421 protein-coding genes, 1 tRNA gene, 7 pseudogenes and 1 riboswitch (2 of these 430 only partly in view) are annotated in these 455,123 nt (G+C 65.5%); of the genes and pseudogenes, 167 read left to right on the plus strand and 262 right to left on the minus strand.

The window, feature by feature from the left end; genetic code table 11:
• From NIBR502772_RS18755 to NIBR502772_RS18770, 4 genes are all read left to right on the plus strand, one after another.
• On the plus strand, positions 1-119 hold the 3' end of the coding sequence (locus tag NIBR502772_RS18755; RefSeq protein ID WP_104061832.1) for a Fur family transcriptional regulator. Its footprint begins 364 nt before the window's first position; only the last 119 of its 483 coding nucleotides appear in the window; its start codon lies beyond the left edge, outside the window; it ends in the stop codon at positions 117-119.
• Positions 120-126: 7 nt separating this feature from the next.
• Positions 127-1,614 (plus strand): catalase, encoded by a 1,488-nt coding sequence (locus NIBR502772_RS18760; RefSeq protein ID WP_141141295.1) that lies wholly within the window; start codon positions 127-129, stop codon positions 1,612-1,614.
• A 154-nt stretch (positions 1,615-1,768) separates the two neighbouring features.
• Positions 1,769-2,404 carry a DUF2461 domain-containing protein gene (locus NIBR502772_RS18765; RefSeq protein WP_141141296.1) on the plus strand — a complete coding sequence of 212 codons (636 nt, stop codon included), beginning with the start codon at positions 1,769-1,771 and terminating at the stop codon, positions 2,402-2,404.
• Between the two features lie 53 nt (positions 2,405-2,457).
• Positions 2,458-3,231, plus strand: a complete 774-nt coding sequence (locus tag NIBR502772_RS18770) for an IclR family transcriptional regulator (protein WP_168223573.1) — start codon at positions 2,458-2,460, stop codon at positions 3,229-3,231.
• 51 nt (positions 3,232-3,282) lie between these two features.
• Here the strand turns inward: NIBR502772_RS18770 and NIBR502772_RS18775 are convergent, their stop codons facing one another.
• From NIBR502772_RS18775 to NIBR502772_RS18835, 13 genes are all read right to left on the minus strand, one after another.
• Positions 3,283-4,233 (minus strand): sugar kinase, encoded by a 951-nt coding sequence (locus NIBR502772_RS18775; RefSeq protein ID WP_246848584.1) that lies wholly within the window; start codon positions 4,231-4,233, stop codon positions 3,283-3,285.
• Positions 4,230-4,895 carry a bifunctional 4-hydroxy-2-oxoglutarate aldolase/2-dehydro-3-deoxy-phosphogluconate aldolase gene (locus NIBR502772_RS18780; protein WP_141141298.1) on the minus strand — a complete coding sequence of 222 codons (666 nt, stop codon included), beginning with the start codon at positions 4,893-4,895 and terminating at the stop codon, positions 4,230-4,232. The genes NIBR502772_RS18775 and NIBR502772_RS18780 overlap by 4 nt, the downstream gene beginning before the upstream one ends.
• Positions 4,892-5,662: an SDR family oxidoreductase gene (locus NIBR502772_RS18785; protein ID WP_141141299.1), complete on the minus strand. Its 771-nt coding sequence runs from the start codon at positions 5,660-5,662 to the stop codon at positions 4,892-4,894. Before NIBR502772_RS18785 ends, NIBR502772_RS18780 begins: the two co-directional genes overlap by 4 nt.
• Entirely contained in the window at positions 5,659-6,726 is a 1,068-nt protein-coding gene (locus tag NIBR502772_RS18790; protein ID WP_141141300.1) for a zinc-binding dehydrogenase, read from the minus strand. The genes NIBR502772_RS18785 and NIBR502772_RS18790 overlap by 4 nt, the downstream gene beginning before the upstream one ends.
• Complete coding sequence (locus NIBR502772_RS18795) at positions 6,723-7,700, minus strand: C-terminal binding protein (protein ID WP_141141301.1); 978 nt, start codon at positions 7,698-7,700, stop codon at positions 6,723-6,725. Before NIBR502772_RS18795 ends, NIBR502772_RS18790 begins: the two co-directional genes overlap by 4 nt.
• Positions 7,700-9,073, minus strand: a complete 1,374-nt coding sequence (locus tag NIBR502772_RS18800; protein ID WP_246848585.1) for an MFS transporter — start codon at positions 9,071-9,073, stop codon at positions 7,700-7,702. Before NIBR502772_RS18800 ends, NIBR502772_RS18795 begins: the two co-directional genes overlap by 1 nt.
• A gap of 193 nt (positions 9,074-9,266) precedes the next feature.
• Complete coding sequence (locus NIBR502772_RS18805) at positions 9,267-10,835, minus strand: APC family permease (protein ID WP_141141302.1); 1,569 nt, start codon at positions 10,833-10,835, stop codon at positions 9,267-9,269.
• 175 nt (positions 10,836-11,010) lie between these two features.
• Positions 11,011-11,418 (minus strand): DUF779 domain-containing protein, encoded by a 408-nt coding sequence (locus NIBR502772_RS18810; protein ID WP_141141303.1) that lies wholly within the window; start codon positions 11,416-11,418, stop codon positions 11,011-11,013.
• Complete coding sequence (adhP, locus tag NIBR502772_RS18815) at positions 11,418-12,440, minus strand: alcohol dehydrogenase AdhP (protein ID WP_210412322.1); 1,023 nt, start codon at positions 12,438-12,440, stop codon at positions 11,418-11,420. The genes NIBR502772_RS18810 and adhP overlap by 1 nt, the downstream gene beginning before the upstream one ends.
• Positions 12,441-12,568: 128 nt before the next feature.
• Entirely contained in the window at positions 12,569-14,092 is a 1,524-nt protein-coding gene (locus NIBR502772_RS18820; protein WP_141141304.1) for an aldehyde dehydrogenase family protein, read from the minus strand.
• 126 nt (positions 14,093-14,218) lie between these two features.
• Entirely contained in the window at positions 14,219-15,607 is a 1,389-nt protein-coding gene (locus NIBR502772_RS18825) for a helix-turn-helix domain-containing protein (RefSeq protein ID WP_141141305.1), read from the minus strand.
• A gap of 142 nt (positions 15,608-15,749) precedes the next feature.
• Positions 15,750-17,204 (minus strand): FAD-dependent oxidoreductase, encoded by a 1,455-nt coding sequence (locus NIBR502772_RS18830; RefSeq protein ID WP_141141306.1) that lies wholly within the window; start codon positions 17,202-17,204, stop codon positions 15,750-15,752.
• A gap of 80 nt (positions 17,205-17,284) precedes the next feature.
• Entirely contained in the window at positions 17,285-18,280 is a 996-nt protein-coding gene (locus NIBR502772_RS18835) for a DNA topoisomerase IB (protein ID WP_141141307.1), read from the minus strand.
• Between the two features lie 135 nt (positions 18,281-18,415).
• Between NIBR502772_RS18835 and rarD the strand changes: the two genes are divergently transcribed.
• On the plus strand, positions 18,416-19,360 hold the full coding sequence (rarD, locus tag NIBR502772_RS18840) for an EamA family transporter RarD (protein WP_246848586.1): 945 nt from the start codon (positions 18,416-18,418) through the stop codon (positions 19,358-19,360).
• 104 nt (positions 19,361-19,464) lie between these two features.
• Here rarD and gabT read toward each other — a convergent pair whose 3' ends face one another.
• Positions 19,465-20,835 (minus strand): 4-aminobutyrate--2-oxoglutarate transaminase, encoded by a 1,371-nt coding sequence (gabT, locus tag NIBR502772_RS18845; protein ID WP_141141309.1) that lies wholly within the window; start codon positions 20,833-20,835, stop codon positions 19,465-19,467.
• 76 nt (positions 20,836-20,911) lie between these two features.
• On the minus strand, positions 20,912-22,342 hold the full coding sequence (locus tag NIBR502772_RS18850) for a gamma-aminobutyraldehyde dehydrogenase (protein WP_141141310.1): 1,431 nt from the start codon (positions 22,340-22,342) through the stop codon (positions 20,912-20,914).
• 157 nt (positions 22,343-22,499) lie between these two features.
• Here NIBR502772_RS18850 and NIBR502772_RS18855 point away from each other — a divergent pair, with 157 nt between their 5' ends.
• Positions 22,500-23,936 carry a PucR family transcriptional regulator gene (locus tag NIBR502772_RS18855; protein ID WP_141141311.1) on the plus strand — a complete coding sequence of 479 codons (1,437 nt, stop codon included), beginning with the start codon at positions 22,500-22,502 and terminating at the stop codon, positions 23,934-23,936.
• A 10-nt stretch (positions 23,937-23,946) separates the two neighbouring features.
• Here NIBR502772_RS18855 and NIBR502772_RS18860 read toward each other — a convergent pair whose 3' ends face one another.
• A complete protein-coding gene (locus NIBR502772_RS18860; RefSeq protein WP_141141312.1) occupies positions 23,947-25,632 on the minus strand; it encodes a CYTH and CHAD domain-containing protein in 1,686 nt (561 codons plus the stop codon).
• A gap of 166 nt (positions 25,633-25,798) precedes the next feature.
• Here NIBR502772_RS18860 and NIBR502772_RS18865 point away from each other — a divergent pair, with 166 nt between their 5' ends.
• From NIBR502772_RS18865 to NIBR502772_RS18875, 3 genes are all read left to right on the plus strand, one after another.
• Positions 25,799-27,022: an MFS transporter gene (locus NIBR502772_RS18865; RefSeq protein ID WP_141141313.1), complete on the plus strand. Its 1,224-nt coding sequence runs from the start codon at positions 25,799-25,801 to the stop codon at positions 27,020-27,022.
• A gap of 6 nt (positions 27,023-27,028) precedes the next feature.
• A complete protein-coding gene (locus NIBR502772_RS18870; protein ID WP_141141314.1) occupies positions 27,029-27,709 on the plus strand; it encodes a FadR/GntR family transcriptional regulator in 681 nt (226 codons plus the stop codon).
• A gap of 159 nt (positions 27,710-27,868) precedes the next feature.
• A complete protein-coding gene (locus NIBR502772_RS18875; protein WP_141141315.1) occupies positions 27,869-29,053 on the plus strand; it encodes an AI-2E family transporter in 1,185 nt (394 codons plus the stop codon).
• Between the two features lie 179 nt (positions 29,054-29,232).
• Here NIBR502772_RS18875 and NIBR502772_RS18880 read toward each other — a convergent pair whose 3' ends face one another.
• The 3 genes from NIBR502772_RS18880 to cobA all read right to left on the minus strand — a co-directional run bounded on the left by NIBR502772_RS18880 (position 29,233) and on the right by cobA (position 32,800).
• Positions 29,233-29,769, minus strand: a complete 537-nt coding sequence (locus tag NIBR502772_RS18880) for a hypothetical protein (RefSeq protein ID WP_141141316.1) — start codon at positions 29,767-29,769, stop codon at positions 29,233-29,235.
• 210 nt (positions 29,770-29,979) lie between these two features.
• Complete coding sequence (locus NIBR502772_RS18885) at positions 29,980-31,446, minus strand: FAD-dependent oxidoreductase (RefSeq protein WP_141141317.1); 1,467 nt, start codon at positions 31,444-31,446, stop codon at positions 29,980-29,982.
• 88 nt (positions 31,447-31,534) lie between these two features.
• Complete coding sequence (gene cobA, locus NIBR502772_RS18890) at positions 31,535-32,800, minus strand: uroporphyrinogen-III C-methyltransferase (protein WP_141141318.1); 1,266 nt, start codon at positions 32,798-32,800, stop codon at positions 31,535-31,537.
• Positions 32,801-32,934: 134 nt separating this feature from the next.
• Between cobA and NIBR502772_RS23150 the strand changes: the two are divergent.
• Positions 32,935-32,985 (plus strand): annotated as a pseudogene (locus NIBR502772_RS23150) (hypothetical protein); the annotation flags it as partial.
• 110 nt (positions 32,986-33,095) lie between these two features.
• The gene (locus NIBR502772_RS22880) at positions 33,096-33,266 is read left to right on the plus strand and encodes a hypothetical protein (protein ID WP_246848587.1); all 171 of its coding nucleotides are present in this window, start codon (positions 33,096-33,098) and stop codon (positions 33,264-33,266) included.
• Here NIBR502772_RS22880 and NIBR502772_RS18900 read toward each other — a convergent pair.
• The 10 genes from NIBR502772_RS18900 to NIBR502772_RS18945 form a co-directional block, all read right to left on the minus strand.
• Positions 33,263-34,009 (minus strand): DNA alkylation repair protein, encoded by a 747-nt coding sequence (locus NIBR502772_RS18900; protein WP_141141320.1) that lies wholly within the window; start codon positions 34,007-34,009, stop codon positions 33,263-33,265. The two genes, NIBR502772_RS22880 and NIBR502772_RS18900, sit on opposite strands and share 4 nt — an antisense overlap.
• 254 nt (positions 34,010-34,263) lie before the next feature.
• On the minus strand, positions 34,264-35,229 hold the full coding sequence (locus NIBR502772_RS18905; RefSeq protein WP_141141321.1) for an ABC transporter permease: 966 nt from the start codon (positions 35,227-35,229) through the stop codon (positions 34,264-34,266).
• On the minus strand, positions 35,219-35,944 hold the full coding sequence (locus NIBR502772_RS18910) for an ABC transporter ATP-binding protein (RefSeq protein ID WP_141141322.1): 726 nt from the start codon (positions 35,942-35,944) through the stop codon (positions 35,219-35,221). Before NIBR502772_RS18910 ends, NIBR502772_RS18905 begins: the two co-directional genes overlap by 11 nt.
• A gap of 37 nt (positions 35,945-35,981) precedes the next feature.
• Positions 35,982-37,118: an ABC transporter substrate-binding protein gene (locus NIBR502772_RS18915; RefSeq protein ID WP_141142161.1), complete on the minus strand. Its 1,137-nt coding sequence runs from the start codon at positions 37,116-37,118 to the stop codon at positions 35,982-35,984.
• 112 nt (positions 37,119-37,230) lie between these two features.
• Positions 37,231-38,397 carry an RtcB family protein gene (locus NIBR502772_RS18920; protein WP_141141323.1) on the minus strand — a complete coding sequence of 389 codons (1,167 nt, stop codon included), beginning with the start codon at positions 38,395-38,397 and terminating at the stop codon, positions 37,231-37,233.
• Positions 38,398-38,505: 108 nt separating this feature from the next.
• On the minus strand, positions 38,506-39,927 hold the full coding sequence (locus tag NIBR502772_RS18925) for a sulfate adenylyltransferase subunit 1 (RefSeq protein WP_141141324.1): 1,422 nt from the start codon (positions 39,925-39,927) through the stop codon (positions 38,506-38,508).
• A complete protein-coding gene (gene cysD / locus NIBR502772_RS18930) occupies positions 39,928-40,875 on the minus strand; it encodes a sulfate adenylyltransferase subunit CysD (protein WP_058931586.1) in 948 nt (315 codons plus the stop codon). It abuts the gene before it with no gap.
• Positions 40,872-41,627, minus strand: coding sequence for a phosphoadenylyl-sulfate reductase (locus NIBR502772_RS18935; RefSeq protein WP_332762350.1), 756 nt, complete (start codon positions 41,625-41,627; stop codon positions 40,872-40,874). Before NIBR502772_RS18935 ends, cysD begins: the two co-directional genes overlap by 4 nt.
• Positions 41,624-43,369 carry a nitrite/sulfite reductase gene (locus NIBR502772_RS18940; protein ID WP_141141325.1) on the minus strand — a complete coding sequence of 582 codons (1,746 nt, stop codon included), beginning with the start codon at positions 43,367-43,369 and terminating at the stop codon, positions 41,624-41,626. The genes NIBR502772_RS18935 and NIBR502772_RS18940 overlap by 4 nt, the downstream gene beginning before the upstream one ends.
• A 142-nt stretch (positions 43,370-43,511) precedes the next feature.
• Positions 43,512-44,246: a sirohydrochlorin chelatase gene (locus NIBR502772_RS18945; RefSeq protein ID WP_141141326.1), complete on the minus strand. Its 735-nt coding sequence runs from the start codon at positions 44,244-44,246 to the stop codon at positions 43,512-43,514.
• Positions 44,247-44,307: 61 nt separating this feature from the next.
• On the opposite strand from NIBR502772_RS18945, the gene NIBR502772_RS18950 reads away from it, so the two are divergent.
• Positions 44,308-45,018: a trimeric intracellular cation channel family protein gene (locus NIBR502772_RS18950; RefSeq protein WP_141141327.1), complete on the plus strand. Its 711-nt coding sequence runs from the start codon at positions 44,308-44,310 to the stop codon at positions 45,016-45,018.
• Positions 45,019-45,031: 13 nt separating this feature from the next.
• Entirely contained in the window at positions 45,032-45,460 is a 429-nt protein-coding gene (locus NIBR502772_RS18955) for a hypothetical protein (protein ID WP_056344779.1), read from the plus strand.
• Between the two features lie 161 nt (positions 45,461-45,621).
• Here the strand turns inward: NIBR502772_RS18955 and NIBR502772_RS23155 are convergent, their stop codons facing one another.
• Together NIBR502772_RS23155 and NIBR502772_RS18965 are read right to left on the minus strand one after the other, a co-directional pair.
• Positions 45,622-45,975: a hypothetical protein gene (locus NIBR502772_RS23155; RefSeq protein ID WP_168223574.1), complete on the minus strand. Its 354-nt coding sequence runs from the start codon at positions 45,973-45,975 to the stop codon at positions 45,622-45,624.
• Positions 45,972-47,069: a LacI family DNA-binding transcriptional regulator gene (locus NIBR502772_RS18965; RefSeq protein ID WP_141141328.1), complete on the minus strand. Its 1,098-nt coding sequence runs from the start codon at positions 47,067-47,069 to the stop codon at positions 45,972-45,974. The genes NIBR502772_RS23155 and NIBR502772_RS18965 overlap by 4 nt, the downstream gene beginning before the upstream one ends.
• Positions 47,070-47,319: 250 nt before the next feature.
• Between NIBR502772_RS18965 and NIBR502772_RS22885 the strand changes: the two genes are divergently transcribed.
• The 3 genes from NIBR502772_RS22885 to NIBR502772_RS18980 all read left to right on the plus strand — a co-directional run bounded on the left by NIBR502772_RS22885 (position 47,320) and on the right by NIBR502772_RS18980 (position 51,855).
• Positions 47,320-47,649 carry a transposase gene (locus NIBR502772_RS22885; RefSeq protein ID WP_246848828.1) on the plus strand — a complete coding sequence of 110 codons (330 nt, stop codon included), beginning with the start codon at positions 47,320-47,322 and terminating at the stop codon, positions 47,647-47,649.
• A 299-nt stretch (positions 47,650-47,948) separates the two neighbouring features.
• Entirely contained in the window at positions 47,949-49,280 is a 1,332-nt protein-coding gene (locus tag NIBR502772_RS18975; protein ID WP_141141329.1) for a GDSL-type esterase/lipase family protein, read from the plus strand.
• A 103-nt stretch (positions 49,281-49,383) separates the two neighbouring features.
• Complete coding sequence (locus tag NIBR502772_RS18980) at positions 49,384-51,855, plus strand: polysaccharide lyase 8 family protein (protein ID WP_141141330.1); 2,472 nt, start codon at positions 49,384-49,386, stop codon at positions 51,853-51,855.
• 328 nt (positions 51,856-52,183) lie between these two features.
• Here NIBR502772_RS18980 and NIBR502772_RS18985 read toward each other — a convergent pair whose 3' ends face one another.
• Genes NIBR502772_RS18985 through NIBR502772_RS19005 form a run of 5 tightly spaced genes read right to left on the minus strand, consistent with a single transcriptional unit; the run spans position 52,184 to position 57,806 of the window.
• A complete protein-coding gene (locus NIBR502772_RS18985) occupies positions 52,184-53,284 on the minus strand; it encodes a polyprenyl synthetase family protein (protein ID WP_058931582.1) in 1,101 nt (366 codons plus the stop codon).
• Entirely contained in the window at positions 53,281-54,612 is a 1,332-nt protein-coding gene (locus NIBR502772_RS18990) for a geranylgeranyl reductase family protein (protein WP_141141331.1), read from the minus strand. Before NIBR502772_RS18990 ends, NIBR502772_RS18985 begins: the two co-directional genes overlap by 4 nt.
• Positions 54,613-54,615: 3 nt before the next feature.
• Positions 54,616-55,392, minus strand: coding sequence for a demethylmenaquinone methyltransferase (locus NIBR502772_RS18995; RefSeq protein ID WP_246848588.1), 777 nt, complete (start codon positions 55,390-55,392; stop codon positions 54,616-54,618).
• A gap of 12 nt (positions 55,393-55,404) precedes the next feature.
• Positions 55,405-56,421, minus strand: a complete 1,017-nt coding sequence (locus NIBR502772_RS19000) for an L-idonate 5-dehydrogenase (RefSeq protein ID WP_141141333.1) — start codon at positions 56,419-56,421, stop codon at positions 55,405-55,407.
• The gene (locus tag NIBR502772_RS19005; RefSeq protein WP_141141334.1) at positions 56,418-57,806 is read right to left on the minus strand and encodes an MFS transporter; all 1,389 of its coding nucleotides are present in this window, start codon (positions 57,804-57,806) and stop codon (positions 56,418-56,420) included. Before NIBR502772_RS19005 ends, NIBR502772_RS19000 begins: the two co-directional genes overlap by 4 nt.
• Positions 57,807-58,008: 202 nt before the next feature.
• On the opposite strand from NIBR502772_RS19005, the gene NIBR502772_RS19010 reads away from it, so the two are divergent.
• The 5 genes from NIBR502772_RS19010 (at position 58,009) to NIBR502772_RS19030 (ending at position 62,795) form a co-directional block, all read left to right on the plus strand.
• A complete protein-coding gene (locus NIBR502772_RS19010; protein ID WP_246848589.1) occupies positions 58,009-58,722 on the plus strand; it encodes a GntR family transcriptional regulator in 714 nt (237 codons plus the stop codon).
• A 27-nt stretch (positions 58,723-58,749) separates the two neighbouring features.
• Positions 58,750-60,096 (plus strand): isochorismate synthase MenF, encoded by a 1,347-nt coding sequence (locus NIBR502772_RS19015; RefSeq protein WP_141141335.1) that lies wholly within the window; start codon positions 58,750-58,752, stop codon positions 60,094-60,096.
• Positions 60,097-60,274: 178 nt separating this feature from the next.
• Entirely contained in the window at positions 60,275-61,075 is an 801-nt protein-coding gene (locus NIBR502772_RS19020) for an ABC transporter substrate-binding protein (RefSeq protein WP_141141336.1), read from the plus strand.
• A gap of 113 nt (positions 61,076-61,188) precedes the next feature.
• The gene (locus tag NIBR502772_RS19025; RefSeq protein ID WP_104061771.1) at positions 61,189-61,980 is read left to right on the plus strand and encodes an amino acid ABC transporter permease; all 792 of its coding nucleotides are present in this window, start codon (positions 61,189-61,191) and stop codon (positions 61,978-61,980) included.
• Between the two features lie 11 nt (positions 61,981-61,991).
• Positions 61,992-62,795, plus strand: coding sequence for an amino acid ABC transporter ATP-binding protein (locus tag NIBR502772_RS19030; protein WP_141141337.1), 804 nt, complete (start codon positions 61,992-61,994; stop codon positions 62,793-62,795).
• Positions 62,796-62,919: 124 nt separating this feature from the next.
• Here NIBR502772_RS19030 and menD read toward each other — a convergent pair whose 3' ends face one another.
• The gene (gene menD, locus NIBR502772_RS19035) at positions 62,920-64,614 is read right to left on the minus strand and encodes a 2-succinyl-5-enolpyruvyl-6-hydroxy-3-cyclohexene-1-carboxylic-acid synthase (RefSeq protein WP_141141338.1); all 1,695 of its coding nucleotides are present in this window, start codon (positions 64,612-64,614) and stop codon (positions 62,920-62,922) included.
• Positions 64,615-64,707: 93 nt separating this feature from the next.
• On the opposite strand from menD, the gene NIBR502772_RS19040 reads away from it, so the two are divergent.
• From NIBR502772_RS19040 to NIBR502772_RS19065, 6 genes are all read left to right on the plus strand, one after another.
• The gene (locus NIBR502772_RS19040; RefSeq protein WP_141141339.1) at positions 64,708-65,898 is read left to right on the plus strand and encodes a LacI family DNA-binding transcriptional regulator; all 1,191 of its coding nucleotides are present in this window, start codon (positions 64,708-64,710) and stop codon (positions 65,896-65,898) included.
• A 237-nt stretch (positions 65,899-66,135) separates the two neighbouring features.
• Positions 66,136-67,410, plus strand: a complete 1,275-nt coding sequence (locus NIBR502772_RS19045; RefSeq protein WP_141141340.1) for a sugar ABC transporter substrate-binding protein — start codon at positions 66,136-66,138, stop codon at positions 67,408-67,410.
• Positions 67,411-67,433: 23 nt separating this feature from the next.
• A complete protein-coding gene (locus tag NIBR502772_RS19050) occupies positions 67,434-68,375 on the plus strand; it encodes a carbohydrate ABC transporter permease (protein ID WP_168223624.1) in 942 nt (313 codons plus the stop codon).
• A gap of 4 nt (positions 68,376-68,379) precedes the next feature.
• Positions 68,380-69,333 (plus strand): carbohydrate ABC transporter permease, encoded by a 954-nt coding sequence (locus NIBR502772_RS19055; protein ID WP_246848590.1) that lies wholly within the window; start codon positions 68,380-68,382, stop codon positions 69,331-69,333.
• 34 nt (positions 69,334-69,367) lie between these two features.
• The gene (locus NIBR502772_RS19060; protein ID WP_371706706.1) at positions 69,368-71,317 is read left to right on the plus strand and encodes a glycoside hydrolase family 3 protein; all 1,950 of its coding nucleotides are present in this window, start codon (positions 69,368-69,370) and stop codon (positions 71,315-71,317) included.
• Positions 71,314-72,963, plus strand: coding sequence for a glucoamylase family protein (locus NIBR502772_RS19065; RefSeq protein ID WP_141141342.1), 1,650 nt, complete (start codon positions 71,314-71,316; stop codon positions 72,961-72,963). The genes NIBR502772_RS19060 and NIBR502772_RS19065 overlap by 4 nt, the downstream gene beginning before the upstream one ends.
• A gap of 100 nt (positions 72,964-73,063) precedes the next feature.
• On the opposite strand, the gene NIBR502772_RS19070 is transcribed toward NIBR502772_RS19065, so the two are convergent.
• The 4 genes from NIBR502772_RS19070 to NIBR502772_RS19085 all read right to left on the minus strand — a co-directional run bounded on the left by NIBR502772_RS19070 (position 73,064) and on the right by NIBR502772_RS19085 (position 77,859).
• A complete protein-coding gene (locus NIBR502772_RS19070; RefSeq protein WP_141141343.1) occupies positions 73,064-75,136 on the minus strand; it encodes a PhoX family phosphatase in 2,073 nt (690 codons plus the stop codon).
• 157 nt (positions 75,137-75,293) lie between these two features.
• Entirely contained in the window at positions 75,294-76,319 is a 1,026-nt protein-coding gene (locus NIBR502772_RS19075; protein ID WP_141141344.1) for an o-succinylbenzoate synthase, read from the minus strand.
• Positions 76,320-76,340: 21 nt separating this feature from the next.
• Positions 76,341-77,357 (minus strand): magnesium and cobalt transport protein CorA, encoded by a 1,017-nt coding sequence (locus tag NIBR502772_RS19080; RefSeq protein ID WP_141141345.1) that lies wholly within the window; start codon positions 77,355-77,357, stop codon positions 76,341-76,343.
• 100 nt (positions 77,358-77,457) lie between these two features.
• Entirely contained in the window at positions 77,458-77,859 is a 402-nt protein-coding gene (locus tag NIBR502772_RS19085) for an Hpt domain-containing protein (RefSeq protein ID WP_141141346.1), read from the minus strand.
• A gap of 189 nt (positions 77,860-78,048) precedes the next feature.
• Here NIBR502772_RS19085 and NIBR502772_RS19090 point away from each other — a divergent pair, with 189 nt between their 5' ends.
• The 4 genes from NIBR502772_RS19090 (at position 78,049) to NIBR502772_RS19105 (ending at position 81,372) form a co-directional block, all read left to right on the plus strand.
• The gene (locus tag NIBR502772_RS19090) at positions 78,049-78,381 is read left to right on the plus strand and encodes a helix-turn-helix transcriptional regulator (protein ID WP_058931565.1); all 333 of its coding nucleotides are present in this window, start codon (positions 78,049-78,051) and stop codon (positions 78,379-78,381) included.
• A gap of 13 nt (positions 78,382-78,394) precedes the next feature.
• A complete protein-coding gene (locus NIBR502772_RS19095; protein ID WP_141141347.1) occupies positions 78,395-78,901 on the plus strand; it encodes an SRPBCC family protein in 507 nt (168 codons plus the stop codon).
• A 143-nt stretch (positions 78,902-79,044) separates the two neighbouring features.
• Positions 79,045-80,226: an MFS transporter gene (locus NIBR502772_RS19100; RefSeq protein WP_210412324.1), complete on the plus strand. Its 1,182-nt coding sequence runs from the start codon at positions 79,045-79,047 to the stop codon at positions 80,224-80,226.
• Between the two features lie 36 nt (positions 80,227-80,262).
• Positions 80,263-81,372: a LacI family DNA-binding transcriptional regulator gene (locus NIBR502772_RS19105; RefSeq protein WP_141141348.1), complete on the plus strand. Its 1,110-nt coding sequence runs from the start codon at positions 80,263-80,265 to the stop codon at positions 81,370-81,372.
• Here the strand turns inward: NIBR502772_RS19105 and NIBR502772_RS19110 are convergent.
• The 7 genes from NIBR502772_RS19110 to NIBR502772_RS19140 form a co-directional block, all read right to left on the minus strand.
• Complete coding sequence (locus NIBR502772_RS19110; protein WP_210412325.1) at positions 81,369-81,716, minus strand: DUF6510 family protein; 348 nt, start codon at positions 81,714-81,716, stop codon at positions 81,369-81,371. The genes NIBR502772_RS19105 and NIBR502772_RS19110 overlap by 4 nt on opposite strands.
• Positions 81,713-82,450: an FAD-binding oxidoreductase gene (locus tag NIBR502772_RS19115; RefSeq protein ID WP_141141349.1), complete on the minus strand. Its 738-nt coding sequence runs from the start codon at positions 82,448-82,450 to the stop codon at positions 81,713-81,715. Before NIBR502772_RS19115 ends, NIBR502772_RS19110 begins: the two co-directional genes overlap by 4 nt.
• Positions 82,451-82,460: 10 nt before the next feature.
• Positions 82,461-83,054, minus strand: coding sequence for a sulfite oxidase-like oxidoreductase (locus NIBR502772_RS19120; RefSeq protein WP_141141350.1), 594 nt, complete (start codon positions 83,052-83,054; stop codon positions 82,461-82,463).
• An 82-nt stretch (positions 83,055-83,136) separates the two neighbouring features.
• Positions 83,137-84,663 carry a glycoside hydrolase family 32 protein gene (locus NIBR502772_RS19125; protein ID WP_141141351.1) on the minus strand — a complete coding sequence of 509 codons (1,527 nt, stop codon included), beginning with the start codon at positions 84,661-84,663 and terminating at the stop codon, positions 83,137-83,139.
• A 26-nt stretch (positions 84,664-84,689) separates the two neighbouring features.
• Complete coding sequence (locus NIBR502772_RS19130) at positions 84,690-85,571, minus strand: carbohydrate ABC transporter permease (protein ID WP_141141352.1); 882 nt, start codon at positions 85,569-85,571, stop codon at positions 84,690-84,692.
• A gap of 8 nt (positions 85,572-85,579) precedes the next feature.
• A complete protein-coding gene (locus NIBR502772_RS19135) occupies positions 85,580-86,545 on the minus strand; it encodes a carbohydrate ABC transporter permease (RefSeq protein WP_141141353.1) in 966 nt (321 codons plus the stop codon).
• Entirely contained in the window at positions 86,542-87,963 is a 1,422-nt protein-coding gene (locus tag NIBR502772_RS19140; protein ID WP_141141354.1) for an extracellular solute-binding protein, read from the minus strand. Before NIBR502772_RS19140 ends, NIBR502772_RS19135 begins: the two co-directional genes overlap by 4 nt.
• 190 nt (positions 87,964-88,153) lie before the next feature.
• Here NIBR502772_RS19140 and NIBR502772_RS19145 point away from each other — a divergent pair, with 190 nt between their 5' ends.
• Positions 88,154-89,062, plus strand: a complete 909-nt coding sequence (locus NIBR502772_RS19145; protein ID WP_141141355.1) for a phosphatase PAP2 family protein — start codon at positions 88,154-88,156, stop codon at positions 89,060-89,062.
• Positions 89,063-89,100: 38 nt separating this feature from the next.
• On the opposite strand, the gene NIBR502772_RS19150 is transcribed toward NIBR502772_RS19145, so the two are convergent.
• Genes NIBR502772_RS19150 through NIBR502772_RS19165 form a run of 4 tightly spaced genes read right to left on the minus strand, consistent with a single transcriptional unit; the run spans position 89,101 to position 91,340 of the window.
• A complete protein-coding gene (locus NIBR502772_RS19150) occupies positions 89,101-89,865 on the minus strand; it encodes an ABC transporter permease (RefSeq protein WP_141141356.1) in 765 nt (254 codons plus the stop codon).
• Positions 89,862-90,647, minus strand: a complete 786-nt coding sequence (locus NIBR502772_RS19155) for an ABC transporter ATP-binding protein (protein WP_141141357.1) — start codon at positions 90,645-90,647, stop codon at positions 89,862-89,864. The genes NIBR502772_RS19150 and NIBR502772_RS19155 overlap by 4 nt, the downstream gene beginning before the upstream one ends.
• Positions 90,644-91,009: a DUF1048 domain-containing protein gene (locus NIBR502772_RS19160; protein WP_141141358.1), complete on the minus strand. Its 366-nt coding sequence runs from the start codon at positions 91,007-91,009 to the stop codon at positions 90,644-90,646. Before NIBR502772_RS19160 ends, NIBR502772_RS19155 begins: the two co-directional genes overlap by 4 nt.
• Before the next feature lies 1 nt (position 91,010).
• On the minus strand, positions 91,011-91,340 hold the full coding sequence (locus NIBR502772_RS19165) for a PadR family transcriptional regulator (RefSeq protein ID WP_141141359.1): 330 nt from the start codon (positions 91,338-91,340) through the stop codon (positions 91,011-91,013).
• A gap of 210 nt (positions 91,341-91,550) precedes the next feature.
• Here NIBR502772_RS19165 and NIBR502772_RS19170 point away from each other — a divergent pair, with 210 nt between their 5' ends.
• Positions 91,551-93,533: an APC family permease gene (locus NIBR502772_RS19170; protein ID WP_141141360.1), complete on the plus strand. Its 1,983-nt coding sequence runs from the start codon at positions 91,551-91,553 to the stop codon at positions 93,531-93,533.
• An 11-nt stretch (positions 93,534-93,544) separates the two neighbouring features.
• Positions 93,545-94,990: a TrkH family potassium uptake protein gene (locus NIBR502772_RS19175; RefSeq protein ID WP_141141361.1), complete on the plus strand. Its 1,446-nt coding sequence runs from the start codon at positions 93,545-93,547 to the stop codon at positions 94,988-94,990.
• 4 nt (positions 94,991-94,994) lie between these two features.
• Here NIBR502772_RS19175 and NIBR502772_RS19180 read toward each other — a convergent pair whose 3' ends face one another.
• The 6 genes from NIBR502772_RS19180 to NIBR502772_RS19205 all read right to left on the minus strand — a co-directional run bounded on the left by NIBR502772_RS19180 (position 94,995) and on the right by NIBR502772_RS19205 (position 100,365).
• Positions 94,995-96,467 (minus strand): APC family permease, encoded by a 1,473-nt coding sequence (locus NIBR502772_RS19180; protein ID WP_141141362.1) that lies wholly within the window; start codon positions 96,465-96,467, stop codon positions 94,995-94,997.
• Between the two features lie 89 nt (positions 96,468-96,556).
• The gene (locus NIBR502772_RS19185; protein WP_141141363.1) at positions 96,557-97,063 is read right to left on the minus strand and encodes a hypothetical protein; all 507 of its coding nucleotides are present in this window, start codon (positions 97,061-97,063) and stop codon (positions 96,557-96,559) included.
• The gene (locus tag NIBR502772_RS19190) at positions 97,060-97,683 is read right to left on the minus strand and encodes a signal peptidase I (protein WP_141142167.1); all 624 of its coding nucleotides are present in this window, start codon (positions 97,681-97,683) and stop codon (positions 97,060-97,062) included. Before NIBR502772_RS19190 ends, NIBR502772_RS19185 begins: the two co-directional genes overlap by 4 nt.
• 4 nt (positions 97,684-97,687) lie before the next feature.
• Positions 97,688-98,299, minus strand: coding sequence for a hypothetical protein (locus NIBR502772_RS19195; protein ID WP_141141364.1), 612 nt, complete (start codon positions 98,297-98,299; stop codon positions 97,688-97,690).
• A gap of 71 nt (positions 98,300-98,370) precedes the next feature.
• Entirely contained in the window at positions 98,371-98,913 is a 543-nt protein-coding gene (locus NIBR502772_RS19200; RefSeq protein WP_141141365.1) for an alternate-type signal peptide domain-containing protein, read from the minus strand.
• A 234-nt stretch (positions 98,914-99,147) separates the two neighbouring features.
• Complete coding sequence (locus NIBR502772_RS19205) at positions 99,148-100,365, minus strand: MFS transporter (RefSeq protein WP_141141366.1); 1,218 nt, start codon at positions 100,363-100,365, stop codon at positions 99,148-99,150.
• Between the two features lie 120 nt (positions 100,366-100,485).
• Between NIBR502772_RS19205 and NIBR502772_RS19210 the strand changes: the two genes are divergently transcribed.
• Positions 100,486-100,827 (plus strand): hypothetical protein, encoded by a 342-nt coding sequence (locus tag NIBR502772_RS19210; RefSeq protein WP_141141367.1) that lies wholly within the window; start codon positions 100,486-100,488, stop codon positions 100,825-100,827.
• Positions 100,828-100,954: 127 nt separating this feature from the next.
• Here the strand turns inward: NIBR502772_RS19210 and NIBR502772_RS19215 are convergent, their stop codons facing one another.
• The 3 genes from NIBR502772_RS19215 to NIBR502772_RS19225 all read right to left on the minus strand — a co-directional run bounded on the left by NIBR502772_RS19215 (position 100,955) and on the right by NIBR502772_RS19225 (position 102,002).
• Positions 100,955-101,293 (minus strand): hypothetical protein, encoded by a 339-nt coding sequence (locus NIBR502772_RS19215; RefSeq protein WP_371706707.1) that lies wholly within the window; start codon positions 101,291-101,293, stop codon positions 100,955-100,957.
• Between the two features lie 154 nt (positions 101,294-101,447).
• Positions 101,448-101,714: a type II toxin-antitoxin system RelE/ParE family toxin gene (locus NIBR502772_RS19220; protein WP_141141368.1), complete on the minus strand. Its 267-nt coding sequence runs from the start codon at positions 101,712-101,714 to the stop codon at positions 101,448-101,450.
• 6 nt (positions 101,715-101,720) lie between these two features.
• Entirely contained in the window at positions 101,721-102,002 is a 282-nt protein-coding gene (locus NIBR502772_RS19225) for a type II toxin-antitoxin system Phd/YefM family antitoxin (RefSeq protein ID WP_141141369.1), read from the minus strand.
• A 128-nt stretch (positions 102,003-102,130) separates the two neighbouring features.
• On the opposite strand from NIBR502772_RS19225, the gene NIBR502772_RS19230 reads away from it, so the two are divergent.
• Positions 102,131-102,628, plus strand: coding sequence for an SRPBCC domain-containing protein (locus NIBR502772_RS19230; RefSeq protein ID WP_141141370.1), 498 nt, complete (start codon positions 102,131-102,133; stop codon positions 102,626-102,628).
• 9 nt (positions 102,629-102,637) lie between these two features.
• Positions 102,638-103,390 (plus strand): SDR family oxidoreductase, encoded by a 753-nt coding sequence (locus tag NIBR502772_RS19235; protein WP_141141371.1) that lies wholly within the window; start codon positions 102,638-102,640, stop codon positions 103,388-103,390.
• A gap of 223 nt (positions 103,391-103,613) precedes the next feature.
• Here NIBR502772_RS19235 and NIBR502772_RS19240 read toward each other — a convergent pair whose 3' ends face one another.
• The 3 genes from NIBR502772_RS19240 to NIBR502772_RS22500 all read right to left on the minus strand — a co-directional run bounded on the left by NIBR502772_RS19240 (position 103,614) and on the right by NIBR502772_RS22500 (position 105,632).
• Positions 103,614-104,903, minus strand: a complete 1,290-nt coding sequence (locus NIBR502772_RS19240; RefSeq protein WP_141141372.1) for a MinD/ParA family protein — start codon at positions 104,901-104,903, stop codon at positions 103,614-103,616.
• A 340-nt stretch (positions 104,904-105,243) separates the two neighbouring features.
• On the minus strand, positions 105,244-105,381 hold the full coding sequence (locus NIBR502772_RS22495; RefSeq protein ID WP_168223575.1) for a hypothetical protein: 138 nt from the start codon (positions 105,379-105,381) through the stop codon (positions 105,244-105,246).
• Positions 105,382-105,488: 107 nt separating this feature from the next.
• The gene (locus NIBR502772_RS22500; RefSeq protein WP_168223576.1) at positions 105,489-105,632 is read right to left on the minus strand and encodes a hypothetical protein; all 144 of its coding nucleotides are present in this window, start codon (positions 105,630-105,632) and stop codon (positions 105,489-105,491) included.
• Positions 105,633-105,727: 95 nt separating this feature from the next.
• Here NIBR502772_RS22500 and NIBR502772_RS19245 point away from each other — a divergent pair, with 95 nt between their 5' ends.
• Positions 105,728-106,243 (plus strand): GNAT family N-acetyltransferase, encoded by a 516-nt coding sequence (locus NIBR502772_RS19245; RefSeq protein WP_141141373.1) that lies wholly within the window; start codon positions 105,728-105,730, stop codon positions 106,241-106,243.
• Positions 106,244-106,257: 14 nt separating this feature from the next.
• On the opposite strand, the gene NIBR502772_RS19250 is transcribed toward NIBR502772_RS19245, so the two are convergent.
• Positions 106,258-106,560, minus strand: coding sequence for an antibiotic biosynthesis monooxygenase (locus NIBR502772_RS19250; protein WP_141141374.1), 303 nt, complete (start codon positions 106,558-106,560; stop codon positions 106,258-106,260).
• Between the two features lie 286 nt (positions 106,561-106,846).
• Between NIBR502772_RS19250 and NIBR502772_RS19255 the strand changes: the two genes are divergently transcribed.
• Complete coding sequence (locus NIBR502772_RS19255) at positions 106,847-107,284, plus strand: hypothetical protein (RefSeq protein ID WP_141141375.1); 438 nt, start codon at positions 106,847-106,849, stop codon at positions 107,282-107,284.
• Positions 107,285-107,300: 16 nt separating this feature from the next.
• On the opposite strand, the gene NIBR502772_RS19260 is transcribed toward NIBR502772_RS19255, so the two are convergent.
• On the minus strand, positions 107,301-108,116 hold the full coding sequence (locus NIBR502772_RS19260; protein WP_141141376.1) for an MBL fold metallo-hydrolase: 816 nt from the start codon (positions 108,114-108,116) through the stop codon (positions 107,301-107,303).
• A gap of 166 nt (positions 108,117-108,282) precedes the next feature.
• Between NIBR502772_RS19260 and NIBR502772_RS22505 the strand changes: the two genes are divergently transcribed.
• Positions 108,283-108,423, plus strand: a complete 141-nt coding sequence (locus NIBR502772_RS22505) for a hypothetical protein (RefSeq protein ID WP_157769000.1) — start codon at positions 108,283-108,285, stop codon at positions 108,421-108,423.
• Positions 108,424-108,510: 87 nt separating this feature from the next.
• Here NIBR502772_RS22505 and NIBR502772_RS19265 read toward each other — a convergent pair whose 3' ends face one another.
• The 8 genes from NIBR502772_RS19265 to NIBR502772_RS19300 form a co-directional block, all read right to left on the minus strand.
• Complete coding sequence (locus NIBR502772_RS19265) at positions 108,511-109,797, minus strand: MFS transporter (RefSeq protein WP_141141377.1); 1,287 nt, start codon at positions 109,795-109,797, stop codon at positions 108,511-108,513.
• 31 nt (positions 109,798-109,828) lie between these two features.
• The gene (locus NIBR502772_RS19270; protein WP_141141378.1) at positions 109,829-111,328 is read right to left on the minus strand and encodes a multicopper oxidase family protein; all 1,500 of its coding nucleotides are present in this window, start codon (positions 111,326-111,328) and stop codon (positions 109,829-109,831) included.
• A gap of 51 nt (positions 111,329-111,379) precedes the next feature.
• Positions 111,380-112,786: a rhodanese-like domain-containing protein gene (locus NIBR502772_RS19275; protein ID WP_141141379.1), complete on the minus strand. Its 1,407-nt coding sequence runs from the start codon at positions 112,784-112,786 to the stop codon at positions 111,380-111,382.
• A 109-nt stretch (positions 112,787-112,895) separates the two neighbouring features.
• Positions 112,896-113,258 carry a thioredoxin gene (trxA, locus tag NIBR502772_RS19280; RefSeq protein WP_141141380.1) on the minus strand — a complete coding sequence of 121 codons (363 nt, stop codon included), beginning with the start codon at positions 113,256-113,258 and terminating at the stop codon, positions 112,896-112,898.
• Positions 113,259-113,315: 57 nt separating this feature from the next.
• Complete coding sequence (locus tag NIBR502772_RS19285; RefSeq protein ID WP_141141381.1) at positions 113,316-113,612, minus strand: rhodanese-like domain-containing protein; 297 nt, start codon at positions 113,610-113,612, stop codon at positions 113,316-113,318.
• A gap of 32 nt (positions 113,613-113,644) precedes the next feature.
• The gene (locus tag NIBR502772_RS19290) at positions 113,645-113,986 is read right to left on the minus strand and encodes a rhodanese-like domain-containing protein (protein ID WP_141141382.1); all 342 of its coding nucleotides are present in this window, start codon (positions 113,984-113,986) and stop codon (positions 113,645-113,647) included.
• A gap of 32 nt (positions 113,987-114,018) precedes the next feature.
• Positions 114,019-114,918, minus strand: a complete 900-nt coding sequence (locus tag NIBR502772_RS19295) for a sulfite exporter TauE/SafE family protein (protein ID WP_141141383.1) — start codon at positions 114,916-114,918, stop codon at positions 114,019-114,021.
• The gene (locus tag NIBR502772_RS19300; protein WP_141141384.1) at positions 114,915-115,535 is read right to left on the minus strand and encodes a rhodanese-like domain-containing protein; all 621 of its coding nucleotides are present in this window, start codon (positions 115,533-115,535) and stop codon (positions 114,915-114,917) included. The genes NIBR502772_RS19295 and NIBR502772_RS19300 overlap by 4 nt, the downstream gene beginning before the upstream one ends.
• 121 nt (positions 115,536-115,656) lie before the next feature.
• Between NIBR502772_RS19300 and NIBR502772_RS19305 the strand changes: the two genes are divergently transcribed.
• Both NIBR502772_RS19305 and NIBR502772_RS19310 read left to right on the plus strand, forming a co-directional pair.
• Positions 115,657-115,914: a metal-sensitive transcriptional regulator gene (locus tag NIBR502772_RS19305; protein ID WP_141141385.1), complete on the plus strand. Its 258-nt coding sequence runs from the start codon at positions 115,657-115,659 to the stop codon at positions 115,912-115,914.
• 108 nt (positions 115,915-116,022) lie between these two features.
• A complete protein-coding gene (locus NIBR502772_RS19310; RefSeq protein WP_141141386.1) occupies positions 116,023-116,448 on the plus strand; it encodes a DUF302 domain-containing protein in 426 nt (141 codons plus the stop codon).
• A 131-nt stretch (positions 116,449-116,579) separates the two neighbouring features.
• Here NIBR502772_RS19310 and NIBR502772_RS19315 read toward each other — a convergent pair whose 3' ends face one another.
• The 3 genes from NIBR502772_RS19315 to NIBR502772_RS19325 are packed head-to-tail and all read right to left on the minus strand — an operon-like array spanning position 116,580 to position 120,384.
• Positions 116,580-118,055, minus strand: a complete 1,476-nt coding sequence (locus NIBR502772_RS19315) for a dihydrolipoamide acetyltransferase family protein (RefSeq protein WP_141141387.1) — start codon at positions 118,053-118,055, stop codon at positions 116,580-116,582.
• Between the two features lie 2 nt (positions 118,056-118,057).
• Complete coding sequence (locus tag NIBR502772_RS19320; protein ID WP_141141388.1) at positions 118,058-119,170, minus strand: alpha-ketoacid dehydrogenase subunit beta; 1,113 nt, start codon at positions 119,168-119,170, stop codon at positions 118,058-118,060.
• Positions 119,167-120,384 (minus strand): thiamine pyrophosphate-dependent dehydrogenase E1 component subunit alpha, encoded by a 1,218-nt coding sequence (locus tag NIBR502772_RS19325; protein WP_141141389.1) that lies wholly within the window; start codon positions 120,382-120,384, stop codon positions 119,167-119,169. The genes NIBR502772_RS19320 and NIBR502772_RS19325 overlap by 4 nt, the downstream gene beginning before the upstream one ends.
• Positions 120,385-120,543: 159 nt before the next feature.
• On the opposite strand from NIBR502772_RS19325, the gene NIBR502772_RS19330 reads away from it, so the two are divergent.
• On the plus strand, positions 120,544-121,008 hold the full coding sequence (locus NIBR502772_RS19330) for an Lrp/AsnC family transcriptional regulator (RefSeq protein ID WP_141141390.1): 465 nt from the start codon (positions 120,544-120,546) through the stop codon (positions 121,006-121,008).
• Between the two features lie 9 nt (positions 121,009-121,017).
• On the opposite strand, the gene NIBR502772_RS19335 is transcribed toward NIBR502772_RS19330, so the two are convergent.
• From NIBR502772_RS19335 to NIBR502772_RS19355, 5 genes are all read right to left on the minus strand, one after another.
• A complete protein-coding gene (locus NIBR502772_RS19335; protein WP_141141391.1) occupies positions 121,018-121,695 on the minus strand; it encodes a hypothetical protein in 678 nt (225 codons plus the stop codon).
• Between the two features lie 183 nt (positions 121,696-121,878).
• Positions 121,879-122,688 carry an SGNH/GDSL hydrolase family protein gene (locus NIBR502772_RS19340; RefSeq protein ID WP_141141392.1) on the minus strand — a complete coding sequence of 270 codons (810 nt, stop codon included), beginning with the start codon at positions 122,686-122,688 and terminating at the stop codon, positions 121,879-121,881.
• 69 nt (positions 122,689-122,757) lie between these two features.
• Positions 122,758-123,942 (minus strand): acyltransferase, encoded by a 1,185-nt coding sequence (locus NIBR502772_RS19345; protein ID WP_141141393.1) that lies wholly within the window; start codon positions 123,940-123,942, stop codon positions 122,758-122,760.
• A 146-nt stretch (positions 123,943-124,088) separates the two neighbouring features.
• Positions 124,089-125,798 (minus strand): serine/threonine-protein kinase, encoded by a 1,710-nt coding sequence (locus NIBR502772_RS19350; protein WP_141141394.1) that lies wholly within the window; start codon positions 125,796-125,798, stop codon positions 124,089-124,091.
• A complete protein-coding gene (locus NIBR502772_RS19355; RefSeq protein ID WP_141141395.1) occupies positions 125,799-127,520 on the minus strand; it encodes a transglutaminase domain-containing protein in 1,722 nt (573 codons plus the stop codon).
• A 520-nt stretch (positions 127,521-128,040) separates the two neighbouring features.
• On the opposite strand from NIBR502772_RS19355, the gene NIBR502772_RS22510 reads away from it, so the two are divergent.
• Positions 128,041-128,178 (plus strand): hypothetical protein, encoded by a 138-nt coding sequence (locus NIBR502772_RS22510; RefSeq protein WP_168223577.1) that lies wholly within the window; start codon positions 128,041-128,043, stop codon positions 128,176-128,178.
• 23 nt (positions 128,179-128,201) lie between these two features.
• Here the strand turns inward: NIBR502772_RS22510 and NIBR502772_RS19360 are convergent, their stop codons facing one another.
• Positions 128,202-129,161, minus strand: coding sequence for a DUF4916 domain-containing protein (locus NIBR502772_RS19360; protein ID WP_141141396.1), 960 nt, complete (start codon positions 129,159-129,161; stop codon positions 128,202-128,204).
• 102 nt (positions 129,162-129,263) lie between these two features.
• Between NIBR502772_RS19360 and NIBR502772_RS19365 the strand changes: the two genes are divergently transcribed.
• The 5 genes and pseudogenes from NIBR502772_RS19365 to NIBR502772_RS22520 form a co-directional block, all read left to right on the plus strand.
• Positions 129,264-129,629, plus strand: coding sequence for a hypothetical protein (locus NIBR502772_RS19365; RefSeq protein WP_141141397.1), 366 nt, complete (start codon positions 129,264-129,266; stop codon positions 129,627-129,629).
• Positions 129,630-129,704: 75 nt separating this feature from the next.
• Positions 129,705-129,968, plus strand: a complete 264-nt coding sequence (locus NIBR502772_RS19370) for a hypothetical protein (RefSeq protein ID WP_141141398.1) — start codon at positions 129,705-129,707, stop codon at positions 129,966-129,968.
• Positions 129,929-131,173 (plus strand): hypothetical protein, encoded by a 1,245-nt coding sequence (locus tag NIBR502772_RS19375; protein ID WP_141141399.1) that lies wholly within the window; start codon positions 129,929-129,931, stop codon positions 131,171-131,173. Before NIBR502772_RS19370 ends, NIBR502772_RS19375 begins: the two co-directional genes overlap by 40 nt.
• Positions 131,174-131,328: 155 nt before the next feature.
• Positions 131,329-131,631, plus strand: coding sequence for a transposase family protein (locus NIBR502772_RS22515; protein WP_168223578.1), 303 nt, complete (start codon positions 131,329-131,331; stop codon positions 131,629-131,631).
• A gap of 94 nt (positions 131,632-131,725) precedes the next feature.
• Positions 131,726-131,944: pseudogene (locus tag NIBR502772_RS22520) on the plus strand (ISL3 family transposase); the annotation flags it as partial.
• A gap of 100 nt (positions 131,945-132,044) precedes the next feature.
• Here NIBR502772_RS22520 and NIBR502772_RS19385 read toward each other — a convergent pair.
• Entirely contained in the window at positions 132,045-132,794 is a 750-nt protein-coding gene (locus tag NIBR502772_RS19385) for an ATP-binding protein (protein ID WP_141141400.1), read from the minus strand.
• Positions 132,791-134,342, minus strand: a pseudogene (istA, locus tag NIBR502772_RS19390) (IS21 family transposase). The gene NIBR502772_RS19385 and the pseudogene istA overlap by 4 nt, the downstream one beginning before the upstream one ends.
• 171 nt (positions 134,343-134,513) lie before the next feature.
• On the opposite strand from istA, the pseudogene NIBR502772_RS19395 reads away from it, so the two are divergent.
• A pseudogene (locus NIBR502772_RS19395) lies at positions 134,514-135,226 on the plus strand (transposase).
• 43 nt (positions 135,227-135,269) lie between these two features.
• A pseudogene (locus NIBR502772_RS22890) lies at positions 135,270-135,575 on the plus strand (IS1634 family transposase); the annotation flags it as partial.
• Between the two features lie 131 nt (positions 135,576-135,706).
• Here NIBR502772_RS22890 and NIBR502772_RS19405 read toward each other — a convergent pair.
• From NIBR502772_RS19405 to NIBR502772_RS19420, 5 genes are read right to left on the minus strand one after another with little or no spacing between them, the layout of a single operon-like run.
• On the minus strand, positions 135,707-136,513 hold the full coding sequence (locus tag NIBR502772_RS19405; protein WP_141141401.1) for a glycosyltransferase: 807 nt from the start codon (positions 136,511-136,513) through the stop codon (positions 135,707-135,709).
• The gene (locus tag NIBR502772_RS23160; protein ID WP_371706710.1) at positions 136,500-137,561 is read right to left on the minus strand and encodes a glycosyltransferase; all 1,062 of its coding nucleotides are present in this window, start codon (positions 137,559-137,561) and stop codon (positions 136,500-136,502) included. The genes NIBR502772_RS19405 and NIBR502772_RS23160 overlap by 14 nt, the downstream gene beginning before the upstream one ends.
• A complete protein-coding gene (locus NIBR502772_RS19410; protein ID WP_141141402.1) occupies positions 137,558-138,862 on the minus strand; it encodes a hypothetical protein in 1,305 nt (434 codons plus the stop codon). The genes NIBR502772_RS23160 and NIBR502772_RS19410 overlap by 4 nt, the downstream gene beginning before the upstream one ends.
• A 58-nt stretch (positions 138,863-138,920) precedes the next feature.
• Positions 138,921-139,478: a DapH/DapD/GlmU-related protein gene (locus NIBR502772_RS19415; protein ID WP_141141403.1), complete on the minus strand. Its 558-nt coding sequence runs from the start codon at positions 139,476-139,478 to the stop codon at positions 138,921-138,923.
• A 37-nt stretch (positions 139,479-139,515) separates the two neighbouring features.
• On the minus strand, positions 139,516-141,030 hold the full coding sequence (locus NIBR502772_RS19420) for a polysaccharide biosynthesis tyrosine autokinase (RefSeq protein WP_141141404.1): 1,515 nt from the start codon (positions 141,028-141,030) through the stop codon (positions 139,516-139,518).
• A gap of 589 nt (positions 141,031-141,619) precedes the next feature.
• Here NIBR502772_RS19420 and NIBR502772_RS22525 point away from each other — a divergent pair.
• Positions 141,620-141,766, plus strand: a complete 147-nt coding sequence (locus tag NIBR502772_RS22525) for a hypothetical protein (protein ID WP_168223579.1) — start codon at positions 141,620-141,622, stop codon at positions 141,764-141,766.
• 702 nt (positions 141,767-142,468) lie between these two features.
• Here NIBR502772_RS22525 and NIBR502772_RS19425 read toward each other — a convergent pair.
• The 4 genes from NIBR502772_RS19425 to NIBR502772_RS19440 form a co-directional block, all read right to left on the minus strand.
• Positions 142,469-142,825 (minus strand): transposase family protein, encoded by a 357-nt coding sequence (locus tag NIBR502772_RS19425; RefSeq protein WP_168223580.1) that lies wholly within the window; start codon positions 142,823-142,825, stop codon positions 142,469-142,471.
• A 263-nt stretch (positions 142,826-143,088) separates the two neighbouring features.
• A complete protein-coding gene (locus NIBR502772_RS19430; RefSeq protein ID WP_168223581.1) occupies positions 143,089-144,207 on the minus strand; it encodes a glycosyltransferase family 4 protein in 1,119 nt (372 codons plus the stop codon).
• Positions 144,208-144,684: 477 nt separating this feature from the next.
• Complete coding sequence (locus NIBR502772_RS19435; RefSeq protein ID WP_141141407.1) at positions 144,685-145,650, minus strand: NAD(P)-dependent oxidoreductase; 966 nt, start codon at positions 145,648-145,650, stop codon at positions 144,685-144,687.
• 1 nt (position 145,651) lies between these two features.
• The gene (locus NIBR502772_RS19440; protein ID WP_141141408.1) at positions 145,652-146,224 is read right to left on the minus strand and encodes a DapH/DapD/GlmU-related protein; all 573 of its coding nucleotides are present in this window, start codon (positions 146,222-146,224) and stop codon (positions 145,652-145,654) included.
• Between the two features lie 281 nt (positions 146,225-146,505).
• Between NIBR502772_RS19440 and NIBR502772_RS19445 the strand changes: the two genes are divergently transcribed.
• The 8 genes from NIBR502772_RS19445 to NIBR502772_RS19480 all read left to right on the plus strand — a co-directional run bounded on the left by NIBR502772_RS19445 (position 146,506) and on the right by NIBR502772_RS19480 (position 155,785).
• Positions 146,506-147,636, plus strand: a complete 1,131-nt coding sequence (locus NIBR502772_RS19445; RefSeq protein WP_246848592.1) for a glycosyltransferase family 4 protein — start codon at positions 146,506-146,508, stop codon at positions 147,634-147,636.
• A gap of 29 nt (positions 147,637-147,665) precedes the next feature.
• Positions 147,666-148,694 (plus strand): GDP-mannose 4,6-dehydratase, encoded by a 1,029-nt coding sequence (gmd, locus tag NIBR502772_RS19450; protein WP_210412327.1) that lies wholly within the window; start codon positions 147,666-147,668, stop codon positions 148,692-148,694.
• Entirely contained in the window at positions 148,694-149,668 is a 975-nt protein-coding gene (locus NIBR502772_RS19455) for a GDP-L-fucose synthase (protein WP_141141410.1), read from the plus strand. The genes gmd and NIBR502772_RS19455 overlap by 1 nt, the downstream gene beginning before the upstream one ends.
• 26 nt (positions 149,669-149,694) lie before the next feature.
• The gene (locus NIBR502772_RS19460) at positions 149,695-151,131 is read left to right on the plus strand and encodes a sugar transferase (protein WP_141141411.1); all 1,437 of its coding nucleotides are present in this window, start codon (positions 149,695-149,697) and stop codon (positions 151,129-151,131) included.
• 61 nt (positions 151,132-151,192) lie between these two features.
• Complete coding sequence (locus NIBR502772_RS19465) at positions 151,193-152,506, plus strand: UDP-glucose/GDP-mannose dehydrogenase family protein (protein ID WP_141141412.1); 1,314 nt, start codon at positions 151,193-151,195, stop codon at positions 152,504-152,506.
• A gap of 2 nt (positions 152,507-152,508) precedes the next feature.
• Positions 152,509-154,383: a DUF4012 domain-containing protein gene (locus tag NIBR502772_RS19470; RefSeq protein ID WP_141141413.1), complete on the plus strand. Its 1,875-nt coding sequence runs from the start codon at positions 152,509-152,511 to the stop codon at positions 154,381-154,383.
• A 178-nt stretch (positions 154,384-154,561) separates the two neighbouring features.
• Positions 154,562-155,179: an LPXTG cell wall anchor domain-containing protein gene (locus tag NIBR502772_RS19475; protein ID WP_141141414.1), complete on the plus strand. Its 618-nt coding sequence runs from the start codon at positions 154,562-154,564 to the stop codon at positions 155,177-155,179.
• Between the two features lie 108 nt (positions 155,180-155,287).
• The gene (locus NIBR502772_RS19480; RefSeq protein ID WP_371706711.1) at positions 155,288-155,785 is read left to right on the plus strand and encodes a VanZ family protein; all 498 of its coding nucleotides are present in this window, start codon (positions 155,288-155,290) and stop codon (positions 155,783-155,785) included.
• A gap of 22 nt (positions 155,786-155,807) precedes the next feature.
• Here NIBR502772_RS19480 and galU read toward each other — a convergent pair whose 3' ends face one another.
• The 7 genes from galU to paaA form a co-directional block, all read right to left on the minus strand.
• Positions 155,808-156,698, minus strand: coding sequence for a UTP--glucose-1-phosphate uridylyltransferase GalU (gene galU, locus NIBR502772_RS19485; protein ID WP_141141415.1), 891 nt, complete (start codon positions 156,696-156,698; stop codon positions 155,808-155,810).
• A gap of 64 nt (positions 156,699-156,762) precedes the next feature.
• A complete protein-coding gene (locus NIBR502772_RS19490; RefSeq protein ID WP_141141416.1) occupies positions 156,763-157,545 on the minus strand; it encodes an enoyl-CoA hydratase/isomerase family protein in 783 nt (260 codons plus the stop codon).
• 7 nt (positions 157,546-157,552) lie between these two features.
• Complete coding sequence (paaE, locus tag NIBR502772_RS19495) at positions 157,553-158,794, minus strand: 1,2-phenylacetyl-CoA epoxidase subunit PaaE (protein WP_141141417.1); 1,242 nt, start codon at positions 158,792-158,794, stop codon at positions 157,553-157,555.
• 9 nt (positions 158,795-158,803) lie between these two features.
• Positions 158,804-159,319: a 1,2-phenylacetyl-CoA epoxidase subunit PaaD gene (paaD, locus tag NIBR502772_RS19500; RefSeq protein WP_141141418.1), complete on the minus strand. Its 516-nt coding sequence runs from the start codon at positions 159,317-159,319 to the stop codon at positions 158,804-158,806.
• On the minus strand, positions 159,316-160,152 hold the full coding sequence (paaC, locus tag NIBR502772_RS19505; RefSeq protein WP_141142171.1) for a 1,2-phenylacetyl-CoA epoxidase subunit PaaC: 837 nt from the start codon (positions 160,150-160,152) through the stop codon (positions 159,316-159,318). The genes paaD and paaC overlap by 4 nt, the downstream gene beginning before the upstream one ends.
• 11 nt (positions 160,153-160,163) lie before the next feature.
• Complete coding sequence (gene paaB, locus NIBR502772_RS19510; RefSeq protein WP_141141419.1) at positions 160,164-160,499, minus strand: 1,2-phenylacetyl-CoA epoxidase subunit PaaB; 336 nt, start codon at positions 160,497-160,499, stop codon at positions 160,164-160,166.
• Entirely contained in the window at positions 160,496-161,458 is a 963-nt protein-coding gene (paaA, locus tag NIBR502772_RS19515) for a 1,2-phenylacetyl-CoA epoxidase subunit PaaA (RefSeq protein WP_141141420.1), read from the minus strand. The genes paaB and paaA overlap by 4 nt, the downstream gene beginning before the upstream one ends.
• Before the next feature lie 1,042 nt (positions 161,459-162,500).
• On the opposite strand from paaA, the gene NIBR502772_RS19520 reads away from it, so the two are divergent.
• Positions 162,501-164,582 (plus strand): bifunctional diguanylate cyclase/phosphodiesterase, encoded by a 2,082-nt coding sequence (locus tag NIBR502772_RS19520; RefSeq protein WP_141141421.1) that lies wholly within the window; start codon positions 162,501-162,503, stop codon positions 164,580-164,582.
• Positions 164,583-164,635: 53 nt separating this feature from the next.
• Here NIBR502772_RS19520 and NIBR502772_RS19525 read toward each other — a convergent pair whose 3' ends face one another.
• Positions 164,636-167,227 (minus strand): AMP-binding protein, encoded by a 2,592-nt coding sequence (locus tag NIBR502772_RS19525; RefSeq protein WP_141141422.1) that lies wholly within the window; start codon positions 167,225-167,227, stop codon positions 164,636-164,638.
• A gap of 202 nt (positions 167,228-167,429) precedes the next feature.
• Entirely contained in the window at positions 167,430-167,828 is a 399-nt protein-coding gene (locus NIBR502772_RS19530; protein ID WP_141141423.1) for a nuclear transport factor 2 family protein, read from the minus strand.
• Positions 167,829-167,986: 158 nt separating this feature from the next.
• Between NIBR502772_RS19530 and NIBR502772_RS19535 the strand changes: the two genes are divergently transcribed.
• The 3 genes from NIBR502772_RS19535 to NIBR502772_RS19545 all read left to right on the plus strand — a co-directional run bounded on the left by NIBR502772_RS19535 (position 167,987) and on the right by NIBR502772_RS19545 (position 169,749).
• Positions 167,987-168,412 carry a helix-turn-helix transcriptional regulator gene (locus tag NIBR502772_RS19535; protein WP_058931462.1) on the plus strand — a complete coding sequence of 142 codons (426 nt, stop codon included), beginning with the start codon at positions 167,987-167,989 and terminating at the stop codon, positions 168,410-168,412.
• A 22-nt stretch (positions 168,413-168,434) separates the two neighbouring features.
• Complete coding sequence (locus NIBR502772_RS19540) at positions 168,435-168,836, plus strand: VOC family protein (protein WP_141141424.1); 402 nt, start codon at positions 168,435-168,437, stop codon at positions 168,834-168,836.
• Between the two features lie 292 nt (positions 168,837-169,128).
• Positions 169,129-169,749 (plus strand): hypothetical protein, encoded by a 621-nt coding sequence (locus NIBR502772_RS19545; protein WP_246848593.1) that lies wholly within the window; start codon positions 169,129-169,131, stop codon positions 169,747-169,749.
• Between the two features lie 188 nt (positions 169,750-169,937).
• Here NIBR502772_RS19545 and ppsA read toward each other — a convergent pair whose 3' ends face one another.
• Positions 169,938-172,322: a phosphoenolpyruvate synthase gene (gene ppsA / locus NIBR502772_RS19550; RefSeq protein WP_141141425.1), complete on the minus strand. Its 2,385-nt coding sequence runs from the start codon at positions 172,320-172,322 to the stop codon at positions 169,938-169,940.
• A 151-nt stretch (positions 172,323-172,473) separates the two neighbouring features.
• Complete coding sequence (locus NIBR502772_RS19555) at positions 172,474-173,292, minus strand: pyruvate, water dikinase regulatory protein (protein ID WP_141141426.1); 819 nt, start codon at positions 173,290-173,292, stop codon at positions 172,474-172,476.
• Positions 173,293-173,403: 111 nt separating this feature from the next.
• Here NIBR502772_RS19555 and NIBR502772_RS19560 point away from each other — a divergent pair, with 111 nt between their 5' ends.
• Positions 173,404-173,604 carry a hypothetical protein gene (locus NIBR502772_RS19560; protein ID WP_141141427.1) on the plus strand — a complete coding sequence of 67 codons (201 nt, stop codon included), beginning with the start codon at positions 173,404-173,406 and terminating at the stop codon, positions 173,602-173,604.
• On the opposite strand, the gene NIBR502772_RS22895 is transcribed toward NIBR502772_RS19560, so the two are convergent.
• Positions 173,601-173,864, minus strand: coding sequence for a hypothetical protein (locus tag NIBR502772_RS22895; RefSeq protein WP_246848594.1), 264 nt, complete (start codon positions 173,862-173,864; stop codon positions 173,601-173,603). The two genes, NIBR502772_RS19560 and NIBR502772_RS22895, sit on opposite strands and share 4 nt — an antisense overlap.
• A gap of 306 nt (positions 173,865-174,170) precedes the next feature.
• Between NIBR502772_RS22895 and NIBR502772_RS22900 the strand changes: the two genes are divergently transcribed.
• Together NIBR502772_RS22900 and NIBR502772_RS19570 are read left to right on the plus strand one after the other, a co-directional pair.
• Complete coding sequence (locus NIBR502772_RS22900; RefSeq protein ID WP_246848595.1) at positions 174,171-174,731, plus strand: alpha/beta hydrolase; 561 nt, start codon at positions 174,171-174,173, stop codon at positions 174,729-174,731.
• An 83-nt stretch (positions 174,732-174,814) separates the two neighbouring features.
• A complete protein-coding gene (locus NIBR502772_RS19570) occupies positions 174,815-175,549 on the plus strand; it encodes a GAF and ANTAR domain-containing protein (protein WP_141141428.1) in 735 nt (244 codons plus the stop codon).
• A gap of 7 nt (positions 175,550-175,556) precedes the next feature.
• Here the strand turns inward: NIBR502772_RS19570 and NIBR502772_RS22530 are convergent, their stop codons facing one another.
• From NIBR502772_RS22530 to NIBR502772_RS19595, 6 genes are all read right to left on the minus strand, one after another.
• Positions 175,557-175,694 carry a hypothetical protein gene (locus tag NIBR502772_RS22530; protein ID WP_168223582.1) on the minus strand — a complete coding sequence of 46 codons (138 nt, stop codon included), beginning with the start codon at positions 175,692-175,694 and terminating at the stop codon, positions 175,557-175,559.
• An 87-nt stretch (positions 175,695-175,781) separates the two neighbouring features.
• Positions 175,782-176,351: a hypothetical protein gene (locus NIBR502772_RS19575; RefSeq protein ID WP_141141429.1), complete on the minus strand. Its 570-nt coding sequence runs from the start codon at positions 176,349-176,351 to the stop codon at positions 175,782-175,784.
• Positions 176,348-177,448, minus strand: a complete 1,101-nt coding sequence (locus NIBR502772_RS19580) for an ImmA/IrrE family metallo-endopeptidase (RefSeq protein WP_141141430.1) — start codon at positions 177,446-177,448, stop codon at positions 176,348-176,350. The genes NIBR502772_RS19575 and NIBR502772_RS19580 overlap by 4 nt, the downstream gene beginning before the upstream one ends.
• Positions 177,449-177,607: 159 nt before the next feature.
• Entirely contained in the window at positions 177,608-177,943 is a 336-nt protein-coding gene (locus tag NIBR502772_RS19585; RefSeq protein ID WP_141141431.1) for a hypothetical protein, read from the minus strand.
• A gap of 135 nt (positions 177,944-178,078) precedes the next feature.
• Entirely contained in the window at positions 178,079-178,435 is a 357-nt protein-coding gene (locus tag NIBR502772_RS19590) for a hypothetical protein (protein ID WP_141141432.1), read from the minus strand.
• Positions 178,432-178,737 (minus strand): hypothetical protein, encoded by a 306-nt coding sequence (locus NIBR502772_RS19595; RefSeq protein ID WP_141141433.1) that lies wholly within the window; start codon positions 178,735-178,737, stop codon positions 178,432-178,434. Before NIBR502772_RS19595 ends, NIBR502772_RS19590 begins: the two co-directional genes overlap by 4 nt.
• A 224-nt stretch (positions 178,738-178,961) precedes the next feature.
• Between NIBR502772_RS19595 and NIBR502772_RS19600 the strand changes: the two genes are divergently transcribed.
• Positions 178,962-179,702 (plus strand): GAF and ANTAR domain-containing protein, encoded by a 741-nt coding sequence (locus NIBR502772_RS19600; protein WP_141141434.1) that lies wholly within the window; start codon positions 178,962-178,964, stop codon positions 179,700-179,702.
• A 57-nt stretch (positions 179,703-179,759) separates the two neighbouring features.
• On the opposite strand, the gene purU is transcribed toward NIBR502772_RS19600, so the two are convergent.
• The 9 genes from purU to gcvP form a co-directional block, all read right to left on the minus strand.
• Positions 179,760-180,614 (minus strand): formyltetrahydrofolate deformylase, encoded by an 855-nt coding sequence (purU, locus tag NIBR502772_RS19605; RefSeq protein ID WP_141141435.1) that lies wholly within the window; start codon positions 180,612-180,614, stop codon positions 179,760-179,762.
• Positions 180,615-182,108 (minus strand): D-serine/D-alanine/glycine transporter, encoded by a 1,494-nt coding sequence (cycA, locus tag NIBR502772_RS19610; RefSeq protein ID WP_141141436.1) that lies wholly within the window; start codon positions 182,106-182,108, stop codon positions 180,615-180,617. It abuts the gene before it with no gap.
• Positions 182,098-182,928, minus strand: a complete 831-nt coding sequence (locus NIBR502772_RS19615) for a methylenetetrahydrofolate reductase (protein ID WP_141141437.1) — start codon at positions 182,926-182,928, stop codon at positions 182,098-182,100. Before NIBR502772_RS19615 ends, cycA begins: the two co-directional genes overlap by 11 nt.
• A 41-nt stretch (positions 182,929-182,969) precedes the next feature.
• Positions 182,970-183,980, minus strand: a complete 1,011-nt coding sequence (lipA, locus tag NIBR502772_RS19620; protein ID WP_141141438.1) for a lipoyl synthase — start codon at positions 183,978-183,980, stop codon at positions 182,970-182,972.
• A 13-nt stretch (positions 183,981-183,993) separates the two neighbouring features.
• Complete coding sequence (locus NIBR502772_RS19625) at positions 183,994-185,391, minus strand: L-serine ammonia-lyase (protein WP_141141439.1); 1,398 nt, start codon at positions 185,389-185,391, stop codon at positions 183,994-183,996.
• 155 nt (positions 185,392-185,546) lie between these two features.
• The gene (glyA, locus tag NIBR502772_RS19630; RefSeq protein ID WP_141142172.1) at positions 185,547-186,866 is read right to left on the minus strand and encodes a serine hydroxymethyltransferase; all 1,320 of its coding nucleotides are present in this window, start codon (positions 186,864-186,866) and stop codon (positions 185,547-185,549) included.
• Positions 186,866-187,249 (minus strand): glycine cleavage system protein GcvH, encoded by a 384-nt coding sequence (gene gcvH, locus NIBR502772_RS19635; protein WP_141141440.1) that lies wholly within the window; start codon positions 187,247-187,249, stop codon positions 186,866-186,868. Before gcvH ends, glyA begins: the two co-directional genes overlap by 1 nt.
• A gap of 77 nt (positions 187,250-187,326) precedes the next feature.
• Positions 187,327-188,439, minus strand: coding sequence for a glycine cleavage system aminomethyltransferase GcvT (gcvT, locus tag NIBR502772_RS19640; protein WP_141141441.1), 1,113 nt, complete (start codon positions 188,437-188,439; stop codon positions 187,327-187,329).
• A 22-nt stretch (positions 188,440-188,461) separates the two neighbouring features.
• Positions 188,462-191,314, minus strand: coding sequence for an aminomethyl-transferring glycine dehydrogenase (gene gcvP / locus NIBR502772_RS19645; RefSeq protein WP_141141442.1), 2,853 nt, complete (start codon positions 191,312-191,314; stop codon positions 188,462-188,464).
• Between the two features lie 161 nt (positions 191,315-191,475).
• Positions 191,476-191,573: riboswitch (glycine riboswitch) on the minus strand.
• Between the two features lie 418 nt (positions 191,574-191,991).
• Here gcvP and NIBR502772_RS19650 point away from each other — a divergent pair.
• Entirely contained in the window at positions 191,992-194,487 is a 2,496-nt protein-coding gene (locus tag NIBR502772_RS19650) for an ATP-dependent Clp protease ATP-binding subunit (RefSeq protein ID WP_141141443.1), read from the plus strand.
• A 310-nt stretch (positions 194,488-194,797) separates the two neighbouring features.
• Here NIBR502772_RS19650 and NIBR502772_RS19655 read toward each other — a convergent pair whose 3' ends face one another.
• The 6 genes from NIBR502772_RS19655 to NIBR502772_RS19680 form a co-directional block, all read right to left on the minus strand.
• The gene (locus NIBR502772_RS19655; protein ID WP_141141444.1) at positions 194,798-195,466 is read right to left on the minus strand and encodes a thioredoxin domain-containing protein; all 669 of its coding nucleotides are present in this window, start codon (positions 195,464-195,466) and stop codon (positions 194,798-194,800) included.
• 188 nt (positions 195,467-195,654) lie between these two features.
• Positions 195,655-196,422 (minus strand): amino acid ABC transporter ATP-binding protein, encoded by a 768-nt coding sequence (locus NIBR502772_RS19660; protein WP_141142173.1) that lies wholly within the window; start codon positions 196,420-196,422, stop codon positions 195,655-195,657.
• A 17-nt stretch (positions 196,423-196,439) separates the two neighbouring features.
• Positions 196,440-197,423, minus strand: a complete 984-nt coding sequence (locus NIBR502772_RS19665) for an amino acid ABC transporter permease (protein WP_168223583.1) — start codon at positions 197,421-197,423, stop codon at positions 196,440-196,442.
• On the minus strand, positions 197,420-198,211 hold the full coding sequence (locus NIBR502772_RS19670; protein WP_246848596.1) for an ABC transporter substrate-binding protein: 792 nt from the start codon (positions 198,209-198,211) through the stop codon (positions 197,420-197,422). The genes NIBR502772_RS19665 and NIBR502772_RS19670 overlap by 4 nt, the downstream gene beginning before the upstream one ends.
• Before the next feature lie 281 nt (positions 198,212-198,492).
• Positions 198,493-199,224, minus strand: a complete 732-nt coding sequence (locus tag NIBR502772_RS19675) for an SDR family NAD(P)-dependent oxidoreductase (protein WP_371706712.1) — start codon at positions 199,222-199,224, stop codon at positions 198,493-198,495.
• Positions 199,221-200,627, minus strand: coding sequence for a DUF6421 family protein (locus NIBR502772_RS19680; protein WP_141141446.1), 1,407 nt, complete (start codon positions 200,625-200,627; stop codon positions 199,221-199,223). The genes NIBR502772_RS19675 and NIBR502772_RS19680 overlap by 4 nt, the downstream gene beginning before the upstream one ends.
• Before the next feature lie 347 nt (positions 200,628-200,974).
• Between NIBR502772_RS19680 and NIBR502772_RS19685 the strand changes: the two genes are divergently transcribed.
• The 8 genes and pseudogenes from NIBR502772_RS19685 to NIBR502772_RS19720 all read left to right on the plus strand — a co-directional run bounded on the left by NIBR502772_RS19685 (position 200,975) and on the right by NIBR502772_RS19720 (position 206,720).
• Entirely contained in the window at positions 200,975-202,204 is a 1,230-nt protein-coding gene (locus NIBR502772_RS19685; protein WP_141141447.1) for an MFS transporter, read from the plus strand.
• 4 nt (positions 202,205-202,208) lie between these two features.
• Positions 202,209-202,568, plus strand: coding sequence for a metalloregulator ArsR/SmtB family transcription factor (locus NIBR502772_RS19690; RefSeq protein WP_246848597.1), 360 nt, complete (start codon positions 202,209-202,211; stop codon positions 202,566-202,568).
• A 201-nt stretch (positions 202,569-202,769) separates the two neighbouring features.
• Positions 202,770-203,084: a heavy-metal-associated domain-containing protein gene (locus tag NIBR502772_RS19695; protein ID WP_141141448.1), complete on the plus strand. Its 315-nt coding sequence runs from the start codon at positions 202,770-202,772 to the stop codon at positions 203,082-203,084.
• A 47-nt stretch (positions 203,085-203,131) separates the two neighbouring features.
• Positions 203,132-203,398, plus strand: a pseudogene (locus tag NIBR502772_RS19700) (HAD-IC family P-type ATPase); the annotation flags it as partial.
• Positions 203,399-203,513: 115 nt separating this feature from the next.
• The gene (locus NIBR502772_RS19705) at positions 203,514-203,999 is read left to right on the plus strand and encodes a hypothetical protein (protein ID WP_141141449.1); all 486 of its coding nucleotides are present in this window, start codon (positions 203,514-203,516) and stop codon (positions 203,997-203,999) included.
• Between the two features lie 156 nt (positions 204,000-204,155).
• On the plus strand, positions 204,156-204,785 hold the full coding sequence (locus NIBR502772_RS19710; protein ID WP_141141450.1) for a DUF305 domain-containing protein: 630 nt from the start codon (positions 204,156-204,158) through the stop codon (positions 204,783-204,785).
• Positions 204,786-204,880: 95 nt separating this feature from the next.
• Positions 204,881-205,522, plus strand: coding sequence for a low molecular weight phosphatase family protein (locus NIBR502772_RS19715; protein WP_141141451.1), 642 nt, complete (start codon positions 204,881-204,883; stop codon positions 205,520-205,522).
• A gap of 88 nt (positions 205,523-205,610) precedes the next feature.
• The gene (locus NIBR502772_RS19720) at positions 205,611-206,720 is read left to right on the plus strand and encodes an LCP family protein (RefSeq protein WP_141141452.1); all 1,110 of its coding nucleotides are present in this window, start codon (positions 205,611-205,613) and stop codon (positions 206,718-206,720) included.
• 429 nt (positions 206,721-207,149) lie between these two features.
• On the opposite strand, the gene NIBR502772_RS19730 is transcribed toward NIBR502772_RS19720, so the two are convergent.
• Positions 207,150-207,563, minus strand: coding sequence for a hypothetical protein (locus NIBR502772_RS19730; protein WP_141141454.1), 414 nt, complete (start codon positions 207,561-207,563; stop codon positions 207,150-207,152).
• A gap of 472 nt (positions 207,564-208,035) precedes the next feature.
• On the opposite strand from NIBR502772_RS19730, the gene NIBR502772_RS19735 reads away from it, so the two are divergent.
• Positions 208,036-210,276 carry a S9 family peptidase gene (locus tag NIBR502772_RS19735; RefSeq protein ID WP_141141455.1) on the plus strand — a complete coding sequence of 747 codons (2,241 nt, stop codon included), beginning with the start codon at positions 208,036-208,038 and terminating at the stop codon, positions 210,274-210,276.
• A 100-nt stretch (positions 210,277-210,376) separates the two neighbouring features.
• Here the strand turns inward: NIBR502772_RS19735 and NIBR502772_RS19740 are convergent, their stop codons facing one another.
• From NIBR502772_RS19740 to NIBR502772_RS19755, 4 genes are all read right to left on the minus strand, one after another.
• On the minus strand, positions 210,377-210,826 hold the full coding sequence (locus tag NIBR502772_RS19740) for an SRPBCC family protein (protein ID WP_141141456.1): 450 nt from the start codon (positions 210,824-210,826) through the stop codon (positions 210,377-210,379).
• Between the two features lie 70 nt (positions 210,827-210,896).
• A complete protein-coding gene (locus tag NIBR502772_RS19745) occupies positions 210,897-211,364 on the minus strand; it encodes an SRPBCC family protein (protein ID WP_141141457.1) in 468 nt (155 codons plus the stop codon).
• A gap of 106 nt (positions 211,365-211,470) precedes the next feature.
• Positions 211,471-212,028: a GNAT family N-acetyltransferase gene (locus NIBR502772_RS19750; protein WP_141141458.1), complete on the minus strand. Its 558-nt coding sequence runs from the start codon at positions 212,026-212,028 to the stop codon at positions 211,471-211,473.
• A 60-nt stretch (positions 212,029-212,088) separates the two neighbouring features.
• Entirely contained in the window at positions 212,089-213,243 is a 1,155-nt protein-coding gene (locus tag NIBR502772_RS19755) for an acetate kinase (RefSeq protein ID WP_141141459.1), read from the minus strand.
• A 149-nt stretch (positions 213,244-213,392) separates the two neighbouring features.
• Here NIBR502772_RS19755 and NIBR502772_RS19760 point away from each other — a divergent pair, with 149 nt between their 5' ends.
• The 3 genes from NIBR502772_RS19760 to NIBR502772_RS19770 all read left to right on the plus strand — a co-directional run bounded on the left by NIBR502772_RS19760 (position 213,393) and on the right by NIBR502772_RS19770 (position 215,021).
• A complete protein-coding gene (locus NIBR502772_RS19760; protein ID WP_141141460.1) occupies positions 213,393-214,508 on the plus strand; it encodes a GTP-binding protein in 1,116 nt (371 codons plus the stop codon).
• Positions 214,509-214,544: 36 nt separating this feature from the next.
• Complete coding sequence (gene ykgO, locus NIBR502772_RS19765; protein ID WP_058931424.1) at positions 214,545-214,667, plus strand: type B 50S ribosomal protein L36; 123 nt, start codon at positions 214,545-214,547, stop codon at positions 214,665-214,667.
• A gap of 96 nt (positions 214,668-214,763) precedes the next feature.
• Complete coding sequence (locus NIBR502772_RS19770) at positions 214,764-215,021, plus strand: hypothetical protein (RefSeq protein ID WP_141141461.1); 258 nt, start codon at positions 214,764-214,766, stop codon at positions 215,019-215,021.
• 86 nt (positions 215,022-215,107) lie between these two features.
• Here NIBR502772_RS19770 and pta read toward each other — a convergent pair whose 3' ends face one another.
• The gene (gene pta / locus NIBR502772_RS19775) at positions 215,108-217,186 is read right to left on the minus strand and encodes a phosphate acetyltransferase (RefSeq protein WP_141141462.1); all 2,079 of its coding nucleotides are present in this window, start codon (positions 217,184-217,186) and stop codon (positions 215,108-215,110) included.
• 165 nt (positions 217,187-217,351) lie between these two features.
• Here pta and NIBR502772_RS19780 point away from each other — a divergent pair, with 165 nt between their 5' ends.
• The 5 genes from NIBR502772_RS19780 to NIBR502772_RS19805 all read left to right on the plus strand — a co-directional run bounded on the left by NIBR502772_RS19780 (position 217,352) and on the right by NIBR502772_RS19805 (position 221,916).
• On the plus strand, positions 217,352-217,837 hold the full coding sequence (locus tag NIBR502772_RS19780; protein ID WP_141141463.1) for a hotdog fold thioesterase: 486 nt from the start codon (positions 217,352-217,354) through the stop codon (positions 217,835-217,837).
• A gap of 6 nt (positions 217,838-217,843) precedes the next feature.
• Positions 217,844-219,208: a phenylacetate--CoA ligase PaaK gene (gene paaK, locus NIBR502772_RS19785; RefSeq protein WP_141141464.1), complete on the plus strand. Its 1,365-nt coding sequence runs from the start codon at positions 217,844-217,846 to the stop codon at positions 219,206-219,208.
• Between the two features lie 72 nt (positions 219,209-219,280).
• Positions 219,281-219,886 carry a TetR/AcrR family transcriptional regulator gene (locus tag NIBR502772_RS19790; protein WP_141141465.1) on the plus strand — a complete coding sequence of 202 codons (606 nt, stop codon included), beginning with the start codon at positions 219,281-219,283 and terminating at the stop codon, positions 219,884-219,886.
• A gap of 8 nt (positions 219,887-219,894) precedes the next feature.
• On the plus strand, positions 219,895-221,589 hold the full coding sequence (locus NIBR502772_RS19800) for a trypsin-like peptidase domain-containing protein (protein ID WP_246848598.1): 1,695 nt from the start codon (positions 219,895-219,897) through the stop codon (positions 221,587-221,589).
• Positions 221,590-221,628: 39 nt separating this feature from the next.
• Positions 221,629-221,916, plus strand: coding sequence for a hypothetical protein (locus NIBR502772_RS19805; RefSeq protein WP_141141467.1), 288 nt, complete (start codon positions 221,629-221,631; stop codon positions 221,914-221,916).
• 88 nt (positions 221,917-222,004) lie between these two features.
• On the opposite strand, the gene NIBR502772_RS19810 is transcribed toward NIBR502772_RS19805, so the two are convergent.
• Both NIBR502772_RS19810 and paaZ read right to left on the minus strand, forming a co-directional pair.
• On the minus strand, positions 222,005-222,412 hold the full coding sequence (locus NIBR502772_RS19810; RefSeq protein WP_141141468.1) for a VOC family protein: 408 nt from the start codon (positions 222,410-222,412) through the stop codon (positions 222,005-222,007).
• Positions 222,413-222,578: 166 nt separating this feature from the next.
• On the minus strand, positions 222,579-224,681 hold the full coding sequence (gene paaZ, locus NIBR502772_RS19815; protein WP_141141469.1) for a phenylacetic acid degradation bifunctional protein PaaZ: 2,103 nt from the start codon (positions 224,679-224,681) through the stop codon (positions 222,579-222,581).
• Between the two features lie 132 nt (positions 224,682-224,813).
• Between paaZ and NIBR502772_RS19820 the strand changes: the two genes are divergently transcribed.
• Positions 224,814-225,245: a PaaI family thioesterase gene (locus NIBR502772_RS19820; protein WP_141141470.1), complete on the plus strand. Its 432-nt coding sequence runs from the start codon at positions 224,814-224,816 to the stop codon at positions 225,243-225,245.
• Positions 225,246-225,316: 71 nt separating this feature from the next.
• Here NIBR502772_RS19820 and NIBR502772_RS19825 read toward each other — a convergent pair whose 3' ends face one another.
• Genes NIBR502772_RS19825 through NIBR502772_RS19835 form a run of 3 tightly spaced genes read right to left on the minus strand, consistent with a single transcriptional unit; the run spans position 225,317 to position 228,334 of the window.
• Positions 225,317-227,371: a S1 family peptidase gene (locus NIBR502772_RS19825; RefSeq protein ID WP_246848599.1), complete on the minus strand. Its 2,055-nt coding sequence runs from the start codon at positions 227,369-227,371 to the stop codon at positions 225,317-225,319.
• Between the two features lie 22 nt (positions 227,372-227,393).
• On the minus strand, positions 227,394-227,642 hold the full coding sequence (locus tag NIBR502772_RS19830; protein ID WP_141141472.1) for a hypothetical protein: 249 nt from the start codon (positions 227,640-227,642) through the stop codon (positions 227,394-227,396).
• Positions 227,639-228,334 carry a tyrosine-protein phosphatase gene (locus NIBR502772_RS19835; RefSeq protein ID WP_141141473.1) on the minus strand — a complete coding sequence of 232 codons (696 nt, stop codon included), beginning with the start codon at positions 228,332-228,334 and terminating at the stop codon, positions 227,639-227,641. The genes NIBR502772_RS19830 and NIBR502772_RS19835 overlap by 4 nt, the downstream gene beginning before the upstream one ends.
• A gap of 200 nt (positions 228,335-228,534) precedes the next feature.
• On the opposite strand from NIBR502772_RS19835, the gene NIBR502772_RS19840 reads away from it, so the two are divergent.
• Positions 228,535-229,353, plus strand: a complete 819-nt coding sequence (locus NIBR502772_RS19840) for an SGNH/GDSL hydrolase family protein (RefSeq protein ID WP_141141474.1) — start codon at positions 228,535-228,537, stop codon at positions 229,351-229,353.
• A gap of 33 nt (positions 229,354-229,386) precedes the next feature.
• Here the strand turns inward: NIBR502772_RS19840 and NIBR502772_RS19845 are convergent, their stop codons facing one another.
• The 6 genes from NIBR502772_RS19845 to NIBR502772_RS19870 all read right to left on the minus strand — a co-directional run bounded on the left by NIBR502772_RS19845 (position 229,387) and on the right by NIBR502772_RS19870 (position 234,077).
• Positions 229,387-229,995, minus strand: coding sequence for a GNAT family N-acetyltransferase (locus tag NIBR502772_RS19845; protein WP_141141475.1), 609 nt, complete (start codon positions 229,993-229,995; stop codon positions 229,387-229,389).
• A 9-nt stretch (positions 229,996-230,004) separates the two neighbouring features.
• Entirely contained in the window at positions 230,005-230,865 is an 861-nt protein-coding gene (locus NIBR502772_RS19850; RefSeq protein WP_141141476.1) for a 3-hydroxyacyl-CoA dehydrogenase family protein, read from the minus strand.
• Positions 230,862-231,653, minus strand: a complete 792-nt coding sequence (locus tag NIBR502772_RS19855) for an enoyl-CoA hydratase/isomerase family protein (protein ID WP_141141477.1) — start codon at positions 231,651-231,653, stop codon at positions 230,862-230,864. Before NIBR502772_RS19855 ends, NIBR502772_RS19850 begins: the two co-directional genes overlap by 4 nt.
• Positions 231,653-232,864, minus strand: coding sequence for an acetyl-CoA C-acyltransferase (locus NIBR502772_RS19860; RefSeq protein WP_141141478.1), 1,212 nt, complete (start codon positions 232,862-232,864; stop codon positions 231,653-231,655). Before NIBR502772_RS19860 ends, NIBR502772_RS19855 begins: the two co-directional genes overlap by 1 nt.
• Before the next feature lie 92 nt (positions 232,865-232,956).
• Positions 232,957-233,619 (minus strand): pentapeptide repeat-containing protein, encoded by a 663-nt coding sequence (locus NIBR502772_RS19865; protein WP_141141479.1) that lies wholly within the window; start codon positions 233,617-233,619, stop codon positions 232,957-232,959.
• Positions 233,619-234,077, minus strand: a complete 459-nt coding sequence (locus NIBR502772_RS19870) for an SRPBCC family protein (protein ID WP_104060425.1) — start codon at positions 234,075-234,077, stop codon at positions 233,619-233,621. Before NIBR502772_RS19870 ends, NIBR502772_RS19865 begins: the two co-directional genes overlap by 1 nt.
• A 108-nt stretch (positions 234,078-234,185) precedes the next feature.
• Between NIBR502772_RS19870 and NIBR502772_RS19875 the strand changes: the two genes are divergently transcribed.
• From NIBR502772_RS19875 to NIBR502772_RS19885, 3 genes are all read left to right on the plus strand, one after another.
• Positions 234,186-236,465, plus strand: a complete 2,280-nt coding sequence (locus NIBR502772_RS19875; protein WP_168223584.1) for a PEP/pyruvate-binding domain-containing protein — start codon at positions 234,186-234,188, stop codon at positions 236,463-236,465.
• A gap of 64 nt (positions 236,466-236,529) precedes the next feature.
• The gene (locus NIBR502772_RS19880; RefSeq protein ID WP_058931408.1) at positions 236,530-236,703 is read left to right on the plus strand and encodes a CsbD family protein; all 174 of its coding nucleotides are present in this window, start codon (positions 236,530-236,532) and stop codon (positions 236,701-236,703) included.
• A 127-nt stretch (positions 236,704-236,830) separates the two neighbouring features.
• On the plus strand, positions 236,831-237,589 hold the full coding sequence (locus NIBR502772_RS19885) for a dienelactone hydrolase family protein (protein ID WP_141141481.1): 759 nt from the start codon (positions 236,831-236,833) through the stop codon (positions 237,587-237,589).
• Between the two features lie 162 nt (positions 237,590-237,751).
• Here the strand turns inward: NIBR502772_RS19885 and NIBR502772_RS19890 are convergent, their stop codons facing one another.
• From NIBR502772_RS19890 to NIBR502772_RS19910, 5 genes are all read right to left on the minus strand, one after another.
• Entirely contained in the window at positions 237,752-239,212 is a 1,461-nt protein-coding gene (locus tag NIBR502772_RS19890) for an amino acid permease (protein WP_141141482.1), read from the minus strand.
• A 188-nt stretch (positions 239,213-239,400) separates the two neighbouring features.
• Positions 239,401-239,721: a Rieske (2Fe-2S) protein gene (locus NIBR502772_RS19895; protein ID WP_141142177.1), complete on the minus strand. Its 321-nt coding sequence runs from the start codon at positions 239,719-239,721 to the stop codon at positions 239,401-239,403.
• A gap of 59 nt (positions 239,722-239,780) precedes the next feature.
• Positions 239,781-242,297 (minus strand): nitrite reductase large subunit NirB, encoded by a 2,517-nt coding sequence (nirB, locus tag NIBR502772_RS19900; RefSeq protein ID WP_141141483.1) that lies wholly within the window; start codon positions 242,295-242,297, stop codon positions 239,781-239,783.
• Complete coding sequence (locus NIBR502772_RS19905) at positions 242,297-242,644, minus strand: molybdopterin oxidoreductase (RefSeq protein WP_104060431.1); 348 nt, start codon at positions 242,642-242,644, stop codon at positions 242,297-242,299. Before NIBR502772_RS19905 ends, nirB begins: the two co-directional genes overlap by 1 nt.
• A 141-nt stretch (positions 242,645-242,785) precedes the next feature.
• Positions 242,786-244,498: an ABC-F family ATP-binding cassette domain-containing protein gene (locus NIBR502772_RS19910; protein WP_141141484.1), complete on the minus strand. Its 1,713-nt coding sequence runs from the start codon at positions 244,496-244,498 to the stop codon at positions 242,786-242,788.
• A gap of 221 nt (positions 244,499-244,719) precedes the next feature.
• On the opposite strand from NIBR502772_RS19910, the gene NIBR502772_RS19915 reads away from it, so the two are divergent.
• Both NIBR502772_RS19915 and NIBR502772_RS19920 read left to right on the plus strand, forming a co-directional pair.
• Positions 244,720-245,235: a histidine kinase gene (locus NIBR502772_RS19915; RefSeq protein WP_141141485.1), complete on the plus strand. Its 516-nt coding sequence runs from the start codon at positions 244,720-244,722 to the stop codon at positions 245,233-245,235.
• Positions 245,235-246,098, plus strand: coding sequence for a DUF4097 family beta strand repeat-containing protein (locus NIBR502772_RS19920; protein WP_141141486.1), 864 nt, complete (start codon positions 245,235-245,237; stop codon positions 246,096-246,098). Before NIBR502772_RS19915 ends, NIBR502772_RS19920 begins: the two co-directional genes overlap by 1 nt.
• A gap of 283 nt (positions 246,099-246,381) precedes the next feature.
• On the opposite strand, the gene NIBR502772_RS19925 is transcribed toward NIBR502772_RS19920, so the two are convergent.
• The 4 genes from NIBR502772_RS19925 to NIBR502772_RS19940 all read right to left on the minus strand — a co-directional run bounded on the left by NIBR502772_RS19925 (position 246,382) and on the right by NIBR502772_RS19940 (position 250,633).
• Entirely contained in the window at positions 246,382-247,812 is a 1,431-nt protein-coding gene (locus tag NIBR502772_RS19925) for an IS1380 family transposase (RefSeq protein ID WP_141139340.1), read from the minus strand.
• 119 nt (positions 247,813-247,931) lie between these two features.
• On the minus strand, positions 247,932-248,765 hold the full coding sequence (locus tag NIBR502772_RS19930; protein ID WP_141142178.1) for a metal ABC transporter permease: 834 nt from the start codon (positions 248,763-248,765) through the stop codon (positions 247,932-247,934).
• Between the two features lie 48 nt (positions 248,766-248,813).
• Entirely contained in the window at positions 248,814-249,635 is an 822-nt protein-coding gene (locus tag NIBR502772_RS19935; protein WP_246848600.1) for a metal ABC transporter ATP-binding protein, read from the minus strand.
• Positions 249,635-250,633, minus strand: coding sequence for a metal ABC transporter substrate-binding protein (locus NIBR502772_RS19940; protein ID WP_141141487.1), 999 nt, complete (start codon positions 250,631-250,633; stop codon positions 249,635-249,637). Before NIBR502772_RS19940 ends, NIBR502772_RS19935 begins: the two co-directional genes overlap by 1 nt.
• 69 nt (positions 250,634-250,702) lie before the next feature.
• On the opposite strand from NIBR502772_RS19940, the gene NIBR502772_RS19945 reads away from it, so the two are divergent.
• The 4 genes from NIBR502772_RS19945 (at position 250,703) to NIBR502772_RS19960 (ending at position 254,760) form a co-directional block, all read left to right on the plus strand.
• Complete coding sequence (locus NIBR502772_RS19945) at positions 250,703-251,464, plus strand: CPBP family intramembrane glutamic endopeptidase (RefSeq protein ID WP_141141488.1); 762 nt, start codon at positions 250,703-250,705, stop codon at positions 251,462-251,464.
• A gap of 62 nt (positions 251,465-251,526) precedes the next feature.
• The gene (locus tag NIBR502772_RS19950; RefSeq protein WP_141141489.1) at positions 251,527-252,510 is read left to right on the plus strand and encodes a 1,4-dihydroxy-2-naphthoyl-CoA synthase; all 984 of its coding nucleotides are present in this window, start codon (positions 251,527-251,529) and stop codon (positions 252,508-252,510) included.
• A gap of 74 nt (positions 252,511-252,584) precedes the next feature.
• Complete coding sequence (locus NIBR502772_RS19955) at positions 252,585-253,799, plus strand: AMP-binding protein (RefSeq protein WP_141141490.1); 1,215 nt, start codon at positions 252,585-252,587, stop codon at positions 253,797-253,799.
• Positions 253,800-253,878: 79 nt separating this feature from the next.
• On the plus strand, positions 253,879-254,760 hold the full coding sequence (locus NIBR502772_RS19960; protein ID WP_058931394.1) for a 1,4-dihydroxy-2-naphthoate polyprenyltransferase: 882 nt from the start codon (positions 253,879-253,881) through the stop codon (positions 254,758-254,760).
• On the opposite strand, the gene NIBR502772_RS19965 is transcribed toward NIBR502772_RS19960, so the two are convergent.
• A complete protein-coding gene (locus tag NIBR502772_RS19965; protein ID WP_141141491.1) occupies positions 254,757-255,098 on the minus strand; it encodes a DUF4229 domain-containing protein in 342 nt (113 codons plus the stop codon). The genes NIBR502772_RS19960 and NIBR502772_RS19965 overlap by 4 nt on opposite strands.
• A 60-nt stretch (positions 255,099-255,158) precedes the next feature.
• Here NIBR502772_RS19965 and NIBR502772_RS19970 point away from each other — a divergent pair, with 60 nt between their 5' ends.
• Both NIBR502772_RS19970 and NIBR502772_RS19975 read left to right on the plus strand, forming a co-directional pair.
• A complete protein-coding gene (locus tag NIBR502772_RS19970; RefSeq protein ID WP_141141492.1) occupies positions 255,159-255,620 on the plus strand; it encodes a PLD nuclease N-terminal domain-containing protein in 462 nt (153 codons plus the stop codon).
• A 7-nt stretch (positions 255,621-255,627) separates the two neighbouring features.
• On the plus strand, positions 255,628-256,251 hold the full coding sequence (locus tag NIBR502772_RS19975; protein WP_246848601.1) for a DUF6264 family protein: 624 nt from the start codon (positions 255,628-255,630) through the stop codon (positions 256,249-256,251).
• 9 nt (positions 256,252-256,260) lie between these two features.
• Here NIBR502772_RS19975 and NIBR502772_RS19980 read toward each other — a convergent pair whose 3' ends face one another.
• The 10 genes from NIBR502772_RS19980 to NIBR502772_RS20020 form a co-directional block, all read right to left on the minus strand.
• Entirely contained in the window at positions 256,261-257,754 is a 1,494-nt protein-coding gene (locus NIBR502772_RS19980; protein WP_141141493.1) for a dynamin family protein, read from the minus strand.
• The gene (locus NIBR502772_RS19985; RefSeq protein WP_141142180.1) at positions 257,751-259,742 is read right to left on the minus strand and encodes a dynamin family protein; all 1,992 of its coding nucleotides are present in this window, start codon (positions 259,740-259,742) and stop codon (positions 257,751-257,753) included. Before NIBR502772_RS19985 ends, NIBR502772_RS19980 begins: the two co-directional genes overlap by 4 nt.
• 159 nt (positions 259,743-259,901) lie before the next feature.
• The gene (locus NIBR502772_RS22535) at positions 259,902-261,059 is read right to left on the minus strand and encodes an IniB N-terminal domain-containing protein (protein ID WP_168223586.1); all 1,158 of its coding nucleotides are present in this window, start codon (positions 261,057-261,059) and stop codon (positions 259,902-259,904) included.
• A 66-nt stretch (positions 261,060-261,125) separates the two neighbouring features.
• A complete protein-coding gene (locus NIBR502772_RS19990) occupies positions 261,126-263,279 on the minus strand; it encodes a LuxR C-terminal-related transcriptional regulator (RefSeq protein ID WP_141141494.1) in 2,154 nt (717 codons plus the stop codon).
• A 3-nt stretch (positions 263,280-263,282) separates the two neighbouring features.
• Positions 263,283-265,382, minus strand: coding sequence for an Hsp70 family protein (locus tag NIBR502772_RS19995; protein ID WP_141141495.1), 2,100 nt, complete (start codon positions 265,380-265,382; stop codon positions 263,283-263,285).
• Between the two features lie 156 nt (positions 265,383-265,538).
• On the minus strand, positions 265,539-266,663 hold the full coding sequence (ccsB, locus tag NIBR502772_RS20000) for a c-type cytochrome biogenesis protein CcsB (RefSeq protein WP_141141496.1): 1,125 nt from the start codon (positions 266,661-266,663) through the stop codon (positions 265,539-265,541).
• Positions 266,663-268,420, minus strand: a complete 1,758-nt coding sequence (locus NIBR502772_RS20005) for a cytochrome c biogenesis protein ResB (protein WP_141141497.1) — start codon at positions 268,418-268,420, stop codon at positions 266,663-266,665. The genes ccsB and NIBR502772_RS20005 overlap by 1 nt, the downstream gene beginning before the upstream one ends.
• Positions 268,420-269,175, minus strand: a complete 756-nt coding sequence (locus NIBR502772_RS20010; protein ID WP_058931385.1) for a cytochrome c biogenesis CcdA family protein — start codon at positions 269,173-269,175, stop codon at positions 268,420-268,422. Before NIBR502772_RS20010 ends, NIBR502772_RS20005 begins: the two co-directional genes overlap by 1 nt.
• Before the next feature lie 15 nt (positions 269,176-269,190).
• Entirely contained in the window at positions 269,191-269,826 is a 636-nt protein-coding gene (locus NIBR502772_RS20015; protein ID WP_210412328.1) for a TlpA disulfide reductase family protein, read from the minus strand.
• A gap of 1 nt (position 269,827) precedes the next feature.
• The gene (locus tag NIBR502772_RS20020; RefSeq protein WP_141141498.1) at positions 269,828-270,508 is read right to left on the minus strand and encodes a histidine phosphatase family protein; all 681 of its coding nucleotides are present in this window, start codon (positions 270,506-270,508) and stop codon (positions 269,828-269,830) included.
• 201 nt (positions 270,509-270,709) lie between these two features.
• Between NIBR502772_RS20020 and NIBR502772_RS20025 the strand changes: the two genes are divergently transcribed.
• The 3 genes from NIBR502772_RS20025 (at position 270,710) to NIBR502772_RS20035 (ending at position 273,117) form a co-directional block, all read left to right on the plus strand.
• Entirely contained in the window at positions 270,710-271,258 is a 549-nt protein-coding gene (locus NIBR502772_RS20025) for a YceI family protein (RefSeq protein ID WP_141141499.1), read from the plus strand.
• A 107-nt stretch (positions 271,259-271,365) separates the two neighbouring features.
• Positions 271,366-272,118 (plus strand): hypothetical protein, encoded by a 753-nt coding sequence (locus NIBR502772_RS22905; protein ID WP_246848602.1) that lies wholly within the window; start codon positions 271,366-271,368, stop codon positions 272,116-272,118.
• 180 nt (positions 272,119-272,298) lie between these two features.
• Positions 272,299-273,117 carry a hypothetical protein gene (locus NIBR502772_RS20035; RefSeq protein WP_141141500.1) on the plus strand — a complete coding sequence of 273 codons (819 nt, stop codon included), beginning with the start codon at positions 272,299-272,301 and terminating at the stop codon, positions 273,115-273,117.
• Between the two features lie 57 nt (positions 273,118-273,174).
• On the opposite strand, the gene NIBR502772_RS20040 is transcribed toward NIBR502772_RS20035, so the two are convergent.
• Both NIBR502772_RS20040 and NIBR502772_RS20045 read right to left on the minus strand, forming a co-directional pair.
• On the minus strand, positions 273,175-273,900 hold the full coding sequence (locus NIBR502772_RS20040; RefSeq protein WP_371706713.1) for a redox-sensing transcriptional repressor Rex: 726 nt from the start codon (positions 273,898-273,900) through the stop codon (positions 273,175-273,177).
• A gap of 89 nt (positions 273,901-273,989) precedes the next feature.
• Positions 273,990-274,244, minus strand: coding sequence for a glutaredoxin family protein (locus tag NIBR502772_RS20045; RefSeq protein ID WP_104060455.1), 255 nt, complete (start codon positions 274,242-274,244; stop codon positions 273,990-273,992).
• A gap of 162 nt (positions 274,245-274,406) precedes the next feature.
• Here NIBR502772_RS20045 and NIBR502772_RS20050 point away from each other — a divergent pair, with 162 nt between their 5' ends.
• On the plus strand, positions 274,407-275,225 hold the full coding sequence (locus tag NIBR502772_RS20050; protein WP_141141502.1) for an HAD family phosphatase: 819 nt from the start codon (positions 274,407-274,409) through the stop codon (positions 275,223-275,225).
• Between the two features lie 255 nt (positions 275,226-275,480).
• Here the strand turns inward: NIBR502772_RS20050 and NIBR502772_RS20055 are convergent, their stop codons facing one another.
• From NIBR502772_RS20055 to NIBR502772_RS20090, 8 genes are all read right to left on the minus strand, one after another.
• Positions 275,481-275,579, minus strand: a complete 99-nt coding sequence (locus tag NIBR502772_RS20055) for a 30S ribosomal protein bS22 (protein WP_003792170.1) — start codon at positions 275,577-275,579, stop codon at positions 275,481-275,483.
• Positions 275,580-275,735: 156 nt separating this feature from the next.
• Positions 275,736-275,948, minus strand: a complete 213-nt coding sequence (locus tag NIBR502772_RS20060) for a helix-turn-helix domain-containing protein (RefSeq protein WP_058931377.1) — start codon at positions 275,946-275,948, stop codon at positions 275,736-275,738.
• A 142-nt stretch (positions 275,949-276,090) separates the two neighbouring features.
• Entirely contained in the window at positions 276,091-277,197 is a 1,107-nt protein-coding gene (locus NIBR502772_RS20065) for a 3-deoxy-7-phosphoheptulonate synthase (protein WP_141141503.1), read from the minus strand.
• 246 nt (positions 277,198-277,443) lie between these two features.
• A complete protein-coding gene (locus NIBR502772_RS20070; RefSeq protein WP_141141504.1) occupies positions 277,444-278,445 on the minus strand; it encodes an acetylxylan esterase in 1,002 nt (333 codons plus the stop codon).
• Between the two features lie 175 nt (positions 278,446-278,620).
• Entirely contained in the window at positions 278,621-280,123 is a 1,503-nt protein-coding gene (locus tag NIBR502772_RS20075; protein WP_141141505.1) for a rhamnulokinase family protein, read from the minus strand.
• The gene (locus tag NIBR502772_RS20080; protein ID WP_141141506.1) at positions 280,120-282,156 is read right to left on the minus strand and encodes a bifunctional aldolase/short-chain dehydrogenase; all 2,037 of its coding nucleotides are present in this window, start codon (positions 282,154-282,156) and stop codon (positions 280,120-280,122) included. Before NIBR502772_RS20080 ends, NIBR502772_RS20075 begins: the two co-directional genes overlap by 4 nt.
• Positions 282,157-282,160: 4 nt before the next feature.
• Positions 282,161-283,339 carry an L-rhamnose isomerase gene (rhaI, locus tag NIBR502772_RS20085; protein WP_141141507.1) on the minus strand — a complete coding sequence of 393 codons (1,179 nt, stop codon included), beginning with the start codon at positions 283,337-283,339 and terminating at the stop codon, positions 282,161-282,163.
• 103 nt (positions 283,340-283,442) lie between these two features.
• A complete protein-coding gene (locus tag NIBR502772_RS20090) occupies positions 283,443-283,799 on the minus strand; it encodes an L-rhamnose mutarotase (RefSeq protein ID WP_141141508.1) in 357 nt (118 codons plus the stop codon).
• Positions 283,800-283,948: 149 nt separating this feature from the next.
• On the opposite strand from NIBR502772_RS20090, the gene NIBR502772_RS20095 reads away from it, so the two are divergent.
• The 4 genes from NIBR502772_RS20095 to NIBR502772_RS22540 all read left to right on the plus strand — a co-directional run bounded on the left by NIBR502772_RS20095 (position 283,949) and on the right by NIBR502772_RS22540 (position 287,257).
• Entirely contained in the window at positions 283,949-284,980 is a 1,032-nt protein-coding gene (locus tag NIBR502772_RS20095; protein WP_141141509.1) for a LacI family DNA-binding transcriptional regulator, read from the plus strand.
• Positions 284,981-285,101: 121 nt separating this feature from the next.
• Entirely contained in the window at positions 285,102-285,566 is a 465-nt protein-coding gene (locus NIBR502772_RS20100; RefSeq protein WP_141141510.1) for an iron chaperone, read from the plus strand.
• A 107-nt stretch (positions 285,567-285,673) separates the two neighbouring features.
• Positions 285,674-287,068, plus strand: a complete 1,395-nt coding sequence (locus tag NIBR502772_RS20105) for an FAD-binding oxidoreductase (RefSeq protein WP_141141511.1) — start codon at positions 285,674-285,676, stop codon at positions 287,066-287,068.
• Positions 287,069-287,095: 27 nt separating this feature from the next.
• Entirely contained in the window at positions 287,096-287,257 is a 162-nt protein-coding gene (locus NIBR502772_RS22540; RefSeq protein ID WP_168223587.1) for a hypothetical protein, read from the plus strand.
• Positions 287,258-287,267: 10 nt separating this feature from the next.
• Here the strand turns inward: NIBR502772_RS22540 and NIBR502772_RS20110 are convergent, their stop codons facing one another.
• The 8 genes from NIBR502772_RS20110 to NIBR502772_RS20145 form a co-directional block, all read right to left on the minus strand.
• Positions 287,268-287,939, minus strand: coding sequence for a DUF1961 family protein (locus tag NIBR502772_RS20110; protein ID WP_141141512.1), 672 nt, complete (start codon positions 287,937-287,939; stop codon positions 287,268-287,270).
• Positions 287,940-288,668, minus strand: a complete 729-nt coding sequence (locus NIBR502772_RS20115) for a rhamnogalacturonan acetylesterase (protein WP_141141513.1) — start codon at positions 288,666-288,668, stop codon at positions 287,940-287,942.
• 87 nt (positions 288,669-288,755) lie between these two features.
• Positions 288,756-289,628, minus strand: coding sequence for a carbohydrate ABC transporter permease (locus tag NIBR502772_RS20120; protein WP_141141514.1), 873 nt, complete (start codon positions 289,626-289,628; stop codon positions 288,756-288,758).
• Positions 289,628-290,602 (minus strand): sugar ABC transporter permease, encoded by a 975-nt coding sequence (locus NIBR502772_RS20125; protein ID WP_141141515.1) that lies wholly within the window; start codon positions 290,600-290,602, stop codon positions 289,628-289,630. The genes NIBR502772_RS20120 and NIBR502772_RS20125 overlap by 1 nt, the downstream gene beginning before the upstream one ends.
• Positions 290,603-292,132 (minus strand): extracellular solute-binding protein, encoded by a 1,530-nt coding sequence (locus NIBR502772_RS20130; RefSeq protein ID WP_141141516.1) that lies wholly within the window; start codon positions 292,130-292,132, stop codon positions 290,603-290,605. It lies immediately after the preceding gene.
• 95 nt (positions 292,133-292,227) lie between these two features.
• Positions 292,228-294,870, minus strand: coding sequence for a hypothetical protein (locus NIBR502772_RS20135; RefSeq protein ID WP_141141517.1), 2,643 nt, complete (start codon positions 294,868-294,870; stop codon positions 292,228-292,230).
• Positions 294,867-296,987: a beta-galactosidase gene (locus NIBR502772_RS20140; protein WP_168223588.1), complete on the minus strand. Its 2,121-nt coding sequence runs from the start codon at positions 296,985-296,987 to the stop codon at positions 294,867-294,869. The genes NIBR502772_RS20135 and NIBR502772_RS20140 overlap by 4 nt, the downstream gene beginning before the upstream one ends.
• On the minus strand, positions 296,980-297,681 hold the full coding sequence (locus tag NIBR502772_RS20145; RefSeq protein WP_141141519.1) for a YesL family protein: 702 nt from the start codon (positions 297,679-297,681) through the stop codon (positions 296,980-296,982). Before NIBR502772_RS20145 ends, NIBR502772_RS20140 begins: the two co-directional genes overlap by 8 nt.
• Before the next feature lie 337 nt (positions 297,682-298,018).
• Between NIBR502772_RS20145 and NIBR502772_RS20150 the strand changes: the two genes are divergently transcribed.
• Together NIBR502772_RS20150 and NIBR502772_RS20155 are read left to right on the plus strand one after the other, a co-directional pair.
• Positions 298,019-299,314 carry a Gfo/Idh/MocA family protein gene (locus tag NIBR502772_RS20150; RefSeq protein ID WP_246848603.1) on the plus strand — a complete coding sequence of 432 codons (1,296 nt, stop codon included), beginning with the start codon at positions 298,019-298,021 and terminating at the stop codon, positions 299,312-299,314.
• Positions 299,314-302,658, plus strand: a complete 3,345-nt coding sequence (locus NIBR502772_RS20155) for a family 78 glycoside hydrolase catalytic domain (protein WP_141141520.1) — start codon at positions 299,314-299,316, stop codon at positions 302,656-302,658. Before NIBR502772_RS20150 ends, NIBR502772_RS20155 begins: the two co-directional genes overlap by 1 nt.
• Positions 302,659-302,743: 85 nt before the next feature.
• Here NIBR502772_RS20155 and NIBR502772_RS20160 read toward each other — a convergent pair whose 3' ends face one another.
• The 6 genes from NIBR502772_RS20160 to NIBR502772_RS20185 all read right to left on the minus strand — a co-directional run bounded on the left by NIBR502772_RS20160 (position 302,744) and on the right by NIBR502772_RS20185 (position 309,304).
• On the minus strand, positions 302,744-304,033 hold the full coding sequence (locus tag NIBR502772_RS20160) for an ABC transporter substrate-binding protein (RefSeq protein WP_141141521.1): 1,290 nt from the start codon (positions 304,031-304,033) through the stop codon (positions 302,744-302,746).
• Positions 304,034-304,130: 97 nt separating this feature from the next.
• On the minus strand, positions 304,131-305,411 hold the full coding sequence (locus NIBR502772_RS20165; RefSeq protein WP_141141522.1) for an MFS transporter: 1,281 nt from the start codon (positions 305,409-305,411) through the stop codon (positions 304,131-304,133).
• 42 nt (positions 305,412-305,453) lie between these two features.
• A complete protein-coding gene (locus NIBR502772_RS20170) occupies positions 305,454-306,098 on the minus strand; it encodes a Poxvirus protein I5 (protein ID WP_141141523.1) in 645 nt (214 codons plus the stop codon).
• Between the two features lie 12 nt (positions 306,099-306,110).
• Positions 306,111-307,028, minus strand: a complete 918-nt coding sequence (locus tag NIBR502772_RS20175) for a carbohydrate ABC transporter permease (protein ID WP_104060469.1) — start codon at positions 307,026-307,028, stop codon at positions 306,111-306,113.
• Complete coding sequence (locus NIBR502772_RS20180; RefSeq protein WP_141141524.1) at positions 307,025-307,975, minus strand: carbohydrate ABC transporter permease; 951 nt, start codon at positions 307,973-307,975, stop codon at positions 307,025-307,027. Before NIBR502772_RS20180 ends, NIBR502772_RS20175 begins: the two co-directional genes overlap by 4 nt.
• A gap of 45 nt (positions 307,976-308,020) precedes the next feature.
• Positions 308,021-309,304: an ABC transporter substrate-binding protein gene (locus tag NIBR502772_RS20185; protein ID WP_141141525.1), complete on the minus strand. Its 1,284-nt coding sequence runs from the start codon at positions 309,302-309,304 to the stop codon at positions 308,021-308,023.
• A gap of 179 nt (positions 309,305-309,483) precedes the next feature.
• On the opposite strand from NIBR502772_RS20185, the gene NIBR502772_RS20190 reads away from it, so the two are divergent.
• Entirely contained in the window at positions 309,484-311,499 is a 2,016-nt protein-coding gene (locus NIBR502772_RS20190; protein WP_141141526.1) for a beta-galactosidase, read from the plus strand.
• 107 nt (positions 311,500-311,606) lie between these two features.
• On the opposite strand, the gene NIBR502772_RS20195 is transcribed toward NIBR502772_RS20190, so the two are convergent.
• From NIBR502772_RS20195 to NIBR502772_RS20210, 4 genes are all read right to left on the minus strand, one after another.
• Positions 311,607-312,557: a carbohydrate ABC transporter permease gene (locus NIBR502772_RS20195; protein ID WP_210412329.1), complete on the minus strand. Its 951-nt coding sequence runs from the start codon at positions 312,555-312,557 to the stop codon at positions 311,607-311,609.
• Positions 312,544-313,467 (minus strand): carbohydrate ABC transporter permease, encoded by a 924-nt coding sequence (locus NIBR502772_RS20200; RefSeq protein ID WP_246848604.1) that lies wholly within the window; start codon positions 313,465-313,467, stop codon positions 312,544-312,546. The genes NIBR502772_RS20195 and NIBR502772_RS20200 overlap by 14 nt, the downstream gene beginning before the upstream one ends.
• Positions 313,468-313,473: 6 nt before the next feature.
• The gene (locus NIBR502772_RS20205; RefSeq protein ID WP_168223589.1) at positions 313,474-314,655 is read right to left on the minus strand and encodes a sugar ABC transporter substrate-binding protein; all 1,182 of its coding nucleotides are present in this window, start codon (positions 314,653-314,655) and stop codon (positions 313,474-313,476) included.
• A gap of 216 nt (positions 314,656-314,871) precedes the next feature.
• On the minus strand, positions 314,872-315,885 hold the full coding sequence (locus tag NIBR502772_RS20210) for a LacI family DNA-binding transcriptional regulator (RefSeq protein ID WP_141141528.1): 1,014 nt from the start codon (positions 315,883-315,885) through the stop codon (positions 314,872-314,874).
• 128 nt (positions 315,886-316,013) lie between these two features.
• On the opposite strand from NIBR502772_RS20210, the gene NIBR502772_RS20215 reads away from it, so the two are divergent.
• The 3 genes and pseudogenes from NIBR502772_RS20215 to NIBR502772_RS20225 all read left to right on the plus strand — a co-directional run.
• On the plus strand, positions 316,014-317,630 hold the full coding sequence (locus tag NIBR502772_RS20215; protein WP_246848605.1) for an FAD-dependent oxidoreductase: 1,617 nt from the start codon (positions 316,014-316,016) through the stop codon (positions 317,628-317,630).
• Positions 317,631-317,680: 50 nt separating this feature from the next.
• Complete coding sequence (locus NIBR502772_RS20220; protein WP_141141529.1) at positions 317,681-319,666, plus strand: hypothetical protein; 1,986 nt, start codon at positions 317,681-317,683, stop codon at positions 319,664-319,666.
• 241 nt (positions 319,667-319,907) lie between these two features.
• Positions 319,908-320,322 (plus strand): annotated as a pseudogene (locus NIBR502772_RS20225) (beta-galactosidase trimerization domain-containing protein); the annotation flags it as partial.
• Positions 320,323-320,381: 59 nt separating this feature from the next.
• Here NIBR502772_RS20225 and NIBR502772_RS20230 read toward each other — a convergent pair.
• The 4 genes from NIBR502772_RS20230 to NIBR502772_RS20245 all read right to left on the minus strand — a co-directional run bounded on the left by NIBR502772_RS20230 (position 320,382) and on the right by NIBR502772_RS20245 (position 325,588).
• A complete protein-coding gene (locus NIBR502772_RS20230) occupies positions 320,382-322,295 on the minus strand; it encodes a glycoside hydrolase family 35 protein (protein WP_246848606.1) in 1,914 nt (637 codons plus the stop codon).
• Positions 322,292-323,083: a carbohydrate ABC transporter permease gene (locus NIBR502772_RS20235; RefSeq protein ID WP_141141530.1), complete on the minus strand. Its 792-nt coding sequence runs from the start codon at positions 323,081-323,083 to the stop codon at positions 322,292-322,294. Before NIBR502772_RS20235 ends, NIBR502772_RS20230 begins: the two co-directional genes overlap by 4 nt.
• Positions 323,084-323,229: 146 nt before the next feature.
• Positions 323,230-324,177: a carbohydrate ABC transporter permease gene (locus NIBR502772_RS20240; protein WP_210412330.1), complete on the minus strand. Its 948-nt coding sequence runs from the start codon at positions 324,175-324,177 to the stop codon at positions 323,230-323,232.
• A gap of 109 nt (positions 324,178-324,286) precedes the next feature.
• Entirely contained in the window at positions 324,287-325,588 is a 1,302-nt protein-coding gene (locus NIBR502772_RS20245; protein WP_141141531.1) for an ABC transporter substrate-binding protein, read from the minus strand.
• A gap of 290 nt (positions 325,589-325,878) precedes the next feature.
• On the opposite strand from NIBR502772_RS20245, the gene NIBR502772_RS20250 reads away from it, so the two are divergent.
• Both NIBR502772_RS20250 and NIBR502772_RS20255 read left to right on the plus strand, forming a co-directional pair.
• Complete coding sequence (locus NIBR502772_RS20250) at positions 325,879-326,865, plus strand: LacI family DNA-binding transcriptional regulator (protein ID WP_141141532.1); 987 nt, start codon at positions 325,879-325,881, stop codon at positions 326,863-326,865.
• A 310-nt stretch (positions 326,866-327,175) separates the two neighbouring features.
• On the plus strand, positions 327,176-331,408 hold the full coding sequence (locus tag NIBR502772_RS20255) for an endo-alpha-N-acetylgalactosaminidase family protein (protein WP_246848607.1): 4,233 nt from the start codon (positions 327,176-327,178) through the stop codon (positions 331,406-331,408).
• A gap of 108 nt (positions 331,409-331,516) precedes the next feature.
• Here the strand turns inward: NIBR502772_RS20255 and NIBR502772_RS20260 are convergent, their stop codons facing one another.
• Genes NIBR502772_RS20260 through NIBR502772_RS20280 form a run of 5 tightly spaced genes read right to left on the minus strand, consistent with a single transcriptional unit; the run spans position 331,517 to position 336,011 of the window.
• A complete protein-coding gene (locus tag NIBR502772_RS20260; RefSeq protein ID WP_141141534.1) occupies positions 331,517-332,302 on the minus strand; it encodes a DeoR/GlpR family DNA-binding transcription regulator in 786 nt (261 codons plus the stop codon).
• Between the two features lie 10 nt (positions 332,303-332,312).
• On the minus strand, positions 332,313-333,158 hold the full coding sequence (locus NIBR502772_RS20265) for a class II fructose-bisphosphate aldolase (RefSeq protein ID WP_141141535.1): 846 nt from the start codon (positions 333,156-333,158) through the stop codon (positions 332,313-332,315).
• Complete coding sequence (locus tag NIBR502772_RS20270) at positions 333,155-334,099, minus strand: 1-phosphofructokinase family hexose kinase (protein WP_141141536.1); 945 nt, start codon at positions 334,097-334,099, stop codon at positions 333,155-333,157. Before NIBR502772_RS20270 ends, NIBR502772_RS20265 begins: the two co-directional genes overlap by 4 nt.
• Entirely contained in the window at positions 334,096-335,058 is a 963-nt protein-coding gene (locus NIBR502772_RS20275; protein WP_246848608.1) for an ROK family protein, read from the minus strand. The genes NIBR502772_RS20270 and NIBR502772_RS20275 overlap by 4 nt, the downstream gene beginning before the upstream one ends.
• Before the next feature lie 8 nt (positions 335,059-335,066).
• The gene (locus NIBR502772_RS20280; protein WP_141141537.1) at positions 335,067-336,011 is read right to left on the minus strand and encodes an SIS domain-containing protein; all 945 of its coding nucleotides are present in this window, start codon (positions 336,009-336,011) and stop codon (positions 335,067-335,069) included.
• A 379-nt stretch (positions 336,012-336,390) separates the two neighbouring features.
• Here NIBR502772_RS20280 and NIBR502772_RS20285 point away from each other — a divergent pair, with 379 nt between their 5' ends.
• The 5 genes from NIBR502772_RS20285 to NIBR502772_RS20305 all read left to right on the plus strand — a co-directional run bounded on the left by NIBR502772_RS20285 (position 336,391) and on the right by NIBR502772_RS20305 (position 342,459).
• Positions 336,391-337,413, plus strand: a complete 1,023-nt coding sequence (locus NIBR502772_RS20285) for a sugar ABC transporter permease (protein WP_141141538.1) — start codon at positions 336,391-336,393, stop codon at positions 337,411-337,413.
• Between the two features lie 32 nt (positions 337,414-337,445).
• Positions 337,446-338,387, plus strand: a complete 942-nt coding sequence (locus NIBR502772_RS20290) for a carbohydrate ABC transporter permease (protein ID WP_141141539.1) — start codon at positions 337,446-337,448, stop codon at positions 338,385-338,387.
• 77 nt (positions 338,388-338,464) lie between these two features.
• A complete protein-coding gene (locus NIBR502772_RS20295; protein WP_141141540.1) occupies positions 338,465-340,126 on the plus strand; it encodes a sugar ABC transporter substrate-binding protein in 1,662 nt (553 codons plus the stop codon).
• A gap of 71 nt (positions 340,127-340,197) precedes the next feature.
• On the plus strand, positions 340,198-341,241 hold the full coding sequence (locus NIBR502772_RS20300) for a LacI family DNA-binding transcriptional regulator (RefSeq protein ID WP_141141541.1): 1,044 nt from the start codon (positions 340,198-340,200) through the stop codon (positions 341,239-341,241).
• 15 nt (positions 341,242-341,256) lie between these two features.
• The gene (locus tag NIBR502772_RS20305; RefSeq protein WP_141141542.1) at positions 341,257-342,459 is read left to right on the plus strand and encodes a Gfo/Idh/MocA family protein; all 1,203 of its coding nucleotides are present in this window, start codon (positions 341,257-341,259) and stop codon (positions 342,457-342,459) included.
• Between the two features lie 44 nt (positions 342,460-342,503).
• Here the strand turns inward: NIBR502772_RS20305 and NIBR502772_RS20310 are convergent, their stop codons facing one another.
• The 4 genes from NIBR502772_RS20310 to NIBR502772_RS20325 all read right to left on the minus strand — a co-directional run bounded on the left by NIBR502772_RS20310 (position 342,504) and on the right by NIBR502772_RS20325 (position 346,949).
• Positions 342,504-343,262 (minus strand): hypothetical protein, encoded by a 759-nt coding sequence (locus NIBR502772_RS20310; protein WP_141141543.1) that lies wholly within the window; start codon positions 343,260-343,262, stop codon positions 342,504-342,506.
• Between the two features lie 229 nt (positions 343,263-343,491).
• Complete coding sequence (locus tag NIBR502772_RS20315; protein ID WP_141142189.1) at positions 343,492-344,799, minus strand: ABC transporter substrate-binding protein; 1,308 nt, start codon at positions 344,797-344,799, stop codon at positions 343,492-343,494.
• Positions 344,800-345,064: 265 nt separating this feature from the next.
• Positions 345,065-346,015 carry a carbohydrate ABC transporter permease gene (locus NIBR502772_RS20320; RefSeq protein WP_141141544.1) on the minus strand — a complete coding sequence of 317 codons (951 nt, stop codon included), beginning with the start codon at positions 346,013-346,015 and terminating at the stop codon, positions 345,065-345,067.
• Complete coding sequence (locus NIBR502772_RS20325) at positions 346,005-346,949, minus strand: carbohydrate ABC transporter permease (protein ID WP_056346294.1); 945 nt, start codon at positions 346,947-346,949, stop codon at positions 346,005-346,007. Before NIBR502772_RS20325 ends, NIBR502772_RS20320 begins: the two co-directional genes overlap by 11 nt.
• Before the next feature lie 387 nt (positions 346,950-347,336).
• On the opposite strand from NIBR502772_RS20325, the gene NIBR502772_RS20330 reads away from it, so the two are divergent.
• The 4 genes from NIBR502772_RS20330 (at position 347,337) to NIBR502772_RS20345 (ending at position 352,382) form a co-directional block, all read left to right on the plus strand.
• Positions 347,337-348,527: an acetylxylan esterase gene (locus tag NIBR502772_RS20330; protein WP_141141545.1), complete on the plus strand. Its 1,191-nt coding sequence runs from the start codon at positions 347,337-347,339 to the stop codon at positions 348,525-348,527.
• On the plus strand, positions 348,524-350,644 hold the full coding sequence (locus NIBR502772_RS20335) for a DUF6807 family protein (protein WP_141141546.1): 2,121 nt from the start codon (positions 348,524-348,526) through the stop codon (positions 350,642-350,644). The genes NIBR502772_RS20330 and NIBR502772_RS20335 overlap by 4 nt, the downstream gene beginning before the upstream one ends.
• Positions 350,641-351,813, plus strand: a complete 1,173-nt coding sequence (locus tag NIBR502772_RS20340; RefSeq protein ID WP_141141547.1) for a Xaa-Pro peptidase family protein — start codon at positions 350,641-350,643, stop codon at positions 351,811-351,813. Before NIBR502772_RS20335 ends, NIBR502772_RS20340 begins: the two co-directional genes overlap by 4 nt.
• Positions 351,814-352,055: 242 nt before the next feature.
• Positions 352,056-352,382 (plus strand): DUF1508 domain-containing protein, encoded by a 327-nt coding sequence (locus tag NIBR502772_RS20345; protein WP_141141548.1) that lies wholly within the window; start codon positions 352,056-352,058, stop codon positions 352,380-352,382.
• A 57-nt stretch (positions 352,383-352,439) separates the two neighbouring features.
• Here the strand turns inward: NIBR502772_RS20345 and NIBR502772_RS20350 are convergent, their stop codons facing one another.
• Positions 352,440-353,366 (minus strand): SDR family oxidoreductase, encoded by a 927-nt coding sequence (locus tag NIBR502772_RS20350; RefSeq protein WP_141141549.1) that lies wholly within the window; start codon positions 353,364-353,366, stop codon positions 352,440-352,442.
• Positions 353,367-353,548: 182 nt separating this feature from the next.
• On the opposite strand from NIBR502772_RS20350, the gene NIBR502772_RS20355 reads away from it, so the two are divergent.
• Both NIBR502772_RS20355 and NIBR502772_RS20360 read left to right on the plus strand, forming a co-directional pair.
• Positions 353,549-353,986, plus strand: a complete 438-nt coding sequence (locus tag NIBR502772_RS20355) for a VOC family protein (RefSeq protein WP_141141550.1) — start codon at positions 353,549-353,551, stop codon at positions 353,984-353,986.
• 83 nt (positions 353,987-354,069) lie between these two features.
• Entirely contained in the window at positions 354,070-354,501 is a 432-nt protein-coding gene (locus tag NIBR502772_RS20360; RefSeq protein ID WP_141141551.1) for a DUF309 domain-containing protein, read from the plus strand.
• 321 nt (positions 354,502-354,822) lie between these two features.
• On the opposite strand, the gene NIBR502772_RS20365 is transcribed toward NIBR502772_RS20360, so the two are convergent.
• Positions 354,823-355,077 (minus strand): hypothetical protein, encoded by a 255-nt coding sequence (locus NIBR502772_RS20365; RefSeq protein ID WP_141141552.1) that lies wholly within the window; start codon positions 355,075-355,077, stop codon positions 354,823-354,825.
• Between the two features lie 186 nt (positions 355,078-355,263).
• Between NIBR502772_RS20365 and NIBR502772_RS20370 the strand changes: the two genes are divergently transcribed.
• A complete protein-coding gene (locus NIBR502772_RS20370; RefSeq protein ID WP_141141553.1) occupies positions 355,264-355,716 on the plus strand; it encodes a hypothetical protein in 453 nt (150 codons plus the stop codon).
• Positions 355,717-356,748: 1,032 nt separating this feature from the next.
• On the opposite strand, the gene NIBR502772_RS20375 is transcribed toward NIBR502772_RS20370, so the two are convergent.
• From NIBR502772_RS20375 to NIBR502772_RS20395, 5 genes are read right to left on the minus strand one after another with little or no spacing between them, the layout of a single operon-like run.
• Entirely contained in the window at positions 356,749-358,200 is a 1,452-nt protein-coding gene (locus NIBR502772_RS20375) for an aldehyde dehydrogenase (NADP(+)) (protein WP_141141554.1), read from the minus strand.
• A gap of 60 nt (positions 358,201-358,260) precedes the next feature.
• Positions 358,261-359,370 carry a mandelate racemase/muconate lactonizing enzyme family protein gene (locus tag NIBR502772_RS20380; RefSeq protein ID WP_141141555.1) on the minus strand — a complete coding sequence of 370 codons (1,110 nt, stop codon included), beginning with the start codon at positions 359,368-359,370 and terminating at the stop codon, positions 358,261-358,263.
• Positions 359,370-360,275: a 5-dehydro-4-deoxyglucarate dehydratase gene (locus NIBR502772_RS20385; RefSeq protein ID WP_141141556.1), complete on the minus strand. Its 906-nt coding sequence runs from the start codon at positions 360,273-360,275 to the stop codon at positions 359,370-359,372. Before NIBR502772_RS20385 ends, NIBR502772_RS20380 begins: the two co-directional genes overlap by 1 nt.
• Positions 360,272-361,240 carry an NAD(P)-dependent oxidoreductase gene (locus tag NIBR502772_RS20390; RefSeq protein ID WP_141141557.1) on the minus strand — a complete coding sequence of 323 codons (969 nt, stop codon included), beginning with the start codon at positions 361,238-361,240 and terminating at the stop codon, positions 360,272-360,274. The genes NIBR502772_RS20385 and NIBR502772_RS20390 overlap by 4 nt, the downstream gene beginning before the upstream one ends.
• A 27-nt stretch (positions 361,241-361,267) precedes the next feature.
• Positions 361,268-362,704 (minus strand): Gfo/Idh/MocA family protein, encoded by a 1,437-nt coding sequence (locus NIBR502772_RS20395; protein ID WP_141141558.1) that lies wholly within the window; start codon positions 362,702-362,704, stop codon positions 361,268-361,270.
• Positions 362,705-363,068: 364 nt separating this feature from the next.
• On the opposite strand from NIBR502772_RS20395, the gene NIBR502772_RS20400 reads away from it, so the two are divergent.
• Complete coding sequence (locus NIBR502772_RS20400) at positions 363,069-364,103, plus strand: LacI family DNA-binding transcriptional regulator (RefSeq protein WP_141141559.1); 1,035 nt, start codon at positions 363,069-363,071, stop codon at positions 364,101-364,103.
• Positions 364,104-364,116: 13 nt separating this feature from the next.
• Here the strand turns inward: NIBR502772_RS20400 and NIBR502772_RS20405 are convergent, their stop codons facing one another.
• A complete protein-coding gene (locus NIBR502772_RS20405) occupies positions 364,117-364,839 on the minus strand; it encodes a FadR/GntR family transcriptional regulator (RefSeq protein WP_141141560.1) in 723 nt (240 codons plus the stop codon).
• A 95-nt stretch (positions 364,840-364,934) separates the two neighbouring features.
• Between NIBR502772_RS20405 and NIBR502772_RS20410 the strand changes: the two genes are divergently transcribed.
• On the plus strand, positions 364,935-366,266 hold the full coding sequence (locus NIBR502772_RS20410) for an alpha-hydroxy acid oxidase (RefSeq protein ID WP_141141561.1): 1,332 nt from the start codon (positions 364,935-364,937) through the stop codon (positions 366,264-366,266).
• Between the two features lie 122 nt (positions 366,267-366,388).
• Here the strand turns inward: NIBR502772_RS20410 and NIBR502772_RS20415 are convergent, their stop codons facing one another.
• Positions 366,389-366,931, minus strand: a complete 543-nt coding sequence (locus NIBR502772_RS20415) for a helix-turn-helix transcriptional regulator (RefSeq protein ID WP_141141562.1) — start codon at positions 366,929-366,931, stop codon at positions 366,389-366,391.
• Positions 366,932-367,010: 79 nt separating this feature from the next.
• Positions 367,011-368,222 (minus strand): acetoin utilization protein AcuC, encoded by a 1,212-nt coding sequence (locus NIBR502772_RS20420; protein ID WP_141141563.1) that lies wholly within the window; start codon positions 368,220-368,222, stop codon positions 367,011-367,013.
• 103 nt (positions 368,223-368,325) lie between these two features.
• Between NIBR502772_RS20420 and NIBR502772_RS20425 the strand changes: the two genes are divergently transcribed.
• Together NIBR502772_RS20425 and NIBR502772_RS20430 are read left to right on the plus strand one after the other, a co-directional pair.
• A complete protein-coding gene (locus NIBR502772_RS20425; protein ID WP_141141564.1) occupies positions 368,326-369,759 on the plus strand; it encodes a TrkH family potassium uptake protein in 1,434 nt (477 codons plus the stop codon).
• A gap of 40 nt (positions 369,760-369,799) precedes the next feature.
• Entirely contained in the window at positions 369,800-370,438 is a 639-nt protein-coding gene (locus NIBR502772_RS20430; protein ID WP_210412469.1) for a TrkA family potassium uptake protein, read from the plus strand.
• A gap of 44 nt (positions 370,439-370,482) precedes the next feature.
• Here NIBR502772_RS20430 and proC read toward each other — a convergent pair whose 3' ends face one another.
• The 6 genes from proC to NIBR502772_RS20460 form a co-directional block, all read right to left on the minus strand.
• On the minus strand, positions 370,483-371,316 hold the full coding sequence (gene proC / locus NIBR502772_RS20435; protein WP_141141565.1) for a pyrroline-5-carboxylate reductase: 834 nt from the start codon (positions 371,314-371,316) through the stop codon (positions 370,483-370,485).
• 282 nt (positions 371,317-371,598) lie between these two features.
• Entirely contained in the window at positions 371,599-372,603 is a 1,005-nt protein-coding gene (locus NIBR502772_RS20440; protein WP_141141566.1) for a Ppx/GppA phosphatase family protein, read from the minus strand.
• A 52-nt stretch (positions 372,604-372,655) separates the two neighbouring features.
• Positions 372,656-373,108 carry an SseB family protein gene (locus tag NIBR502772_RS20445; protein ID WP_141141567.1) on the minus strand — a complete coding sequence of 151 codons (453 nt, stop codon included), beginning with the start codon at positions 373,106-373,108 and terminating at the stop codon, positions 372,656-372,658.
• A 138-nt stretch (positions 373,109-373,246) separates the two neighbouring features.
• Positions 373,247-375,976: a type I DNA topoisomerase gene (gene topA / locus NIBR502772_RS20450; RefSeq protein WP_141141568.1), complete on the minus strand. Its 2,730-nt coding sequence runs from the start codon at positions 375,974-375,976 to the stop codon at positions 373,247-373,249.
• A 156-nt stretch (positions 375,977-376,132) separates the two neighbouring features.
• Positions 376,133-377,875 carry a methyltransferase gene (locus NIBR502772_RS20455; protein ID WP_141141569.1) on the minus strand — a complete coding sequence of 581 codons (1,743 nt, stop codon included), beginning with the start codon at positions 377,873-377,875 and terminating at the stop codon, positions 376,133-376,135.
• Between the two features lie 39 nt (positions 377,876-377,914).
• Positions 377,915-378,697 (minus strand): MerR family transcriptional regulator, encoded by a 783-nt coding sequence (locus NIBR502772_RS20460; RefSeq protein ID WP_141141570.1) that lies wholly within the window; start codon positions 378,695-378,697, stop codon positions 377,915-377,917.
• 138 nt (positions 378,698-378,835) lie between these two features.
• Between NIBR502772_RS20460 and NIBR502772_RS20465 the strand changes: the two genes are divergently transcribed.
• Together NIBR502772_RS20465 and NIBR502772_RS20470 are read left to right on the plus strand one after the other, a co-directional pair.
• Entirely contained in the window at positions 378,836-379,273 is a 438-nt protein-coding gene (locus NIBR502772_RS20465; protein WP_141141571.1) for a hypothetical protein, read from the plus strand.
• An 88-nt stretch (positions 379,274-379,361) separates the two neighbouring features.
• Positions 379,362-379,955: a hypothetical protein gene (locus tag NIBR502772_RS20470; protein WP_141141572.1), complete on the plus strand. Its 594-nt coding sequence runs from the start codon at positions 379,362-379,364 to the stop codon at positions 379,953-379,955.
• A gap of 22 nt (positions 379,956-379,977) precedes the next feature.
• Here NIBR502772_RS20470 and NIBR502772_RS20475 read toward each other — a convergent pair whose 3' ends face one another.
• The gene (locus tag NIBR502772_RS20475; RefSeq protein ID WP_141141573.1) at positions 379,978-380,871 is read right to left on the minus strand and encodes a rhodanese-related sulfurtransferase; all 894 of its coding nucleotides are present in this window, start codon (positions 380,869-380,871) and stop codon (positions 379,978-379,980) included.
• Between the two features lie 51 nt (positions 380,872-380,922).
• Positions 380,923-381,072 carry a hypothetical protein gene (locus tag NIBR502772_RS22545; protein ID WP_168223590.1) on the minus strand — a complete coding sequence of 50 codons (150 nt, stop codon included), beginning with the start codon at positions 381,070-381,072 and terminating at the stop codon, positions 380,923-380,925.
• A 306-nt stretch (positions 381,073-381,378) separates the two neighbouring features.
• Here NIBR502772_RS22545 and NIBR502772_RS20480 point away from each other — a divergent pair, with 306 nt between their 5' ends.
• Positions 381,379-382,071 (plus strand): GNAT family N-acetyltransferase, encoded by a 693-nt coding sequence (locus NIBR502772_RS20480; protein WP_141141574.1) that lies wholly within the window; start codon positions 381,379-381,381, stop codon positions 382,069-382,071.
• A gap of 27 nt (positions 382,072-382,098) precedes the next feature.
• Positions 382,099-384,528, plus strand: a complete 2,430-nt coding sequence (locus NIBR502772_RS20485) for a DEAD/DEAH box helicase (RefSeq protein ID WP_246848609.1) — start codon at positions 382,099-382,101, stop codon at positions 384,526-384,528.
• Here the strand turns inward: NIBR502772_RS20485 and NIBR502772_RS20490 are convergent.
• The 8 genes from NIBR502772_RS20490 to NIBR502772_RS20525 form a co-directional block, all read right to left on the minus strand.
• A complete protein-coding gene (locus NIBR502772_RS20490) occupies positions 384,501-384,860 on the minus strand; it encodes an Rv3654c family TadE-like protein (protein ID WP_141141575.1) in 360 nt (119 codons plus the stop codon). The two genes, NIBR502772_RS20485 and NIBR502772_RS20490, sit on opposite strands and share 28 nt — an antisense overlap.
• Positions 384,857-385,306, minus strand: coding sequence for a TadE family type IV pilus minor pilin (locus NIBR502772_RS20495; protein ID WP_371706912.1), 450 nt, complete (start codon positions 385,304-385,306; stop codon positions 384,857-384,859). The genes NIBR502772_RS20490 and NIBR502772_RS20495 overlap by 4 nt, the downstream gene beginning before the upstream one ends.
• Positions 385,307-385,395: 89 nt before the next feature.
• Entirely contained in the window at positions 385,396-385,758 is a 363-nt protein-coding gene (locus tag NIBR502772_RS20500) for a DUF4244 domain-containing protein (RefSeq protein ID WP_141141577.1), read from the minus strand.
• A gap of 173 nt (positions 385,759-385,931) precedes the next feature.
• Complete coding sequence (locus NIBR502772_RS20505; protein ID WP_141141578.1) at positions 385,932-386,540, minus strand: type II secretion system F family protein; 609 nt, start codon at positions 386,538-386,540, stop codon at positions 385,932-385,934.
• Positions 386,537-387,418: a type II secretion system F family protein gene (locus NIBR502772_RS20510; protein ID WP_141141579.1), complete on the minus strand. Its 882-nt coding sequence runs from the start codon at positions 387,416-387,418 to the stop codon at positions 386,537-386,539. Before NIBR502772_RS20510 ends, NIBR502772_RS20505 begins: the two co-directional genes overlap by 4 nt.
• On the minus strand, positions 387,415-388,668 hold the full coding sequence (locus NIBR502772_RS20515; protein WP_141141580.1) for a TadA family conjugal transfer-associated ATPase: 1,254 nt from the start codon (positions 388,666-388,668) through the stop codon (positions 387,415-387,417). Before NIBR502772_RS20515 ends, NIBR502772_RS20510 begins: the two co-directional genes overlap by 4 nt.
• Entirely contained in the window at positions 388,665-389,906 is a 1,242-nt protein-coding gene (gene ssd, locus NIBR502772_RS20520) for a septum site-determining protein Ssd (RefSeq protein ID WP_371706717.1), read from the minus strand. Before ssd ends, NIBR502772_RS20515 begins: the two co-directional genes overlap by 4 nt.
• Before the next feature lie 116 nt (positions 389,907-390,022).
• Positions 390,023-390,238, minus strand: a complete 216-nt coding sequence (locus NIBR502772_RS20525) for an AsnC family protein (protein WP_141141581.1) — start codon at positions 390,236-390,238, stop codon at positions 390,023-390,025.
• A gap of 96 nt (positions 390,239-390,334) precedes the next feature.
• Here NIBR502772_RS20525 and NIBR502772_RS20530 point away from each other — a divergent pair, with 96 nt between their 5' ends.
• The gene (locus NIBR502772_RS20530; protein ID WP_141141582.1) at positions 390,335-392,047 is read left to right on the plus strand and encodes a bifunctional 3'-5' exonuclease/DNA polymerase; all 1,713 of its coding nucleotides are present in this window, start codon (positions 390,335-390,337) and stop codon (positions 392,045-392,047) included.
• A gap of 214 nt (positions 392,048-392,261) precedes the next feature.
• Positions 392,262-392,381 (plus strand): hypothetical protein, encoded by a 120-nt coding sequence (locus tag NIBR502772_RS23165; protein ID WP_371706718.1) that lies wholly within the window; start codon positions 392,262-392,264, stop codon positions 392,379-392,381.
• A gap of 68 nt (positions 392,382-392,449) precedes the next feature.
• Here NIBR502772_RS23165 and NIBR502772_RS20540 read toward each other — a convergent pair whose 3' ends face one another.
• The 3 genes from NIBR502772_RS20540 to NIBR502772_RS20550 are packed head-to-tail and all read right to left on the minus strand — an operon-like array spanning position 392,450 to position 395,261.
• Positions 392,450-393,127 (minus strand): CoA pyrophosphatase, encoded by a 678-nt coding sequence (locus NIBR502772_RS20540; RefSeq protein ID WP_141141583.1) that lies wholly within the window; start codon positions 393,125-393,127, stop codon positions 392,450-392,452.
• On the minus strand, positions 393,124-393,948 hold the full coding sequence (gene nth / locus NIBR502772_RS20545; RefSeq protein WP_141141584.1) for an endonuclease III: 825 nt from the start codon (positions 393,946-393,948) through the stop codon (positions 393,124-393,126). Before nth ends, NIBR502772_RS20540 begins: the two co-directional genes overlap by 4 nt.
• An 8-nt stretch (positions 393,949-393,956) precedes the next feature.
• Entirely contained in the window at positions 393,957-395,261 is a 1,305-nt protein-coding gene (locus NIBR502772_RS20550) for a hypothetical protein (RefSeq protein WP_141141585.1), read from the minus strand.
• Between the two features lie 405 nt (positions 395,262-395,666).
• Between NIBR502772_RS20550 and acs the strand changes: the two genes are divergently transcribed.
• The 5 genes from acs (at position 395,667) to NIBR502772_RS20575 (ending at position 402,053) form a co-directional block, all read left to right on the plus strand.
• A complete protein-coding gene (gene acs / locus NIBR502772_RS20555) occupies positions 395,667-397,676 on the plus strand; it encodes an acetate--CoA ligase (protein WP_141141586.1) in 2,010 nt (669 codons plus the stop codon).
• Positions 397,677-397,884: 208 nt separating this feature from the next.
• Positions 397,885-399,195: an ABC transporter substrate-binding protein gene (locus NIBR502772_RS20560; protein WP_246848611.1), complete on the plus strand. Its 1,311-nt coding sequence runs from the start codon at positions 397,885-397,887 to the stop codon at positions 399,193-399,195.
• 134 nt (positions 399,196-399,329) lie between these two features.
• A complete protein-coding gene (locus NIBR502772_RS20565; protein WP_141141588.1) occupies positions 399,330-400,301 on the plus strand; it encodes a carbohydrate ABC transporter permease in 972 nt (323 codons plus the stop codon).
• Positions 400,298-401,212 carry a carbohydrate ABC transporter permease gene (locus tag NIBR502772_RS20570; protein WP_141141589.1) on the plus strand — a complete coding sequence of 305 codons (915 nt, stop codon included), beginning with the start codon at positions 400,298-400,300 and terminating at the stop codon, positions 401,210-401,212. The genes NIBR502772_RS20565 and NIBR502772_RS20570 overlap by 4 nt, the downstream gene beginning before the upstream one ends.
• A 55-nt stretch (positions 401,213-401,267) precedes the next feature.
• Complete coding sequence (locus NIBR502772_RS20575; RefSeq protein ID WP_141141590.1) at positions 401,268-402,053, plus strand: DeoR/GlpR family DNA-binding transcription regulator; 786 nt, start codon at positions 401,268-401,270, stop codon at positions 402,051-402,053.
• Between the two features lie 19 nt (positions 402,054-402,072).
• Here the strand turns inward: NIBR502772_RS20575 and NIBR502772_RS20580 are convergent, their stop codons facing one another.
• A complete protein-coding gene (locus NIBR502772_RS20580; protein WP_141141591.1) occupies positions 402,073-403,092 on the minus strand; it encodes a LacI family DNA-binding transcriptional regulator in 1,020 nt (339 codons plus the stop codon).
• Positions 403,093-403,109: 17 nt separating this feature from the next.
• Positions 403,110-404,309, minus strand: a complete 1,200-nt coding sequence (locus NIBR502772_RS20585; RefSeq protein ID WP_141141592.1) for a Gfo/Idh/MocA family protein — start codon at positions 404,307-404,309, stop codon at positions 403,110-403,112.
• Positions 404,310-404,520: 211 nt separating this feature from the next.
• On the opposite strand from NIBR502772_RS20585, the gene NIBR502772_RS20590 reads away from it, so the two are divergent.
• The 5 genes from NIBR502772_RS20590 (at position 404,521) to NIBR502772_RS20610 (ending at position 410,570) form a co-directional block, all read left to right on the plus strand.
• Positions 404,521-405,486 carry a carbohydrate ABC transporter permease gene (locus NIBR502772_RS20590; RefSeq protein ID WP_210412331.1) on the plus strand — a complete coding sequence of 322 codons (966 nt, stop codon included), beginning with the start codon at positions 404,521-404,523 and terminating at the stop codon, positions 405,484-405,486.
• 11 nt (positions 405,487-405,497) lie between these two features.
• Positions 405,498-406,445 (plus strand): carbohydrate ABC transporter permease, encoded by a 948-nt coding sequence (locus tag NIBR502772_RS20595; RefSeq protein ID WP_141141593.1) that lies wholly within the window; start codon positions 405,498-405,500, stop codon positions 406,443-406,445.
• Positions 406,446-406,536: 91 nt separating this feature from the next.
• Positions 406,537-407,877 (plus strand): sugar ABC transporter substrate-binding protein, encoded by a 1,341-nt coding sequence (locus NIBR502772_RS20600; RefSeq protein WP_141141594.1) that lies wholly within the window; start codon positions 406,537-406,539, stop codon positions 407,875-407,877.
• Positions 407,878-408,042: 165 nt separating this feature from the next.
• Entirely contained in the window at positions 408,043-410,232 is a 2,190-nt protein-coding gene (locus NIBR502772_RS20605) for an alpha-galactosidase (RefSeq protein ID WP_141141595.1), read from the plus strand.
• A gap of 113 nt (positions 410,233-410,345) precedes the next feature.
• Complete coding sequence (locus tag NIBR502772_RS20610) at positions 410,346-410,570, plus strand: hypothetical protein (protein ID WP_141141596.1); 225 nt, start codon at positions 410,346-410,348, stop codon at positions 410,568-410,570.
• 82 nt (positions 410,571-410,652) lie between these two features.
• Here NIBR502772_RS20610 and NIBR502772_RS22550 read toward each other — a convergent pair whose 3' ends face one another.
• On the minus strand, positions 410,653-410,796 hold the full coding sequence (locus NIBR502772_RS22550; protein ID WP_168223591.1) for a hypothetical protein: 144 nt from the start codon (positions 410,794-410,796) through the stop codon (positions 410,653-410,655).
• 77 nt (positions 410,797-410,873) lie between these two features.
• On the opposite strand from NIBR502772_RS22550, the gene NIBR502772_RS20615 reads away from it, so the two are divergent.
• Together NIBR502772_RS20615 and aroQ are read left to right on the plus strand one after the other, a co-directional pair.
• A complete protein-coding gene (locus tag NIBR502772_RS20615; RefSeq protein WP_246848612.1) occupies positions 410,874-411,386 on the plus strand; it encodes a CGNR zinc finger domain-containing protein in 513 nt (170 codons plus the stop codon).
• Positions 411,387-411,580: 194 nt separating this feature from the next.
• Positions 411,581-412,060, plus strand: a complete 480-nt coding sequence (gene aroQ / locus NIBR502772_RS20620) for a type II 3-dehydroquinate dehydratase (RefSeq protein ID WP_141141598.1) — start codon at positions 411,581-411,583, stop codon at positions 412,058-412,060.
• 43 nt (positions 412,061-412,103) lie between these two features.
• On the opposite strand, the gene NIBR502772_RS20625 is transcribed toward aroQ, so the two are convergent.
• Positions 412,104-413,288 carry a MarP family serine protease gene (locus tag NIBR502772_RS20625; protein ID WP_141141599.1) on the minus strand — a complete coding sequence of 395 codons (1,185 nt, stop codon included), beginning with the start codon at positions 413,286-413,288 and terminating at the stop codon, positions 412,104-412,106.
• 265 nt (positions 413,289-413,553) lie between these two features.
• On the opposite strand from NIBR502772_RS20625, the gene NIBR502772_RS20630 reads away from it, so the two are divergent.
• Entirely contained in the window at positions 413,554-414,231 is a 678-nt protein-coding gene (locus tag NIBR502772_RS20630) for a Crp/Fnr family transcriptional regulator (RefSeq protein ID WP_011693220.1), read from the plus strand.
• 323 nt (positions 414,232-414,554) lie between these two features.
• Here the strand turns inward: NIBR502772_RS20630 and NIBR502772_RS20635 are convergent, their stop codons facing one another.
• Genes NIBR502772_RS20635 through NIBR502772_RS20645 form a run of 3 tightly spaced genes read right to left on the minus strand, consistent with a single transcriptional unit; the run spans position 414,555 to position 416,175 of the window.
• A complete protein-coding gene (locus tag NIBR502772_RS20635) occupies positions 414,555-415,466 on the minus strand; it encodes an NUDIX hydrolase (protein ID WP_141141600.1) in 912 nt (303 codons plus the stop codon).
• Positions 415,467-415,483: 17 nt separating this feature from the next.
• On the minus strand, positions 415,484-416,017 hold the full coding sequence (locus NIBR502772_RS20640; RefSeq protein WP_058931305.1) for a RidA family protein: 534 nt from the start codon (positions 416,015-416,017) through the stop codon (positions 415,484-415,486).
• A 2-nt stretch (positions 416,018-416,019) separates the two neighbouring features.
• On the minus strand, positions 416,020-416,175 hold the full coding sequence (locus NIBR502772_RS20645; protein ID WP_099093395.1) for a DUF4177 domain-containing protein: 156 nt from the start codon (positions 416,173-416,175) through the stop codon (positions 416,020-416,022).
• Positions 416,176-416,212: 37 nt separating this feature from the next.
• Between NIBR502772_RS20645 and NIBR502772_RS20650 the strand changes: the two genes are divergently transcribed.
• From NIBR502772_RS20650 to NIBR502772_RS20670, 5 genes are all read left to right on the plus strand, one after another.
• The gene (locus NIBR502772_RS20650; RefSeq protein ID WP_141141601.1) at positions 416,213-418,483 is read left to right on the plus strand and encodes a transglycosylase domain-containing protein; all 2,271 of its coding nucleotides are present in this window, start codon (positions 416,213-416,215) and stop codon (positions 418,481-418,483) included.
• 6 nt (positions 418,484-418,489) lie between these two features.
• Entirely contained in the window at positions 418,490-419,437 is a 948-nt protein-coding gene (locus NIBR502772_RS20655; RefSeq protein WP_141141602.1) for a metallophosphoesterase, read from the plus strand.
• 82 nt (positions 419,438-419,519) lie between these two features.
• Positions 419,520-421,328 (plus strand): ABC transporter ATP-binding protein, encoded by a 1,809-nt coding sequence (locus tag NIBR502772_RS20660; RefSeq protein WP_141141603.1) that lies wholly within the window; start codon positions 419,520-419,522, stop codon positions 421,326-421,328.
• Positions 421,325-423,253, plus strand: a complete 1,929-nt coding sequence (locus tag NIBR502772_RS20665) for an ABC transporter ATP-binding protein (RefSeq protein WP_141141604.1) — start codon at positions 421,325-421,327, stop codon at positions 423,251-423,253. The genes NIBR502772_RS20660 and NIBR502772_RS20665 overlap by 4 nt, the downstream gene beginning before the upstream one ends.
• Positions 423,254-423,334: 81 nt before the next feature.
• Positions 423,335-423,411: transfer RNA gene (locus NIBR502772_RS20670), tRNA-Pro, on the plus strand.
• Between the two features lie 149 nt (positions 423,412-423,560).
• Here NIBR502772_RS20670 and NIBR502772_RS20675 read toward each other — a convergent pair.
• Positions 423,561-423,773: a hypothetical protein gene (locus NIBR502772_RS20675; protein WP_141141605.1), complete on the minus strand. Its 213-nt coding sequence runs from the start codon at positions 423,771-423,773 to the stop codon at positions 423,561-423,563.
• A gap of 132 nt (positions 423,774-423,905) precedes the next feature.
• Between NIBR502772_RS20675 and NIBR502772_RS20680 the strand changes: the two genes are divergently transcribed.
• A complete protein-coding gene (locus tag NIBR502772_RS20680; protein ID WP_141141606.1) occupies positions 423,906-425,180 on the plus strand; it encodes a helix-turn-helix transcriptional regulator in 1,275 nt (424 codons plus the stop codon).
• Between the two features lie 55 nt (positions 425,181-425,235).
• Here the strand turns inward: NIBR502772_RS20680 and NIBR502772_RS20685 are convergent, their stop codons facing one another.
• Positions 425,236-426,189 carry a phosphoribosylaminoimidazolesuccinocarboxamide synthase gene (locus NIBR502772_RS20685; RefSeq protein WP_141141607.1) on the minus strand — a complete coding sequence of 318 codons (954 nt, stop codon included), beginning with the start codon at positions 426,187-426,189 and terminating at the stop codon, positions 425,236-425,238.
• 1 nt (position 426,190) lies between these two features.
• Positions 426,191-427,507 carry a phosphoribosylamine--glycine ligase gene (gene purD, locus NIBR502772_RS20690; protein ID WP_141142192.1) on the minus strand — a complete coding sequence of 439 codons (1,317 nt, stop codon included), beginning with the start codon at positions 427,505-427,507 and terminating at the stop codon, positions 426,191-426,193.
• A gap of 104 nt (positions 427,508-427,611) precedes the next feature.
• On the opposite strand from purD, the gene NIBR502772_RS20695 reads away from it, so the two are divergent.
• The 3 genes from NIBR502772_RS20695 to NIBR502772_RS20705 are packed head-to-tail and all read left to right on the plus strand — an operon-like array spanning position 427,612 to position 430,619.
• Entirely contained in the window at positions 427,612-429,189 is a 1,578-nt protein-coding gene (locus tag NIBR502772_RS20695; protein ID WP_141141608.1) for a molybdopterin-dependent oxidoreductase, read from the plus strand.
• A gap of 36 nt (positions 429,190-429,225) precedes the next feature.
• Positions 429,226-430,242, plus strand: a complete 1,017-nt coding sequence (locus NIBR502772_RS20700) for an asparaginase (RefSeq protein WP_141141609.1) — start codon at positions 429,226-429,228, stop codon at positions 430,240-430,242.
• Positions 430,242-430,619: a sterol carrier family protein gene (locus NIBR502772_RS20705; RefSeq protein ID WP_104060550.1), complete on the plus strand. Its 378-nt coding sequence runs from the start codon at positions 430,242-430,244 to the stop codon at positions 430,617-430,619. The genes NIBR502772_RS20700 and NIBR502772_RS20705 overlap by 1 nt, the downstream gene beginning before the upstream one ends.
• A 41-nt stretch (positions 430,620-430,660) precedes the next feature.
• On the opposite strand, the gene NIBR502772_RS20710 is transcribed toward NIBR502772_RS20705, so the two are convergent.
• The 3 genes from NIBR502772_RS20710 to NIBR502772_RS20720 all read right to left on the minus strand — a co-directional run bounded on the left by NIBR502772_RS20710 (position 430,661) and on the right by NIBR502772_RS20720 (position 433,615).
• Complete coding sequence (locus NIBR502772_RS20710) at positions 430,661-431,398, minus strand: HAD family hydrolase (protein ID WP_246848613.1); 738 nt, start codon at positions 431,396-431,398, stop codon at positions 430,661-430,663.
• The gene (locus tag NIBR502772_RS20715) at positions 431,395-431,598 is read right to left on the minus strand and encodes a hypothetical protein (protein ID WP_371706719.1); all 204 of its coding nucleotides are present in this window, start codon (positions 431,596-431,598) and stop codon (positions 431,395-431,397) included. Before NIBR502772_RS20715 ends, NIBR502772_RS20710 begins: the two co-directional genes overlap by 4 nt.
• A 205-nt stretch (positions 431,599-431,803) precedes the next feature.
• A complete protein-coding gene (locus tag NIBR502772_RS20720; RefSeq protein WP_141141610.1) occupies positions 431,804-433,615 on the minus strand; it encodes a glycoside hydrolase family 15 protein in 1,812 nt (603 codons plus the stop codon).
• Positions 433,616-433,765: 150 nt separating this feature from the next.
• Here NIBR502772_RS20720 and NIBR502772_RS20725 point away from each other — a divergent pair, with 150 nt between their 5' ends.
• The 3 genes from NIBR502772_RS20725 to NIBR502772_RS20735 all read left to right on the plus strand — a co-directional run bounded on the left by NIBR502772_RS20725 (position 433,766) and on the right by NIBR502772_RS20735 (position 436,537).
• Complete coding sequence (locus NIBR502772_RS20725) at positions 433,766-434,497, plus strand: DUF72 domain-containing protein (protein ID WP_141141611.1); 732 nt, start codon at positions 433,766-433,768, stop codon at positions 434,495-434,497.
• A gap of 66 nt (positions 434,498-434,563) precedes the next feature.
• On the plus strand, positions 434,564-435,646 hold the full coding sequence (locus NIBR502772_RS20730; RefSeq protein WP_141141612.1) for an App1 family protein: 1,083 nt from the start codon (positions 434,564-434,566) through the stop codon (positions 435,644-435,646).
• A gap of 39 nt (positions 435,647-435,685) precedes the next feature.
• A complete protein-coding gene (locus NIBR502772_RS20735) occupies positions 435,686-436,537 on the plus strand; it encodes a formate/nitrite transporter family protein (protein WP_141141613.1) in 852 nt (283 codons plus the stop codon).
• Between the two features lie 45 nt (positions 436,538-436,582).
• Here the strand turns inward: NIBR502772_RS20735 and NIBR502772_RS20740 are convergent, their stop codons facing one another.
• Complete coding sequence (locus NIBR502772_RS20740; protein WP_141141614.1) at positions 436,583-438,148, minus strand: glycoside hydrolase family 1 protein; 1,566 nt, start codon at positions 438,146-438,148, stop codon at positions 436,583-436,585.
• 96 nt (positions 438,149-438,244) lie between these two features.
• Between NIBR502772_RS20740 and NIBR502772_RS20745 the strand changes: the two genes are divergently transcribed.
• Positions 438,245-439,726 (plus strand): ATP-binding protein, encoded by a 1,482-nt coding sequence (locus NIBR502772_RS20745; protein WP_141141615.1) that lies wholly within the window; start codon positions 438,245-438,247, stop codon positions 439,724-439,726.
• Here the strand turns inward: NIBR502772_RS20745 and NIBR502772_RS20750 are convergent.
• The 3 genes from NIBR502772_RS20750 to NIBR502772_RS20760 form a co-directional block, all read right to left on the minus strand.
• The gene (locus NIBR502772_RS20750; RefSeq protein WP_141141616.1) at positions 439,718-440,095 is read right to left on the minus strand and encodes a hypothetical protein; all 378 of its coding nucleotides are present in this window, start codon (positions 440,093-440,095) and stop codon (positions 439,718-439,720) included. The two genes, NIBR502772_RS20745 and NIBR502772_RS20750, sit on opposite strands and share 9 nt — an antisense overlap.
• A 39-nt stretch (positions 440,096-440,134) precedes the next feature.
• Entirely contained in the window at positions 440,135-440,500 is a 366-nt protein-coding gene (locus tag NIBR502772_RS20755; RefSeq protein WP_141141617.1) for a J domain-containing protein, read from the minus strand.
• Positions 440,501-440,577: 77 nt separating this feature from the next.
• Entirely contained in the window at positions 440,578-441,000 is a 423-nt protein-coding gene (locus NIBR502772_RS20760; protein ID WP_141142194.1) for an Hsp20/alpha crystallin family protein, read from the minus strand.
• Between the two features lie 139 nt (positions 441,001-441,139).
• Here NIBR502772_RS20760 and NIBR502772_RS20765 point away from each other — a divergent pair, with 139 nt between their 5' ends.
• Entirely contained in the window at positions 441,140-441,460 is a 321-nt protein-coding gene (locus tag NIBR502772_RS20765) for a MerR family transcriptional regulator (protein ID WP_141141618.1), read from the plus strand.
• Here the strand turns inward: NIBR502772_RS20765 and NIBR502772_RS20770 are convergent.
• Both NIBR502772_RS20770 and NIBR502772_RS20775 read right to left on the minus strand, forming a co-directional pair.
• Positions 441,457-441,783 (minus strand): MmcQ/YjbR family DNA-binding protein, encoded by a 327-nt coding sequence (locus tag NIBR502772_RS20770; RefSeq protein WP_141141619.1) that lies wholly within the window; start codon positions 441,781-441,783, stop codon positions 441,457-441,459. The two genes, NIBR502772_RS20765 and NIBR502772_RS20770, sit on opposite strands and share 4 nt — an antisense overlap.
• Before the next feature lie 5 nt (positions 441,784-441,788).
• A complete protein-coding gene (locus NIBR502772_RS20775) occupies positions 441,789-442,568 on the minus strand; it encodes a phosphatase PAP2 family protein (protein ID WP_246848614.1) in 780 nt (259 codons plus the stop codon).
• A gap of 131 nt (positions 442,569-442,699) precedes the next feature.
• On the opposite strand from NIBR502772_RS20775, the gene NIBR502772_RS20780 reads away from it, so the two are divergent.
• A complete protein-coding gene (locus tag NIBR502772_RS20780) occupies positions 442,700-443,809 on the plus strand; it encodes a DNA alkylation repair protein (RefSeq protein WP_141141620.1) in 1,110 nt (369 codons plus the stop codon).
• Between the two features lie 32 nt (positions 443,810-443,841).
• On the opposite strand, the gene NIBR502772_RS20785 is transcribed toward NIBR502772_RS20780, so the two are convergent.
• Positions 443,842-444,324 carry an immunity 26/phosphotriesterase HocA family protein gene (locus tag NIBR502772_RS20785; RefSeq protein WP_210412332.1) on the minus strand — a complete coding sequence of 161 codons (483 nt, stop codon included), beginning with the start codon at positions 444,322-444,324 and terminating at the stop codon, positions 443,842-443,844.
• A 371-nt stretch (positions 444,325-444,695) separates the two neighbouring features.
• Between NIBR502772_RS20785 and NIBR502772_RS20790 the strand changes: the two genes are divergently transcribed.
• A complete protein-coding gene (locus NIBR502772_RS20790; RefSeq protein WP_141141621.1) occupies positions 444,696-445,733 on the plus strand; it encodes a zinc-dependent alcohol dehydrogenase family protein in 1,038 nt (345 codons plus the stop codon).
• A 278-nt stretch (positions 445,734-446,011) separates the two neighbouring features.
• On the opposite strand, the gene NIBR502772_RS20800 is transcribed toward NIBR502772_RS20790, so the two are convergent.
• The 7 genes from NIBR502772_RS20800 to NIBR502772_RS20830 all read right to left on the minus strand — a co-directional run bounded on the left by NIBR502772_RS20800 (position 446,012) and on the right by NIBR502772_RS20830 (position 453,226).
• Positions 446,012-446,902, minus strand: a complete 891-nt coding sequence (locus NIBR502772_RS20800; protein ID WP_141141622.1) for a helix-turn-helix transcriptional regulator — start codon at positions 446,900-446,902, stop codon at positions 446,012-446,014.
• A 150-nt stretch (positions 446,903-447,052) separates the two neighbouring features.
• On the minus strand, positions 447,053-448,036 hold the full coding sequence (locus tag NIBR502772_RS20805; protein WP_246848615.1) for a sugar kinase: 984 nt from the start codon (positions 448,034-448,036) through the stop codon (positions 447,053-447,055).
• On the minus strand, positions 448,033-448,782 hold the full coding sequence (locus NIBR502772_RS20810) for a bifunctional 4-hydroxy-2-oxoglutarate aldolase/2-dehydro-3-deoxy-phosphogluconate aldolase (protein WP_141141623.1): 750 nt from the start codon (positions 448,780-448,782) through the stop codon (positions 448,033-448,035). The genes NIBR502772_RS20805 and NIBR502772_RS20810 overlap by 4 nt, the downstream gene beginning before the upstream one ends.
• 5 nt (positions 448,783-448,787) lie before the next feature.
• Positions 448,788-449,936: a galactonate dehydratase gene (dgoD, locus tag NIBR502772_RS20815; RefSeq protein ID WP_104060565.1), complete on the minus strand. Its 1,149-nt coding sequence runs from the start codon at positions 449,934-449,936 to the stop codon at positions 448,788-448,790.
• 7 nt (positions 449,937-449,943) lie between these two features.
• Positions 449,944-450,861 carry a carbohydrate ABC transporter permease gene (locus NIBR502772_RS20820; protein WP_141141624.1) on the minus strand — a complete coding sequence of 306 codons (918 nt, stop codon included), beginning with the start codon at positions 450,859-450,861 and terminating at the stop codon, positions 449,944-449,946.
• Positions 450,858-451,799, minus strand: a complete 942-nt coding sequence (locus tag NIBR502772_RS20825) for a carbohydrate ABC transporter permease (protein ID WP_141141625.1) — start codon at positions 451,797-451,799, stop codon at positions 450,858-450,860. The genes NIBR502772_RS20820 and NIBR502772_RS20825 overlap by 4 nt, the downstream gene beginning before the upstream one ends.
• 131 nt (positions 451,800-451,930) lie before the next feature.
• The gene (locus NIBR502772_RS20830; RefSeq protein WP_141141626.1) at positions 451,931-453,226 is read right to left on the minus strand and encodes an ABC transporter substrate-binding protein; all 1,296 of its coding nucleotides are present in this window, start codon (positions 453,224-453,226) and stop codon (positions 451,931-451,933) included.
• A gap of 135 nt (positions 453,227-453,361) precedes the next feature.
• Here NIBR502772_RS20830 and NIBR502772_RS20835 point away from each other — a divergent pair, with 135 nt between their 5' ends.
• The gene (locus NIBR502772_RS20835; protein WP_141141627.1) at positions 453,362-454,195 is read left to right on the plus strand and encodes a FadR/GntR family transcriptional regulator; all 834 of its coding nucleotides are present in this window, start codon (positions 453,362-453,364) and stop codon (positions 454,193-454,195) included.
• Here NIBR502772_RS20835 and NIBR502772_RS20840 read toward each other — a convergent pair.
• Positions 454,192-455,123: the 3' portion of a S8 family serine peptidase gene (locus NIBR502772_RS20840; protein WP_246848616.1), read on the minus strand. 919 nt of this gene lie beyond the right edge of the window; only the last 932 of its 1,851 coding nucleotides appear in the window; its start codon lies off the right edge, out of view — the gene reads right to left on this strand; its stop codon occupies positions 454,192-454,194. The genes NIBR502772_RS20835 and NIBR502772_RS20840 overlap by 4 nt on opposite strands.

The following is a 455,123-nucleotide window of genomic DNA, read 5'->3' on the forward strand; positions in this document are numbered from 1 at the left end:
ATGAGAACTCCAAGCCGATGACCATCCAGATCGCCGATGTGATGTACCAGGGCATCTGCCAGGACTGCCAGGCGTCCCAAAAACTTCCTTCTAGTACGTCCCAAGTAATCGAGAAATAGGAGAAAAATGACTGCGAACATCTCTACAACCCAGTCCGGCGCGCCCGTCACTTCCGACGCGCACGCACAGTCCGTCGGCGCCGACGGCGCCATCATCCTCACGGATCACTACCTGATCGAAAAGCTCGCCCAGTTCAACCGCGAGCGCGTGCCGGAGCGCGTAGTGCACGCCAAGGGCGGCGGCGCGTTCGGTACGTTCAAGGCCACCTCGGACATCTCCAAGTACACGAAGGCCGCGTTCCTGCAGCCCGGTGTTGAGACCGAGATGCTGATCCGTTTCTCCTCCGTCGCCGGCGAAGCAGGCTCCCCGGACACCTGGCGCGACCCCCGCGGTTTTGCCGTCAAGTTCTACACCTCCGAGGGCAACTACGACCTCGTGGGCAACAACACCCCCGTCTTCTTCATCCGCGACGGCATCAAGTTCCCGGACTTCATCCACTCCCAGAAGCGCCTCCCGGGCACGCACCTGCGCGATGCGGACATGCAGTGGGACTTCTGGACCCTGTCCCCGGAATCCGCACACCAGGTGACCTGGCTTATGGGTGACCGTGGCCTGCCGGCGTCCTGGCGTGAAATGCAGGGCTACGGCTCGCACACCTACCAGTGGATCAATGCCGAGGGCGAGCGCTTCTGGGTCAAGTACCACTTCAAGTCCAACCAGGGCGTCAAGACCATCTCCGGTGACCAGGCTGAAGAGCTGGCCGGCTCGGACGCGGACTTCTACATCCGCGACCTGCAGGACAACATCGCCGAGGGCAACTTCCCGTCCTGGGAACTGCACGTCCAGGTCATGCCGTACGAAGACGCCAAGGGCTACCGCTTCAACCCGTTCGACCTCACCAAGGTGTGGCCGCACTCGGACTACCCGCTGATCCACGTGGGCACCATGGAGCTGAACAAGAACCCGGAGAACTACTTCGCGCAGATCGAGCAGGCCACCTTCGCGCCGTCGAACTTCGTGCCGGGCATCGCCGCCTCCCCGGACAAGATGCTGCAGGCCCGCATCTTCTCCTACGCCGACGCACACCGCTACCGCGTGGGCACCAACCACGCGCAGATCCCGGTGAACCAGCCGAAGAACCAGGTCAACAACTACAGCCAGGACGGCGCCGGGCGTTACCACTTCAACGCCCCGTCCGTACCTGTTTACGCCCCCAACTCCTTCAACGGCCCTGCAGCCGTTGAGCCGGCTTCCCCGGCCGGCGGCTGGGAGAACGACGGCGAGCTCACGCTCTCCGCGCACTCCCTGCACGCCGAGGACGGCGACTTCGGCCAGGCCGGCACCCTGTACCGCGAGGTGTTCGACGACGGCGCCAAGGCCCGTCTGCTGGACACCATCACCGGTGCGGTGGGCGGCGTGAAGAACGCCGAGATCAAGGAACGCGCCATCCAGTACTGGACCAACGTGGACGCCGAACTCGGCGCCAAGCTGCGCGCCAACCTGGGTGCGGGCTCCACTGACTCCGACGCCGAGGCTGCCAACAAGATCGGCTAGCCTTTCTGCCCCTGTGGTGCAACGTCCGCCCCGTCACGGTTTCCGTGGCGGGGCGGTCTTGTTTCCACACAGCTCTAGTTTCCACACAGCTCTTGTTTCCACATAGGAGCCTGCCGCTCTGGCCGGGCTGCCCGGTGGTCCCTAGGATCACTGCATGAGTACATTCCAGGGCATCCCTGCAGGGGCATTCGCGTTCTATGCCGAACTTGAGCACAACAACAACCGGGAGTGGTGGCTGGAGCACAAGGACAGCTACAACACGCTGGTCCGGGATCCGGTCACCGCCCTGCTGGCCGAACTGGAGCCGCGGTTCGGGCCGGGCAAGATCTTCCAGCCCAACCGGGACATCAGGTTCTCCCAGGACAAATCGCCCTACAAGACTGCCCAGGGAGCGTTCGCATCGTCTCAGGAAGGCGTGGGGTATTACGTCCAGGTGAGCGCCGACGGGCTGCTGGTGGGCGGCGGCTGCCACACCAGCACGCCGGCCCAGCTGGCCCGCTTCCGGAACTCCGTGGATGCGTCCGGGACCGGCGAAGCGCTGCGGCACATCGTGGCAACCGTGGCTGCCGCGGGCTTTGCCGTGGAGGGCGAAAAACTCAAGACCGTGCCGCGCGGTTTCGACAAGGACCATCCCCGGGCGGAGCTGCTGAAGCACAAGTCGCTGTCCGCCGGCATCGAACTGGGCCAGCCGGAGTGGCTGGATTCGCCGGCGGCAGTGCAGGAAATCGAGGCGCTGTGGGACAAGCTGCGGCCCCTGGTGGACTGGGTGGGCCGGCATGCTGCCCCGTGACGCCGTACTTCCTGTAGATGGGATGGCTCCCTATACGTGGGATAATTGGGGGCATGGAAGCTAATCCCGCAGGGGCCCGCACGCTGGAGCGCGGACTCAGCCTGCTCGACCACGTGGCTGCGGGCGCCCACCGGCTAGAAGACATCACTCAGGCCTCGGGACTCAGCCGCTCGGCGACCCACCGCATGCTGACCACACTCGTGGCGGGCCGGTACCTCAGCCAGCAGCCGGACCACAGTTACCATCTGGGCATCAAACTGCTGGAGCTCGGCACCAAAGCGGAGGCAAAGATCAGCCTTCCCGACACCGTGCAGACCATCCTCGCCGGGATCGCCAAGACCACGCAGGACACCACGCACCTGGGCATCCTCAGCGGCGACGATGTCCTGTACCTGGCCAAGGCCCGCGGCCATCGCGGCATTGAAATGGCGTCCCGCCCCGGGGCACGGCTGCGGGCGCAGAACACCGCCATGGGCAAGGCCCTGCTGGCAGCCCAGTATGGAAATGACGAGGCCGTCCGCGCCTTCGATACGGCGGCGATCGCCACACCCCGCTCCATCCAGGATGTTGACGCGTTCCGGGCGGTGCTGGATCAAGCCCGGGCGGACGGCTACGCGCTGGATGACCAGGAGAACGAACTCGGCATCACCTGTGTTGCCATCGCCATCCCGGACCTGCTCGGCAGGGTCGCGGCCGCTGTCTCCATCTCAGCCCCCAGCGTCCACATGACGCCGGAACGGATTCAATCACTCGTGGCGCTGCTCCAGGACGTGCAGCCTGAGCTCAGCCGCTGCCTGCCGCCAGGATTTGAAAGGGCCTGGGTCTAGACGACCACGCGCCGATCCAGGCCCTTTCCCGCCGGCCCCTTTACAGGATGCTCAGCGTGCCACCGGTTCCGTGGCGTCCAGCATGGCCAGCTCGTGCCGGCGCGGCATGCCTTCCCAGTCGCCGGGCACCAGGCAGGCAAAGGCTCCCGTGCGGACCGCTGTCAGCAGCCGCTCCTGCACCGAGGCCCCGGCCAGCAGGTCCGAGATGTAGCCGGCCACAAAGGCGTCGCCGGCCCCCACGGTGTCGATGGCGTTGACCCGGACGGCGTCCTGCACGTATTCCACCCCGTCGATCACGGCGGCACAGCCTGCAGACCCCCGTTTGATGACAGCCTGGCCCGGCCCGAGGGCGGCGACCCGGCGGGCCAGCTCCAGCGAATCATCCGATTTTCCTACCGCGATGGCGGCTTCGTCGTCCCCGGCGAACACGACGTCCGCCTGGGCAATGAAGTTCCGGAAAACGTCACGGGCGTCGTCGGCGGACCACAGCGCGGCGCGGTAGTTGAGGTCGAACGAGACCAGGACGCCTGCTTCACGGGCAACGTCCAGCGCATATTGCGCCGCCCGCGCTGCCTCCGCCGAAAGTGCGGGCGTGATGCCCGTGAGGTGCAGCAGCCGGGCGTTGGCAATCCGCTCGGCCGGGATGTTCTCCGGAGACAGCCGGGAGCCGGCGCTGCCGGCCCGGTAGTACCAGACCTTGAGCTGGTCCATGGTGCGCCGCTCTTTGATCATGAGGCCGGTGGGCGCCGACTCGTCACGCAGCGGGTCAACCACGATGCCCTCGGCCGCGAGCTCACGCAGGACGAGTTCACCGAGGCTGTCGTTGCCGACGCGTCCCACCCAGGTCACCGAGGTGCCCAGGCGCCGCAGCGCGATGGCAAAGTTGCTCTCGGAGCCGCCCATGCCCAGGCTGAGCGAGGACACCTGGGCCAGCGGGCCGGGCGTCTCGGCCTTCATCAGGCCCATCGTTTCGCCGAGGGTCACGACGTCGGTAAAGGTCACCGGGCACCCCTCGCCTGGACGGCGTCCGCCACCAGAGCGCTGAGCTGCCGGGCACGGGCCGTGAGGGCAGCGAGGTCCCCGCCGGAGAACGCATCACGGAGCAGCGGGCCGCCCAGGCTGACGGCAAGCGCCCCTGCGGCGATCCAGTCCGCGGCGTCATCGATGCCGATGCCACCGGACGGAATGACCCGCATGTCCGGGAAGGGCCCTCGCAGCTGTCCGATGTAGCTGGGGCCCACAGTGGAGGCGGGGAACAGCTTCACGGCGGTTGCCCCCGCCTGCATGCCGGACAGCAGTTCGGTGGGCGTCAGCCCGCCGGGGAACACCGGAACGCCGGCCGCAACCGCAGCGTGGATCACGTCCGTCACCATGGCGGGCGTCACCAGGTAGTCCGCGCCGCCGTCGAGCGCCTGCGCAGCCTGGTCACCGGAGGTGACGGTGCCGACGCCGATTTCCGCGTCGGCGCCGAACTGCCGTTTGATGTCCGGCAGGAGGTCGAACACACCATCGGTGCTGAGGGTCAGTTCGATGGACCGGACGCCGCCCTTGACCAGGGCGTCGATGACCGGCGCGTATTCCCGGGCATGCCGGGCGCGGAGGACGGCCACCACAGGATTGGCCTGCAGGATGGCGGAAACGGGAGGGCTCTGGAGATCGCTCATCGGGCCAGCCACCCGCCGTCGACCGGCAGTACGACGCCGTGGATATAATCCGCGGCCGGGGAGGCAAGGAACACCACGGCGCCGGCGAGGTCGCCGCCGGTGCCCCAGCGTGCCGCCGGGATCCGGACTGAAATCTGTTCGTGGCGCTGGGCGTCTGCCAGCAGCGCCTCGTTCATGTCAGTGGCGATATAGCCCGGCGCAACCGCATTGACGTTCACGCCGCGGGGCGCCCATTCGTTGCACAACGCCTTGGTCAGCTGGGCCACGGCGCCCTTCGACGCGGCGTAGGCCGGAACCCGCAGGCCGCCCTGGAACGTGAGCAGGGAAGCCATGTTGATGATCTTTCCGCCACCGCGCTCCACCATCGGGGTGCCGAAGCCCTGGCACAGCTGGAAGACGGCGCGGGTGTTGATGGCCATGACGCGGTCGAAGTCGGACAGCGGGAACTCTGCCGCGTCGTGCCGGATCTGGGTTCCGGCGTTGTTGACCAGGATGTCGATCTGGTGTCCCGCCAGGGTTTCCGCTGTGGCGGCGGCCACGGATTCTTCGCTGGTCAGGTCCACGTGGACCGCGGCGGCGGTGACGCCTGCCTTTTCCGCAGCGGCTGCCAGTTCCGGGGCCAAGGGGCCGCGCTGTAGTGCCACAACGCTGGCGCCGGCGTTGACCAGCCCGAGCGCAATGCCCAGGCCGATCCCGCGGGAGGCGCCGGTCACGGCCGCGGTTTTGCCGCTGAGGTCGAACGGCGATTTCTCTGCTGTGGGGTTCATGAGCTTTCCTGGGTTTTCGGGGCGGGCGCCGCGGCTGGGCTGACAAAGACTTTGAGGACGCGTCCGGACGCCATCGCCTGGTCAAAGGCCTGGCGGGTGTCCTCCAGCGCGAACACCTGGGTGGGAATGCGGTCCAGCCCCAGTTCGCGGCCTTCGATGAGTTCCACCGCGCGTTCCACGGCCGCCCTCGTGTAGACCCGGACGCCCACCACGGTGTTCTCGGCAAACGTCAGTGCCTGGAGGTCCAGTTCGACGGGCTTCTTGTAGACGCCCACCAGGACCACGGTGCCCCGCACACGGACGGCCCGGGGAAGCATCGCGGCAACCGAGGAGTGGGCGGCGGAGTCGAAGACGATGTCCGCGCCGTCCCCGCCCGTGGCGGCAAGGATGGCCTGAATAGGGTCGTCCCCGGGTGCCACCGTGGCGAAGCCCAGTTCCTCGGCCACCTGGCGGCGAGCCTCTGACGGCTCCGAAATAAGGACGCTGCCGGCTCCCTGGTGGCGTGCCACCAGGGCTGTCAGGATGCCGATGGGCCCGGCGCCGAAGATCACCACCCGCTCGCCGCCGGCCAGGCCGGCCCGGGATACCGCGTGGACGGCCACAGCCAGGGGTTCGGCGAGGGCGGCCTCCTGGAGGGGCACGGCGTTGCTGACCGGGATGAGCGCGGAGGCAGGCAGTGCCACGTACTCGGCGAGGGAGCCTGCGACGTCGATCCCGTACAGTTTCAGCGCCCGGCAGACGTGGGTGTCCCCGCCGCTGCACGGGTGGCATTCGCCGCAGTGGATGAGGGGCTCCACGGTGACCCGGGTGCCCGCCGCCGGGCCGGTCGCCGCCGCGACCTCCACGATGCCGGTGATCTCGTGGCCCATGACCAGGGGAGCCTCGGCGCGGGGGTGCGTTCCGTGCAGGATGGAAAAGTCGGAGCCGCACAGGCCGGTCATTTCCGTCCGGACCAGGGCCCAGCCTGAGGGGATTTCAGGAACGGGCAACTGCCGCGGTTCGATCGTGTCCGGCGCCGTCCACACAGCGGCGCGCATGGTGCTGTTCAGGAGTGCGGCGCTCATACCAGCACTCCTGCGTTCATCACGTTGCGCGGCATGCGTCCGGCGCAGACCTCGAGGACGTTTTCAACGGTGCGGCGTTTCAGTTCCGCATAGGATTCCTCGCTGTACCAGGCAGCGTGCGGTGTCAGCACGGCGTTTTCGCAGCCGATCAGCGGGCTGGTCAAGTCCAGGGGTTCTTCTTCGAAGACGTCCAGCCCGGCACCGTAGAGCTGGCCGCTTGCCAGGGCGTCGGCAACCGCAGCCGTGTCCACCACTCCCCCGCGGCAGGTGTTGACCAGCACGGCGCCGCGTTTCATCTGCGCGAGCACGCCGGCGTTGATCAGGTGATGCGTATGGGAATTGAGCGGAACGTGGAGGGACACCACGTCAGCGCGGGAAATCACTTCCTCAAACCCGACGACGGCGACGCCATCCGCCGTCGTCGTACCGATTTCCGCTAGCGGGTCAGACCCGATCACCGTGTAGCCCAGGCCCTTGGCCTTGCGTGCGGTGGCCGCGCCGATCAGGCCCAGACCCACCACGCCGAACACCCTGGTGGATATCCGGTGCAGGGGCTGGACCGGCAGCAGCGAGTGTTCCCCGCGGCGCATGCCGCGGTCCAGCCGGGTGATTCCGCGGGCCAGGCTGACGGCCAGTGCAATGGCGTGGTCGCTGACATCCTCGGTGCCGTAGTCCGGCACGTTGCAGACGGCGACGCCGCGGGCGGTGGCCGCCTCGACGTCGAGGGTGTCCACGCCCACGCCGTACCTGCCGATCGCCTTCAGCTGCGGCAGGGCCGCGAGGACGCGGTCCGTGATGGGGGCGTACTGGACCACGATGGCGTCGGCGGTGGCAGCGGCGGCAATAACGTCCTCCTCGGTCCGGCACTGGGCAAGGACCAGGTCCACGCCGGCGGCGTCGGCGACGGCCTGCTCGATGGCGATGGAGTCGTGGTCGCAGTCGGTGATAACGATGCGGGTGGGCGTGGCTGGCATTACTTGGCGTCCTCTTCTGTGAGCAGGTCACGATCGACGGTTTCGGGGGCTTTGATGGTGGTGACCAGGCTGATGCCCATCATGGCCATCATGTAGATGGCGACCGGGATCCAGGAGCCGCTGAACGCGGTGACCAGCGCCGAGCAGATGAGCGGTGCGATGCCGCCGCCGAAGACGGAGGAGAATTCCCGGCCCAGCGCGACGCCGGCGTAGCGGTACCGGGAACCGAAGAGCTCGGGGAAGTACGCTGCCTGGACGCCCACGGATCCCTGCGCGGCGAAGATGAAGCCGAGCACGATCACCAGCGAGATCAGGAACAGGTTTCCGGTGTTCAGCAGCAGGAAGGCCGGGACGGGGAAGACAAACAGGAACGCCGTGATGATGAGGTACATCCGGCGGCGGCCGAAGCGGTCGGAGAGGGTGCCGAAGGCGTAGGCCGAGACGCAGGCGAAGAGCGCGCCCACGAGCAGGACCTTGGGAATGAACGTTGCGTCAATCTTGAGCTGCGTGATCAGGTAGGAGCCCAGGAAGACCTGGAAGATGTACGAGTGCGCGTTGGCGCCCACGTTCATAAAGAAGACCCGGAACAGGCCCGCACGGCCGTTCTTGACGACGTCGGACACGGGAGTGGCGCGGACGGCGCCGGCGATCTCTTCCTTCTTTTCCTCAAAGACCGGTGATTCCTTCAGCTTGCGGCGGATCACGTAGGCGGCGATGGTGACGAAGATCGACGAGAAGAACACAAGCCGCCAGCCGTAGGCTTCCAGGGCTTCGCGGGGCATCATCTGCACCAGGATCCAGACGACGGCGCCCATCGCGGTGCCGGCGGCGGCACCAACGAAGACGAGCGAGGCGTAGCGTCCGCGGCTGCCCTTCGGCGCAGTTTCCGCCACCAGGACCACGCCGCCGGCCTGTTCGGCGCCGGCACCGAATCCCTGGAGGAAGCGGCAGGCAACCAGCAGCACGGGGGCCCAGATGCCCGCCTGCTCGTAGGTGGGCAGCAGGCCTATGGCGAACGTGGCGATGCCCATCAGGAAGAGCGTGGCAACCAGCACCCACTTGCGTCCCAGCCGGTCACCGTACTTGGAGAAGAAGAGGCCGCCGAGGGGGCGTGCCCCGAAGCCGACGGCGTAGGCACCGAACGCGGCGATGATACCGATGGCGGGGTCGATGTTCGGGAAGAAGATCTTGTTGAAGATGATCGCCGATGCGGTTCCGTAGATCACAAAGTCGTACTGTTCGAGCGCGGTGCCGATCAGGCCGGCCCATGCGGCCCTGCGGACGGGCGCCTTGTCGGTGGCCCCGGGGGCCACCTCATTGCCTTCGGGGTCCAGGACCGCCGACTTACTGCGAACAACATCGTTCTCAGCCACAGTTCACCATTTCTCTTTGGTGCCGAAGCACGTTTCCGATTATCGGGACGGCATCCCGAAAACTCCAAGCACGACTATATAGGTGTTATCGGCCAGATCACAAAGGCGGGTTAAACGGCAGAGGCACCCTGCCACCAATGGGGTGGACGGGTGCCTCTGTCTTATTTGCAGCCTTGGCTGCGGGGGTGCGGGGTTACGGGCGGGTGAGTGCCTCGTCGCGGGCTGGGGCCTCACTGCCGGCAAGGCGGGCGTCCGCGCCGGAATCCGTGGCGTCCACGGCGGACTTGGCCTCGGCGAACTTTTCGTTCAGGCGGGAGTGCCGCTGGCCGTAGGCGAAGTAGATCACGACGCCGATGACCAGCCAGCCGGCGAAGAAGATCCATGTCTCCACGGCGAGGTTCGTCATCAGGTACAGGCACAGGACGGCCGAAACCACCGGGAGGACCTTGCCGAACGGGACGCGGAAGGACGGCTTCAGGTCCGGGCGCTTTTTGCGCAGCACCAGGATGCCCAGGCTCACTACAACAAACGCCGACAGCGTGCCGATGTTGATCATTTCTTCCAGCAGGTCAACGTTGGTCAGGCCGGCCACAAGTGCTACGGCGGCGCCGCAGATGATCTGGAGGCGGACCGGCGTCGAACGCTTTTCGCTGGTCTTGGACAGCGCGCGGGGCAGCAGTCCGTCGCGGCTCATGGCCAGCACTACGCGGGACAGCCCCATCAGCAGCACCATGATGACGGTGGTGAGGCCAATCAGGGAGCCGAAGGCGATGACCTTGGCCGCGGTGGTGTTGCCGACGGCCTCGAAGGCGGTGGTGAGGGTGGGTGTCTCGGCTGCCGCGAGGTCCGTGTAGGACACCATGCCGGTGAGCGCGAGGGACACCAGGATGTAGAGCAGCGTCACCACGGCCAGGCCGCCGAAGATGCCCCGCGGCAGGGTCTTCTGCGGGTTCTTGACTTCCTCCGCGGACGTGGCCACGACGTCAAAGCCGATGAAGGCGAAGAACACCAGCGCGGCGCCGGCGAAGATGCCGAGCGTGCCGTACTGGGCGGGCGCGGCACCGGTGAGGAAGCCGAAGAACGACTGCTTCAGGACATCCGCGGAGCCACCGGCGGTGGGTTCCGCGGCGGGCACGAACGGCGTGTAGTTTTCGAACTTCACGTACGTGAAGCCCACCACGATCACAAACAGCACAACGGCGATCTTGATCAGGGTGAAGACGTTGCCCACACGGGCGGAGAGCTTGGTGCCCAGCACCAGGAGGACGGTGAAGACGGCAACGATCAGGAACGCGCCCCAGTAGAGGTCCACGCCGCCAAGAGACAGTGCGGGCGGCACGTCGGCCCCCATCAGCGCAAACACTTTGCTGAGGTAGATGCCCCAGTACTTGGCGATCACTGCCGCGGCGGTGAAAAGTTCCAGGATCAGGTTCCAGCCGATGATCCACGCCAGCAGCTCGCCCATGGTGGCGTACGTAAAGACGTAGGCCGACCCGGCGACCGGAATGGCGGTGGCGAACTCGGCGTAGCACATGATGGCCAGGGCACACGTCACGGCGGCAATGGCGAAGGACAACGTCACGGCGGGGCCGGAGAAGTTGGCCGCAGCCTTGGCGCCGACCGAGAAAATGCCGGCGCCGACAGCGACGGCGACACCCATGATCATCAGGTCCCAGCTGCTGAGCGACCGCTTGAGCTTGCGTCCGGGTTCATCGGCGTCGGCGATGGACTGCTCGATGGATTTGGTCCGGAGAAGGTTCATAAGGAGATCCACAATCCTGATAGGGGATGGAAACAGACTTACCAACTTTACTGTCCAGCCACTGGACGCTTCCAACCGTCCCGCATCGTGAGACACCCATAGTGCCGAAGTTAATTGCGAAAAACACCTTGAGGCCCTCCTTTTGGAGGGCCTCAAGGCTAAAGCATCGAACCGACTAGACCGGCCAGTCCATCAGCTTTGACCGGATCATGAACCGTTTGCCTTCCGGCGACTCAACCGAGAACCCGCTCCCCCGGCCCTGGACCACGTCCACGGTCAGATGGGTGTGGCTCCAGTAGTTGAACTGCTCCCTGGACATCCAGAACTCGAGAGGCTGCGGATCCAGGCCGTCGGCGATGTCGAACAGCCCCAGGAGGACGTCCGCTTCCGCGGTGATGAACTCCCCGGCCGGATAACACATAGGCGAGGACCCGTCGCAGCAGCCGCCGGACTGGTGGAACATCAGGGGCCCGTGCTGCCCCCACAACTTCCTGAGCAGTCCCAGGGCCTCGGCGGTGAGAGCCACGCGGGAGATGTCCTCCCCGGGCAGCGTCACCGCCGCGTCAAGCCTCGCCTCCATCATCAGTACTTGATAACGACGCGGCCGTCGATCTTGGCGTGCTTCATCTCGTCAAGAACGGCGTTGACCTCGGAAAGCTCCCGGGTGGAGACCGTGGGGTGGATCTTGCCCTCCGCGTAGAACTCGAGGGCTTCCTCCAGGTCCTGCCGGGTCCCCACGATCGAGCCGCGGACGGTCAGGCCCTTGAGCACAATCTCGAAGATCGGTGCCGGGAAGTCGCCCGGCGGCAGGCCGTTGAACACAATCGTCCCGCCGCGGCGGGCCATGCCGATCGCCTGGCCAAAAGCAGACGGGTGTACTGCGGTGACCAGGACTCCATGGCAACCTCCGGTTTCACGTTGGATGACTTCGACGGGATCTTCGTGCAGCGCGTTGACGGTGAGCTCGGCGCCGTGCTTCTTGGCCAGGGCGAGTTTGTCGTCCGCGATGTCCACGGCAGCAACCCGCAGTCCCATGGCAACCGCGTACTGGACGGCAATGTGCCCGAGTCCGCCGATACCGGAGATGGTGACCCACTGTCCGGGCCTGGCTTCGGTCATCTTCAGGCCCTTGTAGACCGTGACGCCGGCGCAAAGCACCGGTGCGACTTCAACGGGGTCCGAGCCCGCCGGGATGCGTGCGGCAAAGCGCGTGTCCACGAGCATGTACTCCCCGAACGAGCCGTCCACGCTGTAGCCGGCGTTCTTCTGTACTTCGCAGAGTGTCTCCCAGCCGGTGCGGCAGTACTGGCAGTCGCCGCAGGCGGACCAGAGCCAGGCGTTGCCGACGAGGTCGCCGACGGCGAGGTCGGTGACACCCTCGCCCAGGGCAACCACTTCGCCCACGCCTTCGTGGCCGGGGATGAACGGCGGTGTCGGCTTGACCGGCCAGTCGCCCGCAGCTGCGTGGAGGTCTGTGTGGCAGACGCCGGTGGTGATGACCTTGACCAGCGCCTCACCCCGGCCCGGGGTGGGAATGGGGAGGGTCTGGATCTGAAGATCCTTGCCGAATTCGGTTACTACTGCTGCTTGCATTGTCGTCGTCATTGGCGAAATCCTTGCGTAGATAAAGCGATGGTGCGGTGGAGGTGGTGCTGCCGTCCTGAGGGGTGGCCAGGACGGTGCAGGCGGGGACGGACCAGTGCTGATCCGTCCCCGCCCGGGCTAAGGGCGGCTTAGAAGAAGCCGAGCTTGTTCTCGTTGTAGCTGACCAGGAGGTTCTTGGTCTGCTGGTAGTGGTCCAGCATCATGGAGTGGTTTTCACGTCCGATGCCAGAGGACTTGTACCCGCCGAAGGCAGCGCCGGCCGGGTAGGCGTGGTAGTTGTTGACCCAGACGCGGCCGGCCTGGATCTCGCGGCCCGCACGGTAGGCGACGTTGCCGTTCCGCGACCAGACGCCGGCGCCAAGCCCGTAGAGGGTGTCGTTGGCGATGCCCATGGCGTCGTTGTAGTCGCTGAAGCGGGTCACGGAAACAACAGGGCCGAAGATCTCCTCCTGGAAGATCCGCATCTTGTTGTGGCCTTCGAAGATGGTCGGCTGGACGTAGTAGCCGCCGGCCAGGTCGCCGGGCATTTCGGCCCGGGCACCGCCGGTGAGCACCTTGGCGCCTTCCTGCTTGCCGATGTCGATGTAGGAGAGGATCTTTTCCAGTTGGTCATTGGAGGCCTGGGCGCCAAGCTGGGTGTTGGTGTCCAGCGGGTTTCCCTGGATGATTTTCTCCACCCGGGCCACGGCGTCGGCCATGAAGGAATCGTAGATGTCCTCCTGGACCAGGGCGCGGGACGGGCAAGTGCAGACTTCACCCTGGTTGAAGGCGAAGAGCGCGAAGCCCTCCTGCGCCTTGTCGTAGAACGCGTCGTTGGTGTCCGCGACGTCGTTGAAGAAGATGTTCGGGCTCTTGCCGCCGAGTTCCAAGGTGACCGGAATCAGGTTCTGGCTGGCGTACTGGCTGATCAGGCGTCCCGTGGAGGTTTCGCCGGTGAAGGCGATCTTGCGGATACGGGGGCTGGAAGCGAGCGGCTTGCCGGCCTCGACCCCGAAGCCGTTGACCACGTTGAGGACACCGGCCGGCAGGAGATCGCCGATAAGTTCCATCAGGACAAGAATGGACGACGGCGTCTGCTCTGCGGGCTTGAGGACCACGGCGTTGCCGGCCGCGAGGGCCGGGGCAAGCTTCCAGACGGCCATCAGGATGGGGAAGTTCCAGGGGATGATCTGGCCGACGACGCCGAGCGGCTCGTGGTAGTGGTAGGCGGTGGTGTCGTCGTCGAGCTGGGAGAGCCGGCCTTCCTGGGCGCGGACGGCCGAGGCGAAGTAGCGGAAGTGGTCCGCGGCGAGCGGGATGTCCGCGTTGAGGGTTTCGCGGATGGGCTTGCCGTTGTCCCAGGATTCGGCGACGGCGAGCATCTCGAGGTTCTCGTCGATGCGGTCGGCGATCTTGTTCAGGATGGCGGCGCGCTCGGCGACGGAGGTCTTGCCCCAGGACGGTGCGATCTTGTGGGCGGCGTCCAGGGCCAGCTCGATGTCTTCCGCGGTGCCGCGGGCCACTTCACAGAAGACCTTGCCGGTGACGGGTGTGATGTTCTCGAAGTACTGGCCCTTGACGGGGGCAACCCACTCGCCGCCGATCCAGTTCTCGTAGCGGTCCTTGAACGTGACCTTCGAACCCTCGGTACCGGGCTGTGCGTAAACAGTCATTGCTAGCTCCTTTGCTGTGCATGAAAGGTGGGCGCCTGATGATGGCGGCCGCCGTTGGTTTCAGCGTAGGAGTGTGAAGGTTGCAGTCAGGTTGCGCGGCTGTGATCCAGCTCACGGCCCTGGTGGTCAGGCGCTCAGTTCCGCTTCCAGCCGCTCAAGATCGGCGACGACGGCGGCCCGCTTGGGCGAGCGCGCCGGCAGCAGCTTCAGGGCGACGGTCCGGACGTCGACGTCGTCCCTCGCCTCCGGCAGGGCCGCGTACTTGAGCAGCGTCTCGGCACTGCCGTCCGTCAGGACCGCTTCGCGCATGAGCGAGGAGACCCTGTCGCGGAGGTCGATGATGCCCGGCGCTTCGGAGCGTGGCAGCACCGCGCCGCGGTAGATTTCCAGCGCAATGCGGTGGGCGCCGCGCTGCAGGCAGTTCAGCACCTGACCGCTGTCCGGGACCAGGTCCATGGTGAGTTTGTATGGCCTGGATTCGGGGACGGCGGCCGGGTTGAGCTGCTGGAGGATCTTGCGCAGCCGGACCATTTCCGCGCGGAGCGTCATGGTGGGGCCGTCGCCCGGGTAGAGCAGGACACTGAGCTCCTCGGCGCTCAGCCCGTCCGGGTGGGTGCTGAGCAGGGCGAGGATTTCACTGTGCCGGGCGGACAGCGCCACCGTTTTGCCTTCGATGCTGAGCAATGCCTGGTCGCGGCCCAGAAGCTGCAGGCTGTTGCGGTACAGGCTGCCTTCCTTGGCGCCGCCCGCTCCCCCGGCCCGCGCCGAATCCGATCTGGCCGCCGAACTGGCGTTCCGCCGTCGGGCCGGCCGGCTGGCAAGGGTGGCCGCCAGCTGCAGCCGCTCAACACGGAGCTGCGCCTGCGCGGCAGCGACGGTTGCCTCGACGAGCGACAGCGTGTGGGGCGCCACGGCACTGGCTTTGCCCGTGATGTCCACAACGCCCAGCAGCGCACCGGAATCCGGGTCGTGGAACGGGACGGCGGTGCAGCTCCACGCGTGCACGGACCGCTGGTAATGCTCCGCCCCGGAAATCTGGATGCCGCGGCCCAGGGCCAGGGCAGTGCCGGGAGCGCTGGTGCCCACGGTGGCCTCTGACCAGTCGGCGCCCGGCACGAACATCATGCCTTCGGCACGGCGCTGCAGGGCCGGATCGCCTTCCACCCAGAGCAGCCGGCCCACTTCGTCACCCACGGCAACGAGCAAGCCGCTGTCGTGGCTCGGCTGGACCAGGAGTTTGTGGATCACGGGCATGATGCTGGCCAGGGGGTGCTGCCGCCGGTATTCCTCGAGCTCGTCGGTGTCCAGGGCAAGGGGCGCTTCGGGGTTGTCCGGGTTGGCTTTCAACTTGGCGGACCGCTGCCAGGATTCCCGGATCAGCCTGCGCAGGCCGGGGATTTCCGGTGTGCCCGGAAACGCATGGGCGTCGAGCTGCTCATGGGCGGCCAGGGCATGACGCTGGGCAAGTGCAATTGCTTCGCCGCCGGACGTCGGCGGCAGGATCAGGTTCCTCATCGAACTCCCATCGGTCCTGCAAGTCTACGGCCGCCGGCGCGAAGCCTCCAGCGCCAGCCCCTCTTGCGCGAACGGACACTTGAGGCCCCTCTGGCTGGGGCCTCAAGTGTCCGTGCGCGCTGCCTGGGTGGGTGACGCTGGGTCAGGCGCGGGAGATGTTGATCATTTCCTCGCGCGGGACGACTTTGATGCGTTCACGCACGACGGCGGCGGTCCCGTCGGCGCCTGTCTCGCCTTCCGTCCACGCGGCGCCGAGGGCTGCTTCGTGCGCGTCCAGCTTGATCCAGCCCTCCCAGGTGGTGAACTCGATGCCGCGCTCCGTCAGGAGGTCGATGATGGCCTGCGGGTCCGGGTTCTGGGCGGGTGGCAGGGTGAGCCTGTCCTCCAGCAGGAAGCCGATGGTCTCCAGGGCGTCGCCCTTGGTGTGCCCGATCAGGCCGACCGGCCCGCGCTTGATCCAGCCGGTGGCGTAGATTCCGGGGACGGGGTTGCCGTCGGCGTCGAGCACGCGGCCGCCCTCGTTGGGGATCACTCCGCGTTTGGCGTTGTACTCCAGCTCGTCCAGTGGCGAACCGTGGTAGCCGATGGCGCGGTACACGGCCTGGACGGGGTAGTCCACAAACTCGCCCGTGCCTTTGACGTTGCCAGTGCCATCCAGCTCCATCCGCTCAAACTTGATGCCGGCCACCCGGCCGGACCCGCCGTCGTCGGGGTCCTGGTAGATCTCCACCGGGCTGTGCAGGAAGTGCAGGTGCAGGCGGCGGGAGGACGGCTCTTCCGCTTCGGCGTGCTCCTCCACGAGCCAGTTGGTCAGCGTGTTCACCATGGTTTTGATCTGGTTGTTGCTGCGGATGGCGTCATCGGAGGCTTCGTCGAACTCGAAGTCCTCCGGGTACAGGACAATGTCCACGTCCTTCATGTGGCTCAGCTCGCGCAGTTCCAGCGGCGTGAATTTGACCTGTGCCGGGCCGCGGCGGCCGAAGACGTGGACGTCCGTGACCGGGGAGTTCTTCAGGCCCTGGTAGACGTTGTCCGGGATTTCGGTGGTGAGGAGTTCATCGGGGTGCTTGACCAGCATCCGGGCCACGTCCAGCGCCACGTTGCCGTTGCCGATCACGGCGATTTCCTTGGCATCCAGCGGCCAGTCGCGGGGAACGTCCGGGTGGCCGTCGTACCAGGACACAAAGTCGGCGCCGCCGAACGAACCCTGCAGCTCGATGCCGGGGATGTCCAGGTCCGCGTCCTTGATGGCGCCGGTGGAGAAGATCACGGCGTCGTAGAAGGCGCGGAAGTCATGGAGGGTGAGGTCGCGGCCGTACGTGACGTTGCCCAGGAAGCGGATGTCGCCCCGGTCCAGGACCTTGTGCAGGGCGTTCACGATGCCCTTGATGCGCGGGTGGTCGGGGGCCACGCCGTAGCGGATCAGGCCGTACGGGGCGGGGTAAGCCTCAAAAAGGTCGATACTGACCTCAAAATCGCCGTCCTTGACGCCGTTGGACTTGGTCAGGATATCCGCCGCGTAAACACCCGCCGGTCCCGCACCCACAATGGCAACGCGGAGTGGACGTTTGGAGGTGGTTTCGGCTGGGTTGGACACCGGGAGCCCTTCTGGAAGGAGGATATCGCGCCGGAGGCGCTTAGTGCAGTGCACAGCGCAGTTGCGCACAATGTCCCATTCTAAATGTGTTGCAGCGGCACTACCTCGCTTTCCCGGTACAGCAGCGCCCGCAGCTCGGCTTCCGCGGAGTCCAGGCGTTTGGGGTCGATGGTCTCCCCCGCGGCAAAGTGGTCCAGCAGCCGGGGGTCAACATAGCTCTTCCGGGCGATCGACGGCGTGTTCCCCAGCACCGCGGCAGCCTCCAGCATGGCCACGCTGATGGCGCCCTTCCGCGCCGTAACGGTCGGTTGCGGGCCGCTGCGTGCCAGGCTGACGGCGGCGGCTACCGTCCCGTGCAGGGTCCGGAAGTCCTTGGCGGTGAAGTCCAGGCCCGTCCGCTCCTTGACGTAGGCATTGATGTCCGCGCTGGTGACCGGTCGCCAGGTCCGGCCCTCCTTGAACGCCAGCAGCCTGGCATTTCCACCGCGGCGCTTGAGCATCCGCACCAGGGCGGAGAGGTCGGCGTCGTGGATTTCCGACTCCCAGTCCTTCCCGCTCTTGGCCGGGAACCTCAGCTCCAGGCACTCGTTGCGGACGTGGACATGCGCACACAGGAGCGTGGCCAGGCCGCGGCTGCCGTTCTCGTTGGTGTACCGCTCGGACCCCACCCGCAGGGACCCGCTGTCCAGCATCCGGAAGGCCGCCGCCAGGACACGTTCGCGGCTGGGGCCGTCGCTGCGCAGGTCCAGGGTGACCAGCCGGCGGGCGGTGGGCAGCGACTCGGCCAGCTGCAGGGCGCGGTCGAACTTCACGCGGTCTTTCCGCTCCCGCCAGGCGGGGTGGTAGATGTACTGCCGCCGGCCCACCGCATCGAGGCCTGTCGCCTGGATGTGCCCGTTGTCGAACGGCGCAATCCAGACGTCGGTCCAGGCCGGCGGGATGCCGATGCTTTCCAGCCGTTCCCGGACAGGCCCCTGCTGCAGTACGGAGCCGTCCAGGTCCCGGTAGCTGAAGCCCGTCCCGGCGGGCACGCGACGGTAGCCGCGGCCGTTGGTGTTGCTGCGGCGGAGCCTCACGGGACGGCAACCTGCGGGGTCATCGGTTCCATGAAGGAAAGCGTACTGACTTTCGACTGGAATACGCGTCCATCAACTGGTGTTATTGGTTAGGTGTCTACTCCCCCTGAAACCGACTCTTTACCCAAGACCGCTGTGACCGCGCCAGCAGGTCCCAAGGCAGTAGACAAGGAGACGACGGCGGGAGTCCTGTTCGGTTTCGGCGCGTACGGGCTGTGGGGGCTGCTCCCCCTGTACTTCTTTGCGCTGATGCCCGCCGGTGCGGTGGAGATAGTGGCCAACCGCGTGGTGTGGTCGCTGCTCTTCTGCGTCCTCCTGATCACGGTCACCCGGTCCTGGCGTGCGCTGGCAGCAGCCTTCCGCGACCGTTCTGTGTTCGGCACCCTCGCCATCGCGGCCGCACTCATTGCCGTGAACTGGCTGACCTATACCTACGGCGTCACCACCGGCCAGGCCGTCGAAGCCGCCCTGGGCTACTTCATCAACCCCCTGGTCTCGGTCCTCCTGGGTGTGTTCGTCCTGAAGGAGAAGCTGCGCCCCCTCCAGTGGGCCGCCGTCGGAATCGGTTTTGTAGCGGTGGGCGTGCTCACGGTGAGCTACGGCAAACTGCCCTGGATCGCCCTGACGCTGGCCGTCAGCTTTGGCCTGTACGGGTTCGTGAAGAAGCGCGTTGGCCCGAAGGTGGACGCGGTGACCAGCCTCAGCGTGGAAACCATTGTGCTTGCCCCTGTCGCCGCGGCCACCATGGTGTTCCTCGGCGTCAGCGGCTCGGCCACCCTGGCCAGCCAGGGCCCCGGGCACTTCTGGCTCCTGGTGGCGTCCGGCGTGATCACCGCGGTGCCGCTGCTGTTCTTCGGTGCGTCGGCCCGCCGGCTGCCCATGACCACCATCGGGCTGCTGCAGTATGTTGCCCCGCTCCTGCAGTTCATCGTGGCGCTGGTGGTGTTCCAGGAAGCCATGACCACCAGCCGCTGGATCGGCTTCGGTGTGGTGTGGCTGGCCCTGCTGGTGCTGACCGTCGACATGCTCCGGATGGCAGGCAAGAACTCAAGGGCCAGGAAGCGGGCCCGCGCCTCATAGTACGAGCGCGAAAGAACACTTGAAGCCCCGGAAACGTGAGTTTCCAGGGCCTCAAGTGTTCGTTCGCGCCGTTGCGAGGGGGCGCTAACTCTGTGGGGTGGGTCCTAGGCGTTGGCCTTGATGGCCGCGGCCAGGACGTCCAGGCCGTCGTTCAGCAGGTCGTCGGTGATGACCAGCGGGGGCAGCAGGCGGATGACGTTGCCGTAGGTGCCGCAGGTGAGGATGATGACACCCTCCTTGAGGCAGGCAGCGGCCACAGCCTTGGTCAGCTCCGGGTTGGGCTCCTTGGAACCGGCCTGGACCAGTTCCACGGCCAGCATCGCGCCGCGGCCGCGGATGTCGCCGATCACGGACTTCCCGGCGCCGGCCAGTTCGGCCTGCAGTTCCTGCAGGCGTCCCGTGGCGAGCTGCTCAATGTGGCGGGCGCGCCCCGCGAGGTCGTACTCCTCCATGGACCCGATCGCGGCCAATGCGGCAGCGCACGCCACCGGGTTGCCGCCGTAGGTGCCGCCCAGTCCGCCCGGGTGGACGGCGTCGAGCAGGTCAGCACGGCCGGTGATCGCGGAGAGCGGCATGCCGCCCGCGATGCCCTTGGCCATGGTGATGATGTCCGGGACAACGTCCTCGTGGTTGACGGCGAACCATTCGCCGGTGCGGCAGAAGCCGGACTGGACCTCGTCGGCGATGAACACCACGCCGTTGGCCTTGGCCCAGGCGGCCAGCGCGGGGAGGAAGCCCTCGGCGGGGACGATGAAGCCGCCCTCGCCCTGGATGGGTTCGATGATGATCGCGGCAACCTGGTCGCCGCCGATCTGCTTCTCGATCATGGTGATGGCGCGCTTGGCGGCCTCGGCACCGGTGATCGAGGGGTTCTCCTCGCGGTACGGGTAGCTCATAGGCATGCGGTAGACCTCGGGCGCGAACGGGCCGAAGTTGGTCTTGTACGGCATGGCCTTCGCGGTCAGCGCCATGGTCAGGTTGGTGCGGCCGTGGTACGCGTGGTCAAAGGCGACGACGGCGTCACGCCCGGTGGCGAGGCGGGCCACCTTGACGGCGTTCTCCACTGCCTCGGCGCCGGAGTTGAACAGCACGGTCCGCTTCTCGTGGTCGCCCGGGGTCAGGCGGTTGAGCTGCTCGGCAAGTGCCACGTAGCTTTCGTACGGGGTGACCATAAAGCAGGTGTGCGTGAAGTGCTCCACGGCTTCCTTCACGGCCCCGACGACGGCGGGATCGGACGCGCCGACGCTGGTCACCGCGATGCCCGAGCCGAGGTCGATGAAGGAGTTGCCGTCGACGTCGTGGATGATGCCGCCGTCGGCGTCCGCAACGTAGACGGGAACGGCGGACGCGACGCCCGCGGCGACCACTGCCTTGCGGCGCTCGGTCAGGGCGATGGACTTGGGGCCCGGGAAGTCGGCCTGGACACGGCGCTTCTGTTCCAGGCGGAAGGTGATTTCACTTGCTGTGGTGCTCATGGGGGTTTCCTTTCAGGGCCCGGTGATCGAGCCTGTCGAGATCCAGGGTTTCGACAAGCTCAACCACCGGAAGTAATTAGGCGTCGAGTGCGCTCATGACGTGCTTGATGCGCGTGTAGTCCTCGACCCCGTACATGGAGAGGTCCTTGCCGTAGCCGGACTGCTTGAAGCCGCCGTGCGGCATTTCGGCCGTCAGGAGGATGTGCGTGTTGATCCACACCGCGCCGAAGTCCAGGTCGCGGCTCATCCGCATGGCCGTGCCGTGGTCGGACGTCCAGACGCTGGAGGCGAGGGCGTATTCGACGTCGTTCGCCAGCTCGAGTGCCTCCGCCTCGGAGGAGAACTTCTGCACCGTGATGACCGGGCCGAAGGTTTCCTGCTGGACGATGTCGTCCGTCTGCTTGGCGCCGGTGACGATGGTGGGTTCGAAGAAGAAGCCCTTGTCCCCGGCGCGGTGGCCGCCCGTGACAATTTTGCAGTTTTCCGGCAGGTGCTCCACCACGGAGGTGACGGCGTTGAAGTGGTTCACGTTGTTCAGCGGGCCGAAGTAGTTGTCTTCGTCGTTCTGCGAGCCGGTGTGCAGGGTCTTGGTGTGTTCCACCATCGCTGCCACGACGTCGTCGTGGACCGAATCCTCCACCAGCACCCGGGTGATGGCGGTGCAGTCCTGGCCGGCGTTGAAGAACGCGAACTCGGCGATGGCCGCGGCGCTCTTCTTGATGTCGGCGTCCTTGAACACGATGGCCGGGGCCTTGCCTCCGAGCTCCAGGTGGGCGCGCTTGAGGCCCTTCGCGGCTCCGGAGGCCACGGCGATGCCGGCGCGGACCGAGCCCGTGATGGAGACCAGGCCGGGGACCCGGTGTTCCACCATCATGGCTCCGGTTTCGCCGGTTCCCAGCACCACGTTCAGCACGCCGGCAGGCAGGATGTCGCCGGCCAGGCGGGCCAGCACCAGGGTGGATTCGGGGGTGGTGTCGGAGGGCTTGAGGACCACGGTGTTGCCGGCCGCGAGCGCAGGGCCGATCTTCCAGATGGCCATCAGGAACGGGTAGTTCCAGGGGGCAACCTGGGCCACCACACCGATGGGTTCGCGGCGCACGTAGGAGGTGTGGCCTTCGAAGTACTCGCCCGCGGACTTGCCTTCCAGGATGCGCGCGGCACCGGCGAAGAAGCGGAGCTGGTCGGCGCCGGCGGCAATTTCCTCGGAGGCAATCAGGGAGCGGACCTGACCGGTGTTGCGGTGCTGGGCTTCCACAAGTTCGTCGCTGTGGGCTTCAACGGCGTCCGCAAGCTTGAGCAGCATCAGCTGGCGCTGCCCGGGGGTGACGTGCTTCCAGGTCTTGAAAGCGTCCTTGGCCGCGGTCATGGCGGCGTCGACGTCGGCCTGGATGGAGACGGGAGACTGCGCCACTACCTCGCCGTTAGTGGGATTAACGATGTCCAGCAGGGCGGTGCCCGCGGGCGTGACGAACTCACCATTGATGAAGTTCTGCAAGGTATGAACCACGGTGTACAACCTCTTTCATAGGGAACATCAGCTGCGAAGCGGATGGTTGCGACTGCCTTGAGCCTATGCCAGCACCTTCCCCCCGGGGAATAGCCACTTGCACACCCTTGGCCGCAATGTTTAGTGCGGTTGACCAGCGTCCGTCTATCCTTGTTCCATGGCCATTTCCCTCGCCACCCTGCTCGGCGTGCACTCCCTCCATCTGTCCAATGCAGGCCTTGCCGAGACCACCTGGCACGAGGACATCAACTGGGTTGCCGTCACGGAGCTGGAGGACCCGCAGCGTTTCCTCAGCGGCGGCGAACTGGTGCTCACCACGGGCATGCGCCTGCGGTCCGCGCCCGAGCAGCGGCGCTTCGTCCGGCAGGTCCAGCGCGCCGGAGCCGTGGGCATCGGGTTCGGGACAGGACTGACGCACGACGCCGTCCCGCCGGCCCTGATTGCCGAGGCCAACCGCTGGGGGCTGCCGATCGTCCAGGTGCCTTACGAGACTCCGTTCATTGCCATCGGCAAGCTGGTGGCGGAAGCGCAGGCCGCTGATCATGTCGCCAAGCTGGAGCGCCTGATCGCGGGCCACCAGATCCTGGCCCGCGCCCTCCTCACCGGCGGTGGCCTCACCCAGCTCCTGAAGCATCTGGGCGGGATGCTGCGGACTGAGATTGCCCTCACCCAGTTCACCGCCCACCTGTACAACAGCGGCGCCGAGCTCCCCTCCGCTGACACGTGGGCCTCCTACCCCATCCCCACCGGCCGCCGCGATGCCTGCACGCTGTGGGTCCGCCAGCCGATCGAGGATTCGGGCATCATCGGCTACGCCCAGAACCTGATCAGCGTGGAGCTGAACAACATGGTCAAGCAGCGCCAGGCCCAGCGCGCCCTATGCGGCCAGGTGCTGGAGGACGTCATCCACGGCGCCCTGGAGACCAGCGAGGCCCAGCGCCGGCTCGCCGGCGTGGGCCTGAACAGCACACGCAAGAACGTGGTGCTGCTGGCGGTGTCCGCCGCCCATCACAAGGCACTGGTGAGCACCTCGGTGCCGCAGCCGCTGGAGAAGGCGGTGGCCGCCGTCGTCGGGAAGGACCTGGTGGTGGTGATTAACGACGACGGCGGCGCGGCACCTGCGCTGGCCAGGCGCCTCAGCGATCACCTGGCTGAGGCCGGGATCCACGCGACGATCGGGATCGGCGGCGCGTACACCAAGCCGAACGGCCTGCGCTGGAGCTACTTCGAGGCCCGCGATGCGGCCAGCCACGGCCTGCCGGTGAACGAGCCGGAACGGCTGAGCCTGACCTCCCTGCTGCTGGCCAGCGAAGACGTTCCCCTGGCCGACATGGCCCACGAGTCGCTGAACCCGCTGCGCGCGTTCGACGCCGCCCACGGTGCGGAACTGGTGACCACACTGGAAAGCTACCTGAACAACAACGGTTCCGTGGCCGCCGTCGCCGAAGCCCTGACACTGCACCGGAACACCGTGCGGTACCGGCTGGCCCAGATCACCGAGCTGACCGGCTACGATCCTTCGGTCACGGCGGACCGCGTGCAGCTGTGGCTGGCGCTCGCCGTGTCGCGGCTCGGAGCGCGGCAGGCCAGGTAGGCCGGCTGCCCTAAATGACCTTCCCCCGGAGGACCTTGCGGGACTTCTTGCGTTCCTTCAGGTACTCAGCTTCGGCCTCGGCCGCGAGCTGCACCTGCCGCGTATGGAGCGTGACGTAGGCCGACGCGACGGCCTCGGGCAGGTCCGGCGCCGCCGCCAGGTTGGCCAGCAGGTCCCGGGCCACCACGCTGTCGTGGAAATCGCCGAGGATCTGCTGCTGGCTGCGCGCGGCCTTGGCGATTTTCGTGGCGTGCTTCCCGTGGACCGGCTCCACGGATTCCGCCACGTGTCGCAGCCGCTTGGCGTCCTTGCGCACCTGGTGCAGCGCTGTCTCGTGCTCGGCTCCCCTGCGTGTCCGCTTGGCTGTCCTGGCTGCGCGCTCCAGCCTCTTGGCTGCCTTGGCCACCAGCTTGACCGCCGCCTTGCGGGCCGGGGCTGCGGCGCCCGGGCGGACCGGCGGGTTGTCAAGGAAGGCCTCGACGCCGTCCAGGAGTTGGAAATAGCGCGCGGAAACCATCGCCATCTGGAGTTTCCGGTGGGCTGCGTCCCGGCCCACTCCCAGGTCATCCTCCAGCCGGTCCTTCACCGCCGAAGCCAGTTCCGGGGGCAGCTCCGCCATATGCCCGCGCAGGCGGTCCAGTATGACTTCAGCGTCCCGCGGCACGCCCAGCACGCGGCCAAGCCATTTGAGCTCCGTACCGAGGTGCCGCACAGCCAGGGCATTGTAGAACCGCCGGTAGGCTTGCAGCGCCGAACGGGCCCGGCGGGTGGCCGACCGCAGGTCGTGCACAGCCTCGGGTTCCTCCAGGCGGACGCCGGGATCATGCGCCAGGATCTCGCTGATCTGCCCGGCCAGGTAGGCGTTCAGGAGGTCCGACACAGGCCCCTTTTTGCCAGGACTCTTCGGGCCAGGACTCTTTGGGCCGGGACTCTTCGGGCCCGGACTCTTCGGGCCGGCAGCGGCACCGGACTCCTTGGCAGGCAGGGCCAGGACTTTTGCCAACTTGGAGCCGTGCTTGGCCGGGAGCGCCCCGGCGGCCGCCAGGATTTCCTCAGCGCCCGGGAACAGTTCAGGACTCCCGTGCACCAGCTCGAGCTCCCATTCACGCCACTGCCGCGTCCGGGCCTCCCCCTCGGGCGCTGCCGTCTCCCCCACCGCGGCGTCCGCGCCACCCGCGCCACCCGCGCCACCCGCAGCGCCGAGCAGCTCTGCGCTCACGTGGTCGTCCGCCAGGTCCGCCAGGTGGACACCGTCCTCGCCATATAACGCATAGGCGGTCCGCTGGGTTTTCAGCCGGACCACCGGGGCGGCGTCCTCGCCGCGGAGGTAGGCCAGCACGTGCGCCAACAGGCTGTCAGGAACGACGCCGGGCTGGCCCAGCGGGGCGTGCAGCTCGCGGCGCCGCCGGGGTTCCGAGCCGGAGCCGCCGGCTGCGTCGCCAGACTCCTCGTCGGATCCGGGGCCCTGGGCGGGCAGCTTCAGGTGCCAGCCGGCGTCGACTCCGCCGGTGCGGCGGCGAAGCGTGATGTCACGGGAGGCGAGCGTGTGACTTCGCGTGTCGAAGTACACCGCCTCCAGGGTTTCCACGTGAGGCTCCCCCACCCGGGTGACCCCGGGGATCTCCGCGAGCGAAGGCACTTCGGCGTCCTGACCGACGTCGTACTTCTTTTCGACCTCAACTGCCTGCGAAGCCATGACTGGCCGTCCTTCCACGTTGATGGGCGCCAGATCCTGCGGGGCGAGTTCCCTTGAGCCCGGGGCTGAACTCTGGTGGCCCGAGTCTATGCCCGCAACATTAACGGCCGCGAGAGGTTCACCACAGAACCCTAGACATCAAACGTCAAACGTCTAACCTTAAGACATGACTGTTGCCCCTGCAGATGCCCAGACGCTGTCCGACGCGCCGCCCAAACCGCGCTCCGCCGTCGTCTTCGGAGTCATCGCGCTGGTGCTGATTGGGCTGAACCTGCGGGCGGGGATTGCGGGCGCGTCTGCCCTCCTCCATGATTTTCAGCAGGTCCTGGGCTACGGACCGCTGGTGGCGGCGATCATTCCGTCCATCCCGACGCTCTGTTTTGCGGTGGCGGGCTCGGCGACGTCGTGGCTGACCGGACGGCTCGGCGTCGAGAAGGCCATCCTGCTGGCACTTGGATTCCTGGCCGGCGGGCTGCTGCTCCGCGGGATCCCGGCAACCGGCATGCTGGTGGCGGGCACCGTGGTGGGGATGTCCGGCCTGGCGGTCTGCAACGTGGCCATGCCGTCGTTCATCCGCGAGCATTTTGCCCACCGGACGTCCGCGATGACGGCGCTCTACACCGTCACCATGACCACCGGCGCCACCGTCACCGCGGTCGCCGTGGTCCCGCTGGCCCTGACGCTCGGCTCGCCGTCCGCCGCGGTTGGCGCGATCGGATTCCTGGCGGTGGCTGCTTTCCTGGGCTTCCTGCCTGTCGTTCTGCATGCGCACCGCACCAGCGTCCGGAGCACGGCACCCCGCATCGCCCCGTGGCCACTGCTGCGTACCCGGAAGGGCCAGCTGCTTACCGCCATTTTTGCCCTCCAGGCGCTGCTCGCCTACTCACTGATCAGCTGGTTCCCGTCCATGCTGATCAGCATGGGCCTCAGCTCAGCGGACAGCGGCCTGATGTACGGGCTGATGCAGCTGGTCTCCGTGCCTGCCGGCATGGTGCTGCTCGCCATCGGCTCGCGGCCCCGGATGCTCCGGCCGGCGCTGTATCTGGTCAGCATCACCATGGTGGCCGGCCTGGCGTCACTGCTGGTTGTGCCGGTGGGCCTGGCCATCATTCCCACCGTCCTGCTCGGCTTCGGCCTGGGCATTTTCCCGCTGGTGATGGTGATGATAAGCCGGAGCGGGACAAGCACCGCCGAGACCACGGCCCTGTCCACCCTGGCACAGTCCACCGGCTATCTGCTGGCCACGGCGGGCCCCTTCGGCGCCGGTCTGCTGTTCAGCGGCACCGGCGGCTGGTCGCTTCCAGTGGCACTCCTGCTGGGCCTTGCCGTGGCCCAAGTGGTGGTGGCCCACCTGATTTCACGCGCCCCCTTGTCCGGCCTGAAGAAGTAGGACGCCATGACCCTGAGCACCTCGCACCGCCAGCCCCTCGCCGACGAGGTCACCGCCAAACTCCGGCAGATGATCCACTCCGGCGAGTGGCCCCTTGACCAGCGCATCCCCGCCGAGCCGGAACTGATGCAGGGCCTGGGCGTCTCGCGCGGCACGTTGCGCGAGGCCATCAGGGCCCTGGCCCACAGCGGGATGCTGGAGGTCCGCCGGGGCGACGGCACCTACGTCCGCGCCACCAGCGAGATGTCCGGCGCCGCCCGGCGTATGTACCAGGACCACTCGGACGAACACATCCTCGAGGTCCGGATGGGCCTGGACACCCAGGCCGCGCGCCTGGCCGCCCGGAATGCAACGGCCGACGACGTCGCCGCCCTGCGTGCCGTGCTCGCCACCCGGGAGGTCGCCTGGAACGCCGGGGACTTCGAGGGTTGGGCCCGTGCCGACTGGGACTTCCACGCCCGCGTTGCCCAGGCCACCGGGAACCCGCTGCTGCACGAGCTCTATGTCAGTTTCGGCGACGTGTTCCACCAGGACCTGCTCAAGCAGCAACGCAAGGGCCGGCTGGACGGCCTCACGTACGAGGGCCACGGCGCACTGGTGGACGCGATCGAGGCCCACGACGCCGACGCCGCGGTGGCCAGCGTCAACCAGAACCTGAACACCTGCGCGGAGTGGCTGCGGGCGTAGGTCCAGTTCCTGCGTGGTGGCCCAACCTACTTCCAGGGGCGCGCAGAGGTGGGGTTTCTCCGCAGGCCAGCCACATCAGTAGGCTTACTACCTGACGCAGGTAGTTACGCCCCGGGTGCCGCCCGCATCCTGGATGCCCGCCGATGACCAGGAGTTTCCATGTCACGAGCAACCCACCAGGCCCCGAACGAAGAGACCCCGGGTGAAGTGACGCCGGGTGAAGTGACGCCAGCGAAGCCGCGGGAGCGGAAGCCGCCCGGCGCGCTGTGGGCCGATGGATTCGGAAGAGTGGGGATCCGCTCGGCCCAGGTCCTGCTGATCCTGGCAGTGGCCGTGGCCTCTGTGTACGCCCTGATGCAGATCAAGCTTCTGGTCATTCCGGTCCTGATCGCCCTGATCCTTGCCGCGGCCATCGGCCCGTTCGTCAACGTGCTCCGCCGCCGCGGCCTGCCGGGCGCCGCGGCCACAGGACTGGCGTTTGTGGCGCTCCTGCTCCTGCTGGCAGGCGTCGGGACGGTCATCTACTTCTCCGTCCGGAGCCAGTGGGCCGAGCTGGCGCAGCAAGCCTCCTCGGGGCTGGACGAGCTGGAGCAGTTCCTGCTCACCGGTCCGGTTCCGATCGACCAGGACCAGCTGAACCAGGCCCGGGAGGGGATTATCCAGTTTGCCACCAGCAGCCAGGTCCGCTCGGGTGCCATCACCGGGCTGTCCGTGGTGACGGAGTTCCTGGCCGGGAGCGCACTGATGGTGGTCATCCTGTTCTTCTTCCTCAAGGACGGCGCGAAAATCTGGAACTTCTTCCTGCGTCCCTTCAGCGGGCAGCGGGAAGCAAAACTCCGCCGGGTGGGCAGCCGCACGCTCGAAGTCCTGGGCGGCTACGTCCGCGGCACCGCCATCGTGGCCCTGGTGGATGCCGTGGCCATCGGCGCCGCGCTCCTGATCCTCCAGGTTCCGCTGGCGTTCCCGCTGGCCATCATCATCTTCATGACCGCTTTCATCCCGCTGGTGGGAGCCACGGTGGCCGGCATCCTCGCGGCCCTGGTGGCCCTCGTGGCCAACGGTCCGGTGGTGGCGCTGATCGTGGTAGCCGTGGTGATCGCCGTGAACCAGTTGGAAGGCGACCTGCTGCAGCCGATCGTGATGGGCAAGTCACTCCAGCTTCACGCCCTGGTGATCCTGATGGCGCTGACTGCCGGCACCATCCTGGCGGGCATCATCGGCGCGGTCCTGTCCGTCCCCATGGCGGCCGTAATCTGGGCTGTCATTCAGGTGTGGACCGCTGAGGATCCGAACCTTGAGGACATGAATCCGGACCTCCCGCCGCCCGCCAGCCAGCCGGCCTGAGCCGGATTTTCAAAATCGACGCGCCTATTCCCTGACGCGCTGGAAATATCGAGTGCGCCAAGAAACCTGCGCGTCGCGAACGGCTTTGCGCGTCGCAACAACAGCGCCCGACGACGGTCCGGCACCTGGGTGCCGAACCGCCGTCGGGCGTTGCCGCGTCCTAGTACTGCCGCTACCGCTTAGGGGCGGAGGCCCTGGAATACGTTCTTGGGCCGCTGCATCTCGCCGTGCTTGGCGCCGAGGATAATCACGGCCGCGGCGAACGCCGGAACGGCCCATTGCAGCAACTTGAGCTGCTCCTGTGCTGACTTCAACTCGTCCGAGGCTCCCGGCCTGGGTTCGGTGGCGCCCTCGCTGCCCTGGTCCGCGAGCTTCTCCACCTTCTTGCCAAGGATGCCGGCGTAGAGCGTCACGGCGGCACCGGCAACCGTGACCGCCGTCTTGATCGCCGTGTCGCGGGCAACTCCGTCCTGCTTGGCGATGCGTCCCTTGTTCTCCCAGGCGATGGCGAGGTCAGCCACCAAGTGGGAGGCGAATGCCGCCGTCTGGATCGGAGCCCACTTCATCCAGCCTGCGCTCGAAAGACGGGTGCGTTCCGTCGGATCCTTGGCCTCCGCCGTCGCCCCGTTCAGACCGATGGCTCCCATCAGCGCGCCGCCGAACCATGCCGCAGCGCTCAGATCGTGAATGGACCGGGCAAAAAGATTTCCTGCCATGTTGTGGCTCCCTAACGTCGAACTTGCTTCCGAGATGCCATGGTAAGCACACTTAGTAATATTGCGAAAGCCCGACGTTCAGCTGGGCTGCGCGTAATAGTCGCCCTGCGTAGCCAGGCCAGGACGTTAAAGCAACGCGGGGTCACTTCCTGCCCAATAAACCGTGATTATTGGGCAGGAAGTGACCCCGCGTTGGGTCCGGGGCGCCGGTTAGACGTTCGCGGCTACGCCGTCGCGGGAGATGGCCACCATGTCCTCGCGCGGCACCACCTTGATGCGCTCCCGCTTGACCTCTACACCATGCGATCCGCCGGCCTCCGTGGCAGCGGCGCCGAGGGCGAGTTCGTGGGCGTCCAGTGCCAGCCAGCCTTCCCAGCTGGTGAACTTCACGCCGCGGGCGTCGAGGAGTTCGACGACGGCATCCGCCTCGGGAACAGCGGCGACCGGAAGGTTTTCGCGGTCCTCCAGCAGGTACGTCACGGTCTCAAGGGCGTCGCCCTTGGTGTGGCCGATCAGGCCGACCGGTCCGCGCTTGATCCAGCCGGTGGCGTAGATGCCCGGCACTTGGGTGCCGGCGGCATCCAGGACGCGGCCGCCGTCGTTCGGTACCACGCCCTTCTTGTGGTCGAACTCGATCTCCGGCAGCGCCGAACCGAAGTAGCCGATCGAGCGGTAGACGGCCTGGACCGGGTAGTCCACGAACTCGCCGGTGCCGCGCGCGTTGCCGGTGCCGTCCAGCTCGGTGCGCTCGAACTTCATGCCGGCAACCTTGCCCGGCGTCACGGCGTCGTCGTAAATTTCCACCGGGCTGTGCAGGAAGTGCAGGTGCAGGCGGCGGGATGCCGTCAGCTCGGAGAGGTCCTCGGGCTGCTCGGCGATCCAGTTGGTGAGGGTGCCCACCATGGTCTTGACCTGGTTGTTGCTCTGGATCAGGCGGTCCGATTCCTCGTCGAACTCGAAGTCCTCGGCGTACAGGATGATGTCCACGTCCTTGGAGTGGGACAGCTCGCGGAGCTCCAGCGGCGTGAACTTGACCTGGGCCGGGCCGCGGCGGCCGAAGACATGCACGTCCGTGACCGGCGAGTTCTTCAGGCCGGCGTAGACGTTGTCCGGGATTTCAGAGACCAGCAGGTCGTCGGCGTGCTTGGAGAGCATGCGGGCCACGTCCAGGGCCACGTTGCCGTTGCCGATCACGGCGATTTCCTTGGCGTCCAGCGGCCATTCGCGGGCTACGTCGGGGTGGCCGTCGTACCAGGAGACGAAGTCCGCGCCGCCGTAGGAGCCGTCCAGCTCGATGCCCGGGATGTTCAGGTCCGCGTCCTTGATGGCGCCGGTGGCGAAGATGACGGCGTCATAGTGCGTGCGGAGGTCCTCGATGGAGATGTCCGTGCCGTAATCCACGTTGCCGAAGAAGCGGATGTCGCCGCGGTCCAGGACCTTGTGCAGGGCGTTGACGATGCCCTTGATGCGCGGGTGGTCCGGGGCCACGCCGTAGCGGATCAGGCCGTAGGGTGCCGGGTAGCGGTCAAAGAGGTCGATGCTCACGGTCAGCTCGCCGCTCTTGACGGCTTCGCTCTTGGTGAGGATGTCCGCGGCGTAGACGCCGGCCGGGCCGGAGCCTACAACGGCAACGCGCAGCGGACGCTCGGCAGATCCTACGGAGGTGCTTGATGACACGGCTGTGTTCCTTTATCTTCTGCATCGGTTGCTCCGTAGGTGCCCTTTTGAGCCTTCATAAGGGCAGTTGCGGAGCAATCGATGGATTTCAGGGGGTTAGAACTCGGGTGGTACGGGGCTTGTTCGGGGTGGTGGTGCTGTAGTCCGCTGTCCTGAAGTGCGACGGCGCGAACGGGCTGACGCGGACAACGTCACCGATCACAATCACAGCAGGATTTGCGACGCCGGTGGCTTCCGCCTGGTCGGCGATGGAACCGAGGGTGCCGATCGTCACGCGCTGATTCGCCAGATAGCCGTTCTCAACGATGCCAACTGGAGTGTCCTGAGGCAAACCGGCGCCGGCCAGGGCAGCGGCGGAATCCCGAAGTGCGGCCACGCCCATCAGCAGGATGATGGTGTGATCTGCACGGGCGGGGACCTCGGACAGCTCCTCGTGGCCGGTGACCACACTGAAACCCTTGGCCAGGCCGCGGTGGGTCACGGGGATGCCGGCGGCGGCCGGGACGGAGATCGCGGACGTCACGCCGGAAACCACTTCAACCTCGACGCCGTGCTGCCGGCAGTATTCGGCTTCCTCGCCGCCGCGGCCCAGGACGTACGGATCGCCGCCCTTGAGCCGGACCACGCGGTGCCCCTTCAGGGCTTCGTCCACAAGGATGCGGTTGATCTCGGACTGCGGCACGGGATGGTGGCCGGGAGTCTTGCCCACCTCGATGACGCGGACGTCGGGGGCAAGTTCGTTGAGCAGTCCGCGCGGGCCGAGGCGGTCTGCCACCACGACGTCGGCCTGGCCGAGCAGCCTGCGGCCGCGGACGGTGATGAGGCCGGTGTCGCCAGGTCCGCCACCCACAAGGGCCACGGAGCCCCGGTGGGCACGCTTCCGGCGCAGCGGGAGGTCGCCGGTCTCCAGCGCGGTGGCGACGGCGTCACGCAGGGCCATGGCACGGCGCGGGTCGCCCCCGGCGTTCACGGCGATCTGCACGTCATCAACCACAGCGACGGCGGGCGTCCACGCGGCTGAGGCTTCGTGGTCGGAGGCGTTGACGCACCAGATGCGCTGCGCCTCGGCATCGGCCGACACCTGGGTGTCCACGGCGGGATCGCCGGTGGCCGTCTGGACGAACCAGACGCCGTCGACGTCGGAGGGAAGGTAAGTGCGCGGCTCCCAGGTGAGGAGGCCGGCGTCGGCCAGTTCGCGGAGCGCGGCGGAGGCAACGGGAGCCACGACGGTGACCCGGGCACCGGCGTCGAGCAGACCCTTGGCGCGGCGCGCTGCCACGGGGCCGCCACCCACCACCAGCACGGGGCGGCCGAGCAGCCGCAGCGCTGTGGGGTAAATATCCTGAATTGCCATGAATCAACGGTAGGGCCGCGCCGTTTCACCAACAACGGCAGTGGAAACACCAGTTCACGTAAGGTAACCCTGCGTCACATAGGGCTGGGCCGCCGTCGGGGCGCCGGCGTGGGGCAGATTGGCCGTCAGGAACGATGCACACCCATCCGGACTCCGACGAAACGTTGTACATCCTGGCCGGCGAGATCCTCATGAACATGGACGGCACGGAGCATCGCGTCGCCGCAGGTGGCGTGACACCATTGCACCCAGGGGTGTCCCGCACGCTTTCAAAGTCCTCCAGGAGGGGACCCGCGTGCTCTGCCTGCACACCCCCGGCGGCGCCCAGGCCTTCTACTTCGGCGCGAGCGAACCGCTCAATGACGGCGCAGGAGCAGGACTTGTGGACTTTGACCGCATCCGTGAATCAGGGCAGCTGAACGGCGGCATCGAGATCGTCGGAGCGCCGCCGTTCCCTGCGGGTTAAGCCTTCTTCAGCCGCAGGTAGTGTTCCCGCGCCGGCTTTTCCAGGTGTTCTATCGCGTAGCGCAACGCCGTCCGCGGCATCGTGGCCGCGTGAACGTCGAGGAATTCCAGCAGCCGGGGCCGGTCGCTCCTGCCGGCGTCGCGGAGCCAGCCACCAGTAGCCTTGTGGATCAGATCCTCTTTGTCGTCCACGAGTAACTCAGCGATGGCGAACGTGTCGTCCACGTCGCCGGTCCGCAGAAACCACGACGTCGCTACAATGGCCGTCCGCCGCTCCCACAGGTCGGCCGAGCGAGCCAGGCGGTAGAGGATGTCGCGGGGCTTGTCGGCCAGCCAGCCGCCCACAACCCGTCCGGCGCCAAGGTCCACGAGGTCCCAGTTGTTGATCCGGTCATGCCGGCGCAGGTACAGCTCGTAAAGACTCCGGCGGAGGTCCTCGCTGGCCTTTTTGCCCGACGCCTGGAGTGCCATGATCTTGACGGCGCCGGCCCTCGCTTCATGGATGTCCTGGTTCAGGAGTGCCTCGATCTGCGGCAGATCCATCGCGACGAACTCCTTGCCGAGGTCGAAGACCTGTCCCATCCGCACGCCCATGAAAAAGTCGCTTTCGGCATAGTCTCCCGGGCCCATCTTGAAGTAGCGCTCATACTTCCGTTGTTCGGCGTCGGACCGCAGCTCCTGCAGCCGGGCCAGGAACGCGGCGGCGGCTGCAGTGGGATGGGGCGCTGGAGATCCGGATGCCATGGCGCCAGTCTGCCAGACGCGCTGCCACGCCGTCGTGGGGCACATTGGCGTGGATTTAGGCGCAGACCATCCCAGACCGCGGCGCGTCCGTGTCAAAGTGCCTCACTTCGGCGGGTCGCACCAACAGACGGCAGAGCCCGACGCCGGGACTCGCCGTCGGGCTCTGCTGGGCACCAAAAAACCAACGCGGGGTCAGATCCGGACCAATAGACGGTGGCTATTGGGCCGGATCTGACCCCGCGTTGGAGGGAGGGTCAGCGGGTGCTTCCCGAGAGAAGGCCGCGGCTCCGGAGGAGGCGCTTCTCGATCGGCGCGAACACCAGCAGCTCGATGAGGATGCCGACGGCCAGGATCAGCAGGATCGCGGCCATTACAACCGTCATGTCGGACAGTATCCGGCCTTGGTCAAGCAGCGAGCCGAGGCCGAAGCCGATGGTGCCGCCCACAGCGATGATTTCCGCGGCCATAAGCGACCGCCAGGAGAATGCCCAGCCCTGTTTGAGCCCGCCCAGGTATCCGGGAAGTGCCGCCGGCAGGACAATCTGCACGGCCATCTGGAAACGGTTGGCACCCAGGACCGTGCCGACGCGGCGGTACTGCGGCGGGATCTGGTCCACGCCGGAGATCAGCCCGTTGATGATGGACGGGATCGCACCCATAAAGACCACGAAGTAGACGGTGGCATCCGTGAGGCCGAACCAGATGATGGCCGCGGGCACCCAGGCTACGGACGGCAGCACCTGAAGGCCGGAAATCAGCGGCCCGAAGGCACGGCGCAGCGGCGCAACCTGGGCCAGCAGCAGCCCCACCGGCGTGGCGATGGCAACGCTGATCAGGAACCCGACCAGCCCGCGCTGCAGCGAGGTCCACACCGCTTCCTGCAGCTTGGCCTCGCCCCAAAGCGCGCCGATCTGGCCCAGGACGTCCAGCGGACCGGGAACCAGGTCGCGGCGTTTGAGGCCCAGGGAGACGTAGAACTGCCAGATCAGGACCAGCACCACCAGGGCGGCAACGGGCAGGAGCACCCGGCTCCAGTCGATCCGGTGCTTGCGCGCGGCGTCGGACTGGAGTGAATCCAGCCCGGCCTCGAGCTCGCGCAGGTCCTCATGTCCGGTGGAAGTCCGGGTCAAGGCGGCGTGGACTTTGCGGGTTTCCGGCATGGCCCCGAGAGGCTCTACCGCCGGTTCGGTCTCGGCGAGGGGCGTGGGGTTATTTGGCATGGCGGCGAATCTCCTCCCGCAGCCGGGCGGTGATGACCCCGGTCAGCTGTCCGGCCAGGCCGGCGTCGGTTCGGTGTTCCTCGGTGACGGCCCATTCCTGGACCACGCGGCCAGGGCGGGACGACAGCAGCAGCACACGCTGGCCCAGCCGCACGGCCTCGCGGACGTTGTGGGTCACAAAAACGATGGTCCGCCCGGTTTCCTTCCAGATGCGTTCCAGCTCGTCGTGCAGCAGGTCGCGGGTGATGGCGTCCAGGGCCGCAAACGGCTCATCCATCAGCAGCAGCTGCCGGTCCTGCGACAGGGCACGGGCCAGTGCCACGCGCTGGCGCATGCCGCCGGAAAGCTCGTGCGGACGCTTGTCCCCCGCCTCACCGAGGTGCACCAGTTCGAGCAGCTCGTTGGCCTTGATCCGGCGTTCAGCCTTCCCCACACCGCGCAGCTTCAGGGCCAGCTCGATGTTCTCCCGCGCCGTCAGCCAGGGGAAGAGGGCAGCGTCCTGGAACATAAAGGCTGCTCCGTCGCTGGGTACTTCAAGGGCGCCCGACGTCGGGACCTCCAGTCCCGCCATGATGTTCAGCAGGGTGGATTTGCCGCAGCCGGACGCACCGAGGAGGGCTACGAATTCGCCCGCGCCGATATTGGCGTTGACGTCGTCCAGCACCGGGGCGCCGTCGCCGAAGCGCTTGCCCAGGTTTTCCAGTACGACTGGCATGGTCCCGTCCTTAAGTAGTTGGTGCGGTAGGTGGCGGTCAGTCCTGGCCGAGGCCGGCCGCGGAAACCCGTTCGGCGGTCCCGGTGACTTCGTTCAGGGCACGGAGGTCGAACAGTCCGGTGATGTCCGACTGCTTGGTGGTGCCGGCTTTCACCCCGTCTTCGAGGAGCTTGGGGTAGGTTCCCGCGAGCGGATCCACCGTGAAAACCACGTTCTGCAGGGCTCGGTCAAGGACATCGGTGGGAAGCGCCGCGCCTGCCGATTCCTGCAGGGCGTCGTTGATGAGGCTTGTTTTCTCTGCTGCAGGCGTGTCATTCAGCCAGGCCACGGACTCCACGTGGCCGCGCAGCAGGGCTTTCACGGTGTCCGGGTGCGCGGCGGCGAACTTCTTGTTCACAATCAGGATGGTGGTGGGGAACTGGCCGGCCTTTCCGGAGAGCGAGCCGTCCCAGAGGTCCTTTTCGTCCACCAGGACCTTGGCCCCGGCGGTCAGCACCAAACGGGACGCCCACGGCTCAGGCAGCCACGCGCCGTCGAGCTTTCCGTCCTGGAACAGTTTCAGCGCCTGGGCGTTCTCCGTGGGGTTGATGGCGACGTCGCCGCTGCCGTCCACATTGGTTTTGTAGCCCTGCGAGCCGAGCCAGGCACGGAGCGCCACGTCCTGCGTGCCGCCGAGCTGCGGCGAGGCCAGCGTCTTGCCCTTGAGCTCGGCCGCGGAAGTGATCTCGGGACGCACAACCAGCTGCGCGCCACCTGCGGCGGCGCCCGCGATGACGCTCACGGACTCCCCCTCGCTCTTGACAAACGAGTTGATCGCGGGATTCGGGCCGATGTATGCCGCGTCGATGGCACCGGCGTTCAGGGCCTCGATCGCGGCAGGTCCGGCGTTGAAAGTTTCCGTGCTGAGCTTGGTGTCGCCCAGATTCCGGGCCAGGATCCCCTGCTTCACGCCCACGAGGGCGGGGGCATGGGTCAGGTTTCCGAAATAGCCCAGCTTCAGTTCTGCGGCCGGGGTGGGCGCCGGGATGGCTGCCTCTGCCGCCGTATTACGCGAAATGGACGACGCCACTACCGCGCCGGCGGCGATCAGGAAGACGAGCCCGATCGCCAGGGCCGCCTCGACGGCACGCTTGCGCTTGGGTACTGCGCTCTCGCCTGCCACGATGCGGGTCATCCCGGGCTTGGAACTAGTCATTGTTTCACCATAGGGAGTGACATAAACCCATTCAATGAAGCAGAAACGGGGGGTCACGCGGGTTCATGCAGCGTCACATTCCGGGCCCGATTCAGTCCCCCTTGACGTTGATCAGCTGCCGCAGTTTGTGCCGCACCTTGACCAAGTCCGCGGCGTCCCTCATCACCACATCGATCGGTTTGTACGCCGCCGGAATCTCGTCGATGAACGCCTCGGTGGCGCGGAACTCGATGCCCTGCATGGCCGTCTTCAGCTCGGCCAGCGAGAACGTTTTGCGGGCAGAAGTCCGGGAATACTCGCGCCCGGCCCCGTGCGGGGACGAGTTCAGCGAGACGGGGTTCCCCAGCCCCTCCACTACGTACGACGCCGTCCCCATGGACCCGGGGATAAGTCCCGGATCGCCGTGCTCGGCCCTGATCGCCCCCTTCCGCGATACCCACACGGACTTGCCGTAATGGGTCTCCTGCTGGGTGAAGTTGTGGTGGCAGTTAATCCGCTCGCGCTCCTTGACATGGCCGCCTACCCAGTGCCCGAACTGAGTAATGACGCGGTCCATCATTTCCTCGCGGTTCAGGAGGGCGAAATGTTGGGCCCAGCGTAGTTCCTTGATGTACCGGGCGAACTCGCTGGTACCCTCCTCCAGGTAGGCGAGGTCCGGGTCGGGCAGCCTGGTTCCGCGTTTGCGGTTGACCTGCTGGGCGACGCCGATGTGGTGCTGCGCGATCTTGTTGCCGACGCCCCGCGAGCCCGAGTGCAGGAACAGCCAGACGGCATCGGTTTCGTCGGCAGAGACCTCGATGAAGTGGTTGCCTGATCCCAGCGAGCCCAGCTGAAGCTCCCACTTGGCCAGATACTGGGCCGGGTTGAAGCCGGCCTGCGCCGCGAGCTTCCGGAGCTCGGCGAGGCGCGGTTCGGCGGTGTGCTGGACGCTCCGGTTGTTATGCCCGGCGGACAAGGGAATGGCCCGTTCGATGTCCTCGCGCAGCCGTTTGCGGTCCTTGGGCAGGTCCTTGACCGAGTACTGGGTCCGCACGGCGATCATGCCGCAGCCGATGTCCACGCCCACAGCGGCCGGGATGATGGCGCGCAGGGTGGGGATCACCGAGCCCACGGTGGCGCCCTTGCCCAGGTGCGCGTCCGGCATCAGGGCCAGGTGCGGGTAGATGAACGGCAGCGTGGATGTGGCCAGCGCCTGCTCCCGGGTTTTGGCGTCCAGGATCGATGCCCAGCTGATGAGCTTGGGGTTGATGGTTTCCACGCTTCGCCTCCCACTGTTAAGGATACGAAAACGACGAAACCGCGGCTTGTTCGCAAACCGGCCCGTGAGGGCCAAAATCTGCGAACAGGCCGCGGTTCCGGCGGAAACTCAGATCGAGTAGCGCTCGTCCTCATGGTCGCCCGGGTGGTCCTTGACGAGGCCCGCGGCCAGCGTGTTGCCGTCCAGGGGGTCGATGACAAGGAACGCGCCGGTGCGGCGGTGGTGCAGGTAGTTCTCCAGCGGCAGCGGCGCGGCGAGCCGGAGTTGCGCGTGGCCGATGTCGTTCAGCTCCAGGCTGGACGCGCCTTCGAGCTTGAACGTGGCCAGGTCCAGCTTGCCGCTGACGCTGCGGACCAGCGCCTGGACGGTGCGGGTGCCGTGCTTGACCAGCACCTTGGCCCCTTCACGCAGCGGCTTCGGGGACAGCCAGCACAGCGCGGCGTACAGGTCGGCGGTGGACTCCCGGAAGGTCCCGGCGGCGGCAATGGTGTCACCGCGGGCGACGTCGAATTCCTCGGCCAGGCGGATCGCCACGGACTGTGGGGCGAACGCTTCCTGCAGGGACTCGCCGGCGAAATCAATGCCGGTCACAGTGGTGGTGCGCGGAGCCTGTCCGGGGGTCAGCACTGACACTGAATCCCCTACCTTCACGGAACCCTCGGTGATCTGGCCGGCGTACGCACGGTAGTCACGGTAGGCCTCAACATCCAGGCCACCGGCAACGGCGTCGGGAGCCAGCGCACCCTGCGGCCGGATGACCAGCTGCACGGGGAAGCGGAAGCTCTCCAGCTGAGTGTCGATCTCGTCGGCGGCCGGCAGGGTCTCGAGGACCTCCAGCAGGGCCGGGCCGTCGTACCAGGGGGTGCGTTCGGACCGGTCCACCACGTTGTCGCCGTCGAGGGCGGACACCGGGATCACCAGCAGGTCATCGATGTGGTCCGCGCTGCCCAGCTCGGCGGAGCCGATACCCAGTTCGCGGGCCACCTGCTGCACGTCGGCCTGGATCTCACGGAACACGGACTCGCTGAAGTCCACCAGGTCGATCTTGTTCACGGCCACAATCACGTGCGCCACCCGCAGCAGCTGCAGCACGGACAGGTGCCGGCGCGTCTGCTCCAGGACACCCTTGCGGGCGTCAATGAGTACGACGACGGCATCCGCCGTGGACGCGCCCGTCACCGTGTTTTTGGTGTACTGGACGTGCCCGGGGCAGTCGGCCAGGATGAAGCTGCGCTGGTCCGTGGCGAAGTAGCGGTAGGCCACGTCGATGGTGATGCCTTGCTCCCGCTCGGCGCGCAGGCCGTCGGTCAGGAGGGCCAGGTCGATGCCGCCTGCCGCGCCCCCAAATCCGCGGTCCGCGGACGTGCGGGCAACGGCGTCGAGCGTGTCGGCAAGAATCGCTTTGGAGTCGTGCAGGAGGCGGCCCACCAAAGTGGACTTCCCGTCGTCGACCGATCCGGCGGTGGCGAAACGGAAAAGGGTGGTGGGCAGGGCTGTTTCCAGCTCGGCGGCCAAGGTGTCGGTGCTCATTTAGAAGTAACCATCCTTCTTGCGGTCTTCCATGGCGGCCTCGGAGATGCGGTCATCTGCACGGGTGGCGCCACGTTCGGTGATGGTGGAGGCGGCAACTTCGATCACGACGTCGCTCACGGTGGCTGCGTCCGACTCAACCGCACCGGTGCAGGACATGTCGCCCACGGTGCGGTAGCGGACGGTCTTGACGATGACTTCCTCGTGCGGCAGCGGCTGCGAAACTTCGCCCACCGCACGCCACATGCCGTCGCGGGCAAATACTTCCCGGTCATGAGCGTAGTACAGGCCCGGCAGCTCGATGTTCTCGCGTTCGATGTAGCGCCAGATGTCCAGCTCGGTCCAGTTGCTGATGGGGAACGCGCGGACGTGCTGGCCCACGGTGTGGCGGCCGTTGTAGAGGTTCCACAACTCGGGGCGCTGGTTGCGCGGGTCCCACTGGCCAAATTCGTCGCGGAGGCTCAGGATGCGCTCCTTGGCGCGGGCCTTGTCCTCGTCACGGCGGCCGCCGCCGAAGACGGCGTCGAACTTGTTCTGCTGGATGGCGTCCAGCAGGGGAACGGTCTGCAGCGGGTTGCGGGTGCCGTCGGCACGCTCGGCCAGTTCGCCACGGTCGATGAACTCCTGAACGGAGCCGACGACGAGCTTGAGTCCCAGCCGCTCCACGGTGCGGTCGCGGAAGTCGATGACCTCGGGGAAGTTGTGGCCGGTGTCCACGTGCAGGACGGGGAACGGGACCTTGCCCGGCCAGAACGCCTTGGTGGCCAGGTGCAGCATCACCACGGAGTCCTTGCCGCCGGAGAACAGCAGCGCTGGCTTCTCGAACTCGGCCACGACTTCGCGGATGATGTGGATCGCTTCGGACTCGAGGGCGTCCAGGCTGGAGAGGCGCGTAGAGACGGCGGCTTCAGTCACCTGGGTGGTCTCCTCAGTTAGGAAAGTGCTCATACGTGTAGTCCGCATTCTGTCTTGTCGGTGCCTGCCCAGCGGCCGGCGCGGGGGTCGTCTCCGGGCGCCACCTTGCGAGTGCAGGGCTGGCAGCCAATGGAGGGGTAACCCTGGGAAAGCAGCGGGTTGACGGGTAGGAGGTTGTCGTCGGAGTACTGGACCAGCTGGTCGAACGTCCAGGCGGCCACAGGGTTGACCTTGACGAGGCCGTTGACCTCGTCCCAGGTCACCAGCGGGGTGTTCGTCCGGGTGGGGGCCTCGTCGCGGCGGACGCCGGTGAACCAGAGTTCATAGCCGGCCAGGGTGCGGCGCAGCGGGGCCACCTTGCGGAGGGCGCAGCACTGGGCGGCGTCGCGGGCAAAGAGGTCCTTGCCGAGGAGCCGGTCCTGCTGTTCCACCGTGTTCTCGGGAAGCACGTCCACCACGTTGACGCGGAGGTTCGCGGCCACCTCGTCACGCGTGGCGTAGGTTTCCGGGAAGTGGTAGCCGGTCTCCAGGAACAGGACGTCGACGCCGGGCATCTGGTCCGCGACCAGAGCCGGAAGGACGGCGTCGGCCATGGAGCATGCGACGGCGACCGCTGAGAGGTCGAAGTTGCGCTCCACCCAGGCGATCACGTCGCGGGCGGGGGCGTCCCAGCCGAGCTCGGCAGCGCCGGATTCGGCGATGATCTTCAGCTCGTCGTGGGTGCGGAGTGCCGGGGTTTCGACAGGCTCAACCACCGGGTCGACTCCCAATGCGTGCTTGCTCACTGGAGGGCCTCCTCGTCTGCTGCGTGGGCCCATTCGGCGAAGGTCTGGCCTTCGGAACGCTGGGCCACGAACGTGCGGACAACGCGTTCCACGTAGTCCGGCAGGTCCTCGACGTACACCTTCAGGCCGCGGACGGTGCGTCCCAAACCAGCCTCTTCGCGGCTGTTGGAAGCCAGCCCGCCGCCCAGGTGAACCTGGAAACCCGGGGAGGGGTCGCCGTCGGGCGTTGGCAGCATCATGCCCTTCAGGCCGATGTCCGCGGTCTGGATGCGGGCGCAGGAGTTGGGGCAGCCGTTGATGTGCAGGGACAGCGCGTGCGGCAGTTCGCCGGACTCCGCGAGGTCCGCCAGGCGGCGTTCCAGGTCAGCGACGGCGGTGGCGGCCGTGACCTTGGTTTCCACGATGGCCAGCTTGCAGTATTCGATGCCGGTGCAGGCGATGGTGCCGCGGCGGAACACGGACGGGCGTGCGGAGAGGCCCAGGGCGTCCAGCTCGGCAACCAGCGGTTCCACGTGGTCCTTGGCAACGTCCAGCACTACGAGTTTCTGGTGCGGGGTGGTGCGCAGGCGGTAGGAGCCGCGGGCCTCAAGGGTATCCGCGAGCTTGATCAACTGGGCGCCGGACAGGCGGCCGGCCAGCGGGGTGGCGCCGATGAAGAATTTTCCGTCCTTCTGCTCGTGCACACCGATGTGGTCGCCCGGCGTGGTGGGCTTGGGCGCGGCGGGACCGTCGGCCAGCTTGTAGCCCAGGTATTCATCCTCGAGGATCTGGCGGAACTTCGCCGGTCCCCAGTCGGCCATCAGGAATTTCAGACGGGCCTTGGTGCGCATGCGGCGGTAGCCGTAGTCGCGGAAGATGCTGGTGACGCCGAGCCAGACTTCGGCGGCTTCCTCGGGCTTCACAAAGGCACCGAGGCGCTTGCCGAGCATCGGGTTGGTGGACAGCGCGCCGCCGGCCCAGAGGTCGTAGCCGACGCCGAGCTCGGGGTGGCGGACGCCTACCAGGGCGAAGTCGTTGATCTCGTGGACCACGTCCTGGCTGGGGTGGCCGGTGATGGCGGTCTTGTACTTGCGCGGCAGGTTGGACAGCAGCGGGTTGCCGATGAAACGCTCGCCCAGCTCCGCGATGAGCGGCGTGGGGTCGATGATCTCGTCCTTGGCGATGCCGGCCACGGGCGAGCCCAGGATGACGCGGGGCACGTCGCCGCAGGCCTCGGTGGTGGACAGGCCAACACCCTCAAGCCGGTTCCAGATCTCGGGGATGTCCTCCACCCGGATCCAGTGCAGCTGGATGTTCTGGCGGTCCGTGAGGTCGGCGGAATCCCGGCCGAAATCAACGGAAATCTGGCCGATGACGCGCAGCTGCTCGGTGGTCAGCGCCCCGCCGTCGATCCTGACCCGGAGCATGAAGTACTTGTCTTCCAGCTCGTGCGGCTCGAGCGTGGCGGTCTTGCCGCCGTCGATCCCGGGCTTGCGCTGGGTGTACAGGCCCCACCAGCGGAAGCGGCCGTGCAGGTCCTGGCTGGGGATGGCGTCGAAGCCTTCCTTGGAGTAGATGGTCTCGATACGCTCGCGCACGTTGAGGCCGTCGTCTTCCTGTTTCCAGGTTTCGTTGGCGTTCAGCGGGGTTTTGCCGTCCACTTTCCACTGCCCGTGCGGCTTTGCAGCAGGGCGGGAGGCACGCGCGGGGCGTTTGGCGGCGGCGGGGTCCACGGACGCTCCGGCTAGAGCTGTATCAGTCATGCATCGACTGTAGGTGCCCGCCGAAGCGCGTCACAAAGGTCCGGAAACGGGAGGTCACCTAGGGAAACAATTCGTCACGAACCGCCGAAGAGCCTTGAAGAAGGCCGCCCGCTGTGCTTGGTTGCGGTTGCCGTACGGGCGGCTATTGACCGTGTACGACGGCGGCGTCGAACCGTTCCAGGGCGATCTCGGCGAGCACCGGGGACGGCAGCAGTGGTTCCGTCACGAGATCGGCGCCGGCTTTGGCCAACTGGTCGTGGAAGAACCCCGGCGCGAGGAGGTAGGAGGCAATCACCACGCGGCCGCCGTCGTCCACGGCCCCCGCGGACTCCCCCGCCCCGGCGCCCCCGGCCAGTTCCAGCCGAAGAATGGCGACGGCGTCGGGCACGGACGGCTTCGCAGAGGCACCGTACGCGGGCAGAATCCGGTTGCGCCGCAGCGCCCTGAGCTGGTCGGCGAGCTCTTCTACGCTGGCGGCGGCGTTGGGATTGGAGGACCCGGCGGCGGCGAGGACAATCGCGTCGCGGTCCGTGACGCCGGCCTCCCGGAGGCGCTGGTCCAGCAGTGCCGCGAGCCGCGGGTCCGGGCCGAGCGGCGCTGCGGCGAGGCTGCCCGGACGGCTTTTCACAGCCCGGGCGATGTCCACCTTGACGTGATATCCGACGCTCAGCAGCAACGGCACGACGACGGCCTTGTCCTCTTCCGGCAGGCCTCCCACCACGTCCACGAGGTCCGGCTGCTGAACGTCCACGTAGGCCTCGCGAACGTCAAGGCCCGGGCGCAGGGCGGCGATGTTTGCGCGCAGGGCGTTGACCTCCGCGGCGCCCTGAGTGCTGGACGTCCCATGGGCGCAGGCGATCATGATCGGGTTGTTCATAGGGGCTAGCGTAACGTTGGAGCCGCCCTGTCCGCCCACCATGAAACCGCCGGGACCCCTCATGACATTGCCGTTCGACACATTGCCGTTCGGCATCGACCTTGTATGGCTTGACCTGGCCGGGGTCTTCTTCTTCGCCGTCTCCGGGTCCCTGTTGGCGGCACGGAAGCAGTTCGATCTGGTGGGGTCGCTGCTGCTGGCGTCACTGGTCTCCCTCGGCGGGGGCGTCATCCGCGACATCATCCTCAACACCACCCCGGCGGCCTTCTCCAACCCCGCCTATTTGGTGCCCCCGGTGCTGGCCACCGTCCTGGTGTATTTCCTGTACTCCAGCGTGCAGCGGTACACCTCGCTGCTGGTGCTGTTCGACGCCGGCGGGCTGGCCCTCTTCTGCATCACAGGAACGCTGAAGGCCCTGGCCCTAGGGATGAATCCGGTGGCCGCCATGCTGCTCGGCGTCACCACGGCCGTGGGCGGCGGCCTGCTGCGGGACATCACCGCGAACGAGGTGCCCCAGCTGTTCAACCCCCGCGACCTCTACGCGCTGCCGGCCTTCAGCGGGGCAGCGTTGACTGCTCTGCTCTGGGTCACCGGGGCCTTCAACGTGCTGACAGCATGTGCGGTGGCGGCCGTGGTGTTCGCTTTCCGTGTGGTTGCCTGGCGCCGGTCCTGGTATGTTCCGCTCGCCGTGCACGGCTGGCACCGGCGGGGCTCCGGCGGCGGGAGCCCCGGTGGCGGCTTCGGCAGCGGCTCGGGAGCAGGCCGCAGTTAGTTAGGATATGAGCATGACTGACATGTTCCTCGAGAAGTTCCGCGCGCTTGTTCCGACGTATCTCGAGGACGAATGGCAGGAAGAAGATGGCCTGCCCGCGGACGAACTGGACGCGGCCCTCGCCGAGCACCAGTTCCAGGTTCCCCTGGTCCTCCGCGAGTTTTACCTGGCGGTGGGCGGCTGCGAGGACATCATGGAGGCCTACCACTACTTCTGGGATCCCGAAGAGCTGGAAGTGGATGACGAAGGCTTCCTGATGTTCCTTGAGGATGAGGAAGAACAGTTCACCTGGGGCTTCCGCGTAGGCGACCTCGGCATTCCAGACCCCATCGTGTACCGCCGCAACAACGCCCGCGGCCAGTGGAAGAGCGAAGAAGGCACCTTCTCCGAGTTCGTCTTCGACATGTTCGAGTGGGCCTTCAACGACGAGGAAGAAAACTAGGGTCCTCCCGCCCTTCCCGCCGTCTTTAGGCATGCTCCCACGGTGTCAGCGGAAAAATCTTCACGGCGGTCGCAGCCGCGGACCATGCAGCGTGGACTTCGGTCGGCGTAAAGGCCCCTGGAAAAATCGGTCGGCCTGCCGCCACGGCGGTGGCAATGATGTCAACGTTGGTGACGGGGTGACGGGGTGACCAGAAATCCTGCTCCTGCGTCGAGGGCCTGTTCCGCCTCCGCGACGCACGCGACTGTCCCGATACCGATTTCGGTGCCGGTGCGATGCAGCAGATGAGGGAGAGCCTCCAACGTGCCCGGTGTCGTCAGCGTGAGCTCGATGGACCTGATGCCGGACGAGACGAGGACATCGATGACTCTTTCGTAGGCGCTGGCATCTGCGGCGCGAAGAACGCTACGATCCGACTGCTTACGAGCACGTGCGGAGGCGGGACTCGTTCCCGGGACGTAGTGAAAGGGAGGTCCATGGATTTCCTTTTCGTTAATGACGTGACAGCAGGTCACTTCGGGTTCGCTGCCGGTACTACCAGGGCAGGGACTTGCGCACGGAGCGGGGGCGGTGCCGTCGAGGCCCGGACAATCAGTTGGGGAAGCAGCAGCACCGATCGTCCTGGCTCGCCGGGATCACCGCTGTCGTGCGACACTGCCTCTGCTATGGCAAGTTTGGCCATCCGGGCCAATGGTTGGCGCACCGTGGTGAGAGGTGGATCGTAGAGATCGGCCAGCACGATGTCATCGAAACCGACGACCGATACGTCTTTGCCCACCGTCAACCCCACATCCCGCAGGCCCCGGCAGAAGCCCAGGGCGGTCATGTCGTTGATGGCGACCACGCCGGTGGGAGGTTCCACGTTTCCGGAGAAAAGCGAGTGGGCCGCACTGCGTCCGACGTCCGCCGCGAAAACATCCCCGAACGGGACGTCCTCACGGTCTGACGATGCAGGCATGTCTTTGACATCGAGTCCGGCGGCTTCCAGCGCGCTGACAAAGCCGCTGTATCGGCCTGCCCTGTTGACGGATCCCAATGATCCGGCAATGAAGGACAACCGTCGATGACCCAGTTCGATAAGGTGGCTTGCCGCGATATAACCGCCTACAACATTGTTGATGCTGATGCTGACGACAGATTCGGGATCGTTGGGCTGGGTCGGGCGGTCAAAGGTGACCAGCTGCAGTCCTTGTTTCACAAGGTCTGTCAGATGATCCAGCGACGGCAGCGACGTGCACAGGACGATCCCGCGGACACCGTTGCCCCAGAGTTCCTGAACGTATGCCCGTTCCCGCTCGGCAACCCGCTCACTATTACACAGCAGCACGCTACACCCGACGGCGAGGGCGGCCACTTCGAGCTCGTGTGCGAAGGCACCCCAGAAAGGGTTCCCGACGGACGGCACAATTAGGCCAATAGTCTGTGTCCGGCCGGTCCGCAGCTGCCTGGCAGCACGGTTAGGTCGATAACCGAGTTTCGCAATGGTTCTTTCGATCCGCTCGCGCGTTGCCGGAACCATACGGTCCAATCGGCCGTTCAGATAATTCGAAACGGTGGTCGGCGAAACCTCAGCCTCCCGCGCGACATGCTGGATTGTCACGCGACCCATTCAGACCCCTCCACGTAATTATTGCCCTTCATGTGGGACAGTCTTATTGCCCTTCCGGTGGGACAGTTGTTGCATTCACTGTATCGATTTATCGCGTAAAAGTCACCAAGTGACCTCCGCCACCTCATGCTGGGACCAAGAGTCTCAAGGACGGCTGATAATTTCCCTTGACAGGCCTGAATCAACGTCGGTAATCTCGATGCATCGTTACACTGGAATACTCCGCCTTCTGGCCGAAATCGGGGTCGACATGTCCCGCTTCCCGACCGCCGGGCACCTGTGTTCCTGGGCGAAGTTCTCCCCGGGTATCACTTCCTCCGGGGGGAAGATCAAGGGCAACGGCTCGACCGGGCACGGCAACCGTTACCTCGCCCGCGGTGCTCGGGGAGACGCCCGCGTTGCTCGGGGAGACGCCCGCGGCTCGTGCGACATCCTGGATCGTGACTCCGGCCATGTGGTCGCGCATCTCCTCCGTCGAGTGCGGCTGCGACCGACGCCAGAGATGCCATCGTTCGGTGCGGCCACAGTGTATCGATCAACTGCCGATCACGATATAGCCTATCGCCGCCAGCCTCTGTGACGAAGGCGCGAGAAGGGCCGCCGGGCCACACGGAAGACCCAGGGGCAGGCCTGTTCCCTGGGATCGTACGGTTTGAGGACGTGGCGGTCGGTGTAGCCAGGCCGGCAGGATCGGGCTTGACCTGGGCGCGACGGCGCCCTAGGGTGAGTGCATCGTTACACCAGACGGGTTGCTCAAGGCCCGGATGGTCTACCGCCTAGCGAGATCAATGCCGATCGAAAGGGCAAAGCCATGGAGTACAGCTGTCGCAGCTTCCTCGCGGCCATGGGCCTCGTGATCCTCGACCAGACGGAGGACGCGTGACCAGCACCGCACCGCTCGCTCGCCGCTCCCTGCTCGTCGGCGCACTGGCCTCGACGGGATCGCTGCTCGTCGCGCCCGCCGCGGCTGCCGCCGTCGCTACGACGACGTCCACCGGACCGCCGTCGGACACGACCCGCCGCACCGTGGCGTGGGTCCCGTCGTGGACCACCGCGCACATCCGCCCGACGACGAACGACCCGCTGGTCCTGGGCGGTGTCACCGACCGGACCATCCGTCACGTGCTGCGGCTCACCGCCGGGACCGGGCCGGGCGGGCCGAACGGCACGGGTCGTCTGCGCGTGCGTCTCGCGGGCACCTTCTCCACGGCGCCCGTGCGCATCGGCGCGGTGACCGTCGCCCGCCGTTCCCCCGGCCTTGTCGGCCCGGGAGCCGCCGTCGACCCTGTGACCGTGGCCGTCGTGACCTTCGGCGGGGCGAGGGACGGGCTGCTCGCCGCGGGCGCCACGCTCGTCAGCGACCCCGTCGAGCTCTCGGTGCCGGACGCCGGGGACCTCGTCGTCAGCGTGCACCTGCCCGGACCGACCGGCCCGCTGAGCTTCCATCGCAACACCCACGCGACCGGTTACGTCGGCACGGGAGACCTCACGGCCGACCCGGGCGAGGGCTTCGCAGCCGGCGCCGAGACGACCCGGTCCGCGGTGCTGCTGTGCGGTGTCGACGTCGAGCGCCCGGGTGTCCCCGGCGTCGCCGTGCTGGGGGACTCGATCACCGAAGGCGTCGGCACGCCCGACGACGCCGACCAGCGCCTCACCGACCACCTGGCACGGCGGCTCGCGGAGCGGGGCGGGGCGGTCGGGGTCGCGAACCTGGGCATCAGCGGCAACCGTGTGCTGCTCGACGACGAGCGCTTCGGTCCGAGCGGTCAGGCGCGCCTCGACCGGGACGCGCTCGCGCTGTCCGGGGTGGACGCGCTGCTCGTGGTCCTCGGCGTCAACGACCTGCAGCAGCCCCCGAGCCAGACCGATCCCGAGGTGATCCTCGCGGGCTATCGACAGATCGCGCTGCGCGCCCGTGACCAGGGGCTCCGCGTGGTCGGCACGACGATCACGCCGTTCGGCGGCTGGCAGCGCTGGACGCCCGCCCTGGAGCAGGAGCGGCGGTACGTCAACGCCACCCTGCTCGGCGCGGCCGGGACCCGACGCACGGGAGCGTTCGACGCGGTCGTCGACGTCGCGGCCGTGCTTGCCGACCCAGCCGACCCGTCCCGCCTGCTGCCCGCGTACGACAGCGGTGACGGCCTCCATCCGAGCCCTGCGGGCGCCGCCGCCATGGCCGCGGCGGTCGACCGCCGCCTGATCCTCGGCTGACCGACCTTCCACACTCCGCTCGTCGTAGGACGAGCGGACCTGCCGCGCCACGGCGCGGGCGCTCCACCGCACTACCACCAGCTCGACGACGAGAGGCACCGTGATGGAGAACGACACGACAAACCCCGGCACCGACCCTGCCGCAGGACCGAACCGGCGCACCGTGCTGCATGGCATGGGCATGCTTGCGGCTGCCGCCGCGCTGGCGCCCTTTCTGGCCCTGCCGGTGCGGGCGGCCGCCGCGTCCACGACCGCGGAGCTGGTCGAGCGCTGGGCGGTGCTGCAGACCGGAGGACCCGGCCTGGACCTCAGCGACGCGCACGTGGCGGCTGCCGTCCGGCGCGTCGACCGCGCGGCGACGACCGTGCTCACCACGCTCGACCGGTCCGCGGACCGGAGCGCGCTGTGGCCCGACCTCGCCGACTGGACCCGGTCCAACACGGTGAGCACGACGTTCCGACGGCTGCGCTCGATCGCGGTGGCTTGGGCGACGCCGGGCACGTCGGTCGCGGGCGACGGCGCGGTGGCAGACGCCGTGGTCGACGGCATCGACTGGATGCACACCCACGTCTACGGACCCGGCCTGCCGCGGTTCGACAACGACTGGGACTGGGAGATCGGCTCCGCCTCTGCCCTGGCTGACACGCTCGTGGTTTTGCGCGAGCACCTCGGCGAAGCGCTCGCACGCTCGACGGCGGCGATCCAGCACTACACGCCGGACCCGAACCTGTGGCGCGCCGACCGCCAGATCGCCACCGGCGCCAACCGGGTGTGGATCGCGACCGTGGTCGCCGTCCGTGCCGCGCTCGACGGCGACGGCGACGCCCTGGTGCGGGTTCGTGACGCGCTGAGCGACGTCGAGGGAGGGGGCGCCAACAGCGTCCTCGCCTTCGTCGACGACACGCAGGGGACCGGTACCGGCGAGGGCTTCTTCCGTGACGGTTCGTTCCTGCAGCACTGGAAGCACCCGTACAACGGCGGCTACGGCAAGGAGTTGCTCGGAACGCTGTCCTCTCTGCTGCACCTGCTGGGCGACTCACCGTGGCAGGTCACCGACCCGGCCCTGGCCAACGTCTACGCATGGGTCACCGACGCCTTCGACCCGCTCATGGTGCGCGGCGACATGGTCGCGGCCGTCTGCGGCCGGGAGATCGCGCGGCCGAGCAAGCAGGGTCACGCCCCGACGCAGGCCGTCATCGAGGGCACGCTGCGCCTCGTGCCGTCAGCCCCGTCCGAGCAGGCGGCTGCCCTCAGGTCCCTCCTCTTTCGGTGGATCACTGAGGACACCTACCGCGACTTCCTGGCCGTGACGACGCCCGCGTCGGTCGTGGCGGCGAAAGCCCTGCTGGCCGCCGGACCGACACCGCGCGGGCCGCTCGTCGCGCACCGCCAGTACCCCGCCATGGACAAGGTGGTGCACCACCGGCCAGGCTTCGCGGTGAGCGTGAGCGCCTTCTCGAGCCGCGTGTACACGTACGAGTCGATCCAGAACGAGAACCTGCACGGCTGGCACCTGTCCGACGGCATGGTGCTTCTCTACACCGACGACCTGGGGCACTACAGCGAGGACTACTGGCCGACGGTGGACCCCTACCGCCTGCCCGGCACGACCGTGGACACGGTGCGCCTCGCGAACGGGGCGGGGCACCGCGCGACCAGCGACGCGTCCTGGGTCGGCGGCGCGGCCGTGCCGGGCGAGACCCTCGGCGCCTACGGCCAGGACCTGCGCGCGCAGGTCTCGGACCTGCGGGCCCTCAAGAGCTGGTTCCTCCTGGACGACGCCGTCGTCTGCCTCGGCTCCGGCATCACCGCACCCGGGGCGGCGGGCGTCGAGACGATCGTGGAGAACCGCAAGGTGCGCGACGGCGCGACGTTCGTCGTCGACGGCGTCGACCAGGGCGCCGTTCCCGGGTGGGCGGGGGCGCTCGGCGACGTGCGGTGGTGCCACCTCACGGGGACGTCGGGCTACGTCTTCCCCGACGGAGCGCGCCTGCACGCGCTGCGTGAGGACCGCACCCATACGTGGCGCGAGATCAACCTCAAGTACGGCACCGACACCCCCGTCACGCGGCCGTACCTCACGGCGTGGCTCGATCACGGCGCCGCACCGGCAGGCGCGGGCTACGCATACGTCATGCTCCCGACCGCGAGCGCCGAGGACACGCGACGCTTCGCGGAGGCGTGCGGCACGGCGGACGGTCTCCGGGTGCTCGAGCGCGACGAGACGGTGCACGCCGTCGCGCTCGGCGACACGGTCGCGGCCAACTTCTGGGCCGCTGGGAGCTTCGTGCTGGGGAGCGCGGGGCGCGACGGTTCGGTGGCTGCCGACGGCGCGGCATCCGTCGTCGTGCATACGGCCACGGCCACGACCACCCACTGGGCCCGTCCCACCCGCGTCGCCCTCAGCGACCCGACGCAGATGCGGCAGGAGATCGTCGTCGACGTCGACTTGCCCGGGCTGCGGTTCGTCTCCGCCGACCCCGCGCTGGCCGTCACCCGTCGTGGCAGCGGCTGGCGCCTCGCCGCGCGCACCGCCGGCCTGCGGGGCGCCACCGTGACCGCCTCGTTCGTCTAACCGACACCATCCCTTGGGAGGTAGCACCACAGCCCGGAAGGCTCCCCGGACGCCGCAATGTGCCCCACGAAGGACGCAAGGCATGTGACACGCGCAGTAACAGCAGGCTTGCATCCTGTGACAAAGCTGTCATAGACTGTTCACGGATCCGCTAAACGCCTCCGGCGGGTCTGATGCGAACGGAGATATAGCCCCGGTTCGACGCAACGTGTGATTCGTTTCGTTGCTGAGAACCGGGGCTATTGCATTTAACGAACTCCCCCAAGCAAAAAGCGAGGGCCCCGGCCAGGTTCAACCCGGCCGGGGCCCTCGCTGCAAAAGAAGAGAATCAGCTGGCGCGGTCTACCACAGCCAGGGCGAAGTTGGACAGCGAGGACTTCACAACACCCTCCGGAAGCGGCGCCAGTGCCGCAATGGCTTCGTCGGCCCAGCGGCGGGCAACCACCCAGGACTCAGCGGTGACAGGGTGCTCGCGCAGCCCGGCCACGGCGGCAGCCAAGGCAGCGTCGGAGGTCAGGTCCCCATCAATGAGCTTCAAAAGTTCGACGGCGGACTGGTCACCGGCCGCAGCATCGCGCCGCAGGAACAGAACGGGCAGCGTGGGCACCCCCTCGCGGAGATCCGTACCCGGGGACTTGCCGGACTTCACCTTGACGCCGGTGACATCAATGACGTCGTCGGCGAGCTGGAAGGCCACGCCCACCTTCTCGCCGTACTCCACCAGCAGGTCCTCGTAGGCCTCGTCGGCACCGGCGAAGATGGCACCGAGCTGGCCCGATGCGGCCACCAGGGACCCGGTCTTGTCCGCGATGACGGACAGGTAGTGCTCCACCGGATCCTCGTCCGGGCGCGGGCCCACAGTCTCGTGCAGCTGGCCCAGGCACAGGCGCTCGAACGTCCGCGCCTGGATGCCCAGCGCACGGGAACCAAGCTCGGAGACCAGGATGGACGCGCGAGCGAAGATGAGGTCGCCCGTGAGTACCGCCACGGAGTTTCCCCAGACCTCGTGGGCCGTGGGGGCGCCGCGGCGGAACGGGGCCGAGTCCATAACGTCGTCGTGGTACAGCGTTGCCAGGTGGGTCAGTTCAACCACCACGGCCGCCTGGACCACGGCAGGCAGTGAGGCGTCGCCAAGGTGGGCGCAGAGCAGCGTCAACAGCGGCCGGATACGCTTGCCGCCGGCTTCCACGAGGTGACGCGACGTTGCATCAGCCAGCGGATCGGAGTTGGCAATGGCCTCGCGGAGCTTCTTCTCCACGCGGGCCAGGTTATTGGTGATGGCGGGGCCCAGCTCGGCGTCCTCCGCGATGGCCGCAAAGCCCGCGGGCAGCTGCAGCCCCGTGGCAATGGCGGTGGTATTGAGGCTGGGTTCGGAGTCCGGCAGGCCGTGCCCGGCGTGCGTCCAGCTGTGGTCTGCGGAGTTAGTCACGGGTTAACCCTAACTTTTTGTTGCGGATACCGCTGATTCGAGGCCGACGGGGTGTTGGAGGTGGCCGGAACCAGCGACTCCAGGACGCGGATGGCCCGGTCCTCGAAGCCTTTCGCGGCCGGGTCCGTCAGGTTTGCGAGCAGCCGCACCACAAAGCGCATCAGCACGGGAATGGGCATCCCGGTCCGCAGCGCGAGCTTCATCACGGCGGGTTTTCCAATCAGCGCGGCAAATGCCCGGCCCAGCGTGAAGTGCGATCCCCACTGCCCCCGCACATAGTCCGCGTACCCCGCGAGGTGCGCGTCGGCGTCGTACATTGCCCCCGCAGCAGAGGAACGGGCGGACGCGTCGATGATGAACTCCGCCGCGAACCGTGCCGATTCCATCGCGTAGGAGATGCCCTCGCCGTTGAACGGGGAGACCATGCCGCCGGCGTCGCCCAGGAGCAGGAGGCCGGGCGAGTAGTGCGGGGTGCGGTTGAAGCCCATGGGCAACGCGGCGCCGCGGATTTCGCCCACCTGGTTGTCCGGGGTGAAGCCCCACTCGGCGGGCATGGCGGCGGTCCATTCGCGCAGGACCTGCTTGTAGTCGAGCTTGCCGAATTCCTTGGACGAGTTCAGGATGCCGAGGCCCACGTTGGAGGTGCCGTCGCCGACGCCGAACACCCAGCCGTAGCCGGGGAGCAGTTTTCCGTCGCGGCCGGGGAGCTCCAGCCAGCCTTCCATCCAGTCGTCATCGTGCCGGGGCGAGGTGAAGTAGGTGCGGACGGCGACGCCGAGGGGTCGGTCGTCGCGCTTGTGGATGCCCAGCGACACGGCGGTTCGCGTCGAGTTGCCGTCTGCGGCGAGTACGACGTCGGCGCTGAAGTCACGTGACTCCCCCGTCTTGCGTCCGGACTCGTCCAGGAGCGCTGCGCGGACACCGGTCACGCGGCCGTCCTCCGAGCGCAGTGCCTCGGTGACGCTGTGCCGCTCGAGGATTTCGGCGCCTGCGGCCTGGGCGTGGCGGGCCAGTTCCTCGTCGAAGCCCAGCCGCGTCCGGATCAGGCCGTACTGCGGGAAGTCGGAGACCTCGGGCCAGGGCAGTTCGATGGTGCGGCCACCGGCGATCAGGCGAAGGCCCTTGTTCCGGCGCCAGCCGTCCGCTTCAGGGTGCGGCAGGCCGAGCTTCTGGATTTCGCGGACTGCCCGCGGGGTGAGGCCGTCGCCGCAGACCTTCTCGCGCGGAAAGCTGGTTTTCTCCAGGACGGTCACGCTGATGCCGGCCTTGGCAAGGTAGTACGCGGCGGTGGAACCGGCTGGCCCCGCGCCGACAATCAGAACATTCACAGGTCAGCGCTGGATGTTGCGGCGAAGCTTGGCCACGGGGCCCTTGTGTGCGGCGATGGCCTCCGCTGCGCCCTCCGGCGTGGATTCCAGCGGCTTGGTGGCACGGTGCACGGCCACGATCCCGCCGGTCAGGTTGCGGTACGTGACCTTTTCCCACCCGGATTCCTGCAGCCAGGCGGCCAGGTGGTCCTGGTCCGGCCAGGCGCGGATGGACTCGGCGAGGTACACGTAGGCGTCCGGGTTGGAGGCCACCTTCACGGCGATGGCCGGCAGGGCGCGCATGAGGTATTCCGTATACATGGTGCGCCACAGCGGAACCACGGGCTGGGAGAACTCGGCGATGACCAGCTTGCCGCCCGGCTTGGTGACGCGGAGCATCTCGGCCAGCGCCTTCTTGGGCTCGTTGACATTGCGCAGCCCGAACGAAATGGTGCTGGCGTCGAAGCTGTTGTCCGCGAACGGCAGGTTGGTGGCGTCGCCGGCAACGAAGTTGATGTCCGGGCGGCGGCGCTTGCCCACCTTGAGCATGCCGAGGGAGAAATCGCAGGCGATGACATCTATGCCCGCATCGGCATATGGCTCGCTGGAGGTGCCGGTTCCCGCGGCCAGGTCCAGCACCCGCTGGCCCCGTTTCATATCCATGGCGTCCACCACGATCCTGCGCCAACGGCGGGTTTGCCCCATGGAGAGGACATCGTTGACGACGTCGTACTTAGGTGCGACGTCGTCAAACATCGTGGCTACTTCGTCCGGACGCTTTTCCAAGGATGCTCGGTTCACCATGCAATTGTCTCAGACAAACTTGAGAAGGACTTTCGACGAGCCCGTCCCCCGGTCCGAAGCCACGGCAAACGCCTCGGCCACGTCACCGGCGTCGAACGTGTGCGTCAGCAGCGGCTCAACATCCAGCCCGTCCGCCAGGTAGGCCAGGGCGTCATCCAGTTCGTCCGCGAAGCGGAAGGTCCCGCGGTAGTCGATCTCACGGAAGACGAGTGCGGCGAGCTCGGCCGTCACGGGCCCGGCCGGCAGGTTGCCCACCTGGACCACGACGCCGCCGCGGCGCACGGCCGCGAGGACACCGCCCAGTGCGCGGGCAGCGCCGGAGGCCTCGAACGCAACATCCACCTCGGGAAGCTGCGCGCCGTAACCCACCAGCACGACGCCGTCGGCTCCCATCCGTTTGGCGATCGCCAGCGAAGTCTCCGAGAGATCACTGGCGATGACGCTGGCAGCGCCGGCACGGCGGGCGGCGGCCACCAGCAGCGCGCCGATGGGCCCGGCGCCGTTCACCAGAACGTCTTTGCCGGCGAGGCTGCCGGCCCGGCCGACGGCGTGGATCGCCACCGCGAGCGGTTCGGCGACGGCGGCCTGCCGGGTGGTGACGCCGTCGGGCAGGCGGCGGAGCTGGCCCGCCGGGACGGCCTTGCGGGAGGCGAAGGCGCCGTCCGTATGGGGCCGGTGCGCGGCGCTGCCGTAGTAGGTGACCTGCGGGCAGAGGTTGGTGCGACCGGCGAGACAGTCAGTGCATTCGCCGCAGTACACGGCCGGGTGGACGGTCACGGCGTCGCCCACCGCGAAGCCCTCCACACCGTCACCAACAAGGGAGATCCGGCCGGCCACCTCGTGACCCAGGACCATGGGATCGGCCAGGATGCTCAGCCCGGAGGCGCCGTGGGCGACGTAGTGCAGGTCCGAGCCGCAGATCCCGCCGTATTCGACGTCGACGATCACCGAGCCGGCCGGGCAGTCCGGGTCCGGACGGTCCTCGAGGCGCAGGTCTCCGGCGGAATGGACAACTACGGCTTTCAAACTGCATCCTCCACGAGTGTCAGGTCGCGTCCCTTGGTTTCCGGGGCGAAGAAAGTGGCCACAAAGGCGATGGCGGAGTAGAGGACCATCATTCCGGCCACCGGCCACCAGGAGTTGGTGAACAGGGCCAGCAGGCCGGCGGCGATGATGGGGGCGAGGCCGCCGGAGAGCACACCGCCGATTTCCTTGGCCATAGCCAGCTGGGTGTAGCGGTTGCGGGAGCCGAAAAGTTCGTTCACGTAGGCCGACTGGACCGAGAACATGCCCAGCACGGAGACGGACAGGCCGATGATCAGCGCCAGCGAGACCAGGAACGGATCGCGGGACTGCATCATCAGCAGGGCCGGGACGGCGAAGCACATCTGGAAGCCGGACAGGGCGCGGTACATGCTGCGGCGACCGAATTTGTCGGAGAGCCAGCCGGCCAGCGGAACCGTGGCGAAGCCGAGGAACGAGCCGATCAGCAGCGCGAAGGTGCCCACGCTCTTGTCCATGCTCAAGCCCGTGACGATGTAGCCGATGAGGAAAGTCTGGATCATGGCCGAGTTGCCGGATTCGCCGATCCGCAGTGCCATGGCCAGGAAGAAGGCCTTGCCCTTGCGCTTGGTTTTGGCGGCCAGCGCGGTGGGTGCTTCGGCGGACTGCCCGACGGCGGCGCCGGACTCAGCGGCGAAGGCGGCGGCAGCAGCGGCGTCGGCGATTTCCTGCGCACGGGCGGCCTCGAAGACGGGGCTTTCCTTGAGGTTGCGGCGCATCCAGAGGGCGTACAGCGTGATGCCGATGCTGGCGATGAACGGCAGGCGCCAGCCCCAGCTCATGAGTGCTTCTTCGGGCAGGAGCGTCAGCAGGACCCACAGGCCGGAGGCCAGCAGCGTGCCGGAGTTGGTGCCGAGACAGACGAAGGAGGCGATCAGGCCACGCTTCTTGGGCGGGGCATATTCGGCCAGCATGACCGATGCACCGGAGAGTTCTGCGCCGGCGCCGAAGCCCTGGGCGAGGCGGAGGAACACGAGGATGACCGGCGCGGCGAGGCCGATCTGGGCGTAGCCGGGCAGGAAGCCGATAAGCATGGTGGAGACGCCCATCATCATGATGGTGATGACCAGGACCTTCTTGCGGCCCACGCGGTCACCCATGCGGCCGAAGAACCAGGCGCCCACCGGGCGGGCCAGGAAGCCCACGCCGTAGGTCATGAAGGCGATCAGCAGGCCCACTACGGGGTCGAAGTTGGGGAAGAAGATTTTGGGGAAGATGATGGCGGCGGCCAGCGAATAGAGCTGGAAGTCCATGTATTCCATGGCCGTTCCGAGCCAGCCGGATACTGCAGTCCTGATCAGGTCTTTGGATGAGCGCTGGGTGGCGCCTACCTGGATTGTTGCCGTCATGAACCCCTCTGTTCTACGGGCCTGGCCGGATGCACAGCTTCAATGATGCGGCATGGCCAGACGTCTTGGTCTTGTCCCCTTCATCGGGACAACGACTGCCATTCAAGCACTGCCATACCAGTGTGTCAAGAGATGACGCAGCTTGATTCCTGGACCCTTGCGGACTGTGCCCGGGGCCAGGCGGCACGGCTACTGTGGAAGCATGGCCGCCCCCGACACCACCCCGCGCATTTCCGCCCGGATGATGGCGTACGCGCAGATCCGTGAGCGCATCATCTCCGGCGAGGACGCGCCCGGGACCCTCCTCTCCGAGAACGAACTGGCGCACCACCTGGGCACCAGCCGCCAGCCCATCCGAGAAGCCCTGATGCTCATCGCGCAGGAAGGGCTCGTGGAGGTCCGCCCGCAGAGCGGCACCTACGTGACCTACCTCGATCCGGATATCGTGGCGCAGGCCCAGTTCATCCGCGAGGCCATCGAGGTGGCGTCGCTGGCTGACTGCGCCCGCAACATCACCCCTGAAAACGCAGCCGCGCTCTACGAACTCCTGGACCGGCAGGACACCTGCACCACCCGCGAGGAGTTCTACCCGCTGGACGAGGACTTCCACCGGACCCTGCTAGCCATCGCCGGCCACGAAACAGCCTGGGCCACCGTCTCCAACGCCAAAGGCCACCTGGACCGCGCCCGCTACCTGGGACTCAGCGGCTACCGCGGCATCACGGAGTACGCGGCCGACCACCGACGCGTGCTGGACGCGATCCTCGCCGGCGACCTTTCGGCTGCGGAAGACGGGCTGCGCAGCCACCTGCGCTTCATCCTGGACGACGTCGCGAGCATGCGCGCCGCACGGCCGGACCTGTTCTCCGCCCCTGCCGTCCCCGAGCGACGCACGGGGCGTCCGGCCCGGGTCTGACACGCGCGGGAGTAATGTTGTCTCATCATGACGAGCACGTTCCGAACCCTCACAGTCCCCCTGGATGGCAACGCATCTGCCGGCGGACTGCCGCAGTTCCTGGTCCGGGACGACGTCCTCTGCTGGACCCGCCGCGAAGCCGGCCTGGTGGGCTTCGGCGAGATCGCCCGCTTCACCGCCACCGGCCCTGAGCGCTTCCTCGAAGCGGATATCTGGTGGCGCCACCTGGTCCTCGAAGCGGACATCACCGACTCGGTGGAGCTGCCCGGCACCGGCCCGGTGGCTTTCGGCTCCTTCGCGTTTTCCAAGAAGTCCACCCACGTATCGCGGCTGATTGTGCCCGAGATCGTGGTGGGCGTCCGCGACGGCCGGTACTGGCTCACCCAGTTGACGGTCGACGACGGCGAACTCACCGAGGCGGGCGCCCTCGCCGCCCTGGCCGGCTGGCTGAGCGGTGGCAGCACCCCCGGTGACGTCCCCGCCGGTGGTGAGGCCGGCGCCGTCGTGCGTCCTTTGCCTTCCGCCGACGGGGCCACCCTGCACACCGGTTCGCTCAGCGAGGAAGACTGGATGGCCGCCGTCGCCGCCGGCGTGGCGGAGATCCGGACGGGTGCGCTGGAGAAACTGGTGCTGGCGCGGGACATTGTGGCCACGGTGCCGTCCGGCGTGAACGCCGCGCAGGTGTTGCGCGAGCTCGCCGTGCGGTACCGCGAATGCTGGACGTACGGCGTGGACGGGCTGGTGGGCGCGACCCCGGAGATGCTGATCCAGGTGGAAGGCCGCACCGCCCAGGCGCGCGTGCTGGCCGGGACGCTGGACCGCCGCGATGCGCACGGCGAGTCCGGGATTCCCATGGATTACGCCGAGCGGGTGCTGGCCGGATCCGAGAAGCAGAGGCACGAGCACGAGATCGCGATCCAGTCGCTGACGTCGCAGCTGGCACCGTTTTCCGAGGCCATGAACGCGCACGACGAACCCTTCATCCTGGAGCTGCCGAACGTGTGGCACCTGGCGTCGGACGTCAAGGCGGAGCTCGCCGAAGTGGAGGGCCACGTTCCCACGTGCCTGGCGCTGATCAACGCGCTGCACCCCACGGCCGCGGTCTGCGGCACGCCCACGCTGGTGGCCGGCGCCCTGATCCGCAAGCTTGAACACCTGGACCGTGGCCCGTACGCAGGGCCGGTGGGCTGGCTCGACGCTGCCGGAAATGGCGAATGGGGCATCGCCCTGCGTGGCGCAGTGATTGAGGATCCGCAGACCGTGCGCTTATATGCCGGTTGCGGCATAGTTGACGGCTCCCAGCCGGCGGCCGAGCTGGCGGAGACGTGGGCGAAGTTCCGGCCGATGCTGGAGTCGCTGGGGATTTCCAGCTAAGGCCGCCATCCCCCGGTGTCCGGAATTCCAGACACTCGCCGCCTCCCGGGTCTTGATTTAGGCTGTGATTTAGTTATCCAATAGTGAAACTAAGTTTCGTGTGATGCACATCTCTCATTCGGCGATACACTATGAACCGATTTAGTACCGCACACCCCTGCAACAAAAGGTAAAGAACATGCAGCTCAAGTCCCTGGCCCAGGCCAAGTTCGCCGCCAAGGCAGCAGCAATCCTGGCCGCCGGCGCACTCACCCTCACTGCCTGCGGCGGCAGCACCACCCCGGCAGCGACCGAGGGCGGCATCCAGCTCATCAATGCCGGCAAACTCACTGTCTGCTCCGACGTCCCCTACGAGCCCTTCGAATTCCAGAAGGACGGCAAGATCGTTGGCTTCGACATCGATATCGCCAATGAAGTGGCCAAGGACCTCAACGCCGAACTCAGCATCGTGGACAGCTCCTTCGAGGCCATCGAGACCGGAACCGCCCTCACCGGCTGCGACGTCTCCATCTCCTCGATTTCCATCACGGATGTCCGCAAGTCGGTCATGGACTTCTCCAACCCGTACATGGACGATGACCTCACCCTCGTGGCCACCAAGGCGTCCGGGATCACGGACATCAACAGCGCCAAGGGCAAGAAGGTGGGCGTCCAGCAGGCCACCACCGGCGCAAAGTACGCGGCGGAGAACGGCATCGACGCCCAGCAGTTCGAGGACAGTGGCCTCCTGGTCCAGGCTCTCCTGGCCGGCACCATCGACGCTGCCCTGGGCAACCAGTCAATCCTGGCCTACGCCATCAAGGATGATCCCAAGTTCGAGCGTGTGGATGACTACGCCACGGGCGAGAAGCTGGGCATCTCCATCAAGAAGGGCAACACCGCCATGGCCGAGAAGGTCAACGGAACCCTGAAGCGCCTGACCGACGACGGCAGCCTGAAGAAGTTCGAAACCACCTGGTTCGGCGAGACCGCCAAGTAGCCGGCAATCCGGACTGACCTTCACAGCCCTGAGAACCACGCCGCTGGGGCCCCGCACGGACTGCGCTGCAGCCCGTCCGGGGCCTCAGCCACGCAAATGAATGTGAGCACCCCATGGCAATGACCGCACGTCAACGGGCCAGAGTAAGCCTGTATGTCCAGATCGGCATCTTCGTTGTGGCCGTGGCCGCGCTGGCTCTGGCCACCGACTGGAAGACCATCGGTACCAGTGTCTTCAACTTCGGCAAGATCGGCCCGATGTTCCCGGACATCTTCCTGGTGGGCCTCAAAAACACCTTGATCTACACGTTCCTTGGCTTTGTCGTGGGCCTCTCCGGCGGCCTGCTGCTGGCCCTGATGAAGCTGTCCAGCTTCCCGCTGTACCGCTGGATCGCCACCGGCTACATCGAATTCTTCCGCGGCGTCCCGGCACTGCTGGTGTTCATCGCCTTCGGCTACGGTGTCCCCCTCGCCTTCGGCGTTCAGTGGAACGTCACCCTGATCGTCATGATCTCACTGGGTATGGTGGCTTCGGCATATATCGCCGAAACCCTCCGCGCCGGCCTGCAGGCTGTGCCCAAGGGGCAGCTCGAAGCCGCACGGTCGCTGGGCATGCCGCAATGGCGGGCCATGGTGTCCATCGTCATTCCGCAGGCCTTTAAGATTGTCCTCCCGCCGCTGACCAACGAGGTCATCCTGCTGACCAAGGACTCCTCGCTGATCTACGTCCTGGGCCTCACGGCATCGCAGTACGAGCTCACCAAGTTCGGCCGCGACGGCATCTCCAGCCTGGGCGCGGGCCTGACGCCGCTCCTCGTCGCCGGCGCCTTCTACCTGGTCATCACCATCCCGCTGAGCCTCCTGGCCCGGAAGTTCGAAAGCCGCTCCGCGCGGACCAAGCGATAGGCAGGGAAGCCATGAACGACGTCGTAAATTCCTCCGCCGGCAACACCGGCACCATCAACGCGGCCGGAGTGTCCATCAAGGACCTCCGCAAGTCCTACGGCAGCAACGAGGTCCTCAAGGGCATCAGCCTGGACGTTGCCCCGGGCGAAGTGGTGTGCCTGATCGGCCCGTCCGGCTCCGGCAAATCCACCCTCCTGCGCTGCGTCAACCTCCTGGAACAGCCCAACGAGGGCGCCATCCACGTGGGTGGCTTCGAAGCCACCGACCCCGACGTGGACATCGACAAAATGCGCCGCAAGGTGGGCATGGTGTTCCAGCAGTTCAACCTGTTCCCGCACCTGGATGCCAAGCGGAACTGCACCATCGCGCAGACGAAGGTCCTGAAGCGGTCCCAGGAAGAGGCCGACAAGGTTGCCCAGCACAACCTGGACCGCGTCGGCCTGGGGCACCTGTCCGACCGTTTCCCGGACCAGCTTTCGGGCGGCCAGCAGCAGCGTGTTGCGATCGCCCGGGCGCTCAGCATGAACCCCGAGCTGATGCTCTTTGACGAGCCAACCTCCGCGCTGGACCCCGAGACCGTGGGCGATGTCCTCTCGGTCATGCGGAACCTGGCCAAGGAGGGCATGACCATGCTGGTGGTGACCCACGAGATGGGCTTCGCCCGCGAAGTAGCCGACCGCGTGGTGTTCATGGACGGCGGCGTGGTGGTGGAGGAAGGCGTGGCCGAGCGCGTCATTTCCGCACCCACCCAGGCCCGCACCAAGGAGTTCCTGCGCCGAGTCCTGGACCCGACGCACATCGAGATCGAAGAGTAGCCGCTTTCGACGCGGCGCCTGCCTGTCGACGCGCATATGCCCTGTCGCCACCGAAATACCGGTAGCGGCAGGGCATTTGCGCGTCATAGGGCCTTCCGCGCGTCAGCCAGCCGCGAGCGCGATCCTACGCTCCGACGGCGGACACGGCGGCGGCGACGGCGGCCTTGATGCGAGAGTGGAGGGCGCGGAGGCCAACACGGTCGGTGCGGACTTCGATGATGCTGCGCCCCTTCAGCGGTGCGGCGAGCGCCTCGGCGAGTCCCGCCGTCGTACTTACCGAGCAGTGCCCGACGCCGTACGCCGCCGCGAGTGCCGCGATGTCCACGGTGTGGGGGGTGCCGAAGAGCCGCTCGACGGCGTCCGTGTAGCATCCGGCTTCACGCACAGCCCCGTGCTCCAGCAGATCAAAGATGGCCCCGCCGGCGTCGTTCAGCACCACGATCCGGAGCCCGGGCTCGAGTTCGCCGGACCCCAGGAGCAGGCCGCCGGCATCGTGCAGGAAAGTAATGTCGCCCAGCAGCAGCGTGGTGTCCTGGCGGCCGCCGATGGCGATCCCGGTGGCGGTGGAGATGGTGCCGTCGATCCCGGCGAGGCCGCGGTTGGCGTACACCGTGGCCGCCGGCTCGGCGGCGGGGAGGCCGGCCAGGTCAACATCGCGGATGCCGTTGGAGGATCCCAGCATCAACTGGCCTCGGGCCTGCTGCCAGACCTGGGCGCCCACGGAGGGTCCGGAAGCGGCGGGCTCGGCAGCCAGGACGCCGTCGAGCGCGTGCTGCGCGGCGGCCCCGGCCAGCAGCCAGGCATCCAGCCAGTCGGACGGACCGCGGCCGGCGAAATCGGCGAGATCGGCCAGGTTCTCCAGCGGAAGTTCCGTGCGCCGGCCCGGCTGGTACCAGGCCACGGGAACCGGCTGGTACAGCGCGGACGGCACGTCGGCACGCTCCAAAAGTGCTGCAACCGGGCGGGACAACGTGGGCCGGCCAAACATCACCACCCGTTCGATGGGCAGCGCGGACGACGCTCCGAAGTGTTCCAGCAGCAGCCGGTACGGGCCCACGGCATTGGGACCGAACCGGGCGTTTGAGGACGGTTCCGCGAGCAGCGGCAGGCCGTGTGCGCGGGCGAACGCTTCGGCGACCGGCCCGGCGTCGTGCCCTGCCAGCACCACGGTGCGCCTTTCCTCCAGCGAGGCAGGGGCGGGCGGCAGGTTCATGGTGAGCGGGTCGGTGCCGATCCGGAACCGGGGATGCCCGGCCGCCGTCGGAAGCCCTTCCCCCGGGGCGGGAACCAGCGGGTCGCGGAACGCCAGGTTCAGCTGGACGGGCCCGGGTGCGAGGTCGGAAAACGCTCCGGTGGCCGCGGCCAGCGCCGTTTCCACCGCGCGCAGCGGGTTGCTGCCGGCCGGGACGTCGGCGGCGAAGCGCACGTGCTCGCCGAACAGGTCCAGCTGGATGGTGGTCTGGTTGGCGCCGGTCCCTTGCAGCTCCTCGGGCCGGTCCGCTGACACCACCACCAGCGGGACGGCGGCGTGGTTGGCCTCCATCACGGCGGGCATGAGATTCCCGACGGCGGTGCCTGAGGTGGTGAGGACGGCCGCCGGGGAGCCGGTGGACAGGGCCAGGCCAAGGGCGGTGAAGCCGGCGGACCGTTCGTCGATGCGGACCAGGAGGTCCACGCGGCCGGCCGCTTCGGCCTCGGCCAGGGCGTAGGCCATGGGGGCGGAGCGCGATCCGGGCGAGACCACCACGTACTGGACGCCGCCGTCGATCAGGGCGTCGACGGCGATCCGCGCGGCGGCGAGGGAGTTCAGGGAAGTCACCGAACCAGTTTGCCATCCTGCGGACGCCTGCCTGTCCCGGGACTCCCGCGCGCAGGTACTAAGCGCATAGACTCGGACCAGAAGGAGAATCACATGGCAAAGGGCCCCACTGTTTACCACGTCGCCGAACGCGCGGGCGTCTCCATCGCAACCGTCTCGTTTACCTTCCGGCAGCCGGAGAAGGTTAAGGCGTCTACCCGCGAACTGGTGCTCGCAGCCGCCGACGAACTGGGCTACGTGCCCAGTGCCAGCGCCCGCGGACTCGCGCGAGGCAGGACCGGCGCCTTGGGCCTATTCGCCTACGACTACCTGTTGGATCCGTCGGGAGGCCCCGGCGTGCAGGACGGACTGGCCGGCGGGCCGGACGGGCCGCCGGGCCGGCCGGGTGGGCTGTCAGGCGGGATCCCGCAGGAGCCGGCCGCGGGCGCGGACCCTGAGGGCGGCGACCCTTTGGACGGAGACCCTTTGGGCGGCGACCGCGAGGAAGGCAACCTGCGCCTGTTCCCCCTGTACGTGGATGAGGTCCAGCGCGGTGTCGAACTGGAGTGCTGGCGCCGGGGGCAGGCGCTGCTGGTTGGCGGCGGCAACCCCGCGAACAACGAAGCGGTGCTGTCGGACATTGCCGGCAGGGTTGACGGGCTGGCCGTGTTCCCGCGCTCGGTTCCTGTCGAGGCCCTGGCCCGCATAGCCCGCCGCATCCCCGTCGTGGAGGTCTCGGAGAGCGTGCGCAACCGGGGTATGGACCATGTGACTGTGGACAACGCATCCGGAGCGCGTGCAATCACCGAGCACCTGATCAATGTGCATGGACTGACCGAGCTGATGTTCATCGGCGCCATGCCGTCCTCCGACAACGACGAACGGCTCGAGGCATTCCGGGGCGCCCTTGCCACTGCGGGCGTGAAGATGAGGCACGAGCCCCGGTATCCGTCGGGCGGCGAGCTCTCCGTCGCGGAAACTATCCGGACCATCTGCCAGCAGGGCTCCCTGCCGCAGGCCTTTGTCTGCGCCACCGACCAGGATGCGCTGGTTGTTATGGATGTGCTGGCCGCGTGCGGCGTTAGTGTGCCGAAACACGTGGCCGTGACCGGCTTCGACGGCATCGCCGCGGGGCGGGTCATCCGGCCTTCGCTGACCACAGTGCGGCAGCCGATGGAACGGATGGGCCGGACCATGGTGGAGCTGCTCCTGGACAGGCTCGACCACCCGGACAAGCCCCCGGTGGAGCTGAAACTGCCCGTGCGCGTGGTGCTGCGCGAAAGCTGTGGCTGCCGGCCGGTCTAGGCACACGGGTCAGGCTTACGGCCACCGCACGACGGCGGGGCCCCAAGTGTCCCTTCGCGCCCAGACAGTTGAAGAAACTTAGCGCCAGCTGTTGCCAACATCACATTCAATGCGCTTAGATTGACATTACGAACCGAATCAAAGCGCTTAGATATTTCCTGGCGGGATAGCTCCACCTCTCCTGCTCCCTCCGCGCCGTGCCACCTGCCGGCCCGCGGAACCACGAAAGGAACAATGATGATCCATCCGAATGCTAAGAAGGCCGCAGCCGTAGGCATCGCCGCCGCACTGCTCCTGACCGCCTGCGGCAGGGACTCCACCGGCCCCGCAGCATCATCGCCGGCCGAAGCCATTGCCTCTGGGCCGGCGTCGGGCACCATCACACTGTGGGCGCAGGGCAGCGAAGGCGAGGCACTGCCCGCCCTGCTGAAAGAATTCGAATCAGAAAACCCCGGCGTCAAGGTCAACGTCACGGCCATCCCCTGGGACGCCGCCCTCAGCAAGTACCAGACCGCCATCGCAGGCGGCACCACCCCGGACGTGGCCCAAATGGGCACCACCTGGATGGGCGACTTCGCCAACTCCTTCGACGCCACACCCAAGGAGATCGATTCCAGCGACATCTTCCCCGGCTCGGTGAAATCAACCGAGGTTGAAGGAACCACCTACGGCGTTCCCTGGTACGTGGACACGCGTGTTGTCTACTACCGCAGCGACCTCGCGGAGAAGGCCGGCATCACCACAACGCCCGAAACCTGGGATGACTTCAAAACCCTCGCCACGGCACTCAAGGAGAAGGCCGGGGCAAAATACGGAGTCCAGCTGCCCGCCGGCGTAGCAGGCTCCTACTTGGACACCCTCCCGTTCCAGTGGTCCAACGGCGCCAAGCTGATGAACGACGACGGCACCAAGTGGACCCTCGACACCCCGGAAGCGGTTGAGGCGCTGGAGTACTATGCCAGCTTCTTCGCTGACGGGCTCGCATCCAAGGCCGTGTCCACCGGAACCACCGCCGAAGCATCCTTCGTGGACGGTTCCGCCCCCATGCTGATGAGCGGCCCGTGGCACGTCGGCCTGCTCAACAAGGCCGGCGGCCCAGGCTTTGAGGACAAGTACAAGGTCGCACTGATGCCGAAGGAAAAGACCTCCACGTCCTTCGTGGGCGGCTCCAACCTGGTGGTCTTCAAGAAGTCCGAGAACCGCGATTCGTCGTGGAAGCTCCTCCAGTGGCTGTCCAAGCCCGAGGTCCAGCTCAAGTGGTACAAGGCCACCGGTGACCTGCCCTCACAGCAGAGCGCCTGGAAGGACCCGTCCCTTGCGTCGGACAGCAAGCTCTCCATCTTCGGCGAGCAGCTGAAGACCACCAACAACCCGCCGGCCGTTTCCACCTGGACCCAGGTTGCGGCAGCCGCGGACAGCGAAATCGAACAGATCGTCAAGGCCGGCAAGGACCCCGCCGAAGCCCTGAAGTCCCTGCAGCAGACCGCAGATTCGATCGGCACCGGGAAGTAACAGTGGCTGCCACCACCAACACGATGCCTGCCGGCACTTCAAGGGGTGTCGGCAGGCCTCCGGCCCGCGCAAAGGCCAGGCCAGGCGGCTCGCGCCGGCGCCGCAACGCCGTGACGGCGTGGCTCTTCGCCGCACCGTTCGTCCTCATCTTCGGCGTCTTTATGCTGGGCCCGCTGGTGTCGTCGTTCCTGATGTCCTTCACGGATTTCACCAGCCGCGACATCGACAACCCGCTGGCTGTTGGATTCGTGGGGCTTGACCAGTACGCCGCCCTGTTCAAGAATCCGCAGTTCCTGCACTCCGTCCTGAACACGGCCTACTTCGTGCTGGCCGGCATCCCCCTCACCACCGTCCTGGCCCTGGCCCTCGCGGTGGCCCTGAACAACGGCATCACCCGCTTCCGCACGGCCTTCCGCGTGGGCTTCTACACCCCCGTGGTCACGAGCATTGTGGCCGTGGCCGTGGTGTGGCGCTTCATCCTCCAGCCGGACGGCCTGCTGAACATCATCCTCAGCTGGGTGGGCATCGCGGGCCCGGACTGGCTCAACAGCACCACCTGGTCAATGCCGGCCCTGATCATGCTGGCTGTCTGGCGCAACCTCGGCACCCTGATGATCATCTTCCTGGCCGGACTCCAGACCGTCCCCGCGGACATCCTGGAGGCCGCCGAAGTGGACGGTGCCAGCGCCTGGCAGCGGTTCATGAAGATCACGCTGCCGATGCTCCGCCCCACGCTGCTGCTGGGAACAGTCCTGCTGTCCGTGGGCTTCCTCCAGTTCTTCGAGGAGCCGTTCGTGATGACCAAGGGCGGCCCGCTGGATTCCACCCTGTCGGTCAGCTACTTCACGTTCAACCAGTTCGGGTTCGGCAAATACGGGCTCGCCTCCGCCGCCAGCTACGTGCTTTTTGTGGCCATCGCGCTGTTGAGCCTGATCCAATTCCGCGCCCTGCGATCCAAGGACTGAGGACATGACCATCCCGGAAACCGCACCAACCTTCCCCCGCGCACAAGCGGAACGCACAACGGCGGGAGGCACGACGGCGGGAGGCACCCAGGTGCCGACGTCGCCGCCCGTCCCGGCCCGCCGCCGTCGTACTGGCCGCCGGCTGTCCACGCGCCGGGCGCTGATCTATGTGGCCCTCCTGGTGGCCGTGACCGCCACGCTGCTGCCGTTTGCCTGGATGCTGCTCGGCGCGTTCAAAACCCAGGGCGAGCTGCTCCGCCGGCCCATCACGTGGTGGCCGGAGCAGCCCACGCTGGAGAACTTCGTGGCCTGGTTCACCGAGCTGCAGATCGGCACGTTTTTCCTGAACAGCGTTGTGGTGGCCGTGTTCACGGTGCTCGGCAACCTGCTGTTCTGCTCGATGGTGGGCTACGCGCTGGCGAAGATAGACTTCCCCGGCAAGCGTTTCCTGTTCCTGCTGGTGATGGTCATGCTGATGGTCCCGGGCGTGGTGACGTTTGTGCCGCTGTTTGTCCTGGTCAGCAAACTGGGAATGGTCAGCACGTACCCGGCCCTGATCCTGCCGTTCCTCGCCGCGCCGATGGGGGTGTTCCTGATGCGGCAGTTCATCGCGGGGATCCCGGATTCGCTCATCGAGGCCGCCCGGATAGACGGCGCGGGTGAACTACGCACCTTCCTTCGGATTGTGATGCCCCTGTGCGGACCGCCGCTGGCCACGCTCGGCATCCTGACCTTTCTCGGTTCCTGGAACAATTTCCTGTGGCCGCTGGTGGTGGCGCAGAGCGAGGAAATGTACACCCTGCCGGTGGCCCTTTCCCTTTACTCCACGGGCCAGAACGCCACGGACTACGGCCTACTCCTGGCCGGCTCGGTGCTGGTGATCACGCCCATCATCCTGCTGTTCGTTGCCCTCCAGAAGTACTTCATCCAGGGCGTCGCGGCCACCGGCATCAAGTAGCCGCTCCCCTGCCCAACCTCCCCGAGAGAGCCCCATGACTGCACAAGCCCAGAATCACGCACGCCCCGGGACGTCCGCCACCCACGGAAACGCCGACGAAATAGTCTTCCGGGACCTCAACGGCAACGGGATCATGGATCCCTTCGAAAACCCGGACCTCAGCCCGCAGGAACGCACTGCCGACCTAGTGGGCCGCCTCAGCCTCGAAGAAAAAGCCGGGCTGATGTTCCACACGGTCATCGAAACCGGCCCGGACGGCACCCTCCTCGAGACTCTGGGAAACATCAGCAAATCGCCCACCAGCACGGTGGTCCTCACCAAGTTCATGAACCACTTCAACGTGCACGCGCTCGGCCCCGCCCGGGAAGCCGCCTGCTGGAGCAACGCCCTGCAGGAGCTTGCCGCGCAGACCCCGCACGGGATTCCGGTGACCATCTCCACTGACCCACGGCATGCGTTCATCGAAAACTCCGGCGTCTCCTTCACCGCCGCCCACTTTTCCCAGTGGCCGGAGCCGATCGGCCTGGCCGCGGTGGGCAGTGCCGAGCTGATCCGCCGTTTTGCCGGGATCGCACGGCAGGAATACACCGCCGTCGGGATCCGCGCGGCCCTGCACCCCACTGTTGACCTGGCCACCGAACCGCGGTGGTGCCGTCAGGCGGGAACCTTCGGGCAGGACTCGGAGCTCAGCTCGAAATACGTCGTCGAGTACCTCCAGGGGTTCCAAGGTGAGGAACTGGGGCCGGACAGCGTTGCCTGCACCACCAAGCACTTCCCCGGCGGCGGTCCGCAGCGCGACGGCGAAGACGCGCACTTCCCCTACGGCCGGGAGCAGGTCTACCCCGGCGGCCGCTTCGACGAACACCTGGCCCCGTTCCGGGCCGCGATCGCCGAAAAGACCAGCGCCATCATGCCCTATTACGGCATGCCGGTGGGCATCGAGCTCGACGGCGAACCCGTGGAGGAAGTCGGCTTCGGCTACAACCGGCAGATCATCACCAACCTGCTCCGGGACAAGCTCGGCTACGACGGCGTGGTGCTCAGCGACTGGGAACTGGTCAACGACAACATCGTGGGCGACCAGGTCCTGCCGGCCCGGGCGTGGGGCGTTGAACAGCTCACCGCGCCCGAACGCATGCTCAAGATCCTCAACGCCGGCGTGGACCAGTTCGGCGGCGAGGAATGCACCGAGCTGCTCATCGGCCTGGTCCGGGACGGGCTGGTCAGCGAGTCGCGTTTGGACGAGTCCGCGCGCCGGCTGCTGCTGGTCAAGTTCCAGCTGGGCCTCTTCGACAACCCGTTCGTGGACGAGGACGCCGCGGCCACCGTCGTGGGGAACGCCGGATTCCGGCGCGAAGGACACCGCGCGCAGTCCCGGTCCGTCACGGTGCTCACCAACGGAACGTCCGACGTCGGGCCCTCCCTTCCGCTTTCCGGCTCACCTGCCGTCTATGTGGAGGGCATGGACCCGCTGAGTCTTGAGGGTTTCGGGACTGTGGTGCAGGACCCGGAGCAGGCGAATGTTGCGGTGATCCGGCTGCATTCGCCGTGGGACCACCGCAACGACCTGTTCCTGGAGGAACATTTCCATGCTGGGAGCCTGGACTTCCCGCCCGGCCTTGTCTCGCGGCTGCGCGCGCTGGCGGAAAAAGTACCTCTGGTCATTGACGTGCGGCTGGACCGCCCCGCAATCCTCACCCCGCTAACCGGCTTCGCGTCCGCCGTGGTGGGCACGTTCGGCGTTTCGGACACCGCGCTCCTGGACGCCCTGTTCGGACGCATCGCTCCCGAAGGACGCCTGCCGTTCGAGATCCCGCGGTCGATGGATGCCGTGCGGGCCTCCCGGTCGGACGTCCCCGGCGATACCGCCGATTCCCTTTTCCCGTTCGGGCACGGCCTGAGCCTGCCGGCGCCGGCAACGGCCGCGTCTGCCACCTCTGCAACGGCCACCTCCACAACGGACACGTTAGGACAGACCCCATGAACCAGCACGTTGAGCCGAACCCGAGAATCTCCAGCGCCACCCGCCGCCAGCTCCTGGCCGGTGCGGCAGCGTTCGCCGTCTCGGGCCTCGCCGCGGCCACCGCGACACCGGGCTACGCTGCCCAGCTTGCAGCGTCCGCGGCATCCACAGCATCCGGCCTGGCATCGCCCCTGCCGCGTGCCCGGAACAAGGAGGGCATCGACCGGAAGATCATCAACCGCTGGGCGCACGACACCTGGCGGTCGTTGGTGGCGATGACCGATCCCGCAACCGGCCTTCCGGCCGACTACATCGGCGAATCCATCACCGCGCCCAAGCGCAGCGGCTTCACGTCGCCCACCAACATCGGCGGCTACATGTGGAGCACCGTGGTGGCGCGGGAACTGAACATCATCAGCGCCGACGAGTGCCGGGAGCGGCTGACCCGCACGCTCACCACCTTGGCCGGGCTCAAGCACCACGAGCCCAGCGGCATGCTTTACAACTGGTACGACGAAGCCACCGGTGAGGTCATCACCATCTGGCCGGAGAACGGGAACCCCGTGGCGCCGTTTATGTCCAGCGTGGACAACGGCTGGTTCGCCGCGGCCCTCATGACGGTTCGCAACGCCGAGCCGAAGGTTGCCGGTCTGGCCAACACCATCCTCGGCAGGATGGATTTCGGGATCTTCTACAACAAGGACGCCCGGCCCGGTGTGGCCGCCGGCCTGCTGCGCGGAGGGTTCTACGACGTCAAACCACCGGCCGAAACAGTCCCGGGCAACTACCTCGGCAAGGGCCCTGACGTTTTCTATACGATGAACCACTACGACGTCACCAACTCCGAGCCGCGCATCGCCACCTACATCGGCATCGCCCTGGGCCAGCTTCCGCCGGCGCACTACTTCGCCACCATGCGGGTCTTCCCGGACACATGCGACTGGTCCTGGCAGGAGCAGAAGCCGGTCGGCGAGCACCGGACGTACCAGGGCATCGACGTCTTCGAAGGCGCCTACACCTACCGCGGGATGCGGATCGTGCCGAGCTGGGGCGGGGACATGTTTGAGTCGCTGATGCCCGATCTGTTCGTCCCGGAATCCACCTGGGCGCCGAAGGCCTGGGGCGTCAACCACCCCCTGACCGTCCGGGCGCAACGCGAATTCGGCCTGGACGACGCCAAGTACGGCTACTGGGGCTTCTCCCCCGCCAGCCATCCCAACGGCGGGTACTCCGAGTGGGGGGTGGACATCCTGGGCATGAGCAGCGACGGATACCCGTCCGACGTCGAACGCACCAGCGTTGACGTCGGCTTCGAGGGCTGCCGTCCGGCCACCAACCCGACGCCGGCCTGGGGCGACGGCGTGGTGACTCCGCACGCGGCGTTCCTCGCCATGGAATACGAACCCCGTGAGGCGTTCGACAACCTGGTGAAGATCGAACGGGACCTTGGCGCCTACGGCCCAGGCGGATTCTTCGATGCCGTGGCCGTGAAGTCCGGCACCATCGCCCGGCGGCACCTCTCACTGGACCAGGCCATGGTGCTGGGCGCCATCGGCAACGTGTTCGGCAACAACGTGATCCGCCGCAACTTTGTCCGGGGCGAAGTGGAAGCGGTCATCAGGCCGCTCATCGCAGAAGAGGAGTTCGGCGCCGGCCTGATCGGCTAGAACGCTCTCTCCCGTCTCCCACGCGTTGCTCTATCACTTACAGTCCCTTCCGAAGCCGGATAGGGACTGCAAGTGATAGGGCAACGTGGCGGGAGGGGTGTTAGGCGTCGGTGCGGAACACCTGGATCACGGACGGACGGGGTGCGCGCGCCTCGCCGCGGGCCGGCGTCGCGCCTTCCTTAACGTAGTCCGGGAAGAACGAGCTCTGCTTCTCGAACGAGCCATCCTCACCCGGGTGCTGCACGGCCACGAACACGGTGCGCTCGTCGTCGTGGATGATCGGTCCGCAGGTCTCGCCTTCCTTCGGCACGGCCAGGAACTGCTCCACCTTGCCACGTTCGGCGCCTTCGAGGGTGACCTTGAAGAGGCCGTCGGCCTTGCCGATTCCGGCGGGGGCGCCGTCGGTGGAGATCCAGAGGTTGCCCACGGAGTCGAACGCGAGGTTGTCCGGGCAGGAGATGGGCGAGACCTTGTCCACCGGGAAGCCGGAGAAGTAGGTGAACTTGTCGGTGGCGGGATCGCCGCAGACCATGAGCAGGTTCCACGTAAAGGCAGTGGAGGTCTGGTCGCCGGTTTCGGTGATTTCCACGATGTGGCCGTCACGGTTTTCGTTGCGCGGGTTGACCTCGTTGGCGGCTTCGTTCGAGCCGACGCCGCGGTTGGAGTTGTTGGTGCAGGCCACGTAGACCTTGCCGGTGTGCAGGCTGGGCTCAACGTCCTCGGCACGGTCCATCTTGGTGGGGCCAACCTTGTCGGCGGCAACGCGGGTGTAGACCAGAACTTCTTCAACAGTCATTTCCGGTACTGCAGAGACTCCGTTCTCCACCAGCGCGAGCCACTCGCCCGTGCCGTCGAACGCACCGTCTGCCGGCACTTCGCTGGCCTTGAAATCGGCTGAGTTTCCGGTGAACCGAGCCACGTAGAGGTTGCCGGCGGAGAGGAGCGTCATGTTGTGCTGGCGGTTGCCCTCGATGTACTTGTCCTTGGACACGAACTTGTAGAGGTAGTCGAAGCGCTCGTCGTCGCCGGAGTAAGCCACCACGTGCCCGGATTCGGCGATGATGACGTTGGCGCCCTCGTGCTTGAAGCGGCCCAACGAGGAGTGCTTCTTCGGGGTGGACGTCGGATCGAACGGGTCAACCTCAACAATGTAGCCGAAGCGGTTGGCCTCGTTCTCGTAGCCGGGTTTGCGGGTGTCGAAGCGCTCGTCATCAATTTCCCACTGGCGGGCGGTGGCCTTGTCGGTGAGGCCGTAACGCTTGTCATAAGCGGAGGTACCCGGGGAGCGGAAGTAACCGTTAAAGTTTTCCTCGCCGGAGAGGATGGTGCCCCACGGGGTGGTGCCGCCGGCGCAGTTACCCAGCGTGCCCTTGATGAAGCGGCCGTCGCGGTCCTTCACCGTCTTGACTAGCTCCGAGCCGGCGGCGGGGCCGGTCAGTTCGTAGACTGTGTTGTTCAGGAGGCGGCGGTTCAGCGGCGCGCCCTTGACGTAGGTCCACGGCTTGTTCTTGTTTTTGCGCTCCAGCTCGACGACGGACAGGCCGTGTGCAGCCTGGCCCACTGCGCGGACGTCGGCAGCGGGCATGGACGGCGGGAACATGATGCCGTCGTTGGTGTATTCGTGGTTCGCGAACAGCACGGCCCGGCGGCCCTTGGTGTTCGGGATCTCCAGGATGTCCGTGTAGTCGCAGTTGTAGCCGAACTGCTTTTCCTGCGCGGCGGCCGTCTGGTTGTTCAGGTCGAAGTCCGGGGTGCCGTTGAAGATCGGGTCACCCCAGCGGATCACGGGCTGCCAGGTGAAGCCTTCCGGAACGGTGACGGCGTCGACGGCGGCATCCACCGGAGCGATCGGCGTGAACTTCAGCTTCGCCTTGGCGAAGCCTTCCTTAGCTGCCGGCGCCAGGCCGGGGCCGCCGGCAACTGCCGGTTCCGCTGAGGTAATGGCGCTGCCAAGTACGACGGCGAGCGCACCGGCGGCGCCGAAGCCCAGGGCGGCGCGGCGGGACATGGTGGCGGACGCAATGTCCCGGAAATAGCTGTTGGAGCTCGTGTTGCAGACATCGCCGGAGCAGGCGTTGTCGCACTTCAAGGCGCACGTGACGGCGCTGCGCTTGCCCTTGGTGTGGCCGAGCATGGGCAGCAGGGTGAACTTGCGGGCTGTCGTTTCAGACAAGGGGTGCCTCCAAATTTACGATCGGGTCCCGGCCACCCTTTCAGCCGCGTCCGACGCCCAGCCGTCAGCCGGGTGAAGTTCCGGTTAACCCCGCGTGACCTGCAGGAATACCCATCGATTGCTCCGTAGCGGCCCTTTTGGAGCCTCTAAAGGGCCGTTACGGAGCAGTCGATGCCGCGAGGAGGGCGTGGACCCTGGCGAGGCGGGCCAGCCACCAGTCGCGGCGTTCCGCGGAAGCCGCATACTGCTCCAGCAGCCCGGCGTCGGCGGCGACGTCGCGGAGACGGATAGCGCCGTCGTCGGCCACCAGGGGATCCAGCGTGATGTCCGAGGCGAACAGCGACACCGTCCCCAGCCCGCACGCATACGGCAGCTCGGGCAGGGCAGCGGCCAGCGCCAGCCCGGCGCGGATGCCCACGGAGGTGTCCAGCGCGGAACTGACGACGGCGGGGAGCCCGGCCTGCGCCACGATGTCCAGCGCACGCCGCACTCCCCCGAGCGGCGCGACCTTAACAACCAGCAGATCCGCCGCGCCGGCCCGCGCCACCTTAAGCGGATCGGATTCCTTGCGCACGCTTTCGTCGGCGGCGATCAGCACCGGCGTTCCCGCGGCGCGCAGCTGCCGCCGCACTTCCGCGAGCCCCTCAATCGACGGCACCGGCTGCTCGGCATATTCAAGTCCGACGGCGACCAGCCGGGTGAGTGCCGCCACCGCAGTGGGCACATCCCAGCCGCCGTTGGCGTCGACGCGGATGGCGGCGTCCGGCAACGCGGAACGGACGGCGGCGACCCGGGCGGCGTCGTCGTCGAGCGTCTGCCCGTGCTCGGCCACCTTGACCTTGACGGCGTCCACCCGGCCGAACCGGGCCAGGACCTCCGGCACGCGGTCCGCGGAAACGGCGGGAACGGTGGCGTTGACGGGGATCACCGAACGGACGGGCGAAGGGAAACCGTGCCAGCCGGCCTCGATGGTGGCGGCGAGCCAGCGGGAAGCCTCGGCGTCGGCGTATTCGGGGAACGGGCAGAACTCGCCCCAGCCGAGCGGGCCGCGCAGCAGCAGCGTTTCGCGTTCCATAATGCCGCGGAACTTCACCCGCATGGGCAGGCTGACCACGTGGGCAGTGGCGAGCAGTTCGTCCAGGGAGGGGAAGGCGGCGGGCGGCAGGGCGGCGTCGGCGGGCATGGATTCACTGTACCGGCAGCGCTAAATCCACTTGTTGTGCTTGAAGGTCCAGTAGAGCCCCAGCCCCATGGCAACCATCAGGCCCAGGGCAAACGGGTAGCCGAAGACCCAGTTCAGCTCGGGCATGCTGGTGAAATTCATGCCGTAAATGGTGCCTACCAGCGTGGGCGCAAACAGGATGGCCGCCCACGACGAAATGCGTTTCACCTGCTCGCTCTGGGCGAAGCTGGATTCGGTGAGCTTGCGCATTTCGTCGTTCTGCCGCTGCGCCACCAACGCCGCGTTAACGGCCAGGGCGTTCTGCAGCAGTGCGCGGAAGGACGCCACCCGTTCATTCAGCCGGATCACGTGGTCCAGCACGTCGCGGAAGTGGTCCTGCAGCTCGGGACCGGGTGCGCGCTCCGGTGTTCCGGCCGCGAGGGCCTGGAGGATGCCAACCAACGGACTGGTGGCGCGCTGGAAGGTGATGACCTGGCGCGAGAGCTCGTAGATCCGGCGCGACACGTCCGGATCGGCGCCGAAGAGGTCGTCCTCGATCTCGTCCACATCGTTCTCCAGCCCCGCGGCCACGGGTTCGTACTCGTCCACCACCTGGTCCAGGATCCCGTACAGCACGGCCTCCGGGCCCAGGGCGAGGAACTCGGGCGTGGATTCCATCCGCTGGCGCACCTTGGCCAGGTCCGGAGATTCGGCGTGGCGGACGGTGATCACATAATCGGCGCCGACAAAAACGTGAATCTCGCCGAAGTCCACTTTCTCCACGTCGTCGAGGTAGCGGGCGGGGCGGAGCACCAGGAAGACGCATTCGCCGTAGTGCTCCAGCTTGGCCCGCTGGTGCCCGGCCAGGGCGTCCTCCACGGCAAGGGGGCTCAGGTCGAATTCCTCGGCCACCGACCTGATTTCGTTGGCGTCCGGGCGGTACAGTCCGATCCACGCCATTCCTTCGCGCTGCCTCAGGACGAAATACGTCTCGTCCAAGCTGACGGGGTCCGCCGTCCTGACACCGTCCACGTACACCGCGTTATCGATGATGGTCATGGCCGGGCCTCCTTGTCGGAACATCGCCTGACCCCAGTGTTCCTTTCGCGCTCCCAGTCGTCCAGAGTGCCCAGTCGTCCAGAGTGCGGGCAGGCGGGCCTCACCCGGAGTGCAGGTACTTCTGCAGGATGTTAGTGGTCTGCCGGGCGCAGCGAATGATCTGGCGCAGGCGGTCCGCTGCCAGCCGGGGCAGGACCCGGGCGGGTTCAGAGTGGAGGGTCTCGTGGCGCAGGGCCTGTTCCAGTTCCATGGCAAGTCCGGCCAGGCGCTCCGCGCCCACCATCTGGCTGGAGGTCTTGAGGCTGAGGACCGCGTCCATCGCACCGGCCAGGTCGCCGGTGGTCAGGGTCAGACGCAGCTTTTCAGTCCTGTGGGGCAGGTATTCGATGAAGTTCTGCACGAAGACTTTCCACACGCCGTCATCGTCCTCGAGCTCTGTCCGCAGCCTGTCCAGGACATCCGGATCCAGGAGGGGAAGGCCGTTGCCCTCGTCCGGCGCCATTGCTGTCCTTCCTGCCCCCAGAAGCGGTGTACCGATGGACGTCTCGCAGGTCCCCCATACGACGCTATGCCGCCGGGGATGCCGAAAGCATCAGTAGTAGGTACTCGACTTTTCAACTCATTGGCACTGCGTGGCAGATGAGCTATCCGTCTCTTCCAATGCATATCGATATGGGTATACAATCGCCGTATGGCACGGGCAGCAACAACGGCAGATACGTTCAACGCGGTGGCTGAGCCCCGCCGTCGGGAAATCCTGGACGCCCTCACTCAAGGCGAGCGCCCGGTCAACGAGCTGGTGACCCTTTTGGGCCTGGCGCAGCCGCACGTGTCACGGCACTTGCGGGTGCTGCGCGAGGTGGGCGCCGTCGTCGTGCGTGACGAAGGCCGGCAGCGGCTCTACCGGCTCAATCCGCAAGCCCTCAAGCCCATCCACGACTGGGTGGCCAGCTACCAGCACCTCTGGGAGGAGCGCTTCGATCTTCTCGAGGACGTGCTGGAGGATCTCAAAGAAGAGCACTGAAAGGAGCAGGACAATGGCACAGGCAAGCAGCAGCACCATGGATGTGACGTTCCCCAGCGACACGGAAATCCTGATCACGCGGACCCTCAACGCGCCCCCGCACCTCGTTTACCGGGCATGGACCACGCCGGAACTCGTCAAGAAATGGTGGCCGGGCCGGCGCGGTGAGATGACCGTGGCGGTGATGGACTTCCGCGTTGGCGGCGCGTGGCGTTACGTCATGGTGGCGCACGGCGAATTCGAGGTGGCCTTCCACGGCATATACCGCGAGATTGTGCCCAACGAGCGGATCGTCCACACGGAGGTCATGGAGATGCCGGGCACCGCGCCGGACAGCGAGGAAGGCGCCGTGCTCAATACGGTCACCTTTGACGGGGCCGACGGCGGCGCCACCACCGTGCGGATCCGCACCGATGCGGGGAGCAAGGAAGTCCGGGACCTGATTGCGCAGTCCGGCATGGAAGGCGGCGTGCGCGAGCAGTTCGAGATCATCGAGGAGCTGGCGGCATCCCTCACCTGAGCTGCGTACCCACCCGGCCCAACTCGCATTAAACGTCGTCATTCGGGATTTTCACGACGCTAAGTGCCAGCTACTTTGGGGGCGGTTGTTACACTCCAACGTGTGATTTCCCTCCAGCAGGCGCCCTGTCTCGAAATGCACGCGTGAGCGCCCCGGCACAGGTGGTCAACGCCCGGGCGTCCACCGTCCCCCTGTACGCGGCCGGCTTCGTCACCGCGTTCGGCGCCCACAGCATCGCCGCCGGCATGGGCGCGCAGAGCGAGAACATCGGCCTGACGCTGCTCAACCTGGGCATCCTGCTGGCCCTCTATGACGTTTCCGAAGTCTTCCTCAAGCCGGTCTTCGGCGCCCTGAGCGACCGGATCGGAACCAAGCCCGTCATCGTCGGCGGCCTCCTGGCCTTCGCGGTGCTGTCGCTGATCGGCCTCTGGGCGGCGGATCCGCTGATGCTTGGACTCGCGCGGCTGGGGCAGGGCGCGGCGGCTTCGGCGTTCTCGCCGGCGTCGTCCGCGATGGTTGCGCGTTTGGCGGGCGGCAAGAAGGCCGGGACCTACTTCGGCCGGTACGGTTCGTGGAAGAGCCTGGGGTACGTCATCGGTCCGCTGCTGGGGGCGGGCCTGATCCTGGCGGGCGGGTTTGCCCTGCTGTTCGGGGCCCTCTCGGTGCTGGCGGCGGCCACCGCCGTGTGGGTGCTGGTGTCCGTTCCGCACCTGGCCCCGCTCCCCCGGCAGCGTTACACCGTGCTCGATCTCGCCCGCCAGGTCACCGAGCGGCGCTTCCTGGTTCCCACGCTGGTGCTGGCGGCCTCCACCGGGGCGCTCGGCGCGGCGATCGGATTCATTCCCGCCCTGGCCACCCGGCACGGCCTTGGCCCGGTTGCCGGCACAGCCGCGGTCAGCGTCCTGGCAATCACGTCGGTGCTGACCCAGCCCTGGATCGGCAGGCTGCGGGACGCGCACCGCATCAGCGATAACAAGGGTACGACGGCGGGACTCCTCCTCACCGCCGCGGGCGTCGCACTCATCGCCGTCACCCCGGGTCCGGTCACGCTGTTCATTGCGGCGGCGGCCATTGGCGCGGGCGTCGGCCTGGCCACGCCGCTGGGCTTCGCGCATCTCGCCGACACCACGCCGCCGGAGCGGATGGGCCGGACCATGGGTTCGGCGGAACTCGGCCGGGAACTCGGCGACGCCGGCGGGCCGCTGCTGGTGGGCGGCATCGCCACCCTCACAGCCCTGCCGTTTGGCCTCGGAGCCCTGGCGCTGCTGGTCGCTGCGGCCAGCCTGCCGCGCCTGCCGGAAGCGCACCTCACACGCGTTAGGTAGACTGCAGGAAATACCGTACGCGGGAGGAAACCCAGTATGAACCGCAAAGCCACAGCGCTCGACGTCGCCAAGCTCGCCGGAGTTTCCCGCAGCGCGGTGTCGCTGGTCCTGAACGGCCGCGGCGACGGGAATGTGGCCAAGGAGAGCCAGGTCCGGATCCGTGAAGCGGCGGCCACGCTGAACTACACGCCCAACGCCATTGCCGTGAGCCTGCGGAACCGCCGGTCGCGGATCATCGGGATCGTCTCGGACCAGGTGGTCACCAGCCCGTTCGACGGCAACATCATCGCCGGCGCGGACGCCGTGGCCAGGTCCCAGGGTTTTGTCACCGTGGTGATGGATACGGAACTGGACGAGACCCGTGACGAGAGTGCCGTGGCCACCCTGCTGGACCGCCAGGTGGACGGGCTGATGTATGTCACCGTGGGCCTGCGCCCCCTGCACGTCCCGCTCAACATGCTGCGCGTGCCGTCGGTGCTGGCCAACTGCTTCGATGACCGTCCCGAGGCAGGCGTTCCGGCCGTCATTCCGGATGAGGTCCGCGGCGGCCGGGAGGCGGCAACGCACCTGCTGGAGCTTGGCCACCGGGACATCGCGTTCCTCGCCGGTGACGGCGTCACACCCGCCGCGCCGCGCCGGATCCAGGGCCATCGGGATGCCTTTGAGGCCGCCGGGTTGCCGGTGCGGCCGGGCCGGATCCTCGAAGCTGGCTGGGACATCGATGCCGGGTTCCATGGCGCCATGAAGCTCCTGGACGGCGTGGCTGCGCCGGACCGGCCCACCGCGATCGTGTGCGCGAACGACCGCCTGGCCATCGGCGTGGTGCTCGCGGCCAACCGGCTGGGCCTGGCTGTGCCTCAGGATGTCTCCGTCATGGGGTACGACGACGAATTCCGCATCGCCTCCACCATGGTCCCCGCGCTCACCACCATGGCCCTCCCTCTGCGGGAGATGGGCGCCGCCGCCATGACCGGGCTCCTCCGGGAACTGTCGAAGGAGCCGGAGGATAACGAGGATTACGACGACGGCGGCGCCCCCGCCGAGCACGGCCGTCCCGGCCAGACGCTGGTCCCGTGCCGGCTCGTGGTGCGCGAGTCAACCGGCCCGGTCCCCGCCGGCCAGAACCCTCCAAGGCGTACGCGCTAGCCCTCCCGGTCGATCTGCAGGTAGCTGAGTCCGCTGACGTCGAGCCAAAATTTGGTGGGAGTCTCGACAAGACGCAGGAGCACACCCCCACAGGAACTGCAGCGTACAACGATTCCCGGGGCGTCGGAATACACTGCGGCTTCCCCGAAGACCCTGACGGCGCCACAGTTCTTGCATCGACCGATCGCTGCGATGATGTCAATGCGGAACAGTTCCCACAGCGGTCCTGCCGCCGCGTTCCCGTCAAGATGAGGTATGGGATTGTCCGTGGTTCCGGCGATGTCCCGGTCCTCGAAACGCGGATCCTCAGCGCCAGGCGAAGCGGAGCCGTTGTTGGCAGTCACCGGATTCCTCCCGTTCCGCCGAAGCGTTCGGTTTTGATCGAGGCGGCCGGATAGCCCGCCTGCACCAGCCACTCTGTGATTGTTTCGACAAACATCGTCTGACCACAGATGAAGATGTCCGGAGAATCGTGCACCGGCAGGATGTTTGCCAGCAGCGTTTCGGCGGAGAGTCGCTTCGGGGCGCTGGGCCAGCCCTCCGGCACTTTGCGTGTGTAGACATAGTCGACCACGAGCCTGCGGGATTCCCGGCTCAAGGTGAGCAGCTCCTCCCGATAGAACCCCGACTCCGGCGACTTAAGCGAATACAGCAGCCGGAACTGAGAAGGATTCTCGGACGCCTCGTGGGCGCGGATCATTGCCATCAGCGGGACGATGCCGGATCCTCCGGCGATCAGCTGAACCGGGTTCGGGTTAGTCGGACGCCAGACGAACCAGCCGCCGACGGGACCCCGGATCTCCAACCGGTCTCCGACCATCAGGTCTCTGACCAGATAGGGGGAGACCTCTCCGTTGGCCAGTTCATCGACCGTGATCTCCAATATTTCGTCCATGCCGGCTGTGGCCACGGAGTAGGACCGTACTGCCGTGTAGCCGTCGTCGGCCGTGAGTCGAATATCGATGTGCTGGCCGGCAAGGTTGCCGTTCAGGCCGTCCACGCGCAGCCCGATGGTCCTGGACGAATCCGTTTCGGGATCGGCGCTGACGACGTCGGCGACCCGCCACAGGCTACTCATTGGGCGTGCCTCATGAGTAACGCTCCTCGCGCCAGGGGTCGCCGTAGATGTGGTAGCCGTTGGATTCCCAGAAACCCGGAACATCGTGCGGCGTCAGCTCGATGCCATTGACCCATTTCGCGCTCTTCCAGAAGTACAGATGGGGTACCAGCAGGCGGGCCGGTCCGCCGTGGGCGCGTTCCAGCGGCTCACCGTCGAATTCCCAGGCCACCCACGCCTGGCCGTCCAGCAGGTCCTGCAGCGGCACGTTGGTCGTATAGCCGCCGTAGGAGTGGGCGGTGGTGAACTCGGACGTTGTTTCCACGTCCTCGAACAGGGCGTCCAGGGACACCCCGCGCCACGAGGTGCCCAGCTTGGACCAGCTGGTCACACAGTGAATGTCGGTCCGGATATCCACCTGAGGCAGAGCCATGAACTCGTCCCAGGACCAGGCGCGACGCTGCCCCGTCTCGGTTGTAATGAAGAATTCCCAGTCCGCCCGAGCGATGTACGGTGCAGGACCCGCCGTCAGTACGGGAAAGCTTTCCGTCTCGTATTGACCCTGTGGTAACGCTGGATTTCCGGTGCGCCGTTTTCCATGAAAACCAGACGAGATGATTCCCAACTTGTACCTCCGATGCGGAGCCCCGCCGGTCGAATGTAATCCGTGCCCCAACGATAGGCCAACAGCTGCACAGAGACCAGACCTACCGGGGCTGCGCCAGCTGCCAGACGTCCGCGGCCGCGCCCTCGGGAAGCCGCAGCACCCACCGCTCGCCGGGCGCCGGATAGGCGCGCAGCGTGGTGGCCACCGAACCGCTCCGGTACACCTCCACCAGCGACGCGTCCACAAACACCCGCAGCTCCTCCCCCGCCGCCAGAGTCCCGCTGAACACCACTTGCTCAGCCTCGGTTGAGCCATCGGCCACCAGGGAAAGCTCGACGACGGCGTCCGCGGCCAGCGCCGCCGGCCCACCGGAGCGGGCGGTCACCACAGCCTCGGCATACGCCGGCAGCTCAACGCTCCCGGCAGCCTGTGCAGCCAGCTGCGCGCCACGGTAGGCATCCACCTCCGGCGCCGGTGCCACGGCCAGGGCACCGTCCACCACGGACAGCAGGCGCGGGTGGGTGAGCACTCCGGCCCAGCCTGCGGCGTCGATCTGTTCCTGGCTGCGGCCCCGGCGGCCGTCCCGGCCCGGACCTTCATTGGCCCAGCCCCACAGCAGGGCCTTGGGCTCCGCGAGGGCAGCAAGAGCAGAAGAAGAAACAGGAGCAGCAGGAGCACCGGCGCCGGCACCACCGGCACCCGCACCGTCCTGCAGCTGCACGATCTGCGGCGCGTAGAAGTCGCGGCCCAGGTCGGACTTTCCGCCGGTCTCCGGGGAGAACACCGGCAGCCCGGTGGCGGGGTCCTCGGCCAGGGAGCCGATAAGGTGGCCTACCCCGTTGGCATGCTCGTGGCCATCGCCGGAAAGCCACAGCGAAAACATCATGACCCACGCGTCGCCGGACGAAGCGTCGCCGCCGGACCCGGGCCCGGATTCAGCGGAGGAAACGGACGGCACCCGCACCAGCTGCGGGCACTCCCAGATCTCGGCCGGCGTCCGGGCAGCAGCGACCGGGTTCTCGGACGTGAGCCAGATGCCCTGGTACTTCCAGTCAGCCAGGTCCTCCACCGTGTAGAGCAGGAGCGCCGCGTGGCCGGAGGCCAGACCCGCGCCCTGCATGGCGTAGCGCTTGCCGTTGAAGCGGAAGATAAAGGGGTCGCGGACCGCGGTGACCATGGGGTCGGCCGGCATGGATGCCGCGACGTGGCCATCCTGGGTCCAGGAAACGAGGTCCGCCGAACCGCGGGAGATGACCACCTGGGAGTGGCCGCCGTCGCCGCGGACGCCGGAGTACGCGGCGGTGGGGACGCCGCCGTCGTCCGTCACCACACCGGTCCAGCAGCCGTACTCGTCCGGCCCGCCGTCCTGCGGACGCAGCGCCACAGGGTGTTCCTCCCAGCGGACGAGGTCCGCGGAGCTGAGGTGGCCCCACGCGATCTTGTGGTGCCGGGCAGACGCGGGGTTGTACTGGAAGAAGACGTGGTACCGGCCGTTGAGGTGGCTGACGCCGTTGGGGTCGTTGATCCAGCCCTGGGCAGGACGGGGGTGGAAGTGCGGGAACGCGGGGTCGGGGTGCGCGGCGGCCAGGCTCGCGAAGTCGGCGGCGGCGAGGTCCGGGGATGACATGGAAATAAGCCTTTCAGAGGTGTGGGCTATTTGCCGCTGCCGGCGGTGAGGCCGTCCTGCAGCACGCGCTGGCCGAAGATGAAGACCACCAGGGCAGGGATCATGGACAGGACCACGCCGGCCAGCACCACGGAGATGCTGCCGGTGCCCAGGTTGCCCTGCAGGGAGACGAGGCCCAGCGGCAGGGTGAAGTTCTGTTCCGAGATGGTCATGATGAGCGGCCGGAAAAACTCGTTCCAGTGGAAATTGAAGGCGAGGATGCCCACGATCGCCATCCCCGGAATGGCCAGCGGGGCGTAGACCGAGCGGAAGGTCCGCCAGGGTGAGGCGCCGTCGATCGACGCCGCTTCCGCGAGGTCGGTGGGCAGCCCCATGAAGTACTGCCGCATCAGGAAGGTGCCGAACGCCGTCGGGATGGCCGGCAGGATCAGCGCCAGCAGCGTGTCCGAAAGCCCCATACCGCGGATCAGCATAAACACGGGCACGATGGTCACCTGCAACGGCACCATCATGGTGGCCAGCACGATGGAGAACAGGGCGCCGCGGCCGCGGAACTTCAGGTTGGCGAAGGCGTAGCCGGCCATCGCGGCGGTGACCATCTGTCCGACGGCGATGAGCCCGGTGACCAGGGCGCTGTTCAGCACCAGGAGGACGATGTCCACCTGCCGGAAGACCTGCGCGTAGGACGTGAAGTCCGGGTTCCAGGGGAAGAACGACGGCGGCAGCTTGAACGATTCCGACGGCGACCGCAGCGAGGTGGACAGGGTCCACATCACCGGGCCCAGGGTCAGGACGGCCGCGATCATCAGCAGGACAATGCGGAGGACCAGGTTCCAGTTCGGCTTCCGCCGGGACCGGGCAGGCACGGCAGGGGTGCGGGTGGAGACACGCTCTGTAGTGGTAGTCATGGCTGGCCTTACTGGTAGAAGACGAATCGTTTGCTGAGCCGGAACTGCGCGGCGGTGATGGCCATGATGATCAGGGTCAGGATCACGCCGATGGCCGATGCCTCGCCGAATTCCAGGCGCTGGAACGCGGATTCGAAGATCACCATCACGGCGGTGCGGGTGGAGTCCCCGGGCCCGCCGCGGGTCAGGACGTACGTCTGGTCGAACACCTGGAGGGCGCTGATGATGGCCATCACGGACGCCAGCAGGGTGGTAGGGCTGAGCAGCGGCAGGGTGACGTAGACGTGTTTGCGCCAGCCGGTGGCGCCGTCCAGCGCGGCGGCCTCGTAGGTTTCCACGGGGATCGACGCCAGCCCGCCGATGAACAGCAGGAAGGAGAACCCGAAGTTCTGCCACACATAAACCAGGATGACGACGGCGGCGGACCCGCCGGGGGTGGTCAGCCACGGCACCGCGGGGATGCCAGCGAGGGAGAGGAACCAGTTGACCACGCCGAACTGCTCGTTGAAGAGGTACCGCATAAAGATGGACACCGAGGCGGCGGAGAGGATCAGCGGGAAGAAGAACGCTGAGCGGAAGAAGGTCCGCAGCCAGGCCGGCATCTTCTCCTGCACCATCACGGCGAGCGCCAGGGCCAGGCCGAGCTGGAGGGCCACCGCCACAATCACAAACGCAATGGTGTTCAGGAAGGACACCCGGACCGTGGGGTCCTGGACCACTTCGGCGAAGTTGTCGAAGCCCACGAATGTCGGGGCGGAGATGATGTCCCAGCGGAAGAACGCCAGGACCACACTCGCCGCGATGGGCACCAGGGTGAACAGGCCCATGCCCAGGATGGTGGGGGCCAGGAAGATCCAGGCAAGCCAGCGCTGGCTGTGCCGGCCGTACGCGGTCTGGGAAGTGGCGGGTGTTCCGGGCTTGGCGGCCTTGGCGGGCTGCTTCGGCCGCTCCCGGCGAGGGATGGTGGTGCTCATGACTGCCTCCTCAGGGCCAGTTCAAGATCGCGCTGCATGGACTCGAGGGCCTGCTTGAGCTGGCGCTCGTCGCCGCTGACGGCCAGCGAGACGTTTTTCATCAGGGCCGTTTCGACGGCGGCCTGCTGGGGCGGTGCCGGGATGGGGCCGGTGGTGGGGTACTTGTCCAGCGTGTCGTAGAAGACCTTCCAGTGCGCCGGGCCCTTCCCCGAATACAGCGCCTCGTTGACCATGGAGCGGCGGGCGGGGGTGGTGACCGGGTTGGGGAAGATCAGCTCCATAGCTTCGCGGCTGGCACTGAACTTGATCCATTCCCAGGCGGCGTCCTTGTCCTTGGCGGTTTTCATAATGGCGTAGCCGGCCGTGCCGAACTGGTGCCGCTGGCTCCGCCACTTGGGGAAGAACGCGACGTCGTAGTCGTTCTCCTTCATGCCGGCCTCGTGCAGGCCCTGGACCCAGTAGCCGCCGGCCGGGGTGGTGCCGATCCGGTTGGAGGCGAAGAGCCCCACCAGGGAGCTGCCGCCGCCTTCTTCGGGCCGGACGCCGAGGCCGTCCTTGACCAGGCCGCGGAGGTAGTCGAAGGTCTCGAAGACGCGGGGGTCGTCGGCGTTGGGTTCCAGCCACTGGTAGCCGCCGGAGCGCAGGTTGCGGGAGGGGTCGTTGGCGTAGAAGGAGTCCCAGAGCCAGTCCCCGCCGGTGGAGCGGGTCTCCTTCAGGAAGCTGGTGTCGTTGGCGTAGAGCCAGGGCACCACGCCGCCGAAGAGCCGGTTGGTCCAGTAGTAGGGCGTGAAGTCGGTGGGCCGGGCCTTGCGCATGGCGGCGAGGCTGTTGCGGAAGTCCACGTGGGTCCAGTCGTCCGCCGGGCGTTCAAGCCCTGCCTGCGCGAAGGCGGTGGTGTTGTAGTACATGTTGGCGGCGTTCCAGTCCATGGGGAGCTGGAAGAGGCTGCCCTTGTACATAAAGGCCTCCACCAGGCTGGGGTGGACGTCGGCGAAGAACTCGGCCATGTCCGCGGCGTCGCGGCGCAGGTATTCGTCCAGCGGGTGGGCCAGCTTGTCCGCGAACAGCTGCGCGCCCTCGGTGGCGACGTAGACGACGTCGGGCGGGGTGCCGGCGGCCACCATGGTGAGGATCTTGGTGAAGAAGTCTTTCCAGTCCACGGCCTGGATGGCCTGGACCTTGACCCGGATGTCCGGGTGGAGTCGGGTGAACGCGTCGATGGCGCGCTGGCGCGCTGCGGCATCGGCGGCTGTACCCATGATGGCAATGCTGAGGCTGTTGTCGCCCCGCCCGGGAATATCGGATCCGGAGAGCCGGGGCCACGATGCCACCGTTGCTCCCACAATTCCTGCTCCCAGGGCACCCAGGGCGGTCCGGCGTGTGATTTCACGCAGACGGCCAGTCGTGGCACCGGTCATATCAACTTCCTTCCTAACACGTGTGAGGTAGCTTATGGCGCCGACCTAACACGTGTCAACTGTCACATCCAAGCTGGCAAGGGCCGCCCAATTAGGTAGCAGCAGGTGTCGTTATGGGCCTCCATAACGACACCTGCTGCTACCCAGTTGGGTGAGAGGACCTCCCAGCTTTCTGTGACACCCTTAACCGATGACCATTCCACGCCAGGCACCACCGCGGACCCCGGCACGCCCCTCCCCGGGCTCCGGCTTTATGTTCGCGTTCGCCTGGCTCGCCTGCGTTGTCGGCCTGATCGCCACGTACTACTACTTCGTCCAGACCACAACGGGCCAGTTCATCGATGAATCCGCGCTGGTTGAAGCCATGGACATCCACGGGCCGGCGGGCAAGGCAGCCACCGAATTCCTGGACTGGCTGCCCACCATCTCGCTGGTGGTGGCCGCCGTCGTGGTTCTGTTTGTCACGGTGATCCGACGGCGGTGGTCGGCTGCCGGGATCGCAGTCACCGCGTGCATCGGCGCGAATATCGCCACGCAGGTCCTGAAGGAAGTGCTGCCCGCCCGCCCGGACAAGGGTGTGGTGACGCTGGAGCTGAACTCGCTGCCGTCCGGTCACACCACTCTGGCCGCGTCGGCTGCGGCGGCGGTGTTCCTGATGGCCTCGCCGCGGTGGCGTCCGCTGGCCGGTTTTGTGGGCGGCACTTTCGCCATCGCATCCGGGGTTTCCACCCTGATCAACCAGTGGCACCGCCCGGCCGACGTCGTCGCAGCTTTCCTCCTGGTGGGCGCGTTTATGATCCCCGCCGGCTGGCTGATCGTCCGGAACGGCGCGGCGTGGAACGTGTGGGACGGCTTCGACAAGCACGTGGGCTCGGCAAAGATCTGGCTCACGCTGCCGGTGGTGATCGGGCTGGCTTCCGCGGGGGTGGCCGTGTATTCGCTGGCCAAGATCGCCGCGGGGCCGCTCCAGGATGACAGCACCACCAACTACTTCTGGGCCGGGATCTCGCTCATCGTGATCGCCGGGTACCTGGCCACCGTGGCCACCACGTCACTGTTCGCATATGCCGCACGACGGCGGGACGCACCAACGCGCTGAGCCAACCGCCGCCGTCGGACGCCGGCGCCGCGGTCGCCTTAGGTGATCTTGCGCCGGTAGGCGGCCATGGCGAACACGTAGGCGAGTGCGAGGATGCCGACGCACCAGGCCAGTGCGATCCAGATGTCGTTCCCAACCGGCTGCTGCGCGAACAGCGCGCGGATAGAGTTCACGATCGAGGTCACCGGCTGGTTCTCGGCGAACCAGGCCACCGGGCCCGGCATTGTCGCCGTCGGAACGAACGCCGAGCTGATGAACGGCAGGAAGATCAGCGGGTAGCTGAACGCGCTGGCGCCGTCGACGGTCTTCGCGGAGAGCCCCGCGATCACGGCCAGCCAGGTCAGGGCGAGCGTGAACAGGACCAGGATGCCGGCGACTGCAAGCCAGGCGCCCACGGATGCTCCGGTGCGGAACCCCATGAGGAGGGCCACACCGACGACCACCGCGACCGAGACGAGGTTGGCCACCAGCGAGGTGAGCACGTGCGCCCAGAGCACGCTCGACCGCGCGATCGGCATGGACTGGAAGCGCTCGAAGATGCCGCCCTGCATGTCGAGGAACAGGCGGTAGGCGGTGTAGGCGATGCCGGAGGCAATCGTGATCAGCAGGATGCCGGGGAGCATGTAGTTGACGTACGACTCGTCGGATCCGGTATTGATCGCGCCGCCAAGCACATACACGAACAGCAGCATCAGCGCGATCGGCGTGACCGCGGTGGTGATGATCGTGTCCGGGCTGCGCAGGATGTGGCGCAGCGAGCGGCCGGTGAGGACACCGGTATCGCTGAGGACGTGGGTGCTCATCGGGATGCCTCCTTCTCTTCCTGCTCTTCAGCCGTCTCACCGACGAGCGCCAGGAAGACGTCTTCGAGTGAGGGCTGCTTCTCGACGTACTCGATCTCGGCCGGCGGCAACAGCCGCTTGAGCTCGTCGAGCGTGCCGTTCTGGATGATCGTGCCCTTGTGCAGGATCGCGATGCGGTCGGCGAGGTGCTCGGCCTCGTCGAGGTATTGGGTGGTGAGCAGCACTGTCGTGCCGTTCTGGGCGAGATCCTTCACGGTCTGCCACACGTCGATGCGCGCCTGCGGGTCGAGCCCGGTAGTCGGCTCGTCGAGGAAGATCACCTTCGGCTCGCCGATCAGGCTCATCGCGATGTCGAGCCGGCGGCGCATGCCGCCCGAGTATTCGGCTGCCTTGCGGCCGCCGGCCTCGGTGAGCGAGAAGCGCCCGAGCAACTCGTCCGCGATCGCCCCCGGGTTCTTCAGGTGCCGGAGCTTCGCGACCAGCACGAGGTTCTCCCGGCCCGTGAGCACTTCGTCAACGGCGGCGAACTGCCCTGTCAGGCTGATCGCCTCGCGCACATCGCCGGGGTTAGCGGCGACGTCGAAGCCGTGCACCGTCGCGGTTCCCGCGTCGGCCTTCAGCAGCGTCGAGAGGATACGCACGAGCGTGGTCTTCCCGGCCCCGTTGGAGCCGAGGAGGGCGAAGATACTGCCCGCCGCCACCTCGAAGTCCACACCGCGCAGCACGTGCAGGTCCTTGAAGGACTTCTCCATGCCCTGCACCCGGATTGCTGTCGCGGTCATGACTCCATCCCCTTCGCCTTGTCGACCGCCTCGTTGAGGCGGGCCCGCTCCTTGTCGATCCACCGCTTTCCGCCGTATGCCTGGGCGAAGCTCTCCGCGAATTCGATGGGATCTTCGCCCACGATCTCGCCCACGGGCGTGCCGTCGATGGCCGCGCGTTCCCACAGGTCCGCGAGGTCCGAGAGCATCTGCACCATGGTGTCCCCCTCGGTGACCCCGCCGTAGTACATGAAGTACCGGTTGAAGGCCTTCGCCACGGTGAGATAGGGCTCAGGCAGGGCATCCAGCCGCGCCTTGGCCTGCTTGTACTGCTTCTTCTGCTCGAGCGAGCCGGTCACCAGCTCGATCCATTTCGCTGCCATATCACTTTCCTCCCTTGCGGAGCTCTTCAAGCCGTTCGGACAGGAAGCTCCATGTGTTCCAGAATTCGTCCAGTTCCTTCTTGCCCTGGGCGTTGAGCGTGTACACCTTGCGGGGCGGGCCCTTCTCGGACGGCCGCTTCTCGACGTCCACCAGGCCCTTCTGCTCGATCCTGACGAGCAGCGCGTACACGGTGCCCTCAGCGATGTCGGGGAACCCCTGCGCCCGGAGCAGCGTGGTGATTTCGTACCCGTACGCCGGGTTCCCGGTCAGGAGGGCAAGAACGATGCCCTCCAGTGTTCCTTTGAGCATCTCCGTCATCTGCTTGCCCATCGGACACCTCCTCCACTACTCAGTAGTACTAGCTACTAGTACATAGTAACGCTAAGTAGTGGAAGCGCAAGCCCCCAAAAAACCAGCGCAGGCAGGCGTTAAGGATGCGTTAAGATCCCGGGTTTTCCGGCAAAGGGCCCTTGGCCCGGTGCTACGCTCCGTTGGTTGTTCACCCCGATCCCGCCTGCGCGGGGTACAGAAAGTAACCCGTTGACTGCACCCACCCGCTTCTCCATTCCCGCCAGCGTTCCCAACCCGGAACGCGACGGCGGACCCGGAAACCGGCTGACCCGGTGGCTGCTCGAACACACCGTCCACCAGCCGGTGGGCCCGGAAACTGCTGAGGACCACGCCCCCACCCAGAGCTGGTGGAAGGTCATGTGCCTCACCGGGGTGGACTACTTTTCCACCCTCTCCTACCTGCCCGGCATCGCCGCTCTGGCAGCCGGGGCGCTCTCCCCGCTGGCCACCCTGCTGATCGTCGGCCTGACCCTGCTGGGCATGCTGCCGATGTACCGACGGGTGGCGCAGGAAAGCCCGCACGGACAGGGATCGGTGGCCATGCTGGAAAAGCTCCTGCCGTTCTGGCGCGGCAAGATCTTTGTGCTGATCCTGCTCGGCTTCGTCGCCACGTCCTGGATCATCACCATCACCCTCTCCGCCGCCGACGCCACCGTCCACATGCTCGAAAACCCCTACCTGCCGCACTTCCTCGAGGGCCAGGCGGTTGTCATTACCGTGGTGCTCCTGCTCATTTTGGGCGGGGTGTTCCTGCTCGGCTTCTCCGAAGCGGTGGCCGTCGCCATTCCCCTCGTCGCCATCTTCCTCGGGCTGAACGCCGTCATCATCGGGGTGGGACTGTACGACGCCGTCACCCAGCCGGGTGCCATGGCTGACTGGACCGCGGCGCTCACCTCCTCCGGAACCGGCTTCGGCGATATCGCCGGACCCGCCCTGCTTGCCTTCCCGCTGCTGGTCCTGGGCCTGTCCGGTTTCGAGACCGGCGTCAGCATGATGCCACTGGTAGCGGCCGACGGCGCCACCGCCGAGGAACGCCTGGCCGCCCGCGTCCGCAACACCCGAAAACTCCTCACCACCGCCGCCCTGATCATGAGCGTGTACCTCCTGGGCAGCAGTTTCGTGACGACGGTGCTGATCCCCGCCGAGGCCTTCCAGGCAGGCGGCGAGGCCAACGGCCGCGCCCTGGCGTACCTTGCCCACGAGCTGCTCGGCACCGGCTTCGGCTCCGTCTACGACGTCAGCAGCATCCTGATCCTGTGGTTCGCCGGCGCCTCCGCCATGGCAGGGCTGATCAACATCGTTCCCCGCTACCTGCCGTCCTACGGCATGGCCCCGGACTGGTCCCGGGCCGTGCGCCCGGTGGTGCTGGTGTACACCGCCATCAGCATCCTGATCACCATCGGCTTCAACGCCGACGTCAACGCCCAGGCCGGCGCGTACGCCACCGGTATCCTGGCCATGATGGTCTCCGGCGCCGTTGCGGTCAGCATCTCCGCCGCCCGCAACAAGAGGCGGCGCGCCGCCGTCGGCTTCACCATCCTGACCCTGATCCTGCTCTATGCGCTGGGGGCCAACGTCATTGCCAAGCCGGACGGCATTGCAATATCCGGCTTCTTCATCCTGGGCATCATTGTGGTCTCACTCGTCTCCCGGGTCAGCCGCACCACCGAACTCCGGGTCCACAACATCGAATTCGACGACGAAGCCCGCCGCTTCATCACCGACACCCTGGACTTTGACGGGCGGATAAACCTGATCGCGAACCGCCCGCAGGCCCGCGACGCCGCAGAATACCGCGAGAAGGAAGCCGAGCAGCGGGCGAACAACCCCGTGCCCGGAACCGCCGACGTGATCTTCCTGGAGATCGAAGTCACCGACCCCTCGGGATTCAGCGACGTTCTTGAGGTACACGGAATCGAAGTGGACGGACACCGCGTGCTCCGCGCCGAAAGCCCGGCCGCACCCAACGCCATCGCCGCCATCCTGCTGGCCCTCCGCGACGCCACCGGCGTCCAGCCCCACGCCTACTTTGAATGGGCAGAAGGCAATCCCCTGGCGCACCTCATGCGCTACCTGTTACTGGGACGCGGAGACACCGCCCCCGTGGTCCGCGAGATTATCAGGGAAAACGAGCCCGATCCCGCCCGCCGCCCCGGCATCCACGTAGGCTGACGGGCAGTCCGATGACGACACGGGGCGACACCGCCGGTGTGAAGGGACCCGTCCCGGGGCGGTGGAAAGGCAAGGCAGCCAAAACAGCCAAATCGGCCAGGGCCCGCAGGGAGAGCGCCATCCGGCGGGCGCTCTCACACCCCGTCCGGTCGGTGCCCCTGGCATTCCTGGCCGTCATCATCCTGGGAGCGGCCCTGCTGATGCTGCCGGTTGCCCGGACCGGCAGCGACCCCGGAGCCGACCCCCTGATGGCCGCCCTGTTCACGTCCGTGTCGGCTGTCTGCGTTACCGGGCTGATCACCGTGGACACGGCCACGTACTGGACCCCTTTCGGGCAGACCGTGATTCTGGGACTGATCCAGGTGGGCGGCTTCGGCATCATGACGCTGGCGACGCTCCTGGCCCTGCTGGTCCGCAAAAGCATCGGCCTCCGCGGCCAGCTCGTGGCGCAGTCCGAAACGCATACGCTTAACTTGGGCGACGTCAGCGCCGTGCTGCTCCGCGTGGCCCGGCTCATGGTGGGCATCGAAGCAGCCACCGCCGTGGTACTGACCGGACGCTTCTGGCTGGCCTACGACCAGAACCCCGGCACGGCGCTCTGGCACGGTGTGTTCCACGCCGTCTCGTCGTTCAACAACGCCGGGTTCGCGCTCTACAGCGACAACCTCATCGGCTTCGCGGAGGATCCCTGGATCATCGTCCCCATCTGCCTGGCGATCATCGCAGGCGGCCTCGGTTTCCCGGTGATCATCCAGCTGCTCAGGGGAAACGTCAACGCCCGGAACTGGAGCGTCCACCTCCGACTGACCATCTACGGCACGCTGCTGCTCCTGGTGCTTGGCGTCACGCTTTTCGCCGCGTTCGAATGGAACAGGGACGAAACACTCGGCGGCCTGTCCCTGACCGGGAAGCTGCTGGGTTCCCTGGCCGGCGGCGTCTTCCCCCGCACTGCCGGCTTCAACAGCATCGACTACGCCGCGGCATCACCGGAGGTCCTCATGGTCACCAACATCCTGATGTTCATTGGCGGCGGCAGCGCCGGCACCGCAGGCGGCATCAAGATCACCACGTTCCTGGTCCTCGGCTTCTCCATCTGGAACGAGGTCCGCGGCCGGGACGAGGTGACCATTGCCCACCGTTCCATCAGCGCCTCGTCCCAGCGCCAGGCCCTGTCCGTCGCGCTGCTCGGGGTGGCAGCGGTGGTGGCCGGCACGCTGGCGCTGCTGATGGTCACCGACTACAGCCTGGAAAAGGTGCTGTTCGAATCCATCTCCGCGTTCGCCACGGTGGGGATGAGCACCGGCATCACCTACAACCTCCCGCCGGCGGCGGAATGGGTGCTCATGGCCCTGATGTTCCTCGGCAGAATCGGCACAGTGACGGTCGCCTCCGCTCTGGCCTTGTCCTCCCGGCCCCGCCTTTACAGCCTGCCGGAGGAACGCCCCATCATCGGCTAGGCGCCTACGCGTCATCCTTGCCGATGTTCTGGGTCCCCACCGGCTCGCCTTCACGCCTGTTGGTCCGCCTGTTGATCAGCCAGGTGATAAACCAGAGCACCACCCCGATCACCATCAGACCGCCGGCGATCTGGTACTGGATGACGTTGCGGCCCACCCACGGCCCGGCGAGGAAGGCACACAGCAGGGCGGCGAGGAGCGGCAGCTGCCCGGGCGAGGTGAAGAAGACCTTGCGGTTGAGGTCGCGCTTGCGGCGAAGCACCAGGCAGGCCACGTTCACCACGGTGAAGACGCACAGCAGCAGGAACGCCGTGGTGCCGGAGAGGTTGGCCACGATGTTGCTCTTGGGGTCGCTGGTGACGTACCAGATCAGTCCCAGCGCGAGGACGGTGGAGAACAGGATGCCGGCCCACGGGGTGCGGCGGCCCGGCAGGACCTTCCCCAGGGCAGGCGGCAGGACGTTCTGGCGTGCCATGCCGTAGATCAGCCGGCTCGCCATCAGCATGTTGATCAGCGCGGTGTTGGCAACGGCGAACACGGCGAGGAACGGGAAGACCCTGTCGATGGGGAAGTCCGGCGAGCCCTTGTGCACTACCTCCAGCAGCGCGGCACCTTCAGCCTCGCGGATGTTCTCCAGCTCGGTGGGCGACAGCACGCTGACCACGGAGACGGCCACCAGCATGTAGAGGATCACGGCGATGCCGAGGCCCGTCAGCATGGTCCGCGGGAAAATCTTCTCGGGGTGCTTGGTCTCCTCCACCATGTTCACCGAGTCCTCAAAGCCCACCATGGCAAAGAAGGCGATGGAGGTTGCCGCCGTGACGGCCAGGAACAGGCCCTTGTCCTGGTAATCGTTGAAGACGAAGATTTCGCCGACGTTCCCGGTGCCCTGCGTCATGACGTAGAAGCCGACGCCGATCACGATGGACAGTGCAATTACCTCCACCAGCGTGAGGACCACGTTGAACTTCACACTCTCCCCCACGCCGCGCAGGTTGATCGCGGCCAGCAAGACCATGAAGCCCATGGCCACGGCGGTGATCACGCCCTGGCCGGGCATCTCCATCCAGCCGTTGATCCTCAGGCCGCCGAAGAAGTTCTGGGCGAGGACGTTCGCGGACGTGGAGGCGCTGGTGATGCCGGAGCAGACCACGGCGAATGCCACGAGGAACGTGACGAAGTGGATGCCGAACGCCTTGTGCGTATAGAGCGCCGCCCCTGCCGCCTGCGGGTACTGCGTGACTAGCTCAAGGTAGGAAAACGCGGTCAGCGTCGCGACGACGAACGCGAGCAGGAAGGGCAGCCAAACGATGCCGCCCACCGTCCCGGCCATGGTTCCGGTGACTGCGTACACGCCGGCGCCGAGGATGTCGCCAACGATGAACAGCAGGAGGAGCTTGGGGCCAAGGACCCGCTTGAGCTCGTGAGGCTCTGCCTCCGGTTTTGCCGGAAACAGGTCATCTGAAGTGGTGCTCATCGCCCTGACCTCCACACTCATCCATCAACGTGGCCTACTTCAGGGTGATCCTTTCGCACCACTTTGGCAACAGATCAGCCCTTGACCGGTCAGGACAGCGGACAGACGATCTTGCCGCCAGTGAGGACATGGTTCAAGGTGATGTCCATGGAGGACGCCGTCTGGTCCAGATAGGTCGCCGTGACGCGTACCGTCAAGGAGCCATCGGCAGGATTGTCCTTGATGATCTGCGACGTCTGCGCGGCCGGGCTTGCAACTATGACAATGTTTCCGGAGCCCAACGGGAGGAGGATTGTTGGCCCGGTGTAGCTGGTGCCATAGGTCCCGTTGGCCTGCAGGGCGGCGTACGTGATCGTGGCCGGTGCCGTCGTGGCCGTGACGTGGAGCGTAGCCGTCTTGTCCGAGTTGCTGTTGGTGCACGTGAGTGACCCGAGCGCCGGGCCGGGCCAGGCGCCGTTGGCGGTCGCCGTCATGGTGGCGGTGGCCGACTGCTGCCAAAGGGCGGACGCAGAAACCCCGCCGACTCCCAAGAGAACAGTCAGCACGAATGCGCCGATCGCCAAAGCAGCCCCCGGCACCCGGGCGGACCCTTTCACTCCGAGCCCTCGACGCCGGCCTTCTGCCACCGTCCCCGGCCGCGGACGCCTTTGACCACCAGCAAGGCACCGTAGCCAATCAGGCCGGTTGCGCCCAGTGTGACCCACAGGTTGCGGTCGGCATGGCCCAGCGCGTTGGCCGCGTAGCCAACGTACGGAACGGCGTAGAACAGCTTGCCCTTGACCTGCAGTTCACGCACGGGCTCGGCATCGTTGACACCGTTGTTGTCACCCTTGGTGATGAGGGTCTTCTCCCCCTCCTGGGTTGCCGCGAAGCCCACGATCCGGTGGGTTTCGACGTCGGGCCGGCCGGAGTACATCTGGAAGGTCACCACGTCGCCGTACTTGAGTTCGCCGAAGGCCACCGGCTTCATCACCAGAAAGGTTCCCGGCGGGAATTTCGGGGCCATGGAGTTGGTCAGCACGGTGTAGGTCTGGGATCCCGTGGCGCGGGGAACCACGATCAGCACCAGCGCTGCGAAAACGGCGACCATCAGGACCACGAAGTTCAGCACCTTCCCTACGGCAGCGAGGGTGATGCGACGCTGTGGCACTCCATCGACGGCGTTGCTGCGGGGAGCCACTTCCGCCGACGTATAAACAGCTTCTTCAACCGGCATCAGCTCAGGCGCAGCCACTTGGCACCCCGCAGAGCTGGCGGGCGGTGAGCGGAAGGCTGATGTTCACGGCTTGGCCTTTCAGGAGGACGGAGGTGGAGGAGCTGAGGCTGACCTGGAAGCACAATACGGTGCTTGCCGCCTTGGCGACGGCCGCGGAGGTGAGTCCTGCCGGCGTCAGCGGCGCGTATCCGGTCGCCGTGTTGCATTCTGCGACGGCGGACGCGAACTTTGCGCTCACCGTCACGTACTGGGCCAGGGTCCCGAGTCCGACGTTGGTTACCGCAGGTTGTCCCGCCGTGATACTGGTGCTGAACGTGCCGCCGGCGTTGGAGTTGTTGCCGATCACCAGGCTTGCGTATACGGGTGTCCCCGGCGCGAGTGATGTGACCTGGCCGACGTTGATGGTTGCTGACGCCCCTCCGGGAAGGCTCATGTTGGTGGCCTGCCCGGAGGGGCTCGCAGTGAGGCTGACGTCGAACGATGCGGAGGTTACGGTTCCCGGAGCGGCTGAGGTGCCGGCGTTCCACTGGGCGTAGGTGCCCTGCACGGCCAGCAGTCCCAGGACCACCGCTGCTGCGATGAGTGCACCGGCGCGCAGCATCCGCGGGATCCGCATTGTTCCTCCTGGTCCTGGTCCTGATGTGTCCCGATGGGCGGCCGGCTGATCCGCCGGCCGCCTAGTTCAGACTAGGACAGGCCGTCGCCCGCGGTGTTGACCTGGGTCAGGGTGAAACCGACATTGTTGAAGTTGTAGGTTGCGTTGACGTCCGCGCGGTCGGCGGTGGCGGCCTTGAATTCGAAGGTGATGGTCGCCGTGACCGTCTGGACGGCTCCCGTCGGGGTCAGCGGGTTGGAAACAGGATCGCCGGCGACAGTCAGTTCCACATCGGAAACCGTGACGTTCGCGGGAGTGAATCCGTTGGTTGCGGTGATCCCGGAGGTGGCGATCTCCGCGGCCATCTTGTCACCCGCCAGAGTGACGTTGAGGTCCTGCGTGAAGGTAAGCAAATCGCCCGGGACAACCTTATAGGTGGAGATGTCGACGTCGCCGCCGAGTCGGTCGGTCCAGGCGCCGACGCCGTTGACGACGTTCAGATCGCCGGCAACAATGATGCCCGGCGTCTGCGTGGCCGATGCGTTCCAGTTGGCCAGTGTGCCGCCGCCGCCCAGCAGCAGTGCTGCGCCCAGTGCGATGGCTGCAGATCCCTTGATCAATGTGCTGTTCTTCATGTGTGTCCCCTCAGACTTTTACGTGCTTGCTTTTCTAACTGGAAGCAACAGTGCACGCCGTAAATCAGGACAAAGCGGGGTATTCCATCAAGGTTTCCTCAAGAAACTCAACGTCTTAAAACGGGCGCCTGACCTGCAGTTTCTTCGGATAGGCCGCTTTTCGGCCGTCGGAAAATAGTCAATCAAAGTTAGTAATTCCAGTCAAACAAAGTTAGTAATTCCAGTCAATCAAAGTTAGTAATTCCGCCGGTGCTTCAGCCGCGGCAGCACGACCGCGAACACACCAGCCGCCGCGAACCCCAGGAAGCCTGTCGCCGAGACACCTGCACCCAGAGTAAAAAGCGCCGTCACCCCGGAGAGCAGGACGGGCCCGCCGGTTGATCCCGCGTCGGCGATGAACCGCCACAGCCCCAGGAACTGCCCGCGGCCGCGATCGGGCGAGAAGTCGGCGCCGAGCGTCATGATCAGGCCGGAGCTGATGCCGTTGCCGAAGCCGATCAGCAGCGACGCCAGCAGCAGCCCGCCAAAGGACGCAGACAAAGGGATGAGCAGCATCGCGACGCCCATGATGATGGTGGACGGGATGGCCACGAACAGCCTGCCGCGGCGGTCCATCACCTTGCCGGCCGGGTAAAACACCAGCATGTCGATCGCCCCGGACAGTCCGTAAATCACGGAAGCCTGGGCCGGATCCATCCCCAGATGGTCCGCCCACAGCGGGATGACCACCTGGCGGGACGCGCGCAGCGCGCTGAGCAGCAGGACCCCCACACCCAGCGTCAGGAACACGCGGGCATGCGAAACCGCCACATTCCGCAGCGTCGGCTCCGGACCCTTGTGGCCGCCGTCGGGCGCTGGCGGGACCACCAGGTCCGGGATGGTGACCGCCAGAACGGCGGCGGCCGCCATGCCCACCACCCCCACCCAGTACGCTCCGGCGATCCCGGCGAACTGCATCACGCCGGCACCAATGAACGGCCCCGCAAAGACGCCGATCCTGCTGACCCCGCCCAGCGTCGACAGCGCCCGCGCCCGAAACTGCACGGGCACCGCCTCGGTGAGGTACTTCTGCCGCGCCAGGCTGAAGACACTGGCGGCCATCCCGACGACGGCCATCGCCACCGCAAGCAGCCATAGTCCATTGGGAATCATGGATGACATGGCGGCGGCCGCGAGCGCCAGGGCACCCACGGCCGCGGCGCCGACGATGGACCAGCGTTCGCCGAACTTGAGCGTGATGAGGGAAGCCGGCAGATTGAAAAACCACGAGCCGAGCCCGATCAGGGTGACGATCAGCGCGGAGACCGCCACCGAGGCGCCGAGGTCACGGGCGGAGAGGACCACCACCGGGAGGACCGCGCCTTCGCCGATGCAGAACAGCAGCGCCGGCCCGAACGCGGGTATGGCGATGCTTCGGAAGTTGAACGGCTGTGGGGTTCCTGGCGAAGTCATCAGATTTATCTTATGCCGCCGGAAATTCGCCAGCTTTTAGGGGGTCACAAGCGGGCCTGCGAGGACTAACGTTTGCCTTGTGGGGCGCTTCCGCCTGCCCCTCTCAGCCAAGGAGGTCTCATGGGTGAAGTGTGGATCCGCACCATCAACAATGGTTTGGTCCGGGCCGACAAAGTCACGGAAATCGCATCCACCCGGGGGTCCCTTCATGAGGACCAGGGTTTTGCGCTGAAGGTCATCGTGGACGGCAAGGCCCACGTCGTCATTGACGACGGAGGTCTTCCGGGCACGCTTCCCGAACGGCTGGAACACGCGCAGCATCTGGAGGATGCGCTGCTGTTCGCCCTCGACGAGGCCCGCGAAGCCGACGCATCCATGGTGGTCTTCTTCGATCCGGAGAACGACCGCTGGGCCCTCGCTGCTGCGGCGGAGCTGGCCGGCGGGATTCCCGCCGTCGGATAACCCCCGACGGCGGCCCTCCACCAAAGCGCGAACGGACGGTTAAGCCCTCCCCCAAGCGCGAACGGACAGTTCAGGCCCTTCGAAACAGGGGCCTCAAATGTCCCGTTCGCGCCAAATGAAGCGTGGGTCAGGCTGCGGCGTGGCTGAACTCGGCCGCATGGGTGGTAGCGCGGCGGGGCGCGAGAATGCTCAGCGTGCAGTGGGTCTGCTGCGGGTCAATCCTGGTGGGAAGGTGATGCGTCTCGGAGCAGACCTGAAGCTGACGCAGGGCTTCGGGATCCACGCGGGCGTTCCGCACGTCCAATTCCAGGTCCAGGTTGTGCTTCAAAGAGTTGGCGCGCTTCACCACAACATAGAGGGCCTGGATGCTGTGGATGGTGACGTGGCCCTTGGCGAGAACCTGGGCCTTCGCGTGGTCGAGGTCTACACGGACAAGAATGCTGAGCTTTTCGGACAAGATGATCATGCCTTCCTTGCGTGGCTGCGACGCTGCAGCCGGGGAGGCCGCGACTCTGCGGCCAATGGCCGCGCCTCTGCAGCCTCATCCAGAGTAGGCAACGAATGTGATGTGCGCAACATTTGAACCCAGATATGTCGCCCATATCCCGGCGCACTCAGGACTACCTGGGCCGGTACACGTCGGCTCGGTGGTCGACCCGCAGGATACTGATGCTGTTGTGTTCCTCATCAATGGAGTACAGGACGCGGTAGGGGCCACGCCTGGCCGAGAGGAAGCCGGCCAGGTCCCGCTCCAAGGCCTTGCCTACCCGCTGAGGGTTTCTGGAGAGGTCGCCGTAGACGAATTCGATGATGGCCGGCAGTATCCGGGGAGGCACGGACAGCAGGTCCCGGCGTGCGGTGGGCGAGAAAATGACCTCATATGCCACCGGGGCTCAGCTCTGGTGCTTGGGGACGCCGAACTCTGCCCGGATCTGCTCCTCGGACAGGCCCTTACCCTCGGCTATGTCCTGTTGGGCCTGGGCAAGGTCTTCCCGGATGTTCGGCTGGGAAAGCCAGAACAGAGATTCCTGCAGCGCCTCCCATTCTTCGGTTCCGATGATCACGGCCGCGGGTACGCCGTTCTTGGTGATAACCACCTGATCATGGGTCACAGACGCGGCGTCCACGAGCTCGGAAAGCCTGGCCTTTACGGCAGAAATCGGTAACGTTTGCATGAGTTAAGCCTAGGTCCGAATTAAGGTCATCACAAGACCTGAATTTCTCGTCAGAGGTCCATAGACGGGGACGCTCGACCGGGACTTCTGATACGTTTGCCCAATCTCAGCTACAGAAGGGGATTGGCATGTCCGGCACGTATGACGTCGATGTGGTCAGAGAGTTCAACGCTCCGCCGAGCCGGGTCTGGGCGGCCTGGACGGTGCCCGGCGACCTGCGCCAGTGGTGGGGGCCAACAGGTTTCACATGCCCGCGCGCGGAAGCCGACGTCCGCCCCGGCGGCCGAATCCTCGTGACGATGCGCGCGCCCGCGGAGTGGGGCGGGTTCGAGCAGCACAGCACATGGAATATCACCGAGTTGGAACCCTTGCGTCTAATCCGCTACGTGTTCAACTTCGCTGATGCCGATGGCAACCGCATCACGCCGGCAGAGGCGGGCATCCCCGCCGATGGCGTTCCCGCCGACGGGGAACACGAGGTGGTGCTGACCGACCTCGGCGACGGGCGCACGATGCTGCACATGACCGAGCGCGGGTACGGTACCGAGGAGGCACGGGACATGTCGCAGAGCGGCCTTGAGCAGTGCCTCGACAAAATGGCCGCGCTCGTGGAGGGACGGCCATAGGATCTGAGCATGCATATTGCCGTTCCAGGAGGTACCGGAACCGTCGGCCAGCATGTCGTCTCTATTGCCAGGGACCGCGGACATAAGGTGACAAGCCTGACGCGATCAGAAGGCGTGGACCTGTTCACGGGCCGCGGGCTGCACGAAACCCTGCAGGGTGTGGACACCGTTATTGATGTCTCCGGAATCCAGACGCTTTCCACCAGGAAGGCCGTGGACTTCTTCACCGCCGCCACCCGGAACCTGCTCGCAGCGGAGAAAAAAGCCCAGGTACGGCACCATATTGCGCTCTCGATCGTGGGCATCGATAAGGCTGCGTCGGGGCTGTACGCCGGGAAGCTCGCGCAGGAGGATGCCGTCCGGCACGGAGAGGTGCCGTGGACCATCCTGCGGTCCACCCAGTTCCACGAGTTTGTCCCCATGGCCATCAGCGCCGCCTCGATTGGGCCGGTGGTCCTGGTTCCCCAGATGATCACTCAGCCGGTCGCGGCGCGGGAAGTGGCTGAGGCGTTGGTTGACGCGGCAGAGCAGGGACCCCGCGGACGGGTTGCCGATCTTGGCGGGCCCCGTCGGGAGCAGCTCGCGGACCTGGTCCGCACGTACTTGCGGAAATCCGGGCAGCGGAAGCTGGTCGTGAAGGTAGCGGCACCCGGCCTCATGGGTCAGGCCATGCGTCGCGGTGACCTGGTCCCGGCGGCAGGCTCCGCCGTCGGGCTCCAGACGTTCCACGAGTGGCTGGAAACCAGGCGTCCAGTAGCCTAGTGGCGCTGCCTGTGGCGCATGACCGCCGCCGCGAGTCCCATGGTGCCCATCAGGGATCCGAGGATGATTGCCAGGCCTGTGAGGTATTCAAGAATGGTCATCGTTGACGCACCTTTCATATGGCTGATGCGCTGACGCTAGTGACCGATGCTCAGGATCAGCGAAGGATCGCCGGGTGCGTTCACTCAAGATTGTCGCCCACCCAAAAGTAGGCAGAAAAACCCTACCGGTACCCGTCCACGATCGACGCCGCGATTTCCTTGTACGCCCGCCGCGTCTCCGGCTTCAGCACGTCCAGGGTGACCAGGTCGCCGTCGGCCACGCCGCGGTCGTGCGGGACGGCGATGAGCTGGCGGCAGATCCCGGCGAGGTGCTCCTCGATGGCGTCCTTGTCCACGCGGGAGGAGACCTCCTCCTTGTCGGTGATGACCACCACGGCGTTCCGGGCCAGGTCCTCGTACCCGTGGCTCGCCAGCCAGTGCAGGGTGCTGCGGGCACGCTTGGCCCCGCTCACCGCATACCCGGCGGCGATAATAATGTTGTCCGCCGACTGCAGGATCCCGCTCATGGCATTGTGCGTCACGCCGGTGCCGCAGTCGGTCAGCGCCACGGAGTAGTAGTTGGAGATGAGCTTGCGGATCCGCAGGTACTCGGCGGCGGTCAGCGAGTCGGAGACCTCGGGGTCCTGCTCCCCCGCGATCAGGTGCAGACGGCCGGCGTGGTGCATGTACCGGGCCAGCGCGGTGAGCGAGTCGACGCCCTCGATGTTCGCCAGCAGGTCCGTGATGGTGCGTGGGCTGGCCTGCTGGTAGATGCCCTCGCCGAGGGCGCGCTCCACGAGGTCGCCGGAGTCCGGGTTGGCGTCGATGGCGCAGGGCGGGTCGCCGCGGAATTCGGCCAGCGTCAGGCCCACGCCCACCGTGGTGGAGGTTTTGCCGATGCCGCCCTTGAGGCTCAGCACCGCCGTGTTGTAGCTGCCCTGCAGCTGGCGGGAGATGCGGCGGCCCAGCTCGTCTTCCTCGCGCTGTTTGGCGCTGGGGCCCATGTTCCAGGCCCCGCCCGTGAGCGAGTAGAGGGCGCCGCGGACGCCGCCCACCGGCCGGGGCTTCTGCTCCTTGACGAACAGGCCCGGGGAGCTGATGAAGTCGGGCATGGGGCTGTCGGCGATGATGTCCGCGGTGGTGGGGCGGATGCGCCGGAACGCCGGTGCCGGCTCCGGTGCTTCCTCAGGAAGGTACGACGACGGCGGCGCGGTTTCGTCGCCGTCGTACGCCACTGCGGGGGTGCCATAGTCCGGCTCGGCCGGCTGCCCGTCCTGCGGCGCCGCCTGCGGCAGCGGGGTCACCGGCGGCCTGGCGGGCCGGCGGGTGGGCGCCGGGACGAAGGTGATGGGAGCAGAGGGCGCGGGGCTGGTTTGGTCGGCGGCGGCCGCCGCCTCCGCCCAGGAACTGCGGCGCGGTACCGGGGTGCCGGCGTCGGGGGTGCTCGAAAGATCTGGCGTTACGGCTGGCATGGTTCCTGTCTGGGCATCCAACAGCGCACCGTCGGCGCGACGGAGGTCACGGCGTCGCCGGGGCGGTTGCGGTGGCCCTGCATCTTCTGCGATGGGGCGTGCGTTCTGATCCGCCGGATCGGGCATGTCTGTCCCCCCAGGACTTTCGGCACAAGGTTCTGCGGCACTTTACGGACTGATTCAATCAGTAAGTCTAGGCGCTGGGCAGAAATACGAGGTCAGCCGCGGGTGAGCGCGGCAATCACCACGCCGGCGGTGAGGACCAGAAGCACGGCCAGAATGGCGTAGGCCTGCCATTTGGGGCGGCCCTTATGCGGGTTGATATCGATATAGGGCATGGCTAGCTTCGGATACTCCTCGTGGCGGTCACCCGCACTGCGCGTCGCTTCCGGCGCAGCACGTGGTACATCGCAGAGAAGGGAATCAGCAGTGTGCCCAACAGTGCGCACAGCGCCAGGACATAGTCAGTGAGAGCCACAACGATCTCCGAACATTAGAGTGATCCCCCATGCGATCAGAGGTCACGCTATCGGTCCGTCACGGGATTGACAAATCGCGTCATTGGCCGCGGCGCGCCGCTATCCGTCACCGGTTGAGCGCGAGCACCACCACTGCCGCCGTGGCCGCTGCCAGGGCGGTCAGCGCAACGTAGGAAACCGCCTGAAATCGGCGACGGCGGAGCTCACTCCGTGTGTCGCGCGCGTACTGTGTGCCCCCATACTTACCCATGCCACAAGGCTATGAACACAGCCTCAAGGTTTGCTCAAGTCATACCGAATGTGACCTCCGTAGGTGCCGGAGGCGCGATGCGGTTGACTGTCCAGATGGAATCCCCCGGGTTTGCCGATCTTGCCAAAAAGGGCGTAACGCCCGACGCCGGGACGGTCGCCGAAGTGCGTCCCGCCGGTCCTGCGAACCTGGAGGCGATCGCCGCGATCGAGCACGGCCGCGGCCAGTTGAGCCCTTCGGCCCTGACTGCAGCCGTGGCGGACCCGTACAGGCACGTTGTGGTGGCCACCGTTGACGGGGCCGTCATCGGTTGGGGCAAAACACATTACTGGGACCACGACGACGGGCCGGCACCTTCCGGGCATTACCTCGGCGGCGTGACGGTCCTGCCGGCGTGGCGCAGGCGCGGGGTGGGCGCGGCGCTGACGGAGGCTCGGTTGCAGTGGGTCTGGGCCCGGGCGCCGCATGCCTGGTACGTGGTCAATGCGGACAACGCCGCATCCATCGAGCTGCACCGCCGCTGGAACTTCACCGAGGTGGCGCGCGGGCCACGGTTCCACACCACTACATTCAGGGGCGGGCTGGGCCTTCTGATGTGTGCCAAGCCGTAGCGGGGCGGAAGCCCTCAGGCGTTCAGAACAACAACAGGCTCGTAGTGCTCCACGATCGGGAACGGCGAGTAGAAATGATGCAGAAGCGCGCGCCATTCCTGGTACCCGGCCGATCCTCGGAAACCCTCGGTATGGTCCTCGAGTCGCGCCCATTCCACCAGCAGCAGGTACGTGGCCGGGCTCTCGATGCAGCGGGACAGCGTGAGGCCTTGGAATCCGGGCATGGAGCCAATGATCGACTTCGCCTTGCCAAAAGCAGTCTCGAATTCCTCCTCCATGCCGGGCCGGACGGAGAGCAGTGCGTGTTCGGTAATCACCCAACCATCATGCCTGAGGCCTCGCCGGACGGGGGCCCAGGTGAGGCATGGTCCGTGGGAAGGGCCGTGGGACTTCGCGGGAGGCATGCTAAATTCAAAGTGGCATACATCACTTAAGTTGATGAATCCCCGTTCGCCCGGTGCAGGGGCGTCTGGAGTTGCCGCTGTAGCCACGCGGCGGCCGGAATGCACACAGCGAAAGAGAGCCAGCCATGGCCGCCTCGCACTCCAGACGGTTCCCTGATCACGCCACCAGCCTGTCCGGCCGCCCCGCAGCCGCCTGACCGTGCCCATCCATCCCGAGGGGCCCGGCACTAACCGGCCCAACGGACTGGCTGATGGCGGTCCGATTGCCTGCGCCCGCTGCGGCTCCGACGGCACGCTGACGCTGCACTCCATCACGGCCGCCGGCCCGCCGCCGGACGTCCTGCTGGAGGTGGGGTATTCCTGCGACGCCTGCAACCTCCACCATGTCGGGAGGGCGGGCGTGGCTGCTGTGGCCGCAGTTTTTAACCGGCTCCACAGCCCCAAGGGCGTCCTGGTCTTCGGCCGGCACTACATCCACTGCGGGCTGCCGATGCAAAAGATCGGCTCGGAGGTGCGGCGGCTCAGCGTCCCGGGCCTTTCGGCCGGGCCGCCGGAGGACGCGGTCGGCGTGTACCTGACGGCTCAGGTCCTGCGTTGTTCCTGCGGCTTCCAGATGGACGTGCCTGAGCAGGGGTGAACGACGACGGCGGGCGCTAGTGCAGCGGCCGCGTTTCCTGCAGGCGCTTGATGAACCAGCGTGACTGCTCCGGGCCGTAGGGCAGCACGGGGATGGCCTTGGTGGCGTCGGTGGGGGTTTCGCGGATGGACTGCTGGGCCTGGCGGACGGCAGTGGTCATGGTGTTGGCCATGGTCTTGACGAACTGGTCGCTGCACGGCTGGCCGTGGCCGGGGATCAGGAACTCGTAGCGGTGGCGCAGGGCCGAGATGTGGCGCAGGGAGTCGGCCCATTCCTCCGGGTAGGAGTCCTCGAAGGACGGGTGCGCGCCCTGCTCAACGAGGTCGCCCACGAAGAGGGTGGTGGTGGTGCCCACCAGGAGGTCGCCGTCGGTGTGGCCTCGGCCCAGGTAGAAGAGCGTCACGGTGATCCCGCCCAGGTCCACCAGCACGGGCTGGTCCTTGACGATGGCGTTGGGCACCACCAGTTCCACGTTCTCACCCTCGCCCGTGGACATCTCCGGTTCCAGCGTTCCCACGAACCGGCGCTGCAGGTCCCCGTGGTCGTCGATCTCCTGCGCGCAGTTTTCGTGTGCCCAGAACTCGGTGGCGCCGTCGGATGCGAAGACGGCGTTGCCGAAGAAGTGGTCGTAGTGCGCGTGCGTGTTGACCACCACCAGGGGCAAAGAGGTCTTCTCCCGCACCGCGTCCAGGATTTCGCGCCCCTGCCGCGGGCCGCAGCCGGTATCGATCACCATGGCCCGCTCGGAGCCCACAATCAGGCCGGTGTTCAGCAGTGATCCTTCGGTGACCAGCACGTAGTTGTCCGCGCCGACGTCGAGCCATTCTGACATTGTTTCTCCGTACCTCCGGAAAGCGACTGCGTTCTTCTTGGCCCCGATTCTACCCGCGGGCCCTTGGAGTTTCCGGGATGCGGGACGCGGTCCGGGCCGCATGTGGAGATCCACATTCCTAGCCGGGATTTCGCCTTAAATCCATCGAACTGCGTAACATCTCGCTATGCAGACAAAACAACACGCGTGCTTCTGTGATCACTGCGGCAGGATCACGAACCACGTGACCCACTATGTAAAGGCCGACGGCGGTGGCCAGCTGATCGCGACGGTGCGGTGCGCTGAGCATGCAGAGGAAGCCGTCTGACGCTGAGGTCGCTGGACCGCTTGATTCTGGGTCAGCCCGACCGACTTGGGCATCCCGGTCATCCGTCCTTGAAGTGGTTCCACTCGTTCATCCCTGGCCGCGGTGGTCGCTGCCTCGCATCCGTGCGGCCACGATGATGCCGGAGAGCGCAGTCAGGCCGGCGACGACGGCGACGGCTGCCGGGATGCCGTAGGCGTCGGCGATGACGCCGGAGAGCAGGGCGCCGACGGCGAACCCGCCGTCGCGCCACAGCCGGTAGATGCCGACTGACCTGGCCCGCCATTCGGGGTGGGCGACATCGCCGATCGCTGCAAGCAATGTGGGGTAGACCATGGCGGTGCCGGCACCGAGCAGGACGACGGCGGCAAGCCAGGTTCCGAAGTCATTTCCGAGGGCGACCATACCGAGCCCCAGGGCTTGGACGAGCATGCCTCCGGCGATCAGCGGTTTGCGCCCGATCCGGTCCGAGAGGGCGCCGGTGATCAGTTGACCGGCGCCCCAGACGGCCGGGTAGACGGCGGCGAGGATGCCGATGCGTTCGATGCTGAGCCCTGCGGCGGCGAACAGGACAGGGAACAGCCCCCAGGCGAGGCCGTCGTTGAGGTTGTTCACCATCCCGGCCTGGCTGACGGAGGACAGGGACTTGTCCCGGAAACTGGTCAGAGTGAACACCTCACGGTTGCTCAGCCCGGCATGGCTGCCGGCGTGGACCGGGACGTGCGCTGCGGCTTCGGCTTTGGCGTGGTGGTGTGTTTCGCCGATGGTCAGCACGGACATGCCGAGGCCGACGGCGATGAAGGCAGCACCGAGCAGGAAGGGCCCGGGGCGCAGTCCGTAGGAGGAAGCGATGTAGCCGGTGGCCAGTGCGGTGCCTGCGACGCCGAGGTAGCCGGCTGCTTCGTTCAGCCCCATTGCCAGGCCGCGGCGTTCGGGACCGACGAGGTCCATTTTCATCATCACGGTGGTGGACCAGGTCAGGCCCTGGCTGATGCCCAGAACCACGTTGGCTGCCACGATCCAGCCCCAGGAAGGCCCGAGGATCAGCAGGAGGGGCACAGGGAGGGCGATGAGCCAGCCGGCGACCAGGACCGGTTTGCGGCCGTAACGGTCCGAGAGGGTTCCGGCGAAGTAGTTGGTCGCGGCTTTGGCCAGACCGAACGCCAGGATGTAGGTCAGGGCCGACGTATACAGGTCGAGGTGGAAGACTCGCTCAGCCAGCAGCGGCAGCACCGTGCGCTCCTGGCCGAGGGTGCCGCCGACCAGGGCGTTGACGGCGACGAGGAGCATGAACTGGGCCAGGTTCTGCCGCAGTCCCAGCGTGATGACCTCGGTTGTCCGAGGCTGCTGGCGGGAGGGGGTGTTGCCTAAGGCCATTGGCGGATCCTGTCGGTGTTAGGGGTGCCGGTCAGCGGGCTTGGACGGTGGCCATCATGCCTTGGTCTTCGTGGTCCAGAATGTGGCAGTGGATCACGGTGCGGCCGGCGAAGTCGTCGAAGGCCACCCGGACTTTCACTTGGCTGCGGGCGGGGACGTTAACCACGTCCTGCCATTTGGGCCTGGTCACGTCGCGGTCGCCGTCCTGGACGATCTGCATGGGCCACACATGCAGGTGGATGGGGTGGTCCATGGGGCTGGAGTTGGTCAGGGTCCACTCCTCCACCGTCCCGGCTGCGGCCGTCACGTCAAGCCGTTCGGGGTCGAACTCCCGTCCGTTGATGGTGAAGGCCATCATGGTGCCCTGTCCGCTGCCCATTCCCGCGCCCATGTTTCCATTCATGCCCATGGCGAAGTTCAGGGTGCGGGCGGCGATGACCGGTTCGTTCCGTAGATCGCGCAGGGGCCGGCCCTCGGGCACGGGCCCGGGGTCAGTGCCCGCGCTTCCCGAGACGGCCAGGGTGAGCAGTTCGACCGGGACGCCACCGGATTCGTTGTCGCCCCTCATGGCCCCGCCCATCATGGCCCCGCCCATCATGGCGTTCATGCTGCCGCGGTCCAGGGCGGCAGCCGTGAGGGCGGCGGACCCGTCGCGGGTTTCCACGAGCAGCTCTACGCGGTTGCCGGGGGCGAGAACCACTTCGGTGACGTCCTCTGGGATCGGCAGGCGCCCGAGGTCCCTGCTGAGCAGCCGGACCCGCTGTCCGTCAAGTGCCAGGCGCAGGTACCGGGAGGGGCAGGCGTTGATGATCCGCCAACGCTCCCGTTCTCCGGGCGCGGCGCGCAGTTGCGGGCGGAGTTGCCCGTTGACCAGGACGATCTCTCCCTCACGTCCCATCATCTGCTGCATCTGGTCCACCTCGGCGAGATTGCCGGCAGCGTCGAGGGACAGGTCGGAGACCACCAGCACCCGCTCCCGGGTGACCGGGACCGGGTCGTGGTCCTCCACCACGATGGCCCCGTAAAGGCCGGCGGCGACCTGGTCGGCGGCGTGCCCGTGGCGGTGCGGGTGGTACCAGTAGGTACCAGGCGGGTGGTCCTCGGGCAGGGTGAACTCGTACTCGAAGGACCCGCCCGGGTCAATGCTTACGAACGGGTTGTCGCTGTTGCCCTGTGGGGAGACGTGCAGTCCGTGCACGTGCAGGTTCGTGGGAGCCTGCAGCCCGTTGCGCAGTGTGACCCGGATCGTGTCGCCCGCGCGGACCCGCAGGGTCGGACCGGGCAGTGAGCCGTTGAACGCCTGGACGGAGGCATCCCGCCCGCCGACCCGGACCCGTGCCGGCGCGGCGGTCAGGTCCAGCTCCAGCACCCGGTCGCGGCTGGCCAGCACCTGGGGTTCGGTCAGGTCCTCACCCCCGGTGTATCCGGGTCCGTTGCCGGTGGCCAGCCACAGCCCGGCGACGCCGGCAGCCGTAGCGCTGGCCCCGACCGCACCCAGTGCCAGCAGCTGGCGGCGTGTCAGCGGCCTCACCGGCCGTCCTCCTCCAGTATCCGTCGCCGGGACGCGCTGATGCCGGTGGTTCTATGCCCTGGCTGACTGGCCAGAGTTCTGCCAGGCGTCCCAGGCGGCGTAGCTGCCGTCGAGCTCGACGACGTCGTACCCGGCGCGGCGCAGGGCGCTGGCAGCCACGGAGTTCCGGACCCCGGACTGGCAGTAGGTCACGATGGTGCCGTCGGTGGGCAGCTCATCGAGGTGCCACATGACACGGCCGCCGCTGAGCTGGTGGGAGCCGGGGATGTTCCCGGCGGTGTGCTCGGTGCGGTTGCGGATGTCCAGCACCATGGCCGCATCGAAGCCGGCGAGGGCCGCGGGTTGGATCAGCTTCGGCGTGAACGTGGGGAGTCCCTGGATGCTGGTGACGTAGCCGGCAACGTTGTCGATGCCGACCCGGACGAGGTGGTCCCACATGTCCTGCGCGGTTTCCTGGTCGGAAGCCAGGAGCACCAGAGGGTTCTTGTCGGTTTCCGGGTTGACCACCCAGGAGCCGTAGCTGGCCACGGACTTGCCGGCGGGAACGTTCAGTGAGCGAGTGACCGCGCCTTCGTGGACTTCGGTGTGGTGGCGGGTGTCGATGAAGGTGACGGTGTCCTCGGCGAGGTCCTTCGCGACGCCGGCCGGGTCCAATTCCTGAAGCGGGGCGCGTTCGCCCATGATGGCCGGGCCTTCACGGTTTTCGCGCTTCATGCGGCCGAAGTAAGCGTGCGCGTCGGGCTGGCCGTCGAGGAGTTCGTCGATGAAGCCCTGTTCCTCGTTGGCGGCCAGGTACGGGCCCCACCAGGCGTAGAGGCGCTCGTAGCCGACGGTGGAGGAGGGGATGGCGCCCAGGGCCTTGCCGCAGGCACTGCCGGCGCCGTGACCGGGATGGACCTGGACGTAGTCCGGCAGGGTCAGGAACTTGTCCCGCAGGCTGGCGAACAGCTGCTTGGCGCCCTCGAAGCGGGTGTCGATGCCGCCGGCTGCCTCGTCGAGCAGGTCCGGACGGCCCAGGTCACCGGAGAAGACGAAGTCGCCGGAGAGCAGGTAGCCGGGCTGGTCGCTGAATGCGCCGTCGGTCACCAGGAACGACAGGTGCTCGGGGGTGTGCCCGGGGGTGTGGAGGGCCTGGATGCTGATGTTGCCAATGGTGATGGTGTCACCGTCGTAAAGGCGTTCGCCGTCGAATTCATACTGCCAGTCCGGACCGCCTTCGCCGGAGACGTAGATTTTCGCGCCTGTGGCGGCGGCGAGTTCGCGGGTGCCGGACAGGTAGTCGGCGTGGATGTGGGTTTCGGTGACCGCCACGATCTTCATGCCGTTCTTCTTCGCCAGATCCTGGTAGACCGCGATGTCCCGGCGGCCGTCAACCACCACTGCGGTTCCGTTGGCCTGGCAGCCGACCAGGTAGCTGGCCTGGGCGAGGTCTTCGTCGTAAATGCGCTCGATAAGCATTGGTGCTCTCCTTCATGAGGGGAAGTTTCGTGTCTGTTCCTGCATCAATTCTAATACCCCTGGGGGTATCCCGCAATGCTGGGTGTAGCAGCTGTCTTTCGTTGGGATGTTAGGGGTGGTGCTGCGCTGAGTCGGCACGGAGCTTGTCCATGTCCAGGTTCTTTACGCCCAGAATGACTTCTTCGAGTCCGGTGGAGTTGAGCGCTCCGGGCTGGGAGAAGACCAGGGTTTTGTCCTTGAAAGCCATCAGGGTAGGGATGGAGGTGATGCCGGCCGCGGCGGCGAGGGCCTGTTCGGCTTCGGTGTCGACCTTGGCGAAGGTGATGTCCGCGTGCCGTTCGGCGGCGGCGCCGTAAGTGGGTGCGAACATGCGGCAGGGGCCACACCAGGCTGCCCAGAAATCAACGAAGACGATCTCGTTGTTCTCCAGGGTTTCGGCGAAGTTCTGTTCAGTGATGTCGATGGTTGCCATGACCAGTTCGTGTCCTTCCGGTGTCCTCTAACGCGGGTATATGGTCCTGACCGGTGGTCAGGTGGTGGGGAGGCCTGCGCGGTTCCAGGCGATCATGCCGCCGGCCATGGTGTCGGCGGTGAAGCCGGCCCCGTTGAGTGCGTCTGCGACGCGGGCGGACCGGTTGCCGCTGCGGCAGACAGCGATGACGGGGACTGCGGGGTCCAGCTCGGACAGTCGTGCCTGCAGCTGCCCCATGGGGATGTGCAGTGCTCCCGGAATCATGCCTTCGGCGACCTCGAAGTCCTCGCGGACATCGAGGATCCGGTCAGTGGATCGGCGCTGGTCGGCTTCGTTGACGGTGATTTCAGTCATCGGTTTCTCCTTCGGATAATTGGGTGTTGTCCTTAGCGGACGGGTTCGCCGGCCTGGCGCCAGGCGACCATGCCGCCGCGCAGGGAATATGCCTCGTAGCCCTTTTCAGCAAGCAGGCGGGCGGCGGAAGCGGATCGGATCCCGGACTGGCACATGGCGATCACGGGCCGGGTCTTCTGGACTCCGGTGGTGCTGGTCTGGAGCCTGTCCAGCGGGACATGGCTGGCCTGCGGGGCCCGTCCGGAGCGCCATTCCTGGACGGTGCGAACGTCGATCAGGGCGGCGCCTGAGGCCAGGAGTTCCTTCGCCTCAGCGACGGATACCGTCTTGTACGGCTTGCTGAATGCCTTCTTCAGGGAGCTGATGAGGCCCATGATGTTCTCCTTGCTTGGGGTGATGGTGGGGTTCAGGCGGGGGAGGGAACGTTTCGACGCCGGCCGCTGCGGTTGCGCAGGGGGCAGGAGCTGATGAAGAACCAGCAGACGCCGGCGGTCGCTGCCGTCAGGGCTGCGACGCCGGCGGTGACGAACCACCTCAGGTCGGCTGGGGCCTGCTGGACAAGGACGAAGGTTCCCATCGCGAGGACAAACCAGCCGAAGGCCTTCCGCAGCGCAGCTTCCGGGATACGTCCGGCCAGCTTGGAGCCGGCAAGGGTACCGACGATGGCAGCAGCAGTCACGCCGAGGGTAATGCCCCAGTCCAGCTGCACGGTGGTGAGGTATCCGGCGAGCCCCGCGAAGGACTTCATGGCGATGACTACCAGCGACGTGCCGACGGCAACTGACATCGGCAGGCCGCCCAGGAGTGCCAGGGCCGGGACCACAAGGAATCCGCCGCCCGCGCCGACCAGGCCGGTCACGAGCCCGACGACGGCCCCGTCCAGCAGCACCCTGCCCAGGGGTAGTTCATGCTTGACCGGCGTGGCGCCGTCGTCGGACTTTTTCTTCCGGCCGCGAAGCATGGCTACGGACGTGGCCACCATCATGACCGCAAAGGCGATGAGCAGGACCTGGCCCGGGATATGTCCGCCCAGGAGGCCGCCGACGAACGCGCCCGCCATCCCGGCTGCGCCGAAGATCAGGCCCGTCCGCCACATCACCCTGCCCCTGCGGGCGTGGCTGAGCACGCTGACAGCGGAGGTGACGCCGACGACGAAGAGCGAAGCGGCGATGGCTTCCTTGGCATCGAACCCGGCCACGTAGACCAGGATCGGGACAGTCAGGATCGATCCGCCGCCGCCCAGGACGCCGAGGGAGAGCCCGATCACTACAGACAGGGCAAGGACCAGGATCAGGGTGGCGGTCATGAGGCCTTGACCTCTTCCTGGGCGTCAGCGACAGGAAGGGTCAGGATGGCACTTTCGCGGGTGGGTTCCTTGGCGGCCTTGTTCCATGGCATCGCCGAGATGGCCTGGCCCATGGCACAGGTGTTGGTGGCCGCGGAGAAGGTCAGGCCTGCCCCGATGATGCCGGCAAGCATCCGGATCCTCGGCGAAACGAATTTGCCGCCGGCCAGGCCCAGAACCACCAGGGACCCGGCGGCGAATCGGACCTGCCGCTCCAGGTCCCAACGGTCCTTGCCCTTGACCACGTCGCCACCACTCGCCGCGAAGCCGGGGACGCCGCCGGTCAGGACGTAGGCCATATCGATGCCGGAACCGGCGAGGCGCTGACGCGCCTGCTCGGCGCGGGCGCCGGACTGACAGACCAGGACGACCCGGCTGCCCAGGCGGTCGGCCAGTTCGTCAGTGTGTTCGGACAGCAGCGGCAGTGGAACGTTGTAGGAGCCGCGGATGTGCATCGACTCGAACTCAGCGGCAGAGCGCACGTCGATAACCACAAGGTCCTGATGATCGGAGATCCAGCTGCGCAAGGACTCCGGCGCCAGGGCGGTAATGGCGATGGATGGAGAAAGGGAAGTCATGGGGGCCTCTCGAAGGGGTTGGTGGATACCCCACCCAGTATTACAGATACCCATGGGGGTATGCAAAACACCCCATGGGGTATATAGTTGGTGGCAAGACGCCCACTCTTTTGGAGACTTCATGCAACTCGATCCGACTGAACTGACCCCGGTGGTCAACCGCCTCAAGCGCGCCCAGGGCCAGCTCGCAGCTGTCACGCGCATGCTGGAGGAGGGCAGGGACTGCAAGGACATCGTCACGCAGTTGGCTGCCGTCTCGAAGGCCCTGGACAGGGCCGGGTTCGCCATCATCGCCAGCGGCCTTGAGCAGTGCATCGTCCGTGAAGACACCACCATGGACAAAAAAGAACTCGAAAAGCTCTTCCTCTCCCTCGCCTGAAAAGCAGGGACCTCAGACCCCGTGCCGGGGCAGGTTCCCCCAAACTGCCCCGGCGGGGCCCCCACCCCGAACCGGCCGTATCTGTAACGACATATGAGGAGCAGGCCCATGAGCTATACCCACACTGTTACCGTCCCGCTGTCCTGGGAGGATGCTGTCCAGCGCACCCGCGAGGCGCTCGGTGAACAAGGCTTTGGCATACTGACGGAAATCGACGTCCGCTCCACGTTTGAAGCCAAACTCGGCACCGAGGCCGCCGACGCCATCGGCGACTATGTAATCCTCGGCGCCTGCAACCCCACCCTGGCGAGCCGCGCCCTCGCAGCCGAGCCGGAACTCGGTGCGCTGCTTCCATGCAATGTCGTTGTCAGACGAGGCAAGAACGCGCTCGAAACCACCATCGACGCCATCGACCCACAAACCATGGTCCAGCTCAGCGACAGCCCGGCCGTCCGGGAGGTCGCGGACGAAGCCGACGCCCGACTTCGCAAAGCCCTCGCCGGGCTCAGCGATGCTAAAGACATCTCCAACTGACCAAAGTGTAGGCACTTGCAAAATGCAGAGAAGCCTGTGCCCGGGTTGAGCCTGGCCAGATAAGCCAGGTGATGGGGCGCGGGCCTACGTAACTTCGCGTCGAGGCAAATTCCCGGGTCGCCCAGTGCCACCTATATGTCGGCGAGGATGGACGTCGGATTCTCAATCGCATCGGCTACGAAACGCAGGAACCCGGCTGCTGTGCCGCCGTCGCACACGCGGTGATCGAACGTGAGCGTCAGTTCGGTGACCTTGCGGACCGCAAGATCCCCGTCCACCACCCACGGCTTGTCAATGATCCGGCCAACTCCAAGGATCGCCACCTCGGGGTGGTTGATGATGGCTGCGGAACCGTCCACCCCGAAAACGCCGTAGTTGTTCAGCGTGAACGTGCCGCTGCCCAACTGCTCCGGCGTCGCTTTGCCCTCGCGTACGACGGCGGTGAGCCGGCGGATCTCCGCGTCCAGTTCGCGGGCACTGAGTTTGTCCGCGTTGCGGATCGAGGGGACCATCAGTCCGCGGTCCGTCTGGGCCGCGAAGCCCAGGTTGATGCCGGCAAAGCCAGCGATCTCCTGGGCGCCATCGGCTGCCGTTTCGATGCGGGTGTTCAGCTCCGGGAATCGTTTTAACCCGGCAGTGACAAAACGCGCGATGAATGCGAGGAGCCCCGGCGTATTGTGCGGATCGGACTTCTTGAGGCCTGCCCGGAGTCCCACCAGCGCCGTAGCATCCACGTCAACCCAGACGGTGGCCTCGGGGATCTCCGCACGGCTGCGGGACATGTTGGCGGCAACGGCCTTGCGGACACCCTTGACGGGTGTCCGGGAGGAGATGCCCAGACCTGTGCGGGTGTCAACGCCGCCGTTGGTTGAGCCTGTCGAAACCTCCGGTGATCGAGCCTGTCGAGATTCCGGGCGTTCGGTGGTTGAGCCTGCCGAAACCGCAGCCTCCGGGCTCGCCTCAACCATCGGATGGATCACCGCTTCAACATCCCTGCGCATGATCAGCCCACTGTCCCCGGACCCGTGGATGTTGCCCAGGTCCACGCCGTGCTCCCGTGCCATGCGCCGGACGAGCGGTGAAATGACGGCGCCGAGCTTGCCCGGAACGCGCGTCCGGAGGAGCGAGATGTCCACCTCCGGGATTTCGACGGGCTTAATCACCGAAGCGACTGCCCGCGGAGTCCTGGTTCGACGGGCAGCGCCGCTGCCGCCGGGAGTGCCGTAGCCGATCAGCACGTTTCCGGACCCGGCCTTCTCCTCCTCGCGGTACGTATCCGCTGCACCGGTTTCGGCGGGCTTGGTTTCGACAGGCTCAACCACCGGGGCAGGCTCAACCACCGAGGCAGGCTCAACCACCGAGCCCACCGGAAGCACCGAGATCAGCGGCTTGCCCACATCCAGCGTCTGGCCGGGCTCGCCGTGGAGCACCGTCACAGTGCCGGCGTACGGGGACGGGACTTCCACCATGGACTTGGCCGTCTCCACTTCGGCGATGGGCTGGTCCACACGGATCTCATCGCCCACGGACACGAGCCAGTTGACCAGTTCGGCTTCGGTCAGGCCTTCGCCGAGGTCGGGCAGCAGGAATACTTTCGGTTCACTCATGGTCAGTTCTCCCACTGGAGGTCGTCTACGGCGTCGAGGATGCGGTCCACGCCGGGCAGGTAGTAGTGCTCGAGCTTCGGTGCGGGGTACGGGACGTCAAATCCCGTCACGCGGCGGATGGGGGCGGCGAGGTAGTGGAAGCAGCGTTCCTGGACCCGCGCCACAATCTCGGAGGACACGGACGCGAAGCCGTGCGCTTCTGCGATGACCACGGCCCGGCCGGTCTTGCGGACGGAGGCGCACACGGTCTCATCGTCAAAGGGCACGATGGAGCGGACGTCGATGACTTCCAGCGAGCGCCCCTCCTCCGCGGCGGCGGCGGCGGCCGCCAGCGCCGTGGGCACGGACGGTCCGTAGGCGATGAGCGTCGCGTCGGTCCCGGGACGGGCGACGGCGGCACGGCCTTCCGAGGACGTCCCGGCTGCGGTGTTGGCCAAGTGCTGCGCCCGGAGACCCTCCAGGTCCACCATGTCCTTGGACCAGTAGAGCTTCTTTGGCTCCATAAACATGACGGGGTCGTCCGAATCGATGGCTTCGCGGAGCATCCGGTACGAGTCGGCCACGGTGGCTGGGGTGAACACCTTCAGGCCCGCGGTGTGGGCGTAGTAGGACTCGGAGGAGTCGCAGTGGTGCTCCACTCCCCCGATGCCGCCGGCGTAGGGAACCCGGATCACCATGGGCAGCTTTACGGTGCCCCTGGTGCGGTTGTGCATCTTGGCCACGTGGCTGACGATTTGCTGGAACGCCGGATACGCGAACGCATCGAACTGCATCTCCACCACCGGCCGCATCCCGTTCATGGCCATCCCCACAGCCATGCCCACAATGCCGGACTCGGCCAGCGGGGTGTCGAAGCAGCGCTGCTCCCCGAAGGTCTTGGTGAGGCCGTCCGTGATGCGGAAGACCCCGCCGAGGAGGCCCACGTCCTCGCCGAAGACCAGGACGGACGGGTCGGCGTGCATCGCATCAGCCAAAGCGGTGTTGAGGGCCTTGGCCATGGTGACGGCCTGCGGTCCGGAAGCTTCAGCCACAGAAGCGGCGGACGCTGCCGCACGGGCAGTTGCCGCGCTGACGTTGCCGTTCGCCTCGGATGAGGTGGTGATGGTCGGACTCATTTCGGCGACTCCTCAGACGACGCTTCGCGGGCAAGTTCGTCGGCCAGCATGGCGGCCTGTTCCTTCAGCTGTGGTGTGGGCACCGAGAACACGTGCCGGAAGAGTTCCTGGGGGTCCACCGGAACGTCCTCGCCCAGGCCGTCCCGAAGTTGAGTGGCAACGTCCTCAGCGTGAGCAGCGATCCGCGCGGCGCCGTCGTCGTCCAGCAGTCCGCGCCCGGTGAGGTACGTCTTCATCCGGCTGATGGGATCCTTGGCCTGCCACTCGGCCACCTCGCTGTCCTGCCGGTAGCGGGTGGCATCGTCGGCGTTGGTGTGTGCCTGCATCCGGTACGTGTGAGCCTCCACGAGGAGCGGCCCGGAACCTTCCCGTGCGAGCTTCACTGCGCGGTCCAGCACGGCGAGGAGGGCCACCACGTCGTTGCCGTCCACGCGTTCGCCGGCCATGCCGTAGCCCACGGCCTTGTGGGCGAGCGACGGCGCCACGGACTGGTGCGCCAGCGGCACCGAGATGGCGTACTTGTTGTTCTGGACGAAGAAGACAACGGGCAGGTGGAAGACGGCGGCGAAGTTCAGGGCCTCATGGAAGTCGCCTTCGCTGGTGGCGCCGTCCCCGCACATCGCCAGGACAACGGTGTCCTCGCCGCGGAGCTTTGCCGCGTGCGCAACTCCTACGCCATGGAGCAGCTGCGTGGTGAGCGGCGTGCACTGGATGCCCACCTTGTGCCGGGACGGATCGTAGCCGCTGTGCCAGTCACCGCGGAAGATGGTCATGGTCTCCACGGGATCAACCCCCCGGGCCATGACCGCCACGGCGTCCCGGTAGGTGGGGAACAGCCAGTCGCCGTCGGAAAGGCACAGTGCGGCTGCCACCTGGCAGGCTTCCTGGCCGTGGCTGGACGGGTACACGGCCATGCGGCCCTGGCGGACCAGGGCTGAGTTCTGGTCGTTGACGCGGCGTCCGACGACGAGCTGCTCGTAGGCAGCCAGCAGTTCCTCGTCGGCGGGCAGGGGGTACTCGTGGCCGGGTTCTGTGCCCTGCTCACTTTCTGCTTTGAGCCGTCCCTCCGGGTCCACCATCTGGATCTGGTGGCGGGCGGGCAGCATGTAGTCCTCCACCGTGATGCCGAACTTCCGCACCGCTTCGGATACTGCATCTTCTGCCGGCAAACGCTGGGCCTGGTCGGGCGCAGGGTGGTCCGCGGAGATCGTCATTGGTCCGTCCTTCTGTAGCCACTAGTCGGTTCCAGTATGGCCCTCGGGGAAGTTTCGTATCCAGTAGTTCGTCGAATCGTGGAAGGTTCCGCCGGATGGACCTACTCTGGAAGACGAATTGAAATGTGATCTGGACAACGAGCGGGAGCGGTGGACGAATTGGCACGACTTGAAGGAGAGTCCGGGGAGGTGCCGCTGGACGACGTCGACCGCCGGATCATCGCCGAACTCACCCGGGACGGGAGGATGTCCGTGACGCAGGTGGCCGAGAATGTCCACATCTCCCGGGCCCACGCGTACACGCGCATTGCCAGACTGACCGGCGAAGGTGTCCTGACCAAGTTCACGGCCCTGGTGGACCCCATCAAGGCCGGGCTGAAGTCCTCCGCCTACGTCACGCTGAAGGTGAGCCAGCATTCGTGGCGTGAGCTGCGCGAGCAGCTGCGCGCGATCCCGGAGGTCCATCACATCGCTCTCGTGGGAGGCGATTTTGATGTGATCCTCCTGGTGCGCGCCATCGACAACACCGACCTGCGGCGGGTGATATTCGACCAGCTGCAGGCCATGCCGGGCGTCCAGGACACGCAGACGTTTCTGGTGTTTGAGGATGTTGATACGCGTTAGGGCGCGCGATTAGAGGCCGTGCGCCTTGTCCTGTCCGTGGCGGTAGGAGTGGTAGGCGTAGACCAGCAAGGCGATCCCCGCCAGGATCGTGACGGCCGAGACGGCGTAGTCCAAGGGGATGAGCAGCGCCATAGCCTGGAGAGCGAAGATCACTCCCAGTCCGCCGAGAACGGCAGCAGGAATCAAGGGCCACTTCATCCGGCCGGTGTTCTCGGAAGTTCGGACCGGGACAAGGGACAGCACCCCGAACGTGGCCGCCAGGCCCAAGAATAGGACGGCGGCGACGGGCGTGCCTTGGAGCGCCTGCGGGAGGGCCACGATGACGGCCAGCGTGAACATCACCCCGCATGGGATGAGGGCCCACCAGTTGGCCGGCTCGCGCAGGTAAACCGCGGCGAATCCGGCTGCCATGAACAGGAACAGGTAGGCTCCGCCCGCACTGCCGGCCGTGAGTTGAGTGACGGTGATGACGGCGGCCACGCCCAGGAATACCGAGCCGGGGATTGCCGCCCACCAGTTCTCGCGGCTTCGAATGAAGAGGGATATGAACACCACCCCCACCGCGGCGAACATCAGCGCCGGTACATAAGCGAAGCTCTCCGCGACGCCGAGCAGGTCCAACAGCATGAGCACGCCGACCGCGATCAGGCCGATGCCCGCGATGATGCTTGTCTTTGCCGAGTTCACCGTTTGCCTCCCGCAAATACGGCAGGCGGCCTCGCCGCGCTGTTGCCTTCAGGCTAGGTCCAGCCCGGAACCGGACATAGGGCACAAAGCCCCGGCCTTCAACCTGCCCGGAGGCGACGCCCGTCAGGAGCCACGCCTGGAGGCGTGGCCCAGCTGAGTCACACCGTCTTGGCGGGCTCTGGCTCACTGAATCAGCGTGGCCCAGGACTCCAGGAACTTCTCGGCAAGATGCGCGTGGCCGGCGGTGTTCGGGTGCGCACCGTCAAAGTCGAATCCGGGGCTGTTGGCACCCGTGAACCAGCCGGCCTCGTAGGCGTCGATGAACGGAGCACCGGCGGCTGCGGCCCCGGCGCGGACGGCGCTGTTCGCACCTTGCAGTTCCTCCGCTAACGGCTGGGGGGCCGAGGGCCCAAGAACCACTACCTGGACGCCGGGCCACAACGTGCGGGCCGCCTCGATGGTCTGCGCCGTGGCGGTTTGGATTTCATCAGGGCTGGTGACCAGGGCGTCGTTCTGGCCGCCTTGCAGTATGAGGACGTTGGGGACGAAGCGCGGATCCGCAGCGGCTTCCCGCAACCGGACTTCGTACTCACGGGCCGCGCTGTCCTGCGGACCACCGCCCCACGCGAAGCCGGTTCCGCCCTCACCGTCGATGTTGGTGGGGTATCCGAGTGCGTTGGCAACAACGTACGCCCACCCCTGGTCTGGCTGGTCCGCACCCTCACCGGCAGTGTACGAATCGCCAAGAATCAGGAGGACGGGCCGGGCGGGAAGCTGGATTTTCAGCTGTTGGGCCGTTGCAGTGGCTGTGGGTGCCGGGGTCGCGGTAGTAGTCGGTGTGGCAGTCACCGTGGCCGCCGGAGAGCTTGCCGTCACAGGGCTGACGGCTTCGCCTGGGCCACGCGGATTCGTCAGGGCGATTCCTGCCACCCCGAAGGCAGCCACGGCCAGCAGAAAGAGTGCACCGTACTTGATCCATTCCTGCTTGGTCATGCTGGGTCTCCGCCGCTTCTCGTCACCCGGCACATCTTACCGGCGTCGGCGCGGAGAAACTCAGTTCGTTCAGGTACGGCCGGCCAGCTCCAATTCCCGAGCGGGTTCCGGTACTGGCTCCGGGGCGGGACGGACGACGGCGGGTTCCAGCCTTCTGGAGGCCCAGCGGCGGATGGGTGTTTCCACAAATCGGAACGATCCGTAAGCCATCAGCACGGTCAGGGCTGCCGTCAGCGGTACGCGGACGGCGAGCGATGGGACCAGCGGAATCAGCAGGATAAAGACCGGTAAGTGCCAGAGGTACATGCCGTAGGACAGGTCCCGGCCCGGGCGGGAAAGCCAGCGGTGGCCCAGGACCTTTGAGAAGAGGCCATCCGGCAGAAGAACAAGCCACCCGATGACCAGCCCGGCCAGTAGTGCCAAGGCAGTCGGGCCCACGGTCCAGAAGACATCAAACCAGGCACCGGGTTCGGTGGGCTCCTTGAGCAGGAACACGGCCAGCACCAGTGCGAGCCCCGCGAACGGACCGCCCCGCCGCACACCGGCCTGCAGCGAGACATGGAGCCTGGTGCCCGGGCTAATGGACGACAACACCAGAGCCACGGCGCACCCCAGAAGCAACTCGTCAGCCCGTGTATCCGGCCCGTTGTAAATCCGGGCCAGCGATGCCCCGCCGGAGACCAGGAAGAACCGTGAAACCAGGAACCCCGCCGCCAGGACGGCCGTTATCCAGGCGACCGTGCGGACCTTCCAGAACCGCAGCATCAGCAGGAGCAACACTGGCCAGATCAGGTAGAACTGCTCCTCGACGGCGAGCGTCCAGGTGGGGCTCAGCGCGCCGCCGCCGGTCGAGGAACCGAAGGCTCCGAAGTTGGACAGGTTCATCAGGTAGCCAGCCGCCGGAATGGCATCCGCTTCCTGGCCGCCCCACCCCGACGACGGAAAGATCAGGCCGACCAGAACCACCACAGCACAAAGAACCAGCAGCGCCGGCCAGAGCCGGGCGAGCCGTTTGGCGTAGAAAACCCCAAGCCGCAGCCGACCCGTGGAGCGGTACTCCTTCATGATCAGCAGAGTGATGACAAAGCCGCTGAGCGTGAAGAAAACGTCCACGCCAATGGATCCACCGGGGGCGAACCCGGTGACCGTGTGGAAGAGAAAAACGCCGGCCACCGCGACGGTGCGCAGGCCATCGAGTGCGTGCTGCCGCCCGGACACCAGCCCGGGTTCGGGCGCGGCCGGGCGTTCGTTCATGTTCAGGATTCCGCTACTTGACCAAAAATTCACTCATCAAGCATATATAACGTTTCCATAACCCCGCTGAGTGCCGGCTGGGCGCCAGCTGAGTACGGCGGGGTCAAAGGCCGGTATTGCGGGCCTTCGGGGAGCCAACCAGCGACTCAGGGCACGCACGCCTTCGCGGGTTCCGGCGAGGCCTGGCCGTTGCCCCTGCGGATCACTACTTCCACACACGTAGCGGCGTCCGGGCTGGCAGCAACCACGGCCCGGGCTTCGCTGGAGCTAGTGTATTCACCGGACTGCAGCACCGATACCGGCCGCCACATGTACACATCCCCCTCCGCGGGCGCAGGGTTCTCCCACGTAAACGTCACGCTGCTGCCCGCTTTTGTGCCGGCAAGCTTGGCCGGGGCTGGCACCACACTGCCCGGCGCAACTGCGTCCAGAGGCCCGTCCAAGCTGGGTTTGGCCTGCGGCGCACTGACGGGAGCGCCCGCCCCGTTGACCACCACCATCCCGGTCACAGCGGCCGCGGCGAGCACTCCCCCGGCCGCCAGCAACAGCCATTTGGGGCGGCGCCTCGCGTCGCCGGGCTCGCCGCCCGGGGCAGGTTCCGCATCCGGCTGCACGGCGGCGGGCCGGAGCTGCGTGTCTTCCACGGGCACGGGCGTGAACGGGGCCGGACGGTCCCAGCCTGCTCGAACGTTCGACGGCGGTGCGCTGGCAGGAGCCGCTGCTCCCGTTCCGGAGCCGGTGGCCCGGGCCACGGTTGCCTCGTCCGGCGCCTGCGGCACACCAGATTGCGCCGCCCCAGCCTGCGTCGCCCCAACCTGCGGCACCCCAGTCCTCGGCAGCGTCGGCTGCTGCGCCCAGTTGGATACAGAGGCCCGCACGGACGAGCCGGTGTTCGTGGTGGACGCCCGCGGGTCGATGGACACCACGCCGCGGATCCGGGTTGCATCCTCCGGGGCATCGTCCGGATGATCGGCGTCCGGGCCATCGTCCAGCACTTCAAAGCTGGTGACGGACAGGCCGAGTTCCACCTGGATCCGCTGCAGGGCCAGTCCCAGGGCGTGCGCGGACTGGTAGCGGGAACCGGGCTGCTTGGCCATCGCCACGGCCAGGACCTGCTGCAGCGACTGCGGGATATCGATCCGGCCCAGGCCCGGCAACGGCATGGACGCGATCCTGGACATCATTTCCCGGGGCGCATTGTTGCCGCCGGGCAGGGCGAACGGTGAGTGGCCGGCCAGCAGCGTGTAGATCGTTGCGCCCAGGGCCCACACGTCCACCATCACGCCGTCGGCTTCGGCGCTACCGAAGGATTCCGGCGGGGACCACGGGATGGACATGCCGCCGTCGTCGTCCGCGGCCGAATCCATGGTGCCGGAAATGCCGAAGTCCGTCAGCGCGGGCCGGTTGTAGTCCGTCACGAGGATGTTGGCCGGTTTGATGTCCCGGTGGACGATTCCGGCCCGGTGGGCTGTTTCGACCGCGGAGGCCACCTGGATGCCCACCGCCAGCGCCTCGTCCACGCTGAACCGCTGGCGCCGCATCCGCGCATCCAGGTTGGGCTTGGAGCAGTACTCCATGGCCAGGTAGGAGTGGCCGGACGCAGACACGTTCGCTTCGTAAATCGTGACAATGAACGGGTGCGTGGACAGCTGCGCCATGAGGTTGGCTTCGGATTCGAAGCGGCGCCGGGCGCCGTCGGTCTTCAGGTCGGACAGCAGCACTTTGACGGCCACCTTCCGCCGCGGCCTGTCCTGCTCGTAGAGGTAGACGTCGGCGAAACCGCCCGAGCCCAACGGCTGGACGTACCGGTAGCCGTCGATGGCCGGCGGCGCCGCCGGCCCGCGCTTTGCAGTCATTTACTTTCTCCTTGCAATCCGTGAGCCCAGCGATGAGACCAGCGGTTTCACTGTTGAGGCCACCGACGAAAGCAGCGACGAGGCGCCCTTCCGCAGCTGCCCGGGCAATCCGCCGTCGGCCGGGGAGGCCAGTGACCGGAGCGAGAACCTGGCCCGCTGGCGCCGCCAGAACCCCACCGAGCCGGTCATTTCCTGCACGGAGGTATCCACATCGGCCCAGAAGGCCCGGATCTGGTCGTCGCTGGGCTGCCCGGCGGCGAACACCGCCTTGTCCGCGCGGTGGGCCAAGAGCACCGTGGTGGTACCGCTGGCCGGGAACGCCTCGGCAAGGTTGGCGGCGTTCTCCCGCCGGGTGGCGCCGGCTGCAACAGGCGTGCCCAGGTCCGCGGCGGCACTCATGACTTCGCTCCAGCCGCCGCTGATCCGGTCCGTCGGCGAGCCGGTGCCAGCCCGGATTTTGCGACGGCGCAGCTTCAGCCAGGCAATGAGCACTAGGGGCAGGACCAGGACGGCTACCGGAACGAGGCCGATGCCAATCGCCAGCAGGATGGGTCCCAGCACACCCCAGAGACCCTGCTGGTTCTGTTCGGCATCCTGCGCGTCGGGCTCGGAATCCGGCGGCAGCTCCGCGGGTGCCTGCGGCGGCGGTGGCGGCTGCAGCACCTGCGGCTGTGGCTTGGACTTGGGCTGCGGGTCCGGCGGAATGGGAACGTTGTCTTCGGACGGCGTCGGGTTGAACGGCACCCAGCCGGCTCCGGCAAACGCCACCTCCACCCAGGCGTGCACGTCATCACCGGTGAGCTCAACGGCGCCGGAACCCTGCGGCTTTTTGGGGTCCGGGTAGAAGCCCATCACCACGCGCGCGGGGATGCCCAGTTCGCGGGCCATCAGGGCCATGGCCACTGCGTACTGTTCGTCGTCGCCCACCATCTGTTTGGCGTTGAGCAGGGAGGCAATGCGCTGCGCCCCGTGCCCGGACATGCTCCGCGCTTCGCCGTCCAGGCCGTGGCTGAAGGCGCCCTGCTTGGACAGTGCAGTCTCCAGCTTGCGGACACGTTCCAGGGGCAACGAGGCATCGCCCACAATTTCGTTGGCTTTGGCGGCCACAACCTGCGGCACACTCTCCGCCGACGGCATGGACACGGTGACGAAGCCGGCCTGCGCCAGCTCGGTCTCGGCAGGCAGCGCGGGATAGGCCACTCCCAGGCTGTAGGTGTCCCCCGCCTGCAGCCGCGCGGTGGTCAGGGCCGTATCCGTTCCGGCGTTGAAGTACAGCGAGTCGCCCAGCTCGGTGCCCCGTCCGCCGTCGAACTCCACACTGCGTAGGGTGCCGCTGGACGGCAGCCAGACACCCTTGTACGCCTCAACGGCAACTCTGACATCCACCGAACCGGTGTCCGCCAAGGGGGCGCCTGCACGGGAACCTCCGATTGCCGCGGGGTTGCTGATAGGCGCGTAGTTGCTGGAGCTGCCGCCGAAGACGTCGAACACCACGCCGTCGTAGGAGTCCAGCGTTGCCAGCCGGATCCTGGCTCCGGCAGGCAGGCCGGCCACGGTGAGGAGCTTGGTTTCCTTCTGGTTCTTGACGTAGTCCCGGAAGCTGGCCAGCGGGCTGGCATAGTCACGCAGGTCCAGCGGCGGTACCACTACGTCGCGCAGGATCTGGCGGTTGGCGGACGCGCTGAGCACCGGGCTGGCGGCCAGCGCCACGGCGCCCGCCACCGCCAGGACCACTGCCGCAAAGGCGGAGCGGCGCGGCCCGGCGCGGCTGTCCTACCGTGGCGGCTCCGCATGGAAATCGAGGGGCTGTATCGCCATGGCTTGGCGGTCCCGGGGTTCAAAAGACTCCAGCTGCATCGCCGGAGCGGCACACGCATCACAGCGGCTGACAAAGTGGTGGGGGCAATCCCCAGGATCCAGGCCGTCCCCGCTGGGCACTCTGATTCTCATGGGATCCCTGCCGCTTTCTGTTGTCGCGTCGGGCGGGCGCTTTGGTCATGCAGTAAGGCGATGATGGTGCCGGCGGCGACCGTAGGGCACCAACCCAGAATCCCGCCGACAATTACATTAAAGGGAGTGTCCCGGCCCAAAGCACGAGTAGCCCGTACTCAGCTTTTTCAGCACGACTACTGACCAGAACGACGCGGGGGTTCACCCCACGGCCCGTCGCGGACGCGGCAGTCGAACGTGATTTATTATTTCCGTTACCTGTGCGTAACGTCCGTACCCTTACACTCTGGATATGGGGACTAAACAACACAAAACCTTCTGCCCGTCGTGCGGCAAGACCACCAACCACGTGACCCGGTATCAAATGGACGACGGCGGCGGTCCGCTGATTGCCACGGTCCGGTGTGCTGAGCACTCGGAGGCAGCCTGAGGCAGAGCCTAGCTTGACCCTGCCTACGGGACGATCAGAACATCAGGAAACCAGATTGCGGCTCCAAGGGTAGTGAGGGAGACAGCCAACACAATCCAAAAGCCCACTGGCCAAAGTATCCGGCTTCGCATCTGCTCATACCAATGCCACTCGGTCTTATCCATGATGGCGTTGATGTGCTGAAGGCCATTATCCCTATCCATAGCTTCCAACTGCTTTGTGGCGGTGACCTCCAACCGGGAATGCTTGGCCATCAGTTGAATGCACAGCAATGAAATGACGACACTGGTAAGGCAAGAGGCGATTCGCCCAAACAGCGACATTGCCGGTGACAGCGCAATCGTGAGCAAAAATGCCTGAGCCGTCATGGCGAGCCCCGGCGTCTGCCAGATGAGGCCGTTATGGGCCAGAGCGCGAGCAGAGAGCGTCTGGTAGGTCAGTGCAAACCGCGCGGGGCCACCATCAGCGCTCAGTAGCTTCGCAACCAGTCCCGCGGTTCCCGGCCAAAGGTCATCGAGCCTGCTCACATCCGCGACAGGCACCCAGCGAAACTCTCTTGCTTCTCCACCAATCCTCACTTCCAAGTCGGTGGTAGCGGTGCATTCAAGGACAAAGTTGAGCCCCACGGCGTGTTTCCTGGGATCGAATCCGAACCCCGGGCGCTCATCAGGGAACCACTGCTCCACAGATGTCGGCTGCGGGTTGTTGGGGACCACAATGCTGGGAGACACCAGTGAATCGTTCAAATGCCTGCGGATCGCGCCTTCGGCCGTTTCAAGCCGATTTATCCGGCCACCCAGATGGCACCATTTGTCTTGCCCAAATGGGCTCCCCCTGCGGATAAGTCCGACGTGCGTGATGTGCCCCTTGCCAGAGCGAAGCACGGGGACAAAGTCCACGCAAGTGATGGGGACCAGATCCTGGATCTCTTCCCACGTCTGCCGTTCGATCCAACCGGGCGCTGTTTGGTGACTATGGCTCATTGGTACATTCTGACAGGCGGCGCCGGAACGGCACGCCCGGCCATCGGTGCGGCGGGCGTTTCGAATGCCCCGACCACTTCGTGAGCATCAGCGGAGTGTTCCATGCGCGGCCTTGACAGCACCCCTCCCCAGTCACAGCAGTACGGCCACCCCCCCTGCGAACAGCAGCCGGGCCAGCAGCCTTACGGTGACCCGGGCCATCAGTACGGCCGGGCTCCCTCCTTCACCCAGACGCCGAAGTCCGGCCTGCCCGTGTGGGGCTGGGTGGCCGGCGGAGTGGGAGTGGTGGCGGTCATCGCCGTCGCAGGCATCCTGGCGTTCAACGGCCTCGCCGGCGGAACCAAGGATCCCGACGCCGTTCCCGCCCTGGCTCCCAGCATCAGCGACGAAGCCGCGCCCCAGGAGTCGGCCGATACCTCACCCATTGCGGGAGCGGAAGCCGCGGGCGCCATCTATCTGTTCGACTAGTCAGATTTCATCACCCCGCCCGCCTGGGCCGTCAAGGAACCCGCGGGCTGGACCAGGGAAGAGGTCAAGGACGGTATGCTGCGTTACCGGAACGCCGGCCTGCAGTGCACCTTCACCACCTACCAGGCCGCCCACGAGCCCACCGGCGAAACCGGCGATGAGGCCACCACGGCACTCGTCATGGCCTCCGAGATCGAGGCCGTCAAGACGGCCGCCGGCAAGCCCGTGGACGAGGTGGCAGACAGGGCGGCTTCCCTTTATTTACTGGAAGACCGTTCCGGGCCAGTACTCTTAGACCCATGGGGACGGATCACTTCAGAGAACAATCGCAGAAGCTAGCTATCGCAGCGGTGGTGTTCCTGCTACCTCTTAGAGCGCTATCGATCCCCGGAATGGGCGGTGCAACTCCAGGCCTAATTCTGGCGCTGCTGCTAATCCCGGTCATCTGGAGCAGCGCCGGCAGGTACCGAATCGGCTGGCCCATTGGACTATCGCTGGCGGCGCTGGTCTCCGTACCGGTTCTGCTGGAGATTGCCAAGGTAGACCACAAGATAGATGATGGGGCGGCCCTCGGGTACGTTGTTATTCTCGTCGGCGCCCTAGTGACCTATCTCAGCCTGCTCTGGTCCCGCAAGGAGTTTGGCGTCCGAACGACGGCGCTCTTGTACAGCGGCGGATGGATCCTGCAGCAAGCAATGTCTTCGGCCAGCTGGAGCACCAATGCCTGGAAGTACGCCTTCGCGTGGCCTGTTACGGTCTTCGTCGCCGCCCTCATCTACAACAACCGGTCTCGTTTCCTCTCCCTTTCCCTCGTTGGTGTGATGGCCGCAATGTCCATCCTCAACGATTACCGCAGTAACTTCGGCCTCCTGGTGGTGACAGGATTGATCATCCTTTGGCTCTGGAACAGGGGAGATCACAACAGCCGGGTGAAGACCGGCGGTATCCTTGTTGGTTTAGGTGTGGTCTTCTGGGGCGTCTACCAAGCGGGCATTTGGCTAGCACTTGATGGATACTTGGGCGTCCGCAACCAGCTCATCACCGCCCAGCAACTGAGTCGCGGCGAATCACTCCTTGCATCTGGGCGCATCGAGACTTCTGCGGCTTGGAATCTGCTCCTCAACCGACCGATAGGGTATGGACCTGGAGTGGTGCCCAACACCGAAGACGTGTTGGTGGCAAAGTCCGCATTACAAGCCACCGGAGTGAACTTGGACAGCACGTACGTGAACACCTACGTGGTGGGTCAACAAATCAAACTCCACTCCGTAGCAAGCGACCTGTGGGTGAGCTTCGGAATCGCCGGCCTCGTCCTCGCCGCCTATTTTGCATGGCTTCTTCTCACAAGACTGGTGACCTCCCAGAAGCAGATTTCGGTGCTCTACGTATTCGCCTCCGTAGTGGCCCTTTGGGATATAGGGTTCTCTCCTATTAGTTCTAATATCCATGAGGTTATCTTCGCGGCAGCCCTCGCCACTCCGCTCCTGACAGAGCCAAAAGCATTCAAGTCTAATGCCGCCGCAAAACTGAATATGTCAGTCTGATCGAAGCCCACTAGGACGGCCCGAACGGTTCCCACCCGAGCGATATACCGGACCTAACGACGGCTTGAATGGTACCCACCTGTGAGCGTTGATGGCTCTCCGTGGTTCGTGGTGAAACGGATTCCGTGTCTTGAAGGGCTCGTAGCCCTGCTGTGATGGATGTTCTCTACGCATTCATCGAGAGTCAGGAGCTACGAGCCTTGATCGAGCCTACTTCCCCACGCCCAGATGCTGCCACCGCCATTTTCAACCTGCCCGATTACCGCGTCATAGACACTGACATCCTCGCCTTCGGGCAGCGGCGGGTCAGCGTCGAAGCCATTGCCGAGTCCTGCTGCCCATCGTGCGGCGTGATCAGCAGCCGGGTGCATTCCCGACGCCCACAACGCCTGCGTGACATCCCCATCGCCGGGCCGATCGAAGTGATCTGCGGCCAAGCGGAGATTCTTCTGCGATGAATACCTCTGCCCGCGCCAGACATTCACCGAGGAAACAGCCCAGGTCCCGCGCCGTGCACGACCCACCCGCCGGCTCCGTGACGCCCTCGTAGCCGCCGTGATCGGATCCGGAAGAGCCGCCGCGGAGGCTGCCTCCTCGTTCGGTGTCTCCTGGTGGCTGGTCCAGCGAGCTCTGGACTCGGCTGCGCTGACGCTCCCCGATGTTGATGCGCTGGCCCCGCGGATGCTTGGGATCGATGAACACCGCTACCGGTCCGTGCGGTTCTTCCGCGCCCCCGCCACCAAGGCCCGGAAACGCTACGTGAGTATTTGATGCCTTGAGAGCCACCCAATCTTGCGCTTCAGAGCCAACGATCGTGCGGAAGAGAGCCAGTGGTGGTGTGCTTGGGAGCCACTGGCCCTCGACCTGATCGTTAGGCGCTGGCCAGGGCGGTTTGCTCCCTCATGTTGTAGGTGCCGGTGTCGACCCAGGTGGTGTTGTGGATGATGCGGTCCATGATGGCGTCGGCGTGGACGGCGGCGCCGAGGCGGTGATGCCAGTCCTTCTGCTGATACTGGGTGCAGAACACCGTCGACGCCTCGCCGTAACGGCGCTCCATCAACTCCAGCAACATCGTCCGGATCGATTCCGTCGGCCGATCAAGTAACCACTCGTCGATGACGAGCAGGGTGAAGGCAGCGTATTTCCGGAGGAACTTGCCGGCGCCGCCGGGGGTGTCTTGAGCTGCGACCCAGGCCTCTTCGAGGTCGGGCATCCGAACATGATGGGCGCGGATCCGATGTTCGCAGGCGCGTTTCGCGATCGCGCAGCCCAGATACGACTTCCCCGACCCGGTGAACCCCTGGAAGACGACGTTCTGCTGCCGAGTGACGAACAAGCAGGTCCCGAGTTGGGTCAGGAGCTGCCGGTTGAGGCCGCGCTCGTCGAGCAGGTCGATGCGCCGCAGGTCCGCGTTGGGGTAACGAAGCCCCGCCCGTCGGATCAGCCCGTCCACTTTCGAGTGCATGAAGGTGGAGTAGGCGTCGTCGACGACCAGGCGGACCCGTTCCTCGAACGACAAGCTGATGCTGAGGGTGTCGTCTTGGAGGTCGATGGCCTCCACCAGCTCGCCGGCGTTCATCTCGCGGAGCTTGCGTTTGGTCTCCCCATCCAGGACGCTCATCGGGTGCCTCCGGCGTAGTAGGCGCCGCCGCGAACATAACCGCCATCATCCGGCTCGGGCTCGGGGGTGTGTCCGGTTTTGTCCTGTCCGGTGTCGAGGATCGGCCGCAGGTGCGCATAGCGGGGTGAGCGGATCGGGCCCCGCAGCGCCAGCGCGCAGGCCGCTTCGAGGCGTGCCGGGGAGAATCGGCGCGACAGTTTCAGCACCGCCAGCGCCGCGTCGAAGCCGGCCTCATCGATGAACACGGTCTCGAAGATCTTGGCTGTCACTGCCGCCGTCGCAGGTCCGACCCGCGCCGCCCACTCCTCGATCCGGCCCCGGTCCCAGGCCTGGAAGCTGCGCCCCTCGGGCAGGTCCGCCTCGTTCGTCCGATACTGGTTGCTGGCCGTGGCCGGCAGCAGCAAATGGCTGGTCAGGCGCTCGTCACGCCGGTAAACCTCCAGCATCGTCTCCGTCACGCGCAAGTCAACGAGGGCGCCGATATGGCTGAAAGGGACGGAATAGAAGTTCTTCGCCCAAACCACGTGAGCGTTGGCGTTCACCTTGCGTTTATAGACCCACGTGCTGATCTCGAATGGGGCCGCTGGCAGCGCCTGCAACAACGGCTTCTCCTCCGCGGTGAACACACTGGGGCGTGACCCGTCACGTTTCTGGAACGGCTCCCGGTTATAGGCATCGATCTGTTCCCGGATCCGCAGGCGCAGCTGCGCCAGCGACGTAAACTGCTCGTGCCGGAGGCCGGCGATGACCCAGGTCGCGACATGGGAGACCGTGTTCTCGGCACCACTCTTGTCTCGAGGGTGGCGAACTCTGCCCGGGAGGACCGCTGCCGAGTAGTGCGCCGCCATCTCCCGGTAAGCGTCGTTGAGCACGACCTCGCCCTCCTTCGGGTGGGAAATCACCCCGGTCTTCAGATTGTCCGGGACCAGGCGCGGGACGCTGCCACCGAAGAACGCGAACATCGCCGTGTGGGCGCGCAGCCACGACTCCTGCTTCATGTCCAGGCTCGCTTCCACGAACGCATACCGGCTGAACGGCAGGCACGCGACGAACAAATACACCCTCGACAGCTCACCCGTCGTCGGATCCAACAGCTGCATCGTGGGTCCGGACCAGTCGACCTCGATACTGCGGCCGGCCTTGTGCCCGACCCTTGACGTCGCCCCCCAAGACGGCGGCGTGTTTGCCATAGAGGCGGCAGAACCGGTCATAGCTCATCGTTGCCTGCGCCATGGACGCTGCGTCGACATACTCCTGGTGCAACAGCTTCAACGTCACCCCGACCCGGGCCAACTCAGTGTGAACTCGGGGCCAGTCCGGCTGCGCGAAGACGCTCTCATGAACGCCGCGGCCAGGGAACACGGCCGCATACACCTCGGCTTCCGACAGTTCCGCGACGTCATCCCAGACGACGCCGAGCCGGTCCGCTGCATCGAGCACCGCCTGGACGCTATTGCGCGCGATGCCCTGCGCCGAGGCGATCGACCTGCCCGATAAACCCTGATTTCGTAACTGCAAGACAAGTTTCGCCTTGATCTTCCGTACCATTACCGGTACTCCTCCCACCACGTGGCCATCACGTGGTGGGAGGAGCTTTTCAGGTGGCTCTCAACCACGCCAATCGCGGCTCTGAACGACACGATCCGTGATCTGGGCAGGTGGCTCTGAAGCGCACGACAGGTGGCTCCCTTGGAAGCCAGTATTCACTACGAACCCTGGATGACCACCATCGTCGATCTGGACACCGGACAAGTGCTCGGGATCGTAAACGGCCGTGACAGCGAAGGCGTCGGAGACTGGCTATTCTCCCGCCCGCTGCGGTGGCGCCTGGGCGTGCAGGTCGTCGCGATCGACCCGTCAGCGGCATTCCGCAAGGCCCTGCGGATGTGGCTCCTACGCACCGCAGTCTCGGTCGACGCGTTCCACCTGGTCAAGCTAGGCAACGACATGCTCACCGAAGTCCGGCAGCGCCAGGTCCATGGCCGGCGGGGGCGTTCCATTGATCCCGTCTGGACCAACCGGCGGCTGCTGTTGCGGGCCGGGGACACGCTCTCGGACCGGGCCAGGAACAGGCTCAGCACGGTGTTCGCGACCGACGACGCCACCGGGAAGCTGCAAGCCGCCTGGTTGGTCAAGGAGCAACTGCGAACGCTATTAGGCACCGGATCCCTCGCCGACGCGGCGGCCGCGAAAGACCGTCTGAAGGGTTGGTGGAACGGGCCGCGCAGCCCGAAACGAGCCGGCTCTGGCGCACGGTCTGCCGGTGGTGGAAGGAGGTCGAAGTGCTCATTGTCACCGGTGCGACAACCGCGAAGGTGGAGGCCAACAACACAGCGATCAAGCACATAAAGAGGACCGGCCGGGGATTTACCAACGCACGCAACTACAAAACGCGTATCCTGTTGCGCAGTGCCCCCAGAACAGCGGCATGAACATTCATCACGGCAGAACATTCACCGCGAACCGTGAAGAGCCGTCATGGCCGCGGGGGAAGTCATCGGTTCCTACCATGACCTGTGGCGCGTCGAGCAGTCGTTCCGAATGAGCAAGACAGACCTGCGGGCCAGGCCCATGTTCCATCGCACCCGCGACGATATCGAGGCGCATCTGACGATCGTGTTCACCGCGCTTGCGGTCTCCCGGACTGTCCAGAACAGGACAGGCCTGGCCGTGCGTAACGTCATCCGACAACTCCGGCTCTTGCGAGCAGCGACTATCGCCGTCAACGGCACCACCCAGACATTCGCCCCCGACGTTGCCGCCGAGCAGCTGGCCATTCTGGATGCCATCCGTCAGAAGAGCCGAGAGTCAGACCTGCCTCACCAGACCATCCTGCGTCCAGCAAGCCGAGGCCGCCACGCCCGTCAAGGAACCAAACCAACCGGTCCACGCCTCCATAGTGAAGAGCCGATTTAGATCTTAGACTTGATCCTGCCAGCGACAATTCGAGCTCGAGTGACGCTGGACAGCGCCCGGCCGACTTGCTTGTCGAGCAATCTGCCCAGCGGCCCCAGTTGGAATCTCTCGGCACGTACTTGATGCTGAAGGCTCGGGATCAATGCCGACGTCAACTCGGAGATACCTCCCCCCAGATAATCGATAAGAACTTGCTCAATGACGAAGGGCCGTGCGAGCATCCCGAACCTTACAATAACGTCAAAATCGTCAGCTGTTTGAAATCGTAACGAATGAGCGCCAGAATCCAAGAATGTTGTCCTTTTAAACCAAGTGGCTTGGTGACAATGAGGCTGTAGGCCATAAGCATGGCGCCACCAAATGTGAGGAAGGCTCGGTATTCGTCTAACGAGACCTTTATCTCCACCTAGGTTTCGGGCTCCAGAAATCGCCCAAGGCACTCGGAATCTATCGGCAGACTCCAAACCCAGTAGTAGAAGTCTCAAACATTCAGGATCGGTGAACGAGTCTCCGGCATTGAGGAAGTGAAGCCAGCGACCAGTGGCCAACTGCGCTCCCTTGTTCATAGCGTCATAAATTCCATCATCACGTTCCGAGATAAAATGTGAAACTAATGAGGACTTCTTCACTAGTTCAAGTGTTCCATCTGTTGAGCCACCATCGACTACTACCACTTCAACATCATTATTGTTGATAACCTTTTGAGACATCAGTGAATTCAACGTCCGGGGCAGGAACTGACTGGCGTTGAATGTAACTATAATGATGGAAAGCAGGGGTTCATGCAGATCAGAATGCTTCATTAAGAATTCTTCTCCAATCAGTTATGCAACGTTTGTGAAGGTCAAAGGCGTCAGGCGTATATGTTTGCCAAGGAACATCCAGGTACTTTGCCAGCAGGTCTCCGAATTCTTTCCGCGTTGGGGCCGTACTGGCAGCGTTTATAATATGGGCTACTCCCGGCGATTCGTACGCCAGCACTGGGACGCGGATGCTGAGCGCCATGTGAATAGATCCGCTTTCAGTCACTGATCTATATGGCGCGATCATGACATCTGCAGACTCGAGTCCGTTGATAAGCTCGTCATCGGTCGGGCCGCCGGCGGAACCTACATATTCGCAGGTTGCTCCGGTTGCTCTGAGTAATTCAGAGGTCGAGGCCGGAATTCGTTCGGGACCCAAAATACGAAGGACAAAGGGTCGCATTACACGTTCGGCAATTCCTACGAGGTCGTTAACCCCTTTGTCGTGCCTGAGCGCACCCACAAACGCCACTACCGGGACGGCGTTTTTGAGATTCCCCGTCCCCGCGGCCCTGCGAGGGCGTCGCGTGGTAACGCTATATGGAGGATGCGCGGCTATTCGGATGGTATTCGCTGATGCGTTGGCAGATGCCCTGAGACGCGAACTGTGCACGACGCACAGAGTTGAGACTCGAAGAAGCAAACGTTCCATAACTCCAGGCAGTCCGGGCCGCCTGCGGACAGTGTCCGGGTTGTGATAGATGAATATGGTCTTGCCGCCAACTAGCGCCCTGATTGCGAAGACCAAGGCATCCCACGGATTACGTGTCCACACGATAATGAGGGCGCTGCGCCTAGGGGCCGATGTTGATATCCGCATCGGTTCAATGAGTCTTCGCACCGCAAGCCTAAGGAGGCTGTTGTGCCTCCGTTGACCAACAAGCTTGGGATGTAGCTTTACCCCTTCCGGTGTGAAGGACCGGTTCTCTGTGCACCATAGATCGACTTCATAGCCAGCAGCCGCAATTATGGAAGCGAGCTCAATACCATAAGGGTTGATCCAATTGGGATCATAGACAATGACGTGTTCATTATTCATTCTGTTCATACACTCACCAATTCGTCACCTACGCGCATGAATTGTTGCGCTTTGATGATGCAGGGTATTAGTTGCGTAGCGCTTACGGCTATTACCGAGGCCCATACAACGCCGCTGGCCCCAAGAACCGAAGATAAAAATATGGAGAGCCCAACGTTCACCAGCAACATTATTGTTGCGCAAACCGCTTGAAACATCAGGTGACGTGGGGAGGTCAGCAGAACGGCGGAGGCTTGATGGCAGGCCATAACGACAAGGAGGGCACCGAATGCGACCGCCAAGTCTAATTGAACTGTCAACTTTTCTTCCGTGATTAGATGCGCAGCGGGCCCCACAAGCAGAACGAACAACGCCGCCAAGAAGACCCCGCCCAGGCCCAAGGAGGTGAGCGCCTTTGACCACAGAGGAAGTGAAGCCGAGCCCGATCGCGAAAAAATCGGCCATAAAGCTACGGCGGCCATCGAAATAATCGAGAAACATGGAACGTACATCTGGGCCGCTATTGAATATTCCGATAACTCCCAACTCGCCGAAAAATGCGAAAGCACCAAGCGATCACTTTGCATAGCGAGCGGAACAGTAATGCTAATGACCATCATTGGCAAAGCGGAATTCCACAGCTTAGGTTTCCGGCGCAGTCGACGAACTACGATAATGTCACGAAATCGCCACCCGCTGGTTCTCAGGGCAAGCATGAAGCATGCAACGGAGACGATGAGGATGCCCATCGGCGTCGCAATACTGAGCACAAGAGGATCCACACCTACCTTGAGTAAAACGTAAGTTGTCACTGTGGCCGTGATGGGGCCGGCAATACCGATGAAGCTCACAACTTGGTTGCGGCCTTCGCCAATCAGTATTCTCTGTCCTATCCCAAATGGAATGGAGATAGCAAAGGGTAGGAGTACGACTGCTATTGCCCAGTGAGCCGAGCCGACCAGTTCATCGGGAAGCCCGAGTAGTAGGGGCCATGCACCCGAGAGTCCGATTAGAACGGTAAGGGCAACTATGACGAGGGCAGAAAAGGACAATGTTCGGAAAGCAATGCCAGCTGTTGCAAGGGCGGTCGAAGAGAGTTCTCGACTCTCCAGCCTCTTAGAGGAGGCGTTGACTACGACAGCCCCCATTCCGAGGTCCGCGAAAGGTATGAGCTGAAATAGCGCTCCGACGAGGATGACGTAGGCATAGGGCTCTACCCCTATTTCTTTCACCAGAAGATATGTAGTGGTAACCGTTGCGGCAGCCGTGAACGGAAGAGAAAGCGCCCTTGCAAAAGCGGATTTGCCCAGCGTACGAACAATTGATGCCACTACGGCTGCCGCTCCGAAATGCTAGACCGAAGTAGAGTTACTTCCGGATCGGTCCCTCTTACCACCACCATGTTTTGCCTTTCGGCGTAGGCAAGTGATAATGCAAGTCCTGCGGCCTTTTCGAAATAAACTTCGCTGGAACGCCGCCCACAAGTGTGTAGGGAGGAATGGTCCCTCGTACAATCGAGCCTGCAGCGATCACTGCTCCCTCCCCGATAACTGCACCTGGCAACAGCACAGCCCGCGGCCCTATCCAAGCGCGGTCTCCTATACTGACCGAGTTTTCAACGTAGGTAAAGTCCGCGGACTTCCAGTCGTGCTGCGCGGTCCAGACCATTACTTGAGTTGAAATATTGACGTCCTCACCAAGCGTCAGCCCTCCACGGGCATCGAGAATTGCACCATCCCCCACTGAAGTGCGGGCACCAATTCGCAACTTTCGTGCATTCCTAACTTGAAATCCGTGATACACAACAGCATCCGAATCTATCCTTGCGCCGAAAGCTCTCAGCGCACCAATTCGAATCGCATGGACCGGCGCAAAACCGGCGAGCCTAAGCATTATCATTTCGACAGCTGAATATTTTGATCTTGCAAATCTTACTAGTATGTTCATGTTATTCCTTCGCGTGGCAAGCTCTGAGGCCAGCGAACTAGCGCTGATTGAAACGGCTGCTGCGGAATGTTTTAGCGGGCTGAAGGCCGGGATTCAACAACGCCCGCTCGAACTCGGTGTCTGTTTCGGCAGCCCGGGGGTCACTTTCTATCCAGGTGCTCTTTACGCGGCGTGACCTTGTTGATGAGTCGGACGACTTTGGAATTTCCGAGCTGTAGTAACCGTACGTGTAGGCATCCGTGCCCTTCACGGGCAGCCTGTTAAGGACAACCCCGAGCACATTTGAATCCACTAGGGCCAGCGCTTTCAGTGATTTTTCCAGGTCTTGGTGTCTTGTCTTCTGCACTCCTACCACCACTACGACTCCCCCCACGAGTTGCGAGAGGACAGCAGCATCCGTCACCGGCAGGAGGGGTGGCGCATCAATTATGACAGTATCGAACGAGTTCTCCAGTCGTGTGACCAGGTCGGTCATTTCTGCAGAACCTAGTAATTCACTCGGATTTGGTGGAATTTGCCCTGACGTCAAGACGTAGAGGTTGTCATCTCCCCACGGCTGCAGCAGTTCGCTTACATCGACGGTACCGACGAGGGCCGTTGTCAGTCCGGCTCCTCGTGCCAAGCCCAAATACTCATCTATCATGGGCCGGCGCAGGTCGGCATCCACGAGACAGACCGACTGTCCTGACTGAGCTAACGTTATCGCCAAGTTTGTAGCGGTTGTACTCTTACCTTCACCCGGTAGGGATGACGTAACCAGAATTGTCTTGGCCTGTCCGGATACATTGGCGAACTGGAGGTTAGTCCTCAACTGACGGAACGATTCTGCGCGTGGGCTTTGTTGCGCTGTTTGAGTTATGAGCGGCAGCCGACTAGCTTCTTGGTCGAATGAAATCCCCCCTAATAAGGGTGAGTCCGTCACTCGGCGCAAGTCATCCTCTCCCCTTATTCGGTTGTCCAGGGCCGTTCGGGTGAAGGCGCCTGCGATTCCGACAGCAAACCCGATGATCAGACCGAGAGCTAGGTTTAGCCTGGTATTCGGCCCCGAAGGACTGAGAGGCGCCTTCGCGGGCGCGATAATGGACATGCTGACGGGTGAGGGGCCGCCGGTTCTCGGCTTTTCCAGAGTGTCAACAGCAGTTATCAGGCTATTTGCGACCGCTTGTGCGATGGCAGCGGCTTGGACCGGCGAATGGTCAACTACGGAGATCATGATTAGAACCGTATTTAGGTCACTAGTAGCAGTGACTTTTTTCGCCAAATCCTCAGGAGTAGAGGCGAGCCCCAATGCGTCGATCGCGGGCTGAAGGACAGCGTGCGTCTTAACAGTTCCAACATAGGACTGGACCCGTGCTTGGCTGAACGTGTTGCCTTGTTGGAGTTCTTGGACCGATCCTGAACTCTGAATTGCTACAAATAGTTGGGTGTCGGCGGTATACGTGGGCTTGGCCAGCATCGATACGAGCCCACTCATTAGGACACCCGCGAGCGTGCAGGCAGTCAGCAAGATCCAATTTCGGCGTGCGATGCGCAGGTATTCGCGTATATTCAACCCGGTCCCCCTGTTAGATCCAGAAACGGCCGTCGGCACGCCACCGGAACGGCAATATTCGTGCGGTCTCGGTAATCATACCTGCCGCGGAGAAGGTGTAATTGCGCGAAAGGTTTCGACGGAGTGTGGTTCCAGCTCTGGTTTCGAGGGTACGGCGATGACTTGGCGACCGGGCTGACAGCTTTTCAGGGAGTCAGTAAGCAGTGTCAGCTGGAGTGCGCTGCACGTTTGTCCTCCGCTGCACCGCCTCCCAAGCGGCATTGCAACTATCAACCGTAGTGCAGCCAGCGGAGATCTGGTCGTGCATCAGGGGCACTCGCCAGAACATAGCAGCTGACGCGTTTGGCACCTATGGCCTATTTTTGGCGTAGGTAGCAAAATGCTTGCTCGAGTCCCCTTTTCCGTGCAGCGCCAGAGGTCCCGTAAAACCGTGGACACTGCGTGCACGCCCCAACCTGTCAGGCTGGAACGGTACCGGGGGCTCATAGCACGTCCGATTAATCGCATGAGGCGAGGGCCAGGAATCAGTAATCAGTAATCATGTCCAGTCCAGTTTTGAGTGCAGTACACGAAGATAGTGCTGTGAGTAGTGGTAGCAGTAGTTCTGGTCCGCGGGCCGGTGGGCGCGGCCACAACGGTCATCAGCCCCGCCCAGAAGCTCAAAGTTTTGACCGCCTATGAGAGCGCCTGCGAGAACAGCGAGGGCGGTGCGTTCCTGCGCCGGGAGGGCCTCTAGTCCTCGCAGATGACAGTGTGTGGCGGCGGCTGCGGGACGCCGGCGTCTGGCTGGAAAGAATGCCGGGGAAATCGATCGGGAAACTCTCGGCCGACCAGGCCGAGAACGCGCGTTTACGCCGCCAGTTAGAGGTGACCGAGAGCCGGTTGAAGAAGACCGAGGCAGCCCTGGACCTGATGGGAAAACTACAGGCGTTCTTAGAGATCGCCTCAGAGGATATGCCGGACGGACCCCGGTCCAAGAAACGCTGATGGCAACATACCGGGGGATGCTGGAACTAAAGATTCCGTCACGCCGGGCAGCATCATTGACGGCTGCTTCGAGGACGACCGCGAACCGGAGACCGGCACCGCCCTGGGACCAGCCTGCGGTGGTGCCGCAGAAAAAGCTCAGGGCCTCCGAAAGGTCCGGGGTCCTGTCGGCGCTGAACTCCCCGGAGTTCGTGGACCTGGCACCCATGAAGGTCTACACGAAGCTTCTGGACCAGGGAATTTATTTGGGGCCCTGTCGACTTTCTACCGCGTCTTGGAGGAAAAAGCAGGTCAAGGAGCGCCGCCGGCTGGCCAAACACCCGACCCGGGCAGTTCCCGAACCGGTCGCTAAGGGGCAGCGTCAGGGCCGCGGAGTCCAGTGCCCGCTGGACCAGCCACCAGGAGACACCGAACGAAAACGCAGCCTCCGCCGTGGGCCTTCCCGATCCGATCACGGCGGCCACAAGGGGCGACGGAGCCGGCGAGTGGATCGTGCACGGAGCGGGACCTGGGCGGTCTCCTCGGTGAATGTCTGGCGCGGGCAGCGGTATTCATCGCAGAAGAATCTCCGCTTGGCCCAGACCACTTCGATCGGACCGGCGATGGGGATGTCACGCAGACGTTGGGGCCGGCGGGAATGCACCCGTACGCTGATCACACCACAGGAGGGGCAGCCGGACTCGGTAATGGCTTCGACGCTGATACGGCGCTGCCCGAATGCAAGTATTTCAGTGTCGGTGACGCGGTAGTCGGGCAGGTTGAAAATGGCGGTGGCAGCATCTGGGCGCGGGGAAGTAGGTTCGATCAAGGCTCGTAGCTCCTGACTCTCGATGAATGCGTAGAGAACATCCATCACAGCAGGGCTACGAGCCCTTCAAGACACGGAATCCGTTTCACCACGAACCACGGAGAGCCGGCTAACCGCCCGTGGCTACCGCAAGCCCGCCAACTACAAATCAGATATTTCTTTGGAGAAGTGTCGTACGGGCGGCGGCATGACACTCACCCAGGGATTCATTTCCCCATAAAACGTGAAGAGCCTCTAAATTGCGAAACGCGCCGGAAGTCCCGTCAAGTACGTCTGCTTTTCAAACTAAGCGCTGATTGGTAGGTGGACACTAACTGGTCTCGAATCGAGGCTTGATTGAATCGCTGAGCGGCAAAATGCCGCGCAGCACTCTTCTGTTCGGGAGACCTCCACTCTTCAAAAAGAATGCTATGAACTGCCCGCGCGACCTCTTCCGGCTTAGAATCCTGAACAACTATCCCTAAATGGTTCTGCCCAATTTCTTTGGCTAACGCAGCGGATTCTGTAACAACAACCGGTATACCCTTAAGTAAGGCAGCGACCAGAACATTTCCCCAAGGCTCATTCTTGGATGTAAGCACAAACACGCCTGCAGTATCAAGAATGCTGTCTACTTCCGCGGCTGGGACTGCACCACGGTAAATTACCCCCGGGACTTCGGCGGCGGCCAAGGCCACAGCTTCGCCGTCGCCCTGATCGGGTCCTACCACTTCGTAGAGTTCGTCCCAGCCCCAGGAGTTAGCCAGACGCTTAGCCTCGAGGAAATCAGACACCCTCTTTCGAGGTTCCAGCCTTGCAATAAACATTGCTCTGCGCATTGGGTCAGCGCGGCCAGCTGAATCATGCTTTGGCTCAAAAGGCAAGGGATTACCAATGACGGAAAATTGTTCAAGGTCCCGGACCCCGGACCAATCTTGCAAGTGGGCTCGTTCAACAACCGTGAGTGCGATGGTGCGAGTCGCTTTGCGGAAAACGGGGCGCGCAACGAGGTCGACTATCTTATGCAGCCGACTTGTTCGCGCGGTTAGCATTCCGTGAGGTTGAATTACCAAAGGTTTGCGTAATCCTATGGCAAGAATAGAAGCTAGGAGCGGAATCAGTTCTCTAGCGTAGCTAACATGCACTAGGTCGGCTAAGCGTACCTGGCGAACCAGTTCACGACACATCGCCCACGAGATGCAGCTGGTGAACCCCACACGTGGCACGAGCATTCTCACACCCGGCATGCTGATATTGAACGCATCGGCACGGATATTGGGGGCATCATTTGGCAGGCATCCAGCCAGCAACGTAGTACGAATGCCGGCTTCTCCGGCCGTGAGGCGCGACTGACTGACGGCCGTGTCAAACGGCCCTCCGTACCGTCCTGTCGCACTTGCCAAAGTTACAATTCTAAGAACCTTCAAAGTTTAAACTCCAATACACAAAAGTTTCCCGGTGCACGTTGTAACTGGCAGGAAATAAATTAAAGTTTTTACTAGGTCGTCGAGTCTGTAATGCACTTTGACCGCCATTGGCAGACTAAGCAGCTTTACCTGATCGAGGTGAACGAGGCTATAGCAGAATAGTATGTCAAACGTATGGCTCTTGAGTGCACTTTCTATTTCGGACTCGACTACTTTGAGTGTCGGCGGAGATCGTCGACCGGTTGTTTCGTTGTAGAGCCAGTTAACGCTTCCACGCCTAGTTAATTTATCCTGCTTGTATCAAGTGCGTGGACATCGTGACCCAAATTCGGAAACCATTTGCGATTGAAAAGCATTGCTCCCCATTTCGTATTGGACACAAAAGAATTTTTGCCAAGAAAACCTGATGCCTAGCATTACCCCGCATGGAATCTAGCGAAACCTCGCTGGATATCAGTTAGTGCTTCGGATCCAATCCACAGTTCGACGAGTACCTTCGTCAACAGAAAACGGAAGAGGACCAACCAGTTCTGACGTTTCGGTCGAGTCGTAGGTCACGGTGGTGACCATGTTCCGAAGCCTGAAGGAGGTTAAAGGTGGTTCTTGGAGCCCGAGGCGTTGGAGTACATCACCCACACTTGCCGCAATCCTGCAAAAAAACATCGGGACATCAGAAGGCCTTCGGCGATCAAAAGCTTTTGCAATTTTTTCCGACCAATCACGCAGCCCGAGGTCGGTGTCGTCGGTCAACCACAAGATCTTTCCGTGAGTCGCACCATCCTTCACATGCATCAAAGTAATCAGCTGATGGACAGAATTCTCAATATACCCGAAAGACTTCTTAGGGTCAGCACCCCGGACGTTGAAAAAAAATCCGCGATTGACCACATCAAAAAAAGTTCGATATGGGACTCCAAAACCAGGACCCCAAATTGAAGTTGGCCTTATTATCGTCCAGGTTGACTTTCCATGTGACCCTTCTAAGATCAATTCTTCAGATTTAACTTTACTCTCGCCGTAAACTGTTGAGGTTTTGTAATCAAGGATATGCGCTGGTTGATGATCTATAGCAAAGACAAGGCGACTGCTTGCGTAAAATGTGTGTATTGGCTCAGAATGATTTCGGCCCGCATCAATGACATTTTGAGTTCCCACGGTGTTAGCCAAGTAGTCGGACAGTGTCTTCCCGTGGAGATCCGTCCTGGCAGCTAGATGAAATACAATCTGCGGGTTTACCTTTTCGTAGGCAGCAGCCAGAGTAACGGCGTCTGTGATGTCACCTTCAAGCCAGTTCTCAGCGCAGGTGCCACGAGGTGGCTTCTGTAAGTCATAATTAGTAACTTCATGTCCTTGAACAACAAGTTTCTCCACGAGGTTTGACCCGATAAAGCCGCTTCCTCCCGTTACAAGAATTCGCAAGTTATTCCTCTTTCATAATTTCGCGGCGCCCTATGGGCCTCGCTGGCACTCCAGCAACTATGTCGGAAGCCTCGACGCGACGGACCACGACAGCACCCGCAGCGACGACTGCAGACTCGCCAATTTCGACACCGGGCCCCACATAGGCGCGCGTGCCAACCCATACACCTTCCCCAATCGTGATGGGGGCGTTCGCGTAGTCGAACTTGGGAGACCTTATATCGTGCCCGCCAGCAGCCAGATATACCTCGTGTGCTAGTGCCGAATTGTTCCCCATGCGGACGGGCTCGAGGTTGAGGATCGTGCAACGATCACCTATCCAAACGTTATCGCCGGCGGTGAACTTCCACGGAAAATGAATGTTGACCCCAGGCCTCATATAAAATCCGCTACCTATCTTTGCGCCGAAGGCAGTAAGAACTCTTTTTCGCACACCTGACGGCCAAGGAAAGTTGGTCTGTATGATGGCCAACTTACAGGCCCACCAAGCTACTTCAACAGCCTTGCTCCGGCCGCGGTCTAGACCATGACCGTCGAAGGCGGCCAGGTTCACGAGTGGATGCGTTTTGCTCACTGTATTATCCCCCTGCTTTCGAATCACAATAGACGATTACTGAAGGGCGCCAATTCCTGAGTGGTCGGCATGAACGACGCAAACGCCATTATCCCTAACCAAGTCACAAAAATCGCTGAGAGGTCACGACGGCCAGGCCCCGCTTGCCATACCCATATGATGTAGCCGTGAAAAGTCGACTACGGGTCCTTATCGTCGGAATCAATTATGCCCCAGAAGCAAGCGGTAACGCGCCATACACAACCAGCCTTGCTGAGGGCCTGGTCCGTGCTGGGCATGATGTGCACGTAATCACGGGCTATCCTCACTACCCGGAATGGAGGCTGACAGCTGGCTACCGTGGGTGGAGTCAGTCGGAGGAGACCAACGGCGTTAGGGTTACGCGTCTTCGGCACCACATCCCACGGAGTCCAAATACTCTTAGCCGCCTGCATATGGAATTGAGCTTCGGTGTTCGTGCCGTGCTGTCCCAATGGCATAGCCCCGATGTAGTCCTGGTCATAAGCCCCGCTCTCTTCTCCAGCGCACTGACCATCATGAGAGTCAGAGCAAGTGTGAGGCGCCCGGCAGTGGGAATATGGGTTCAGGACATCTACAGCCTCGGGGTAGTCGAGACCCGCCAGGGAGGTGCTGGTCTCGGGGGCTTGATGGGTTGGATCGAGGCTCGTGTTTTGGGATCAACGGATGGAATAGTGGCTATTCATGATCGTTTCCGGCAGTACATGATTGACACTCTCGGTATTCCAGAACACATCACGAAGGTCATCAGGAACTGGACCCATCTTCCCCACTCCCCGGCTTTTGACCGCAAACAGATGCGTCGTAAAATGGGCTGGCAAGAGCATGAGGTTGTGGTCCTCCACGCTGGCAACATGGGCAAGAAACAAGGGCTTGAAAACGTTGTCAATGCTGCTCGCATAGCTGAAGAGACTGACAGCGACGTTCGATTTGTCCTCATGGGGTCGGGTAACCAGCGTCGGCAGCTGGAGTCTCTAGCCCAGAACCTTGGACACATAGAGTTTCTAAACGCCCTGCCTGGAGACCAATTCCAGATGGCCCTTGCTGCCGCAGACGTTCTCCTCGTTAATGAGCTGCCGGGCGTCAAAGATATGGCGGTGCCCAGTAAGCTTACCTCCTACTTCAACTCGGGTCGGCCCGTTCTCGCTGCAACCGACGAGGAAAGCGTGACGGCGTCAGAAGTTGCCGCCGCCGGCGGAGGAGTAAGAGTTGATGCTGCTGACCCAGAAGCGCTCGTCCTTAAAGCTGAAGAACTGGGCCGAAACCCTGGCCTGGCGAACGCACTTGGCTCCCAAGGACTTCGCTTCAGAATGGAAACACTGTCTGAAGCAACCGCGATTGCAAAGTATGATGGGTTCATCAAAACTATGGCATCGTCGCGCCGCCGTAAGTAGTGCGACTATTTTGAACGCGGGGGAAAACTTTGATTAAGCGCGCACTCATCACCGGCATAACCGGGCAGGACGGGTCATATTTGGCCGAACTCCTCCTCAGCAAGGGTTACGAGGTGCATGGTCTCATTCGACGCGCCTCTACATTCAACACAGCCCGTGTTGATCATTTGTACGTAGATCCCCACGATCCGAAGGCCAAGCTCTTTCTTCACTATGGCGACCTCAGCGATGGTGCGCGCCTCGTCACTCTGCTAGCGGAGATCAAGCCCGACGAGGTTTATAACCTAGCGGCCCAGTCGCACGTTCGAGTGTCATTCGATGAGCCGGAGCACACGGCCGACACAACTGGGGTCGGCACAATTCGGCTCCTGGAAGCTGTCCGGATGTCCGGTATTGAGACTAAGTTCTATCAGGCGTCTTCCTCTGAGATGTTTGGCGCTACGCCGCCTCCTCAGAACGAAGACACCCCGTTCTATCCCCGCTCCCCATACGGGGCGGCCAAGGTTTACAGCTACTGGATAACCAAAAACTACCGTGAGGCGTACGGGATGTTCGCCGTCAACGGCATCCTCTTCAACCACGAATCACCTCGTCGTGGTGAAACTTTCGTGACCCGCAAGATTACGCGAGCGGTCGCCGCCATCAAGGCTGGAAAGCAAGACCTGCTCTACATGGGCAACTTGGACGCAGTACGCGACTGGGGTTATGCGGCGGAATACGTCGAGGGCATGTGGCGCATGCTTCAGGCAGATGAGCCTGATGACTTTGTTCTTGCCACTGGCGGAAATTACACGGTCCGCGACTTCCTTCAGATCTCGTTCGAGCATGCGGGCCTCAATTGGGAGAACCACGTCAGGTTTGACGAACGTTACCTGCGTCCTACTGAAGTTGACGCACTTGTCGGCGATGCGTCGAAAGCTCAGGAGAAGTTGGATTGGAAGGCCTCGGTTCATACACCGGAGTTGGCACGCATCATGGTGGATGCCGACATTGAAGCCCTAAAGCACGCCGGGAATCACTGGATCGACACCGTCGAACTCCAGAGCTGGAAGCAATAATGTCTGACGACGTCACTTTCGTACCAGCTTCACTGGACCGCTCCTCGGGCTTCTACGTTGCCGGCCATCGCGGACTCGTGGGCTCCGCGGTTTGGCGAAATCTGGAATCAGAAGGCTTCACCAACCTTGTGGGCCGCACGTCAGCCGAACTCGACTTAAAGAACCGTGATGCCGTTTTCGCGTTCTTTGCGGAACTAAAACCCCGTTACGTCGTTCTCGCCGCAGCTAAGGTTGGCGGAATTCTTGCAAACAACACTTATCCTGTCGACTTCCTCAGCGACAACCTAAGGATTCAGGTTAATGTTCTAGACGCAGCACTCGAACACGGTGTTGAACGTCTCCTGTTCCTTGGATCGTCCTGCATCTATCCAAAATTTGCCGAGCAACCCATCCGAGAAGACTCATTGCTTACGGGCCACCTTGAGCCGACTAACGATGCTTATGCTATTGCCAAGATCGCAGGAATCATGCAGATTCAAGCGGTGCGCCGGCAGTATGGCCTTCCCTGGATCTCTGCGATGCCTACTAACCTCTACGGTCCGGGGGACAACTTCTCCCCCACGGGATCCCATGTCTTGCCTGCCTTGATCCGACGTTATGACGAAGCAGCACGGTCCGGGACCCAAGTAGTAACGAACTGGGGAACCGGGTCGCCCCGCAGGGAATTCCTTCACGTCGACGACATGGCAGCAGCGTGCCTTCACCTGCTGGAAAACTACGACGGCCCCTCCCAAGTGAATGTGGGAACGGGTAGCGACGTCACCATTCGTGAACTCGCATCGCTTGTGGCGTCAGCCGTTGGTTACACCGGCGAAATCACCTGGGATGCGACAAAACCGGATGGCACCCCGCGAAAGCTACTCGACGTTTCTAAATTGAGGGAAGCTGGGTGGAGTTCGTCTATCGAACTCGAAGCAGGAATTCGTGCGACGGTCGAATGGTACAGACGCAATTCCTTGTCGGTACGCAGCTAAGGCCGCTGTAATATGGGGGATGTTCGATGAGTGAGGACGCCAACTGGCGCCGGCGGTCATCGCGTCGGCTACGCATAGTTGATGCGTTCATTATTATCTGGGCGGTCGTTGGAGCATTCCTCATCCGCTTTGGCATGGATTCAGAATCGACCACCGCCGGCCAAGACGTACCGTACGTTTGGCTTTCCGTGGTGCTGGCTGCAGCCTGGTGGTTCATGTTGGGAGCCTGGAACAGTCGTCAAAGCCGCATACTCGGATCCGGGCCGGACGAATACAAGCGAGTAGCAGCCGCGTCCCTTTGGCTGTTCGGAATCATCGCGATTGTTTCCTATGTCTTCCGGATTGACACTGCACGTGGCTACGTGGGGCTGGCGCTTCCTGTTGGGCTACTGGGCCTTCTACTTGGCCGATGGTTGATCAGACAACATTTGAGCATCAAACGCGGGCAAGGCCGCAGTATGTCGCGGCTACTTTTACTCGGAGGCCCCGGTGCTGTTGCACATTTGGCAGCGTCTTTGCACGGAGCCAAGCATGCCGGATACCTCCCAGTTGCGGCGTACATTCCTGGGGCAGATGCTGGCACAAGCGTCGAACCCCAGTCGGGGCTTAGGATCGTGGGAAATAAATCCGATCCGCAGTCCATTGTCAACGCCTTGGAGGCATGTGGTGCCGATGCGGTGGCGGTATCCGCGGGCGTACAACTACATCCGCAGACGCTGCGTCACTTGGGCTGGGAGTTGGCGGCTCGAAACATCGGGCTGATAATGGCGCCTGCGCTCACAGACATCGCCGGTCCTCGCATACACACTCAACAAGTTGCTGGACTGCCTCTTATTCATGTGACAACACCCACGCTCGAGGGCGGTCAAAGAGTCGCCAAACGCCTTTTTGACGTCGCGGCAGCGGGAATTTTGTTGGCGATTGTGTCGCCAGCGATGATTCTTGTTGCTTTGCTCATTAAGCTAGACAGTCGCGGACCGATCCTGTTTCGTCAGGAACGCGTTGGGATGGAGGGCAATCACTTCTTTATGATCAAGTTTCGTTCGATGGTCATCGATGCCGAACGCCGCCGCGCTGAGCTGGAGCAAGCGAATGAAGGCAGCGGTCCTTTATTCAAGATGAAGAATGACCCGCGCGTGACACGTCTGGGAGCAATTCTCCGGCGTTTCAGCGTTGATGAGTTACCTCAACTGCTTAACATTCTCAGCGGATCAATGAGTCTTGTCGGCCCACGGCCTCCACTTCCCCGCGAAGTCGAGGCGTACGAAAGTGACGTCCGGCGTCGACTTCTTGTCAAGCCGGGACTGACGGGGCTCTGGCAGGTCAGTGGGCGCTCTAATCTGTCATGGCAGGACTCGGTCCGCCTTGACCTGTACTACGTGGAAAATTGGTCGCTGGCTGGCGACCTCGTAATCATCCTCCGAACCGCCCGTGCTGTTTTTGGCAGAGCGGGCGCCTACTAACTCGCTGATCTCTTCTCGACTCGACGCAAACCACTGACCCCTTGGGGAAGGAATTATCCTTATGCGCATATCTGTAATCGGCTGCGGCTATCTAGGCGCTGTGCATGCGGCGTGCATGGCCAAGTTGGGCCATGAGGTAGTCGGTATTGACGTGGACGCGCGGAAAATCGAAGATCTATCTGCTGCTCGTGCGCCGTTTTACGAGCCAGGACTTGAAGACCTATTGAGGGAAGTGCAGGAAACGGGACGGCTGTCCTTCACCACGGACTTGGCCGCTGCTGCAGGAAATGCAGTTCACTTTATCTGTGTGGGAACGCCTCAGAAAAAGGGTGAGAACGGTGCTGACCTGACCTATGTCGACGCCGCCGCGACAGGCCTGCTCCCCTATCTCTCGCCAGGCGACGTAGTGGTTGGAAAGTCGACAGTTCCGGTGGGAACAGCCTCACGCCTCGCTGAGCTTCTCCTTGCAGCACAACCTGACGCCCACTTAGTCTGGAATCCAGAGTTCCTCCGTGAGGGTCACGCCGTCTCCGACACCCTCCACCCGGACCGCTTCGTGTATGGTGTCAGCGACGGTTCTGAGGACCATCCTGCTGTATCCATCCTGGACGACGTCTACAACGTCCCACTGGCCTCCGGAACGCCCCGTCTCGTCACCGACCATCCGACTGCAGAGCTTGTTAAAACCGCCGCAAACTCCTTCCTGGCCACCAAAATTTCCTTTATCAACGCCATGGCAGAACTTTGCGAAGCAGCTGGAGCAGACGTCACACAGCTCGCGGATGCCATTGGCATGGACGATCGTATTGGTCGAAAGTTCCTGAACGCGGGGATCGGCTTCGGGGGCGGGTGTCTGCCCAAAGACATCCGAGCGTTCATGGCCCGCGCGGGCGAGCTCGGAGCGGACCAGGCGCTCACTTTCCTTCGAGAGGTCGATGCAATCAACATGCGTCGCAGAACCCGCGTGGTGGAACTAGCAAGGGACCTGTGTGACGGGTCCCTGCTAGGTAAGCGAGTCACCGTGTTGGGCGCTGCATTCAAGCCTGAGAGTGATGATGTCCGGGATTCCCCCGCCCTCAGCATCGCGGCTCAGCTGCAATTGCAGGGCGCGGTAGTGACAGTGACCGACCCGAAGGCTCTGCCAAACGCCGCCCGGAGATTTCCTGAACTGCACTACGAAGTTGACACGTCCGTTGCCATCGCGAAGGCGGATGCTCTGCTGTTACTCACAGAGTGGCAGGAGTACCGCGATCTGGACCCTTATGACTTAGGAAGCGCCGTTTCTGTACGTCGAATCCTGGACGGCCGCAACGTTCTGGACCCTGCCAAATGGCGCGCCGCCGGATGGACCTATCGAGGCCTGGGTCGGCCCTAACGATGACAGACGCCAAAGAAATTCCGGCTAGAGATGAACGGTCTCGGGCGGGACGTGTTTCGAAGTCTCGCAAGTCAAACCACCGCCGACCGCTCCTACTCACGCTTATCGCCCTTGGCAGCCTTGTTATCGTCGCTGTCGCCGGTTCGGCCTGGCTAGCAAGCAAGGCAACGGCAATTAAGTCCGAACTCGATGCGGCGACTCTTCTGATCCCGACGTTGAGGGAAAACATCACGAGTGACGACGCGGGAACGGCTTCCGGGACAGTCACACAACTGCGCGCCCACACCCTTGCGGCAAAGGATGCGGCCAACGATCCTATATGGACCTTGGCTGCCAGCCTGCCCGGGCTTGGCCAAAACTTCAGCGCCGTGGCCGAAGTCGCACGCTCGGCCGACGACGTGGCCAGCCTCGGTCTCGAACCCTTGGTAAGGGTTTATGGAGCACTCGATTGGCAGGCCCTGCTCCCCAGTAGCGAAGGAACTGACCTGACCCCGGTGGAAACGGCCTCGCCGAGCATCTCGGCCGCAGCGCACGCCGTTCGACTGTCAGCTGAGAGGCTAAACCAGATCGATGCCACCAAGCTATGGCCGCAGGTTGCGGCTCCGTTGACGCAGGCACGGGACCAGTTGCAAACCGTAACCGGAGCGTTAGACGCGGCCGCCGATGCATCCAACATTGCGCCCGGGATGCTTGGTGCGGGAGCTACCCGTAACTACCTCCTCATGATCCAAAACAACGCCGAGTCTCGAGCTTCCGGGGGAATACCTGGAGCGCTTGCTGTCCTGAGTCTCGACAAAGGAAAGCTGAGCCTCGGGGCCCAGAGCAGCGCCAGCGCCGTCGGGGTCATGTTGCCGGTCGTCCCGGTCGAGGCCGAGCAGCAACAGATCTACTCGGGGCGCGTCGGGAAGTTCATGCAGGATGTGAACCTGACACCCGACTTCCCAACAGCAGCCAGCACTGCTCAGGCCATGTGGGAGAGAAAAACCGGACAGCGTGTGGACGGGGTTATATCAATAGACCCCGTGGCCCTTGGCTACGTGCTTGATGCCACCGGTACCGTTAGCATCAAGCACCCAGAGCTCGTAGCGCTCGCAGCCGCGGGCTTGCCGACGGAACTGACAGGTCAGAACATCGTGCAGACCCTGCTCTCTGACGTGTACGCCAAAATCGAGCAGCCGGGATTGCAGGATGCATACTTTGCAGGCGTCGCTCAGGAAATTTTTGCAGCACTGGCCGACGGCAAGGGAAATGCAAAGGGCCTGATCGAAGGGCTCACCCGCGGTACCACCGAGGGACGCGTTCTGGTGTGGTCAGGCCTGCCTGCAGAACAATCCATCATGTCGAAGTACGCACTGAGCGGTTCCATTTCAGGTCCCAGCATCTCGCCGGCTCAGTTCGGTGTTTACTATAACGACGGTACCGGCGCCAAGATGGACTACTACGTTGACCGTACTGTCCAACTCATGAAGGAATGCGCCAGAGACGGCTATGAACAAACCATTGTGCGGGTAACCAGCACAAATACCGCTCCTGCCGATGCTGGGACGTCACTCCCAACATATGTCACTGGTGCGGGCGCTTTCGGCGTGCCCGCCGGGTCAGTTCAAACCAACATCGTGGCTTATGGTCCCGTCCAATCAAACGTAGAAACCGCGAAAGTCGACGGTCAGAGCACCAACTTTGCTTCTTACGAGCACAGCAACCGACCTGTGGGTACGCTCGCAGTCAGGTTAGCGCCAGGAGAGAGCAGCACGGTCGACTTCACCTTTTCGAAAATCGTGCAGCACACGGAACCTAACGTGGTTGTCACACCTACTGTGCAAGATGTCAAAGATGTGATCCTGCCCACAACAAGTGATTCATGTGGGCAGTAGTTATAGACGGCGCGTTAACAGTATGTAAACCGTGTGGACTCACGTTGCTGGCAACTCGACGAGGATGGTAACGTCTTTCTTGGGATATCTATCCGGGATTTCTGCACAGGTCTCGTGCGGAGAGGAAACCTCCTCAATTCGGGTACATCAAAATTTTAACGTCTCCGGGGGGACAACAATGAAAAAATCACTCGCAGCACTCGCCCTTGCAGGATCGCTCGCCCTTGTCGGTGCCGCACCGGCATTCGCAACCTACCCGGCTCCTTCGCCGGTTCCGCCGCAGGCAGCGGTTTCGGACAACCAAGTTGGTCCCGGTGAGCAGTTTGTCTTCCGCGGCAACGGCCCCTTCGCTGGTCAGCCGCTGACCATCCGGGTCACACCGGGCACACCGCCGGCATCTTCCGGCGCCGCAGTTGGTAACCGCGCAGTGAGCTCAAGGATCAGCGTATTTGCCGAGGCGCAGACACTTTCCGCTACGGCAGACGCACAGGGCAACTTCTCTGTGCCGATCACCATTGTTGCAGCCGGCACCTACCTCGTCACTGCAACGAGCAACACCACGGGCGCAACTGTCGGCCCCGTGACAGTTGTTGTGGACCCGGCCTACGCCAGCACGCTGTCCAACACGGGTGGTGGCGCTGCGCTCGCCAACACCGGCGGTGGCACGGGCCTCGCCAACACGGGCGCCGACTCAGGCCTGATCCTATGGACTCTGGTTGGAGCTGGCGCACTTGCCGCCGGCGCAGCCTCTGTAGTTGTAGTACGCCGCCGCGCCAAGACCGAGGCAGCAGCGTAACCGCAACACCCACAAACACCAAAGAGGGTGGGTGGTTCTCCGGAAAACGGAGAACCACCCACCCTCTGCATTTAAGCATGTGGTATCTATTGGACCTATGGGGAGATATTGGCGCAAAAGACTTTGGCAGCCAGCTGGCCTGAACCATCTGAGGGCGCTTTGAAACAACTGGAAAATCCCAGGCTCTGGCGCTCTGTCCTGGTGACCATGCTGGCGCTGCTGGCGCTGGTGGCTTATTGGCCAAGCCCCGTCGATGCTCCTGTGCAGGGGGACCTTTCGGGCTTCCTGAAGTTCCTCCACGGCCGTGGAATTCCCGGATGGTTCAATTACCAGTTCGTGGAGGCGTCTGCCAACGTCATGCTCTTTATTCCGCTGGGCGCAGTGGCGTCCTTGGCCTATGACGGCAAGCGTTGGTGGCAAATCGGCGCCTTTGGGCTAATTGTCTCGGGGGTAATGGAACTGGGTCAGCTGCTGTTTCTTCACAACCGGTTCGCAAGTGCGCTGGATCTTGTCACAAACACAGGTGGGGCTGTAATTGGCGCGCTCTTGGTCGCCGCGGCCCTTAAACGTCTACAGGCCCGCCGCTGGTCAGCGGCGGGCCTGTAGGCACTTACAGAGGCATCTGGAGCTAGCCGACGAAGGCCTTCAGCCACGTCTTCAAGTCCTCACCGAATTCCACACGCTCGGAAGCCAGCGTGATGACAGCCTTCAAGTAGCTCAGCTTGTCGCCTGTATCGAAGCGGCGGCCTTTGAAGATCACGCCATACACGCCCGAGCCCTCGCCCTCGCCGGCGGCCAAGGTCTGGAGAGCATCAGTCAGCTGGATCTCACCGCCGCGGCCCGGTTCCGTGTTCTCGAGGACGCCGAACACCGACGGGTGCAGCACGTAACGGCCGATGACGGCCAGGTTGGACGGCGCTTCGGCGATGGCCGGCTTTTCCACCAAACTATTGACGCGAACGAAGTCCTCGCCCTCGATCGCAGTGATGTCCGCGCAGCCGTAGGCGCTGATCTCCGAGGGATCCACCTCGATCAGGGCGATGACGGAACCGCCCGTCTTCTGCTGCACCTCGATCATGGTGGTGAGGAGGGTCTCGGCCTCATCGATGAGGTCGTCACCCAGGAGGACGGCGAACGGTTCGTTGCCTACGTGCTGGCTGGCGCACAGCACCGCGTGGCCCAGGCCCTTGGCTTCGCCCTGGCGGACGTAGTGGATAGGACCAAGATCAGAAGCCTCGTGGACCAGGTCCAGGCGACCCTGATCGCCCTTCAGCTCCAGCGCGCGCTCCAACCCGGGTTCACGGTCGAAGTGGTCCTCAAGGGCGCGCTTGCTGCGCCCCGTGATCATCAGAATGTCGTCGAGGCCGGCCTTGACGGCTTCCTCCACCACGTACTGGATGGCCGGGCGGTCAACAACCGGCAGCATTTCCTTCGGCATCGCCTTCGTGGCGGGCAGGAACCGAGTCCCCAGGCCGGCAGCAGGAATGACGGCTTTAGTAATAGATTTCCCCATTGTCATAGGTGAACCTTACAAATCTATGGTGGAAATTCGCAATTGAGTGACTGGATTTCGACAGGCTCAATCACCGGCCTTCGAAGACTGGCGCCCGCTTCTCTTGGAACGCCCGGAAGCCTTCGGCATAGTCTGCGCCCTTGCAGAGCCGCGCCTGCTCTGCGTTTTCCTCTGCCATGGCGTCCCACAGGCCGAGGCGCTGGTCGCGGATGTGCGCCACCAGCTCCTTGCTCGCCGTGAACGCGCCAGTGGCCCCGGCGGCCACCTTCGTCACAATTTCCCGGGTGTTGGCCAACAATTCATCAGCCGGCATCGCCCGGCTGAACATCCCCTGCGCGACGGCCTCCGCGCCGGACATGAGCTCGGCCGTGTAGATCAGGTCCAGCGTCCGGTGCATGCCCAGCCGCTCGGTGAAGTACCAGTGCCCTCCCGAATCCAGCGTGGCGCCCAGCTTGGCGAACGGCGAACCGAACTTGGCATTCTCCGCCACGTACACCACATCCGTGGCCAGCAACAGGCCCAGCCCCACGCCCAGGCACGCGCCATGGGCGGCCGCGAACGTCGGCGCCGGGAACGCGCTCATCTTCTTCAGCAGCGGCTGCACCAGCCCGCCCAGGTACGCTTCGGCGTCGTCCGTCTCCGGCGTCACGGCCGAAATGTCGCGGCCCGCGCAGAAGGCGCGGCCCTCTCCCCTGAGCAGCAGCGCCCGCACCTCACCGCGCGAGGCGGCGGCAGCGGCGTCGTCGTACGCCTGTGTTAAATCAGCGAGCGCCTGCTCGTCGAGCGAGTTCAGCTTGTGGGGCGCGTCTAGGACCACTTCGGCGACGCCGTTGGCGATGGAGAGGGAGATCATGGGTTCCTTACACGTCGAAGTCGACTGTTACTTCTTTGCTGGTGGGGTGGCTCTGGCAGGTCAGGACGTACCCCTTGTCCAGTTCATCCTGCTCCAGCGCGTAGTTTTCGTCCATGGTGACGGTGCCGGTGACCAGTTTGGCGCGGCACGTGCCGCACACTCCCCCGGCGCACGCGAACGGCACGTCCGCACGGACCCGCAGCGCGGCGTTCAGGATCGACTCGCGGGCATGCGTGGGGCTGGCCACATCGCCCTGCAGGCCATCCAGCTTGAAGGTGATCTTGTAGGTCTCCTGGGACTCGTCCACCACCACGGGGCGGCCGGCGTGGCCCTCCGGGCGGTCCGGCTTGCCGCTCGTGAACAGCTCGAACCGCACGTGCTCCGGCTTCACCCCGCGCTCGGCCAGGGTGTCCCGGCACAGCTGCACCAGCTCGAACGGCCCGCACAGGAACCACTCGTCCACATCGTCGGCGTGGATGGCTGTGCCCAGCAGCTGCTGGAGCTTTTCGGCGTCGATCCTGCCGGACAGCAGCGGCGCGATCCGCTGCTCGCGGGACAGCACGTGGTGGATGGCCAGCCGCTGCGGGTACTTGTCCTTCAGGTCCGCCAGCTCCTCCAGGAACATCACGTCCATGGCGGCCTTGTTGGCGTAGATCAGGTCAAAGCGCGTCTCCGGGTTGGCCGCCAGCAGCGTGCGGGCGATCGCGATCACCGGGGTGATGCCGCTCCCCGCCGCGATGGCCACAAAGGTGCCCGCCCCCTGCGAGGCCGCCTCCCCCGCCAGCTCCTCCGGGTGGTTCATGGAGTTCATGACGTTCTGCTCCACGGCCTTGCCGTCCCGGCCGTGCTTGGACACAAACGCGCCCATGGGGCTCATAACGTCCAGGGTGTCCCCAGCCTTCAGCTCCGCGTTGGCCCACGTGGAGAACAGCCCGCCCAGGTCCTGCTTCACGGCCACCCGGATCTCGCTGCTGCCGTCCGGGAAGCTGCGCGGCTCCGCGCAGATGGAGTAGCTGCGGCGGATCTCGTGCGGCTCGCCGGTCTCATCCGGCAGCGTGGTGCGCAGGGCCACGTACTGGCCGGGCAGGTAGTCGAACTGGCCGGCCAGCTCTTGGGGTACTCCGAAGGTCACCTCGATGGCGTCCTCGGTCAGCCTTCTTACCTCGGTGACGGTGAGGGTGTGGAAGGACGGACGACGGCGGCCGCTGGCTAGCGCCGATTCGGCGGCGGTCTGGCGCACAACAGGCATGGGGGTTCCTTACAGGACTTTGAAGTAGTCGAACGGTTCCAGGCAGTCCTTGCAGACGTACAGCGCCTTGCAGGACGTGGAGCCGAAACGGGTGAGCTCCTTGGTGTTCAGGCTGGAGCACTGGGGGCATTTCACGGCCATTTTGAGCCTGATGGGGCCATGGTGTCCGCCCGCCGCTGCCATGCCCGACGGCGGGGCGATGCCGTACTCCTGCAGCTTCGCCTTCCCGGCCTCGGTCATCCAGTCCGTGGTCCAGGCCGGGGCGAGCACCAGGTCCACCTCTGCTGTGTAGCCCTTTTTGGCGAAGGCTATCTTCAGGTCGTCGCGGATGGCGTCCATGGCCGGGCAGCCCGAGTACGTGGGCGTGATGGTGACCCTTACGCTTTGTTCCCCTGTCACCTGCACGTCGCGGAGGATCCCCAGGTCCTCGATGGTGAGCACGGGGATCTCCGGATCGCAGACCGTGGCGGCGATGTCCCACGCCTGCTGCTGTTGCGTCCGCTGCTGTACGGCCACGGCGGTCACCAGCTCGCTCCGGGGTACTCGCGCGCCAGGACCTGCATCTCCGCGAGAAGGTAGCCCAGGTGCTCGGAATGCTGGCCGTGCCGTCCGCCGCCCGGGGCAGCCGCTACGTCCGGCACCTCCAGCTCGGCTTCCGCGAGGATCTCCCCGGTCAGGCGGTCAAAGTCGGCTTTCAGGCTGGAAGGCCCGACGGCGGCGCCCGTTTCAGCCAGGCGCGCGGTCAGCTCGTCGTCCTGGAAGAGCTCGGCGACGTAGGGCCACATCTGCTTCAGGCCCTGGATCATCCGTGTACGGGATTCCTCCGTACCGCCGGCCAGGCGCAGGACCCACTGGGCGCTGTGGTCCCGGTGGTAGTCCACTTCCTTCACGGCCTTGGCGGCGATGGCAGCGAGTGTGGCATCTGTGGATTGCGTGAGCCGCCGGTAGAGCTCGAACTGGTAGTAGCTCACGATGAACTGGCGGGCGATGGTCGCCGCGAAGTCGCCGTTGGGCTGCTCAAAGATGGCGGCCGACCGGAACTCGGGCTCGCGCCGGAAGTACGCCAACTCGTCCTCGGTCTTGTCCCAGGCGCCGCCCGCGTAGGTCAGGAAGCTCCGGGCATGGCCCAGCTGGTCCAGGGCGATGTTGCCCAGGGCCACGTCCTCCTCCAGCTCGGGGCCGCGGGAGATCCAGTGGCCCAGCCGCTGCGCGAGGATCAGGCCGTCGTCCCCGAGCCGCAGCGCGTACTCGGCCACGTCCTCGGTGGGCCTGGCCAGGCCGGTGCGGACCTCGAGCGCGATGTCCTCCGGGCGCAGGGCGTTGCCGGGGGTGATGCGGGTGGCGGATTCCCCGCCCATGGGAACAGCGTTCACAGGTGCTTCACCCCTTCGCTCTTGGTGTAGTACGTGGCGTGCCGGTAGTCCTTGCCCTGCGGGGACTCAAAGAACGAACCCTTGGCGTCGGGATCGCTGGCGGCGATGGCGTCGGCCGGAACCACCCAGATGGACACACCCTCGTTGCGGCGCGTGTAGAGGTCCCGGGCGTTGCGCAGGGCCATGGCGGCATCCGGCGCGTGCAAGGACCCGGCGTGGACGTGCGAAAGGCCGCGGCTCGACCGGACGAAGACCTCCCACAGGCCCCATGCCCTTTCGGTGGTTGAGCCTGTCGAAACCGTCGAAACCTCCGGGTTGCTTGCGTCGCTCATGCTGCGTATTCCTTTGTCTTCAGTGACTGTTTTGCTGCGTAGGCCGCGGCTGCTTCGCGGACCCAGGCGCCGTCGTCGTGCGCTTCCCTCCGGCGCTCAAGGCGCTGGGCGTTGCAGGGGCCGCGGCCGGCGAGGACTTCGTGGAACTCGTTCCAGTCCAGCGGGCCGTGCTCCCACTTTTTGGTGTCCTCGTTGAAGCGGATCTCGCTGTCCGGGAGGGTGAGGCCCAGCACGCGGACCTGCTCCACCATCATTCCCACGAAGCGGCTGCGGAGTTCGTCGTTGCTGAAGCGCTTGATGTTCCAGGCCATGGACTGCTTGGAGTTGGGCGAATCGTCGTCCGGCGGGCCGAACATCATCAGCGCCGGGGCGTACCAGCGATTCACGGCGTCCTGCGCCATCTGCTTCTGCTCCGGGGTGCCGTGGGCGAGTTCCAGCAGGATCTCGAAGCCCTGGCGCTGGTGGAACGACTCTTCCTTGCAGACGCGGACCATGGCGCGGCCGTAGGGGCCGTAGGAGGCGCGGCACAGCGGCACCTGGTTGCAGATGGCAGCGCCGTCCACCAGCCAGCCGATGGCACCCATGTCCGCCCAGGTCCGGGCCGGGTAGTTGAAGATGCTGGAGTAGCGGGCCTTGCCGGCGATGAGATCGGCCGTCATCTTGTCCCTGCTTTGGCCAAGCGTCTCCGCGGCGGAGTAGAGGTAGAGCCCGTGGCCGGCCTCGTCCTGGACCTTGGCCATGAGGATGGCCTTGCGCTTCAGGCTCGGGGCCCTTGAGATCCAGTTGGCTTCCGGCTGCATGCCGATGATCTCCGAGTGGGCGTGCTGGGAGATCTGGCGCAGGAGGGTCTTGCGGTAGGCGTCCGGCATCCAGTCTTTTGGTTCAATGCGGGAGTCCTCGGCGATCACGCGGTCAAAGTTGGCCTGACCGTCCGCGTCGCGCTGGGCGTTGGCTTCCATGGTTGCTCCTATGCACCTGCCTGGATTGGTTCGATTTATTTACCGACCGTTCGTTCAGGATATGCGCAGGGCGCGGAGGGCGTCAAGGAGCGGCCCGGTGGTTGAGCTTGTCGAAACCGGGGCCCGACGAGCTCGACCACCGGGCCGGCGGCGACGCGCATATCCCTTGCCGACGCGCATATTCCCTGACGCGGGCCATATTTCGTGCGCGTCAGAGCACATGCGGGTCGAAAGTCGAGGTGCGCGTCGACCCGTGGTGCAGGTAGTTTTCCACATGGCGGCAGCTACTGAACGGTCGGCGTGGCTAAGTTCAAAAGAGCGGTTCTGGCGGGCACCGGAAGTGCTGAGGCTCGCCACGATTTCGTGGAACGTGACGGCGCCGCTGCTCCAGGCCAGCCGGCTGGTTCCACTCGAGGCGTCAAAATTTCGACAAGCTCAATCACCGGGCGGACATTGCGCAATCGTCGAAAAAGCGAGGGAGGATTGGGGCAGCATGCTCACGAACAACAGGGCGCAGGTCAAGGCCGCAGTCCGGGCGACCGCCGGCCACCGCGCGGCGACGGATCCTGCGACGCGGGGATTCTCAGCTGGCTTCGTACGCACTGCTTTTCAAATGCCCTTCCACGACGTTGACGTCGGAAGGCGCCCATAAAGAGCAGAGAACCGTCCCCCCGGGGGAACCTGGCCCCTTACCCGCACCTCCGCAATGGCCGCGGATGGCAGTGAGCTCAATTCCGGTAAACCTGCACCGTGACTGCATCGATTGACTTTCAACCGAAAGAGGCACAAAGTGACGCCATACACCACGCCGTTGGTGATATCCGTTCATGGTGGGTGGGGGCTACAGCACGGATTCCTAATTGCTCTCACGCGATGAGCCGGCCAGCAGGCCGGAAGCGGGGAACCAGCAAGTCGCTGGTTCCTCCTTCCAGTCCACGGTCATTGTCGACATCCAGACCTGAAAACAAGCACTTCTTCCCGTGAACTTCCCGTGCGCCACAATCCCAGATATGCAAGATCCGGCCGATGAAAGAGGGTACCGATGATTCCTCATACGCCGGCCGTCCCCGAGGCCCGCATCAGCGGTGACCTGAACGGAACAATCACTGCCTGGAATGCCGGTGCCACCGAAATGTTCGGCTTCAGCGCTGGCGAAGCAATCGGCCGGAACTATGACCTGCTGACCACCACGAACGGACCCATTCTGCATAGGGAGGCCCTGGAGCAGCTCCTGGCCGGAAAAGGCTCCAGCGAGGTCCGGACCCGCTGGCGGCGCAACGACGGCCGCGTCGCCGAGGTTTCACTCACGCACTCACCCCGGTTCGACGCCGACGGAGTACTGATCGGCAGCTCCACCATCGCACGGGACGTCACAGCGGTGGCGCAGCTGCAGGACGAGGCAGGCAAGGAACGCGAACGGCTCATCGAAGCCCAGGAGATGGCCCATGTGGGAAGCGCCGAATACGATTTCTCATCGGGCCGGTGGTGGCATTCGGAGGAATTTGGCCGTCTTCTGGACCTCACCACGGGCGAGAAAGTCTCCGTATCCATGCTTCTGGAAAAAATCCATCCCCAGGACCGGGACGGCGTCAGGACCGACTGGCATTCCCTGGACCGGGCCGGTTCCCGGCACCTTGACCGCGAGCTGCGCCTCATCCAACCAACCGGCGACGTGCGCTGGATTCTGGCCAGCGTCAGGGTCACCGGGACCGGCGCCCGGACCCGGGTGCTCATCACCGCCCTGGACATCACCGCTCGCAAACTGGCCGAAGCGGTCCTGACACATCAGGCATCCCATGACGCGCTGACTGGGCTACCCAACAGGATCCTGATCAACACCATCCTCCATGACCTCCTGGGCCGCAAAGCATCCAGTGTTGTGGTGTTCTTCCTGGACGTTGACCGGTTTAAGACCGTCAACGACGCCGTCGGCCACGCCGCCGGAGACGCCATCCTCACTCAACTCGCGGCCAGGCTCCGTCCCGCCATCCGGCCTGGCGACACCGTTGGCCGGTTCGGCGGCGACGAATTCATCGTGATCTGCAAAAATCTGCACGCCACGGAGGCTACTGCCGTGGCCGAACGGCTCCGCGCCGCTGTCAAAGAGGACTTCACCCTCGGCGGCCGCCGGATTTTCCTGAACATCAGCATCGGCATTGCCCCTGCCGGCCCGGGAGACACCGCCGAGACCATCCTCGACGCAGCCGACATGGCCATGTACCAAGCCAAAAACGCCGGCGGCGACCGCATAGCGGTCCGCGACTCCCGCACCCAGGCCGCCGCCACCGCCCGGCTCAACCTCGAATCCGACCTGCGCCTCGCCTTGGACCGGAATGAGCTCAGACTCCACTATCAACCCGTGATCGACATCAAGACCGGGATGCCGGTCGGTCTCGAAGCCTTCCTGCGCTGGGAACACCCCACACTCGGCCTGCTCCAGCCCGCAAGCTTCATCAGCCTCGCAGAAGACAGCGGCCTGATCGTTCCCATTGGTAGCTGGGTCCTCAACCAGGCCCTCCAACAGACCCAACATTGGCGCAATACCCTGCCCGGCGCCAAGGATCTCACGATCTTCGTCAACGTCTCCGTGCGCCAACTCCAGGACCTGCGCTTCGTGGACACCGTCCGGGACGCTCTCTGCACGACCGGCATCAGCCCGGCCGCCGTCACCCTGGAAATCACCGAATCCGTACTCATGGATCAACGCGAACTGCCCACCGCCATCGTCCAAGGCCTGCATGCCTGCGGCGTCGGCCTGGCCATCGACGATTTCGGCACCGGCTACTCATCCCTGAGCCAGCTCCGGTGGCTATCCGCCCACACCCTGAAAATCGACAGGTCCTTCGTATCAGAACTCGGCTATAAAGATCCCAGCAGCGCCTCCATCATCCAACTCATCCTCGGCATGGCCCGCGTCCTGAACCTCAGCGTCATCGCCGAAGGCGTCGAAACACCGGCGCAGTTGAACGAACTACGCAGGCTCGGTGTCCGCCACGCCCAGGGCTACCTCTGGTCCACGCCCCTCCCTGCCCACGAAATACCAAAGCAGCTACAAGCACATGCACCGGAACCCCCACCGCGCAACGCCCAGCCCCGCAAACTCCCCCGTCGTTCGGATCGTTGAACACACGAAAGTGCAGCGGCCGGGCAGTCGGTTTGGTTAGGAGATGGAGTACGTCAGCGCTGAGTGCGTGCCGGCGCCTCAGCCCGATAGGGCTCCAGGGCGGCGGACTCAATCACAGGGGCTCTCGACGGGCTCGACAACCGGGTTTTTGCGCGGCCGATGACCGTTGGCGCATAGCTGCAGAGCGCCCAGTACGCCGAGCCTGCGGCCAGTGAGGCCACGACGGCGAGCGCGGGGCTGAGCTCAACCAGCAGCGGGTAGACCAGCCAATGCACCAGATAGATGTGCAGGGAGGCGCTGGCCAGCTGAACGGTGAGGCGCCGGAGCCCGGCCGGGACGGGAATGCTGGGCAGCCACAGGAGCAGGAGTATCCCGGCCAGGACAGTCAGTTCACGGGCGGGGTTGTCGAAGAACCCCGGGATGGTCAAGGCGGCCACGACACTCACGGCGCCTCGCTGAAGGATATGGCGGGCCCGGGCAACCGCCCATCCCAGCGCGAAAAGCCAGAATATGGGCGGCGTGTGCGGAATTCCGGGCTCGAAATGCTCATAGCGGGTGAGCAGCCCGGCGGCGAGCAGCACCAGCGGAAAGAGGAACGGGAAGCGTTTTTCGGCCCGGCTTACCCAGGGCAGGGCGAGCAGAACCGTCATGCTGACCAACACGTAGACGAGCACCTCGATGAACCAGAAATGCGACCGGGTGGTCACCTCTTCGGGTCCGATGATGGCGTTCAGGAGGACGATATTCGCCAGGCTGTATCTGTCGGTGATCAGGTAGGCGAAGCCGATGAAGGCCATGCTGGGGATGATGACCCTGGCCAGGCTGGCCACTTGCTTCCTCAGCCGCGGCATGCGTTCCCCGGACAGCTGGAACCGGGCGAAGTTGAACCCCGCAACAGCCATAAGCACGTGGGCCGCACCCTGCCAGTGCAGGAAACCAATATGGGTACTGACAATCAGGAAAATGGAGACCGCCCGCAGCACAATGCTGGTTTCAAGCCGGGCGAAGGGGCGGCGCTTCCGCGGCCGCGGCTGTTCAAGGCGGGCCCCCAGCACTCCCACCGGGGTGATGTGCCAGTCCGGGGGCAAATGTCCCAATGCCTGCTCAAGCCGCACGGACGCTGCCACATACGAAAGCGAGTCCCCGCCGAGCGAAACGAAAGTGTCGTCGTCGGAAATGTCCGTCAGCTCCAGCGTGTCTTCAAAAATCTTCACCACACTGTCCTGCGGCGTAGCTCCGGAGTTCGCGCTGGACGGCGCTTGTTGAACTGTGGGTTTGGCGAGCGCCAGGACGGCCGGGTAGTCCAGCTTGCCGGACGCCAGACGCGGGAGCTCCGGCACCGCGTGTACTTCCAGGGCAGCGCGGGGCAGGCCGATGCCCTGGGCGAGGAGCTTGCCCAGCAGCGCGGGGTCGTGTTCACCTTCGACGGCGACCACGAGTCCCTGGTCCGTGCCGGCGCTCGCGGCCTGAATACCAAGGTCGGCAAGGATCCGTTCCACCTGTCCAAGGTCGACGCGGAGGCCGACGATCTTGACGAACCGGCTGCGCCGTCCCACGACCTCGTACAGTCCGTCAGCGTTCTTGCGCGCCAGGTCTCCGGTGCGGAGTTCATCCACGGTCCGTCCGAGGCCGAGGTCCTCGGGGGTTCCGGCGTATCCCAGCATCACGTTGGGCCCGGAATAGACCAGCTCCCCATGTTCCAGTCCGGGGACCGGGTCTATCCGGAAGGCGCCGCCGGGGACAGGGACTCCGATGGCGCCCGGCGACGTACCCGCCAGCCGGGGCGGGAGGTAGGCCATGCGTGCGGTGGCCTCCGTCTGGCCGTACATCACAAAGAGATCCCAGCCGCTCCTTGCGCCCAGTCCGGCGTAGCGCCGGACCAGGTCAGGGCCGAGCCTGCCGCCAGCCTGGGTCACATACCTGAGCGTGGGCAGCTTCATCGCGGCGAACCCCACCCGCTCGAGCAACTCGAAGGTGTAGGGAACGGCTGCGAACGATGTGGCACCCTCGCTGCGGAACAGATCCCAGAAGCAGGGGTCCACCACGGACAGATCCGTCAGGACCAGGCTGGCACCACGCAGCAGGTGGCTGTTGATCACTGACAGTCCGTAGCAGTAGGACATGGGCAGCGTGGTCATTGCCCGGTCGTACTCCGTGATGCCGAGGTATTCCGCGATGGACTCTGCGTTCGCCCGGAGGTTTTCATAGGACAGCCGCACAAGCTTGGGTGAACCGGTGGAACCTGAGGTGCTCAACAGAAGGGCCAGGTCCGGATGCAGGGTGTGTACGGTGCCAGGCCGCCGCTCCTCCAGCACTGTCCGGCCGTTCGCGGAACTGAGGATAACGTCCGGATCATAGGCCGCGACCAGGGACTCCAGGGCGGAAGGCTTGTCCGCGGGCAGGAGGATCAGCGGATGACCGGCCGCCATGGCCGCCAAGTACCCCACCAAGGAGTCAACATCGTTACCGGCCGTCAGTGCCACCAGGCGTCGTTCGGTACCGAGGCGCTGGCCCAGCTCCTCAACACGGTCGGCCAGTTCCCGGTACGTTAAGACACCCTTGCTGGTGGCAACGGCGGTTCTGTCACCCCTGCTCGCGAGGTTCGCGGCAAACGACAGGCGTTGAAGGTCAAGTTGGGTGCTCATAGCGTGTGGTCCATAGGTGTCTTCGGCGATTTAGGGAAGCCTAACCTTGGAAGAGTACACCGGGCGTTGGTGAATTAAGAAAACAAAACGTACCCTATTTCTCCACCTTCTGGTCTAAAGGGCCGCGTCCCGTCCGTGCCTAACTGCGGTTCGACGCCCGGCAACGGATCACTACCCGGTTCACGCGACGCGCCTGGCACCGTCACTCGACAACAGTGTCGGCATGCCGATGGGCCACCTTCCATTCGCCGCCTTCGCGGCGATACACCTGCGTGGCACGCAGGGTGTAACTTCGCGGCTGACCGTTGACGGAGGCGGAGGTGTGCTCCAGTCCGGCGGTGTAGGCCATGTCATCCGCGACGTCATAGGCCTGCAGTTCGAACGTGTACGACGTGCAGTCGGAGAAACTCTTCTCGAGGTCGGCGAAGAGCCCGTCCAGCTCATGCTGGCTAAAGGCGTTGCGCCACGCACCCAGGATGCTCACGGGTTCGTTACGTGACCAGATTGCCCGGCGCGGGGCCGAATCGCCGTTGTGAAGGGCTAGTTCCGCTTCGTAAAGCGCGGACTTTACCCAGGCTAGGAAGTCGTCGCGGTCAGTCATGCCTCAGTATGCTCCATGCACAGCTGATCCGGCACGGCTGCCCGAGCATTTTCACGTCATTGCGTAGCGCCATGCCGTTTCCGCGTCGCCGGGATTTCGACAAGCTCAATCACCGGGCGGACAGGCTCGACCATCGGGGGCGCTACTAGACTTGCCTCATGACACCGCAGGAGCTGGCAAACTTGGCCCATTTGCGGCGGGCCCGTGACCTGATCGACCGCGAGTACGCCCGGCCGCTCGATGTGCCAACGATGGCCGCCGGCGCCCTCATGTCCGCCGCGCACTTCTCCCGCCAGTTCAAGGCCGCCTACGGTGAGACTCCGTACAACTACCTCATGACCCGGCGGATCGAACGCGCCATGGCCCTGCTGCGCGCCGGTGTCAGCGTGACCGACGCGTGCATGGAGGTGGGCTCCACGTCCCTGGGTTCGTTCAGCTCGCGGTTCACCGAGATCGTCGGCATAACGCCCAGCGCCTACCGGGCCCGCGAACACCACGCCGTGAAAGCAATGCCCACGTGCATCGCCCGGCAGCACACCCGGCCCTCGCGCAAACCGAGCAGGATTGAAGAAGCCTCTTCATAGCCACTCCCCTAGCGTGGGAGACATGAACATTTCATTGAAGTACGCACACGTCACCGTCAACGATCTCGATGAGTCCCTCGCCTTCTACCGCGACGCCCTTGGCCTGGAAGTCCGGAACGACGTCGGCTCGGACGGACAGCGCTGGGTCACCCTTGGCAGTGCCGCCCAGCCCGACCTTGAGATTGTCCTCTCCCCTCCCCACGCCGGCCGCTCCCAGGCCGACGGGGACGCCATCCAGGAGCTCCTCACCAAAGGCGTTATGCCCATGCTCGTGTTCAACACGGACGATCTCGACGCCACTTTCGAAACCCTCCGGGCGTCAGGCGCCGAGGTGCTCCAGGAACCCATCGTCCAGCCGTGGGGCCCGCGCGACTGCGCCTTCCGCGACCCGTCCGGCAACATGATCCGCATCAACCAGGGCTGATTTGTGCCGACGTCGTCCGTTGCTCCACGTCGCCAGGACTTCTCCACATAGCGGCACCTACCCCTCGCGTCGAGGGCGCGCAGCTGGCATCTTCGCTACATGACGGATCTTCCACCGCTTCTCTTGGCCCGCGACCGCGCCCTTCACGGGCTGACCCCGAATGACCTTGCCAAGCGCGTAAAGGCCGGTTCCCTGGTCCGCGTCCGGCACGGCGTCTACACGGACGGGCAGGTCTGGAAGCGGCCGGTCACGTGCTGGAGTCCGCCGCCACTTTGCTGCGCCGGCGGGTCTGATGGTGGTCCGGCGGGAGGGCCTGCTCGTCACCGGGCGCATCCGCACTGTCCTGGACCTGGCGGCGTTCACGCCTTTCACCGAAGCTGCCGCACCCCTGGATCATGTGCTTCGACCGGACCGGACCCTGCGGCTGCCTGCCGTGACGACGGCTGAACTGGAGGCAGGTATCGGATCTATGTACTCCACTGCTGCGAGGCGAAGGGTGCTGACCGCCCTGGCTTTCGCTGACCCTTTGTCCGGTTCCGCAGGGGAGTCCTACAGCCGCGCGCTTATCCACGTGGCCGGCTTCGAAGCCCCGGTCCTGCAGCAAGCCATCCACGACAGGGACGGCCTGGTGGGCTACACCGACTTCTATTGGAAGCAGGCCAAGGTTGTTGGCGAATTCGATGGCGAGGTGAAGTACCTCAAACCCGAGTACCTCAAGGGCCGGACCGCGTCGCAGGCGGTGGTGGAGGAAAAGCAGCGCGAGAACCGAATCCGGGCCACTGGGTTCAACGTGGTGAGGTGGGATTGGGCCGAGCTGATGGAGCCCGGCAAGCTGGAACGCAAGCTGGCAGCGGCTGGCGTGCCCCGCCGTCGTACGCGTTCTGCGGTTTTCGACGCGCAAACCCGACCGTGACCCGCATATTCCTTGGCGCCACCGATATTTAGGTCTCGACAAGGAATATGCGTAGCGCCACGGAATATGCGCAGCGACAAGCCGCTTCCTTGTCGAGGAGTAACATCCTCGACCACCGGGAAACGGACGACGTCGGCACCCAACCCGGGTGCCGACGTCGTGCGTTCAGCGGATTTCGACAGGCTCAATCACCGGCGTGCCGGGGTGCCGGCGAGCCGGAGCCAGGTGTCCACCACGGTGTCGGGGTTCAGGGAGACGGAATCGATGCCCTCCCCGACCAGCCACTCGGCGAAGTCGGCATGGTCGCTGGGACCCTGGCCGCAGATGCCGACGTACTTGCCGCGCGCCTTGCAGGCCTTGATGGCCATGCTCAGGAGCTTCTTGACGGCAGGATCGCGTTCATCGAAGCCGCCCGAGACAATCGCGGAATCCCGGTCCAGGCCCAGGGCCAGCTGGGTCATGTCATTGGAGCCGATGGAGAAGCCGTCGAAGTAGTCCAGGAATTCGTCGGCCAGCAGCGCGTTGGACGGAATCTCGCACATCATGATCACTTCGAGGCCGTTCTCGCCACGGACCAGGCCGTTCTCCGCCAGCAGCTCGATGACGCCGCGGGCCTCGTCCAGGGTCCGCACGAACGGGATCATCAGCTTGACGTTGGTCAGCCCCATCTCGTTGCGGACGAAGGACAGGGCCTCGCACTCGAGGTCGAAGCAGTCCCGGAAGGACGGCTCCAGGTACCGGGAGGCGCCGCGGAAGCCGAGCATCGGGTTCTCTTCGTGCGGCTCGTAGGCCGGTCCGCCGATGAGGTTGGCGTACTCGTTGGACTTGAAGTCGGACATGCGCACAATCACCGGCTCCGGCGCGAAGGCCGCCGCGATGGTGGACACCCCTTCGGCCAGGCGCTTGATGTAGTAGTCGCGCGGGCTGCTGTACGCGGCAATCCGTTCCCGGATTTCCGCGGCCACGTCCGCCGGCTGGCTGTCCAGGTTCAGGAGCGCCTTGGGGTGGATGCCGATCTGGCGGTTGATGATGAATTCCAGCCGGGCCAGGCCCACGCCGTGGTTCGGCAGCTGCGCGAAGGTGAACGCCTGCTCCGGGGTTCCGACGTTCATCATGACCTTGACCGGGGCCTCCGGCAGCTCGGTGATGGCGGTTTCCTCGACGCTGAAGTCCAGGAGCCCTTCGTAGATGGTGCCGGTCTCACCGTCGGCGCAGGAGACGGTCACTTCGAGGCCGTCGGTAAGGGAATCCGTAGCACTTCCGGTGCCGACGACGGCGGGGATCCCCAGTTCGCGGGCGATGATGGCCGCGTGGCAGGTGCGTCCGCCGCGGTTGGTGACGATGGCGGAGGCGCGCTTCATGATCGGTTCCCAGTCCGGGTCGGTCATGTCCGCGACCAGGACGTCGCCGGTCTTGAAGGCGGCCATCTGGTCGATCGATGTGAGGATGCGGACGCTGCCGGCACCGATGCGCTGGCCGATGGCACGGCCCTCGGCCAGGACCCGGCCGGTCGCGTTGAGGCGGAAACGGCTCAGGCTGCCGGCGGCCCGGCGGGACTGCACCGTCTCCGGGCGTGCCTGCAGGATGTACAGGCCGCCGTCGGTCCCGTCCTTGCCCCATTCGATGTCCATGGGACGGCCGTAGTGGTTCTCGATGGCGACGGCGTGCCGGGCGAGCTGCTCGACGTCGGCGTCGCTGAGGCTGAAGCGGCTCCGCAGGGAGGCCTCGACCGGCACGAAGTCGATGGTCCGGCCGATCTCCTGGCTGTCCGTGTAGGTCATCTGGAGGGCCTTCTCGCCCAGGCCGCGCTTGAGGATGGCGGGCCGCCCGGCCTGCAGCGCGGGCTTGTAGACGTAGAACTCATCGGGGTTCACGGCGCCCTGGACCACGGCCTCGCCCAGGCCGTAGGAGGACGTGACGAACACTGCGTCCTGGAACCCGGACTCGGTGTCCATGGTGAACATCACGCCGGAGGCGCCGACGTCGGAGCGCACCATCCGCTGGATGCCCGCCGAGAGTGCCACCTCGGCGTGTTCAAACTTGTGGTGCACACGGTAGGCGATGGCCCGGTCGTTGTAGAGGGACGCGAACACGTCCTTGATGGCGATCAGGATGTTCTCGATGCCGCGGACGTTCAGGAAGGTCTCCTGCTGCCCGGCGAAGGAGGCATCCGGGAGGTCTTCCGCCGTGGCGCTGGAACGGACGGCCCAGGAGAGGTCCTCGGAGCCCGCGTGCTTGTCCACCAGCTGCTGGTAGGCGTTCCGGATCTGCGCCTCGAAGTCCGGCAGGAAGGGCGTCTCGCGCATCAGCGCGCGGATTTCCTTGCCCGCTGCTGCCAAGGCGGTCACGTCATCGGTGTCCAGGCCCACCAGCCGGTCCGCGATCTTCTGGTCCAGGCCCGAGTCAGCCAGGAAGCTGCGGTAGGCGTCGGCCGTCGTGGCAAAGCCGTCTGGGACCTGGACGCCGGCGGAGGTGAGGTTCTGCACCATCTCGCCGAGGGAGGCGTTCTTGCCGCCTACCCGGTCCAGGTCCTTGAGTCCGAGTTCTGAGAACCACAGGATGTCTGTTGTCATATTTGCTGCTCCTTTGCAGGGATGATGGCATGCCAGCGCTGCCCGCTCGCGGCTGTGGCCGGTTGGTGGGCGCGGATCCTGTCTACAGTGACAGGTCCACAGCACTCATACCAACATGATGTGCGCCACACCGGGCTTGTGAAATTTTTCCCTAATGTTTTAGGTTCATCCGCTGCAGGATGGTGGCGGCCATTTCCTCCACGGACACGGTGGCCGAATTCAAGTACGGGATCCGGTGGGAGACGTAAAGCTGCTCGGCGCTGCGCAGCTCGAAGCCGCACTGCCGCAGCGACGCGTAGGGTGAGCCGCGGCGCCGCTCGGTGCGGATCTGGCTCAGCCGCAGGGGGTTGGAGGACAGCCCGAAACACTTCTCAACAAAAGGCCGCAGCGGCTTGGGCAGCCCTTCCCGCTGAAAATCCTCGTCCACCAGCGGGAAGTTCGCGGCGAAGATGCCGTGCTGCAGCGCCAGGTACATGGTGGTGGGCGTTTTTCCGCAGCGGGACGGTGCCACCAGGATGACCTGCGCCTTTTCCAGCGCCCGCAGGCTCTGGCCGTCGTCGTGTTCCATGGCGTACTCGACGGCGGCCATCCGGGACTGATACCGCTCCGCGTTGCCCAGGCCGTGGGCCCTGCCGGGTTCGCCGCTGGCCTGGGAACCGAGGGCATGCTCCAGCTGTCCCACATGCGTCCCGATAAGATCCACGATGATCCCCTGGCACTTGGCGATGGCCTGCCTGATGTCAGCGCTGACGGCGGTGGAAAAGACGACGGGCCGCGGGCCGGTGGCGACCAGTTTGTCGATGGTGCCCACCACGGACCTGGCCTGGTCGACGGTGGTAATGAACGGGACCGTGATGCGGTCAAAGTTGTTCGCGGGGAACTGCGTCAGCAAGGTGTTGCCGAGCGTTTCCGCGGTGATGCCGGTGCTGTCCGAAAGGAAGTAGACAGGCCGAATCTCGTCATTGGTCATGAAGGCATTCTGCACCGACGAGCTGACACGGAAAAATCACGCAGCCGAAACACTGCGGCAACCTGGCCGGGGCATGCTGGGCATACCGGGACAACCAGCAGGGGGCACAGCATGATCACTGACAAGGTGCAGACGGTAAGAATCCAACTCGGCGACCACATCGAGGCGTGGCACAACGGCAAGCTCTTCCACAAAGGCCGGGTGACCGACGTCGTACATTCCCTGGACCTGATCTGGATCAGGGACGCGCGGACCGGCACGCGGAAGCTGCTGGATCCTGACGCCCTGGAGATCATCAAGGTGCGGGACTAACGTGGTGCCTGGTGGGCCGCCGGGCTACGGCGACTCACCAGGACAATCGATAGCTGCGCGAGTTGGGCCGCACGTTCGCACCGTTGGAGGTCGGTCATGCCGCTGCGCAGCTTCTCCCGCCGCACGCGTTCGGTCCCGGAAGAGGCAACCCCGGACCAGCCACCGCCGCGGCGGAAACGGCGCGGACTGAGGGCCATCGCCGCAGTGGCGCTGACGGTGCTGGGGTTGGTGCTGGCCTCTACTGTGGCCAATCTGGTCATCGAAGGGGTTGAAAGCTCAAACTCCACGGCATACGGCGAACGCATCCAGACCGACCAGGGAACCATCAACGTCTCCCGGACCGGCGAAACCGGCCCGACGCTGGTTCTGCTCAGCGGACTTGGCACGCCGGCGCCAGCGCTGGATTTTGCGCCGCTGATCCGGGAATTGCACGGCTACCGGACGGTGGTGGTGGAGGGATTCGGCTACGGCTACAGCGACATGACCGCCAGGCCACGGACCATCGAGAACATCACCCAGGAACTCCACGAGGTGCTCGCCAAACTCGGCATTACAGGCCCCTCCTTGTGGGCCACTCGATCGCGGGCTTCACCACCCTGCACTACGCCAACAAGTACCCCGCGGAAGTCTCTGCCGTCATCGGGATCGACCCCACTGTGCCTACCGCCACCACCGCACCCAGTGACGGACCGGCACCTGCCGAACTGCCGCCGTCGGGCAATTTCTGGGAACGGATGCCTTCGACCATCGGACTGGTCCGCTGGGCCGCGGCCGTCGGCCTCACCGACCCGGACAGCGACAGCTACACAACGGCGGAAATTGACCGGATGCGCATGCTGCAGAGCTGGAACTTTGGCAACCAGGCACTCACCGACGAAACGAACCGGATTGGGGAGAACTCCCTCAAGATTCAGGCCCTCCGCTATGCCGACCAGCTTCCGGTGCTGCAGTTCCTCGCCCGGGAAACCATCCAGCGACGGCCCGAATGGCAGGACATCCATGAACGCCAGCTGCTCAATGTCACGCACCATGAGCTGGTGGTTCTTGACGGCAAGCACTACCTGCACTGGAGCCAATCCGCGGAGATGGCGAAAAGGATTGATGAGTTCCTGGGCGGGACGCAGTAGGTTTCGACGGGCTCAACCACCGAGCGCCGTCACTGCGCTGATGGCACGCTTGTGAGCGCCCGCCGTTCGGCCTAGATTTGGGCATGACCAATTCGCCCGAACACGAACTGCTCCTTGAACTGCAGGACCTGATTATCGGCACTGGATCGGTGGCTGACTTCCTGGGCGGGTTCGCCGTCATCGCAGCGGCCGCCCTGAGCCGCTCCGCAAGCGCCACCGTGGAGTGCGGGGTCACCCTCAAACACGCCAGGAAAACCACAACGGTAGGCGGCAGCACCGAGCGCGCCATCCACCTGGACCGCATCGAACAGGCCGTGGGCGACGGACCCTGCATCGCGGCGTTGAAGGCAGCGACCCCTGTCCTGCTGGCCGATGTCCGCACCGACCCTCGCTGGCCGACCTACCAGGAGCGCCTGATCGAGGAGGGCATCCACAGCGTCCTGGGCATCCCCCTGGAACTTGGCGAAAACGCCGCCGCGGTTCTGAACTTCTTCGCGCCGGCCACTGGTGTGTTCACGGAGGACACCATCAGCGAGGCAGCCAGCTTCGCCGACGTCGCCGGCAGTGCCGTCCGCCTGGCCGTCAGGGTGGGAACCGCCGAGAGCGCCGCGGATGACCTGAGCGCGGCGATGATGAGCCGCACGGCCATCAACATTGCCTGCGGGATCATCATGGCCCAGAACCGCTGCAGCCAGACCGAGGCGATGTCCATCCTGATGAAGGTCTCCAGCCACCGGAACCAGAAACTCCGGGACGTTGCCGACGAGATCGTCCGGAAGGTCTCGGGCGAGGAAGCCACCACCTACTTCGACATGTAGGGCCGGGTTAGAGTTCGGCCTGAAGCTCAGCCAGGCTCACAAGCCGGCCATCGTCCTCGGCCTTGGCGGCACGGAATTCGGCGACGTCCTCTGCGTCGTCGAACTGCTGCAGGCTTTCGAAGTCGGGGTCAGTCTCGACTCGCACAGTCTATTCCGAACGATTCGTACCCGAGAGCTCCAACGTACTCCGGTCCTACCGGGCCGGCGGTGTCGCTCGGGCCTTCGATGAAGGTCAGGAGACGAAGCGGAGAGATGCGGGGCTCTCCAGCCACGCGTTGAAGGCGTCCTGGCTGCGTAGCTCCTCGTACCGCCGGCGGTCGCCGCCGAGGACCTGCACGTAGCTCCACGCCGTGTCCCCGTCCAGCCGGTTGACCCTGACAAAGGTCTTGAACAGGTCCCAGGTGGTCACGTGCTGTATTCCGTGGGCCTGAGCAAACCTCAGCGCCCCGTTATCGTCGGTGATGAACACGGCGTCGAGCTTGCGGTGGATGATGAGAGACAAGCTTTCCGCCTCGCCCAGGTTGGCCGCGGGCCCGTCACCTGGCTTCTTGAGTTGGGCTTGGAATACCCGCATGTCCGAGAGCTCCAGACGCGACTCCAGCATCAGCGGATCCCCGAAAATGCCGGGCGCCTCGGCCAGCTGTTCCAGGCCGCTGACACGTGAGCTTTTCTCACACTCCTGCGATACCGTGTAGCACCACGTCGAGCGACCGGCGGCGATCAGACGCAGAAGGTCCATCCGGCCGATCCGAGCAAAGTTGACGAGCACGGTGTTGTCAGGCAGGAAGAGCCTGCCGCTCAAGCGCCTGCCGCCAGGCCAAACTCGGCGGCCAGATCGTCCAGGTTGACACTGGAGGACTGCGGCGGATGCACCTCAATCTCCTCAGGGGTGACATCCAGCATCCATGCCAGTGTTTCCTTGGGCACGGTCCCGAGAGCGACGGCTTCCATGTGGGCGGCGACCAATGCGTTCGGGAACCTCCGTTCGGCCGAACCCTGGGTCCGCAGGCCAACGGCGACACGCTCGAAGTCTTTGCCGTCCAGCGGCCGGTTCAGCACGTCGAAGGTTGACAGTTCCAGGAGGGTCCGGGTCGCATCCTGAATGGCCAGGCGAAGCTTCCGCAGCCGGTTCGCGAGGTACTTCGTGGAGATCCCCTGATTCCACAAGAAATTGACCACACCGGCGATCGGCATGGTCTTCCAGTCGATGGACCGCATCAGAGATTCCGGGAGGAGCAATTCGGCGGCGAAGTCGTAGGCCGGGCCTTCCTTGGTGCTGGACGCGACCTCGTCGGCGTCGTTGAAGTGGCCCAGGTAGATGTGGCCGAGCTCGTGGGCGATGGAGCTGTTCTGGTGGAACCAGTTTCCGCTGCGCGGGACCACGATGCAGTAGCGGCCACCGGCACGAACGGAGTAGGCGGAACTGACACCTTCGACGCGGACGATGTCGATGTCCAGGGCCTGCTCGACCCGCGAGGTGAAATCGCCGACAAAGTTTTCGCCCAGGCGGGTGCGGACTTCGGCCGGCGTCGCGGTCCTGGTGGGCAGGTCATTGCGACCCGTGTAGACCTGACGGTAAGCCAGCTCGATGTTGTCCAGCGTTTTCCGCGTAGTCTCGCCCTGTTCGGTGACAAACTGGCCAGATGCGAAGTCGTATTCGTGGCGAGCAGCGATGCGCGCTTCAAAGGGGTCGGCCTCACCTGTGGCCAGCCAGTACATGGACGTGGATAGGCGCTCTGCGAGGTGTGCGAGCTCGATGCTCGTGAACGTCCGCTTCCCGTTCAAGGACCGGGAAAGGACGTCAGGAGTCATTCCTACAGAAGCGGCAATGTCCTTTTCCGGCAGGCCGAGGTTCAGTTCAGCAATGCGCTGACGGATGCGCGCTCCTACGGATTCCATAGATCAATTCTATCCTAGATTGGGATTTTCCCAATCCAGGCCCGGCCCTCGCCGCTCCCCAACCTTCTAACTATCACCTGGCAGATAGGGGTCCACGAAGCGGCCCTCAGACGCGCGGTATTTGAGATGGCCTCGCAAAATAGGTGTACGCGAGCACGGTCACCTGCCCTGACTGATGACCACGGCGCCGAATCTGCACGTCAACGGAAGCTCGTCGCCGATGGCGCCCAGACTGCAGTTCTGGTCCTCCACCCGAGGCCATCCGGCGAGCTCAGGGGCGCTGCGGCTCCACCTGAAGTGGGTGTCATCGTGCCGGGTGTAAATGTCCACGCTGTCGCCGTCGAATGGGTCCTGGGTGATGAGGACCCACGGACCGCCAGGAGCTTCCACTTTCACGTAGTCAGAAGCCATGGCAGCTGTGAGGACTGCGAAGAACAGAAAGAGTGCCAGGTAGGGCACCGCGGCAGCGGCGGCCAGGCTGGAGATGTCCGGCATCAGTGCCCGAGAGCAGCGTGGGCACCCCGTACCCGAATGCGACCAGGAGAAACAGGTCGCCGACCCAGAGCGTGGTTGCGATCAGCCAGCCTTTGATAAAGGCGGGTGCGGTGAGCACCACTCTTACCGGCTGAGTCATTGGTCTTCGCCTCGGGCAGCGCCTTGTAGGGCACTGGCCCGCCGGTGGTCCCGGATCTTAAGGGCGATGAAGACGATGAGTTCCAGGATCATCACAGCCGCCCACAGAACCACGGCGATGGCTCCCAGTCCCCATTCGCTGCGTATACCGTCACCGAAGTTTTTTCCCTGGTCTGTTCGCACGGGTGTCGAGAACCAGCGAATAGCCAGCACCGGCAACCCGATGAACAGGGTCCAGAAAGTGAGCCAGTACAGGCGGTGGCCGGCAAGCCGGAGACAGAAGTTCACCACCCAGAGCAGACCGACACCGATGATCAGTGCCAGGCCAATGTCGCTGGCTTCGGAGAGCATCACAGTGCTTCAGCCTTAGCAGATTCGTCCGATCCCTTTCGAGTCTTGGCATCCCTATAGACCGTGGTCCCCATGACCAGGAAGACCTCCAGGAAGCCAACGCCAAGCCAAGTCAGGACGGTGATCAACGCGACCGCGAACCCCACCATGCCGCCCGTCACGGCCAGCATCACAGCCCACAGAGGCAGGCCGGCTAGAAGAATCCAGCGGGTCCAGCCGTACGCCCGGCTGCCGGTGATGGCAAGGAAAGCGTGCACCAGCCAGAGAGCGCCTACGACGACCGGAACGACACTGAACGGGCTCACCTGGCAGCGCGTTCGTTGCTCCGGAAGTCTCTGGTGTGCACAAGCGGATCCCCCGCGTCCCCCAACGTCATCGCCCCAGCCTATCCTCACCGACGGCGTCACCCACGAAACCCGGGCCTGATGGCTACTTGCCCGCCCTGGAAAAAAAGCGAGTACTCACTACTCGTGTGCCATCCCGTCAGGGCCTTTTACGATGAGGACGTACCGACACATGGGGGCTGGGCATGATGATCGATCAACAGGTGGACTGGCGCGTCTCGGGGGTCCTGCTGGATATCCGCGGACACTCGGAAGCGGCATCAGCGTGCGCACTGGCCCGGATTGCGGCGTCCGCCGTGAGCGAGATTGCCGGCCACCCCGTGGAGAGCACGGTGACGCTCGTGCGGCCGGACGGGACGCCCTTCACAGCGGCAACCACCGACGCCGCCGGCGGCCTTTCCCGGTGGGACCAGCTCGCCGGACGGGGTCCCACCTCGCGGGCACTCGGCGGCCGCCTGACCATCATTCTCAATGATCACTGCCTGGACAGGCGCTGGGACGAGTACCCGGCCAGTCTCAGGTCAGCCGGCTTCCGCTCCGCCGTCGCCGTGCCATTGCGGCTGGAACGCGGCTACCGGGCCGCACTGACGATGTATTCGGCGGAAACGAACGTGTTCACCCCGGTTGTCGCCAGCCAGGCGCTGGCGTTCTCCGACGTGGCGGCCACGAGCCTGGTCCTGGCACTGCAGGTCCGGGCTGGCCTGGCCCAATCCGCGGACCTCCGCGCAGCCATGGCCAGCCGCACTGCGGTCAACGTGGCCTGCGGTGTGATCATGGGCCAGAACGGGTGCTCCTATGAGGAGGCGTTGCAGATGCTCACGCTCGCATCGAGCCATCGGAACCTGACCATCCGCGACGCCGCCGAAGCGATGCTGCGCCCGCTCCCGGGCGGGGTTCCGCCCACACACTTCCAGCAGCGCGCCTGACGCAGCGGCCGCCGTCGAGCGTTGAGGGCGCCACGACTGTTGCGCACCCAGCGCGGGTCAGCGCAGAACCACTGTGCGCCCGCCGTCGAGCATTACCCGGCCTTCACAGTGCCACCGGACCGCGTTGCTCAGCGCCTTGCACTCAGCGTCGCGGCCCACGCGCACCAGGTCGTCCGCCGTGTACGTGTGGTCCACGTCGATGACCTGCTGGGCGATGATCGGCCCCTCGTCCAGCTCCGCGTTGACGTAGTGCGCCGTGGCGCCCACGGTCTTGACGCCACGGTCGTAGGCCTGGTGGTACGGCTTGGCGCCCTTGAAGCTGGGCAGGAACGAGTGGTGGATATTGATGGTCCGGCCCGTCAGCCGGGCCGACAGCTCGTCGCTGAGGACCTGCATGTAGCGGGCCAGGACCACCAGTTCCACATCGTATTCATCCACGAGCTGCAGCAGGCGCGCCTCCTGCGCCGGCTTGGTCTCCTGGGTGACCGGGAGGTGGAAGAACGGGATGCCGTGCCACTTCACCAGGTCCTCATGGTCCGTGTGGTTGGAGACCACGGCCACGATTTCCACCGGCAGATCGCCCGTGCAGGCCCGGAACAGCAGGTCGTTGAGGCAGTGCCCGAACTTGGACACCATCACCAGCACACGGCGCTTGCGGCCGTGCGGCTCCAGCTGCCAGTTCATGGCCCACTCAGCGGCCAAGGGCTCGAAATCCCGGCGCAGGTCCTCTGTGGTCAACGGCTGCTTGCCGGCTGCGAAATGCACCCGCATAAAGAACTGCTGGGCCTGGCGGTCACCGAAGTGCTTGGTGTCGATGATGTCGCAGTCGTGATCCAGCAGGTACCCGGTGATCGCGTGGACAATCCCCGGGGACTCGGCGCAGTTGACGGTCAGAACATGTTCGGTTGCCACTTAGTTCTCCCGTGATGCCTTCGCGTCGGCCAGCTCAGCGTCGGCGGCGGCCTTCTCCTCGGCCACTTCCTTCTCGCCGGCGAGGTCCTTCTGGAACTCCGCGTAGCGGGCCAGGTGGGACGGGCGCTTGCGCAGGATGACCCAGGCGACGCCCAGCAGGACGAACCAGATGGGGGTGACCAGCAGCGCCACCAGCGTGTCCGGCTGCGTGGTCAGTGCCCACAGGACGAAGGCGAAGAACGCGAAGACCACCCAGACCATGGGGATGCCGCCGGGCATTTTGTACTTGGATGACTCGTGCAGGTGCGGACGGCGTGAACGGAACTTCAGGTAGCTGGCCAGGATGATGGACCAGACGAAGACGAAGCAGACGGCGGACACGGTGGTGACCATGTCGAAGGCCTTGCCGATGTCCGAGCCCGCGTACATCAGGATGACGCCGGAGAGCAGCAGGATGCAGGAGAGGAACAGGGCGTTCTGCGGGACCTTGCGGGCGGACAGGCGGCTGAACAGGGTGGGGGCGTCGCCCTCCTGGGCCAGGCCGTAGACCATGCGGGAGGTGGAGTAGATGCCGGAGTTGGCCGAGGACATGGCCGAGCTGAGCACCACCAGGTTCACCACGGTGGCTGCGGCGCCGAGGCCGGCCAGGGAGAACATGGCGATGAACGGGCTGTGGCCGGCCTGGAACTGGGTCCAGGGGGTGACCGACATGAGGATGATGAGGGCGCCCACGTAGAAGAGCAGGACGCGGATGGGGATGGAGTTGATGGCCTTGGGCAGGTTCTTCTCCGGGTCCTTGGCCTCGGCGGCGGTGGTGCCCACGAGTTCAATACCCACAAACGCGAACACGGCGATCTGGAAGCCGGCTACAAAGCCCATGAATTCGTTCGGGAACATCCCGCCGTGGCTCCACAGGTTGGTGAACGTGGCCGGGCCGGCGTCGGACTGGAAACCGCTGAAGATCATAAACAGACCCACAATGATGAGCGCGGCGATGGCGATGATCTTGATCAGCGCGAACCAGAACTCGGTCTCCCCGAACGCCCGTACGGTGGCGAGGTTCAGGAGCAGGAGGATGGCCACGGTGGCCAGGCCCGGGATCCATAGCGGCAGTGACGGCCAGAGTTCCTTGGAGTAGCCGGCGATGGCGATGACGTCCGCGATGCCGGTGATCACCCAGCAGAACCAGTAGGTCCAGCCGGTGAAGAAGCCGGCCCAAGGGCCCAGCAGGTCGGCGGCGAAGTCGCTGAAGGACTTGTAGTGCAGGTTGGACAGCAGCAGTTCGCCCATGGCCCGCATGACGAAGAACAGCATGAAGCCGATGATCATGTAGACGAAAATGACGGACGGTCCGGCGGCCGAGATGGTCTTGCCGGAGCCCATGAACAGGCCAGTGCCGATGGCGCCGCCAATGGCGATCAGCTGGATGTGCCTGTTGCTGAGCTGGCGTTCAAGGTGGGGTGTTTGGGGGGAAACGGTGGTTTTACTGCTCACGTGCTGCTCCTCGAATCAATGCTGGCTGGAGTGCCGTTGGGGATGATGCGAGGCCCGCGTCGTTGGGGACCGCATCGAGGTTGTTGAAGCTGTAAAGGTGGATCCCTGCGATGCCGGGCTGGCTTTCGAGCCCGGCCACCAGGGTGTGGGGTGAGTAGCGGTCGCCGCTGAGCAGCTTCCGCGCCAAAGTTCCTTTGCTGCTGAGGAACTTCAGGGAACTTCCGACGCCGATCTGCGTGGCGAGTGCCAGCAGCTTGGTCCGCGGGACGGACCCCGCCACGCCCGCCCAGACGGGCAGGTCCACGCCTTCGCGGCGCAGGAGCGCCGCGTAGTCGAGGATTTTGGGCGCGTCGAAGCACATCTGGGTGACCACGTGCGTGGCCAGGTGCTGCTTGTCCTGCAGCGCGTCCAGCAGGTCCAGGGCCGCCACCGTCGGGTGGCCTTCCGGGTAGCCTGCCACGCCGGCGCGCATCCGGCCGCCGGTGTACTGGGCGATATCCTCGAGCAGCGGGAGGGCTGACTCGTACGGTCCGGCGGGCTGCTTCCGGTCCCCGCCGATCACAAACACCTCGCCGATGCCGGCACCGTCGCACTCCCGCATGATCCGGGTCAGCTCGGCCCGGTCGTGGATGCTGCGAGCGGCCAGGTGCGGGATGACGGTGTAGCCGAGCGTGCTCAGCTCCACCGACGCGCGCATGGTCCGCTCGATGCCGTGGTGCGGCAGGCACGTCATGGTCAGCGTGGTGGTCAGCGGAACCAGGGCCTGGACCTGCTCAACGATCCCGGTTGAGGGGATGATTTCGATTCTTGTAGGGAACATCTTCGGTCCTTTCCTGATATCGGTTCTGAATACCGGAGGGCTCAGCTGGCCTGTGCGGCCAGGAGTGAGCTGGCTTCCTGGCGGGTGCTGCCGGAGGACTCGATGTGGGCGAGTTCGGCGGGGATTTCCCAGCCCTTCTTGCGCATCGCGGTGGCCCAGAGCCGGCCGGCCCGGTAGGAGGAACGGACCAGCGGCCCGCTCATGACGCCGAGGAAGCCGATCTCGTTGGCCTCGTCCTGCAGGTCCACGAACTCCTGCGGCTTGACCCAGCGGTCCACCGGCAGGTGCCGCTCGGAGGGGCGCAGGTACTGGGTGATGGTGATCAGGTCACACCCTGCCTCGTGCAGGTCCCGCAGCGCCTCGGAGATCTCCTCGCGGGTCTCGCCCATGCCCAGGATCAGGTTGGACTTGGTCACCATGCCCAGCTTGCGGCCCTGGGTGATGACATCCAGGGACCGGTCGTACCGGAACGCGGGACGGATGCGCTTGAAGATCCGGGGCACGGTCTCGACGTTGTGCGCGAAGACCTCGGGCTTGGAATCGCAGATCGCCGCGATGTGTTCGGGCTTGCCGGAGAAGTCAGGGATCAGCAGTTCGACGCCGGTTCCCGGGTTCAGCTCGTGGATCTTCCGGACCGTCTCGGCGTACAGCCAGACACCCTCATCGGCCAGGTCATCACGGGCCACCCCGGTCACGGTGGCGTAGCGCAGCTGCATGGCCAGGACCGAGCGGGCCACCTTCGTGGGCTCGAACATGTCCACCGGGGAGGGCTTGCCCGTGTCGATCTGGCAGAAATCACAGCGCCGGGTGCATTCGGACCCGCCGATCAGGAACGTGGCTTCCTTGTCTTCCCAGCACTCGAAAATGTTCGGGCAGCCGGCCTCCTCACACACCGTGTGCAGGCCTTCCTTCTTGACCAGGTTCTTGAGCTGGACATACTCCGGACCCATCTGGACCTTCGCCTTGATCCACTCCGGCTTCCGCTCCACGGGTACTGCAGAGTTGCGCTGCTCAACGCGCAGCAGCTTCCGGCCTTCTGGTGCCAGTGTCATCAGTTCTCTTCCCTTAGCATTCCACTACGTTGACGGCGAGGCCGCCCATGGCTGTTTCCTTGTACTTGGAGCTCATGTCCCTGCCGGTCTCGCGCATGGTCACGATCACCTCGTCCAGGGAAACGCGGTGCGTTCCGTCGCCCCAGAGCGCCATCTTCGCGGCGTTGATGGCCTTCGCCGCCGCGATCGCGTTCCGTTCGATGCACGGCACCTGGACCAGCCCGCCGATCGGATCGCACGTCAGGCCCAGGTTGTGTTCCATCGCGATCTCCGCCGCGTTCTCCACCTGCTGGGGTGTGCCGCCCAGCACCTCGGCGAGGGCGCCGGCCGCCATGGACGACGCCGATCCCACCTCGCCCTGGCAGCCCACCTCGGCACCCGAAATGGACGCCTGCTCCTTGTACAGCACCCCGATGGCACCGGCCGTGAGCAGGAACTTGACCACAACGTCGTCGCGGTCTTCCTGCGTGGCCTTGTCCATGCCGGGTGCGAAATGCAGTGCGTAATAAAGGACTGCCGGGATGATCCCGGCGGCGCCGTTGGTGGGTGCCGTGACCACCCGGCCGCCGGACGCGTTTTCCTCGTTCACTGCCAGGGCGATGAGGTTCACCCATTCCTGCCAGTACTTCGGGTCCCGGTCCTTGTCCTCCTTTTCGAGCCGCTCATGCCAGTCCGGAGCACGACGGCGGACCTTCAGTCCGCCGGGCAGCAGGCCCTCGCGCTTGAGGCTGGTTGCCACACACTCCTCCATGACGGAGTAGATGTGCAGCAGGCCTTCGCGGATTTCCTGTTCGGACCGGGAGGCAAGCTCGTTGACGAACATGACATCGCCGATGGACAGGCCCTTGGACTGGCACCGGCCCAGCAGCTCCGCGGCGGTGCGGAACGGCAGCGGCAGTTCCTTCTTGGACTCGTCCAGTTCCTTCAGGGCCGCGTCCTCTTCGCCTTCGCGGACAATGAAGCCGCCGCCGACGGAGAAGAATGTGGCCTTGTGGAGGACTTCGCCTGCCTCATCAGTGACGGTGAAGGTCATGCCGTTGGTGTGCCGCGGCAGGACAGTGAGCGGACGCAGGACAATATCCTTGACGCCGTACGGCAGGGGTACGGAACCGGCGAGCTGGAGGGTGCCGGTTTCGGCGATCGCGGCAAGCCGCTCCTCCACCTCGGCCGGCAGGATCTTCTCGGGATGGAAACCCTCCAGGCCCAGCAGGATGGCCGTCATGGTGCCGTGGCCATGGCCGGTTGCCGCCAGCGACCCGTAGAGGTCCACCCGCAGCCCGGCCACCTTGTCCAGGCTGCCGGAGCCCTTGAGCTCCTCGGCAAACACTGCGGCAGCGCGCATCGGCCCCACAGTGTGAGAGCTCGACGGCCCGATCCCGACGGAGAACAAATCAAAGACTCCAACGGCCATGTGCGTTTCCTAACTAACTAATTCTTCAGAGATGTGCGGCCGCCGAACACGGTGCTGCACGAGGGGCCGGCGGAGCCGGGCTTTTCGAAAGCGTGCGTCAAAGCGAGGAACGAGCAGCACGCGTGAAAAGTCCGGTCCGCCGGCCCCGGAGGCGATTAGAGCCCCGGGTACAGCGGGTGGGCGGCGGCGAGAGCCTCGACCCGGTGACGCAGATCCGAAAGGTCCGCGTCGGCGTCGGCAATCAATGCCTCGGCGATGATGTCCGCGACTTCACGGAAGGCTGCCTCGCCGAAACCACGGGTGGCCAGCGCGGGGGTGCCGATCCGGAGGCCGGAAGTGACCATCGGAGGGCGCGGGTCGAACGGCACGGCGTTGCGGTTGACGGTGATGTCAATCGCGGCGAGGCGGTCCTCGGCCTGCTGGCCGTTCAACTCGCAGTTGCGCAGGTCAACCAGGACCAGGTGCACGTCGGTGCCGCCGGAGATCACGTTGATGCCCTTGGCGGTGACGTCCGGCTGGACCAGGCGGTCGGCCAGGATGCTGGCGCCGGCGAGGACGCGCTCCTGGCGTTCCTTGAACTCCGGCGTTGCTGCGATCTTGAAGGCCACTGCCTTGCCGGCGATGACGTGCTCCAGCGGGCCGCCCTGCTGTCCGGGGAAGACAGCCGAGTTGATCTTCTTGGCGATCGCGGGGTCGTTGGAGAGGATGATGCCTCCGCGCGGACCGGCGAGGGTCTTGTGCGTGGTGGAGGTGGTGACGTGGGCGTGCGGCACCGGGCTGGGGTGCAGGCCAGCTGCCACCAGACCGGCGAAGTGCGCCATGTCCACCATCAGGAAGGCACCCACCAGATCGGCGATCCGGCGGAACTCGGCGAAGTCCAGCTGGCGGGCGTAGGCTGACCAGCCGGCGACGATCAGCTGCGGCTTGTGCTCCAGCGCCAGGCGCTCCACCTCGGCCATGTCAATGGTGTGGGTGTCTTCGCGGACCTGGTACGGGACCACGTTGTAGAGCTTGCCGGAAAAGTTGATCTTCATGCCGTGGGTCAGGTGGCCGCCGTGGGCCAGGTTCAGGCCCATGATGGTATCGCCCGGCTTGATCAGCGCGTGCATGACCGAGGCGTTGGCCTGGGCGCCGGAGTGCGGCTGCACGTTGGCGAATTCGGCGCCGAACAGGGCCTTGACCCGGTCGATGGCCAGCTGCTCGATGACGTCCACGTGCTCGCAGCCGCCGTAGTAGCGCTTGCCCGGGTAGCCCTCGGCGTACTTGTTGGTCAGGACCGAGCCCTGCGCCTGCATCACGGCAACAGCTGTGTGGTTCTCGGAGGCGATCATTTCCAGGCCGTTGCGCTGGCGGCGCAGTTCGTCGTCGATCTTGACGGCGATCTCGGGGTCCAGCACCGACAGGTCGGTGTCCAGGCTCGCGGAAACTACTTGCTCAAAGACTCTGATTGTGCCCGCGTCCGCGGCAGCGGCGATCACAGTTCGCCACCGTTTACTTCCGCGTATTCCCGAGCGGACAGCAGCGGGCCCTCGGACTCGACGGTCACCTTGAAGAGCCAGCCGGCACCGTACGGATCGGAGTTGATCAGCGCAGGATCGCCGACGGCGTCTTCGTTGATTTCCGTGACCTCGCCCGTCACCGGGGAGTACAGGTCAGAAACGGACTTGGTGGACTCGATCTCGCCGCAGGTCTCCCCCGCGGTCACCGTGGAGCCAACCTCGGGCAGATCCACGTAGACGATGTCGCCCAGCGCCTCAGCGGCAACAGCGGACACGCCAACAACGGACGGACCAGAGCCATCAAGCGCGATCCACTCGTGCTCGGCGGAGTACTTCAGTTCAGCGGCAACCTTAGCCATGTGTGTTCCTTACGTTTCGAAGTCAAAAGTGAGAGAGCGTTGGCCCAAACACCGCATTAAGTGAGAGAGCGACTGGGCTACTTCTGGCGCTTGTAGAACGGCAGGGCGACAACCTCGAAAGGCTCTGCCTTGCCGCGCAGGTCGATGTCCAGGGCGGTGCCAATCTCGGCATGCTCGACGTCGACATAGGCCATCGCCACCGGGTAGCCGAGGGTGGGGCTGGGCTGGCCGGAGGTGACTTCGCCAACCACGGCGCCGTCCTTGAGCACCGGGTAGTGCCCGCGGCCGGCGCGACGTCCGAGTCCCTTCAAGCCCACAAGCTTACGCTTTGATCCGGCTTCCTTGGCAGCTTCCAGGGCGGAGCGGCCCACGAAGTCGCCTTCCTTGCTCTTGAGCGCCACAACGCCACCCAGGCCGGCGTCGAACGGTGACCGTTCGAGGGAGAGTTCGTTGCCGTAGAGCGGCATGCCGGCTTCAAGGCGGAGCGAATCGCGTGAGGCGAGGCCGCACGGAACGATGCCGAACTCAGCCCCTGCTTCGGCGACGGACGCCCACAGGGAGGCGGCGCCGTCGTTCGCTACGAAGAGCTCGAAGCCGTCCTCGCCGGTGTAGCCGGTGCGCGCCAGGATGACGTTGTGGCCGGCCACGGTGAGCTCGTTGAACGCGTAGTACTTCAGGTCGGTGACGAGCGCGTGCTGGGCCTCAGCGGTCAGCTTGAGCAGGATGGCCTCGGCCTTGGGGCCCTGGACCGCAATCAGCGACGTGATGGCGGAGGCGTCCTCCACCTTCACGTTGAACGCCGTGGCGCGTTCGGCCAGGGCGACGGCGACGGTGGGGGCGTTGCCCGCGTTGGGGACCACGAGGTACTTCTCGTCGCTGAAGCGGTACACGATGAGGTCATCGATGATGCCGCCGTCGGCGTTGCAGATGAGCGAGTACTTGGCCTTGCCGTCCGCGATGGCGGAGAGCTTGCCCACCAGCGCGTAGTCCAGGAACGCGCCGGCTTCCAGGCCGGAGACCCAGACTTCGCCCATGTGGGAGAGGTCGAACAGGCCGGCAGCCTTGCGCACCGCGTGGTGCTCGGCCAGCTCGGAGCTGTACTTCAGGGGCATCTGCCAGCCACCGAAATCGGTGAAGGAAGCGCCGAGTTTCTTGTGCTCTTCGTAGAGAGCGGTGTAGTTCTCAGTCATTGTTAAAGCCTTTCATACGAAACTAGTTCGCGAATTCTTCGATGGGCGGGCAGGAGCAGATCAGGTTGCGGTCTCCGCCGGCGCCGTCGATGCGGCCGACGGGCGGGAAGTACTTGTCCTGCTTAAGGGACGCGAGGGGGAACGCGGCCTGCTCGCGCGGGTATTCGCGGGTCCAGTCGGAAGATACGACGGCGGACGCGGTGTGGGGTGCGTGGCGCAGCGGGCTGTTCTCCACGATGAAGTCGCCGTTGGCCACCTGGTCGATTTCCTTGCGGATGGTGATCATCGCGTCGATGAACCGGTCGATCTCCACGAGGTCCTCGGACTCTGTGGGCTCCACCATCAGCGTGCCGGCAACGGGGAACGCGAGGGTGGGAGCATGGAAACCGTAGTCGATGAGGCGCTTGGCCACGTCTTCCGCGGTGACGCCGGTCCTGGCCGTCAGCTCACGCAGGTCCAGGATGCACTCGTGCGCCACGAGTCCGCCTTCGCCGGTGTAGAGGACGGGGAAGTACTCGTTCAGGCGGGCCGCGACATAGTTGGCCGCGAGGAGCGCCGACTTCGTGGCCTCGGTCAGGCCCTCGGCGCCCATGAGCTTCACGTAGGCCCAGGAGATCGGCAGGACACCGGCGGAACCGTAGTTGGACGCCGAGATGGCCACGCCGTGGCCCGCTTCGTGCGCTGCCTTGTTGGCATCACCGGGCATGAACGGTGCCAGGTGGGCCTTGGCCGCGACCGGGCCAACGCCGGGTCCGCCGCCGCCGTGCGGGATGCAGAAGGTCTTGTGCAGGTTCAGGTGCGAGACGTCGCCGCCGAACTTGCCCGGCTGCGCGAGACCCACGAGGGCGTTGAGGTTGGCGCCGTCCACGTAGACCTGGCCGCCGGCCGCGTGCACGGCGTCGCAGATTTCGGTGACGTCGGCGTCGTAGACCCCGTGCGTGGAGGGGTAGGTGATCATGATCGCCGAGAGGACGTCCTTGTTCGCCTCGATCTTGGCGTTCAGGTCAGCGTGGTCGATGCTTCCGTCCGCGGCGGTGGCGACCACAACGACCTTCATGCCGGCCAGGACAGCCGAGGCGGCGTTGGTGCCGTGGGCCGAGGCCGGGATCAGGCAGACCGTGCGCTGGGCATCGCCGCGGGACAGGTGGTAGCCGCGGATCGCCAGCAGGCCGGCGAGCTCGCCCTGGGACCCGGCGTTCGGCTGCAGGGAGACCTGGTCGTACCCGGTGATTTCCGCGAGGTCAGCTTCCAGCCCGCCGATGAGTTCGCGCCAGCCCACGGTCTGGGAATCCGGGGCGAACGGGTGGATCGAGGCGAACTCCGGCCAGGAAATGGCCTCCATCTCGGCGGTGGCGTTCAGCTTCATGGTGCACGAACCCAGCGGGATCATGGTCCGGTCCAGGGCGAGGTCCCGGTCGCTCAGCCTGCGGATGTAGCGCAGCAGCTGGGTTTCGGAACGGTGCGTGTTGAACACCGGGTGCTGCAGGTATTCGGACGTGCGGAGCACGGACTCGGGCAGTTCAAAGCCCTTCGCGTCCACAACCGGACCGGCACCGAAGGCGACGGCGATGGCGGAGAGGACATCCGTCGTCGTGGTTTCATCGGCTGAGACGCCGATGGTGTCCTCGTCGATGTGGCGCAGGTTGATGCCGCGTGCTTCGGCGGCGGCGATGACCTTGGCGGCCTTGCCCGGGACGCGGACGGTGACGGTGTCGAAGAAGGTCCCGGTGACCAGTTCGCGGCCGGCGATCTTCAGCGTGGTTGCCAGGGTGCGGGCGTTGTTGTGGACGCGCTCGGCGATTGCCTTCAGGCCGTCGGGGCCGTGGTAGACGGCGTAGAACGAGGAAACGATGGCCAGCAGCGCCTGCGCGGTGCAGATGTTGGACGTGGCCTTCTCGCGGCGGATGTGCTGCTCACGGGTCTGCAGCGCCAGGCGGTACGCGGGGGTCCCGGCGTCGTCCTTGGAGACGCCGACGAGGCGGCCGGGCATGGACCGCTCGAGACCCTTGGCTACGGCCATGTACGCGGCGTGCGGGCCGCCGAAGAACAGCGGCACACCAAAGCGCTGGGTGGAGCCGACGGCGATGTCCGCGCCCTGCTCCCCGGGAGGTGTGATCAGCGTCAGCGCCAGCAGGTCAGCGGCGACCGTGACCAGGGCGCCGCGTTCCTTGGCTTCCTTGATGACGTCGGCGTGGTTGAAGACCCGGCCGGAAACACCCGGCTGCTGCAGCACAACACCGTTGATAACGCCGTCGGGCAGGCCCTGGGACAGGTCGGCGACCTCCACCTCGAACCCGAGGGCCTCGGCGCGGCCCTTCACAATCGCGATGGTCTGCGGCAGGCAGTCGGCATCGAGGACGGTCTTGCCGTCCCGGGCCTCCTTGGTCTTGTTGGCGCGGCGCATCATCAGCACGGCCTCGGCGACGGCGGTGGCTTCATCGAGCAGCGACGCGTTCGCGATGGGCAGGCCCACCAGGTCCTGGACCATGGTCTGGAAGTTCAGGAGCGCTTCGAGCCGGCCCTGGGAAATTTCGGGCTGGTACGGGGTGTACGCGGTGTACCAGGCCGGGGCCTCGAGGATGTTCCGCCGGATCACCGCAGGCGTGACCGTGTCGTAGTAGCCCTGGCCGATCATCTGCACGGCAGTCTTGTTCTTCGCCGCGAGCTTCCGCAGCTCGGCAAGGACCTCAACCTCACTCAGGGCGTCCTTGAGGGCCAGCGGCTTGGCCTGGCGGATGGAGTCGGGGACGGCAACGTCCACGAGGCCGTCAACGCTGTCATAGCCAACGGCCTTGAGCATGGAGTCGATATCGGCCTGGCGGCGGGCACCAATATGCCGATCGGCAAAGGTGGAAGGGGACGACTGGATGGTCATGAAGGAACTCCATAATTCAGGTGGCGCGCTGGGTACGCCACATTGATTCGGGTTCCTCCCCGCTCTGTATTGGACCTGAGAGTTTCCGCGCCCACCTGCTTGCCGCAGGGTGACGCTTGCACCGTCGGTGAGCCCGTTGCCGGACTACTTTCCAGAGTTGCCTAACCGCGGCGGTACGTGGGCCTGAGAGATTCCCGGAGAGGATTTGCTCCTACGGCGCCTGCTGAACGTACCGGCAGGACTCTCCCGCCGCAGATCAAAAGCATGTGTCATTTTGTCCGTGACACGTCTCACAGGTTAGCCGGATTCTGGGCCGCGTGCAAGGCAGGGAGCGTGGATGCCAGTGCTACGTGGACGGCGGTTCCGCCGAGGACGCTCACGATGGCGTTGCGCCGCCAGAGGTGGAGACCGGCGGTGGCGATGAGCCCCGCAGCGACTGCGGCGGCAACCGGCGACCGGCGTCAGGGATACGGGGGTGCGCCGCACTATGTAGTGCGGGTGCCTCTGCGCCCACACGGTGACACGCGGTGACGTGGCGGATAGCGGTGCGAAACCCTGCCGCTTACATGGGAAAGTCACGGGAACCCGGCTCTCTTTATCCTGCCTCTCGGCGAACAACCCCACGAGGGCCCGCGGCGACGTAGCATCAAGGTAGAGGCAGCCAGGAGTGTGGCGAAATGTTTGAGCGATTTACGGACCGTGCCCGTCGAGTAGTTGTGCTTGCCCAGGAAGAGGCACGCATGCTCAACCACAATTACATTGGTACCGAACACATCCTCTTGGGTCTGATCCATGAGGGCGAGGGCGTTGCCGCCAAGGCTCTTGAGTCTTTGAGCATTTCGCTCGACGGCGTCCGCGAGCAGGTACAGGAGATCATCGGCCAGGGCCAGCAGGCCCCGTCCGGCCACATCCCCTTCACGCCGCGCGCCAAGAAAGTGCTGGAGCTCGCACTCCGTGAAGCCCTGCAGCTGGGCCACAACTACATCGGCACCGAGCACATCCTGCTCGGCCTCGTCCGTGAGGGTGAGGGGGTTGCCGCGCAGGTCCTGGTGAAGCTCGGCGCCGACCTCAGCCGGGTCCGCCAGCAGGTCATCCAGTTGCTCTCCGGCTACCAGGGCAAGGAGGCGACAGGCGCCGGCGTCGCTCCGAGCCAGGCGGAAGGCACTCCTGCCGGTTCCGTGGTGCTGGACCAGTTCGGCCGCAACCTGACCCAGGCTGCGCGCGAGAACAAGCTTGACCCGGTGATCGGCCGCGAACAAGAAATCGAACGCGTGATGCAGGTCCTGTCCCGCCGCACCAAGAACAACCCGGTGCTGATTGGCGAGCCCGGTGTGGGCAAGACCGCCGTCGTCGAGGGCCTGGCCCAGGCGATTGTGCGCGGCGACGTCCCGGAGACCATCAGGGACAAGCAGATCTATACCCTTGACCTGGGATCCGTCGTTGCCGGCTCCCGGTACCGCGGTGACTTCGAAGAGCGCCTGAAGAAGGTCCTCAAGGAAATCCGCACCCGCGGGGACATCATCCTGTTCATCGACGAAATCCACACGCTTGTGGGTGCCGGTGCCGCCGAAGGTGCGATCGATGCGGCTTCGATCCTGAAGCCGTTGCTGGCCCGCGGTGAGCTGCAGACCATCGGTGCCACCACCTTGGATGAATACCGCAAGTACATCGAAAGGGACGCAGCCCTGGAGCGCCGCTTCCAGCCGATCCAGGTTCAGGAACCCGGCGTGGCCCACACTATCGAGATTCTCAAGGGCCTGCGTGACCGCTATGAGGCGCACCACCGCGTCACCATCACCGATGGCGCGCTGGCCGCCGCCGCGCACCTCTCCGAGCGTTACGTCTCGGACCGCTTCCTGCCGGACAAGGCGATCGACCTGATCGATGAAGCCGGCGCCCGCCTGCGTATCCGCCGGATGACCGCTCCGCCGGAGCTGAAGGCCCTCGCCGAAAAGATTGCCGTCGTCAAAGAGGAAAAGGAGTCCGCGATTGACGCCGGGGACTACGAGGGGGCCGCTTCGCTTCGCGACAAGGAGCAGAAGCTCATCACCGAGCGCTCGGAGAAGGAACGCCACTGGAAGACCGGCGGCCTGGACGACATCTCCGAAGTGGATGAGGATCTCATCGCCGAGGTGCTGGCGAACGCCACCGGCATCCCGGTCTTCAAGCTGACGGAGGAAGAATCCAGCCGTCTGCTGAAGATGGAAGACGAACTGCACCAGCGCGTGGTGGGCCAGGACGAGGCGATTAGGTCGGTTTCGCGGGCAATCCGCCGTACCCGTGCAGGCCTGAAGGACCCCAAGCGTCCCGGCGGCTCGTTCATCTTCGCCGGCCCCACTGGCGTGGGCAAGACCGAGCTCGCCAAGGCCCTCGCCGAGTTCCTCTTCGCCGACGAAGACGCTCTGATCAGCCTGGACATGTCCGAGTACTCCGAGAAGCACACTGTTTCACGGCTCTTCGGTGCCCCTCCTGGCTACGTCGGCTACGACGAGGGCGGGCAACTGACCGAAAAGGTCCGCCGCCGCCCGTTCTCCGTAGTCCTGTTCGATGAAGTCGAGAAGGCCCACGCGGACCTCTTCAACTCCCTCCTGCAGATCCTGGAAGACGGCCACCTCACCGATAGCCATGGCCGGGTGGTGGACTTCAAGAACACCGTGATCATCATGACCACCAACCTCGGCACCCGGGACATCTCCAAGAGCGTTGCCACCGGCTTCCAGTCCGGCACAGACACGCAGACCGGGTACAACCGCATGCGCGCCCGCGTCACGGAGGAGCTCAAGCAGCACTTCCGCCCCGAGTTCCTGAACCGCGTGGACGACGTCATCGTCTTCCCGCAGCTCACCCAGGACGAGATCATCCAGATCGTGGACATGTTCGTGGGCCGGCTGGAGAAGCGCCTCGCGGACAAGGACATGGGCATCGAACTCACCACCGCGGCCAAGGTGCTCCTGGCAACCCGCGGCTACGATCCCGCCATGGGTGCCCGCCCGCTGCGCCGCACCATCCAGCGCGAAATCGAAAACCAGCTCTCCGAAAAGATCCTCTTCGGCGAAATCCACGAGGGCGACATCGTTGTAGTGGATGTGGACGGCGACGGAGACGAAGCCAAGTTCACCTTCATAGGAAACACCAAACCCCGGATCCCTGACGCACTGCCGGCCGCGAGCTAACCAGGAAAACCACGTCTGGCTACCGTCGACGCGGGCCGAAGTCCGGTGTCACACCTCACTGTGCTGCACGCGAAGGATTCCATGACGCCCTGGGGATCCAGCCGGGGTGCTGCTGCTTCGACAGGGATAGACCAGCACAATTTGTTCGGGTGGTTGGTGTCCGCTGTCACGGCCCGGAGAATCACAGGTCGCCTGGCGGCAGGTATTGGATGGACGCGCGTTTCCAGTTGGTGCGGGCCCGCATGGAACGGATTGACCGGGAGTTGCGGGCGTAGGCCCGGCGCCACGTCGGGGCCGCTACGTGACGGCGCTACTTGACGGCGTCGTCGAGCAGCTGCCGGAACTGGGCTTCGGTGTTGAGAGTGAGTTTTTCGCCGTTGAGGAAGAACGTCGGGGTGCCGGTCACACCCAGGGCTTTGCCGTCCAAGATGTCCCGGCGGATCCGTTCCTTGGTGTCCTCTGCGGCAACATCCTGATCGAACCGGGCCATGTCGAGGCCGAGGCCTACAGCGTAGGTCCTGAAGAGGGCCGCCTGGGAGTCCTGCTTTTCGCCCCATTCGGTCTGGGTCGCGAAAAGCTTCGTGACCATCGGTTCGTAGTGCCCCTGGCGCGCGGCGGCTTCGACAGCGAGCGCTGCGGTGCCGGAGTTCGGGTGTCCGGTCAGCGGGAAGTAGCGGTGGATGAACGTGATCCGGTCCCCGTACTCCTCCTTCAGCTCCGCCACCAAAGGCTCGGCGGCGCGGCAGGCCTCGCATTCGAAGTCCAGAAACTCGACCAGCTGGACTTTTTCGGCCGGTGGGCTGGTGAGCCGGTGACTGTCTTCCCGCGCCACCTGGGAATCAGCGGACGCCGGCGGCACGGGTGAGGCGGGTTTGTTCGCGGTAAACACGGCGAACCAGATCAGGCCCCCCGCGACAAGGACCGCCAAAATAGTCCAGATTGCGACGCGGACGTTTCGCGCAACGGTGACGGCACTCATCGGTTGGTGTCCCCCTCAGCTCAGAAACCAGATAGCTCGATCATAGCCAGAGGTAGCCGGCACACCCGCGCGACGCATCGCCGAGGCGCTGCACTGCGCATCCGCCTCGCGGACCCACGGCCCTGGTCGACGACGGTCCGGGCATGATCCGCTTCGCACATCACGCCCGGACCGCCTGGGTTGAGCCGTCAGAGAACTTTGGAGAGGAACTCCCGGGTGCGGGCCTGCTGCGGGTTGGCGATGATGTCGCGCGGGTTGCCGCTTTCGACGACGACGCCGCCGTCCATGAACGTCAGGGTGTCTCCGACCTCGCGCGCGAAGCCGATCTCGTGGGTCACCACGATCATGGTCATGCCGGACTTGGCCAGGTCCTTCATCACGCTGAGCACTTCGCCCACGAGTTCCGGGTCCAGGGCCGAGGTCGGCTCGTCGAAGAGCATCAGTTCCGGTTCCATGGCCAGTGCACGGGCGATGGCCACGCGCTGCTGCTGGCCGCCCGAGAGCTGCGCGGGATAGTGGTTGGCATGGTTGCCGAGACCGACACGGTCCAGAAGTTCCATCGCGCGTGATCTGGCCTTCACCTTGGATTGCCGCTTGACCTGAGTGGGCGCCTCGATGATGTTCTGCAGCGCCGTCCGGTGCGGGAAGAGGTTGAAGCGCTGGAAGACCATGCCGATCTCCCTGCGCTGGGCGGCGATCTCTTTGACGGTCAGGTCATGCAGCCGGCCGCGGGTCTCGCGGTAGCCGATCAGTTCCTCGCGGACGTGGATCCGGCCGGCGCTGATGGTTTCCAGCATGTTGATGCAGCGCAGCAACGTGGACTTCCCGGACCCGGACGGCCCGATGAGGACGGCGACCTCGCCCTGCCGGACCGTCATGTCGATCCCGCGGAGCACATGGTGCTCTCCGAAGTACTTGTGGACCCCGTCCATACGGACGAGGGTCTCCTTCGTCATGACGTCGTTGGTGATGGTCACGGTAGCTCATCCTCTGCTTTGGGTGCTTTGCGTGCTTTGGGTGCTTCGGCGGCGGTGACCGCCGGGGTCGGCTTGACCTGGGCAGGGACGAGATTGTCCACGCCCTTTCCGAAGTGGCGCTCAACGTAGTACTGGCCCACCATCAGGATGCTGGTGATCACCAGGTACCAGAGGGCGGCCACGATCAGCAACGGAATGGGCAGGTAGCTGCGGTTGGCGATGCCGTTGGTTGCGAAGGTCAGGTCCAGGGTGAATGGCACCGCGAGCACCAGCGAGGTGGTCTTGAGCATCCCGATGGCCTCATTGCCGGTGGGTGGCACGATGACGCGCATGGCCTGGGGCAGAATGATCCGCCACATGATTTTTGACTTGCGCATCCCCAGGGCCTCGGCGGCTTCCATCTGGCCGGAGTCGACGGACTTCAGGCCAGCGCGGAAAATTTCGGCCAGATAGGCTGACTCGTTCAGCCCCAGTCCCAGGATTGCTGCCATAAAGGCGGTGATCACGTCCTGGGTGCTGAAGCTGAACAGTTCCGGGCCGAACGGAATCCCCAGGGCGATCTTGGGATAAAGAACGGAAATGAGGCCCCAGAACACCAGCTGGGTGTAGACCGGTGTGCCGCGGAAGAACCAGACCCAGGTCCAGCTCACGCCGCGGAACAGGGGATTGTCCGACTGGCGCATGAAGGCCAGGAGAATGGCCAGCACGATGGCGATCACCATCGAGAGCACTGTCAGCAGCAGCGTCCAGCCGATGCCCTGGATGACAAGCACGTCCATGAAGTAGGTGCCGACGATGTCCCAGCGGAAATTGGTATTGGTGACCAGGCTCTGGCCCAGCATCGCGGCGAACAGCAGGATGAGGACGGCGCCGGCCCAGCGGCCGGGATGGCGGACCGGAACGGCGTTGATCAGTTCCGGTTTCCGGTGCGCGGCACCGGTCCTGCGGTCGCTGGTTTCGGTGGGTGCGAGGGTGCTCAATTGTCTACCGCCGGGTTCACTTCAGACTTCGTGACGGCGCCCTTGGTGTTGCTCCACGTGTCCAGGATTTTCCCGTAGGTCCCGTCGCTGATGAGTTTGTTCATGACGTTTTTCATGAGCTCGGACAGTGCGGTGTCGCTCTTAGCGACCGCGATACCTTGCGGTGCCGCAGCGTAAACATCGCCCAGGGCCTCCAGCTTGCCGCCGGTCTGCGAGAGGGCATAGCCGATGATCGGGGAATCAGCGGCCATAGCGTCGATGCTGCCGTTCACCAGACGGGTGGTCACATCTGTCTGCGTCTTCAAGGTGACGACGTTGACGCCCGGCTTTCCGGCATCCGTGCAGGCCTTGGACCGGGCGGAGACGTCGGGGGCCTCCTGGGTGGTGCCGGTCTGCACCCCCACGGATTTGCCGCAGATGTCATCGACGCTGAAATTCTTCGGGTTGCCCTTCTGGACGGCCCACAACGTGCCGGCATTGAAGTAGCTGACCATGTTGACGGCCTTGAGCCGCTCCTCGTTGATGGTGAAGGAGGAGATTCCCAGATCGTACTTGGCGCCGAGAGCGGGCAGGATTCCCGTGAATTCCGACGTCTGGACCTGGACCTTCAAGCCGAGGGTCGCCCCGATGGCCTTAGCAAAATCCACGTTGTAGCCCACCGGGGTCTGGCCATCGGCGCCGCCCAGGGATTCGGCAGGTGCGTACGTTGTGTCGGCACCCACCGTGAGGGTGCCCTTGCTCCTGATGGCCTCAGGGACGCTAGCGGCGAGGGCATCGTCCCTGACCACAGAGGCGGGATCAAAGCCAGTGGAACCCGGGGCAGCTCCCCCCGAGGTCTGTGATGCATTGGTGCAACCGGTCAGAGAAAGAAGGCCGATGGCGAGACTCGCCAGTGCCTTTGTCCTCTTGGACGGAGAAAACGACATTGTTTACCTCTTGGTTGGTGTGGCCCATGAATGGGATTGTTTGCTGACTGACTGACTGCCTGCACGCAGGCCGGCGTGCGGGCGCGCCTGTACTGGCGCTTGGTGGATCTCCCTACCTGCTTCCCGGTCGGGATAGGTGAAGATCAGACCAGGGGTAGGCGGGAACCGTTGAGTTCGGCGGCGGACCTGCTGAACAGGGCGGCCGAAGCGGCTCCGAGATCCTTCACATGGGTGAATCCCGGGAATTTCCGGTCGGGCTGGGAAGCCTTCATCTTGTCGTCGACGAGGGCCTTGACCACGAACACCACGGCAGCTGACCGCTGCGGTTGCCGGTCGTCCGTGCTGCCGGATTGTGAGCTGCGAAAGCCGTCGGCCACCGCCAGCGTCCAGGCCTCGGAAGCGGCCTTGATCGCTGCGTAGGCGGCACCACCTGCGGAGGGATTGGCAGCTGCCTGGGCAGACACGATGGCCAGTCGTCCCGCCGGGGACTTTTCAAGGTCGTCGTAGAAGGCGCGGCTGGTGTTTCGCAGTGTCGTCAGGACGCTGGTGTGCAGGAAGTCCCAGTCGGAGTCCTCCTGCCCCGGTATGCCGTCGCCGCCGCGCCAGCCGCCCACCAGGTGGATGAGGCCATCGAGGGGTCCAAGGTCGCGGCGGACCGTGGATGCCAGTTCCCGGACGGCCGCGGGTTCTGCGAGGTTGCAGGTGTAGCCGGTGACGTTGGGCCAGGACTGTGCGAGGTTCTGCACGCGTTCAGTGTCCAGGTCCACGGCGGCGACGCGGAATCCGGCGCCGCTGAGGGCCGATACGACGGCGGTCCCGGCCTCGCTGGTGGAGCCGGCCACCATGACGGTCCTGGGTCCGTCGGGAGCCATCATGCCGCGTCCTTGCAGCTGCTGCCGCCGTTGGGCTCGCCGGTGATTCCGGCCGTGGATTCGATGACGTTTCTCATCTTTTTCTCCAGTGCTTCGTAGAACATCGAAAGGGGGAACTCGTCATCAAGCACCTGGTCGGTCAGGCCCCGAGGAGGGCCGTCAAGGACCAGCGCCTCGGGCCCCTTGGCCCAGAGGGATGCGGGGTTCGGGGTGACTGTGGCGCTGATGAATTCATAGGCCGCAAGCCAGTGAGCGGTTTTCGGGCGGTCAATTGACCGCCAGTACAGCTCCTCGATCCGCCTCCCGAGTTCGATAACGACCTCGGGCGCTTCCGACCAGTCGATGGACAGTTTCGAGTCCGTCCAATGAAGCACCTTGTGCTGGTGCATCCAGGCGAAAAGGAGCTGACCGCCAAGGCCGTCGTAATTGCGGACCCGGTTTCCTGTCATCGCGAACCGGAAAATCCGGTCGAAGATGACGGCATACTGGACGAGTTTCGCGTGGTTTCGCGCCTCCGGCGGCGCGTTCTCGTCCCTCTCGATACGGACGGATTCACGGAATGCCGTCAGATCGCACCGCAGCTCTTCCAGGGTGTAGAGAAAGTACGGCATCCTCTGCTTGATCATGAACGGATCAAATGGCAGATCCCCGCGCATGTGCGTCCTGTCATGGATCAGATCCCACATCACGAAGGTTTCCATGGCCAGCTGAGGATCTTCAAGCAGCCGCCGCGCTCCGTCGGGGAGACTGAGGGACGTGATGTCGCTGGCTGCGGCCACCACCCGCCGGAACCGCTCAGCCTCGCGATCCGCGAAAATACCGCCCCAGGTGAACTGCGGCGTTTCACGGACGGCTACGCTCTCAGGAAACAACACCGCCGAGTTCGTGTCATAGCCGGGTGTGAAGTCGATGAAGCGGATGGGTACGAACAGCGGGTTCGAATACTCCGTACCTTCGAGTTCAGCGATGAACTCCGGCCACACAACTTCGAACAGCACGGCCTCCACGAAGCGGTTCGGGCTGCCGTTCTGCGTATACATAGGGAAGACCACCAGATGCGGCAGTCCGTCGATTCGGTGCTGCTGTGGCTGGAATGCGAGCAGGGAATCCAGGAAGTCCGGGACCCCGAACGAGGAGGCAGCCCACCGCTCGAAGTCAACTTCCAGCCGGGCCAGATACTCCGCATCGTGCGGGAACGAAGGGGCCAAATCCCTGAGTGAAGCCGTGATGGTGGCGACCTCGTACAGGGCTCGGTCATGGTCCCCCGGATCAGGTATGGAGCCGTCCTTCACCTGGATCTGCTGCAGTTCTCCGGCGGCCCGTTTCAGCTCGGTCCAGGACGAATTTGAGGCAAGCAGGGCACCTATTGAGGAGCGGGATACGTGTTGTGCTTTTGTTGCAGTCATTGCTACGGCGTCCTTCCTTCTCTGTGACCCGCGTAACACTAGTGAACAGAAAGACATCTTTATCTAAAAACGATGGCACCGTAAGCAAGTCTTAGTCTAGATTCGCGAAATAGAGCTGGTGACCAAGAGTTTCCTGTGCACCCGTTCGAGGTTGGCCCTCTGCCACTCCCCCATGACTGAACGGCTGCTTCAGGCAGGGCTGGACCAGGCGGCGCCCGCTACCCCCGTGAACCCAGCGCGCCCGTCGTCGCACTTTAACGACGGCGGCTCCTGGACGTCACCTCCCGGCGTCGCGCCTACAATAGGTGCATAAGTACGCACATATTGTTTTCGATTGGGGGATCCTCATGATCGAAGTTCTGTCCGTCCGCGCCTACCGGAAGCTCTTCTCAGCCCAGATCGTTGCGTTGCTGGGGACCGGTTTGCTGACTGTGGCCCTCGGACTGCTGGCGTTCGACCTTGCAGGAGGGCAGGCCGGGGCCGTGCTCGGGACGGCGCTGACCATAAAGATGCTGGCCTACGTCTTCGTCGCGCCAGTCATGGCGGCACTGGTAGAAAAGCTGCCAAAAAAGCCGGTCCTGGTTGCAGCGGACCTGATCCGTGGCGGAATCGCCCTACTACTGCCCGCGGTGGATCAGGCCTGGCAAATCTACGTGCTGGTATTTGTCCTTCAGAGCGCCTCGGCTACGTTCACGCCGGCCTTCCAGTCCCTGATCCCCGTGGTGCTGCCCGACGAACGGCAGTACACGCGGGCCTTGTCACTCTCCCGTCTCGCGTACGACCTGGAATCCCTGGTCAGCCCGGCCCTGGCCGCAGGACTCCTGTCCGTACTTACATTCCACGAACTTTTTCTCGGCACCGTGGCGGGCTTTGTGTTCTCTGCGGCATTGGTGGTGACCACCAGACTGCCTGCAGCACCGGCGGCCCGTCAGGAAGGATCACTCTGGCACCGCACCACCCTCGGCGCGAGGATCTTCGCGAGAACGCCGGAACTGCGCGGCCTCCTGGCTTTGAACCTGGCCGTGGCGGCCGCTACATCCCTCGTGCTGGTCAACACGGTGGTCTATACCCGGGACCTGTTCGCAGGATCCAACGCCGACGTCGCCATTGCCCTGGCCTGCTACGGCGCCGGTTCGATGGCCGTCGCGCTCAGCGCACCCTGGGCGCTGGACCGGTTGGCCGACCGTTCGTTGATGATGTCCGGAGCTGCGCTTCTTGGCCTTGGCCTCGCCGGCACGTTTGTCCTGCTGGCGACAGCGGGTCCGTGGCTGATGCTGCTGGGGCTCTGGGCGGCACTCGGCGCCGGGACCTCGATGATCAGCACCCCCTCGGCCCGGCTACTGCGCCGCTCCGCAACGGAAAGCACGCGGGCCTACATCTTCACCGCCCAGTTCTCCCTCTCCCACGCGTGCTTCATCATCACCTACCCGGTAGCCGGCTGGATCGGCGCGTCCGCCGGCCAGCCCGCAGCCGCCGCCGTCCTGGCAGTGGTGGCTATGATCAGTACAGCAGCGGCCGTGAACTTCTGGCCGGCTTCCTCCAAGACCGGCCCAGAAACGGCCATCATGAAAGGGTGATCCGGTGGAAGAGGCCCAAATCGTCACCACACCGAGCCTTCACCATTCCCGGCTGCCTGATGCCCGCCGACTGGATGCCGCCACGGCCACGTTCCGGATGCTCTCCGATCCCACCCGCCTGCACGTTCTCTGGCTCCTGACCCAGGAACCGGCCGACGTCACCACCCTGGTGGAACGCACCGGAGCCTCCCGGACCTCAGTCAGCCAGCATCTGGCCAAGCTCCGCTTCAGCGGCCTCGTCAGCACGCAGAAGGTCAGTCGCAGGGTGGTCTACAGCATCGCGGACGGCCATCTGGCCCGACTTGTCCTGGAAGGCCTGAACCACGCCGACCACACCGTCACCGGGGAACCCGGCCACGGCTGACTTTCCCGGCGGTAAGGCGAGCGCGCGGCCGCCCGCTCCCCCGAAGCTGTGGGCGTCGGCACATTGCAAAATATACCCCATGGGGGTATATTTTGGGTGTTGCCAGTGAAGTGGTTTGTCCAGGCCCGTGCAATTCCGGCCCTTACAGCCGTTCATCCCCAGCACCTCATCACACCTCTCTTGCAAAAGGACAGAACTGATATGAGTGCACCCCAAGTCCGGACCGAACTGCCCATCGTTGCAGCTGAAACTGCAGGGTGCAGTTGCTGCTCCACCCGTTCAGCGAAGCAGCTGTCACCCCAGGCAGAAGGTACGGAGTACTCCGTCACCGGCCTGACGTGCGGTCACTGTGTCCAGACCGTTGAAAAGGCAGTCTCCGCGCTCGACGGCGTGACGTCGGCCGCCGTCGAACTCGTCGCCGGCGGGGCCTCACGCCTGAGCGTCTCGGGGCCGCACACGGAGGCATCGGTCCGCGACGCCGTAGCGGCCGCCGGGTACAGCCTCACCAGCAGGTAGTCCACCCGCTGCGGTGGAATCCGATAGCGAACACCCGTCGCACGGGCCAGGCAGTGGCGGCTCTGCAGAACCGGGGCATCAAGGTTGCCATGATCACCGGTGACGCCCGGCAGGTGGCCCTGGCCGTCGCCGAAGAGCTGCACATTGACGAAGTCTTCGCCGAAGTCCTCCCGGCGGACAAGGACAAAAAGGTCGCCGCGATGGTGGGCGACGGCGTCAACGACTCCCCGGCCCTGGCCAGGGCTGAAGTCGGCATCGCGATCGGCGCCGGCACGGACGTGGCGATGGAATCGGCCGGCGTGGTGCTGGCCGGCTGCGCCGCGTGAAACTGAATCCCGCGCAGGTACGTTGAACCAACGAACCACCCGGCAAAGGTCAACCCGGTACGGTTAAACCAAAAGGCCCGCCCACACGAGCAGGAGGAACGCCATGGCAGCAACAGCACCCGGCCCCTTCATGGCGCTCCTCCGGCGTGCAGGGCTGTTGACCGGGCTGCTCGCTGTCATCGCCGGGATTTTCGGGATGCACATTATGTCCGGCGCCCACACCATGCCCACGGCGGCCTCTGCCGGCACGGACATGACCCTGACGCAGATCCAAGGCTCCCATGCTGTACATGGGGGCCACCCGGCAGCCCAGTCCTCCACTGCCGACGCTCTGGTGGCACCGCTGGATCCGGCGGCACCGGTGTCCGGGACGGCGTCTCCCTGTACGTCTCCCGGCAGCTGCCCGGCGATGGCCGCCGGGGACGCTGCCTGCGTCCTGTCCCCGGCGAACACTTCCCTGTCGGCGCCGCTGCCCGGCACCACGCCGTTCCCGGCCTTCAACGTCACCGGTGCCGCCGTGGCCACTACCACCTATGCCTATCTGCCGGGAAGTCCTTCCCCTGGCGACCTCTGCATCAGCCGGACGTAAAACTGCCCTGCCCCGCGTCCTGTCCGGCGCACCCTGCGCAGCCACTGACGCTGCCCAGCCACCCCGCATACGCCGGGGCCGGCCACCCGGCCCCGCCACCGCACGCATCCGCAACGGCGCCTGACGCCGCTGATACTTCGAAGGACACTGATTTTGATGAAAAAGACCCTGAGTATTTCCACTCTTGCCATCGCCGCAGCGATTGCCCTGGCCGGCTGCTCCACCGGTTCCACCGGTTCCGCCGGTTCTGACGGAAGCAGCATGCCGGGCATGACCCACGGCGGCTCCGGAATGCCCTCCAGCTCCGCGCCGGCAGCTGCAGACTTCAATGAAGCCGACGCCGTGTTCGCACAGCTGATGATCCGGCACCACGCCCAGGCCGTGGAAATGTCGGACCTGATGCTGGAGAAGGAAGGCATCCCGGCGACGGTGACCAACCTGGCCACCAGAATCAAGGCTGCCCAGGGACCCGAAATCGAGAAAATGACCGCCTGGCTCAAGAGCTGGAACCGGCCCACCGAAATGCCCTCCGGCATGGCTGGCGGGCACAGCATGTCCGGCATGATGGGGCAGGAGGACATGACCGCCCTCCGTGCAGCCCAGGGCACTGAAGCGGCCAAGCTGTTCCTGACCCAGATGACCGCGCACCACGAAGGCGCCGTCACGATGGCCAAGACCGAAAGCACCGACGGCAAGTACCCCGAAGCGGTCCAGCTGGCCAAAGACATCGTGACCGCCCAGGAAACCGAAATTCAGGAAATGAAGGACCTTCTGGCCACCCTCTAGCAGCAGCCCTTGAGGCGGCGGCAGCGGCACGTGTTAAGTTGAAAGGTACGACGGGCCGCACCGGGTCCGGCGCATCGGCTGGAAAGAGAAGTTCCGTGGAATCCCCCGCATCTGCCCCCGCACCCGTGAGGATCCTGACGGTCTGCACCGGCAACATCTGCCGTTCCCCCGTGGCTGAGCGGCTGTTGCAGGCCGGGCTGGACCAGGTGATGCCGGGCGGATTCGAGGTCACCAGCGCCGGAACCCGGGCCATGGTGGGCGACCCCATGCAGCCGCTGTCCGGCGACATCGTGCGCACCTTTGGCGGGAACCCGGACGGTTTCGTCTCGCGGCAGCTGACCGGCAAGATCCTGCGCGGCGTGGACCTGGTCCTCACCATGACCTCGGGTCACCGCGGCGAAGTGCTCCAGCTGGACGCCTCCCTGCTCAAGCGCACCTTCACCATCCGCGAGTTTGCCCGCATGCTCGACGTCCTGGACGAGCGTGCGGACAGTGCCGCAAACGTTCCGGTAGCGGACGACGGCGGCAGTCCCCTCAGTGCCAACACCGCCTTCTGGCGGGGGCTGCCCGCGCGCGCCGCGTCCGTCCGGCACCTGTCACTGCCCGCGGATTCCTCCGAAAACGACATCATCGACCCCTACCGGCGCAGCCCCGAGATCTACCACCAGATGGAGGACGAACTGGCCCCGGCCATCGTTTCCATTCTGCGGCACGCGCGCCTGAACGTTCCCGCCTAAACCGGCGAGCCGCCGTCGTACGTTACAGCATGGAAACGACACGCTCCGCGTTGTAGCCGGAACCGGGTCGGAGGGCGGACACTAAGTCATGGCGAGCACCCCAAGCGGTCCTGATCCGATCGGCCCCGGCAATTCCGGCCCCGAGCCTGCTGCGCCTGCCACGCTGAAACGGCGCCGCTTGATCGCGGCGGTGCTGTCGCTGGTACTGGTTGCGGTCGTCGCCGTGTCCGCCCTGCTGTTCACCAAGCCTGCCGCGGAAGTTGCGGCCCCGGTGCCCACCATCACTGACACCGCCACGCCCACTCCGTCGGAGACGACACCGCCCCCGCCCCCGGCACCGGCCCCTCCCCCGCCGCCCGAACCCATCGCGGAACTCCCCGCGGCGCCCATGAACATCCTGGTGATCGGCAGTGACAGCCGCGCGAACGCCCGGGAGCAGGCAGCCCACACCGCAGCCACGGGCGAATCGCAGGACCACCGCGCCGACACGCTCATGCTGGTCCACATCCCGGCCGACCGCCGCAGTGTGCACGTGGTCTCCCTCATGCGGGACCTCTACATAAACATCCCCGACTACGGCTATGCCAAGATCAACACCAGCCTGCAGGTGGGCGGCATACCGCTCGCGACCCGGACGGTGGAGTCCCTGATGGGGACCCACATCGACCACACGGTGATGCTGGACTTCCACGGTTTCAAGACGCTCACCGACGGGCTGGGCGGAATCGACGTGAACGTCACCGTGCCGTTCCAGTCCACTCACGAAACGCAGCACGTCTTCACACCGGGGGTGAACCACCTCGACGGCCAGGCGGCACTGGAATTCGTCCGCGAGCGCTACGCCTTCGTCGACGGCGACTTCCAGCGGGTCCGGAACCAGCAGACGTTCCTCCGCGCCATCCTCGCCCGGCTCACCAGCGACGGCGCCCTGCGCGATGTGACTGCGGTGCGGGCCTTGGTGAATTTCGCATCCGGCTACCTCACGGTGGACCAGGGCTTTGATCCTGTGGGCGTCGCGATCCTGGCCTACGGCATGCGCGACATCGACCCCAACGCCATTGTTTCGCTCACGCTTCCGACAGCCGGGGTGGGCACGGCACCAGGAGGGGCGTCGGTGGTGTTCCCGGACTACGGCGGGATCGCCCAGGTGGCGGCTGCCATGCGCGAAGGCCGGCTGCCCGAGTACGCGGGCGGGTAGTACCCCGGGGGTGATTGCTTGGCACCAGCTGGCGGGCACCAAGTGAAACGGCCCCCGGCTGTGCCAGGGGCCGTTTCACTTGGTGACTTAACTCCGGGTGGGGTCCGGACGCAGCGGTGCGGGCCCCGGATCCGGGACGGGCAGCGGTCCGGGAGGTTCCGGCGTCGGGATGGGGCTGGGCCTGTCCGGTCCCGGGTGGCCGGGATGGGTGGGCTCCGGACTGAAGGGGTCCGGGCCTGGTTCCGGCGGGAACGGCTCTGGTTCGTGCACTGGCGGGATGGTCATGGAACTTCCCCTCTCACGCTGGGCGGGTACGCCTTTGCGTGATCAGGATACGCCTGCCCGCCATCAACGCTCTCTCACATCCTGCAGAAATTTCCCGAACGCTCTCTCACTCCGGCTGTGAGTGCGTTCTAGTCCGACCTGCTTCTAGGCCGGACGGCGCAGTCGGACCGGGCGGGAAACCGGCGCCTTGGCTGCTTCGCCGGCTTCCCTCATCAGCGGGACGGCGAAGCTCACCACCAGGCGGGCGTTGGCGTCGTCCGTGGACCTGATGGTCAGGCTTCTGGTGCCGGGCGGCAGGGACGGAGTGAATACCTGCAGATTGCGGGAGCCGAGGCTGGCCGAGTCCCGGAACGTGTATTGCGTGCCCCAATGGTCTTCGATGGCAATCTCCGGGATGGCTCTCCCGGCAGCGGACTCCACGTGGATGTTGACCACCAGGCACGTGCTCCAGACTTCGACGGAGAGCACCGTGAACTCTGCGCCGGGCGTCAGGTGCAGGCCGTACGTGGGCGGCAGGAGCATCTTCCGGAGGATGCCTTTTGGAATCAGGTTTCGCATCTTCGCCCCCAATATCACTAAGAGTGCTTCCAATTAGCCCGCGATTAGGACGCCCTGTCAAGGTCCCTGCTCAGCCTCCTGCGGCAACCCGCACCAGCATGGCCAGGGACGCAGAGAAGTGGTCCCCGGCGGGGCCGGGGACCACCGTATCGGAAGGGTCGCCCGCAGACTGCCGATGCGCTATCTGGCGCTGTGGCGTGCCGAAACGGCTAACCGCCCTAAGAGGCAGATGAAAAAGAACGCGTCCGGATCCTCCCGGTAATGCCGTTTTAGCACCCGGCGGAGGGCGGTTCAAGGGGTTCCGGCCGGTAACTTAGCGGCCCGTCCGGCCCGGCTGCTCCGTTGATCTATCACTTACAGTCGTTTTGCCCCCGGTTTAGGGACCATAAGTGATAGATCAACGGGGCGGGCGAGGGCTACCCCGGTAGCGAACGGCGGCCATTTTGTCCGCCCGGCTCTATATATTGAAGGCATGACCCAGACTCCGCTGCAGGATTCCGCCACTTCGTCCGCCGCTTCCTCCCCCGCGCCGCCAGTGGCCAAGAAGGTCCCGCACGAGCGGACGCACCACGGCGACACTTTTGTGGACAACTACGAGTGGCTGCGCGAGAAGGAATCCGCCGAAGTGGTTGAGCACCTGAAGGCCGAGAACGCCTACCAGGAGGCCGTCACCGCCCACCAGGAGCCGCTGCGCGAGGCCATCTTCCAGGAAATCAAGGGCCGCACGCAGGAGACAGACCTGTCTGTCCCAAACCGCAAGGACGGCTGGTGGTACTTCAGCCGCTCGGTTGAGGGCAAGGAGTACGGCATCCAGTGCCGCGTCCGCGCCCAGGACACCGGCAACCCGGTGGCCGACTGGACTCCCCCCGCAGTGGAGGCCGGCGTCGAAATCCCCGGCGAGGAAGTGCTGCTGGACGGCAACATCGAGGCCGAAGGCAAGCCGTTCTTCTCGGTGGGCGGCTCGGCCGTCACGGTGGACGGGAACCTTTACGCCTACGCCGTGGACAACGCCGGCGACGAACGTTTCACCCTCCACATCAAGGACCTCCGCACCGGGGAACTCCTCCCGGACGTCATCGAGAACATCTTCTACGGCGTCAGCTTCTCCCCCGACGGCACCCGCATTTTCTACACCGTTGTGGACGATTCGTGGCGCCCGTACCAGGTCAAGTCCCACGTCCTGGGCACGCCGGTCTCCGACGATGAGGTGATTTACCAGGAGGACGACGTCGCCATGTGGCTGGGCTTTGAGCTCTCCTCTGACAGGCGCCACCTCGTGCTGGGCATCGGCTGCTCCGAGTACAGCGAGACCCGCCTGCTGCGTTTCGATGACCCGACGGCGGCCCTCACCACCGTGATTTCGCGGGACGAGCGCGTCCTCTACGAGGCCGAGCCGTTCCTGCTCACCGGTTCTGACGGCGAAAAATCAGAACGCATCCTGCTCACCCACAACCGCGGGGCCATCAACTCCATGGTCTCCCTGGTGGACCCCGCCGAGCTCGCCAAGCCGTTGGCCGAGCAGCACTGGAGTACCGTCGTCGAGCATTCCGACGACGTCCGCGTCAACGGTGCCGGCGTCACCTCCACGCACCTGATTGTGTCCGTCCGCAAAGACACCATCGAACGCGTCCAGGTGATGGGACTGGCCGGCCTCGGTACGCCCGCGCAGGAAGCTCCGGTGGAACCGGCGTTCGACGAGGAGCTGTACACGGCCGGCGTCGGCGGTTCGGACTACGAGGCACCGGTGATCCGGCTGGGCTACACGTCCTACTTCACGCCGTCGCGCGTCTACGATTTTGTGCTGCCCACCCCGGTGCAGCCCGCCGGCGAACTGCTGCTCCGCAAGGAAAGCCCGGTGCTGGGCGGCTACGACGGCAGCGACTACGTGGCCACCCGCGAATGGGCCGACGCCGCGGACGGCACCAGGATCCCCCTGTCTGTGCTGCGCCACAGAAGCGTCAAACAGGATTCGACGGCGGCGGGCCTGGTCTACGGGTACGGCTCCTACGAGCTGAGCATGGACCCCGGTTTCGGCATTGCCCGGCTGTCGCTGTTGGACCGCGGCGTGGTGTTTGTGATCGCGCACATCCGCGGCGGCGGCGAGCTGGGCCGACACTGGTATGAGGACGGCAAGAAGCTCGCCAAGAAGAACACCTTCACCGACTTTGTGGACGCCACGGACTGGCTGGCCAAGTCCGGGTGGGTGGATCCGTCCCGGATTGCGGCGCTCGGCGGCTCCGCAGGCGGTCTGCTGATGGGCGTAGTGGCCAACCTGGCACCGGAAAAGTACGCAGCGGTGGTGGCGCAGGTGCCGTTCGTGGACGCCCTCACCACCATCCTGGACCCGGAGCTTCCGCTGTCCGCCCTGGAGTGGGAGGAATGGGGCAACCCCATCACGGACCCCGAGGTGTACGCCTACATGAAGTCCTATTCACCGTACGAGAATGTGCGTTCCGTTGCGTACCCCAAGGTGGCCGCGGTGACGTCCTTTAACGACACCCGCGTCCTGTACGTGGAGCCGGCCAAGTGGGTCCAGGAGCTGCGGAACAAGACCACCGGCGCCGAGCCTGTGGTGATGAAGATCGAAATGGACGGCGGCCACGGCGGCGCGTCCGGGCGCTATGTCCAGTGGCGCGAGCGGGCGTGGGACTACGCGTTCATCGCCGACTCCCTCGGCGCCAAGGACCTGCTGCCCGGGGCCGGCCTCAAATAGCCCATCGATTGCTCCGTAACCGCCGTTTTGAGGGTCCAAAAGGGCGCTTACGGAGCAATCGATCGGGATCCCGCGGGCCGCGATGGCAAGCCTGGGCCGGTCAGGTGTTGGGATGCTCTGCCAGCCACTTGGCCAAGGCTTTGAGGTTGCCCCGGAGCGACCAGCCCAGGATGAAACTCACCAGCCGGGCGGGCACCTTGTCCAGGAATCCCAACCCTGACCTGACCTCAATCAGCTCCGTCAGACGCGTGCCGCCGTCGACCGGTTCCAGCATGAACGTCACGGTGACGTCGCGCTTTCCTTCGACCGAGCGGGACACCATCCGCCGGGGTGGCTGGAAGTCCGTGTACTCGACGGTCCAGTCGGAGCGCTGTCCCATGTAGCTGCTCGTGCCCCGACCTCTGGTTCCCAACCCCACCGGGCCATCACCCACCTGCCCGGACGCAACGACAAACCGATCATAGACCGCGAGGTTTTCGAACCTGGACACGAAGTCAAAGACCTCCTGCTGCGGACGGGCAATGTGGACGCTTTCTTCTACGACTGGCATGGCAATGCTCCTTGGACGCGCCCAGAGTCGGCCCGGTGGGGGCAGCTGGGGCTGAATCCGGTGTCCGTCCTCAGCCGTCGCTGCTCCCCAGCTCCGGATGCTCAGCCAGCAGTTCGGCCAGTGTCTCGAGGTTGGCACGGACGGTCCTGGCCTGGGCTTGTTCCACGAACCGGTCGGCCAGTTTGCCGAACACCCCGCCCAGGCCAGAGGCCGCATCGATCCGGAAGTTCAGGCGCGTCCCGTCACCTTCAGGTTCCAGGACGTGGGTGATAGTGAATTCCAGCTTTCCTTCCACCGAGCGGGATACAAGGCGGGTTGGAGGCTGGAATTCGATGACCTCGGTTGTCCAGTCGAATTTCCTGCCCACCACCTTGCTGGCGCCCTTGACCCGGGTGCCGACCGCAACAGGCTCGGTCCCGACCGTTTCGGCATGGACCGCCGAGGAGTCCCAGACCGGAATGTTTTCGCCCTTGGACAGGAAATTGAAGACTTCCTGTGGCGGGCGGGCAATGTAGACGCTTTCTTCCACGGTAGGCATCGGGTTCTCCTTGGACACACCTGTTGCCAGCCCGGCTTGGCCGGCAGCTAGGCACAACGCCAGTTTGGCCTTGGCGCCTGAGGCCGTCAATGGCCATTCGTTTCCCTCACTGGGACCGGGCGCGCCATTCGTCCTCGAGGATCGCGTAGACCAGCTCAGTGGCCCACTGGCCTTTGTAGTGCCATTTGTCCACCAGCCTGGCTTCCAGCCGCATGCCCAGCCGTTCGCACAAGGCGGCGGAGGCGGTATTCAGGACGTCGAGCTTTGCCTCGATCCGGTGCATCCCCAGCTCCCCGAACCCCAGCCTCAGCACCGCATCCGCGGCCTCGGCCCCGTAGCCCTTGCCCCTCGCTGCCGGCGCCAGGCTCCATCCGATTTCGCCCTGCCCGCTGCCCGAAAGCCATTTCAGCACCACTTCGCCGAGGAGTCCCGGGCCGTCCACCGCCTCGATGGCCAGGCATATCCAGTCGCCCTCCTTCTCGAAGACGAAGTTGGCGTACTTGCCCACGGACTCCATGCACTTGGTGTAGCTCTTGGCCTCCCCCGGCAGGAAGCGGGCCGTTTCGGGCAGCGAATGGTAGGCATGGAAGGCGTCCAGGTCCGCAGCTTCGAACCGGCGCAGGACCAACCGCTCGGTGCGGATGGGCAAAGTGATCTCAGGCATGGACTGAGGCTACCCCGCCGCCCGGTGATCGAGCTCGCCAAGATCCGGGTTTCGATGGGCTCAACCACCAACGACGGCGGCAGTTGCCTCTGCGATGGCGCGCTCCTCGTCGGTGGGCACCACCAACACCGGGATTGCGGACGCTGCCGTGGAAATCACCCGCGGTTCCCTGGACCGCTGACTGTTCAGGCCGGCGTCGAGCTCTATGCCCAGCGCATGCAGCCTGTCAGTCACGAGGGCGCGGAACTCGTGCGAGTTTTCGCCGATCCCCGCCGTGAACACGAGTGCCTTGGCACCACCGACGGCCACGTGGTAGCCGCCGATGTACTTTGCCAGCCGGTAGGACGTGACCGCGAGCGCCATCGAAGCCTTGGCGTCGCCGGCCTCTGACGCCTCCACCACCGAGCGCATGTCGTTGTTCCCGGCCAGCCCCTTCAGCCCCGATTCGCGGTTGAGCATGGCGTCGATGTCGTCCGATGTCCACCCGATCCGGCCGAGGAAGACCAGGATGGACGGATCGAGGTCGCCCGAGCGGGTGCCCATCACCAGGCCCTCCAACGGCGTGAAGCCCATGGACGTGTCCACCGATTGACCGCGGCGGATGGCCGTGACGGAAGCGCCGTTCCCCAGGTGGGCGATCACGCCGTCGAACTCGTCCACGGGCAGATCCAGCAGCACGGCGGCGCGTTGCGTGACGTACTCGTGCGAGGTGCCGTGGAAGCCATAACGGCGGATGCCGTGGTTCGTGTAGAGCTCGTCGGGCACGGCGTAGCGCCAGGCGTGTTCGGGCAGGGTGCGGTGGAAAGCGGTGTCGAACACGGCCACCTGCGGCAGGTCCGGCCACTTCTTGCTGATGGCCCGGATGCCCAGGACGTTGGCGGGGTTGTGCAGCGGCGCCAGCGGGTTGAGTCGCTCGATGGCACGGGTGATCTCGTTGTCGATCAGCACCGGCTCGGCGAAGCGCTCACCGCCGTGCACCACTCGGTGGCCCACCGCCGCCAGGTCAAGGTCCCCGAGCTCGGCATGGATCGCGGCATCTACCAGTTCCAGCGCCTCCGCATGATCTCGGGGACCCTCGATTTCGCCGTCGCCATCACCGCCGTTGCCCATGCCGATCTTCTCGATCAGCCCTTCGGTCAGCACAATGCCGGCGGCCACGTCCCGGACCTGGTACTTGAGCGAGGACGAACCGGAATTGATAACGAGCACAAGCATGGGGCCTCCTGAAGCCTCGGTGCCGCGGGGCACAGCTGACGAGGGGTGGTGCCGGAGCCTGGTGCAGCGCTCCCTGGGATCCACTCTATAAGTTGCCCCCTGGGCACGTTGACTTGTAAATGATAATGATTCTCATTAGAGTGATCGGCATGCATATCACTGTGATCAGCTCCCTGGACGCCCTGTGCCGCCAGCAAGCCTGCCAAGACGCGGCCGCGGCCAATCCCGGCGCCGTGGTGGTCCTGCACGACCTGTTGGAGAACGGCGTGGTCATCCGCAGGATCTCCAGCCAGTCCGGGCTTGTGGAGCGCACCGAGACGCAGCTGGAACACGGCTGCCTGAGCTGCACGGTACGGCTGGACCTCGTACCCACCATCGAGCGGCTGCTGGAACGCGGGGAGACCCAGGCCATCATCGGGCTCCCTCCGGCCGTGTCCGCGGAGGCAGCGATCGGGGCCCTGCGGCGTGGCCTTTCCCGCCCAGTGACGATTGATTCCGCTGTCCTGGCCTGCGCCCCTGACACGCTGGAGGACCACATTTGGGACCACCACACCCTGTTTGAGTCCGGGTTCACGCCGGTCCCGGAGGACCAGCGCACTGCGGGTGAATTCCTCATCGGCGAGCTGTCGTTCAATGACACCGTCCTGCTGGCGGAGGTGGACCTGTTTCCGGCCGACCTCGCCCTGCGTGTTCGCGGCGTCCAACTGGTCAGGGAACTGGCCCCTCACGCTGACGTGGCGGAAAACGCCCGCCTCATCCGCCCGGGCCGCCACAACTACCACGACGCCCTGAGCCGGACGGTCCCCGGTTCGGTGCGGATCCCGGCGTCGTCCTCAACATCACCGTTCACTACCGTCACCCACCGGGCCCAACGGCCGCTGCACCCTGAGCGGTTCCGGCACGCCCTGGCGTCCCTCGCGGAAGGGTGCTGCTGGTTGCGGGGACGCCTGTGGATCGCCGCCGCACCGCAGTGCCGGATCGCCATCCAGGGCATCGGCCCGCGTGTCTGGCTCGAAAATACCGGACCGTGGCTGGCAGACCAGGACGCCGGTGCGGCGCCCGATCCCCTCAACCACGTGGACGCCCACCTGGACTGGCATCCGGAACACGGGGATCGCGGAAGCGTGCTGGCCGCGACCGGAGCGGATATGGACCCGGCGGAAATTGCGCAGCTGCTCTCCGCCTGCGAACTCACCGACGCGGAAATGGAGGCCGGGTTCGTCGGTCTGACCGACCCGTTCCAGCTCGACCCCGCCCCGTCCTGAACGGCCCACCAACCGCCAACAACAAGGAGCAATCCCATGAAAGTCAGAAATTCCCTCCGCGCCCTGAAGAAGGTTCCCGGCGCCCAGATCGTCCGACGCCGGGGCCGCACCTTTGTGATCAATAAGAAGAATCCGCGGATGAAGGCCCGTCAAGGCTGAGGCTGCAGCCCCGCTCACCCCGCGCCCGCCGTTGCGTCAGCCGCGGCAGGCGCCTAGAGTCGGCGGACACGTTGCACTATGCAGAGAGGGACTTCCATGCCGAACGACACCACTCAGCCCGACAACACCGAACCTGAGACCGCAGAACCCGCCCCCGGCACCAAGGACCCCACCGGCGTCGAGGGTTCCAACCCGGCCCTGGACGACACCGGAAGCCCCAAGGTCGACGAGGTGGGCGAGGCTGCTGAGCAGCCCAAGGATCCGCAGAACCTGGACCTCACGCCCGAAGGACTCTCCGACGAGCCCGCCAAGGAAGAGGACCCGGACAGCCTGGCCAAGCCGGAAAACAGCTAACCACAACGCGGGGTCACTCAATGCCCAATATTCCCTCCGGAAGGGGCATTTAGTGACCCCGCGTTGCTTGTCGTCCCTCACCGTCCCTACGAGGCCGGCACCTGCGCCTGGATGGCGGTGATGGCCACCGTGTTCACGATGTCCTCCACGGTGCAGCCGCGCGAGAGGTCGTTAACCGGCTTGCGCAGGCCCTGCAGGACAGGCCCGACGGCGACCGCCCCCGAGCTCTGCTGCACCGCCTTGTACGTGTTGTTGCCGGTGTTCAGGTCCGGGAAGATGAACACGGTCGCCTGGCCTGCCACCGACGAGCCGGGCATTTTAGAGGCCGCGATGGAAGCGTCCACGGCGGCGTCGTACTGGATGGGGCCTTCGACGGCGAGATCCGGGCGGCGTTCACGCACCAGTTCGGTGGCCTGCCGGACTTCGTCCACGGCCTCGCCGGAGCCCGAGCCACCGGTGGAGTAGGACAGCATGGCCACGCGCGGCTCCACCCCGAACTGCACCGCGGTTTCGGCCGAAGCCAGGGCGATGTCCGCGAGCTGCTCCACGTTGGGATCGGGGTTCACCGCGCAGTCGCCATAGACCAGCACCCGGTCCGGCATGAGCATCAGGAACACGGAGGACACGATCTTCACGCCGTCGCGCGTTTTGACGAACTCCAGCGCCGGGCGGATGGTGTGCGCGGTCGTGTGGGCGGCGCCGGACACCATGCCGTCCACTACTCCGAGCTGGACCATCATGGTGCCGAAGTAGCTGCCGTCCTGCATGATTTCCAGGGCTTTGGGCAGGTCCACGCCCTTGTGCGCGCGCAGCTCGGCGTACTTCTCCGCGAACCCCTGCCGCAGTTCCGAGGTGGCCGGGTCCACGATGTTGATCCCGGCGAGGTCGATGCCGTTGGCCGCCGCCAGCTCCCGGACCTGCGAATCCGGTCCCAGCAGGGTGAGGTCGCAGACGTCGCGGCGGTGCAGGATTTCGGCGGCCTGCAAGATCCGGACGTCCGTTCCCTCCGGCAGCACCACGTGCCGGCGCTGCCCCCTGGCCCGTTCGATGAGGTCGTGCAGGAATCGCAGCGGGGTCATCCGCTCCAGTCGCGGCAGGTGGAGGCGTTCCACCAGCTCGGCCTCGTCCACGCGCCTGGACCACAGTCCCAGGGCGGAGGCCACCTTGCGGCGGTGCCCGGACCAGATCTCGCTGCGGACCTCGGAGACCCGCTTGGCGGTGGTGTAGGTGTCCTGGCTGGCGGCAAACACGGGGAACGGCGCCTGCGCCAGGAGCGGGTAGATGTTGGCGTCGGGGGACAGCCCGCCGGTCAGGATCAGCGCGGACGGCACCGGGAATTCCGGCGAGAACGACGACGCCAGGCAGGCCACCATCACGTCCGCCCGGTCGCCCGGAACGATCACCAGGGCGCCCTCGTCCAGCACGTTCAGGAAGTTGCCCACGTTCATGGCCGCCACCTTGATGTCCCGGACGTCGCGTTCCATGTCCGCGAGGCCGGCGATCTGGCGTACACCCAGCGCCGTGGCAACCTCGCCGGTGGTGGGCCGGGCGATCTCCTCCAGCTCCGGCAAGACGTACACGGGCCGGTTGGATGCGCCCGGTTTGATGGCGGCCGCGATTTCCTCCATCAGGTCCGGGTCCGCGCGGTTCACCATGATGGCCAGCAGCGTGCACTTTTCCGCCACCAGTTCCTTGCGGGCAACCTCGACGGCGGCCGCGGCCTCCGCGACGCTGAGCCCCTTTGCGCCCACCACGGCAACCACCGGCGCGGCCAGGTTGTTGGCCAGGCGGGCGTTGAGGTCAAACTCGACGGCGGCGTCCTGGCCGGTGAGGTCCGTCCCCTCCACGATCACCACGTCGCAATGCTTGGCAATCTCGGCGAAGATCTCCACGCAGCGCGCATCGATGTCGGCGCGTTTTCCGTCTGCCAGGAGGGCACGCACTTCGGTGGACGTCAGGCCCCCACGGCAACGGTCGTCGTCGAGCGCGAAGCGTGATTTCATCAGCGCCACCATGGGGTCGCTGGCGGCATCCGGGCCGTGGACCACCGGTTTGAAGAAGCCGATCCGGTCCGCGTGCCGGTGGAGCGTGTCCGCGAGGCCCAGGGCCACGAGCGATTTGCCCGACCCCGGGGTGGTCGCGCTGACGTAGATGCCTTTGGCCATGGTCCGCCCTTTGCTGTGCGTGGTGCCGGTCCCTCCATCCTTGCACTTCCGTGCCGGGGGTCCCACCGGTCGGGGGTACCCACTGACCGGTCTGCCCTTGACACCGGACCCGCATATGGGATTACCTAATGAACATTCGGTATATAAAGCTGGAGGCAATGACGCATGGCTGAAGCAGCACTCTCCGGGGCCACCCACCCCATCCTGGAAAACGACTACGCCTCCGAATGGATGGGCATCGAAGTCCTCGCCGTCAGCGACGGGCACGCCACCATCCGCATGACGCTCCGGCAGGAAATGCTCAACGGGTTCGGTATGGCGCACGGCGGAATGATCTTCGCCTTCGCCGATTCCGCGTTCGCCCTTGCCTGCAATCCGGTCAATCCCACCCCTGAAGAGGCCGACAGCATCACCGTTGCCGCCGGCGTCGACATCAACTTCCTGAAGCCGGCATACCGCGGCCAGGTGATCACCGCCGTCGCGGACCGCCGGTCCAGCTCAGGGCGCAGCGGGCTGTACGACATCCAGATTTTCGCGGCCGACGCCGATACGCTGCACGGTGCCCAGCCCGATTCGTTACCCAGCTCCGGCAACCCGGGGGAACTCATCGCCGAGTTCCGCGGACGCAGCCGCACCATTCCCAAGAAGTAGGAAACCATGACCCTCCACGCCCCCGAAACCCCCATGCCGCAGTCCACGTCCCAGGGCACAGATCCCATCCTGGACCGCGAGGAAACCATCTCCCGCGACGAACTTGAGGCCCTCCAGCTCACCCGCCTGCAGCACACCGTGGCCTACGCCTACGACCGCGTGCCGCTCTACAAGCGCAAATTCGACGACGCCGGCATCCACCCCGCCGACCTCCGCGAACTGAGCGACCTCGGCAACTTCCCCTTCACCACCAAGGAAGACCTGCGCGCCGAGTACCCGTTCGGCATGTTCGCCGTGCCGCAGAGCGAAGTAGCCCGCATCCACGCGAGCTCGGGCACCACGGGCCGGCCCACCGTCGTCGGGTACACCAAACAGGACCTGGCCGACTGGGCCAAACTGGTGGCGCGCTGCCTCCGCGCGTCAGGCGTCCGGCCCGGCATGAAGGTCCACAACGCCTACGGTTACGGCCTGTTCACGGGCGGCCTGGGCGCGCACGCCGGCGCTGAAGCGCTGGGCTGCACCGTCATCCCGATGTCCGGCGGGCAGACCGAGCGGCAGATCCAGCTCATCCAGGACTTCCAGCCGGACGCCATCCTGGCCACGCCCACGTACCTGCTCACCATCGCCGACGCCATGGCCCACATGGGCATCGACCCGACGTCGACCTCGCTCAAGTACGCGGTCCTGGGCGCCGAGCCGTGGACGCAGGAGATGCGGCACGAACTCGAGGTCACCATGAACATCAAGGCCTGCGACATCTACGGCCTGTCCGAAGTGATGGGCCCGGGCGTCGCCGGCGAGGCCGTGGAAACCCAGGACGGCAGCCACATCTGGGAGGACCACTTCCGCCCGGAAATCATTGACGCCTTCAACCCCGTCGTGGGCAAGGAAAACGTCCTGCGCGACGGCGAGCACGGCGAACTGGTCTTCACCTCTCTCACCAAGGAAGCGCTGCCGATCATCCGCTACCGCACCAAGGACCTCACCCGCCTGCTGCCCGGCACCGCCCGCCCCGCGCACCGCAGGATGGGCCGCATCACCGGCCGCAGCGACGACATGATCATCTTGCGCGGGGTGAACCTGTTCCCGTCCCAGATCGAGGAAATTGCGCTGCGCATCCCCGAACTCAGCCCCCACTTCCAGCTCGAACTCACTCGCCCGGAAGGGCAGCGGATGGACCAGCTGACGGTCAGGATCGAACGCCGGGACGCGGTGACAGTTGAGCAGAGCACGACGGCGGCGCGCACGCTGCAGGAGCAGATCAAGATCCATGTGGGTTCTTCGTGCGCCGTTGACGTGGTGGCGCCGGGTTCACTGGAGCGGTCAAACGGCAAGCTGCGCCGGATCTACGACCTCCGTCCCAAGGCGTAGCGCGAACGGACACTTGAGGCCCCGGCTGCGCCGCTGCAGGGATTACCGAACGTTCATGGGAAAATAGCCGGTATGCCCACTACAGCAGTCCCCAGCAAGCGCGGCCGTCCCGGTTACGACCAGCAGTCGGTGCTGCTCATCGCCGTCGACGTCTTCAACCGGCACGGCTATGACGCCACGTCCATGGGCATCCTCGCCGAGAACCTGGGCATCTCGAAATCGGCCATCTACCACCATGTGCCGTCCAAGGGCGACCTCCTGAAGCTCGCCCTTGACCATGCGCTCGGCGGCCTGGAATCAATCCTCGAACAGCCCGGGGCGCAAAGCGGCGCGGCGGACGCGCGGCTGGAATTTGTCCTGCGGCAGACCGTGGCCGTCCTGGTGGAGCGGCTGCCGTTTGTCACGCTGCTTCTGCGGTTGCGGGGCAACACTGACATTGAGCGCGACGCCCTGGAACGCCGTCGCGCGTTTGATCACGAGGTGGCCGCCCTGATTTCCGCAGCCCGCGACGAAGGCTCGCTGCGCCAGGACATCGATCCGCGCACCGTCACGCGGCTGCTGTTCGGCACCATCAACTCAATCGTGGAATGGTACAAACCGGGCGGCTCCCTCACGCCGGAAAAACTGGCCGACGACGTCATCACCATCGCGTTCGACGGGCTCCACGCCAAGGCCTAGCATGAGGCATGGCCATCAAGCTGTCGGAGGTCCTCTTTGGCACTTTCGGTAAACTCCGTTACCAGCCCACCGCCAAACGGGTCCGCGCCCTGACCGGCGGGAACGCCGTCGTCGACACATTCCATGCCCTGCTGGTCTGGGAACCCCAGCGCATCACCCCCGTCTTCGCGGTCCCCGCGAGCCTTACCTCCACCGGGAGCCCCATGCTCCCGGTGCGCTACTACCTTCCCCCGGCCGACGTCCGGCTTGACCTGATGGAAGCCAGCGCCAAACGGACGGTGTGCCCGTACAAAGCCACCGCCAGCTACTGGTCCTACCCGCAAGCCGAGAACGGGAAGAACATCGCCTGGGCGTACACCCGGACCTTCCGCGACGCCGGCCAGATCCACGGGCTGGTGAGTTTTACAACGAGAGGGTGGACATCACGGTGGACGGCGTCCTGCAGGAGCGTCCGGTCACACCATGGTCCAAACAGCCGCCCAGCGAGCGCTGACTCTCGCGCGCCGGCGGGGGGCACACAGCACTGGCCTGCCGGTCCCGTCCACGGCTACGGTAGGAAGGAAGAGCCAGCGTCCGCGGGGAGGTTGCCCATGAAGCCGTCAGCCAGTCCATCGCGCCGTTCAGCCAGTCTCCGGGCAGCGCCGTGGGGCGTCCTGACGGCCGTCCTGCTGGCCGTTGCGGCATGCACGGGTTCTCCTGTTCCGCCGGCGCCCAGTGAATCGACTCCGGGCGCCTCATCAGCCGCGGCCACGCCGGGCAGCACCGGCTCCCCCAGCGCCGAGGCCCCCGCCGCCCCCGACGTAACGGGCGGCATCACGGAGATTGTGGAAAACCTGTCCCCTTCGGTCGTCACCATCTTCACCGACGGCGGGCTGGGCAGCGGCGTGGTCTACTCCGAGGACGGGCTGATCCTCACCAATGAGCACGTCATCCGCGGCCAAACCGAACTTGAGGTGGCCTTCGCGGATGGCCAGCGCGTTTCCGGCACAGTCAAAGCCACTGACCCCGTGACGGACCTTGCCCTTGTCCAGGCGGACCGGACCGGCCTGCCCAAACCGGTGTACCAGACCTCGCTGCCCAAGGTGGGCGAGGGGGCCGTCGTCCTCGGTTCGCCGCTGGGCTTCGAAAACACGGCCACCGCGGGGATCATCTCCGGCCTGCACCGCTCCATCCCCGGTTCGGCGCAGAACAGCCTGTCGCTGGTGGACCTGATCCAGACTGATGCGCCCATCAGCCCCGGCAATTCGGGCGGAGCGCTGATCAACATGCGCGGCGAAGTGGTGGGCATCAGCGAGGCCTACATTCCACCGTCGTCCGGTGCCGTAGCCCTGGGCTTCGCGATTCCGGCGGCCACCGCCGTCGAGGTGGCCGAGGAGTTGCTGGCGGACGGTTCAGCCGAGCACGCCTATGTGGGGCTCACCCCGGGCGAACTGACCCGGCAGATCGCCGAACAACTGGGCATCGACGCGAGCACCGGCGTCGTGGTTTTGAGCGTTGACGATAACGGCCCCGCCGGAACTGCGGGGATCCGTCCGGGTGATGTGCTGGAGTCGATGGAAGGCGTGGACCTCACTGCGCCGGAGAAGCTGCTGGCCGAGCTCAGGAACCGCAACCCGGGCGACACCGTAGGATTCAAGGTCAAGCGTGGCGGGCAGAGCGCGGACATCAAGGTGGAACTCACCGAACGGCCGGTGGCCCCGTAAACCCAGTACCCGTAAGCCCCAACAGTAGGAAGGCTGGTCATGACGGACCACAAAGATGCAGATCCCGGATTCATCGTTCCCGACCCCTCAGCCCTGCGGGAGGACCTGCCGGGCGACGCCGGCGACGAGGCGAACGTCATCCGCTTCAGCGAGGAGCAGGCGCTGATTGAGGAGCAGGCCCACGGCATCCGCCCGGACACGTACAGCATCCCGCCCGGCGGGCCCACCATGGAGGAAGCCCGCGGCAACATGGACCTCACCGACACCGGCACCGAACCATCGGATGACAGCAGCGACGACGGCCTGCACGGCGGCGCCGAAGCCTGAGCCGATTAACGAGGCAGAAGGGGAGCCCCCGTTCGCTGGGACGCCCCTCCTGCAGTCTGGTGTGCGGTCTGGCAGCCGCCGCGCATGGTCAGAGCTGGTATTCGACCTGCATGCCCAACGTCTCGTGAACGCAGAGGATGTTGTGCTCCGTGTCCATGAACCAGGCGCATTTCTCGGAGTCCGTGGTGCAGATGTGGTTCTCGGTCTTGAGGTTGGGCAGGTCATAATCCTGGAAACGGACGCCCCTGGCCTCCATGTCCTGCACGATCCGCTCAATGTTGCGCACCTCAAAACTGAGGGCGGTGTGCTCGGAGTGCTTCCCGTCCGAGACCGGCAACAACTGCAGCATCGGGCCGCCGTCGTTACCGAGTAATTCGCTTCCATTGTCTGTCATTCCGCGGTGCGGGAGGCCCAGTTTTTCGGTGTAGAAACTGTGGGCGCGCGCTGCGTCATCGACGGGCAGGATGGTTGTGGCTGTGCTCAGGGCTAGGTTCATTTGGCCACCTCCTACGGAGGAAATTTTACGCCGCAGCAACCCGGAAAGATCCAAACGCTCTCTCACATAATGCGGGAAAACCCCCGACGCTCTCTCACTTTCCTCAAGAAAGTGCGAGAGCGTCGCCGGAAACCTTACATCAAGTGAGAGAGCGTCCGGGTTGGGGCTACTTTTCGACGAGGGTGAGGACGTCGTAGGTGGCCACGATCTCGTCGTTCTGGTTGGTCAGGAGCGCGTCCCAGGCCACCTCGCCGTACTCGTCGGTTTCGCGCGGCGTGATCTTCTTGGCCGTCAGGGTGACCCGGATGGAATCCCCGGCAGCCACAGGCGTGATGAAGCGGAGGTTCTCCAGGCCGTAGTTGGCCAGGACCGGGCCCGGTGCCGGTTCCACAAACAGCCCGGCGGCCCAGCTCAGCAGCAGGTACCCGTGCGCCACGATCCCCGGGAAGAACGGGTTGGCTTCGGCCGCTTCCTGGTTGGTGTGGGCATAGAAGGTGTCGCCCGTGGAGTTGGCGAACTTCGTGATTTCCTCCAGCGAGACCTCACGCAGCTCCGATCGGATGGCGTCGCCAATGTGCAGCGTGGCCAGGGATTTCCGGAACGGGTGCGTTCCCTCGGTCTCCACGGTGAAGTTCCGGTCCGCCCCGGTGTGCCAGAGGCCGGTGACGGCGGTGAGCATGTTGGGCGAGCCCTGGATGGCGGTGCGCTGCATGTGGTGCATGACCGAGCGGATGCCGCCCAGCTCCTCGCCGCCGCCGGCACGGCCTGGCCCGCCGTGGACCAGGTGCGGGACGGGCGAACCGTGGCCGGTGGAGCTGCGGGCGTCCTCGCGGTTGAGCATCAGGACACGGCCGTGGTGGGCGGCGATCCCGGTGACGAGTTCGCGGGCTACGGCCGGATCGTTGGTGCACACCGACGCCACGAGGGAGCCGCCGCCCCGGGCGGCGAGGCGGACGGCGTCGGGCAGGTCCTTGTATCCGATCACGGAGGCTACCGGGCCGAACGCCTCCAGGGAGTGGATCGCGTCAGTCTCCGCGTCAGCCCAGCTCAGCACCACCGGCGACATAAAGGCGCCAGCGTCGACCACGCCCGTGGCGCCGCCGGCAGAGGTGACCGACGGCGAATCCAGCGTCCCGTACGCAAGCTCACCGCCGGCGTCGAGCATTGACTGCACCGCGGCGCGGACGTCGGCGAGCTGCTCCAGCGACGCCAAAGCGCCCATGGTGACGCCGTCGGCGCGGGGATCCCCCAGCACCACACGCTCGTCCACGCGCCTGCCGATCGCGGCGATCACCGCCGGCACCAGCTCCTGTGGGACGATGGCGCGGCGGATGGACGTGCACTTCTGGCCCGCCTTCACCGTCATTTCGGTGACGACTGACTTGATGAAGGCGTCGAATTCCGGGGTGCCCTCCACCGCGTCCGGACCAAGGATGGCAGCGTTGAGGGAGTCCGTTTCGGACGTGAACCGGACGCCGCCCTGCACCACGTTGGGATGCGATTTCAGGGACAGCGCGGTGGACGCGGAGCCGGTGAAGGCCACCAGGTCGCGGTAGTCCAGCACGTCCAGGAGGCCGCGGACAGAGCCGGAAATCAGCTGCAGCGAGCCCTTCGGCAGGATGTTGGATTCGATGATCGCCTTCACCACGGCCGCGGCCACATACCCTGTGGGGGTGGCCGGCTTGACGATGGTGGGGACGCCGGCAAGGAAGGCGGGCGCGAGTTTCTCCAGCATGCCCCAGACCGGGAAGTTGAACGCGTTGATCTGCACGGCGACGCCGGGGATGCGCGTGTAGATGTGCTCGGCCACGAACGAACCGTCCTTGGACAGCACCTCCATGGGACCGTCCACCACCACCTGCGAATTGGGCAGCTCGCGCCGGCCCTTGGAGCCGAACGTGAAGAGGACGCCGATGCCGCCGTCGATGTCGATCATCGAGTCGACCTTCGTGGCACCGGTCTGGGCCGAAAAAGCATAAAAGTGCTCGCGCCGGGCGTTCAGGTACTGCGCCAACTCCTTGAGCTTGAGCGCGCGCTGGTGGAAGGTCAGCTTGCCCAGTTCCGCCTGACCCGTGGTGCGGCCGTAATCCACGACGGCGGCAAGGTCCAGGCCGTCCGTGCTCACCCTGGCCAGGACTTCGCCGGTGCTCGCATCCCGCACGGGGACAGCGGACGCTGCCGCACCGGCGTCGGGGGTCCACCAGGAATCCTGCACAAAACTGGGAACGGTCTGGACGGTGTCGACTGTGGTTTCTGCAGTGGTGGTCATCGTTGACGGGTCCTTCCAAGGCGGGGACAAAACGCGGCCAGGGCTTTACTGACCGTCCGTTCGGTAATATGTCTACAGTACATGACTGTGCCGTGCCGCACACTGGAAGTCCAGGCTCGCCAAAGGAGACCCATGACCGCCCTATCCCCCGACGCCGCTGCGCCGGACACCACCCCGTGGAAGATTGTTCTCGGCGAGCTCGACGAGAAGATGGGCGTGAAAATCCTGGAGGAATCGGTCGAGCGCGTGGTGGCGACGATGCCTGTGGAGGGCAACAGGCAGTCGTTCGGGTTGCTGCACGGCGGCGCGTCCCTGGCGGTGGGCGAGGCTGTGGGTTCCTGGGCGGCCGTGATCCACGCCAGCACGTTGGGGAAAACTGCCGTGGGGGTGGACGTCTCCGCAACGCACCACCGCTCCGCGCGCGAGGGCAAGATCACCATCACCGCCACGCCCATCTACCTCGGCGGCACCCTGACCACGCACGAGGTCCTCATCACCAACGACGCCGGCCAGCGCCTCTGCACGCTACGCATCACCAACCTGCTGATGAAGCCGAAGAAGTAGCCGCCGCCTCCTCCGGTTGATCTATCACGTAGCGTCGCCATTCCAGGCTGATGACGACGTTTAGTGATAGATCATCGGGGGGTGGGGCGCTGCCGCTTCCGCCGCCACTTCGCCAGCACCAGGAACACACCGCCGACGGCGAGCGCACCAGCGGCCAGGCCGGCGAACAGGATCAGCCCGGATGCGCCGGTGTTGGCCAGGTTAGCGGCCCGGTCGTCACCCAGCGGACGTACGACGGCGGCGCTGTCACGTTTTGGGGGCAGCGCAGCGTTCGTGGCTGGCACCGCAGCCGGGGGCGAGGATTGCGGGGCTGGCTGGGAGGGCTGGTTGACCGGGGCGAAGTCGAAGGCCGCAGCACCGGATGTGCTGAATCCGTTGACCGTTTCGGCCGTGAAACGCAGCGGGCCGTCCACCGCGGGGGCAGTAAAGGACCACGCACGGCCAGCATCCACAGGAACCTCAAGAGGCGCCTGCCCACTCACGGTGATCCTGACCTTCGAACCCGCCGCGACAGCCGACGCCGGAGCCGCGGCCACCATGCCGGTGACGGTCTGGCCGGCGTCGAACGTTGCCCCCGGCGCGGGCGACGTCACCGCCGGCTTGTTGAGGAAGAGTTCCAGCTGGTAGCCGGGCAACACCGCCAATGAGTCCTGCAGCGTGGCGGCCACGGCGAAGTTTACCGGCGGCGCTTCGTTGGGTTTGGGCGCTTCTTCTCCGGCCGAGTGTGTGCCCACCGCGTAGTTGCCGCTGACCCAGGGCCCGCCGGAATCGCCGCCGCTGGACTGGACATCGAAGGACAGGAAACCGTTGAAGGCCCGCAGGTCTGCGGGGGCCGAGGTGATGCCCTGGACCACGTAGATCCCCACCTCGTCGATGGTTCCACAGGACCATGCTGACGTACGGCCGGAGCGGCAGACCGGCTGGCCCACAACCGGGGCAGCCGTTCCGATGATATTAACGTCCGGACCCGGCTCTGACGGATCGCCCCACGTACTGGCGGCGGGCAGTGGGTCCAGGTCCGCGCGGAGTTCCTCAATAACGGCGATGTCCGTTCCGACGTTGCCGGGGTTGGTCAGGTCCAACGGACGCAGGACAGTTGAGTTACCAGGTCCGCCGAACTGGCTGAAACCAAACTTTCCGAGCAGCCCGGCAGGCACTCCCTGGAATTGAAGCGTGGCCGTCTCCGCGTCGCCGTCAGCGCTGCAGTGGCCGGCCGTGAGCACTGCGGGGAGGCCTGCGGGGTCAAAGGCCGAGAAACCTGTGGAACAGATAATGCCGTTGTCAGCGGCGTAACCCAAACCTCCGGGGACGTCGGCCTGCGGCGCGAGCGGTGCCCCGGCGTCGAGCTGCACGTTGGCGTAGCGGGCCACAAACTCGGCGGGCGAGATCTTGCCGTCAGAGTTTGGGCTGGTGAGGCTCGAATTTCCGGCGTCGTCGGCCGAATCAGGCACTGTGGCCTCGGACCCGTTGCTTCCGCCGGTACGGACTACGAACCTGCTCCCGGTGTACGCCACAGCCTGCAACTCGGCCGCGCCCACGTCGCGGAGGTACGCCTGGTACAGCTCCTGGGTGCTCCGGGCCAGTTCGGTGCCGGTCGCCGGAGAACCGGTCGCCTGAGTGCCTGTCGCGGCCGGCGCGTCAGTTCCCCTAGCAGGAGCGTCCGACGGCGGTGCGGCGGGAGTCGTTTCAAGGGTCACGGCCGGGATGGTCGCGCTGAGCCGTGCCACCTCCGCTTCCAGCTCGGCCCCGGTGCCGGCAACCAGAATGCGGCCATCGTGGATCCGTGTTCCGAGGTAGCCGGGGATATCCTGCAGGGCCGCCACAACGTCCGCGGCCTGTTTGCCCAGCTGGCCCGCGGCCGTGAACTCGTCGGGGGTCAGGCCAAGATCGCGGAGGGCAGCTTCCCGAAGGCCGGCGTCGCCGGGGTGCGCGTCGCTGGGGTGCGCGTCACCGCCCCCGGATCCATCCGCCGTCGGGCTTTCCGCAGCGTCCGGCGACGCAGCATCCGCCGACACGACAGCCGGCGACGCAGCGGCCGGCTGCTCAACAGCCCAGGCCGGCACGGCCCCGAGCCCCACGGAAAGTGCCACTCCGGCAGCCGCTGCCGCTGCAAATACGCGTTTCAAACTGTGTGCCATCGCTTTCGTTCTACTCATCTGTATCGCTCCGCCGTGCCATGTACGCGGCCGCCACCGCGGCCAGGCACAAGATTGCCCCGCCCAGCATGAGGAAGATCTGGCCCGGGAGCCACTCGCCGTCGACGGTCCCGTCGCCGAGCCCGAAGTTCTCCTCCGTGGTCCCGAAATCTGAAGCGAGGACGGCCCAGAACGGCCCGGCCACAAGCATCACCACTCCCGCCACCGCGAGCGAGGCCGCCACATACTTCACGGAACTCATGGCGCCACCCGGCTGCCGAGCAGGCTCAGGACGGCGCCCAGTTCGGCCTCGGACAGGCCGTTGCGCAGCAGGAAGGTGCGGGTGTCCAGCTCCCGGACAAACTCCACCACGGCCTGGCCGCGCCGCTCCAGCAGCGGTGTCAGTTCGGCGTCGTCAATGTGGCGTTCGCCAGCATGGGGCGGGCCGTGCGTCCGGAAGCGTTCGTTGATGCCCCGGGCGGCCTTGGCGTAGCCGTCCGCAATGAGCTGGTCCGGGTCGCCGGCGAGGTCCTGCAGCATGGCCGCCACCATGCCGCTCCTGTCCCGTCCCGCCGCGCAGTGAATGACGACGGCACCGGCCTCGGCTGCCGCGACAGCGCGGAACACCGTCACGAACTTCTCCGGGTAGAGCCGGACGTTGTGCAGATAATGGGCGGGATCATTGAGGTACGGTCCGCAGACGGCGGTGAACCGCGGATCATCGGGTTCTTCAGTAGGTGCGGCGACGATCGTGACGCCGGACCAGGCCGTTTCGGTCACCGCAGGGTCGGTGTCCCGGCGCTGGCCTTCACGGGAGTTACGGAGATCAATCACCGTGCGGACGCCGTCGTCGTACGCCTGCCGCCAACCTGCCTCGGTGAGCCATTCGCGGCGCCCCATCCGGTAAACGCGGCCGGCAACGTGCCAGGCATTCACGGCTCCGTCCCAGCTCACGGCTCCCCCTGTCGTCTCCACCCGGACAGCTAACCACACAGCCGCCACCGCCCGCACGCGATGGGCAGGTACCGGACAGTGTAGCGGCGCCGGAAAATCGAGTACTCCGGGCCCGTGACCTGCCTTTGAGCGAGGGCGTACGGTGGCTGTTATATGCCTGTGTTATTTATTCAAATAGATAATCAAAAGGGGAAAATTCAATGGCACGTTCTGGAATACGACGTCGGCGCTCGGCTATAGCGGCCGGCCTCGCCACCATGGCAATGGCTTTGGGCTTCACGGTCATCCCGGCCGAAGCGGCGACCACGCAACGAATCGACTATGTGGCGCTGGGCGATTCCTACGCCGCGGGAGTAGGCGCGGCCCCTTATACGGACCCCACCTGCGATCTAAGCCGTAAGGGTTACCCTGTGATCGCTGACAATCTCCGCAACGTGGAACTTACGGCAAACGCAGCTTGTTCGGGTTGGAAAACTTTCCAGGTCAGGGATGCTGCGCTCCTGAAGGTCACTGGTGACACCGACATTGTGACGGTGACGGCCGGCGGGAACGATCTCGAGTCCATCGCCATCCTGATGGCCTGCGTGCCTGCACCGGAATCGGTGGAGTGCGCCACCGCTCAAGGGGTCGCGATAGCAAAACTGACTGACGGCAGCCTCGCCACGGGCCTGGGAGAAATCGTGGCGGCCATCAAGTCCAAGTCCCCTACTGCCAAGGTGGTCTTCACCGGATACCCCTTGCTGTTCGACCCTGCCCACCCGTTCGCCGGGGTGGCAAATCCCTTGGCCGGAGTACTGAATCAGGTCATCGCAGGCGTGGCAGGAGGGACCGGGTCCACATACGTCAACGTCGCGCCCGCTTTCACCGGCCACGGCATTGGCTCGGCGGCTCCCTGGATCAACTACAACCCGGCAAATCCGCTCGATAGCGCCAACTTCCACCCCAACGGTGAAGGCTATCGACACGGATACTTTGCATCCTTGGCCAGCCAGGATGCCTTCGTTGTGACGGCGCCTTAGCTCGACCCCGTACGATCTGCTCGCCAAGCATCGCTAGCGGTGCTTGGCGAGCCTGTGCTCCAGCCCGTTCCGGACCATGGGCCACTCGTGCTCCAGGATTGAAAACACCACGGTGTCGCGCAGGACGCCGTCGCTGGTCCGCCGGTGGCTGCGCAGCACGCCGTCCTGCTTTGCACCCAGCCTGGCGATGGCTTCCCTGGATTGGTGGTTCAGCCAGTGCGTACAAAACTCCACGGCCACGCAGCCCAGTGTTTCGAACGCGTGCCGCAACAGCAACAGCTTGGAGTCAGGGTTCGTGCCGGTGCCCTGGACCGACGCGGCGTTCCACGTGTAGCCGACTTCCACACGGGGCGTGCCGGCGTCGATATTGCAGTAAGTGGTCATGCCGATGATCCGGCCCGGGCCGCCGGTGGCAGGATCAATCAGCCGCGTGGTGAACGGCAGCATGGACCCCTGCTCCTGCATCGCCAGCCTGCGGTCGATCTCCGCCGCCATCCCGTCCGGCGCCGGGACAGACGTGTACCAGAGCTTCCACAGCTCGCCATCCTGTGCGGCCGCCACCAGGCCGTCATGGTGACGGTGCTTCAGCGGCTCAAGAATCACGTGCCGGCCGGTCAGGGTGATGGGTTCAAAGAGGGTCACCCGGAAATCCTACTCAGCCCAGTCGAAGAATCCCTTGCCGGTCTTCCGTCCAAGCTCTCCGCGGGCCACCTTGTCCTTCAGGATCTGCGGCGGCGCGAACCGCTCCCCAAGCGTGGAATGCAGGTACTCGGCGATGCCCAGCCGCACGTCCAGGCCCACAATGTCCGTGGTTCGCAGCGGGCCCGTGGGGTGCTTGTAGCCCAGGACCATGGCGGCGTCGATGTCCGCCGCGGACGCCACCCCCTCCTCCACCATGCGCATCGCCTCCAGCGCGATGGCCACACCCAGCCGTGACGAGGCAAAGCCCGGTGCGTCATTGACGACGACGGCGGTCTTGCCGAGTGCCTCGACCCACCGTTTCGCCGCCTCAGCCAGGTCCGGGGACGTCTGTTCGCCGAGCACCACTTCGATGAGCGTGGAGGCAGGTACGGGGTTGAAGAAGTGCAGGCCGAGGAAGTTCTGCGGCCGCTTGAGTTCGCGGGCCAGGCCGTTGACGGACAGGGACGACGTGTTGGAGGCCAGGTAGGCGTCGTCGGCCAGGCGCTCCTCGATGCCGCGGAGCGAGGTGACCTTCAGGTCCCAGTCTTCGGGAACGGCCTCGACCACCAGCTGGCGGTCCCTGAAGTCGTCGTAATCGACCGTGACGGCGAGCCGCGACACCATCTCATCCAGGTTGCCGTCGGTGGCTCCACGTTCGATGCTCATGGCGGCTGCGGATTCCACGCGTTCCCGGGCGGCTTCGGCGGACGCTTCGTCGCGCTCCACCACCAAGACGTTGGCCCCGTTGATCAGGAAGGCATGGGCGATCCCCGCGCCCATGCGGCCGCCACCGAGGACGCCGACGGTGGAGGGAAGGTTCGGGTTCGTCATGGTTTCTTCTTCTCTGATTTCTTGTCGAGGAAAGCCTGCATGCGGTCAAACTTGGCCGGGGATTCAAAAAGGATCCCCTGTGCCAGCTGGTCAATCAGCGGGTGGGCCTCGGCCGGGGCGTGGAAAACCGACTTCGTGATCCGGACAGCCAACGGATCCTGGCGGCCGATCCGGTCCGCCAGGTTGTGCGCGGCATCCATCAGGTCCGGTGCCTCGTGGATCTCCGTGATGAGGCTGGCAGCCAGGGCCTCCTCGGCGCGGAGGACCAGGCCCGCGAGCAGGATCTGCTTGGCCAGCGGCTCCCCCACTAGCTCCTTGAGGCGCCAGCTGGCCCCGGCCGCAGCGAGGATCCCCAGCCCTGTTTCGGGGTTGCCGATCCGCACACTGGGCGTTCCGATCCGGAAGTCTGCCGCGTAGGCGAGCTCGGCGCCGCCGCCCAGGCAGTACCCGTCCAGGGCGGCAATGACCGGCATGGGCAGCTTCGCGATCCGCACGAAAATCGTGGAGTTGATGCCCTGCAGGGCATCATCGCGGCGCCGCTCGCGGAGCTGGGCGATGTCCGCACCCGAGGCAAAGACGCCGTCGACCCCTGCAATGATCAGGACCTTGGGATTCTGCTCAAGCGCGGCGCAGACCACGTGCAGTTCGTCCACCATCTGCTGGTCGATGGCATTCCGGACTTCCGGGCGGTTGAGGAGGACCACCACGCGGTCCTCACGCTCCTCGACCAGGAGCGTGCGGAAGTCGCGGGGGCTCAAGTGTCCGTTCGCGCTTTCCGGGGAGGGCATCAGACACGCTCCAGCAGCATCGCGGTGCCCTGGCCCACGCCAACGCACATCGTAGCCAGACCGATCCTGGCGTCCTCGCGTTCCATCCGGCCCAGCAGGGTGATGGCGAGCCGCGATCCGCTGGAACCGAGCGGATGCCCCAGGCTGATGGCGCCGCCGTCGTTATTCACCGTGTCCGGGTCCAGCCCGAGCCGACGCATGCTCGCGAGCGACTGCGTGGCGAACGCTTCGTTAAGCTCGACGGCGCCCAGGTCACCAGCGCTGAGGCCGCTCCGTGCGAGCACTTTCTGCGTCGCCGGGACCGGGCCGATGCCCATGATTTCGGGTTCGCAGCCGGCGGAGGCGCCGTCGATGATCCGGGCCCTCGGCGTCAGTCCCAGCCGTGCGATGGCGGCCTCGGACGCAACGATGATGGCCGAAGCGCCGTCGTTCAGCGTGGACGAGTTCCCGGCCGTGACCACGGACCCGCCCCGAACCACGGGGCGCAGCCCGGCGAGGACTTCCAGGGTGGTGCCGGCCCGCGGGCCTTCGTCGGTGTCCACCACCGTTTCGGCTTTGCGGGACTTCACCGGCACCGGGACGATCTCGTCCCTGAAGCGCCCTGCGGCGATGGCGGCGAGGGAACGCTCGTGGGAGCGGACCGCGAAGGCGTCGGCGTCCTCGCGGGTGATGCCGTCCACGCGTGCCACTTCCTCCGCGGTTTCCGGCATGGAGTAGGTCATCTTGCCGTCCCGCGCCAGCTGGCCCTTCTGGAACAGCGGGTTGACGAAGCGCCAGCCGATGGACGTATCGAAGATCTGTCCCGGCTTCGCGAACGCCGTGGCGGGCTTCTCCTGGGCCCACGGCGCACGGCTCATGGACTCGACGCCGCCGGCGATCACCACGTCCGCGGCGCCAGACTTGATCATGTGGCTGGCCTGGATGATGGCGCTCAGCCCGGACGCGCACAGCCGGTTAACCGTGATCCCGGGAATGTGGAGGGGAAGCCCGGCCAGCAGGACCGCCATCCGGGCCACGTTGCGGTTCTCCTCGCCAGCGCCGTTTGCGTTGCCCAGGATGACTTCCTCGATACTGTCCGGGTCCAGGCCCGCACGGGACACGGCCTCCCGGATCACCAGTGCAGCCAGATCATCAGGACGGACCGCCGATAACGCACCGCCGTACCTGCCCACGGGAGTGCGGACGCCGCCAACAAGAAAAGCCTCGACCATAAGAACAAATCCTTTACGCCAGGGAGCCGGAATCTTCGGGGCCGTCCAGTGACCGCCCTATTTACCGACCGTTCGTTCTATAAAGACTACACTCACAGGACAAGGACGCCGAGGTGCCCGGCCAGGAGCGGCGCCAGCAGGCTCAGCTGATAGTCGTCGATCACCACGCCGGCCAGGCTGCCGAGGCCGCTGATGGTCCGGAAATCCGTGCCGCGAAGATCAAAATCCTTCAGCCGCGAGCCCGTCAGATCCAGGGTGCCGATGGTGCAGTTTTTCAGCGCCACGCGCGTCCCGGAGGCGGAACCGAGGTCCAGTTCGTTGATGATGCAGTCGCTGATGACAACGTCCGTCAGCTTGGACCCGCGCAGATTCAGGAAGTCCAGCTTGCCGCCGTCGATCCGGACCGACTGCCAGCCCGTCTCATACAGCTCAGCGGAGCCCAGCCGGGGATTGTTCAGCTGCACGTCCCGCCACGTGGAGCGGGCGGCCCGGAACACCGGCGCGTACAGCTCGGACAGGATGCAGTCCCGGAACGTGGCCCCGCGGAGCTGGGTGTCATTGAAGGAGACGCCCTGGAACTCACACTCGGCAAAATCCGTGCCGCTCAGCTCCAGACCGTCGGCGACCGCCCGGCTGTACCGGACGCCGTCGTACCTTTCACCACGCCGGAAGTCCGGGGCCGGATCATCCGTGACATCCTCCAGGCTGACCGGCGAGAGCCGGGGAGCCGTTACCTTGGGGGCCTTTGCCGCCACTAGAGCGATTCCGCTTTGGCGGCGATTTCCGCCAGGTCTTTCGTGAGCGCCTTGCGTGTCATGCTCATGCCCAGCTTGCCGAAGAGGGTCATGCTGACCTTGCTGAGCAGGGTGGGCTTGACGACGTCGGCGCCGAAGGTCAGCGTCAGGTCCGTCCCGCCGTCGCGCTCGGCCAGGCTGAAGCGCGAGGTGTAATCGGCGCCGCCCTGGAGGGCCTTGACCGTGGTGCTGCGGGGAGGATCGGCCTGCGTCACCCACATCTCCACAGTTTCCGAGCGGCCCATCATGGTCCGCGTTTCCTTCCAGCGCGTTCCCTCGCCGTAGGGCCCGTCGCTGAGCATCTGCACGGCGTCGATGCCGGACAGGGTGGAGGCGGAACCCGGGATGTCCGAGATGACCGCCCAGACCTTTTCCGGCGTGGCATGAATGTGCTGGGTCAGGCTTGTGCTGTGTTCCATGCATCGAGCCTAGTCGGGGGCACTGACATTCGACAGGCCGCCGGGCCAAGCGCGGGATCGGGTGTAGCCTCACTGCATAGAGCCCCTACCCACCCATGGAGAAGACCGATGGCGGACACCCAGCAGCCGTTTCCCCTGCTTGGTACCGTTCGCCCGGGACAGGCAGCGCTGGGCAGCAAGGCGGCCACGCTCAATGACCTCTCCGCAGTCGGATTCCGTGTGCCGCCAGGCTTCATCGTCACTGCAGAGGCCTTTGACCGGCCCGGCCGGATCCTCGCCGATGCATTGCAGGACGCCGCCGACAGGATCGGTCCGGGACCCTTTGCCGTCAGGTCCTCCGCTACCGCAGAAGACCTGCCCGACGCTTCGTATGCAGGCCTCTACGAGACCTTCCTCAACATTCCACGAGATGACCTCGAGGATGCAACCAGGCGCTGTCTGGCGTCCGCTGCCCACCCCCGGGTGGTGGCGTATGAGTCGGCGCGCGGAGCCTCTGGCCAGGAACAACCGGCCGCGCCTGCCATGGCGGTACTCATTCAACAGATGGTCCAGCCCCTTGCCGCCGGCGTCGCTTTTACCGCCAATCCGCTCACCGGGGACCGTGACGAAACCATCGTCACGGCCGTGCACGGACTCGGCGAACCCCTCGTTGCCGGTGACGCTGTCGGGGAACAATGGAGCGTCCGGGATCAGGATGCAGTCGCCACCCGGAACGCCGGCACTCTCACACCAGCCCAGGCTCGGGAGGTAGCCGGGCTGGCCCGCAGTGTCGCGGCCCATGCCGGGGCGCCGCAGGACATTGAGTGGGCCATTGACACAGACGGTGTCCTGTTCCTTCTGCAGGCCCGGCCCATGACGGCCCTGCCGGAGGCTGTTGATTGGGTGGTGCCTGGCAAAGGTCTGTGGTCTCGGAACTTCCGCCTCGGTGAATGGCTGCCGGATCCGATGACCCCGTTGTTCGAGGACTGGGTCCTTCCCCGGATCGAATCCGGATACCTCGACGGCATGCAAGGCGACGCCCGCGTGCGGGTGCCCTTCCGCTATGCCTCCGTTAACGGCTGGTACTACAACGCCCCGCCGGTGCCCTCCCCAAGGCTCCTCGGACGAGTAATTCTGGATAGCCGCGGCCGGGCACCCTGGTTCCTGTTCAACGCCCTCCTCCGCGTCTCCACCAATCCAGCCGCGGCGCACCGCGCGGTTCTCCATGGCCTGGAGCTGAAGTGGCGCAACCACCTGCTGCCCGAGTACCGCCAGCTCGTGCGGAACGCGGAACGGGAGGTTGATTCGGCATCCCCGGCCAGGCTTGTCGAACTCGTGGATGCCGTGTGCAATCAAGCAGGAATCTACCTTTGGTCGCTTTCCATCGTCGGCGGTTCTGCCTGGAAGATGGAATCCGCACTGGCCCGGTTCTGGCAGAAGCATTTGGCTGGCCCGCTGCACCGGACGGCTGCAGGAGCAACCGGCCACCAGGTGCTTCTTCGCGGCCTGCCCGGAACCGCCCCGGCAGGGGTTTCCCACGCGGTCTACTCCCTGGACTGGTACCACCCCACCGCCGGCGAATCGTTTCTCAGCCACAAGGGCGCTGACCAACTGCCGGCAACAGGGAAGGCCGAAGGCCTTAGCGCCCAGCGGGCCGACGCCGAAGCGGCCGCACGCCAGGCACTCAAGGATCAGCCCCGACTGCTCGCACGATTCAACGCCCTCCTTGAGGTCGCCCAGCACTACGCGGCCCTGCGGGAAGAACAGTCCCACGACCTGAGCCTGGCATGGCCGCTCCTGCGCCGCTGCGCCCGCCGGCTCGGCGAACATCTGGTCGCCACCGGCCTCATCGAGGATCCAGCGGACGTTCATTTCCTGAACCTGAACGAGGTCACCGGCCGATCAGCGGGTACGCGGCCGCCCGTTGCCAGCCGACGCGATACCTGGCAACGGCAGCGGAACCTCGCCGCACCGCTGACCCTCGGCGAAACCGGCAGGTTTATCGGTGATCCGATCGCCCGAGCGGTGGACGCGGCAAGAAGTTCACACGACCTGCCGGAAGGGGCCATCGTGGGGCATCCCGCGAGCACTGGACGGATCACCGGCATCGTCCGTGTCATGCATGGACCGGAAGACTTCGACTCCTTTCTCGAAGGCGAAGTACTGGTCGCTAAATCGACAGCGCCAGCATGGACACCGCTCTTCGCCCTTGCCGCGGCTATCATCACCGACGGCGGAACCCTGGCGGCTCACGCCTCCCTGGTCGCCCGTGAATTCGGAATTCCCGCCGTCGTAGGAACGGGAGACGCGACCCTCCAGCTCCGCACGGGGCAACGCGTCACCGTCGACGGCGGCGCAGGCATCGTCATACCGACAGGTCGCGGGAATTCGGGTTCCCCGAAATGGTAAGCATGCTTTGTGTTAGGCTTAAAAAGCATTGTCAGATCAACGGGAACGAAAGGCGGCCAGACTCATGGGCCTCGGAGACAAGATCAGCAACGAAGCAGAGCACCTGGGCGGCAAGGCCAAGGAAGCGGCCGGCAACGCCACGGACAACGACAAACTTAAGGCCGAAGGCCAGGCGGACCAGGTCAAGGCTGACGCAAAGAAGGTCGGCGAAAACGTCAAGGACACCTTCAAGGACTAGTCCTTCCACATTCGAACGGCGGCGGATTCCCATGGGGGGTCCGCCGCCGTTCTCTTGTCCGCCGCCGTTCTCGTGTCCGCCGACCGCGTCGACGGAGGGGATCGACGGCGGCGGCTACCCTTGGCCCATGACTTATGTGGACCTGAGTGCCCAGAGTGCCGCTGCCGGCGGTTCGCCTTCGCTCGGCGGATATCTCGCCACGCCTTCCGGGCCAGGTCCGTTTCCCGCGGTCCTGATGATCCACGAAGCCTTCGGCCTGAACGACCTCGTTCGCGGGCATGCAGACCGGATGGCCCGCGCCGGGTACCTGACGCTGGCGGTGGACCTGTTCAGCGACGGCGGCCCGCGCCGCTGCCTGGTCAGCACCATGCGGAGCATGCTCCGGGGAAGCGGCCGCGCGTTCACCGACCTCGCCACCGCCCGGACCTGGCTGGCCACGTCACCGCTGTCCACCGGCAAGACCGGGGTGATCGGGTTCTGCATGGGCGGAGGATTCGCGCTGCTGGTGGCCCGCGACGGCTTCGACGCGGCCTCGGTCAACTACGGCCGCCTGCCCGGCAATCTCGAGGAAAGCCTCCGCGGCGCCTGCCCCATCGTGGCCAACTTCGGCGGCCGCGACCTCACCCTCAAGGGCGCGGCCGGCAAGCTCGGGACCGCCCTGGACAACCTCGGCATCGAAAACAGCGTCAAGGAATTTCCCACCGCAGGCCACGCGTTCCTCAACGAAACCGACCTGGGCCCCGCGGTTTTCAGGCCGCTGATGCGCGTCATGGGCATCGGCCCCGACCCGGCGTCCTCCCCCGAAGCCTGGCAGCGGATCGACGACCACTTCGCCCGGCACCTCAAGAACATGGACGCCACCCGACCACCATCGATTGCTCCGTAGGGGCCCTTTTGAGTGCTCAAAAGGGCCCCTACGGAGCAATGGATGGGAACTTACGACGACGGCGGGCCGCCCCCGAAAGGGTGACCCGCCGTCGTCGGACTTCTTAGCGTCCGTCCGCAGGGTGTCCGTCCGCGTAGCGTCCGGCTGCTGGGGCGAAAAGATCTAGCAGAAGAGCTCGCTCTTGGGCTCGTTGTGCTTGACCTTCTGCCAGCCCAGCCACAGCACCAGTGCGAAGAACGGGATGGTGGCCAGGGTCCAGAGACCGAGGTGGAATACCTCGCCGGTCTTGCTGGTCATGGTGTCGAAGCCGATGAGCACGGTGATGGCCAGCAGCGCAATGAGCCCGACCCAGCTGCTCCAGGTTCCGCCGGGCGCGGGCAGGGAGGAGACCTTGCCCTTCTTGTGGCGCAGCGCGATCTGGCTGGCGAAGATGGCGCCCCAGGTGAAGATCACGCCGATCGAGGCGGAGTTGAGCGCGAGGTCGAAGGCGTGTGAGCCGCCCAGCCAGATGTTCAGCAGGATGCCAACGAGGTAGACGGCGCCGATGGCCAGGATGGCGGCGTACGGCACGTGGCTCTTGGACATCCTGGTCAGCCACTCCGGGGCGTGCCCGTTGTTGGCCATGGTCCGGAAGATCCGGCCGATCGAGTACAGGCCCGAGTTGCAGGAGGACAGCGCGGCGGTGATGACGATCATGTTCATAACATCGCCCATCCAGCCGAGGCCCATCTGGCCGAAAACGGTGACGAACGGCGAGGTGCCGGCCACGTACTGGTCCGAGGGCAACAGCATCGCCAGGAGGGTCACGGAACCGACGTAGAACACCACGATGCGGAAGACGACGGCGCGGATCGCCTTGGGAACTTCCTTGGCGGGGTCCTGCATTTCACCGGCCGTGATGCCGACGAGTTCAATGCCGTTGTAGGCGAAAATCACGGCGTTCAGGACCAGGATCATCACCAGCGCACCCTTGGGGAACATTCCGCCTTCGGCTGCGAAGAGGTTGTTCACCGAGGCGTTGCCGTCGCCCACCTGGGCGTTGGTGACCACCATGAAGGTGCCCACGGCCAGGAAGATCATGATGGCGCCGACCTTGAGGCAAGAGGCCCAGAATTCAAATTCGCCGAACGCCTTGACGCTCATGAGGTTGACGCCCACGAGCAGCAGCAGCGCGGCAATGGCGCTGAGTTCGACCGGCACGTTGGGGAAGAAGAACTGGAAGTACAGTCCGATCGCGATGAGTTCGGCGATGCCGGTCATGGCCCAGTTGATGAAGTACATCCAGCCGGACAGGTACGCGCCCTTCTTGCCGAACATCTCACCGGCGTAGCTGACGAAGGAACCCGACGTCTGGCGGTACATGATCAGCTCGCCCAGGGCCCGCATCAGCAGATAGGCGATAACGCCGGCAATAGCGTAGGAGAAAATGAGCGCAGGGCCAGTGGAGGCCAGGCGTCCGCCTGCACCCATAAAGAGGCCGACGCCGATGGCGCCGCCCATGGCAATCATGGTGACCTGGCGTCCGCTCAGGGATTTTTTGTAGCCCTCGGCGCTGAGGGTGGAGTCGACGACGGCGGATTGCGCCGTCGGGCTCTCGAGTTCTGTGGGGGTACTTTGAGGCACAACAATTCCTTGTGGGTAGGGGATTGGCCGGCACCCTTGGCAGGGACTTCTCCATCCCGAAAATTCGGTTTCTTGATGTTTCAAGGAATTTTCTGTATGGAAAGTCACAGTACGTCGAAGTTCGCGCGGCCTGTCTATCCTACAAGACTCAAACCGCAGCAAGTGACGCGGGCTACACCCTGACCCGGTTAAGCCAAACTATTGCCACGCATGTGGGGATAGTTCAGAACAATGTTCTGTTCGGCATCCTCCTGGACGCTGTACGTGCGCAAAGGTTCGGCGCCGGTGCTGGAGCAGCCCGTTTCCAGGCTGAACGTGTGCTGGTGCAGCGGGCAGATCACCACCTCCCGGTCGATGGTGCCGTCCGCAATGGGGCCGCCGCGGTGGGGGCAGACCGCGGACAGGGCGCGCAGGGTCCCGTCCCGCAGCCGGAAGACCGCAACCTGCTCGGCGTCCACCCCGAAGGCCCGGCCCTCACCGAACGGGATCTGGTCCACGGGGCCCAGGATGCGGCTGGTGGTGGTGACGGGCTCGGGGCTGAGCTGGTTAGCCGCTGTCTGGTCGGCGCTCACCGGACCGGCACCTGGGGCAGGACCGTGAGCGGCAGGGACGTGCGGAACTGGCCCGGCGTAAGCGGATCGTCGCGTTCGCTCCACGGGTCCACGTAGCTGTCCACGGATGCCTGCATGGCGGCGTCCAGTTCCGCGGCGACACCTTCGGAATCCTCCACGATGACGGCGCGGAGATGCTCGATGCCCACCCGCGGCACAAAGGAGTAGGTCCGTTCCAGCCAGTTGGCGTTCTCACGGTAGTACTGCATGAACCGGCCGGTCAGAAGCTTCACTTCCTCCGGATCATCCACGGTGGCCAGCAGGTCGCCCTTGCGGATGTGGGCGCCCGCCGCTCCCCCGACGTAAAGCTCCCAGCGTCCGCCCTCCACGGCCACCACGCCCACGTCCTTGACCAGCGATTCCGCGCAGTTCCGTGGGCAACCGGACACAGCCAGCTTCAGCTTGGCCGGCGACTCGATGCCCTGGAACCGGGACTCGATCTCGATGCCCAGCTTGGTGGAGTCCCCCGTCCCGTAACGGCAGAAGTCCTTGCCCACGCAGGTCTTCACGGTGCGGAAGCTCTTGCCGTAGGCGTACCCGGAGGGCATGTCCAGGTCGGCCCAGACCTGCGGGAGGTCCTCCTTGGGGATCCCCAGGAGGTCGATCCGCTGCCCGCCGGTCAGTTTGATCAGCGGAACGTTGTGCTTCTCGGCGACGTCGGCGATGCGGCGCAGCTGCTGCACGGACGTCACGCCGCCCTTCATCTGCGGGACCACGGAGAACGTGCCGTCGCGCTGGATGTTGGCGTGCACGCGGTCGTTGATGAAGCGGGCGTCGCGTTCGTCGATGTACTGGTCCGCGAGCATCATTTTCAGCAGTGACGCGAGGCCCATTTTGGATTTCGCGTCCTCGGCGCTGCCGGGAGCCAGGGCCATGAACACCTGGGAGACGGAGCGCAGGCCTTGTTTCCGGATGGCGGCCATCAGGGCCGGCTTGTCCAGCGGGATCCCGGGCACGTAGTAGCTGGCCGCCGGGTCCTCCTCCACCGCGCCGTCCGCGGCCCATTCCACCACCTGTTTGACCAGCAGCTTGCAGGAACCGCAGCCCTTGCCCGCCCGGGTGGCGTCCATGGCGCCGGAAACAGTGGTGCAGCCGCCCTTCACGGCGTCCACCAGGGCCTTCTTACTGACGCCGTTGCAGTTGCAGACCTGGGCGCCGTCGTCGAGCTCGGCCACGCCCACCGCCTCACCCGGCCCGCCGACGTCGAACATCAGCGCGATCCGTTCGTCGGGCAACGGCAGCCCGCGGTCGTAGGCCTGCGTCAGGTAGGCCACCTTCCGACTGTCGCCCAGGAGCGTGGCACCCACCATCTTGTTGTCGCGGACCACGATGGACTTGAAAATGCCGCGGCTGGGCTCCGAGAAGACGATGTGCTCGTCGGTGACGAGTTCGGGGCCGTGCAGTCCCATGGATGCGACGTCGACGCCGGCCACCTTCAGCTTGGTGGCGGTCCGGGAGCCGAGGTAGGCCGACGACGTATCGGCGCCGGTCACGTGGTTGGCAAGCACCACGGCCTGTTCCCACAGCGGCGCCACCAGCCCGTAGACCTCGCCGCGGTGCTGGACGCACTCCCCCACGGCGTAGATATCGTCTTCGTCCTGGACCCGCAGCCGGTCATCCACCACAATTGCCCGCTCCACCGGGAGCCCGCTCAGCACGGCCACGTCCACGTTCGGCCGAATGCCCGCGGCCACCACCACCATGTCGCAGGCGATGTCCTCCCGGTCCCGCAGGCTGACGCCGCTGACCATGTCCCTCCCGAGGACGGCTGTGGTGCGGCTGGACGTGTGCACCCGGATGCCCAGGGCCTCCACGCTCCTGCGCAGCACCGCGCCGCCGTCGGGCCCCATCTGCGCATTCATGAGGTGCCCGCCCGAGTGGACCACCTCCACCTCGATGCCGTGGCTTTTCAGGCCATAGGCCGCCTCCAAACCAAGCAGGCCGCCGCCGATCACCACGGCCCGCCGGTGATGCTCCTGCTGCGCATGCTGGACCATCCGCCGGGTGTCATCGATGGTGCGGAACCCGAACACACCGTGCTTCACGGACCCGCCGGGTGTGTACAGCCCGTCCATCGGCGGCATGTGGGAGCGGCTCCCGGTGGCGATGATGAGGGTGTCGTACGGTGTAACGCGGCCGTCGTTGGAGAACACGTGTTTGGTGGCCTTGTCGATCCGGTCAACCCGGACCCCGGCGTGCAGCGTGATGCTGTTCTCGCGGTACCAGGACAGCGCGTTCAGGAAGATGTCGGCGTCGCTTTCCTCGCCGGAGAGGACGTGGCTGAGCATGATCCGGTTGTAGTTGCCGTAGGGCTCGTCGCCGAACATGGTGATGGTGAACTGCTCGGCACCGCCGCGGGCCAGGATCTCCTCCACGGCCCGGGCGCCCGCCATCCCGTTTCCCACCACCAGCAGCCGACGGCGTGGCGCGGCGCCTGTGTGCCTCCCCTGCGGCCGGTCCAGCACGCTGGTCATCAGTGCTCCACCATGCCCAGGTCCACCACCACGGATCCCCCAACGCCATCCGGAGCGGCGAGATAGAGCTCCACCACTGAGCCGCCGTCGATGTCCTCCACCACCCGCAGCGGCACATGGACATCGCTTTTGGCGCCGATGGGGAAGTACCGCATGGGCACACCGTTCCGCATCAGGACCACCGTGATGAGTTCACTGCTGGAATTGCCGCCCCGGAAGTAGAGCGTCTGGTTGATGACGCCGTCCGGAACGTAGTGCGAGAGTTCGCGGTGGATGGGGACGGGTTTCTCCAGCCCGGTGCCCACAAACGGGAAGATGCCCTGCAGGAAAAGGTTCTTGGTGATCACGGACAGATCCTTTCGGCCGGCGGGAGACTGGCATAGGCCTATCTTCCGCCGCCGATGTTTCCGCCTGCCGGTCGGTGCGTAACTTTTCGTTTGCGCAAATCTCACCGCTTTCCGGGCCGTCAGGCCGGGGCGCGCGGGGCATCAGGCCGGGGCGAGCACGCCCTGGTCCATCGAGTACCGGATCCAGCGCCCGGCGTCGTCCGTGCGCGAGGTGTCGCTCTTCTTCGCGCACCGGGCAAACCAGTCCCGGAGGGCGCGGTCATGGCTGACCATGACCAGGGTCCCGGTGAAGCCGGCGAGCGCCTCCTCAAGCTGCTCCACCAGGACCGGCGCCAGGTGGTTGGTGGGTTCATCCACAATCAGTGTGCCGTAACCGCCCAGCAGCAGGCGGGCCAGGGCAAGCCTGCGCTGCTGGCCCGCGGACAGGCTGCCTACGGGGACGTGGAACTCGCTGGTGCGGAACAGCCCCAGGCGCAGGAGTGCCTCGGCGTGCTCATCGATGTTGCCGCCGAGGCCCGCCGCGAAGGCCGGCAGCAGGCGGAGCGTGGGCCGTTGCGGCAGTTCGAGTTCCTGCTGCAGGTAGCCGATCCGCGCAGGCCGCTGAACCAACCCTTCGACGGGCTCCAGGGTTCCCGCCAGCACGGAGAGCAGCGTGGATTTGCCGGCGCCGTTCGGGCCGGTGATGAGGATCTTCTCACCCGTGCGGGCCGCGAAATCAGTGACGGCCAGGCGGCCGGGAACTGCGACGCCGCGGGCAACGAGAACCGCCGACGCGGTCAAGAGGGAGTCGTCCCCGGATGCGGTGGTCGCCACGGAGGCACCCGAAGGAACCTCCGGTTCCACGGCGAGCTCCGCCGCCAGCCGAAGCGGCACCGGCGGGCGGTCGATGGGGCTCGCTTCCAGCCGCCGGAGCCGTTCCTGCGCGTTGCGGACCTTGCTGGTGGCCGCTTTCTGCCAGGTGCCGGCTTTGAAGTCGAAGCCCACCTTGTCGTTGTCGCGTTGGCGGGCGTAGCCCATCTTGTCGGTCACGGTGTCTGCCTGCCGCTGCTCCGCCTCCATCGCGACGATCCATTCGTGGTACTGCTGGACCCAGCGCTGGCGTTCGGCGGCCTTCTCGCGGAGGTAGCCGTCGTAGCCGTTGCCGTAGCGGGTCACGGTACGGCGCTCGGCATCAACCTCAATCACGGTGCTGGCCACCTTGCGGAGCAGCACGCGGTCGTGGGACACCACCACCACTGTCCCGCGATGGGCGGCCAGCCGGTCCTCCAGCCAGGCGGTTCCGCGGGCATCGAGGTGGTTGGTGGGTTCGTCCAGGAGCAGGATGTCCGCCGGATCGGCCAGGACACAGGCCAGCGCCACGCGTTCCTGCTCGCCGCCGGAGAGCGATCCCAGCGTCCGTTTCCGGTCCAGGCCGCCCAGGCCCAGCCGGTCGAGCGCCGCCTCCACGCGGGATTCGGCGGCGTAGCCCTCGCGCAGCTGGTACTCGGTCTGCAGCCGGCCGTAGGTTTCCAGCTCGTCGTCCTCGGCATCGGCGAGGCCGGCCTCCAGCCGGTCAAGTTCGGCTTCGAGGGCGCGCAGCGAGGCCAGGGAAGCGTCGACGGCGGCTCCCACGGTGAAGGATTCGGGCAGGCCGTGCGTCTGGGCAAGGTAGCCCACGCGGCCGTGGCTGACCGCAGTTCCTTCGTCGGGCGCTTCCAGCCCGGCCAGGATCTGGAGCAGCGTGGATTTGCCGGCGCCGTTTTCGCCGACGATGGCAACATGCTCGCCGGCCGTGATGACCAGGCTGATTCCGTCGAGCAATTGCCGGTCGCCATAGCCATGGGAGACGCCGGAAAGGTTCAGGTGTTCAGTCAAGACAAGTCCTCGCAAGATTCCGCAGTGTGGCCGCCGGAACTGATGCTCGACGGCGGCCCTGGATTCGGGGGAACAGTCCGGCATTGCCGGGCTGCTGCTCAGGACTTCATCGCTCCAGCTTCCCCGCCGGAAGCCGCAGCGTCAAGCCGGGACACCACCGGTGGCACCATTATTCGCCAGAAAGTATTGATGTGACACCAAACTGACGTCAGAATGGTGTCATGCAACTCAACCAATATGTATCCGCCGTCCAGCACCAGCTGGGCGTTGCCGCCGAAGCCGGTGGTCCCGAGGCCCGGGAACTCAGCGACCGCCTCACTGCCGCGCTTGACTCCACTGTCCGGCTCGTCCTCCTCGAGGCCCTCTCCGACGCCGCCAGCGAGATCACCCTCGAGCTGGCCCCGGCGTCGGTGGAGGTACGGCTCCGCGGCCGCGATCCGGAGTTTGTGGTCACCAGCCCGCCCGCCGCCAGCGACTTCGAAGCGGTGACGGAACGGTCCGGCCGGCCGGCCCGGCAGGCCCCGGAAGAGTTCGACGGCGCCAGCACCTCGCGCACGACGCTCCGCCTTCCCGATCACCTCAAGCAGCAGGTTGAAGAGGCCGCGGGCTTTGAAGGCCTGTCCGTGAACTCCTGGCTGATCCGGGCCGTCGCGGACGCCCTCAACGGGAGCCAAACCACGCACCGCACCATTCGCCGCGATCCCGGCGAGCAGAACTTCACAGGATGGGCACGCTGATGAAAACCTTCGAGACCCCCCAGCCAATCGCCGTCGTGGTGGACGTGTCCGTCCGTGCCGACATTCTGATTGTGGCCGGCAACCGCACCGACACCGTGGTCAACGTCCGGCCCCGCGAGGCAACCCGGGCCCTGGACATCAAGGCGGCGGAGCAGACCACCGTGGACTACACGGATGGACGCCTGCAGGTAAGGCTGCATCCGCAGCGCCGCCACACCTGGTTCAGCGACGGCGGCGCCGTGGACATCGCAGTTGAAGTGCCCATCGGCTGCAGCCTGGAGTTGAAGTCCGGAATGGGCGATCTCCGCTGCGAGGGCGAATTCAGCTCCGCCGAACTGAAGACGGACATGGGCCACGTTCACGTCGATCACTCCACGGAGCTCCGGGTCCACACGGGCATGGGCGACGTGACCGTGGAACGCGTCGCGGGGCGGGCTGAAATCAAGACCGGCTCGGGCAAGATCCGGATCCGGGAAATCGACGGTACCGCCAGCGTCAAGAACGGCAACGGCAGCACGTACATCGTGGATGCCGCCGGTGAACTCAAGGTCAGTGCCGCCAACGGGGACGTCTCCGTGGAACGCGCCGGCGACACCACCACCATCAAGGCCTCCAACGGCGACATCACGGTCGGCGAGGTGGCCCGCGGAACCCTCACCCTCCAGACCGCGGCGGGTTCGTTGGCCATCGGCGTCCGCGAAGGCAGCGCCGCGTGGCTGGACCTCAGCACCAAGTACGGTCGCGTCCGCAACGGACTCGATGCCACCACCGGGCCGAGCGAGACGGACGCCAAAGTGGAGATCCGCGCCCGCAGCGCCTACGGCGACATCACCGTGCGGCGCTCCCCCGTTCCCACCCGGTAAACCCCCACCAGGTCAGACCTCTGCAAAGGAACAACGCGGGGTCACTTAACGCCCATGTTTCCCCTCGTATTGGGCAGTAAGTGACCCCGCGTTGCTGTGGACTCCCGGGCCTAGCCTCGATTTTTCATGATGGTCGGTGACCGTCGCGGATTTGTGCCAGCGGCCGATGCGTGGTTGTTTTCTGTTTTCGGGCAGGCTGGTGTGGCCTGTTGGTTCGCCTGGTTTGGCGCCGGTTCCACTTCCGGTGATGGGGCTGCTCGTCGGGACGGGATGAGTGCCCGGCTCAGCCGGTAGAAGGAACGAGCCCTTTGGTGAGGCGGGCGGTGTTCTCCAGGAGAAGTTTCAGGAGGTCTTTCTCCGGCGCTGATTCCGGGAGCAGGAGCTGGTTGCGGCGGGCGCGGGTGATGATTTTCCCTGCGGTCGCGAAGAGCCGGTAGCGCCAGCGTTTGATGTCCCAGGCCTTGGCCCGGTGTCCGTCCGGCAGGGCAGCGAGCTGGAGCCAGGACACGAGGTTGAAGGCCAGTGCGGCGATGTTCGCCCAGGCCTGGTTCGCGGCGAAATCGAAGAACGGCAGCTTGCCCAGGCCGGTGTTTTTCAGGGTTTTGATCCGGTTCTCGCACCGGCCGCGGGCCCGGTGCCTGGCGTCGAGGAATGGTCCGTGCCAGCGTGGTGAGTTGGTCAGGAACGCGGTGATCCGGTGCCCGTCCGTGTCGAGCAGGGTCGGCTGCGCACCGGGGTGCAGCGGCTCGGCGCGGAGGAACAGTTTCGTGCCGGGCGGGTAATCGGTGAGCGGGATGACGTCGGTGGCGTTGATGACCCACGCGTCCGTCCGGTCGTTTCCAGTCTGGTCTAGGGCCGGCTGCCAGTACTCTTTGTCGCTGATCCAGTCGATCATGTGTGCCTTGCCGAACGGGAGGGTATAGCTGGTGGAGAACTGCACGCCGAGGCTGTGGAGGTGCCAGAGGAACTTCCTCGAGGCCCCGGCGCTGTCGGTGCGGACCAGGACCTTCTCCCCGGCCAGGGCCCCGGTTCCGTCGTAGAAGCTCTGGGGCAGTTGGGTTGTGGCGGTGTGGAAGACCCGGATGTGGTCCTCGGCGCTGTTTGCTCCGGCGTTGCCGGGCCGGAGCACGGCGGCGAGGATTTCCCCGGCTCCGTTGCCGTTACCGTAATCGGCGCTGGCGATGAACGGGGCGAATCCGTAGCCGCCTTTGTAGGTTCCGGCGACGTTTTCCTTATCGGAGTGTGAGGTCACCAGGGTCGCGTCGATGTCGATGATGAGCGGGTCCGCGGCTGTTGCGGTCAGGGCCGGGTTCCGGTTCCCGGCGGCGTTCCAGGCGCGGGTGCGCAGTTCCTGGGTGAGGGTCTCGAATCCGTAGCTGAACAGTTCCGGGTTTGCCACGGTGCGTTCGAAGAACCGGGAGACGGTAGCGTTCGAGGGCAGCTGACCGAAGGCCCCGGGTGAGGAGCGCAGGATGTCCAGGTCCGATGCGTGTTCGCCTCCGGCGGCGAGCATCGCCGCGAGGGACCCCACCAGCCGGCCGGGCCGGTGTTTCGCGCCGGAGGGAACGAACTGGCCGAGTCTGTCTTCGCACAGCCTGCCGAAACCCAGGGCGTCCATGAAGCCGGTGAGGACCGAAACTCCGGCGTGGGAGATCAGCGACTGGCCGGTGAAACTGACCGGCAGGGACGGAAAAACAGCGGTAGACTTCTGCATCGAAAGGGTGCTCCCTCGCTCGGCAAATAACGGTCTCGACAACCACTATTTTCCCAGTTCAGAGCACCCTTTCCCTGATTAACACGCCAACCCCACGGACCCGCCATGAAAACCCCGGGCTAGGCAACCAGAAGTGCGGCGGCCTTCCTGCGGCGGGCCTTCGCCAGCCGGGTGCCGATCAGTCCCTGCCGGGGGCTGAACAGGTAGACGGCGGCGAACACCACACCCTGTGTGAGCACCACCATGGCGCCCGAAGCCGTGTCCAGGTAGTAGCTGAAGTAGATGCCGGCGATGGAGCACACCGCTGAAATCACCGGTGCGATGACCAGCATCCGGTTGAAGCGGTCCGTGAGCAGGTAGGCGGTGGCACCGGGGATGATGAGCATGGCCACCACCAGCACCACACCCACAGTCTGCAGCGCCACCACCGACGTCAGCGCCAGCAGCCCCATAAGCAGCGCCCCCAACCGTTTCGGGGAGAGCCCGATCGCGTGGGCGTGAGTGGGATCGAACGCGTAGAGGGTCAGGTCGCAGCGCTTCAGGATCAGGATGACGAAGGCGACGACGCCGAGCACCAGCACCTGGACCAGGTCAGGGATGCTGACGCCCAGGAGGTTGCCGAAGATGATGTGGTTCAGGTCAGTCTGGCTGGGCGTGACGGAGATCAGCACCAGGCCCAAGGCAAACAGCGAGGTGAACACAATGCCGATGGCGGCGTCCTCCTTTACGCGGCTGGTGTTGCGGACGACGCCGATCAGGGTCACCGCGATCAGCGCGAACACCAGGGCGCCGAGCGCAAACGGGGCGCCCACAATGTAGGCCAGCACAACGCCGGGCAGCACGGCGTGCGAGACGGCGTCGCCCATCAGGGACCAGCCGATCAGCACCAGCCAGCAGCTGAGGACGGCACAGACGACGGCGGCGAGCGCGGTGGTGACGATGGCGCGGACCATAAAGTCGTAGCTGAGCGGTTCGAGCAGAAAGTCGAAGATTTCCACGGGTCAGCCCCTGCTCTTGGTGGTGGCGGAGGCGCCGGCGGCTGCGGGGTGGACGACGACGGCCGTGGCGGCGGGGTGGGGAGGTTCCGGAAGGTCGCGGTTCAGCACATCCAGGCCGAACGCCATGGCGAGGTTCTCCGGCTGGAGCACCAGTTCCGGGGCGCCGTGCATCAGGACCCGGCGCATAAGGAGCACGGCTTCGTCGCACAGGTTGGGCAGCGCGTGCAGATCGTGGGTGGAGATCAGTATGGTGCAGCCGTCTGAGGCGAGCTCGCGCAGCAGCCTGGTGATGGTGGCCTCGGAGCGCTTGTCCACACCGGCGAACGGTTCGTCCAGGAGCATCATGGTGGCACCCTGGGCAATGCCGCGGGCCACAAAGGCGCGCTTCTTCTGCCCGCCGGACAGCTGCCCGATCTGCCGGTCCGCGTACTCGCTCAGTTCCACGCGGTCCAGCGCCAGATCGACGGCGGCACGGTCGGCCTTGGAGGGCCGCCGGGTGAAGCCCTGGTGCCCGTAGCGTCCCATCATCACCACATCGCGGACGGACAGCGGGAACTGCCAGTCCACATCCTCGCTCTGCGGCACGTAGCCGATCCCGCCCTCCTTGCGCGCCTTGGTAGGTGACTGTCCGCCGATCAGCACGCGGCCGGCGTCGGGCTTGATCATTCCCATGATCACCTTGAACAGGGTGGATTTCCCGGACCCGTTCATGCCGATCAGGCCGCAGATCCGGGCGGCGTCCACGGTGAGCGAGGCGGAATCGAGCGCCAGGACCTCGCCGTAGTGGACGGTGACGTTTTCAACGAGGATGGCGGGGGAGCTCATTACTTCGCCCCTGCTGCGGAGCCGGTGGAGCTGCCGGCCAGGGCCTTGGTGATGACATCGGCGTCGTGCCTGATCAGATCCAGGTAAGTGGGGACGGGCCCGTCGGCTTCGGACAGCGAATCCACATAAAGTGTGCCGCCGAACTTCGCGCCGGTGGCGCCCACCACCTGCTGCATGGGCGCATCGGACACCGTGGATTCACAGAACACGGCAGGAACCTGGTTGGCCTTGACGTACTCGATGGCACGGGTGATCTGTTGCGGCGTGGCCTGCTGTTCGGCGTTGACGGCCCAGATGTAGACCTCTTTGAGCCCGGCATCACGGGCCAGGTAGGAGAAGGCGCCTTCGCAGGTCACCAGGGCGCGCTGGTTCTCCGGGAGGCCTGCGAGGCTTGCTTTCATCTCGTCCTGCACACCCTGCAGTTCAGCCTTGTAGGCGTCACCGTTGGCTTGGAATACCGCGGCGTTGTCCGGGTCAAGCTTGCTGAACGCGGTCACCATGTTATCCACATAGATCTGCACGTTCACGGGTGACATCCACGCATGCGGGTTCGGTTTGCCCTGGTAGGAGTCCTCGCTGATGGACATGACCTCCACACCGTCGCTGACCACGGCGTGCGGCACGTCCAGGCCCTCCACGAACTGCCCGAACCAGGCCTCGAGGTTCAGGCCGTTGTCCAGGATGAGGTCCGCCTTGGCTGCCTTGCGGATGTCGCCGGGGGTGGGTTCGTAGCCGTGGATTTCGGCGCCCGCCTTGGTGATGGACTCCACGGTGAGCTTGTCCCCCGCAACGTTCCGGGCGACGTCGGCGAGCACCGTGAAGGTGGTCAGGACCACGGGCTTGTCACTGTCACTGTTGCCCGACGCGTCACCCCCACACGCGGTAACGGAGAGGGAAAGGAGGACGACGGCGGCGGCGCTGGCAGCGCGGAACGCCGCCGTTCCCCGGGCGAGGGTTCGGGCGGCGACTTTGGCGCGCCGAAACAAAAATTTAGGCATACCGAACATTCTACGCGACGCCCATCCGGCCCCGCAATGTGACGCCCACCGTGGAGCTAGGCTGAAGACATGGCCACCACACACCGGAATCCACCCGCGCCGCAGCCCGAGCTGTACCGGTTTTCCGCCCTTGATTTCACCGCCGTTGGCCTCTATGTGGCCGCGGCCGGGCTCTTCGCCGTGGCAGGGGAACTGCTGGTCCCGTTCATAAGCCAGCTTGCCCCCAGCCCGGCCGCGGCATCGTACGCCGTGAACCTCATCTTCTATGGCTCGATCGGGATCCTGGCGCTGGCCGCCGCCCGCCGGGTGGTGGCCCGGGACCTGCGCGTGCTGGCCATCCGTCCGTGGTTCACCCTGCTGATGGTGCCCGCGGCGGTGGTGGCCATGATGATCCTCACGGCCGTGGTGGTGTCGGCCGGCGGCGGAGTGGAGACGTCGGCAAACCAAGCCGGGCTGCAGGCGCTGATGCAACAGGTCCCTGCCTGGCTGATGGTGCCGGTCCTGGTGGTGGTGGGCCCGTTTGTGGAGGAGTACATCTTCCGGCACCTGCTGATCGGCAAGCTCAGCCGCCGGCTCAACATCTGGCTGTGCTGTGCCCTCTCTGTGGTCCTCTTTGCCGGCATCCATATCGCAGGCCAGGAAGCCATCACGCTCAGTGCCTTGCTCCCCTATCTGGCCATGGGAGGCACGCTGGTGTTTGTCTACGTGTGGACCGGGAAGAACCTGATGTTCTCCTACTTTGTGCACGCGGCGAAGAACCTGCTGGCGGTCATCTTCATCTACGCCATCCCGCCCGAGCTATTTGAGCAGTTGCAGCAGGTCCAGCCCTGACAGCTGCCGTTCCCGAGGGCGACGAGTTCTGCATCAGCTGACCCGATTACTAGACTTGTCCGGTGAGCAACCAACTTCCCGCCAAGGTGTCCGACGTCTTTGACCCCACCCGCTGGCGCACCGTGTCCGGTTTCGACGACTTCCAGGACATGACGTACCACCGGCAGGTAGAGCGTGTTTCGACGGGCTCAACAACCGGAACGGGCTCAACAACCGGAACGGAAACCAGGGACCTGCCCACCGTCCGCATCGCCTTCAACCGCCCGGAAGTCCGCAACGCCTTCCGCCCCGGCACCGTGGACGAGCTCTACCGCGCCCTGGACCACGCCCGCATGACCCCGGACGTCGCCACGGTCCTGCTCACCGGCAACGGCCCCTCCCCCAAGGACGGCGGCCACAGCTTCTGCTCCGGCGGGGACCAGCGCATCCGCGGCCGTGACGGGTACCGCTATGCCGACGGCGAGACCACGGAAACCATCGATCCCGCCCGCGCCGGACGGCTCCACATCCTCGAGGTCCAGCGGCTCATGCGGACCATGCCCAAGGTGGTCATCGCCGTGGTGAACGGCTGGGCTGCCGGCGGCGGGCACTCCCTGCACGTGGTCTCGGACCTCACCATCGCCTCCCGCCAGCACGGCAAGTTCAAGCAGACGGACGCCACGGTGGGAAGTTTCGACGCCGGGTACGGCTCGGCGCTGCTGGCCCGCCAGATCGGCCAGAAGTCCGCCCGCGAGATCTTCTTCCTGGCCCGCGAATATTCCGCCGAGGACATGGTCCGGATGGGCGCCGTGAACGAGGCCGTGGACCACGAGCGCCTCGAAGAGGTGGCCCTGGAATACGCCGCGGACATCGCCCGGCAGTCACCGCAGGCCATCCGGATGCTGAAATTCGCGTTCAACCTTGCCGACGACGGCCTGGCCGGCCAGCAGGTCTTCGCCGGCGAAGCCACCCGCCTGGCCTACATGACGGACGAGGCGGTGGAAGGAAAGGAAGCCTTCCTGGAGAAACGCGACCCGGACTGGTCCCGCTTCCCGCACTACTTCTAGGCACCACGTCTAGGCACAAACTTCCAAGCCGGCCGGCCTCCAGGCCCCGGCTGACTTCAAAGGCAGGACGGCACATGAATCTCGGAACCCAGACCACCGGTCCCACGGACATCGACCCGGTGCTCAAAGCCCTGGCCGCCGCCCTCCACGGTGAGGGACCCGCCGTCGAACTTTCCGCAGGCCCCAACGGCGAACTGGTGGTGGGACACACCGAGACGCCCGGCTGCGATGACGCCGTGGCGGTGGTCCGCACGTCCGGCTCGACGGGCGCGCCGAAGGCCACCATCCTGACCGTCGAGGCGCTGGCAGCCTCCTCCATGGCCACCGCCCTGGCGCTCAAGGGCGAAGGCCAGTGGCTCCTGGCCCTGCCCGTGCAGTACGTGGCAGGCGTGCAGGTCCTGGTGCGGTCACTGTTCGCCGGTACCCGCCCGTGGGTGATGGACATGTCCGGCGGTTTCACCCCCGAGGCGTTCACGGCCGGCGCCCTGGAGCTGACCGACAAGTTCCGCTTCACGTCGCTGGTACCCACCCAGCTCCAGCGCCTCCTGGAGGCGCCGTCACCGGAGACCCTGGCCGTCCTGCGGCGGTTCAACGCCATCCTGCTGGGCGGCTCACCGGCGTCGGCTGAACTGCTGGACGCGGCCCGCCAGGCCGGCGTCAGGGTGGTCACTACCTACGGGTCCGCCGAAACCTGCGGCGGCTGCGTGTACGACGGCGTGGCGCTGGAAGGTGTCCAGGTCCGGGTGGCCGACGACGGCCGCATCCTGCTGGGCGGCGACACCGTGGCCGCCGGCTATGTGGATGCGCCCGAAGCGACGGACACGTTTTTCGAGGAGGACGGCGTCCGCTGGTACCGCACCAATGACCTCGGCACGCTGGACGCGGACGGCCGGCTCACCGTGCTGGGCCGCGCCGACGACGTCATCATCACCGGCGGCGTCAAGGTCTCCGCCGCGCATGTGCAGGAAGAGCTGGAAAAGTCCGACGGCGTCGTGGCGGCTTTTGTGGCCGGCGTCCCGTCCACAGAATGGGGCCAGGCCGTGGCCGCGTTTGTTGCGTTCGACGCCGCTGCCTCGGGAGCAGTCGCGGACCCAGCCCCGGACTCAGGTGCGGCCGGCACCCCAGCAGGGGATCACGCCGTCGTGCTTAAGGAGGAATGGCACCGGCGGCTGGGCCTCCTGGCGCCGAAAACCGTGCTGGCTGCCCCGGAACTGCCGATGCTTCCGAACGGCAAGCCGGACCGCCTGGCGATGATCGAACGGCTCAACGCGCTGCACCAGGGAAAGTAGAGTAGAGCTGCACCGGCGGCCCGTTCGCGGCCGCCACCACCGTTTCGCCGTTCTCCCGACCCAACACGAGGTACTGACCGTGGCCACAGCCGCACAATGGATCCAAGGCGCCCGCCTCCGCACTTTGCCGGCCGCCATCGCCCCGGTACTGATCGGCACCGCCGCGGCCTACGAGCTGGATTCGTTCCGCCCCGTTAATGCCGTGCTGGCCGCCCTGGTGGCGCTGCTGCTGCAGATCGGCGTGAACTACGCCAACGATTATTCCGACGGCGTCCGCGGCACCGACGAGGACCGCGTGGGACCCCTGCGGCTGGTGGGTTCCGGCGCCGCCCAGCCGGAACACGTCAAATATGCAGCGTTCGGGGCCTTTGCCGTGGCCATGCTGTTCGGCCTGGCGCTGGTGTTGATCACCCAGAGCTGGTGGCTGATCCTGGTGGGAGTCGGCTGCGTCATGGCCGCGTGGGGCTACACCGGCGGCAAGAACCCGTACGGCTACATGGGCCTGGGCGACGTTTTTGTGTTTGTCTTCTTCGGCCTGGTGGCAACACTCGGCACCACTTACACCCAGGCCGGCCAGGTCAACCTGCCGGCCGTTATCGGCGCGATCGGCACCGGCCTCATTGCCTGCGCCCTGCTGATGGCCAACAACGTCCGCGACATCCCCACCGACATCCAGGCCGGCAAAAAGACGCTGGCCGTGCGCCTGGGCGACAAGCACGCCCGCGAAAGCTACGTGCTGATGCTCGCCGTGGCCATCCTGCTGGTGGTCATCCTGGCTCCCGGGCGGCCGTGGATGCTGATCGTGCTGCTGCTCATCCCGGCGTGCCTGATGCCCGCCTGGCTGATGATCAACGGCCGCAAGCGCAAAAGCCTCATTCCCGTGCTGCAGCAGACCGGCCTGATCAACCTCGGCTACAGCCTGCTGTTCTCACTGGGACTGGTGCTCAGCCACGGATTCTAGGCCTCGGGGGCCTTCGGGGCCGGCGTTCCGGTTTCGGGGGCCTTCGGGCCGCTGTTCCGGATGGTGACATCCGGGTTGGCGTCCAGGAGGCTGTCCTCGGCTTCGGCGTCGGCCACCTCGCTTTCACTGCGCAGCGGCTTGGCCTTGCCGGATAGCCGGCCGTGAATGGCGGCAGCGGCGGCGTCGCGCTGTTTCTGGAAGAAAAGGTAGCTGACCGCAAACGCGATCAGCGCTGCGCAGATGACTGACAGCACCGCCCCCAGCTCCAGGAACATAAAAAGCACAAAGAGCGGCGCAAACAGCGCCAGCCGGATCAGGGAGTATTTCAGAAAAGCCACGGTTCAAGTTTAGCCGCCCTGCCTGAACGCCCCCGGCCTGCGGACGATAGACTTAATGGCATGCTCTTCCGTGTGGTTCTCGCCGTCGCAGTTCTCGTCATCTTTGTGTACGGCCTGGTGGACGTGATCCGCACTGACGGCCGCCTCACCCGCGGGATCTCCAAGCCGGCCTGGATCGTGGTGATGATTGTCCTTCCGGTGCTCGGAGCCATCCTCTGGCTGCTGATCGGCCGTCCGCGTGACTCAGCCCCGGTCCGCCAACCACGCAGCCATCCCACCGCCCCGGATGATGATCCCGATTTCCTCCGCAACCTGGAAATGCGCCGCCGCAACCAGGCCGAGGCTGCCCGCCTGAAGAAGCTCAAGGATGACCTTGAGACGAACGCCAAGGCCGACGGCGGTCCCGCTGGCACCGGACAGAACAACGCAGGTACGCGGGGCAAGGATGGGATCGGCCACGACGAAGCCGGCGGTGCCAGCACGGGAGACGCGGACACCCACGATACCGGCGACGTAAAGTAGGCAAAACGTGGCCCAGCACCCCGACGGAGAATCCCAACAGCCAGTTGCACCCGCCGGGGCTGCCACGCCCCCTCTGCCGCCGCCGCGGCCCGGGCTGTCCTACGCCGCGCCGGCGCCCATCGTTGTCATTCCGCCGGCACCGCGGAGCGTCCGCCTGGCGCGGACCTTTTGGCTGCTCAGCTTCGTTGCAGGCCTGGCCGTAGTTGTCGGTTCATTCCTGACCCGCGACTCACACCTGGAGCGGCTCCGCACTGTGGTGGACCAGATGTCGCCCGGCGGCGGACCTGACGCTGTGACCACATCCGCGGCCATTGTTTTCTGGGGCAGCCTGGGCGCCCTGCTGCTGGTGATGCTGTTTGAAGCGGCGGCGCTGGCTATTTTCGCAGCGCGCCGCGGCTGGTCCCGCTGGCTGCTGATCCCGCTGCTGGCCGGGCAAGTGGTGGTCATGGTGGTGGCCGCAGCTTTCCTCGTACCCGACGGCGACGCCGGCAGTTACGTTGTGATGCTCTGGGGAGCCCAGCTACTCCTCGCGTTCTTCGGCCTGGTGGCGGTTTTTGTGCCGTCGGCGGGCAGGTGGCTCACGGCGCGGATCCAGTCGGCGCAGGTCAGGCCGGCGCGGACGCGGCAATAAGGGCCGACCTCAAGCGGACTGCGGGTCGAGTTGCAGGGCCGAGCATTCGGCCACGACGCCCTCACAGCTGCGCATCACCACGCGGCAGGCCTCAACGGCTGACCGCTCCGTCAGCGGGTTTTCCGATACCGTCCGCCACCGGTTTAGGAAGCGGCGGGCTTCGGCCAGGACTACGTCCGGTCCGGCATCCGGAGCCAGCCCCATCCTCAGGGCGGGCGCCGCACCCCAGCCGCCGACCAGCATTTCAGCCTCCGCCGCCAATTCATCACTGAGGGATACCCCCGTGGTACGGATCGTGGCGAGCAGGCGGAGCTCACGAAACTCATGGGCGTTGGCCTGAAGGCGTTCCAAGGCTGCGGCCAGGCGGCCGGCCCCCTCCCTGGGCGCGGTGCGCAGCAAGCTTTCCACTCCCACCAAGGCAGTACGGGCTTTGAGGGCATCCCCGCGGGCCTGGAACTGCCGGGCCACAAGGTGCAGCAACGGGTCCAACCCGCTGCGCCGGGCCAGTTCATGCGCCAGTGGCGTGGGTTCAGTGAATCCACTCCGAATCAGCACCACGCCCAGGCGTATCCCGAACAGCCCGAACCGCTCAAGGAGGGAGGCCCGGGCGTCGGCGCCCAGGCTTTGCGGGACACTGGCCCTGATGAACCTGTCCGCCGAGAGCAGCATCCGTTCCCGGGCCGACCGCTCCATGCCGGCCAGGACCTGCAGGGACTCGAAGTCCGACTGGCGCATGCTGCGTGCGCTTTGCGCCAGCAGCCCGGCCACCGGGACCACCCCCAACGCCAGCTTCCGCAGGCTGTGGTCCCGGCGGTACCGGTCAGCGATGTCACCTGCGGAGAGCAGCGAATCAATGCGGCCCGCACCGATCTCGTCGGCGCGGGACAGCACGGCAAGGGCGTTCACGGTTCCCGACCTACCCGCCTCGGTATCCCTGAAGGATTCGAGGAACCGCAGGTCCGAGGCGTGCATGTGGCGCATGAGGTAAATGATGGCATCAGCCTCGGAGGGCGCGTCCACGGGGATGAGGAAATCGGTGGACCGGGCAGAGACGTCTTCGGACAACGAGGCAATTCCCGGGGTGTCTATCAGGGTGAGCTCGCGCAGGGCCGGCGAGGGCCACTCCACCACCAGCCGTTCCATGTCCTCGGCGCGGGCGTTGCCCAGGACAAACACCAGGCGGCCGTCCACGCGCTTCAGCGGCAGGATACGCGGTTCACCGGCGATGGGGTAGGCCGTGATCCGCGGCGTGTGCCCGTAGCGGTACCAGGTCACAATCTTTGTGCATTCCCCGGTGTCGGTCGGGGCGATCTCTTCCCCGATGATGGCGTTCAGCAGCGTGGATTTTCCCGCCTTGACCATGCCTGCCACAGCGAGCCTGAGGGGCTCGGAGAGCCGCCGGGCATAAGTCTCCAATGCCGCAGCCGCAGCGGGGTCGTCCGCATACACAAGCAGGGCGTCCTGGATCAGGTCCGCCACTCCTGCGCTGATGGACTCCTTCATCTGCCCGCCGCACCCACCGGCGCAGTGCCCACCGACTGGCTCCCCGTCGTCGGACTTCCCGACGCCGGGTTTCCCATCGCCGGGTTTCCCATCGCCGGACTTCCCGACGCCGTGCCGCGCCCGGCCGGAGACTTCTCCGCCGAAGACTGCGCGGCCTGCGGCCCCGGGGATTGGGCCACTTCGGCGGCCACCAGGCCGGCGGCATGGTGCAGGGCGTCCACCTTCTTGAGCTCGGCCTTGATCTCGCGGATGCGAATGTCCTTTTCCAGCGTGTAGGTGGTGGCTGCCTTCTGGGCCGCCGCCACCGAATCCGCCAGGGAGCGATGGTTTTCGTCCGCGATTTCCGTGAAGTGGTCCCGGGTGGAGCGCTGCACCAGCCGGAGCCGGTCCTTGAGCTGCTTGCCCACCTGGAACGTGACATCGTCCAGCTGCCGGCGGACCAGCGCCTTGGCTTCGGCCTGCCGGCGCTTCAGCCGTGCTTCCTTGTCCTCGCGGTACGCCTTGCGGCCCAGCAGCAGGCCCGCGCCCACTGACAAAGGATTGATCAGGGCCATGCCAAAAATCCCGGTCAGGAGCCCGAACATCAGCACGCCGCCGTAGGATCCGCGCATGCCGATCAGGACCTTCTGCAGGGGGTTGATGTGCCCGTCGTCGAGCCTTGGCATGGTGTCCACCGGGTCCAACGCGTCGTCGGTGTCCGAGATGTGAAGCACCGGCAGGGCCACTTCGTCCTCTGAAAAATGCTCCGCCACCTGCGCGGCCAGCCACTGCGCGCGTTCGCTGGTCCACACAAACGTGTCCGAGATCGCGGCGGCGGCACACTCCTCGAGCCACGCGGAAAACTGGGTCCAGGTGGGGCCGGGATCGCCCTGGTCAATAGCGGCCTCGGCTTCGCGCTGGATGCGCCGCAGACGGTCCCGGAGGTCGTACTCCATGTCCGCGATCAGGTCGCCGATGCCGTCGTTGAGCGTAATCTGCCACCGGGCGGAACGTTTGCGCAGCTCATCGGCCTGTGACTTCGCCTCCTCCAGCCCTGCAATCATCCGCGGCGTCCCGTGCGGATCCTCAAGCGCTCCCAGCTCGGACCGCAGGGACAGGCGCAGGTTCTCAGTCACGGAAAGCAAGTCCTGGCTGACGGAGCGCCGTTGCAGCCGTTCCGCCTTGCCCACAATTTCATTCCGGAGGTGGCCGATCAACACGGGGAAACCCGACTCGGCGTTGAGTTCGCTGTCCTGCAGGCGTGCAGCCTCCAGCCGGAGATCCGAGGAAACCGCGAACAGCGGGATGTCCGGCGCCACCTGCGCGAGCTGGGCACGGTCCATGGCCTCCACACGCCGCCAGTCCGGATACAGGTCCGTTTTGGACAGGATGCCCGCAACGCTCGGGGTGATCCGCATGGCCTGGCGCAGGAACCGCATTTCGGGCTCGGTGTATTCCTGCGAGGCATCTGAAACCAGCAGCATGGCGTCCGCTGTGGGCAAGGCTGTGAGGGTGGTCAATGTGTGCGAGGAGCCCAGTCCTCCCACACCCGGCGAATCGATGACCGTCAGCCCGCCGGCCAGGACCTTGCGGGGCAGGAAAACTTCGGCCGCTACCAGCTTCTTGACGTTTCCGGGGTTGCCCCGCTCGGAAACGTAGGCCGCCAGGTCCGCTATGTTGATGGGCTGCCGCTCGATTGCGGCGTCGTCGCCGGGCTCTGTGCCGGCTTTGGGCAGCAGGATGGCGGCGGACGCGGGTTCCCCGTTGCGGACCACGGTGGGCACGGAGGTGGCGATGTCGTCGTCGACAGGGCACACCGGGGCGTTCACCAGGGCGTTGATAAGTTTGCTTTTTCCTTGCTTGAATTCCCCCACCACGATCACGCGGATACTCGGATCCTTCAGCCGTCGCAGGGTCTGGTCCAGGCGTTTCCGCAGGTCCGCGCGGTCCCCTGTCCCCACCAGCTCGATGCCCTGCTCCACCAGCAACGCCAGCTGGCCGGCGTTCATCGGCACCGGCGCATGTCCAGGGCCTCCCGGTCGTTGCGATTCAGCCATAATCTGTCCTTTGCAGCAGGGGTGCGGGTGGGGCGGGGGATAATCCGCGAAGAGCCCGGCAGGAGGTCGATGGCCTCCTGCCGGGCGCTCCCGGTACCCGGAACTTGATGTTTATAGGCTGATCTCCGAATCTTCGACCGCGACGTCGGTGTCCACAGCCACGTCAGTGTTCGTCGAGTTGTCCTCGGTGGAGTTGTCCTGGAAAGAATCCTCAACCACAACCTCAACCGGGTTGAAGGAATCAACCACCTCCACCTCGGTGGTCTCCGCCTGCGAGTTGTCGTTGAAGGAGTCCTCAACCGCAACCTCGGTGTTGGTGGTGTTATCCGAGTTGTCCTGGAAGGAATCCTCAATCGCAACATCGGTGGTGGAGTTGTCTTCGGTGGAGTTGTCCTCGGTGGAGTTGTCTTCGATGGAGTTGTCCGAGTTGTCGTTGACTACGAGGGAGTTGTCCTCGGTGGAGTTATCGGAGTTGTCCTGGAAGGAATCCTCAATCTTCACCGAGTTATCCTCCGAGTTATCCACGGAGTTATCCGAGTTGTCCGAGTTATCCGAATTATCGGAGTTGTCCGAGTTGTCGTTGAACGAATCAGCGACATCAATGTCAACGTCGGTGTTGAACGAATCTGCCACATCCAGATCGCGGTTGCCGATGTTGACGTCGCCGCCGGCGGTGATCGAGTTGTCCGTGGAATTGTCCGTGGTGTTGTCCGTGTTGTACGAATCGGTGGTGTTGTAGGAGTCCCGGACGTTGTTGTCGTCTCCGGCAGCCAGGGCCTTATCACCGGATGCGATGACAGCCTCGTTGTCGAACCACTGGTTCACGTCGCCGTCGGCCCAGATGTTCTGGTTGACCGACTGGTCCGTGATCGTGTCCCGGTCATCCACCGTTGAGGTGTAGGAGTAGTTGTTCACCACGTGGTGCAGCTGCTGGACGGCATGGGCGTGATCGTCATGGTGGTCGTGCCCCGGAGTGTGTCCAGAACCGCCGCCTCCAGGAGGCGGGGTGTGGCCGGCGCCGCCGATGCCTCCGGTCCATGAGGTGTTCCCGCCGGTGTTGTACTCCCGGTCGAAGGAAGAAGCGTTGACAGTGATGGGTGCGTAGTCCAGGACAACCGGCATAGCGGCGTCAACATCGGCGGAGCAGACTCCGCGCAGGCCGGCACCCTCGAGTGAACGCTCCGGATCGTGCAGGAACTCCTGGGCAGCGGCGGGGTTGTTGAACAGGCCCATGAGGAACTGAACGAGCTGGTTTGCGAGTGTAGGCATTGGATGGTCCTCAAATCATCTCGGAGTTGTGGATCGCCAGGCCTCGGTGCCGGGCTTAAATCAAACCTAAGGTCCTTCGTAGGGGCCGGACATCGGGTTGTGTCCCCGTACCCGGATGCCCCGCATTAGGGGTTTGCCTGTTTCGTGGCTAGGGGCAGCAGTGGCTCCGTCCTGGCCCGGATGATCTGCAGTTAGCGCCAGCCTCAGGCGGACCAACAGATCGGAGCGGTTTTCGGCCCCAAGCCTCCGCCGCATCCTGGCAATGTGATGTTCAGCGGTCCGGGGGGAAATGTAGATGGCTTCGCCGATTTCCCGGTACGTCTTCCCTTCCAGGACCAACCGCGCCACTTCCTTTTCGCGTTCGCTGAGCCCCGAGGCGTCAGGATGCGCGCCATGGTTGTTCTCGGCGGCGCCGCGGCGTACTTCCGGTGACGGCCCGGCGGGTGGCCCGGTGGTTCCACTCTGCGGGTGGAGGTCCCTGGCGCAGGCAAGGAGCCGCATCATGTCCCTGCGCTCGTCTGCCTGCGCGGCCGCATGTCCTGCCAGCCGGGCCCCTTCCCATGGCATGCCCACCACTTTCAGTCCCCGGGCTGCGTTCTCCACATCCGTCGCCTGGAACCGGCCGGCCAGGACGCTGACCCAGGCCTTGCCTGCCGCGGCGAACACAGTGGCCATGTGACTGTATTCCGAGGCCCGCACCAGCGCTGCTGCGTGCGGGGCAAGGTCGGCCGGGCTCTTGTTCAGCAGGGCAGCCTGGACCGCCGCCCAGTGAAGCGGGACGGCCCACAGGGGCGGCTCCCCCAGCTTGGTCAGCAGGACCCACGCTTCATCCAGATAATGCGCGACGCGCCGGGTCTCCCGCAACCGGGCGGCAGCAATCATCAGTTCGCCCCACGGCAGCAGGCTGTAAAGGTCGACGGCTGTGTGCAGCATCGCTTCGCGGGCGCGCTCCCAGGCCATCACCAGGTCATGGACGTCGCCGCTGCGCCGCGCAAGGCCCACTTCCAGGGCGGCGCACATGAACTCGTCCCTGGGCACCAGCGGCCAGTGGTTGGCTTTGGAGGCTTCGTTGATGGCCAGCCGTGCTTCGCCCGGATCGTCCTGCTGCATGGCCGACCATGCCTGCAAGAGGTGGAGCCGTGGCTTGGCGGCGTCACCGCCCTGCCTCGCTGTGACGGCGGAGCGGATGATGGTGTCCGCTACGTGGGATTCACCGCTGTGGAGGGCCACTAACGCGGCCAACGCTCCAGGGGTGTCCGGAAGGGGCAGCGCTGAACCGGACGCATTGAGCATGTCTGAAGCATGGATCAGCAGGGGAAGGCCCTTGTGTGGATCCCGCTCCATCGACTCCATCACGCCCTTGCCCGTTTGCGAAAGCGCCACCGCCAGTAATGTGGGCGACACCGGTGCCGACCCGGCGGGAAAGGCCTCTTCCGCACCTGCCCGGTCGCCGCTGCCGATCATGGCCACCGCGGCAAGCGGGGCGGATCGGCCCATGTTCGCCGGACCAAGCCAGGCATAGAGGTCGGCACTGCGGACCAGCAGCCCGCGCTGTGCCCAGACGGAAGCAGCAACATCCACGCCAAGTCTGACATCCGGCGGATCAGAGCTCACCAGGAGCCCGTCAATAATCCGGCCGGCGGCGTCAAGGTCACCCGTAGCGGCTGCGGCCTGGGCGCGGCGGGCAGCGATGCGCAGTTCGTTCGCCCCTGCCAGCAGCGCTTCGCTGTACAGCTGCACGGCCAGACCGGGGTTGAGCTGCAGCGCTTTGTCCGCTGCGGCTTCGAGTTCGGCGGCGACCCTCGGGTCCGCCAGTCCGCCCCTCGCCAGCTCGCGGGCAAGGTCGCCGAAGGGCTGGCCCTCGGCCGAAACAAAACCGACGAGTTCCCGCTGCAATGCATGCACACGGGCTGTGGGCGTGCCGTTCAGGAGCGCGTGTTGCGCGGGGCCAACGACTGTCCCGTCAGTAAGCAGCAGGCCGGAGGCCTCGGCGCGGTTTACCACGGCGTCCAGGCCCGGACCGTCAGGGCCTTCCAGCTTGTGCGCCAGCTCACCGGGCAGCGGACCGGGCAAGGTGAACCCCACGGACAGCGCCAGCAGGAGTTCACGGACTGCCGCATTCTCGCCCCGCAACTGCTGTGCCATATCAGCGGCTCCGGCGGGAGCCGACGTCCCTGCCTCGTGCAGTTCCCGTTCGGGCTGCGTATGATTGGCGGCCATGCCTCAGACCGCCGGCTCGGTAGTTGGGACAGGATCCGTGGTGGGGGACGGTTCCGCGAACGGGTCGGGCTCCGGCGCAGGGTCCGTCGTCGGATCGGGCTCCGGCGCAGGTGCCGACGACGGCTCTGGAGCCGGGCCCATGGTCGGATCCGGCGCAGGGTCAGTAGTCGGATCCGGAGCCGGGTCAGTGGTCGGATTGGTGGTCGGATCCGGCGCAGGGTCAGTAGTCGGATCCGGAGCCGGGTCAGTGGTCGGATTGGTGGTCGGATCCGGCGCAGGGTCAGTGGTAGGACCCGGGGCCGGGTCAGTGGTCGGATCCGGTACAGGATCGACGGGCAATGGGACCACGTCCGGCGGCGGATCCGTCGTCGGGCTGGTCACTGTACCCGGGGTGGAGCCTCCGGAACCCTGTGCAGGCTCACCAGAAGTGCCCGTCCCGGCAGCGGCTCCGCCGGCTGCTGGTTGGCCTGCTTCGGTAAGTGGCCTGCTGGTGGACGAGGCAGCAATGTCCAGTCCCGTGGAACTGGCCGGCGCGCCGCTGTCCTGCAGCTGGGCGCTGGCTTCAATCCCCTGCACGGGGAGCTGCGCCGCGCCTGCTCCTGCTACTGCCGCGCCTGCTCCTGCCGCGGGGCCACCGGAGCCAGGTCCGCCGGTTCCGTCAGGAGGAGCAGCGCTTGGCGTGTCCTTCGCCGCATCCGCCGACGGGGCGAACATCGCCGAGAGGCTGCCGAGTCCGTCCGGGCCCTGGGCTGCCGTCGCCGTCAGCCCGGTAAAGAGCGCCGCTACCGCTGCTACCGCAGTCAGCCGCACGGTCGGACGTGGCCCGTGCGCGCCGCCCTTGCGCCCGCCAGCATGGGCACCGGCGGCATGGGCGCCGGCGGCGAGTGCTGCAGCACCGGCGTCGGCATGCCGGGACCAGCTGGCTCGTCGGCCGGCAGTCCCATGATGCCCGTCAGCCTGCGTGAGCACGACGGCGTCGGCCAGCTGTGCGGTCATGGCAGCGGGCTGCGCGGCGCCCTCCGGCTGAGCGCGAAGGGCGGCAACCGCCGCGCCGAGGCAGATGGATGACTTCGGATCGGCGTCCACGGCGATCGGCCGGTCCAGCTGCTCCGAAATCAGCTGTGCCACCAGGGGAATGCGCGATGAGCCGCCGATGAGAAGCACCGCGGACAGGTCGTCCGGGGTGAGCCCCAGGTCCTGCAGGGAACGCTCCAGGGCGTCCACTGTTTCCCGGATGGGCTCCCTGATCATCGCCTCGAAGTCGGACCGGACCAGCCGCACCTGCTGCTGGAATCCCGGCAGGAGCACCGAAATGCTCGCCTCGCTGTCCGCGGACAACGCCTCCTTGGCTTCCACACACTCCCGCCGCAGGCGGGACAGGGCCGCCAGCGCTCCGGGCGCCGACGGGTCAAGATTGGCCAGGCCCTGCCCGGCGTGATCGGCAACGTACCGCAGGACGGCTGCGTCGAAGTCGGCGCCGCCCAGCCCCTCGATCCCTTCGGGCCGGCCCAGCAGTTCAAAGTGGCCGGCGTCCGTCTTCTTCAGGACGGCGGTGTCAAAGGTCCCGCCACCGAGGTCGTAGACGGCGATGGTACTGCCAGCCTCCACCCGCACCTGGGCGGCGTAGTGCAGCGCCGCCGCTTCCGGTTCGCTGATCAGCGTGACCTTTGTCAGGTCTTTTGAGGCAAGGGCAGCGAGGACGAGCTGCGTTCGGTGCGCACCCCAGGAGGCAGGGTGGGAAAGGATAATGTCCGACGGCGGCGCTCCCTCGCGTTCTTCAGCCCGGTCTGCGACCCATCGGGCCATAGTGGCGAAGACGTCCTCAGCAGGGAGGGAAAGAGTGCCGACGGCAATGGGGACGTCGTCTCCGACGCGCCTTTTGAACTCCCGCACCACCCGCTCCGGGGAGTCAAGGCCGCGGCGCTCGGCCGCCTCCCCCACCAGGATGGGGCCTTCCTCGGGGTAGTAAACCACCGAAGGCACAGCCGTTCCGCGGAGCCCCAGCGGCAGGCTCTCCGGAACACGTGAAGCGTCGTGATTGATTCGAACTATGGCGGCGGCGGTGAAACTGGTCCCGACGTCAAGGGCGAGAACATAGTTCATGGGCACCTCGGCAAAAAACGCAGCTAGCTGTCTGCGAGCTTCATCACTGACAACTCCCACCAAGGTAGCATCACCGTCTGCGGGGCAACACCCTTATTCATACATCGATTGGCGTATCAGTCGACCGCTGCCAAGGACAGCTGGAGAAACCCCAGTTCAGAGGCCCGAATAGGAGTGCAGACCGTTAAAGAACTGGTTGACGATGGTGAAATTGAAGACCACGCAGAGGTAGCCGACGATCGACAGCCACGCGGCTCGGGTGCCGGTCCAGCCACGCGTGGCGCGGGCGTGCAGGTAGCCCGCGTAGACCACCCAGATCACGAAGGTCCAGACTTCCTTGGTGTCCCAGCCCCAGAACCGGCCCCAGGCTTTTTCAGCCCAGATGGCACCGAACATGAGGGTGAAGGTCCAGCCGATGAAGGCGATGGCGTTGATCCGGTAGGACAGGTTTTCCAGGCTCAGTGCCGAGGGAACCAGCCGCATAAAGCCAAGCTTGTCAGCACCACCGGCAGCCACCGTCTTTTGCCGGTGGGACTGGACCAGCTGCAGGGCGGACATGGCGAACGTGAGGGTGAAGAGTGCGGAGGAGAGCACCGCGATGGAGACGTGGATGATCAGCCAGTAGCTCTGCAGCGCAGGGACCAGGTGGCCCACGGGGGTCCAGTAAGCCACCGAGGCGGCCACCAGCATGATGATGGCCAGGCCCACCACAAACGTGCCCAGGAACCGCAGGTCGCGGCGGATCAGCACCAGCAGGAAAACCGCCACGGCCACAAACGCGCCGGTGGTCAGGAACTCGTACATGTTGCCCCACGGCACCCGGCCTGCACCCACGGCACGCGTGATGACGCCGGCGGCATGGATCAGCACGCCGAGAACGGTGAGGGCAACGGCGACCCGCGCCGGAACGCGGCGTTCCGCCGCATAGCGCATATCGGCGTCGGCCGTCTGCCCGGCCCCGGAAGCGTCGCCGCCCCGCTTGGCCACGGACGACGACGGCCGCTCGACCCGTCCCACCGGTCCGGCCAGGTGCGAGTCAACCCTGTCCGTTGCCACACTGTCGGCTGCCGCGGCTGAACCAGCAGACGCACCGGCGCCGGCCATCGCGGGCACCCTGGTCCCGGCAGCCTCGGCCGCCTTCAGGTCTATGGCGCGCAGCGCCCTGCTGCTCTTCGCGAGGTCCCAGGCGAAGGCGATGAAGGCCACGGTGTACGTGCCGGCTGCGAGCAGCATAAACAGCTCGCTGTACTGGCCCATGGTTTCGTTGATGGCGAACGGCATTACTGGTCCTTTTTCGGCCCGGTGGGGCCCGCTGGGGTGGTGACAGAGTCTGCGCCATTATCGCCCTGGCGGCTGGGAGTTTGCTGGGTGACGCTGGAATCGGAATCGTCAGCAGATTCGACGGAATCGGAATCCGCAAGCTGCCACTCGTCGGACAGCAGCTTCCTGACGGCAACCGCTTCCGCGGCGAGCCGGTGGTCCTCACCGCGGGCAAGCAGGCCATACTCCACCATGGTGCGGCCGTCCTCGTGCGTCCCGGTCCGCACCCAGACGCGGCGCCGGTTCACGTAGAGCGAGACGATCAGGCCGCCCACGGCCAGCAGCGCGAAAATGAGGGCGTAGAGCTGGCCCGGGTTGTGGTGGATGTCCACGCCCACGTACCGCTTCACGCTGTCAAAGCTGATGCTGCCCTTGCCGTCCGGCAGGGTGTAGGTGCTGCCCGGAGCCAGGGTGATGCCGCCGGCGTCCAGGTTGCGGGCGTTCAGCGGCGTGAGGTCACTGACGTCGAGTTCAAAGACGTTCTGCGGCGAGCCGGCGTCCAGGCCAAGGTCCCCGAAGTAGGAGTTCAGGGTCAGCCGCGGGTTGAACAGGTCCGGATCGCCGCTGAAGGACACCCCCTCCTCGGTGACAAACGCCGTGGGCAGGAAAAACCCCACGAAGCCCAGCTGTTCGGGCCGGGCGTCGGGGACCTTGATCACCAGGGAGGAGTAGTAGTTGTCACCCTGGAGCTTGGCCACCACGGGACCCTGCATGGCCACGTTGCCGGCGCCGTCGCGGATGGTCACCACGGGCGCGTAGCCGTTGCCCGTGAGGTAGATGCTGGTGCCGCCGAGGGTCACGGGATCGTTGACCTTCAGGACTTCCTGCTTGGCGGGCGAGTCCGGGGTTTCCCGGGTGGTGACTTCGGCGTTGAAGTCGATGGGCTGGCCGATTTTGCCTGGTGATTCGCGGTCAAACAAGACGTCGAATTTGTCCAGCTGGATGGAGTACGGCTGCAGCTGGCTGGACTGGAAGTTCGTGCCGGGGGTGAACTGGTCGTAGCCCACCAGCGTGTTCACGAAGGTGTCGCCCTCCACCAGGATGCGCTGGCCGCTGTAGCCGAACAGGCCGCCCACGGCCACGGACACCAGCACACCGATCAGCGACGTGTGGAACACCAGGTTCCCTACCTCCTTGGCGAAGCCGCGTTCGGCGCCCAAAGACGGCCGCGCGCCGTCGTCGTCCCTCACGTCAACGCGGTAGCCGCGCTTCCTGAGCACGCCGGCGGCACTGCGGATGGCGTCCGACGCCGGGAGGCCGGCGTCGGCGGGAACCACCAGGGTGCCGTACTCGGGGAGGCGGGAGAGACGTTTGGGGGTCCGCGGCGGCTGGGAGCGCATGGCCCTGTAGTGGGCGATGGCGCGCGGGACCACGCAGCCGATCAGCGAGATGAACAGCAGGATGTAGATGGCCGAGAACCAGGCCGACGAGTAGACGTCGTAGAGCTGGAGGGTGTCCAGCAGCTTCCCGTAGTCCGGGTTGTCCTTGATGTACTGCGTCACGATGGACGGGTTGGCCGGGCGCTGCGGGAAGAGCGAACCGGGCACCGCGGCGACAGCCAGGAGCAGCAGCAGGAACAGCGCCGTGCGCATGCTGGTCAGCTGGGTCCAGGCCCAACGCAGCATCTCCACCGGCCCCAGGACTGGCAGCGCCGCCTCGGTTTTGGCGGCGGCAACGGGTGCCGGGGACTTTTTGTTTTCTTTCACGCGCTCGCTCATCAGATCGGCAACTTCACATCGGTTTGGAACCAGTACTGCAACTCGGTGACCCAGGTGCCCCAGACGCCGCTGGCCATCAGCAGGCCCAGCACCACCAGGATCCCGCCGCCGATCCGCTGGATGGCCAGGCGGTGCGTGCGGAAGAAGGACATCACACCCATGCCGCGTCGCACCGCCAGGGCGATCAGCAGGAACGGGATGCCCAGGCCCAGGCTGTAGACAAACGCCAGGAGGGCACCCTTGGCTGCGGAGGAACCGCCGGACAGGCTCAGGAGCTGGACGGCAGAGTAGGTGGGCCCGATGCACGGGGCCCAGCCCAGGCCGAACGTGAGGCCCAGCAACGGCGCGCCCCACAGGCCGGCCGGCGGCTTGGCATGGATCTTCGCATCACGCTGCAGCCAGCCGAAACCGCCCATAAACACCACGCCCATAAGGATGACCAGGAGCCCCAGCAGCTGGGTGATCCAGGCATTCTGCGAGCCGGTGATCAGGGTGCCAAGCTGGCCGAACGCGCCGCCCAGGAGCACGAAAATCACCGAGAACCCCAGCACAAAAAGCCCGATGCCCGCAAGCATCCGGCCGCGCTTCTGCTTCTCCAGGTCCACGCCGCTCAGGCCGGTGACGTAGCCCAGGTAGCCGGGCACCAGGGGCAGCACGCACGGCGAGAGGAAGGACACCAGGCCGGCGAGCAGCGCCACCGGGATGGCAAGCAGGAGCGAGCCGTTCAGGATGGTTTCGGCGAAGGGGCTGTTCACGGTCCGGGGCCGCCGCTACTCTGCCACGGCGGCGGTGATGAGGGCTTTGAGGGTGCCCTTCTGGATTTCGCCCAGCACGCGCGAGGCCACGCGGCCCTGCTTGTCCAGGACCAGCGTGGTGGGGACCGCTCCCGGCGGGACCAGCCCGGAGACGGCCAGGAGCACGCCGCCGTTCTTGTCATCGAAGCTGGGGTAGGTCAGGTTGAAGGTCTTATCAAAGGCCTCTGCAGTGCCTTTTTCATCGCGGAGGTTGACGCCAAAGAACTGCACGCCCTGGTCCTTGAAGTCCTGGTGCAGCTCTTCCAGGATGGGTGCTTCAACGCGGCAGGGTGCGCAGGCGGCGAACCAGAAGTTCAGGACGGTCACCTTGCCTTGGAAGTCCGCGGGGGCTATCTGGGTGCCGTTGAACAGTGTGCCGTTAATGGCGACGGCGGCCTTGCGGTCCGCGGCGGTGAACTCGGTCACCGAGCCGTCCCCGGCCACGTAGTTCTTGTTGTCGCCGGCTTTGGCCTGCTTGGCGAGGGCGTCTTCCTGCGCGCAGGCGGACAGCCCCAGGGTCAGGGCGGTCAGGGCGGCGCCGCCGGCAACGAGCACGGCGCGGCGGGATGCTGTGCCTGAAATTGCGCGGGATGTTGCGCGAGGGTCAGTCATGTCAGGCTCCGGGGGTGCTGGCGGCGCCGGGAAGAAGTACGGCAGCGGGCTCACTGTACTCAACGCGCAGGAGCGAGCCGTCGTCGTCGAACACCAGGGAGGTGATGGACGTCAGCGTGCACTCGCGCTTGCGCGGGTCATGCCACAGCGGCCTGCCTTCGGCGCTGAGGCGGGTGGCCCAGATGGGGAGCTGGTGGCTAACCATGATGGCTTCCGGCCCATCGGTTCCGTAGTCGCCGGTGGCCAGTTCGATGGCCCGGAGCCGGGCGTCCTCAACAGCTGACATGACGCGCGCGGCCTGCGCCTTGTACGGTTCGCCCCAGGACGGCCGGAACGGGTTGACCAGGTGCGGCCAGTGCTTGGGCTTCCGGAGCTCGGCCTTGGTGACCTTCATGCCCTGGAAGTAGTTTTCCGCTTCGATGATGCGGCTGTCCGTGTGGAGTTCCAGGCCAAGCGCCTCTGCCGTGGGGGCCGCTGTTTCCTGCGCCCTGACCAGCGGCGACGCCGCGAGATAGACGATCCGTGCCCCGCGCGCGGCACGTTCGGCGAAGTGGTCGGCGAGCATCTGCGCCATTTCCCGGCCCAGCTCGGAGAGGTGGAATTCGGGCAGCCTGCCGTACAGAACGCGGTCAGGATTGTGGACCTCGCCGTGGCGGAGCAGATGGACAGTGGATTGGGGCATGTTTACCAGTTTCTCAAAGATGGCGTGCGATCCGAAATCTTCTACATCCAGTAGAACTCAAATTTTTGGAAAAATGTTCCGGAACCGGGAACAAAACATGCAAACGCATGTTTATACTGGATGCAGCGGATAGTTGAGGATTCAACAGATGAAGCGTCAAGCTATCCGGAAGTACCACCCGACAAACCAAGGAGAAACACCATGACTCTTCCCGCAGACGTCACCACCGGCACCTGGACCCTCGACAACTCGCACAGCGAGATCGCCTTCACCGTCCGGCACGCAGGCATCAGCAAGGTCCGCGGCCAGTTCAAGGATGCCGTGGCAACCCTGGACCTCGCCGACAACGTGGCCGATTCCAAGATCAGCGCCACCATCCAGACCGCCAGCTTCGACTCCGGCGATGTCAACCGCGACGGCCACGTCCGCGGCGAAGACTTCTTCGACGTCGAGACCTTCCCGGAAATCTCCTTCGTCTCCAACAGCCTCGTGGCCAAAGGCAACAGCTACGAGCTGACCGGGGACCTCACCATCAAGGGTGTCACCCGCCCCGTTGCCCTTGAGACCGAGTTCAACGGCGTGGCCGTGGACCCGTTCGGCATGACCCGTGCCGGCGTCTCCGCTGAAACCACCATCAGCCGCAAGGACTTCGGCCTGACCTGGAACGCCGTGCTGGAAGCCGGCGGCGTGCTGGTCAGCGACAAGGTTGCCGTCAACCTGGAGCTCGCGTTCATCGCACCCGCAGCATAGTTTTCTTCCTGAAGCACCCCGGCCGCCAATTCCCCGGAATCTGGCGGCCGGGGTGCTTTGTTTTTATCCCCTAGATACAGGCGGATACGCGGTCTACAGTGAGACCCATGAGCAACAGTGAAGTACCACAGCCACAGCAGCCCCAGCAGCCCGGCGCCGAGCAACCGGGCGCCCAGCCGCCCGTCACTCAGCCGCCTGTCACTCAACCCCCTGCCGGCAACGTACCGCCTGCAGGCAACGTTCCTCCGGCCGGCTACCAGCCGCCACCCGCCTACCCGCAGCCGGGCCAGGCTTATCCCGCGCCGGGCCAGGCCTACCCGCAGCCCGGCCAGCCATACAACCAGCCTGGCCAACCGGGCGGCTTCCGCTTTGAGATGCCAACCGACGGCCCCCGCAACTTCAACGACGTTATGCCCAAGGCCGGGTTCTCCGGCATGTTCAGCGTGACCGGGCTGCCCACCGAGCTCAAGGTCTCGTACTGGATCTGGCTCATCGGCGGCATGCTGGGAGTCCTTGGCGGCCTGTTCGGCGTGTTGGGTTCGCTGGCGTTGTTCGTCGTGGCACCCGGGCTGGCCGTTGTGGTCCTCCTGCTCGTCCTGGTGGCACTGGCCCTGGCGGCGGCCCAGATTGTCCTGGTCCTGAAGATGAAGGAGGGCAAGGAATGGGCAAGACTTGCGCTCACCATCGTGGCCGGCGTTTCGCTGGTGCTCGCCGTGCTTGGCGGCAGCGTGGGCGGCGGCGGCATGGGCCAAGGCATCGGCAACAACTGGCTGGGCTTCCTCATCAGCGCCGCGGCAACGGTGCTCATGTGGCTGCCGAACTCGCAGGCCTGGTTCAACGCCGCCAAGGGCCGCGCGTAGACCGGATCCAGTAGAAACACAGCCTTGCGCGACGCCCGCTGAGTTCTGTGGGAATACCTCTCCGGAATGATCCCCCGCGGCACCCGCCGGGGGTACGGTGGGAAGTAAGCCGTACTGGGGGCAGGCCAGTTGGACTGCACCCAGCAGCCGAACTGACATCCGACCTGCAAAGGACCGCTCATGAGCACTCCTGTCCCGCCTCCCGTTCCGAACGAGCCCGAGCCCGGCAACCAGCCGCCAGCGCCCCGATACGGCGAGAACAGCCCGCAGTTCGGGCAGCCCACACCGCCGGCGCCACAGTACGGGCAAAACGCCCCGCAGTATGGCCAGCAGACTCCCCCGGCACCCCAGTACGGGCAAAACGCACCGCAGTACGGGCAAAACGCCCCGCAGTATGGCCAGAACAACGCGCCGCAGTTCGGCCAGCCCACGCCTCCGCCTTATGGCCAGCAGCCGTACGGGCAGTCCCCCTACGCGCAGTACCCGTCCGAGCAGCCGCAGGCCACGGGATCCAACGGGGTTCCCCAGCTGGTCAACATCTCGTTCTGGCTGCTGATTGGCGCGGGTGTTGTGTATGTCATCAGCCTGCTGATGGGCATTGGCATGCTTGACGATCCGTTGTTCCGGAATGCGTTCGACGACGCCATGCGCAGCAGCGGTGCCACTGGTGCGGAATTCGCGTTCGACGACTTCAAGGGTGTCATTGCCGGATCGCTCGTGGTCTTCGCGATCATCGGTGCGGGGTTGTACGCGCTCGTGGCGTTCTTCGTCCGCAAGGGCAAGAACTGGGCCCGCATCCTCGGTACGGTTTTCGCGGCACTGTCCATTTTCGGCCTCTTCGGACCACCGAGCCTCGGAACTGTGGGAACGCTGGCCGGGATCGCAGCGATCGTGCTGCTCTACCTGCCGGCCGCGGCACCTTACTTCCGCAAGCAGCAGCCGTTCGCTAACCCGTACGGCGCCCCGGGCACCACGCCTGGCAACCCGTACGGGCAGTAGTACCAACGAGCCGCATCCACACCCTAACGGGCGTGGGCCCCATCAGCCGCCGACGAACTAGGCGGTCTGGTCCGGGGTCTGCGCCCGTTGTGCGTGATAGGCGAGGATCTGCAGTTCGGTGGCCATATCCACCTTGCGGAGGTTGACGCCCTCGGGGACCTGCAGCATAACGGGGGCGAAGCTCAGGATGCTGTGGACGCCGGCCGCCACCACGCGGTCGCACACGGCCTGCGCCGCATGGGCCGGAAGTGCCAGGACCACCATGTTGGCGCCCGTCCGCTGCAACACGGCCTCCATGTCCGCAGAGTCGCTGACGCGCAGCCAGCCCACTTCATTGCCCACCACCATCTGGTCGGCGTCGAAAATTGCCACGACGTCAAACCCGCGGGACTCGAAGCCGCCGTAGCGGGCCAGGGCCTTGCCGAGGTTACCCGCGCCAACAATGGCGACCTTCCAGTCGTGGGTCAGCCCCAGGGCCGCGGAGATGTGACGGCTCAGGTACTGCACTTCGTAGCCCACTCCGCGCGTGCCGTAGGAACCCACATAGGAAAGGTCCTTGCGAAGGGTTGACGAGCTCACTCCTGACGCTTCCGCCAGCGATTCCGAAGATACCCGTTCGACGCCGTCGGACAGCAGCGTGTTAAGGGCGCGCAGGTAGATGGTCAGCCGGGCCACTGCGGCGGGCGGTATTTGCTTGGTGGACTCGGCGCCGTGGACGGGCTGTGCACTGTGGCCAGCCTCTGTACCTTGGACAGCATGGGGAGATGGATCCAGTGAAGTCACTATCCCCTCCATCCCATCGCGTCGTGACTCCACTCTAGAGCCCCGCAGCTGGTGCCAACAAAGCCGGTGTCATTCTGCGGGCCGCTTTCCTATTGGGCCATGGCGCGTTTGAGGACGCGCTCCAGCCGGGCTTCGTCGATCTTCCAGAAATCGCGTTGGATTCCATCCACCAGGACTACGGGAATTTCCTCCGCGTACCGCTCACGCAGTTCCGGCAGCTCGTCCACCTGCTGTTCCGTCCACCCGAGTCCCAGCGAGGCAGTAACGCGTCCGACGGCGTCGCGCGCTCCTGCACACAGGTGACAGTCTGCCTTGGTGATGAGGACTACCTCGGGTTTTGCCATGCATTAACCGTATCGCCCTTCAGGGCAGAGAGCTGGGCAGAGGACAGCGGCCGACGGCGGGTCGTACGGCGGGTCGTACGGCGACGCGGGTATCCGGGCGAGCGCTGGCACTCGCGCTGGCACTGAAATCTTGGTCACCGAGTATTGACTAGACTCGTGGACATGCCCGAGGAGAAGTACGTCGCTGTGGTGACCCAGCCGGATGCGTTGATGCAGACCGGCGAAGCCGCCTTCTTCGACGTCGATAACACCCTCATGAAGGGCGCCAGCCTCTTCCATGTTGCCCGCAAGATGCACCAACGCGGCGCCTTCACCCTGACGCAGGCTGCGGGGTTCGCGTGGAAGCAGTTCAAATTTGTGGCGCGCGGCGAGAACATGGACGATGTCCACGCTGTCCGCGACTCCGCCCTCACCCTCGCCGAGGGCATCACCGTGGAAGACGTCAAGGCCCTGGGCGAAGAGGTCTACGACGAAATGATCGCGTCCCGGATCTGGCCCGGCGCCAAGGCACTGGCGCAGCAGCACCTGCGCGTGGGCCGGCGGGTCTGGCTGGTTACCGCAACCCCCATCGAGGTTGCCGCGGTCATTTCCACCAGGCTCGGCCTGACCGGAGCCTTGGGCACCGTGGGCGAGATTGCCGATGGCATGTACACCGGCCGGCTGGTGGGCGACATCCTGCACGGTTCCGCCAAGGCAGTGGCTGTGCAGGCCCTGGCCCACGCCGAAGGCCTGGACCTTAAGCGGTGCTGGGCCTACAGCGACTCATACAATGACATCCCGCTGCTGACCCTCGTGGGGCACCCGGTAGCCATCAACCCTGATGCCAGGCTCCGCCGCCACGCGCGGGACAATAACTGGCCGGTCTACGACTTCCGTTCCGGCCGCCGCGCCGCCACCCTGGGCCTCAAGGCAGCAACGGCCGGCGGCGCCGTGTACGGTCTCTGGCGCGGCTACTCCCGGATGCGCGGCCCCCGGGCTTAAGCCGCCGCCGCAACTGTCGCCGTCGACGTTTCACGTAGGAGCGCATCGCGGCCGAACGAGCGACAGAGGTCGCCCAGCGACCGACGGAGCTCCTTTCGGCGGAAGTGAAAGCCCGCGGGTCCCGGCCCGAGCTTGCGAGGGTTGGGCAGGGCTGAACGCTAAGCGACGGTGAAACGTCGATGGCGACCTCACCCGACGCAAAAAAATGCCCGCTGCCGGGAAGGCAACGGGCATTTCACGCTTGTCGAAGTATCTCTACTTCTTATTGCGGCGCTGGTGACGGGTCTTACGAAGCAACTTGCGGTGCTTCTTCTTGGCCATACGCTTGCGACGCTTCTTAATAACTGAACCCACGAAAGTTCCTCACAAACTAGATGCAGTACCTGTCTGATGGAAATGGTCCGTGGACAGAGCTACAGACTGAAACAACTGACAGATTCTTACAATGACGTAAAACGTTCCTTAACAGGGTACCGCTTCTTGGCGATGCCCACTGACCGCAGGTAATGCTCAGGCGGTTTCGGAGTGCCCGTCCACCACAGCACCCTTGAGGTACTGCTCGACGGCGCTCTCCGGCACCCGGTACGACCGGCCGAAACGCACCGCGGGCATTTCGCCTGAGTGGACCAACCGATAGACGGTCATTTTGGAGACGCGCATGACCTCGGCCACTTCGGCCACGGTCAGGAACTTCGCGTTCGAGAAGTTCTGTTCTGCGGACATTTCCCTATTCCTTTGCTGATGGATGACGACAATACCCCAGCTTTGATTCATATTCGGTGTGCCGATGCTGAGCCATCCACCAACCATGTGTTAGATACTCTAGAGGTTCATGGGGCTGTAGTGAAAGTCATCCGGGCAATCATTAAGCGGTCCGGCGCTTCCTGGCGGACGCCGCGAGCTGATCGAGGACCGAAACGGAGACGTCCCAATCCATGCACGCGTCCGTGACACTCTGCCCGTAGACCAGTTCCGCCCGGCCCGCCGCATGCTCGGTGACATCCAGGTTCTGGGCTCCGCCCACCAGGAAGCTCTCCAGCATGACACCCGCGATGGCCTGTGCCGCCTCGCCGCCGTCCTCCAGCTGCGCGCCGATTTCCAGCGCCACTTCCGCCTGCCGGTGGTGGCTCTTGCCGCTGTTGGCGTGGCTGGCGTCCACGATCAGCCGCGGGTTGAGCCCCTTGCCGGCGAGCTTGGCGGAGGCGCTTTCGACGTCGGCCGCTGAGTAGTTAGGCCCCTTCCGTCCACCCCGGAGGATGACGTGGGTGTCCGGGTTCCCGGCGGTGGCCACCAGCGCGGCCCGGCCGTCGCCGTCGATCCCCAGGAATGCCTGCGCGGCAGCGGCGGCGCCGCACGCGTCGAGCGCCACCTGGAGGTCGCCGTCGGTCCCGTTCTTGAAGCCGATGGGCATGGAGAGACCGGAGGCAAGCTGGCGATGGATCTGGCTCTCGGTGGTGCGCGCCCCGATGGCTCCCCACGAGATCAGGTCCGCCATGTACTGGGGGCTGATGGGTTCCAGGAATTCGGTGGCCGTGGGCAGTCCCAGCGCGGTGACCTGCTGCAGGAATTCCCGGGCGGTCCGGAGCCCGGTGACCATGTCATGGCTGCCGTCCAGGCGAGGATCGTTGATCAGGCCCTTCCAGCCCACCGTCGTGCGGGGCTTTTCGAAGTACGTGCGCATCACGATCAGGAGGTCGTCACGGTGCTTCTCGGCCTGGCTGACCAGCCGGCGGGCGTATTCCAGTCCAGCCTTGGGATCGTGGATGGAGCAGGGGCCCACGATGACCAGCAGCCTGTCGTCCACGCCGTCCATGATGGCCCGGACTTCGTCGCGGCCACGCTCGACGACGTCCGTCACCCGGGCGTCCAGGGGCAGCTCGGCGATGAGCTCCTGGGGCGAGGGCAGCGGCGTGAATTCGCTGACGCGCAGATTGGACGTGGATTTTGCGGGGGTGGCTGTCGCGGTGCTCATGTTCGGGTCCTGTTCCAGATAGGAAGCGGGCCCAGATCAGAACCCGCCGGAGAAATGGCGAAGGGCAGAGAATGATCTCTGCCCTGTTGGCTCTGAAGGAAGATGGATGCGTGTCAGTTAGACGCGGGCTCCTCCAGAGCCAACGAAAAATACGCATACCAACGGTTTGTCATAGGCAAACCATAACCGCGCGCTGTGACGGCCGCAAAATCACGGCCGTCACACATGGAAATCCGGGCCCCCAAGTCAGCCCAGGAGCTCGCGGAGGTACTGCAGCTGCCTGATCCAGTGGTGCTCCTGGCCGCCCTCGTGGTTGTTGAACCGGTAGACCTCGATCTCCTTTTGTGCCGCGGAGCCGCTGCCGTAGGCGTTGAAGCTGGCGAACACGGTGGATGGCGGGCAGACATCGTCCATCTGCGCCACCGAGTACAGGGCCGGTGCGGTGGCCGCCCGCGCAAGGTTGACGCCGTCGAAATAGTTCAGGACCGCGAGCATCGGCTCATACCGGTCCCGGTGCCTGCCCAGGAACGCCGCGATTTCCGGATAGGGGCCGCGGGCCGCGATGTCGATGGACCTGGGGAAGTCCTGCAGGAAGGGGACGTCGGGCAGCGCGGCGATGACGCCGTCGAGCCTTCCGGCCACCAGACCCGCAACCGCCACCACAATGCCGCCGCCCTGGCTGATTCCGGCCAGGACCACGCGCGCAGGATCCACCTCCGGGTGGGACTGCGCCGCTTCCACCGCGCGGAACGCGTCCACATACACGCGGCGGTAGTAGTAGTCCTCGCGGCTGCCGGCGCCCCTGGTCATCAGCCCCGCGTAGGCCACCTCGCCCGCAGACGGGTGGGGATCCGCCGTCTGGCCGAGGATCCCGCCATAGCCCTGGCCGCGGGTGTCCATGATGAAATGCGCATAGCCGGCCTGCGCCCATTTGGTGTCCTGGTTGACGAGGCCGCGGCCGCCGGAGTACCCGATGTACTGCACGACGACGGGCAGCCGGCTTCCGGCGCGCCGGTTCGCCGGGAGGTGCAGCCAGCCCTTGATGGGTGCGCCGTCGTAGCCGGCGAACGTCACGTCGAAGGTGTCGATGACCGACAGGTGGTTCTCGACCGGCCCGAACGTGGCGTTGAGCGGGAACGTCCGGGCCTCGTCGAGCGTGGCGTCCCAGAAGTCCTGCAGGTCGGCCGGCGGCGTGACCCGCGAGGTGTAGCCGCGGAGCTGGTCAAGGGGAAGGTCGAAGAGGGGCATGCTGCTGTCCGGTCCTGTCTCGTCGGGTTGCTATCGGAGATCCTACGTCACGCAACCCACCCGGCGGCGCCTTCTTTGAGCGCGAAACGACACTTGGGGCCCTGCGATTAGGGCCCCAAGTGTCCCCTCGCGCTGGGTTGTTCGCGCTGGATGGTTGCCGCTGGGTGGCGGGCGGTTACAGGCGGGAGAGCTGCGGCGTGAACGTCTGCAGCTCGTGGGAAGACACCACCAGTCGACGCAGTTCCGTGAGCCCCCCGCTGACGTGCCCGGCGGCACGGGCCTGGACCAGGACATTCCCGACGGCGGTCGCTTCCACCGGCCCGGCCATCACCTTTTTGCCCGTGGTGTCGGCCGTGAGCTGGCAGAGGAGCCCGTTCTGGGAGCCGCCCCCCACGATGTGGACCACATCCACGGTGCGCTCCGCCAGGCGTTCTGCGTCCGCGATGGCCCGCGCGTAGCCCGTGGCCAGGCTGTCCATGATGCACCGGGTGATGGCCGCCTGGTTATCAGGCAGGATGTCTCCGGTATGGCGGACCGTGGCACGGATGCGGTGGGGCATGTTGTCCGGGGCGATGAACGCTGAATCGTCCGGGTTGATCTGCGGGCCGCCCGGGGGCAGCGCCGCTGCGGCGGCCAGCAGGTCAGCGAGTTCCGGGGTGTGGCCTTCGGCGGCCCAGGTCCGCTGGCATTCGCTGAGCAGCCAGAGCCCGCCCATGTTGCGCAGGTAGCGGATGGTGCCGTCCACGCCGCGTTCGTTGGTGAAGTTCGCTGCCCGGCTGGCTTCGGTCATGACCGGATGATCCAGTTCCAGCCCCACCAGGGACCAGGTGCCCGAGGAGATGTAGGCGAAGTCCTCCTCCTGGGCGGGGACTGCGGCGACGGCAGAGGCGGTGTCGTGCGAGCCGACGGCCACCACGTTGGTGCCGGCCGGCAGTCCCACCCTTGAGGCGATCTCCGGCAGCAGCGTGCCAACGGTCTCGCCGGGCTCGATCAGCGGCGGGAACAGGTCTTTCCGCAGGCCCAGGGCGGTCAGGAACTCCGTCGCCCAGTCCCCCGCGACTGCGTCAAACAGACCTGTGGTTGAGGCATTGGTCGATTCCGTGCGGCGGACTCCCGTCAGGAAGAAGGCGATGAGGTCCGGGATCAGCAGCGCCTGCAGACCGTCCAGGTCACGCTCCGTGGCCAGCTGGTACAAGGTATTGAACTGCAGGAACTGCAGGCCGGTGGTGCCGTAAAGCCGGGCAGGGTCCAGTTTCCGGTGCACGGGCGCGACGGCGGCTCGGCTGCGGTCATCGCGGTAGCTGTAGGGCTGGGCCGTGAGCTCCCCCGCCTTGTTGACCAGGCCGTAGTCCACCGCCCAGGTGTCGATCCCGATGCTGGTGATCGTTTCGCCCTGCAGCGCCGCCACGGTGGCGGCGGCAGTCAGGCCCGCGAGGACCTCGGCGAACAGGGCGTCGAAATCCCAGCGGAGGCCGGCGTCGATCTCCACCACACCGTTGGGAAACCGGTGCACCGTCTCCAGCTCCACGCTCCCGGCCGCGGCGGCACGGCCGTCGAGGACCCGGCCCAGGATGACCCGGCCGGAGGACGCGCCGATGTCGACGGCGGCGAACACACTGCGGGCGGAAGTACCGCCGCCGTCGACACCGCCCGGTGCATGGGATGCGGTTGTGCTCATCGCAGGAAGGCTGCGGCCACCCCGGCGTCCACGGGGATGTGGAGGCCGGTGGTGTGGGACAGTTCGCTGCTGGTGAGGACCGCGGCGGCGTTGGCCACGTGCTCGGGCAGGACTTCGCGCTTGAGCAGGGTCCGCTGGGCGTAGTACTTGCCCAGCTCCTGCTCGTCCACGCCGTAGACCGCGGCGCGCTTGGCGCCCCAGCCGCCGGCGAAGATGCCGGAGCCGCGGACCACGCCGTCGGGGTTGATCCCGTTGACGCGGATGCCGTATTCGCCCAGTTCGGCCGCGAGGAGCCGGACCTGGTGCGCCTGGTCGGCTTTGGTGGCGGAGTAGGCGATGTTGTTCGGGCCGGCGAAGACGGAGTTCTTGGAGGAGATGTAGATGATGTCCCCGCCCATGTCCTGGGCGATCATGACCTTCGCGGCGGCCTTGGAGACCAGGAAGGAGCCCTTGGCCATGACGTTGTGCTGGATGTCCCAGTCTTTCTCGGTGGTTTCCAGCAGCGGCTTGGAGATGGACAGGCCGGCGTTGTTGACCACCAGGTCCAGCCCGCCGAAGGCGAGCACCGCTTCCTGGATTGCGGCGGCGATCTGCGCTTCGTCGGTCACGTCGGCCTGGACGCCGAGGGCGACGTCCGCGCCGCCCAGCTCCGCGGCGACGGCCTGGGCGTTCTCCAGGTTCAGGTCGGCAATGACCACGCACGCGCCGTCGGACGCCAACCGGGTGGCGATCGCCTTGCCGATGCCTGACGCCGCCCCGGTGACCAGCGCGATGCGGGAGGCATGCGACTTGGGCTTCGGGAGGCGCGCGAGCTTCGCTTCCTCGAGGGACCAGTATTCGATCCGGAACTTCTCGGATTCCTCGATCGGGGCGTAGGTGGAGATCGCCTCAGCCCCGCGCATCACGTTAATCGCGTTGAGGTAGAACTCGCCGGCCACCCGGGCGGTCTGCTTGTTGGCACCGTACGAGAACATGCCGACGCCCGGGACCAGCACGATGGCCGGGTCCGCGCCGCGCAGCGCCGGGGAATCCTGGTCCGCGTGGCGGTCGTAGTAGGCCTGGTAGTCCTCGCGGTAGGCGGTGTGGAGTTCCTTCAGCCGGTTGATGGAGTCCTCGATCGAGGCCTCCGCCGGGAGGTCCAGGATCAGCGGCTTGACCTTGGTCCGCAGGAAATGGTCCGGGCAGGACGTGCCCAGCGCGCCCAGGCGCGGGTGCCCGGCAGCTGCCAGGAAGTCAAGGACGACGGCGTCATCACTGAAGTGCCCCAGCTGCGGTTTATCCGTGGAGGCCAGGCCACGGATCACCGGTGCCAATGCTGCGGCCTTGGCGCGGCGCTCGGCTTCCGGCAGCGGACCGTAACCCGTCAGGCGGGAACCGAAGGGTTCGGCCTTGCCGTTCTCCTCGATGTACTTCTCGGCCTGCTCAATGATCCACAGCGAGTTCTGTTCTGCTTCTTCGGACGTGGCGCCCCAGGCGGTGATGCCGTGGCCACCCAGGATGGTGCCGATGGCCTGCGGGTTGGCGTCCTTAATCGCCGCGATGTCCAGGCCCAGCTGGAAACCGGGACGGCGCCACGGAACCCAGAGGACCTTGTTGCCGAAGATCTTGGTGGTCAGCGCCTCGCCGTCCACCGCCGTCGCAATGGCGATCCCGGAGTCCGGGTGCAGGTGGTCCACGTGTGCGGCGTCCACCAGGCCGTGCATGGCGGTGTCGATCGACGGCGCGGCGCCGCCTTTCCCGTGCAGGCAGTAATCAAAAGCGGCCACCATCTCATCTTCCCGTTCAACGCCCGGGTAGACATTCTTCAGCGCGTTCAGCCGGTCCAGGCGCAGCACCGCGAGGTTCCCCGCTTTGAGTGTGCCGAGGTCCCCGCCGGAGCCCTTGACCCACAAAAGCTGGACATCCTCACCCGTGACCGGGTCCTTCTCCGTGCCTTTGGCCGACGTGTTGCCGCCGGCAAAGTTGGTGTTGCGTTTGTCCGCGCCGAGGCGGTTGGAACGGGCAATCAGGTCTTCAACAGTCGTGTTAGTCATGCTCTTATGCGCCCCATCCGGCTTGCTGGCCGCCGATGCGGTCCTCGTTGATCTGTTTCTGGTAACCACTGGCCCTGAACGCGGCCATCGGGTCCGCGGGCAGGCCGCGGGATTCACGCCATTCGGCCAGGATGGGCCGGACGTCGGTGTAGAAAGCGTCGTTGAACACGCCGTTGGCGGCCAGGACGTCCCCGGACCGCTGGGCCTCGCCCAGGGCGGCGGTGTCCACGAGCAGGGCCCGGGCCGTCATTTCCTGGACATTCAGGACCGAGCGGATCTGGCCCGGGATCTTCTCCTCGAGGTTGTGGCACTGATCCAGCATCAGGGCCACGTGTGAGTTCTCTCCTGCGGACGTGCCGAAGCCGCCGCCGCGGATGACCTCGCACATAATCCGGAACAGCTGGAACGGATCCGCAGCACCCACGATCAGGTCATCGTCGGCGTAGAACCGGGAGTTGAAGTCAAAGGAACCCAACTTGCCCAGCCGCAGCAGCTGCATCACGATGAACTCAATATTCGTGCCCGGCGCGTGGTGGCCGGTGTCCAGGCAGACCAACGCCTTCTCCCCCAAAGCCAGGGTCTGCGCGTAGGAGGTGCCCCAGTCCGGAACATCGGTGTGGTAAAAAGCCGGCTCGAAGAACTTGTACTCCAGGACCAGCCGCTGGTTCTCGCCCAGACCCGCGTAGATCTCCTGCAGCGACTCGGCCAACCGGTCCTGACGCCCGCGCATATCGTCCTGGCCCGGGTAGTTCGTCCCGTCCGCCAGCCAGATCTTCAGGTCCTGCGAGCCCGTGGCGTGCATAATCTCGATGCACTCAAGGTGATGGGCAACCGCACGCCGCCGCACGGACTCACTGGACGAGGTCAGGGAACCGAACTTGTACTCGTCATCCTGGAAGGTGTTCGAGTTGATGGTGCCCAGGCCCACGCCCAGGCCGGCCGCGTACTCCTTGAGGGCGGCGTAGTCATCCACCTTGTCCCACGGGATATGCAGGGCCACTGTGGGAGCGAGGCCGGTCAGCTCATGCACCTTGGCGGCGTCCGCGATCTTCTCCTGCACCGTCCGCGGGGTTCCCGGCGTGCCGAACACCTTAAAGCGCGTGCCTGAATTTCCATAAGCCCACGAAGGGACCTCGATGGCAAGCTCCCCGAGCCTGCCAAGCACCGTTGCTACGTCATTCATGTTGGTTCTTCCCGGTCTTAGTGATGTGGTCTGTTGTGCTGTGGTCTTTGGTGACGTGGTCCGTTGTGCTGTGGTTCCTGCGGCCGCCAACGGGGCCAGCGCCTCAGCTGCTAGTGGACTCCGCCGCCGCGAGCCGATCGTCAAGATTGAAGACTTCCTCAAGGACCTGGAACCCTTCGTCGGGCGCCTGGTCCGGATTGTCTGGGTTATCAAAAAGCGTGGCCATCTCGGCCTGCCAGCGGGCATTGACCTCGGTCAGCGCCATCCGCGCCCGGACGGCGTCGAAATCGTCGCATTCGACGTAGCCCACCAGGAGCCCGTCCGCACCCATGAACAGCGAGTAGTTGTTCCAGCCGGCGTCATTCAACGCACGGAGCATTTCCGGCCACACCGCCGCGTGCCGCCGTCGGTATTCGTCGATCAGCTGTGGCTGGACCGAAGAGCGGAAACACACCCTCATCTGCAACTCCCCTGAACTTTCCCTGGTTTGAATCGTTTCATTGTTACGATTCAAAGTACTCTTGAAGTCAAGTAGGTGTCAAGCAATTTCCAGACCACATCCGGAACTACGGGAAAAGTGCCGCACACGGCATATCAGCACGGAGAAACATGAATCGCTCAGCCAGCATCAAGGACGTCGCCAACCATGCCAGTGTTGCCGTGGGAACGGTCTCCAACGTCCTGAACTACCCGGACAGGGTTTCCCAGCGGACCAAGGAGCGCGTGCAGCGGGCCATCGATGAGCTCGGCTTCGTCCGCAATGACGCCGCCCGCCAGCTACGCGCCGGCCACAGCAGGACCATCGGGCTGATTGTGCTCGACGTCGGCAACCCCTTCTTCACGTCGGTGGTCCGGGCCGCGGAGGATGCCGCAGCCCTCCAGGGCAGTGCCGTGCTGCTGGGCGACAGCGGCCACGATGCCAGCCGGGAATCCAACTACATCGACCTGTTCCAGGAGCAGCGCGTGCAGGGCCTCCTCATCTCGCCCGTGGGTGACGTGACGGCGCGTATCGACCAGCTCCGCGAGCGCGGTGTCCCCACCGTTCTGGTGGACCGGCTCGCCGATGAGACCAAGTACAGCTCCGTCTCAGTGGACGACGACGCCGGCGGTTACCTCGCTGCCCGGCACCTGCTGGACACCGGCCGCCGTCGGCTCGCCTTTGTGGGCGGCCCCACCTCCATCCGCCAGGTGGCGGACCGACTCCAGGGCGCAGAACGCGCCGTGAAGGAGGAAGCCGATGCCACGCTGGAGGTCCTGGATTCCGACGGCCAGACCGTGCTGGCCGGCCGGAGCGTGGGCAACACGCTGGTGGAGCGGGGGCCCGGCGAGCTGCCGGACGGCATCTTCTGCGCCAACGATCTGCTTGCCCTGGGTGTGATGCAGTCACTGACCATGACGCACACGTTGCGGATCCCGGAGGACATTGCGCTGATTGGGTACGACGACATCGACTTCGCCGTCTCCGCCGTCGTCCCCCTCTCCTCCATCCGGCAGCCCACCGAAGCCCTGGGGCGCACGGCCATCGAGCTGCTGGCCGAGGAACTCGAGTCCGACACTCCAAAGCACCGGGCCGTCATCTTCACCCCCGAACTGGTGGTGCGCCAGAGCACCGCCCCGGCCAAGGGATCCTCCGCCGGCTAGGGATTTCCGGTTCGAGCAGTTGTGTATTCGAGCAGTTGTGTATTCGAGCAGTTCTGGAGAAGTCTCCTCGGCGCCCGGACACTAGCGTGGACTCCAAGAGACCACCAAGGAAGGAACCGCAATGACGGACACGAACAAGACCGACACGAGCACCAAGTCGTACGACGGCTTCGATGCGGACGAACGGGCCGCAATGAAGGAACGGGCCCAGGAGCTCAAGGCTGCATCGCGAAAAGGGGCCCGCGCCGCCAAGCCGGATGGCGAAAGCGATGTGCTCGGGAAGATCGCCGAGATGTCGGACCCGGACCGCGCCATCGCCGAACGGCTGCATGCCATCATCACGGACAACGCCCCGGAACTCGCGCCGAAGACCTGGTACGGAATGCCTGCCTACGCCAAGGACGGCAAGGTGGTCTGTTTCTTCCAGCCCGCGGACAAATTCAAGGCACGGTACGCGACGCTCGGATTCAGCGACCCCGCAAACCTCGACGACGGCAACATGTGGCCCACCTCCTATGCCCTGACCAAGCTCACTGCCGCAGACGAAGCAAGAATCGTCGAGCTCGTGAAGAAGGCGGTCAGCTAGCGGCTCAGCCTGCTCCGGACGGAGGCGCCCGAGCTGCCGCAATTTCCTCTTGCCAGTTCGTGCCAACGGTGGGACTCTGCTGGAAGAGCGAGAGGTCCGTGAGTCCCATGGAACAAAGCACGGAGATCGACGGCGTTGCGGTCGATGAATTACAGACATCCTTTCGGGGCGACGTCGTCCGTCCGGTTGACGCTGGTTACGATGAGCATCGCAGGGTGTGGAACGGGTCGATTGACCGCCGGCCCGCACTGATAGCCCGCTGTACCGGCGTCGCAGACGTGCGAGCTGCCATCCGGTTCGCCCGCTCGCAGAACCTGCGGGTTGCCGTGCGGGGAGGCGGTCACAGCTTCCCCGGGCTGTCAGTGTGCGATGACGGAATGCTCATCGATCTCGGGCCTATGAAGGGCATCCGGGTGGACCCCGAGGCGAGAACGGCACGTGTCCAGGCCGGCGTACTGCTCGGCGAGCTCGACCGGGAGACGCAGGAGTTCGGTCTCGCTGTCCCGTCTGGAGTCGTGACCCACACCGGGGTGGCGGGCCTGACCCTCGGCGGTGGCATCGGCTGGGTCATGCGGAAGTACGGGCTCACGGTCGATCAGCTGCTGTCTGTGGACGTGGTCACCGCCGACGGCGAGCTGGTCAAGGCAAGCGAGAACGAAAACGCCGACCTCTTCTGGGGCGTGAGGGGTGGCGGCGGGAACTTCGGCATTGTCACCGACTTCGAGTTCCGGCTTGTCTCTGTGGGTCCGTACGTTATGGCCGGGCCCGTGTTCTGGCCAATGGAAGATGCCCCCGAAGTGCTCCGCTTTTATCGGGACTGGATCGGGGACTGCCCCGACGAGCTTATGACCATCGCCGTGCAGCGAAGGGCACCGGCGCTGCCGATCGTGCCGCCCGAGCTGGTGGGCAAGCTCGTCATTGCGGTCACCGCCTGCTACGCGGGACCGGTCGAGGACGGCGAACGGGCCCTTCGCCCGCTCAAGGAGTTCGGTTCGCCCGTGCTCGATCTTTGCCGGCCCAAGCCCTTCCTGGAGCATCAGAGGACCTTTGATCCGTCCTTCCCGCACGGCTGGCATTACTACGTCAGGTCCTGTGACGTCGCGGCCCTCAGCGACGACGTCATCGACATCGTGGTGGAGCACGGCAGGCGCATCACCTCGCCGGTCACCAGCATCGCCCTGTGGCAGATGGGCGGTGCGGTGGGCAGGATCGACGACGGTGCTACCGCCTTCAACGGCCGCCAGGCCGGGTTCACGTTCAACATCAACGGCAACAGCAAGACCGCCGACGGCTTCGACGCCGAGCGGCAATGGGCACGCGACTACTGGTCTGCCCTGGCGCCCCACCACACCAGCGTCTACGTGAACTTCCTGATGGAAGAGGGCGAGGAACGTGTCAGGCACGCGTACGGCGCCGCCAAGTACGACCGGCTCAAGGCACTCAAGCGCAAATACGACCCAACCAACTTCTTTAGCCTGAACCAGAACATAAGGCCCGACTGAACACTTAGTCATGGATCGGAGAACGTCATGCTAAAAACCCTGCTCTGCAAGATGAATCTGCGCCACGATTGGCACATCCAAAGCACGGACGACGGCGGCCGCTACCGGCGCTGCGCACGCTGCGGTAAGTACCAGGAAGGCAGCAGCGGCGGCAGGAATGGCAACTGGGCAGCGCCGCTGGGCATGTGACGAACCGCTGTTAGATTTTCTGCACCCTGAGGTTCCGGTACGCGGCCTTCAGCGGCGCCATCTGTCGGAAACCGATGCGGCCACCGCCCAGCACATTCTCCGACGGGTCCCACCAGTCAAAAAGGGGCAACCCGTTGATGGAGAACACCACCTGCGGGCCGTCCTTCACCACTTCCATCCGGTAGAAGTCCGCCGCATCCTCGGTGGGCGGCAGCGGATCCGCACCCTGTGCCACCAGCTCAAAGCCGGCGCTTTTCCGCAGGTTGCACGTACGGAAAGCCCGTTCGGACTCGTACTTGTGCCGGAAGTAGGAGACGTGCAGGGCGTCGATGTCGCCGGAGTGGTACTGAGGGTAGTAACCCGTCCGTGGTGCCAGGCCGGCGGAGAACAGGTCGCGGCCGCCATGACCCGCGGCTGCGAAGAACAGCATGGCCAGGCCCGGCTCCGCGATGGGCAGGAACTCCCAGCTGATCCGGATCCCGTCCGGAAACTCCTCCGGGCACCAGAACGTCCAGTGCGCGTGGTCCCCGAACTCCTCATCGTCCAGCGAGCCGGACAGCTCAAGTGCACCGTTGTGGCTTCCCGTCAGCAGCGGCCCTTCCGCCACCCAGCCGGCCACGTCCGCCGGGCCGGCGAGGGGGTTGCTGTACAGCAGGCCGGTACTGGCTTGCGGCCCGCGCACCTAGCTCCGCCCCGAAGACGGATGTCCCGCCGTCGTGAGTCCCGCCGTCGCGCTGTCCGGGGAGCCTAACCGGCGCGGGCCGAAGCCGAGCCGCCCAAGTTGGGCGGCAACCTCCGCCGCTACGAGGGACGCGCCGCGCTGGGAGAAGTGCGTATTGTCCGCCAGACCCGCCGGCCAGAATGCGTGTTCGCCCGGTCCGAAGTGGCAGAACAGGGACTGCGATTCCGCAACCCCCAGCTCCACATACAGCGCACGCGTCCAGGCGTTAAGGTCGACGGCGGGCAGCTGCAGCTCAAGCGCGAGCTCCCGGACCACGTCGGGGTAATCCTCCAGGCTGTCCTCCAGGACTGCGCCCGACGCCGGCCCGCCCAGGAAGTGCCGGCGCTCCACCGATGTGCAGAGCACCGGCACTGCGCCCAGGTCACGGACCTCCGCCACCATGGCGCGCAGGTTGGCGGCGTAACCCGTCCTGGCCGCGAGGTGGACCCTCTTCTGATCGTTGTGCCCGAACTGGATCAGGACAAGATCGCCCTCCGCCGCGGTTTCGAGCAGCTGCCCCCAGAGCCCTTCCTCGCGGAAGGACTCCGTGCTGGCACCGCCCTTGGCGAAGTTGTGCACCGCAGCCCAGGAGTACACATGCCGGGGCAGCCGCGCTCCCCAGCCACTCATGGGGTACTCGTAAGTGGGGCAGTTTGCCACCGTGGAATCTCCGGCGAGCAGGATTTTCATGCTGTTCTTTCTTTGCGTTGCTCTATCACTTATGGTCCCTAAAACGGGGTTTTGAGGACCATAAGTGATAGCTCAAATGGATGGGGGTCAGCCTTTGACCGAGCCGATGAGCATGCCTTTGGCGAAGTGTTTTTGCAGGAAGGGGTAGAAGATGAGGATGGGCAGGGTGGCGACGACGATGACGGCGAATTTGATGCCCTGCTCCGGGGGTATGTAGTTCGGGTCCACGTTCCCGGTGCCCAGAAGGTCCGAGGAAGCGGTGACCTGGCGCAGGTACATCTGCAGCGTCCATTTGGAGTTGTCGGACAGGTAGAGCAGCGGTGACATGAAGTCGTTCCAGATGCCCACGGCGTAGAACAGCGCGAACGTTGCCAGCACGGGTTTGGAGAGCGGGAGCAGGATCCTCCAAAGGATCCCCACCTCGGTGGCGCCGTCCATCTTCGCGGATTCCTCCAGCTCGGCCGGGAGTTCCTGGAAGAAGTTTTTGATGATGATCAGGCTGAACGGGTTGATGGCCGCCGGCAGGATCAAAGCCCAATAGGAGTTGAGCAGGCCGAGGTCCTTGACCAGCAGGAACGTGGGGATCATACCGCCGGAGAAGACCATGGCGAAGACCACCAGGGACATGATGAGCTGGCGGCCGCGGAGGTTCCGTTTGGCCAGCGGGTAGGCCATGGTCACAGTCAGGATCAGCTGGACCACGGTTCCGACGGCCGTGACCAACACCGTGGTGACCAGGGCGCGGATGAACGCGGGCGTGGAGAAGATGTATTCATAGGCGCCCATGCTGAACTGCTCGGGCCAGACGAAGAAGGCCCGCCGGGTGATTTCGGCTTCGGTGGCGAAGGAGCCGGCGAAGACGTAGATGAACGGCAGCAGTGTGATGATGCCGATCAGGCTCAGGAAGACGTAATTGGCGGCATCGAAGATCCGCCCGCCGGTGGTGTTATGAATCTTCATTAGAACAGTCCGCTCTGGTTGAACCGCTTGGCCAGGGCGTTGGTGCCGAAGATCAGCACGATGCCCACCAGGGACTTGAACAGACCCACGGCGGTGGAGTAGCTGTAGGCGCCCTGTGTGATGCCCACGAAGTACACGTAGGTGTCGAAGACCTCGGCCACCCCGCGGTTCAGGGCGTTGGTCATGAGGTAGATCTGCTCGAAGCCGGTGTTGAGCATCTGCCCGATCGCCAGGATCAGCATCACGATGATGGTGGAGCGGATCCCGGGCAGGGTGATGTGCCAGACCCGGCGGAACCGGCCGGCGCCGTCGATGATGGCGGCCTCGTACTGGTCCTGGTCCACGGTGGCCAGGGCGGCGAGGAAGATGATGGTCCCCCAGCCGGTGTTCTTCCAGATGTCCTGCAGCACGATCAGCGGCCGGAACCAGGCCGGGTCCGAGAGGAAATCGATGTCCGTTCCCAGCACGTTGTTGATGAACAGGAACAGCGGCCCGAAGTCCAGGGCGAACAGCAGGAAGCTCAGCGACGCCACAATCGTCCAGGACAAAAAGTGCGGGATGTAGACAAGGGTCTGGACGGTGCGTTTGAGGATGGAGAGGCGGACCTCGTTCAGCAGCAGCGCCAGCACGATGGTCAGCGGGAACGCGATGCCCAGGCTCAGGAAGGCCAGGATCAGGGTGTTGCCCAGCAGCCGACCGAAGTCCGGGTTGGAGAAGAAGTCCGCGAAATGCTGGAACCCCACCCACGGGCTGGCGTTCACACCCAGGAACGGAACGTAATCCTTGAACGCGATGGACACCCCGTACATCGGGGCGTAGCGGAACACCGCGAAATACAGCACGCCGGGCAGCAACAGCAGGTACAGCCATTTGTAATGCGCGAAATGGACCGAAAACTTGCCGCGTTTCCGCGGAGCGGGCGCAGTGGACTGCACTCGCTCCGCGGACTCGGTGTCAATGACAGGGGCTGACATCTACTTGCTGTCCTGCCAGAGCTTGTTGATCTCTTCCTGGACCTTGTCGCCGCCGCTGGTCTTCCAGAGCTTGATGGCGTCTTTCAGGCCCTGCTCATCGATCTGGCCAGCAAGGTACTTGATCCGGGCGTCCGCAACGATGTTGTCCAGCTGCGCACCCTTGGCCACATAGGTAGGCGACACGAAGGCCGCGGCCGGGTTGTACACGGCGCTCTTCAGATCCTTTGCCATGACCTCAACGCGCTTGTCGAAGACTTTCTGCTCGTAGGCCGAGGCCTGCTTCACCGGGTAGAAGTTGTTGCCGGTGACGTTGGTGCCCAGCTGTGCATAGCTCTTGATGTCAGTGTTGACGACCTTACCCTCGGGGGTTTCGGGCTTGATAGTGGCTGCCTTGCCGCCCTCGACGGCGAAGTTCACGCCGTCGATGCCGTTATTGAAAAGCGTGGCTACTTCCTTGCCGTTCATGGTGTTCAGGAATTCCAGCACCGTTTTCAACTCAGCCTCGGTGCGGACACTGGTCTTGGGAATGGCCAGGAAGCCCGAGTAGCCGTCCGTCGGGTGTGCGTTGAGTTCGCCGTCCGGTCCCTTGAGGTTGCCGACGAAACCCACCTTATTTTCGAAGTCGTTGGGGTTGGCCTGCTTGAAGAGGTTGATGAGGACACTGACTCGGGAGTCGACGTCGACAATGATGCCGCCCTTGCCGTTAAAGAACGGCTCGTTCCACTTAGTGCCGTCGAACGTGGCGAAGTCGGGGTTGATGAGCTTCTCGTCCACCATCTTCTTGACGAAGCGGTTGGCTTCGAGGAACTCCTCGGTCTCGAAGCTCGGGATCAGCTTGCCGTCTTTTTCGGTCCACCGGTTACCCGCGCCATACCATTCTTCAATGATGTCGTAGGGGCTGTTGGAGCCCAGTGCGCCCCACTTGGGGATGGTGATGCCCCAGGTGTCGTCCTGGCCATTGCCGTCCGGGTCCTGCTCCGTGAATGCCTTGGCCACGTTGTAGAGGTCCTCGGTGGTTTCCGGCGCCTTCAGGCCGAGCTTGTCCAGCCAGTCCTGGCGGAACATCACGGCCGCACGCATCGGTCCCCGTGCCCGGAAGATGCCGTAGACCTTGCCATTGACGCTGGCGTTGTTCTGCACCTCGGGGAAGGTGGTCTTGAGGTTGGGGTACTCGTCCAACTTGTCCGTGAGGTCCCAGAAGGCGCCGGCCTCGGCGTTCTTGACGAACCCTGGGGATTTGCTCTGCACCACCAGTACGTGGGGGATCTCGGAGGAGGCAAGGGTGATGTTCATTTTGTCTTCGTAAGAGGCGTTCGGCGTCCACGTGATGTTGACGTCCTTGCCGGTGAACTCCTCTAATTTCTGCTGTACGGCCCCGTCAGGTGTGGGCGGCTGTGCTTCCAGGAACGGAGCCATCACGTTGATCGTGGAGAGGTCTGCCGACTGGGTTTCACCGGCTCCACACGCTGTGAGGGTCAGTGCCGTGGCGGTCACGACGGCGGCGGCCAGGCTGAGTTTTCTGGTAATCATGTTGTTCCTTGTCCACTTCTTCGGGGTTGGGTCCGGCAGTTCAGTTCACCGGTGTCGTTGGTGCAGTTGTGTTGGTGCAGTTGTGTTGGTGCTGTTCAGTTGGTGATGCGGGTCAGGTCGTGAGGGTGGTTTGCCCAGCGTGGCTCCCCCGGCGGGCCGACCAGCTCCAGGCAGAGCATGGCGTTGAGGCCCCACTGGGAGGCCCAGTTGGTGGAGACGTTGGGGTGTTCGACGACGGGACGCCAGGTCTGTGCCTGCTGCAGCGATGCGGCGAAAGGGGTTGTCAGCCCGCCGCCGGCGTTCTCCAGCAGGATCTTCCAGGCAGTGGCAGCGAGTTCCTCGTCGCGGTAGTACCAGGCGCCGTAGGCCATCATTCCGGTGGCCATGGACGGCCAGCTGAAGTGCGAGTCGTCCAGGGCGCCGCCGGTGAGGCGCTGCTTTTCGCCTTCTGGCAGGGCGTAGAACCTGCCGAAGTCGGCGAGCATCCGCCGGAAGCCGTCATGGTCCAGCGCCTCGGCCACCTCCATCCACACCTGCGGGGCACCGAAGGCGATGATCATGTGGAAGCCGCCCTCCGTCCCCGTGAACAGGTGGTGCAGGTCCAGGGCCGAGGCGTCGAGCTCCAGGGTGGGTCCGGAGAGCAGTCCGTGGGGCATGGCCTCAAGCTGGCTGATGCCCTTGGTGATCCGGTCCTTCCACTGGGTGTGGCCAGTACGTTCCCATTCGCTGAACCAGTTGGACACCAGTGCGGACCAGTCGGGCCCGATCCGGATGTGCGTCCGGTCCGGGGTCCGGTCGTAGAACTCACGCATGGGGTCCAGCCGGTCCAGGGCGTGTTCGGCGTCGCGTACTTCGGAGAGAAGCTCGCCGATGCGTTCGTCCCCGGTGAGGAAGTAGTAGTAGCGGTGCAGGCCGGCCATGCTGATCCGGACTTCCTTGCAGCCGCAGCCCCAGTGGACCACGTTGTGGCGGGACCCCAGCTGAGAGTATGCGCCGAAGTGGTGCCGGTCCACTTCCGCGCTGTGCCAGGTCATGGCCTGGGCGAGGCGGAAGGCGCGGGCGTCGCCGCTGCGCAGGAACGTCTGCCAGAGCCACATGTTGGGTGCCAGTTCGTTGTTGGCCCAGGCGAAACCACCGAGGTCATAACGCCACTGGTGGCGGTACTGGTCGTAGCTGTGCATAAAGTCGCCGTAGTTCCAGTAGCCGTACCAGCCGCGCTGCTCCACTTCCTGGGTGTAGAACTCCACGAGCCCGTCAAGCCGCTGTTCCACGGCCGCGCCGGCGGGCACCGTCTCCGGCAGCCCCCACGTGGTTCCGGCGGCGCGGGAGGAGTAGTACAGCTCCGGATCGCAGACGGGCTGGGCGGGCTGCTGGCGTTCGCAGGCCAGTTCCCACAGCCAATCGCCGGACGGTGAAGAGTCCAAGAAGTCAAAGGAGATGTGGGACGTGTTGGCCACGCCTTCCGGGGTGGAGCGAAGTTCGTCGAAGCCCTCGTAGGCGCTGGGAACGTGGCATTCATCGGTGTAGTGACGCAGGTCCATGGGTTCCACTGACTCGGCCCAGGACCATGCAGTGAACGCGGCGGAATCACCGGCCATGCCGTCCACTTCCAGGGCGGCCGGGAATTTCTGCCAGAAGCCGCGCAGGGTGACGGCCACGCCGCCAGTGGCGTCCCCGGCGTACAGCAGTCCCTGGCTGCGGTGGCCTTTGCCCATCCGGACGGGCAGCAGCTTGGCTTTGGTCTGCTTCTCCAGCCGGAAGTAGTCCTCCGATTCCTGCGTCAGGCGGAAGTTGGACCAGACGGCGTTCTGCCGTCCGACGGCGAAGACCGCAGCGGTTTCCGGCGTCTCGCTGACGGCCTGGCCAGCGAGCTGGCGCGCATAGTCGGGGTTGTCGCCGCTGAACGGACGGCTGTAGAGCGACTGCACGGGTTCGGTGTAGACGGCGGTGTCCCCCGCGATGCTGACGCGGCGGTTCAGCAGTTCCCCATTGAGGCTGCGGTCCAGCCGCAGCCCGACGCCTTTGATGATCCGGTCCTTGGCTGCGTCCTGGAACAGCAGTGTCTGTGTAACCTGAACGGTGGCCTGCCCGGCGAAGAACGTGAGGCGGATGATGAACCGGAGCAGTTCGGTGCCACCCGCGGCGACAGAGCCCTCAATCCGGACCACCGTCCGCACGGAGCCTGGAGTTTCGATGTCCGCGGACTCGACGCTGGCCTGGGCATCAGGTGCACTGACCACCAGCCGCAGGGCATCGCCGAGCTGCCGTCCGTCCGGCGCGGTGAAAGGGTCGGTGAGCTCGCCGCCCGCCTTCCGGGGACGGGCTTCCGCGGTCTGACTACCGGCACCCGCCGACTGGGTACCGGAGGGGATAGTCACCGTGAAGGCTCCGGTGTCCACGCGGATGGCACCGCCCTCGAAGGAAGCCAACGGGCGGGTCGGCAGGGCGTCGGACAGTGCCCGTTCGGATCCCAGGACTGGTGCCGGTTCCGAGGCGAATGCACCCGCCAGCACCGGCTCCAGGGCAGCAGCCTCCGTGGCGGCCGGAACGACGGCGGCATGGGCAGTCCATTTAACGGTGCCGTCCGCCCAGTAAGCCAGCGGCCTGGCCTCATGGGCCAGCGCGGCGTCGGCCAGCCGAATGCCGGGGACGCCCGCTGCGTCCAATTGCCCCTGCGCCCACGGCCTGCCGAACTGCACAGCCGTGTCCACGCGTGGTGCTTGCTCAAGCCATTTCACAGTGAGTGCTCCTCTTTGATGTCTTCCAGAACCAGGTAGTCGTAGGCGCCCAGGGTGTGGACGCCGGCGGGAAGGGTAAGCGCGGGGTGGCTGGCGTGGCTGGCGTGGCTGCCGTTGTCGGCGTGGACCGACTGTTTGCCCAGCAGTTTGCGGGTGGGCCGCAGGAGAGTGAACGTTCCCGGCTCGCCGCCCATGTTGACCAGCCAGTGCTGCCGCCGGCCGTTGCGCCAGCGCAGATATTCGGCCACCGTGCCACCCGCGGTTCGGACACGCGGCAGGACCCCGGCACACGCGTACTCGGCGACGGCAGCCAGCGCCGCGCCGCCCTCGTCCGCGCGGCCGTCGTCCGGTCCGCCGGTTCCCGCGCCGGCCCCTGGATAGGAACCGAGCAGGATCATCCGGCCGGCGCCGATCCGGCGTTCGGTGGAGAATTCAAGGCCATCCGCGGGACCGGAGGTGACCGTGCCGATAGCCGTGGCCGCCCCGGGCGCGTCATTTTCGGGAAGCCGGAAGAAGGTGCTCATTCGGGAGAGGACGACGTCGTGGCCCAGGATGCTGCCCCGGGAAGCTGACCCGGTGGCCGGGAACTGGAAGACGGATTCGACGCCGGCGGCGGCCTCCAGCCCGCCGAGGGCGGAGTCGGCATGCCAGGTGTGGTGCTCCGTGCGGCCTCCGGTGCCGGGCCCGCAGACCCAGGTGCCGCCGTCGTGCACCCACTGCAGGATCCGCTCCCGGTCCTGCTCTGGGAGGTGGTGGACGAACAGGGTGAAGAGCACGCGGAAGCCGGCGAGGGAGGCCTCCACCGGAATCAGTGACCGCTGGATTCCGGCCCGGACCAGTCCTGCGTGGAAGGCCGAGATCAGGCCGCGGTAGCCAACGCTGTCGCCCGCTTCGGTCTCCAGGAATCCCTTGGCGTGGTCCGAGTAGTGGACGGCGACGGCGGGCTGGGCCGGGCTGCTGTGGTCCAGCAACGGCTTCACCGCCGGGAGCAGCCGGCCTATGGCGTCGGCGCTGGCGTGGCCGATGGTGGGCTGGCCCCAGGCGCTGACCACCGAACCGTGCGCCTGTTCGCTGCCGCCGCGGTGCTGGCGGAAGTGCCAGAACAGGAATCCGGCGGACCCCGAGGCGTAGTTGGCGAAGGCCTCCGCTTCCACGAACCCGTGCGGGTGCGGCACTCCGTAGTGCCGCACCGAGCCGCCGTGGCTGGGGCTGGTCTCCATCAGGACCGTGCGGCGGGACTTTGCCAGGCGCGGGAAGTAGTCCAGGTTCATCAGGAACGCGGAATGGTTGTTGGCCGAGGGGTAGGTGTCGAAGCTGGAGAAATCCAGGTGCTCGAAGAGCGCGGCGTTGTCCAGGTCGAAGCCGAAGCCGCTGTTGTGGGTCACGGGAAGGCTGCTGTGGCCGCGGATGATGCCCGCCTGTTCGCGGGCAAACCCGTTGATGCATTCCTGGCTGAACAGCCTGAAATCGTTGACCAGCGAGGTGTTGTGGAGGAACGGCGTGGGGCCGGGAAGGGGCACCTGCGCAAAGTTTTGATACGTTTCACTCCAGACCGCGGAATGCCACGCCTGATTGAGCAGATCAACCTCCTGGTAGCGGGCGGCCAGCCACCCGGTCCAGAGGTCACGGCAGGTTGCGCAGTGGCAGCCGCCCACATGGGACTTGAACTCGTTGTCCAACTGCCACGCGAGAACCCTCCGGTCATTCCCGACGGCGGCCACCATGGTCTTGGTTATCCGCGCGGCGCGGTCGCGGAAGACAGGATTGTTGGTGCAGATGTGCTGCCGGGAGCCGTGACCCAGCGCAACGCCGTCGGCCGTGTGGTGCAGGCGTTCCGGGTGGCCATGGGTGAGCCAGACCGGCGGGGTGGCCGTGGGAGTGCAGACAATGGCGCTGAGCCCGTTGGCGCCGAGCACGTCAAGGGCGCGGTCCAGGACGTCCAGGCAGATCTCCCCATCCTCCGGTTCCAGGGCGGACCACATGAACTCGCCCAGCCTGGCCGTGTTCATGCCGAGCCGGCGCATGTGGGCAGCGTCGACGGCGAACGTGGCGGCGTCCAGGACCTCCGGATAGACGGCCGCGCCATACAGGAGCCGGCCGGCAAAGAGCTCATCCAACAGGTGCCCCCTGCCGGTTGGATCGGGCGACGTCGGGGCGCACGATGTCGTCGCTTGCTTCCTGGAGTGCGGCGAAGGCAGCGACGGACTCGTCATTGGCGGCAAAGAACCGGTCGCACAGCCAGCCTGTTACGTACAGCCAGGCGCCGATGCTGAAGAAGGGGATGAGTCCGGGCAGGGCGCGGCTCGCGTAGACGGCTGCGGCCGTGAGGAACAGCAGGATGACTGTGCCCGCCAGGTGGCGGACAGTGAATCGGGAGCAGATCATCAGGTACTGGCCCAGCGGCAGTTCGTAGCGGGCGTACATCGGGAAGAGATAGCAGACCACCCCGGCGAGGAAGATGGCTCCAACAAAGGTGCCGGCCGCCACCAGCCGGGACATCAGGTCCCCGGCGCCGGACGAGTAGTTCCAGTTCATCGCCAGGGCCACGGCCACCGCCATGACGGACAACGCCAGAGCGTTGGCACGGACGAAGTTCGCGAAGTATTCGCGGGTGAACGACTTAAGCAGCGGGGCGGCTTCTCCACGCGCCCGTCGACGGACCAGGATCTGCGCCGCGGCCGTTGCAGGACCCGCACCCAGGACACCCAGGCCCAGCAGGGTGAAGATGATCCACAGCATGTTGAGGCAGGCAATCCAGAGCAGGGTGTCAAAGAACGAGTAGGCTCGTGCACTGAAATTTCCAGCCAGCATGGCAAAGCTCCTTCGGTTCTCCATCGTTGCAGAAACGCGTCCATGAGTGGCGGGCGTCACCTGAGTAATCGGTTTCTCGAAATCTAGACCTCTGACGGCGGGCGGGTCAAGCAAATTTTTGAATCGTTACATTACTGGACTCGGCACCCCACCATAGTCCACACTGGACCTTGGAAAGCGCTTGCCGAATGATGTATCAGCGAGCGCCAAGGGCGTGCCAGCCCCGTATCCGCCTGCCAGCGCCGGTATCGCGGGAACGCCGCATCGTCCGCTCCGGCTCCGTCACGACGGCCGCCGGTGCCAAGATTTTGTGCCTGCGGGCAGAAACGGAGATCCATTGGGAACGCCAGCCGGCACCGCCGCCGAGTCACAGTCCCGGGCTGCAGATCCTGTCCAGACCGACGGTCTTGGTGAGGCCCAGGATCCTGTTCGGACCGAAGACCCCGACCCCGCCCAGGCGCCCGCGCCGGCGCCCGCCCCGGAGCAAGTCCGCCCGGCGCGGGTGGCGCTGGTAGGCGTCCACGGCTTCGGCGCCCACCACCTGGGCAACCTTGAACGGCTGCAGGCCGCCGGCGTCGTCGAACTCGTAGCGGTAGCCGATCCCCAGCCGCCGGCACCGGGGTCCGTGCCGGCAGCAGCCGCAGTGTTTCCTGGGCTCACGGAACTTCTGGCGGGCACCCCGGACCTGGACGTGATCATTGTGGCCACGCCCATCCAGACCCACGCCCCGCTGGGCCTCGCCGCCCTGGCCACGCAGGCTGACCTGTACCTGGAGAAGCCTCCCGTGGCATCCCTGGCCGACTTCAACACCCTGTGTGAGGCCGCCAAGGCATCCGGCCGGAGCGTGCAGATCGGCTTCCAGAGCCTGGGCTCGCACGCATTGGCGGCCATCGACGAACTCGTGGCCAGCGGCACCATCGGCACCATCGAAGGCATCTCGGCAACCGGCCGTTGGGTCCGCGACAAGGCCTACTTCAAGCGTTCCCGCTGGGCCGGGAAGCGGAGCATTGACGGCATCGACGTGGTTGACGGGGTCGCCACCAATCCGCTGGCCCATGCCGTGGCAACCGCCCTCCGGATCGCCGGCGCCCGCACCATTGAAGATGTCGCCTCGGTGGAAACCGATCTCTACCGGGCCAATGACATCGAATCCGACGACACCTCCGTCATCCGGATCCGCACCGCCAAGGGACTTCCCGTCACCTGCGCACTCACCATCTGCGCCACCGAATCCGCGGAACCTTACATCACACTGCAGGGCTCGCGGGGCAAGGCCGTGTTCCACTACACCGAAGACCGCCTCACCGTGACCACCCCTGCCGGGCAGACGGAGCAGGTCTTCGGCCGGGACGACCTCACGGAGAACCTGCTGGCCCACCGCCGCGAAGGCAGGGAACTCATCAGCCCGCTCCTGGACAGCGGAGCCTTCATGCTGGTGCTCGAAGCCATCCGGACCGCACCGCTGCCGGCCCTGATCGACGGCGCCTACATCCACTGGGAGGGTGACGGCGACGCCGCGCACGCCGTCGTCGTTGGGATCGAGGAGGCCTTGGAGCGTGCCACGCAAGAGCATGCGACTTTCAGCGAGCTCGGCCTGCCCTGGGCCCGGGCAGCACGCGGAACTGCCTCCTGATGGGCGCCTCCCCCACCCAGGAAGCCACCCCCACGCGGACCCGACAAGGCCAGCTGCAGGCAGCCGGCCTGCTGACCGACGGCTTGGCGCACTGCCTCACTGCGTCGCTGCGCCCCGTGTTTGGCTGGACACTGGCCCGGCCGGCGGACGCCGACCCCGCCGCGGCCCGGCAGACAGGCTACGAAATCGCCGTCGAGGATTCGTCCGGAGCGGAGGTCTGGCACTCCGGACCCATCCCCTCATCCCGCCAATCCGGGATCCCCTACGGCGGTCCGGAACTGGCCGAGGACGCGGACTACAGCTGGCGCGTCCGGGTGAGCGACGCCGCCGGAAACCCCGGCACCTGGTCCGAAGCGGAGATCTTTAGCACCGGACTTTCGGACAGCGGATGGGATGCCGACTGGATCCACCGGGCCCCGGGCGGGCGGGCTCCATTGGACGTCCTCGAAGGCGCCCTTCGCGTCGCCGGTTCCCCGTTCCTGCCCATTCCCTGCCCTCCCGTCCGCCGTTTCTTGCTGGAATCACGTCTCCGGCCGGTGATGGGGTGGGCCGGCCTGCTCCTTCGCAGCAGCGGACCGGGCACTGGATTGCTGTTGGAACTGAACACGGCAGGCAATGTGGTGCTCCGCCGCGCCCCGGAATGGGACATCCCCGCCCCTGCCACTCCGGACACCGAGGTGCTGGCCAGCGCCCAGCTGCAACGCAACGCCGTTGCCAGCCAGGAACGGCTGCCCGGCAAGGACCTGGTCCCCGGCACCTGGCAGGATCTGACAGTTTCCGACGACGGGGCCACCGTCACCGTTAGCCTCGACGGCGTTGAACTGCTCACCGTCAACGAGCCGATCCCCGCGGGGTTCGAGGGTCGGTTCGCGCTGCATCAGGGTCCCCGCAGCCAGGCCGAGTACGCCTCGATTCGGATCACCGACCGCGCGCCCGCTGACACGACTCAAGCCGTCGGCAAGGTGCTGCTCGACCACCGGTTCAGCGCCGGCCCGGAAGAGGCCCGCGCGTTCCTGGGCCACTGGGCACAAACCACGGCGCACCGGCAGCCCGACGAGTGGACACTTTTCCGCAGCACCGTCCTGCTCACGGGAACTGTGGCCCGGGCACGCCTCTTTTTGGCTGCGAGCCATCATGCGCAGGTGGCGTTGGACGGCACCGCCTGCCTGAGCACCACCTCTTTCGGCTACCCCGGCGAGGGATATTACGACGCCGCCGACGTCACCGCGCTGCTCGCGGCGCACACCCCAGGAGTGCCGAAACAGTCGGGCCATCGGGGCCAGCCCACTCCGCAGCAGCCCGCGGAAATCCAGCTGACCGCCCTGCTGCACTGGTACGGCCCCGGCCAGGGCAGGGCTGCCGGCGTTCCCGGGCTGTTGGTCCGCCTCAGCGTGGACTACGCCGACGGCCGCCGCGAGGTCTTCGGCTCCGGCCCGGACTGGACCGCCACCGAGGCCCCGTACCGGCAAGCGGGCTACCGGAACGATGAGGGCGATCCCGTGGAGCACCTCGACGGGCAGGCTGCGGCCGCCCTGGATGCAGGCCAGGACATGCCCCCGGCCCTGAGCTACGGCCCCCACCCCACCCCGGAATTCCCCGCCCTTCACCCGCGGCGCACCTCCATGGCCGAGACCTTTGCTGCTCCGGAAACTTTCCTGACCGCGGCCGACGGAACACTGGTGGCGGACTTCGGCCGGGTCATCCCGGCACGCCCGGAGGTGGACTTCCGCACCGGCGTGGCCGGGCGGACCTTCATGATCCGGGCCGGCTACTCCCTGGACGCGGCCGGCCGGGTGGACCGGAGCAAAACGGCCAGCCAGAACACCGACATGTCCTTCCCTTACACCCAGGCCGAGGGCCCGCAGCAGTTCCGCGCCACCGTGCACCTGGGCTTCCGCTACCTGGAACTCCCCGGAGTGGAGGCATCGGACCTGACCCGGGTGGGCGCCGTCGTCATTCACGGGCAGCACCCGCAGGAGGGGAGCTTCAGCAGCTCCGACGCCACGCTGGACGCGGTGTTCCGGTTGCTGCGCAATTCAGCACTGCACGGGGTCCAGGAGCAGTTCGTGGATACGCCCACCAGGGAAAAAGGCCAGTTCCTGGCCGACGCCGTCAACATTTCCTACGCCACCATGGCCCTGTTCGGCGAGCACGCCTACACGGCGCAGGCACTACGGGAATTCGGCTGGTCGGCCGGCCGCTACTGGACCGCCGGTGAGGACCGGGGCCGCTACAACGCGGTCTACCCCAACGGCGACGGGAAGCGGGACATCCCCGACTTTTCACTCATGATGCCGGAGTGGGCCGAGGAGTACCATCTGCGCACCGGCGACCTCGCCCTGGTGGAAGAATTGCTCCCGCACCTGCGCGCCACCGCCGACTATGCGCTGCGGTACCTTGCCACGGAAGGCCCGACGGCGGGACTGGTCACCGAACTCGGCGGCGGCTCCGGCCCCTACGTCCACGGCATTGTGGACTGGCCCGCGCCCGGCCGCTTCGGCTACGACATGGACTGCGCCGCCAAGACAACCGTCAACGCGCAGGCGTACTCGGCCCTGATGTCCACGGCCCGGTTGTGCAGCCTGGCCAGCCAGGAGGACGCGGCCGTCCGGTACGCCGGCCATGCCGGGGCTCTCGCGGAAACCATCCGCACGCGCCTGCGCGTGGGCGGCGTGATGGTGGACGGCCTGCACGCCGACGGCACACCCAGCTCCCACGCGTCCCAGCACGCCACCTCCTTCCCGCTGTCCCTGGGGATCACCGATCCTGCGTTTTCAGCGGCAGATGCGCAGCGGATCGCAGGCCAGGGCATGCGACAGGGGCCCATGACCGTGCATCGGCTGGTGCGGGCACTGCTGTCGGAGGGGCTGACGGACGCCGTCCTTGATCTGCTGACAAACCCAAACCAGCCCGGCTGGGCGCGGCTCCTGGAGGCCGGCGCCAGCTTCACCTGGGAAGCCTGGGAACTTGTGGACGGCACGGATTACAGCCAGTCGCACGCCTGGTCCGCCTCCGTGGTGAAGGAAATCCTGGAGCTCCTGCTCGGGGTCCGCGTGAGTGTTCCGGGCGGCAGCGAAGTGGTCATCGAACCGCCGGTGTGCAGCCTCGAACATGCCAAAGGAAGCGTCCCGCTGCCCAACGGCGCCGTCGACGTCGCCTGGCGGCGGACCGCCACCGGAATGCAGCTGCAGTGCACGGTTCCCGCGGGCGTCACCGCCACCGTCAGGCTCCCTGCCGGACGTTACCGGATCCAGGGGCCGACGGCGGAGCCCGCCGTCGTGGGTTCGCGTGACTTCAGGATCCACGCAGGAACCTGGACCTTCACGCCCTCCGACCAAAACTGACGGAAACGACGAACGACGCCGGATGCGGTTCGCATCCGGCGTCGTCCGTTTCTGGCGGATCTGTTTCTGGAGGGTCCTGCCTCGCCTAGTTGAGCGAGCTCTTGATCTCCTCGATCGACTTCTTCGCCGCCTCCTGCGGGGAAATCCTGCTGAAGTGGACTTCGGTGGCGTACCGGGTCAGGACTTCGGAAACCGCACTGGATCCGGCGGGAGGCACGGCCGGGGCCTCGCCCACTTCATCGGCAATGTCATCGATGAATTTTGCCGTCAGCGCGTCGGTGGGCGTCAGCTTCGGGCCCACGGCCGCGCGAACGTCCGAATTTCCCGGGATGCCGCGGTCTGCCAGCCCGATCTCGCCGGCTTCAACGCTGTTGGCCAGGAAGTCGATGAACTTCTGGGTCTCCGCGGGATGCTTGGTCCGGGAACTGGCGGACCAGAACTGCGAAGCCTTGTAGAACTGCTCAGCTTTCATGGCGTCGCCCTCCACACTCGGCGGACGGTGGATTTCCAGTGCCTGCCCTGAGGCTTTGCTCAGTGCAGCAAGCTGGTTGGACCACACCCAGCCCATGGCGAAGCGGTTCGTTGCCAGGCCCTGCTGGTCCAGCGGTGCGCTGGCCTCTTCGGTCAAGACGGACGCACGCGGAACGGCCTTGGCGTCCCGCAGACCGGCCTGCATCTCGAAGTACTTCGTGGCATCGGCCTCGTCAAAGCCCAGGCCGCCGTCGTTGGTGAACAGGGACTTCCCGTGCTGGCGCATCCAGAGGTTGAAGGAGGCATCACCCACCACGCCCCCTGACCCGTAGATGCCGTCCTTGCTCTTGCTGGTGATGTCCGCTGCGGTTTCCTTGTAGTCATCCCAGGTCCAGCTCGAGTCATCAGGCAGCGATACCCCGCTGGCGGACAGCAGCGCGGGATTGGCCAGGACCACCAGTGCATTCATGCCCGCCGTGACGGCGAACTGCCCGCCGTCCGTCTTGCCGGCATCCGCGGCGGCCTGGTCGAACTTGGACAGATCCACGTCCTTGAGTTCCAGCAGGGCCCCGCGTTCGGCGTATTCGCCAAGGTACTGGGCATCCATCTGGATGATGTCCGGGGCGTCCTGCGAGGCAACCTGGGTGGCCAGCTTGTCCCAGTAGCCGGACCAGTCGCCGTACTCGCCCTTGATCTTAATGTTGGGGTTTTCCGCTTCAAAGGCCGCAATCAGCTTTTCCGTCATTTTGTGCCTCGTATCGGAGCCCCACCAGCTGAAACGCAGGGTGACCGGCCCGTCGGAGGCAGCCGGCGAGCTCCCGGCGCAGCCCGAAAGGGCCAGCGCCAGGACGGCCATGGCAGCCGCAACTTTGGGAATTCTGGATTTTCGGGCGCGTGAAAGCATTCGTTGGTCCTTTGATCTGGCAGTCGGGAGCGTCTCAGAAACCGCTTTCTCACAGACTAGGTGTGAGCCGCACCACGCGTCAAGAACTCACACAAAGTTACTTTTCCTCACAGGACTGCCAGTTCCGCACCCGCCGCGAATTCAGCCACAACAGAAGTCCGACGACGGCCGCGGACAGCATGGCCAGCGCACCGGTGACTACCAGGCCCGTCCGCACACCAAATTCCTCCGTCAGCCAGCCCGCCAGCAGGCCACCCAAAGCATGCCCGCCCAGCAGGAGCGGCAGGTAAAGCGCCATCACCCTCCCCCGGACTTCGGGGCCCGCCTCCACCTGCACGGCCGTGGCGGCGCTCGTCAGGAACACCAGGGTCATCAGGCCCACCACGGCAAGCATCACGGTGAAAGCGACCAGGTTGGGCATCAGCGCGGCAACCAGCTGCGAAAGCCCAAAGAGTCCGGCTGCGGCCACGATTCCCTTGCGGCCCATGGTCCTCAGCCGCGCGGCAAGCAGCGCACCGGCCAGGGCGCCGACGGCACCCACGGTGTTGAACAGGCCGAACCCCGCTGCACCGTTGTGCCACACCCGCTCGGCGAAGGCCGTCAGCACCACCGGTCCGTTCATGCCAAAGGCCCCCAGCAGGCCGGCAAGGACGATGATCAGCAGCAGCGAGGGCCGTTCCCGGACGTACCCGAAGCCGGCCAGCAGCTGGCCGCGTCCCCGGGACGCAGGCGTTGTGAGGTGCAGGAGTGCCGGCCGGACGGCGGCGATCAAGACCAGCACAAGCACGGAAAGCACGGCGTTCGCGGCAAAGGCGGCGGCGGATCCGGCCTGGGCGATCACCACTCCGCCGACGGCCGGTCCCACCATGGCGCCAAACTGGCCGATCGCGTTGTTGACGCCGATGGCCGGCCTCAGCCCGGCGTCGCCCACCACCTCGTTGATGAAAACCTGGCGCGCCGGACCGTCGACGGCCGACGTCACTCCCAGCGCAATGCAGCTTCCGTACACCGCCCACACGGTGATGTTTCCGCTGGCGTCCCACGCAGCCAGACCCAGGGCCAGCAACGCAATCACGGACTGGCACACCATCATGACGCTGCGCTTGGGAAACATGTCCACCAGCAGGCCGCTGAGCGGACCGATGACCAGCATCGGCAGGAACTGCAGCGCCACGGCGATCCCGACGGCGGCCGGACTCCCGGTGAGCTGCAGCACCAGCCAGTCCTGGGCCAGCCTCTGCATCCACACGCCCATGCTGCCGGCGAAGGTCATGCCCATGTACAGGCGGTAATTGTGCTGCGTCAGCGGCTGGTACCAGCGGACCGGAGTTTGGGAGGCGTGAAGGGATTCTGCGGACTTCGGGCTGTCGGAAGACACGTCTGGCTCAACTCGGTAGTAAATGGGAAATGCAGAGAAAGGCTAGGCGCGGCTGGACCGCATCTTGACGGCGGCGGAGGCCAGAATCAGCATGCCGGGCACCACCACAAACAGGGCCACGAGCATCCAGACAAAAACCACGGACGCGAACAGCGCCGCCGCAAGGAGGAGCGAGCCTGTCCAGTCACGCAGCGAGAGTGCCTTGGCGGTGTCAAGGGCTGCTGACCAGGCTCCCGGCGCGGAGGCTTCCTCGCCGTCGACGTCGGACCAGGCCACGCCGGACCAGGCAGCGGCGGTGCGCAGAAGCAGGACTGCTCCGGCAGCGGCCAGGATCAGCGTGGCCGGAAGGACAACCGAGCTGCCCGGCAGCTGACCCACTGTTGCGAGCAACAGGTTAAGGACAATCACGACGCCGGCTCCCGCCGTCGTGATTCCCAGCTTCCAGCTGCCCGGGAGGGCGGCCCGGAACGTGCCCCAGAGGCCGCGCAGGGAATCGTCGCGGCCGGCGAGATGCCGTTCCAGATGGGCGATCCCGGCTGCGTACGCGGCGGGGATGGTGACCAGCGGGATGGACAGCACCAGCACCAGCAGCCCGGCCAGCAGGGTCTCGGAAAACAGGGCAAAGCGGTTTACCGGGATGGGTTCATTGCGGCCGGATGCGGGTGTGGTGCTGTCCATGATGCTCATTTTCTGTATCCGTCAGCCCTTGAGGCCTTGGGTGGAAACGCCTTCAACAATGTAGCGCTGGAACACCAGGAAGAAGATCAGCACCGGGAGCAGGGCCAGGACGGACATTGCGATCATGGCGCCGTAGTCCGAGCTCTGGGTCTGGTCCACGAACAGGCGCAGGGCCAACGGCAGCGGATACTTTTCGGGGGTGTTCAGGTACAGCAGCGGCCCCAGGAAGTCGTTCCAGCTCCAGATGAAGGAGAAGATCGAGGTCGAGATGAGCGCCGGCTTCATCAGCGGCAGCATGATGGAGCAGAAGATCCGCACGTGGCCGGCGCCGTCGATGCGGGCTGCCTCGTCCAGTTCGGCCGGGAGGTTGCGCATGAACTGGACCATCAGGAAGACGAAGAAGGCATCCGCCGCGAGGAACTTGCCGATCAGCAGCGGGATGTAGGTGTCCACCAGGCCGAGCTGGTTGAAGATGATGTACTGCGGAATGATCACCACGTGGAAGGGCAGCAGCAAAGTGGCGATCATCATGCCAAAGAAGATGCTGCGGCCGGGGAACTTGATCCGGGCGAAGGCGTAGGCCGAGACGCTGGCCGAGAGGACTGTTCCAACCACAGCGCCGATGGCCAGGATCAGGGAGTTGGTGAAGAACTGCAGGGTGGTCACCCCGCCGATCCCGTCCATCGCCGTGACGAAGTTATCGAAGCTGAAATTGCTGGACCATAGCGAGGTGTTGGTGCCGCCGATTTCGGAGTTCGGCTTGAAGGACGAGGCGATCATCCACAGCGCCGGGTAGAGCACCACGCCGGTCAGGGCCAGGGCTACGGCATGGAATGCCACGCTCTTGGCGCGCTTGGTGCCCGTGGATTCCGACGTCGGGTTGTAGTCCTGCGTCTGGAGCATCGGGGCCGACTGCTTCGGGGTTGCCATAGTTGTCATTTCGAATCACCGCTGTAGTGGACCCAGGACTTGGACGTGCGGAAGATGACCAGGGTAATAAGACCGACGACGATCAGGAGCAGCCAGGCCATCGCCGAGGCGTAACCCATCCGGAAGTCGCTGAAGCCGCGCAGGTACAGGTAGAGGGTGTAGAAGAGGGTGGAGCCGGCCGGGCCGCCTTCACCGTTGGAGATGATGTAGGCCGAGCTGAAGATCTGGAACGCGTGGATGGTTTCCATCAGCAGGTTGAAGAAGACCACCGGGGAGAGCATGGGCCACGTGATGTTGAAGAACTTCCGCACCGGGCCGGCGCCATCCATCGACGCCGCTTCATACAGGTCCGCGGGGATCTGCTTCAGGCCGGCGAGGAAGATCACCATCGGGGCGCCGAACTGCCACACGGTCAGCAGGATGAACATCGGCATGGTCATGGCCGGGTTGCCCACCCAGCCGCCGAGGTTGATCCCGAAGAAGGACAGGCCCTGGTCCACCGGACCGGAATCGCCGAACATCGCCTTCCAGACGATCGCGATGGACACGGACGCGCCGATCAGGGACGGGGCGTAGAACGCGGAGCGGTAGAAGCCCTGGCCCTTGCGCTTGCTGTTGAGCAGCATCGCCACCGCCAGCGCCGCGGCGAGCTTCAGCGGTGTACCGAAGACCACGTAGGACACGGTCACGCCCACCGACTGCAGGAACCGTTCGTCCTGGAACATGGTGGCGTAGTTGTCGAGCCCGATCCATTTGGGCGGATCGAAAAGGTTGTAGTTGGTGAAGGACAGGTACAGCGAGGAAACCATCGGGCCCAGGGTCAGGACGATGAATCCCAGCAGCCAGGGCAACAGGAAGGTGTAACCGGCGCGGGCATCCGCCCCGCTCCGCTTTGATTTGCGCGGAGCGGGGGCGGACTGCGTCGAACGCCTGCTCAGGGTTGGGCTTTGAGTCACGAGTTCAATCCGTCAGTTGGGAACGTCGGGCAGACAATACGCTGCTCAGGCGTTCTGCTTGATGAGGTCTTCGGCTTCCTTGAACCACGCGTCGGCCGCGCCGTCAATGGTGAGCTTGCCGTAGTTCAGGTCAGAGCTGACCCGCTTGAAGGAGGCTTCCAGCGTGCCGAAACCGACGATGGGCGGCTCTGGAGCGTCCTTGAGGTATTTCTCGATGGACTTCTCGTAGTCAACAACCAGCTTGTCCGTGCCTTCAAACGTGGTGCCGTCGCGCTGGGTCTTGGAGGCCGGAACGCCGCGGGAGGTCTTGAAGATCTGGCCTACTTCGGGGTCGTTGACCATAAAGTCGATGAACCGGGCGGCGGCGTCCTTGTTTTTGGTCTTGGCGCTGGCCACCATCAGCATGGACGGCTTGAGGAACAGGCCCAGGTTGTCCTTGTCATCGGAGGGAACCGGGACGAGCTTGAGCTCCTTGGCGCCGCTGTCACCGAGGTAACCGGCCATGAAGTTATCCCAGGTGACTTCCGTGGCGGTCACGTTCGAGCCAAAGGGTGACTTGGGGGCGAGCTGGGTGACGCGCTCTTCGGAAACGATGGCAGGGGTGCCGCGGAGAGCTGCTGCCTGGTTCCACCATTTCTTAAGGTCGTCCTTGCTGAAGCCGAGCTTGCCGTCCTCGGTGAAGGCCTCGATGTTGTTCTGGCGCAGCCAGATGTTGAACATCCACCAGACGCCGGTGTAGTCCGTGCCGCCGAAGAGCGCGCCGTTGCCCTTGGCTCCGACCTCGGCCAGGAAGTCGTTGTATTCCTTGTAGGTCCAGGTGCCGTCCGGCTCTGCGATTCCAAGTGAGGCGAGCTTCGCGGGGTCGTAGTAGACGGCGAAGGCGTTGGTGCTGGTGGGGATGCCGTAGGTCTTGCCCCGGATCTGGCCGGATGGCAGGAGTGACTTGTCGAAGGCGTCCGTGTTGATCTTGACCGTGCCCAGGTCCAGGAGCTGGTTACGCTGGCCGTAATCGCGCATGTAGGACAGGTCCCACTGCATCACGTCGGGGAGGCCGCCACCGGCAGCTTCCGTGGCCCGCTTCTGCCAGTATCCGGCGAAGTCCGTGAAGTTGCCGTTGACCTTGATGTCCTTGTTTTTTTCTTCGAACAGCGCGATCGCCTTGCGGGTGCGCTCGGCGCGGTCATCGTTGCCCCACCAGGTGTAGTTGATGGTGACAGGATTCTCCGCCGAACCCGTCTGGCTGGGGGCCGGTGAGCCACACGCAGCCAGTGCTGCAGCGGATGCCGTGCCGATGGCTACGGTGGTGAGGAAATTCCTTCTGTTGATCATGAGAGCCTCCTTGCTCGAGTTGTGCAGGCCAATGGCTTCTGTGATTACAACGTGAGTTGTGAGCTGGCTTACACGCTTTCTGAAACGATACAATACCGGCATTCCAAAGTTTGGGCAAGCGTTTTCCCAAACCTCGCGATTCAGGTACGTTTAGTCCATTCCGTAGACGAAGGAGTCCCATGAGCATGCAGCGTAATTCCGGTCCGGCCAGCGTCTGGAGCAACGTGGAAGGGATCGCCTACGGCGGCGATTACAACCCTGAACAGTGGCCCGCGGACATCCGGCTGGAAGACCTGGAGCTCATGAAGGAAGCCGGCGTCAGTTTCCTGAGCGTGGGCATCTTCTCGTGGGCCTTGCTCGAACCGGCTGAGGGCGAATACAACTTCGGCTGGCTGGATGAAGTGATGGACAATCTCGCCGCCACCGGGCTCAAGGTTGCCCTGGCAACCGCAACCGCTGCTCCCCCGGCCTGGCTGGTCCGCAAACACCCGGAAATCCTGCCGGTCACCGCTGACGGAACCGTGCTGGGACCGGGCTCCCGGCGGCACTACACACCGTCGTCGGCCGTTTACCGCCGGTATGCCACCGGCATCACCCGGGTGATCGCCGAGCGGTACAAGGACCACCCTGCGCTGGCGCTATGGCACGTGGATAACGAGCTCGGCTGCCACGTCTCCGAGTTCCATGGCGCGGAGGACGCCGCGGCGTTCCGCACGTGGCTGGGGCGCCGGTACGGCAGCATCGAGGCGCTGAACGCGGCCTGGGGCACGGCGTTCTGGTCCCAGCACTACGGTTCCTTCGAGGAGATCCTGCCGCCCGGCGTCGCGCCTTCCACGCTGAATCCGGGCCAGCAGCTGGACTTCCAACGGTTCAATTCGTGGGCCCTGATGGACTACTACCGGGAGCTGCTGGCGGTTCTGCGGGAGGTCACCCCTGGGGTCCCCTGCACCACCAACCTGATGGCGTCCAGCGCCACGAAGGCACTGGACTACTTCGAGTGGGCCAAGGACCTGGATGTCATCGCCAACGACCACTACCTCGTGGCTGCGGATCCCGAGCGTCAGATCGAACTCGCGTTCAGCGCGGACCTGACCCGGGGAATCGCGGGCGGCGAGCCGTGGATCCTGATGGAACATTCGACGTCGGCCGTCAACTGGCAGCCGCGCAACCAGCCCAAGATGCCCGGCGAAATGCTGCGCAACTCCCTGGCCCATGTGGCCCGTGGAGCGGATGCGGTGATGTTTTTCCAGTGGCGGCAGAGCTTCGCCGGGTCCGAGAAATTCCACTCCGCAATGGTCCCGCACGGCGGCCGCGACACACGGGTGTGGCGCGAGGTGGTGGAGCTCGGGTCTGCCCTGAAGCGGCTCGCACCGGTGCGCGGCTCACGGGTGGAATCCCGCGTGGCGATCGTGTTCGACTACGAAGCCTGGTGGGCCAACGAAATCGACTCCAAACCGAGCGAGGACGTGAAGTACCTGGACGTACTGCGGGCGTTCCACCGGTCGCTGTTCCTGCGCGGGATCGCGGTGGATATGGTCCATCCTTCTTCGTCCTTGGAGGGCTACGGCCTGGTCCTGGTGTGCACGCTCTATTCGGTGACGGACGCAGCCGCTGCCAACATCGCTGCTGCCGCGCGGGCCGGAGCCACGGTGCTGGTGACGTATTTCAGCGGGATTGTGGACGAGCAGGACCACGTCCGGATGGGCGGCTACCCCGGCGCTTTCCGGGAGCTGCTGGGGATCCGCGTGGAGGAATTCCACCCGCTGCTGGCCGGCGGGCAGTTGAAGCTGAGCGACGGCGGGGTGGCTTCCGTGTGGAGCGAGCACGTCCACCTCGCGGGGGCCGAAGCGGTGCAGACCTTCACCGAGTATCCGTTGGAGGGCGTGCCGTCGCTGACGCGGCATGCGGTTGGCTCCGGTGCTGCCTGGTACCTGGCGACGTTCCCGGACCGCGACGGCGTTGAAGCGATCGTGGACCGGCTGCTGGCCGAGTCCGGCGTCGCTCCCGTTGCCGCCGCCGACCGCGGTGTGGAACTCGTACGTCGACGGGCCGACGACGGCGGCAGCTTCCTGTTCGCGATCAACCACTCACGCTCAGCCGCGGCGGTGGAGGCCGCCGGCGTTGACCTGCTGACGGGCGCGGCGTTTGCGGGGACTGTTGCAGCCGGTTCCGTTGCGGTGATCGCGGAGGACTGACGCGGGGTTCGGTGGCGGCTCGATAGATGCAGCATGGAACTGAAGGAGTCAGCTGGCCGCACACACAGACCTGCCGCGCTAGACCTGCGCAGCAGGCCGACCACAGGTTAGCCTTTCACCCCCGTGCCGGCGATTCCTTCGATGAACTGCTTCTGCGCTAGGAGGAAAACAATCAGGATCGGGATCACCGTGAGCGACGCTGCTCCGAGCTGGGTGGTCCACAGCGGCTCGCCATACCCGTCCTGATACCGCGTGATTCCCAGCGCCACAGTAAATTTCTCCGGGGTTGTCAGGAAGATCAGCGGTTCAAAGTACATGTTGAACGACCGTAGGAACGTAAGGATTGTGACCGCCGCGATCGCCGGCCGCGCAAGCGGGAATGCGATTCGCGTGAAGATGCCCACTCGCCCCAGCCCGTCCAGTCGAGCGGCCTCCTCAAGTTCACCTGGCAGCGACAGGAAGTACTGCCGGAAGATGAACACCGACACCACCGAGGAGGGACCAAGCAGGGGCATCAGGATGAGCGGCCAATGGGTGTCGGTGAGCCCTATCGCGTTCACCGCCGTGAAGATCGGGATGATCGTTACTTCACTGGGGACCATCATGGAGGCAAGAAGGATCACAAACATGGTGTTACGGAACGGAAACCGCATCCGCGCAAACGCGTAGCCCGCCAGCCCCGATACGGCGAGCGATCCCGCCGTTACGATGAACGCGATGTACAGCGAGTTCCCGTACTGCTGCAGGAACGGCTGAGCCGTGAAGATCTTCGCAAACCCATCCAGCGTCCACTCCACCGGCCAGAGCCTGGGCGGCTGCGAGAAGATCTCCGACGTCGGCTTGAACGAGCTGAAGATCATCCAAACCGTCGGATAGATAAACGGGATCGAGAGGAGGACGAGGATCGCATAGAGCACCACGGTGTTGATGCGACTGCGGGCGCGCGATCCGCGCGAATCGCGGTTTGCCTTGGTTTTTCGTGGAGGCGCTACCCGGAACGAGACAACGGCTTCAGGGGCCTCCGGAGTCTGGACCTCAGAAATTTCAGTTTTCATCATTAACCCACTTCTTGCGCGACATCCACTGCACCATGGTCAATACGAGAATCACGGTGAAGAGCACAACGCCGATGGCACTGGCATACCCGAACTGCTGCTGCTGAAACGCGGTCTGGTATAGGAAATATGGCAAGATCAGCGTCGAGTCGGCTGGTCCGCCCTGGGTCAGCAACTGGATCGGTGCGAACACCTCCAGCGAACCGATGGTGGTGAGAATGCCGGCGAGGAGGACCGTCGGCGAAATCATCGGCAGCGTGATGGAAAAGAACGACCGACGCGGCCCCGCCCCATCCAATCGTGCGGCCTCCTTGATCTCCCCCGGAACCCCCTGCAGCGCCGCGAGGAACAGCACCATGTTCATGCCAACCCCCTTGAACACCTGGATAACAACAACCGACGGAAGCGCCGTCGCCGGACTGGTCAGCCATCCGGCGCCGTCAATGCCAAACATCGCAAGCATGCCGTTGAGACCGCCCTCCGGAGCGAGGAGGAAGTTCCAGACGATCGACCAGGAGATGATCGACACCACAACCGGCGAGAAGAAAAACGCACGGAAGGTGGCTATGCCGCGCATCCGATTGTTGAGGAGCAGCGCGAGGCTGAGCGCAAGAACAAGATTAAGCGTGACGATCCCGGCACCAAAGAGGAAACTCGACCGGAGGGAGTTATAGAACCGCTGGTCGCCAAACAGTTGGGTGTAGTTGTCGATCCCAATGAAGTTAAAGGTGCCGGTGAGCGGAGTCCATTCGTTCAGGCTGTACCAGATGACCGCGATGAAAGGGATGATACCGAGCACCAGAACACCGATGAACTGTGGGGCGACGAACGCCAGTCCTATCCAGCGGTCGCCTCCATCGAGGCGCCGCCGGACCGGGCGAGTCATCGCCCGCGTGCGGGTTGCGGACGACACAGTGCGTCAGCGTCCGAGGACGGGCTGAGCGGCATTGCAGACGGCGGAGGTCGCGGCTGCGACATCTCCACCAGTCCACACCGAATCAAGAGCCGAGCTCACAAGACCGGTCACCCGCGAGTAGACGGGACTCGAGGCCTTGACGATTGCGTCGGGAACCACGTCGATGATCGCCGACTGGATCTGTCGCTCGCTGAGCTTCGGGGCGGCGGCCGAGAGCGTCTCAATGTTCATGAGTGACTTGCGAGACGGCGGGAAGTAGGTGGCGAGCTTCTCCGAGTTCACGGCGTTTGTGAAGTACGCCAGAAAGTCGGTCGAGGCATCCACGTGCTTGCTCTTCGCCACCACACCGATGCCGGCCTGGCCGATCACACCCTGCTTACCATCCGGGCCCGCGGGCAGCGGAAGGAAATCCCACTCGAAGCTGTCGTCGAGGGCACCCGATGCGCTGAGCTGCGCCACGCTGAACGCTACGTTGCCTGTGGCAAAAACCGGGTTCTGCGCCACCGTGGTGACGGCGGGCATGGCACCGCGATCTGTCTGGGTCTGGAACCAGGAGAGGAAATCAACCATCGCGGGTTTGCTGAACGTGCAGCTGGTGGAGTCATCCGTCCAGGGTGCGGCGCCCCACGATGCCCAAAGCGGGGTGAGGTTGTCCCAAGTAGTCGGCGAGAAGGAGGGAACAACCAATCCAGAGTTCCCTGTGGTCGCCTTGACGGCCGCTGCGATGTCGGCGATCGTGTCCCAGGTGTACTCACTCGTGCCCACGAGTGCTGACACGTCTGGCTGTCCGGCTGCTTTGAGGATGTCACGGTTCACGTACATTGCGAACGGGCTGTTCGAGAACGGGTAGGCGTAGAGAGCGCCCTCCTTCTCCCAGAGCGCGGTCGCACTCGGCAAGAGGTCGTCGAGGTTGTAGCCATCGGCGCTCTTGAAAGTGTCGGTGAGGTCTGCGAGAACTCCACTCTGAATGAATTCCGGGGCGTTCGCCTCGGGGATCCAGGCAAGATCCGGAACGTTGCCGCCGGCGATGCGGGTGGTGAGGCCGGCTATGTAGTCCTGGTTAGTGATCGTCTCGAAAGTGATCGAGTTCACCTCGCTGTTATCGGCGAGGTAGCCTTCGGCGATCTTGTCGAACAGTGCGAGGTGGTCCTTGTTTGCCGACCAGACGGCCATCGTTAGGTCCACAGGGCCACCGTTCGCGGCACCCGGTGGGCTACAGGCTACGAGTGATGTTGCTGTAATAGCGAGGACGCTAAGGAGGGCAACCCTCCGGGACGGCAGATTCATGAGCAGGTACTCCTTCGTACAAGGGCCGAGGACGACCTCGGCGCCAACTGCTCACCGGTGTCGAGAATCATGCTATCAACGATTCCCGACAATACAAGAGAAATTTCTCGATAGTTATCGAACGCGGGGTTCGCCGACTGAACCGCGCACCACAAGCGTTGTCGCCAACTCGGTGTGACGCGCCATCGGCTCTTCCCCTAGGAGGAGCTGCCGCGCGACGCGCACCGCATGTTTGCCCATCTCCTCTGACGGCTGCCGAACACTGGTTAGCTGAGGCGCCGTCATCCGCGCAACAATCTGGTCGTCAAAGCCGATCACACTGAGGTCCTCAGGCACGCGCACGCCTTGGCGCCGCGCAGCCTCGATTACCCCGGCGGCCTGAAAATCGCTCGCGGCGAAGATCGCGGTGGGCGGGTTGGGGAGACTCAGGAGCGTGGTGCCGTCGGCCAGGCCGGAGTCGTAGGAGAACTCGCCGTGTCGGATCAGCTCCGGATCCGCCGGGATGCCGCGCGCACCCAGAGCGGCGAGATACCCGTGCTGCCTGGCGAGGGACGACTGGGTATCGGCAACACCGGTGAGCATCCCGATCCTGCGGTGGCCCGCTGCAATGAGGTGCTCGGTAGCTTCTAGTCCGCCCGCCCAGTTGGTGGCACCAACACTGTAAGACACGTCATCCGGACGAGTGTACGGATCCACCACGATGAGCGGAATTCCGAGCAGGCGGAAGCGGGCGCGCTGGTCTGCGTCCAGCGTCGGTCGCACGGCCACGACGGCCGTGCGGCCGCCGCCGAGGTCATCGATCCACCTCAGATCCGTGTCGTCCGGATGCACCGAGATCACAAGATCAAGATCATGCGCTTGCGCCTCGGCCGCCGCCCCGCGAAGGACGTCGAGCGTGAGGGGAGAGTTCATGGTGCGCGTGAGAAATGTGATGCGCTCCTGAGGCGCAATGTGGCGCCGCTTCAGCGGCACATAGCTGCTCTCGGCCAGCAGCCTTTCGACGCGCTTTCGCGTGGCTGCAGCGACATCGGGCTGCCCGTTTGCAACCTTCGAAACGGTGGAGATAGAGACCCCCGCTTGCTCAGCAATATCCGAGAGCGACGCTGTTGCACGCTTCTTCGCGCTCATGGCGCTCCTTCCTTCACGGGTGACTGCATCGAGTCTAATGCCGCGTCGAAAGACTTGACGCTCTACGATACTCGTGCAATTATTCTCGGGAATTAGAGCATAAATTTGCGATAAATATTGAAAGGCTGATGATGACCGAGCAAGACACCGAAATCCTGATCGTGGGCGGAGGCGTTGGCGGTGTCTCCGCAGCCCTCGCGGCACTGGAGCGCGGACGGCGCGTTGTCCTCACGGAGGAAACGGACTGGCTCGGTGGGCAGCTCACGACACAGCTGGTGCCGAGCGACGAGCACATCCGTGTCGAAACGACCGGACGCAACGCGAGCTATGCACGATTCCGCGATCTGCTGCGCTCCCACTACCGCGACTTCTATCCGCTCACCGACGAGGCGGCCGCCGACGCGCATCTCAACCCCGGTGCCGGCTGGGTCAGCCCGGTCTGCGTTGAGCCTCGCGTGATCCTCTCGGTGATCGACGGCCTGCTTCGCCCCTTTGTCTCGGCGGGGCAGCTAACCATCCTGCTCGAGACACGACCCGTCTCCGTTGCCACGTCCTGGGACCGCATCGACGCGGTCACGTTTGAGACCGCAGACGGTGCCGAGATCGTGGTCTCGGCGTCCGTTGTGCTCGACGCGACGGAACTTGGCGATCTGCTGGAGCTCGGTGGCGTGGAGCACGTGACCGGTCGTGAGTCCCGCGAACAGACTGGTGAGCCGAGCGCCGCCGATACGGCCGACCTGCTCGACATGCAGGGGGTGACTTGGTGTTTTGCCATAGATCATCGAGACGGCGAGGATCACACGATCGATCGCCCCGCCCGTTATGAACACTTCCGCGACTGGCGGCCCTCGCAGCTGCACGGCGAGCGGATTCTGGGCTTCGGGCGGGCACCGGAGCACTCCGGCGATCCCGCTCGGGCGTATCTGCTCACGCCGAACCCCGACGATGACCCGTCTGGGATCGACGTGGACCACCGCAACATGGGCGCAGCGCCGGAGCTGTGGACGTACCGTCGCATTCTCGCTCGTCGGCAGTTCCAGCCCGGCTTCTTCGCCAGCGACGTCACGATCGTCAACTGGCCCATGAACGACTACATCGGCGGCCCACTCTTTGGCACCCCGGATGCGGCAGAGCACCGAGCCGCGGCGAAGGAACTGAGCGAATCCCTGCTTTACTGGCTGCAGACCGAGGCACCTCGCCCCGATGGTGGCACCGGATGGCCGGGATTGCGTCTTCGTCCCGATATCGCCGGCACGGCCGATGGCTTCGCCAAGGTGCCCTACTACCGGGAGTCGCGGCGTATCCTGGCCGAGCGGACGATCGTGGAGCAGGACTTCTCCGTTGAGATCCTCGGCGACAACCCGGCGGTCTCGTATCCGGACTCGGTGGGCGTCGGCCACTATTTCTGGATTGATCGGCATCCCTCCACCGGTGGACATCCCGGCGGGGGTGGACGACCGCAGCCGTTTGAAATCCCGCTCGGCGCGCTCATCCCCCGCCGCGTCGACAACCTCCTCGCAGCCGCGAAGAATATCGGCACCACGCAGATCACAAATGGCAGCTATCGGCTGCAGCCAGTCGAGTGGTCGATTGGCGAGGCCGCGGGCGCGATTGCGTCGTTTGCGGTGGCGGGCGCCATCACCCCGCGGGCGGTTCGCAACGATGAGCGCCTCCTCGCCACATTCCAGGACGACCTGGTTGCCCATGGGGCACAGCTGCGCTGGGACCCGGCGCTGCGCTGGTAGTTTTCGACGCGCCATCCGGCGCGGCGTTCAAAAAAGAGAGAGGACCGTCGATGACGACGTCTGACCAGGTGCCCGGTGCAATCCAGCCCATTCTGACGCGGAGGGGGTTGATCATCGGCGGATTTGCCGCCGCGTCGGTCCTCACTCTTTCGCCTCCCGGGCGGCTGTCGCCCGCGGCGGCCACCACGGCCGGTGGCGCATTGCCCTTAGTGCAGGAACTCGCCACCCCTTCGGATCGAACCGCCTTTGATCCCGTGGAACAGGTGCTGGCCGACTACCTTGTGATCGTGGCGGCCATGGCCAACGACATCGTCACCGATGGCGGTCCGATGCACGGATGGATGTCGGGCGGATGGTGGCGCACACCTTCGGAGCCCTTTAACGCTCGTGTTCAGGAGCACGTTGCCACGCTCGCCTGGTTCTATGCGAATGCGCGCAGTTGGAACCCCTACGCTGGTGACCCCGCACTGCTTGCCCGACTCGATGCTGCGATCGGGTTCTATCTCGATCTCCAACACAGCGACGGGTCCTGGCCTGAGTATTCGGCCGTCGAACACAGCAGGGCAGCGACGGGCTTTGGTCTGGTGTCGCTCACGGAGGCGTATCGGCAGTTGGAGGCCGCATCCGTGCTCCCGGCTCGACGAACACAGATGGAGGATGCTCTGCGCCTGGCCGCGTCCTGGTTCCTCGATCTGAGCAATTCGACCACGTGGGGCACACCAACAACCATCATCCGGTTTGCCAATCAGACCATCGCGGGGCTCGTAGGCTGCGCTCATGCCGCCGAGGCTCTTGGCGACAGTGCGCTGACGGCGGCGGTGGATACGGGCATCGGTGTCTTCTCCGCCCGCGCACAAGCGTCCGGGGGATGGTTTTATGAACCAACCGGGCTTGATCTGGCGTACAGCCATGAGGTCCAGGTACCCGATATGGCCGACCTTTATCGGGTCACCGGCGACCAACGGCTGCTCGATATGGCTGAACGGTGGCTCGGGATACTCAGTCTGGTCACCGTGCGTGAGCCCGATGGATCCGGATATATCGGCATGGGTTCGGCATCCGCGCGCACGGGTGGCAGCGTTCCGATCACGGACGCTTTCAGCGACGCGCGGGACCGCACGGCTTTCACCGGGGAGCTTCTCCCGGCTGTGCCAGGGTTTGCTGCGTATCGTCCCAGCGTCAGCACCGTCAATACGGCGCGTGCCCAGTGGGCTGCGTCGACCGATCCGATTGTGGGGCGGGCGAAGCAGAACACATCTCCTCGGCTGTGGATGCACGTTACCGCGAACGCGCCGCTGGCGAGTGCAGCCGACCGCTCGGCGGCGCTTGCCGCCCTGCCCACGATTGCGTCGTCACGGTTCACGGAGGCGCGGACAGGGGTGCTGGGGATGCAGTTTGTGTTTGTCCGGCGCCCGCGCTACTACCTCGCCTCGCTGTTTGGGCAACGCGCGTCGACGAGGGTGCGTAATGGTTCGCAGCTGCTGTGGCACCCGACAATGGGTACGACCATCGTGGGGTTTAACAATGCCGCTGTTGACGATGATTTCTGGGGCACGATTCTCGGTGACGGGGTCGATGAGGCACGTGCGACGCTGACCGCGGCGTTTGCCTCCGGTGGAGCACCGGTCGCCATCACTGGGCTCGGCGCGGTGACGGGCGATTTTAGCATCACCGCGTCCTCCGCGACGGGGATTAAGACAGTCACCGACGTGGCCGACACCGGCTTCACCCGCACCGTCACGGCCCCGTCGGCCGGCACCGAGCAGATCCCGCTGCTGCTTCAACAAGGCGATGCGCTGCAATGGTTGGGCAGTGGCAGTGGGTCCCCGACGTGGGGGCAGAACTCAGCGGCCGCGGCGACGGGGCTGTGCCTCACGCGCAGCGGCGTCAAAATGAAGCTGAAGTGGGGCGCCAGAGAAAACGTGACCCTGACGGACACCGCCCGTACCATCTTCGAAGATGGCGACCGCCGGCAGCACCTCCTGCGAATCCCCCACCCCGGCGCCCTCACCCTGGAGGTGGCTTTCTCGTCCTAACAAACGCACAAAACCCTCCCAGATCCGCGATATGTTTCGGACCTGGGAGGGTTTTGTACGTTTGTTCCGCCGGTTGGAACGCCCCGTACAGTGATCCACCAGTGGACCCACTCGAAGACGATCTCCATCACGTCGGTTTAGGTCTTCAACGCCCCGCTGCGGAACGGTGAATCCTTCGCGACGGCCTCGTTCTTGAACATCCCCATCACTGTCTCGGCCGCGGCATTGTCATAAGCGTCACTCGCTGTTCCTGCGCGGGGTCGCGGTGGATCTGGTCCATCCGTCCGCGTCGCTGGAGGGCTACGGCCTGGTCCTGGTGTGCACGCTCTTCGGTGACTAACGCGGCCGCCGCAAACATTGCCGCCGCCGCGCGGGCCGGAGCCACAGTGCTGGTGACGTATTTCAGCAGGATTGTCGACGGGCAGGCCACATCCGGATGGGCGGCTACCCCGGCGCTTTCCGGGAGCTGCTGGGGATCCGGGTGGAGGGATTCCATCCGCTGCTGGCCGGCGGGCGGTTGAAGTTGAGCGGCGGCGGGGTGTCTTCGGTGTGGAGCGAGCATGTCCACCTCGCGGGGGCCGAAGCGGTGCAGACTCTCACCGAGTATCCGCTGGGGGGGCGTGCCGTCCCTGACGCGGCATGCGGTTGGTGCGGGTGATAGTGCGGGCGCTGGTTCCGTTGCGGTGATCGCGGAGGACTGATCCAGCGTAGCTGATCAGAGGAGGGACTCCTGATGCCTTGTGGTCGAGCCGAGTTCCGGTTGTGCCCGCAATTCCAGTTCCAGTTCCACGCCAAAATTCTCGAGTTCCAGGACGACGATGGTGTTCTCTCCGGGTGACAGCAGCGGGCCCGGAACGTAGAGGGTTACTTGGGGTCCCTCCTGCCAGTAGCGGCCAAGCAGTACTCCATTGATCCACAGGAACCCCTTGGCGAAACCGGGCAGGGCAATGAACGTGTCGGCCGGTTCATCGATGAGGAAGGTGGCGGTCGCCAGGCCGTTCGGTGTATGAGTCTCCGGGGTATGTGTCTCCGGGGTGGAGCCGCTTGCTGCGGTCTGGAGTTCTGCAAGCCGGGCCGCGTCGAAATCGGCGAGGGCCACCGGCGTCTGGTCCCAGTGGAACACGTAGCGCTGGTCAATGAGGACTCCCCCCAGGATGCCCTTCCGCTCTCCGTAGCGTGGTCCGTAGTTGATGTAGCCCTGATTCTCAACCACTATTTCGAGCTCCACTTCGGATCCGTCGCCCCTGACGGTTACACCGTCCCAGCCGCTGTTGGCATCCAGCAGACCAACGAATTGCCCGTTGACATGGACATAGGCGCGGTCGTGCAGGTCCACGATCCTGATGGTGGTGTCGCGGTCAGGCAGGCTGGCCTGGGCTCGATACAGGATCATGCCGGCCGGCAGCCCCAGGTCTTCGAAGCTGAGTGGCCGGAGACTCCGTACCGGGGCGGCCGCATGGCGGACCACGTCCAACATCCGTGGCCCGCGGGTGAGTGCAAGCTGCCGGGGGGAAAGTGTGGGCGTCCGGGCGAGGAGCTCGGCTGGTATTTCTTGGCTCCCCGTTCCCAGCCGCAGGAACTCGGCCCGGAGCGCGTGGAACTTCTCGGTCAGTGCACCGTGTTCGGCCACCGGAGCGTCCGAGTCATAGCTCGTCACGGTGGGCTGCAGTTTGGTCCCGTCGTGGTTGCTTCCGGAGCCGAGACCAAAGTTGGTGCCGCCGTGGGCCATGTACAGGCAAATCGAACCGCCCCCGTCAAGGATCTTCCGTATTTCTGCGGCAGCATCCGCGGCGTCGCGGGTGTTGTGCTTCTCGCCCCAGTGGTCAAACCAGCCGTTCCAGAACTCGATATTCAGGAAGGGTTCACCAGGACGGCGCCGTTTCCATATTTCGATGGCCTCGTCCCCGCGGCTCCCCAACGTGGCTGCCGCCAGGGTGCCTTCGATGGCGCCGCCGTCGAGATAGTAATCGGTGCCCCCATCCGCGGTGAAAAGCAGCTCGGTAATCCCCCGGTCCAGTAGTGCGTCGCGGTTCCAGCGGATATAGCTGTGGTCATCCCCGTAACTGCCGTATTCGTTTTCGATTTGGACGGCGACGACGGGGCCCCCGTTGGCGGCCTGCTGGCGTTCGATGATCGGGAGAAGGTGGTCGAACCACTCTTCGACCTGGGACTGGAAAACCGGGTCACTGCAACGCAAGGCGATGTCGTCGCGGCCTGTGACCCAGTTCGGCAGGCCTCCGTTGTCCCATTCTGCGCAGATGTACGGGCCAGGCCTGACGATGACGTCCATGCCGAGGCTGCCTGCGAGTTCTATGAAGCGTTCCAGATCGCGCCAGCCGCTGAAGTCCGGCACGTCAGTTGCGCGCGGCTGGTGGAAATTCCAGGCAACGTAGGTATCGACGGTGTTCAGGCCCATAGCCTTGAGCCGGGACAGACGATCCTCCCATTGGCCGGGATGGACGCGGAAGTAGTGGATGGCCCCGGCCAGGATTCGGTGGGATCGGCCGTGACGGAAGAATCCGTTCCCGTCGTAGGTGAGCGCGGCCGCTGTTGGGAATTGTCCGAGCTCGGCCATGTTCGGTTCATCGCCGAGGTTTGGCCGGGTGGATGTGGTGGTGCTGGTTGTCATTTGACAGCTCCCGCGGTGAGTCCGGCCCGCCAGAAGCGCTGGAGGCACAGGAAGGCGACGATGAGGGGAATGATGGACAGCAATGCGCCGACGACAACCGTCGCTTGCGGTACATTTCCGTTGCTGCCGTTCCACGCAACGAGTCCTACCGTGACCGGTTGCAGGGCCGAGTCGTTCAGCACCATGGCGGGCAGCAGGTAGTTGTTCCATATTTCAACGAAGTTGAAGAGGAAAATCGTGACGAGTGCTGGCGCCATGACGCGAACAGAGATGTCGGAGAAGATCCGGAATTCACTCGCTCCGTCGAGCCGCCCGGCTTCAATGAGCTCATCGGGAACTGACTGCGCAGCAAATACCCGCGAAAGGTATACACCGAAAGGGCTCACGATGCTCGGGAGCAGTACTGCCAGGGGGTTGTTGATCAGGCTGACGTTGCTGAACATCATGAACAGCGGAAGCGTAAACATGATCTTGGGAATCAGTACTGCTGCGAGGATCGTGGAGAAAATCAGGCCGCGGCCCGGAAAACTGTACTTCGCCAGCGCATAGCCGGCCATGGCGGACAAGAACGTCCCGACTGTGGCTCCCAGCCCGGCATAGAGAATACTGTTCAGCATCCAGCGCAGGAAGATCCCATCCCCCTCCGTCATGAGGATGCGGACGTTTTCGATGATGTGGACGCCATCGAACCAGAGCCCGGATCCGGAGAACTGTTCGCCATGCTTTTTGTTGGCGGCAACAACAAGCCACCAAACCGGCAGGAGGAAATAGAGGGCGGAAACGAGCATGACGGCAAGGACACCAACACGGCTGGTCAGGGTAGTTTCGCGATCTGAACTCCTGCCGGGCTTGCTTCGGTTGCTTGGCTTGCTTGGCTTGTTTGGACGGATGTTTGTCGGGGTCGAAACAGTGACCCTGTCCCTAGCGTGCAGAGTCACTTTTCACCTCGGTTGGTGAGCTTGAAGAAGGCAAAGGAGAGGACTCCGACGAGAAGGGCAAGCACCACGGACTGGGCTCCGGCGTAGGCATAGTCCTGGGACTGCACTGCGGCGCGGGCCGACATCAAGGGTGTGAAGGCCGAGTTGATGGAGCCGCCCGAGATTGCCTGGAGGACAGTTGGTTCGTTGAACAGTTGCGCCGTGCCGATGATGGAGAACACAGCCGTGAGGATGATCGCCGGGCGGACCATGGGGATCTTGATGTTCCACGCGATGCGCGCGGGGGACGCGCCGTCGAGCTTTGCAGATTCCAGCACCTCGGCGGGAATGGTCTGGATGGCTGAATAGATGATGATCATGTTGTAGCCGGTCCATCCCCAGGTCACGATGTTGGCCACCGCCCACAGCACCAGCTCCTCGCTCATGAAGGGGATGTCTATTCCCAGTGGTGCCAGCGCGTTGTTGATGGGGCTCGAGGATGGCGAGTAGAGAAAGGACCACATGAGGGCGGCTATGACGCCGGGCACGGCGTAAGGCATGAAGCTGGTCAGCCGGAAGAACGACTTGCCGCGGATCGACTTTGAATCCAGCAGGAGGGCGAGCAACAAGGCAAAGCCCAGCATGAGCGGGACTTGCACCACGCCGAAGACAAGCACGCGCCCCAGGGATCCAATGAATGCCTCGTCAGTGAAAATGCGTCCGTAGTTGAACCATGGGTCGAAAACAGGAGTGGACGGCCCGCCCAGTCCCAAGCCCGATCGCTGGGTTTTAAGGAAGCTCTGCTGGAGGGCAAATCCGATGGGAACCAGGTACATGGCTATGAAGATGATCAGGAACGGTGCCAGGAACATTACGGGCGTGCGGAGGCGTCCGCTGGTTCGTGCCTTTGGCTTGGGCCTGGGCTTCATGCCCGAGGCATGGCCCAAACTGGTCGACGCACTCATGGTGCCTCCCCTTGGTAGAAATCGTGTTTGGCGTTTCAGCGGCAGTGTGGCCGGCCGCGCTCTTGAGGCCGGCCACACGTCGTCGTCGGCCGTCTTCTTGGCCGTCTGTTTACTTGACGCTCAGGCCCTGGGCCTTGAGGGCATCCACTGTCTTGGTTTGCGCGGCGCTGAAAGCGTCGGCGAGTGTTCCGTTACCGGCCCATGCCTTTGAGAGCCCGTCGTCCAGGTCTTTGGTTGTCTGGGGCATGTTGGGTCCCCAGACCCAGCTGGTGTCCACGTTGTTCGAGGCAGCCTTGAAAACGTCAAAGATCTTTTGGCCGCTGAAGTACTCATCGGGCTTGGTCAGGGACGGCAGGTCAAGAAGTGCTTTCGCGGCCGGGTACAGGGCCGCCTCTTCGATCAGTGCGGAGTAGGCGTCCTTATCGGTACTCATCCAGTTGGCGAAGGTCCAGGCAGCCTCAGGAGTGTCGCAGCCCTTGAGCACTGCGGTAGCCGAGCCACCCGCGTTGCCAACCTTGTCCTCCCCGGCAGCCCACTGGGGCATGGGAGCTACAGCCCATTTGCCGGCACCGGCTTTGGCGTCACCCTTGATGACGCCGGCTTGCCACACGGGGCCAACGAGCGTGGCAATGGAGCCGTCACCCAGTCCCTTGAACCAGGCAGGATCGTACATGGGTGCCTCGCTGATGACCTTGGCGTCCACCAGACCTTGCCAGTAATCGGCCACCTTCTTGTTGGCGTCCGAGTCGAGCGAAACGTCCCAGCTGTCGCCGTCGATACCAAACCACGGAGCTCCGGCCTGCCAGGCCAAGCCGGCGTAGTCGTAGTTCAGGTAAGGCGAAGAGATGGATATATTGCTGTCCGCGGCCTTGAGCTTCTCAGCGGCCTGCTTGTATTCGTCCCACGTTGTGGGCACTGCGACGCCGTGCTGGGCAAAGAGCTCCTTGTTGTAGAACAGCGCCATCGGAGCCGTGTCAACAGGTGCGGCATAGACCTTTCCGCCGGGGCTCACTGCCTTCCAGGTCCAGTCAACGTATTCGCCCTCGTTCTTACTGGCGTAGCTGGTGACGTCTTCCAGGGCGCCCTGGGCCGCGAAACTTGTCAGGGTTTCATACCCAACCTGTCCCAGGCAGGCCGCGCTGTCGGCTTTGACCGCATTGAGCATTTTCTCGTAGCCGCCCTTGGCACCTGGCTGGACCTCTTCGTAAACGACTTTGATGTCCGGGTGGGAGGCGTTGAAGGCCTTGACGGCGTCAGCGTAGCCAGGCGCCCAGCCCCAGAATTTTACTTCCTGAACGCCTGCGGGCGAACCGGACGTTGCCGGCTCACCGCCTCCCCCGGTGCCGCACGCCGTCAGGGCCAAAGCTCCGACTGCGGCCACACCCGCAGCCCAAACGGTTGACTTTTTCATTTTTTCTCCTTGTGACCGCAGCAGGACAGCCCGAACGGGCCGAAGTGACTTGAGTGGCAGAAAGCGGAACGGGTTCCAGATTCGTTTGCCGGTGGGTACCGACGAAGCTGGCCGGTCCCTGTAAGTGACGAGTATTACACGCAATGTTACCCATAACAACCCCCAATCGATAAGAGTTTTCGATCGTTTGTGCGCCAACAGGGTTACGGATAACAACTGACTTATACTGGCTGGGAGGCTAAAACTAGGGGGCAAAAGTGACAGCACAGGCGGGACGACGCGGTACAGCCATGCGCGATGTAGCTCTGGCTGCGGGGGTATCGGCACAGACTGTTTCCAGGGTTCTCAGCGGCCATCCCAACGTTCAGGAGAGCACCCGCGCGAAAGTCCTGGCGGCGGTCGAACGGCTGGGATACAGGCTCAACCACATGCCCCGCGCCCTCGCAACAGGGCGTTCCATGACAGTCGGCTTCATTACCCTTGCATCAAGCTTTTACTCCCGGGCCGCTTTGGCCCTGGGAGTTGAACAGGCCGCCCGGGAGTCGGGCTATACCGTCAACACGGCCACCACGGCCTCACTGGATGCAGCGGCGGTGGGTGTGGCCATCAACAGGCTCATTGAGCAGGGCGTTGACGGCCTGATTATTGCTGTCCCCCTCATCGATCTCGACGAGCCGCTGGAAAAGCTCATCCGCGTTCTGCCCACGGTCACACTGGACGGATCCGGCACTTCGTCGGCAGACGTTGTCGCAATAGACCAGTCCGTCGCTGTCCGCCTCGCGACCGAGCACCTCCTTGGCCTTGGACATCGCACCGTCTGGCATGTGGCCGGACCGCCCCAATGGTCGGATGCCATCAGCCGCGTTGCCGGCTGGCGGGCGGCGCTGACTGAGGCAGGACGTGAAGTTCCCCCGGAACTCTACGGAGACTGGTCCCCCGAATCGGGCTACCGCAACGGCCTCCTCCTGGCCCGGATGCCGGACGTTACCGCTGTCCTGGTTGCAAGCGATGAGATGGCTTTTGGCCTCATGCGGGCAATGAGCGAGCTTGGCCGGCGCATACCTGAGGACGTTTCAGTGGTGGGAATCGACAACATTGCCCTGGCCGCCTACGCGAATCCGCCCCTCACCACGGTGAGCCAGTCCTTCGAGCAGACCGGACGTCGGGCCGTTGTGCACCTGCTGCGTCAGCTGCAGGAGCCGGGGACCACTTTCGAACCCGAAGTCGTGGCACCGGAGCTGATCATTCGCGCCACCACCTGCCCTCCCGGACGTTGATCTTCGGCTCTACGTAGGCCTGGCCTCCTCCTCGGCTCTGCACGGTCCGTCCGCATCCTTCGAACGCGACCCCCTTGCCAAATGAGTTTTTGACCCGCACTCTTTTAACGATGCAAGCACATGAGCGATATCGCCCCTAAAAAATCGTTAAGGATCATTTATGTCCAATATTTTGTCACCGCGGCGGCTCACCAGTTTGAGCTTGGCGTGTGTTTTGGCCTCCGCTTCCCTGCCATTCCTGTCGATCTCAGCTGCGCAAGCTGCGCCGTTGCCGGGAACCGAAACAATCACGTCCGATCAGATTTCCGTCTTGGTATCCGCTTCGTTTCCACAGGTGGTGACGTACACGGATGTACGCACCGGCGCCATGCTTCACGGCACCGCAGAGCAGCTGAACACGATCACCATCAACGGCACGGAACATCTGGTTTCGACGACGTCAGCCAAGACCGACGCCGGGTCGGTGAACTATGTCATGACTGTTCCCGGAATGGGTGGCATCACGCTGGAGGCCCGCCTCTCAGTAGAGGGGAGCGCCGTCAACTTCAACGTTACGAAAATCAATGACACAGCGGAGAACAAGGTTTCGACGCTGCAGCTGCCCAAGCTGAACCTTGCAACTGTGTCCTCTGCTGAACCCGCCGCGCAGGTCTCTGCTGCCGACCTTTCAGTGGACCGCGGCGCCACCGGTGATGAATTTATTCCGGTAACCGGTGCAACTCCCCTGGATGCTGTTGCCAAGAGTTCCGCCTACGTGCTTGCGAACACTTCCCAAATCGCAGCCGCGTTCGAATCCAACTCCCTTTACGACACTTCCTCCGGCCCCGGCGCCAAGGACAAGGGGCGCTTTTGGCGCCAAGCCGTCAGCGACGGTGCCGGCGGGGTGAAAATCGGCGTTGCCAGCGGACAGTGGCTCTACAGGACCGCCGGTTCCGACCAGACCGAGGAACTGCCGTGGACACGGGTGGCCATCACCACGGACGCCAACGCAGATTCCGTCGTTGACTGGCAGGACGCGGCGATCGCCATGCGATCGATTGAGGTCAAGGCCTTCAAGGGCGAACAGACACCTGACAACGTCATCACCCACATCCCGTTCAACTTCGCTTCGCAGGCGACCCACCCGTTCCTGCGGACCCTCGATGACGTCAAGCGCATCTCCCTGGCCACCGACGGCCTCGGCCAGGTGGCCATGCTCAAGGGCTTCACCAGCGAAGGCCACGACTCGGCCAACACGGACTATGGCGACAACTTCAACACCCGGGCCGGCGGCCTTGAAGACCTCAACAAGCTTGTCTCGGCAGGCAAGGCATGGAATGCCTCCTTCGGCGTCCACATCAACGCCACGGAGATCTACCCCGAGGCCAAGTCCTTCAGCGAAGATCTCCTGACGGCGGACAAGCGCCTCGGCTGGAACTGGCTGGATCAGTCCTACACGATCAACCAGCGCCAGGACATCAACTCCGGCAAACTGGCCCAGCGCATCAAGGAACTCGCCGACGCCACCGACGACAACCTCGACTTCGCCTATGTGGACGTCTACTACGAATATGGCTGGCTCGCCGAGACCATCCAGAAAGAACTCATCAAGAATGGCTTCCGCGTTGGTTCCGAGTGGGCCGACAAGCTCTCCCGCAACAACACCTGGTCGCACTGGGCCAATGATGAGAAGTACGGCGGCAGCACCAACAAGGGCGTCAACTCGCAGATCCTGCGCTTCATCAACAACACGCAGTCCGACGTTTGGAACCCGGACGCCAAGCTGGGCGTCTCGCATATCGTGGAATTCGAAGGCTGGACGGGCCAGAACGATTACAACGCGTTCTATAACAACATCTGGACCGCCAACCTGCCGGCGAAGTACCTGCAGCACCACGAGATCACCAAGTGGACCGCCGACCGCATCGACCTCGCCGACGGCGTGGCAGTCACTGGCAACACGGCCGCGGCACGCGACATCACGGTCAACGGCGTCTCCGTGCTCCAGGGCGACAAGTACCTGCTCCCCTGGGCCTCCACGGCGGGCGGCGCCCTGGACAAGCTCTACCACCACAACCCGGCCGGCGGCAGCACCACCTGGACGCTCACCGACGCCTACCGCAACGCGACCAGCCTCCAGCAGTTCAAACTGACGGACAGCGGACGCATCAAGGTGGCCGACATCCCGGTGGTCAATGGTCAGGTCACCCTCGCCGCCGATCCCGGCCAGCCCTACGTGCTGACCGCCAACGCCGCCACCGTCAGCGTCCCCGCCGACGCCTCCTTCGGCGAAGGCACCCGGATCAATGACCCGGGCTTCAACGCCGCGGACCTCAACAAGTGGAGCCCAACAGGCACGGCCGCGATCGTCCGCGATGCAAAGGGCCGCCGCTACGCCGAACTCGGCGCCGGCGCATCCTCCATCTCACAGCAGCTGCTGCCGTTCAAGGCCGGCACGTATTCCGTCAGCGCCGTCGTCGAAATCGAGCCCGGCCAGACGCGCCCCACCACCTTGGAGGTGCAGGTTCCCGGAGGCAAGACCGAGACCATCACCGTGGACAGCTCCAACGCGACGAACTTCGTCGCGGCCGATGAAAAGACCGGCACCAACTTCCAGCGCCTCCGCGTGCTCATCGATGTCCCCACGAACGGCACCCGCCCCACTATCAGCTTCCAGGCAGGCGACGGCACAGCGAAGGTCCGCGTGGACGACTTCCGGGCCGTGGAAACGAAGCGTGTTCCCACCACCGGCGTCCTCAGTGAGGACTTTGAGAACGTTGACCAGGGCTGGGGACCGTTTGTGAAGGGCAACGCCGGCGGTTCCACCGATCCCCGCACGCACCTCACCGAACGCAACGCACCCTTCACCCAGAAGGGCTGGAACACCAACGTCATCGACGAGGTCCTGGGCGGCACCTGGTCGCTCATCGCCCACGACGAAAACCTCGCCCCCAACGGCGGCCCCGGCATGGTTTACCGCACCACCGGCCATACCGTGCCGTTCCAGGCAGGCCACAAGTACAAGGTCTCCTTCGACTACCAGAACTCCAAGGCAGGGCAGTACGCCTGGGTTTCCGGCTACGATTCCCAGGCAGGTCCGGCAGTGACCGGAAGCCAGCCCCTCGGCGAGCAGACCACCACGGCACGCTTTGAGCAGGTCCTGGACACCGGCTTCTGCGGCGACTACTTCGTCGGCCTGCAGCGCACCGGTTCTTCGAACGGTTCCGACTTCACCCTGGACAACCTCCTGGTCGAAGACCTCGGCGCGTCCGAAGCCGTACCGGCCTGTGCCCAGCTCAGCGCGGCCCTCCAGGGCGACGTGGTGCAGCAGGGCAAGGCCCAGGACTTCGTGACCACGTTCGTTTCCGATGAACCGGCCGCGATCGCGGGCCTGGCCGTGGAACTCGAACTGCCGCAGGGCTGGACGGCAACCCCGGCCACTCCCGCCACCGCCGCCACGCTCCCCGCCGGCGGACGCCTGGCCACCACCTGGAAGCTGACCGCCCCGGCGGACGCCGATGGCGACTACACCGTCAAGGCCACGGCCCGCTACACCACCACCACGGAGCCGGCCGGTGCGCGCACTATCAGCACCAGCACCTCGGTGCGAACGCTGCCCAAGCCGCCGCAGGCCACGGTCTTCGCCAGCGACCACCCGTGGGTGAGCGCCACGAACGGCTGGGGCCCGGTGGAGAAGGACATGTCCAACGGCGAGCAGGGCAGCGGCGACGGCCGCCCGCTGAAGCTCAACGGCACGGCCTTCGCGAAGGGCCTCGGCGCCCACGCCAACAGCACGGTCCGCTACTACCTCGGCGGCTACTGCACCTCCTTCACGGCCGTGGTGGGCATCGACGATGCCCAGGCAACACGCGGCAGTGTGAAGTTCTCCGTGGTGGCCGACGGCGCCACGAAGGTCACGACCCCCGTCCTGGGTGCGCTGAGTGCCCCGCTGCCGCTCACGGTGGATGTCACGGGCGCCGCCTACGTTGACCTGGTGGCCAACGATTCAGGGGATGGGAACGGCAACGACCACGCCGATTGGGCGGAGGCAAAGTTCACCTGTTCCAGCTCCGCCACCGCCCCGCCTGTGACGCCGTCCGCCGGAGAACTCTCCGGCACGGTGTTCGCCTCCGACCTTCCCTGGGCAAGTTCCACCAACGGCTGGGGACCGGCGGAGCGCGACATGGCCAACGGCGAGAGCGCGGCTGGCGACGGTCCCGCGATCAAGCTCGATGGCCGGAGCTATGCCAAGGGAATCGGCGTGCATGCCAACTCCAGCGTCAGGATCAACACCCAGGCAAAGTGCCAGTCCTTCGAGGCCACGGTGGGTGTTGACGACATCAAACTGAACAAGGGACTTCACGGCTCCGTGATTTTCATTGTCAAGGGTGACGGCGTCGAGTTGTACCGAAGCCCCGTCGTCAGCGCGGACACCGCGGCGTTGCCGCTGAACGTCGATATCACCGGACGGCACGATGTCGAGCTCATCGCCTACAGTAACGGCGATGATACGGGCGACGACTGGGCAGACTGGGCAGAAGCAAGGTTCGTCTGCAATACGTAAACAAGAACAGAACGCAAAACGCTCGGCTGGGGTACCCAGCCGAGCGTTTGTGTAATGCGGCCGGGCACCGGCTGCGTCTAGATCACCGCGGCCTGCAGCCCGGAAAGCTTATGAAGCGACGGACACTTTGGTTCCCGTGGCTTCGAAGGCGGCCCGATCCTTAGCCGAAATGCCCGCATCCGTGAGAAGCCGCGCGAACGTATAGCCGGCCATGGTTGCAAAGGCTCGCTTGCCGACTTTGGAGGAATCAGCGAGTACGTAGGACACCGCTGCCCGGCGGGCCATCAGGACGTTGATTGCGGCTTCGCCTTCGTCGGAGATTGTGGGACCCAGGACGGGATCGATGCCGTTGACCCCAATGAATGCCATGTCAAGGGCGATCCGGTCCATCAGGAGCTCGGTGTACGGACCGACGAGTTCGTAGGAGCGCGGACTCAGGATCCCTCCGGTGACCATAACCTTGATGTTTGGCCGGACCGCCAGGCGTGCCGCAATATTTATGGCATTAGTTACCACAGTCAACATCGGACGGTCCGATCTCACGCTGAGGTCCGGGCGGGTGGCCAGCACCTGGGCAAGGGCCGTCGTCGTGGTTCCTCCCGAAAGGCCAATGACCGACCCCGGCATAACAAGGGCGGAAGCTGCCAGGGCGATACGTTGCTTGGCTTCGGCGTTGTCGTCCCGGTTGTAGCGCCCAGGCAGGTCGTAGGCCACCGAACCGGTTGTTGCTCCCCCGTGGGTGCGGGTGAGGAGCTGCTGCTTGGCGAGGCTGTCAAGGTCGCGACGGGCCGTGGCCGGTGAGACACCGAGTTTCTCAACAACCTCTTCGATCTCGATTTCCCCCGACTCGGCGAGCAGATCAAGTATCGCTGCGAGCCGGTCGGTGCGGGTCATTCGAAGCCTTTCAGGCATGGGGCCTGTCCGCGAACAGCCTCAACAGCCGGGAAACTTCCGGCACTAAGGCTGCGCGTCCGGCCTTGAAGTATTTTCGCGAGTCTACAGCCGCCGGGTCTGCGACCAGATACTCTCGGACGGCCCGTGTGAAGAACCCGTTCAAATGGGTGGACACATTGATCTTAGTCATGCCGGCGGAGATGGCGGCGACGATGGCCGCGTCGGAGACTCCTGACGAACCGTGCAGCACGAGGGGGACGTCCAGGGCCGCTTTCAGCCGGGCGATGAGCCTGAGGTCCAGTGAGGCATTTCGTTCCGTCATGGCATGGGATGAGCCGACGGCGACAGCCAGCGAATCCACGCCGGTGGCCGCTACGAAAGCCGCGGCCTCGGCCGGGTCCGTGCGCACACCCGGGGCATGGGCCCCGTTCTTCCCGCCGACCTTGCCCAACTCAGCCTCGATATATACGCCGCGGGCACGGGCATAGTCACTGACGCGACGGGTAGCTGCGACGTTTTGCTCATAGTCCAGCCGGGATCCGTCGAACATCACGGAACCAAAACCCAGGTCAACAGCCTGGCGAGCGAGCTCTTCAGACTCGGCGTGGTCCAGATGTAGGGCAACGGGAACGGATGCCTTGTCGGCGGCAGCCAGCGACGCCAGTGCCAAGGGCTCAAGGCCGCCGTGGAACCTAGCGCAATTTTCGGAGATCTGGAGGATCACTGGAAGTTCGGCTTCCTCCGCTCCCGCAATGAGAGCCTCCAGCGTCTCCAGGTGGATGACGTTGAACGCACCTTGTCCGGCCCAGCGCGTTGCGGCCTGGTCCATCAGCTCGCGGGTGGTGGCCAGTGTCATGGGATCTCCTTCTGGGTCACGATCAGTTGATCGGCAAGTTCTGCGTATTGGGGTGAGATTTCCCCCGCGGCCGGCATAAGGACGGCAGCGGCCGACCATGCGGTCGCGGCCCGGAGAATGTCATCTGGGCTCGAGATGCCCTCGGAAAGACATGTTGCTGCGGCGGCCACGGCTGCGTCTCCGGCGCCTGTGGGATTGCCGCCCAGGCCGTAGGGAAGCCGGGCATGCCAGTACATGGCCGGATCAGCCGCGTCGAACATCATCATTCCTGCCGCACCGGAACTGACCATCACACGGTGAGCTCCCATCCTGATCAGCTGGCAGGCAGCCACGACTGGGTCGTCTTCGCCCGTGGCCTCCCTCAGTTCGTGATGGTTCGGCTTGACCAGGTCAGCTCCTGCCCTGGCAGCAGACACCAGGCCCGGTCCCGACGTATCGATGATGGCCCGTACACCTGCGTGATGTGCCAACGTCACCAAAGAGGCATAGAAGTCAGGGTCCGCCCCGGAAGGGAGGCTCCCCGATCCGACGAGGATCCCTTCGCCCGGAACGAGGGAATCCTTCACAGCCGCCCGAAGGCACTGCCATTCGGCGGCGCTGAGGTGGTGCCCCGGTTCGTTCAGGATGATGGTGTCAGCCTTCGACGTGTCCACGACCGCAATGCTGCGCCTGGTGTCTGCTTCGACGGGGATTATCCGGTGGGGCATGCCGCTGGATGAGAGTTCGGCCTTGAACTCAGTGCTGGCGGCGCCCGACCCTGCCGGGGCAAGTGCAAGAACCGGAAACCCCAGTTGGTGGGCAACCCGCGCCACGTTGAGGCCCTTCCCTCCTGCCCTGATCAGGGGGGTGGCTACACGATGGGTTGACCCGGGCGTGATCCGCTGGACTCGGTATGTCATGTCCACGGCCGGGTTAGGGGTGACCGTAACTATGCGTTTCATGCTTGTCCTGATTCGGCTGCCAGGAGTGACCGTGCACCCAAGGCGGCACCGATGAGACCGGCGTCCTGGCCGAGTCTGGCTTGGAGGATCTCGGGGCGCCGGTGAAAGGTCAGGTGCTCCCCGACCCTGCGGCGCAGCGGTACCAACAGCTCATCACCGGCCTCGGACAGGCCGCCGCCGACGATGACTGCTTCCGTGCCAAGGACGGTGATGCATTGTGAAACAGTGAACGCCAAGGCGTCGATGGCTTCGTCCCAGACTTGTCTGGCAGCGATGTCGCCGGCCTGCATGCGTGTCAGGACCTCGCTGGCTCCGTCTACGGCATTGCCGGAAATTCGCGTGTACCGTCGGGCGATGGCAGCAGCGGACCCCACCGATTCCAGGATCTCGGTCCCGGTTCCGGAGGGATCGGGAACCAGCGAATGCCCGAATTCTCCCGCATAACCACCGGCTGTCACCGGCAGCCCGCCGGCAAAAACCGTTCCGGCAATTCCTGTACCGATGATGATCACCACCACATCGTCGAATCCGTGGCCGGCACCAAGCTCGAATTCAGCTATGCCTGCCGAAGTCACGTCGTGGCCGAAGGCGACGGGCAGCCCCAGGCGTTTTTCGCACTCTGCCCTGAACGGGAAGTTGGTCCATCCCAGATTCGCGGAGAAGACACCCACTCCTGCACGCGCGTTCACGATCCCCGGAACGACAAGACCTGCAGCTTTCGCCTGCAGCCCGGGTGAGCGCTCGGAAAGTTCCCTGCTCAGCTCGCGGACCCGGTCCAGGACGGCTTCCGCCGTCCGTGCTCCGTCCCGGGGTGTGGGGACACGCACTACATCAAGCAAGTCACCCGATGCGCTCAGCATTGTTCCTTTGATGTCGGTTCCCCCGACATCAAAAGCCATAACATCGCCCGGGGCAGGTCCGAGCAGGTTTCCTGGCTGCGGCATCAGGTTGGGGACCATGACCTTACCTATCCGGCCGTGGCGGTGGCAGTGGCAGTGGCAGTGGCAGCAAGGATGACGGAGCGTGACAAGTTCCGCGGAACATCAGGGTTCAGGCCGCGCGCCCGGGCCCGTTCCAGCGTGACCTTGTGCACGCGGGCCAGCTGCGCCAGGGGGTGCTGTCCGCCATGGATGTACAGTGCGCCGGTCTCGGCAACGTCGGCCTCGAGCCCTGCCGGTTCATCGCCCAAAAGCCAGACAACCCGCCCCGGCGCGGCTATGGAAATGGGGCCGTGGCGGTACTCCATGGCCGAATAGGACTCCGTCCACCCCTGGACTGCTTCGCGCATCTTCAGCCCGGCCTCGTGGGCCAAGCCGACCGTCCACCCGCTGCCAAGGAAGGTGAACTGCTCCGCGTCCAACAGCTCATGCGGAACTTCCGTGCTGACAGCGTCCCGGGCGTCGGCGACGGCCTCGGTCAGGTCGACGCCGAGGTTGGTCAGCAGGTACGCCAGCGCAGCGGTAGCGAACCGCGTCTGCACCACAGATTTTTCGTCGGCGTAAGGCAAACCGATCACTGTATCGGCAAGACCCACCAGGGGCGATTCCAAATCCCCGATCAGGGCCACGGTGGGGGCTTTCCCGCGCAGGCCGGCCACCACTTCCAGCACCTCGGAGGTGGTGCCCGAGCGCGTGATAACTACGACGGCGTCGTACGTCCTGGGAGCGCTGTTGTGGTTGAGGAAAGCCTCAGAGGCAGCAAACGCATCCGTCAGTCCTTTGCCAAGACGCTCCCGCATGACCGCATAACTCTGGGCCATGAACCATGACGTTCCGCAGCCGATGACAGCAACGGCAAGCCCGTCCGCGGGCAACAGGTCTTCGGACCTCGACTGGTCGATGGCCCGTGTCCATATGTCGGGTTGGGAGAGCAGTTCCTGCTCCATGAACGTCCCCAGCACGGTCTCAACCATTGTCTTCTCCTAAGCGAACGCCGATCCGGACAGCGCGGTCCAGGATCAGCTTTGAGTACTTATGACTGTTTTACAGCATATACGCTCATGAAATGTCTAGGCAATGATGCTTCCAGATGGACCCAAAACGGAGGGATAAGCGCGGCGAATCGCCAGCTGACACCGCCCAGCACCTTCAGTACTGCTATTCGGCTCGGGCACACGCCAACGGATGGAGCATCAGAATGAGTCAATCTCGTGATGAAAAGTGCTTTTTATAAATCAATACGATCATAATCTTGCACATGAGATGTGGATCACTTATGTTGGTTAAACGATTAAAGACCAGCTGTGCACGGCAACGCACGGCCACTAAGCAATCCAGTACCCGAGGAGACGTATGAAATCGACGACGGAAGAACGCCCGGCACCGCCGGTAGTGCGTCGGCCGGGAGGTCAGGCGCCGGAAGCTGGCATACGCAAAGTCAAACCCGGCAAAGTGCCCGCGCAGAGTTTCCGGTCCCGCCTGCGCCGTGACAAGCAGATGCTGCTCATGATGGTGCCGGGGGCGGCGTTCCTGCTGCTGTTCTTTTACATCCCCATCCTGGGCAACGTGATCGCGTTCCAGGACTACCAGCCCTACATGGGCATCGGTGACAGCCTCTGGGTGGGGTGGCAGAATTTCGTGGACCTCTTCGGCAACCCCGATTTCGTCCATGCGTTCTGGAACACCCTGTACCTGGCTGCCTGGCAGCTCGTCTTCCTGTTTCCTGTACCCCTTGTGCTGGCGCTGGTGGTCGATTCGCTGGTGAGTACCCGGGTCCGCCGGGTCTTCCAGAGCATCGCCTACCTGCCGCACTTCCTGTCCTGGGTCCTGGTCATCGCCTTTTTCCAGCAGATGCTCGGCGGAGCGGGCTTTGTTAACAACACCCTGCGGCAGCTGGGCATGGAAGCCGTGCCGTTCATGACCAACCCGGAAACGTTCCCCCTCCTGGTAGTGGTCCAAATGATCTGGAAAGACGCCGGCTGGGCCATGATCATCTTCCTGGCCGCGATGGCCAGCATCGATAACTCGCTTTACGAGGCGGCAGCCGCCGACGGCGCCGGGCGTTGGCGCCGCTTGTGGCACATCACGCTGCCGGGGCTCCGCCCGGTCATCGTCCTGCTCCTGATCCTGCGGATCGGCGACATACTCTCGGTGGGCTTCGAACAGTTCATCCTGCAGCGCGACGCTGTTGGGGCCGGAGCCGCCGAGGTCCTGGACACATTCACCTACTACACGGGCGTAGTCGGCGGAGGCTGGAGTTCCGGCGCCGCGGCCGGCCTGGCCAAGGGAGTGGTCAGCGCCCTGCTGATCTACGCCGCCAACAAACTTGCCCACCGCTTTGGCGAAGACGGAATTTTTGCGAAGAAGGTCGGCTAGCCAGCCCGGCTACCGGACAAGGAGAGCACACGATGGCAACCACACTATCCACCAAGAAACCCCTGGCCGCGCGCAAGGTCAAGGCACTGAGCTACAACCCCAAGCGCCCAGTCTGGAAAGAGCGGCCCTCGCCCTTCTACCAAACCGTCAAGGCCCTGGTGCTGATCGTCTTCAGCATTTCCATCCTGACCCCGATCCTGCTGGTTGTGTCCACTTCCCTGGCGGACAACGAACAGCTAACGCGGGCCGGCGGCTTCGTCCTCTGGCCCGAGCGGCCCACACTGGAGGCCTACACCACCATCTTCAGGGGCCCCATGGTCATCCAGTCCCTCGGGGTCAGCCTGTTCATCACCGTGGTGGGCACCCTTCTGGCCCTCTTCGTCACCATCACCATGGCGTACGCCACCAGCCGGTCCGTTCTGTTCGGCCGGCCGGTGATCCTGGCGATCCTCTTCACGCTGTTGTTCGCCCCGGGCCTCATTCCGTCGTTCCTGATGATCCGCCAACTGGACTTGCTGGACTCGCTCTGGTCTCTGATCCTGCCCGGCATTTTCGGGGCCTTCAACTTCGTGGTCATGAGGTCCTTCTTTATGAACATCCCCGGTGAACTGATCGAAAGCGCAAGGATCGACGGCGCCAGCGACTGGCAGATCCTCTGGCGCATCGTGATGCCGCTCTCGAAAGCCGTGATCGCCGTCGTCGGACTGTTCTATGCGGTTGGCTTCTGGAACTCCTTCTTCAACGCGCTCCTCTACATCAACGACCACAGCAAGTGGCCCATCCAACTGCTCCTGCGCAACTTCGTTGTCCAGGGCAGTGGCGCTGCCGAACAGCTGGGCATCAGCACAACGCCGCCGCCGCAGTCCGTCCAGATGGCTGTGGTGGTGGTGGCCCTGGTTCCCATCCTCATGGTTTATCCGTTCCTGCAGAAGCACTTCGCCAAGGGCGTCATCACCGGGGCAGTCAAGGGCTGATCCCGGCTGCGTCCGGCTCAAGCTATGCCCTCCACGCAAGAAGCATCGATACAACCCACCTAAGAAAGGGTCCTTCCATGACCAGCACCATCTCAGGAGCGGCCGGCGTCAGCCGCCGCGGATTCCTTGGCCTTGCAGGCCTTGCCATTACCACCGCGGGACTCGCCGCATGCGGCGGAGGCGGCGGCTCCACCAGCGGAGGCGCCTCCGCCTCTTCCTCGGTCAAGTTGCCCACGTACAAGGAATTTACCGGCCTGACTCCGGACCTGGCGGGCAACGCCAAGGGCCTGCAGGCTGCCTACTTCAAGCTGCCCAAACCCGTGCAGTCCGTCAAGGACGCGCCGCTCAAGGGCAAGGTGACGGGCCTGACCGAAACCTTCGACACCATGAGTCCCGCCATGAAGGACAACCCCTTCTGGCAGCGACTTAATGCCAAGCTGGGCGGCGACCTGGAACTGCAGATCGCCGAGGACATCGGCGACGGCTACCCCGCCAAGTTCGCCACCGTCCTGGCCAGCAACGACCTCCCTGACATGATGTGGGTTCCGCCGAACCAGGGCATCCCTAACATCGGCCCCATGCTGGAAGCCAAGTTCCAGGATCTGACCCCGTACCTCTCCGGCGACGCCGTGCTTGAGTACCCCAACCTGGCGGCCCTGAAACCGGACTCCTGGAAGACCGCCGTCGTCAACGGCAAGATCTGGGGCGCACCGATCCCCAGCACGCCTTTCGGACAGGTCTACATCGGCAACCGCGAGACCTGGGCCGAGGTGGGCGGCTTCGGGGCCAGCAATGCGGACGAATTCCTGGCGAAGGCCAAGGAAATCACCCGTCCCGGCGAGCAGAAGTATGCGCTGGAACCGTCCTATATCAACGCCCTGCACATGGTGGGTGAATGGTTCGGCGCCCCCAACGGCTGGGCCGTGAACAAGGACCGCACCCTGACCAACCTCTACGAGACCGACGAGTACGCGGCCAGCGTGGAATTCGTGGCCAAAATGTTCGCGGCCGGCGTGTTCTACCCTGATGCCCAGGCGACGGACATCCGGGCCCGCGTTGCCAACGGCAGCGTCGGCGCCCAGGTGGTCAGCGGACCGCACGACCTCAACGACTACCGCGCCCTCAACGAAACCGCCGGGTTCGAGATCCTGGTTCCGTTCAGCGCCGACGGCAAGGTCACGCCGACCTACGACATGGGCTACGGAACAGTGGGCTTCACCCCGTTCAAGAAGGCCGACGAATCCAAGATCCGTGAGCTCCTCGCGCTGATGAACTACCTCTCCGCCCCCTTCGGCACGGTCGAATACCTGCAGAAGAACTATGGCGAGCTGGGCCAGGACTACACCCTGGACGGAAACGGCAACCCGCTCCGGACCGAAACGGGCACCACCAACGCGCCGGGCCTGGTCTCGGCGCTGACCATCATGTCCAGCCCGGAGAACGTCAACTTCAACCCGGGCTTCGACGATGACACCCGCTACGTGAACCAGCAGCAGCAAAAGCTGCTCGAGATCGCCTGGCGCAACCCCACCAACGGTTCCTACTCGGACACCAACGCCAAGGTTGGCGCCAAGATCGGAAAGCAGCTGCGCGACAAGGTCACCGACGTTGTCACCGGCCGCGCCAAGATCAATGAACTCCAGAACGCCGTCAAGCGCTGGAAGAGTGAAGGCGGGGACAAGATCCGCGACGAATACCAGGCAGCCCTGGCCTCCGACGCACCCGTCTTCCGCACCTAGTCCGGTCCCCGCGGCGGCGGGCACCAGGACAAGCAATAACAGGCAAGCCACGGAACGATCAAGGGGAAACCATGGCAAAGACAACAGGCACGGGCCAAAGGCCCACCATCCGCATGGTGGCGGATCTCGCGGGGGTGTCGACTGCCACGGTCTCCTACGTCCTGTCCGGGCGCAGCGGAGACGGCGGGCCCCGGGTTTCGGACCCGACGGCGGACAAGGTCAGGTCCGCGGCTGAGCGGCTGGGCTACCGGCCGAACCAGGCAGCACGCGCCATCCGGACCGGACGCACCAACACCGTGATCCTGTCCTTGACCATGCTCTCCGACCCTTGGTCGCTCTCGGTCATAGAAGCCGTACAACGGGCCGCCGCGCCGTTGGGAATCACGCCGATGATCCTCGGCGACGCCGAGTGGGTCAAGGTCCTGGCCACGCACAATGCGGACGCCGTCTTCGTGGACGCCGTGGGCGAGCGGGACCGGGATGAACCGCGCCGGCTTGCCGCCCACGGAACCACCCTGGTGGTCTTCGACGAGCTGCTGGAACCGGACGGCTTCGACGTGATCCGTTCGATCGCCGGACCCGGCTGCGCCCTGGTGATGACGCATCTGCTCGAGGGACACCGCAAGATCGGCTGCCTGACCACCTCGACGGCGTCCGGCTCGAGGGGTGCCCCGCGGTACCTGGCCTACGTCGATGCCCTCCGGGCCGCCGGGCTTCCGGTGCAGGAGGAGTACGTGGGTGTCTTCGACGGCACCACGGCCGGAGCGTATGCGACAGCCACGCGCCTGCTCGGCCAGCGGGACCGGCCCACCGCCCTCTACGTCACGACGGACTATGCGGCCATCAGCGCCATCAACGCCGCCCAGCGGCTGGGCCTGACCGTGGGTCAGGACGTCGACATCATCGGTGTCGGCAACACGGTCGAAGGCGAACGGATGTCCCCGTCGCTGAGCACCGTAGGTCCCGTGGACCTGTTTGACCGGCTCGCGCGGCTGCTGCTTGACCGGGCCACCGGTACTGGGCCGGACACCGAACCCGGTGTCCTGGACTTCCCCTGGCAACTGTTCGTCCGGGAATCGGCGCCGCACCGCGGCGCCGCAACAAGACTTTACTGAGAATCGACAGAAGGTATGCACACCATGGAGAAGGATTTGAAGGTCGGCATCGTAGGGTTCGGGCTGCGTGCCGGGCTGTGGCGCCACGCGCATAAACCGGGCCAAGGCTCGGAAGTCACCATTGTGTGTGACACAAGCGAGCGTGGCCGCGCAGATGCGGCCGAGCGCATTCCCTCCGCACGGATAACGGCGGACCTTGATGAGTTGTTGGGCAGCGGCATTGACGCCGTACTGGTGCTCACACCGGACAACCAGCACGCCGCCGTCGCGGTCCGCACGCTAAGGGCCGGAATTACCACGTTCTGCGAGAAGCCCCTGGATGTCACCATCGAGGCTGCGGACCTCATCCTGCAGACCGCATATGAGACCGGTACGCGGCTTTATGTCGGCCACAACATGCGGCATATGCCGGTGGTGGTCCAGATGCGCGGGCTCATCGAGGAGGATCGGATCGGCGAGGTCAAGGCCATTTGGTGCCGCCACTTCGTTGGCCACGGCGGAGACTATTACTTCAAGGACTGGCACTCCGAGCGCAAAAACGTCACGTCCCTGCTGCTGCAAAAGGGAGCGCATGACATCGACGTCATCCACTGGCTAGCCAACGGTTACACGCAGCGGGTGTCAGCCGTCGGCGACCTGGCAGTCTATGGCTCGGTGACCACGCGCAGCGACAACAGCGGCAAGCGGATGGGCGACTGGTATTCCCTGGCGAACTGGCCGCCGAGCGAGCAGCAGGACCTGGCCGCGACAATCGACGTCGAGGACATCTCCATGATGAACATGGTGCTGGACAACGGCGTGCTTGCGTCCTACCAGCAGTGCCATTTCACGCCCGACTACTGGCGGAACTACACCATCATCGGAACCAAGGGCAGGATTGAGAACTTCGGCGACGGACCCGGCGACAAGATCAAGGTCTGGACCACGCGGACGTCCGGTTTCGCCGAGCCCGATGATGTCATCGAAATCCAGGACGGCGAAGGCGGCCACGGCGGCGCCGATCCAAACTTGATCGCCGAATTCCTGCGCTTCGCAGCCGACGGCGGCCGGACCCAGACCAGTCCCATCGCGGCCCGGCAGGCGGTGGCCGCGGGTGTCCTGGCCGCCGAATCCCTGCGCGGCAACGGCTCGGCCCGGGAAGTTCCCGCCCTCCCCGCAGAGCTCATGGACTACTTCGACGCCGGCCAGCGGCGAACGATCCCGGAATTGGTGCTGTGACCGGAAATTGAGCTCGCCGCCCGAGTGGGTTCGGTTCCGGACTTCTACCCGCCCGCAGGCAAGGTGGTGCCCGCCCGTTCCCCCAGAGCACCGTCGGCTGTGAGGCCCAGGACCTCAACCAGGACATCTTCCTCGTGGTGAACCTCTGTAACGTTGACGGAGCGGGTCGATCCGTCAACGACGCCTGCCGGGAAGCCGTCGAGGGTCACTCCCCATCTGTAGACTGCGGGGTCGTTAGACTCCCAGCTGACTTTGACTTCACTGATCCCGCCGACGGTGGAGAGAACCTCCACCTGTACGTTCAAGGGCGCGGCCAGCCGCTGATACAGGGGCGTTGTGCTGATGCGAACGGGGGTCTCCAAAACGTCGGTGCCGCCGGCAATCCCTGTCACCCGCAGGATCATGACTCCTTCGAACGCTGCGTTGTACCTGTGTTTGAGGACGGGATCAGTGGTGGTCCGGTCGTAGCTTCCGTCCCCATCCAAGTCCCATTCGTACTTCACAACAACACCCACGGACTCTGAGGCATCGTAAGTAATTTCCGAACCCGGGGCTCCGGAGTAGCCGCTGACCGGCAGCCACGCCTCAACACCAGTCTGCTTCTGCTTACCCAGCGGGATGGTGATCGCTTGAACCGGCGCCCCTGAGGCCTGAGCGGATGAAGTCGGACCGACAGTGGGAACGGCACTGGGCGGACTAACTTCCAGTGTGTTCGGGGTCGGATGCCCGCTGGGCACACCATCTGCGCAACCGGTCAATATCAGTAGTGCTGCCGCAGCGGCGGTCCAAGCGGATGCCTTCATGTTCTCCCCCATGAATTGAAGTGCTCCTAGTGGACCATGAGGACCGGCACCCGTCTAGGACTCATGGCTGCCGGGGAAGCCGGACCCAGGACACAGACCTTAAACACCACAGTCCCGGCCGGAACCAAAGGTTCCAGCCGGGACTGTGGTGACCACTCGCCGTCGTACGCTTCCTGCTGAAGCTTCCTTCAGAAGCTGCACCCGGAAGAGCCCGACGGCGGCACGGGACTTAGCTGATGGCGGACTTCATCTCGTCCACGGCCCTCTTGCCGGCTTCTTCTGTGGACAGGCGGTTGAAGAGGACCTCGGAGGTGTAGCGCTTGACGATTTCCTGGATGGCGCCGGCGCCCTTCGGCGGCGGGGCCGGAGCCTCGCCGAGCTCGCCCTTGATCTGGTCGATGAACTTGACCACCTTGATATCGGCGGGGGTCAGCTTTGGCTCGATGGCGGTGCGGACGTCGGAGTTCGGGTAGACGCCGCGGTCGGCAAGCAGGGCCTCGCCTGCCTTAGTGTTGTTGGCCAGGAAGTTGATGAACTTGGCCGTTTCCACGGGGTGCTTGGTGCGCGATGACGCCGACCAGAACTGGGATGCCTTGTACCAGAGCTTGGCGTCGGCAGCCTTGCCGGTGGTGGACGGGAACCGCAGGATCTGCAGGTCGGTTCCGGCAGCCTTCTCCAGCGCCGGCAGCTGGTTGGACCACCAGAAGGCGAGCCCGTTCTTGCCCGTGGCCAGGCCACTCTGGTCCAGCGCTGCGGCCTCAGCTTCCACAACTTCCGATGCAGACGGCACAGCCTTCTTCTCGCTGAGCTCCTTCAGGAAGGCCCACCAGTCGGCGATGTCCGAGGGCTCGAATCCCAGCTTGCCGTCAGACGTGTACAGGGACTTGCCGTTCTGCCGGAGCCAGACTCCCAGCGAGGCCTCGTCCGTTCCGTAGGCGGCAGAGCCGTACGTACCCTTCGGGGACTTCCCAGTGAGTTCGGCGGAGATGCGGCCGAAGTCTTCCCAAGTCCAGGTCTTGTCGTCGGGAAGTTCAACGCCTGCAGCCTTGAAGACGGCCGGGTTGGCCAGGATGGTGGCCGCGTTGATGCCGGCGGCGATGCCGGTCAGGCCGTCTTCGCTTTTGCCGGCGTTGAGGGCTGCTTTGTCCAGCTTTGACGTGTCGACCTCGTACTTGGAGAGGTCCAGCAGGGCACCGCGGGTTGAGTACTCCGTGATGTATTTTTCGTCCATCTGGATGATGTCCGGGGCGTCGTTGGCGGCGACCTGGGTGGCCAGCTTGTCCCAGTATCCGCTCCAGTCGCCGTACTCCGGCTTGATCTTGATGTCGGGGTTCTCGGCCTCGAACGCCGCGATGGCCGCCTGCGTCAGCTGGGCGCGCTTGTCGCTGCCCCACCAGGAGAAGCGCAGCTCAACGGGCCCGCCGTCGCTCTGCGGGGAGGCTCCCCCGCCGCAGGCACCCAGGGCAAGCACGACGGCGGCTGCCGCGGCAACCACGCCCGTCTTGCGGAACCGGCGGGGTGCGCCGGTGGATGGCAACTCTGCCGTACGTTTCTTGGCATCTGACTCAGTGCGGTGAAAAAGCGCCACTGGGTACTCCGATCTTCGTTGATCTGGCTAGGGGGAAAGTAAACGAGAAAGCGTTTTCTTAGTTCTCATACTACAAGTACCTGACTTGTATTACAAGATGTTTTTCTTGCCTTGGCCTCGGCGGATCATCCACGCGACACGGCACGGCGGGATACGCCAAATGACCCGTCCCCAAGGGACGGGCCATTTGGCGGAGCAAGGTGTTTCGCTGGATCTACTTGATACCTGTGGTGGCGATGCCCTTGATAAGGAACCGTTGGCCGAAGAGGAACACCAGGAACACCGGCAGGAGGGACACGATGGACATCGCGAACAGCGATCCCCAGCTGGTGGCGGACTGCGAATCCACGAAGGCGCGCAGCGCCACCGGAACGGTGAACATGTCCGGATCCGTCAGGTAGATCAGGGCCCCGAAGAAGTCGTTCCACGTCCAGATGAAGGTGAAGATGGTGGTGGTGGCCAGGGCCGGCACCATCAGGGGCAGGATGACCCGCAGGAAGATGCGCGGGTGGCCGGCGCCGTCGATCCTTGCCGCTTCATCCAGGTCCTTCGGGATGCCGCGGATGAACTGGACCATCAGGAACACGAAGAACGCGTCCGTGGCCAGGAGCTTCGGAACGATGAGCGGCCAGAACGTGTTCACCCACCCGATCTGTGAAAACAGGATGTACTGCGGCACGATCACCACGTGGAACGGGAGCATGATGGTCAGCAGCATGATGCCGAAGAACAGCTTCTTGCCCGTGAACTGGAGCCGCGCGAACGCGTAGGCAGCCATGGAACACGAGATCAGGTTTCCCAGGATGGAGCCGATCACCACGATGGCCGAGTTGAGCATGTAGTGCCCGAACGGGTGCGTCAGCGCGGACCAGCCGTCGGTGTAGTTGCTCATCTCCAGGCTGTTGAGCCACAGGCCGGGCTCCCGGAAGATCAGCTCATTGGCCCGGAGCGATGAGACAACCATCCACAGCAGCGGGTAGATCATGAGGCCGCCGGCGAGGATCAGGATGCCATGTTTGATCAAGGCCCTGGTGCGGGCAGCCCGGCTAAAGGCGAGCGTGCCGCGGGATTCGCGGCGTTTCGCGGGCTTGCGGTGATTCGTTGGCTTACCGGCGCCGGCGGTGTTTTTGTCCGGGGCGGGCAGCGTCTGAAGCTTAGTCGTCATAGAAAACCCAATACTTTGCAGCGATGAAGTTGATGGCGGTGAACACACCGATGATGACCAGCAGGAACCACGCCATGGCGGAGGCGTAGCCCATGTCGAACTGGCCAAAGCCCTTCTGGTACAGGTACAGCGTGAAGAACATCGTGGAGTCCGACGGGCCGCCATTGCCGCCGGAAACGATGAACGCCTGCGTGAAGGACTGGAAGGATCCAATGATCTGGAGCACCAGGTTGAAGAAAATGATGGGGCTGAGCATGGGAAGCGTGATCCGCCAGAACTGCTGGAGTGTGCTGGCGCCGTCCACCTTTGCTGCTTCGTAGTACATCACCGGAATCTGGCGGAGGCCTGCCAGGAAGATGATCATGGGGGCGCCGAAGGTCCATACGTGCAGCAGGACGATGGAGCCCAGCGCGGTGCTCGGATCAGAAATCCAGCCGGGACCCTGGATGCCAAACATGGCCAGGGCCTGGTTGACCAGGCCGGTGGTGCCGAAGATCTGCTTCCACAGGATGGCAACGGCCACGGAACCGCCCAGCAGGGACGGCAGGTAGAAGACGGAACGGTAGAACGGCAGTCCGCGCAGGCCCTTATCCAGCACCAGCGCGATCAGCAGCGCCACACCGAGCTGCAGCGGGACGCCTACAAAGACGTAGGTGAACGTCACGCCCAGCGAGTTGTGCAGCCGGGCGTCGGCGAACATACGGATGAAGTTGTCCAGCCCCACCCATTCCGGCGGCTGGAGCAGGTTGTAATCCGTGAAGGACAGGTACAGGGACATCAGCATCGGACCGACGGTGATGGCAACAAGGCCCACCAGCCATGGCAGCAAGAAGATGTAGGCGGCCTTGTTGTCCCGGCCGTTCGCTTTTTTCTCCGCTGCCGTCATGGGGCCTTTACGGCGCTTGAGGGTGCTCAGTTCGCTGATGGCACTCATTGCGGCAACTCCGTTTCACGCAGCAGATCCGCTGCGGCCGGCATTCCTGCCGGGCACGGCGTCCTGGGTATGTGTCTAGCGGCCATGTGGCCTCCTTTGGTCATCGTGGCCCTCCACGTCTGGGTTGATCGCACTGGGCGATCCATATTTGCACCGTCTCCGGCGGCGGACTCACTTGGGGTGCAGCTGTCCGGATCCGGCCTCCGTCACGCGGGACGTTGAAAGCGGCTCCGTACCAAAGTAAACGGTTTCTTGACTCCTGTATAGCCCTTTGTTAGTTTTTGAGAAAGCGTTTTCTGCCACCGGATCACTTTACCCACAGTTCAACATCCGTCCCGATCCGCCGCGCCTTCAACCCTCCCGTCCACCCGAACAACAGGCAGGTCAGTGAGCAAGGATTCCCGGCCGGTCCGGCCCAGCGCCATTGCAGGCTACGAGAACTGGCCTGCCTACGTCCGTGACCGGCTGCGCTACCAGGCCGCCACACCAGCCGCGCAGGACCTTTCGGACGCCCTGGGCGTTCCGGCAGTTGTTGTCCCGGCGGACGTCACCGTCCACTGGGAGGGAACGTACGACGGCGTCACCACCTCCCAGCTCAGCTGGCAGTTGGGCTTCGGTCCCCGCACCACGGGGTGGCTGATGCGGCCGGCCGCGAGTTCCGGGCCGCTGCCCGGCGTGCTGGCCCTGCACTGCCACGGCGGAAACAAGTTCGGCGGAGCGGACCGGCTGGTCACGCTCCCCGAGCCCCACCCCTCCGCGGCGGAAGCCCGCACCGGGCACTATGAAGGGCGCGCACTGGCCACAGATGTCGCCCGCCAGGGCTTCGCCGTCCTGGCCCACGACGCCTTCTCGTGGGGCAGCAGGCGCTTCGACCTGTCCACCCCGCCGTGGCGGACGGAATCCGCACTGGAGGCGAGGAATTCGCAGTGGCGGGAGGCCGGCGTCGTACCTTCCGACGCCGAACTGTACAACGCCGCCGCGGGAATCCACGAGGACACCGTGGCCAAGGCCGCGGGCCTGCTGGGCACCAGCCTGGCGGGGATGGTGGCCCACGATGACCTGGCCGCCCTGGAGATCCTTGCCGGCCTGCCGGGGGTGGACGCGGAGCGGCTGGGGTGCATCGGGTTCTCCGGCGGCGGCGGCCGGGCACTGGCCCTGGCGGTCCTCAGCCCGCGGATCCGGAACTACGTGGTGACGTGCATGATGGCCACGTTCCATTCGCTGCTGCCCGCCTACCTGGATGCCCATTCCTGGCTGCTCCAGACTCCTGGCCTCTGGACGCTGGGCGACTGGCCGGAACTGACCGGCAGATCCGCCGCACAAGGACTACTGGTGCAGTACGCGCTGGCCGATGAGCTGTTCCCGGAAGAAGGGATGCGGGACGCCCACCGGATCCTGGAGTCCCTGCACCGAGCCGGCTCCTACACCGGGAGTTTCTGGCCGGGCGGGCACGTTTTCACGGTCGAGATGCAGAATGAAGCCATCAGCTACCTGTCCAGGACCCTGGGCGCAGCGGGACCCGCCCGCCCGCAGCCTTTCGCCACGTCCAACCCCTTAGCCACCGAGGACCCCAGATGATTCAGCAATCCGCCCCCGCGGCGTCCGCTAGCTCCGCAGCGGCAGGTGACGTTCCGGCGACCCTCCCGCGCATTGCCCTCGTGGGGGTGCACGGCTTTGGCGAGTCGCACCTGGCCAACCTCGCCAGGCTCGAGCAAGCCGGGGCCCTGCAGCTGGTGGCAGTGGCGGACCCCAACCCGCCGGAAACGGGCACGCTGGCCGGGTCCGTGGCCGTCTTCAACACCCTGGACCAGCTGCTGGCGGCCGGGCCGGTCCCGGACGTGGTCATCCTGGCCACCCCCATCCAAACCCACGCTCCCCTGGCCCTGGCGGCGTTGGCCGCCGGTGCCGACGTGTACACGGAGAAGCCGCCGGTGGCATCCATGGCCCAGTTCCAGGACGTGCTGGCCGCCGCCGAATCCGCTGGCCGGCTCGTGCAGGTGGGCTTCCAGAGCCTGGGCTCGCTGGCCCTGCCGGAAATCCGGAACACCATCGCGACCGGCGGCATTGGAGAGGTGCTGGGACTCAGCGCCACCGGCATGTGGCTCCGGACCAGGGGCTACTTCAAGCGCTCCCGGTGGGCCGGCAAACGCAGCCTGGACGGCATCGACGTGGTGGACGGTGTGGCCACCAATGCCTTGGCGCATGCCGTTGCCACCGCCCTGAACATGGCCGGCGCCCACACGGTGGCCGACGTCGCTTCCGTGGAGACGGATCTTTACCGCGCCCACGACACCCAGAGCGACGACACCTCGGTGATCCGGGTGCGCACCGCCGCCGGAGCCACACTGCTGTGCGCACTCACCCTCTGCGCCCCCGAACAGCAGCGGCCCTCCGTCACGGTCCACGGGACGAAGGGGGACATCACGTTTTTCTACACCGAGGACGAACTGGTCACCACCACGGCGGACGGCGAGCGCCGGGAGACGTTCGGCCGGACCGACCTTTTGGAGAACCTGCTCGCTGCCCGGGCGGCCGGCGCTCCCCTGCACGGCACTCCCCTTCTCAGCGCGCTGCCGGATGCCGGCGCATTTATGTGTGTGCTGGAAGCCATCCGTACCGCCCACGCGCCCCTGGAAATCGACGCCGGCCATGTCAGCTGGGAGGGCGACGGCGATGATGCCCACCCCGTGGTCCACGGCATTGCCGCGCTGATCGAACGCGCCACCAAGGCGCAGGCCACCTTCGCCGAGCTGGGCGTCCCCTGGGCCCGCAGCCTGCCCCCGGTCCGGACCTTCGACCTTGCCGGGCATCCCGTGGCGGACTATCAGGACGGCAGCCGCATCCGCGCCGTGTCCTCTCCCCGCCCGTACCTGCACCCCGTCCGCACCCTGGCCGGGACCGTTGTGACGGACCACCAGCCGCTGGACCACGTGTGGCATCTGGGGGTGGGGGTGGCCCTCCAGGATGTGGACGGCGTCAATTTCTGGGGCGGGCGCACCTACACCCGGGCGGCCGGCGAGTACGTCTGGCGCCCGGACCACGGCAGCATCGTCCGCGCGGACGAACCGTCTCCCGGCGAACCGTCCGCCGCGGAGGGCGAGCTGACCGAGAACCTCGCCTGGAACGGGCCCGACGGCGCTCCCGTCCTGACCGAACAGCGCACCTGGACGTGGGCCGCCGTCGGGCCTTCCGCCTGGCGCCTCACCCTGGACTTTGCACTCTCCCCCGCCGGCAACCAGCCGGTGAGCCTGGGCAGCCCCGGTTCCAACGGCCGGGTTGGGGGCGGTTACGGCGGGTTCTTCTGGCGGCTTCCGGAATGTTCCGGGGCGCGCGTCTGGACGCCTTCGGGGGCGGGTGAGTCCGCCGCGCACGGGAGTGTCGCACCGTGGCTCGCGTGGTCGGGCGGGTTCACGGGAACGTTCGACGGCGGGGAAGCCGGCGGCGGCGAGGCCGGCGGCGGCGAGGCCGGCGGAGCGGCCACCCTCGTGTTCGTCGCCGCCGCGGATTCAACGGACCCGTGGTTCGTCCGCGTGGACGGATATCCGGGAGTTGGCCAGTCGCTGGCCTGGGACGCGCCGGTCATCGCCGAACCCGGCAGCACGGTTCGCCGCAGCGTCACCGTGTTCATCGCCGACGGGATTTTGGGTACGGAAGACATCGAGACATTGATCAACACACAGGGGGACAACTCATGAGCCAGACAACCACCGCTGCCAAACCGCCGTCGCAGCTGACTGAAGCCACGACGTTTGCGGGCCAGGGCCGCCGCACACCGCCCGCCTCTACCGCGGACCGTGCCATCAAGCGGCGACGCGTCCTGGACATTCTGGATGCCAAAGGGCAGGACTCGTTGCTGCTGACCACGCACACGGCGCTGGCCTGGTACCTGGACGGCAGCCGCGTCCACATCAGCCTGGCCGGCGACCCCATCGCCGCGCTGCTGGTGGACCGGGACGGCGACCACCTGGTGACGTTCAACAACGAGGCGGGGCGGATCGCGGCCGAGGAGCTCCCCGCCGGGGTCGCCCTCCACACCGCGCCCTGGTACGGGAACCTGCACGAGGTTGCCGCCGCCGTCGGACATTCTTCCGGAGGGGGTGCCGACGTGGGCTCCGGCACCCCGCTGGCCGAGGCCTCGGTGGCCACCGAGCTGAGGGCTGCCCGGCAGCAACTGCTGCCTGGCGAGTCCGCCCGCTACGCCCATCTCAGCGCGGAGCTGGCCGGCATCATGACCGATGTCCTGTCCACGGTCCGCCCGGACACCACCGAATTCGAACTGGTGTCCGCCCTGGCCGCGCGCGTGGTTGGCGCGGGCGCGGAGCCGCTGGTGCTCCTGTGCAACGGCAGCTCGCGGAGCGACTTCCGGCACCCGCTGGCCACCCACGCGCCCCTCGGACGCCGCGCCATGGCCGTGGTGTGTGCTCGCCGGGACGGCCTGGTCGCGAACATCACCCGCTGGGTAAGGTTCGACGCCGGGACCCCCGAAGAGCGCGACGCCGAGTCCCGGATCGCCGCCGTGGAGGCGGACATCTTCGACGCAACCTTCCCCGGTGCCAGGCTGGACCGCGTCTTCGCCGAGATCAAGGCCGCCTACGCCCGCCACGGCTTCGGCGCGGAGCAGTGGGAGCAGCACCACCAGGGCGGACCGGCAGGCTATGCCGGACGGGATCCGCGCGTCACCGCGGCCACCACCGACACCGTTGTGCTCAACCAGCCGTTCACCTGGAACCCGTCGGGACCCGGAGTGAAGGTCGAGGACACCGTCCAGCTCACCGAGTCCGGCATGAAGGTCCTGACGGTGGATGACCGCTGGCCCGCTGCTACCGTGAACGGCCTCAAGCGGCCGGTGACACTGCAGTTGTAGGCCCCGCCGTTAGACGGCTGGAGAAGCCCCGGGACGGTCGTCCCGGGGCTTCTCCAGGGTCGGTGATCGAACGGGGGGTCTTGTGGCACAGGCTGTCTTGAGCGAGACTCATTGAGCACGCGATGAACTCATCATTTGGATTGCAGGACAAAACCAGCGGGAAGGGGACGCAACGGCGCGTCCGTTTCTGCTCCGTGGCAACGACGCCGCGGGGCAGAGCCCGCAGACCGGGAGGATTTGATATGGCCGGAATGTTCGAACTGTTCATTGACGCGGAGTCGTATTTCAGGTTCCGTCTGACCGCGCCGGATGGCACCGTGATGGCAGTGTCCAAGGCCTTTGACAACAAGACCGCAGCTGTTGCCGGGATCGCCGCCGTGCGTGAGTACGCCGGCATGGGACTGATTGCCGATGTTTCCCCGACGGAGCGAAGGGCCACGCCGCCGGAGGCACGTGACGTCGCTGTCCAGGTTCGTGAAGTCCGGCGCATTCCGGCTGCTGACATTCACGCACGTTCCCGGGAAATCCACCGGACCCCCAGCGGACGTCGATGGGCCGGCGCAGTTTAACGCTCTCGACTCCGACAACCCGGCCCGGGCCCGGGACCGACGTTGACGTCGCCGTAGTTAGTGCGCGCTCCAGCCATCGGGCTGCAAACCATCTATGTCGGTGAATCCGTACTCTCTGGCAAGTTGAGCGGAGCTGACCGACTGCTGGTTCCATTTCGCGCGGTCAGGGTCCGCTGCCAGCGCGGCTACGGCCCGACCGACATAGCGGGGTGACTCCGAGAAAGCGAAACCCGCGGGGGCGTCTGGGTATCCGCCCACCAGGCCGGGGTCCAAAGCGTCGCGCCAGTTGGATTCGGTGACTCCGAAGCGATCGAGCATCATCTCCGACCGAAGCCATCCAGGCGTGATGGCGATCGCCGTGGCTCCGTGCGGTTCCAGTTCGTGGCCTTGAGAAAAGGCCAACCGATTGACCGCGACCTTGGCCAGGTCGTAGAACACCGAGATCCGGTACTCAATGGCGTTGAATTTGGTAGTCCCATCGGTGACCTCAATAAGAAGTCCCCCACGCTTGGTGATTAGCAACGGAAGCAGATGGTGCGAGGTGATCAGATGAGTGTCAATGCCTAGTCGCAGGATGCGCAGCCCTTTGTCTAGGTCGTGCTCCCAAATAGGGGTGTTCCACTCTGCTGGGCCACCTTTCAGGACCTCAGCACCCCAGATGTCGTTGACCAGCACATCGAGACCGCCATATTCAGTTCGGATCCGCTGGGCCAAGCTTCGGACCTCTCCGGAGTCGAGATGATCGACCTGGATGGCGACCCCGTCGCCGCCAAGCTGTGTGACCAGATCGGCCGTCTCCTCAATCGTCTCGGGCCGGTCGTAGTCCGACCTGCTTCTGCCGGCCGCACTGCTGCGTCCAGTGCAGATTACCGTCGCCCCGGCTTCACCCAAAGCAGCTGCTATGCCGCGTCCAGCGCCTCGGGTCGCTCCTGCGACAACTGCAACTCGGCCTCGCAGGGCATCAGCATCCGGGGACCAGTGCATGGTTTCAGTGTGGCGACAGGATGCAGGGCAGGCAAGACCGCCTCGCTCATGGACGTTTCGGCGGCTGAGCGTCTTCATCGTTCCGTCAGCCCATCGGCTTGGGGGCAATCGTCCCGGAACTTGTTCAGTCGAGTTCCGGCTCGCCACTGGAGCTAATCTGTCCGCCTTGGTAGCTTCAACGCATGGCCATCAAACTTGAGAACGTCGGTATCGCCGTTCGCGACCTCGAAGCAACAATCGCCTTTTTCACCGACCTCGGGCTCACGGTCGTCGGCCGTGACACCGTCAGCGGCGAGTGGGCCGACACTGCCGTCGGGCTTGATGGCAACCACGCGAAAATTGCGATGCTCCAAACCCCGGATGGTCAGGGCCAACTGGAACTCTTCGAATACATCCACCCCGAAGCGATCGAGACCCACCCAACCCGGCCCAACGACATCGGCATGCACCGCGTGGCCTTCTCGGTGGACGACATCGACCAAGCCCTTGAGATCGCCGCGAAGCACGGATGTACACCGCTACGCGGCGTCGCGACCTACGGTGACGTCTACAAACTCACGTACCTCCGCGGACCCAGCGGAATCCTCGTAATGCTCGCCCAGGAACTGAAGAAAATCTGACAACGGATGTTCGAAGGGCCGAGCCGTAGCATTGGGCAGATGAAGGTTAGCAAGGTCCACGGACTCTCAGAGCGGAAACTGCAATGACCGGCGACAGGGATCGCGATGCTTCAAGGCGCCCCCGGCAGGCCCGGCCACGTGACGCTCTTGGACGGCCGCTGCCGTACGGAAGCGCTGGCGTGGAGCCGGTCTCGGAGGAGCCGCTGCCGCCGGCGGAGACGTTGGTCTCGGCCCGGAGCTTGGTGGAAGCGGGCCGGCCCTTCGCCGCGCATGAGGTACTTGAGGCCCGATGGAAAGCTGGGCCGGCCCAAGAACGCAACCTTTGGCAAGGTCTTGCCCAGATCTGCGTCGGGCTCACCCACGCCGCCCGGGGGAACAGCGTTGGCGCGCTCCGGCTCTTCGAGCGCGGTGCGGCCCGACTCGAGGAGTACGGTTCAGGCGACGGGCCGACCTACGGGCTCGATTTGTCCGCCGTTGTGAGTTGCGCGCGTGATCGGATGGACACCGCCCGCTGAGCTCGCGACCAGCATCCTCGCGGCAGGCGGCGGAGGCACTATCTCCGAGAGACTGCTGAGAGTTTACTTGACCATTAACTTGTCCCATAAGGGGAACCCTGAGCGGACAGTTTTATGGGCGGAGCGAATGCGACCGTTGCCGGTCGGCAGTTGCCTTCCGTCTTTTCCGGCGCTGTCGGCATTGCGACACAGTGCCCGTCCAACCCGGCGGGCCCAGCTCGCCGTGTTCCTCCAGCCTCGGCAGCCAGAGGTCCATCGTCGCGGCCAGGTACTTCCCGGAGGGCCGGCCCGCGAGGTTCCAGATGCGAATCAGTGAGCGTGTCATACCCGTACGGCCGCGGCTTGCGCGCCCCCGCCTTGGCCGGGCCCTTGCGCTTCTTGGCCGTCAGGCCCGTCGCGCGTTGGCCGCGACCAGCCCGTCGTCGCGACCAGATGGTCCAGCATCACACCCTTGGCCTTCTTGGACGCCTTGGCGTACTCCGCGGCGTGCTTCTTCGTGATCTCCCGGCGCGCACCCATCGACAATGACTGACCCATCTGCCGAGCCCACCGCCGCGCCCGGACGGTGGCCGGCATTTCGCGAGCATTTATCAGACGAGGCACGCACCCCATTTCGCGAGCACTTTAGATGAGTCTTGTCGCGACGTGTTGGGCCGGAGTATAAGTGGGAGCCTGAGCAGTAGTCCAGCTGGGGCGCATTGTCGCATGGCGCCCCTAGGCAGGATTGGATAACAAACTAGGAGGATTACCATGGTTCGCCGCATGCTTGTCGTACTTCTGGCCGCAGCCCTGATGTGGGTCGGAGCACCGGCCTTCGCCGCCGGACCCATAACGGAGACCATCAACGAGAAGGGTCTCGTCGAGACCTTCGTTGACGTGGTGCCCAGCTGCGAAGGGGGCGGGCCGCTTTACACGATCACTGCCACCAGCAACTTCGTGCTCCACGAAACGATCTTCGCTGACGGCCGGGTTCACGCCACGTTCACCCAGACAGGGACCTTCGTCGCCGTGCCGGTCACGGCGGGCCTTCCGAGCTACACAGGCAAGTTCACGGTCTGGGGCGGCTTCAACGACAACGGCAAGGTCGTCGAAGGCACATTCACCTTCAACGTGCGCGGGACAGGCTCTGACGGGTCGACATTCAAGAACCATGTCAACGAACACTTCAACGTCCGACCGAACGGCACGGTCAACGAATTCTTCAACTGCCACTGAGAGCCCGACGCGACCGATGCCCCGCCGGCCCCACATCGGACCGGGCGGGTGGAGCATCGCGACTGGCTCCCAAGATCGACTCACTCCGCTCCGCATGACGCTGTCTGGAGGGTGACGTACATCCACGGGCGGGCGAGGTCGAGGTAGACCTTCTGTCGGGAGAGTGCGCTCGTCGGTTTGCCGTCCCGTTGAGGGAAGCCCCTACGGGACACATGAGGAAGGGTTCTCGGGTGATGGCGATGTCCGGTCCCTGAATCGCTTTCCAGAGCATGCTGTGGTTCTGGCTCGGCACGCGTCGCAGGAGGAAACCTAGTCAGCGTTGTATGGGGTGTCCGAACAGAGTGACTCCCCATTCCGGGTTCTGCAGGACGATACCGGCCTCCTGTTGCACGAACTGGAACGGGTCCTGGAGATACTTTGCCATCCGCTTCTGTTCCTCGTCCCACGAAGCCGCAGGTGCCCACAAGACTTTCCAGGGTTCCCGGACCTGGCGTGATGGTTTGGCCGACGATGGTGACTCTAAGCGCGTATGAAGCGCAGGGGATCCGCACGGACATCCATGGACTGCCGCCCACGCTGGCGAACCTGATGGCGTAGTCGCCGGAGCTCACCCCCGGACTGGAGGGTACGTCGGCCGGGACCATGGAGCCGGAAGTGAAGTACTGGCACTCCAGCACTCCGTTGGTCAGAGCGTCTTTCGGACTTTGGCCTAAGCAGTCGTCGGCGCCCGGACTGGCAGGGGCTGGAGGCGCCGTCGGAACCGGCGCGAGAGTCATGCCCGGCGGCAATTCGGCTGTCGATAAGGGTGAGGCCGCGATGGCAGCCGGCTCGGGGACCGTTTGGTGGTTGGATGGACCGGTTGGCGGGACCGACCCGCATGCGGCGGTGACGGCCGCTAAGGCGAGGCCCGCCATCGGCAACAGCACTTTCCTGTGTCCCCCATTACCACCGGTTCCCCAGATGCAACCATGCCCCGGACACTACGTGTCCGGGGCCCGTTGTGACAGCGCCCCTATAGTGGCCCGCGAACATTTACGGAAGAACCAGTTCACCGTCCACGCGGCGCGGGATGCCCAGCGGGTTGCTTTCGCGCAGCGCCGGGTGCAGCACCGTTTCGGGAGCGTCCTGGTAGGCGACAGGGCGCTGGAAGCGGCGGACCGCCGTCGCGCCCACCGAGGTGAACAGGGACGTGGTTGCCGGGTACGGGCCGCCGTGCTGCTGCGCCCAGTTCACGGCGACGCCGGTGGGCCAGCCGTCGAACAGGACCCGCCCGGCAAGGCCGGACAGCTGCTCCACGAGAACCGCGATGTCCTCGCCCGGCTGGGCGTGGACGGTGGCGGTTAGGCTGCCGGGAACCTTGGCCAGGACGGCGGAGAGTTCTTCCTGGTCAGAGTATTCGATCAGCATCGTGGTGGGGCCGAAGCACTCCTCCAGCAGCTCGTCCGGGCGCTCCAGGACATTCGCTGCCGAGGTGGAAAACACCACCGGCGCTGCGCCGTCGAGGGTTGCGTCCTGGTCCGCGGTGCCGCTCACGATGGTCACGTCGGGCAGCGAAGCCACGTTGCGCAGGCCCTCCGGGTAGGCGTCGGAGATCCGGGTGGTGAGCATGGCCGCCGTCGGCTTGTCCTTGCTGGCCTCAGCCAGTTCCGCGGCGAATTCTGTGCCCGCCGGGATGAAGACCAGGCCGGGCTTGGTGCAGAACTGGCCAGCGCCCATGGTGAATGATGCTGAAAGTCCCGCCGCGAGCTGGCCGGAACGTTCGGCCAGCGCGGCCGCGGTGATGACCACCGGGTTCAGGCTGCCCAGCTCGCCGTAGAACGGGATGGGGTCGGGCCGCGAAACCGCGAGGTCAAAGAGCGCCCGGCCGCCCGGGATGGACCCGGTAAAGCCCACGGCCTTGATGGCGGGATCCTGCACCAGCGCGGTACCCACCTCGCGGCCTGCCACCAGCGCGAACAGCCCCTCCGGCGCTCCGGCCGAACGCAGGGCCGCGGTGACCACTTCGGCCGTCCGCTCGGACAGCTTCAGGTGGCCCGAGTGGGCCTTGACGATCACCGATGAGCCCACAGCCAGGGCCGAAGCGGTGTCGCCGCCGGCCACCGAGAACGCGAACGGGAAGTTGGAGGCCGAGAAGACTGCCACCGGTCCGATGGGACGCAGGATGCGGCGCAGGTCCGGCTTCGGCGGGGTGGCTGAGGGGTCCGCGTGGTCAATCACGGCTTCGAGGTAGGAGCCTTCGGTGATCACGCGTGCGAACAGCCGCAGCTGGCCGGAGGTGCGGGCCACCTCGCCGGTCAGTCGGACGGTGCCGAGGCTGGTCTCCGAATCGGCGATCTCCACCAGTTCGGCCACGTTGGCGTCCAAGGCGTCGGCGACGGCGGTAAGCCAGCCTGCGCGCTCGGCATCGGAGGCGGCAGCCGCGATGGAGGCCGCCCGGGTGGCGGCGGCCGTGAGCTCGGAGAGGGAAAGGGTTGCAGTTGTCACTGGGGTACCTGAATTTCGTCGGGAGGTGTTGTGTCTGCGGTCAGTCGTGATTGCAGGCTGTCAGCCCTGCGGGTTCTCGGTGAACCGGAAGCCAAGTCCCGGCTGGTCCGTTAGCGTGAGGCGGCTGTTGCTGAAGCGGACCGGCGCGGGCCCGGCCAGGATGCCCAGCTGTTCGAAGGACGCATCTTCCACGTCCTCCACCAGGGTGGGCTCCGCCAGGGCAAGGGCCAGCTGTCCGGACAGCTCCGGCAGCAGGTGCGGCATCACGCGGATGCTGTTGGTCCGGGCCAGCTCCACGATCCGCCGGAACGGCGTGATGCCGCCGACCCGGATGATGTTCGGCTGGATGATGTCCACTGCCTCCGCCTCAATAAAATCGCGGAAACGGTAGATGGTGTGCAGGTTTTCGCCCAGGGCGATGGGCACGGGTGAATGCCTCCGCAGCCTGCGGTACGCCCAGAGGTCGTCCGCGCGGAGGGGCTCCTCGAGCCATTCCAGCCCGTACTCCGCGAGCACGTCCAGGGCCTTGAACGTAGTGGGCAGGTCCCACCGCTGGTTGGCATCGATCATCAGCTTCCGGTCCGGTCCGAGGACGGAACGGACTGCGGCGACGCGCTCGGCGTCCTCGCGGATATCGGGCTTGCCCACCTTGATCTTGACCGCCCGGTGGCCCGCGGCGATCCAGCGCTCCGTCTGTGCCACCAGCTCCTCCAGCGTGTAGTGGAGGTTCACCCCTGAGCCGTACACCTCCGCGGACTCGTGCCGCTGGCCCAGCAGGCCCGTGACCGACGTAGCGGCACGGCGTGCCTGGAGGTCCCAGAGGGCGAGGTCGACGCCGGCCATGGCGATGGTGGTCAGTCCCCCGCCGCCGGCCTCATGCAGCCGCTTCCACAACGTATCCCACACCGTCTCCGGGTTGGCGGGCAGCCCCGCAATGAAAGGTGCGATGTCGTAGTCGAGGAGCGCTTTAACGGCCTGTGGGCCGATAGTGGGCGTCCACGAAAAACCGTGCCCCGCGCCGCCGTCGTCCGTCTGGATCTCCGTGACGATCACGTGGTTTTCCGGGGCTTCCACTCCCCAGCTGCGGCGCAGCGGGACAGTCAGGAGGCGTGTGGTCAGACCGGTAATGAGCGGAGCGGTCCGGACGGAATCGAGCGCGGGCGCACTCATCAGCGGCCGGCCAGCTCGTAGCCCTTGGCCAGGATGGACTTCAGCTGGAGCAGCTGGTCCTCGGTGGGGTCCACCAGCGGCGGACGGACCGGGCCAACAGGAAGTCCGCCCAGCCGCAGGCCGGCCTTGACCAACGAGACGCCGAAGCCGGGGGTCTGGTCCCGGAGCCGCACCAACGGAGCGTAGAAGCCCTCCAGCAGGGCGTTGCGGCGGTCCTCATCGCCGGCCATGTAGGCGTCATAGTAAGCCTTGGCGATTTCCGGTGCCATGGCGAATGCCGCCGAGGAGTAGAGCGGGATGCCCAGTCCGCGGTAGGCGCCCTGGGTCAGTTCGGCGGTCAGCAGGCCGTTGAAGAAGGCGAAGTCCTCGCGCCCCGTGGCGCGGACCGCGGACACAATCTCCTGGGCCAGGCCCACATCGCCCAGCCCGTCCTTGAAGCCGATCACTTTGGGGTTGGCGGCGAGCCGGACCATGGAGGCGGCTGTGAACTGGGCGTTGCCGCGGTGGTACACGATCACCGGCAGGCTGCTGGCGCCGGCCACTGCCTCGATGTACGCCACCAAACCGTCGGTGGGGCCGGTGACCAGGTACGGCGGCAGGACCAGGAGTGCATCGGCGCCGGCTTCCTCGGCCACACGGGCGGCAGCAAGGGCGTGCCCCAGCGGCCCGCCGGCTCCGGCCACCACCGGAACCTTCCCTGCCACAACCTCGACGGCGGCGGTCACCACGGTGCGCACCTCGTCGATGCTCAGGGCGTGGAATTCGCCGGTGCCGCAGGCAGGAAACACGCCGCCGGGTCCGAACGGCAGCCGCGAGCCGATGTGCTCCTTGAGGAGCTCCACATCCACGGTGCCTTCCGGCGTGAACGGGGTGACGGGAAAGAACAAAACGCCGTCGAATTTCATGATGTCTCCTTGGCACCGCTGCCGGCGCTTACCAGCCGGGCGGATGTCTCGTCGTTGAGGTGGTTGGTTGTCTTCAGTTCGGTCCGCCAGCTGCGCTTGGGTTCCCAGCCGAGCAGTTGACGGGCCTTCGCGATGGAGAAGGCCGGGCTGGTGCCGGTCAGGCCGGCGGCGAGGGCCTCGCTGCCGGGCAGGAAGCGGGGCATCAGCTCGGCCAGCGGTGCCGTGGCGAGGGCATCAGCGGCCCCCACAAAGAACGTTTCGCCGTTCGGGATGGTATCCATCTTCTGCAGGAGCACGTCCAGGAAATCGGCCACATCGCGGGCGTCCACGTAGTTGAACAGCGCCGGCGCGGACAGTGCGGGATCGGCCAGCCGTTCGGCCAGGGTGTGGCCCTGCTGTGTGGGCGCGCCGTCCCATTCCTCCGGTGAGATGACGTAGCACGGGCGGAAGGCGGCGTACCGGATCTTCTCCCCCTGCGCCGCGGCGAACATCTGCACGGTCTGCTCGGCGATCAGCTTGGACAGCGCGTAGGCGTTCCAGGGCTTTGGCACCGTGCGCTCATCCAGCGGGAAGCTGTCCGGCAGCCAGCCGGCCGGGCAGCCGTAGCCCAGCACCGTGGGGCTGCTCGCCGTGACGATCTTGCCGATCCCCAGTTCCGTGGCCGCGCTGATGACGGCGAAGGCCATGCGGGTGTTGGTGGCGAAGATGACGTCCTCCGGCGCGCTGAAAGGAACGGCGATCGCCGCAAGGTGGATGACGGCGTCGGGCATGGTCTCCCGGAGGAGGCGCAAAGCCTCGCCCGGGGCCAGCAGGTCGCCGGTTTCCTGCACAACGCCGGCCGGCAGCTGGTCCGTCGGGATGGCGTCGCGGTCCACCGAGATGACCTCGTGGCCCGCTTCCGCGAGCCCCGCCACGACGCTGCGCCCCAGGCGGCCGGAGCCGCCGGTGACAAAGATCCTGCTCATGTTGGTTCCTTTGGGATTTCGGGCGGACTAGGCGCCGCGGCGAAGGTCTGCGCCGAGGTGGAGATCCTCGATGCGGACGGGAAGGGAGGACTCCAGCGAAAGGTTGCCGGCAATGCCCACGGACACGGAGCGGAGGCCGTCGAGGTAACCGGACGGACGGCCCAGCGGGTCCTCGCCGGGACCGTTGAAGAGGTCGGAGAGGAGCAGGTCGTCGCCGCCGCCGTGGCCGCCTTCGCCGTTAAGGATGGGCACTTCGTAGGCAGCTTCCCAGTGGCGCTGGACCACCAGGCGTTCGCCGTTGCGACGGACGGCGTCTTCCTCCTCGATGGGCGTGGCACTCGGGTCAACCACTGTCTTCTTGTCCGTGCTGTTCAGGACGGCGGCGCGCTCCACCACTTCGAGTTCGGCCCGGCCTTCGGTGCCGTTGACGGCCACGCGGTAGCCTTCCCACGGGCTGTGGGCGTTCAGGGAGTAGCTCAGGCGCGGGCCGCCCTGGTACTCCACCACGAGTGCCAGGTTGTCCTCGATGGTGATGCCGCCCGTGAAGACGTCCTGGTCGCGGCGGTAGCCGTCGTAGTGCTCGTTATCCAGGAAGAGGGCCTTCAGGCGCTCATCCTCACGCAGGTCCAGCGCGAACGGATCCTTTTCGACTGTTTTGTCCCCGATGACGGGGGTTTCGGCGTCGGGCGTTCCACGCTCCGGACGGGGCCCCAGGCCCCGCTCGGCAGCGTTCTTGTCGCCATAGAACTTGAGGCCGCCGGAAGCGAAGACACGCTCCGGGACGTCGTTGATCCACCAGTTGACCAGGTCGAAGTGGTGCGAGGCCTTGTGGATCAGCAGGCCGCCGGAGTTCTTCTTTTCGCGGTGCCAGCGGCGGAAGTAGTCGGCGCCGTGGACGGTGTCCAGGACCCAGCTGAAGTCGATGGAGGTGACCTTGCCGATCACGCCGCTCTGGATGATTTCCTTGAGGGCACTGTTGCGCGGTGAGTAGCGGTAGTTGAAGGTGACCACCACGTTGCGGCCGGTTTCTGCCACGGCCTTGGTGATGCGGCGGCAGCCTTCGGCGTCGATGGTGAGGGGTTTTTCGACCACGACGTCGGCGCCCGCCTCGAGTGCCTCCACGATGTAGTCGGCGTGGGTGTAGTCCGGCGTGGTCACCACAACGCGGTCGATGTTGTTGGCCTGGATGTAGGCGGTGAGGTCTGCGGGGTCAAAGGAAGCGACGGGTCCGGGCGCACCGAGTTCCTGGATGAGCTTCTGGTAGAACTCGACGCGGCCGGGGTTCACGTCGGAGAAGGCCACCAGTTCCGCGGTATCAGCGTGCTTGCCGAAGATGGCCCGGATGTACATCTCGGAGCGGCCACCGGTGCCGATGAGGGCGATGCGGGCCCTGGTACTTGTGCCTGGCTCCGGCGCTGAAGTGAAGGCAGCGGTAGCAGAACTCGATTCGGCTGTGTTGACCATGAGGGTCCCTTTCGGAGGCTTCAATACTCGGCCGTGCTGCGGCCGCGGGTGGTGCGCTGGACGGTGGTGCTCTGGACTGTAGTGCTTGGAACTTGTGCTGCTCTGGACCGGGGCCCGGAAGTCGCCGCAGCCGCGAGAAAGCGTTTTCTCAGTGCTGCTACATGATTTCTATCAATAGACGCGCGGTCCCGTCAACCCTTATCCTCTCTAAGAGAAAGCGCTTTCTGATGGAAAGGCCTGTTTCTGCGGCGGCACAGCCCTCATCCGGCGCGCCGAACGAATGGAAACCGGTTTCCGAGAGCGTTGTATGCTGTCCCACGGGCGCCGGTAATCACTGGGACCGGGACTTACGAAAGGCAGGGCCATGGCCAGGAAATCGGCAACCGGCAGGATCGGCATTGCGGACGTTGCCGTGAAGGCAGGGGTTTCGCACGCCACCGTTTCGCGCGTCATGAACGGCAACTTCACCGTGGACCCGGACATCGCGGCACGGGTGCGGGCGGCCGCCGTCGAGCTCAAATACCAACCCAATCCCGTGGGGCGCAGCCTCGCGCTGGGAAAAACGGACACCATCGGTATTGTGGTGCCGGACCTTGCCAACCCCACCTTCCAGGCGATCCTGCGCGGATTGAGCCGGGCTGCGGCGGAGGACGGCTACCGCGTCCTGATTGCCGATTCCTTCGAAGTCTCCAGCGAGGAAGCCATCCTGGCTGGCGAGGCCCGCCGGCGCTGCGACGGCCTGGTGCTCTGCGCCCCGCGCATGAGCGACGCCGAGCTGGAGGAAATCGCGCCGTCGCTGCACCCGCTGGTCCTGATCAACCGGACGACGGCGGCTGCCGGGATTCCCAGTCTCGTGGTGGACTACGGGCAGGGGGTCCAGGACCTCGCCGAGTACCTGGTGGGCCTCGGCCATACACGCCTGGCCTTCCTGGCCGGTCCGGCAGGCAGCGCCTCCAACGGCCTCCGGCTCGAGGGCCTGGAAGCGTTCAAGACCCGGCACCCGCAGGTGGACGTCACCATGCTCGACGGCGGCTCGGACTTCGACACCGGCCACGGGGCTGTGGACTCGGTCCTGGCCAGCGGCGCCACCGGCATCCTGGCCTTCAACGACCTCGTGGCCATGGGCCTGATGAGCGGCCTGCACGAACGCGGCGTGGACGTTCCGGGCGACATCTCCGTCACCGGCTTCGACGACATCCCGTTCGCCCGCTACACCACACCCACCCTGACCACCGCGGCGGTCCCCATTGCCGAGCTCGGCGGCCAGGCCTGGCGTGAACTGCGGGCACTCATCCGCAAGGAAGACCACGACGCCCCGGGCAGCCGGTACCAGCCGCGACTGGAAATCCGGGCCAGCAGCGGGCCCGCCAAGGCACCACGCACTGCGGCCCACGGCTGACGCGCCGCCGGGGTCAGCCCTCCGCCAGGCCCCCGCCCGCCGGGCGCCCGACCCCGCCCTCGCGGTAGTACCCCTCGATGTGGGCAGCCACCAGCGCGGCCGCGCGCGCGCCGTCGTCGTTCCTGATGGCGGCCAGAATCTCCCGGTGCTCCGCCTGCAGGCGCGACGCCGTGGCATCCCAGTCCGGGAGATTGGCCGTAAACCGGGCGGTGTAGCCCTGGATGGATTCGCGCAGCGAGCCCATCATGGCGCTGACCACGGCATTGCCGGCGGCGTCCGCGAGGGCCAGATGGAACCGGATATCCAGCGCCAGGAAGTCATCCGCCGTCCGGGCAACGCGTTCGACGGCGTCCATCTCGCCCAGGAGCGTGGCGGCCAGGTCCAGCTCCGGAGCATCGGGCTTGGCCCGGGCAGCCGCCCAGGTCTCCAGCAGGATGCGCGTTTCCACGATGTCGGACACGGGCAGATGCTGCGTGGCAACGTGGAGCCGCAATGCGGAGCCGAGCGCCGCCGTCGGATCCGAAATCACCACCGTCCCCGCTTCTGGGCCGGAGCCAACCCCGGCCCGGACCACGCCCATGGCCTCCAGGATGCGGATGGCCTCGCGCACCGACGTCCTGGAAACCGCCAGCTGCTCGGCGAGCGTCCGTTCCCCGGGCAGGCGTCCGCCCACGCTCAGCTGTCCGTCGGAGAGCTGCTTTTCGATCCAGGTCAGGACAAGTTGGTGCGTACGCATACCGCTATCGTAGTTGATGTGGTTGGACCACATGGCCTAGAGTGTGGTTAGACCACAGCCGATCCCCTGCGCCAGGCCCACCAACGGAGGCAGCCATGACCCACACCATCCAGCCGAACAACCCCGAGGTCACGCCGGCCCCGGATGCCACGGACGTCCCGGCCGCCACGGCGCCTAGGCCTGCAGCTTCGGCGGTGCCGGCCGCGCTGAAGCGCCGCATCCCCAAGTACTCGGACCTGGCCCCGCTGATGCAGTTCAAGAAGCCCGAGTTCAGCAAGGAAGCCCGGCTGAAGCGCGCCAGCACCATCTGGGACCTGCGGGACATGGCCAAGCGACGCACCCCGCAGGCCCCGTTCGACTACACGGACGGCGCCGCCGAGGGCGAGATCACCCTGCGCCGCGCCCGCGAGGCCTTCCTGGACATCGAGTTCCGGCCCGGCATCCTGCGCAACGTCTCCAGCATCGACCTCAGCACCAACATCCTGGGCAAGCCGTCCCGGCTTCCCGTGGGCATCGCCCCCACCGGCTTCACCCGCATGATGCAGTCCGAAGGTGAATACGCCGGCTCGCAGGCAGCAGAGGCCGCCGGCATTCCGTACACCCTTTCCACCATGGGCACCGCGTCCATCGAGGACGTTGCCGCCGCCGCCCCGAACGGCCGCAACTGGTTCCAGCTGTATCTGTGGACGGACCGCGACCGCTCGCTGGAACTGATCGAGCGCGCCGCCAAGGCCGGCAACGACACCCTGATGGTCACCGTGGACACCGCCGTCGCCGGCGCCCGCCTCCGCGACGTCCGCAACGGCATGACCATCCCGCCGGCACTGACTATCAAGACCGTGCTGGATGCCTCCTACCGCCCGGCCTGGTGGTTTAACTTCCTCACGCACGAGCCGCTGACCTTCGCCTCGCTGTCCCGCTACACCGGAACCGTGGCCGACCTCATCAACTCGATGTTCGACCCCACCCTGACGTTCGAGGACCTGGACTGGCTGCGCGAAACCTGGAAGGGCAAGCTGGTGGTCAAGGGCATCCAGACCGTTGAAGACGCCCGCAAGGTGGTGGACCACGGCGCCGACGGCGTGGTGCTCTCCAACCACGGCGGCCGCCAGCTGGACCGCGCGCCCATCCCGTTCCACCTGCTGCCGGGCGTCAAGGAAGCGTTCACCAAGGACAACTCGGACGCGGCCATCATGCTGGACACAGGCATCATGAGCGGCGCCGACATCATTGCCGCGCTGGCCCTGGGCGCGGACTTCACGCTGATCGGCCGCGCGTACCTGTACGGCCTCATGGCCGGCGGCAGGGCGGGCGTGGACCGCACCCTGCAGATCCTTGAGAAGGACATGGCCCGCACCATGGCGCTGCTGGGCGTCAGCAAGATCTCCGAGCTGACCCCGGACCACGTGCACCTGCTCAACAAGTAGCCCGGTGATCCGGTGATCGAGCCGGGCCCACGGCCGCCGGGTTCCCTGACCGAGCTTGCGAGGTGAGGGAGCGGCTGGGGAGCGAGATCCAGGTTTCGACAGGCTCAACCACCGGGCGGGGGCTACTTTTTGCGGCCGAACTTGGGGAGATTCGGGAGGTTGGCCAGCAGGTCCGCGGCCTTCGTGGCGGCGCGGCCCACGGTGCGGCCGATCTGCTGCGGGACGGTGTCGTCGCTGAGCGGGGCCACGGTGCCGCCGGGAATCACGACGGCGGGGCTCAGTTCGGCGCCCGGGCGCTCGAGGACGGCGGCAACGGCCACGTTGTCCGACAGCGGGGTAGCCACGGGCGGCTCCGTGCCGGCGTCCGCCTCCGCGCGAGGTGGCTTGGCGACGGCGGCCGCCGGGCCGACGTCGAACGTCTCCAGCCAGCTGACGATCCCCTCCAGCGGTTTGGGGTTCAGCGCGTAATAGCGCTTCTGGCCCTGCGCCCGCATGCTGACCAGCTGCGCCTCACGGAGGACTTTCAGGTGCTTGGAAATGGTGGGCTGGCTTGCGGAAAGTTCTTCCACGAGCTCACCCACTGCCTTGTCCCCGGCGCGCAGGGATACCAAAATGTCGCGCCGGGTTGCTTCCGCAATGACGGCAAATACGTCGTCTGTCACCATGACTCCCACCCTAGCGACATATACGCCGCCGGGCATCAACTATTTCGCCCGTGACCGCCCCGCGTGGGTTGAAGAAGGATCAGTCGAACCAGGGATCAAGGCCGTGCAGCGGGAAAACGGCTTTGCGGGTGGCCATCACGGTGCGGTCCACGGCGTCGTTGGGGTCAAAGCCCACTTCCCAGGACCGCCACCAGAGCTCCACGTCATCGCCCATCAGGCCCGGTGTGTCCATGCCGAACTTCTCCGAAACATACGCGCGCCAGTCCTCCGGCACCGGGGTCTGGAGCGGAACGGGGCGCCCGGCGGCGATGGCGATCAGGTGGCTCCAGGAGCGCGGCACAACGTCGGTGACGCTGTACCCGCCGCCGCCGGTGGCGATCCAGCGGCCCTCGCAGTGCCGGGCGGCGAGATTCCCGACGGCGGTGGCCGCCTCGCGCTGGCCGTCCACGCTGATGTTCAGATGGGCCAGAGGGTCACGCCGGTGCGAGTCGCAGCCGTGCTGGCTGACGATGACTTCGGGCTGGAACGCGCCCACGAGCTGCGGCACCACGGCGTGGAATGCCCGCAGCCAGCCGGCGTCGCCGGTGCCCGACGGCAAGGCAACATTGACGGCGCTGCCCTCAGCCTGCGGACCGCCGATCTCGTTCGCGAAACCGGTCCCGGGGAAAAGCGTGAGTCCGCTTTCATGCAGCGAAATGGTCAGGACCCGGGGGTCGTCCCAGAAGATACTTTCCGTCCCGTCCCCATGGTGCGCATCGACGTCGATGTACGCCACACGGCGGATGCCGCCGTCGAGCAGTCTCTGGACGGCCAGGGCGGAGTCGTTGTAGATGCAGAAGCCGCTGGCGCGGTCACGGGCGGCGTGGTGCAGGCCCCCTCCGAAGTTCACGGCGTGGAGCGCGGATCCGTCCAGGATGGCGGACGCAGCGGCCAGCGATCCCCCTGCAAGCCTCGCGGCGGCGTCGTGCATGCCGGCGAAGGCAGGATCGTCGTCGGTGCCCAGCCCGTGGGCTTCATCCGGCGAGGCCGGGTCGTCGCTGACCCGGCGGACCGCAGCCACAAACTCAGGCGAGTGCACGGTCTCCAGTTCGGCATCGGACGCAACCTCCGGGGCCTCCACGGACACATGCGCAAGGTCCAGCAGGCCGAGGCTGCGGGAAAGCCGGGCCGTCAGGTCCAGCCGCGCCGGAGCCATGGGGTGGCCGGGACCAAAATTGTAGGCCGCCATGGCCGAATTCCACACCACCATCGTTGGTGGCGCGGGCTGGCTGAGACCGGGCAGGAATGTCATCAATGACAGGCTACCGGAGGACGCACTGCCCCAGCCCGGCCATTACGCGGGCATTAGTGGTTTACTACTGGAGGAAACAGTTTCAACCGAGGAAAAGCCCCCCATGACGCAACGCCAGTCGAGGCCCCGGAACCCGGCCAGCTGGCACCCCGCCGCACCGGAGCGTGAAGGTCTCTGGATCTTCACCCGCGTACGCGACTTCGTTGACGATATTGCCAATACGTCGCCCGCCCGGCTTGCCCTGAGCGCCTTCGGGGTGGTCTGCCTAGTCTTCACGTTCATCCTCTCACTGCCCGTCTCCTCCGCCACCGGCACAGCCACTCCGATACACCAGGCACTGTTCACGGCGGTGTCCGCGGTCTGCGTGACCGGCCTGACGGTTGTTTCGACGGCGGTGCACTGGTCATTCTTTGGCCAGCTGGTCATCCTGATCGGCATCTTTGTGGGCGGTTTGGGAACCCTCACGCTCGCGTCGCTGCTGGCCCTCATGGTGAGCAAGAAACTTGGCGTCCGCGGCAAGCTCATCGCGCAGGAAGCCATGAATAACGCCGGCCGGCTCGGTGAAGTGGGTACGCTGCTGCGGATCGTCATCGTGACCTCCGTAGTGATCGAGGGTGTCCTGGCGCTCGCGCTCATCCCCCGGTTCATGACGTTGGGCGAGCCCTTCTGGCAGTCGGTGTGGCATGGCGTCTTCTACGCAATTTCCTCCTTCAACAACGCCGGCTTCACCCCGCATTCGGACGGTATTGTGCCCTACGAGACCGACCTGTGGATCCTCATCCCGCTGATGCTCGGTGTGTTCCTCGGCAGCCTGGGCTTCCCCGTGGTGATGGTCCTGCAGCAGAACGGGCTCAACTGGAAGAAGTGGAATCTCCACACCAAGCTGACCATCCAGGTGTCCTTCATCCTGCTGGCCGCCGGCACGGTCCTGTGGGCACTGATGGAGTGGGACAACGTGCGGACCATCGGCCACATGGACCTCGGCGACAAGATCACGCACTCCCTCTTCGCCTCCGTCATGACCCGCTCGGGCGGGTTCAACCTGGTGGAGCAAAACCACATGGAATCCACCACCATGCTGCTCACCGACGCCCTCATGTTCGCCGGCGGCGGTTCGGCGTCGACGGCGGGCGGCATCAAGGTGACCACCATCGCCGTCATGTTCCTCGCCATCGTCGCGGAGGCCCGCGGCGACTCCGACGTGAAGGTGTACGGCAGGACCATTCCCCAGGGCACCATGCGCGTGGCCATCTCAGTGATCGTCGCCGGCGCCACGCTGGTCTCCGTCTCGGCATTCCTGCTCCTGCAGATCAGCGGCGCATCCCTGGACCGCGTGCTGTTCGAAACCATTTCAGCCTTTGCCACCGTGGGACTGAGCACAAACCTCAGTGCCGAACTGCCGCCCTCGGGCGTTTATGTCCTTACCGTCCTGATGTTCGCTGGCCGCGTGGGTACCGTCACCCTTGCCGCCGGCCTGGCCCTGCGCCAGCGCAGCCAGCTGTACCACTACCCGGAAGAGAGGCCCATCATTGGCTAATTCCTCAGGCGCGCCCAACCGCCCCGCCCACAACGCGCCGGTGCTGGTGATCGGGCTGGGCCGCTTCGGCTCGTCCACTGCCGAGCAGCTCGTGAAACAGGGCCGCGAGGTGCTGGCGATCGAACGCGACCGGAACCTGGTCCAGAAGTGGGCGCCGCTCCTCACACACGTGGTGGAGGCCGACGCGACCAACATCGATGCGCTGCGCCAGCTCGGCGCCCAGGAGTTCAGCTCCGCCGTTTGTGGCGTGGGCACCTCGATCGAGTCCTCCGTGCTGATCACCGTGAACCTGGTGGACCTGGGCATCGAGCACCTCTGGGTCAAGGCCATCACGCCGTCTCACGGCAAGATCCTCACCAGGATCGGCGCGAACCACGTGATCTATCCCGAGGCCGACGCCGGAGTCCGCGCCGCGCACCTGGTCTCCGGCCGCATGCTGGACTTCATCGAGTTCGACGACGATTTCGCCATCGTGAAAATGTACCCGCCGCGCGAGACGGTGGGCTTCACGCTGGATGAGTCCAAGGTGCGTTCCAAGTACGGCGTGACGATTGTGGGTGTGAAGTCGCCCGGCGAGGACTTCACCTACGCCCGCCCTGAGACCAAGGTGTCCGCCCGCGACATGCTGATCGTGTCCGGGCACGTGGACCTGCTGGAACGGTTCGCCGCCCGGCCGTAATTGCGGGTGGGTGGGGACTTGCGAGGTTAGGGAGCGGGTGGGGACTAGCCGAGCTGCCTGGTGATCTCTGCGGAGCGGTCCGCTGCGGCGCGGGCGCCGGCGGCGATGATGGCAGGTATGCCCCGGTCGTCGAAGGTGGCGATGGCCCGTTCGGTGGTGCCGTTGGGGCTGGTCACTCCCTTGCGCAGGGCCGAGGGATCGGCACCCGGCTCGGCCAGCATGAAGCCCGCGCCTGCGACCGTCTCCCGCGCCAGGAGCAGCGACAACTCGGGATCCAGGCCCAGCTCGACGCCGGCAGCCGCCATGGCCTCGGCCAGGTAGAACGCGTAGGCGGGACCCGAGCCGCTGATGGCCGACAACGCATCCACCTGATCCTCGCGCACCTCCACCACGGTGCCAGTGGCCCGAAGGATGTCCTTGACGGTCTGGAGCTGTTCCGGCGTGCAGTTGGTTCCGGGTGAGACGGACACGACGCCGCGGCCCAGCTTGGCAGGGGTGTTCGGCATAGCGCGGATCACCGGCTGTCCGGGAGGCAGTGCAGCTTCCAGTTGCGCCAGCGACACGGCTGCGGCCACGCTGACAACAATGGCGTTCGGCGACAGGGAGCCGCTGATTTCGCGGGCAAGGTCGACGATGCCCACGGGTTTGACGCCAAGGATCACCACCTTGGAGCCCTTGGCCGCGTCTTTGTTGTTGTCCGGTTCCTCTTCGCCAGCGACGGCCGTGATGCCGTGGTGGCGCAAAGCCAGCTCCTCGGCGCGTTCCGCACGCCTGACTGTGGCTATGACGTCGGCGGGGTCCGTCCCGGCGGCCAGGAGGCCGGACAGGATGGCTTCGTTCATGGATCCACAGCCCAGGAAGGCGATTCGGTTGCTCATGCCTCCATCATTGCAGTTCGGGTGGGCCGCTGCAGAAATGGAACGAATCGGAAAAACCGGGAACCCGCCGAAATCGATTCACAGCCGACTCCCATGTTCGCTGCAGCTTGCACACAACTTCGCCGCCTAACGTAGTTATTACCTCATTGAGGGTGCGAGTGATGCGGCAAGCATGGGGATGTTTGCCCGAGGCGCCGGTGGTTTGCAGCAGGTTTTCCCCCATTTTCCTGCTGTGGACGCCGGCGCTTTCGCATTAACGCTGTTTTCAAGCCGCGGCGGGCCTTACGCGGGCGAAGCCTCGATCGTCTGGCGTGCCGCGGCGGGCTCCATGATATGCGGGGCCGGATCCAGCGGACCGGCGAAGACCAGTTGGTCGAGCCGGCGCAGGATCAGCCCTTCACGCAGCGCCCACGGGCAGATCCTGATCTTCTTGAACTTGAACATTTCCAAGGCAGCCTCGGCCACCAGAGCCCCGGCGAGCAGCTGGTGCGCGCGGGCCTCGGACACGCCGGGCAGAAAGAGCCGGTCCTCGGACTTCATGGCTGAAATGCGCTGCGCCCACACGCCCAGATCAGTGGCGTTAAGTGTGCGCTTCACGTAGGGCCCTGCGGCGCTCGGGGCTGCTCCGGCGACCCTGGCGAGCGACCGGAAGGTCTTGGAGGTTCCAGCCACAACGTTGGCGCGGCCCAGGCCGTCGAACTGCCTGACCGCCGGGGCCAGGGTGGCCCGGATGTAGCGGCGCAGCTCTTTGACGCTCTTGGCGGAAGGCGGGTCCTCAGCCAGCCAGTCGCGGGTCAGGCGGCTGGCGCCCAGCGGCACCGAAGTGGCCACTTCGGGCAGTTCGTCCTGCCCGAAGGCCATTTCGAAGGAGCCGCCGCCGATGTCCAGGTTCAGGATCGGTCCCGCACCCCAGCCGTACCAGCGGCGGACGGCGAAGAATGTCATGGAGGCTTCTTCGCTGCCGGTCAGTTCCTGCAGGGTGACAGTGGTTTCGTGCTTGACCCGGGCCAGCACGGCAGGGCCGTTAGTGGCTTCACGGATGGCAGACGTACAGAAAGCCAGAAGGTCGTCCGCTTTGTGCCTGGCGGCAAACTCCCAGGCTTCAAGGACGAATTCGGTCAGCTCGTGCTGCCCTTCGTCGGTGATGTTGCCGTCGGTATCCAGGTATTGGACCAGGGATATGGGCCGTTTGTGCGACGCGAAAGGCACCGGACGCGCGCCAGGGTGGGCATCCACCAGGAGAAGGTGGACAGTGTTTGACCCGATATCAAGGACGCCTAGCCGCATCCTGCCATTATTCCCCCGCCCGGGCCCTCACTCACAACCTGCACTTAAGATGTCAGTTTGCGGAGGTGTCCTCGGGTGCGCCGTCGGGAAGCTCATCTGCCCGCTTGAAGTCGCGCTTGATGTTGGCGACGCCCTCGGGGTTGATCTCAAACCCGTACGCAGCGCCGGGGTTGATCACCATGCCCAATTCCTCGCCAATGTTGGCGATGATGGCTGCACCCTGGGTCCCCAGGACGTTCGGGGCCGCCTCAAGATACTGCTCGTCAACGCGGCTTGGGTGCGAGAACACCGCAAGGACGGGCTCGCCGTCGGCGTTCGCCAATACCAGCGGCTCCACCTGGGAATCCTCCCCCTCGATCCCGTCGGTGCTGATGACGTAGACCTCGCTGTTGAGGAAGGACAGGATGACGTCCACCGGGCTGCCCTCAGGCTGGCCGCCCAGGGCAAGCTTCTCTTCGAGTTCGTTGAGCGGCGTGAGATCGGCTGTGCCGGGCTGTTCAGTCATGTATCTACTCGACCACGTTGTGCCCGCCACCGCAATTCCGAGGATGACACACGGGCCGGGATGGGAGGAATCCGGCAGCGTGCGTCTAAGCGAGGAACGAGCGAGCACGCCGAGGATTTCTGCCATCCCGGCCCTGAGTTACTTCTTGGCTGGAGCCTTCTTCTTGGCCGGGGGCTTGCGGGCCGTTGTGGCGCGCTTGACCGGACCCTTGGCCCGCTTCTCGGCGAGCAGTTCAATGGCCTGTTCGCGGGTCAGTTCCTCCAGCGACGTGGACCGCGGGACGGTGATGTTGGTGATGCCGTCGGTGATGTACGGGCCGAAGCGGCCTTCCTTCACCACGATGTTCTTCTCGGAAACGGGGTCCGGTCCGAACTCGGCCAGCGGGGCCACCGCGGCACGGGCACCGCGCTGCTTGGGCTGGGAGTAGATCTCCAGTGCCTGCTCCAGCGTGATGGTGAAGATTTCCTCTTCGGTTCCGATGGAGCGGGAGTCCGTGCCCTTCTTCAGGTACGGACCGAAGCGGCCGTTCTGCACCGTGATGAGGTTGCCTTCGGCGTCCTCACCCAGGGCGCGGGGCAGGCTCATCAGCTGCAGCGCTTCGTCCAGGGTCACGGAATCCACAGTCATGGACGCGAACAGCGAACCGGTGCGCGGCTTGGCCTTGACGGGCTTTTTCGGCGGCTTCGGCTTGCCGTTCTTGTAGTACTCCACGGGCTGGTTGGCCAGCTGTTCCTCGGTCATCTCCGGGATGACTTCCGTGACGTAGGCGCCGTAGCGGCCGTTCTTGGCGACAACGCTGTGCCCGGTGTGGGGGTCGTCGCCCAGTACGCGTTCTTCCGGCGCAGCCGTTTCCATCAGTTCGATGGCCTTCGCCGCCGTCAGTTCGTCCGGCGCCAGGTCCTCGGGGACGTTGGCGCGGGAGTTCTCCACGATTTCACCGGTCTTGGCGTCCACCGTGGCAGCGGAGCTTTCCAGGTACGGGCCGAACTTGCCCACCCGCAGCGTGATCTCATCCGTGATGGGAATGGAGTTGATTTCCCGGGCGTCGATCTCGCCCAGGTTGTTCACGATGCTGAGCAAGCCCGGATCGGAGTCTTCACCGTAGTAGAAGTGCTTGAGCCAAGCAGACCCAACGGCCTGGCCGTTGGCGATCTTATCTAGGTCGCCTTCCATGTCCGCCGTGAACTCGTAGTCCACATAGTCCGTGAAGTGCTGCTCAAGCAGGCGGATCACGGAGAACGCGATCCAGCTGGGCACCAGCGCGGAACCCTGCTTCCGGACGTAGCCGCGGTCCTGGATGGTGGAAATGGTGGAGGCATAGGTTGACGGGCGGCCGATGCCCTTCTTTTCCAGCTCGGCCGTCAGCGAAGCTTCGGTGAAGCGCGGAGGCGGCGAGGTCTCGTGGCCCACGGCAACAATGTCCGACGCCGTGAGGGCATCGTCCTTGGCCACGTTCGGCAGCCGCCGGGCTTCGTCGGAGTCGTCGTCCCCGCGGCTTTCGTCCTTGCCTTCTTCATAGGCGGCCAGGAAGCCCGGGAACGTGATGACGGTACCGGAGGCGGAGAACTCGGCGTCCCGGCCATCGGTGGCCACGGCACCCAGGCGGATGGTCGCCGTCGAGCCCTTGGCGTCACCCATCTGGGATGCGACGGTGCGCTTCCAGATCAGTTCGTACAGGCGGAACTCGTCGCCGGAGAGCTGCTTGGCCACCTGCGCCGGCGTGCGGAAGGAGTCGCCGGCGGGGCGGATGGCCTCGTGGGCTTCCTGCGCGTTCGCAGCCTTGCTGGTGTAGACGCGGGGCGACGCCGGGATGTACTCCGGGCCGTACAGCTCGGAGGCCTGGCGGCGGGCGGCCGTGACGGCTTCGTCGCTCAGCGCCGAGGAGTCGGTACGCATATAGGTGATGTAGCCGTTTTCGTACAGCCGCTGGGCCACCTGCATGGTGCTCTTTGAGGAGAAGCGGAGCTTGCGGCCGGCCTCCTGCTGCAGCGTGGACGTGGTGAACGGCGCGGCCGGACGGCGTGTGTACGGCTTGGTGTCCACGGACCGGACGCGGAAGTCCGCATCCTGGAGACCTGCGGCCAGTGACGTGGCGAGTTCCTCGTTGAGGTGCGCCGCATTGCGCGAGGTGAGGACGCCGTCGTCGTTGAAGTCCCGGCCCGAAGCGACCTTGGCCCCGTCAACCGCAGCGAGTTTCGCCTTGAACGAACCGGCACCGGCGCCGAACTGGCCCGTGAGGTCCCAGTACGAGGCGGCCTTGAAGGCCATGCGTTCGCGTTCACGGTCCACCACCATGCGCGTGACCACAGACTGCACGCGGCCGGCGGACAGTCCGCGGGCAACCTTGCGCCAGAGCACGGGGGAAATCTCGTAGCCGTAGAGGCGGTCAAGGACGCGGCGGGTTTCCTGCGCGTCCACCAGGGCCGTATCAACATCGCGCAGGTTGTCCATGGCGCGGTGGATGGCTTCCTTGGTGATTTCGCCGAACGTCATCCGGTACACCGGGACCTTGGGCTTGAGCACTTCCAGCAGGTGCCACGCGATGGCCTCGCCCTCGCGGTCCCCATCGGTTGCGAGATAGAGGGCGTCGGCATCCTTGAGCGCGGCCTTCAGCTCGGTGACCTTTTTCCGCTTGTCCGCGGACACCACGTAATACGGTTTGAAGTCGTTTTCGATGTCGACGGCGAACTTGCCCACCGAGGTTTTCTTCAGTTCTGCAGGAAGCTCAGACGGCTGCGGCAGGTCGCGGATGTGACCAATGGAGGCCTCTACGATGAAGCCCTCGCCGAGGTACTTGGCGATGGTCTTGCTCTTGGCCGGAGACTCCACAATCACGAGTTTCTTGCCTGTTTTGGCCTTGCTTGGCACGGTGCTCCTACAGAAAAAGGTTGCTCGGGCAGATGAGCCCATATTGGCCTAGTTCACCATATTTTGGACAATAGTGCGCATTCATGTGGAAAACCCGTTGACTCATCAGGCACATCCGGGACGCCGACTTGGGGTGTTCCGGGGCCCGGAAAACCGCTATTCAGCAGGCTCGGAAGGAACCAGGAAACCGTCGCTGACCAGGTTCGCGACGTCGTCGAGCAGCCTGGTCCGGAACGCGTCGCCGTCGAACCCGTCCTCCCCGGCTAGGCTCCCGCCGAGCAGCGCAGCAAGGGCTCCGATGATCTGGCCGACGGAGAGGTCACCGTCGCAGGCGGAGACAAATCCGGCGAGTTCGGTGCTGAGCAGGTTGGTCCGGCGCAGGCCCGCACCCTGGCGCAGCAGGATCACGCCGGGGTGTTCGGCGCCGGGGCGCTGATGGCGTTCCTCGGTGACGTCGTCCGCCACGAGCAGGTGCGCGTCCGCCAGGCTGTTGGCGGCCAGCCAGTCGGAACGCTCGACGGCGGCGCCCAGGTGAGGCCCGATGGGCTGCTCAATGGGGTACGTGATTTCCTCGAAACGGCTGATGGAGGCGGCGCCGGATTCCGACAGCGGCCGGCGCAGCCAGATCATCCCGAAGCCGATCCCCGCCACGTTCCGGGAAGCGAAGTCCGCCAGGTAGGCGGCGTAGGCATCCCGGTAATGCTTCCGGTCGCGGGATTCGGACGCGTCCTGCAGCCACGTTTCGGCGTACTGCTCCGGGCCCACCTGCTCGCGCTGGATGAACCAGGCATCCGCTTCCGGACCGATCCAGCTCTTGGGCCGTACGTACCACTCGGTCCCCGCGGGAATTTCCCAGTTGCCCAGCAGCTGCGCGGTGCCGCCCGGGGCCAGGGCACCGGGCAGCGCCGCCACGAGCGAGGACACAATGTCATCGCCGGGCAGGCCGCCGTCACGGTAGGTGAACTGCCCGGACGCGGCTTCGCCCAGGGTCCGCGGGGTGATGACGAACGGCGGGTTGGACACCACCAGTTCGAATTCCTCCCCCGCCACCGGCCCCAGGAGCGACCCCAGCCGAAGGCTGACCCGGTCCTCCAGCCTGTCCGGGTCCAGGTGCAGGGCCTCGGCATTAAGGAGGAGGTTGAACCGTGTGAAAGCCAGCGCCCGCTCCGAGATGTCCGTTGCCGTCACGTGCTCGGCATGGTGCAGGAGGTGGAAGGACTGGATGCCGCAGCCCGTGCCCAGGTCCAGGGCCTTGGCGACGTGGCGGCGGACGGTGGTCTGCACCAGCGTGGTGGACGCCTGCCCGATCCCCAGCACGTGGTCGTGCCGCAGCATGCCGGCCTGCTGGTGCGCGGCGAGGTCGCTGGCCACCCAGAGCTCGGCGCCGCCGCTGCCGTCCTCATTGGCGCCCCAGCCGTACGGCCGCAGGTCCGCCTTGGCCTGCAAGTCCTGCGCCGGCTGATCGGCGGCGGTCAGCTCGGGGCCGGGCCGATCTGGGCCGGGCCGATCTGGGCCGGGCACGGGCTCGAGCAGCCCCAGCTCGATCAGGCCGTCGGCCCGGATTCCCGGCAGGGCGGCGTCGAGCGTTTCCCGTGTTTGCGGTTCCGCCAGGAGCCAGAGACGGACGACGGCGGCGAGCGCCGCCGTCGTCTTCTCACCGTGCGCAGGCGCACCCTCTGCCGCATCAATCTGAAGGGCGCTTTCGGTGGCCAGCAGCGCCGGGATGATCTGGTCCCGGTTCAGCGCGCGGTAGGCTGACTCGCCCAGCAGCCCCGCCACGCCGTCGAGCGTGTAATCCACCCGGCGCAGGTCCGCGGCGAGCGCCGTCAGCAGCCCGGGGAGGTCGCTGCGCGGGGCATCGGGGGTGTTGCCGGCCAGGAAAAGCGTGGAATCAGTCACCGCCCAAGTCTATTGGCGGGCACGCTTCCTCCTGACGGGCTACAGGTTCTCCGCCGCGTAGATCTTCAGGGCATCCCGGACGAAGCCGGCGCCCTCCGCGCCGCCGTAGTTCTTCGCGAAGCGGGGGTCAGCGACGTACATTTCGCCGAGCCCGGTGACGTATGCCTTGACGTCAGCGTTGCCCCTGCGGTCAGCCTGGCCGCGGGCGTCCGACGCCGGGGTGCCCGGGATGCCGGTCAGCCATTCGACGTGCCGCCTCGCGATGTCCTGGGCCTCCGCGCTGTCCGGTGCGATACCCGCCGTGGCGGCTGCGATCCAGTCCTCGCCGAGCTTCTGCGAGCGCTGCTTCCACGCGGCCTTCTCCTCGGTGCTCATGCCGCGCCACCACGAATCCCCCTTCGCGTAGGCGTCCTTGCCCCAGCGTTCCTCCACTTCGTCCTTGTACTGCGTGTGGTCGAAACCGTTGAACATGTCCTCTGCCATGATTTCGCCACCTCCTTTCACTGCTTCGATGGTTTGTGTGACCGACGCGATCTGCCGCGCCAGCCTGTCCTGTTCCTGCTTGAGCCATTCGAGATGCCCGGTGAGGGCCTGGGCGGCGTCCGTTTCGTCGTCGAGCACCTGGCTGATCACCGGCAGGCCCAGCCCCAGCCCGCGCAGGAGCAGGATGCGCTGGAGCTGCACCAGCGCCGCCTGGTTGTAGTAGCGGTAACCGTTGTGGCCGGTGCGGCTGGGCTTGAGCAGGCCGATGTCGTCATAGTGCCGTAGCGTCCTGCTGGTGGTCCCTGCGATCCGGGCGATGTCCTGGATGGACCAGTCCATGTATTCCTCCTTCCTGCCTGTTTGCGGGATGGTCCGGACGTTCCGGTCCGGCTGATGCTTCAACGATAAATGTTGACGTAGCGTCAAGGTCAAGACACCGAATCACGGAGCACAGATGGAGCCGGGTAAGTTGGAAGCATGGCTGTTATTCCTTCGTCCTTTCCGCGCGCCCTCTCCGCTGTGGCTGCCGCAGCTGTCCTCCTGGGCCTCTCTGCCTGCGCGCAGCAGCTTTCGGTGGAGAACGCCGATGTGCCGGCATGGAAAGCCACGGCACTGCCGTCGGCCAGCGGCGTTGTTGCCGAGGATTCCGGCAAGATTCTCAACGCCCAACCCATTGACCATACGGAGAACGTGCCGGCAGGCACGTACACGCTGACACTCGTCTGCGAAGGCGGCGGCAAGGCCTTCCTCGCAGTGCGGTCCGGCGGCAAGGAACTGGCCGACCTCGGGGCCGCCTGCTACGGCACGCCGGAGTCCCGCAAAATCACACTCCCGGAATCCGGACCGCTGGAGCTCAGCGCCTCCAGCGTCGACGCGCCGCTGATCTACGCCTACCAATTGGTCACCGCGGGTTAGTCCCGTCGGATCCACCGTGCAGCTGACCGCCGGACGGGTGATGCCCGAGGCTCTGGATTGGGGTCCCTGCCGGGCATAGAGTCGGAGTATGCCCGCAACGCAGGGGGCGCCGCCGCCCCGCAGGGCGGTACTTCGTCCGGGCGCTTGCCCGTCCCGGTCAGTCTCCGTGCGCACCCGGGTGAGGGCCGCCGTCGTACTCTGGACGGCGGGCGCCCTCGTGGCCGGAACTGCGCTCGCCGGATGTGAATACACGTACGACGAAGGGTGGCGTCCCACCGGGGCCCCGGCCGCGCCGGAGGTGACCGAGTCGGGGCCGCAGGCTGAGCTGTGGCGGAACGATCCCGTCAGCGAGGCTGAAATGGAGGCCTGGCTGACGGAGTCCCAGGTGGGGCCCGGCCTGCAGGTGGCGCACAGGACGTTCGGCCTGTTGCGCGCGGAGGAAGTCCGTACGGACGCGACGGCACCCCTCCCCACCGGAACCTACGTCCTGGTGCTGGTGTGCCGCAGCCAGCGGCGCGTCGACTTCAAAGTCCGCAATGACGAATTCACCATGGTGGACCTCAGCCTGCGCTGCGGATCACGGCGCGAAAGCGTGATCTACCTGTCCAAGGAAACGGTGCTGCATTTCCAGGTCGAAGCGCAGTCCCCTGCCAATTTCGCGTACCGGTTGGCCCGGCTTTGAGCTGTTGTGCCTGCCACGCAACTCAGGCCGCGCAGCCTTCGGGGCAGCGCAGCGTCTCCGGGCTGGCGGCACACTCAGCGCAATACAAGGTCAGCGTGCGGCAGCTCGGGTTGGAACAGTTCTCGAACTTGCTGGTGGGCGCGGCACAGCGGACGCATTCACCGATGGTCTTGGCGTCCTCACTGAATTCCAGGTGCATGCGCTTGTCGAACACGTAGAGCGAGCCTTCCCAGAGGCCCTGGTCCTTGAACGTTTCGCCGTAGCGGACGATCCCGCCGTCGAGCTGGTACACCTGTTTGAAACCGCGGTTCACCATCAGGCTGGAGAGCACCTCGCAGCGGATGCCGCCGGTGCAATAGGTGACCACCGGTTTGTCCTTGAGGGCGTCGTACTTGCCGGAGTCGAGCTCCTTGATGAAATCGTGGGTAGTGGCAACGTCAGGGACGATCGCGTCCTTGAACTTGCCGATCTGGGCCTCGAAGGCGTTGCGGCCGTCGAAGAACACCACGTCCTCGCCGACCTGTTTGGTGGCCTCCACCAGTTCGTGCAGTTCCTCGGGCTTCAGGTGGGTGCCGCCGCCCACCACGCCGTGCTCATCCACCTTGAGTTCGCCGGGCGCGCCGAAGGAGACGATCTCGTCCCGGACCTTAACGCTCAGCCGCGGGAAGTCCTCCGCGCCGCCGTCGGACCATTTCACGTCGATGCCGTGGAATCCCTTGTATTCGCGTGTGGTCTTCACGTATTGCTTGACGGCGCCGATCTCGCCGCCCACCGTGGCGTTGATGCCGTCCTTGGAAAGGAGGATGCGTCCGGTCAGCCCGAGTTTTTCGCACAGGGCACGCTGCCAGAGCCGCACCGCGTCCGGATCAGCGATGGGGGTAAAGCCGTAAAAGAGCACAATTCGGTTCAAAGCCACGTATTTAAGGGTACTGGGTTGCCGGGCACCGGGCCCGCCCGGTGGCCGGGGCTAAGGTTGGCCCGCTGCGATGGCGGCGTCGCGCCTGTTCAGGGCGGTTTCAGCCGCCCGGTAGCCCAGGACGACGACGGCGAACGGCACCGCGGTGGCCGTCACGGCGTCCGGTGGCCGCGAAAGCATCAGCGCCATTGTTGAGGGCATGATCCCAGAAAGTCCAGCGGGCGCTTCGACTTCCGGTAGATCAGTGCGCCGGCCGCCAGCGGGACGAGCCCGCCGGCAAGCCAGACCCAGTAAGCCACGCCCGTGGCCGTCTCCCAATACCTGGCGCCGCCCACCATGGCCACCATTAAGGCGACACAAACCAGAAGGGACCGCGGAAGGTGATCTTGGACGGTGCCTTGGCGGCGGGCATGCCGTCAGTCTTGTCCTGTCACGATTGCATAAGCAAGTCACATCGGGGGCACCCTACCCCTGTTGCTTGTGTCGGGGCTGGAATACTCTCATGACATGAGTCCGGACGCCTTGGTTGAAGACATCACACGCCTTCTTGAAGTCTGGGTAGCTGGCTGGGCCGGCTGCCGCGGTTACCAGACAACAGTTGAGGGCCGATTCCCCGCCGCACTGCGGGCTGACACCACCGGGGATTGGGAATACTTCGCCCACGACCCCTCCGCTGACGAGTTCGCGGCCCTGGCTGCGAAGACTGCCGAGGCACCGCCGAGGGTCCTGACTATCCTCACCAACGACGTTGCCCGTTTCACGGCGCTGGCCCAAAAACACGGGCTGAACGTCACGTCCGCATCGCAGGCCATGATGATTGTGGACATGGCCACGCAGGATACGGAGGATCCGTGGCTCTCCGACGACGACCTGAACCTGGTCACCTCCGAACTTGACGGCGTCCACCACGCGGTGGTCCGATCGGGTGACACGGTGGCGGCGAGCGGCAGGGTCTTTGTGGTGGGCGAGACCGCAGTGTTCGACAAGATTGTGGTCCAACCCGCGTTCCAGCGCCGCGGCCTGGGCAGCTTCATCATGAAGGCCCTTGCGGCGCAGGCCATCGGACCGGACGTGGAGAACGGCCTGCTGCTGGCCTCCATCGACGGCCAGAAGCTGTACTCCCACCTGGGATGGTCCACTGTTTGCCGCGTGCTTTTGCTGTCCACCTCCGATGAGGGTGCTGACCTTTCCGTGGGGTGATTTTTCCCCGGGTGAAAGAATGTTGGGGTGAACCCCCATGACTCGCTGATTCCATTGCTGGGCCGAGGCCCGGACCCGGAGCAGCTGCGTCATGTCCGCACCATCCCAGCCCGTCAGGCAGTCCACGAACCGTGGCCGGCGTGGGCACACCCGGATCTCGTGGCCGCTTACGGCTCCCTGGGCATCCACGAGCCGTACCGGCATCAGATCCAGGCCGCCAACCTGGCCCACGGCGGCGAGCACGTGGTGATCGCCACCGGCACCGCCTCCGGTAAGTCCCTGGCCTACCAACTGCCGGCACTTGACGCCATCCACCGCTCCGAACTGCGCGTCCTGTCCGAACCGGGAAAAATCCACGACGACGGCGCCGTGACGCTCTATCTCTCCCCCACGAAGGCACTCGCTGCCGACCAGCTCGCAGCCATCCGTTCCCTGAAACTGCCCACCGTACGGGCCGAGACGTACGACGGCGATACCGACCCCGCGTCCCGCCGGTGGATCCGGGACCACGCCAACTTCATCCTGGCGAATCCGGACATGCTCCACTTCGGCATCCTCCCCAATCACGCCTGGTGGGCCAGCTTCTTCCGGCGGCTGCGGTACGTGATCGTGGATGAGGCCCACAGCTACCGCGGGGTGTTCGGCTCGCACGTGGCCAACCTGATGCGCCGGCTGCGCCGCATCTGCGCGTACTACGGTGCCGGGACAACCCATCCAGGGCCGGTGTTCATCGCCGCTTCGGCCACGGCTTCTGAGCCAGGCACATCGTTCGGCCGCCTGATCGGGGCGCCGGTCCGGGCCGTTGCCGAGGACTGCTCGCCGCACGGTTCCACTACGGTGGCTTTCTGGGAGCCTGCCCTGACCGACCGCAAGGGCGAGAACGGCGCCAGGGAACGCCGCACCGCCGTTGCTGAAACGGCCGATCTGCTGGCGAACCTGGTTTCGTCCCGCATCCGGACCATCGCCTTCATCAAGTCCCGCCGCGGTGCGGAGACAATCGCTTCGATCACCAAGCGCCTTCTGGACGACGTGGATCCCAGTCTTCCCCAACGCGTGGCCGCCTACCGTTCCGGGTACCTTCCGGAAGAACGCCGGGCCCTGGAAAAGGCCCTCCGATCCGGCGACCTGCTGGGTGTCTCCAGCACATCCGCCCTTGAACTGGGGATCGACATTTCCGGGCTGGATGCCGTCCTGGTGGCGGGCTGGCCAGGCACCAGGGCGTCGCTGTTCCAGCAGATCGGCCGGGCCGGGCGCGCGGGCCAGGATGCGATTGCCGCGTTTGTGGCCAGCGATGATCCGCTCGACACCTACCTGGTGAACCATCCCGAGGCGATTTTCGACGTGTCGGTGGAGGCCACCGTCTTTGATCCGTCCAATCCCTATGTGCTGGGGCCCCATCTCTGCGCTGCCGCCGCGGAGCTTCCGCTGGGCGTGGCCGAACTGGGCCTTTTCGGCAGCACAGCAGAGAAGCTGCTGGGCCGGCTGGTAGCGCAAGGGTATCTGCGGCGCCGGCCGGCGGGCTGGTTCTGGACGCACTCCCAGAGCGCTGCGGCCATGGTGAACCTTCGTGCCGACGGCGGCGGACCGGTGAGCATCGTTGACGCCGACACCGGCTCCCTCCTCGGGACCATGGATTCGCCCCAGACGCACTACCAGGCGCACACGGGTGCCATCTATGTGCACCAGGGCGACAGCTATGTGGTGGAGGACCTGAACGAAGACGAGCACTGTGTGGTGGTCCGGCGCGCCAACCCTGACTACTACACAACGGCCCGGGACGTGACCCAGATCGAAGTGCTCGAAACACTCCGGACTGAGCGCTGGGGCGATATCGCCGTCCACTTCGGCGATGTGAAAGTGACAACGCAGGTGGTTTCCTTTCAGCGCAAGGCCTTGATTTCAAACGAAATCCTCGGCGAGGAGCCGCTGGAGCTGGGCGCCCGGGACCTCTTCACCAAGGCCGTCTGGTTTGTGGTGGAGAACCGTTCGCTGACAGGCGCCGGGCTCATCGAGGCGCAGTTCCCGGGGGCCCTGCACGCCGCCGAACACGCAGCGATCGGCCTGCTGCCGCTCGTGGCCTCCAGCGACCGCTGGGACATCGGCGGAGTATCCACCGCAATCCACGCCGACACCGGCGTGCCCACCATCTTTGTGTACGACGGGCATCCCGGCGGTGCCGGCTTTGCCGAACGCGGCTTCGACAAGGCAAAGGTGTGGCTCTCGGCGACGCGCGACGCCATCAAGGCGTGTGAATGCGAGTCGGGCTGCCCGTCCTGCGTCCAGTCCCCCAAATGTGGGAACAAGAACAATCCGCTGGACAAGGCTGCCGCCGTCACGCTCATCGACGTCCTCCTCAAAGACGCGCGCGAAATGCCTCTCCGCAGTGCGGAATTCCTGGCGAGCACGGAGCCGTTCAGCACCACAGCCGCTCAGGGCGGCGGTCCGGCCCGCGCCTGACCGGTGGCGGCGCCAACCAGTATGCGTGCATTCAGCTCCGTTCGGACCATGACGGTCTGACCGGCCCCTTCCGTACAGCTGACGAGTGCCGCCTCATGGCGGGCTGCTACCTCGGCGGCCACCGTGCAGGGGTCTCCGGACGTGATCCCGCGCAGGGCATCGGCCGCGGCAAGGGCAGCGAGGTCCGCCGCTGCCGCTGCCCTGCTGGCCATCACTGCGGACTGTGCGAACAGCAGCATCAGGGCCATCGCCATGATGACGACCAGCGCCAGTCCCGCAGCCAGCACTGTTCCGGAACCGCGCTCCGGGTTGTCCCGGAATTGCCTGTTCACAACGGCGCCTCCTCCGCGGCTCCGACCGGCTCCAACCCCGGATTGGCCGCGGCAGCCGGCGTTTCGCTCCGAGTGGTGGCCTTGGCTGTGAGGGTCCAGGGCACAGTTGCCCCCAGCGGCCCGCCCACACCGTCGGCCACCGTAACGCTGAGCCACTCGCCCTCGGCGGCAACGGACGCCGTTGCCGACGTCCCCGCCAAGGTCCTGACGATCCCCTGTACTGAAGCCGGGTCCTCGCCACGGGCCAGCGCCCTGGCGCCGGCCCGCGCCGCCTCCTCGAGCCTGAGCTGCGTGACGCCTGCGGAGGCTCCTGCCAGGAGCAGTGCGAGGAGCAACAGTACTGCCGGCAGCGCTACCGCGAACTCCGCCGTCACGGCGCCGTGGGCATTCCCCGGCCCACGGCGCCAGCGACGGAACCGGCGACGGAACGCGGCCGCCGGTCCCAGCGCCACGCGACTTTCCGCGCCCTGGTTCCGGAAGCGGCCACAGCAGCTGCTCCGGCCATCAGCCCGTGGCAGCGCTGCCGGCGGCAGACTCATGGCAAGGCCAGCGCCGTGCGGATGAGGTTCAGCAGGAATCCGCGCACTTCGTCGCTGCGGAGAATGAAGACGAGAAGGCCGGCGAAGCCAACCGCGGCAAGGGTGGCGATGGCGTATTCGGCCGTCGCCATTCCGGCCTCTGAAGCTGTGAGCCGGGGCCGGAGCTTTTTCGCCTCGCTGGCACCGGGGTAAAGCTCCACGACGTTGCCAGCGGGCTCCGGGTCCTCCTCCCGTTGGCAGGTACACGCGCCCAGTCCTGCATTGGCAAGTACTACGGGGTCCCATGCGGGGGTCCCCGCAACTCCCGTGCTGAGCTCCGTCGCAGGTGCGGCGGAAAGGCGGTTTTGGATGATGGTCATGGTGACGGTTTCCCTTCTGTGCTCCGGCCGAGTTGCCGGCTGATTTCGACTCTTCCCGGCTCCGCAGATCTCGGTAAGTGCAAACATCCCGTAAGTGGATAAGCGCCGCTTGGAGCGGATTGTGGAGGACGGGACGGCGTGTGGAGGAATGGACCCTGGCTCAAATCCCGCGGTCAGGACCCGGACGGCACCAGTGCCAGCAGGACCGGGACTACGCCCAGGCAGATGAAGGCCGGGAGCGAGCACAGACCCAGCGGAATGACCAGCTTCACGCCGAGCGAGGCCGCCCGTTTCTCCGCAGCGCGGAATCTTTCCCGGCGCAACCTTGCGGCCTGTGCGTAAAGGATGGCCGACGACGGCGCTCCGGTCAGGGCGGCGAATCCCAGTGCGTCACGCAATTCCAGGATTTCAGGAAGACGGACTTCGGAACTGCGCCAGGCTGTCTCCCAGTCGGCTCCGATGGCGAGCGCAGACACCACCGGACGCAGCGCCTTGCCGTAGTCCGCGGAGGCCGAGGCTGCGACGAGTTCCAGGGACCGGCCGATGCCAGACCCCGCGTCCAGCATCGCGGCCACGAGCTCAAGCATCATGGCCGTGTCACGCAATCCGTGAAGGCGGCCGCCTTGAGTGAGTGCTTCATCGGCCCCATGCGGCCCGGCGCCCGCGTCCCCTCGCAGTCTGCGCAGTCGCTTTCGGACCCGGCTTGGCTGCGAAAGGGCAAGGCAGGCGGCAGCAGCCAGAACAACGGCCAAGGCAAGCCCCGGCACAAGGATGTCCGTCATGGCACACCGGCCCCGGCGGCAGCACCGACCAGGCGGGCGGACCAGATTCTTCCGGCGATGGTGAGGCCCACACCCGCGGCGAGGGCCGCCAGTCCCAGCGGGGTCCCGATCAGGATGGCCAGGGGATCCACCCCCAGCGCTATTCCCAGGCCCAGTCCCATCAGCGGGAGCCACGTCAGGAGACCGACCGTGGCCTTGGGCCCGGCGAGGGCTGTCTGCCGCGCGGCCTCGGCGTCGTCTTCCACCTCCAGCTGTGCCGCAAAGCGCACCAGGACATCAGCCAGAGGACAGCCGCTGGCTTCGGCAATGTCAAAGCAGGCGGCAAGCTCGCACCAGATCCGTAACTCCCTGCCGTCGGCGCGCGAATGCTCCGCAAGCGCGGCCTTCCGGATCGCCTCAGACACGGGAGCGCCCCGGAACGCTGCTGCCCGGACGGCGCCAAGCATCACCAGGGAGCCTGTGCTGAGGCTCGGACCGCTGCGCCCGGCCGCTGACCCGCGGATTGGTTCCGCCCTTCCGCCAAGGTCCTGCGATGCGCGTGAACCTGCGCCCGTAGGTGCGGAATCTGGCTCCCGACGGCCACCGTGGACCAGCCACAGTTCATCCCATAGCCGTGCCGGAGTGCGTCCGCCCTTCAGCAGCGCAGCAAGCTGCTGCACCACAAGGGTCAGTGGCAGGTCATTCCGTTCCGGTCCGGCACGGAGCAACTTGCGCCACGAACCGCCCGTCCTGGTGCCACCGGCCCCGCCGTGAACCCGAGAGGCGAAGCCTGGTCCTGCACTCCCCACGGCCCGACGGAAACGGCCTGTGGCACCGCCGGGCGGGCTGAAGAGCAGCACGACCGCCAGCACGAGAACCACGGCCAGCAGAACTGTCATACGGCGGCACCCGCCTGGAGGGACAGTCCCAGCCGCTTGCTCATCGCCTCCCAGGCTGGACCGGTGCCGACCTGGCCGCGTCCGGCCTCCAACGCCGGAACCACGGTTAGACCGCCGGGACCGTCCTGCACCACGCCCACGCAGGCAACATGCCGCCCATGGCCGGACCGCTCCACGTGGACCACAACATCCAAGGCGCTGGCTGCCTGCAGCCGGACCGCGTCCTGGCCCATGCCTGCCAGAGCTCCCAAAGCTGTCAGGCGGGCCGGGACAGCGGTGGCCGCGTTCGCATGGATGGTCCCTCCCCCGCCAGTGTGGCCTGTGTTCATGGCGGTCAGGAGTTCCCGCACCTCGGCCCCACGGCATTCCCCCACCACCAGCCGGTCCGGCCGCATCCGCAGTGCCTGCCGGACCAGCTCGCCGAGATCCACTTCGCCGCCGCCTTCGAGGTTTCCGTGACGGGACTCCAGCGACACAATGTGCGGATGGACGGGGTTCAGTTCGGACGCGTCCTCAATCAGGACCAGCCGCTCTGCCGGGGAGCACAGTCCCAGCAGGGTGGACAGCAACGTCGTCTTTCCGGAACCCGTGGCCCCGCTGATCAGGAAACTCAGCCGCTGCTCAACAACCCGTTCAAGGACCTCCTGGACCACGCTGCCGAACATGCCGCCGGCACGGAGTTCGTCCATGGTGAAGACCTTCTCCCTCCGGATCCGGACGCTCAGCAAGGTGCCGGCTGTCGAAATGGGCGGCAGGACTGCGTGGACGCGGTATCCGCCCTCAAGCCTGACGTCAACGCACGGGGACCCGTCGTCCAGCCGCCTGCCGCCGGCGGCCACCAGCCGCGATGCCAGAGCCCGCACCTGTGCCTCGCCGGAAAACGAAACCCCTGCCGGTTCGAGGCCCTGACCCCGGTCGATCCAGACCGAGTCCGGGGCGTTGACGAAGATGTCGGTGACGTGGACATCCCGCGTCAGTTCCTGGAGCGGGCCGAGTCCGTTCAGCTCGGCGCTGATCCTTTCCACGGCGGCAAGGGAGCCGGCAGTCCCCAGCAGCCGGCCGGTGGCCTGGACGGCGGCGGCAACCCGGGACGGGGTGACAGGTCCGGCGTCGGCCATGACTGACTCACGGACGGTTTCCAACAGCGCCGAATCCAAAAAGCCCGGATCCAGGACGCGGGCCTGCCGACGGCGTGCCCCCGTCCGCTGGTCCTGGGGCGACGGCGGCGGGACTGGCCGCTGCGCGCTCACGGCAGGTCTCCGACAGGGAGGTCGCCGTCCAGCAGATCGAGCACTGAGGCGGCGAAATGCCTGACACTCCGTCGCTTGCCCACGTCAAGGAGCCTGCCGTTTTCCCCGGCAGCCGTAACACCGCGCAGCTCCGGAACCCGGCCCTGGACCGGCAGCCCGACGGCGTCCGCAATCAGTCCGGCGTCCAGCGCGGCCCCGGCCTTGCCCCGGACCAGGAGGGCCGCCTCGACCGGCGGGAGTTCATGCAGCAGCCGGGCCGTGGCCACTGCGGCCTTCAGCTGCGCCGGCACAACCACGAGGATGCGGTCGCAGTCCCAGGCAAACATGCGCACGGGTTCGGCGCCCCGGCCGATGTCCACCACCACCAGTTCATAGCCCCGCCGGGCCGCATCCAGTACGCCACCTGCGGTGGCGGCATCCACCGGTGCCTGGCGGTCGCGGCTGCCAGGCCAGGACAGGAAGGAAAACCCGCCGGCTACCGGCAGTGAGTCGGCCAGCTGCTCGGGATCGATGCTTCCGCTCGCGTCGGACAGGTCAGGCCAGCGCAGCCCCGGCGTCTCCTCAGCCGCCAGTGCCAGTTCCAGGCCACCGCCCCACGGGTCACCATCAACCAGCAACACGCGCACACCCAGCCCGGCAGCCGCCTGGGCGATCCAGATTGCCGCGGTGGTGGCACCGGCACCGCCGCAGCCCCCTGTTATCCCGAGGACGAGCCCTCCCGCTTCGGGTGACCGCGACCGGCTCAGGTACTCTGCCAGCCAGGCCGCGGCATCCGGAAGCACCGCCACCCGCTCCGCTCCGAGGGCTGTGGCCAGGTGCCAGAGACTGTCCCCCTCCCCGTTCAGGCCCACCAACACGGCAGGGGCCCGCCGCCGCGGCGGCAGCTCGCGGACATCGCTCCCCACCAACACTGCGGCCGCGGCGTCCCAGTACTTGGCGGCATCAGCCACGTCCGCCACCACCCGCAACTGGCCGCCGGCGGCAGCCACAATCCGTTCCACTTCGCCACGCAGAAAGTCGTAGCCGGTGACCAGGAGAACCTCGGCACCAGCGGGGTCCGGCAGCCAGGCTCCCGCAGCCTGTGCCGAGGCAGGCGCACGGGACGTGGATCCACCGGACCTGGAATCACCGGTCTGGGAACCGCCGGAGTCAGATCCCTGCGAAGAGAAGGGCCGCGCGCGGGACAACTGCGTGGAAGGCCGATCGGAAGGGGGTGGCGATAGCTGGTGCCTGCTCATGCAGCAACTCTCCACCGGACTCAAGGGCGAGAAACAGGGGCATTCCACCGTATGTGGACAACTCCCCAGAACGGCCGATGGGCCGGACAGAAAGACGAGCCGAACGGCCGGACCGGTTACTGCTTCCCGTATTTGCGGTGGACGGCCTGCTTGCTGACCCCAAGGCACAGGGCAATGGCCTCCCAAGACAGACCGGCCTGCCTCGCCTTGCGAACCAGGGCCGCTTCGGCGCGGCCGACCTCCTTCTGCAGTTCCGCCACCGCGTACAGCGCTTCAGCGGGACCTTTCCCGTCCATTGATGCGACCAGCGTTTTCATCCGCTCTACCTCCATTTGTCAACTTTAGTTGACGAGTGGAGGGTCGTCAACACATGTTGACGGCATGGGATTGGGGCTTGAATGTCCCCGCCACAGGGCAGAATTGGACCTATGTATCTGCTGCTCGCCGCCCACGCCCACGGCGCAGCCCTCCAGCAGCTCACCCAGGCCGGCGACCCGCACCCAGACCGCCCCGAACCGCGCCTGATCAGCGCAAGCGAGCTGGCCGGCGTCGTACGCAAGCTGGAAAACCGGCCCCGCGAGGCGCCGCCCCGCTGGATCTGGAACCGGACCCAGGACTGGTACCCCGCCCTGCTGGCGGCCGGCGTGGAACTGGAGCGCTGCTATGACCTCGGCTTGTGCGGCAATATCCTGGCGTATTCGCAGTTCACCGCCCACACGGAGTATGCGCGGAACGCCGACACGGAGTCGTTGGACGATCCCCAGGAGCCGCCCCGCGCCCTCCAGCCGCCGCCCCCGCCGGCGGATCAGGGCGCCCTCTTTGACGATGTCCGCCACCGCGCCCCACGGCAAGGCCTGGCGGAGCTCCGCGCCGAATACGCCGCCCAGCAGGCTGCCCTGGCCGATGCTGCACCGGAAGAAAACAAGCGGAAACGGCTCCAGCTGCTGCTGGCCGCCGAGTCCGCCGGCGCCATGATCGCCGCGGAGATGCAGCACACCGGCGTCCCTTGGCGCGAGGACCTGCACGAGCAGATCCTGGCCGGCCACCTCGGGCCGCGCCCGCCGTCCGGTCACCGCCCCGCGAAGCTGGAGGCCCTGAACACCGAACTGCGGGGGCTGCTCAACTCGCCCGGACTGAACCCGGACTCGCCGCAGGAACTGATGCGCGCCCTGCACCGCAACGGCATCGAGGTGAAAAGCACGCGGCAGTGGGAGCTGATGGAGTCCAGCCACCCCGCCATCGAACCGCTCCTCGCTTACAAGAAACTGTCCCGCCTGCACACCGCCAACGGCTGGGCCTGGCTGGACGCATGGGTAGCCAAGGGCCGCTTCCAGCCCGAGTATGTCGTGGGCGGTGTGGTGTCCGGCCGCTGGGCCTCGCGGGGCGGCGGGGCCCTGCAGATCCCGCGGCAGATCCGCGGCGCCGTCCATGCGGATCCCGGCTACAAGCTCATCGTCGCGGACGCCTCCCAGCTGGAACCCCGCGTGCTGGTGGCGCTGGCGCAGGACTCCAAAATGGCGGAAGCAGCGCGCGACAAGGACCTGTACGCCGGCATTGCCGCCCAGGGGTTCGGCGGCGATCGCGCCAAGGCGAAGGTCGCTCTCCTGGGCGCCATCTATGGCGCCACCACGGGCGAATCGGGGCGCCTGATGCCGCAGCTGGCACGGACCTACCCCCGTGCCGTCGGCTTCGTGGAGCAGGCGGCGCGCGACGGCGAGGCCGGCGGCACCGTGACCACCCGGCTTGGCCGGAGCAGCCCGCCCCCGTCGGAAGGCTGGTACCGGAGCCAGCAGTCGGCCACTGCCGAGGAGCAGCGCCGCGCGGAATCCATTGCCCGTTCCCGCGGCCGCTTCACCCGCAACTTTGTGGTGCAGGGATCCGCCGCTGACTGGGCGGCGTGCTGGCTGGCGGAATTACGACGGCGGCTGCGGGCCTTGCGTGCCGACGGTTCCGTTCAGGCGGAGCTGGTGTTCTTCCTGCATGACGAGGTGATGGTCCACGCCCCCGAGGCCGGCGTCCAGGCCTGCATCCGGGCCATCGAGGAAGCTGCAGCCGCCGCGAAGGAACTGCTGTTCGGCCCCATTCCGGTGGAATTCCCCGTCAGTGTGGCCGTGGTGGACTCCTACGACCACGCAAAGTAGCAAATTCGGTTAGCCCGAAGAAACCTACCCGGGAGTAGCTGGCCGAAGCTCTGTGACCATGGTTACATCGGAGCAGCGACTGAAGCAGGCGGTCCAGCTAATCATGCAAAGAGGCATAACAGGGGAGGTCCGGCATATGGCGGGCAGGTTTGAAATACATCGTGTAAGTGACGAGTGCTATCGGCTCAGGCTCACTGACTCGAACGGAAACACCGTGGCGGTTTCGCCCGACTTCAAGCATCTTGGTGCATTGAAGGACGGCATCAACGCCCTGCGTGAAAACGCAGCAACCGGCATTGTTGTTGATCTTAGGCAGCAGCCGCTCACCAGCTGAGGCGGTGTGCGCGCGCCCGGCGGGCTCAGTCCCGCCGGGCCACACGGCCCCTGCGAGCTACCCCGAACCTAGAAGACCACCTCATGGAGCCGGGTCCGGTCCCACGGCACGGCCCAGCCCAGCTGCTCAAAGAGTCCATCGAGAATGATCCCGGTGAAGCCCCAGACAAGCACGCCGCTGACCGCGAAGGCCGGGCTGCTGAAGGTCCTGCCGTCGCGGCTGACCGTGGCTGTCACCCGGTTGGCGGGGTCCAGCAGGTCCCGGACGGGGATCCGGAAAACCTGGGCGGATTCGGCGTAGTCCACAACGTGCACCGGCGACGGCGACGCCCACCATCCGAGCACCGGCGTCACCAGGAAGTTGCTGCGCGCCAGCCCAAGCTCCTGCAGCACGCCCAGGACCTCCACACCGGCGGAGTCCAGTCCGGTTTCCTCCTCGGCTTCCCGCAGGGCTGCGGCAACCGGGGTTTCGTCCTCGTCGATGGAACCGCCGGGAAAGGCGACCTGGCCGGGGTGGGAATCCAGGGTGTGCGCGCGTTCCAGCAGCAGGACATCAAGATCTGCCGCGGCCAGGGGCTTGCCGGAGGCCGCGGGAACGTCGTCCAGCACACCGAAAAGCATCAGGACTGCCGCCTTGCGGGCTATGGTTTCATCCACGGTCAGTGCCGCCCAGGCAGTGTTCGGCGCAGTGACGTCGCCGCTGTCCGATCTGCGCACCAGGTCGATCAGGTCCTGGCGTGCGCTCACAGGAGCCGCCTCTGCGATTCCATCCGGATTTCAGCGGCGCGGTGCGTCTCGGCCAGCAACCGTTCCAGGAGGCTCTCGCTCCCGGGCGCCAACTCGTATTTAAGGAGTTTGGCAGCTTTGACGGGGTCAGTCTCGCCCAACCCGTAGCTGGGGCACCAGTTCGCTACCGGACACGCGCCGCAGGCTGGCTTCCGTGAGTGGCACACCCGCCGCCCGTGGAACACCACCCGATGCGAGAGCATGGTCCAGTCCTTGGGCTCAAACAGTTCAGCGACGTCGAATTCGACCTGTACCGGGTCCTCGGACGTGGTCCAGCCGAAGCGCCGGGCGAGCCGGCCGAAGTGCGTATCCACAGTGATCCCGGGGACGCCGAAGGCATTGCCGAGCACCACGTTGGCAGTCTTACGCCCCACTCCCGGCAGCGTCACCAGGTCTTCCAGACGGCCGGGGACCACGCCGTCGTACTCGTCCACCAGGCGGGTGCTCAGGGCCAGCACGCTCTTCGTTTTGGCCCGGAAAAAGCCGGTGGGCTGCAGGATCGCTTCCAGTTCGGCGGGATCGGCCTCTGACATGGCCCGGGCGTCCGGGTACCGTGCGAACAGGATCTTAGTGACCTGGTTGACCAGCACATCGGTGGTCTGGGCCGACAGGACGGTGGCCACGACCAGTTCAAACGGGTTTCGGAAATCCAGCTCCGCGTGGGCATAGGGATACTTCTCCGCCAGGGCCTTGTTGATCCGCCGCGCCCGGCGCTTCAACGCCAGCAAAGACTCCGGGGCTGTTGTGGCCGGGCCGGATCCGGGTCTACGGGACGTGGCCACGGGGCCGGCTAGCCGCGCTCGATGTTGCTGAGGTCGCGCAGCACGCCCACCCGTCCGTCGGTGTGCTGGACCAGGAATTCGTGGCCCCGGTCTTCCAGGGCCAGCACCCAGCCGCCCGGTTCAATCACAAAGGCGGGGGCGCCGGTCTGGGGGTCCACCGCGGTCCGGTGCTGTGCCACGGCAAACCAGAACGCCTCATGCTCCGGCTCTTCGTACGATTCTTCCGGCCTGGATGCCGGATCCACGGTGGCGCCGATGGGCTCCACGCGGCGCACCTGCTGATGCACGGCCGTCGCCGCAGGTTCCGCGGCAGACTGGCGCGGCGCGGCAGAGACTCCGGTGCCGGCGTCGTGGGTTGCCGCTTCAGGGGCAGCGGCGGCGGACGCCGTAGCGGTCGGTACAGGGGCAGCCGCAGCCGCCGTCGGGACGTCACCCGCAGAAGTCTCAGCAACGGCGGGCACCGCGGACGTGCCTGTCGCTGAAGGGGAAGGCACGACGTCGGCCGCCTGGGTTGCGGGGCTCGGGTCGCCGGCAGCGGACCACTCGCTCACCTCGGGGGCGGAGGAGACGGCAGCGGCGGCAGCCGGGGCAGCCGGGGCAGAGAAGGCTCCGGCCGAAGCGGCGGGCGCGGCGGCACGCGCAGAAGTTGCCGCCGCCGAAGATGGGGCAACAGGCGCGGAAGCCTCCGGAACGGGCGTGGCCGCAGGCTTGGGTTCCTTGGGCGTGTGCGGCTTGGGCAGCGGGACAGCCGAGTCGCGCGCCATCACGTGGGCCGGGGTTTCGTCCCGCCCCAGGAAGTCGCCGGCGAAGTACGGAATGAAGCGGCTCAGCACGGTGCCCGCGAACAGCACGACGGAACCCACCAGGCCCACCAACAGGCTGGGCACGAAGGCCGCGGCCGTGGAAACGAAGAAGAACGCCAGTGCAAAGGAAGCCACCACAGACCCAAACTGGTCAACGGACAGCGAACCGATGCGGACCTTCGTGGCGGGAGCGAGCCGGCGGGCAGCAAAGAGTGCCGTGACAATCAGCGGCAGCACAATGCCGAGACCCAGGAAGAACAGGCTGCCTGCATTCCAGAGATTAAACCGGCCGAAGAAGATGGGCAGCAGCGAGGCAACCAGCAGAATGAGGGTGGCGGCGAAAACCGCCAGGTCCCGCAGCGTGAACAGACCCAGCACGGCCTGGTTGGTGGTGCCCGGCTTGGCGCCGGCAGGCTTCTGCACGCCCTTCGCTGAGCCGCCTCCCGGGGTGCTGCCAGGCCCGGCCTCGGTTGCGCGGCCAAATTTCTGGCCGAAGCTTTGCTGGTTCATTCTGTACTCCTTAGCGTGGCGGCACCGGGACGGTTCCGTCCCAAAACTGTGCCGTCCGAAACGGCGGCAACGGCCAGGCCCGGCAGTGATACACCGGATCCGACAGCTCCGTAGAAAGTCACAATTCAATCTCAGCCTAGCCAACCGCATGGCCGATCACTAGCTGATCCGCAGTGGCGGGACGCCAGCGGGCAGGGTCCTTTAACCATTCAACGCTAAATAAACGCCGTTCGCGGGGGCCATTGTGACAGCGGACACGTCGCAGCCCCGGCGCGTATTAGGCTTGATTCCGGAACAGCTCTTTGCGGAATGTCCGTGATCGGCCGCTACCCTGCCGCGCAAAGCGGCGGAGCACGGCCGGGCGACGACAGCCGCTGAAAAGACCGATGAATGATGAGGTTCACCATGTCTCAGGACACTCCCGGCTCCACGGCCACCGCTCCCGCAGCTTCCGTGCAGACCGACCAGCAGGGCGACGCCTTTGAAAACCTGCTGCACGAAAACCGCACTTTCGCCCCCAGCCCCGAATTCGCTGCCGACGCCGTTGTCACCGCCGCTGACTATGCAGAGGCCGACGCCGGCCGCCCGGCTTTCTGGGCGAAGAAGGCCCGCGAACTGCTCACCTGGAGCAAAGACTTCGACCAGGCACTGGACTGGTCCAACCCGCCGTTCGCCAAATGGTTCGTGGGCGGCGAGGTCAACGCCGCATACAACGCGCTGGACCGCCATGTGGAGAACGGCCTCGGGGACCGGGTGGCCATCTACTTCGAGGGCGAACCCGGCGACTCCCGCACCTACACGTACGCCCAGCTCACTGAAGAGGTCAAGAAGGCCGCCAATGCCTTCGAGTCCCTCGGGGTTGGCAAGGGTGACCGGGTGGCCGTTTACCTGCCCATGATCCCGGAGGCCGTCATCACGCTGCTGGCCTGCGCCCGCATCGGTGCCGTGCACTCCGTGGTGTTCGGCGGGTTCTCCGCCGACGCCCTGCGCTCCCGGATCGAGGACGCCGAAGCCAAGCTCGTTGTCACCGCGGACGGCACGTACCGCCGCGGCAAGCCCAGCGCGCTCAAGACCGCCGTGGACGAGGCCCTTTCCGTCGATGGGCACACGGTCCAGAACGTTGTGGTGGTCAAGCGCAACGGCCAGAACGTGAACTGGCACGAAGGCCGGGACCACTGGTGGGCGGACACCGTGGAGCTGGCCTCCGCCGAGCACAAGGCGGTGGGACACGACTCCGAACACCCGCTGTTCATCCTGTACACGTCCGGCACCACGGGCAAGCCCAAGGGCATCCTGCACACCACCGGCGGCTACCTCACCCAGGGCGCCTACACCCACAAGGCCGTGTTCGACCTCCACCCCGAAACGGATGTCTTCTGGTGCACGGCCGACGTCGGCTGGGTCACCGGCCACACGTACGTCGCCTACGCCCCGCTCATCAACGGCGCCACCCAGGTAATGTACGAGGGCACCCCGGATTCCCCGCACCAGGGCCGCTGGTGGGAGATCATCGAGAAGTACAAGGTCTCCATCCTGTACACCGCCCCCACGGCCATCCGGACCTTCATGAAGTGGGGCCGGGACATCCCGGACAAGTACGACCTGACCTCCCTCCGGGTCCTCGGTTCCGTGGGCGAATCCATCAACCCGGAGGCGTGGATGTGGTACCGGGACGTCATCGGCGGCAACAAGGCACCGATCGTGGACACCTGGTGGCAGACCGAGACCGGCGCCCAGATGATCGCCCCGCTGCCCGGCGTCACCGCCACAAAGCCCGGCTCGGCGCAGACCCCGCTGCCCGGCATCGCGGTGGACGTCGTCGATGAGCAGGGCGAATCCGTGCCGGACGGCCACGGCGGCTTCCTGGTGATCCGGGAACCCTGGCCCGCCATGCTCCGCGGCATCTGGGGCGACCCCGAGCGGTTCAAAGAGACCTACTGGTCCCGCTTCGAAGGCATGTACTTCGCCGGCGACGGCGCCAAAAAGGACGAGGACGGCGACATCTGGCTCCTGGGCCGCGTGGACGACGTCATGAACATCTCCGGGCACCGGCTCTCCACCACTGAAATCGAATCCGCCCTGGTCAGCCATCCCTCTGTGGCCGAAGCCGCCGTTGTGGGCGCCGCCGACGAAACTACCGGCCAGGCCGTCGTCGCGTTCGTGATCCTGCGCGGCGACGCCGTGGACAAGGGCGAGGCCACCATCCAGGAACTCCGCAACCACGTCGGCAAGGAAATCGGGCCCATCGCCAAGCCCAAAACCATCCTCGTGGTCCCGGAACTGCCCAAAACCCGCTCCGGCAAGATCGTCCGCCGCCTCCTCAAGGACATCGCCGAAGGCCGCGAATCCGGCGACGCCACCACCCTGGCCGACACCACAGTGATGCAGCAGATCGCGCAGTCGCTCAGAAAGTAACAGCTGCCTCACGACCCACTCCGACGCTATCGAGTGGCCCCGATTATCCCGTCCTATGGGAAAATCGGGGCCACTCCCTGTTTGGGACGATTCAAGAAAATCGACGCCAAAAATGTTATTTGCCGTTCTTCCATGTTCTGTTTTGAACGTTTATAGTCAGATGCAATGTGAGGTGTCTCACATGCGGCTATTTTTCAAGGGAGAGAACATGGCTTCACAGTTTGATGCGTCTGCAACTGCTTTTCCCAGCAGGCGGAGCATCCTCAAGACCGTTGGCGTAGGCGCGGCAGGCCTGGCCGGCATTCCATTTCTCGCAGCCTGCACGGGCGGAAGTGCGCCGTCCGCCACGGGTTCCGACTCCGCCGGCCTAACCTTCGGTTCCGGGTCCTCCGATGACGTTCCCAAGCGGGCGTACCAGGCTGTCACCGACGCCTTCACGGCCAAGTCCGGCAAGAAGGTCACCACAAACGTGGTGCCCCACAATGATTTCCAGAACAAGATTAATTCGTACCTGCAGGGCTCTCCGGACGATACGTTCACCTGGTTCGCCGGTTACCGCATGCAGTACTACGCAGGCAAAGGGCTCCTTGCGCCCATCGATGACGTCTGGGAAACCATCGGTGGCAACTACTCCGATGCGCTGAAGAAAGCCTCCACCGGACCGGACGGCAAGATGTACTTCGTACCCAACTACAACTATCCGTGGGGGTTCTTCTACCGGAAGAGCCTCTGGGCCGAAAAGGGGTACGAGGTGCCGGAGACCTTTGACGCCCTCAGGGCCCTCGCCACGAAGATGCAGGCAGATGGCATCATTCCCATCGGCTTCGCCGACAAGGACGGCTGGCCGGCCATGGGCACCTTCGACTACATGAACATGCGGCTCAACGGCTACCAGTTCCATGTGGACCTGTGCGCACATAAGGAATCCTGGGACCAGCAAAAGGTCAGCGCGGTCTTCGACACCTGGGCGGCGCTCCTTCCCTTCCAGGATCCGGCAGCCCTCGGCCAGACCTGGCAGGACGCCGCCAAGGCGCTGGAAGCCAAGAAGACCGGCATGTACCTGCTGGGTTCCTTCGTCACCCAGCAATTCACCGACCCGGCGGTGCTGGCGGACATCGATTTCTTCGCCTTTCCGGAAATCGCCATGGAAGGCCGCGACGCTGTCGAAGCCCCCATTGACGGCCTCCTGCTGTCCAAAAAGGGCGGGGAGAACAAGGCGGCCCGCGACTTCATGGCGTTCCTCGGCACCGCCGAGGCCCAGGACGCCTACGCCGCCGTGGATGCGTCCAACATTGCCACCGCCAAGGGCACGGACACCTCCAAGTTCAGCCCGCTCAACAAGAAGTGTGCGGACACCATCGCCGACGCGAAGTACATCAGCCAGTTCTTCGACCGGGACGCCCTGCCCGCCATGGCCAATAACGTGATGATCCCGGCCCTGCAGAGCTTCATCAAGGACGGCAAAATAGACGTCAAGAACCTCGAGGCCCAGGCCAAGACGCTCTACGCCGCGCAGTAAATCCAGGGCCGCACTTCCAGCCCTGTCAGCGCCGTTTCCAAGGCGACCAGCCAGGAAGGGAACGACGACGGCGGCGCAGGCTCCCGCCGCCGTCGTTCCCTTCCAGCGTCCCCACCAATAGAGGGAAGACTTCCATGAGCAGCACCGCACAAGAATTGATACCGCCGGAAGCGCGGGAGCCCGGCGGCGGCCGCATCCGGCAGGCCAGAGGCGGGCGGGTCCGCCGCCTGACCGGGCGGGACAAAGTGGTCCTGTCGCTGATGGTGGGGATCCCCACCCTGATCGAACTGACCCTGGTCTGGCTGCCGACGCTGATGTCCGTGGGGCTCAGCTTCAGCCGGTGGAACGGCCTGGACCTGGCCGACATACGCCCCGCCGGCACGGCGAACTACCAGTACATCACCCAGGACTACCCGCCCTTTTGGCCGGCGGTGCAGCACAACCTGCTGTGGCTCCTGTTCCTGGCCCTGATTGCCACACCGCTGGGCCTGCTGCTCGCCGTGCTGCTGGACCAGAACATCAGGGGCAGCAAGATTTACCAGAGCATCTTCTTCGCACCCGTGATGTTGTCACTGGCCCTGATCGGCATCATCTGGCAGCTCTTTTACCAGCGCGACAACGGCCTCCTGAACTTCCTCCTGGGCACCGCCGGGACACCGCAGGCCGTCGACTGGTTCGGGGACTCCTCCGTGAACATCTGGGCCGCCATGATCGCGGCGACGTGGCGGCATGCCGGCTACGTCATGCTCCTTTACCTGGCCGGGCTTAAGGGCGTGGACCCGACCCTCAAGGAAGCCGCCGCCATCGACGGAGCCAACGCAGGGCAGACTTTCTTCCGCGTGGTGTTCCCGGCCATGCGCCCCATCAATATCGTCATCGTGGTGATCACTATCATCGAATCGCTGCGCGCCTTTGACGTGGTTTACGTCATCAACCGCGGAACCAACGGCCTGGAAATGCTCAGCGCCCTGGTGATCCAGAACCTCGTGGGCGAAGGCCAGGTGATCGGCGTCGGCTCGGCACTGGCAGTGGTGCTGCTGGTCATCTCCCTTGTTCCCATCGTCTTCTACCTCAGCCGCACCTTCGGCAAGGAGAACAAAGCATGAGCACCAACACAGCCCGCACCGGCCGGACTGCTGCCGCAGCGGCGCCCCGCTCCGGCAGCAGGCCCAAGCGCCACTACGGGACCCATATCTTCCTGGCCGTCATGGCGGTAATGTGGCTGATCCCGCTGGGTTGGTCGCTTTTCACCGCCCTCCGCCCGGTGGCCTCGACGAACCAGTACGGTTATTTCAGCTTTGCCGGCGACTTCAACTTCGACAACTTCGCCCAGGCCTGGACCCAGGGCGGGTTTTCCACGTACTTCTGGAACTCGGTCATCATCACCGTCCCGGCTGTGCTGCTGACCCTGTTCCTTGCCTCCCTCATGGCCTTCGCCGTCAGCCGGGTGAGCTGGAAGTTCAACATCACGCTGCTCATCATGTTCACCGCCGGCAACCTGCTTCCCCCGCAGGTCCTCGCCGCCCCGCTGTTCGAGATGGCAAAGCACTTCGAAGTGCCGTACTCGTTCAGCGATTCCGGAAACATGCTGAACACCTACATCATTGTGATCGCGGTCAATACCGCCTTCCAGATGGGTTTCTGCACCTTCGTGCTGTCCAACTACATGAAGGCGCTCTCCGCGGACCTGACCGAGGCCGCCCTGGTGGACGGGGCCGGCATCTGGCGGCAGTACCGGGAGATCATCATGCCACTCTGCCGGCCGGCGTTCGCCGCACTCGGCACGCTCCAGGTCATCTTCATCTACAACGACTACTTCTGGCCCCTCATCTTCATCCAGAGCGGCAACCGGCTTCCGATCACCACGGCCATCAACAACCTGCAGGGCGAATTCCTGAACAACTACAACCTCCTGGCCGCCGGCGCAGTCATCACTGTCATTCCCACGCTGGTGATCTACCTGCTCCTGCAGCGGCAGTTTGTTGCGGGGCTGACTCTTGGTTCAAGCAAGGGGTAGACCATCATGGAACGTGACGGGGATATCACACCCGCCTCAGCCCGAAAGGAATTACATGCTCCCCGCAGCACGCCACCAGGCAATCGTGGACGCCGTCCAGCGCGAACGGGTTGTCCGCGTCTCGGACCTCGCCCAGCAACTGGGCGTTTCCCTGATGACTGTCCGCCGGGATATCGAGCTGCTGGAGGATGGTGGCAAACTGGAGCGTATCCACGGCGGCGCCAAGCTCCCCGGCGATGTCAGCACGCATGAGCCTGGCTTCGAGCTCAAGTCCACCCAGCTGACCGCGGAGAAGCGCGCCATCGCGCTGGAGGCTGCCGGCCTGGTGCATGAGGGCATGGCTGTCGGTCTCAGCGCCGGGACCACCACGTGGGCCCTGGCCAAGGAACTGGTCAACGGCCCGCGGATCACGGTGGTCACCAACTCCGTGCGCATTGCTGACCTCTTCCACCACGCCGCGTCCGGCGGCTCGGCCCGCTTCACATCCACCGTGATCCTGATCGGCGGCGAGCGCACGCCGTCGGACGCTTTGGTGGGACCCATCGCGACGGCGGCACTCAAGCAGCTGCACCTGGACGTGCTGTTCCTGGGCGTGCACGGCATGGACGCCGACGCCGGCTTCACAACCCCCAACCTGTTGGAGGCCGAGACGGACCGGGCGTTCGTCGCAGCCGCCCGGAAAACTGTGGTCCTTGCCGATCACACCAAGTGGGGGCTCCTGGGCATCAGCACGATCGCTCCGCTGGACGCGGCCGATGAGGTCATCAGCGACGCCGGGCTGGGCCCCGAAGCCCAGCGCATCCTCGGCGAGCGGGTGGGCAAGATCCGGATCGCGGGCTAGTGAACCAACAGCCCTTGGTTCACGGGCAGCCGCAGGACTGGCGGACGTGGAGCTTCGTGGGGAACGTCCGCTGCTGCGGCGGGGCCTTGCGCCGAGCACCCAGAATGCCGTCGACGGCGGCCTCGGCCATCTCCCGAACCGGCTGATCCACGGTAGTCAGCGCCGGCCACGCATACTCCGCCTCGGCGGAGCCGTCGAAGGAGGTCAGCGCGATGTCTCCGGGCACGGAGACGCCCGCCTCATGGAGCGCGCGGAGGATACCAACCGCCTGCATGTCCGAGCTCGCGAAAATCGCCGTGGGCCGGTTGGAGGAGGCCAGGAGCCGCTTCCCCGCTTCGTAGCCACCAGGCCGGGTGAAGTCGCTGCGCGCTATGGGCCCTTCGGGGAGGCCTGCCTCCTTCAGCGCCTTCAGCCAGCCCAGTTCGCGGCCGTCGACGTTTTTGCCCACGTTGGTGCCTATGGCCAGGCCGATGTTCGTATGCCCGTGCCCCAGGAGATGTTCCACGGCGATCTGTGCACCGGCCGTCAGGTCCACCCCGATGCTGTTGATGCCCGGCCCTTCGCTGTCATGGTTGAGCAGGACCCAGGGAATGTCGGCCTTCTCGAGGTCTTCAAGGTCCGGCTGGAACAAGACGCTGGCAAGCAGTACGCCGTCCACCTGCCGCGCCGCCAGGTTCCGGACGTTTCGGCGCTCCTTTGCGAGATCGCCGTCGGAGTTGGTCAGCAGCAGGGCGTAGCCCCGCTCGGCCGCGGCGTCCTCCACGGCATGCGCCAGGAGCGAGAAGAACGGGTTCGAGTTGTCCGGCACGATGAGCCCCAGCGTCTCGCTTGATCCCAGTTTGAGGGCCCTGGCCGCCGCGTTGGGGCGGTAATCCAGGACCCGGATGGCGTCCTGGACCTTCGCCTCCGTGGCCGGAGCCACTTTCTTGGGCCCGCCATTGACTACATAGCTGACGACGGCGGTGCTAACGCCCGCGTACCGGGCAACATCCTTGCGGGTCACCGGGCTGCGTGGGGGCTGCACTGTGGGAGTCGTCATGGTGTACATGCTAGCTATCAGATCCCCGGGGCGTCGCCGAAGTCACGGATGGGCAGCCGCTCTCCGCCGCGGAGGGCGGACTGGTGCGCCACGATACCGGGCAGCGTGAACCGGGCGGCAACCCAGGCGTTGACCGGCGGAAGCGCACGCGTGTTGACGGCTGTCACGAAGTCATCCACCAGGAAGTGGTGGCTTCCCTCGTGCCCGTTCGGTGCGCCGCGGAACTCCTCCGGCAGCCGATCAGCGTCGTGGACAGGCGAGAGCCCGGAGACGAAGGCGTCCCTCAGTTCCGGCGCAACGTTGGCCAGCGACGGGTCATCGAGGGACATGCTGGGCCGGGTTTCGAACAGCTCGGAAATGTCCTGGACGTTTTCCTTGTCCTGCCAAACCGAGACTTTTGCGAGCTGTTCAAAGCTGGCCTCTGTTCCGAAGAACCGGAAGCGGGACTCCCTGATGTGTGAGGGGTAGCCCACGCGGCGCATCTCGTTGGTCCGCATAACGCCGCCGTCGTTGAGTTCAAAAAGGGCGGTGGCGTTGGAGAAGTCGTTGCCGAACATGCTGACCTCTTTGTCGAAGACGCCGTCGTTGCGGTCATCTTTTACTCCGACGCAGCTAACGCTTACGGCATGGGCGCGGACCGCGCCGAGGACTCCGCCGACCGCGTGCGTCGGGTACAGCATGGGCGGGTAGCTGGCGGTTTCCTTCCAGCGGTCACCGCCGCTGTACTGGTAGGCATCATAGAAGCCCAGGTCCATGTCGTGGACGTAGTCACCTTCGCTGTAGAAGATCCGCCCGAAGCGGCCGGCAGCATGCTGATTGCGGGCATAGACGGTGGCCGGGTTGTAGTAGCTGGTCTCCCCCATCATGTAGACCAGGTCGGTTTCGCGGACAGCGCCGATAATCCTAGCGATTTCCTCCTCAGAAATGGCCATGGGGACGGCGGAATAGACGTGTTTGCCGGCGCGGAGCGCCTGCTCCACCAGAGGACCGTGCGTCCAGCGCTGGGTGAAGATGGCCACAGCGTCGACGTCGGAGGCTAAGAGATCGTCAAAGCTCGCCTTCGAGCCCGCCAGATGGTAAAGGTCCACTGCCTCGGCCGCCCGTTCCGGAAGCTCATCCACCACGTAGACGTCGCTGACACCGGGGTGGAGATTGAAGAGGTGCGCGAACTGGCCGCCGAACTGGCCAACTCCTACTACGCCGATTGAAAACGTCATTTTGGCCTTCCCTAGGTGCTGTGGGGAGCGCCGGGCAAGCGCTGTCCATAAGGATTCCCAGTGTTTCACTCGAATCTACTCGAGTCAATAGCCTAGCGACTGGATGAATCCCTTCAAATGCAGCATGAAATCCAACACTTGTCAGCTTCTATCTACTCGTGTAGATTCACTTGAAGTTGTAACCCACCTCACAGTCAGGAAAGGGTCGAAGATGACCACCCTTACAAAGCAACAACGGGACCCGGCAGGCCGGGCGGCAGGCACTAAAGCAGGAAAGACCGGAAGCACCCGGAAGCAGAGCCTCACGCACCGCATGGGCGACTTGAGGATCGCGATGGTGTTCATCTTCCCGGCAATGATCGGCTTCGTGGCGTTCTTCCTGATCCCCACGATCCGCGGTGTTTACCTCAGCTTTACCGAGTACAGCATCCTGGGTGATCCCACCTGGATCGGGATCAAGAACTACACCGCGATTTTCGCCGATGAACTGTTCTGGAACGCGATGAGCGTGACTCTGCAGTACGTGGCGCTGAACATCGGTTTCCAGACCGTCATTGCCCTGGGCCTGGCGTTGTTGATGCACCGGGTCGCCAAATCCACGTTCGTCCGGGGCGCGCTCCTGCTGCCGTTCCTGGTCGCGAACGTGATTGTCGCCCTCCTGTGGTTCTGGATGCTCGACTACCAGCTGGGCATCGTCAACGAGGTCATCTCCTGGCTGGGCGGGCAACGCATCGCGTTCTTCGGCAGCGAGCAATGGGCCATCCCCACCATCGCCTTCGTGAACGTCTGGCGCCACATGGGCTACACCGCCCTGCTGCTCTTCGCCGGCCTGCAGTCGATTCCCAGCCACGTCTACGAGGTTGCCTCCCTGGACGGGGCATCCCCCACCCGCACGTTCTGGTCCATCACCATGCCGCTGCTGCGCCCGGTCATGGTGTTGGTCCTGGTGGTCACCGTCATCGGTTCCTTCCAGGTCTTTGACACGGTGGCCGTCACCACCGCAGGCGGCCCGATCAACGCCTCCCGCGTCATCCAGATGTACATCTACCAGAAGGCCTTCACGGAGTCGGACTTCGGGTACGCCTCCGCGCTCTCTGTCATTCTCTTCGTCATCCTCGCCCTGGTCGCCTTCGTGCAAATGAAGTTCCTCAAGGGCAACGAATCGGATCTGGACTAAGGACCCCCGCAATGACTACATCGACACCGTCCCGCAACGGCGCGACCGCCCCGGCCCGCACTGCCATCATCTTCAAGCCCCGCCAGCCCTTCAACTGGCGACGCGCCGGGGCCTGGACCCTCGTGGTCATCGCGCTGGTCGTCACCATCGCCCCGTTCCTGTGGATGCTCCGCACCGCCCTGTCGAGCAACCACTCCCTCGCCGCGAACGCCGGCAACCTCCTGCCGGCCGACTTCAGCTGGGGCGCCTTCAAACGCGTCCTCGGCCTGCAAACCCCCGAAGAAGCCATCGCCGAAGGCGGCTCCGGTGCCGCCATCAACTTCTGGTGGTACCTGCGCAGCTCCATCATTGTCTCCACCCTGATCACCGTCGGCCAGGTGTTCTTCAGCTCCATGGCCGCCTATGCATTCTCAAGGCTGCGCTGGCCCGGCCGGGAGAAAGTGTTCGCCCTCTTCCTGGCCACCATGATGGTCCCGCCGATCTTCACCGCCCTGCCCAACTTCCTGATGATCAAAAACCTCGGACTCCTGAACACCTACGCCGGCATCATCCTGCCCTTCCTGTTCATGACCCCGTTCGCGATCTTCTTCCTGCGCCAGTTCTTCCTGAGCATGTCCCGGGAAGTAGAGGAAGCCGCCATGCTCGACGGCGCCAGCAAGTTCCGCATCTACTTCAAGATCGTGCTGCCCAACGCCGCGGCCCCCCTGGCCACCCTGGCCCTGCTGACCTTCTTCGGCACCTGGAACGAATACTTCTGGCCGCTGCTGGTGGGCCAGGACGAGTCCGTCCGGGTCCTCACCGTCGGCCTGGGCGTCTTCAAATCCCAGTCCCCGCAAGGCGCCCCCGACTGGTCCGGCCTGATGGCCGCCACCCTCATCGCCGCCCTCCCGGTCCTGATCCTGTTCATCGCCTTCGGCAAAAAAGTAGTGAACTCCATCGGCTTCTCCGGCATCAAATAACCCCCATATGTTCCAACCGCTCCACAGTTTCTCCGTTCCAACCGCTCCACAGTTTCCCCGTTTCTCCCCTGCAAGAACCGAAAGGTCCACCATGAAGAAAACCCTTGGCATCGCCGCTGCTGCTGCTGCCATCGCCTTGTCCCTGTCCGCTTGCGGCGCACCCGCCCCGACCTCCACCGAGGCCAAAGGCGAGATCAACTACTGGCTCTGGGACGCCAACCAGCTCCCCGCCTACCAGCAGTGCGCCGACGACTTCACCAAGGCCAACCCGGACATCAAGGTCAAGGTCACCCAGCGCGGCTGGGACGACTACTGGACCACCCTGACCAACGGCTTCGTCGCCGGAACCGCGCCGGACGTCTTCACCGACCACCTGGCCAAATACCCCGAGTTTGCCTCCAAGAAGCAGCTCCTGGCCCTGGACGACGCCGTCAAGACCGACAAGCTCGACCTGGACATCTACAGCAAGGGCCTGACCGATCTGTGGGTCACCGAAGATGGCAAACGCTACGGCCTGCCCAAGGACTGGGACACCGTCGCGATGTTCTACAACAAGAAGCTCGTGGCTGATGCCGGCTACACGGAAGAGCAGCTCAAGGGCCTGGATTGGAACCCCTCTGACGGCGGCAGCTACGAGAAGGCCATTGCGCACCTGACCGTGGACAAGAACGGTGTCCGCGGAGACGAGTCCGGCTTCGACAAGAACAACGTCGCGGTCTATGGATTGGGCCTGGAAAACTCCGGCGCCGGCACCGGCCAGACCCAGTGGAGCTTCCTCAGCGCCACCATGGGCTGGACCCACACGGACAAGAACCCGTGGGGCAAGGACTTCAACTACGACGACCCCAAGTTCCAGGAAACCATTGCCTGGTGGACCGGACTCGTGGACAAGGGCTACATGCCCAAGCTCGAGACCACCGTGGGTGCCAGCGTGACTGATAACTTCGGTGCCGGCAAGGCCGCCATCAACACCAACGGTTCGTGGATGATCGGGCAGTACACCGCCTACAAGGGAGTGGAAACAGGCATCGCCCCCACACCCAAGGGACCCGACGGCAAGCGCGCGTCCATGTTCAACGGCCTGGCCGACTCCATCTGGGCCGGAACCAAGAACCCGGTAGCTTCCGTCAAATGGGTCGAATACCTCGCCTCGGCAAAATGCCAGGACGTAGTGGCGTCCAAAGCAGTAGTGTTCCCCGCGATCACTTCCTCCTCCGAGCTCGCAGCCAAGGCCTTCGCGGCCAAGGGCGTTGACGTCACCGCCTTCACCACCCACGTCAAGGACGAGACCACCTTCCTCCTCCCGATCGCCGACAAGGCGGCCAAGGTCGAAGGCATCATGAAGCCTGCCATGGACGCAGTCCTGTCAGGCAAGAAGCCTGCCAGTTCCCTGAGCGAAGCCAACGAACAGGTCAACGCCCTCTTCAAGTAAGCCTGGTCCGCCAAGAAGCGTGACTGCGGTCAGTGACCGCAGTCACCCGTTCCGGATGCCGCCGTTCCCTCCCTTGCGACGGCGGCATCCGGACACCCTCATTCCCACAGCAACACAGTCCTGCGTTAGTGAACGCACGCCATGATCATGAAAAGAGATACACCTATGGATTCGCTCCACCTCCGTACCGCCGGCACCAGCCTGGTGATCAGCTTCAACAGCGGGGAGGCCGAGATTATCCATTGGGGCGCCGATTTGGGCGAAGCCCCAATGCCGGACCTCGCCATCCTGGACGAACCCATCCCCAACTCCGCCGTCGACGCCAACGTTCCTGCCGGCCTCCTGCCGCAGGCGTCCTCCAGCTGGCGCGGGCGTCCCGCCCTCCGCGGCCACCGCATCGCAGACGGCGTCTCCGGCCTCGACTTCTCGGCCCGCCTCCGCACGGTGACAGCGACCCTCGAAGGCAACTCCGCCGTCATCGTCCAGTCCGATCCCGACGCCGGACTGACCGTCTCGTCCTCCCTCGCATTGCACGACGGCGGCCTGCTGGAGCTGCGGCACAGCGTCACCAACGACGGCGTCACCCCCTACCAGCTCGACGAACTGGCCACCGTTCTCCCGGTGGCGCCAGACGCCGTCGAACTCCTTGACCTGACCGGGCGCTGGTGCAGGGAAAGCCACCCCCAGCGCCGCCCCATCCAACAGGGCACCTGGGTCCGCACCGGCCGGCACGGCCGCACCGGACACGATTCCTCTCTCCTCTTCGCCGCCGGCACCGCCGGATTCGGCAACCGCCACGGCAAAGTCTGGGCCACCCACCTGGCCTGGAGCGGCAACCACGAACACTTCGCCGACAGCATCGGCGACGGCCGCACCATGATCGGCGGCTCCGAACTCCTCGGCCCCGCCGAAGTCATCCTCGAGCCCGCCGCCAGCTACACCACGCCCGCGCTGTTCGCCGCCTACTCCGACCGCGGCCTGGACGGCATCAGCGAAGCCTTCTATAGCTGGTTCCGTGCCAGGCCGCACCACGTGCTGCCCGCCGCGGGCGGCGGCAAGCCGCGCCCCGTGGTGCTCAACACCTGGGAAGCGGTCTACTTCGACCACAACCTGACCACCCTGATCGAGCTCGCCGACTCCGCCGCCGACCTCGGCGTCGAACGCTTTGTGCTCGACGACGGCTGGTTCCGCGGCCGCCGGCACGACCACGCCGGCCTGGGCGACTGGTACGTCGACGAATCCCTCTGGCCCGAGGGCCTCACCCCGCTGGTCGACGCCGTAACCTCCCGCGGCATGGAATTCGGGCTCTGGGTGGAACCGGAAATGATCAACCTCGACTCTGACATCGCCCGCGCCCACCCCGAATGGATTGTTGGTCCCGCCGCCGCATCGCACAAGGACGGCGGCCGACTACCGCTGGAATGGCGGAACCAGCACGTGATCGACCTCGTCAACCCTGACGCGTGGCAGTACATTTTCGACCGCGTCGACACCCTGCTGCACGAGAACAACATCAGCTACCTCAAGTGGGACCAGAACCGAGACCTGACCGAACACGGCCACGCCGGCCGCTCCTCCGTCCACGAACAGACCCGCGCCGCCTACCGGCTCTTTGACGAACTCAAGAAGTCACACCCCGGCGTCGAAATTGAAAGCTGCTCCTCCGGCGGCGCCCGCGTGGACCTGGGCATCCTGGAACGCACTGACCGGATCTGGGCCTCGGACTGCAACGACGCGCTCGAACGGCAGACCATCCAACGCTGGACCGGGCTGGTAGTCCCGCCGGAGCTCGTGGGCGGTCACATCGGACCCACCACCTCGCACACCACTGCCCGCACCCACGACCTCTCATTCCGTGCCATCACCGCCCTCTTCGGGCACTTCGGCATGGAGTGGGATGTCCGCGGGGTCCAGGGCGCGGAGCGCGAGGAGCTAAAACGCTTCATCGGGATCTACAAGGAACACCGCGGCCTGATCCACTCAGGGCGCATGGTCCGCGCGGACGTCCCCGACGAGTCCCTGATGCTCCACGGCGTGGTTTCGCAGCGTCCCGCCGCACCCGGTGAAGCTGCCGCGCTGTTCGCGTTGGTCAGCACCAAGACGGCATTTGCCGAGCAGCCGGGACGCATCACCGTGCCGGGACTGGAACCCGAGTGCACCTACCGTGTGGAGGCCATCTTCCCGGCGCCGGGCGACGCCGACTATGCCCACAACTTCACGCAAGTGCAGCACCCGGCGTGGCTGGTCGCCGGAGCTGTGGCTAGCGGCCGCTTCCTGGCCGAAGTAGGCCTGCCGATGCCCATCCTCAACCCGGAACACGCCTTGCTGCTGAAGGCGACGGAAGTCGAGGCTTAGCGTCGGTCCTTAGACGACGCTACTTCCCCGTGAGGGGCCAGATTCCCGTCCCTGAGCCGGACGGGAATCTGGCTTCGTATCGCACCACTCCCCCCCACCACAAAGAGGTCCCCATGCGTCTTCCCTCGATTGACCTGCGCGACTACCCCCACGGCAGTGACCTGCACGGCCAGTCCCTGAACTGGCTCTACGCAAACGGGCTCGACCCTTTCGCCACCACCCCAACCGAAGTCACGATCGTCGGGGAACACCTCACCCTCCAGATATCCGGCAGTACCTGGCGCACGCTCCGCATGCAGGCACCACCCGAAAAGTATGGGCTGACGCGCAGAGCCTGACCGTTCAGGCCAGGCGTCAGGTAGTGCCACAAATCTTCACACCCGATCCGCGTATTCTCCCCGGCGCGGCGCCAACTGCTGTTCATCGTCCTACGACGGCGGCGAGGAGGTTCTCGGTGCCGTCCTTGAGAAACATGGTGTGGGCGCCGCAGGGGCAGTGGGAGTAAGTAACGGTTCCGGTGGACGTGGCGTGCCGAGAGAGGACTTGCCAGATATGTTCATGCATGGAACCAGCATCCAGTAATGGGTTGATGCCGTTCAACCATTACACTTTGGGGGGTGGGATACAGTCACGAAAATCAGGTGGGAGCCCAACTGGCCGCTGCCCTGGTAAACGCCCGGGCAGGAGACGACCTTGAGGCTGTGCTACAGGATTTCAGCATTCGGGAACCGCGGCTGGGTGCTGATGCGGATCATGGCCTTCGACGTTGGGCAACTGAACTGGCATTGGCATTCGCAGCCGAAACCATTGATGAGCGATGCCGTTCCATCAACGCGCTCCTCGAACGCTCCGCGGGGAGGATCTCGCTGACCACCCACGACGCTTCCCGTCCCCATTTGCACCTCTTCCCGGAGGGCGATGACATCATGTCCCGGGTCAAGGCCGTCACGGCCGGCGGCCTGGCATTGTTCGTCGCCTGGAGTGGCGGGCACCGGATCGGCACCTGCGCCCGGCCGGCATGCGTCAAGGCGTTCATCGACAACTCCAAGGCCGGCAGACAGCGCTACTGCAGCGCCCGATGCGGAAACACCGACGCAGTCGCCCGGCATCGACAAGCCGCCAGCATGCCCTCCCGCAACAGGGCAAGAACGTGAAAGTCGCCGCAACTTTCTCCAAATCCTGAAAGCCCGATATATGCGGCGAGGCCCGGCGGTGGCTTGACATGTGTCCCTTGCGACGGATCCTGCACCATCATTCAGCTGCCACGGTCCACGGCCGCCGGAAATCCGGCCTGGTCGAATGGCCCGGGCCGAATGATGGTGCAGAATCCGGCGGGTAGATTGGAGCCATGACTGACGTTTCCTCCCCTGACTCCGCATCTGCCTCCGCTGCCGGGCGCGGCACGATCCTTGTGATCAACGGCCCCAACCTCAACCTGCTGGGCACCCGTGAGCCGGAGAAGTACGGCACCTCCACTCTCGCGGACGTGGAGCAACTGGCAGCCACTGCGGCGCAGGCCCACGGCTTCACAGTGGAGTGCGTCCAGTCCAACCATGAGGGCGTGCTCCTGGACGTCATCCACGCAGCCCGCGGCACCGCCGTCGGGATTGTGCTGAACGCCGGCGCCTTCACCCACACTTCCGTGGCCCTGCGCGACGCCCTGGCAGCGGTGCAGCTTCCCGCCGTCGAGGTCCACATCACCAACGTGCACCAGCGTGAGGAATTCCGGCACCACTCGTTCCTGTCCCCGGTGTGCGCCGCGGTGATCGTGGGAGCGGGCGTGTTCGGCTACAAGCTCGCCATCGATTACCTGGCCGAGGCGCTGTAGCCCGGCGCCGTGGGCGCAAGCTCTGTGGCTCAGGCCGCCCGGGCTACTTCTGAATGCACTGCCCGGAGGAGACAGGAGCGCTGAGGCTTGCGGCCTGGGATGCGACCGGGAACAGGTCATTCATGGTGATCGCGAAACCCATTTCGGTGTCCGAGGTTGCCTTGGCGAAAATGACGCCCGCCACCAGGCCCTCCATGGTCAGCAGCGGGCCGCCCGAGTTCCCGGGCTGGACGTTGCCGGCGAGGCGGTAGATCTCTTCCGGGGCCGGGTTTTCGCCGTAGATGTCGGGCACCAGAACCGAGGTGATGTCCTGGACCGTGGCGGGGTTGGACTGGAACGGACCGCCGTGAGGGTACCCCGCGAAAGCTGCCGGGCTGCCGTTCGGTAGGTCGGACGTCAGCGTGAGTGGTTCGGAAGGCAACCCGTCAACGGCCAAAACGGCGAGGTCGTGCCTGGTGTCGAAATACACCACCCGCCCGGGCATTGCGCCGCCGTCGGGAATTTCAACCACCGGCTGCGACACGCCCGCCACAACGTGGGCATTGGTCACAACCCGGCCAGGCGAAACCACAAAGCCGGTGCCGGTCTGGTTCTGCCCGCATTGGTAGGCGGTTCCGGCTATTTTCAGGACTGACTGTGCGGCCCGGTTCAGTGCCGGAGTATCGGTGCTGGCATTGGGCACCGCCACTGGCTGCCCCTGGTCCAGACCTTCCAGCAGTGTGGGGATTCCGTTGCCGATCACCGTTGACCGCAGCTGCGCCATGGTGGTCTTCAACGGGACAGGGGTCAGCCCGTCGATGTACCGGATGACTTTGGACTCGGCCAGTTGCTGGGACACAACCGGAACGCCCAGGGCGCTGACGCTGAAGGCAAGCATGGACATGACCAATGCCGAGACCACCACATTGACGGCCCCGCCCACCAGCCGGTCCACAGCACGCAGCGGCTTGATCCGCACGGCGCCGCGGATTTTGCGCCCGATCATGGTCCCCAGGCCATGGCCCAGAGCCATCAGAACGACGGCGGCGGCCACGATGGCGGTCAGCCTCCAGCCGGAGTCTTCCACGAAGTTGCTGACCAGTGGAACGGCAAAGAAGGCAGCCACGGCGCCCGCGGCAAAGCCGGCGATACCCCCAAGGGTTACCAGGAAGCCGTTGCGCAGGCCATAGATCAGGTAAGACAGCAGGGCAAGGATCAGCGCCAGGTCCAGAACAGTCAAGCCAAACACTGAGCGCTCCTCTAATACGGTTGAGACCCAATTCTAGTGGCGCAGGCTGACATTATTCTGTGGGCGCCAGTCTCCCGCCTATCAGGGCCAGGTTCGCCTCACGTTCAGTAGTCAAACTCACACCCCGGGCGCGGCCGGGCACCGGATCGGGCCCGCATTACACACTGTCAGCGGCGTTTCCGCTGCCAAGTACGTCACAGAACCTTGAAAATTCTGAAACAATGGCAAAAGCGCCACAGCCGACACTTTTTATTCAGGAGATTTCATGGACATCGAGGTACTGCGCCGAGCACCCCTATTTGCCACGCTCGACGACGAAGCATTCCGCCTGCTGACGGACGAGCTGACCGAGGTGGACCTCTCCCGCGGTGCATCGGTATTCCGCGAGGGCGACCAGGGCGACCAGCTCTACTTCATCGTCTCCGGCAAGGTGAAGCTGGGCCGCACGTCCCCCGATGGCAGGGAGTCCCTGCTCGCCATCCTCGGCCCGGGTGAACTGTTCGGCGAAATGGCACTCTTTGACCCCAGCCCCCGCACGGCCACGGCCACGGCTGTCTCCGAAACCCGCCTTGCTGGCCTGAAGAACGAAAGCCTCAACGCCCTGCTGCGGACACGCCCCGAGGTTTCGGCGCAGCTGCTGCAAGCCCTGGCCCGTCGGCTGCGCCGCACCAACGATTCACTCTCGGACCTGGTGTTCTCCGACGTCCCCGGCCGCGTGGCCAAGGCCCTGCTGGACTTGGCCGACCGCTTCGGCCGGCCGGCAACCGACGGCGTCCTGGTAGCCCACGAGCTCACGCAGGAAGAGCTGGCCCAGCTGGTAGGCGCCTCCCGCGAGACGGTCAACAAGGCCCTGGCAGAGTTCGTCCAGCGCGGCTGGCTCCGCCTCGAAGCCCGTGCCGTAGTGATCCTCGACATGCAGCGCCTCCGCCAGCGCTCCCGCTAAGCCAAATAACAAAAGCCGCTCCGGTTCTGAACCGGAGCGGCTTTTGTTGTTAACTCACCTACGGCGGAAGACGGCACTTCGCCTCGATTAGACCCCAGTACCGACCGACCTGCCTCCGCAGCACGGGAAGTGAGAGAGCGTTGCCCAAGAACCTGCATCAAGTGAGAGAGCGGTCGAGCCGGACGGCGGTCTTTCGCGTAGGAGCGCATCGCGGCGCGTCGGGAACCGGAGGTCGCACAGCGACCGGAGGTTCCCCTATGCGTTGTGTCTAAGCGACGGCGAAGGGCCGCTTTCCGGCGGACTTAACCGGGCGATCCGCGGAGCTAGCGTTCGCGCTGGGGGTCTCCGGCTACGGTTTTGGCGGCCTCGACTTCGAGCATGAGCGTGCCCTCTTCTTCGACCAGCCGTGCCTGGTACACGTGGGGTTTGCGTTTGTAGCTGAGGTAGGCGATGCAGCCGTTCGCTGCGGCCATCTTCTCCAGCATGATCTCCGACCCCGGCACCAGGAGCTGGCCGAGGGTAAGGCCAACGGTGTTCTCCTGGCCCACTTCATCGCCCAGGGCAGTGGTGCTGCGCGCGGCGATGGCCTTGGTGGCGCACACCCAGCGGCCCCAGACGCCCTTGCTCTCCAGCAGGCTGGGCTGCTGGTTCATGGGGACGGTGGCGGCGAAATAGCGGGTGTCGAAGCGGCGGTGCGCGAAGTCGGGGCTGCGCCAGTTGACGAGCGGCTTCAGCAGGTCGGTCCGCAGCGAGAGTCCCCGCTTGGCGAGGAGCTCCGTGAACGTCTTCTCCTGGCCGGCAACGGCCACGCGGGCCCGCATCCAGTCCTGCGTTGACGTGTTTTCCACGGTGGTGGACATGTCCGGCCCGGCAAGGAGCACGCCGGCTTCCTCAAAGAGTTCGCGGATGGCGCCCACCACGTGGCGCCGCGCCAGCCCGACGTCGTCCGTCCCCATCTGCTCGGCCCAATGCTGGGGTGAGGGGCCCAGCCAACCGACGGCGTCGTCGTCGGACGCCTCCAGGGAACCTCCGGGGAACGCGAGGACGCCCAGCGGCGAGGAACCGGGCCGGTACCCCAGCCACGTCTCCAGGCCGGTGGGCGAATCCCGCAGAAGCACGACGGACGATGCGTATCGGGCGGCACGCGGCGTCCGCTCGCCGTGTTCGAGCCAGCTTTGGGCAGCCCCTTCAAGATCCGGAGGAAGGGCAAACAAGCGTCGGGCGAGCTGAGGCAATTGAGTGAACCGGGTCCTTAGCTGAATTCAGCGATCAGTTCGACCTCTACGGGAGAGTCGAGCGGAAGAACAGACACGCCGACGGCGGAGCGGGCGTGCTGGCCTGCGTCACCAAAGACCTGGCCGAGGAGCTCGGACGCGCCGTTGATGACACCCGGCTGTCCGGTGAAGGCAGGATCGGAGGACACAAAGCCCACCACCTTGACGATGCGGGTGATGCGGTCCAGATCGCCGATGACGCTCTTGATGGCCGCCAGAGCGTTGATGGCGCAGACAGCGGCGTAGGCCTTGGCATCCTCCGGGGACACGGTGGGCTCGTCGGAGGCGCCCTCTGTGCCGGTGGACACCTTGCCGGTTGCTTCGAGTTTGCCGTTAATAAACGGCAGCTGGCCGGAGGTGTAAACATGGCTGCCGGTGATGACGGCCGGCACGTAGGCGGCGACGGGAGCGGCCACCTCGGGAAGGGTCAGTCCGAGCTCGGCGAGGCGCTGCTCAACGGCTGAAATCGGCGCGGTTTCCGCGCCGGACGTGGTCTCTGCGGGGGTGCTCATCGCTACTGCTTCTCCCTCTTGAGGTAGGCAACCAGGCCGTTGCCGTCCGGTCCGGTGATTACCTGGACGAGCTCCCAGCCGTCCTCTCCCCACTGGTCCAGTATCTGCTTCGTAGCGTGAATAATGAGCGGAATCGTCGCGTACTCCCATTTGGTCATGAGCTAAAGACTAGTCCTTGCCGGTAAAGTGGAAAACATGGTGACTCGTAAGAACCCCATTTTCGACACGGCCACTACCCTCGGAAAGATATTTGGTTTCCTCGGTGTGAGCGCGATTTGTGGTGTCCTGGTGGCGGGCCTACTGGTTCCGGCTGCGGCAGTTTCCGGCAGCGCGGCAAGCGGTTCTATCGAGTTCTTCGATACCCTCCCGGCAGAGCTGCAGGTGGACCCGCCCAGCCAGTCCACCCGGATCCTCGCCGCGGACGGCAGCCTGATCGCGAATCTCTACGAGGAAAACCGGACCAAGGTTGCCCTCGACCAGATTTCGCCGTTCATGAAGGAAGCGATCATCGCTGTCGAGGACAGCCGGTTCTACGAGCATGGCGGTGTGGACACCACCGGCATCCTCCGCGCCATGGTCAGCACGGCCCGCGGCAACAAACAGGGTGCCTCCACCATCACCCAGCAATACGTGAACAACGTACTCAACGCCAACCTCGCCGCCGAGGGAAACACTGATGACATCAAGCTCAACGGTGTTAACAAGGGCGTGGGAGACAAGCTTCGCGAAATGAAGCTCGCGATCGCCCTGGAGAAGAAATTCTCCAAGGAGCAGATCCTCGAGGGTTACCTCAACATCGTCTTCTTCAACCGCGACGCTTACGGCATCGAGGCCGCGTCCAAATTCTTCTTCAGCAGCACCGCGAAGGATCTGACCCTCCCGCAGGCAGCACTCCTTGCAGGGCTCGTCAACAGCCCGTCAGCGTTTGATCCCATCACCAACCCGGAGAACGCCAAGGAGCGTCGCGACCTGGTCCTGGGCCTGATGCTGAACCAGGGAAAGATCACGCAGGTTGATCACGACGCCGCCGTGGCCACCCCGGTGGAGCCGAAGGTCACGCCGTCACGCCAGGGCTGCGCGTACGCCTCCACGGCACCTTATTTCTGCGACTATGTGCTGCACCTGCTGCTCAACAACCCGGCCTACGGCGCCACTCCCAAAGAGCGTGAGCAGATGGTGTTCCGCGGCGGCCTGACCATCACCACAACGCTGGACGTTAACGCCCAGAACGTGGCACAGGCCGAGTCGGATGCGGCGGCCGGCGTCAACCCTGACAACTGGGGCGCGTCCATCGTTTCCGTGCAGCCCACCACCGGCAAGATCCTGAACATGGCGCAGAACACGTCGTACCTGCCCACCGAAGGCAAGTTCAACCAGACGCAGAACTTCAACGTGGACAGCCTGGACAAGGACGGCAACGACCTCAACGGCCTGGGCGGATTCCAGCCCGGTTCCACCATGAAGCCCTTCACGTTCGCCGAATGGCTGAACGAGGGCAAGTCGATGAACACCAACCTCAACGCCGCCACACGCAAATACCCGCAGAACTTCCCCTGGAAGAACACCTGCCCGGAACCCACCGTGGGCTGGTACGACGCCAGGATTCCCGGCAGCTTCGACCTGCAGAACTCCGACGACGGCTACTACCGGAACATGACGGTCCTGTACGGCCTGCAGAACTCGATCAATACGGCCACCTTCGCGTCGGCGGCGCAGGTTGACCTCTGCGGCATCCAGAAGATTGTGGACGCCGTCGGTATCCACGGTGGCCTGCCGGTGGGTGACGATCCCAACCCGCCGGTCAAGATGACCACTTTGGCTAACCTGATCGGCTCCACGCAAACCGCCCCGCTGACCATGGCCTCCGCGTTTGCCACGTTCGCCAACGACGGCAAGTACTGCGAGCCCATCGCCATCACCTCTGTCACGGACCAGGCCGGCGCACAGCTCCCGGCCCAGTCCTCCAACTGCAAGGATGCCGTCAAACCGGAGGTCGCCCGGGGCGTTGCGTATGCCTTGCAGAAGGTTCTGGATGAGGGGTCCGGATCCCTCATCAAGCCCCGGATCTCCACCAAAACCAACTTCCCGGTGGCTGCCAAGACAGGTACCAATGACACCAACGGCTCCACCTGGGTGGTCGGCTTCACCACCGGGGTGGCCACTGCAGCATGGTTCGGCGACCCGCTGGGTGACCAGCTCCGGCCCGGCCGGAACCTGACCATCAACGGACAGGTCTACAAGGCGATCGACGGTTATATGATCGCCGGTCCCATGTTCTCCAAGTACATGGCCCAGGTCGCTCCGGCATATGGCACGAACCCGTTCACGGCCCCGCCCACCAACATGGTGAGCGGAACGCCTGCCCGGACCACGCCGTCAACGCCGGCCACCGCGCCTGCCACGGCTCCGGCCCCGCAGCCGTCCACTGCGCCGTCTGCGCCCGGTAACGGCGATAAGAAGAACTAGCCGCCCATGGCAGTCAGCACAGCATTGGCCAGCCGCGTCCGGAACATCGGGCGCGGCTTTGCCGTCACCGCCGGCGCGGGCGCTGCGGCGGGGATCGCCGCCTTCGGATACGGGCTGTGGGAGAAGAACCAGTTTGTCCTGCGCGAGGAGGCACTGCCCATCCTGCCCGCAGGCCACCCTCCCTTCCGCGTCCTGCACCTGAGCGACATCCACTTCGTCCCGGGCCAGGACACCAAGGCGCGTTGGCTTGAGTCGCTGGCGTCGCTGGAGCCCGACCTGGTGGTCAATACCGGGGACAACCTCAGCCACGTCAAGGCGGTGGACCCCCTGCTTAAGGCACTGCGCCCGCTCCTGGAATTCCCCGGCGTTTTCGTCCCGGGGTCCAACGACTACTACGGCCCGAGCTTCAAGAACCCCGCGTCCTACCTGCTGGGTCCATCGAAGATTAAGCCCAAACAAACCGAACTGGACTGGCCACGGCTGCGGTCCGGCTTCGGCATGCGTGGCTGGGTGGACCTCACCAACCGGCACCAATCGGTGGTACTGAAGGGCATCCGTTTCGACTTCTCCGGCGTGGACGATCCGCACTTGGGCCGGGAGCGCTATGCGGGCTGGCCCCGCGGCACCCGTGACCAGGACCAGAACGCGCACCTCCGGGTTGCGGTCATCCATGCCCCGTACCAGCGGGTCCTGGACCATTTCACGCAGGACGGCGCGGACCTGCTGCTGGCGGGCCACACCCATGGCGGCCAGCTCTGCGTCCCCGGCTACGGCGCCCTGGTGTCCAACTGCGACCTCCCCACGTGGCGGGCCAAGGGACTCAACAACTGGGAAAGCAACGGACGTACGACGCCGGTGAACGTCTCGGGCGGCATCGGCACCTCCCGGTTCGCTCCCATCCGCATCGCCTGCAAACCCGAGGCCGTCCTGCTGACGCTCACCTCCCCCGAATAACGAAGGTGTGAACCTGGTCACGCCATGGCATAGGGTAGTTGCTAAGGGAAACTACATTCGATTTAGAGCTTGAGAAGCGGGCATGGCCAAGCAGACCTCATTTTTCAGATCCATCAGCCGTCTTTACCCTCACGTGAGGCCGATCATCCCCCGGCTGGTGATGGGACTCCTCTGCGCACTCCTGGCCAGCGTCGTGGCGCTGACCATCCCGCAGGTGCTGCGGGTCCTCGTCAATGAGTCCCTTAAACCCGATGGCACGTCGGACGCCGTCTGGACTGCCGCCGTCGTCATCCTGGTCCTGGGCATCGCCGAGGCGGGACTCGTGGCGCTCCGCCGGCAGTTTGTGATCAACCCGGCCACCACCGTGGAAACCCGGATGCGGGTCTCGCTCTACGGGCACCTGCAGGACCTGACGGTGTCCTTCCACGACCGCTGGGGCTCCGGCCAGCTGCTGTCGCGTGCCATGACGGACCTGAACTTCCTGCGCCGCTGGATGGCGTTCGGTGCCATCATGCTGGTGGTCACCACACTCACGGTGGTCATCGGCATTGTGGTCATGTTCTCCATGAGCTGGCAGCTGGCCCTGATCTTCCTGGCCGCGGCGGTGCCCATCATGGCATACGGCTTCCGGTTCCGGACGCGCTTCAGCAAAGTGGCGCGGCGGAGCCAGGACCAGGCCGGCGACCTCGCCACCACGGTGGAGGAATCCGTCCACGGCATCCGCGTCCTGAAGGCCTTCGGCCGCAGCCGCGAGGCCCTGGAGAACTTCAACGAACAGGCCGAGGAACTCCGCCAGACCGAGATCGTGAAGGCGAAGCACCAGGCGACGTTCACCATGGTGGTTACCCTGCTGCCGGAACTCGCACTCGGCGCCGGGCTGGTGGTGGGTGTGATGCTCTGCGCCAGCGGCCAGCTGAGCATCGGCGCCCTGGTGGCGTTCTTCGCCACCGCCGCCGTCATCGCCGCGCCGGTGGAGTTCTCCGGCATGCTGCTGGCCATGGCACTCACCGCCAAGTCCGCCGTCGACCGCCACTTCGAGGTCATGGATTCGGTCAACACCATCACCAGTCCCCCGGCGCCGCGCAGCCCCTCGCAGCTGAAGGGCGCGCTCAGCTTCAAGAACGCCACGTTCGCGTTCGAGGACGCACCGGACAAGCCCATCCTTAAAGAGATCAACCTGGACGTCCGGCCGGGCGAGACCATGGCTCTGGTGGGCATCACGGGAAGCGGCAAGAGCGCGCTGATCCAGCTGGTCCCGCGCCTGTTCGACGTCACCGACGGCTCCATCACGATCGACGGGGTGGACCTGCGCGAGTTCGACGTCGACGGGCTCCGGCGCGTGGTGGGCGTCGCGTTCGAGGACACGACCCTGTTCTCCAGTTCCGTCCGCGACAACGTGCTCCTCGGGGCGCCGGACCGGACCGAGGAAGCCCTGGACGAAGCCCTGGATGTGGCGCAGGCCCACTTCGCGTACTCGCTGCCGGAGGGCGTGGACACACTCATCGGCGAGGAGGGCCTGAGCCTCTCCGGCGGGCAGCGGCAGCGGATCGCCCTGGCACGGGCCATCGCGGCGCGGCCCCGGGTGCTCGTGCTGGACGATCCGCTCTCGGCCCTGGACGTGCACACCGAGGAGCTCGTGGAAACCCGGCTCCGGGCGGTCCTGAAGGACACCACCACACTGATCGTTGCGCACCGCCCGTCCACCGTTGCGCTGGCTGACCGGGTGGCGCTGCTCGAGGATGGCCGGATCGCCGCCGTCGGAACCCACACGGAACTTCTGGCGCACAACCCCCATTACCGCTACGTCATCGCCAGCCTGGACCAGGAACCACGGGACCTGGATTCGGAACTGTCGGAGCTTGAGGACGAGTCAGAGGACAGCATCCGATGAGTAACGCAACCTTCGGCACCGCCAATGAGGACAACACCCACCTCAGCAAGTCGGACAGTAAAACCGTACGACGGCGTTCGCTCGCCCTTTTGGCCACGCTGATCCGTCCGGTGCGGCTCAGGTTCTGGCTGACCATCGCCACCGTGGTCCTGTCCCAGGCCGCGCGCGTGGCCGGGCCTGCACTGATCGCGTTCGGCATCGACCACGCCCTCCCGTCGTTGCAGGCGGGCGACAACCTCCCTCTGGTGCTTACCGGCGTCGCCTACCTGCTCGCAGCGATCGCGACGGCGGGACTCACCGCCCTCTACGTCACCTCCACGGCGCGGCTCAGCCAGGCGATGCTGCTGGACCTGCGCGTCCGGGTCTTCCGGCACACGCAGCGCCTGAGCCTGGAGTTCCACGAAAAGTACACGTCGGGACGGATCATCGCCCGGCAGACCTCGGACCTGGAGGCGCTGCGGGAACTCCTCGACTCCGGCGTCAGCTCCCTGGCCTCGGGCCTGCTGTTTATGGTCTTCACGGCTGTCACGGTGTTTGCCCTGGACTGGCGCAGCGGCCTGATCGTGCTGGCCGCCGGCGTCCCGATGTACTTCCTGTCGCGCTGGTACCAGAAGCACTCCCAGATCGTGTTCCGTGAGTCCCGTGTGGTCTCCGCCCGGCTGATTGTGCACTTTGTGGAAACCATGACCGGGATCCGCGCCGTGAAGGCCTTCCGCAAGGAAACCGAGAACGCCGCGAAGTACGGCCAGCTAGCAGAGGACTACCGGCTGGTTACCGTGCGCTCCATCAACCTCAACGGCATCTTCCAGCCCGGCCTGGTGCTGATCGGCAACGTCTGCGTGGCCGTGGTGCTCCTGTTCGGCGGGTTCCGCGTCCTGGGCGGGGACCTCGCCGTGGGCGTACTGCTGGCACTGATCCTTTCCACCAAACGCTTCTTCCAGCCGGTGGACCAGATGGCCATGTTCTACAACTCCTTCCAGAGCGCCCAGGCTGCCCTGGAGAAGGTGTCCGGCCTGCTGGAAGAGGTTCCCACGGTCCGTCCGCCCAAGAACCCTGTTGCGCTCCGCGATGCCAGTGGCGCCGTCGATTTCAAGGGTGTGGAGTTCCGCTACGGCGACGGCCCGGTGGTCATCCCCACCATGGACCTGCACATCCCCGCCGGCCAGACCGTTGCCCTGGTGGGGCAGACCGGCGCCGGGAAATCCACGCTGGCCAAGCTGATCGCCCGCTTCTACGACGTCTCCTCCGGCTCCCTGACCCTGGACGGCGTGGACCTGCGCAGCCTCACCACCACGGACCTGCGCCGGAACATCGTGATGGTCACCCAGGAAGCGTTCCTGTTCAGCGGTTCCGTGGCGGACAACATCGCGCTGGGCCGGCCGGAGGCTTCGCGGGCAGAGATCGAGGATGCCGCCCGGGCCGTGGGCGCCCACGAGTTCATTACCGACCTCCCCGAAGGCTATGACACGGACGTCAACAAGCGCGGCGGCAGGGTGTCCTCCGGGCAACGGCAGCTGATCAGCTTCGCCCGGGCGTTCTTGGCCCGCCCGGCGGTGCTGATCCTGGACGAGGCCACCTCGTCCCTGGACATCCCCTCAGAGCGGCTCGTCCAGAGCGGCCTGGCGCGCCTTCTGCGGGCAACGTCCGACGCCGGCAGTCCGGCAGGCGCCCCGGGCTCGTCTGGTGCGGGCTCGTCTGGTGCGGGGTCTGCGGCGGAGGGGTCTGCGGCGGAGAGGTCAGCTGCTGCGGGCGGCGGCCGGACGGCGCTGATCATCGCGCACCGCCTCTCCACCGTTGAAACTGCCGACCGCGTCCTGGTGGTCCACGACGGGCGCGTGGTTGAGGACGGCACCCCCGCGGAACTCATCGGCGGCGGCGGACGCTTCGCAGACCTCCACGGCGCCTGGAAGGACTCCCTGGTCTAAGGATCTGACCCGGCCTGCGCCGCCGATTTCACATCCGGGCCCGGCGTCGGCTATTCTTGTAAAGTTGCTTTTGCAGCGGATCGGGATGTGGCGCAGCTTGGTAGCGCGCGTCGTTCGGGACGACGAGGTCGCAGGTTCAAATCCTGTCATCCCGACCAATTGAAAGAGGGTCTCCCCCAGGGGAGGCCCTCTTTTGTGTTTCCCGGCTGTCAAGCGCCCGGGCTAGGAACGGTCAAGTGCCCGGACAAAGAAATAGCCCCGGGGCATGATGACCATGCCCCGGGGCCGCACCTCCTGAGAGGATTCCTTACATCGGGTCGGGCCAGTTGCCAACGTACGTGGTGTAGGTCGTGCCGGTCTTGTCCTTGACGGGCTTGGACATGGGATCGGGCCAGTTGCCAACGGCTACGGATACGCCGGTGGTGTCGGCGATGGAACCTGCCGACAGGACAGCCGGGGCCGCCGCAGAAAATGCCAGGGCAGCAGCGAGAACGCCAGCGGCCGCAATCTTCTTCAACATATAAGTTCCTCAATACGAGTCGGATTCGTTACAAAGTCAGCACTGTCCTTGTTGACATACATTGTAAAATGTTTTCCACAGGGACTGTCAAGCATTGAGTACAAAGACTGTCCAGAATCAGGAGGAAATCCCGTGGGCAACGGATTCGGGGAGAAGCTCCGTGCGGAGCGTCTCGAACGTGGGCTGACACAGGCTGAACTGGGCAAGGACCTGTATTCCCCCAGTTACATCTCCCTCCTCGAAACCGGCCGCCGTGAGCCGACGGCCGAAGTGATCGAGGAGCTCGCCCGCAGGCTGGAGCTGGCGCCCAAGGCGCTGGAAGCCTGGAGCCAGCCCATCACCGTCAGCGACGCCGAGTACGTCCTGGCTGGCCTCTACGCGCGCCAGGCCTGGGACCTCCGGGACTACCCGCTGGCGGCCACGCACGCAGCCAACGCAGCCCAGATAGCCCTGGAGGGCAAGAACACCAGCGCGTGGTGGAACATGACCTACATGCAGGCCGAATGCCTGATCAAACAGGGCAACTGGCAGGAATGCCAAAAGATCATGCAGCACCTCCTGGAGCACCCGATGGCCACCGAGTCTGCCGGCCTTGCCGTCCGTGCCCGCCAGATGCTCGCCGCCATCTGCCAGGGACAGGGCCAGCTGAGCACTGCCGTGGAGCATGCGCTGGCGGCCGTCCAGCTCTGCGGCCAGCTGCCCAACGGATCCACCCTGATCATCGGCGCCTACCGCGCGCTGATTGGGGCACTGGCGGAGAGCGGCCGCCTCGACGAGGCCTGGAAATACTGCCAGGCCATGAATGACCAGATGGACGAGCACTCCATGTCCCAGCTCGCCGGTGAGGTTGCCTGGGTGATCGGCAACGTGGCCTTTATGCGGCACGACTACCCCGAGGGCATCAAGTACCACGAGCGCGCCGCCCGGATGCTGTCGCCCGCTAACGACATCGATCTCTGGGCCCGTTTCAACAAGGCCTCGGCCGCCGTCCGGCTGTCCTCCGGAATCGTCGAACCGGAAACACTTTCCAGCATCGAGCGCGCCGAACTGGCGCTGTCCATTGTGGGGGGCAACAAGAGCGACCAGCTGGAAGTTGCGTTCATCCGCGCCCGCTGGCTCTATCTCACCGGCGACATCGTGGCTGCCATCAACAAGCTCCGGGAGATCCACGCGGAATCCGACGCGCTGGCCAAGCACACGGCAGGGGAAGTTTCACTCCTGCTGGGCAAGTCGCTGAAAGCCGCCGGCGAGTCCGACGAAGCCCTGGTCTACCTCGAGGAAGCGCAGAAGGCCTTCAGCGCCGCGGGAGCCTCGGACCGCGTCCAGCAGGCACTCGATGCAGTCCTTGAGATCAGGCTGGCCCAGCAGCGGGCCGCAGCAGCAGCGAAAGACGTCAAAGCAAGCTAGGACCGGCCGAGCCCCAAAACGGGCCCGGCGCGAAGCCGGGCCCGTCAAAGGTGTTCTAGGCGAACGTCTTGCCCGTGATTTTCTCGTAGGCCTCGACGTAGCGGCTGCGCGTCCGGGCCACGACGTCCGCGGGCAGGGCGGGCGGCGCCACGTCTGAGCTCTTGTCCCAGCCGGATTCGGCCGACGTGAGCCAGTCGCGCACATACTGCTTGTCATACGAAGGCTGCGCCTTGCCCGGCTCATACGTGGCCGCATCCCAGAAACGGGAGGAATCCGGCGTCAGGACCTCATCGCCCAGGGTGATGGCCCCGGACACGGCGTCGTAGCCGAACTCCACCTTGGTATCGGCCAGGATGATGCCGCGTTCGCGCGCGATCTTCTCGGCGCCGGTGTAGATCTTCAGGGTCAGTTCGCTCAGGCGTGCGGCGATGTCGTCCCCCACCATGGCCACAACATCGTTGTAGGAGATGTTCTCGTCATGCTCGCCCACATCGGCCTTGGCGGACGGTGTGAAGATGGCCTGTTCCAGCCGGGACCCGTCCACCAGGCCCGGCGGCAGCGGAATCTCGCAGACCGTCCCCCGGGCCTTGTACTCCAGCAGCCCGGTGCCGGTGAGATAGCCGCGGGCGATGCATTCCACGGGGAACATGTCCAGCTTCCGGCAGATCATCGCGCGGCCTTCCACGGCCGCAGGAACGCCGTCCTCCACGGTGGATGCCAGCACGTGGTGGACCACGTCAAGCTGGTCAAACCACCACAGGCTCAACTGCGTGAGGATGCGGCCCTTGTCCGGGATTTCACTGGCCAGCACGTGGTCGAAGGCGCTGATGCGGTCGCTTGCCACCACCAGGACGCAGTCCTGTCCTACCTGCTGGCGCGTGGCTTCGTCCGCCGGCTCGTAGAGGTCGCGGACCTTGCCGGAGTAAACGTGCGTCCAGCCCGGCAGGTCCAGGGTTTCGGTGCTGAAGCCGCGGGGCGGCTGTGGTTCCTGGGCGGAGTTCTCAGTCATGTTATGCCTTCGCCTTCGTGACGGGGAGCGTTCCGGTGGCCAGGGCCGTTACCTTGATTTCACCGCGGGCGGCCTTGCGGCCGATGTCCGTCCGGAACTGGGAGCCTTCCAGCTGAACCAGCTCCACGCCGTCGTACGCCCGTTCCCGGGCCTCCACCAGGTCGCTGCCGAGGGCAACGACGGCGAGTACCCGGCCGCCGGCGGAGATCACCTTGCCGTCGTCGTCGAGCGCGGTGCCTGCGTGGATCACATGCACGCCGTCGAGCTCATCCACCTTCTTGAGTCCGCGGATGCGGTCACCGGTGCGCGGGGTGTCCGGGTAGTTTTCGGACGCGACGACGACGGCGACTGCGGTCTCCTTGGACCAGCGCAGCTCGTCTGCCTTGTCCAGTTCGCCCTTGGCGGCTGCCAGCAGCAGCGCACCGAGGGGGGTTTTGAGCCGGGCCAGTACGGCCTGCGTCTCGGGGTCGCCGAAGCGGACGTTGAATTCGATGACGCGGGTGCCGCGCGTGGTCAGCGCCAGGCCAACAAACAGCACACCCACAAACGGGGTGCCGCGGTTCGCCATTTCATTGACCGTGGGCTGCGCGACGCGGTCGATGACTTCCTGGACCAGCCCGGCGGGGGCCCATTCCAGCGGGGTGTAGGCACCCATGCCGCCGGTGTTGGGGCCTTCGTCATTGTCGAAGATGCGTTTGAAGTCCTGCGCCGGGGACAGTGCCACGGTGTTGCGGCCGTCGCAGAGGACAAAGACGGAAACCTCGGGGCCGTCGAGGAATTCCTCGATCACCACGGTGCCGCCGGCGTCGAAGCACGTCTGCGCGTGGGCCAGGGCTTCGTCGCGGTTGTTGGTGACCACCACGCCCTTGCCGGCCGCGAGGCCGTCGTCCTTCACCACGTAGGGTGCGCCGAACGTGTCCAGGGCCGCGGCGGCTTCCTCAGCGTTTGTGGCCACCATCGCCATGGCCGTGGGGACCCCCGCTTCGGCCATAACTTCCTTGGCGAACGCTTTGGAGGCTTCCAGCTGGGCTGCGGCCTTGCTGGGGCCGAAGACCGGGATGCCGGCGTCGCGGACGGCGTCGGACACACCGGCCGCCAGCGGCGCCTCGGGGCCCACCACCACGAGGTCCACGCCGAGCTTGGTGGCCAGCGCCGCGACGGCGTCGGGATCATTCCCGTCAATGTTGTGGGTGGGGACCAGCTTGCTGATGCCGGCGTTGCCGGGAGCCGCATGGACCTCGGAAACGTTGGGGTCGGCGAGCAGGGAGCGGACAATGGCGTGTTCGCGGCCTCCAGGGCCAATGACGAGTACCTTCACAGTCTCCAAGGGTACTTTGTGCACCCTGCCCTTTCCTAAGGGGGTGCTCCTAAGCTGTGTCCTCGCCCGGCCATCCCTGCGGCCCGCCGCAACGAATCCAAGGCATGAAGAAGCTTCTGAAGTGGCTCAAGGACCCCGCCGCAATGGCCGCGCTGGCAGGCGTGGCGGCTGCCGCCGTCGTACTTTCCGTTGCGGAGCTGATCGGAGCGTTCTTTACCGCCCGGGCAACTCCGGTGATTGCGTTGGGGTCCACGTTCATCGACTTCACACCGCCGTGGATGAAGGACTTTGCCATCGCCACGTTCGGCACCAATGACAAAGCCGCGCTGTTTGTGGGGATGGGCCTGACCATTTTCCTGCTGGCCTGCGTGCTGGGTGTGGTGGCCTACCGCAGGTGGGCGCTGGGCGTTGCCGGTGTGCTGCTGATGGGCGCGGTGATCGTGGCCAGCGTGGTGACGCGGGCCAGCGTGAAGCCGATTGATGCCATCCCCACCGTGCTGGGCACAGTTGCCGGGCTGGTAGTGCTGCGGCTGCTGATCGCCCCGCTCTGGCGGCTGAAATCCTGGCCCGAGGCGCCTGCCGACACGGGCGCCGCGGAACCTGACCGTCCCGCCACCAGCCGCCGACGCTTCTTCGCGGCCGCCGGAATCACCGTCATCGGCGCCGGGATCGCAGCCACGGGCGGCCGCCTGCTCAGTGCCGCGCGCAGCAACATCTCCCAGGCCCGCGAGGCCCTGCAGCTGCCCGCCCCGGCAAAGACGGCAGCCCCTGTGCCCGCCGGCGTCCAGTCACCCGCGGCCGGCGTGACACCCTGGATCACGCCCAACGGGGACTTCTACCGGATCGACACCGCCCTCAGCGTCCCCGAAATCAACGCCGATGACTGGGAGCTCCGCGTGCACGGGCTGGTGGAGGAAGAGGTCCGCCTCACCTTCCAGGACCTGCTCGACGCCGACCTCATCGAATCGCACGTGACCCTCACCTGTGTCTCCAATCCCGTGGGCGGAAACCTCGCCGGGAACGCGCGCTGGCTCGGCCTTCCCATCCGCGAGGTCCTCAAGCGGGCGCGTCCCAAGGACGGCGCGGACATGGTGCTGTCGACGTCGATCGATGGCTTCAGCGCCTCCACCCCGTTGGAGGTCCTGCAGGATGACCGCGACGCCATGCTGGCGATCGGCATGAACGGCGAGCCCCTGCCGCTGGAGCACGGCTATCCGGTGCGCATGGTGGTGCCCGGGCTGTACGGTTTTGTCTCCGCCACCAAGTGGGTGGTGGACCTGGAAGTGACGCGGTTCGCGGACAGCAAGGCCTACTGGACCCAGCGCGGCTGGTCCGAGCGCGGCCCCATCAAGACCATGGCCCGGGTGGAAGTCCCGAAGTCCTTCGCCAAGGTGCCCGCCGGCCGGGTGGCGATCGGCGGCACTGCGTGGGCGCAGACCCGCGGCATCACCAAGGTGGAAGTCCAGATCGACAACAACCCCTGGGCCGAGGCCGTCCTGTCCACCGAGGCGTCCCTCATCACGTGGCGCCAGTGGTCCTTCGACTGGGAAGCCACGCCCGGGCCGCACTACATCAAGGTCCGCGCCACCGACGGAACGGGCGAGGTCCAGACCGATCAGCGAGCCGATCCGGTGCCCGACGGCGCCTCCGGCTGGCAGTCGGTCATGGTCACCGTGGAGTAGCCCGGCATTCGTGGATTCCGCCCCTAGACTGGCAACATGCCGCACAACCCGCATGCCACATTCACCGTGGACTCCGCCGTCGAACTCGCCGTTATTGAACGAAGCGGTTTTGTGGAGTCCCGGCACATCGGCTCAGCCGTCGTACTGTCCGGCGATGGGTCCGTCGTCACAGAGCTCGGCGACATCCGGACTCCCCTGTACGCACGGTCCGCGCTTAAACCGCTGCAGGCCCTGGCGGCCATGCAGTCCGGAGTTCCGCTGCGCGGCGCTCAGGTGGCCCTCGCCTGCGGCAGCCACGTGGGCTCCCTGGACCACATGGACGTGGTGGAGGGAATGCTCAAGGCCGCCGGCGTCCGGGAGGACCAGCTCCAGTGCCCCGCCGCCTGGCCGCAGGACGAGACGGCCCGCAACTGGCTGGTCCGGTCCGAAAAGGGCAAATCGAAGCTGGCCTTCAACTGCTCCGGCAAGCACGCCGCTTTCCTGTGGGCCTGCACCGAAAACGGCTGGGACACCCACAGCTACCTCGAACCGAACCATCCGCTGCAGCAGCGTGTCCGAAGCGTGATCGAGGAATACAGCGGCGAAAGAATCGCCCACCTGGGCATTGACGGGTGCGGGGCCCCGGTGGCCGCCATTTCGCTGACCGGGTTGGCGCGAGCGTTCTCGATGCTGGCCAAGGCCCCGGGTGACAAGAATTCCAACGCCCGCGCCGCCACCATCGCCACGTCCATGCTCGACTACCCCTGGGCCGTTCAGGGCCGCGGCGAGGCCAACACCATCGTGATGGACGAACTGGGCATCATCGCCAAGATCGGCGCCGAGGGCGTCCTGGCCATGGCCACACCCCAGGGTGTCTCGGTGGCCATCAAGATACTGGACGGGAATCTGCGCGCCACGTCCCTGGTGGGCCTGACCCTCCTCGCCGCGGTTGGCGCCGTGGATATTCCGGGCGTCTCCAGCGTCCTCGAAAAAGTGGTGGCCCCGGTGATGGGCGGCAGCCACGAGGTGGGCAAGATCCGCCTGGGCCCGGCCGTGTCCGCGCTCCTGGACTGATGGCTGTAGCACGCCGTCGGATCGGCATTGAAGAAGGCACAGCGGCACTGGCCGCGTGGCAGGAAGCCGCCGCATCGCCGTCGGACGTTCCGCTCCCCCGCAACGTAACGGCCACGGCCGTGCGGTACACGCTGGAGGAGGTGACCGCGCGGGCACCGGGGAACTCGGTGGAGGTGCGGGTGCCGCCGTTCGGCGTCACCCAGTGCGTGGAGGGACCGCGGCACACCCGCGGAACCCCGCCCAACGTGATCGAGTGCGACGCCGCCACCTGGCTGGGAATGGTGACCGGCCAGTTGAGCTGGGCGGACGCTGTCGCGGCGCACAAGGTGTCCGCCTCCGGCCTGCGCGCTGACCTCTCAGCCCTGCTGCCCCTCTAACGCGAACCGGCAGCAGATAACCGCAAATCCGGGTTTTGACGTCATGTGCTGCCGGTTCGCGCTGCGGGGTTCAATTCCAGCGTCAGCAGCCTGCCGATGGCGCTGGCCTGCAGGTTGTCCAGGAGGTCCCGGGGGCCGTTGTAGACCTCGGCCGCGCCTGCCTCGCGGAGTTCGGCGGCGCTGGTCCCGCCGCACGTGACGCCGATGGCAGGGACTCCCAGCGCGGCAGCAGCTTGCATGTCCCACACCGCATCCCCCACATAGACCGCTCCGGCCGCGGCCACACCAACAGCTTCAAGCGCGGCCACGAGGATGTCCGGAGCCGGCTTGCTTGCCTTCGCATCGTCGGCGCTGGTGGCGGCATGGATGAACGCGTCCGCACCGAGGGCTTTGCGGGTGGCCGTCAGATCCTGCGTTCGCGCCGATGATGCCAGGGCGACGGCGAGTCCCCCGGCGTGGCACTGCGCAAGCAGCTCCTTGGCGCCGTCGAACGGACGCAGCGACGGCCAGCTCTGCGCGAAGACCGCCGCATGGCTGGCCAGGATATCGGCGTCGGCCTCGCGGTCCCGGCCAGCAGGAAGAAGCGTGTCCACCAAACGGTCGCCACCCATCCCGACGCACCGGTGAATGGCGGCCATGGGGACGTCATATTGGTGCTGGCGGAACGCCTGCCACCACGCGAGCGTGTGGATGTAGGCGGAGTCCACCAAGGTTCCATCAACGTCAAAAAGGACGCCGAACCGCCGCCCGCGGACCAAGGCGTGGCTTTGGGTGATCACCCGGCTACAACGCGGGCGGCCCCGGACATTTTCTTGGCGCGGGCAGCCGCATTGTCTTTCGGGGAGGACACGGGACCAACCCGGTCCCGGATGACGGCTCCGGCACCGTTGCTGCTGAAGTCCCTGATCAGGCCTGTGCCGGCAATCTCGCGGGCCATCGCAATGCCGGCCACCGCGGCCCGCTTCGTTGGGAAAGTCACCGAGATAGCCATCAGGCTTCCTGAACCATCCAACATCCGCACGCGATAGCCGCCGTCAGGCGCATCCACCAACTCAAAATGTCCGGCCATTACAACCACCCCTCGTTCAGTCGCGGCGCTGTGCCTTAATAGGAGCGCTCCGCGGGTCTAGTAAGTATACTTACCTATCCCGCGGAGGTGAAGAGCGGGCGGACCCCTCGGGCCCTCATTGCCCTACCCTTTCGGTCTCCGGGGGAATAGGTGTGTCACTTCGGCGAACTGTATCCTGATGCAGCTCAAGAGCGCTTGTCACAAGCGCGAAGTGGCTGAAGGCCTGGGGTGTATTGCCCAGCTGCCGCCCCGCCCTGACGCCCCACTCCTCGCTGAGCAGACCCACATCGCTGCGGAGTTCCAGCAGCCGTTCGAAGAGTTCGGTGGATTCCTCGGTTCGCCCCGCACCCAGCAGTGCCTCCACCAACCAGAAGGAGCAGGCCAGGAACACGCCTTCGTCCCCCGGGAGGCCGTCGTCGCTGTCGGCGGGACGGTACCGCAGCACAAAACCGTCTTCGGTCAGCTCCCGCTGGATCGCGTCGATGGTCCCCAGCACTCGGGGATCATCCGGGGGCAGGAAGCCCACCCGCGGGATCAGCAGCAGGCTGGCATCCAGTTCGGGCCGGCCATACGCCTGCACAAAAGTGTTGCGGACGGGGTCGAAGCCGTTGGCCATGACGTCCCGGTGGATGGTGTCGCGAAGAGCCTCCCAGCGTTCCGCGGGGCCGGGCAGGCCGAAATCGCGGACGCCCTTAACCATCCGGTCTGCGGCTACCCAGGCCATCACCTTGGAGTGCGTGAAATGGCGCCGCGGCCCGCGCATCTCCCAGAGCCCGTTGTCCGGCTGGTCCCAGATGGTCTCCAGGTGCTGCATCAGGGCCACTTGAACGTCCCAGGACTCGTCCGTATGTTTCAGCAGGGAGTTCCTGGTCAGCGCCAGGCAGTCCAGGACCTCGCCCCAAACGTCCAGCTGAAGCTGCTCGGCGGCGCCGTTGCCGGTCCGTACCGGTTTTGAATTCTCGTACCCGGCAAGCCACGGCAGCTCCATTTCCGGAAGCCTGCGTTCGCCGTGGATTCCGTACATGATCTGCAGGTCGGCCGGATCGCCCGCCACAGCGCGGAGCAGCCAGTCACGCCAGGCGGCAGCCTCGGTGGTGTAGCCGGCGGCCAGGAGCGCCTGCAGCGTCATGGTCGCGTCCCGCAGCCAGCAGAAGCGGTAATCCCAGTTGCGGGGACCGCCCAGCTGTTCCGGCAGGGACGTGGTGACCGCTGCGACGATGCCGCCCGTGGGAGCGTAGGTCAGCGCCTTCAGGGTCACCAGCGAACGGACCACGGCATCCTGGTACTTTCCTTGCACGGTGCACTGGGATGACCAGCCGCGCCAGAAGGCCAGGGTGGTGCCCAGCACTACCTCGGCGTCCACCGTGTGCGGGCGGGGAACGTGGCTGGGGGCCCACGTCAGGACAAAGGGGATGCGCTCCCCTGCCTGGACCGTGAAGTCACTGACGGAATGCATGTCCTCGCCGTGAAGCGGCGCCTTAGTAACGAAGTAGACGGAGTCCGGGCCGGCGATGGCATGCAGGCCGTGCTTGTCGCGCCGCACCCATGGAACGATATGCCCGTAGTCGAACCTCAGCGCCAGTTCACCGTGCATCCTGACGCTTCCGCTCACGCCCTCGACGATCCGCACGATGTCCGCCACCTCGTCACGTGGCGGCATGAAGTCAATAACCCTGACGGCACCCTCCGGGGTTTCCCATTCTGTTTCCAGGATCAGGGTCCCCTCCCGGTAGCCGCGCCTGGTGCAGGTGCCGCCGCTCTCGGGTGCCAGTAGCCAGCGTCCGGCCTCCGGCGTATCCAGCAGCGCGTTGAAACATGCTGGCGAGTCGAAGCGCGGCAGGCAAAGCCAGTCGATGGAGCCCTCGGTGCTGACCAGGGCGCCGGTGTGGAGGTCGCCAACAACTGCATAATCTTCAATGCGCGCCATTCCCATACACTGCCACACGGATGGGCCCTGCCGGAGAAAACAACCGTGGATGATAGTGGCAAAGCACAGCGGTGTAGCCTGAGTTGACGGCCGGTCCACGAACACCGGAGGCATTATGGTTCACCCTTCTCCCCTGCGGGTCAGCTGACCGTGGCTGTCCATATCGGCACCTCCGGCTGGAGCTATGACCACTGGGAGAACGTGCTCTACCCGCCAGGCCTCCCGGCCCGGGACAGGCTCCAGCACTACGTTTCCCGGTTTGGCACTGTTGAGTTGAACGCCAGCTTTTACCGGTGGCCCCGGGACACGTCCTTCGCCAGCTGGCGGCGCCGGCTCCCGGACGGGTTCGTGATGTCCGTCAAAGCTCCGCGCGGCCTGACCCACGGCAAGAAACTCTACGGACCCGAAGTCTGGCTGGAGCGCATCGCCCGCTGCTGGCACGAACTGGGAGACAAACGCGCTGTCCTGCTGGTCCAACTGCCACCGCAGCTGCAGCGCGATGATGCCCGGCTGGATCATTTCCTCGCCGCGGTCCCGCGGTGGATCCGGGTGGCCGTGGAGTTCCGGCACCCCAGCTGGGACCATCCGGACGTCTACGCCTTGCTGGAACGGCACCAGGCCGCCTACTGCATCATGAGCGGCGCCCAGCTGCCGTGCATCCTCCGCGCCACGGCACCCTTCGTCTACATCCGGCTCCACGGGCCTGACCATCATCACCTGTACGGCGGCTCCTACTCCGATACCGATCTGCAGTGGTGGGCTGACCGGATCCGCGAATGGTCGGCGGCCGGCAAGGACGTTTATGCCTATTTCAACAACGACGGCGGCGGGAACGCCGTGCGGAACGCCGACACCCTCCGCTGGCTCCTCGGTGGAGGCTGACGTCACGCACGACGGCGGGACCGCCAGGGTGCCCGGCGCGCGGTTGCGCTGTGGCAGAGTGGAGACATGGACAGGGCTCCTCAGAATTCACCGCAGAACACTCCGCACCCCGCACCGCTGTCCGGCACCCAGCTTTTACGCCTGGCGCACCGGATCTCCGCCGTCGTCAACGCCGTCCGCATCCAGCTCGCCAAGGGCTGGAATTTCGCGCCGCAGACCATCGCGTACCAGGGCTATGGTTCGACCGGCTGGGTACGCGTGCTCGGCCGCGTCCTGTTAACCAAGAATCCGGCCCCGGGCAGCCGGGCCGAGCAGGCTGCCCGCAACGGCACACAAAACGTCCGCGGCTGGCGGGCCTTCACCAGCGTCCCCCTGCAGTTCATCGAGGTGGAAATTACCATCGGCGGCGTCACCACCCGGGTCCGGGCGGACCGTGGCGGCCTGATCGACACCGTGGTGGACGTGCAGCTCCCGCCGGGCTGGCACACGGCCATCCTGCGGGCTGACGGGACCGAACCCGTGGAGACGCTGATCCAGGTGATCGATGCCGATGCGAAGTTCGGCATCGTGTCCGACATCGACGACACCGTGATGGTCACCGCCCTGCCCAGGCCGTTCCTGGCCCTGTGGAACACGTTTGTCCTCAGCGAACGGGCCCGGATGGCGACGCCGGGGATGGCGGTCCTGCTGGAGAGGCTCACCATTGAACACCCGGACGCGCCCGTCATCTACCTGTCCACGGGTCCGTGGAATGCTGCCCCCACCCTGGCGCGGTTCCTGGGCCGGAACATGTATCCATCCGGCGCCCTCCTGCTTACGGACTGGGGTCTGACCCAGGACCGCTGGTTCCGCAGCGGGCAGGAGCACAAGCACCGCAACCTGGAGCGCCTCGCCAAGGAATTCCCGGACATGCGGTGGCTCCTGATCGGCGACAACGGCCAGCACGACGAACAGATCTATTCAGGCTTCGCCCAGGAAAACGCCGACAAAGTGGCCGCCATCGCCATCCGGCAGCTCTCCGTCAGCGAGTCCGTCTTCGCCGGCGGGCACTCCGAGGACGGCGACCACACCACGTCGGTGGTCCCCTGGATCTATTCACCGGACGGCGCGGGGATGGCCAAACAGCTCAAGCTCCTGGACCTCCTCTAGATCCATCACCACACACTTTCAGGCGGATAGGCGACACGCATGAGCGACACCGACGGCGATGCGCGGCGGCGGGAACTTGGCGACAATCCAGGCCCGGTTGAGGAGGAGGTGGAGGAATCCTTCGACCGCACGGTTGAGGAAGGCGCGCAGCGGCTGAACCGCTCCTTTCGGGACGTGCTCATCACCGGCTTGTTCGGCGGGTTTGAAATAGGCGTTGGCATCATGGCCTACCTCGCCGTTCTCTATGAGACCGGGAACCACCTTCTCGCGGGACTGGCCTTCAGTGCAGGACTCATCGCCCTCCTGCTGGCCAAGAGCGAACTGTTCACGGAAGGCTTCCTGGTACCCATTGCCGCTGTCGTTGCACGGGAGGCAAGCTACGCGCAGCTCGGGAAGCTCTGGGGAGGCACACTCATTGCCAACCTGGTGGGCGGTTGGCTGTTTATGGCATTGATCATGACAGCGTTCCCGCAGTGGAGCGAGACCATCACGAAGGAAGCCAACTACTATCTGGACGCCGGGTTTAACTGGAAGACCGTGTGTCTTGCCGTGTTGGCGGGGAGCACCATCACGTTGATGACCCGCATGCAGCACGGGACGGACAGCGTCACCGGCAAGATCGCGGCCGCCGTCGTTGGCGCTTTCCTGCTCTACGGGCTGCAGCTCTTCCACTCGATCCTGGACTCGCTGCTGATCTTCGGTGCCATCCACACGGGTGCTGACATCAACTACCTTGAATGGCTCGGCTGGTTTTCCTATGTAGTGGTCTTCAACGTGCTTGGCGGGATCCTGCTGGTGACCGCGCTGCGGCTGGTGAGTGCCAGCAAGCTGGTGAAGGAACGGCGCGATGACTCACCCGAGGACCCGGAGGACGCACACCACTCCGGCTAGGTTCCGGTGAACGTGCCCAAGTCCGAGCAACATATCCCCACGAGGCTAGGCGGTGGCGCCCGAGGTGGTCACGCCGTCGTCGGGAGATACCGCCGTTTCGGGATCAGCGGCGGTATCCGGTTCCTCACTGGCGGCCTGCGCGACGGCGGCACTCGCCGCTGCGGCAAGGTTCCGCTCTTCGATGAGCTCCTGGAGCCAGAAGTAGGACGCCTTCGGCGTGCGCTCCAGGGTCTCAAAATCAACATGGAGCAACCCGAACGGCTGGTTGTAGCCTGCCGACCATTCGAAGTTGTCCAGCAGCGACCACACATAGTAGCCGCGCAGGTCAATGCCCTCTGCTTCACCGCCGGGAGCCGTGGCCTTCAGCGCGGACTCGATGTGGTCCGAGAGGTATTTCAGCCGCCGCTCGTCCGGGATGAAGGTGGTGTTGGTGGACTTGTCCCGCACGATGATGTCCTCGAAACTGGCCCCGCCCTCGGTGATGATCACCGGCGGCAGATGCGGGTACCGCTCCGCCATCTCTTTCAGTGCCACCCCGATGTACTCGGGTTTCACCGGCCAGCCGTAGGCGGTGATGTCCGCCTCAGGCCAAGGCTCCACGTGGAACGGTGTGGCACCGTTGCCGGCCGCACTCAGGTCGCTGCCCATGGCCTCCGCCATGGTGGCCGGCACCGCCCCGTCACCGGGGCCCACGGCTACCTTGGTTGGCATGTAGTAGTTCAGGCCGTAGAAATCCAGCGGCTGGGAGATGATCTCCATGTCCTCGTCCGGATGGTCAAAGGAGCCGAAGAACTTCGCGGCGCGGATGATGTCCGGATATTGGCCAGTGAGGACGGGGTCCGCGTACAGCCGGTTCTGTGCGATGTCCATCAGGCCCGCACTCATCCAGTCCAGGGGGTTGACGGAGTTCGGGACCATGGGCGAATACACGTTGGTCATCCCGATCTCGCCGGGGACCCCGGCCGCCCGCAGCGCCTGCATCGCGAGCCCGTGGCCCAGCAGCTGGTGGTGCACGGTGGGCAGTGCGTTGAGCATGAGCGTTTCGCCCGGTGAGTGCAGGCCCATGGTGTAGCCGTTAGTGCTGACCGTGGCGGGCTCGTTGATGGTGACCCAGCGGGCAACGCGGTCGCCGTAAGCAGCAGCGGCGATCGCGGCGAACTCCCCCAGGCGGTAGGCGGTATCGCGATTCACCCAGCCGCCGGCGTCGTCCAGTGCCAGCGGGGTGTCCCAGTGATAAAGCGTGACCATGGGCGAAATCCCGTTGGCCAGGAGCTCGTCCAGGAGCCGGTCGTAGAAGGCCAGCCCGGCCGGGTTCACCGGCCCGCTGCCGTTGGGCTGGATCCGGGGCCAGGACAGTGAGAACCGGTACGAGTCGACGCCCAGCTGCTTCATGAGGGCAACGTCGTAGGGCATCCGGTGATAGTGATCGCAGGCAACGGCGGGGCTGTGGCCGTCCACGATGGCACCTTCCTTGGCCGAAAACACGTCCCAGCCCGCCGGGCCCCTGCCGTCCTCGGTGAGCGCGCCTTCGATCTGGAAGGCCGCGGTGGCCACTCCCAGGGTGAAGTCCGCAGGGATGCGGGCGGCCAGGTCCTTGGCGGAAATGTGCATCGAGTCAGCCCTTATGAAGGAGGAAGCGTGGAACGCGTACATCCCAGAATGTCACACGGCCGGGCTGCTGACGAGCGTCGCTGCTAGGGTCTGAGCATGGATGAAAAACTGGGGAAGTTCATCGACGATTTTTCCGGGCTGGTCCAGCTGGCGCAGGCCGGAAACCACCGGCAGCAGGCGGGCAAGCAGCTGCTTGAGGCGCTGACGGAGCACCTGGGTGAGCCGGCTGAAGGCCTCTCCGTGGTGGTGGAGAACATCCCGCCGCACCGGTTTGTGGATGCGGACATCCTGATGGCGGAGTTTGCCGGTCAGGATCCGGACAGCCGGCTGGTGGGCATCGGCGGCGGCGGCCAGCGGCACCACCATTCGCTCAGCGACATGGTGCAGCAGTCGCAGCTGTTTCCCCAGTTTCCGCTCTCCCAGCCCGAGTACACGAACCTTGCCGTGGGACCTGACCAGCAGCGCCAGGCGGTGGCCATTGGGCTCTGGCTCTTCAGCCGCGAAGGACACAAGCTGGCCGTGTTGCAGCGCGACGCGGCCCCGCAGACCGGGCGCCAGTCCGCCACATTGGAACTGCTGGCCGCCCGACCGGAAACAGCCACCGCGTTCCTGGCCGAGTTCCGCCTCCGGATGGACAACAACAGCGTCCTCAAGGGACAGGTCATCTCCCTGGTCATGTCCGAGTATGGGCCGAGCACCGCGGGGGTGACGTTCCACCACCGTCCCAGCCTCCCGGCGTCGGACGTCATCATGCCCGACGGCCTGCTGCAGAAGGTCGCGGACCACACCGTGGGCATCGCCACGCACCGGGCGTCCCTCAAACAGCACGGCCAGCATCTCAAACGGGGCATCCTGCTGTACGGCCGCCCGGGGACCGGCAAGACGCACACCGTGCGCCACCTGCTGAGCCAAAGTGAAGGCTCGACGGCGATCCTCCTCTCGGGCGGATCGCTCGCCAGGATCTCCGAGGCGGCCCGCATGGCCCGGGCGCTGCAGCCCTCGATCGTAGTGCTGGAGGATTGCGATCTTATTGCCGAGGACCGGAGTTTCGGGCACGGGCCGCAGCCACTCCTCTTTGAGGTGCTGGACGCCATGGACGGCCTGGATAACGACGCCGACGTCGCGTTCGTCCTCACCACCAACCGGCCGGACATGCTGGAGCGGGCGCTGGCGCAGCGCCCGGGCCGGGTGGACCTCGCGGTGGAGATCCCGCTGCCGGCCCATGCCGAACGGGTCAGGCTGCTGGAACTGTACGGCCGCCTGGTGGCGTTCAGCCCGGCTGCACTGGATGCCGCCGCGGAACGGACGGCGGGAACCACCGCCTCCTTCGCGCGGGAACTGGTCCGGCGGGCGGTGGTGGCTGCGGCGCTGGATAACACCCCGGTGTCCGATTCGCACCTGGCGGCGGCCGTGGAGGATCTGATGGCCGACGCCGAAACCCTCACCCGCAGCCTGCTGGGCAGCGGCACGGACGCGGCCGGTTCGCCCGGTTTCCCGGGGCATGGTTTCCCCGGGCATGGGTTCCCCGGCCCAGGATTTCCTAAGCCGGGAATGCCTGGGCCGGCCGACTCATTGTGAGCCGAACAGAAATTCCTTGGCGTGGGCAACAGCCTTCCGGTAGGCATCGTTCCGCAGCGTGACGAGTTGCTCCGTGTCGCCGTCGGCCGGTTCCAGGTAGCCTGTGTATCCGGGCCGGAGCACCCAGATGTCGCCGGCCGGCGGGAGGTAGAACACCCCGAAGGACCGCTGCTGTTCGTCTTCTGCGGTCCACACCGGCACCACTGCCAGGGCCGCGCCGGTGACGGGATTGATCCATTGGGCCCGGGGCAACGGCTCTTCGTGGGCTTCAGGGTTCAGGAACGGCGCGGTGCCCTTGCCCCAGCGTTGTTCGAAGCGTTCGTGGAATGCAGGGATCAGGTGTGAATCGTAACGGCGCCACTCGGTCATTGGTGTCCTCCTCACTGTGATGGCTGTCGTCTTACCGGCCTACGCCCAAGGTCCGCTTTCCCAGCGCACGGGCGTGATTCTGATGGTGCCGCCAGCTGGCACGTCCCGGCGACCGACCTTTCGGACGGGGATCTCGATCGGATCGGCGCCCTGCATGCTGTTGCCGGTCCGGCTCCTGTCGTAGGCTGCCCGCCGCGCCGGATCCCGCAGGACAGCGAAGGCCTGCATGATCCGCAGCAGCTCGGCACGGGTTGGGTCGCCACCAGCTTTGGCGCCGTCTGTTGCACCGCCGTCGAGATCCGGATGATGGGTGCGCATCAGCACCCGGTAGGCGCGGGAGATCTCCTGCTGGCTGGCAGCAGGCTTCACGCGCAGCACATCGTAGTAGTCCGGCTGGCTGGTCATGGCGGCGTCCCGGAAGAAATTCTCGTGGGCACGGCCCCGGGGCGCGGGCAGCGGACTGCCGGCGCCCCGGGTAACTGTTAGCCTCCGATTTCGTGCATCTGGCTCTTTGTCTCGATTTCGATCTTGCGCGGCTTGGCCTGCTCCGTCACCGGGATCCGTAGTGTCAGGACGCCCTGGTCGTAGCTGGCCTTGATGTGGTCAGTGTCCAGGGTGTCGCCCAGGATCAGTTGGCGGCTGAAAACGCCGCGGGGGCGTTCAGAGGCCACCAGTTCAACATTGGGCTGGGTCGGATCAAGGCGCTCCGCCCGGACCGTCAGGACATTGCGCTCGACGTTCAGGTCCACGGAGTCCACCTTGACGCCAGGGAGGTCGAAAGCGACCACGAACTCGCCGTTCTCCTGCCAGGCATCCATGGGCATCGCGGCCGGCCGGGCAACGGTCCCGAAGACCTGTTGGGTGAGCCGGTCCAGCTCACGGAACGGGTCCGTACGCATTAACATCATTTCCCACTCCTTCAGCATGAAGTTGTTGACTTGATCGCATACCCACCACCCGTACATCTATGGTGGTGGATATAGATTTTTTATAGCACTCGTGGGAAACTGAAGCAAGGCACTTTGGAGGAAATTTGAGGCAGACATGACAGGGTCCACTTCAGGGCGTGAACCGCCGCCCACGGCAGGACGGGCACTTTATGCCATCTCCGTGGCGGCCCAGCTAACAGGCACAGGCCAGCAGAACATCCGGCTTTACGAGACACGGGGTCTGCTCACGCCCGCCCGAACCTCCGGTGGCACCCGCCAGTACAGCGATGCCGATATCACCGTACTCCTGCACATCGGGGAACTGCTGGAGCAAGGACTGAACCTGGCCGGCATCGCAAAAGTCCTGGAACTTGAGGCCGCCAACGCCAGGCTGCACCGTGCCCTCAAGCGTGCGCGGTCACTCCGCGGGCTCTAGCGTCCCTCAGCTGGTGCGGATCCCCGGCCGCCTGCCAGCCGGTAGGACTCCTCCAGCAGTTCTCCGAGTTCCTCAGTTCCGATGCGGGCCAGCCGGACCAGCACGAGCTGCGGCGAACGCTCATGGTGCGGGGTCCAGAAATACGTGTCGGGCTCCGTGCCCGCCAAGGCCTCCCGCTCGCTGGTCTTCACCGTCAGCACGCCGTCCTCCCACATGCGCGCCATCAGGGTCTTCGCGAACCACGCCGGCTGGTCCCAACTGCTGCGTTCGGTGACACCGGGCAGGGCGAGGCACATGCTGCGGACATCCGACTCGGTTGCCATCGCGGCTAATCCGCCGGCGCGTCCGCTTTGGAGAGTTCGCCCGTGATCCGTTCGCCAGGGATCCGGGCGGTCCGCCACGTATCCAGGGCGATGACCGCACCGAGGATCAGCAGCGAGAGGGATACTGAGGCCATGGCGTCGCTGAGCCAGTGGTAGCCGAGGTACAGGCGGCTCAGCGCGGCCAGGACGACGCCGATGCCCGCACCAATGAAGCCGATGACGGCCGACCTTGGGTTTTTCCGCCGCGAGAACACCAGGAAGGTGGTCACCAGCAGGAAGTCACAGGCACCCAGCACATGGCCGGACGGAAATGAGTAGGTGTAGTCTGCGCCGAACAGCATCAGTTCCACCGGCGGCCGCGAGCGCTGGACGATCGCCAGGATGATCTGCGATGTCACGACGCCGGTGAGCATCGCGGTGGCGAGCACAATGGGCCGCCACGCGTGCTTGGCCATGAACCCCCAGACCACCGTCACCACCAGCACGATGATGGGCAGGGCAACAGGGCCAAAGATCACCGCGAGGAAGATCATCACGGCCGTGAGGGTGTCGGACCGGAGCGAGAGCAGCCAGTCGCGGATGGACTCGTCGGGACCCCAAGGGCCGGTGTTGCTCTGCAGAACGCCCACGAGGGTGGCGATGAACAGCAGCGCGCCGACGCCGATGAGCACCACAGCCGTCCGGTACAGAGCCGTCCGCGCGGCCGGTTCCATAAAGCGTTCCTCCACCACGAACTTGTTATGGAAGGTCCGCCAAAGACTGGTCTTGCCTGCCTGTTCTGCCACTTTGTTTCCGTCCGTGCGCCGTTGAGGAGTGCTTAGGGTGAAGATTATCTCTTCTGGGCGATGTTGGCCCTTCTCTGCACATGGTTTGCCCTGCCGCCGGGCATGTCAGCCTGCCGGGGTAGCCTGACTGAATGGGTGTGATGAATGAGCTGATCAACCGGCAGGGCGTGGAAACACTGGGCCGGATTCTGGCTGAGGCCGCTCCGGGATTGGACTGGCCGCACGTCGCTGCTGCCGCCGCACAGTTGGACGAGTTGAGCCTTCGCGGCCGGACGGATGCGGTGAGCAGCGCTCTGCTGGCAGACGTGCGGCAGCTTCCGGATCCGGGATATCCGACGGCGGCGCACATCTTCCGGAGCGCCCTTTCCGGCGCCGGTTTCACAGGTTGGATCCTCTGGCCGGTATCCGAAACGGCCGTCACGCTTGCCCTCGAATCTGGCGCCGCACCTGACTTTGACGACTGCCTGGCCCTCCTGGCCGAACTGACCCCGAGGCTCACCGGCGAGTTCGCCGTCCGCCGGCTGCTGGCCGCGGACCTGGAGCGTTCCCTCGAGATCATCCAGGGCTGGACGGGGCATCCGGACGAGCATGTCCGGCGGCTGGCCAGCGAGGGGACCCGGCCATACCTCCCCTGGGCGGTACGGGTACCCGCCGTCGTCCTTCATCCGGAGGCGTCCCTCCCGGTTCTGGACGCCCTGTACCGGGACCCTTCGGAGTACGTGCGGCGCTCGGTGGCGAACCACCTCAACGACGTGGCGCGGCACGCGCCCGCTCTGGTGGTGGCAACGGCGGCTCGCTGGCTGGCCGCCCCGGACGCCAACACCGCATGGGTGGTCAGGCATGGCCTGCGGACCCTGATCAAGAAGGCCCACCCCGGTGCACTCGCGCTGCAGGGGTTCACGCCGGCGTCGGTGGCTGTCTCGGGGCCCCGGCTGGACCGGAACTCGGTGGCCTTACCGGGTGAACTGGCTTTCGACTTCGCGATCGCCAACACCGGGAAGTACGATGCGCGGCTCGCGGTGGACTACGTGGTCCATTACGTCAAAGCCAACGGCACGCAATCGGCCAAGGTCTTCAAGATCGCGGCGCTCACCCTCGCCGCCGGTGAGACCCGCACACTGTCGAAGCGTCATGCCTTCCGGCAGATGACCACCCGGGTGCACCACCCCGGGGTCCACGCCCTGGAGCTGCAGATCAACGGGATCCGGCACGGGCACACGGAGTTTGAGCTGCACGTCTGAGGTGGGAGGCACTGCAGCTTGGGCGATAACGCTCATTCGGGTAGGCGCGGAAATCCCAACTGGTCACTGATGTGGTCATCCAGCCAGCGATAGCTGGAAAGAGCCCAGTCCCCGCAGGGCTCCACTGGTGCAGGAATAGGGTGACCCTGTTCATCCCTATACTCTCCGGTCCATCGACGGAAACAGTGCTGGGCCAATAGATCTTCGTCCGACAGGGGCTGGGTGCCGACGGTTTCGAAGTAGCCTTTGGTCCAGGGTATGCGGTTTATGAATATGGGCGGGAGGAGTAGAAAGTCCGGTCTTAGCTGGTCTAATGCGGGACTTTTCGCAGATGAAACGTGATCGTAAATGTAGATGGGATATGAGCCGGGCATGGGTGCCTTATCCGCAGGAAGATCCGCGGAAATAACCCTGCCAAACACGTACTGCTCGTCTGGCAGCTGTAACGCAAAGATGTCACCGGAAGCCGGCTTTTTACGACTGGGCTTGAGAATCCGTATATTTGTTTCGCTCATCAGTACCCATACTGCCTTAGCCCCGAGCTGGTCAAAGCGACCGCCATGTTGAGCACCGCGACGTCCCAAGTCTTCGTAATCCCGGTGTAAACCGGTTTACGCCGCGCACGCCTACATAGGCTTGCGTCTTGGCTGCAGTAGCGAGTCTTCCGATCTTTCCGACTGGGCCCAGCGGGAGGAGCGCCGCCCCCAAAACTGCACCCGCACAGGAACCCTTGCCGGAAAACAGCTGCCTGTGAAACGCCACAACACAACTGGGAGGCACTGCGGGTACCTGTATCAACAGCCACTCCCACACAGGCGGAATGTGCGGTTGGCTAGTGAAGGAACACCCGGGCTCCGGCCCCTGACGAAGTGATGAGGAAACGAAAATGCGAGCAACCATCATGTATGGCGCCGGTGACGTGCGCGTGGAGAACGTGCCCGATCCCGTCATCCAGAATCCGACCGACGCGATCGTGCGGATCGTCAATTCCTGTATCTGCGGCTCCGACCTGCACCCCTACCACGGCATGCCCTCGTCCAGGCAGGGCAGCCCCATGGGCCACGAGTTCATCGGCGTCGTGGAGGAAACAGGCAAGGACGTGTCCACCCTGAAGAAGGGGGACTTCGTCATCGCCCCGTTCGCCTGGTCCGACGGTACCTGCGTCTTCTGCCGTGAAGGCCTGCAGACCTCCTGCCGCCACGGCGGATTCTGGGCCTCGAACGGAATCGGCGGCGCCCAGGCCGAGGCCGTCCGTGTCCCGTTCGCCGACGGCACCCTGGTCAAGGCCCCTGTGGGTGAGGACAGCGAGCTGCTGCCGTCGCTGCTGACCCTCTCCGACGTCTACGGCACCGGCTACCACGCCGCCATCAAGGCAGGCGTCAACGCCCGGACCACTGTCACGGTCATCGGTGACGGCGCCGTCGGGCTGATGGCGGTGCTGTCCGCCAAGCAGCTCGGTGCCGAGCAGATCATCCTGATGGGCCGGCACAAGGCCCGCACCGACCTGGGCATCGAATACGGTGCCACCGACGTCGTCGCCGAGCGCGGTGAGGCCGGCATTGAGAAGGTGCGCGAACTCAGCGGCGGCGACGGAACGCACACCGTCCTTGAGTGCGTGGGGCACCGGCCGGCGTACGACCAGGCCCTCGGCGTGATCCGCCCGGGCGGCGTCATCAGCCGCGTGGGGGTGCCCCAGTACGAGGACGCTCCGATCGGTTTCGGCTCCATGTTCGGCCCGAACATCACGCTCACCGGCGGCCCGGCTCCCGTGCGCGCCTACATCGAGACGCTGCTGCCCGGCGTCCTTGACGGCACCGTAAACCCCGGCAAGGTCTTCGACCGCACCATCAGCCTGAACGAGGTCCCCGACGGCTACCGCGCCATGGATTCCCGCGAAGCCCTGAAGGTCCTGGTCCGTCCGTAGCGCCACTCTCGAGAGGAAACGCACGGGATTAACGTCACCATGCACGGCACGCAGCCGGGCGACCCGGCCAAGGCGGCGGAAGCCATCCTGGCGGTCGCCGAAAGTGCGAACCCGCCGTCCCTGCTGGTTCTCGGCAGTGACGCCATCTCGCCCTGTGGGAAGCGCCCGAGGACAGCGCGGATCCCGAAACGGTCTGGGGCAGCAAGCTCACAGCCGACGAATACCCCTCGACGAAGTAGGAAGACGGCAGGGCACCCGCAGTTGGGCCGCAGGCGGCGTTACCACGGGTGTTTTGCAGTTGGTGCCGGTTCGGCAGAGGCCTCGTCGTGCGTGGCAGCCCAGGAGGCCAAGAGCTGCAAGGCGTCAGCCGTCGGGGAACCGGCGGGGGCGGTGTACACGTTCAGCACCAGGCCCGGCTCGCTGGGCAGCTCCATGGACTGGTAGTTCAAATCCAGGTCACCCACCACCGGGTGGTGCAGCCGCTTAAGCCCGCTGCGGTGGAAGACCACGTCCCGGGAAGCCCACCGGTCCCTGAACAGCTCGCTCTGCGTCGACAGCTCGCCAACGAGCCGGATCAGGTCGGGGTCGTGCGGGTGGCGGCCTGCTTCAAGCCGGAGCATCGCCGCGGCATCGTTGGCGATCTGATCATAATCTCGCCAGAACTCCCGGGCCGCCGGGTCAAGGTACGTAAACCGGGTGGTGTTCACGGGCCGGTGCGCGCTTTTGAACACAGGTGCGTAAAGTGCCCGCCCCATCCGGTTTGCAGCCAGGATGTCATGGCGGCCGTTGCGGACCCACGCCGGCGCGTCAGCCATTGCATCGAGGACCTGCTGGACTTCAGGGCGGACAGTACCGGACGGCTTGCTCCGGCTCCTGCGCGCCGGCCCGGCGGCGCGGGCGAGGTCAAAAAGATGCTCCCGCTCGGCTTCGTCCAGCTTCAGCGTCCGTGCGAGGGCATCCAGCACGCTTTCGGACGCCCCGGCGAGGTTGCCGCGTTCCAGGCGCACGTAGTAGTCCACGGACACACCGGCCAGCATCGCCACTTCCTCACGCCTCAGGCCGGCGACCCGCCGGTTCCCGCCGTACGCAGGCAACCCGGCTTCCTCGGGCGAAATCCGTGCCCGCCTGGAACTTAGAAACTCCTTGATGTCCGCGCGCACGTCTCCCATACCCCTACGGTAAGCGCCCGCGGTCCCGGGCGGCAGGCACTGTCAGTACCTGCCTGCCCGGCGCCCAAGGAATGGAAGCACAGGGAATGCAAGCCCAGACGCCGGGTTTCGACAAGGCTCAACCACCGGGAGCAGTCTCAACCACCGCCGCTACCGCTGGGTGGTTCCGCTGGCGGTGGCGCCCAGCATGGCGAGCTCGGCCCGGCTGGGCAGGCCCTCCCAGTCGCCAGCCGTGCTGACGGCGAAAGCCCCCATAACGGCGCCGCGCTGCAGGCGGCCGGCAACGTCCTCGCCGTCGAGCAGGGCAGAGAGGTAGCCGGCCGTGAAGGCGTCCCCCGCGCCCACGGTATCGATGCTTGTCACCGCCACGGCGGGAGCCTCGAACCGTCCGGCGTCGGTATGGACCCCGGCGCCGGCTGCTCCCCGCTTGACCACGACTTCCCCAACCCCCTGCTCCAGCAACGAGGCAGCGAGCGCAGTTTCGGCGTCGTCGTACCCCATGGAATCGGAGCCGCTCAAGGCGGCGGACGCCACGAGGTCCAGTTCGTAGTCGGACGCTATCAGGATGTCGGCGTGCCGGGCGATGGGGCCCAGCACGGCGCGGGCCTCGTCCCGGGACCAGAGCCGGCCGCGGTAATTGACGTCGAGGGAGACCACCACACCGTCGGCTGCGGCGCGCTCGGCAGCGTATTCAAACGCCTTCCGGGCTTCCGGGCTGAGCGCGGGGGTGATTCCGGTCAGGTGCAGCACGCGCGGGCCGGCACCGAGGGCACTGTCCACGTCGTCCCGGCTGACGGTGGAACCGGCCGAACCCGCGCGGTAGTAGAAGGCCCGGGTGACGTCCGCGGTCCGCTGCTCGAGGAACATCACGCCCGTGCTGCGGGACGGATCCACCCGGCACTGCGTCCCGATACCCTCGGAGCGGAGCTGCCGCAGGATGAATTCGCCGTGCGGATCGGCGCCGACTGCACCGGCCCACGCGACTGTGTGTCCCAGCCGCGCAACCCCCACGGCGACGTTCGATTCGGCGCCGGCCACGTGCATGGCCAGGCTGCCGCCGGCGGACAGCGGCCCGGCGGCCCGCAGCGACACCATGGATTCGCCGAACGTCAGGAGGTCGACGGCGGCGCTCACCGCACGCCCGCGGCGGCGGTTGCTGCGGCGGTCGCTACGGTCGCCGCGGCCGTCCGGCGGGCAAAGGAGTCCGCCAGGTCCACAAACGCGCGGGCACGCCCGCGCATCGGGGCCAGGTCACCGCCGGAGCCGGCATCGCCGAACAGCGGTCCGCCAAGTCCGACGGCGATCGCGCCGGCTTCCCAGTAGCCCGCCGCTTCGTCAATGCCCACGCCGCCGACGGCGATGAACGGGATCCCGGGGAAGGGATCGCGCAGCGCCTTGAGGTAGCCGGGGCCGCCGATGGAGGCGGGGAACAGCTTGATGGCTGTGGCCCCGCGGTTCATCGCTTCGTACGCCTCGCTGGGCGTCAGGGCACCGGCCAGCACCGGGATTCCCCGCCGCGCCGATTCCTGGATGGATGCGGCCAGGGACGGCGTGACCATGAACTGGCCGCCGGCCTCGGCGACGTTGTCCACGTCCTGAACCGTCAGGACGGTTCCGCCGCCGACGTAGCAGCCCGCCGGTGCGGCGGCACGGACCTCGCGGATGGCATCCAGCGCCCCCGGCGTGGTCAGGGCGATCTCGACGAACGTGAACCCTTCCGCCATCGCGGCGAGGGCGGCCTGCGCCGCGGCCTTGCCGTCGGTGCCGCGCACGATTCCCACGAGCCGCGACTCCCGGATTCCGGCCAGCAGGCTTTCGGGCGTGATGTTCGTGCTGTTCGTGATGTTCGTGCTGTCAGAAACGTCAGTGCTGTCAGTCATGTTGTTTACCATTCTGCAAAGGATCCGTCCGAGTGGCGCCAGACCGGCCCGCGCCAGGCATGGCCGCGCTTGTCCGCCGCGCGGACCACGGCCTCGTCGATTTCAATGCCGAGGCCGGGACCGGTCAGCCGTTCAATGTGGCCGTCCACGAACTTCAGCGGGGACTTGTCCACCACGTAGTCCAGGACTTCGGCGCCTTTGTTGTAGTGGATGCCGATGCTCTGTTCCTGGATCAGGAAGTTGGGCGTCGCGAAGCCCACCTGCAAGCACGCCGCCAGGGCCAGCGGCCCCAGCGGGCAGTGCGGGGCCAGCTGGACGTCGTAGATCTCCGCCAACGAGGCGATCTTGCGGACCTCGGTGATGCCGCCGGCGTGCGAAAGGTCCGGCTGGGCCACGGCGATGCCGGCCTGCAGGGCGGGCAGGAATTCCTGCCGGCTGTAGAGCCGCTCACCGGTGGAAACCGGCGTCGTGGTTGACGAGGTGAATTCGCGCAGCAGGTGCGTGTTTTCCGGGACGACGGGTTCCTCGAGGAAGAACGGCCGGTACGGTTCCAGCAGCGGCGCCACCCGGCGGGCGTTGGCGAGGCTGAAGCGGCCGTGGAAGTCAACCGCGACGTCACGGTGGTCCCCCAGCACCTCGCGGGCCGCGGCAACACGGCGGACGACGCCGTCGATCTCGGCCACCGAGGCGACGGGGCTCATCCGGCCGCTGGCATTCATCTTGACGGCGGTCAGGCCCACTTCCAGCTGGGCGCTGATCTGGTCCGCCACCTCGTTCGGCTCATCCCCGCCCACCCAGCCGTACATCCGGATCCTGTCGCGGACGTGGCCGCCCAGGAGCTGGTGCACGGGGGTGTTGAAGTGCTTGCCCGCGATGTCCCACAGTGCCTGGTCCAGTCCCGAGACGGCGCTGGCCAGGATGGGTCCGCCGCGGTAGAAGGAACCTTTGGTCATGACCTGCCAGTGGTCCTCGATCCGGAGGGCGTCGTTGCCGATCAGCAGCTCCGAGAGCTGCCCGACGGCGGTGCGGACCGTTTCGCTGCGCCCCTCGCAGGTTGCCTCGCCCCAGCCGACAATCCCGCTCTCGGTCTCGATCCGAACAAACAGCCACCGCGGCGCGACGAGGAAGGTTTCAATTCTGCTGATGAGTGTCATGCCGGACCTAGCCCTTAGTAGCTCCGGCGGTCATGCCGGAGACGATGTACTTCTGCGTGAAGAGCGCAATGATCATGATGGGGATGGTCACCACGGTGGCGGCCGCCATGAGTCCGCCCCAGTCGATGCTCGCGTAGGAGACGAAGTCGAAGATCGCCACCGGCAGCGTCTTGGTCTTGGACCCGGAGAGCACCAGGGCGAACATGAAGTTGTTCCACGAGAAGATGAAGGACAGGATGCCGGCAGTGGCCATGCCGGCCACGGACAGCGGCAGGGTGATGCGCTGGAACGCGCCGATGGGGGTGAGTCCGTCCACCTGCGCCGATTCCTCCAGTTCCAGCGGGAGCGAATCGAAGTAGCTCATCATGATGTAGACGATCAGCGGCAGGGCAACGAACATGTGGCTGAGGATCAGCACCTCGAACCCGCCCACCATTTTCAGGTTGGAGAACACGTAGTACCAGGGCACCAGCAACGAGACGCCCGGGATGACGCGGGCCATCAGGACCACCAGGGCCGAGCGGTGCATGGTGAACCGGCTCATGGCGTACGCGGCCGGGACGCCCAGCACCAGCGACAGGGCCGTGGAGACAAAGGCCACCCAGAAGCTGTTGAAGATGAAAACGAAGTAGTTGTTGCGCTGCAGCACGTTTGCGTAGTTCTCGAACGTGGGGCTGAAGATGAACGATTTGGCGGTGTCGTAGATGTCAACGTTGGTCTTCAGCGAGGCCAGCAGCATCCAGAACAGCGGTGCCACCAGGAACAGCACCACGGCGATCAGGGCCGCGACGCGGAAGACCTTGTAGGCGCGGGTGCCGAGGGGCTTCTTCGGCCGGCGGACCGGCCGGGGCTGCCGGGGCTGCCGGGGCTGCCCGGCGGACGCTTGGGCTTTGGTGTTTTCTGTGTTTTCTGACAGAACGGTCATTTGCTTACCGCTTTCTTGCGCATGGTCAGCAGCCACATGGAGCCGATGATGATCATGAAGAACAGGATCAGCACCGCGGAGGACAGCCCGTACTGGTTGTAGTCGAAGCTCAGCCCGTAGGCGTAGACGTTCAGGGTCTCCACTTCGTGGAAGGACCCGCCGCCCTTGCCCTTGGTGGCGTACAGGATGTCGAAGGTCTTCAGGGCGTCGATGCCCCGGAGCAGGATGGCCACAATCACCGTGGGCATCATCAGGGGCAGCGTGATGAAGAAAAAGCGCTGGAACGCGTTGGCTCCGTCCATGCGTGCCGCCTCGTCGGGCTCCTCGGAAAGGGAGGTCAGGCCGGCGAGCAGGATCAGGACCACCATGGGGGTCCACTGCCACACGTCCATGAAGATGGTGGTGCCGAGCGCGGTGTCCTGGCCGGAGAGCCAGGGCTGGGCGGGGATGCCCACAGCGGCGAGCAGCTGGTTCGCGAACCCGATGTTGGGGTCGAAGATCAGCCGCCACATCATGCCGACGGCCACCGGGGTTGCCACGAGCGGCAGCAGGATGGCCACGCGGACCCACTTTTCGCCGCGGAAGGGCCGCCAGAGCAGCAGGGCGATGCCCATGCCGAGCGCCACTTCGCAGACCAAGGCAATGCCGGTGAAGGTGAGGGTGCGGCCCACAGCGGGCCAGAAGCGTTCGACGTCGGACAGGACCGTCAGGTAGTTTTCCAGGCCGATGAATTCGGTGGCTGCGCGGACGGAGCCCTGCGAATCGGTGAGGCTCAGGTACAGCGTCCAAGCCAGCGGGAAGATGATCAGGACGCCGACGAAGGCCATCGCCGGGGCTGCGAAGAGCCATTTGCGGTGCCGGTTGGCCCAGTCAGAGAATTTTTCGCGGGCACCGGGAGCACGGCCTGCGTTCCGGGCTGCGCTGCGGGGAGGAGTCATTACAGACATGGTTCACCTAAGGAGTCGGGGGGTGAAGAATGGCCGGGGCGGGACGGCAGCGTCACTGCCGTCCCGCCGGGGCTGTTGCGTGCACCGGGCCTCATTGGCTGAGGCCCCGTGCACCGCGTGCGTTACTTCTTTTCGCTGTCCAGGAACTTCTGGAAGGCCACGTGGGCCGAGTCTGCTGCGGCGGACGCGTCGGCGCCGGTGATGCTGGCAACGATCGGCTCGCCCACGATTTCGCGGGCCTTGCCTACGGTGACTACCTCGGGACGGTCGTGGCCCACACCGTTTTTGGCGCTGGCGGCAATGGCTTCGGCCAGGTCCTTCGGGTACGTGGAGGTTCCCGCGGAGTCAGCCCAGACGGAGGCTCGGGGTCCGGGGACGCCGGCCTTCTGCGCGGCCAGGGTGCGTTCCTTGCTGGTGGCCCACTGGATGAACTTCCAGCCGTTGTCCTGGTTGCCCGAGGCCTCGTTCACTGCCAGGCCCCAGGACGGGATGTTGTACGGCTTGGAACCGGCGGGACCGGCGGGCAGGGCGGCGAACCCGACTGTCTCGGCCACCTTGGACTTGGCCGGATCGGTGGCGTTCTTGTAGAGCGAGTCCGCCTCGGTGTAGAAGGCGGCCTTGCCCTGTGTGAAGATTGCCATCGCCTCGGGCCAGCTCATATCCGTGCTGACGTTGGCGGGGCCGTAGTTCCTGATCAGGCCGCCGTAGTACGCGTAGGCCTCTTTGGCAGCGTCCGAGTTGACGGTGGACTTGCCGCTGGAGTCGGTGAAGTCGCCGCCGAAGCTGTACAGGAAGCTGGAGAACTGGGTGACGGCGGCGGACTTGCCGGTGCGGGCCACAAAGCCGGCCGTGTCCGCGTTGGCTTCCTTGATGGCCTTGGCGGCCGCCTCAAGCTCCTCCATGGTCTTGGGGACCTCAAGGCCGGCGGCCTTGAGCAGGTCCTTGCGGTAGTAGAGGACTTCGCGCTCGGTGATGATGGGGACGCCCACAACCTTGCCGTCCGCGGTGGTGGCCTTGACCGGTCCCTCCTGGTAGTCCTTCCAGTCCCAGCCGGAATCCGAGGAGACCTTGCTGGTCAGGTCCGCGAGGTAGCCGTTCTTCGCGAACGCCTTGCCTTCCTGGAGCGGGCGGTACATCATCACGTCGATCTCGTCGCTGCCTGCGTTGAGCTTGACGTTGTACTGGTCCGACAGCTGGTCTTCGCCCAGCTGGGTCAGTTCCACCTTGAGCCCCGAGGATTTCTCGAATTCCGGGATGGCGGCCTTGATGCCTTCGGTCCAGACGTGGTTTGCGAGAGTTACCCGGACGATGCCGGATTCCTTGGCGTCGCTGCTGCCGCTGCCTCCGCCGCAGGCGGTGAGCCCCATGGAAAGTGCCGCGGCGACTGCCGCGTACTTCATTACTGAACGTCGCTTCATGACGACTCCCTTGCTTCCAGGCTGACGTCACTGTCCAGCCATCTACAAATGCATCTTTACATCTGCTCTGGAAGAGAGCATAGGTAAATAAGGCAGACTTAAACAACCCCTTTTGGCAACCAGTATGATTTATCTATGAAAACCCCAAAGGCGGAGTCCCCTACCGACCGGCATACTGCGTTGGTCCAGAGCCTGGGACTCGCCATTGCGGAGGGGTCCCTCGCGCCGAATTCGGTAGTGCGGCTGGACGAGCTGGAGGCGCAGCACAAGGTCTCCCGCTCCGTGGTCCGGGAAGCCGCCCGCGTTCTGTCATCCAAAGGCATGCTGGCATCCCGCAGGCGGTTCGGCACCGTGGTGCAGCCCGAAGAGGCCTGGAACCTTTACGATCCCCAGGTGATCCGGTGGCGGCTGGCCTCGTCCCGGCGTCTGGAGCAGCTTCAGGCCCTCAACGAACTCCGTGGCGCGATCGAACCACAAGCTGCCCGGCTCGCAGCCGAACGGGCGTCCTGGGATGCCGGCAGCGATCTTGTCTCACTGGCTGCGCGGTTGTGGGCCGCGGGCCAGCGCGGGGCGCAGGAGGAATTCCTCCTGCTGGACGTGGAGTTCCATGCCGCCGTCCTCAACGCATCAGGCAACGCCATGTTTGCGCAGTTCCAGTCACTTGTGACAGAGGTCCTCACCGGCCGGACGGAGCACGGCCTGATGCCACACCTGCCCCACCACGAAGCACTGCAGCTGCACGTTGACGTGGCCAGCGCCATCCAGCGCGGTGAGGCCGGCGCCGCCCATGCCGCCATGAGCAGGATCGTGGAACAGTTCGCTGAGGAAGTGGGCTATATCTGGTCCGAGCACAACCAGGGCGAGTCGCCGGATGCTTCCCCTCAGCACACAACCCCGCAGCACACAACAGAGGCCGACGGCGCCCCCCAATTGCCGCCGTCGGCCTCCCTTTCCACCACCGACAGCTAGAACGAACCCGTGGTGAACTGCCACGTCTTCGTGGCCAACTGATTCCCTGCGAGGTCGCGGATGGACGTCCCGCCGCCGGTTACAGTCACCGTGTATTTCGTCTTGGCTGCCAAGGTGTTCTGCGGGTCCAGGATCCACTGATTGGTGGTGCCGTTGCGGAAGACGACGGCCGTGACCACGGCCCCGGTGGCGGCGTTCTTCACCGTGAACGTGGCGGCGCTGACGCCCTGGACCGGCTCACTGAAGGTCACCGAAAGGTTGTTGTTCCGCCTGACGAGTTGGGAGTTGCTGCCCGGCGTGAACCCTGTGACCGTGGGCGCCGGGCCGGTGGTGAACGTCCAGCTCGTGCCGGCCAAGGGCGTGCCTGCGGTGTCGCGGATGGCGGTGGCGCCGCCCACCAGCGTCGCCGTGAAGGTGGCATCCGCGGCCAGGTTGGCGGAGGGATCGAGGGTGGCCGTTTTGGTTGTGGCGTTGTAGCTGACCGTTGCCGGGATGGCGGTGCCGGCGGCGTTCCGGAGCACAAACGTTCCGGCACCAACACCCTGGACGGCCTTGCTGAACGTGGCCGTCACGTTGCTGGCCACGGGCACCGCCGTCGACTGTGCTGCGGGTGATTTGGCCGTAACTGTGGGGGCAGGCGCCACAGGAGCCGGTGCGGGCGCAGGTGCCGGTGCCGGTGCGGCGGCGTACAGCAGGCGGTTCGGCGTTCCGGTGCCGATGCCCGTGATGGCGCCGGCAGTGGCGTTCGAGGCCAACGACGCAGCGACCTGGGCGGGCGTGAGCGCCGGGTTCTGGGACAGCAACACGGCCGCGGCGCCGGCCGTGTGGGGCGCTGCCATGGATGTGCCGGACATGGAAGCGGTTGCGGTGGCCGAGCTGTACGAAGCGGAGACAATACCGACGCCGGGTGCATACAGATCCACGCAGG

Origin of the sequence: Pseudarthrobacter sp. NIBRBAC000502772 (assembly GCF_006517235.1) — a bacterium.
In the GTDB taxonomy this organism is placed as follows: Bacteria; Actinomycetota; Actinomycetes; order Actinomycetales; family Micrococcaceae; genus Arthrobacter.

Coding starts and splice junctions, on each gene's coding strand:
- NIBR502772_RS19350 (WP_141141394.1), bottom strand. CDS start 125,798: ATGACTGCAAAGCGCGGGCCGGCGGCGCCGCCGGCCATCGACGGCTAC.
- NIBR502772_RS19080 (WP_141141345.1), bottom strand. CDS start 77,357: ATGACCATCATCGATAACGCGGTGTACGTGGACGGTGTCAGGACGGCG.
- NIBR502772_RS19685 (WP_141141447.1), top strand. CDS start 200,975: ATGATCGAAGTTCTGTCCGTCCGCGCCTACCGGAAGCTCTTCTCAGCC.
- NIBR502772_RS18795 (WP_141141301.1), bottom strand. CDS start 7,700: ATGCCAGCCACGCCCACCCGCATCGTTATCACCGACTGCGACCACGAC.
- NIBR502772_RS19660 (WP_141142173.1), bottom strand. CDS start 196,422: ATGACGAAGGAGACCCTCGTCCGTATGGACGGGGTCCACAAGTACTTC.
- NIBR502772_RS20120 (WP_141141514.1), bottom strand. CDS start 289,628: ATGAAGATTCATAACACCACCGGCGGGCGGATCTTCGATGCCGCCAAT.
- NIBR502772_RS20130 (WP_141141516.1), bottom strand. CDS start 292,132: ATGATTACCAGAAAACTCAGCCTGGCCGCCGCCGTCGTGACCGCCACG.
- gcvT (WP_141141441.1), bottom strand. CDS start 188,439: ATGACTGAGAACTACACCGCTCTCTACGAAGAGCACAAGAAACTCGGC.
- NIBR502772_RS19225 (WP_141141369.1), bottom strand. CDS start 102,002: ATGCAAACGTTACCGATTTCTGCCGTAAAGGCCAGGCTTTCCGAGCTC.
- NIBR502772_RS19235 (WP_141141371.1), top strand. CDS start 102,638: ATGCATATTGCCGTTCCAGGAGGTACCGGAACCGTCGGCCAGCATGTC.
- NIBR502772_RS22500 (WP_168223576.1), bottom strand. CDS start 105,632: ATGGGTAAGTATGGGGGCACACAGTACGCGCGCGACACACGGAGTGAG.
- NIBR502772_RS19005 (WP_141141334.1), bottom strand. CDS start 57,806: ATGACGGCAACAATCCAGGTAGGCGCCACCCAGCGCTCATCCAAAGAC.
- NIBR502772_RS20300 (WP_141141541.1), top strand. CDS start 340,198: ATGGCAAAGACAACAGGCACGGGCCAAAGGCCCACCATCCGCATGGTG.
- NIBR502772_RS20125 (WP_141141515.1), bottom strand. CDS start 290,602: ATGTCAGCCCCTGTCATTGACACCGAGTCCGCGGAGCGAGTGCAGTCC.
- NIBR502772_RS19800 (WP_246848598.1), top strand. CDS start 219,895: ATGGCCATCAAGCTGTCGGAGGTCCTCTTTGGCACTTTCGGTAAACTC.
- NIBR502772_RS20355 (WP_141141550.1), top strand. CDS start 353,549: ATGGCCATCAAACTTGAGAACGTCGGTATCGCCGTTCGCGACCTCGAA.
- NIBR502772_RS20590 (WP_210412331.1), top strand. CDS start 404,521: ATGACCACCCTTACAAAGCAACAACGGGACCCGGCAGGCCGGGCGGCA.
- NIBR502772_RS19705 (WP_141141449.1), top strand. CDS start 203,514: ATGGCAGCAACAGCACCCGGCCCCTTCATGGCGCTCCTCCGGCGTGCA.
- NIBR502772_RS20115 (WP_141141513.1), bottom strand. CDS start 288,668: ATGAAAATCCTGCTCGCCGGAGATTCCACGGTGGCAAACTGCCCCACT.
- NIBR502772_RS19190 (WP_141142167.1), bottom strand. CDS start 97,683: ATGCCGGTTGAAGAAGCTGTTTATACGTCGGCGGAAGTGGCTCCCCGC.
- paaA (WP_141141420.1), bottom strand. CDS start 161,458: ATGGAAGCCAACGCCCAGCGCGACGCGGACGGTCAGGCCAACTTTGAC.
- NIBR502772_RS22885 (WP_246848828.1), top strand. CDS start 47,320: ATGTCCCGCTTCCCGACCGCCGGGCACCTGTGTTCCTGGGCGAAGTTC.
- NIBR502772_RS19285 (WP_141141381.1), bottom strand. CDS start 113,612: ATGACTGAAATCACCGTCAACGAAGCCGACCAGCGCCGATCCACTGAC.
- NIBR502772_RS20185 (WP_141141525.1), bottom strand. CDS start 309,304: ATGATCAACAGAAGGAATTTCCTCACCACCGTAGCCATCGGCACGGCA.
- NIBR502772_RS19200 (WP_141141365.1), bottom strand. CDS start 98,913: ATGAAGAACAGCACATTGATCAAGGGATCTGCAGCCATCGCACTGGGC.
- NIBR502772_RS19935 (WP_246848600.1), bottom strand. CDS start 249,635: ATGAGCTCCCCCGCCATCCTCGTTGAAAACGTCACCGTCCACTACGGC.
- NIBR502772_RS20445 (WP_141141567.1), bottom strand. CDS start 373,108: ATGACTGAACAGCCCGGCACAGCCGATCTCACGCCGCTCAACGAACTC.
- NIBR502772_RS20190 (WP_141141526.1), top strand. CDS start 309,484: ATGAGCATGCAGCGTAATTCCGGTCCGGCCAGCGTCTGGAGCAACGTG.
- NIBR502772_RS19140 (WP_141141354.1), bottom strand. CDS start 87,963: ATGACCGGTGCCACGACTGGCCGTCTGCGTGAAATCACACGCCGGACC.
- NIBR502772_RS20835 (WP_141141627.1), top strand. CDS start 453,362: ATGAAAACCCCAAAGGCGGAGTCCCCTACCGACCGGCATACTGCGTTG.
- paaK (WP_141141464.1), top strand. CDS start 217,844: ATGACCCTCCACGCCCCCGAAACCCCCATGCCGCAGTCCACGTCCCAG.
- NIBR502772_RS19810 (WP_141141468.1), bottom strand. CDS start 222,412: ATGAACCTAGCCCTGAGCACAGCCACAACCATCCTGCCCGTCGATGAC.
- NIBR502772_RS19090 (WP_058931565.1), top strand. CDS start 78,049: ATGGCACGGGCAGCAACAACGGCAGATACGTTCAACGCGGTGGCTGAG.
- NIBR502772_RS19915 (WP_141141485.1), top strand. CDS start 244,720: ATGCAACTCAACCAATATGTATCCGCCGTCCAGCACCAGCTGGGCGTT.
- NIBR502772_RS20060 (WP_058931377.1), bottom strand. CDS start 275,948: ATGTCCGCAGAACAGAACTTCTCGAACGCGAAGTTCCTGACCGTGGCC.
- NIBR502772_RS19470 (WP_141141413.1), top strand. CDS start 152,509: ATGACAGACGCCAAAGAAATTCCGGCTAGAGATGAACGGTCTCGGGCG.
- NIBR502772_RS19625 (WP_141141439.1), bottom strand. CDS start 185,391: ATGGCCGTTGGAGTCTTTGATTTGTTCTCCGTCGGGATCGGGCCGTCG.
- NIBR502772_RS20510 (WP_141141579.1), bottom strand. CDS start 387,418: ATGACAGTTCTGCTGGCCGTGGTTCTCGTGCTGGCGGTCGTGCTGCTC.
- NIBR502772_RS20420 (WP_141141563.1), bottom strand. CDS start 368,222: ATGACATTCCTGCCCGGTCTCAGCCAGCCCGCGCCACCAACGATGGTG.
- NIBR502772_RS20820 (WP_141141624.1), bottom strand. CDS start 450,861: ATGACCGTTCTGTCAGAAAACACAGAAAACACCAAAGCCCAAGCGTCC.
- NIBR502772_RS20390 (WP_141141557.1), bottom strand. CDS start 361,240: ATGAGCAGGATCTTTGTCACCGGCGGCTCCGGCCGCCTGGGGCGCAGC.
- NIBR502772_RS19320 (WP_141141388.1), bottom strand. CDS start 119,170: ATGAGTCCGACCATCACCACCTCATCCGAGGCGAACGGCAACGTCAGC.
- nirB (WP_141141483.1), bottom strand. CDS start 242,297: ATGACCAGCGTGCTGGACCGGCCGCAGGGGAGGCACACAGGCGCCGCG.
- trxA (WP_141141380.1), bottom strand. CDS start 113,258: ATGGCAACCATCGACATCACTGAACAGAACTTCGCCGAAACCCTGGAG.
- NIBR502772_RS20720 (WP_141141610.1), bottom strand. CDS start 433,615: ATGGCGCGCATTGAAGATTATGCAGTTGTTGGCGACCTCCACACCGGC.
- NIBR502772_RS18865 (WP_141141313.1), top strand. CDS start 25,799: ATGACTGTTGCCCCTGCAGATGCCCAGACGCTGTCCGACGCGCCGCCC.
- NIBR502772_RS20395 (WP_141141558.1), bottom strand. CDS start 362,704: ATGGTCAACACAGCCGAATCGAGTTCTGCTACCGCTGCCTTCACTTCA.
- NIBR502772_RS19085 (WP_141141346.1), bottom strand. CDS start 77,859: ATGGCGCCGGACGAGGGCAACGGCCTTCCCCTCCTGGATCCGGATGTC.
- NIBR502772_RS19025 (WP_104061771.1), top strand. CDS start 61,189: ATGGCAATGACCGCACGTCAACGGGCCAGAGTAAGCCTGTATGTCCAG.
- NIBR502772_RS19385 (WP_141141400.1), bottom strand. CDS start 132,794: ATGAGCGTCCTGGATGGGGAGACCAAACGCAAGCTCCGCGAGATGAAC.
- NIBR502772_RS20465 (WP_141141571.1), top strand. CDS start 378,836: ATGGCTGTTATTCCTTCGTCCTTTCCGCGCGCCCTCTCCGCTGTGGCT.
- NIBR502772_RS20460 (WP_141141570.1), bottom strand. CDS start 378,697: ATGGACTGGTCCATCCAGGACATCGCCCGGATCGCAGGGACCACCAGC.
- NIBR502772_RS19525 (WP_141141422.1), bottom strand. CDS start 167,227: ATGAGCACCCAACTTGACCTTCAACGCCTGTCGTTTGCCGCGAACCTC.
- NIBR502772_RS19145 (WP_141141355.1), top strand. CDS start 88,154: ATGACCATTCCACGCCAGGCACCACCGCGGACCCCGGCACGCCCCTCC.
- NIBR502772_RS20660 (WP_141141603.1), top strand. CDS start 419,520: ATGGCCAAGCAGACCTCATTTTTCAGATCCATCAGCCGTCTTTACCCT.
- NIBR502772_RS20170 (WP_141141523.1), bottom strand. CDS start 306,098: ATGAGCATCATGGACAGCACCACACCCGCATCCGGCCGCAATGAACCC.
- NIBR502772_RS19125 (WP_141141351.1), bottom strand. CDS start 84,663: ATGTCATCCCCGGACCTCGCCGCCGCCGACTTCGCGAGCCTGGCCGCC.
- NIBR502772_RS20565 (WP_141141588.1), top strand. CDS start 399,330: ATGAGCAGCACCGCACAAGAATTGATACCGCCGGAAGCGCGGGAGCCC.
- NIBR502772_RS20240 (WP_210412330.1), bottom strand. CDS start 324,177: ATGAGTGCGTCGACCAGTTTGGGCCATGCCTCGGGCATGAAGCCCAGG.
- NIBR502772_RS19300 (WP_141141384.1), bottom strand. CDS start 115,535: ATGACTTCCCTTTCTCCATCCATCGCCATTACCGCCCTGGCGCCGGAG.
- NIBR502772_RS19985 (WP_141142180.1), bottom strand. CDS start 259,742: ATGAACGCCGGCCAGCTGGCGTTGCTGGTGGAGCAGGGCATCGAGCTG.
- NIBR502772_RS20305 (WP_141141542.1), top strand. CDS start 341,257: ATGCACACCATGGAGAAGGATTTGAAGGTCGGCATCGTAGGGTTCGGG.
- NIBR502772_RS19360 (WP_141141396.1), bottom strand. CDS start 129,161: ATGAGCCATAGTCACCAAACAGCGCCCGGTTGGATCGAACGGCAGACG.
- NIBR502772_RS19870 (WP_104060425.1), bottom strand. CDS start 234,077: ATGGAACACAGCACAAGCCTGACCCAGCACATTCATGCCACGCCGGAA.
- NIBR502772_RS20830 (WP_141141626.1), bottom strand. CDS start 453,226: ATGAAGCGACGTTCAGTAATGAAGTACGCGGCAGTCGCCGCGGCACTT.
- NIBR502772_RS19405 (WP_141141401.1), bottom strand. CDS start 136,513: ATGAAGCATTCTGATCTGCATGAACCCCTGCTTTCCATCATTATAGTT.
- NIBR502772_RS19790 (WP_141141465.1), top strand. CDS start 219,281: ATGCCCACTACAGCAGTCCCCAGCAAGCGCGGCCGTCCCGGTTACGAC.
- NIBR502772_RS18910 (WP_141141322.1), bottom strand. CDS start 35,944: ATGCCAGTCGTACTGGAAAACCTGGGCAAGCGCTTCGGCGACGGCGCC.
- NIBR502772_RS20640 (WP_058931305.1), bottom strand. CDS start 416,017: ATGAGCACCCCCGCAGAGACCACGTCCGGCGCGGAAACCGCGCCGATT.
- NIBR502772_RS20095 (WP_141141509.1), top strand. CDS start 283,949: ATGAATCGCTCAGCCAGCATCAAGGACGTCGCCAACCATGCCAGTGTT.
- NIBR502772_RS19290 (WP_141141382.1), bottom strand. CDS start 113,986: ATGGGCCTCATCAGCTCCCTGAAGAAGGCATTCAGCAAGCCGTACAAG.
- NIBR502772_RS20090 (WP_141141508.1), bottom strand. CDS start 283,799: ATGAGGGTGTGTTTCCGCTCTTCGGTCCAGCCACAGCTGATCGACGAA.
- NIBR502772_RS19540 (WP_141141424.1), top strand. CDS start 168,435: ATGAACATTTCATTGAAGTACGCACACGTCACCGTCAACGATCTCGAT.
- NIBR502772_RS20020 (WP_141141498.1), bottom strand. CDS start 270,508: ATGCCCCAATCCACTGTCCATCTGCTCCGCCACGGCGAGGTCCACAAT.
- NIBR502772_RS20265 (WP_141141535.1), bottom strand. CDS start 333,158: ATGACACTGGCCACCACCCGCGAGCTGATGGACCAGGCCGCAACGCGC.
- NIBR502772_RS19265 (WP_141141377.1), bottom strand. CDS start 109,797: ATGGCCTTAGGCAACACCCCCTCCCGCCAGCAGCCTCGGACAACCGAG.
- NIBR502772_RS19210 (WP_141141367.1), top strand. CDS start 100,486: ATGGGTGAAGTGTGGATCCGCACCATCAACAATGGTTTGGTCCGGGCC.
- NIBR502772_RS19040 (WP_141141339.1), top strand. CDS start 64,708: ATGGCAAAGGGCCCCACTGTTTACCACGTCGCCGAACGCGCGGGCGTC.
- NIBR502772_RS20530 (WP_141141582.1), top strand. CDS start 390,335: ATGTATCTGCTGCTCGCCGCCCACGCCCACGGCGCAGCCCTCCAGCAG.
- NIBR502772_RS19030 (WP_141141337.1), top strand. CDS start 61,992: ATGAACGACGTCGTAAATTCCTCCGCCGGCAACACCGGCACCATCAAC.
- NIBR502772_RS18870 (WP_141141314.1), top strand. CDS start 27,029: ATGACCCTGAGCACCTCGCACCGCCAGCCCCTCGCCGACGAGGTCACC.
- NIBR502772_RS22515 (WP_168223578.1), top strand. CDS start 131,329: ATGGATGTTCTCTACGCATTCATCGAGAGTCAGGAGCTACGAGCCTTG.
- NIBR502772_RS18760 (WP_141141295.1), top strand. CDS start 127: ATGACTGCGAACATCTCTACAACCCAGTCCGGCGCGCCCGTCACTTCC.
- NIBR502772_RS20245 (WP_141141531.1), bottom strand. CDS start 325,588: ATGAAAAAGTCAACCGTTTGGGCTGCGGGTGTGGCCGCAGTCGGAGCT.
- NIBR502772_RS18925 (WP_141141324.1), bottom strand. CDS start 39,927: ATGAGCACCGACACCTTGGCCGCCGAGCTGGAAACAGCCCTGCCCACC.
- NIBR502772_RS20345 (WP_141141548.1), top strand. CDS start 352,056: ATGGCCGGAATGTTCGAACTGTTCATTGACGCGGAGTCGTATTTCAGG.
- NIBR502772_RS20160 (WP_141141521.1), bottom strand. CDS start 304,033: ATGCTTTCACGCGCCCGAAAATCCAGAATTCCCAAAGTTGCGGCTGCC.
- NIBR502772_RS20045 (WP_104060455.1), bottom strand. CDS start 274,244: ATGGCAAAACCCGAGGTAGTCCTCATCACCAAGGCAGACTGTCACCTG.
- NIBR502772_RS19130 (WP_141141352.1), bottom strand. CDS start 85,571: ATGACTACCACTACAGAGCGTGTCTCCACCCGCACCCCTGCCGTGCCT.
- NIBR502772_RS20230 (WP_246848606.1), bottom strand. CDS start 322,295: ATGACAACCAGCACCACCACATCCACCCGGCCAAACCTCGGCGATGAA.
- NIBR502772_RS20595 (WP_141141593.1), top strand. CDS start 405,498: ATGACTACATCGACACCGTCCCGCAACGGCGCGACCGCCCCGGCCCGC.
- NIBR502772_RS18825 (WP_141141305.1), bottom strand. CDS start 15,607: ATGAGGAACCTGATCCTGCCGCCGACGTCCGGCGGCGAAGCAATTGCA.
- NIBR502772_RS19925 (WP_141139340.1), bottom strand. CDS start 247,812: ATGCAGAAGTCTACCGCTGTTTTTCCGTCCCTGCCGGTCAGTTTCACC.
- NIBR502772_RS19755 (WP_141141459.1), bottom strand. CDS start 213,243: ATGCTTGTGCTCGTTATCAATTCCGGTTCGTCCTCGCTCAAGTACCAG.
- NIBR502772_RS20780 (WP_141141620.1), top strand. CDS start 442,700: ATGGGTGTGATGAATGAGCTGATCAACCGGCAGGGCGTGGAAACACTG.
- NIBR502772_RS20655 (WP_141141602.1), top strand. CDS start 418,490: ATGGCAGTCAGCACAGCATTGGCCAGCCGCGTCCGGAACATCGGGCGC.
- NIBR502772_RS18880 (WP_141141316.1), bottom strand. CDS start 29,769: ATGGCAGGAAATCTTTTTGCCCGGTCCATTCACGATCTGAGCGCTGCG.
- NIBR502772_RS20695 (WP_141141608.1), top strand. CDS start 427,612: ATGAAGAAGCTTCTGAAGTGGCTCAAGGACCCCGCCGCAATGGCCGCG.
- NIBR502772_RS19155 (WP_141141357.1), bottom strand. CDS start 90,647: ATGACCGCGACAGCAATCCGGGTGCAGGGCATGGAGAAGTCCTTCAAG.
- paaC (WP_141142171.1), bottom strand. CDS start 160,152: ATGGGCGGGGAATCCGCCACCCGCATCACCCCCGGCAACGCCCTGCGC.
- NIBR502772_RS18855 (WP_141141311.1), top strand. CDS start 22,500: ATGGCCATTTCCCTCGCCACCCTGCTCGGCGTGCACTCCCTCCATCTG.
- NIBR502772_RS20070 (WP_141141504.1), bottom strand. CDS start 278,445: ATGCCCCTCTTCGACCTTCCCCTTGACCAGCTCCGCGGCTACACCTCG.
- NIBR502772_RS19600 (WP_141141434.1), top strand. CDS start 178,962: ATGATGATCGATCAACAGGTGGACTGGCGCGTCTCGGGGGTCCTGCTG.
- NIBR502772_RS19555 (WP_141141426.1), bottom strand. CDS start 173,292: ATGACCAATGACGAGATTCGGCCTGTCTACTTCCTTTCGGACAGCACC.
- NIBR502772_RS19475 (WP_141141414.1), top strand. CDS start 154,562: ATGAAAAAATCACTCGCAGCACTCGCCCTTGCAGGATCGCTCGCCCTT.
- NIBR502772_RS19880 (WP_058931408.1), top strand. CDS start 236,530: ATGGGCCTCGGAGACAAGATCAGCAACGAAGCAGAGCACCTGGGCGGC.
- NIBR502772_RS18785 (WP_141141299.1), bottom strand. CDS start 5,662: ATGAACCCCACAGCAGAGAAATCGCCGTTCGACCTCAGCGGCAAAACC.
- NIBR502772_RS19490 (WP_141141416.1), bottom strand. CDS start 157,545: ATGATCTCCCTCTCCATCGCCAACGGCGTCGCCGAAGTGGTCCTAGAC.
- NIBR502772_RS19615 (WP_141141437.1), bottom strand. CDS start 182,928: ATGTTCCCTACAAGAATCGAAATCATCCCCTCAACCGGGATCGTTGAG.
- NIBR502772_RS20760 (WP_141142194.1), bottom strand. CDS start 441,000: ATGTTAATGCGTACGGACCCGTTCCGTGAGCTGGACCGGCTCACCCAA.
- NIBR502772_RS19710 (WP_141141450.1), top strand. CDS start 204,156: ATGAAAAAGACCCTGAGTATTTCCACTCTTGCCATCGCCGCAGCGATT.
- ccsB (WP_141141496.1), bottom strand. CDS start 266,663: ATGCCGTTCGCCATCAACGAAACCATGGGCCAGTACAGCGAGCTGTTT.
- NIBR502772_RS20340 (WP_141141547.1), top strand. CDS start 350,641: ATGAGCCAGACAACCACCGCTGCCAAACCGCCGTCGCAGCTGACTGAA.
- NIBR502772_RS20645 (WP_099093395.1), bottom strand. CDS start 416,175: ATGACCAAATGGGAGTACGCGACGATTCCGCTCATTATTCACGCTACG.
- NIBR502772_RS19205 (WP_141141366.1), bottom strand. CDS start 100,365: ATGACTTCGCCAGGAACCCCACAGCCGTTCAACTTCCGAAGCATCGCC.
- proC (WP_141141565.1), bottom strand. CDS start 371,316: ATGAGCAACCGAATCGCCTTCCTGGGCTGTGGATCCATGAACGAAGCC.
- cysD (WP_058931586.1), bottom strand. CDS start 40,875: ATGAGCACTTTCCTAACTGAGGAGACCACCCAGGTGACTGAAGCCGCC.
- NIBR502772_RS19245 (WP_141141373.1), top strand. CDS start 105,728: ATGGAATCCCCCGGGTTTGCCGATCTTGCCAAAAAGGGCGTAACGCCC.
- NIBR502772_RS20415 (WP_141141562.1), bottom strand. CDS start 366,931: ATGGTGACAGACGACGTATTTGCCGTCATTGCGGAAGCAACCCGGCGC.
- NIBR502772_RS19370 (WP_141141398.1), top strand. CDS start 129,705: ATGCTGCGTTACCGGAACGCCGGCCTGCAGTGCACCTTCACCACCTAC.
- NIBR502772_RS19150 (WP_141141356.1), bottom strand. CDS start 89,865: ATGAGCACCCACGTCCTCAGCGATACCGGTGTCCTCACCGGCCGCTCG.
- NIBR502772_RS19680 (WP_141141446.1), bottom strand. CDS start 200,627: ATGACTGCAACAAAAGCACAACACGTATCCCGCTCCTCAATAGGTGCC.
- NIBR502772_RS20700 (WP_141141609.1), top strand. CDS start 429,226: ATGCCGCACAACCCGCATGCCACATTCACCGTGGACTCCGCCGTCGAA.
- NIBR502772_RS20220 (WP_141141529.1), top strand. CDS start 317,681: ATGACGACGTCTGACCAGGTGCCCGGTGCAATCCAGCCCATTCTGACG.
- NIBR502772_RS18820 (WP_141141304.1), bottom strand. CDS start 14,092: ATGACTGTTTACGCACAGCCCGGTACCGAGGGTTCGAAGGTCACGTTC.
- NIBR502772_RS19310 (WP_141141386.1), top strand. CDS start 116,023: ATGAGCTATACCCACACTGTTACCGTCCCGCTGTCCTGGGAGGATGCT.
- NIBR502772_RS19875 (WP_168223584.1), top strand. CDS start 234,186: ATGGCGGACACCCAGCAGCCGTTTCCCCTGCTTGGTACCGTTCGCCCG.
- ykgO (WP_058931424.1), top strand. CDS start 214,545: ATGAAAGTCAGAAATTCCCTCCGCGCCCTGAAGAAGGTTCCCGGCGCC.
- gabT (WP_141141309.1), bottom strand. CDS start 20,835: ATGAGCACCACAGCAAGTGAAATCACCTTCCGCCTGGAACAGAAGCGC.
- NIBR502772_RS20380 (WP_141141555.1), bottom strand. CDS start 359,370: ATGAGTGCGCCCGCGCTCGATTCCGTCCGGACCGCTCCGCTCATTACC.
- NIBR502772_RS20370 (WP_141141553.1), top strand. CDS start 355,264: ATGCTTGTCGTACTTCTGGCCGCAGCCCTGATGTGGGTCGGAGCACCG.
- NIBR502772_RS19340 (WP_141141392.1), bottom strand. CDS start 122,688: ATGACCAAGCAGGAATGGATCAAGTACGGTGCACTCTTTCTGCTGGCC.
- NIBR502772_RS20365 (WP_141141552.1), bottom strand. CDS start 355,077: ATGCCGGCCACCGTCCGGGCGCGGCGGTGGGCTCGGCAGATGGGTCAG.
- NIBR502772_RS19415 (WP_141141403.1), bottom strand. CDS start 139,478: ATGAACATACTAGTAAGATTTGCAAGATCAAAATATTCAGCTGTCGAA.
- NIBR502772_RS19295 (WP_141141383.1), bottom strand. CDS start 114,918: ATGACCGCCACCCTGATCCTGGTCCTTGCCCTGTCTGTAGTGATCGGG.
- NIBR502772_RS19940 (WP_141141487.1), bottom strand. CDS start 250,633: ATGCCTAAATTTTTGTTTCGGCGCGCCAAAGTCGCCGCCCGAACCCTC.
- NIBR502772_RS20570 (WP_141141589.1), top strand. CDS start 400,298: ATGAGCACCAACACAGCCCGCACCGGCCGGACTGCTGCCGCAGCGGCG.
- lipA (WP_141141438.1), bottom strand. CDS start 183,980: ATGACACTGGCACCAGAAGGCCGGAAGCTGCTGCGCGTTGAGCAGCGC.
- NIBR502772_RS19850 (WP_141141476.1), bottom strand. CDS start 230,865: ATGACGAACCCGAACCTTCCCTCCACCGTCGGCGTCCTCGGTGGCGGC.
- NIBR502772_RS19530 (WP_141141423.1), bottom strand. CDS start 167,828: ATGACTGACCGCGACGACTTCCTAGCCTGGGTAAAGTCCGCGCTTTAC.
- NIBR502772_RS19055 (WP_246848590.1), top strand. CDS start 68,380: ATGACCATCCCGGAAACCGCACCAACCTTCCCCCGCGCACAAGCGGAA.
- NIBR502772_RS19315 (WP_141141387.1), bottom strand. CDS start 118,055: ATGAGTGAACCGAAAGTATTCCTGCTGCCCGACCTCGGCGAAGGCCTG.
- NIBR502772_RS19885 (WP_141141481.1), top strand. CDS start 236,831: ATGACTTATGTGGACCTGAGTGCCCAGAGTGCCGCTGCCGGCGGTTCG.
- NIBR502772_RS20745 (WP_141141615.1), top strand. CDS start 438,245: ATGGATGAAAAACTGGGGAAGTTCATCGACGATTTTTCCGGGCTGGTC.
- NIBR502772_RS19175 (WP_141141361.1), top strand. CDS start 93,545: ATGACGACACGGGGCGACACCGCCGGTGTGAAGGGACCCGTCCCGGGG.
- NIBR502772_RS19075 (WP_141141344.1), bottom strand. CDS start 76,319: ATGCCCGCCGACGCCGCCCTGCCGCCCGCCGCCTTCCCCTCCCTGGAC.
- NIBR502772_RS19805 (WP_141141467.1), top strand. CDS start 221,629: ATGACGGACCACAAAGATGCAGATCCCGGATTCATCGTTCCCGACCCC.
- NIBR502772_RS20425 (WP_141141564.1), top strand. CDS start 368,326: ATGACGCAACGCCAGTCGAGGCCCCGGAACCCGGCCAGCTGGCACCCC.
- NIBR502772_RS19095 (WP_141141347.1), top strand. CDS start 78,395: ATGGCACAGGCAAGCAGCAGCACCATGGATGTGACGTTCCCCAGCGAC.
- NIBR502772_RS20350 (WP_141141549.1), bottom strand. CDS start 353,366: ATGCACTGGTCCCCGGATGCTGATGCCCTGCGAGGCCGAGTTGCAGTT.
- NIBR502772_RS20630 (WP_011693220.1), top strand. CDS start 413,554: ATGGACATCGAGGTACTGCGCCGAGCACCCCTATTTGCCACGCTCGAC.
- NIBR502772_RS19980 (WP_141141493.1), bottom strand. CDS start 257,754: ATGAAGGAGTCCATCAGCGCAGGAGTGGCGGACCTGATCCAGGACGCC.
- ppsA (WP_141141425.1), bottom strand. CDS start 172,322: ATGACAACAGACATCCTGTGGTTCTCAGAACTCGGACTCAAGGACCTG.
- NIBR502772_RS20105 (WP_141141511.1), top strand. CDS start 285,674: ATGGAACAAAGCACGGAGATCGACGGCGTTGCGGTCGATGAATTACAG.
- NIBR502772_RS19165 (WP_141141359.1), bottom strand. CDS start 91,340: ATGGGCAAGCAGATGACGGAGATGCTCAAAGGAACACTGGAGGGCATC.
- NIBR502772_RS20825 (WP_141141625.1), bottom strand. CDS start 451,799: ATGACTCCTCCCCGCAGCGCAGCCCGGAACGCAGGCCGTGCTCCCGGT.
- NIBR502772_RS22510 (WP_168223577.1), top strand. CDS start 128,041: ATGGGGACTAAACAACACAAAACCTTCTGCCCGTCGTGCGGCAAGACC.
- NIBR502772_RS18805 (WP_141141302.1), bottom strand. CDS start 10,835: ATGAACCTTCTCCGGACCAAATCCATCGAGCAGTCCATCGCCGACGCC.
- NIBR502772_RS20100 (WP_141141510.1), top strand. CDS start 285,102: ATGACGGACACGAACAAGACCGACACGAGCACCAAGTCGTACGACGGC.
- NIBR502772_RS20770 (WP_141141619.1), bottom strand. CDS start 441,783: ATGGCAACCGAGTCGGATGTCCGCAGCATGTGCCTCGCCCTGCCCGGT.
- gcvP (WP_141141442.1), bottom strand. CDS start 191,314: ATGACCATCCAGTCGTCCCCTTCCACCTTTGCCGATCGGCATATTGGT.
- NIBR502772_RS19580 (WP_141141430.1), bottom strand. CDS start 177,448: ATGGAATCCGTAGGAGCGCGCATCCGTCAGCGCATTGCTGAACTGAAC.
- NIBR502772_RS20295 (WP_141141540.1), top strand. CDS start 338,465: ATGACCAGCACCATCTCAGGAGCGGCCGGCGTCAGCCGCCGCGGATTC.
- NIBR502772_RS20235 (WP_141141530.1), bottom strand. CDS start 323,083: ATGCTCGTTTCCGCCCTCTATTTCCTCCTGCCGGTTTGGTGGCTTGTT.
- pta (WP_141141462.1), bottom strand. CDS start 217,186: ATGGCCAAAGGCATCTACGTCAGCGCGACCACCCCGGGGTCGGGCAAA.
- NIBR502772_RS19240 (WP_141141372.1), bottom strand. CDS start 104,903: ATGCCAGCCGTAACGCCAGATCTTTCGAGCACCCCCGACGCCGGCACC.
- NIBR502772_RS20280 (WP_141141537.1), bottom strand. CDS start 336,011: ATGGTTGAGACCGTGCTGGGGACGTTCATGGAGCAGGAACTGCTCTCC.
- NIBR502772_RS20335 (WP_141141546.1), top strand. CDS start 348,524: ATGATTCAGCAATCCGCCCCCGCGGCGTCCGCTAGCTCCGCAGCGGCA.
- NIBR502772_RS19840 (WP_141141474.1), top strand. CDS start 228,535: ATGGCACGTTCTGGAATACGACGTCGGCGCTCGGCTATAGCGGCCGGC.
- NIBR502772_RS20665 (WP_141141604.1), top strand. CDS start 421,325: ATGAGTAACGCAACCTTCGGCACCGCCAATGAGGACAACACCCACCTC.
- NIBR502772_RS20470 (WP_141141572.1), top strand. CDS start 379,362: ATGCCCGCAACGCAGGGGGCGCCGCCGCCCCGCAGGGCGGTACTTCGT.
- NIBR502772_RS22905 (WP_246848602.1), top strand. CDS start 271,366: ATGAGCAACAGTGAAGTACCACAGCCACAGCAGCCCCAGCAGCCCGGC.
- NIBR502772_RS19065 (WP_141141342.1), top strand. CDS start 71,314: ATGAACCAGCACGTTGAGCCGAACCCGAGAATCTCCAGCGCCACCCGC.
- NIBR502772_RS20730 (WP_141141612.1), top strand. CDS start 434,564: ATGGACAGGGCTCCTCAGAATTCACCGCAGAACACTCCGCACCCCGCA.
- gcvH (WP_141141440.1), bottom strand. CDS start 187,249: ATGGCTAAGGTTGCCGCTGAACTGAAGTACTCCGCCGAGCACGAGTGG.
- NIBR502772_RS20275 (WP_246848608.1), bottom strand. CDS start 335,058: ATGGTCCCCAACCTGATGCCGCAGCCAGGAAACCTGCTCGGACCTGCC.
- NIBR502772_RS18965 (WP_141141328.1), bottom strand. CDS start 47,069: ATGGGTCGCGTGACAATCCAGCATGTCGCGCGGGAGGCTGAGGTTTCG.
- NIBR502772_RS20585 (WP_141141592.1), bottom strand. CDS start 404,309: ATGACGTTTTCAATCGGCGTAGTAGGAGTTGGCCAGTTCGGCGGCCAG.
- NIBR502772_RS20005 (WP_141141497.1), bottom strand. CDS start 268,420: ATGAGCGAGCGCGTGAAAGAAAACAAAAAGTCCCCGGCACCCGTTGCC.
- NIBR502772_RS20360 (WP_141141551.1), top strand. CDS start 354,070: ATGACCGGCGACAGGGATCGCGATGCTTCAAGGCGCCCCCGGCAGGCC.
- NIBR502772_RS20195 (WP_210412329.1), bottom strand. CDS start 312,557: ATGATGAAAACTGAAATTTCTGAGGTCCAGACTCCGGAGGCCCCTGAA.
- NIBR502772_RS19830 (WP_141141472.1), bottom strand. CDS start 227,642: ATGAGTTCCGTGAAGTATGTGGCGGCCTCGCTCGCGGTGGCGGGAGTG.
- NIBR502772_RS22545 (WP_168223590.1), bottom strand. CDS start 381,072: ATGCCCTCAACAATGGCGCTGATGCTTTCGCGGCCACCGGACGCCGTG.
- NIBR502772_RS20325 (WP_056346294.1), bottom strand. CDS start 346,949: ATGAGTGCCATCAGCGAACTGAGCACCCTCAAGCGCCGTAAAGGCCCC.
- NIBR502772_RS19460 (WP_141141411.1), top strand. CDS start 149,695: ATGAGTGAGGACGCCAACTGGCGCCGGCGGTCATCGCGTCGGCTACGC.
- NIBR502772_RS20500 (WP_141141577.1), bottom strand. CDS start 385,758: ATGACCATCATCCAAAACCGCCTTTCCGCCGCACCTGCGACGGAGCTC.
- NIBR502772_RS19455 (WP_141141410.1), top strand. CDS start 148,694: ATGTCTGACGACGTCACTTTCGTACCAGCTTCACTGGACCGCTCCTCG.
- NIBR502772_RS20290 (WP_141141539.1), top strand. CDS start 337,446: ATGGCAACCACACTATCCACCAAGAAACCCCTGGCCGCGCGCAAGGTC.
- NIBR502772_RS22505 (WP_157769000.1), top strand. CDS start 108,283: ATGCAGACAAAACAACACGCGTGCTTCTGTGATCACTGCGGCAGGATC.
- NIBR502772_RS19860 (WP_141141478.1), bottom strand. CDS start 232,864: ATGGTCGAGGCTTTTCTTGTTGGCGGCGTCCGCACTCCCGTGGGCAGG.
- NIBR502772_RS19970 (WP_141141492.1), top strand. CDS start 255,159: ATGCTCTTCCGTGTGGTTCTCGCCGTCGCAGTTCTCGTCATCTTTGTG.
- NIBR502772_RS20735 (WP_141141613.1), top strand. CDS start 435,686: ATGAGCGACACCGACGGCGATGCGCGGCGGCGGGAACTTGGCGACAAT.
- NIBR502772_RS20310 (WP_141141543.1), bottom strand. CDS start 343,262: ATGAAGGCATCCGCTTGGACCGCCGCTGCGGCAGCACTACTGATATTG.
- NIBR502772_RS19570 (WP_141141428.1), top strand. CDS start 174,815: ATGACCAATTCGCCCGAACACGAACTGCTCCTTGAACTGCAGGACCTG.
- NIBR502772_RS20025 (WP_141141499.1), top strand. CDS start 270,710: ATGACTCTTCCCGCAGACGTCACCACCGGCACCTGGACCCTCGACAAC.
- NIBR502772_RS20790 (WP_141141621.1), top strand. CDS start 444,696: ATGCGAGCAACCATCATGTATGGCGCCGGTGACGTGCGCGTGGAGAAC.
- acs (WP_141141586.1), top strand. CDS start 395,667: ATGTCTCAGGACACTCCCGGCTCCACGGCCACCGCTCCCGCAGCTTCC.
- NIBR502772_RS22895 (WP_246848594.1), bottom strand. CDS start 173,864: ATGACCAGATTGGCCACAGTAGAGGCCAGCACCAACCCCAGCACCGTC.
- NIBR502772_RS19180 (WP_141141362.1), bottom strand. CDS start 96,467: ATGAGCACCACTTCAGATGACCTGTTTCCGGCAAAACCGGAGGCAGAG.
- NIBR502772_RS20260 (WP_141141534.1), bottom strand. CDS start 332,302: ATGACCCGCACCGACCGGCTCGCAGCGATACTTGATCTGCTCGCCGAG.
- NIBR502772_RS18765 (WP_141141296.1), top strand. CDS start 1,769: ATGAGTACATTCCAGGGCATCCCTGCAGGGGCATTCGCGTTCTATGCC.
- NIBR502772_RS19930 (WP_141142178.1), bottom strand. CDS start 248,765: ATGGTCCGCGCCATCGTCACCACCGCGCTCGCCGCCGTCGTCTGTGCC.
- NIBR502772_RS18770 (WP_168223573.1), top strand. CDS start 2,458: ATGGAAGCTAATCCCGCAGGGGCCCGCACGCTGGAGCGCGGACTCAGC.
- NIBR502772_RS19050 (WP_168223624.1), top strand. CDS start 67,434: ATGCCTGCCGGCACTTCAAGGGGTGTCGGCAGGCCTCCGGCCCGCGCA.
- NIBR502772_RS19260 (WP_141141376.1), bottom strand. CDS start 108,116: ATGTCAGAATGGCTCGACGTCGGCGCGGACAACTACGTGCTGGTCACC.
- NIBR502772_RS19365 (WP_141141397.1), top strand. CDS start 129,264: ATGCGCGGCCTTGACAGCACCCCTCCCCAGTCACAGCAGTACGGCCAC.
- NIBR502772_RS20480 (WP_141141574.1), top strand. CDS start 381,379: ATGAGTCCGGACGCCTTGGTTGAAGACATCACACGCCTTCTTGAAGTC.
- NIBR502772_RS20175 (WP_104060469.1), bottom strand. CDS start 307,028: ATGACAACTATGGCAACCCCGAAGCAGTCGGCCCCGATGCTCCAGACG.
- NIBR502772_RS19230 (WP_141141370.1), top strand. CDS start 102,131: ATGTCCGGCACGTATGACGTCGATGTGGTCAGAGAGTTCAACGCTCCG.
- NIBR502772_RS19655 (WP_141141444.1), bottom strand. CDS start 195,466: ATGAGTGCCGTCACCGTTGCGCGAAACGTCCGCGTCGCAATCTGGACT.
- NIBR502772_RS20080 (WP_141141506.1), bottom strand. CDS start 282,156: ATGACTAACACGACTGTTGAAGACCTGATTGCCCGTTCCAACCGCCTC.
- NIBR502772_RS19015 (WP_141141335.1), top strand. CDS start 58,750: ATGACGAGCACGTTCCGAACCCTCACAGTCCCCCTGGATGGCAACGCA.
- NIBR502772_RS19375 (WP_141141399.1), top strand. CDS start 129,929: ATGGGGACGGATCACTTCAGAGAACAATCGCAGAAGCTAGCTATCGCA.
- NIBR502772_RS18905 (WP_141141321.1), bottom strand. CDS start 35,229: ATGCCAAATAACCCCACGCCCCTCGCCGAGACCGAACCGGCGGTAGAG.
- NIBR502772_RS22535 (WP_168223586.1), bottom strand. CDS start 261,059: ATGCCTACACTCGCAAACCAGCTCGTTCAGTTCCTCATGGGCCTGTTC.
- NIBR502772_RS23160 (WP_371706710.1), bottom strand. CDS start 137,561: ATGAACAGAATGAATAATGAACACGTCATTGTCTATGATCCCAATTGG.
- NIBR502772_RS18810 (WP_141141303.1), bottom strand. CDS start 11,418: ATGATGGAGGCGAGGCTTGACGCGGCGGTGACGCTGCCCGGGGAGGAC.
- paaB (WP_141141419.1), bottom strand. CDS start 160,499: ATGAGCGACGCAAGCAACCCGGAGGTTTCGACGGTTTCGACAGGCTCA.
- NIBR502772_RS19855 (WP_141141477.1), bottom strand. CDS start 231,653: ATGCCCTCCCCGGAAAGCGCGAACGGACACTTGAGCCCCCGCGACTTC.
- NIBR502772_RS20605 (WP_141141595.1), top strand. CDS start 408,043: ATGGATTCGCTCCACCTCCGTACCGCCGGCACCAGCCTGGTGATCAGC.
- NIBR502772_RS19695 (WP_141141448.1), top strand. CDS start 202,770: ATGAGTGCACCCCAAGTCCGGACCGAACTGCCCATCGTTGCAGCTGAA.
- NIBR502772_RS19995 (WP_141141495.1), bottom strand. CDS start 265,382: ATGAACTATGTTCTCGCCCTTGACGTCGGGACCAGTTTCACCGCCGCC.
- NIBR502772_RS19195 (WP_141141364.1), bottom strand. CDS start 98,299: ATGCGGATCCCGCGGATGCTGCGCGCCGGTGCACTCATCGCAGCAGCG.
- NIBR502772_RS20810 (WP_141141623.1), bottom strand. CDS start 448,782: ATGACTGACAGCACTGACGTTTCTGACAGCACGAACATCACGAACAGC.
- NIBR502772_RS18950 (WP_141141327.1), top strand. CDS start 44,308: ATGACATTGCCGTTCGACACATTGCCGTTCGGCATCGACCTTGTATGG.
- NIBR502772_RS22550 (WP_168223591.1), bottom strand. CDS start 410,796: ATGCATGAACATATCTGGCAAGTCCTCTCTCGGCACGCCACGTCCACC.
- paaE (WP_141141417.1), bottom strand. CDS start 158,794: ATGCCTGTTGTGCGCCAGACCGCCGCCGAATCGGCGCTAGCCAGCGGC.
- NIBR502772_RS19820 (WP_141141470.1), top strand. CDS start 224,814: ATGACCGCCCTATCCCCCGACGCCGCTGCGCCGGACACCACCCCGTGG.
- NIBR502772_RS20050 (WP_141141502.1), top strand. CDS start 274,407: ATGCCCGAGGAGAAGTACGTCGCTGTGGTGACCCAGCCGGATGCGTTG.
- NIBR502772_RS19735 (WP_141141455.1), top strand. CDS start 208,036: ATGACCCAGACTCCGCTGCAGGATTCCGCCACTTCGTCCGCCGCTTCC.
- paaZ (WP_141141469.1), bottom strand. CDS start 224,681: ATGACCACCACTGCAGAAACCACAGTCGACACCGTCCAGACCGTTCCC.
- NIBR502772_RS19780 (WP_141141463.1), top strand. CDS start 217,352: ATGGCTGAAGCAGCACTCTCCGGGGCCACCCACCCCATCCTGGAAAAC.
- NIBR502772_RS19560 (WP_141141427.1), top strand. CDS start 173,404: ATGATCACTGACAAGGTGCAGACGGTAAGAATCCAACTCGGCGACCAC.
- NIBR502772_RS19730 (WP_141141454.1), bottom strand. CDS start 207,563: ATGCGAAACCTGATTCCAAAAGGCATCCTCCGGAAGATGCTCCTGCCG.
- NIBR502772_RS18780 (WP_141141298.1), bottom strand. CDS start 4,895: ATGAGCGATCTCCAGAGCCCTCCCGTTTCCGCCATCCTGCAGGCCAAT.
- NIBR502772_RS19955 (WP_141141490.1), top strand. CDS start 252,585: ATGAATCTCGGAACCCAGACCACCGGTCCCACGGACATCGACCCGGTG.
- NIBR502772_RS19770 (WP_141141461.1), top strand. CDS start 214,764: ATGCCGAACGACACCACTCAGCCCGACAACACCGAACCTGAGACCGCA.
- NIBR502772_RS19920 (WP_141141486.1), top strand. CDS start 245,235: ATGAAAACCTTCGAGACCCCCCAGCCAATCGCCGTCGTGGTGGACGTG.
- aroQ (WP_141141598.1), top strand. CDS start 411,581: ATGACTGACGTTTCCTCCCCTGACTCCGCATCTGCCTCCGCTGCCGGG.
- NIBR502772_RS20015 (WP_210412328.1), bottom strand. CDS start 269,826: ATGACTGACCCTCGCGCAACATCCCGCGCAATTTCAGGCACAGCATCC.
- NIBR502772_RS19465 (WP_141141412.1), top strand. CDS start 151,193: ATGCGCATATCTGTAATCGGCTGCGGCTATCTAGGCGCTGTGCATGCG.
- NIBR502772_RS20580 (WP_141141591.1), bottom strand. CDS start 403,092: ATGACGACTCCCACAGTGCAGCCCCCACGCAGCCCGGTGACCCGCAAG.
- NIBR502772_RS18955 (WP_056344779.1), top strand. CDS start 45,032: ATGACTGACATGTTCCTCGAGAAGTTCCGCGCGCTTGTTCCGACGTAT.
- NIBR502772_RS19720 (WP_141141452.1), top strand. CDS start 205,611: ATGGCGAGCACCCCAAGCGGTCCTGATCCGATCGGCCCCGGCAATTCC.
- NIBR502772_RS19750 (WP_141141458.1), bottom strand. CDS start 212,028: ATGCCTGAGATCACTTTGCCCATCCGCACCGAGCGGTTGGTCCTGCGC.
- NIBR502772_RS19990 (WP_141141494.1), bottom strand. CDS start 263,279: ATGGCCGCCAATCATACGCAGCCCGAACGGGAACTGCACGAGGCAGGG.
- NIBR502772_RS18940 (WP_141141325.1), bottom strand. CDS start 43,369: ATGACTGATACAGCTCTAGCCGGAGCGTCCGTGGACCCCGCCGCCGCC.
- rhaI (WP_141141507.1), bottom strand. CDS start 283,339: ATGAATGACGTAGCAACGGTGCTTGGCAGGCTCGGGGAGCTTGCCATC.
- NIBR502772_RS20250 (WP_141141532.1), top strand. CDS start 325,879: ATGCGCGATGTAGCTCTGGCTGCGGGGGTATCGGCACAGACTGTTTCC.
- NIBR502772_RS18900 (WP_141141320.1), bottom strand. CDS start 34,009: ATGGCATCCGGATCTCCAGCGCCCCATCCCACTGCAGCCGCCGCCGCG.
- NIBR502772_RS20065 (WP_141141503.1), bottom strand. CDS start 277,197: ATGAGCACCGCGACAGCCACCCCCGCAAAATCCACGTCCAATCTGCGC.
- NIBR502772_RS20560 (WP_246848611.1), top strand. CDS start 397,885: ATGGCTTCACAGTTTGATGCGTCTGCAACTGCTTTTCCCAGCAGGCGG.
- NIBR502772_RS20410 (WP_141141561.1), top strand. CDS start 364,935: ATGACCCACACCATCCAGCCGAACAACCCCGAGGTCACGCCGGCCCCG.
- NIBR502772_RS20385 (WP_141141556.1), bottom strand. CDS start 360,275: ATGAAATTCGACGGCGTTTTGTTCTTTCCCGTCACCCCGTTCACGCCG.
- NIBR502772_RS20075 (WP_141141505.1), bottom strand. CDS start 280,123: ATGAGCACAACCGCATCCCATGCACCGGGCGGTGTCGACGGCGGCGGT.
- NIBR502772_RS19745 (WP_141141457.1), bottom strand. CDS start 211,364: ATGCCTACCGTGGAAGAAAGCGTCTACATTGCCCGCCCGCCACAGGAA.
- NIBR502772_RS20440 (WP_141141566.1), bottom strand. CDS start 372,603: ATGCGGCTAGGCGTCCTTGATATCGGGTCAAACACTGTCCACCTTCTC.
- NIBR502772_RS19105 (WP_141141348.1), top strand. CDS start 80,263: ATGAACCGCAAAGCCACAGCGCTCGACGTCGCCAAGCTCGCCGGAGTT.
- NIBR502772_RS19520 (WP_141141421.1), top strand. CDS start 162,501: ATGATTCCTCATACGCCGGCCGTCCCCGAGGCCCGCATCAGCGGTGAC.
- NIBR502772_RS19305 (WP_141141385.1), top strand. CDS start 115,657: ATGCAACTCGATCCGACTGAACTGACCCCGGTGGTCAACCGCCTCAAG.
- NIBR502772_RS20270 (WP_141141536.1), bottom strand. CDS start 334,099: ATGAAACGCATAGTTACGGTCACCCCTAACCCGGCCGTGGACATGACA.
- NIBR502772_RS20800 (WP_141141622.1), bottom strand. CDS start 446,902: ATGGGAGACGTGCGCGCGGACATCAAGGAGTTTCTAAGTTCCAGGCGG.
- NIBR502772_RS18790 (WP_141141300.1), bottom strand. CDS start 6,726: ATGAGCGCCGCACTCCTGAACAGCACCATGCGCGCCGCTGTGTGGACG.
- NIBR502772_RS19675 (WP_371706712.1), bottom strand. CDS start 199,224: ATGATGGCTCCCGACGGACCCAGGACCGTCATGGTGGCCGGCTCCACC.
- NIBR502772_RS19535 (WP_058931462.1), top strand. CDS start 167,987: ATGACACCGCAGGAGCTGGCAAACTTGGCCCATTTGCGGCGGGCCCGT.
- NIBR502772_RS20650 (WP_141141601.1), top strand. CDS start 416,213: ATGGTGACTCGTAAGAACCCCATTTTCGACACGGCCACTACCCTCGGA.
- NIBR502772_RS20405 (WP_141141560.1), bottom strand. CDS start 364,839: ATGCGTACGCACCAACTTGTCCTGACCTGGATCGAAAAGCAGCTCTCC.
- NIBR502772_RS19585 (WP_141141431.1), bottom strand. CDS start 177,943: ATGCCGGACATCTCCAGCCTGGCCGCCGCTGCCGCGGTGCCCTACCTG.
- cobA (WP_141141318.1), bottom strand. CDS start 32,800: ATGGCAATTCAGGATATTTACCCCACAGCGCTGCGGCTGCTCGGCCGC.
- NIBR502772_RS19740 (WP_141141456.1), bottom strand. CDS start 210,826: ATGCCAGTCGTAGAAGAAAGCGTCCACATTGCCCGTCCGCAGCAGGAG.
- NIBR502772_RS20320 (WP_141141544.1), bottom strand. CDS start 346,015: ATGACGACTAAGCTTCAGACGCTGCCCGCCCCGGACAAAAACACCGCC.
- NIBR502772_RS19345 (WP_141141393.1), bottom strand. CDS start 123,942: ATGAACGAACGCCCGGCCGCGCCCGAACCCGGGCTGGTGTCCGGGCGG.
- NIBR502772_RS20400 (WP_141141559.1), top strand. CDS start 363,069: ATGGCCAGGAAATCGGCAACCGGCAGGATCGGCATTGCGGACGTTGCC.
- NIBR502772_RS20600 (WP_141141594.1), top strand. CDS start 406,537: ATGAAGAAAACCCTTGGCATCGCCGCTGCTGCTGCTGCCATCGCCTTG.
- dgoD (WP_104060565.1), bottom strand. CDS start 449,936: ATGACACTCATCAGCAGAATTGAAACCTTCCTCGTCGCGCCGCGGTGG.
- NIBR502772_RS20215 (WP_246848605.1), top strand. CDS start 316,014: ATGATGACCGAGCAAGACACCGAAATCCTGATCGTGGGCGGAGGCGTT.
- NIBR502772_RS20155 (WP_141141520.1), top strand. CDS start 299,314: ATGGGCGCCTCCCCCACCCAGGAAGCCACCCCCACGCGGACCCGACAA.
- NIBR502772_RS18945 (WP_141141326.1), bottom strand. CDS start 44,246: ATGAACAACCCGATCATGATCGCCTGCGCCCATGGGACGTCCAGCACT.
- NIBR502772_RS19135 (WP_141141353.1), bottom strand. CDS start 86,545: ATGAGCACCACCATCCCTCGCCGGGAGCGGCCGAAGCAGCCCGCCAAG.
- NIBR502772_RS18915 (WP_141142161.1), bottom strand. CDS start 37,118: ATGACCCGCATCGTGGCAGGCGAGAGCGCAGTACCCAAGCGCAAGCGT.
- adhP (WP_210412322.1), bottom strand. CDS start 12,440: ATGACGACGACAATGCAAGCAGCAGTAGTAACCGAATTCGGCAAGGAT.
- NIBR502772_RS19010 (WP_246848589.1), top strand. CDS start 58,009: ATGGCCGCCCCCGACACCACCCCGCGCATTTCCGCCCGGATGATGGCG.
- ssd (WP_371706717.1), bottom strand. CDS start 389,906: ATGAGCAGGCACCAGCTATCGCCACCCCCTTCCGATCGGCCTTCCACG.
- NIBR502772_RS20610 (WP_141141596.1), top strand. CDS start 410,346: ATGCGTCTTCCCTCGATTGACCTGCGCGACTACCCCCACGGCAGTGAC.
- NIBR502772_RS20685 (WP_141141607.1), bottom strand. CDS start 426,189: ATGACTGAGAACTCCGCCCAGGAACCACAGCCGCCCCGCGGCTTCAGC.
- NIBR502772_RS19545 (WP_246848593.1), top strand. CDS start 169,129: ATGGTGGTCCGGCGGGAGGGCCTGCTCGTCACCGGGCGCATCCGCACT.
- NIBR502772_RS20750 (WP_141141616.1), bottom strand. CDS start 440,095: ATGACCGAGTGGCGCCGTTACGATTCACACCTGATCCCTGCATTCCAC.
- NIBR502772_RS20705 (WP_104060550.1), top strand. CDS start 430,242: ATGGCTGTAGCACGCCGTCGGATCGGCATTGAAGAAGGCACAGCGGCA.
- NIBR502772_RS19945 (WP_141141488.1), top strand. CDS start 250,703: ATGGCCACCACACACCGGAATCCACCCGCGCCGCAGCCCGAGCTGTAC.
- NIBR502772_RS18980 (WP_141141330.1), top strand. CDS start 49,384: ATGGAGAACGACACGACAAACCCCGGCACCGACCCTGCCGCAGGACCG.
- NIBR502772_RS20525 (WP_141141581.1), bottom strand. CDS start 390,238: ATGGAGGTAGAGCGGATGAAAACGCTGGTCGCATCAATGGACGGGAAA.
- NIBR502772_RS20210 (WP_141141528.1), bottom strand. CDS start 315,885: ATGAGCGCGAAGAAGCGTGCAACAGCGTCGCTCTCGGATATTGCTGAG.
- NIBR502772_RS20145 (WP_141141519.1), bottom strand. CDS start 297,681: ATGCTGGCTGGAAATTTCAGTGCACGAGCCTACTCGTTCTTTGACACC.
- NIBR502772_RS20765 (WP_141141618.1), top strand. CDS start 441,140: ATGACAGGGTCCACTTCAGGGCGTGAACCGCCGCCCACGGCAGGACGG.
- NIBR502772_RS19325 (WP_141141389.1), bottom strand. CDS start 120,384: ATGACGATCTCCGCGGACCACCCTGCGCCCGACCAGGCCCAGCGTTTG.
- galU (WP_141141415.1), bottom strand. CDS start 156,698: ATGACAATGGGGAAATCTATTACTAAAGCCGTCATTCCTGCTGCCGGC.
- NIBR502772_RS20285 (WP_141141538.1), top strand. CDS start 336,391: ATGAAATCGACGACGGAAGAACGCCCGGCACCGCCGGTAGTGCGTCGG.
- NIBR502772_RS20675 (WP_141141605.1), bottom strand. CDS start 423,773: ATGTTGAAGAAGATTGCGGCCGCTGGCGTTCTCGCTGCTGCCCTGGCA.
- NIBR502772_RS19650 (WP_141141443.1), top strand. CDS start 191,992: ATGTTTGAGCGATTTACGGACCGTGCCCGTCGAGTAGTTGTGCTTGCC.
- NIBR502772_RS18875 (WP_141141315.1), top strand. CDS start 27,869: ATGTCACGAGCAACCCACCAGGCCCCGAACGAAGAGACCCCGGGTGAA.
- NIBR502772_RS20575 (WP_141141590.1), top strand. CDS start 401,268: ATGCTCCCCGCAGCACGCCACCAGGCAATCGTGGACGCCGTCCAGCGC.
- NIBR502772_RS19215 (WP_371706707.1), bottom strand. CDS start 101,293: ATGATCATCTTGTCCGAAAAGCTCAGCATTCTTGTCCGTGTAGACCTC.
- NIBR502772_RS20505 (WP_141141578.1), bottom strand. CDS start 386,540: ATGACGGACATCCTTGTGCCGGGGCTTGCCTTGGCCGTTGTTCTGGCT.
- NIBR502772_RS20035 (WP_141141500.1), top strand. CDS start 272,299: ATGAGCACTCCTGTCCCGCCTCCCGTTCCGAACGAGCCCGAGCCCGGC.
- NIBR502772_RS18860 (WP_141141312.1), bottom strand. CDS start 25,632: ATGGCTTCGCAGGCAGTTGAGGTCGAAAAGAAGTACGACGTCGGTCAG.
- NIBR502772_RS19760 (WP_141141460.1), top strand. CDS start 213,393: ATGCATATCACTGTGATCAGCTCCCTGGACGCCCTGTGCCGCCAGCAA.
- NIBR502772_RS19020 (WP_141141336.1), top strand. CDS start 60,275: ATGCAGCTCAAGTCCCTGGCCCAGGCCAAGTTCGCCGCCAAGGCAGCA.
- NIBR502772_RS19275 (WP_141141379.1), bottom strand. CDS start 112,786: ATGCTTATCGAGCGCATTTACGACGAAGACCTCGCCCAGGCCAGCTAC.
- NIBR502772_RS19060 (WP_371706706.1), top strand. CDS start 69,368: ATGACTGCACAAGCCCAGAATCACGCACGCCCCGGGACGTCCGCCACC.
- NIBR502772_RS19115 (WP_141141349.1), bottom strand. CDS start 82,450: ATGAGTAGCCTGTGGCGGGTCGCCGACGTCGTCAGCGCCGATCCCGAA.
- NIBR502772_RS22540 (WP_168223587.1), top strand. CDS start 287,096: ATGCTAAAAACCCTGCTCTGCAAGATGAATCTGCGCCACGATTGGCAC.
- NIBR502772_RS19160 (WP_141141358.1), bottom strand. CDS start 91,009: ATGGCAGCGAAATGGATCGAGCTGGTGACCGGCTCGCTCGAGCAGAAG.
- NIBR502772_RS19045 (WP_141141340.1), top strand. CDS start 66,136: ATGATCCATCCGAATGCTAAGAAGGCCGCAGCCGTAGGCATCGCCGCC.
- NIBR502772_RS20740 (WP_141141614.1), bottom strand. CDS start 438,148: ATGCACATTTCCGCCAAGGACCTGGCCGCCCGCATCCCTGCGGACTTC.
- NIBR502772_RS20785 (WP_210412332.1), bottom strand. CDS start 444,324: ATGAGCGAAACAAATATACGGATTCTCAAGCCCAGTCGTAAAAAGCCG.
- NIBR502772_RS20550 (WP_141141585.1), bottom strand. CDS start 395,261: ATGAACCAGCAAAGCTTCGGCCAGAAATTTGGCCGCGCAACCGAGGCC.
- NIBR502772_RS20755 (WP_141141617.1), bottom strand. CDS start 440,500: ATGACCAGCCAGCCGGACTACTACGATGTGCTGCGCGTGAAGCCTGCT.